This is a genomic window from Vibrio sp. 10N.286.51.C3, from assembly GCF_003050065.1.
GTDB lineage: Bacteria > Pseudomonadota > Gammaproteobacteria > Enterobacterales > Vibrionaceae > Vibrio > Vibrio crassostreae.
This window is the reverse complement of the sequence record NZ_PIGC01000003.1, coordinates 1-355,221: the sequence shown is the minus strand read 5'-3', so window position 1 is coordinate 355,221 and position 355,221 is coordinate 1. Positions and strand designations below refer to the sequence as shown.

Here is a 355,221-nt window from a genome sequence, read left to right as displayed (position 1 = left end):
GTAAAGGCCTAATGCCAGATGGCACAAGCCGTTTCTCTATCAACGGTGAGACAATCTTCCACTACATGGGTTGTTCTACTTTCTCTGAGTACACAGTACTTCCAGAAATCTCACTAGCAAAAGTAAGCAAAGAAGCACCACTTGAAGAAGTTTGTCTTCTAGGTTGTGGCGTTACAACAGGTATGGGCGCGGTACTGAACACAGCTAAAGTTGAAAAAGGCGACAACGTTGCTGTATTTGGCCTTGGTGGTATCGGTCTTTCTGCAATCATTGGTGCTCGTATGGCTGGTGCTGACCGCATCATCGGTGTTGACATCAACGAGAGCAAATTCGAGCTAGCGAAACAACTTGGCGCGACTGACTGCATCAACCCAATGAACTACGACAAGCCAATCCAAGACGTTATCGTTGAGATGACAGACGGTGGTGTTGAGTACTCTTTCGAATGTATTGGTAACGTAAACGTGATGCGTCAAGCGCTTGAATGTTGTCACAAAGGTTGGGGCGAATCTGTAATCATCGGTGTTGCAGGCGCAGGTCAAGAGATCTCAACTCGTCCATTCCAACTAGTAACCGGTCGTGTATGGCGTGGTTCTGCTTTCGGTGGTGTTAAAGGCCGCTCTGAGCTTCCAGAAATCGTAAACCGTTACATGGCAGGTGAGTTTGGTCTTCAAGAGTTCATTACTCACACAATGAGCCTTGACGAAGTAAACGACGCATTCGACCTAATGCACAAAGGTGAATCTATCCGTACTGTTTTACACATGGACAGATAATTCTCCTTGGTCTCGGCACTTAGGTGTCGAGACCACAGTTCTGACTTAAGCATCAGAGCGAAACTGTCTTCACCACCTCCTGCCCGGTGGGTGGTGAAACTTTTACTCATATAGACAAATTTACTCCCAAACCATCAACCTAACGGAGCACAATAGATGACAATTGAAAACATTAGCCAAGCAAAGGTTGCTGGTGGTTGGCATAAACAATACACCCACTTTTCTGCAACGCTTGACTGCAACATGCGTTTCGCGATTTTCTTGCCACCGAATGCAAGCAAAGAAAACCCAGTACCTGTTTTATATTGGTTATCAGGCCTAACCTGTACCGATGAAAACTTCATGCAAAAAGCCGGCGTATTCAAAGCCGCGGCTGAGCAAGGCATTGCCATTGTTGCCCCAGACACAAGCCCGCGTGGCGAAGGTGTTGCCGACGATGAAAACTACGACTTAGGCCAAGGCGCAGGCTTCTACGTGAATGCTACTCAAGCGCCATGGGACAGCCATTACCACATGTACGATTACGTGGTAACAGAGCTACCAGCGCTGATTGAGTCTTTCTTCCCAGTGACATCAGTGAAATCAATTTCTGGTCACAGCATGGGCGGACATGGTGCACTAACGATTGGCATTAAAAACGAAGATAGCTACCGCTCTATCTCGGCATTCAGCCCAATCACGAACCCAATGCAATGCCCTTGGGGACAGAAAGCATTCAACCAATACTTGGGCTTAGATATTGAAGAGTGGAAGCACTACGATGCCTCTGAGCTTCTAAAAACCAAAGGCACTAAGCTGCCAATGTTGGTAGACCAAGGCGAAGCGGATAACTTCCTGATTGAGCAGCTTAAACCTGAGCAATTAGTCGAAGCGGCTAAGGTAACCAATGCCGATTTAGAGCTACGTATGCAGCCAGGTTACGACCACAGCTACTTCTTCATCTCTAGCTTTATTGATGAGCACATTGAGTTCCACGCGGCTTACCTAAACAAGTAGCGACACCTATTTAGCCCACACCTTGCAAAAGCGTGAGGTGTGGGCTTTTTTGTGCCTGCAATATGAGTTAATCCGCGATTGGCATCGATTAACACTTTCAAACACTCTTGCTATACCAACACAAACAATACAACGACAAAGGTACGAATATGAGCTGGTTTTTCTTGATGATGGGCGTAATGGCTGAAGCACTTTCTCACGTTGCACTTAAAGCCACTGACGGGTTTAGTTTGTCTAAACCAGTACCAGCTTTACTGGTTATCTCAGGGCACTTGGCAGCGTTTCTATTTTTGAGCCAAGCGATGAAGGGAATGCCAGTTGGTGTGGTGCACTCTTTATGGGCAGGTTTAGCTATCGTGACCGTGAGTCTGATTTCTACATTCGTTTACCGCCAGCACCTCGATACCATGGTTTGGATTGGCATGTTACTAGTGGCAGCCGGTGTTGTGATGATCAACCTGTCGCAAGGTCACTCACACTAGTGTAGATAGTGAGTTATTAACAGTGTGTCAATTCGTTCAAACTTCCTAACAGACAGGTGATGCCTTCACTTATTCATACTCTTACAATCAGCAAATCAAACCTGTTACCATAGCGTCTTCAACATCACCTATTTTGAAGGTTGCTATGAAAGCAATTAAGACTCTTTTCTTCCTGATGGTTTTATTGAGCGGTCTGTTTACCGCTTGGCTGTTTATCCCGATTCCAGCAACAATGGACAAGCAAACGCTCGACGTTCCATTGACGGAACCATTCAAGCTTGTGGCGTATCGCAGCAACCCGAATGATGCGAGCAAGCCGCTAACCTACCACTACTATGTGATTTCAGATGTGGTTGGTGTGGACGACATGGACCCGTTTCTAATTACGACAGACCAGTTTGTGAAGCTTGGCGAATTCGACGAGAACACATTCAACCTTACAGTTAACGGCAAGATTGAGAGCTACACCAACGATTTGTGGATCAAGAAAGCCGATGGCAAACTGCAGCACTGGTACGTAAGTATTAATGCCAACTACATTCGTTAAAGTCGGTATACAATAGAATCTATTATTAGACAGCGCTTGACTTCCAAGCGCTGTTTTTGTTTCTCGCCTCTCGCTTAAAACCTTCTCTCACTTTCCACCGACTACTGCCCTTTCCGCTGGAGATACGATAAGCTCAGCCAATGCTCAACGCCCAATAAATCAAAAATAATAAAGGATCACCCGTGGAATTTACGCTCGACAAATTTAACGGCATCATCATTGCTCCGGCAACCGCCCCTCAAGATGCTGATACATTTCATGCCGAACTTAGTGAAATCACCGAATTTTCAAAACAAAATAACAAAGGCATTATTTGGATTAGCTTACCTATTTCGCTCTCGCACCTCATTCCGGTAGCGACCGAACTTGGCTTTGTGTTCCACAACTGTCTAGAAGACGAGATTACGCTGATCCACAAATCCGAAATCGTCGAGTTTGTGCCTTTCATCCCGACCCATACTTTGGGAGCTGGAGCTCTGATCACCAACGGACACAATCAAGTGCTGATGATAAAAGAGCATGGCATGACAGGCTATAAACTACCTGGCGGCCACATTGAACTTGGCGAGGGTATTGAAGAGTCTGTGGTTCGAGAAACCTTGGAAGAGACGGGTATCAAAGCGGAGTTTGTATCGGTGGTTGGCATGGCAACGCGCCACCCATACCAGTTTGGCAAATCGAACCTCTACTTTGTTTGTCACCTTATCGCTCAAACTCGGGAGATTGCGATTCAAGACACCGATGAAATTGCAGAAGCAAAATGGGTCGATATTGAAGAGTACATTAACAACCCTGACAGTTACCCGTTTAATCGCCAGTTGGTCGGTTCTTTAATAGGGAAACAAGGATTAGAGCTTACTCAGCTAGAAGGTAATTCGGGCCCGAACCACAAGCCAGAAATCTTCTTTTCGAAAAGCTAGAATACTTCAAACATAAAAACGCCCAACTCACATGAATTGGGCGTTTTGCTTTTAATTTCTGTTTTTATTCAAGCCGACTGCGTTGTTAATTTTATCTAATTCAGAACGCTATCTTTAGAACATATCTATGTTAGAAAAAGCCTAGCGGATTAGTATCGTAGCTGATCAGCAGGTTCTTGGTGTTTTGATAATGGTCGAGCATCATCTTATGTGTCTCACGCCCAATGCCAGACTTCTTGTAACCACCAAACGCCGCATGTGCAGGGTAAGCATGGTAACAGTTAACCCAAATACGACCCGCTTCGATATTACGACCCATGCGGTAAGCAAGGTTGGCATCACGCGTCCATACACCTGCGCCCAAGCCATACTCGGTATCGTTGGCAATCTCTAACGCTTCTGCTTCATCTTTAAAAGTGGTGACAGCGATAACAGGGCCGAAGATCTCTTCTTGGAAAACACGCATTTTGTTGTGCCCTTCGAGCATGGTTGGCTGGATGTAGTAACCATTACCTAAATCATCTGGTTGCTGCGCGACTTCGCCACCTGTCAGCACTTTCGCGCCTTCTTGGCGGCCAATCTCAAGATAGCTCAGAATCTTATCGAACTGCTCTTTAGAAGCTTGTGCGCCAACCTGAGTATCGGTATCTAGCGGGTTACCTTGTTTGATGGTTTGAGCACGCTCGACTACTTTCGCAATGAACTTGTCGTATACCGATTCATGGATGAGCACACGAGAAGGACAGGTACACACTTCACCTTGGTTGAAGAACGCCAACAACATGCCTTCAACACACTTGTCTAGGTACTCGTCCTCATGGTCAAAGATGTCTGGGAAGTAGATGTTTGGAGACTTACCGCCAAGCTCAACGGTTGATGGAATCAAGCTTTCAGCCGCACATTTTAGAATATGGTGACCGACTTCTGTTGAACCCGTAAACGCCAACTTAGCCAAGCGGTCACTGGTTGCTAACGCTTGGCCTGCTTCGCTACCAAAACCATTCACGATGTTGACCACACCTGCAGGCAGGAGATCCGCTATCTTCTCCATCATCACCAAAATCGATGTCGGTGTTTGCTCGGCAGGCTTCATCACCACACAACAGCCCGCAGCCAGTGCAGGTGCTAGTTTCCAAGCCGCCATTAGAATCGGGAAGTTCCAAGGAATGATCTGACCGACTACGCCAATTGGCTCTGGGAAGTGGTAGCTTGCAGTGTTTGAATCGAGCTCGGCAGCACTGCCTTCTTGCGCTCGAATACAACCCGCAAAGTAACGGAAGTGATCGACAACTAACGGGATGTCTGCCGCCAGGGTTTCACGCACTGGTTTGCCGTTTTCCCATGTCTCGGCGACTGCGATCTCTTCTAGGTTTGCTTCAATACGGTCAGCAATTTTAAGTAGAATGTTCGAACGCTCTGTCACACTGGTCGCGGCCCAACTTGCACGAGCTGCATGTGCCGCATCGAGCGCTAAGCTAATGTCAGCCTCAGTTGAACGTGCCACTTGGCAATACACCTGACCATTCACTGGAGACGTGTTATCAAAATACTCGCCGCTGACAGGCTTCACCCACTCACCACCGATAAAATTATCGTACTGAGCTTTAAAGTTCACCACTGCGTTGTCACTACCCGGCTGTGCGTAAATCATAGTTAGATCCTTCTTAGATGTGTTGTTCGTTATTGAGCGAGAGCTGTCTTATTTTTGTTGCGACTTCTCTGAGAAAAGGACTCATGACAAGACGCCCATGTTTATTCTTTCTGTTTAAAACACTGATACTTCGTGTTTTCTTCACAGCAAGAACAACGCAAATCACACGCCACAACCTCAAAACTTGTTGTTAATAAATTGTAAAACTATGATTACCAAACATTTACAACCTAAAGTGAGTTGGCATTGAACGGCCGTATGGAAAGCACTCCAGTGTTCAACTGTTCCAATTTGGTACACCCTCACTGTTACGACATGGAACAGTCATGCACCTTCAACACGCAAACACCTCAGATTGGCTTTCGTCCTCTTGGCACCGCAGCACAGAAGCGGGGCTGAAACAGAGACGTCTTCCCGAAGATATTCGCCTGCCACAGTCGATTCTTAAGCAGCGACGCCATCAATCATCGAGCTTGATTCAAATCGTCGAGCGCAATGCTCTACCTCTGTTTAACCAGATGTTTGCGCGCACCGACAGTCGTTTGATCTTGACCGACATTGAAGGGGTGATTCTGGCTAGTTGGGGACAAGAGCGGTTTAGGGAAAAACTGACTTCGATTGCACTCAGCTCTGGTGCGTGTTGGCAGGAGCAACTCAAAGGCACCAACGCCATTGGCACGGCGATCGTGGAAGCTAAACCTGTAACCATCATTGGTGAGCAGCACTTCATCCACCAGCATCGATTTATCAGTTGCTCAGCAAGCCCAGTGTTTGATCATCAAGGGCAAATGGTTGGCGTATTGGACATTACCAGTGAGCAGCAGCAACACGACAGTTCGGTGCAGCTACTCGTTCAAAATATGGTTCAGCTTATTGAGAATCAGCTATTGAGCTATATCCCACAAGGCACGACTCGCATTGATCTCGCTTGTGAAAAATCGCTACTGCACAGTGGTTGGCAAGGGATCGTAATAGCGAATGAGGCTGGTGAGGTGGTGGCACATAATCAGGTCGCCTCTCAACTATTGGATCAAACCTCGATCGTCGGTGAGAGTATCGATACCCTCTTCAACCGAGCTTCAATAGATGCACCCTTTGTGTTTGAAAAACAGCACCTCAAACGACCAACAACCAAGCGCACACGCTCTATATCAGCATCATGTGATTTACACCATGGTGAACAACAGATAGAACACGCTTGGCAGCAGGCCAATAAGGTTATCGACAAAGGCATTAGCCTATTAATTCTAGGTGAAACAGGTGTCGGTAAGGGCGAGTTTGTTAAAGCGTTACACAAGCAAAGCCTGCGTAAATCATCGCCTCTAGTGGCGGTGAATTGCGGTGCGCTGCCTAAAGATCTTATCGAATCTGAACTGTTTGGTTACGCGCCGGGCGCCTTTACGGGAGCAAGCCACAAGGGCTTCCAAGGCAAGATCCGCCAAGCAGATAAAGGGATTCTATTTCTCGATGAGATCGCCGACATGCCTTTAGAAGCTCAGTGCCGACTGCTGCATGTTCTACAAGACAAATCCGTAGTACCTGTAGGTTCAAACCAGAGCTACCAAGTCGATTGCCAGATCATCGCTGCCACTCACAAAAACCTCGAGCAGTTAGTCGCAACCGGAGAGTTTAGGCAAGACCTGTATTACAGACTCAATGGCTTAGCCTTTACCTTGCCAAGCTTGCAACACCGACAAGATAAGCATGCTTTAATCGAGCACATTCACAGTAAATACGCCGAAGGTGAGCAGATAATCTGCCCACATTTGATGGGGTTGCTATGCGCCTATTCATGGCCAGGTAATATCCGCGAGTTAGACAACCTAATCAAAGTCGCCACTTTACTGGCGAGTGACGAACCACAACTCACACTCGAGCATGTGCCCAGCCACCTTGCTCAACATCTCACATCGCTAGCGCAAGGTAATCAGCATCAACTGACGCCTCCTAATACCATCAAAGGTACAGTGAGTAACGATTTAAGAAGTACCGTTGAAGAAACCTTGTTGCAAACGTATCAAGCGAACCAAGGCAACATCAGCAAGACATCGCGAATACTCGGCATCAGCCGCAATACGATTTATCGAAAACTAAAAAGCTTAGGTATTCTCTGATAATGAACACAGGCGCTCATAGCCTACCCTTTCATCATCGAAAATAAAATTCACTTCCAGTGAGACATTTTGACCTCTGATTCGTAATGATCCAAAACGAAAGAGGGCTCAGATGCAAACAATCAACATAGTGTGGCTAAAGCGCGATTTAAGACTCACCGACCATGCACCTTTACAACATGCTTTATCAAATCAACACCCCACGATATTGCTCTACATTTTCGAACCCATGCTGCTAAACAATGCCCACTATTCTGAGCGACATTGGCGGTTTGTTTGGCAGTCGCTGCAATGCATGAACCAGTCGCTGAAAGAGTATGGACATCAGGTCTCAATACTTCATGGCAGTGCAGTGGACTGCTTCGAAGTGATCCAATCTCGTTACAGCATCAAAAACGTCTTCTCTCATCAAGAGGTAGGATTAAATTGCACTTTTGAGCGTGACAGAGAACTCTCTACTTGGTTTAAAGAGCACAACATCCATTGGCAAGAGTTCGCACAGGGCGCTGTCGTGAGAGGGTCGAAAGACAGAATCGGTTGGGACAAGCATTGGAACAGTGTGATGCGTGCTCCCATAGAAGAAAGTCAGTTAACTACAGAATCACTGCATACCCTTGATGCTGAAGAGCTTGAACTCGCTATGGAACCTCCACAAGCATGGTTAGCCAAAGTTAACGGCATACAAACGGGCGGAAGTGCACTGGCATGGGCAACATTACACGACTTCTTTGAGCGCCGTGGTCGCGATTACTATCGCAGTATCTCAAGCCCAGAAGCTTCACGACATGCCTGTACACGTCTATCCCCATATTTAGCTTGGGGCAATATATCGCTGCGCGAAGTTTATCAACACCTATTGGGACACTGGCAAGTCGCTGGATTTCGTCGCAGCTTGATTGCTCTCTCTTCAAGGCTTCACTGGCACTGTCATTTCATGCAGAAGTTTGAATCGGAATGCGGGATGGAGTTTCGCTGCATCAACCACGCCTATGAGACGCTATTGCAGAATGAAACGGTAAAAGATCCGACACATCTTCAGGCATGGAAGATGGGGATGACAGGCGTGCCGTTGGTCGATGCCTGTATGCGCTGCCTGCATCATACGGGGTACATTAATTTCCGCATGCGCTCTATGCTGGTGAGCTTTCTCACTCACCATATGAACATGGACTGGCGTGATGGTGTCACACACTTAGCGCAGCTGTTCCTCGATTTTGAACCTGGCATTCATTACCCACAGTTTCAAATGCAAGCTGGGGTAACCGGCATCAACACCATCCGAATTTACAACCCAACCAAGCAAGCCCTAGAACACGATTCCGATGGGGACTTCATCCGAAAATGGGTACCCGAACTTTCAGACATACCCACTCCACTCCTGTTTGAGCCTTGGAAGATGACGCCTATGGAAATCATGATGCATGAGCTTGAACCAGAATCCCCTTACCTTAATCCAGTAGTCGATCTCGACGCTAGCGCTAAAGAGGCACGAGTGCGTTTATGGTCATGGAGAAAGCTAACGGAAGTGAAACAAGAGCGAAGTCGTATTTTGTCACGCCACGTTAGGCCACCGAAGAAACAGAGCAAAACAAAACGGGCAAGCTAATACAACGCGTTTCCTCTTTAAATCACTTATAAAAAGAGTGGTAATTCATTGGGTTAAATAAAATAAATTGTGACCGCCGTCATATAATGAGTAATAGACTCGCGGTCACAAACTAGAAAAGAAAAATAGCCGCCTTACTAAAACATCAAACTCTCCTAATTATCATTAAAACGAATAAATACAGAAAGTTAGCGATTGCTAAATGATGATTTTCATCTTCCTCTAAACGTTACGACCAAAGCCAAAACTGCGCACTATGCAATCTTGTTTATATTTTTGATCTCCCTATTCTTTTTGTGTTCATTATTTTGAATTTTCCGTTCACTTATCTTGTTTAAAATCTCTGCAAAACTACCACTATTTAGCTAGAGAGATCATATGTTTAACAGTATACGAACGCGAATTGCGGTGAGTGCAGGCGGGGCGATGGCTTTCACCCTGTTGATCGCAATGGGCATGACCACTAGCGCTTTTACTGATGTGAATAAACAAGTCACAGAGAAAGTAAAACTACAGTTAACCGACGCTACGACAACCGATTTACAAAATACGGCACTTCAGCAAGGGTTGAACATTTCCAACCAACTTAATCCGGTATTAGCCAACTTAAAACAAGCACGTTCAATCATTGAGTTGAGTTCAGAAACGGACGCTAGCTCAGACCTTATCGTTCAACAGTTTACTGCCGCTTTAGAAGCACAAAACAAAGCCGTCTTTGCTGGCTACATGGTGTGGGAAAACAAAACTTGGCCACAACAAACCGATCTCAATGGCGAGATCAGCTTAGACAACAAATTAGGCTTTAACAGTCAGGGCTATCTTGCCCCTTTCTTCTCTCCCAATGACCAAAACAGCTTTGATGCGGTCGCAATGGAGAGCTTCAGCAATACTGAACTGAACAGCAATGGCGAACGCAAAGACGACTGGCACTTAATGCCTTACCAAACAGGTAAAACATTCGTAATGGAACCGTACTTCTATCCGGTTCGTGGTAAGCAAGAACTCATTACTACCATCAGCCAGCCGATCAAACAGAACGGTAAGATCATCGGCTCACTTGGTTTCGATCTGTCACTTCATGAACTGCAAAGCCAGAGTGAAGGTCTTGCTCGTCACCTGTTCGACGGACAAGGTAAAATTCTCATCACGTCATGGAAAGGCATTACCCTAGCCAACAGCAGCGCGAGAAACACGGTCGGTAAAAAGGTCTCGCCAGAGCTAGAAAAAGAATGGTCGCGAGTTCAGTCTATCGCTAAACAGTCTGGGGCTGGGTTGGTTACATTTGGCGGAGAGGAGTACGCCATAACTGCTATCGAGACTAGCGACGCACCGTGGGTAGTCATGGTGTCGGTTCCCAGTAGTCACCTTGCAAAAAGTGTCGACGAATACACCCAGTGGAGTGATGAACAGAATTCGAAAGCGCTTGAAAAAGGTGTGTGGGCGGGGATCGTCGCTGTTCTTCTAGGCATCATCTCTATGGCATTGATTGCCAACTCTCTGGGCAAAGTTCTCAATAACTTGGTCGAGCGCTTTAAAGATGCCGCACAAGGTGAAGGTGATTTAACCTATCGCATCGAAGTAAAAGGGAAAGATGAGACCGCGCAACTTGCTCACTGGTTCAATACCTTCCTATCTCGTATACAAGAGATGCTACTTACTGTAATGGCGACAGCAGACCAAGTCGATAAAAACGCGACTGAAGGCCAAGCGCGTGCAGAGGTATCCCGTGACCAGTTGAACGCTCAAGTAAACGAAGTGAACTCACTCGCCACTGCAATCAATGAGATGAGTGCAACTGCACAAGAAGTAGCGAACTCAGCCGTTCAAGCCGCTGCGGCCGCTAGCCAGGTACAAAGTAATAGCCTTAACGGCATGACACGCATGGACAATGCCGCCAGCGCAGTTGATAGCTTGGCCACTCAAGTGAATGATGCTCAGCAACAAACGCAAAACTTAGTTGATTCAAGCACCGCCATTCAAGGTATTTTGAGTGAAATTGGCGGTATTGCAGAACAAACCAACCTACTTGCGCTTAACGCCGCGATTGAAGCAGCTCGTGCGGGTGAAGCCGGACGTGGCTTTGCGGTGGTGGCCGATGAAGTGCGTAACCTAGCAAACCGTACTCAAGGCTCGACCGAAGAGATTCGCTCAATGCTGGCGCGCCTAGAGCAAGAGACCCAATCTATCGTGGTATTGATGGAACAAAGCCAACAGCAAGCGAACAATACCAAAGGCGAAACTCAAGCGGCCCACTTAGCCCTATCAGAGATTAACCAAGCCATTGAAGTCATCAACGACATGAACAACCAAATCGCTTCCGCGGCTGAAGAGCAAAGCTCAGTATCCGAGGAGATTAACCGCAACGTGGTCATCATTAACGACACCGCCGTGGAAGTGATGGACACCATGACATCATCGGTAGAAATCAGTAATGAGCTGACAGTAAAAGCCGGAGATTTACACGGCGAGTTGAGTAAATTTAAGCTCTCTTAATTCACTCTATCTTCCATAAAAACAAGGCCGAGAAACGTAATGTTCTCGGCCTTTCTATTTCTTGAACACTCTTAGCAGTGCCTCTCACCAAACAACACACCCTAATTGGAATCCAACTCAATCAGCTGATTGATCACCTCTTTATCCAACACAGGATGATGCTTACTCGCAAGCAACAGTACGATGTCCACCGCAGGTAACGGCGGCATATCGTCGAGAACCTTCAAATCAGGCGTGACACTGAGCTTGCCCATCGCACCAATTGCCAACCCAGCTTTGACGATTGCGCGCTGCGCTGAAGCCGTATTGCTACACGCCAAAAGCTGATAAGGGGTGTCTTGTTTGGTTAAGCCATTCACCGCCGCTGCATGGTATTTACAATCAGTCTGGAACAGAGCAAGCGGGACAGGTTTAGAATCATCAAACACAAAATCAGGGCTGCTTATCCAAACGCCCACATCATTGGTTAGCCAATATCCCTCTTCACTATCGGGAGCGCGGGTCACAATCGCAGCATCAAGCCGACTATCATCAAGCCACTCTCTAAGCGTAATGCTCGGCAAGCTAAATATTTGAATGGAGCACGTGGGTTCTGCGTTCTGCAACAAACGAATCACTTTCGGCAGAATACTGTCGTTATAGTCTTCAGGGCAGCCGAGTCGCAGAGGTTGTTTGTCTTCGTAACGCTTTACTTGCTTAAGCGCGGTATTGTGTAGCGAGACCAACTGTTCAGCATGAGAACGCAGCGCTAAGCCTGCTTCAGTCAATACAAGGTTACGTCCTTCTTTTTGGAAAAGGGTGACGTTTAGCTCCTCTTCCAACTTACGCATCTGCGCACTGAATGCCGATTGGGTGCGATTTATCTGTTTCGCTGCACGTGTGAAGCTGCTGGTTTCCACAAACGCGAGAAAGCCTCGCAACGCATCAATATCCATATTGAAATCACCACCCATCGTTTTAATTAATGTATTGCATCAAAATTATCCGTTAGTGCGCCGCAATACAATCCCCTAAGCTCAAATGCATACTCACCAAACGCAAGGAAGTACCTATGCAGCTTTATATTGGAAACCAGAACTACTCTACTTGGTCATTGCGCGCATGGCTCATATTCGATAACTACAACCTGAATGCAGACATCATCAAACTTAAGCTTTTCACCTCAGGTTTTTACGACACTCTGGCGAAAGTGACGCCAACGGCCAAGGTTCCAACCTTAGTAGATGGCGACATTGCGGTGTGGGATTCACTTGCCATTCTCGAATACGTTAACGACGCCCACTTGAACGGCGCAGCATGGCCAAAATCCACCAAAGAGCGTGCTCGTGCAAGAGCTATTTCCGCAGAGATGCACTCAGGATTCTTTGCTGTCAGGAATGAAATGCCAATGAATTGCCGAGCTAAAAGAAAGCTTACGCTGAGTGAAGGCGCGCTGAAAGACATCGAACGTATTGATGCGATATGGTCGACGCAGATGGATCAATACCCAGAAGGTTGGTTGTTTGGTGAATGGTCGATTGCTGATGCGATGTTTGCACCTGTAGCACTGCGAGTCGAAACCTACGGCATCAAACTTTCGGATAAAGCCCAACAGTATCAACAACGTGTGTTGAATAGCCCGTCGATAAAGAAATGGTTGGCGGAGGCGAGTTTAGAAAAAGATATCGTTGAAGAAGACGAGGCAGGAGAACCTGTTTAATTTGTAACGAATGAGTCTCGAATAACTTCGAGACTCATTGTTTTCATAAGGGAATACGATTTACGAACTCGCTATTCAGCAGTTGCACTCTCTTGATGAACGTTCGCTTCAAACTCCAATATGTCACCCGGTTGGCAGTCTAACACTTCACACAACTTGTCTAGTGTCGATAACCTTACCGCTTTGGCCTTGCCATTCTTTAACACCGACAAGTTGGCTTCAGTAATCCCAACCTCTTTTGCCAATGTCTTTAATCGCATTTTTCGCTTGGCCATCATAATGTCTAAATTAATGCGGATAGTCATGACAAGTCCTTTAAATCGTTTGGCTGTGCTCATCAGCCAGAATATAACCTTCTTTCATCACCCATGAGATGATCAAAATAATTATACCTAATATAAGTGTCAAAAAGTCCATTCCCTCAAAACTAATCGCAAAGATACGCTCACCTGGTGGATTATTGAACGACAAAATCACTGACATCAATGAGCCATAGATAACGGAGCCGAATACCCAATAGAACAAGCTATACCCGAGCTTCTGGTAAGACAGTGCATTTTCTAGTGAGAAGATCTCGCCTCGCTCATAGTTGCGGAATAAACGTATCAGAACTACTAGTGCGTATATCAGGATGCTAGACATCGCTAAGCTTGTGAACGCAGCAATCATTCTTGTTGTCATATTAAGCGGCAACATCGTGTAACTCCCGATGTCATAAGTGAGATAAAAAATGCCTGTCGCACTTATAAAGTCATAGGGAGTCTCAACGGTTAACCAAAAGTAGCACACCATGATAGGAGTAAGTACAAGAAAGGACTGCAATAGCATACGCACACGTCGGCTTTGTTTTTGGATTTTAGACATAGTTAATGTTCCTGTTGAGTTGACAGGAGGATACTAAGATCAAAACAAACGATGATCAATAAAAAATTATCGATAAGCGATAATTTATTGCTTATTTACAACATTTGACGAGTGAACCCGCATAGTCCTTCATCTACACCACAATAATTTGGTCGATTGTGATCGCCGAATCACAATGTGCAGATATGATTGTTTATATTCAACTAAATTCAAATAGTTAAGATAAAAATCATGCTACGAGCAACGATCGCATTACTCAGTGTTACTAGCTTCGCCGTATCTGCCAACGCACCTCTTCCTTCTGGTGAAGACTGGATCAATCATGCTACTGAAGGGTTAGCACCGTACTGGTTGATGCCTAGCGCTCAAGGGCAACCGATAGGCAACTTCCCTACTTTCCGCTGTGATGACGGTACCTTGCTCGATGTTTCCGATGTGTGCCCTGAGCTGAACAAAGGCTGGATCACGCCACATTTTGGCAAAGAATTTACGCGCATGAAGTCACGTCAAACCTATGCCTATGGCGTGCTCTACCATCTTACCGGAGACAAGCAGGCGTTAGAGTTAGCTAAGCAAGGTGCCTACTACATCATTGACCATCTTGAAGATACGCAAAATGGCGGCTTTATTGGCTACACAAAAGAGGGAAAAGCAGGCCAGGATTGGCAGCAACGTACCTCTCAAGATCAAGCGTATGCGTTGGTCGGCCTTGCCATGTACTACTACCTGACCCAAGACAAAAAGGTAGAACAGGCACTCATCGCCCAACAATCTTTTATCTTTGATAAATATCGGCTTAGCGACAACAGCGGTCTTGCATGGGTACTTGCTGACGGTGAGGATGGCAGTGCAGAACGACGCGAGCTTGTCGCACAACTTGATCAAATTAACGGTTACATGTTGTTAGTCGCCCCTCTGCTCAAAGAGCCCGTCAAATCCAAATGGCTTGATGACTTAAACTGGCTCACGCAAGCCATGATTGACCAATACCATTCTGAAGATGAACAACGCTTCTACGGCGCAATTCATGATAAAGCTGCGATGATGCCGAATGCCAATCACAACGATTTTGGGCACACCATTAAAGCCTATTGGATGACTTACCTTACAGGACAAACATTGAATAGCTCTGAATGGAAAGAGTTTGGCATCAAAGGGATGAAACACACTCTCGCTCAGGCGCAATATCAGAAAGAGTTCGTGAGTGTATCCCAATATTATGGCGAGGAACTTCAGAAAGCGTGGAAAGGACAAGAGATAACTGGCTGGCAAAGCAGACCAAACACAAATTGGGCTTCATCATGGGAGTGGGCGGAGCTTGATCAAGCAGCCATGACAGTTTCGCTAGTCGATGGTTCAATGAAAGACGTATTGCAATACACCCTACCGACCTTTCATGATGTATGGGTCGACCACAAATACGGCGGTGTGGGGCTTGATCCTAAGCGCACCAAAGCTTTCCATTGGGGCAACGGTTATCACCAGTTTGAACATGCGCTGATTGGCTATTTGTTCGCTCAGCAAGTTGACGCGAAGCCAGCAGTATTGCATTACGCAAGGCCGACCAACAGCGAGATGCCAATGGAACCTTATTACTATCAAGGAGATGTAGTTAAGCTGGAGAATCAAGGCGATGGAACGCAGAAGGTCAGCTTCAATAACATTCGACCTTAGCGTGGGGCGCTCTGAATAAGCGGACTAACAGCAAAGCCTGAAAAGCAATTTTCAGGCTTTTGAATGACTACTTTCTTTTACCCTGCTCAACCAGCTTTTCATTCCATGCCGTGTTACCGTCACGCTTGGTCACATCATATTCAGAACAGAACTGAGAGATGGTCATGTTGCTGTCGCCAGTAGCAAGTTTGAGAGCCAACTGAACTTGTTGAAGCTTGCTTTGCAAACGCAGGATCTGACCTGCATTTGGGCTTTTCTCTTTGGCATATTTTAAAGCCGCATGTTTGCGTTCTGCCGCGCCAGCTCTACGATCCGCTTCTGATAACAGATACTTTAACTGCGCAACACTCTTGCCCTTCTTGAAGGCAGGATCAAGCAACTCAACGCATTCATCAAACGATGGTTCGATAACGTATGGGTCAACTTTATGAGCTTGTTGGCGCATCCATTCGAGTGCGAGTTTTTCATCTGACATAATTACATCTTTACCAAAGAAACAGCCCTATATGGTATCGCTCAATAGCGAATGGCTGCAATAGCAAATTAACTTATCTCAAGTCTTTAAATACATTGCTAAAGAAAGTATTGGTGCCACGCATCAAGAAGCACCCTCTCTTCAAATATTGGCGTTAGAAACTAAATAAGAGCTAATCACACCGTTAAAATTCGCCAAACCAAACGCAAGAAAAACGAAATTAAAAACATTTAAATCAATATCTTATTGATATTAACCCGTGTAATTCACCCGTCAAATTACACGACTTCTTTGCACTCTTTCATAGTTTTGTACATTACTCATTCTAGCCAATAAAACTCACCTACTTTGTTTATATGCATGGGTAAACATATAAGTCAGAGCAATGAAAAGACGTACATTTTTGAAAAGCGTAGCAGGGGCTGCCTTTGTGCCAACCCAACTTTTGGCTTCGCAAGACAACACCCCTTCCTTATTTCCGGTCTCAATTATGCAAGCTGGGCGCAGCGCAACCTCGGGAGATTTGCACCTTATTAGTGGAGAGTTGCCAGCTGATATCCATGGCCATGTGTTTTTTTCTGAAGGAATACCATTAGAGCCAGACCACCTGAGTCCGAACGGTCGCGGCGCTCTAACCCGTCTCGACTTTTCGCCAAGCAAAGTTTCTTTCTTGCGTAAGATGATTGATACCCCGTCAGCCATCATGCAACAGCATATCTCGTATGGCTATGACAGCTTTAAACTACTTGGTGGTATGGCTTATTACAGCCCGACGATGGGATTCGTCAACTATTGTAATACCGCGCCCAACTACCTAGGTGACAACCGATTCGCGCTCAGCTACGAAGGTGGGGTTCCCTACGAATTTGATGCGCTCAGCTTAGACCTGATCACACCGATTGGTCACTATGATGAGTGGCAGAGCAGTCTTCCACCTTGGATGAGCCCTTTTATTCCTGACAAATGGCTGTTTCCACAAGTACGTACCACAGGCCATCCATATTTTGATCTCGAGTCGGATGAATGTTTCACGATTAACTACGGTGGAAACATTTCCAACACGGGTACTAAAAATGGATTTATACGGCTTTTGAAATGGGATAAGCAAAGCCCTTTACAAGGCTGGAACATTATTGGTCGTAACGGTAAGCCCGCCTTTATCGTCGCAACCGCTCACTCGCTGGGTGTAACGCGCCACCACATCCTCGTATTTGAAACTGCAGCGCAAGTCGAACCATTACGTATGCTCGGTATATCGTCGGTTTATGCTCAGCAACATCGAACTCCAACTTGGATAATTCGCAAGAAAGATCTCAATCCCGAGTTCAATTATGTGGTTGCCGACTACCTAGAACTGGATTTCGATACCTCAGACATCATGTGTAACTACGATGACCATGAAAACGAAATCACCCTATATGGCCAATACCTAGGAGCGATGGACAAATCGGAGCCCCAATACACACGCGATAAGCGATTATTTGGTGGAAGAACTCCGAGTCAATTGGCAGGTTATCCGGCAGCACCTATTGATGTCGGCGGCTTAGTACGCGCAAGGATCCAAGTTCAGTCACAATCCGTTCGACAGATAAATGAAGACTTCAGGCTGATACGAGACGACCAACTTTTTTGGGATATGAATGATCCCGCGTACCGTGGACACTTCCAGTTCCCAGAGCAATTTGAACATATTTATTGGGCTGCCGTTGGCTATCGCAAAGACCATGTCATTAAGCGTGTCGCAGAGGCGTATGAGCACTACCCCAATAGAAGGTTCACCAACGATTCATTACCTGAAACCGACCAACCCTCGGCTCTCGTGCACATGGACTGCCTTTCGATGAATCTCGCCGATGCGTATCAATTTCCCTCAGATTGTGTGATGCGAACACCTCAGTTTATGGCTCGCCCTAACAGCACCGCTCAAGACGACGGCTACATATTCACAGCCGTGGTTCGTAGTCACCCTACTCATGGCATTGGAAATGGCAAAGAGATCTGGATCTTTGACGCACAAAACTTAGCACAAGGCCCATTAGCGATCTTAGGGCACCCGCAACTCAACTTTGCGACTACGAATCATGCGCTCTGGGTGGCAGAGATAGGCCCGAGACCTGCCGATGCCTATAAAGCCAACATAGGAGACTTCTTCAGTTCACGTTTATCCAGTCATCGCAGCGCTGTTCAAGAAGTCATTCAACAACACATTCTGCCTCGATTTGGCTAATCCATTCGATGAAGAAAACCAACTTTAAAAATCAACTTCGACTAAACCACAAGGAAGTCTTAATGAAAATAAAAACCATGGTACTTGGTAACGCTTTGCTTGCTGCCGTAATGGGGACAGCTTTCTCTCTTCATTCCAATGAGCCGGAAAGAGAGATTTCGAACTACCAAGGAACATACACTTGCCACCCCGAAGCGATCTACGACCCAAGTTCTATTGATGAAGTACAAAACATCGTCCAAGACGCTCTGATACGCGGTAAAAAAGTGATGACGGGAAATCGCAAGTTCGCAAGCCAAATAGATGCCGCTTGTGCCGGTGACGACCAAGTTCAAATCACTCTGAAGAATATGAATAAGATCGTCCACTTCGATGCAACAAATAAGACCGTCACCGTTGAAGCTGGTATGCGGTTCAACGATCTCAATGACTTCTTACGCGGGCAAGGTTATGCGATCAACATGGTGACGGAGTTAGCTATCTTTACCGTTGGTGGCATGCTGGGCAGTGGTACACACGGCTCTACATTAGATAGACCAAGCAACATGCTCGCTGACTACGTTACCCAGCTTAAAGTTGTTGATGGGCAAGGCGAAGTCAGAGTACTTGAGGGCGATTTACTGGACGCCGCAAGAGTGAACCTTGGTGCGCTTGGCGTAGTGGTTGAAGCGACATTAAAGCTTGAAGATGCCTTTAAAGTGAAAGCAGAAGTCACCGGTTATCGAGATGATTCCAACCTTGAAGACGTAATACTGGATATTGCACACAACAACTACTCAGCGAACATCGCATGGTTCCCCGGTCTAGGGCGTTACACCACAACACTTTACAACCCCGTTCCAATCGAGACAGAAGGCCAAGCCTACAATGCACAAGCCGATGTCACGGATGCTGAGGAATTTTTCTTCGGGCTACTGTTTAATGCCGCACACGAATTCCCAGGTGCTGGTTTGCAATGTCTTGCTGCCGTCGCTCGTTACAATGGCCGAGCAAAGTCCTACTTCAGAGACAGTGTCACAGGTAAGGCAGTTGATGAACCTATCGGCTATTCTGACCAAATGCAGTACTTCGAATGCAAAGACCCGAACAAATGTATCTGGGATCGTCTGCCTATCGCGCTTCAAGAAGTCGCTATCGACATTGAACGCCTGCCAAACTGGATCAATGATGTCCGCCAAATCGTCGATGCTCACCCACGTACTTGCTTCCCGCTCAATGGTATTTACTTCCGATTTGGTAAAGCTTCCGACAGTTATTTAGGAATGAGCGCAGGACGAGATACCGCTTTCGTCGGCATTGAATACACACTACGTAAAGAGGGCAAGAAAGAGCCTAAAAACTACTTCGTGAACCTAGAAATCGAGCAAATGTCGCTACGAAAATATGATGCGCGACCACACTGGGGTAAAAACTCAGTCGCTATTTTTGAGGACATGCCCTCTCGCTTCCCGATGTGGCCTGAGTTCTTGCAAGCCAAAGCGGAGCTGGACCCTTTCGATACCTTCACCAACCCATTCTGGGAGCGTGTGAGTGGTGAAACGCCATTAGAAGATTATCTAAAACCAGGATGTAACGTGCGCGGCGAATGTTACTGTGAAGAAGATGCTCACTGCCAATCAGGGACGACTTGTCAGTCAGGGCTCTACTTCACTGACGCACGCATATGCCGAAAATAACCGGCTCGTCAGGCATATAGCACTGTGCTCTATGCCTGACACTCGCTTTTCCAAAGGATTCAACAAAGGACATCACTTCAATGAACCTCTGCCAACTACTGCGTTTAGGGCTAGCATGTTGCTGCCTGTTCGTAGCACAAGGGTTTGCTACCACACTCGAGGATATACGCCCTCATACTCCATCATCGCAACAAACTTGGGCTGAACAATGGTTCTATAATATCGCCGTCCCAGAGGTCGGCTACTTTAAAGTCAGCCTACAAACCTACATTGCTCCAGACTTTTCTGACCCAACGCCTAAGGCATACGTGCATCTCGCGTTTACACCGGTCAACGGCAAGACAGTGAAATACGACATCTTTCGTGATGAGTTAATCCTCCGTGGTTTTGACGACTCGGAACAGTTCCATTACGAAATACCGGGGATTGTCGTCGCCAATAAAGAAACACTGAATGTAACTTTCGAAGACTTTCAATTCTCGATGCGTTGGGATGGCGAACATGCTCATTATTGGCGTGGCAGAAATCCGGGACAAACGCCTTTCGGTATTATTCCTGAATTGCCGGGAGTCGGAGGTAAATGGTTTCTTTACACCGTTGGCACGCCGATTCAGTACAGTTTCTACGATGGTGAGCAATCTCTGTTTGGAAGCGGATACGCTCAGCTTGATAAAGGGTGGTACGACAAAGAGTCTAGCGCAGGAATGATCTACACCATGGGACTTTCTGATGAACTCTACTACATGTTTACAGGCGCAAAAGTTGGGAGTTCTAATATTGAACTGTGGGCTGGCCGCTATATCTCACCTAATTATGACCTGATCTTCTACCCGGCGATTGGCAATATTTCACTGAAAAGAGAGGTCGATTCCTGCGCAGGATACTTAAAATTCGAAATGAACAAAATTAAGTACAAGATGGTCATGGAAGTAAAATCCGAACTGGAAAGCTTTTACCCGTTAGCCTTCCCTTCTGTAATTATCTTTGGCGGAGAGCAGAAGTACATGAAATCAATGAAGGCTTCGGTCAATGTTTCTTTATACGAGCACAACGTTTTGGCCGAAACCATAGAGATGCCGCAAGCCTTGTTGGAGTTCAGTGGACCTTTCTATTGCGATGCCTTGGATGATATTCAAAATGCATCACTGTAGATCGGTTTGAATACACAACAGGTGCTTCAAACAAAACAACAACGGAGTAGTACTTTCTTGGTGCTACTCCACAACTTAACACCTTCCAATCAGTTCCAGTAACCCCAAAAGACTCACCTTTCATGCAGACGTAATGGTAGCTCACGAAACGGATAATTTTCCTGATCGATAAAAAGCCCATGTTCGTACATATAAGCTCATAAAACGCAGGTTCATTTAATCAAGTAGGAAGAGAAAGATATGAAGGACATGACCCTTTCAAGACAAGATATCCAAACAATGGATCAGCGAGAACGCGCTCGCTTAATCAACTCCTTATCAGGATTCAAAAGCGCCAACCTAATTGGTACGTGCGATAAACAAGGGCTAGAAAATCTTGCTGTGGTGAGCTCTGTTGTTCACCTAGGGTCGAATCCACCTTTGCTTGGCTTCATAGTCCGACCAACAGAAAGTCGCCGCCATACATTAGAGAACATCTTAGAAACTCAGCACTTCACCATCAATAGTATCGGTGCTGACTTTGTTCAAAAAGCCCATCAAACTTCCGCTCGTTATCCTAAATCAATCTCCGAATTTAACGCAGTTGGTCTCACGCCCTATTACGATGATGTATTATCTGCTCCATTTGTTTTAGAAAGCAGTCTCAAAATAGGGTTAGTTTTGAAAGAACAGATATCGATTGAAAGCAATCAAACGCAAATGTTGATTGGAGAGGTCATTACGATTCAAGCACCCAAACGTGCCGTGATGCCGGATGGCTACCTTGATTTAGAAGCACTAAATTTAGTCACGATTTCAGGGCTAGACAGCTACCATGTCACGCAAAGGCTTCATCGCTTAAGTTATGCCAAGCCAGACAAGTCTCTATTTCCGCTGACTCACGAAGGCACCCCAACCTCGTGGGAAGCTTTCGAACACAACCTAACTCATTTTGTTCGGTAATTTACTCACAAAGGTGCTAACTTTCGTTCTTAAATACGGTTCATAACGGTGTGTTTTAAGAATATGGTTCAATGCCCAGCATCCGATAAAAACACTCCACTTAAATTCCACCTAACCTCTTTCTCCAAGGACCCCTTTGAAGTTAGCTCACTTTAAATACAAAACGCGCAAAGGCCCAAACTACCGACATGGCGATCAGGTGTCTTTCATGGACATCAAACAGACCTTCGGTATGGGCAGCATTCGTGTGGGCGCTTGGGTAACAAAAGAAGAGAAAGAGCTCGCTGCGAATCTGATATTCGATTCGCTAGCAGATTTGGCTTACATCTTGGCTTTGCCACCAGAAGCAATTGGCTTGCGTGGCACATTAGGCTTAGCGTTCGGCAGTGGTGGCAGAAAGGGTGTACAAGCACACTACGCGCCAAACCAAAGAGAATTAGCCCTCGCTAAAAACGCAGGGGCAGGTGCGTTAGCGCATGAGTTCTGGCATGCGTTTGACCACTACATTGCTGAAAAGGCGTTTGAAATTGGTGATACCTCAGGCCCTCGAAAACACATTTTGTTCGCCAGTGATTGTTGGTTACACGATAGAAAAGTAAGACCTCATCCATTAAACGAAAGTTTGATGTCTCTGTTTGACTCCACATTGCTCAGCGACAACAACTTAGATAAACACGATTACGTGGCGCGCAGCGTTATTGCCGACAAAGCGATGTCTGCTCGTTACTTCTCCTTGCCCACAGAGATGATGGCGCGAGCTTTTGAGTCGGTGATTGAATCCTGTTCAGAGATCAAGAACGCTTATCTAGTCGATGGCACAACCAAGCCTGATATGTACCCCGTGTATCCTGATATGGCGCATCGCAAAGAGATTTATCAAGCGCTTCAAGGTTACTTCGCGCCGTTGGGCCGATCTTTAAGTAAATAGCATTTTAAGTCAGTAGCACTCTGCAGATTTACAGTGAGTGACATGTACCATAAGTTGATCATGTTTAATCTCTGATATAACATGTACAACAAGCGGGACATGTACAATAGTTAACTCATGAATGATTAACTATTCTGTATATATTGAAAGATTAAACATATCCAAAAACAACAGGGGAAATAAGTGATGAATATTGTTTCTTTTACTGAGGCCAGAAATAGCCTTAAGTCTGTGCTCGATAGAGTAGTAGACGATTCTGATGTTACGGTAATAACCAGACGAGATTCAGAAGATGCCGTGGTAATGTCTCTTGATCATTTTAATTCAATGCAAGAAACCTTGTACCTAATGAGCTCGCCTAAAAACGCTGAAAGATTGGCTGAATCCATTGCTCAACTCGAAACCGGAAATACAACCGTTCGAGAATTGAATAATGACGAATGATCGAAAGATTGTATTTACAGATAATGCTTGGGAAGATTACCTATACTGGCAAACCCAAGACAAGAAAACGCTCAAGAAACTAAACAAGTTGATTGAAGCTGCCAAAAGAACGCCCTTTGAAGGGATTGGAAAGCCGGAGCCACTAGTCGGCAACCTGTCTGGCTTTTGGTCAAGACGAATCGATGACAAGAATCGATTAGTGTATAAAGCAGATGACGATAACTTTTACATAATTGCTTGTCGTCACCACTATTAAAAGCAGTAAGCAGCACATAGAAAGAGCAGTAATGATCAGTTGGCCATCTTTGGTAAAACTCGACGGTGACGATGAGCTTATTTACGTCGCGTCAGAACAAGATTTTCAGGCAGAATGCTCAGACATGATCTTGGGTGAAGATGATTACCTCATCGATTCTGAAGGTGACAGTTACGCACTTCAATCGAACTCAAATCAACTGTCGCTAGCGAAACGAACTGAGCAGTATTCAGTAGAAAGCGTGACTAAGCTGATACGAAATCATGAGTTCCAGAAAGCCGAAGTGTGCTTGATGAAGATTCACTTCCTGACGATTGAAGAAGCGATTCAGTCTTTGGCTTTTGAGCCACGTTAATAGTTCATTTAAAAGCTAATAAACGAAACCTGTTAAAACAAAAACAGCGCCAATTTAGGCGCTGTTTTTCGTTGTTGTCTTGGCTATTTCAAAAAAAGAGTTAATACATTAAGCGATAAAAATCTGAGCCAGTGCGTAGCCTAAGCAACATGCGCCTACTACACCGATTAAACCAACCGACATGAATGAGTGATTGAAGTACCACTTACCAATCTTGGTGGTGCCAGACACATCAAAGTTAACCGTTGCGATATCTGATGGGTAGTTCGGGATGAAGAAGTAACCGTAAACTGCTGGCATTAAGCCGATAAGCAGTGCTGGATCTAATCCTAAGCCAAGGCCAACAGGCAACATCATACGTGCAGTAGCGGCTTGAGAGTTCACCACAACTGATACGATGAATAGCGCTAGTGCAAACGTCCATGGGTAGTTGGTCACCATTTCCACGATGCCCGACTTGAACTGAGGCATTGCGTATTGGAAGTAGGTATCCGACATCCAAGCGATACCGAAGATAGCAATCGCTGCCACCATTCCCGATTTAAATACCACACCATTTGGCACGTCACGTGGGTCAGTTTTGGTTGCCAGCAAGATGATACCGCCGAAACAGAGCATCATCATTTGGATGATCACCGACATCTTGATTGGCTTGTCGCCGTCTACGATGGTTCTGATCTCAGGCACCATAGCCACGATAACAATCACCACAATTGAAAGTAGGAAAATCAATACTGCATTACGAGCCGAAGTTGGCAGCACTTCATCCAAAGACGTCGCAGTGGTGCTTTCGATGCGCTTTTTCCACTCAGGATCTTTTAGACGCGCTTGGTATTCAGGATCGTCGTTCAGTTCTTTACCACGTTTCAAGCTATACAGAGAAAGCAAAAGTGTGCCGAACAGCGTTGCAGGAACCGTCACCATCAAAATAGAAAGCAGAGTAATCGAGTGTTGGATATCAGAAAGTTGCGCGAGGTAATACACCACAGCAGCAGAAATTGGAGATGCAGTAATCGCCAGTTGAGACGCGACAGACGCCGCCGCCATTGGGCGCTCAGGACGAATCCCGTTCTTCAATGCCACATCACCGATGATAGGCATGATGGAATACACCGCGTGGCCAGTACCCAATAGGAAAGTCATCGAATAAGTCACAAACGGGGCTATCAAGGTGACGCGTTTCGGGTTCTTTCTCAGCACCCTTTCCGCCACTTGCAGCATGTATTTTAAGCCACCAGCCGCTTCGAGTATCGAAGCACAAGTAACAACGGCGAGGATGATCAACATTACGGTGACAGGTGGAGACGTTGGTGGCATCTTGAAGACAAACACCTCGATTACCAAACCAATACCAGAAACAACACCTAAGCCAATACCGCCATACCGAGACCCGATATAAAGGACGACTAATAAAAATAGAAACTCAAAATACAACATAAGCAACCCTGCTAAAAGTGTGGACTAATGTTATTTTCTCCCTAAGCTCAGCCATTTACTTATTGCTTGGTCACACTATGATTGCAGGCTCCCGTTAATTGTTTTTTATAAGATTATGGTCACGCTAACACGCCTGTAAGTTTATGAAATGTAATAAGAAGCCAGGCACAAGACCTAGATTTGTTATATGGGATAATCACAATTGTTTCTATTAGATCTATATGGCCTATAAAATATCAAGCTCATAACTGAACGATATTATTTCAGCGTAAATCAATCAGCTCCCAACTCACCTATAGGCACATTCCTTAAGCTAATTGGGCTCGTTCTTACTAAACACTGACTCGCCTATCCCTAGACACTGTGTCAAAATACTCGCCCTCACGACGACAACACATAAAGAACCACGTATATGAATTTTCAAGCTGCTATTTTTGATATGGATGGACTGCTGCTCGACACCGAGCGACTTTGTATGCGGGTATTTGAAGAAGCATGTCACGCGCAAGGTGTTCCGTTTTTGCAAGATGTTTACCTAGGCATCATTGGTTGTAATGCAAAAACCATCGAACAGATTTTTCGAAATGGTTACGGTGAAAACCTAGACTACCCAGCGCTGAATAACGAATGGCGAACCCGCTACAGTGCGATTGTTAAAAACCAAGCAATCCCGGTAAAAGATGGCGTAATTGAGTTGCTGGAGTGGCTAAAGTCGAATGACATTCCAATCGCGGTAGCAACCTCAACTCAACTAGATATCGCCAAGAAGAAGCTTGAGTTAGCAGGCCTAGATTCTTACTTCACTTCACTAAGCACCGGCTGCGAAGTGACTCACGGTAAGCCTCACCCAGAAATTTACTTGCTGGCGGCAGAACGCCTAGGTGTTGCGCCTGAAACTTGCTTGGCGTTTGAAGATTCAAACAACGGCATTCGCGCTTCTATGGCAGCCAACATGATCAGCTTCCAGATCCCTGATTTAGTAGAGCCATGTGACGAAGTAAAAGCACTTGGTCACACCATCAGCCCTTCTCTACATCATGTATTGGCACAGCTTCAACAAGCTGCAGCTTAGGCTCTCACTACCGTTGATAATGCTTTTATCTGTCTCGTCCTAAAATACGTAGACAAGCCTCTCTATTAAGCCGACTCACAGAGTCGGTTTTTTTGTTGGTATAGTTTTTATAAAAGATAAAAAATCGCGCTTGAAACTGTTAAAGTCGATGTGAAATAAATGCTAGGTGATCAACAAGATTGCTAACGTCTACATATGGAGAAAGAGACGCGTGAAGGAAAAGTTTGAAGACCAACTGCTTGATTTTGCACAACGAGAAATGACACAAGACGCAGCGCACGACATTAGCCACATTAAGCGCGTCGTTAAAACCGCTAAGGCTTTATGTGTTCAAGAACAGGCTAAGCTTGAAGTCGTTCTGCCTGCCGCTTATCTTCATGACTGCTTCACCTTCCCGAAGAACCATCCAGCCAGAGCCAAAAGCTCGCAAATGGCAGCAGACAAGGCGATCTCTTTCCTCAAATCTATCGAGTATCCTGCGTCCTATCTGGATGAGATCCATCATGCGATTGTCACGCACAGCTACAGCGCCAACATCACACCAGAAACTTTGGAAGCTCAAGTCGTCCAAGATGCTGATCGTCTCGATTCTCTTGGTGCGATTGGCATTGCTCGTTGCTTGTATGTGGGTCAAAGCTTTAACGCAGAGTTGTATAACCACGAAGACCCGTTCGCGAAGCAGCGTGACTTAGATGACAAGCATTACAGCGTCGACCACTTCTACGTGAAGCTGTTTAAGCTCGCTGAAACCATGAATACAGAATCCGCCAAGTTAGAAGCCAACAAGCGCACTGACTATATGCGTGGCTTTCTTGAGCAGTTGAGTACGGAAGTTTAATGGTTTAGAAAAAGAGACACACGATAAGGAAGAGACAAGGATATGGAAATAAACCGCTTTAAAGCATCCGACGCCGACGAGATCGTCACTTGGTTCACATCTCTCGAAGACTACGTACTGTGGGGAGGACGAACCTTTGGTTGGCCGTTAGAAGCCTCTTCCATCATCGAACGTTCTCAAGAGCCCCATGTCGAGCTTTACACATTCTCCACGTCTAGCACTAACTCGAATACCAATGACTTGCTCGGTTTTATGGAGTTTCAACGCATGTCAGACAATGAACTTCGTTTCTGCCGAGTTGCTATTCACCCAAACCAACGAGGCAAAGGGTTAGGACAATCGATGCTTGAAACGGCCTTAAAGGTGGCGAAAGAAATACCAAATGTCACCACCATCACCTTGGCCGTATTCAAGCAAAACCACGGCGCAAAACGCTGCTACGACAAAGCGGGCTTTGAGGTGGTCGACAAAGAGCCAAGCGTTAAAGAATTTAATGGTAAAACATGGCCCTTGTATCAGATGGAATTAAAGACCTCTTAATTGGCTTTCATTTGATTTGAAGACAATGGCTTAAGCTCCTTTTCATATAGAAATCAATCCCCATATCATAAAGAATCGCTTTAGTTTGGAACCTCCAATGACCCAAGAAAAATTCGACACCATTTACCAACGTGCCGCTCACCGTAAAGGCGGGGCAGCTGAGCTAGAAAAGATTGTTCGTGCACCTCTTTCACAAGCCGAGTTATCACAAATCACCGACGACCGTTGGCTAGCCGCCTTTACCGAGAAGGTATTCCAGTGTGGGATTTCGTGGAATGTGGTGAGGAAGAAATGGCCGCAATTTGAAGAAGTGTTCTTTGAATTCGACATCGAAAAGATGCTAATGCTGCCGAATGAGATGTGGGAACAGAAAGCGCAAGACCCGCGTATTATTCGTCACCTTACTAAGGTGATGACTATCCCTGCCAATGCCACCATGATTCATAATGCCAAGCGTGAAGCCGATTCATTCTCACAAATGGTTGCCGACTGGCCATCAGAACGCATTACAGAACTTTGGGACTACCTGAAGAAACACGGTAAGCGATTAGGTGGTAACACCGGTGCTTACACCTTGCGCCAGATGGGTAAAGACACATTCATCTTATCATCGGACGTTGAAGCGCACCTGCGCAGCACAGATGTGGTTGATAGCGGTCGTAACACTAAGCGAGCACAAGTTGCGGCAAGTAAGGCTTTCAACGAGTGGCAGCAGCAATCAGGTCGCAGCCTGAGCGAAATCAGCCAGATCGTGGCATACAGCTGCGGCGATAATCGCGTCTAGTTTTAGGGCTAATGACTTAAAGCTCTAGATTGCACACAGTTCCTTGCAAACTAAATGTTATAAGTCATTAACAAATAAGCGTGCATCGCACTTTCATCCGGTGGAATTGTATAGATAAATGTATACAATATAGGGTAATACTCATGAATTATTCTCAACCAACCCAACTCGACTAAACAAGGGTCCTTATCTCTATGACAGTTCTCAAAAACTCTGTCTCCAAAGGTGTAAAAACGAAAGTAACAGGCCAGACTCAAGACGATGTTGTTTACTGCCATATCTTCGATGCGATACTAGAACAAAGGCTGCCACCAGCCACCAAATTAAGCGAAGAAGCATTAGCAGAAATCTTTAGTGTTAGCCGTACTATTATTCGTCGTGCCTTGCTGCGCCTATCTTTAGAACAAGTTGTGGTGATCCGTCCTAACCGAGGTGCCGTGATTGCAGCACCCACAGTAGACGAAGCCAAACAGATATTTAAAGCACGCGAAGTGATGGAAATTGCTATCACAGAGCTAGCGGTTAAAAACGCGACCAAAGCTCAAATCGAAGAGTGTAGAAAACTGGTCGCGAAAGAGAACTGCGCCTTCGACCAAGGTGACTATGGTTCTGGCTTACGTTTGTCTGGTGAGTTCCACATCAAACTGGCTGAAATGGCTGAGAACGCGCCACTGCTGGCTTTTCAACGCAGCTTGGTATCGCAAACTTCTCTGCTTATTGCCCAGTACGAAACCGGCAGCCACTCAAACTGCTCTCTCGATGAGCATGAAGGATTGCTTGATGCGATAGAGTCTGGAGATGAAGAGCAAGCCGTTGACCTAATGCGAGAGCATTTAAGCCACATTCGCTCTAAGCTAAACCTAGACAGCAGCACTGCATCGAGCGACCTGCATGTTGTGTTCTCAGATCTGCTTAAGAACAAATCATAATCGCTTCTATAAGCTATTAATGACTAACTGCTAATAGTTTCTTGTTGGCAACTATCAGTTAACAACTTTTTGTTAACAAGACGGGAGAGAAGTAAGCCTCTGCGATTACTTCTCTTTTTTATACCCTCCCTATAATGATAGACGCGAAGATCGACTCATTTCACCTCAAAATACTCTCGTTTCTGAGCAGAATAGTGCTCTTAGCCTCTATAACATTTACTCCCTAGTGCAAAAATTATTGTCTTTATTTTGTATACATAGCCATTAATTCATTCACACCACAAAACTCAACACTTCCAATTTAAATCCCAATAAAACAAACAACTACATCCAAAATTAAATTGTACACAATCCACCAAAGTGCAATGTTGTTGCATTTTTGTAAATAAATAGTTGACCACAGGGTCAGGATGGATAATTATTGACCTAGAAGTCAAAAAGAATACACATGGAACAATGTCGATTTACAAGGAGGTCTCTTGATTACTTTTTTGCTCAATCAGGAAATAAGACGTGAAGACAATCTGTCACCTAACATGACAGTGCTCAACTACCTTCGTACCAAGGTTAATAAAACCGGTACCAAAGAAGGTTGTGGGTCAGGTGACTGTGGCGCATGTACCGTCGTTCTCGGTGAAGTAGTTGATGGACAACTGCAATACCGTTCGGTGAACTCTTGCCTTACATTTGTGTCAGCGTTACACGGTAAGCAGCTGATCACAGTAGAAGATCTGCAAAACCGAGATAAGTCATTACACCCGGTACAGAAAGCGGTCGTCGATTTTCACGGTTCACAGTGTGGTTACTGCACGCCGGGCTTCATCATGTCGATGTTTGCCCTAGGCAAGAACAAACCCGATGCGAGCAAAGAAGACGTCATGGAATCACTGGCGGGTAACCTATGTCGTTGTACAGGCTACCGACCAATCGTTGATGCCGCGATGTCGCTTTCAACAGACCAACCTTTGATCGACCAATTTGCTGAGCTTGAACGCAACACCATCAAGAAGCTAGAAGGTATTCAAGACACCGAGGCCAACTTACGCCTTGGTCACCTCACCGCTTTTTCCCCGAAAAGCACTGACGAGTTGGCCAAGCTTTTTCAAGCGCATCCGAACGCGAAGCTGGTTGCTGGCGGCACGGATTTAGCACTGGAAGTGACACAATTCCATCGCGAGATTGAAACACTGATCAGCGTAAACCTTGTTGAAGACATGAAGGTATGCGAAGAGACCGACACCGATTTAATCATTGGTGCCAACCTACCTATCAGCGATTCTTACTCACTACTGAAAAAACACTACCCAGATTTTGGGGAACTATTGCACCGCTTTGCTTCACTTCAAGTTCGTAACCAAGGCACCATCGGTGGCAATATTGCCAACGCTTCACCTATCGGTGATACCCCTCCTCTACTGATTGCCCTGAACGCGAAGATCAAACTTCGTTGTGGTGATGAGTCACGCACCATGCCGATTGAAGATTACTTCATCAGCTACAAAGTGACAGCGCAAAAAGAGAGTGAGTTCATTGAACAGATCATCATTCCTAAGCCAACCAACGACAGCTTCCGAGCTTACAAACTGTCTAAACGTTTAGACGATGATATCTCTGCGGTATGTGGTGCGTTTGATATTCAAATCGAAGATGGCAAGGTTTCTTACGCTCGTATCGCTTTCGGTGGTATGGCTGCAACACCTAAGCGCGCGGCGCGTTGTGAAAATACGTTATTAGGCAAACCGTGGACAGACGCTAATATTAAGTTAGCAATGCAGGAACTGTATAACGACTTTGAGCCACTATCTGATTTCCGTGCAAGCCAAGAATATCGTTCATTGTCGGCAGCAAATATGTTGCGTCGTTACTTCATTGAACAACAGAACAAAAACAACCAAGTCGAAACAAGGGTAACGTCTTATGTCTAAATCACACGAGCATGCGATGACCCACGAAGAGATGGTTACCATTGCAAAACAAGACCTAAAAACTGGCGTAGGCAAAAGCGTTAAACACGACAGTGCAGCCAAGCAAGTCACGGGCGAAGCGGTATACATTGATGACCGCCTTGAGTTCCCCAATCAGCTGCACGTCTACGCACGCCTGAGCACTCAAGCGCACGCAAACATCACCAAGATAGATTTATCACCGTGTTACGAATTTGAAGGCGTGGCGATTGCTATTCAAGCCAAAGACGTACCGGGTGAACTGGATATCGGCGCAATTCTTCCGGGTGACCCACTGCTTGCAGACGGCAAAGTAGAATACTACGGCCAACCGGTGATTGCCGTGGCAGCTAACGATTTAGAGACAGCACGCAAAGCCGCACATGCAGCCGTTATTGAATACGAAGAGCTACCTGCGATTCTTGATGTAAAAGAAGCGCTAGAAAAAGAGCACTTCGTAACAGAAAGCCACACTCAACAGCGTGGTGATTCGAAAGCCGCACTGGCAAAAGCAAAACACGTAATCTCTGGCGACCTAGAGATCGGCGGACAAGAACACTTCTACCTAGAAACCCAAATCAGTAGCGTAATGCCAACCGAAGACGGCGGCATGATCGTGTACACCTCGACGCAAAACCCAACCGAAGTTCAAAAGCTGGTTGCGGAAGTGATTGGCGTACCGATGCACAAAGTCGTGATTGATATGCGTCGTATGGGTGGTGGTTTCGGTGGTAAAGAGACTCAAGCAGCCTCTCCTGCGTGTATGGCAGCTGTGATTGCCCACCTTACAGGCCGACCTACCAAAATGCGTCTGCTGCGCAGTGAAGACATGCAGCAAACCGGTAAACGCCACCCGTTCTACAACCAATATACCGTCGGTTTTGACGACAATGGTGTGATTCAAGGTGCCGACATTACCGTTGCAGGTAACTGTGGTTACTCACCAGACTTATCAAGCTCAATCGTAGACCGCGCGATGTTCCACTCAGACAACGCCTATTATCTAGGTGATGCAACTGTGGTCGGTCACCGATGCAAAACCAACACAGCATCGAATACCGCTTATCGTGGCTTTGGTGGCCCGCAAGGCATGATGACTATTGAACACATCATGGATGAGATTGCGCGTTACCTGAAAAAAGATCCTTTGGAAGTACGTAAGGCAAACTACTACGGCGAAGAAGGCCGTAACGTGACCCATTACTACCAAACCGTTGAAGACAACTTTTTACCTGAGATAACCGAACAGCTTGAGCGCAGCAGTGACTATCACGCACGTCGTAAAGACATTGCTGAGTTCAACAAGCAAAGCCCTATATTGAAGAAGGGCCTAGCAATCACACCAGTGAAATTCGGCATCTCGTTTACTGCGACTTTCTTGAACCAAGCAGGTGCGCTCATCCATATCTACACCGATGGCAGTATTCATTTGAATCACGGTGGGACGGAAATGGGGCAAGGCTTGAACATCAAAGTTGCACAAATCGTTGCACAGGAGTTCCAAGTCGATGTCGAACGTATCCAGATCACCGCTACAAACACAGACAAAGTTCCGAACACATCACCAACCGCAGCCTCATCGGGCGCCGACCTCAACGGTAAGGCCGCGCAAAACGCCGCAATAACCATTAAGCAGCGTTTGATCGAATTTGCTTCTTCACACTTCAAAGTTTGGCCTGAAGAAGTCATCTTCAAGAACGGTATGGTGAAGATCCGCGATGAGATCATGACCTTTAACTCGTTTGTTGAACTGGCTTGGTTTAACCAAATCTCGCTGTCGAGCACTGGCTTCTACCGCACTCCGAAGATCTACTACGATCACGAGAAAGCGCGCGGTCGCCCGTTCTACTACTACGCGTACGGAGCATCTTGTTCAGAGGTTATCATCGATACTCTAACCGGCGAAAACAAGATTCTGCGTGTCGATATTCTGCATGACGTGGGCGCTTCATTGAACCCTGCGATTGATATTGGCCAAGTCGAAGGTGGCTTTGTGCAAGGTGTAGGTTGGTTAACCACGGAAGAGTTGGTTTGGAACCAGCAAGGCCGCTTAATGACCAATGGCCCAGCGAGTTACAAGATCCCTGCGATTGCTGATATGCCGATTGATTTCAGAACGCATCTTTTGGAAAACCGCAGTAACCCAGAAGACACCGTCTTCAACTCGAAAGCCGTAGGGGAACCGCCTTTCATGTTGGGTATGTCGGTATGGAGCGCACTAAAAGACGCCATTAGCTATGTCGCCATCGATGGCGCGATTCCTAAGCTCAACACACCAGCAACGCCAGAGCGTATTCTGATGGCGATTCAGGAAGTGACTGAAACGGCTCCGACTTCGGTCGATGCACAATCAGAAACGGCTTAGGACGTAATAGACCGCTAGGGAAGCATAAAAGGGATTTAGGAGGACGTATGTTTAAGGATAATTGGATTCACGAACTGGCAAAACTGGAAGAGAACTACGAACCATGTGTGATGGTGACAGTGCTTGAAGACAAAGGCTCAGTGCCGCGTGATGCGGGTACCAAGATGCTTGTCACTCGTGACCGAATCATCGCTACGATTGGTGGTGGTCACCTTGAACATGTGGCCACCAAAATGGCGCGTGAAATGCTGATTGCCAGCGAGAAATCACTCAAAGTAGAACGCTTCAACCTAGGCGCTCGTTTAGGCCAATGTTGTGGCGGAATGGCAACGTTAAGCTTTGAACCGATTGGCACTCAGCAGAACCACCTTGTGTTGTTCGGCGCAGGCCACGTTGCCAAAGCGCTACTACACATTGTCGCAACCCTGCCCTTCCGCGTGACCTGGATTGATGAACGCGAAGAAGTATTCCCTGAAGCGCTGCCACACGGTGTGAAAAAGCTTGTCTCAGACGATCCAGTCGGTGAAGTGAAACACATGCCACCGAACAGCTATTACCTAGTGATGACCCACAACCACCAGCTCGATTTTGACCTAACCAAAGCGATTATCGACCGTGAAGACAGCCGTTACTTTGGCATGATCGGCTCGCTTACTAAGCGTAAGAAATTCGACTTCCGCTTAGAACAGCGTGGCTATAGCCAAGAGCAAATTGAAACCATGATTTGCCCGATTGGCATTAGCGCCGTGAATGGTAAACATCCTGCCGAAATTGCGGTATCGGTTGCGGGTGAACTGATCGCACACTATCAAGGCCAAGCGCTTGAACAAAAGCGGCCAACCAAACAATATCGAAATCAGGATTTGACCGTTCAACACAGTCAACCAAGCGATGTAGGCGAACCACCATTGGAAGAGAAGATCGCCTAATACAAGTCGCAAAGCTTCAGTGGCCATCACGTCGCTGAAGTCATTAAAAGGAAGTAAACATGACAACGCAACGCAAAGCTTATCGCGCCAGTATTTTACACAGCGTCGCCGACCCAAAAGACGTCGGTATCGATGAGTCTTACGACTATTTTGAAGACGGTGTTTTAGTGGTTGAGAACGGCCACATCGTCGATTTAGGCCATGCCGATGACGTATTGGCTCGCCAGCCTAAAACACTCGAAGTAAAAGAATACAAAGATAAGCTAATCACCTCTGGCTTTATTGATACGCACATCCACTACCCTCAAACAGGGATGATCGCGTCTTACGGTGAGCAGCTACTTGATTGGTTAGAGAACTACACCTTCCCAGAAGAGAAACGCTTCAAAAACCCAGTTTATGCACACAAAGTGGCGAAGCTATTCCTAGACGAACTAGCAAGCAACGGCACCACCACAGCACTCGTGTTCGGCACTGTGCACAAAGAGTCGGTTAACGTTTTCTTTGAAGAAGCTGAGAAGCGCAACCTACGTATGATTGCAGGTAAGGTACTAATGGATCGCAACGCGCCAGACTACCTCACCGACACGCCAGAATCTGGCTACGCCGACTCCAAAGAACTGATTGAGAAATGGCATAACCGCAGCCGTTTACTTTACGCGGTGACACCTCGTTTCGCGCCAACTAGCACATCAGAACAATTGGCTACCGTTGGTAAACTTCTTGAAGAATACCCTGACGTATACATGCACACACACCTTTCTGAAAACGAGAAAGAGATTGAATGGGTAAAAGAACTGTTCCCTGAACGCGACAGCTATTTGGATGTATATGACCACTATGGTCTACTGCACAAACGCTCCGTATTCGCCCATGGTATTCACCTGTCTGACTGCGAATGTAAGCGTCTAGCGGATACCGAATCTGCCATCGCTTTCTGTCCGACCTCTAACCTGTTCTTAGGCTCAGGTTTATTCCGATTACCAGAGATGGAAGAGCACGGCATTCGTGTTGGTATGGGTACCGATGTAGGCGCAGGCACTAGCTTCTCGATTCTGCAAACGATGAGTGAAGCCTACAAGATCATGCAACTACAACATAAGAAGCTTCACCCAGCTAAATCCCTGTTCTTAGCAACACTAGGCGGCGCACGTTCTCTGCATTTAGAAGACAAGATCGGTAACTTGGAAGTAGGAAAAGAAGCGGATTTCGTAGTGCTCGACTTGCACGCCACACAATTGATGCGCTTTAGAATGGAACAAGCGACCAAGCTTGAAGAGAAGCTATTTGTACTAATGAGTTTGGGTGACGACAGAACCGTCAGCGAGACTTACATCTACGGTGAGAAAGCCTACGACGTGAACTTCAAAGATTACCAAAAGCTCGTTAGCTAGACTTAAAACCGAGTAACAATCGCTAGACAGCGGCAGCCGTCGTTAATTAAAAATCCGTCCAGATTTATCTATCCTTGAAAGACCAGTTGCTGATGCCACTGGTCTTTTTTGTGCTTCATTCAAAGAAATATAAATTAACCGCTCACAGACAACGATCTTCGGTGACGCCAAGTCATTATATTGATAGGTTAATGTTTATACATTTCGACTTCATACTTCACTTTAGCATCTCTCTCAAACATTCGTTTCTCAGCTAAATGGAAGCACCTAATCTAGAAAGGAATTCTATGTTCGAACAGGTCGTCAGCATTCTGTTTCCCGTTTTTGCTCTAGCCAGTGCTGGCTTTGCTGTCGGTCGTTGGCTCAAACCCGATTTCAAACCGATCAATCGCATCAACATGGATGTTTGTATCCCTGCTTTGGTGTTTGCCTCGCTGACCACCATGCCTCTCGACACTGAACAACTGCCACTCATCTCTGCGTCTTTGGTTGCGGTGTTAGTGCCAGCTTTATTAATGATTCCGATCTGTAAGATCTTTAAGCTCAACTTCAAAGCTTGGGCTCCGCCACACATGTTTCGCAACAGTGGCAACCTTGCGATCCCCCTATTCACGTATACCTTTGGCGAAAGTGCATTAGCCCCAGCGGTACTGCTGTTTGTGGTGTCGGCGTGTGTTCATATCAGTGTCGGTTTGGCGCTACTAAGCGAAGGTAACCCGATCAAACAGATCCTCAAGATGCCTATATTCTTAGCCGCCGCATTAGCGATGACGTTGAACCTATCTGGCATTGCAGTGTGGAATCCAATCTATGAAGCCACTTCGCTACTCGGGCAAGCAGCCGTGCCTATCATGCTGCTATCGCTAGGTTCGCAAATGGTCAACTTAAGGCTAAGCGGATTAAAAGTCGGCTTGTTGTGCACCGCTCAATCACTGTTTACTGGCGCCATCGCCTTTACCATCATCTACTTCTTTATTCCGCTGCCAACGCTGCACCTGAAAATGATGGTGCTATTCACCATGCTGCCACCCGCAGTGATGAATTACCTGTTTGCAGAACGCTTCAATGTAGAGCCCCCCAAGGTCGCGTCTATGGTGTTGTTCGGTAACTTCTTAAGTGTGGTAACGCTGCCGATATTGCTGTCTTTTGCCCTGTCGATGCCCTAAAAATTACTGCAAGTCCGCTGTACGACAGGCACACAAGATAAAAACATAAAGTTCCCACCCTAAGAATAAATATCATTGTTGATGTTTACGTTAATGTTTAATAAACGCACAAAATAGAAACTCAATACAAAATAAGTTTGATATCACTCTTTCCCTCACCCCCCCTTTCTGAACAAAAACACAAAAATGAACAACAAAATATTTTATTTATTTTGACTTTGTTCTCCTCGAGCTTCATCTTCCTCAAGTTACCTAGTTAATAAAATACCATCCGATTTTCGCCCCGCTGGCATTACCTTTTATAAGTCATATGAAAATTAAAAATTTAATACCTCTACTGCTATGTACCTTCTCTCACCAAGCATTGTCTGCTGCAAATTTCACTACAGATTTTGTAGAGCTTGGGATTCAAACAAAGCCAAATGGTATTAGTTTGGAAGGGGTGCGAGATATCAATGACAGCCTGGCGCTTCTGGGTGGAGTAAGCTCAAATGCCGATCTCGATGAAGACAACTATGACGTCTATATCGGCCCTCAAGTTTACGGTCCTATCAACCAAGCCATCGATCTCAATACTTAATTATTTCTTCACTACAACAAAGGCTCTTACGCTCCAGGGAAAAGCAAAGCCTTTATTGAATTCAACGCAGGGCTTCGAGCCTGGATTACCCAACGAGTAGAGGCAAATGTCATGGTCGGTGCAAATGGAGAGCATTCGATCTTTACGTTTGGCGCGAGATTCCATGCAACGGATAAAGCCGCGTTCTCGATATCTTCTAAGAACAACGGGATTTATGGGCCTCAACTACAACTTGGGGTTAGATACAATTTTAGTTAACTGACTGTAAGTAAATGTTCTTAAAAGCAAAGTAGCCATTTGATGAGACATCTTGTATTCAACATACTTAGCGCAGCAAAAATTAACATCAGAAGGGCTAGGCGCCGATGAATTACTGAAGCTGCGTTCGAAATACATCGCGAATCAACAGCGAGCATCAGAGACATTGACTCAAGACTTTGACGGTAAGAAGGTGCGTATACCTGGATTCCTGGTTCCAATTGCTTTCTCAGCGCCCCTCGTTGCTACCGAATTCTTGTTAGTTCCTACAGCAGGAGCGTGCATACATATGCCACCACCACCAGCGAACCAAATTGTCAGAGTCTCTTACCCCGAAGGCTACAAAGTAGAAACCGTTCAGTACCCAGTTTGGGTAGAAGGCGTGATTTCGTTAAAACTGACCACCGACAATGTATATCTTGTCGATGGCGATACCGATCTGACCATGGGGTACGATATGAATGCTTCGTTGGTAGTGAATTACCACTAACTAAAACGGCGTGAACCACGAAGTGCTAATGCTAGCTTTGGTTTCACCGACAACTCATAACCTATAACAAAAAGAGCCGCATCGAGGCTCTTTTTAACATCCAATCAATCCCAGACTAGCTTGACGGTTCGAAAATCAACGTATTGTCATGCCCGATAATCGTCAGCTGTTCACCTACATCGTCGTAAGCCACAGTAACGCTCTCTTCGAATGTATCAAAAATCAAATTCTCTTGAATCGCTTGAGTTCCACTACAGCCCATTCTCGTGCTGACAATTGGGGTGAATGCCAAATAGCCCTGCTCAAATGTCGTCACGTGGGTGAAAAAATGGTTACACCCCGTACGGCCATAAATGTTGTCTCGTGCTATTTGTATTGATGCTTGGTGTGTCGGCTGCTCACCATTAACACGAATAAGATTCCAAGGCCCCATAACAGCCTGGTGCATTGGTGATAACTCATGAGAGGTTTCTATTTCTTGCGCTTGAACGGCTGTTCCTAACACTCCAGAAAATAACAACACACTAAGCGATAAAATTACTTTTTTCATTATTCTTTCCGTTACTTATGAATTACCAACGTGTGAATTTAATTGAGACTGCTTCACCCATTCCCAGCCCTAACCCGCCAGCTTTAAGGTCAAAAATCTCTCCAGCTTCTCGGTCCCAAATTTTCACCTCATGGTAAAACAAGCCGCTGAAATAATGCCCCTTATTATCGAGTAATTCGATCTGTTTCCCCTTCTCAAGCTTATCGAAGAATCGCTCATCAATATAAGATGAACCAGAGAAAACAGGGATTGTTGTAATACCAGCGAAACGCATCACTAGCTCACCATAATCACCAACAGCACAGGCAATCACAATACCGGCACCGCCACAGGTCGTTACACGATATTGCCAGCCAGAATCGGTAGTAAAGGCACGCTTGATCGTTCCTCGCCCTAATACACCATCTATTTGAATATGAACTTCTTCTGGCAATGTCGTGCCTTTAATTTCAAACATATGAGGTTGAGAGTTACGGAAGTAAGGTATAGACATACCTTGACTAACGAATCGCTTAGTCGGTGTGATAACTTTGATTCTTAACCTATCACCATCAGTGTAACTAATGAGATTAGACAGGGAGCTCGGGTCATTCATATCAAGCTGTTCAATATCAACCCAAGCACCTTTGTTAATTGAATAAAAAGCTTTCATCTCCTCGCTGCCACTTTCTCCAGACATGTCCAAGCTATTCTTGATAAATAGTGTTGAACTTAGCGCCGAGTTAGAAAACAGCAGGGTTAATAATAGAAATGTAAGTTTAATTTTCTCCAGCATATACTGACCTTAATATTTAATAAGTATTTAGCTGGCAGGATGTTATGTACAAAAAAAAAGAAAAACAACACATGATAAAATAATATATTAGAATCAAGTTGGGGCGCATACTTTTTTACGGTTTATAATAATATAACTATCATACTTTAGAACTAGAAATATAACATTTAACAAGATCAGAAAGAAAAAACCAATGAAAACAAAAGTCTATAAATTAGGGGACGGTAATATTAGCCACACAATAATTTAAACTGAGTTGCGTATGGTTATTTATCAAATAATAAAATGACTAACACGGACAAGAAAACGAGAGGCTTCCTCGTCAAAGAAAGCCATACCCACTGAATCTAAACGGTAGTTTACCCAAGCTTGTCCAGTTTAAGTTCTGCCGTCACCTTAGTAAGGCGGAGAGCTATCGCAAAGCAAACTAAATAAGGGCTTACATACCAAAAGAGGCTTTCTAGTGGCTGCTTGACCTGGGCCTCTCTGGTTTTAATGTATTGGTTTTTCTGCTTCTCATACTGACTCAACATACCATCCACCCACACCGCATCGCTTTCCACCAGCGAAACGCTCGGCGCAGGAACCGTAAAATCCGATGCATTCGGTAGCAAGGTGAAATCGACATCTTTGAACGTAATTGCGGTATTCAAATACCACAAACACGCTTCATGGTGCTGAGCGTGATTATCTAAAGATGATTGACCGGTGCAGGTATCACTTCTCAGCTTATCCAAAGAAAACTGCTGAACCGACTCTAAAATCGCCACCGCTCTGGTTTGTTCTGTTTCAACCCAATCACCCGCTACTTTCGCACGAATCTCAGACACTGCACCCAGCATCCCGATACCCGCCAAGAACGGCCATAAATAATCCATAAGTTTCCATTTGCGTCGGCTCAAGTTGAACCCACACCAAATTGGAATATGTAAGATGAGCGTTAGCCCTAGTGATAGCAAAACGAAATTCAAGGAGCTAGAGAGCATGAGTTCGCTATCGAAGAAGTTCTTCATAATGAGAGACTTGCCTGTATAACAAAGAGAAATTTGATACTAGGTTCGATGTTAGAAAAGAGTGTAAGGGGAAAGTAAAAACAGCACCAAGATTGGTATTGGCGCTGTTTATTTAAGCAACCACCGGCTTTTCCATAGGGATGCAATCGAGGCTAATACCTCTAGGCGAGTGATAAGTGGAAAGTTCATCGCCAATAAAGCCACACGAACGATAAAACGTAGCGGCATTCAGGGTCGATTCTAACTTCATTAAGGGCAAGTTGTGTTGAATCGCGAGCTCCTCTAAGAACTGCAACATCTGCTTCGCTGCACCTTTTCCTGCAAAGTCAGGGTCAACAAAAATAGCATCAACCATACCGGTTTCGATGTTGATCTTACCGCTGCCAATCACTCGACCATCAACTTCTGAAACGTGGAAGGTTTCAACTACATCACTGATGAATCCATCAGACATTCCACCCTGCGTCCATATTGACAGCTGTTCTTCTGAGTAATAAGCCGAGCACTTCTCGACAATGGCACGGCTTCGGATATCGAAAATATCCTGAGCATCAGACTCAACCGCTTTTCTAATTGTAATCATAAGCCTACCTCTGGTGACTAAAAGATACTACTTGCTAGTAAATCGAATAACTACTCGGTGACTAACGCTGGAGATTGCTTCCCCTTAGCTGACATAAGATAAAAACCAACGGCACCAGCAACTGAAATTAATATCACACTAAACCAAGTGAAAGTGTACCCATAATCATCGATAAAGTAGCCAATCACGATAAAACTAGGCATGACGAAAACCGTTCGCAAGGTAATGAGCACGCCTTGAATGCGTCCACGATGACTCGACGGGGAGTTGTTTGCTAAATATATGCCCTCTTTTGTCAAAAGAAGAACCTCGCCCGCAGATAGAAATAGCCAAGCAAAGAAATGAACAGGAATGTTGGGAAACAACATGACGAGCATATAACCAAAGGCAAACATAAAGCCTGCATAAGCAAGGCTTACGGTTTCAGCCTTACCTGACGTGAACTTCATTAAGATTGGCGTAATCAGCACCACTACAACACAAGCGTAAGTCATAAGTTGCCCGAAAATAATTGGGCCTTGCTCTCCAAACACATGACTCAAATACAATGGACTCGCCATAGTCATTTGATTTAGCGAATACCACAGTAATCCACATAGAAAAGTGAACAACAAAAGCCGTGGCCTTGATTTTAAAACTGACCAAACCGAACCAGAAACGGGCTGCTCCAGTTCACTCTTGCTGGTCGATTCCGTTCCAGGTTGCAACTTCACAAATGCAGCCACAATAAAAACACAAAAAAGAGCCGCAAAACCGTTGCCGAAAAATATCCAGTCAGTGTGATTCCAGAACAAGTACCCAGCCATAACAGGACCAAGAGCTGAACCAAAGTTATAGGCTAGATAACTCAGTGACATAACTGCATCACGATTCTGAGGGGTAGAAAGGTCAGCAACTAAAGCATTACTCGCGGGCAACGCTAAGCCGCCAAAGAAATAGGCACAAAACAAAAACACAGGTACGACGACCGGAGCATCGGCGAAGAAACCACAAATAATCAATAATACAGCACACATAAACTCGCCAAACACCATGACCCGTTTATGTCCCAACCTATCCGCTAATCTCCCACCTAAAAAGCTCCCTAAAAGGTAAGAGCCCGTCACACCCATGGCAAGGGAACCTGCGACTGTTGCGGAATAACCCAACTTATCGGTTAACAGTAAGACTAAAAATGGAACGATAAAGTTACCCATTCCCAGAATCATTCTAGCCAGTGCTAAATAATAAATGCTATTCGGTAAATACCTGTAAATAGAAATGGCTGAGAAAAGCTTATGAATCATGAAATGCCTAAAGTATGTAAGTGCTTAATTATGAATCTCTATTCGATAGTGCTGAAATCGAGATTTCTAGGAACAGCAACACTAACAACCTGACTTCCCGCGATTAAGTCATGCAAGCAACGTCTGTTTTTACGTAAAGCAAACAGATAGTTTAGCAACGCAATAAATTGACCAATAACAGGAATATAAACAAAGATGTTCATAGGTAAAATTCGTTTGATCATTATGTCGAATAAACCTAGTTGTTTGCCATCCATATCAACAATTGCAATTTCCATTATATTTTTGCCAATAGTCTGCCCTTTCTTATGCAGTAAATAGCCATTCAACAAAAGGAACACGAGCCAACCGTAAGCAGTGACTGCTATTAGTTCTGCTGTATCAGCTGTCCCTGTTTCAAATATTTTTTGGAAATAATCGGTATAGAGATAAATTGGCATGACAATAGCCACAGCAATTAAGACATCAATAAAAACGGCCCAAAAGCGCAGCCACCTAGACGCGAGTCTTACTTCAGGTGCATTTTCAATTATTGGGTTTTCTAATGATTCGTGCTCATTTTTTTCTAAATTGTTGGCTGACACACTAACAACTTGAGTGCCTGCGATTAAGTCATGCAAGCAACGTCTGTTTTTTCGGAAAATGAAAAGAGAATCCAACATGGATATTAAATGGCCAGTGATAGGTATAATAGTAAAGGGAATCATAGGTATCATTCGTTTACCCACTATTTTATATAACCCTATAGGTTTACCTTCCATATCGACAATCGCAATTTCCATTAGATGTTTGCCAATCGTCTGTCCCTTCTTATTCAGTAAATACCCATGTACCAATAAAAACATCAGCCCTAAATAGGCATAGACAGCAGCGACTTCTCTAAGGTCTATCACCCCTGTATCGATTATTTTTTGGAAATAATCTGTATACATAAAGATTGGCGCAATGATGGCAGCCGTAATGACACCATCAATAAAAAACGCTAAAAAACGAGGCCATCGAGATGCAGGGACAACTTCGGTTGTATTTACACCAATTTCAGAGTTGTCGCTATCTGAACTTTTCTTTGAAACAATGACAACTTGAGTGCAAGCGATTAAGTCATGTAAGCAGCGTTTGTCTTTGCGAAAAACAAACAGATAATCAAACGTTGATATAAATGGACCAATAAAAGGTATGTAAGCTACAGCCACCATAGGAATGATTCGTTTGCCCACTATGTTTAGCAAACCTATTTGTTTACCTTCCATATCGACAATCGCAATATCCATTAGATTTTTACCAATTGTCTGCCCCTTCTTATGAAGTAAGTACCCTTGGCACAAAAAGTAAACCACCCAACTATAAACAGTCAGAGCAACTTGTTCTGTTAACTCAATGGTTTCATTGGAAAGCAATTTATCGTACAAACCGCCATATAGAAAAACAGGAACAATGAAAATCGCATACACGAAAGCATCAATGATAGATGCCCATAAGCGAGACCATCGAGACGCGAGTACAATTGTAGGAGTGTTTTCTATTACTTCAGACATGTCCTTTCCTAAGGTGGTATTGATTATTGGCGTAGAGAAATCGATTTTTGATAGCGTTAGGTTGATGTACTGATAGACAAATCTTGAAATTAATTCGAAAGAAAACACTTTGCTTTCAATAGATAAGAAACGCTTTATAAAATCGAGAGAAACATAACACAGGCAAATACCAAAACTAATGGACCATGCAATATATGTGAACTTAGTTGCTTAAATTTCGACTATAAAACGCGATAAGGTAGGTTGAAGGAAATTTAACAAGGTAAATTTTCAGAGGTAATAATTTTTGACTTAACAGTTTGTATTAATAAGACTTCTGTTAATTGGACAATTAGAAGAGAGGGGCATTGTTGCTATTTCAGTTCCAATACATGCTCAATGAAATCCGCTTTCTTTTCACGATACTCTTCTTGCGACCAACCTTCACAAGACATTTTAAGGGCATTGTATTGCTCGACTAGGGAAGGGGCCGCACGTAGCTTGTCACGAAACGTTAGAAAGCATTCAAACTCAGAACCATTAGCGACAACTTGCAACGCCACATCGTCCCCTGATGTAGATTCCAACATACACAGTTCCGGCGTTCTTAAGGTATCGAGTTTCTCATTGAAGCCGAGTGTGGTGAGTTGCTCAACGGTACACTCAAATTCACTCGATTCAACACCCACGAAGATATCCAAATCGCCCTTAGACACGGCAAAAGGAATAGAAGATGCGCCTACGTGCTCAACTCTCGCGTTAGGGATTAGCTTTTTGATGTCACGTTCGTATCGGATAAACAGCTCGTTGCAAGCTGCTTGGTATTGCTCCGCGGGGTAAAATTTCATATATCCTTACTCCGAATCACAAACTATTGAAGACACCAATTGCTAACAGAAGCAACACGATGCTAATAGCTCCGATATAAGAGATTCTGGTTCGCTCTTTTTCAGTTGGAATCAATGGGGGGAAGCGCCCTAATGTGAATACTTTACAGACTATCCAGCCAGCTCCGTAACCAATAAATTCGATCACTAGCGACTGAAACATATATCTGAAGAATGCGCTTAACGCCCTAAAATACGCAACTATCAAGTCTTCCATTTTCTGTCCTAACTAAACTCAATTTGGACTAAAAATGCCATGGGTAGAGATTCATATCAAATTTCTTTACTATGCCTATAACGGTAAAATCCCCTTCAAAGCGGTTATATTGGGTGTTTTATACGATGACTTAACTAAAACATCATGACGCTAAATCTGAACCCAATAACAAATCAATCCCTGCTTCATTGATTGAGTACTGATACACGCCGTTCCCCCAACTATCATGCTCGATGGTTTTTTCAATATAACCAAGACGTTCCAATTTAATTGCAGCCAAACTGATTAAACTATCTGACTCGTGAACATCATTACAAATTTGAAAAAAATCCAAGCCATCAGGGCGAGATGTGTGTGATGAAAGAACAACCGATAAGAACTTTAGATCTACTGTAGAAATAGGATAATTTTTAGAGTTAACTTCCAACACCGTGTTAGCTTTCAAAGATTCTCTATTCAATAAACCTAACCTTTTAACTTCAGCCTTAACTAATGAGCAAGCTCTATTTGTTGCAGAAACAAGATCACCATCACTTCGATTAGCTTCATAATCTGCTGGCATTAAGCCAAGAAGATCTGTGGGTAAGTGCATTTCTTGATTTCGAGGTTTAATAAAAAATGTACGCTCTTTCCCGATAGCTCCTACAAATAACCCCATCTCAAAAAGCACATTATCTCGCACGACATGTTGCTCTCGGCTTCTTATCATAGCAATGTCATCTGGAGCAAAAATAAACAACGCGAAATCAACAGAAGATGACTTTGCAACCAAGTCATCAACACTAGTGGAAGAAAGCTTAAAAGTTCCATTTTTCCAAATAGTAACCTCAAACTCATGATCTAGATTGACATTAATAGCTTCTGCCACATCCAAACTTTCTACTGAAGACGCTATAAATATTCTTGGTTTTCTCATTGAAAACACACCTTAAAAAAGCAATTAACTGCATATAATATAGCTTGGCATATTATTACTCAAACACTGAGAACACTCTAAGTGACATATATACACATATGCCATTAACTAAATAGTATTTCTGCATTCCCTTTGTCCAAAAACAAAAAGCCCCGGTTATAGGAACCGGGGAAACAGGGTGGGATGAGTTTGGCGCGTGCCCGAAACCAAACTCTCCCCAAGCCTCACCTAAGACTCATGCTCTTAGGTAAAGGATTTAAATCATTATTGAAGCGTAGCGCCTTGCTCTACCCAAGTGCCGATCAGTGCGCGTTCTTCATCAGTCATTTGAGTCATATTGCCGAGCGGCATCACCTTGGTTGTTACCGTTTGAGCAACAATTCTTGGTACGTTAGCTTTTATCTCTTCTGGCGTATCAAACATCACACCACCTGGCGCAGCAGCAAAAGCGGCGTGGCTAGGGGTTGATGAATGACACACAGAACAGCGCTCTTGAATGACTTTGTTGATGGTTTCAAAGCTGACGCCTGCACTAGCAGATTGCGTTGCGTGTGCTGGAGCCTGTTGAGCATCAGTCGTCGCCGAAGCCGCACTATTCGCAGCAAGTTCTTCTGGAGCCGATTCTGTCGCGCTCACTTGCGCTTCTTGAACCACTGGCGCTTGCACAACGGGAGTCATCTGTTTTTTCGCGTAAGGTGAGGTAACAAACGCGAGTGTGATCATCCCCAATGCCGCTACTGGCACCGTCCAAGCAAACTTCTGGCTACCATGACGGGTGTTGAAGTAGTGACGCACCAAGATACTGAAGATCGCGAGGCCAGCAAGAATCAGCCAGTTGTATTCCGATCCATAAGTGCTTGGGAAGTGGTTACTGATCATGATGAACAGCACTGGCAGTGTCATGTAGTTGTTGTGACGAGAGCGCAGTAAACCTTTCGCTGGCAATGCAGGATCCGGTTCGCGCTTCTCTTCAATCGCTTTCACTAAGTTACGCTGTGCAGGCATGATGACACGGAATACGTTACCCACCATGATGGTACCAATGATCGCGCCAACGTGGATGTAGGCACCACGACCACTGAACACTTGGGTTAGGCCGTACGTCGCAGCGACGAGCAGAACAAACAGCACAACGCCAAGCAGTACCGGGGTTTTGCCTAATGGCGAGTCACACAGTAAATCGTAGATAAACCAACCAGCAACGAATGAACCAATACCAATCGCGATTGCGGTTGTTGAATCAAGGCCAGAGCCAGGTGCAATCAGGTAAATTTCAGCGTTAAGGTAGTAAACCACACCCAGTAGACACACACCGGTGATCCACGTGAAGTAGGCTTCCCATTTGAACCAGTGCAGGTGCTCTGGCATTTCTGGTGGCGCGAGTTTGTACTTCTCTAGGTGATAAATACCACCGCCGTGAATCGCCCATAAGTCGCCTGAAAGGCCCGTTTTAGGGTTAACTCGGTTAAGGTTGTTCTCTAACCAAACAAAGTAAAATGATGCGCCTATCCACGCAACACCAACAATCATGTGAATCCAGCGAATCGCTAAATTCAACCACTCTGTAATATGCGGATCCATAATAAACTCCTGTATCACAACGCTTTAGCTAAGCGTTGCTCTTCCTTGTTGTCTTCCGTTGGCAAATCTTCCAAATGCAATGCCACTCGGTCGCTGTCGAAATAAACTTCATCACAGTTATGTCCTTCTCCGCCTCTATCAACAATCAAGAACTGGTCTTGATCGGTGAGCGCGAGAACTGGGTGATGCCACACCCCTTTGTGATAGTTCACTCCTTGACGGCCGTTGCTCAAGAAAGCTCGGCTATTGGCTAATGTTGGATCATCGCCTTTTGGCGCAACAACAATTAAATAGGGTTGACCAAGTAATGGAATGAATGCCTGAGAGCCAAGTGGATGACGCTCTAACATTTTGATGGTCAGTGGGTAGCTCAACGGTGTGGCTTGGAAGATGCTGATGATCGCTTCTCCGTCTTGGTCTTGCACATCCGTTGTCGCTAGCTTGTGGTAGCGACGTGTTGATCCACTGTTGATCATGAAGAAATCACTATTATCGGACTCGATAACGTCGCCAAACTCTGCAAAAGCCTGCTTGGTTAACGGTTCGATGGATAAACGACGTATTCCATTACTCATACTCATTTCCTTACTTATTTCGCCTTCGTACCAAATAGACGCAAACGGCTGATACCACCATCTGGGAATATGTTTGCACGTACGTGGGTAATCGCACCAAGGTCGTTTACCTCAGAAATGAATTCGTGAATCTCGTGCGCTTGCAGCTTTTGTGCTGGCAACAGTTCACGCCAGAATAGGCTTTGTGTTTCTACTTGGTCGTCGGTACCGCCTTTCACATAAGCCGCTTGAATTGAGCAACTGTCTGGGTAGTTACCTTTAAAGTGAGCCGTATCCACTACGATGCGTTCGATGTTACCTGGGTGGCCTAGTGCCACGATAACCCAGTCATTACCCGGCGTACGACGACGTGCTGTTTCCCAGCCATCACCCATGTTTTCACCGCGGCCTGGGCCTAAGATGTTGGCTTTGTTGCCGTAGTGCTCATCGCTACATGCCAACGCTCGGCCACCGTGTTCAACCGATGCTAGGTCGACTTGTTGCTGAGAATCAATTGCGTCCCAATCTACACTTGGTCGGCCATAAACACGTAGGCGTGCGACACCGCCATCTGGGTAGATGTTCAAACGTAGGTGCGTAAATACTTGGTCACTTTCGATGTCTTCAAGATGATGATGATCACCTTGTAGTGCCATTGAAGGCAGAATTTCTTGCCACTCTGTTGAGTCAGTTGGCTCACCTTGTGGTGAATAACACGCGTCAATTGATGCCGAAGGTGGGAAGTTACCTGTGAAGAATGAGGTATCAATATCAACGCCAGCAATGGTGCCAGCTAGGCCAAGACGAACGACACAGTAGTCGTAACCTTCACCGCGTTTGCGTCTGCTTTCCCAACCGTCCATCCACTTGCCGTTATCGTCGTATAAGTCGTCTTTCCACTCTGGCGCAGCGTGGCTGAGAAGACGGCTTTTATCTGCGAAAAAATCGTCTGTTGCAAAGATAGCTTCTGCGCCGAGTTTTTCGTCTGCAAGGTTTATGTACTGTTCAAATTTATGGGTCATGTCCGTGTAATCCTATGAAATTAATCAAGTAATAATAAAATGAGAACTTAGTGGCTTATGTTTTTACAAATCAAACTTTTAGCGCACCAAGACTGGGCTGAGATAGCTGTTAACTCCGTTAACTTACATATCCCAGAGACGAAACATCGCGATCTTGTTGATCTCTTGAATCGCCGTAGCAAACTCAGTTTCACTATCATTTCCTAATCGCATCTCGAACGACTCAAGAATTTGGTAACGATTGGCTCCCTTCACCGCCATGATAAAAGGGAAATTGAAGCGACTTTTGTAGCTGTTGTTGTAAGAAGTGAATTTTTCAAATTCTTCGGCGCTGCACTGGTCGATGCCCGCCCCCGCTTGTTCTTTGGTCGACGACTCGGTGAGTTCGCCGTTTACTGCTGCTCGACCGGCTAAATCCGGGTGAGCATTGATCAAAGCCAACTGTTTACCTTGGTCTGCACTTAACAAGGTCGATGCCATTTTCAGATGAAGATTCTCGATATGGTCATCTTCGGCATTCAAACCTTGGTCATACACCACTTCTGCAACCCACGGGCTGTGTTCGTAGACATCAGCAAAGTGAGCGACAAAGGTATCGCGGTCCATGGTTGTTGGTTGGCAAGATCGAAATTCAGTCACGTTAAGCCTCCTTGCTTCACTACTACTTTTGCTGTTGATGAATAGCGTTATTTGGTTGATATGGATGATGTTGGTGCCAGTGGTTGGCGATATCGATTCGACGACATAACCACACGCTGTCGTGCTGTTTTACGTAGTCTAAGAAACGTCTTAATGCAGCAATACGACCGGGGCGACCAATCAGACGACAATGCAGCCCAACCGACATCATTTTCGGTGCGGTTTCGCCTTCCGTATAAAGGGTGTCAAACGTGTCTTTTAGGTATTGGAAGAACTGTTCACCAGAGTTGAAGCCTTGCGCGGTTGAAAAACGCATGTCGTTCACATCGAGTGTGTAAGGGATCACCAGTTGTGGATGACCGGTTTCGGTATGCCAATAAGGCAGGTCATCGTCATAGGCATCCGAGTCGTAAAGAAAACCGCCCTCTTCTGCAACCAAGCGACGCGTATTTGGACCCGTTCGACCTGTGTACCAACCTTGTGGGCGTTGACCCGTCACTTGTTGGATGATCTCAATCGCTTTGGTCATGTGGTCGCGCTCTTCAGACTCATCAATGTATTGATAGTCGATCCAGCGATAACCGTGGCTACAGATTTCGTGACCCGCTTCGACCATGGCTTTGGCAACGTCTGGATGACGCTCAATCGCCATTGCGACAGCAAATACGGTCAGTGGGATTTCATATTCATCGAACAAGCGAAGAACACGCCACACACCTACACGGCTACCATATTCATAGATGGATTCCATGCTGATGTGACGTTCGCCTTTGATCGGTTGTGCTGACGGGATCTCTGAGAGAAAGGCTTCAGACTCGTCGTCTCCATGTAACAAACAACGCTCACCGCCCTCTTCATAGTTCAATACAAAAGAAACCGCGACGCGCGCATTACCTGGCCATTGAGGGTTTGGAGGGTTAGCTCCGTAACCGATCAAATTTCTTGAATAATCCTTATTCATCCAAGTACTCCTAACATAAGTGGTTGGCTTAGCCGCTCTTTAACTGAGTCAACAAATGGATTCTCGATAAACAAAGCAACCTTACCCCTGTACATTTATTGTATACAATTATTTATCTCAATGTAAAGATTTTGTTATTCAAGTTAAATTTACGCACCTCATTCATTTAAAAACAATAAGTTAACAAAACACAAGCTCACCAAAAAACGATAATCAAGATCTATAAATTCAGAAAAAACGACACAATGGTTAACATTTTTCCAACAATTAGCTTTACTAATTGTGTACAGTTCGTACATAGTTAGTGATAACAAAGTGACCAGTTGCATTCTTTGCAAGGTCGAAGCAGACAGATAAACCACGGAACAGAGGAGCGCCAAAAGCGCTATTAAAGGACTATGGGAAGATTAACAACACACGTATTAGACACGACTCACGGCTTGCCTGGCGCAGAGATCAAGGTAGAGCTTTATAAGGTAAACGAAGACTCAACAGAAAAGCTGGCGACCGTGCTCACCAACTCCGATGGCCGAACCGATGCGCCTATTCTGGCAGGGAATGATTTCCGACCGGGGAAATATCAATTGGTGTTCTACGTTGCGGATTACTACAAAAGCAAAGGTGTGGAATTAGATGGTGTGCCTTTCCTAGACGATGTGGTTATTCGTTTCGGCTTGGATGATCCCGATGCGCACTACCACGTTCCGCTTTTAGTCTCACCATACAGTTTCTCGACTTATCGGGGCAGTTAGTCCCGATGCTTAGAATCCCGATCTAGGCTCAATCACCCAATAATAAACAGATTCATGCGTGCATCTAAAAAGATGCATGCTCATTAAGCACGCTCACATAAAAATACTAACAACGTAAACAGTTAAAAAATGAGCCACACAAAGCTCATTCATAACGAGTTAGAGCTAGGAAAAACCTTAAAACTTAATATTGAAATCTCGCTGTATTCAATAAATGGATCACAACATAAAAGGACTTGCTGACATGAGTGAGAGTAAAACAGAAATACTCAACCAAGATGCGAACAACGGAATTTTAGAGAAGTTTTTTAAAATTAAGGCCCACGGAAGTAGCGTAAAAAATGAGTTAGTCGGCGGTGTCACCACCTTCGCAACCATGGCTTACATCATCTTCGTTAACCCACAAATCATGGCCGCTTCAGGCATGGATTCAGGCGCGGTATTCGTCGCAACCTGTATTGGTGCTGCGATCGGTTGTTTGTTAATGGGGTTATTTGCGAACTGGCCTGTCGGCCTTGCGCCGGGCATGGGCTTGAACGCCTTCTTCTCGTTCACGGTAGTAAGCGAAATGGGCTACAGCTGGGAAGTGGCACTGGGTGCGGTGTTTATCTCCGGTATCTTGTTTGTCGGGATGAGCTTTTACAAAGTCCGTCAATGGATAATTGAAAGTATCCCGGTGAGTCTGCGTTACTCCATGACAGCGGGTGTGGGTTTGTTCTTAGGCCTGATTGGCTTAAAAACAGCAGGCATCGTCGTCGAAAACCCAGCTACTTTGGTATCACTAGGTGACTTCACTAAACCTGAAGCTCTGCTCGCTGCTATCGCATTCTTGATTATTGCGGTTCTAAGTGAGCGTAAAGTATTTGGCGCGGTACTGATCGGTATTTTGAGTGTCACGCTTGTCGGCATGATGCTTGGCTTAGTGCATTACAACGGCTTCTTCGCAGCACCACCAAGTTTAGCGCCTACATTCCTAAAAATGGACATTATGGGTGCGCTTGATGTTTCGATGATCAGCGTTATCTTGGCTTTCCTTTTTGTAAACATGTTCGATACCGCAGGTACTTTGATGGGCGTGGCAGAGCGCGCAAACCTAACTAATCCTGAAACGGGCAAAATTGAAGGTCTTAGCAAAGCACTGAAAGCTGACAGTATCTCAAGTGTGGCAGGTGCGTGTGTGGGTTGTCCGCCAGTAACCAGTTATGTAGAGAGTGCAGCGGGCGTTGCAGCAGGCGCACGAACTGGTCTTTCAGCAATTGTGGTTGGTGTGTTGTTCTTAGCAGCGATTTTCCTATCGCCATTAGCAGGTATGATCCCCGCTTACGCAACGTCTGGTGCTCTTATTTACGTGGCATTCGTGATGATGAGCAGCATGCAGCACGTCGATTGGAAAGACTTTACCAACGGTGCTCCAGCTGCGATTACCGCACTGATGATGCCTCTGACCTTCTCTATCGCTAACGGTATCGCACTGGGTTTCATTACCTATACAGTGCTGAAACTTGCAACAGGTAAAACAAAAGACGTATCAATTTCGATGTACTTCTTAGCGGCTATCTTCATCGCCAAGCTGGTGTTCATCGGTTAACCCTATAGCTCCTGAGCAGTCATTTCTTGATTGCTCACAACGTTGCTTGGCTGGTTCGCGAGCCAAGCAACAATATGATTTTTAAGAAAGCTAATTGTATTGATGACGAGAGAGCAGAATCCCTGCTGATTCAGTGCACCTTTTTTATGACCCTACGCAGTTTGTAGAAGTCATTATTTGACCGCCAATCGCCTGTAAACGGAAACGCAGGCAGAGGAATATCAAATGAAACTTCTGTACACCCTAAATGAAAGACCGCCTCACGGCTTAACCCTTCTACTCGCATTGCAACACATGCTCGCCTCGATTGGTGGCATTGTCGCTGTCCCCCTTATTGTCGGCGCCTCCATCGGCCTGCCCAACACAGAGATCGTCTCACTGATCAATGCAGCGCTATTGGCGTCAGGTATTGTGACTGTCGCGCAATGTCTTGGTTTTGGTCCAGTGGGGATTCGACTGCCCGTGGTGATGGGTTCAAGCTTTGCCTTTTTAGGTGTGGCTATTTCGATCGGTAACGAAGGTGGTGTCGCCGCTATCATGGGCTCGGCGCTTATCGGCTCGTTTGTGGTCATTGGTGCCAGCTTCTATATGGACAAGGTTCGCAAGCTATTCCCGACCGTGGTAAGTGGTGTGGTGGTTACCTTAATCGGCTTAACCATTTTACCGGTTGCCATGAACTGGGTTGGCGACTCTCCTGCCAACACGGAACAATTCGCCACTCTACCTAAACTGTTTCTCGCCCTTGTATCGCTAGGCATCGTGGTTGGTGTATCGGTTTACTGTAAAGGCGCGGTTGCGGCCTCCGCTATCGTGATTGGCCTAGCAGGCGGTTACATTGTGGCGCTATCGCTTGGCATGGTCGACCTTGAACAAATCAGCTCTGCCGCTTGGGTCGGTGGCCCTGAACCTTTCAAGTATGGCTTTACCTTCTCTGCGAGTGCCATCATCAGCATGAGCTTGGTGTACATCGTAGTTATCGCCGAAGCAACCGGTGACTTCATGGCACTTGGCAACAACTGCCAAACCCAAGTCAGCGGTAAAGATCTAAAACGTGGATTACTAGGCGATGGCCTTGGCAGCACCTTATCTTCGATTTTAACAGCGATGCCACTAGCATCATTTAGCCAAAACGTTGGTATTGTTGGTATCACTGGTGTTGCAAGTCGCTATGTAGTAGCTGCAACAGGTGGTTTACTAATTTTAGGCGGTTTATTCCCGAAATTAGCCGCAATTGCCGTCACGATCCCTAAACCCGTATTAGGCGGCGTGGGCTTTGTGATGTTCGGAATGATTGCTTACGCGGGTATCCGCATGTTGATCAAAGCCGCAGACACCAAGCGAAATGCCTTGGTAATCTGTGTAGGGTTGGCATCTGGTTTAGCTGTAACATTCGAGCCAAGATTGTTGCAACACTTGCCGCATGATTTGGCAAACTTCCTGCACTCTGGCATTACGACTGGCACCATCATGACGGTTGTTCTTAACCTTGTATTGCCGAAGTCTTCACGTGCAGAAGAACAAGAAGCGTTAGCCGAAAGCCAAGCGCAGGTTGAGCTAGAAATGAAAGAACAAGCTGAAGAAGAACTACACTCAAACGAGCAATCAGAGATTCAACAAGCAACAACAGAACCTGACGTTCAAACGGCATCAGAAAACCCTGAGCCAAAAACTAACTAGATGATTCGCTAATTAGCGTTAAAACGATTTCCGTAGAATCACGGGCGTAACTAGAACACTAATTGTTTCATCGCCCTTGATTCGAATTTATCTTTCAACAACAAATACCAAATAAAGACCCTCTTCCCTGAAAAGGCTGAGATGGCTAAGGACTACTATGAATGGAAACCATCTGGATTAAGAATCCTCTCGCAATCTACACTGGCTCACTTGCTGATGCAGAAGGCGGCATAGTCATTAAAGGTAATAAAATCATTGAACTGGTTGGCAAACACAAAGAGCCGACCTCCCCCGTAGATTACAGCGTCGACGCCTCTCGTCATGTTGTGACTCCTGGGCTTATCAATGCGCACCACCACTTCTACCAAACCCTGACGCGTGCCTACCCCGGCGCACTCAATAAAGAACTCTTCCATTGGCTACAAAGCCTCTACCCGGTTTGGGCCAACCTCGATTCTGAGATGATGAGCCTAGCTACAGAGCTGGCGCTGGTTGAATTAATGATGTCGGGCTGTACTACTGCATCCGATCACCACTACTTGCTACCTAATGGGCTTGAGCACGCTATTGATTTACAAGTCGAGGCCGCAGAGAAGCTGGGCGTTAGAGCCATATTCACACGTGGTTCAATGAGTCTTGGGGAAGATGAAGGTGGGCTACCTCCACGACACACCATTCAAACCGAACAAACCATCATTGATGACAGCCAGCGCTTGATTCGTGATTACCACCAGCGTGATGAAGGCGCGATGATTCAAATCGCACTCGCGCCTTGTTCGCCGTTCTCGGTCACCACCGATCTAATGAAAGAGACCGCCAAGATCAGTGAGCGTGAAAACGTCATGATGCACACGCACCTGTGTGAAACCTTGGATGAAGAGGACTTCTGTATTGAGAAGTTTGGCTTGCGTCCCGTTGATTACCTAGAAGATGTGGGGTGGCTGAATGAGCGCACTTGGCTCGCACATGGTATTCACTTCAACCCAGAAGAGATCAAGCGTTTGGGTAAAGCAGGAATAGGGATCAGCCACTGCCCGACGTCCAACATGATTCTAGCTTCTGGTATTTGTAAGAACAACGACCTCGAAGCCGCTGGCGTTAAAGTCGGCCTAGGTGTTGATGGTTCGGCCTCCAATGACGGCTCAAATATGATTGCCGAAGTGCGTATGGCGATGTATCTACAACGTCTGCAATATGGCTCGGCAAACGTATCTCACTTCGACGCACTGCGCTGGGCAACATCAGGCTCCGCACGAGCGATGGGCAGAACCGACATTGGAACGCTAGAGGTCGGTAAACAAGCCGACATCGCGATGTTCAAGCTCGATGATATTCGTTTCTCTGGCAGCCACGATCCACTTGCAGCACTACTACTCTGCGGCGCTCAACAAGCGGACAAAGTAATGGTTGCCGGAAAATGGCGAGTTAACGATGGTTCGGTGATCGGCGTAGACATGGAGCAACTAATGCACCGTCACCACGCCGCTGCGATGAAACTCGGTAAACTGGCAATGAATAATAACTAACGCCAATGCTTGCCCATCATAGTGTATATATCACTATGATAGGCAAGCTTCCTTAATACTGCTAATACTAATTCACTCCTGACTATTAGATACGCCGTCCTATTGGTTGTTCTTCCCTTAAATATCCAACCAAACCTCACCCTACAATTAACATCACTAATTTAATTATTGCTAATTTAAATCTAGCTAATTTAATTAAATCTAAATATTAAACCTCTTAGTTATTTGGCACAGGTCAAATTTAAAACGCTTGTTCTATTTATATAAATATCAATTCAATCAACAGATTTAGTAATAATCACAACAATTATTATAATTACATTTTTATCATTTAACTCATTGGTGAATAGAATAAAAATCGCCGACGCCTTTCTAGATATAGCCTGAAGAAAGAATGGAAACGAATGATTTAAATATCACCAAATTCAATAGATCAACAATCAAACAATATGAATCCCAATATGTGATCTAGATAGAACTTTTAATTATAAATTTGCTATAGATTGACCAAATCTTATAAAAACAAAAATCACATTAATGGAGAGTGTATTTAAAACCCACAGCATAATTACAATAATAACAATATAAAGAATTCAATAAACCCGCATAAATATATAAATACCATTTTTATGGTAGGGGAATTTATTGTCTCTGAAAAAGCTAATAACAAATCTAACAGGGATTCAAACATGAAAAAAATCACACGAACACTCGTATTATCTTCGATCTCGATTGGACTGCTTTCATCTTTTGCTTTCACTTCTCAAGCAGCGCCAATTCAAGTTAATCAAGCGTCAGCCGAACAGAACATACCTCAAATCACCTACGATACGATCATCGGTGAAAATGGCGTCTTTATCGATCTAGAAACCGACAATTTCATCCTCAAACAACAAGAGTGGTACCAAATCCAAGCTTATGTTGAGGGAGCACTGGCACTGCCTGTCACAGAAACCAGCATGAAGTCGGCTTTTAGCATTCCTAACGACATCCCTTTCTCTAACTTCCAAGCCTTAGTTCAGCAGTACTCAAATATCCATGACACCGCGTTCTACTGGAAAAAGGACCTGTACCCAAGCATCGTTAACCTATCACTAAGCCTGGCTAACTACGCGCAAATTAAAGATTACATGCTTAACCCTTTGAGCGACGCCCTCAATGAGATGTTGGCAAAGGCATTCTCACCGTTGCCAGAAGATATCGAAGCCGTTGAACGTAATCAAAAAATGGCGATTGCTTACCTGAAAAGCCTGCAAAACTTTTCATTGAGATACCAGCAAGAGGTGTCCGATGTGGGTGATAACTTGTTGGACTTCTCTGCGCAGCTAGACACGCAAAAGCTACAGCTTGAAGTGTTAGAAGGCACACATAACGGCTATCTAACGGATGATGGCAGTGCACTTCAACAGCAAGTAAACGACATCAATGCCCGAATCGCGCAACTCAACAAAGACTACACTCACTACGTCACGGTTGCTTCTACCGCCGTTACCTACGCATGGTTCCCTTTGGTCGCCGTGCCAATCATGGGCGTCTACGGAGATAAAGCAGAGAAAGCACGTAAGCTTCGCAATGAACTGCAAAATGAAGTTAAAGATTTAGAAGAACAATTGTCTTACACACAAAAGGTATATAACTCTTACCATCGCTCTTCAGAAAGCATTGATCTTATATCTCAGCAAATTGAAGATGCTATCCCACATATTAATAAGCTGAAGTTAAATTGGCAGAAAATGAATACCGACTTCACATCACTGCTCGCAGCATTGGATGAAGCTCAAAACAATGCCGATATCATGAAAGACGACGCAATGCTTGGTGCTATCGGTGCATTAGCCAATACATCGGTTGCAGAAATGAACTGGAATAACATCAGCGAGAAAGCCAAGGCATTTGCAAATAATGCTTATATTCAAGAAATGGAGTAGTCCATACCCATCGATAAATAGCTCGGCAAAGCGACGCCTCGCTATAAGTTAAACCAGCAAGACCAATAAAAAAATAACAACAGAACCCCACGCCTTATGAAAAATAAGGTGTTGGTTTCTGCTACCCAAAATTTGGCTAATACTCATTTCGACAGGACATTAATATGAGAATTCTACCGATTATTATTTCTCTTTCATTATCTCCACAAGCTTTTGCTAGTGACTGGCTAGAACTTAATAACTTGCCTAATTCCACCGAATACCCTACTTGGGTTCAATCTGCTTATTCCGATGTCGATGTTCTCTCTCGCTCTACATCTGATCTCCACATCAACCTCAGTGACTGGATTGCGGAGCAGAACCTCTACGTGACTAAACCCTCAAAGATCGTCGTTTTTGCCGATACTATTGAGGTTCCAGAAAACTTCAACTTGGTAGTGAATAACCAAAACATTCTCATTTTTGCCCGTAAAATTGTCGGTCAAGGAGCCCCAACTTTCGTTCTCGGGCAACAAGGCGCGGCGGCATCAGTGACTGTAATAGCAGGAGAGATCGAAACTCCGATTAATGTCCTCGCCTTCCAAAACGATGGCAGCATCACACGAGATGCCCTTTCTGCAGAAGACGGCGATGGAACCTCTGTGGTACTAGCAGGTGAACACTACCGCAGAACCACCATCGACTCGAACATTACAGGGCAAATGAAACTGGCGACCACACCTTTTACCGACATTGTTAACCGCTCTTTTGATATGGCTGCCAGCTTATTCGACACCAACCCAGAGCTTAGCCTCGAACTGATTAACTGGATTGAGCAGAGTTTACGTCACGCCGGCTCTGTGGTGGAAGATGACCCTATCCTTTCAGACCTGTACCTACAAACCGTTGCCTTTAAACAGTTCATTAGTTTCAGCACTAAAGAGAGTAACTATGTGCCTTATCTCGACAAGGTGCTCTACCAAGGCAAATACGAAGCGTACCTGAATGCAATGATCGCGTATCAAGCACAGTGGGATATCATTCAAGACAGAAGTACGGTGATCGAAGACAAGATTGAAGCTGCGAAGTTAGCACTCGATAACATTGAAGACGTTCTCAGAGCACAAGACTCGATCATCACTCAAACCCAATCTAACATAGACAAAATAGGCGACAGCCTGACCGAAATCGACAGCCAATACAAAGCTCAAGAACTTGTGACACTGAGTGCAAGAACCACTTACTTAGTCGGTGTAGAAAACTGGAAAACTCAGCAAGAGCTCAATGCAGCATTGGCTATCTTCAAAGCCATCGCAGAGATTGGCAGTGCAGTGAGTGGCGTGTTCACAGGTAACCTTTCAGGCGTCAACGACCTCACCGAGCAATTGGCTAAAACGCCAGAAGCACTGGATAAAGCGAAAAACTTAGTCACCAATATCAAGACAGTCACGGGGATCATTGATAGCGTTACCAAGACTATTTCGGGCATCGCGCAGCTCACCGCCGATGTGAAATCGACCATCAAACTTCATAAAATCTCCGAAGCGATGGATGGCTTTGACTTTAATATTCCGACTTTGAATGAGAGTAATCTGGCCTGGGATCTGATGATCACCGAGATCCGCAGTAACTTAAGACTTGCTGATAGCTTGGGAATTAAAGGCGCGAGACAATACCTAGTCGAACTTGAAAAACAGGTGCTATTAGGCAAAGCAATTAACACCACTCAGCTTAACTTTGCACAAGAGCAAGCCAAACTCGTCGACCTATTATTGACCAAGAACGTCACCGCTAATCAACAGCAAAGATTGAGTGACGCCATTGAGAGTTATCAGGTAGACAGCGAAGGTTTCGACTCCATCGAGCGTGAGCTGTCGCGAGTGCTAATGCACTTCAAACGACCAATGTATGTGGCTTTATCTAACTATGTTCAGGCATACGAATACTGGGCGTTGAAACCAAGTGAGATCACACCTTCGCTGAATAAAAGTTACTTGGACTACCAGTTTGACCTCGCGTCCATAGAAAATGAGTATGTGAATGCACTCTCTTCATTCCAGCCAGCACCACAAGACTTCACTATCGACAACTACACCATCTCTAGCCCAGAGCAACTCGATAGCTTCGCAACCACTGGCGAGTTGAACTTCACAATTCCATTAGGGCAGGCACAACTATGTTCATTCGACCGAGTTAGACTCTCTACAGTACGTGTGTTCTTAGAAGGGGAAAACTTACCTTATGGCAAGCAGTTCAACCTTGGAATATCGAGTTCAGGTAACTATGCCGACCGCTATCAAGATCAGGATTACCAATTCAGTTCTAATCCGGTCGCACGGGCGTTTTACTACCGCTTAGATGATCCAACCACCAATGACGTTAGCATCATCACCGATGGCGCAGTGGCGAATAGGTTCGAGTATGCGTACTTCCAACCAACTCCATTCTCGACATGGAATGTCACCCTCAACAACTACGATGAGGCAGACCAAGCCAACAACCAATACCTAAAAGATGTCGAACAAATTAGGGTTGAGTTCTTAGGCAGTGGTATCCCGAATGGCAACAGTTGTTCTAACTGAAGTGAGAAATAACCAAGCTATCTAATAGCCATAAAAAGGCCGACATCTTGTCGGCCTTTTTGGTTTTATTCGATTAACTACTTAGCGTTTGGAGTCTAATCCATCAAGCTCTTCGACTTAATCGCTTTCTTAGAAAGTTCTTTGGCAAAGGCTTTAATATCAGCTTCAAACTCATCAACGCTTTGGCGGATTTCATCCAGTTGAACCGTCTGCATCACTCGGTTTTCCATTACGATTTGGCCGTTAACAATGGTGGTGTCGATGTTGCTTGGGTTCGCTTGATAAACCAGGGTCGCGTATGGGTCGTAACTTGGCATCATGTTCGCCGATTGTGTCTCTACAATCACGATATCCGCTTTCTTACCCGCTTCAAGAGAACCGATTTGGTCTTCCATGTGTAGGGCTTTTGCGCCACCTAATGTCGCCATCTCAATCACTTGTTCAGGAATCATGATGGTACGGTCAGAATGCTTTAAACGTTGCATGTTGGCTGCGTAGCTTAGAGTACGCATGATATCGACTTGGTTAGAGCTCATTGGGCCGTCTGTTCCCAAGCCGATTCGCATATCAGCACGGTACATATCCCACGCAGGTGCAATGCCTGTCGCCCCTTTAGCATTGGCCATTGGATTGTATGAGATACCCGCATCAGCTTGTTTCAATAGCTTTTGGTCATTCTCTGAAAGGTGGATACCGTGAGCAATCACTACGCGCTCGTCCAGTACTCCAATTTCATCCATGTATTCGACTGGCGACGTTGCCTTAGTTTCGTCTTTGATACGCTTTTCTTCATTCGGGAATTCAGCAACGTGAATCAACACAGGCACATCGTATTGAGCCGACAGTTTATTGATTTCTTGCAGTTTATCTTTGCTCACGGTGTACACCGCGTGTGGCGCATAAGCGGGTGTGATTAACTCATCGTTTTTGTACTGCTCAATAAAACCTTTAGCATACTCAATCCCGCCATAAGGTTCTTTGGCATCAACCACCGGGAACTTAATCACGGTTTCGCCCAGCACAGCACGCAAACCAACTTCTTTGGTCGCCTTGGCCATTTCGTCCATGTGGTAATACATGTCGGCATAAGTAGTTACACCGCTTTGTGCCAATTCGATAGAGCCAAGCTTAGTCGCGTTGTAAATCAGTTCACGGCTTAGCTTTTCTGCTTCTAGAGGAAAGAAGTAAGCGAACAAGCGGTTCGAAATGCCCTCTTCGCCTAAGCCACGAAACGCAATCATAGGTAAATGGTTGTGCGCGTTCACCATGCCCGGCATAACAATCCCATCTTGAGCATCAATCACCTTTTCAGCACGGTACTGAGCAATCAAATCCTCATTGCCCACCGCGATAATCTGGTCGTCTTTTACCACTACCACACCATCTTCAATCACATCCATTTCAGAGTTGATTGTTAGAACCTGTCCATTGGTTATGATCAGATCGGCGTTGTATGTTTGCGTCGCGACTGTCGAACCACAGCCTGCCAGTAGAACTGCGCTGATGGTGCATGCCAAGCTTTTAAGCGTCATTGCTAAACCTTAATGTTGTGCGTGTAATAAATATAGAAGTCTAATATTAGCTTCTAGCTTTGATAAAAATGACGGAATTGAATTTTTGCCGATACTATAACGCTAACTTTAAATAAAATGGCATACCTAATCGAGCCAAATTCAAGATAAATAAGTTATTGCACAACAGGTCACAAAAGTAGCTTTGCACATATGCTCACTCAAATGCACAAACAAAAAAGGCCTGCAATCGCAGACCCAAAAAAAACATTCAAATAACGTTAGCTTTTCACACCACAGCCTTTAATCACCAGTTGAGTAATGAACTCAGCGGCATCGGCATAGTCTTTATCATCGAGCTGCTCTTTCTGCATTACACTGCAAATCTGCCAGCCAAAGTCGGCGTAAGTTTGAGTGGCCGCCCAAATGGTAAACATCAAGTGGTGTGCGGGGACATCGTCCATTAGACCTTGCGCCGACCAAGTTGAGAACTTATCGAGGATCATCTGGGATTGTTTATACAGCTCGTCACCGATCTCTTTTGGTAACACTTTCGCGCCAGACATCACTTCATTGGCAAACACTTTAGAGGCGTGTGGATGGTCGCGAGAAATGATCAGCTTGGTTTGAATATACTGAGACAAGGCTTCAACAGGATCGCTGAGTTCTTCAATCGGACGAGACGCTTCTAGTAAGGGCTGAGTGACGGTTTCAAGCACAGCGTTGTAGAGCTTATCTTTAGAGCTGAAATAATAGAATACGTTAGGTTTGGGAATGTCTGCCGCTTTTGCGATGTCAGCCATTTTTGTTGCGGCATAACCATGAGTGGCGAATTGTTCACACGCGACTTCGATGATTAAATCTTGATTCTTTTGTCTGATCCTAGACATATTGCATCCTTTACAGCTCGTTACTGAAATCATAGTAATCAACGTGCTTCATTAGTCCAGAAGATAATTACAGAACTCAAGGTCACAGCATTGATAACAATAAAATGGTCGCTCTATTTGTTAAGAAGCGACCATTCCATACCCTGCGTTTGAACTGTCCAAATTAAAGAATCAATATCGCTCTGAAGTCATTCACGTTAGTCAACGTCGGGCCCGTGGTAAGAAGCACATCGACTTGCTTGAAGAAATCGTAACTGTTGTTGGCATCGAGGTAGTCTTGCGCTTTAAGCGACAGGCTCGAACCTTGTTGCCATGTTTGAGGTGTAATCCACGCGCCCGCATTATCTTCCACACCATCAATCCCGTCGGTATCGGCAGCCAATGCAAATATATTGTCTTGGCCTTTAAGCTCATTATACAAGCTCAACAAGAACTCACAGTTACGCCCACCGCGACCATTGCCTTTAACGGTTACTGTGGTTTCGCCACCAGAAAGTATCACGCAAGGCGCCTCAAATGGATGCTTATGATTGGCCACTTGCTTAGCCAGCGCAGCGTGAACCTTCGCGACATCTCGCGCTTCCCCCTCTATGCAATCACTCAACACATAAGCAGGAATGCCCAAGCCTTCAGCTTCTGCAGCAGCGGATTCCAATGCCGACATTGGTGTGGCGATAATATGGTGCTCGGCGTTTTTCCAACACGCGTCATCTGGTTTCACGGTTTCTGATTCTGGGTTGTTCAACCATTCAAATGCCGAAGGTGGTGTTTCAATTCGATAACGTTCCAGTATTGCCATCGCATCAAAGCGGGTGGTGGTGTCTGGTACGGTGGGGCCCGATGCAATCACACTGATGTCATCGCCCGGCACATCTGAAATCGCCAAAGAGACGACTCTTGCTGGGTAAGCGGCTTTTGCTAGTCGCCCACCTTTGATTGACGATAAATGTTTACGAACACAATTCATCTCATCAATGGCGGCGCCTGATTTGAGCAGCGCCTTATTGATTTGTTGCTTCTCTGCCAAGCTGATGTCGCCACCGGGCAGACTTAGCAAAGCGGAACCGCCCCCCGACAGTAGGCAAATCACCGTGTCGTCGGCGCTCAAGCCACTCACCAATTGCAGCATGCGCTGGCTCACTTCTAAGCCCATCGCATCTGGCACAGGATGCGCTGCTTCAATCACTTCGATATGTTCGCAAGGGGCGGTGTGTTCGTAACGAGTCACCACCAAGCCTTCAAGATCACGCAGTGCAAGATCTTGTTGTTTCTTTGTCTGCCAAACCGCTTCAAGCTCAGCTGCCATTGATGCGGCCGCTTTTCCTGCTCCTATCACCAAAGTACGCCCGGCTTGATTAGCAGAGCGATAAAAAATGTCTTGAGGAAGAAAAGGTTCGATGTGATTTTTAGGTAGCGCCTGATTAACAGCACTTGAGAAAAGGGTTTGTAGAAACTGCTTAGCATCAATGTCCATCAGCCACTCCTTAGTTGACGGAGAAAAAAAGAACCCCGATACAAGGCCAAAGGGTGCCTGCTAAGATCAAGTTGGAAAGGAACAACTTCAACCTCTGCCTCGTATCAGGAACGCGTATAAAAGGAGACGAAACTACGCGATTTATAAACAAACTGTTGGGCTACAAATCGATAGCAGCCCTAATTAATTAGCGAATCGAGTGGTCAGAACGTTTCTCAATCGCTTGGATAAGCGCAGAGTGGTCCCAACCTTCACCGCCCATTTCGGCGCACTCGCCAAATAGCTCTTGAGCGTTAGCCGTATTCGGTAGTGCGACACCTAATTCTTGTGCGCCCGTTAGCGCTAAGTTCAGGTCTTTCTGGTGAAGTGAGATTCTAAAGCCCGGGTCGAATGTGCCTTCAACCATACGCTCACCGTGCACTTCCAAGATCTTAGAGTTAGCAAAACCGCCTAGTAGCGCCTGACGCACGCGTGCTGGATCAGCGCCTGCTTTCGAAGCAAATACTAACGCCTCAGACACGGCTTCGATATTCAGAGCAACGATGATTTGGTTTGCGACCTTACAGGTTTGACCCGCACCGTTGTCGCCTACTAGCGTGATGTTCTTACCCATGATTTCGAACAGAGGACGAGCTTTATCAAACGCGTCTTGCTCACCGCCCACCATGATAGTCAGCGTTGCATTGATTGCGCCCACTTCACCACCAGAAACCGGTGCATCAAGGTATGACGCGCCGCCTTCATTAATTCGCGCTGCAATTGCTTTGGTCGCGATTGGCGAGATCGAACTCATGTCGATAACCAGTTTTCCAGCTGCACCGCCCGCCGTTAGACCTTTCTCAACGCCGTTGTCACCAAACAGGACATCTTCAACTTGTGGTGTATTCGGCACCATTAAGATAACGATATCTGCTGCTTCAGCCGCTTCCGCTGGTGAATGACAGACCGTTGCGCCCGCTGCCACAAGATCGGCAGGTGCTGCATTAAAGTGATCCGACAGAATCAATTCATGACCCGCTTTTTGAAGGTTACTCGCCATAGGTTTACCCATGATGCCAGTTCCGATAAATGCAATTTTAGACATGTTGTTCTCCTTAACGTTTGAGGGTTACCAGACGCAATTAACGGTACTGGTGCAGCCAATCAAGGCCTTCTGTCGTTGTCGTTTTAGGTTTGTATTCGCAGCCAACCCAGCCCTGATAGCCAAGCTCATCAAGGTAGTTAATTACGAATGGGTAGTTGATTTCTCCGGTACCCGGTTCGTGTCGACCTGGATTATCAGCCAGCTGCACGTGTGCGATTTGGCCAATGTTCTGCTGCATGGTCGGCGTTAAATCGCCTTCCATAATTTGCATGTGATAAATATCGTATTGGATAGAAAGGTTATCGCTCCCTACCTCTTTGATGATCGCTTTGGCTTGCTCAGTCGTGTTCAAGAAGAAGCCCGGAATATCACGGGTATTGATCGCTTCTATCACTAGACTGATACCTTCTGCTGCTAGCGCGTTCGCCGCGTAATGCAGGTTAATCACAAACGCTGATTGAGCGTCTTGTTGAGTGACGCCTTGCGGAACAATCCCGGCCAAGCAATTCACTTGAGTACAACCCAGTGCTTTTGCGTAAGCGATGGCTTTAGGTACACCCGCTTGAAACTCTTCAACGCGTGCAGGGTCGACCGCGATACCACGGTCGCCAGCATCCCAATCACCCGCGGGCAGGTTAAATAGCACTTGCTCTAGGTTATTAGCGTCGAGCTCTTGTTTAATCTCATCGGCATCAAAGGCGTAAGGGAAAAGGTATTCGACACCTTGAAAGCCCGCTTCTGCGGCGGCTTCAAAGCGATCCATAAAATCGACTTCCGTGAATAACATCGACAAGTTTGCAGCAAATTTTGCCATGACTCTGTCCTTATTCTTTATCTGTAAAAATCTGGTTGTTTGTAGTAAAGCCTCGCTCTATCGGAGGCTTTCCGTAGGGCTAAACCTCAGCTCTACGGATACACATTACTTAATGATTACTTGTACGCCAGCGCCGTTGGAGCATCGCCGCGGCTTTCGGCAAGCGGTTCAAATTCATTGATGGCATTGATCTCAACGCCCATCGCAATGTTGGTTACTCGCTCAAGAATCAGCTCAACAACAACCGGGACCTTATGCTTGTTCATCAGCTCTTTGGCTTGCTCAAACGCAGCGGCAATTTGCTCTGGTTCACGAACTCGAATCGCCTTACAACCTAGGCCTTCAACAACTGCGACATGGTCTACCCCGTAGCCTTCAAGCTCTGGTGCGTTCTGGTTATCAAACGCCAGTTGTACACAATAATCGATATCAAATTGGCGCTGCGCTTGGCGAATCAAACCTAGGTAAGAGTTGTTCACCAGTACATGGATGTATGGCAGGTTGAACTGAGCACCTACCGCCAGTTCTTCGATCATGAATTGGAAATCATAATCACCAGAGATAGCGACGATATCGCGATTTGGATCAGCCGCTCGGACACCCAATGCTGCTGGTGTTGTCCAACCTAGCGGGCCAGCTTGACCACAGTTGATCCAGTTACGCGGCTTATAAACATGCAGGAACTGAGCGGCAGCGATTTGCGACAAACCAATGGTGCTCACATAACAAGTGTCACGACCAAATGCCTTGTTCATCTCTTCATAAACACGCATCGGTTTCATTGGTGCTTCATCAAAATTGGTTTTACGCAGCATGGTCGACTTGCGTTCCTGACACTCACTTGCCCAAGCATTTCGGTTTGGCAGCTTGCCAGCATCACGCCACTCTTGCGCCACTTCAACCATTAACTCTAGTGCTGCCTTCGCATCAGAGACAATGCCTAAGTCAGGACAAAACACGCGGCCGATTTGGGTCGGTTCAATATCGACATGTACGAACTTGCGCCCTTCGGTATAAACATCGACAGAGCCTGTATGACGGTTAGCCCAGCGGTTACCAACGCCAAACACAAAGTCAGAGTTAAGCATGGTTTCGTTACCGTAACGGTGGGAAGTTTGTAGCCCTACCATGCCCGCCATTAAGTCATGATCATCTGGGATAGAGCCCCAGCCCATCAAGGTTGGAATCACTGGTACGCCTGTGATTTCAGCAAACTGCTGCAGCAGCTCAGATGCGCCAGCGTTAATCACACCACCACCGGACACAATCAGCGGTTTTTCCGATTGAGACATCATGGTTAATGCTTTCTCAACCTGCGCACGTGTTGCTTGTGGCTTATAAGGTTCAAGCGGCTCATAGGTATCGATATCAAACTCAATCTCAGCCAGCTGAACATCAATCGGTAGATCAATCAGGATTGGACCCGGGCGACCCGAACGCATTAAATGAAAGGCTTTTTGAAATGCGCGTGGCACTTGTGCAGGTTCCAGCACCGTGGTTGCCCACTTAGTCACTGGCTTAGCGATAGATTCAATGTCGACCGCTTGGAAATCCTCTTTATGAAGACGAGCACGTGGCGCTTGGCCTGTGATGCAGAGAATTGGAATCGAATCTGCAGACGCAGAATAAAGCCCCGTGATCATGTCCGTTCCCGCTGGACCAGAGGTACCAATACACACACCTATATTTCCTTGACTGGTACGTGTGTACCCTTCAGCCATATGGGATGCACCCTCTACGTGGCGAGCTAAGACGTGATCGATTCCTCCGAGCTTTTTCATAGCCGCATACATAGGGTTTATTGCTGCGCCGGGAACACCAAATGCGATGTCTACTCCTTCACGTTTAAGCACTTCTACCGCTGCTTCAATCGCTTTCATAATTGCCATTCGAACCTCCAGTTCAGATTGTATACAATTAAACTAACTTTTGTGTACTATGAACCATCCTCGCTATTTATCAACCCCAAAATGAAACAATTTTATTACATCACACTGCCACTTTGAGTAAGCATCAACCCTGAAAAGCTTACAATTCATTACTTTACATAAAATATCTTTACGTAAAAATAAATTCTAAAAAGACCAAATGATAAATAAATGTTAAATACCCTTTGCTTGTTTACAATTTATGCAATATAAATATCCTTAAAAAGAGTATTTTGTATACAAAGTGGCATCGTATTGTTCAAAGGAGACAACAATGATGAATGACGTAAAAGAGAGAGAAGAAGTACAATGTATGCAGGTACTCGGGAATATGGACAACCCCGAGTACAAAGAGATCTTGTCTAAAGATGCATTAAAATTCTTAGAAGCTCTCGTCAATAAGTTTGGAGATCGCCGTCATGCCCTGCTAAGTGACCGCGACATAAAACAAGCTCAATATGACGAGGGAGAGCTACCCAATTTCAGAAAAGACACCATTTCCATTCGCCAGAATAAAGAGTGGAAAGTGGCAACGCCGCCGCCAGAATTGCTGGATCGCCGAGTAGAGATCACCGGGCCTATCGAAAGAAAGATGGTGATCAACGCGCTAAACTCAGGCGCGAAAGTCTTCATGTGCTGCTTTGAAGATGCGTCTTCTCCTACTTGGGCCAACATGGTCGAAGGGCAAATCAACCTAAGAGATGCCAACCTTGGCACCATTAGTTATTTCGATGAGAAGAAGCAGAAGCGTTACCAATTAAACGACGATCCTGCACTGCTGATCGCACGCCCACGAGGGATCCACCTTCCTGAGCAATCCATCCAATTCAACAATCAGCCTATCGGCGGTTGCTTGATGGACTTCGCCTTGTACTTTTTCCACAACTATCAATCACGTGCACAACAAGGCTTAGGCGTTTACTACTACATTCCAAAGCTAGAAAGCATGGAAGAAGCACAATGGTGGGACGATATTTTCAGCTTCACCGAAAACTATTTCCATGTACCCAAAGGCACCATTCGCGCGACAGTATTGATCGAAACGCTACCAGCCGTATTCCAAATGGAAGAGATCTTGTACGCAATGCGTGATCACATCGTTGCGATGAACTGTGGCCGTTGGGATTACATCTTCAGCTATATCAAAACGCTGAAGAACCATAAAGACCGCATCCTGCCAGATCGTCATGGGATCGGCATGGATCAAGAATTCCTTAACGCTTACAGCCAACTGTTGGTACGCACTTGTCATGCTCGCGGCGCACTGGCGATGGGTGGTATGTCAGCCTTTATTCCAGCAAAAGATCCGCAAGAAATGGCGCGTGTGACTGCCAAGGTAATCGAAGATAAACAAAGAGAGTCTCAAAACGGCCACGATGGCACATGGGTCGCGCACCCTGCGCTGGTTGATTTGGCAATGTCGATATTCGATAAGCACCTCGATGGTAAAGTAAACCAAATGGATTTCCAAAGCCCAGAGCATGTAATCAATGCAGACTTATTGCTGAAACCTTGTGAAGGTAGCCGCGATGAAGCGGGCGTTCGTAAGAATATCCGCATCGCGCTGTATTACATCGAAGCTTGGATCCAAGGCTACGGCTGTGTACCTATCTACGGCCTTATGGAAGATGCCGCAACCGCTGAGATCTCAAGAGCCAATATCTGGCAGTGGATCCACCACGGGGTAACACTCGATGATGGCCAAACCTTTACCAAATCACTATTCCACTCTTGGCTTTACCAAGAGCTAGACACGATAAAACATGAAGTCGGAGACTCGCGTTATACAGCAGGTCGATTTGAAGAGACAGCCGATCTTTTCTATCAACTTTCTACAGCCGAAGAGTTCGCCGCCTTCCTAACTTTACCCAGCTATGGGCTATTACAAGAGTCCAGTTAGGACTCTTGTACCGAACTGAATCAGTCGATGATATCCACAACAAGAGTAATGATTGGCTGACTTAGCTTGGTACACGGCCCCTTGAAAAACTAGGAGATAACATGGGAAGTTTGACTCTACAACAAGCGTTAACCATCATTGATGGCACCTTAAAAGCAGGAAACAAGATCCACACTGAGCCTTTGACGGTCGCCGTCTTAGACAGCGGTGGCAAGCTGATTTCTTTGCAACGTCAAGACGGCTCTAGCATGATGCGACCAGACATCGCGATTGCTAAAGCGTGGGGGGCACTCGCACTGGGCTGTTCCTCTAGAAAGCTCGCCCAAGATGCTGACAACAGGCCTGCATTTATCTCCGCCGTAAACGTACTCGCACACGGAAACATGGTGCCAGTGCCAGGGGGCCTACTGATTCGAGATAAGGATAAAACGGTACTGGGCGCGATTGGGGTCAGCGGTGACATTTCAGACATCGACGAGAGCTGCGCCATTAATGGTATTGGTTGCGCAGAGCTGTTCAGTGACGAGATGCTACAAGCTTAATTCACTGTACTTGAATTTCTTAAACAGGAACAAAAAGCCGAAGCTATTAGGCTTCGGTTTTTTTATTCATACGTTGCGCCAACAACGCTAACGAACAAACGCCACTAAGCGCGCCCATTTAGCGTCTTCCTTCAATTTATTAGACAGCCAGTAATCAACACTAAACGATCCCGCGCCAAGTACCGCTAACGCTAGATACCCACCAGCAACAGAGACGTTTTTGTAGAAGTGAATCATTTGCCCCGATGAACTTGGGTCGAAGTGAAACATAACACCAGAAACCAAAGAGAAAAGCGCAATCGAGAACGCTGTAAAGCGAGTCATACACCCAGCTAGAATCGCAAGCCCACCACCGAGTTCAAGCAAGATAACCAAAGGCAACAAGTGAGCGCTGACTCCTTGAGAAGCCATGTATCCCGCCGTTCCTTCATAGCTAAATAGCTTTCCCCAACCCGCTTGAATAAACAAGTAAGCCAATAAAATACGAGCGAAAAAAGTCAGTGTGTCGTTCAATCTAGTGTTCATAGTTCTAAGCCTTGATAAGTTTCATTGCCGATAGGTTATTCGGCTTAGCATTAAGATGATAACGAGAAAAATAGAACAACTTGTTTGAAATTTTAGTAGACATACTTGCATACAAATTACTGGCTAAATCCGAAGATTCAACAACCTCAATGCTGATACCATTGGCTTAAATTCATTGAAACACTTGTCCCATTTTTATTGATTTTATGAAGACTTTGAAGAAAACACTGCCGCTCGATACTTTACAAATATTGGATGTTCTACAACGTGAAGGGACTTACTCGTCAGCCTCTGCGCACCTCAATCGATCCGTATCTGCATTAAGCTATCAGATTCAAAAGTTGGAAGACGAACTCGGTATCTTGATCTTAGATCGATCAGGGCACAGAGCCGTGTTTACTCAAGTCGGTAAAATGTTGGTGGAAAATGGTCGACAATTGCTAACGGGATCAGATGAACTCATAACCCAAATACAACGTTTCTCAAGTGGTTGGGAAAGCGAACTGTTTGTTTCTTATGACGGTATTATCGGGCAAGACATTGCGTTATCACTAATCGCTGATATGGCAACGGAGTGCAGCACGCAACTGTATGTCCAAGAGGATATTTTGTCAGGAGGCTGGGAGGCGTTAACCACAGGAAAAGCAGATATTCTTATCTCATCGATGCCCAATATCGAGCTACCGAATACCGTGAACAGTAAAACCATCGGCAGGGTAGAAATGATCTGGGTGGCCGCAAAAAATGCACCCATTTTAGACGAGAAAAATCCACTAAGTGAATCAACACGACGTGAACACACAATCATCGCAGTTGCAGATACCGCTAAGTCAGCGCCTAAAATCACCAAGAATATCTTGCTGAATCAAAAAACCAGTACGGTCAGTTCAATGAGTAGTAAGTTGACGGCAATTCAACGTAATCTTGGTATTGGCACTCTACCCAAGCAATTAATAACATCCGAGTTAGAAGACGGAAGTTTAGTGGAAATTGGCCACGCAAGAACCGTTGATATCGTGCTCGCGTGGCAAATAGGCAATATGGGGAATGCAAAAACACTCGCTTTGAAAAAGTTAGAAAAGTGCTGGAGAGCATCAGCTCAAATTCACTAGGCCTATCCCCTATCCGGGCACTCTAGATATCTATTTATCTCTTCCAATGAATCGGCTTTGTTGAATACTCTCACCGTCGGGATTCGTTACTTTAAACTGGTAAACTCTCGGGATATTACCTTTGTAGAAAAATGCTCGTCCATTCTCAGTTGTTTCTTGTACTTGTTGGCCTCGAATGTTGGTGGTCACTTGAGCATTAGCAAGGCGTTTACCATCTTGGTAAGCCGTCACCACCACTCCATTATGTTGCTCGAAAATCGACATTTTCAACTCGGCATGAGATGCAAATGAGGCTGCGAACAGTGCTGTGCTAAGGGCAAATTTAAATTTCATTTCAGTAATCTCTGTATTGTGGGAATACGAGAAATATACGGATGGGGACTCTCTATTGATAACGGGAAGTCTTAAATAGGATGTCCTAAATTATTGAATTACATCGATGGAACTTGTTCTATTTTCTGGTTCAGTGTCGCCCCAAATTAACCGACACAAAATTACAGACACAAAAAAACCGAAGCCCATCACTTCGGTTTCAAATCAAATTAAGCTCGTTCAGTTCACTGAGTTCAGCAAGCCGATTACTCGTAAGCACTCAACCATGTTTTTAGCAGCTGGTTAGTATTCTTCTTCTGGCTAGCAGACAATGATTTAACCAATTTTTTTTGCATTTCGACATGTTCAGTCATCATTTCATCGATCAGAACTAGGCCATCTTTGGTCAGTTTCACACTCACGCTTCGTCTGTCTTCCTTACTGTGCTCTCGACTTATTAACCCTTTGGCTTCCAGTTTATCAAGACGATTGGTCATCGCGCCTGACGTTAGCATCATTGAGCCAATCAGCTCTGAAGGCGTCAGTCGATATGGCTTTCCAGAGCGTCGTAAGGTCGCCAATACATCAAACTCGCCCAACTTCATGTCGTACTTTTTATGCAGGTCGGCAACTTGCGTTTCCATATACTTGGCAATACGCATAATTCGGCCCATCATTGCCATAGGCTCAGTTTCTAATTCGGGCTTTTCCTTTGCCCATTGCTCTACAACGCGGTCGATAGCATCCATTTGCAATCTAGCTCCGTTATTAGTCTGATTACTTTAAACTAGTTTAACATAAAGATACTTTACAACCACTAGTTCTCAGTATACAGTTCACACAATAGTTATCTTAACGTAAAGATATTTTAGATGAACATATTATTAGCAATGATTCCCGCATTCTTCTGGGGAACAACTTATGCAGTGACGCAATTTACGCTACAGGAGTGGCCACCACTATTACTAGGTGCTTTGCGTGCATTACCTGCTGGTTTGTTATTGCTAGCGGTAAAACCGACACTGCCGAAAAAAGGCGAGTGGCAAATCATTTTCACTCTAGGCCTGATCAACATCGCGACCTTCTTTGGTTTGATCTTCGTGATGGCACTAACCCTGCCTTCAGCGATTTCAGGCGTGGGGATGATCTCTGTACCTGTGTTCGCAATGATCTTCCATTGGGTAGTGAAGAAACAGCGCCCGCATTTGATTCAAGCCTTGTCAGGTATTGGCTTGATCACCTTAGCTTGGATTCTATTCAACCCAAGTCAAATCGCATTGAACCCTATCGGTTTAGGCGCCATGTTTGCCGCTATCATGTGTATCGTTATCGGCAGCAGCATTACCAAATCACTGGGTAATCGCATGCACTGGTGGAAGGTACTCACATGGCAGCTCATTCTGGGCGGTACGATTTTGTCTGTCGCGTCTGGCGTTCATGCCTTCATCGACCCACAGCCTTATGTTAACGCTGTCACTCATTTCGATACTCGTAATGCGATGGGCCTATTGTGGGTGATTGGGCTAAACACGGCACTTGGTTACGGCATGTATGTGTGGTTGCTGCAACGTATGTCTGTAGTTGATTTCACCTTCGGTGGCATCGCTAACCCAGTAGCAGGTATCGTTACAGGTATGGTGTTGATGGGTGAATCATTCACTGCAGTCCAATACTCACTAATGACAGGCATGATCGTGATGTCGCTGCTACCGCAACTTATTCTTGCAGTCAGACAATCCAAGCAAGTTAAGCCTGTTACTCAATAGTAATCGCATACAGAAAATACCTATTCCAGAGCCCAACAAACCCGCCGAGTGCGGGTTTTGTTTTATTAGCATCACATCCATATAAGTTTTCTATTTGTTCTCAATCTGTTACCAACTTATGATTAAAGAACTCATAATCATTCGGTGCTCCTTATGGCAAAAGATCTATTCTCGAACTTAGATTTAAATTTACTTCGCACTTTTATCATTCTTCATCAAGAAAGGAACATGCGTAAAGCCTCCGAGCGCCTATTCGTATCTCAACCTGCGATAAGTAAAGCTCTACAACGATTGCGCGATCATTTCGACGATGAACTATTTGTCAAAACGCATCACGGCTTACGTGCAACTGAACACGCAAATATGTTGGCTGAGAGTATTTCACCTATCTTGGATGACCTATCCTCGGCACTCAATAATAGTAATGAGTTCGATCCTAGTGAACTACGCGGTCCATTGAAATTAGCTTTGTCTCCATTTCTTTTAAGTTCACTATCTAGCAAGTTGTTCAATGCAATTCGTTCTCAAGCTCCACACGTTCAAGTTCAGCTATTAAATTGGTCTAAAACAACGATGTCAGACATCATCAATGATGAAGTTCTGATTGGCTTCAATTATGAAATTAACCACGCCCCAAAAGAACTATTACAACAGCCGATCGCACAAGACAGCTTTAAGGGCTATCTAAGAGAAGGGCATCCTTACCAGAAAGATTTCATTGAAATCAAAGATGGTGTGAAGTTTGAACTGGCGACGATCATTGCTATAGACTGGAATTCTCATCAAACAATTGCTGAAAAAATTCTAAAAATCAAAGGGCTTGACGCCAGAATAGGCTTTCGCTCCGAGCTTCCATCAGCAGTTATCGACGTAGTGCAAAACTCCGATATGATGTTTCCTGCCTCGAAGTTTTTAGGAATAGAGAAGAAAACCTCTTTACGAGCTATCGATATCTTGTTTGATAACAAAGATATTAACCCTGTCGTTTGTGCTTATTTTCATCACAAGAATCGAAACAGCCCAACAACTCTATGGCTTAAAAAGATACTTGATAACCTTATCAATAATAACCAGTAGTTATCAGCGTCTTTACTTTCCTTTATTAATAACTAAACGTTAATGCCTCTATTCCTTTAAGGGATTAGAGGCTTTTTTGTTCAATCCATATACTTCTCTCATCGGCTAGGAACGCCACATAACACTGCAAGAAGCAACTTAAGTTCCTAAACAATTATTTGAGAGTAAACCATGAAACTAAAATTACTGAGCACTGCTATTGCGGCGACATTCCTTGCTGGCTGTTCTTCTTCTGGTTCAAGTGATAACGGCGGCGGTATTGATCCACAAGACGGTATTGCTGACGTTACATACTTCCAAGGCGAAAACCTACAAGCAGCAATCATTAGTGGTGATGAAGGTAATTACCAAGCTAATTTATTGCAAGGAAGCAATGGTAATACGGTCATGCGCTTAAATGGTACAACCTATGTAACCAATGGTGATGAAGTAAAAAATGCTCAAGGTGAAACCATTGGCCATATACAAAAAGAAGGTTCAGAGCTTATCTTTCATGGCAACAATGGTGGAGAAGCAGTACTTAAAGTTGAAAATGGCCGTTTAATTATTTCTGAAACGATAAAACCAGCCCCACAACTACCACCTAAAGATGATGATTCATGGGATGGAGATCATGGCTGGGATGTCACGAAACCTGCTCCAGAATTACCACCTAAATGGGATGGCGATGAAGGACACACAAACCCATTTATACCAGTGACAATTAATGGTGTTGATTATGTTATTGATACAACAACTAACTTAGTCACAATTGATGGTGTTGTTGTTGGTGGAGCTGAATATGATGGAAAAGGTCGAATCGTATTTACTGATTTCTCTACTGGCGAAACTATGCAAATTGGAAAAGACAGCAACGGTAATATTACCATCATCAGAGGTGATGTAGATAATGGATGGGGTTGGGTAAACCCAGATAACGACTTACCTGAATTTGATGGCGGTTGGGATAATCCAAATAAACCTTACACTGTCGAGTTTAGTAAAGAACACCAACAAGCTTACGTGTACAACGAAGAGGGTAAAACGGTATTAATTATTGAGCCAGGTGATACTCATGGATCGTTTGAAGTTCGACTAGGTGCCATGAACTCTGACGACGTTTATGTTATTTATCAAGACAATCGTGGGGAATGGGTAATTGATTGGGAAAAATCAAGCATTGATGGTGAATGGGGAGTATCTCCTGATTCTGAAAAACAACTACCACCAAGCTTAAATGACCAACTGATTACTAGCATTGAATCTGGACAAAATACTGACGGCTCAACATGGATTAGTATTAATGACAAAGCGGTAAGTATTATTATTAATGACGGGAAAATTGTTGATGTAAATATCTCTGATAAAGCAAAGAAAGTAATTGCTGAACGTATTGAGCTTCGCTCAGATTTAAATGCAGAGCAAATTCGTCAAAAGGCACAATCTCTATCTCAAGAACAACGTCAGCAAATTAAGCAAGCTGTAAAAGACCGTGTTAGTCGCAGCTAATCAAAGACAATAAATATAAAAGCAAAGGAGCCGCTTATTAGCGGCTCCTTTTTATTTGAGAGTTGGGAACACGATGAAACGACTATTAATCACTTTATTGATACCCCTTGCCGTATGTGCAAACGACCATCAATTACAAACATTAAATTATCATGAGCCAAGCTTGAGCTTTCAAACAGCTAAAGCTGGAGACAACTGGATAGGTACTGTATCTGGAGTTATTCAAGCAACTGAAGAGATCAACATCAGTGCAGAAATTGACTCGGAAGGTTACCTAGAAATAGGAACTGGTTACGGCTTGATGCTGGGTAACTTTTACACTGAAGCTTTCGTGAGTTATGGCCGAGCAGACCTTATCGATATCTACGATATCGGCTTATTTGGTGGCACCGCCATCACGAACAATATTATGGTGTTTGCGAACACATCGCATGAATGGCGCGATGTTTCTTTATCCCTCATAGATATGACAGATAGAGAATGGAAAAACACTATCGGGACAAGTTACTCTCCCACGGAGTTTATGAACTTTTCCTATTCATTCAGCCATGATCGCCAATTAACGGGTTCAAAAGGTTATTACAACAGCCAAGACATCACTTTTACCCTGAAACCCAAATGGGTGGAGCCTTATGTGAAATATACATTCGGTCAAAAGCGCGTTAGTCCAGGAGATGTATTTCGTTCAGATGGCAGCGTCGAACTAGGCTTCAACCTTCGTTTTTAGTTTACCGTTTCGTGTGGTAGCTCTCACCCCTTTATAGTCTGATTCAGTAAAGGGGCTTTTTTATAACGAATACACTTCTTAAGATCCCTAAGTAAACCCACTAAGAACCTACATTTAAAGAATTTGCTCATCTATCGTACTTTCGTGCTCTTTTTTGAGCCTGAAGCGTATCAGATATTTTTTTTCGACTAGCATAAAGTAAGCACATCGAAACGAAACTGAAAGGTGACATCATGATTACGTCGAAGCTGAAAGCAATTGTATTAGCGAGCAGTATTTTTATCTCACACCAAGTACTGGCGACTGAAAGCTACAATACCGATATTCCGTCAAGCATCATGACGCCAGATACAGTACAAACCAGTATCGGCGAGTTGAATTTTAAAGATGGTGCGCCAACGGCTGAAACCGCGCAAAAGCTTTATGACAACCTAGACACGCTTCGCTCAACAGAAGTGTTCCTCAATGCAATTCCAATGGCTTCGATTGAAGCACTGCGTGTTGGTCATACTGAGATAGGCTCAACATCATCAAACCAAGTGGTGGTGTTCGATAATCTGATGGATTCAAATCCGTTATTTTTAACAGGTAACACCGACACCGTTTATGCTTCGGTTTTCCTAGACCTTGAAAAAGACGGTCCAACTGTCATTGAAGTCCCTGAGGGCATGGGACCGACAACGGTGAACGATGCGTTCTTCCGTTTTGTCACTGACTTGGGCATCGTAGGTCCGGATAAAGGCAAAGGCGGTAAGTACTTGATTCTACCTCCGGGTTACGAAGGCGAAGTGCCTGAAGGCTACTTTGTTTCGCAATCCACCAGCTACACCAACTGGTTTATTGCGCGCGGATTCCTGAAAGATGGGAAGACTGACGCTGCTGTAAAAGCTTACAAAGAGAAGCTGAAGATTTACCCATTGGCGAAGAAAGATGATCAACCAAAAATGGAGTTCATCTTTGGTAGCGGCAAGTCATTCAATACCATTCATGCGAACGATGAGCACTTCTACACCGAGATTAAAACGGTGCTAGATAAAGAGCCGATTTCATTCATCGACCCAGAACTTCGTGGTTTAATGTCGAGCATTGGTATTCAGAAGAACAAACCTTTTGCACCCGATGAGCGTATGCAAAAACTGATGAAGGATGGCGTCGCGATTGGTAATGCAACAGCTAGATCACTGTACTTCCAACCAAGAGACAAGAAAGCTTACATCTATGAAGATCGCCTATGGAAAACGGCGTTTATCGGCAAAGATTACCAATGGTTAGTCGACCAAGGTGAAGGCGGGCGCAACCTAGATGCTCGTTCTTACTTCTTCTACATCGCGACAGTGAATACACCAGCGATGGCCCTGAAGCTTATCGAAAAGGGCTCTCAATACGCATTGATTGACCAAGCAAAAAGCGGTGAATACTTTGATGGTGGTAAGCAGTATAAATTGAATATTCCAGCGAATGTGCCTGCTAAGAACTTCTGGTCGATTGTGGCTTACGACACGCAAACGCGCTCAGAACTGCAAACCAGTCAACCGCTGCCAAGTAAGAATAATCAGCGTGATGATTTCATTGAAAACAAAGATGGTTCGGTTGATTTGTACTTTGGCCCTACCGCTCCAAAAGGCAAAGAAGCGAACTGGATTGAGACGGTACCAGGTAAAGGTTGGTTCACGATACTAAGACTCTACGGCCCTCAAGAAGCTTGGTATGACCAAACATGGAAGCCAAGCGACATTGAAGAAGTTAAGTTGTAACACGAACCAGACTTAACTAAACAAGCTGTAGATACTAAAAAACGCGCCTTCATCGGCGCGTTTTTTTGTTGTTGTCATCATCTATATGATCAATAGCTTTCTAAGCTCTCACTTAAGATCTGCTCAATCCGTTTGACTATCTGGTGCTGATAACAAGCTCGGTGATACTGAATACCAACATCAAAAGTCACCGCTTCACCGTTGAATAAAACAGGACGTTTACTGAGCCCACTAGGGATAGAAGCCAAATCCATATCAAAGCCAACGTACACATACTGGCTTACTTGAACACATTGCAACGCAGAGGATACCGATGCAACGGTCAGCTTTTGTTGCAATACCAAGCCTGTGCGTTTTTTTAGGCGTTCGTAATAGGAGTTCGCATCCAATGACCCCATCGAAACGCGCACCGTATCAAAGCTTTCTAACTGGTTGAGGTCGATGGCTTCATTTTTGGCTAAAGGGTGAGTATCCGCCACATAAGCAAACAGCTCCAACGACCCTACTTTACGCTCCACAATTCGGTCGTTGAGCTCATTAGGGTAGCCCGACACACCAATCGCTAAGGTCCCTGCTTTAGGGAATTCAACGCCATCCAAAGACCAGTCCATCATCGAGATCTTGGGCTTAGCCTCCTCATTAGTAAGTCCCTGCAACAAAGGGACCGTAAACAGTGTGCTCAGCGGATTGGCGGCGTGAAAAACATATTCGATGTTCGAATCGTTACCAATAAACGACTGCGATATTTGCTGCGCTTGCTCTAGCTTTTCTAAAGGTTCTTTCACCACCAGTATTAGTTGAGTGGTGAACAAGGTCGGCGCATAAACACCTTTGGTTGCAATGAATAACTCATTAGCAAACAAATCTCGACAATCCGAAAGGTGGCGATTAAACGTTGCTCGGCTGATATCCAGAATATGGCAAACCTTCGCCTGAGATTGTTGCTCATAAAGCAAATCCAAAAATCGATACAGATTTAAGTCGATTGTGTTTTTCAAATGCCCTACCTCATTTCCATGCTTTGCCTTTCTAGTTCAGTATGAACGTGAACCAAATAAACCTTCAACACTCTATGCTATAAGTTTGTTGTCAGTAGCGTTTTTTACAGACGTTATCTAAATACCACTGCCCACAAGACTCCGAAGTCGAGTAAATATATCATTTGTCTTACGTTGCGGAATCATACATCCATTCGTAAAAATTAAACCTTACAAAAAATAATGACTTTATAAAAATATCAATTGGTGAAAATATTTGCTTATCAATAGTTATATTAGAGATTTAATTTCTACATTTCATTTCAATTAGAGACAAAAAGACAAATTTTTTCTCCGACTACCTCCTTATACTGTGCCACGTCATTAAGGCGCTACAAGCCTATGATTTAAAATAATTATTAATGAGTAGTCACCATGAATTCGAAGTCGCTAACTATCTTGCTTTTTGTCTCTGTTTGCTTAATTTGGGGAACCACTTGGTTCGCTATGGAAGTAGCATTGCATTCTATCCCACCTATTTTTGCTACTGCGTTGCGCTTTTTACTTGCAGCCCCTCTGCTTGCGGTATTGGCGAAAGTCTTCAACCAACCACTGCTGTTCCCTAAAGGTAAGCGCCAATGGCTGCTTATTGTTGCGCTGATGTATTTCGCGATTCCGTTTACGTTGATGATCTATGGCGAGCAATACATCTCTTCAGGTTTAGCGTCGATCATCTTCGCCAACATGCCTGTCGCTGTGATGCTGATGTCTGGCTTATTCTTAGGTCTACGACTGGCGAAGCACCAGATATTCGGTTTGATTACTGCTGTTGTGAGCCTATGTTTGATCCTTGGTAACGAAATGCAGATGGGCGGTGATGACTACTTTATCGGTACAGTTTGTCTGGGGCTCGCGGTTGCGATTCACGCGGTAATGTACGTATTGGTTCAAAAACACTGTAAAGGTATCGAGGTGCTGACTTACAACGCTGTACCAAGTTTTATTGCTGCGATTTTCTTGTTTGCTGTATCGGCAGTCGGTGAGAACGTGAATGTAGAATCTTTCACTTGGGATTCTATCTCAGCGGTCGTGTACCTAGGTTTTGTAGCGAGTGTCGGTGGCATTGTGGCTTACTTCAAACTAGGTCAGGTGTCGACGCCGTTCCAAGCATCCATTTGTTTCCTTATCTTCCCAGTGGTTGCACTGTTGATCTCTTGCTACATCAATGGTGAGGTGCTATCGGAACAGTCTCTGCTTATGATGATCCCTCTACTTTGTGGCATCCTGCTAACTAAAGCACCAAAGAGCATCTTCAAGCTACGTTCAACGCTTAAAACGGCAAGCAGTAACTAAGCAGCTAAATACTAAGATAAACCGCATTCAAACTACCCCAGAAGCTCACCATATGCTCCTGGGGTTTTGTTTAGTCCCAACACGCCTTCACAATTTACTGCCCCTTTACAGCCAACCCCTTCTCATATTGAACCGCTTACCAAGCGAATGACTTAAACATCGCAATCAACTACATTAGACTCAGCCATTATTGCCAGCTCTGGTTAATACCCTTAGTTATCTCTCCACAAAGGAATGTCATGAGTAATCCCATCAAACACATGCGTCTTGTCAAAGGTCAACCTTGTAGGGTTGAGGAACTGACGAATAACGATGATGCGTTCTTAGAACCGCACAGACATGAATACTGGGAGTTAGTATGGTGCGTGGATAATCATGGCAGTCAGAGCATTGATTTCGTTGACTACGACAATAAGATCGGCCGTATTTTCACCATTGCACCGGGCCAAGTACACCGCTCGGAGCTAGTCGGAGAAAGTGCTCGTTTACTGGTATTTACTCCTGGCTTTGTTAAAACCAATCACCGCAACACTCAGCTGGTCGATACTGTTTTTGCCATGCACCAAAGCCGCCCTCCCTATTTGGATTGCAGTGAAGAAGGCAACCGCTACTTGTTGCCTATTTTCGACATGCTGAAAGAAGAGTGCGCACGAGAAGAGAGTGACTGGGACCTAGTAGAATCACTCATGAATAGCTTTTTGCGCTACATCCTGCGCTTTGCTAGCCAATCCTCATTGAAAGGTGAAGTACGCGATAGCCGAGTGAACAAGGTGGTTGATTTGATTGAACAGCACTACATCACCCATAAACATTGTGATTTTTATGCGCAAGCGCTGTCGATAACCAACAAACGTATTAACGAAATTGTCAAAGCTGATAAAGGTAAAACCGTCACTCAATTGATCCACGACCGAATCATTTTAGAAGCGAATCGAGAACTGCTCTTCTCAACCAAGACCATCAAGACCATCGCTTTTGAACTAGGCTTCGAAGATCCGGCCTATTTCAGCCGTTTTTATCGCGGACAGATGAAAGAGTCACCGGCACAGTTTCGAAGCCGATGTGCAGATAGTGCAATATAATACGCAGATAATCCCTTTTTTAGCCTCCATTAAGTTCCGATAATGCTCCCTCTTTATTTCATCCATTTTGGTACATCCAAATTGTTGGGAGCTTATTCGAATGGCCATCAACCTAAAAACCGATCCAATATCTAAGTCTTTTTATCAATACCTATGGCCAGCGCTAACCGGCATGGTGATCAAATCTCTTTTCATAATGGGAGACGCTTGGTTCGTTGGGCATGGTGTCGGTCCTGATGGCTTGGGCGCTATCGCTCTCACCATCCCTGCTTTCTCAATATTCACTGCAATTGCCATGATGGTTGGTATTGGTGGTGCGGCGCTGATGTCTATTGAAGTGGGCAAAGGCAACGTAACCTCTGGGCAAACTCTGTTTAATCAATCGATGTTGATCACCGCTCTATTTAGCACGGTGACCGTCAGCATTGCCTTGTATTGGCTCGATGAGATTATTGCGCTGATGGGGGCTTCTGGATACATGGCTGAGCTGACTCACGACTACCTATCGATAATGCTGCAGTTCTTCGTGCTCTACTCGTTAGCTTGGGTTATGTCATGCTTTGTGCGTAACGATACCAACCCAAAACTGGCGACTTACGCCATGTCGATTGGTGCTGTGGTCAACCTCGTATTGGATTACTTCTTTGTCCTAAAATGGGGCTGGGGCATGAAAGGGGCCGCCTACGGCACAGCCATCGCACAGGGTGTCATCGCGTGTATTTTATTGAGTCACTTTGTACGCAAACAAGGCACCTTAACGCTGAGTTTAAAAGGTATTGGTTTTAATAAACTACCAAGCATCCTGAAGATTGGCACTCCAACTTTCTTCATTGAAGTCACAGCCGCTATGACGATCTTGCTCTTCAACTATGTACTGTTGGATCAGTTTGGTGAGAACCACATAATCGCTTATGGTTTAACAGCCAACATCGGGGTCTTTGCTCTATTTGTGATGGTCGGTATTGCTCAAGCTTGTCAGCCTATCATTAGCTTCAATCATGGTGCTAACCAGCCAAATCGCATCGAAGAAATCTTCCGCTTAGGATTAAAAAGTGCAGTCGGCAGTGGCCTAGTATTTATGGGGATTGTGTATCTGTTCGCACCTCAAATCGCAGCGCTTTATCTGGGAGCTTCAAGTGATTTGATTGGGCTATCCGTGACCGCACTCACTTTCTTTTTCTTTGGTGTGCCGCTAATGGGAATCAACTTAGTGATTGCCAACCTGTTTCAAGCGACTGCCAAACCAAAACAGGCAACACTAATATCTCTTGCTCGCGGTTTTGTGTTCGTGGCTTTGGGTATCATCATTCTGCCAAAGCTGTTCCCAGAACAAGGGATTTGGGCAAGTATTCTATTCGCGGAAACTCTAACGGCAATCGTCAGCTTTAGCATGTTACGCAGTTATAAGAAGCGCTTTGCTGACTCTTTAGAGCAACAAATCGTTTAGACGAGCGAACAGCAGAAACTAAAAAAGCTCCAATATCGCTATTGGAGCTTTTTTATTTATCTCGCGTTAGGTGACCATGACATTAGCGCCAGCTAAACATTCGTACTTCGTTGCCCTCTTCTGGCTTCTTCGGAATATTCAAAGACAGCGCCAAAGAAACGGCCGCCATTGCTGCACCAATGTAGAACACAGTCGCAGGCGAAGAGAGCCAAATCACACCGAATACAACAGGAATAACAACCGCCGCAATATGGTTGATAGTGAAAGACACGCCCGCGGTGGAAGCCATATCAGCAGGGTCGGCAATCTTCTGGAAGTAGGTTTTGATTGCTAGAGCTAGAGCAAAGAATAGATGATCGACCACATACAATGCTGCCGCCCATTCTGCACTTTGCACCAAGCCGTAACCGACAAACACACCAATCAAACCCACATACTCGAAGATAAGCGCTTTACGCTCACCCACTACACCAATGAACTTACCGATACGCTTAGCAAACAAGAAGTTAAACAGATAGTTAATTAAGAACAGTAGCGTTATGTCAGCGGCTGAGTAACCGAACTTCTCAACCATCAAAAAGCCTGCGAATACGGTAAATATCTGTCTTCTGGCACCACTCATAAAGGTCAACGCGTAGTAAAGCCAATAACGCTTTCTCAGCACCAACTTCTTATTTTGCTGGGTCTTCGTTTGAAATTCAGGGAAGCCAAAAGTCATCACAAGCACCAGAATAAAACCTAGGCCGCCAGTAATGCCATATACCCAGGCAAAGTCGAGCTTTAACTGCTCCAACATCACCCAAATAGAACCGTATGTTAGCAAAGATGCTAAGGCACCCACCGAGATCATTTTCCCTAGCATCTCTGGCGCTTCTTCTTTGCTTAGCCATTGCAGTGACAAAGATTGCTTCAGCGTTTCAAAATAGTGGAAACCCGTCGACATCAAAATGGTGGTAAGCAAAAGGCCTGTCAGCGAAGGGAATAAACCAGTAATCGCCGTGCCCACGGTCAGCATCGCTAGCGATATCAACATGAAGCGTTGCTCACGTATGAAGGCTAAAACAAACACCACAGTAAACGCTAAGAAGCCGGGTATCTCACGAACACTTTGCAGCAAGCCTATATCAGCACCGTCAAAGTTCGCTTTCTCAATCACGAAGTTATTAAGCAGAGCCATCCAGCTCGAAAACGCGATAGGTACAACAATCGAAATCAGTAATAAAAAGTTTTGCGGCGTTTTCCAGCTCGCCTTCGATGCACTCATAGCAGACAAATCCTAAATAGTAATCCAGTATCATACTCCGGTTTTATGCCGAGTAACAAATCATTAACACTTCTGAAGAGGTTAAAAGGACATGACTTTCATCGTTTGCATAGGGGAGCGTGAAAACAGCAATCGACACCTTGAAATGATGAAACATTATGTTACATTTACAGCCTACTTGATCACAACCAAGTGACGGGAATGACAACCCTGCGTAACACTCCTCTCTACTACGCGCATCCCAATATCAAAATTTCATTCTAAGCCTACCTGCACTTGCAGCGTCTGCACTTGCAGCGTCTGCGCTTCTGACTTTTATAATAATAACTCATTGGATTAACTATGTTTCCCATCTCTCATGAGGGGAAGTGGTTTCGATTTTTAATGGTATTCATATTCCTTGGTGCTGCCATGGAGACGGATATCTATCTACCCACATTTCCCGATATATTGAACGACTTCAACACTGACGCGGTTATGGTGCAGCGCATTCTGAGCTATAACTTTATCGGCATCTGTATTGGTTCCTTACTCTATGGACCACTATCGGATCATTTTGGTCGCCGAAAGATACTAATGTTTGGTTTTAGTGTCTTTCTTGCTGCAAGTATAGGCTGCATTTTTGCTTCAAGTATCGAGCAATTATTAGCGTTTCGACTGCTCCAAGGCTTCGGCAGTTCAGCGTGTGTAATCGTTGGTACCGCAATGATCTTTGATCTGTTCGATGAAGAACCCGCCGCCAAACTGATTGCCGATCTCAATACTTTAGTGGTCAGCTTGATGGCTTTTGCACCTCTTATTGGCGGCTGGATAAGCCTCCATATGGGTTATAAAGCAAACTTTGTCTTTATCGCCATTTTAGTACTGCTTTCTGCGACCAAATGTTTCTTCTTCTTGCCTGAATCTTTGAGTAAAGATAAACGGAAGAAGGTCGCGCCTAAGCGAATAGCAAGCGACTATAAAACCGTATTGTCTTCGTCAGCCTTTTGGTACAACACGCTAGTGACGAGCTTAATTCTTGCCGCCTACATGATTTATGTTTCCAACATGTCGTTATTGTATATAGAGCAATTAGAAGTCAGCCCTGATCAGTTCCCGTTTTTCCAAATGGCAACACTGGGCACATTCGTCTTGGTGAGTTTGAACAACGCACGCTTAATCGACAGGTTTGGCATTGATAAATTAAAAAGTACTGGGCTTGGCTTAATATTTACCACCACGCTCATCTTTTTCTTATTGCCGTCTGAACAACTTAACTCACCATTCATCCTAACAGGGACGATGTGCTTATTTTCAATAGGTGCAGGGTTATCGATTGGATTGTTCTTTGCTAAATCGATGCAAGTTTTTCCAGATCTAACAGGAATCGCAGCATCACTGGTGACGGCTATTCGCCTATTTATCGTTTCTGCAGCGATTGATTTAGGCAGTAATGCGTACGAAGGGACATCGGAGTCAGTCATACATGTGATGACCGCCGTCGTTATCTTTTTAGCGGCTATCTCCTCGCTCAATTACTGGCGTCAAAGCCGATTGAAACAGGCTGAGAATATGTAGCAAGTACCTGAGTAAAGAAGGGAGTTAGCCTCCCTTCTTTATTGATTGAATGCCTTTAAAGGGCTTTATAAAAGGTTAACCACTCACCTCGTTCTAAGCCGCTAACGTTCACTCCTGTGATGCCACTCGAGGTTGTTGCGTTAGAAGGAGAGAATGAAAGGTTAACATTTTTGAATTTATCAGAAATGCTACTTTCCGTTCCTGTTTGAGAAAGAATGTAGCCCAAGTTAGTAGAGTTCCAGCTTGAGTTTCCACTGTCTTCCCATTTTTTAAGGAGTTCTTTTGTTACCAGTTGGCTGCCAACTTTAAGAGCCGGACCACTAATATTTCGGAATTGATAGTAATCCACCCCTGAAGAAGTCAGCGCAATCACTTTTTCAGCCAATACATACAAAGAGTTGATTGCCGAACTGCTCAACACCTCTTTCACTATCAAGGTTCTATTCGTGTTATCAACGATATAGAGAATGTTCGCTGTAGCAACCGCACTTATTTTGCCATCCTTCGATGTTGCTATCTTACTGATGGTGGAATCGACATCCAACTCCCCGAGTACCGTTTGCTGAATCGAGTTTGAAACCCATTCAAGCTTGTTACTGTCTAGCCCCAACAAAATTTGCTGGTTCGCTACAATATTGGCTGTTTTCAGGTTCAACTTATCAATAGTCATCTTGGTGGATAAGTTAGTTGTGTTAATAACCTCAGCCGCTAAATTGGCGCTCGAAAAATAATTCTTATAAACAATCAAAGCTTCACTTTGGTCGTAAGATGGCATGATCTGAGGCGAAGAGGACTTGAGTGCGTGGCGCCAATTATTCATCGCTAACTTGTCAGCACTTAGTAATCTAACCTCTTGCTGCGAGTAAATCGAACTACCAGTATTTTTAACTGCCAATAACGAGCCGCTTTGCAGCAGTGGAATCACTTTTGTAAAGTTATCGTTGATACATGATTGACTAGAATCAGGAGTTTCAGCAGGTTTAGGTTTCGGCGTAGGAATTGGCGGCAGCGTTCCTCCGCTTCGGCTACTGTAGCTATCAATCTTAAACGCCTTTGCACCACTATTATTATTGGTACTCGTTAGACTCGATAAGAAGATGCCGTTGGCACCTTTACTATTACAAATATCACTCTCCGTCGGTGAGGCGTAAGACGTAGGCTTATAAACTTTATAGGCTTGGCTACCATTCAATGTAGGTACTAACTGAATGATTTCATTAGACTCTACCGGTATCTCTACACCACCAGTTCCGCCTCCATGGTGGTCATCATCGTCGTCATCGTCATCGTCATCATGATCGTCGTAATCGTCGTCATGAGAACGAATACTAATCAAGCCAGAATTAGCTTGGGACGCCAAACCATTATCAAGAGTCACTGGCTTATTACGTGAAGAGCTATCGATTTGCATCACGACATCATTCGCCGTTAGAAACACTACCTGACTGCTCGCTGGATTCAGAGCGATAGATTTGGCACCAGACAATTCTGGCACCGATTGAGAACCGCGAACAACCAGAGCATCCTCTATTTGCAAGTGCCTCGAAGCAGTCCCCGCGACATCGACGCCTGAAAGGTCCAACGTTTTATGCTCGATCATGAGGTCGAGAGCATGGGCAATATTTGTGTATGCAGCTTGCTTTCCGTCAGTTTGTGCCTTTTTCAGCGATTTTAGCAACACATTAGACTTATCTTTAGGTCCATATGTTGTGTCTAGTGAGGCAAAATTCACACCGACATGATCACCTAATTTACTTTGAAGCGATGCTTTAGCCTGTTCTATATCGTTGCTAATCGTTGGATTAAACATCATCTCGCTATGAATCAAAGTAGTGAAAGGCGTCACCAGCTCCATACCAGGAGAAGCGGTTAAAATTGCACCATCATATTGCCTCTGTTGTGCATACCCGGAAACGTCTGTAATGAGTTTTTCTTGCTCACTGCATACACCATTCAGATCTGCATCAGCACATACTAATGAACTTTGAAAAGCATGGCCTGAAGTGGTCGCTCCAACTGGATTCTCTCCATCAGAACTCCCCCCACACCCTGCGACCATTAGGGCACTAGATATAGCTAGTGACAATTTGCATACTAAAAATTTATTGCGCATTTTTTCGACCGATTCACCTAGTTTATTGTTGTATGAGTAGTATTTTATTTTGCTATTAAATCACTTAACCAAATAAAAGATCAAATGATATTGATAACTACTATCATTTAAATTAATATTCTCAGCCTTTCTAGCGGGTAATTTATAAATCTTTGGAGTTCAAGTGGTAAGGAATCCATACAAATTGGCGGGTGTTTCACTCGTTTCTACAATGCTTGTTGCTTGTGGTGGTGCAGACTCAGATCCCAAGCTTAGCCAGTCACAAACTCAGCCAAAATCCTCGAATATTTCAGGTATAGCGTTAGATGGTTATTTGCACAAAGCCAAGGTCTGTTTAGACAAAAATGGCAATGCGATGTGTGATTCTGCCGATGGAGACATTGCGACAACGGACGCCAAAGGACAATTCCAACTTGATGTCGACGATGATGTGGCTCAATACAAAGTGTTGGTTGAAGCCGTAGCAGGCATAACCGTAGATATGGATACCCCCAACCAAGCAATTGAGTCTGGGTTTACCTTAGAAGTACCAAGTAACAACTCGGACGTCGTAAGCCCAGTTACCTCACTGATTGCCAGTGTGTCAAAGTCCAGCGGTATCAGTTTCGATGATGCAACTGAGCTTGTTGCTAACGACCTAGGGATCGACAAAAGCCTAGCATTGGGTGATTACTCTGCTTCAAATTCGGTAAAAGGCCGTGAAGTGCACATGTTTGCGCGCGGTGTGACTCGCGTACTGCAAGAAGCCCAAAAAGCTTCAGTAGACGCAGGTGTCGACCAAGTTAACGCCCGTAAAGGTGCAATATACAAGCTCGCTGATCTTGATTTGGTCGAGTTCAAAGCCAAAACGGATCGACTTTCACACGGTGCGTCTGGGACAGACAGTGCTCTGCAGCAACTCGGCAAGGAGTACCGAGAGCAGCTCAAAGTCTCGCAAGAAGATATCGACGGTAGTGAAATAGTGGTTAAGCCACCAGCGCCAAAACACGGTAAAGTCAATGATGCATCAGATACTTTCAACTGGCAGTTTGTGCGTGGATTCAACCAAAACACAGATTACGAATATTCCTTAGATTCCGGTAGCACCTGGTCGACTGTCATTCGCAAACCGATTGTGGTTGGAAAACAGGCATTCGATAAAGGCTCTATTCAGGTTCGAGTCGCAGCCTCTAGTGCACGGAATACTCCAGCAGGTAAACCGCTTCTTTCAAGCAAAGCATTTACGCTAACGACAGTTCCGGCAGCACCCGCTTGGGTCACAGTGGGCAACGCGAGCAATGAATTTGATTGGGCGCTGGTCGATTCTTTTAATGAATTATCTCTCTACGAGTACTCTCTAGATAACGGTGCTAACTGGGTAAAAGCAACTGAAAAACCTCAACGCATTCAAGACTTAGACATTCCAGTTGGACATCTAAAAGTACGTGTCGCGAAGGATGACTCCCTAGGTCACCCGACCGGCTTAAGTGCTATGTCAGACAAACCAATGACAGTAACCCCAGCGCAACCAGTCAAACCTGCGCTGGACTTTGCAAACGACAGCACCAATCAGATCAACTGGCTTTGGGTCTCTGGATATGATGCGCCATCTTTCTACGAGATTAATCTAGGTAACGGTTGGAATACTGTCACTGAACTTCCATATGTGGTTGGCAACGTTTCACTTGCCGCTAACAGCATCTCTATCCGTGTAAAATCAAATTTGAAAGATGCTCGCCCTGCAGGCAATTCACTAGTGATTGGTACGGCTTTCACTCGCTCAGAAAACCAGCCTGTTGCGCCAACCCTGCCGATTATTGATGATGCTGAAAACACGTTTGCGTGGACAGAAGTTACAAAGTTTGCAGGCAATGACTTCTACGAATACTCACTAGACAGAGGTCTTACATTTAGCCCGGTAACTAGCAACCCACAAGCAGTCCCAGATGAGACGTTTGCTAAGGGGCAAGTCTGTGTGAGAGTGAAAGCAGGAACAGATCCTCAACATGATCCTGGTGAAACGCTGTGCTCAGATAAGCCATATTCGGTAACACCTGACAAGCCATCGGCACCAACATCTCCAATCACTCACGATGGGTTAGACACATTTGATTGGACATTCGTAACAGGCTTCTCAGAAGCTGCGAATTACGAGATCAATGTACTCAACACTGGTTGGGCAACAGTTACTCAGAAACCTTATCAGTTAAGCGATCAAGCTTACGCTATTAACTCAATTCAAGTGCGAGTCAAACGAGAGCCAATTACCGGTCGTCCTAGTGGATCAGAGCTGACAAATGATGCTGCGTTTACCGTTCGTCCATCAGCACCCAATGTTCCAACGGGCCTAGTGGTTAACGATACGGACAACACGCTAGATTGGACATACTTTGGCGAATTCACACAACCAGAGCATTTCGAAGTCACGCTCGACTCAGGTTCTACTTGGACTAAAGTCACCGCAAAACCGGTTGTGATCGGTAATATCGACAAGAATATCGGTGAGGTTCAAATACGCGTCGCTCAAAACCCGACGAATGGCATGCCTCATGGCGTAGCAGCATTACCCACACAAGCCTTCACCAAAGTGTTTGAGATTCCAGCACCAACCTCGCCTGAGATTACCAACACTTTCACTGGCTCAAACCCAATCAAGACCAATGGTTTTGAGTGGGACTACTTAACGGCCAACGTTGATGGTCAATCTGTTCGCTTTGATGAAGCCGAATACTATGAGTTCACCAACGACAAAGGCTTGACTTGGCACCCTGCTGTTTCAAACCCGCAGTTCATTGGTCCTGAAGCGTATGACAAGGCTAGTGTTGGCATCCGACTAAAAGCACATGCGAAAGAAGGTGTAGAAAATTCAACCAGCGACACGCTTTGGGCAACAGCAGCAAGCAGCCGCTTTGTCGGCCTAAAATTCGTACCAATGAAAACTCGTTCTCAAGCTGCTGACTTTGGTTATGGTGGCTCATGGAATACGTACTCGCTCAATTGTATTGCTGAATACGATGATAAAGGGCAAGGGGAACCGACGTTTTGGGCGGAACGATTCTCTGCAGACATCAATACTGTATTCGATAAAGTCGCACAACTGGATGATTGTGGTATTGCGGGTTGGACACTTCCAGACACCAGTGAAGTAATCACGTTGTCGCAGAGAGATCCTGCAACACTGCCATCAAATCTAAGAAGTGGTTACTTGGTATCGAATCAGTCAGTGAATGTATTAGCGGATAAAAATGGCGTCGCTGTCACTATCAGCAAAGGCCAAGAATCTGTTGAGCAATATTATTCAAAATACGCATACGCTAAATGGCAATTGCCATCAGGTACAGAGTTACTCACTGGTGTAGATAGCGCGACGACTGAAATAACCGCCTTTCTGAGTACACAAGATACGAAAATTAACGCTACGGAGCTTTATCTAGAAACCTGGTTAACCGCCAACCAATCTAAGAGCAAAGGTTATGCTGCATTAGAAACGGAAGCTCAAGCTAAAATAGTAGAACTGCAGGCTTTAACCCAACCATGGTCAGATGATCTTAAGAATACGAAGCTAAAGCTGAAAGCTCTTGAATTTCAGGCCTCTGTTGCTCAAAGCCGAACTGATGCTGAGAGCCTTGAATTCATTAACAAAGTCAAAGCGTATAAGGAACAAGTCGCTAAATTAGAGCAAAACACCGTTGCACTGAGCGCATTAGTCTCTGGTTCTGAATTTGCTCAAAAATTGACGTTCATGCAGCAAAAATCCGTAACTCTATCCAGCTCAACCAACGCACTAAGCTCTGCATCACTGGCTAAGGATATTCACCAGGCAAGTTTAGACCTGTACAAGGCTATCTCAGATCTAGAGCATCAATATAGCATGGTTAATTCGTTCGTAAGCGAGCTGAATACATCAACACAAACGCTAGGCTCAGAGTTTGCCACCCTAACTACATTGTTCCAGAAGTTTGTCAGAGAGATGAATACGACGGCCAAAACCCACAACTTAGTACAATCAAAAGTGCTAGCAAAAGATGGACTGAAACTGGCGAAAGACAATGGCTTTAGCGTTTCTCAAGCTGACGCAATGGTAAGCAGCCGCTTCGCTAAATTGGACGAGTTAGGCAACTACCTACCAAAAAGCACCACCTACCAACAAGGCTGGCGTTGTGTTGAAGACACTAACATCACAGGCAAACGCCGAGTTTGGACACTGCTCAAAGACGGTCGACCAAATGGTGCTGACGATCTTGCCTATGACGCTTCGGCATCTGGTGTAGCGAGTGTATTAGGCAGTAACGGCCTGCTGGAAAGCACTAATAATGCGAACTTATGTGGCTTCAATGATTGGCAAGTACCAGCGCTGTCTCAGCTACTTTCACTACAAACTAAAGCAATCTCTAGCTCAAACTCGACCATAACAATCGATACCGATGCATTCCCTCATCACCGAGGGCTGGATCCTGAGTATGACAAATCTAGCTATTACGGTGGCGTGATTTTTTACTACTGGTCGAATCAAGCAAAGGACACCAAACAATACATCACAAACTACAGCTCTGAACGCAGCTACCAAGATGTCCGTCGTTCGGAAGTCGGTGGTACTGAAGATGCCGTCATCTTAGGGCGTCTGGTTAGAGAGAAGGTAAACACATACCAGTACCTAGATATGCAAGGGAACGTCGTTGTCGATCGCCAAAATGCAATTTGCGCGCAAGACGCTGACAGTAAGCTCGTTTGGCAACTGTTTACCAACGGAGACAGCAGTCGTTTCAAGAAGTACGTAGAGGTAACACCTTTAATTTCAACACGAAATACACAAAAGGTGTGTGGTAAAGCAAACTGGCGCTACCCATCAAAAGCAGAACTGTACGGGCTGCTACCTATCAATTCCGATGTCTTTAAATTTAATAACGTGACGAGTGGTGGCTACTCGAACCGTGGTTCTTATATCACCAGTGATGCCGCTCCTTATGGTCGTGTCGTCGGGTTGAATATGACAACCATGGATGAAAGAGACGTGGGTACTGAAAGTTACGACGGCCGCTACCTATACCGACTCGTTGCCAAATAGGCACTCCAAATCTCTTATTAATTACTACAACAGCCTCTGCTGAGGCTGTTTTCATCTAGGAAACAAGAAATGTTGAACAAGAAAAAGCAACGCGGTGCAGCCGCAATCGAATACGCCATTCTCGCAGCAGCAATGGCAGTCGTACTACTCAATTTTGTTGGCGGTGAGAACGGTGAGCTAACAACAGCAATCAGTGACGCCTACGGCACTGTAGTCACCAAACTAAAAGACGCACAACAAGCCTCAGAGTAAGCCCGTTTATTGCAAATTAAAGGAATAGTTATGACTGCCAAGCGACTCATGTTGCTGTCGTTATTTTGCTCGGTGCTCGGAATATCCGTTTTACTGTTGAGCCAAACCAATAGCGAGTCTGCGACCACCTCTTCTAAACAAGCCGTTAAGCAAACGGTCAAAGTGCTGGTTCCAACTCGCACGATAGAGATAGGTCAAGCCTATACACCAAACTCGTTCCGATGGAAAGAAGTTCCACAGCAAGAGTTGGAGAACTACATCGACCATGTGACACCGGAAGATATTTCTGCTGATCACTCTATGTCGGGGCTTGCACGTACCAAGCTCGTCAAAGACTCGATATTGTCGAAAGCGGATATTACCGAGCCAGAAGGCGGCTACTCGCTTTCATTAAAGCTACAACCAGGTTATCGCGCTATCTCAGTGCCTGTTGATCAGGTGACATCAAATTCGGGCTTTATTGAGCCGGGCGACCGCGTAGATATTCTCCTGCTCGGTTCACAAGATGGTGAGCTGCTTCGTTATGGCAATTCATCGCAGGGTTTGTATGTCACAACGATTGCTCATGATGTGAGAGTCTTGGCATTTAATGACAAACAAACGGCTGAGTCTTATCAAAAGGCCCGCGAATCTAATCATTATGAAAACGGTATCCCTGACGACAGCAGTGTCTCTTTAGAGGTAACCCCCGAGCAAGCAAACCAAGTTGTTTTGGCTAAACAATTAGGCAAGTTAACGCTCGTCTTACGCGGGCAAAACGAAGACCCAAATCAAACTCAGAATGCCAATTCAGCGACGCTGAAAGCCATCTCGCCAGACACAACTCAGGTATTGCCAGACGTCGGTTTGGTGGAGTTTAGAGCCGACAACAAAACGATCAACAATAAAACCGGAGCTGATAACAATGGCTAGTACCTGTCGTTGGTGGGGGATTCTCCTACTATCAAGCCTGTGCCTCTCTTTTGCATCAACAGCATCTGCGCTTGATGTGACAATCAATGAGGCAAAAATGATTCGCTTACCAGAAAAAGCGAAGTCAATTTTCATATCTAGCACCCATATTGCTGATTACCAAACCTTAACCAACACCAAGGTGATGGTATTTGGTAAGCGAGCTGGCAGTGCCACTATCACCGTTTTGAACGAGCAAGAACGCGTCATCTATACCAATAAGATTCGCGTGACTCACAACAGCCGCGAATTCAATGAATTGGTCAAAAACAAGTTCCCAGAAGCGTCCGTAAACGCGGAATCTCTGGGTGGAAAGTTATGGCTAAAAGGGCAAGTGCCTTCACCTATGATGGCGCATAATATCGTGTCCTTAGCGAAAGGCTACCTGTCTCCTATTGTTGACCAAGCCCAGCAACAAGAAAGCTCAAACACTCAAAACAATGCAGGTAGTAGCAATACGACGACTAAAGATCAGCCAATGCAATCCAATGAAGATGAGCTGATTAATCAATTGGTTGTCACCATGCCAAACCAGGTCAACATTCGAGTGAAAATCGCTGAAGTATCAAGAAATGTTTCTAACAAATTGGGGATCAAGTGGGGCTCTATCGCAGGTGGTGTTGGACAGTTTTCATTCTCTAAACTGCCGAATGTCAGCAGCTGGGGGAAACCAAGCATTACCGCACTGATTGATGCATTAGCGACAAATGGCATGATGTCTGTACTGGCTGAGCCTAACTTGACGGCGATGTCCGGCGAAGACGCTGAGTTTCTGGTGGGTGGTCAAGTCCCATTACCATTGATTACGGCTGATACCACTCAAATCGAGTACAAAGACTTCGGGGTAAAACTGAACTTTACACCAACGGTGCTCAGCCAAAATCGTATCAGTTTAAAGGTGAACCCAGAGGTCAGTAACGTTTCCATCGAAAACCAACAAGTGGTAAACGGGACTAACTTCCCCTCTTTTACTACCCGTAGTGCCGCTACCACCATCGAATTAGCCAGTGGACAGAGCTTTGCCTTGGGCGGCTTATTGAAGTCAGAAGACATTGAACAACTGCAAAAAGTGCCGCTTATCGGTGAAGTACCTGTACTAGGAAGCCTGTTCCGTTCAACTGAATTCACTCGCCGAGAAACAGAGTTGATCATCATTGTCACGGCTTACCTAGTACAGCCAACTCGTTCAGATTCGATGCAGCTACCAACCGACGGTCTCATTCCACTAAGCGATGTAGAACGTCTTCTGGCATGGCCAAGAATTCAACGAAAAAGAACACACGACCAAGACACATACACCGACAACCACAAGCCTCGCTTGCTGGGTGACAACGGGTTCTATTACTGAGGACATCATGAATAAATTATCCTTATTGCTCCCTGCCCTATTTGTGTTTGCGGGATGCGCACCTACGCCAACCACTCAGCAACCATCAGTCGATGTGATTTCTGTGACTAACAAGTTCTCTCTGACACTTGCAGGAAAAACGCTGTCGGCTCAGGAAAAAGCGGATATTTCTGACTTTATCTCTCGTCGAGGCAGCGCGAGTAGCTTGATGGTCAAAATCGAAAAAACGACTCAGAAAGGTGAACGTCAACTAGAGAAAGTAAGGCTTCACCTTATCGAATCAGGCCTCTATCCATCACAAATTTGGGTATCAGACGAAGCAACAGAAGGTAAAGGCGACATCACTATTTTAGTCGAGTCTTACCGAGCCAAAGTCACAGCCTGTGACGCGGGTAAAACGCCAAGAACCACGCTCAACGCCTACCGCACTCAGCGCAATTTTGGGTGTGCAAATGCCAACGCGCTTGCACAAATGGTAGCCAACCCTAAAGACCTGATCGTCGGTCAGCCGATTAATGGTGCTCAAGGGCAGAAAGCTGTCTCTAGTATCGATAACTACTTTGCTCCACCAGCCCAAAACCAACAGACAAATAATGGTTCTTCGACGACCACGCAAGGAGGTGCGCTATGAATCAAGTACACCAGTTAACGGTACTGATCGCAGCGTCTGAGCAACTCGATACCCTAGCGCTTACGCACACACTGAATAACTTTGGTATCCACAACATCACAGTCTCTTCAAATCAAGAAGACGACGTAGTGCGACACGTGCTGAAGCATGGTATTAAGACAGTATTTCTCGATGTGTTGAATTGTGAGCTGGCTGAGTCGAAACAAGCAGTACAGCGCTTAATTAAGCGTACAGGTTGTCAAGTTATCGCTATTGGCCACTCAGATGAAATTTTCATCTACCGTGGCATGCTGGCATCAGGCGCGAGTGATTACCTAGTGCCTCCTGTGACTCCACGAGATCTGGAACACGTTTCTTTCGCGGCTTTACAAAACAACAGCGAAAAACGAAATGAAAAAGTCATCTCGGTTGTCAGTGCGAAAGGCGGTTCAGGCAGCAGTACCATTACTGCAACTCTTGCTCAACAACTCGCAGAGCTCGATAAGAAAGTGGCTTGTCTAGACCTAGACTTTTCAATGGGCGATTTGGATCTGCTACTCAATGTTGAGGGGAACTCAGCATTAATCGAGCTTTTACAATACCCAGAGAGACTAGACCCGTTAGTATTCGAACGTAGTGGGATCAGCGTATCTGCAAAGCACACTCTCTTTACTGGCTATCTACCTTTAGATGCCACACCATTCTGGCCACAAAAGAGTGCTTTGGACCAATTTACTAAGTTTTGCCTACAAAACTCAGACTACCTATTAGTGGATATCCCAACTTACTCTTTGCGTGATCAAGTTGGCTTTGACGCACTGAAAAGTGCCGATATCCGAGTGATTGTCGTTGAGCCTACACTCGGCTCTATCCGCAATGCCGGCCAGATCATCAAACGACTTCAGAATCAAACCAACTCCCAAACGCTTGTTGTGCTCAATCACACCAAGTCTGATTCAGGCTCAATGATTTCAGTTAACGATGTGAAAAAGTCGTTAGGTGTACCGGTAGACGTTCTCATTCCATTCTCCCCGAACCACTTTTTAAGCAAGTCATCACTTGGTCAACCTGCCCACAAAGGCAACAGAAAAGTGAAAGTGGCGTTCAACGCTTTAGTTGAATTAATCACAGGTGAATCGCAGCAAAGCAGCCGCCGTTTTTGGAAGCGAGGTGCATAATGTTTGGTCAAAAAGCAAACACGGTTGATCCTATTGAAGTCAGCCAAGCTCGATTACGTGAAACGTTAACATCCGCTCCCTCGCTACGTGATCATTATCATGTGATTCATGAAGAGATCATCAAGGCAATCGATCCATCGGCTGTTGTGAGTTTAAGTGCGTCCGATCTTGAAGCTAGAATTTCAGAGATGGTATCGGAAATTGTAATCTCTAAACAGTTACCACTCGGTCATCAGGATGTGACTCATTCTGTAGAGCAGCTCCTACATGAATTTTTAGGTTTGGGGCCACTCCAACCTCTTATTGAAGACCAAACAGTCACTGACATCATGGTCAATGGTTACCGTGAAATTTATGTCGAGCGTTCAGGAAAACTGCAAAAAACCACGGTCCAATTTCGTAATGAAGAGCAGCTTCTCAACTTAGCGCGACGTATCGTGAGCAAAGTAGGTCGACGAATCGATGAATCGAATCCATTAGTTGATGCAAGGCTAGACGACGGCAGCCGTGTCAATGTCATGATCCCACCGCTCGCACTTGATGGAACCTACATCTCTATCCGTAAATTCAATGAAAAGAAGCTGACACTGAGCCAATTGGCACAGTTTGGTGCGATGTCGAATTCGATGATTAAGCTTATTGATATTATCGTTCGCTCTCGTCTCAACGTTCTTGTCGCGGGTGGTACCGGTGCAGGTAAAACCACCCTGCTTAATGCGATGTCTTTCAGCATCTCACCTCAAGAGCGCATCATCACCATTGAAGACACAGCAGAACTGCGCCTGCAACAACCCCATGTGGTACGTGCAGAAACTCGCCCAGCCAATGCAGAAGGTTTAACGCCGATTACTCAAAGAGAGTTAGTGAGAAATTCGCTACGTATGCGACCAGATCGCATCATTTTAGGCGAAGTTCGTGGCGATGAAGCCTTTGAAATGATGCAAGCGATGAACACAGGCCACGATGGTTCGCTGTGTACACTTCACGCCAACTCTGCAACGGACGCACTGGTGCGAATGGAGAACATGCTAATGATGAGCCAGGCGACACTGCCTCTATTTTCACTGCGTCGCCAAATCGCAGACACCATTGATGTGGTTATCCAAGTAGAACGAATGCGCGATGGTAAGCGACGCATTGTTTCAATAACCGAAGTGCAAGGGTTAGAGGGCGAGCAATACGTCACTCAGGAACTGTTCGCCTTTAAAACGTTATCGGAAGACCAGCAAGGCAACCTAATTGGTGAATATAAGAGTGCCAAGTGCGTACCAAGCTTCAACGAAAAAGCGAAATATCACCAGTTAGACGCTCAACTAAGGGTGGCAATGGAGCTTGAAGCCGGATGATTTTTGTTCTTACTATTTCTGCGCTGCTGGCTACGGTTTGGCTAATAAAGCTCAACTCAAAACAAGCCATTGTTAATAAGCGACTGTCCTTGGTATCTGGTTCATACAAAGCAAGCCCTGCAGACGTTTCTATCAAAAAGTCGAGCCACCAGCGCACCAACAAACTGCATGCGTTTTTCCTGCGAATAAATGCTTTGCTACCTGCTTGGGATAAGTATTTTATCGCCTCAATGGTTGTTGGTTTGCCAGTTGCTGGTTACCTGTTAGTGCCAGAGCTTCCAGTACACCTTCGATTACTTGCAGCGGTTGGGCTGTGGCTCATATGTACCTGCGCCATTGTGTTTTATCGCAGAAAGAGACAAGTAGAAGAGTTTGAAAAAGACATCATCAACGTCCTTGGATTAATTTCTAGAGCGGTATCAGCAGGGTTATCCATCCCACAAGCGATTGATCAAGTGGCACAAACGCAACCTGGTTTGCTAGGACGAGAGTTCTCTTACCTTCGCGATAATCTCGCGCTTGGCCTTAGTCTTCGTCAGAGTCTCGATGATACGTGCATTCGTCTTCCTTACAGCAGCTTTCGTTATTTCTCTGTTGCACTGATCCTTAACCAGTCGAATGGTGGTCAACTGCGCGACATTCTTCATAGCTTAAGCCGAACCATGCATGACAACCGAGCGATGAGAAAGAAGGTGAAGAGCCTAACCTCAGAGCCTCGCATCACAGCGTTATTTCTCTCTGTCTTACCCATTGGGTTGCTAGGTGGCATCTATTTAATTGAGCCCTACATGATTAAGCAGCTGTTTAACACTGAACTAGGTCAACGAGTGCTGACCTATGCATTGATTAGCATCAGCATCGGCACCTTAATTTTGAATGCTCTGACTCGTAATAAGAGGTTCTCATCATGATGTATTTTGCCATGCTGCTGTTGGGATTAGCTGTTCTTCTCACGCTGATCGCACATCTATCTTCGTTCAAACGAGACGTTGTGGCTGAGCGACTGAATCGCGTATCAAGCTATTCCTCAAAGTACAAAAACACGTCGAGTAAGTGGCACTTCCAAGGTGAGAAGTCTCGACGTCAAAAGCTCGTTCTGATTGGCTGGCTGAACCCTAATGCAGAGATCTACTTTTTAGGACTTAGGTTGCTCACCATGGCCGCAGGTACTGTTACTTGGTATGCCACTCGCATCCAAGTGCTAACGATGAATTCGGCGGCAGAGTGTATCGCTATCGGCATCGTGGTCGGCATCCTATTCGATCGTATTCTTGAATGGCGTGTGAACCAAGTTCGAATGCAGATCAGCCGAGTAATACCCGATGCCGTCGACCTAATGGTGGTGTGTGTTGCATCTGGCTTAACACTCGAAGCGGTATTTCGCTGTGTCGGTGAAGAGATGCGTTCTATCTCTCCAGCATTGTCACGCGAATGGCTACTCACAGCAACTGAGATATCGGTTCTTGATTCACCACAAACGGCACTCAACAACTTAGACAAACGCGTACAACTGTCTGACATCAACAACGTTGTCACTACCATGAACCAAGCGCTGCAATACGGTACGCCTATCGCTGACGCCCTCAAACTGATCGCTTCGGATAGCCGTCAATACCACTTCTTAGAACTGGAAGAATGGGTGGGGAAAATACCAGCCAAAATGTCATTCCCTTTGGTGGTTTTCATCATGCTACCTGTGGTGGGCATCATCGTTGTGCCAATCATGTTGTCTCTTACACAAACTCTGGGGGGCTTATGAGAACCATCCCGTTATTCTTTTTGTCGCTGATATTGTTCGGCTGTCAATCCACTAACCACGTTGAAAAAGATACCGCCGAAAACATGAAAGTGGCAGAAGTTGCGTTAATGAACGGTAAGCCAGAGAGCGCCATGGATCTCTACCGAAAAATGTTGGTATCGAAACCCAATGACCCGCAGTTACTGCTGTTGATGGGCTCTGCAGCCAATCAAGCCAGTCGTTATGACGAAGCACTGCATTACTTAAAGCGTGGTATCGAGCTTAATCAATCCAGTGCGATTTACCGCGAGCTAGGTCGTTCATGGTTAGCTTTAGGAGAGCTTGAACAAGCGACTTCAGCTCTTGAAGAGTCTGTTCAACTGGAGGCGTCCGATGACGTTGCTCAAAATAGCTTAGGAGTCAGTTACTCGCTCAATAAACAGTATTCCAAGGCAAGAGAGTGTTACTCAAATGCCCTTAGCTTAATGCCTTCAAGCAACGAATACCGAAACAACCTCGCTATGGCTTGGATACTCGATGGTAAACCAGATCAAGGGATTCGTATTCTGCACCCGATCTTTGTCAGAGGTGAAGCTAGCGTAAAACTCCAGCTTAACCTTGCGTTGGCTTACGCGCTTTCTGGCGACAGCGAGTCTGCAAAAGCGATCGCTCGTGAACACTTATCGCAACCGGAATACGCTAACAATAGCTTGTATTATCAAGCCCTAGCCGCTCACGCTGATCGAGGAGAACAATAATGCTCTCTCGTCAGAAAGGTGCGAATAGCGTTGAGTTTCTAATGATCACCCTACCGTTTCTATTGCTGATAATAGGGGTCTTTGAGATCTGCCGCCTGCTGCTAGTCAGCATCATCTTCGATGTCGCCGTTCATGCAGGAGCTCGAGAAGTCAAAATTCGACCAGTTGGTCCCATAGCAAACCAAGTTTTCATCGACACTATCGACAAGTTCCCACTGCTCGATCGCAGCAAGATCAAGTTGTCTCAACCTTTATACGTTGAAAACCTACCGGACTTAGTTAACAGGAAAGCGGCACCGATAAGCAAAGCAGTATTGGGGGAGTACACGGTGTCCTACGCATTCTCATTCGCTCTGCTGCCGAGCCTTTCGACCCAGTTTTTAGAACGTAGCGGGAAAATGACAACCTTGGAAAAAAAGGTATTGGTGAGCTATGACGGTTAATAAAACACACCCGAGAAAACAAGCGGGATCAGCTGCTGTTGAGTTTCCATTTGTCGTACTCGCGATGATGATCATTCTGTGGGGGTTCGTTGCTATCTACCGCTTATTCAGTATGCAGACTCAGTTAGACAATGTTACCTACAACCTAGTGAATGCGATTTCTTCAACTCAACTCAAACCTGAGCAAGGTAAGAATGGTTTACCCGAGACTCTTAAAGGTCCATTACTCGTGCTCGCTGAACGTTATCTGCCGAGTAGCATTGCTCGTGGCGATATTGGGCTTTTACTTGAAAGTCGTGTCTTTGATACTGCCGCTTCGACGTGGGAATACGAATATCTTTATGCGGGAAGCAACTGCCAAAGTGATCCACCTATTGAGGACCTTACGGACATGCTTGTTGTAGGCAACGGTGATCCTGCATTGAATGGAAAACCATCAACTTTGATTCAGCTGACCTTATGCGTAAAGACACCATTTGACTACGAACGGCTCGATCTTCCAAAAAGCCTAAAGAGCTCATCTGTAGTGATAGGTAAGCACTATGGTTAAGTCAATGTTTAGCAGCCTAGCCCGTCAGCAAAAAGGTTCGATCACCCTTTCTTTCTTGGCACTGCTGCTCCCTGCACTATTTATCGCCGTCGGCACTTTGATGATATCGGCGCAAGTGATGGTTTCTAATCGAGCCGCGCAAGCCGCTGATTCTGCCGCACTGGCTTGTGCTTTTGCTGATGAGGCGACTCCGAGAATGATGCGAGTATACCAAGATTACTATCACCCAACACTGAAAGGTGTGAGTGGATTAACGCCAGAAAACCAAGGCTGCCGAATTAGCCTAGGTTACTCCGTTACACCGCTACTACCGCATTTCAGCTATGAACGCTACGACCAAAATGTGACTGCAACAGGTGGTGGCTTTAAGGGGGGGGTTGAAAGCAAACACTCTGCGATTCCAACAGAGTTGGTATTGGTACTCGACGTATCTGGCTCCATGGGCTCAAACATGTCATCACTAAAATCTATTTTGTCCAACGCATTGAATACGATTCAATCTCAGAGCAATAACGCTAACGATTTAGATTCAGTAAGTATCTCGATCGTTCCTTTTGACTCTGGGGTGGCAACACATCGCCCGCCCTGGTTATCCAAAGAAGCAGCCGGAATCTACTGTATCGATGGACTTAGCTATCGTAATGGCGATTTCTCTGCGGCGCTGACCGTAGATAACCTCGCGACGCTGCATTCAGAGCGACCTGTGAAGTTTACGCCGCCAAGTAAGTGGTTAAGCGACTGCAATCAAGACTCACCAATGTTGCCATTGACCAACGTATTTTCCAGAGTCCAAAACTCGATAAACAGCCTAACTGCAAACGGTGGTACTCGCTCTTATCAAGGTTTGGTATGGGGAGTGAGACAGCTTATCCCAAGTTGGCAACAAGCATGGGGAATAAACGTAAGCACTGTACCCGAAACTAGAAGAAAACTGGTGTTATTCACCGATGGCGCTGACGAAGGAGACGCGTTCAATCAATTGGTGAACGCTGGTTTTTGCACTACGGCTATCAAGCAATACGGCATTGAAATGAATTTCATCGGCTATGGCGTCAGCCCATCTCGAATTACTCAATTCGAGAACTGTGCAGGAAATCCTTTACGCGTATTCAGTGCCACCAATACGACACAACTTAACGAGTACTTCTCCGACATTTTGGCGGTTGAATACTCGGCAAGCATCCGACTCACTCGCTAATTCAAACAAAGCGCTTGATTCAAAAGCATCGAATTTAAAACAGATAAATTAAAAACAATATGGAGAAACACATGTTTACACGAGCCCTAGCGTTATTGGCGCTGTGCCTTTCTTTACCTGCATTGGCTTATCAAGAAGGCGATTCTTTATCGCAAGACGTTATCAAGAAACTGCAACTCAACAACGAGGAGCTCACCATTGTCGACTTCTTTGCTGAATGGTGCGTTTCTTGCCGAGAAGAGCTTCCAGAAGTAAACCAACTCTACAAAGAACTTAAAGGCACTGGCGTGACGTTCAAAGGCGTTGATGTCGATGAAGATGTTGAAGTTGGCCTTGAGTTTCAAAAGCGGCTCGGATTGGAATTCCCAGTAGTGAACGATCCAGAGCAAGCATTGATCGCTGAGTTTAAACCTATCGGTATGCCTGCACTTTATTACATCTACCAAGGCAAGGTTATCAAGATTCGCTTTGGTGCCATTAACCACATTGGCGACGTCATTACTGACGACCTCACCAAGATGGGAGTGCAACTGTAATGCTAATCAAAGCCTCCCTTATTGGGCTACTTGCTATTCCAATGACCGCTAACGCAGCTCTCGAACTCGACCTTAGTGGTTTGGGAAAAAAGCCCGTTGAGCAGCAAGCCAGTAATAACAGCACTAACAGCGATGGTCCCATCGTAGAAGAAGAGATCATCTCCAGCACGGTTTACTCCAGTAGCGGCACGCACTCAAACCAAACCACCAAGAGCGCAACAAGACGCAACATCGACATGGTCACACCAAAGGCAAAGCAGCTGGTTATCAAAGAGAAAGCGCCAGAAGAGACTAACAAGCCTTCAGCGTTAGCGTTTGTCGATGAATTTCTTGGCATTGAGCCGGTAAAGCCTTGGGAGAAAGGAACGCTAGCTCAAAAAGAGATGAAACCGGGCGGTCCAGTACCGGAATTCGATGTGTTCTCCGAAAAAGTCTTCGCCTACAAACAAGGCTCTGTGGGTGGCAGCGGTGTTGGCGGTGGCGGATGTGGCTGTAACTAACCATTAAATCGACAAAAAACACTCAATCAATAAAAAATATTCAGTACTTCAAAAACAAAATAAGAACAAAATGAAAAAACTACCAATTACGCTGCTCAGTGCAGCGGCAGTGGCTAATGTGGCATTAGCTGAAGATCATGTCTCTGTTCATTACCTTAGCTATGAGGAATACGATGACAGAGTATCAGCCAATGACACCATGGTTTCGATTGAAAAAAGTATCGGCTTAAATTGGACCCTAAACGCAGAAATAAGCTACGACAGTGTTTCAGGTGCTTCTCCAGCTTGGGGCCCTACGACACCTCCAGGCTCGGATGCCGACAAGATAAATCGCGCCGTGAAAACTCAGCAAGCCCAGAATAAAACTAATGAGGTCATCCGTGCGGGTTACGATCCTCACCGTGACAGTTATGAGGTCCAGAAGGTCGGCCTAGAAGACACAAGAAAAGCACTCAGCTTGAGTGCCACCTACCGTGACAGGCTGCGTAATGAATGGACCTTTGGCGGTAACGTATCTCAAGAAGAAGACTACGAAAGCATTGGTATCAATGGTAAAGGCTTGATTTATGCTGATAGCGCTAAAAACCGTTCGTACAGCTTAGGGGGCTCTGCTCTTTTCGACCAAACTCAGGCATTTGGCAAATACGTTTTAGGCTCTTCTAACAGCCAGAGCTGGGAAGACATTTTCACAGGCAGCTTAGAAGCGGGGTTATCTCAAACCTTTACACCAAATCTGTACAGCATTTTTACCGCTTATGCAGGCTACCGTAGCGGTTACTTGAGCAACCACTATTTAACGGTTCTTCGCGAAGTCGATATTAACGACGATGGCAAAATCGATGATGACGAAGTGTTCTTGGGGCAAGACTCTAGACCCGATACCCGAGTCTCTGGCGGTATTAATCTTCAGGCCTTTTACTCTTTGTCAGACAGTATAAAAATCCGACCTCGATACAAATGGTTCATAGATGACTGGGGCGTGATGTCTCATCAGTTGGGCGGAAAATTATCTTGGCGTGTCAGTGAGTGGCTAACCCTTGCACCCGGTTATTTCTGGTATACGCAAGATGCGGCAGATTTCTATCGCGATCCTAGTAGCGCAGATCCTTCTTTTGCTTCGACAGGTTACGCGACTTCTGACCTTCGCCTAGGTAACTTCACTGCGAATGCTTATGAGCTTGGCGCGAGCGTTAAGGTCCATAAAACCGTGCGTTTAAATGCGCTTGCGGCTTACTACGAACAGAGCAACGGGTTTGAAGCACAGTGGTGGGCGATTGGAGCAACTTATGAATTCTAAGCTGCCCTTTGTCCATCGCTTTCATGCCATGACAGTACCTTGCGAAGTACAGATCTTATCGCTTGATTTGACTCACTTTCCAAAGGCGTGCGCAAAAGACATCGCTGATGAGATAGAGCAGAACACACATCGATTAGAGGGCAAATATAACTTCTACAGCGATGATTCATGGCTAACGCGACATATTAATCAGCGCACAACCAGTGAAGTCGAACTCGATTCGGAGTCTGCGGAAGTTTTTGAGCATCTCGATCGATTAAGCCAACTGACATTTGACACATTTGATACCACCGTTGGCAGCATCAAGCATCTTTTAAAACAGAAGCCGAAGATGTCACACAGCCATGCGTTTCAAGCTCTCTCTTCCGCACTGGGCAAGCAGGCTTGGGAGCTAAAAGAGACAATGTTTCTAGAAGGGACAATCGTTCGACAAAGAAAAGTCGATCAACAAAAGACAAGGCTGCACGTTCCAGATTCACGCACCCGCTTCGATTTTGGCGGCGTCATCAAAGAGTACTCGGTCGATCAAGCAGTAAAGATAGGTAAGCGACTTGGTGCAACTTCAATGTTGGTGAATTTTGGCGGCGATATCTATGCATTGGGTACAAAGCCAGATAGTTCGCCATTTAACATTGCGGTTCTGGATCCAAGAGACAACAAGACACCTTTTTTTGCCATTCCGATTACCGACGCGGCGCTGACCACATCAGCCCACAGTGAACGTCAGATGCAGTTCGGCGATAGAACCACGTCTCATATTTTGTCGAAGCAAGATGTTGAGAAGAAGATTCTATCAGTTACCGCGATTGCTTCCTCCACTTTGGAGGCGGGCGTGCTCAGCACATCTCTAACACTGAACCCCAATATTTCAGTGCCTGAAGACAGCGCTGTTATCTACATCGATGATCAATTACACATTCACCAAAACACGGAGTTTTTGCATTCATGAAAAGCTACCTACTCACTTTAATTCTATTGTTTAGCAGCTTTTTGCATGCTCAAGAAAACGAATTTCTTTCTGTTGAACAAGCCTTCCCTGTCACATGGGAAGCAACAGACCAAGGCGCGGTAATTAGCTTTGATACCCACAAGGGCTACTACCTGTACCGATCTCGATTCTCGTTCAAAGAAGAGTCGTCACTATCGACAAAAGAGCCTCAATACTCGCTGCTAGGTGAAGAAAAACAGGATCCGAACTTTGGTAACGTTGTTGTCTTTCACGAGCCGCTAACCGTTACCGTGCCTTACACCGGCCGTGGCAAACTCACCGTGCGTTACCAAGGCTGTGCAGATAAAGGGCTTTGCTATCTGCCACAAAAGTTAGTGCTCGATCTACCTATGATCGAAGCCTTAGCTGCAGCCCAGATTGAGGAGCAATCAAACTCTCTAGTTCAAACCCTAGGTGAGATCAGTGAAGACACCAATGGCTTATCTTCGTTCCTATCCCAAGCCGGTAAGTTACAAGCGCTGCTTGTGTTCTTCTTGCTCGGTTTGGGCTTGTCCCTCACGCCATGTGTACTGCCGATGATTCCAATTTTAGCCAGTATCATCGGTGGCGAAAAAGCAATGACAGGTAAGAAAGGTGCGGCACTTTCTAGCTCTTATGTTCTGGGTATGGCAACCAGTTACGCGATGACTGGAATCCTAGTCACCACATTGGCAAAAGGGGTCAACCTGCAAGCCGCGATGCAACAACCTTGGTTGTTAAGTAGCTTTGCAGCGATTTTTGTTCTGCTTGCATTGGCAATGTTCGGCTTCTATGAACTTCAATTACCAGCCGCACTGCAGCAAAAACTCAACAACGGTTCAGACAAGTTGGGCGGTGGCAAGATCGCCAGCGTGTTCGCAATGGGCGCAATATCTGCCTTGGTTGTGTCACCTTGCGTCAGTGCCCCATTAGCAGGGGCATTGCTGTACGTTTCAACGACTCAAGATTGGATGTTTGGCGGAGCGACTTTGTTCGTTATGGCACTAGGTATGGGCGTTCCACTTATAGCGATTGGAGCGAGTGGTGGACGTCTGTTGCTAAGAAGTGGCGCGTGGATGGTATCCGTAAAACAAGTGTTTGGCGTGCTGCTATTGGCGGTCGCTATCGTGTTGTTAAGCCGCTTTATTGATCCTTCGATCATCATGATCTTATGGGCACTACTTACTATTGGAACAGGTGTCCATTTCGGCGCTTTAGAAGCGGCACAACCGGGCTGGGCGCGCACTCGCAAATTCTCCGCTCTGCTGCCACTGAGCTATGGCTTGATTCTGTTTGTGGGTTATTTCCTAGGAAATTCCGATCCTCTCAACCCGCTTGCAAACCGAGAATCAGCCCAACCTATTGCGGCTACTCCCTTTGAGAAAACAGACTCGATTGATCAGCTAAAGAAACAGATACAAACCGCTGCCAACGCTAAACAGAAAGTACTGGTCGACCTTTATGCGGATTGGTGTGTCTCTTGCAAAGTGATTGAAACAAATGTGTTCAATGACCAACAAGTGAGCCAAAAACTGAAAGAGTGGCAGACCATAAAGCTTGATGTGACTGAAAGCTCACCAGAACAAATGGCATGGCTTAACGACAAAAATGTGTTCGGCCCACCCGCTATTTTCTTTTACTCCCCCGATAGTGGTGAAATAGAGCCTGCGCGTGTGATGGGAGATATTGATAAAGAAGGTTTCAATAACAAGCTCAAACTTGCTAATCAGCTTGTAGCAGCCCGCACAGCAGAGCCAGACAACCTGACAAACTAGACAATCACTCAATGACCTAAACGCCCAATCAATGATTGGGCGTTTTTATTTGGTTTACTTATTGCACCCCAGTTACTTGGCTTTTTCTAACGGTTGGATGACCATTTGAGTCAGCTGTTCAGTGTAAGAATTGATCTTCCAATGCTCAGGGCTCCAACCTTTCACGAAACGTTGGAAATCAGCCCATGCCACGTAAAACATTGGTCGCCATGCGGCTTCAACATCATCGAAAGAAAGGTGTGGCTGATAGTGCGCGAGTGCATCTTTCAAGTGTTGGAAGTAAATATCTAATACCTTTTGCTCGTACTCTTGGCAATCTTGCGGCCTAATTGCGCTGCTCATAAATAGAGCCACATCTTTCATCGCACAGCCGTGACCCACATATTGGAAATCGACGGCAGCGGCGTTTTCGCTCTCTAGATCAAAACAGAAGTTGGCTAGCTTAGCGTCACCATGGACCAAGGTTTGATATGGACACTCTTTTAATAAACGGTCGATGTGCTTAGCTTGATTCTTCAGTGGGACATCAGCCAAAGCATTCAGCTCATCGGGGCGAGTGTCTAGGTGCCAGTATGTACCGACTTGCCACAATGACAACGACTGTTCTTGATTGATATTGATGTGCTTTGCGTGAAAATTAGCGAGCCATTTAAGGCAAGCATCGCGTTGTTTTTGCTCTTCTCGTGTGTAACTAGATGCCTGATAGTCAGAAACAACAGGTACATCAAACTGAGAGGTTAACGGAAAACCTATATCTGCTAGGTCTTGCATCACGATAAGCCACTCATTCTCTTGTAGCTCACAATGCAGTCCAACAGGAACAGGACAACGATCGTCCCATTGTTGAGTGAAGGACTGATACCATGCCGTTTCCACTTGGTAAGAGTGAACTTTGCGTTGATGAGAGAGTTTAGTATTCCAGCCTTTAGGGTGTTCCGCTTTATCTGGCAGCGCGACATGTTTAACGATAACGCTGTTCATCGAAGCGCTATTATCTTTAGCAAAGACCAAGCGAACTAACTCGCCATACCCGCCCCACAGGCGTTGAATCACTTCGACATCAAATCCTTGGTTACAACCCAACGAGATCGCTATTTTTTGATAAAGCTCATTTTGATAAAACTCTTGTTGATAAAGCTCTGGCTGATTTTGACTTGAACTCGCTTCAGCTTGAGCTCGATTATTCGACGGTATTGATTGAGACATATTACTCGTTGTTATGCTTTATCGGATAGAAGATGTGACCACTGTGGCTGCCTATTCATGTAGTGAACCACATAGCTACAAACCGGCACAATTTTGAAGCCCGCTTGTTCAATTTCAGGCAATACCGACTCCATCATCATCTTACCAAAGCCCTTGCCTTGCAGTTCATCAGGAATACGAGTCGACGTGATATGTAGTACATCTCCGTCCTTTTGATACTTAACAACCGCGAACTGGTTGGGTTCTAGCTCAACTGTGATCTGGTTCACTTCTTGATCCCATTTTACTGCCTGCATTCTCAACTCCTGCAAATAATGGATACGACAAACAATAAAAGTTTGAAGTATGAGTTCCTTGTAATAGACTAACGCAAGTGCATATAAATAAAACTAAGTACTTACAAACACAGTAAATAATTCAGTGCAATCGGCTTAATATAAAATCAGCAATGATAGAAGGCACTCTATAAATCTATGTGAGTACGTCCACACAATCTAGCACGTAATAACCCCTTGTTAGCAAGTTACCAATATAACTAACAGACGCATGTTGGCGCATGGAGAACATATAATGAACGCACCCCTGACGAAGCCTTTGGAGCATAATCAGGCACTTCAAGACCCTCGTAATCGCACTGTTTCCACTATCAATAGCACTGATGCGCTGGCCATGATTGAGCACGGCAGTGAACTGACATTAAATGTCTCGACTCCCGTTGGCACGAAGTTTCTCGCCACCACCAAATTTATCGGTACGCACAGTGATAACTGTATTGTGGTTGAGGTTCCCGAGGTATCCAATGAAGATCTGAACTTTTTCTTTCAAGAAGGCTTTTGGATGACCGCTCGTGCGTATTCTCTGCGAGGTGAAGGGGCGCTTATCCACTTTAGAAGCCAAATTCACCATAGGATTGGCGAACCCTTTCCGATTTTAGTGCTCTCTACACCAAGTACCATGCAAGTGACTCAACTGCGTAAAGAGACCCGATATGAAGTGAATCTAGCTTCAAGAATCATCTTCAACGACCAACGAGCAAACTGTGAGATAAGAGACTTATCGAAAAGTGGTTGTCGTTTTGTGACCTCACCGACTTCTCGCGCGATTCAGATTGCCGATCGAGTGTCGATTGAGATTACGCCTGAAAACTACAATGGCCCGCTGATTCCGCCATTGAGGGGCATCATTTGTAATCTGCAAAAATCGACGCACTACGCTCGATACGGTGTCGAATTTGATGATATTGGCCGAGCCAACGCTAAGCACTTGTTGGCAAAATTAAAGTTCGATGGCACCAAGCTCTGCTTACGAAACGGTTAACGCCTTTTAAGACGCTACTTTCTCCGAATACCGTAAGCTAACCAAAAAAAATGGCTCCTAGCGAGCCAAACCTCAACCAATAAAAAAGCCATCGACTCTAAACGATGGCTTTTGCGTTTTGGCTGCTATTTATTTGTTTAGCTATTAAACTTTGTATTTAGCTATTTACGCAGTGCGTTCAGTTTCGCTTGAGCGATACCAAAAATAGTATCAATTGGGTAGCTACCCTCATCACTTGCCTCACCTGCGGCTTTGCCTGTGAACAGCTCAATCGCTTCTGTTACATGGTCAATCGCCCAGATATTAAACTCGCCCTTTTCAACCGCTTTTACGATGTCGCTACGCAGCATCAGGTTGTGAACATTTGAACGCGGGATGATCACTCCTTGTTCGTTTGAACGCCCTTTGATTTCACACACATCAAAGAAACCTTCAATTTTCTCGTTTACACCACCTATGGGTTGAGACTCACCAAACTGGTTCATCGAACCCGTAATCGCAATATCTTGACGGTTTGGTTGCTTAGAAAATGCAGATACCACCGCACAGAACTCGGCCATACTCGCACTGTCACCATCGACGCCACCATACGACTGCTCGAAGGTAATGTTAGTAGTGAGTGGTACTTTGGCCGTTTTACCAAACACAGAAGAAAGGTAAGCCGACAAGATCATCACACCCTTCGAGTGAATACTGCCACCTAGGTCTACGTTTCTTTCAATATCAATCACTTCACCATCACCGTAAGCGGTGGTTGCCGTGATTCGGTTCGGCGCACCAAACATATGATCCGTCGTGCTAAGTACAGAAAGCGCATTCACTTGCCCAACCGCCTGACCATCGACATGAATCAGCGTTGTGCCATTAGTAAAGGTTTCCATCACACTGTCTTGCAGTCGTCCAACACGCATCTGTTGGTTAGATAACGCTTGGTCGACGTGCGTTGCACGAATCAGATTCGATTTTGAGCCTCTCGCAACGTAGTTTGACTCACGAAGCAGATTGGCAATGTGTGCCGAGTGCAGAGACAATTTACCTTGGTCACCCGCCTGACGAGAACTGTGCTCAATGATGCGAGCAATCGCTTTGCGGTCACAATGCAACATGTTGTTGTCATGTACGATGCTCGAAATAAAGCGCGCGTAATGCATTTCAGAATCGGGAGTGCGCTTCATCTCATCTTCAAAATCGGCTGTCACACGGAACAGTTCACCAAACTCCGCATCGTAATGTTGCAGCAGTTGGTAAGTTCGGTAATCACCAAACAGAATGATCTTAACGTCCAATGGAATCGGTTCAGGATCAAGCGATACCGCCCCCGTTAAGGTCACCTCTTTTTCTAATGAAGTGAAACTCAATTGACGTGAACGCAGCGCTCGCTTCAAGCCTTCCCAAACGTACGGCTGCTCAAGCACCTTGACCGCATCCATCAACAATACGCCGCCGTTTGCTCTGTGCAAGCTACCTGCGCGAATCAAGGAGAAATCGGTAAATACGGTACCTTTAAAAGTCGCTGTTTCCACATGGCCAAACAGAGAGTGGTAATTTGGGTTTTCCTCTACCACGATCGGCATCGCCTCCTCCTTCTGGCTAACAATCACATTAACCTTGTAGCGACGCGGCATTTTCTTATCCAAAGAAGCAGTCGCCACTTCGGCTTGCTCGGTGCTCTCTTCTAAGAAGATGTCAGCGTTATCGACAATGTCTTTACGCAGTGCCGTTAGGTACTTCTTGATCTCTGGATATTGACTGTAATCCTGCTTTAACTGCTTGATAAAGTGAGTAATCACATCTCGCGCCGTATCATCATTTAGCTTTTGAATTTTCTCTGTGTACGTCTCTTCAAGTTCCGTCAATTCACGAGAAATGGTTCGCAGCCCGACTTCCAATCCATCAATGGTTTTATCAAATTGATCTTGTTCTTCCGGCGAAAGCAGATCAAAGCTCTCTTCGGTATGAAGATCATCACCATTCATTGCCACAAATTGGTAATCACCCTGAGTGGTGATCGTCAGGTTAATGCCCTTGTCTTTGGCTTCTTGGCTAATGCTTTCTAACGCGGCTTGTTGCTTAGCTGCTAATTGGTTTTTAAGCCTGTCAGCGCGGCTAAAGTACATCTCGTTATCAAACGCTAGAGGCATACCTTTCAGCAATTTACGCATTAGCTTTTCAATATCTTGCTTTAAGCTGCTGCCAACGCCACGAGGCAATTTCAGTACCTTAGGTGTACGAATATCTTCAAAGTTCGCGATATAACACCAATCAAAAAGCTCCTGAACCTCTTGAGGGTGTCGGTTTAGATAGCGCAAGATCATGGTGCGTTTACCCAGACCATTTCGCCCTATCGCATAAATGTTGTAACCCTTTTCCTTGATTGACATCGCGAACTCAACGGCCTTTTGAGCACGTTCTTGCCCGACGATCTCGTCAATTGGAGCCAGTTCTTTGGTCGACTTACATGGTAACTTCTCGAGTTCTGCTACCTGATACAGCTGTTCTGTATTGAGTCTTTGCATCGCCATCGCCGCCTCCTTAGTCCTTCATTACTTAGGTGTAGATAAAATCAGTGTAGATGTAATTTCCTACAAATTTAGTGACTTACGCTACACAGCTGTTCAACTGAACAAATAACACACAATTTAAGCCATTTTTAGGAATAGCCCGTCATTTAATTCATCAACTTAACATGTGAATGATTTTAATTTGCAATTGATAATAAATATCATTAACATTTTCAGATATTATGAATTGAGGATGTGGATATGGAAATTGAACGATGCTGGATGCACTACCTAAAAGCTGAACAGTTAATGGAACAAGGTCACTGGCCTGAAGCACAGCGCCTGTATGGTGATGTTCTAACATCACTTCCTCATCACATACAAGATGCAGCATACCAAAGCGATATCAAGCCTTGCCAATTTGCCTGCCTGCTTGCCGGGTTGAGAGATGCGAGTGTTGCTCAATCTGAGATTCTCAACCGTTTAGGGCAGCACCAACAAGCCTTCGACACCTTGAATCAATCTTATGCACTGATGCAATTTATCTCGCTTGAAAGCACTGATCTGATTCAACGTACCTATGGGCTATTGGAAAAGCAGAGTGAAGACCTGCTCAATCATTTAATTGCTTTTTGCAGTGCACAGCGCAGTTCACATTGGATGCTCGAACTAGAACAAATTCAACGAGCTCATCACCATTTTGGGCAACTAAAAACAACGTCAGAAGTTCAATCTTCACCTAATGTCTTAAATTGATAAGGATATATCATGTCGGACCGGGCCATTCTTAAAGTTAATAACCTCTCCGTAAGTTTCAAAACCAATGATGGAATCATTGATGCGGTCAAAAAGATTAACTTTACCCTTAACTCAAGCGAAACCTTAGCCATTGTTGGTGAATCAGGTTCAGGTAAATCCGTCTCTTCCAACGCGCTGATGCGTTTACTTCCTGATAACGCGATTATTGATCAACAGTCAGACATCGAGTTTGAAGGTCAATCGATTCTTGGTAAGACTGAGCGAGAAATGCAGTCGATTCGTGGCGATAGAATCGGCATGATCTTTCAGGAGCCAATGACATCTTTGAATCCATACCTGCGTGTCGGCACTCAAGTGGCAGAAGCCATTATGTGTCACCGAAAGGTATCGAAATCAAAAGCAAAACAGCGTGTACTAGAGCTGTTCAATCTGGTGCATTTACCTATGCCAGAGCTGGCTTACACCAAGTATCCGCATGAGTTTTCAGGTGGTCAGTTACAGCGCATCATGATCGCAATGGCGCTAATCAATGAACCAGATATTCTGATTGCCGATGAACCCACAACCGCATTGGACGTAACGGTTCAGGCGGAAGTGCTTTCTCTTATCAAAGAGATTCAAGGCAAAATGGGCATGGCGATTTTGTTCATCACCCATGATCTCGGTGTAGTGAAGCACTTTGCCGACCGTGTTCTGGTGATGTGTAAAGGTGAACTGGTTGAAGAAGGGGTGACTCAAGCCTTATTCGAAAACCCAAGACACGACTACACACGCATGCTGATTAACTCCATTCCGAAAGGCGCTAAGGTTCCTGTTGAGGCATCCGCACCTGAACTGCTTTGTGCAGAAAATATTCGCGTGAAGTTCTTGATCAAATCTCACTTTATCCAAAGTAAGAACCAGTACTTCGAAGCAGTTAAAGGCATTTCGTTGAAGCTGAAACAAGGCGAAACCTTAGGCATTGTGGGCGAGTCTGGTTCCGGTAAATCGACCCTTGGACGAGCTTTGATCGGCTTGCTGCCAAGTAGCGGGCGTATTGTCTACAAAGGCCAAGACGTCAGCTTATTGACCGATAAAGAGCGTCACAAGCTTAAGAAAGATGTTCAGATGGTGTTCCAAGACCCTTATGGTTCTTTATCACCACGTATGACGGTTGGGGAAATCATCACCGAAGGCTTAACGGTACATCAACCTCATTTGTCAAAACAAGAACGTTTAGAAAGAGCGCGCAAAGCACTGATTGAGGTTCGCTTGGAGCCAAACTCAATTAACCGCTACCCGCACGAATTCTCAGGTGGACAAAGACAACGTATCGCGATTGCTCGCGCGTTGATTCTTGAACCTTCTTTCATTTTGCTGGATGAACCAACTTCGGCACTCGATCGCTCAGTACAACTGACCGTGATCGACCTACTGAAAGACATTCAAGCTAAGCACAATATCGGCTTCCTATTCATCAGCCACGATCTCTCGGTAGTGAAAGCTCTGTCGGATCGAGTGCTGGTGATGCAGAAGGGCGAAGTGATGGAAGAAGGGGCTGCAGAAGAGATTTTCAATGCGCCGAAAAACGACTACACCAAGAAACTGATCGCAGCGTCATTCGACTTAGAAAATAAATCGAAAAAAAATGCCGCATAGAGGGAACTAATCAACATTAACAGCGTCTTATAAGTACATTCTGAATAATATCGCTACTCAAAATAATTGGAATTGCAGCTAGGCAACAAATAAGTTCAGCCCTATGAGCATAGGGGCTCTATGTGATTTGGGTGAACTTAGGCAGTTAACAACGCTGCGGCTTCAAGTATGAAGAGTAGAATGGGTTTCACTCTAGAATGGATATAGCAAAACTGGTTTGGCCGCCAAAAGAAAAATGTCGCATGGATGCGGCATTTTTCGTTTCTGAAAGGAAATAATTTATCTTTAAATCTCACTCCCTACGATTCAATCACTTCACAATTAACGATACAAAGACTTGGTTGACTCTCTGACGATTAAGTCAATCGGTGGCAGTCGAGCTTCATGTCGCTCGCCAGATAACAAGTTCAAAATCGACTGAGCACACACCTCTCCAATCTCTTCAATCGGCTGTCTCAGCGTCGTCAGGGCTGGCGTGAAATACTTAGACGTTGGCAAGTCATCAAAGCCAATCACAGACACATCTTCTGGAACTTTATAACCGTGATCGTGTAGCGCCTTAATCGCCCCGTAAGCGGTTTGATCATTGGCTGCAAACAGAGCAGAAAAGTGAATCTTCGACTCGATTAATTCCACGGTTTTCTCGTAGCCAGACTCACTACTGAAATCCCCTTGCTTGACGAGTTTTGGCATCACCTTGATGCCCGCCTCTTGCAGCGCTTTTTTATAGCCTTCAAAGCGGTTCCCCGCATCAGGTTGACTTGAAAGCCCTTTAATATGAGCGATATTCACATGCCCTTGTTGCAGTAAGTGCAGGGTCGCCATGTAGCCGCCCAGCACATTATCAATGTTGAGCGTGCGGATATTGTCATCAATAATGTCGTACCCTACCGCCACGACCGGGATGTCTTGTGCATATTTGGCGATATCTTCTTTACTCACGCTTCCGGTCACAATGATCATGCCATCAACATTACTTTTCGCCAGATACTCCAGTGCATGTAATTCCAGTTTTTTCTGCCAATGTCCTGTCGCAATCACCAAAGAGTAACCTTGAGCAATCAAAGTTTTCTCCATGTCGTTGAGGATTCGACTGGTATAAGGGCTGTCAGGGTGTTGCACCAATACGCCTATCGTGAGTGAACGGCGATTGATATTCTCCTGCATCTGAAAATTGGGCTTGTAGCCAGTGTCTTTGATGGCCTGCTCGATGTTCTGGCTTTTATCATCCGACACATAAGTGGTTCGATTAAGAAAACGAGAAACCGTGCTTGGGGAAACACCAGCGAGTCTCGCTACATCGTATACGGTTGTTTTTTTAGTTTTAGTGCGCATCTCGATACCCTAATCCAGTGACATTTGGGGAGCCCGAAAGCTCCCCACCTATTTCAACCTGCATACCACAGCTTTCGTTGAAACTCGTATCATTAAGTTAATACATGTAGGCGAAGATCATCCCCGGTCTGAAATAACGACCTGCGGTGTATTTCAACCCGGTGCTCAGTAGCCATTTGTGAAGAATCATGGCTTGTTCCGCTGAAATTTCGCCTTGCAACATACTAACAAATTTATCACTGTCTTTAGTCAGGTCAGGACTAACTCGACCGTCAGACAGCACACACTTTTGCAATTTAAGTGCAGTAAGCCACTTTTTCGCATCATTTTGTGACAATTTAAAAGACTCTGAAAGATCTTTCTCATCAAATGATACTGAGCAATTGAACCCTTCTGGCGCGGCAAATGGAATTTTTGAATAGTCATACAGCGCGGTATACACGGTGTCCATCAATGTTTCTGCTTGCTGCGATTTGCCCGCTAAACTCAACGCTGTTGCGACACTAAATTGCACACCAATCCACACATCTTGTGCCTGAAAAGCCTCATGTGGTGAACCGTCTGCCAATGTCATATTCGCAACACCCAGCTTAGGGCTGTTGATCTCAAAGTTATGTTTATAAACATAGTCCAATGCGCGTTGAATACGCTCTTGCGGGAAAATGCCCTCTAAGCCAATCAGCTTGAGATAGCTGTCAGCAAGCAGTGCATCACCAAAGCTGTTGTCTGAATCTGGTACTAGTTCTAGATATTCTTGAGTAAAGGCTTGAGGCGCGGTCTCACTCAGTAAGCGTTTCTTAGAGATTCTTTGAGATACCTTATTGATGTTAATGGAGGTATCGGTCTCATTGAGATAGGCATTGAGCGTATTCTTGTCAGCAATCGTATCACCCGTCAAAGTCAGGCCTAAGGTTTCCAGGCTTTGGTAGCCTTCGCCCGTTAGATGCTTGGCTTGAACTGGCGTCACGAAGAAATGGTAGTAGCCTTCTTTCTCATCCCACAAGCTTTGCTCAACTGTTGCTAATGCCTTTTTCGAACGTGTTAGGTAATCCGAACCCAGATCGTTTTCGCCCATCAATTGTGCAAGTTCACTCGCGGCTTGAAGGCCAGCAACCCAAAGGCTCGCGCAGTAAATTGAAATACCATGAGAAGCCAGGTTATCAAAGGTATCGTCTGTGCCTCGGGTTAGCGGTAAATCATCGCCCTCAGCGACCAAGTTCGATAAGAAATCGATGCTCTCAGTCACAGCCTGCCAGCACTCTTTAACTACAGAAATATCTTGCGTGTTTTGATAGTGACGGTACACCATCAGAATGTATTTCGGTGCTAAGTCCTTCCACTCTTTCACGTTGTGCCAGCTGTACGCGTCAGGCTGGATGTCGAACGGGCTACCCAAGTCATGAATAACCGCACCTCGAATAGCACGCACGCCTTGGTACTTCTCATCGATCAATTCAGCATTCGGTGTTGCTTCATATTCCCAGTATCGGCGCTGAGTAAAGTCTTCGGCCAAAATGGCTTTCGAAAACTCTTTCATCACGCAGCCATCAAGCTCCGGCAATAAATAAAGAAGCGAAAATGAGCCGTAGAAATACACATCCAGAGAGTTAAAGAACGGGTAATCAACACACTCCTTCACCAGGAACTTGTCTTCTTTATCCCATACCGTTGATTCGGCTAGGAATGATAGTGAATTCATCGCCATCGTCGCATATCGAAGTGCCGATTCAGGCTGTGAAATTTTGCGTTGAGCTTGCTGTAGGAAGGCCGTTTGTTGTTCGACAATTCGTTGCTCAATCGCTTCTAGCTCTGGCAATACCTCTTCTAACATCGGCAGAGCAGGTTTCGCTTGCGGATAGAATTGCGTGTAGGCCTTCTCTGAACGCCAACCATTAAGCATGACTTTGCTGTGTGCCATCACCTGTGTAAAACGCAGATCAACAGACTCCCCCGGCTCCAACTCAACCTGAACCACAATCAATGCACTCAGAGCTTCACGCCCAGTGTAGATACCTGTTTGGAATTCAGCGTTTGTGCGGCCTGTTCTCAGTGCGAACTCTGTTTGCTCCGCTGCCTTAGAGGTATAAAGTGTTGGCTTCACAGACACCGATATCTTGCCAGATTCGGTCAGGTGGTTATTCGCTTGAACACCAAACACCACTTCACCTTCAATATCACTTTGATACGGGGACTGACTAGTGAGCTGGACACCCGTAAAACCGTGGTTTTCGCCGTTTACGCTAACCGCTTGATGCTGCTGGGCGATTGGATTTTGAGACAAGGTACACGCCGAATCTTGAATGCCATCGCGACCTTTGCGATAAGTTGAGCCAATCAAATTTTGTAGCGGCTGAGCAAGCGTAATCACGCGGGTTTGCGCCGAATGATTGGTTAATTCGAAGTGATTCCAGTGCATCGGTAAAGAGCACAGGCGTTTGTCATTTTTAACGATTGGAGAAACCACTTTACGTTTTATTTTAATGTCATCAAAACTGTTGTATTTATATTCAGCTAATGGATACAAAGCTTGATATTCGATATCCTTACCGTTGACACTATCTATATCACTGCCATTGAGACTATCCATATCATTATTATCACCAGCAGTAAGTGATAATAATTTAACTGTATCATTTATTAATAAACCATTAAAGAAATCTAAGGCTACATATAATTGACAAATAATTGAAGATGAATCTGAGTCAATCAATAATAGAGTCTTATTTGAAAACTCAATGTTCCATTTTGTAAAGTTAGCTTTATTCTCTTGGTAGAAGCCACCATTTTTTAATGCCGAACAAATGTGGTTAATCGCATTCGACATGTCTGTATTGTCAATCTTCTTACCATCGAACAAAGCAGGGTAAAAGTTCAGGTGAACGCCCAGATCTTGCTCATCAATGACTTGCAGCGTGTCGATGGTTGGCACATCCATCACTGAAGCATAAAAATCATTAAAATTAATAACTTGCTCTGAACAATCAACAAATATACCAGGGATAAAGCTAAAGTTTGGCGTGTTGCCATTTGGCGTCAGTGTAAATGTATTACCAATACCACCCACTGCCATGCCGGTATTTTCTGGTGTGGTAGAAATTGGCGTGTACCAAGGTTGAATAAATTCAACTGCATCACCTTTTTTGCAAAGGTGTTTTGAATTTCCTGAATAGCTTGTATATGGAATTTTATTATTCATTTTAAAACCGCCATTGAATATTTTTTTCTTCTTGTTAATATCTTTCAAAAATGGAGACATCAACATGTTTAAAATTATAAATGAAAAATTTGGAAGTATTGACTCTGTCACATTAATAAACCACCAACATGGTATAGAACTTCAAATAATCAATGAATTTGGTGCTATTATTAATAAATATATCGTAAATAACAGTCCGTTCTCTTTTATTTGTGGTTATCAGAATTATGATGAACTGATCAACCAACATCCGTTCTTTTCCCGCAGTGCTAAATTATTCCCTTTTCCAAACCGTTTAAACTTAGGTCGTTACAGTTTCGATAACCAAAACCATCAACTCCCGGCTAACTTTCCTTGGTCTGATCACGCCGTACATGGCCTGCTCTATAACCAACCTTTTTCAATCACAAACAGCGTAGCCAACGAAGAGTTAGCCAGTGTGACAATGCAGTATCAAACGTCTTCTTTGCACCCTGCTTTCCCATTTGCTTTTAACCTTGAAGTCACCTTCACTATCGACATAACAGGCAAGCTCTCTTGCTCAACAACCGCTTCTAATCTTGGTGATTCTGCCTTCCCATTCGGTGATGCTTGGCACCCTTACTTTTCACTGGGTACGGATCTGACAGAATGTGCGCTGTCCATGTCGCAGTGCTCCGAAGTCATACACGTGAACGACCTACCTAATGGTGAAAAACAGGTTTTTGACCGTTTGTCTTTGGGCGACTCCCTGACGAATCAAAGTCTAAATCATTGCTTTGAATTTGATTCGAAGACAACCAACCAACTGACTTTGACGCGCTCAGATTCATCAGCTGCGATTCACTATCAACAAGATGCAAGCTACCCATTCGTTCAGCTGTACACGCCGGCTAGCGAGCAAAGCATTGCAATAGAACCAATGACTTGCCCTGCAGATGCATTCAATAACCAAATTGGCTTACTGACGCTTAGCCCGAACCAGTCTCAAACCTTCAATTGGCAATGCCAGGCCAGCTATCAACCAAAATAAAACAACACTAAAGAGAAACCAAAAAGCAATAAAGGGCGCATAAAGCGCCCTTCTCTTTGTTAGCCTAATACCACTTCTACCATGTGCTCACCCGATGTAAATACCGGTGCTTTGTTGCCTGAAATCAGGTCACCATTGACCTTCATTTCAACCACACCTTTACACACATTGTTCGGGTTCGAGACATGGATGTTATATGTTGCGCCACGGAACTGACGACGGACTTTGAATTCAGGCCACTCAGCCGGAATACAAGGGTCCACCAGCAAACCATCCACTTCAGGACGAACACCCAGAATCCACTGCGTACCTGCAACGTATGTCCAAGATGAAGTACCAGACAGCCATGCATTACGACCTAAGCCGAACTGTTTATGTTCGTCACCCAAGATGTTTTGTGGGTAGCAGTATGGCTCTGACTCGAAGGTATCAATATCGTCGTTCTTCGAAGCCGGATTAATTTGACGGTAGTACTCATAAGCACGCTCGCCGTTGCCCATTTTCGCTTCTGCGATCATCACCCATGGGTTTGAATGCAGGAAGATACCGCCGTTCTCTTTCGCACCCGGTGGGTATGTTGATACGCCACCTAGCTGTGGATCAAAGCCGTTGTAACCCGGTGTTGAAAGTTTGATGCCATTGGTCGTGTTCAGCTTGTTGTAAACCGAATCTAGAGCTTGTGTGGCACGCTCTTGAGTCGCGAAACCAGAGATCACAGGCCAGCTTTGACCGTTAGTGTAGATCTGTCCTTGCTCGTTTTTATGAGAACCGATTGGCAAACCTTGCTCATCAAAGTAACGCACAAACCACTCGCCATCCCAACCGCACTCATTCACCGTACTCTGCATCTGTTGGTACTGATCTTTAAACTTAGTCGTCAGTTGCGCTTCGCCACGTAGCTCACAAAGGTCCAGCATATCGAGCAGGGCTTTGCCGTACATGTTGGCTACCATCATCGACTCAGCACCCGTTGGCAGGTTCACCGTGTCGTTCCAGTCAGCAAAACCTAGCAGCGGTAGACCGTGCTCACCAGTATTGGTGTAGGTAAATTCAATCGCGCGGCACAGGTGGTTCCAAACAGTTCCCGTTTCGATTGGGTTGCCCGCTTTGTCTTTTTGATAGAACGGGATCTCTTTATTCAAGAAGTCTGCATTGCCCGTTTCTTTCACATATTGCGTCACCGCGTAGATGATCCACAGGTGATCATCACCGTAGTAATCCGGGCGATCTTCTTCTTCACGCGAATCACCTGCGTTTGCTTCCATGGTTGACGGGAAGAACTGGTGCATTGCCGAACCGTTGGTGTTTTGCACCGACAGCAGACGCTCAATAAACTCACGCGCTTCTTCTGGCATGTGAGTAATCACGCCTAATGTATCTTGAGAAGAGTCACGGAAACCGATGCCGCGAGCGCCATAGCCAAGTTGGTACAAAGACAGGTAACGAGACCAGTTTTTGGTTGTGTGGCATTGACGTGGATTATGTACGTTAAGCATCGAGTTCATTGCCGGGTCTGGCGTTTCAACCTGAACCGCTTGTAGGTAAGAGTCCCAGTGCTCAGCCAGTTCAGCGAATGCCGAATCCACCACTTGATGGTCACGATATTTAGCCAATAGAGGCAATGCAGCTTCTAGGCTCTCTTCTTGTGCGATCTGTACGACCGTACGTTCTGTCTGCTCTGGAGATAACCAACCCAGACGTAGGTTAAGTGCACCAATGTTATCGCCACGCAAACACTCAGTGTTGCCAAGCTCATCGTTTTCTAACGCTTGCGGTGCAGCCCAAGTTCCGTAGCCAAACTGACCTAGGAATGATTGGCGGTCACCATCAAATGATGTCACAGGACGATCAGCAGTCATCAAGTTCACCGCGTAGTCGCGCTTCATGAAGGCATACTGCTCAAGCACGGTATGACCCGATTCTTGCTGGTGTGCTTTCAGTGTCATGGTTTGTGGAACCCAATCCGCATTCAATAGCTGCTTAAGCGCATCGAAGTGCGTGAATTCATACACCGGTACCACATCAACGTGCAGCGCTTTGTCTGAAATGTTGGTGACTTTGATGTCTTGCAGCAATACTTGGTCTGCTTTTGGTACGAAGAACGTTGCTTCACAACGCACACCAAACGCTTCTGCAATGATGGTGGTGTAAGACAGGCCTGTATGGTTTTCAAACTTATCTAGCGGCTTCAGAGTCGGAGTGTAGAAGGGTGAGAACACCTCTACATTACCCGCTTCGTCACGCACCTTGAGGTACATGGTCGAACCTTTGAAATCTGAGTTTGGCAGTTGTGCAATGTACTTGGTGATACGGTTCAGTGCCGGGTCGCCCTTACACAACAACACACCGCCATTGCTATCGACAATGCCACCAAAATCTAATGTGCCAACATAGTTACACCATTTAATCGGTGTACATGGCGTGGTTGCTACGTATTCTTTGTTTTTATCGTCAAAATATCCGAATTTCATCATCACTATCCCTAGCCCCTCCCAAATCAGGAGGAGCCAAAACAATTTGTCGTAAGTAGGTTGGTATCAGCTCGTTAGCTGACTTAAATTGACTGGCTAGCTCGTAATTGACTAGCTCGCTAGCGAATTCTCACTCAGTGCATCGAATAGGTGGAAAGCATCCAGATCCAAGTAAAGCGTCAGCTCTTTCACATCCACTTCAGCAGCTTGGGTCTCAACCATCAGCGGTTGACCGCCGATTTCTGTTTTCAGAAGAATGCTCGCGCCTAGCAGTTCCTTGTCTTTGATTTTCACAGGGAATGGCAGCACACGGTCGTGGTCAACTTGCTCAGCACGTAGATGGATGTCTGTTGGACGAACACCAAAATGAAGCGCTAGGTTTTTAGATGCTAGAGACTTAAAGCGCTCTGGCAGTGGGATATGAACATCGCCAAGTTCAACGAAGTACTCGCCTTCTTTTTCAATCAGCTTTGCTTCCAACATGTTCATTGACGGGTTACCAATGAATTGCGCGACAAACTTGTTTGCAGGACGTTGGAACACCTCGGTTGGCGTACCTACTTGAGCAACATAACCGTCTTTCAGGATCACGATGCGATCCGCCAAAGTCATCGCTTCGATTTGATCGTGAGTTACGTAGATCGTGGTAGTTTTAAGCTCGCGGTGTAGGTGTTTGATCTCTTCACGCATCACGCCACGAAGTTTTGCATCTAGGTTAGATAACGGCTCATCAAACAAGAAAACCTTAGGTGTACGAACCATTGCACGGCCCATTGCCACACGCTGACGTTGACCACCAGAAAGCTCTTTTGGCTTACGGTTCAGTAGCGGGTCAAGCTCTAGCATTTTCGCCGCTTTTAGTACTTCTACGTCGATTTCTGCTTTCGGCATGCCTTTCAGTTTTAACGCAAAGGCGATGTTCTCGTACACCGTCATGTGTGGGTACAGAGCGTAGCTTTGGAATACCATCGCCAAATCACGGTCTTTCGCGTCGACTTTATTCATCAACTTACCGCCAACCACAATGTCGCCAGAGCTGATGCTTTCAAGACCCGCAAGCATACGTAGCGTTGTCGATTTACCACATCCAGATGGGCCAAGGAAAACCACGAACTCACCGTCTTCAACTGTAAAATCAAATTCTTTGACAACTTCAACATCACCGAATGATTTTTTGATGTTTTTAAATTCTACTTTAGCCATTATCTGTTCTCCTCAGCGCGCTCTAGAAGCATATTTCGGTACGCAATTGCGCTCTGTTTCAATGTTCTTTCTTGGGTGGTGTAATCAACGTGGACGATGCCAAAACGCTGGCAGTAACCGAATGCCCACTCAAAGTTATCCATCAGACTCCAAGCGAAGTAACCATCCACTTTCACACCGGCTTCAACTGCGTTGTGAACCGCTTCGATATGACCTTGGAAGTAGCGAACACGTTGATCATCCATCACTTGTCCATTAACGCGCTCGTCGTTACCTGCAGCACCGTTCTCCGTAATGTAGATAGGCGGCATATTTTCGTAGCGAGCATCCAGTCTTACCAATAAATCAGTTAGGCCTTGTGGGTTGATCTCCCAACCGATGTAAGTGTGTTCAGCATCGGTTTGCTTGACTGATTCAATGTCACCATTCTCGTTAAAGCGAGCGACATTGCGTGTGTAGTAGTTGATACCAATGTAGTCGACTGGTGCGCTGATGATGTCTAAATCACCTTCAAGGATCATTGGCATGTTCATCGCTTGACGCTCAACCACTAACTGCGGATATTCACCCTTCAATACTGGGTCGATAAACCAGTGGTAGTTCTCCGCTTCGCAGTAATCTGCTGCGCCTTGATCTTGTGGTGTTAATGGGTAAGCCGGAGTCGCGTTAAATACCACGCCATGCTTAGCATGAGGCGCATTCTTACGAAGAATCGGCATCGCCAAACCGTGTGCCAACATTAGGTGATGAGATGCTAAGTAGCCCTCTTTCTCACCCTTGATGCCTGGCGCGTGTTCGCCCCAACGGTAACCAAGGAATGCAGACACAAACGGTTCGTTCAATGTTGTGTAAACATCAATCTTGTCGCCAAAGTAGTTACTCACGACTTCTGCGTATTCCGCAAATTTGTAAGACGTTTCACGTTTTAGCCAACCGCCTTTGTCTTCAAGGTATTGTGGCAGATCCCAGTGATACAAAGTCACATACACCTTCATGCCACGAGCATGACACTCATCGATGATCTGCTCATAAAACTCTAGGCCTTGCTGATTCACCTCACCGTCTTGCGGCAGAATACGTGGCCATGCAATTGATAGGCGGTAAGCATCAACGCCTAAGCCTTGAATCATCTCGATGTCTTGCTTCCATAGGTGGTAGTGATCACATGCCACATCACCATTGTCGCCGTTATCTACCTTACCTGGCGTCTTACAAAACGTGTCCCAGATAGACGGTGTACGACCGCCCTCTTCAACGCCGCCTTCAATTTGGTATGAAGATGTCGCGACACCGAATACAAATTCCTTACTGCGTAACTTTGAATCACTTGGAAGTTGAAATTTATTCATTGTTATAACCCTTAAACCTAACCTTTAACTGCGCCGGACGTTAAACCACTGATCATCTGTTTCGATGCGAACAGGTATGTAATTACGAGTGGTAAAATTGAAATTGTGGTGCCTAGCATTACCGCACCCCATGGCGTATTCGGAATACCTTGAACGCTTCGTAGCGCCTGTGTAATCACATAATTGTCTGGGTTATTTAGCACCACAAGAGGTTGCATAAACATGTTCCAGAAGAAGACGAACTGCACGATAGCCAATGTTGCAAGTGCTGGCTTCATTAGTGGCAGTACCACGCTCCAGTACGTTCTGAACTCGCCTGCGCCATCTAGTTTCGCCGCTTCTAATAGCTCTTTAGGAATCGATGCAATCACGTGCTGACGCATCAAGAAGATACCAAATGGCGTGGTTGTGAACGGTAGCCATACAGCCATGTGGTTATCTAGCAAGCCTAAGAATTTCACGATCATGAAGTAAGGGATCAAGCTAAGCACAGGCGGAATCGCCATTGAGCCAACCAGCATACCGAACAACACGTTCTTACCGCGGAACTTAAACACAGCAAACGCGTAGCCACCCATGCTACAGAACAGCAGTGAGATGGTGGTGCCTAAGAAAGCCACGTAAATCGAGTTAAACATCGCTTTCCAAAACGGCATGATTTCCAGCAGTTTTGCGTAGTTCACCATTAGGCTATCGCCAATCGCAAAGCTGATGCCTGAACCGAAGATCTCCGAACGGTCACGTGTTGAAAGCAGTGCTGACCACACAAACGGGAACACCGTAATGATTGCGGAAACAATCAGTAATATGCCGAGCATAACCATCAAGATCTTAGTCATGATGTACATGGTGCGTTCACTTGGCATTAGGCCACTTAGTGGTGAGGTATTTGTCTTAATTGATGTCGACATCTTAATGTTCCCCTAAGCCTTTCTTACCGAAGAATAAAAATTGAACCAAGGTACACGTTGCGATGAGTGCAAACAGGAGCCATGAAATCGCTGACGCTGTGCCCATTTCTAACCATTCCCAACCCACTTTGTAGAGGTACATAGAGATAGTTAGACCTGATTGACCCGTACCACCTGTACCACGCGTTAGAACGAACGGTTCTTCAAACATTTGCAGGTTACCGATGATGGTCATCGTGATAGCAAAGAAGATAAATGGACGAATCATTGGTAGTGAAATATTCCAGAAGCGGCGAAAGGCGTTGGCACCATCCATACGAGCAGCTTCTAAAATATCTTTAGGAATCGTCATTAAACCTGTGGTGTAAAGGACGATGTTAAAACCGGTGTATTTCCAGAAAACCATGATCGCGATAGACGGCTTCACCATAGTGGCATCGTCTAACCAGCGGATTGGTTGGAAATCGTTAACCCAAGCAAATGCCCAACCAAACAGCGTGCTATCGGCCAGTGCCATTAGCGTTTGGTTAATGATTCCTGAGTTAGGAGAATACATGTTGAAGAAAATCAGTGACGCTGCGACCGTTGATGTGATGAACGGTAGAAAATACGCCGATGTTAACCAGTGACGCATACGGTCACCCATTGAAACCAACATGTAAGCCACTGGAATTGCGACTAAGTGCTGAGCCACACCCGATGTGATTGCTAGCCACAATGTGTTCTTTAATGAACGCCATAACCACGGGTCAGTCAATGCAATGTGATAGTTCTCAAAACCAACGAACTGCATTGCGTCCATGCCCTGTACTGGGTTCCATTCGTGGAACGACAGGTAAACAGAGAACAACAGCGGGAAGATCCCAAATACAGAAAAAATGATCAGAAACGGCAGAAGGAATCCATACGGTGTAAGCGCTTTCAAATTCAGACGAGAAAAAAGGCTTTTGTCCGCAGGTTCTATCGTTGTGCTCGCTGTATGATTCATAGTAACGACCTCTTAAAAAAGGAAGCGCGTTATCCACGCTTCCTCACTTACTCAAAATAAAAACAAATTAAAGATTACGCGTACGACGCTTGATTAGGCGCTCTGCCTCTTTCAATGCAGTCTCGATGTCCTTACCTTCATCAAGCACTTCCATCAATGCGTTCTCTAAAATTATAGAACGTGCTACGTGGTCGCCTTGAGCTGGAGATACTGGTTTGATGTTTTGTGCCACTTCAGCAAATAGAAGGCGCGCTTTCTGCCCACCTAGGAACTCCATCTCTTCTTGGAACAACTCATCGTCATACGTCGTTACGTTCGCAGGGAAAGCCGCAATCGTTTCGAAGTGCTTAAGTTGAACTTCACGGTCAGTCGTCATGTATTCAATAAGTGCCCAAGCTTCATCTGGGTTGTCTGACTGAGTTGGGATAGATAGGAATGAACCACCCCAGCTGCCGTAGATGCCATCAGGAAGGTTCTCTACTGCCCACTTACCTTTGGTTTCAGGTGCAATCCAGTTGTTTAGGTGACCAAGTAGCCAAGCGCCAGAAAGTTGAGTTGCAAATGTGCCGTTGCGGAAGCCTTCGTACCATTCGTTAGACCAAGCCAGAATGCGGCCATCTAAGCCTTTGTCGCGAATCTCTTTTGCCACTTCAAAAGCGTGAACAAAACGCTCAGATGTCACCACTGGGTTGCCATCTTTATCGAAGTAAAGACCTTCACCTTCAGGAACTGTTGTGAAGATGATCGCTTGTGCCACGTCGGCTGCTGAAGCGATAAGTTGTACGTTTTGCTCTTTCAGTTTTTCACCCGCAGCGATGTATGAATCCCAATCTTTGATTGCGTCTTCTACATTGATGCCTGCTTTTTCAAACACGTCGGTGCGGTAGTACATAACACCTGGACCAAGATCGACAGGGATGCCGTACATGTCGCCGTCAGCGCCTTTGCCTTGCGCCCATGCGTATGGAGCGAATCGTTCTTCGTATTTATCTGCACCATAGTTTTCAGACAGGTTAACTAGGCCGCCAGAACCAACGAATGGGCCGATTTTCTCTACGTCCACAACAATCACGTCACCCGCACCTGAGCCAGTTGCTAGGTTAGTGGTTAGTTTTGTGTGGTGGTCACCGTGGTTGTTCATAAGGTAATCAACTTTAATCCCTGTTTTCTTTTCGAAATCAGGCAGTAATACCTTCAGGCTGCTATCGAAATCAGGGAAGCCATCGAAACGAATCTCTTTGTCAGCCGCATTAACAGCCGTTGTACCTAATCCTAAAGCAACCGCGCATGAGAGCGCTAAGGTCTTAAATTTCATGTTCTATCCTTAATGTTTTTATAGGGTAACGAGTAAATCCGATACCGAGTTTCTAGTGACCAACGTCGGCAGCAATTTAAAGTTCACGTCATGTTTGATTTTTTTTAGCTTTTGCAGAGTGAGCTGCACTGCTTCAATGCTCATCTCTTCAATAGGGAAATTAATGGTGGTCAAACTAGGGGTCAGATAGCGCGCGAAGATAGTGTTATCGAAGCCAACAAGAGAAACATCTTTCGGAACAGACAATCCCTCTTGATGCAGAACTTCGAAGGCGCCAAATGCCATGTGATCATTAGAAGCAAACACCGCCGTAAACTTACACTTACGGTTGATTAGCTTCTTCATAGCACTGATGCCAGTCTCTTCAGTAAAGCCCGCTTCCGAGACTAAAGCTTCATCGTAAGGCACACCCGCTTCTTCCAAGGCCTTTCGATACCCCTGTAAACGCCCCCTAGCGTCTGCTTTATCTAAAGGCCCGGTAATACACGCGATATCTGTATGTCCCTTTTGCAAAAGGTATTGAGTAGCGAGTAGCCCCCCGACTTCGTTATCAATATCAATGCAACTCATCGCCATTTCTGGGATGAAGCGGTTAATTAAAACCACAGGAGTCCCCTGTTCTTCCAATTCAATTAAATAGTCATCACTGAGCAGTTGAGTATGAAGAATCAAAGCATCAACACGACGCCCCAACAGAAACTCCACCGACTCGCGCTGCCCTTGTTCGGTGTTCGAGCCCGCCGCAACAACAGCGTGGTAACCAAAGCGGCGTAGGTTTTCTTCTATGCTATGCAAGATGCCTGAATAGAAAGAGCCACCAAGTTCTGGAACAACAACGCCAACACTACCGGTACGACTTGAAGCTAAGGCTTGAGCGATAGAATTCGGGCGATAACCCAACTCCTTGATCGCTTTTTCAACCTTTAATTTCTTGTCATGACTCACTCTACTGGTGCCGTTGATCACTCTAGACACTGTCGCTTGAGACACACCTGCATGTTCTGATACGTGTTTAATTGTCGCCACTCGAACCTCGATACTTCATTAGCTTGTAACCGCTTACAAAACGATTATTAAGGAATTAGGTCTCAGTAGGCGTGAGTAACATCACACTAAACTTGGAGGTAAAAAGGTCAGTTCTGGAAATCATGAAAGCGCTTACAGATTACCTTTACGCCATGAAACTGTTTCATGGGATTATTGTTAATACTATCAGGACGCCTATCGGTTACTTGTTCTTCAGATCAAACAAGCACGTCTAAACTCAGTTTTTCTATCAGCGCGATTGGGTGATGTTTTCGATTCGAGTCGTTATGTCTTTATTGCTACTGATGCTTAACCATGCATAATCACGATCAGTACAGAGAAACCTAAATAAACTCGAGACACGATGGAAGAAAGTCTCATGGTGAATCCTTGATTTAGTGGCGAAAAAAAGGGCACAAAGAATGTGCCCAAGAATGGAGTTATATAACATGCCCTAATCAATCTGCCTTTAGGGCTAAAATGGACAGTATTACTTGCTCGTTAAAAGCATAGGTATTTCAACGTATGCCCTTAACAAGCTTGGATATTCGAAAGTATCGCTCCTTGAAAATATGCCGAATTCAAAGAGCTGCGCTTTCTATATCGGTGATTACCACCAGGCTTCAAACATTGCGCCGAACGACAATGTATCAACATTCGTTGTCTTCACTGTGTTACCTTTCGTTTCTACATCACCCACCGTTGTGTAGAAGCGAAGCATTGGACGGCTCCAAGGTAAACCACCTAGAGAAACGTTTTGAGACAGCGTTACTTTCCACGCGTTCTCTTCACCATCGTCATCGTAATCAACCATGCCGTAGCCAGCTTCTAACCATGTAGAGTGAACATCATCCCATTGGTACTGTGGACGAACGATACCCGCGTATTCTGTGTTCTCACGGTCTAGATCTGAGCCAGAATTGTCTTTGTACGACACTAAGTAATCAATGATGAAGTTGTCTGTCGCTGCGTAGCTACCTTCAACACTTGCGTACAAAGTTTGGTAATCACCTTTCAGTTCAAATACAGATGAGTCTGCACCGTCACCGTACTTAACAACCAATTTGTTAGACTCACCCAAGCCCAATGTTGCACCTACTAAGTATGCCGTTTCATCACTGACTTTTTGACCTGCAGTCACGACAGGCTGCATTGAATCTGTTACTGGATCGTATACATACTCAGTCGTCGTAGACGTATCCGCTTCGCTCGATGCAAAACCGTAGTTCGCGTAAAAATCCAGATTACCTATGCCAGCATCAATACTGTGTAGCTTCGCGGTCACTGCGTATCGACCATTGTCATTTACTAGGCCACCTTTCACTTGACCAACAAAGCCCATGTCTAGCTTGGCGCCACCGAAGTCTAAGTTGTTAAAACCAGCACCTTGACCATCATGTGTCATCCAGAAGTAATCGTTCAAACCTTGTTGCGGACGTTGATGGAAATCGCGACCAGCCCACATGTAAAGTTCTGGTTGGCTTTCAAATACATTAGTTACACCGGCATACATTTTCTTCATACTTAGACCGCCGTCATCAGCCCACGCGTCTGCTTCCCAGTGGTCAGCCATGAATACGACGTCCCAGATAGCGCCATTGTCAGCTTGGAAAAGTTTAGCTAACTGAACTTCACCACCATTGGCTTCATTACCTAAACGACCAACTGAGCGACCTGTTGTACCGATGTCTACATAACGCTCATCACCGCTTTTATAGTGAGCGCCGTAACGAGCATAACCAGAGAAGACGATACCGTCTGGTACATTCGTGTCTGAAGTTAGAACCGCTTGTTGTTGGTCATCAGTGTACTTGATATCTCCAACCTGAGACTCCAACTCTTGGATTCGTTGTTCCAAAGCAGCAAGATCCGTCTCTGCAGCGAAAGAAGAGAGTGAAGCAAGCGAAGCCGCCACTGCGACTGTTATTGGCAAAAGCTTAAATTTTTGCATTGTAATTCCCTATTATTTTTTTGAGTTTTCATCGAACAGGGAAATATTAAGCAATGAAAGCGTTGAAAAGTTAGTCGCTGTTCACACTGATAAATCAGCTTAAAACCCATGAAACTTTTAGAAAGTTCACAGCCAAAAGTATTAATTAAATATCAGTAAGTTAGATTGAATAATGCGTAAAACAGCAGCTTGAAATCGCTTTCATTTCATCAATAATGGCGGGGTCTATCACGGAAAACAGAGTGTAAAAGTGAGGGAAACATGATGCAGTTTTGATTGGTTTTCATATATATGAAAAACCTCAAAATCTAAGGCAGATTTTGAGGTTTTTTGGTCTTAGTCAAATACCCAGTTATCTAAAATCAAGTATTCGCTAAAGTGAATCTAGGGACTCTATTCCCATATTGAATAGAGTAAATGCATAGATATTAGCAGTGAGATCGACAGCTTTACTCTGCGGCATCCCCCGCAGTTATCATGATCCTTCTTTTATATGCTGTAACGCTATGACTCGACTCATCAAAACATGGCGAAAACTCATAACATTAAAAATAATGTGAAATCGTCAGGTAACGCGCTCTGATGTGTTCGATCAGTAGCTTAATTTTGTTTGGTGGCTGGCGAGTAAAAGGGTACACCGCATAAATGCCCAACTTTTTCCCGACCAAATCAGGGAAAATATCCACCAGCTGACCATTACGAATATCGTGATAAACCAGACAACGTGGCACGTACGCCACTCCATGTCCGCCCAATGCGGCTTTTCTTAATGCCGTCGCGTTGTCAGTCGAAAAAGAGCCTGAGACACGCACAATGTATTTATCGTTGTCGGTACAGCCATCTTTACTGTGCAGAAACTGCCACTCGCTAGCGCCTGTTGTTTGATAGGCGTATTGCAAGCAATTGTGCTTCACCAAGTCTTTAGGCAGCATTGGCTTACCATTCTTGGCGATATAAGAGGGCGAGGCACACACCACCCATTGCGAATCCAATATATGACGGGCAATAAGGCTGGAATCTTCCAAGTAACCGGTACGAATTACCAAGTCCAAACCATCCTCAACCAGATCAACAAAACGATTGTTAAGCGACATATCGACCGTTAAACCTGGGTGCATATTACAAAACTCGGCAACGGCGTCTGCGAGAATCAAATCTCCAGAGATAGTAGGCACTGACATTTTGATATGACCACTGACATTCTCACCAAAGCCTGAAACTGCGTCCATAGCCTCTTGCGCCGCCTGCTTCACATTTTTGGCGCTATGTAACATTGCCTTACCGGCTTCGGTAAGCGTCAATTTACGCGTCGTTCGATACAATAATTGCACGCCAATCTCTTCTTCCAAACGCGCAATTCTTTTACTAACTACCGAATTTGTAAGGTTATTTTGCTCTGCCACTTTACTGAAACTGCCCAGTTCTACTACCTGTGAAAACAGGATCAAATCGTCTGCTCGCATTTGATTATGCCAATTTTGGAATTAATTATTTTCATTATTTCCCTATATCAATAAAAAATAAAGGGGTAAATTCACGCCAAATTAACAAAACAATTACAAAAACAGCTTTTGCAATCACATCGGTTACAAATAAAGCGACTCTAATTACAACAATTGAATCCTCGAGATTCAGATTACACCTACAAAACTAATGACGTGTTATTCACTTCAAACATGAACGTTTGAAAACAAGTACGAGGAAGTACCCATGAGTGAAACTCTACTAGCATTATTGGCCTTTTCGCCAATAGTTGTTGCAGCGATTCTGCTGGTTGGCCTTAACTGGCCTGCAAAAAAAGCGATGCCAGTGGCATTTGCATTAACCGTTGCTATCGCCCTATTCGCATGGGATATGTCTAGCACTCGCGTGCTGGCTTCAGTATTCCAAGGCTTCGGCATTACCGTATCAGTTCTCTGGATTGTGTTTGGCGCCATCTTCTTATTAAACACTTTGAAACACACCGGAGCTATCACCACCATCCGCAACGGCTTTACTGATATATCAGCAGACCGTCGTGTGCAAGCGATCATCATTGCTTGGTGTTTTGGTTCATTCATTGAGGGCGCATCTGGCTTCGGCACACCCGCTGCAATCGCCGCACCGCTACTCGTTGCAATCGGCTTCCCAGCATTAGCTGCGGTACTGATGGGCATGATGATTCAATCTACGCCGGTATCGTTCGGCGCGGTTGGCACTCCTATTATCGTTGGTGTGAACAAAGGTTTAGATACGCACAACATCGGTGAAAGCTTGATTGCTCACGGCTCTACTTGGGACGCTTACCTACAACAAATCACGTCAAGTGTTGCGATCATCCACGCCTGTGTTGGTGTGATGATTCCTGTATTGATGGCGATGATGCTGACTCGCTTCTTCGGTAAGAACAAAAGCTGGACTGAAGGTCTTGATATCCTGCCATTCGCACTGTTCGCAGGTGCCGCTTTCACCATTCCTTACGCACTAACGGGTGTCTTCCTAGGTGCTGAATTCCCATCACTGATTGGTGGTTTGGTTGGCCTTGCGATTGTCGTAACAGCAGCAAAACGCGGCTTCCTAGTACCTAAATCAAAATGGGATTTTGAAAGCGAAGACAAGTGGCCAGCAGAATGGCTAGGTTCGCTGAAAATCGACCTTGACGACAACAACCACAATCATAAGAAGATGAGCATGGCGATGGCATGGGCACCTTACGTGCTGCTAGCTGTAACTCTGGTTGCTAGCCGTGTGAGTCCTGAGTTCAAAGGCCTACTCAAGAGCGTTAGCCTTTCATTCAGCAACATCCTTGGTGAGACAGGCGTCAGCACAGCGATTCAACCTCTGTACCTACCGGGCGGCATCTTAGTCTTCGTCGCGCTGGTTGCGGTTCTGATGCAATCTCGCAGCGCAGCTCCACTGGCTAAAGCCTTTGGTGAGTCGAGCAAGACACTGATTGGTGCAGGCTTTGTGTTGGTGTTCACCATCCCAATGGTACGTATCTTCATTAACTCTGGTGTAAACGGTGCAGATTTGGCAAGTATGCCAGTAACGACGGCAAACTTTGCAGCAGGCCTAGTTGGCGGCGCATTCCCAGCATTGAGTGCCACGGTGGGTGCGCTAGGTGCCTTCATTGCAGGTTCGAACACGGTTTCAAACATGATGTTCAGCCAGTTCCAATTCGAAGTTGCGCAAACTCTGACTATCTCTAGTGCGGTGGTTGTTGCTCTTCAAGCCGTTGGTGCAGCAGCAGGTAACATGATTGCGATTCACAACGTGGTAGCCGCTTCAGCAACCGTGGGCTTACTAGGACGCGAAGGCGCAACCCTACGTAAGACAATCATCCCAACGTTCTACTACTTGGTGATGACAGGAATCATCGGCCTAGTGGTGATCTACGGCTTCAAAATGACAGACGCACTTATGTAAACCATAAGTCGTTACAAAAGCACTTGGCGTTAATACTCAATTCCCCGACTGCAACACCGTCTAATAAGACAGTTGATGAGTTTCGGAATGGATACTAAAACACATCAACACCCTCGGGTATTAACGCCATTTTATTGCTTATCTGTTTCACTGTTTAAGAAACAACCAACGCTTACTTTTTCAAGAATTAAAGCAGCCCAAGCCAAGCTCTCATAGAAGGGCAACATCCCAAGAATTTAGGACTGAAATTATGATCATATCCGCATCGACTGATTACCGCGCCGCAGCAAAAGCGAAATTACCACCGTTTCTTTTCCACTACATTGACGGCGGTTCTTACGGTGAACATACCCTACGCCGCAACACAGCCGATCTTGCAGAGATCGCGCTCAAGCAGCGTGTCCTCAATGACATGTCAGATCTGAATTTGGAAACTGAGCTGTTTGGCGAAAAACTAGCGATGCCGATTGCCTTAGCACCCGTTGGTCTAACCGGCATGTACGCACGACGTGGCGAAGTACAAGCTGCTAAAGCCGCAGACAATAAAGGCATCCCTTTTACGATGTCGACCGTATCGGTATGCCCGATCGAAGAAGTCGCACCTAAGATTGAGCGCCCAATGTGGTTCCAACTTTACGTACTAAAAGATCGTGGCTTCATGAAGAACGTATTGGAACGTGCCAAAGCGGCTGGCGTAACAACACTGGTCTTCACGGTGGATATGCCAGTACCCGGCGCTCGCTACCGTGACATGCACTCAGGAATGAGTGGTCCAAATGCAGCAATTCGTCGTGTATTTCAATCTATGCGTCATCCTAGTTGGGCCGTTGATGTTGGCCTTTTGGGTAAACCACACGATCTTGGCAATATCTCTACTTACCGCGGATCTCCAACCAAACTGGAAGACTACATCGGTTGGTTGGGTGACAACTTCGACCCGTCGATTTCATGGAAAGACCTAGAGTGGATCCGTGACTTCTGGGACGGCCCGATGGTCATCAAAGGCATTCTTGATGAAGAAGATGCAAAAGACGCCGTTAGATTTGGTGCAGACGGTATCGTAGTTTCAAACCACGGCGGTCGTCAGCTTGATGGTGTTCTATCAAGTGCTAAAGCACTGCCTGCGATTGCAGACGCGGTAAAAGGCGACACCAAGATTCTGGTCGACTCTGGCATTCGTACTGGCTTAGATGTAGTTCGCATGATGGCGATGGGCGCAGACTGCACCTTGCTTGGTCGCTCTTTCGTCTACGCGTTAGCTGCGCAAGGACAAGCAGGTGTTGAAAACCTACTCGACCTGTACGACAAAGAGATGCGTGTTGCGATGACATTAACAGGCGCAAAGACAATCAAAGACTTAACTCGTGAATCTTTGGTGGGGTTAGATTAACCCGCCACGACTCGGATTCAGATTCAGATTCAGATTCGGACTAATGCTTTGGTCTACTTAGACTGAAGTTCAATCGGTGTCACAGCAATTCCACTGCCGTTGTGACACCGTTTAAGCACTGGAAAATAAAATAAAAAGCTAGGGCGTGTTGATCTTTCGAGTTGATTTTTGCAGCGAGTTGCTGGGTATTTATACAAGGCAGAGGCGTCGATGTGTAGCTAGCCTACATGAGAAGCCGATAACGTAGTAGAAATGGCCAGCAAACGCTGCCCGAAGGGTTCAGCTAAAAGCGTTTTACTCGAACAAAATTTAACCACGAAAGGTCAACACGCCCTGAACAGTGCCAAATAAGAAGCACAAGGAAGCAAAGATGGAGACAAACACATCCCATGAGCGAGTAATAGACGCACAAGCTTATCTGCAGCTTGAAGCGATACTGGCTCAAAAAATAGAAACAGAACGCATTGTCACTCAAGATGCAAAGCGCTTGGCTTACGGCACCGATGCGAGTTTTTATCGCTTGGTGCCGAAAATGGTTCTAAGGCTCAAAAACTTAGACGAAGTCATATTCACCATTCAAAGCTGTCGCGAACTGGGGATTCATTTTACCTTTCGCGCCGCGGGCACCAGCCTTTCAGGGCAAGCGGTTTCAGACTCGGTGCTCATCACATTGACTGATGACTGGCGTGGCCACGAAATCGTCGATAACGGCAATCAGATCATTCTTCAACCTGGTGTAATTGGTGCTGATGCCAACAAATATCTTGCCCCTTTCCAACGTAAAATCGGCCCCGATCCAGCCTCTATCAATACCTGTAAAATCGGTGGTATCGCAGCCAATAACGCCAGTGGCATGTGTTGCGGTACTGCGCAAAACTCTTATCGCACCGTTGAGAGCATGAAAGTCGTACTGAGTGATGGCACCCTGCTTGATACTGCTGATAACGCCAGTGTTGAGGCGTTCAAGCAATCACACAAAGCGCTGTTTGAAGGCATTGTCGAATTACATCAACAGACAGCGTCAAACCAAGAACTGGCCGACAGAATCCGCCACAAGTACCGCCTAAAAAACACCACCGGCTACGCGCTCAATGCTTTGGTCGATTACCACGACCCAATTGAGATCATCAAACACCTGATGATTGGCTCAGAAGGCACGCTCGGCTTCATCGCTGAGATTACCTACAACACGGTGATCGAACATCCGAACAAAGCTTCGGCGCTGCTAGTGTTTGCCGATATCGAGCAAGCAAGTAAAGCCGTGACGACACTATCCAAAACACCAGTTGCTGCGGTGGAATTGATGGATGGCAGAGCACTGTGTTCAGTCGCGGATAAACCGGGTATGCCTGCGTTTATGCCGAGCTTAGATTTAGAAGCAGCGGCGATTTTAGTTGAGTCACACGCCAGCTCCCAGCAGGACTTAGATTTACAATGTAAATCAATTTTGGATGCGTTATCGGAATATACGATTGTTGAATCAGTGCCTTTCACTTCCGATCCAAAGACAGTCGCGACTCTGTGGGGCATTCGCAAAGGTATGTTCCCAGCGGTTGGCGCGGTTCGTGAAGTTGGTACTACCGTTATCATTGAAGACGTGGCTTTCCCCGTTGAAAACCTCGCTAACGGCATTCGAGAACTGCAAGAGCTGTTCGATAAATACGACTACAGCGAAGCGATCATTTTTGGTCACGCCCTCGAAGGCAACCTGCACTTTGTGTTTACTCAAGGCTTCGACAGCCAAGAAGAGATCGATCGCTACGGCGGTTTCATGGATGACGTTGCCGAACTGGTCGCGGTGAAATACCAAGGTTCATTGAAAGCAGAACACGGCACGGGTCGTAACATGGCACCTTACGTCGAGTTGGAATGGGGTAAAGATGGTTATGCTTTGATGCAACAAATCAAGGCGTTGTTCGATCCAGAAAGACTGCTCAACCCCGGCGTTATTATCAACGACAATCCAAATTCACACATCACCAATTTGAAGCCAATGCCTGCTGCCGATGACCTTATCGACCGCTGTATTGAATGTGGCTTCTGTGAGCCTGTCTGCCCATCTCGTACGCTCACTCTATCGCCACGCCAACGTATTGTGTTGTATCGAGAGCTACAACGCCGCCGAGCAGTAGGTGAAGAAATAGAAGCCAGCGAACTAGAGAAGACCTTTGAATACCAAGGCATTGATACCTGCGCTGCGACAGGCCTGTGTGCCGAGCGTTGTCCAGTGGGAATCAACACTGGCGACTTGATTAAGAAGCTTCGTATCGCCAAGTATGAGAAATTTACGCCAATCGCTAAGTGGACCGCAGATCATTTCTCGACCACCACTAAGTTGACCAAGGTTGGCCTCAAAACCAACCAAGTGGCGAGCAAAATATTAGGCGAAAATACAGTCGGCAAGCTAACCAACGGCTTGCGTTCGATGACCAAAGGCGCAACACCAATTTGGATGCCTGAGATGCCGCAATCCAATAGTCACTCGCTAGTCTCATCACCAGTGACGGCAGAATCCTCAAGCAATCATAAGAAGGTGGTTTACCTGCCTTCGTGTGCGAGTCGCACCATGGGACAACAGAGTGATGCGGGCGACCAACGTCCCCTAACTGAAGTGACCATGTCTTTGCTTAACAAAGCAGGATTTGAGGTTATTCTTGCGAAGAAGCTAGATGACCAATGTTGTGGCATGCCTTACGACAGCAAAGGAATGACCGATTTAGCCCAATCTAAAGCGCAACAGCTCGAAGAAGTGTTGTGGCAAGCGAGTCGTCAGGGTGAATACCCAGTATTAATGGATACCAGCCCGTGTGCTAAACGCAGTATTGAACAGTTCACCAAGCCCCTAGAAGTGCTAGAGCCGACAGGGTTTGTGAACCAGTACCTGCTGGAGCACCTGACACTTGAGCCGCTGCAAGAGACCGTGATGCTGCATGTGACGTGTAGTTCTCGTCGAATGGGTTTGGAAGGCGCGATGTTGAACCTTGCTAAAGCCTGTACCGAAGAGGTCATCGTTCCTGAGCACATTCAATGCTGTGGTTGGGCGGGTGATAAAGGTTTTACCACTCCAGAGCTGAATGAAGCGGCGGTACACCCACTTAAGGAACAAGTGCCGAGCAACTGTACTCGTGGATTCAGTAACAGCCGAACCTGTGAGATCGGTTTATCACACCACAGCGGCATTCCTTACCAGTCAATCTTGTACTTGGTGGACGAAGTGGCGCAATAATTATGTTCAAAATGCAATAACACCAAAGAGGCTAGCCTAGCATAGCCTCTTTTTAACTTTTATCTCCAACCGAAATATTTAGTTTTTCATACTTAGTTTATCAATTGGCTTAAATCCCTTGTTACCACACCAATTATCTAACGGTTCACCAGGAAAAATGTTAGCTGTTTGCTTGTTTGAAGCCATCATAAACATGGACATAGAAAGAAAATGATCAAACTTTTTATCACCTACAACTTTTCTTTGTACTAGATACCAATCCCCCCCGCTCATTTGAAGTGCGAAATCCTCTCCACAATAATATATTTGAGTTATTGTTTGGTTAGCACCGGTAGCAAAAGCTCCAGTTGGGTTGATCGTTATTAATATTAAAAGTAAATATTTTTTCAACTTAAAATCCTATAAATCATTTTAATTGTCCTCTTAGGTATTGTTTCATAGATATACTAATTCTCAGGATCCCACTGATTTACAAGACACACTCCATCTCCATTTTCGCGACCTGATATATATACCGTTCCAGACTTTTTCCCTGCAATCCAACCAGCCAGAACTACAGAAGTTAAAGCTGTATACTCTTGCTTGATTAGCATCCATCCATATGGGCTTCCATTACACTTGGTTGGTAGTCCTGTATCTAACATAATCATTATACCCGCGGTTGTTGCAGTAAGATTTGAAATACTTCCACTCTGATAATTTTCAGCCGCATTCACACTCAATGACATAATGAAAAAAAATAATATCATTGTGATTTTCACCACTTTCCTCCCCCTAAATTCACATTTGTTTTCACAAACCATAACATATTTAATCTCTTCCTAATCACCGACGATTATAAATCGTTTATATTGTGCAAAAGAAACCTGTCCACCCAACATTTATATGACCTCGATTTCAATAAAGGTGTTCTAAAAAATATAGGAAGATAAATATCACCAATTATTAAAATTCAATAACCAATTAGATTAAATAGTCGCTGGGCGATACATTTCACATTGAATTATTAATATGTTAAAAAATAAAAATCTAATTACTGGGATGTACTACTATATAATTAAATTTAGGAAATACCCCCATACAATTACCATCAAGATTAAATGTAACTTTTTTCTGTGCAACCGAAGCTGCCATCAATAGGCTTAAGGTTTCTTTACCATTAACGTCATTTGACTTCCAGCGTATCGACGTCGATGAACATTCATTGCTTCCAACTACCTTATCAACCGAAACATAGCATGTGTTGTCGTGTAAATGACAACCTACTGCATGAATTGTTCTTGGTCCAGTAGTAGCCGCCTGAGAAAATGAACTTAGTGACAAAAGAAACAATATAGCTTTTTTTTTCATTTTTATTTTAAAACCCACAATTATAATTAGTACGGATAGCAAAGAAAGCCAAACTTCTGTATCGCTACCATTGATTAAAATTCAAACCAAACAACAGTATTACCTCCTATCGACAAGAAGGGTATAAAAATCATTGTAAATGACTACATCGTATAGAATGGTAGTTCCAATAATAAAACGTTCATTAGAACCTACTTTGAACAGTCGAATACAGATTTATAATATTGTTTCATTTGTCTGACACAACATAGGAAATCTTACATGTAGGCTCATCAGAAACACGAATCCAGATTGGGTGTTCTATAGTGTGAGCACTCAAAATTAGACTATAGATTGAGTTGTAGTTTCTACTATTCGAATCAAGTTTCAAATAGTTATATTTTCCAGAATCACAATTCAATTTATTTTCTTCTCCAGATGTACCGACAGAAATGCCAGAATCAGTAACAACCAAGCGGGTTACTTTTACATTAGTACAATGAACGCCGTTGCAATCAGAAAAACCATACGGTGAGAAAAAGAACACTAAAAAAAACAATACTACTTTCAATATAAAGCCTCCCTCTTAAGAGCGTGGAATAAAGTCTAATCTTGTTATTTTAGTTTTAGTGTTTCCCCAAACGTTATAACAGCCATTCACCCACCCACTGACTTTTGCTCCAGAGTGCATTGAGGCTAACAAACCTGAATACATCTCTTTGAAGAAAATATTTTCTTTAGGTAACACATAAGTAGATTTAGAGTCACAGTTTTCGCTATGAGTTGTTTCCCCTGAAAAATAGACAAAGATATTCCCGGAATCATGAGCTATGATTTTTGTAATATTTTTGGTTCCAAAATTTGAATTTGCACTAGCTGACAAAGATATCAGACAAATAAAAAATAAAACGATAGACCTACTCACAGATCACCTCTTAATTAGCGACCGAGCTGAAAAATCACTATGAAAATTCTCCACACCAGTCAACAAAAATGACAATAAAGTCAATTAAAAATTCACCTAACGTTAAATCGCTTCTAAAAGATTAGAACCATACGTGCCAATTTAGGTGGCGCAATACTACTTTTTAACCGTAATTTTGTAAACTTTTTTCTTTTTGATGACATTCTATAAAATTTAACTGGCATTTACCATTGCATCATGTAGCATACCGCCCGTTTTTTTATGGTAATCATGAAGCAACAATAACAAGTTCTTAAGAATTCTCTTTATCCATTCTGGAGCCCAGAAAATAATATTATTAAAGGAAAGGAAATGAAAAAAACAATGATTTCAGCTGGGTTGGCATTAATAACGTCAATGGCGGCACACTCCGCGACTACTTGGAAGAGCTCCCCTTGGGTTCATATTAAACACCTCTATCCTCACGACAGCGGTTTAATTGTGATAATTGACTATAAAGATGAAAATGTTTCTAGCTGCGACAACGGATCTCGATTTGGCATTTTAATTACTGACAAAAACTACAATGTCAAAGCAAGTGCTCTGATGGCTGCCTTTTCATCACAAAAAAAAGTGTTAATACGTTATGACCCACAACAAACTAAACAATGTGAAGCCAATATCAATCGATTTTTAGTTAGGCATTAAGTAGGCCAACACTGTGCGTAATAAAAGTTACGCCATTTTAGTCTACCTAGTTTTAGGCTCCTCCAGTCTAATAATTTCAACTTTAATCAGCTATTTCGAATAGTCATAAAGGAAATAATACTCTCGTATTAATTAATATCTCCTATGAGAATAATAAAAATAATTATATGTTTACTCCTTGCAGTAACATCATATGCTCGTTCAGCCACGCTTGATGTCTATCTAAAAGATGTAAGCAAAGACAATTATCAGTTCTATGCCAAGGTTATAGAATCGACCGATCGCCCCTTTGTTATGATTCATGGCGAAGTGGCAGTCCCTGTCCCAATTGGGCCTGGGTCTTCAGTACAATCCCGTACTCGATACTTGCGAGTATGGAAAGAAAATAAACATTGGAAAAGTGAACTCTTTACCAATAAAAATAAGACACGTTACAGTGATTTCGTGAAATGGAGTCGCAGTAATAAGCTTCCTAGTAACAGTTATAGTTACGATAAAACTGCCCAGTCAATATCTTTAGCGATGGGGGCTTATAAATTTAATATAAATAACTATAAAACCTCACCTAGGGTTTCTCAGTCTTATCGTGCCGTCACAACTGGTCTTATTAGAGGGTACTTCTCTTATCCATACTCATCATTTTCCCAATCTGACCAGGCGATTAATCTAGAGTCATATGTTACCGACCAAGGTCAAGCTGGTTTGTCTCTATCAGTACCATATGAGAATAAATCGGCACGTCTTTCTTTTGTCAAAAACACCCATCAGATCGAGGGAATTAAAGCTTTAGAAGCTAGCGCTTCCGTCTCGGTGACCAAAAAAGGCAGCTTAACGCAAGTGGACGTTGATCACAGCGATAGACTTGTTTCTTATTTCTTTAATACTCAGACTTGGATTGATCATAATTCTGGGGTCAAAAACCCTAATGGTTCTGGCTGGAAAAAAGCACCGTACCAAGCAGAATACTTATCAGCGATTGGTCAGTGTGAACGCCGAAAAGACGAGTTGGAGCCAACGTGCGCCCCTATTATCACGCTTGATTATGGGCGTGATGCTAACCTAGACGCCTTCCCGTATTTGAGTGGCTGGAGAGACAGTACACAAACCGTCAAACATCATTATAAGAAAATGGGAGGAGTACTCGCGATTATCAACAGTGATAACTTGCCACGCAATAACACTCAATCCCAAAAATCAAATTACACCTACTCGTTAAATAGCAAGGGACAACCAACTTCTGTTCGAGAAGAAAGTACTTTTGATCCATTAGCTCGTGTCCGCACAGTAACCAGTTATCTTACTCACGGTGCATACGCAGGCTTGGCTAATAACATTACCCGTTTTGGTATGTTAGATAACGTCGAGTATCGTCTCTCCAACACAGCCACAGAATGGCATTTAACCTCCTCAGGCCATGCTCAAAAATCAAGAGTTGTTGAATCCGTTTACGCTGAAGATGGCTCTCTCAGTCAAGAGGTAACAACAGAAAACGACTATGACGACAAAGATCGTTTAGAAAAGCGTTTAACGGTAACAAATAACGGCGAAGGCCAACAAATAGAAGAGGAAGTTCAATACCAGTATGCGAATGACTACCTAGTAGGGAAAATTGAAAAACGATCTATTGTTAGCCCAGCCTACGAAAATGGCGTCAGTGATCTACTGGTCAAAGAGTTCGAATATGAGTATGACAATGACAAGCTCATTGAGCAGCTGACACGTCAGGGGCGCTACGAAACACGGGATCACGTAATACAAGATAGCCAAGACCGAGTTATCTCGAGACGCCGAACGGTTAACGGAAAGCGTGTACTCGATGAAAAAATTGTTTATCAAGGCGACGATGTAATTCAGCGCTGTGAAAACAACCATTGTATTGATTACCAGTACCAAACAACAAGCGAGGGGCGTCTAGAAAAATCACTCATTAATGGCATCATTTACGATGAAACCCAATATGATGATCAACATCGTATTACGAGTAAAACCGTACGAGGTATTACCAAAAAATCCCAGTATTACCCAATTAATGAAGTACCAGCGCGACTTCAGGAATGGGTAGGCGTTTGTCCTACTGATACCACGTTTGTCACCTATTACTCATTGCCGGAATCAGTGACTTGTACCACCACTCGTGGTGAATTCAATGTTAGAAAAGGGTTGAATGATCGATTCATTATCACAGGTGAAACTAGAGATAATGACAACGCGAACCTAATCACTCTTCCTCATTTTGAAGGTGAAACCGCTGTCATACACACTGTTACTGGGGATCTTGATAGACAAAATATCGAGCACGAGGTTAATGGGCAGCTCAAAAAGCGTTCAGACATTTCAAAGAATCTGACCGAAACTTATGATCAATGGGGCAATGCAGTACGTCGCTACTACGACATCACAGGCCTTTTATACCGAGTAGAGGACCACTTAGGCAACGAAGTCACCTTCACTTATAACACCGATGGTAAAATAACGTCGTCTGAACTGAACGGAAACTCAGCCACCAGAATCATACACAAGTATGACGAACGTGGTCTTAGAACCGATACTATCGATCCAACGCGTGGACATTGGCAGTACCATTACAACGTCAACAAGCAATTGGAATGGCAGCAAGACGCCAATGGGGATCGTTCTGTGTTCAGTTACGATCAATTGAATCGTATCACTCGATTGAACACCGCCAATTCAACCATCTGTTATCAATATCCAACAGAACTACCATTAGCTGAACCAAGCCAAGTCATTCAAGTGGCGGGCAACCAAGATGAATGTGTCGGCCACCCTGTTCAATACCGAGAAGACAACACCTATCAATGGCCTAACGGTTGGCTGAAACAGCGTGATATAACACTAGAGGATGGGAAAACACAAAGCACTTACTACGATTACGATCTTAATGGTCAGGTCATCAAAGAGTCCACATCATCTCGATTGGGTAACAGTTTTGCTATCGAAACCGCCTTTAAGAATGGCGCGGCGTATAAATGGAGTAACGCTGAAACAGGCCGAGTATACAAAGAGATCTTGTCAGAAGATGCACAACAAAGACCGACTCACGTAAGATTTGGTAACGGCATAGAGGAGTTTTACCAATATGACCGTATATCAGGCCAAGTCACGCAGCAATCTGCGGCACGAAATGGTTTATTGGTTTATCAATTCGATTATCAATATGATCTCGACGATAGGTTGACTCGCAGGCTCCGTCATTTTTACTATAAAAATCGCAGCGAGACTTCATTTGAGGATGAATATGGGTATGACGATAATGGACGTTTAGCTTCACATGAAATAAAGCAATTTTGTATCAATGGCGTATGCCAAAATATTGATGCAGGTAACTATATTTCAGCTGTCGCAGAGTACGAATACGACCAATATGGCAACATTACTTACAAAAAGGGGGTTGGCCAATATTACTACGAATCAGACGATCCGTTCAAGTTAACGCGCCTTGAAGAAGAAAACGGTGAAAATCGCGATTTTAGTTATGACTTAAACGGTAACTTACTATCCGATGGTGTCCGAGAGTTCGAATATCAAAGCAACCGCTTGGTGCATGTAGCTCGCTATGATTCGCAAGACAACAACATTGTCGAACGTGATGAAACGCGCTTTACTTATGGCCCCGATGGGCAACAAATAGTCCGCACAGACAAGCGCTTTGACATTGCAACATTGGAGTGGGCGACAACAAAAACGCTATCAACGGGGGCGTACAGTTATACCCAAAAAGATGGGGAATCTAGCGCACAAGAAAGTTTTGGTGGCAATGGTTTTTCGGTAAGTTGCAACGAGTCACTGTGCGGCACGGCCTACTCTCATACTGATCGCTTAGGCCAACGAATTATGGTCACAGGTTCTGAAGGTGATATCACCTCTCAAACCTTTACAGACCCGTTTGGTGCCACGCACAACATATTATTACCTGAAATGGATGACGCTTTTGCCGTGTCAACTGCCTACAGTTCAATGTTCGGACATGTGGGCGTGGCAGGCTTTGACCTTATCCATATGAAAGGAAGAGTCTATGACCCATACCTTGCTAGGTTCATTCAAGCCGACCCATTTGTAAAAGGGCAAGAGTTTGTTCCTAATTACAACCGCTACAGTTTTAAGCAAAATGACCCGCTGAATATCTTAGACCCTAGTGGTTATTGGAGCCTAAAAAAGAAGTGGAAAAAAATTAGAAATAAAGTCAAAAAAGTCGTCAAACGAGCGGAAAGCAAAATAAGGAATGAAGCAAAGCGCGTAGAGAGTAAAGTTCGAAATGAAGCCAAACGTGCCGAAAGCCGAATTAGAAAAGAAGCGAAAAGAGTAGAAAGCCAAATACGAAATGAAGCCAAACGAGCGGAAAGCAACGTTCGTAATGAAGTAAAGCGCGTTGAAAGTCGAGTCCGGAACGAAGCAAAACGGATAGAAAGTCAAATACGTCACGAAAGTAAACGTTTTGAAAGACGAATACGCCATGAAGTAGGGCGCTGGGAATCAGATGTTCGTCATGGTGTCAAAATCGTTGGCATGATGATCAAAGAGAACCCTGAAATGGTGCTGGCCATGCTAGCGGCAGCCTGGGTTGTTGGGCCAGCGGCACTCGCTTATTTCAATGGGTTAATTGGAGAAGGAATTCTCGCAGCGATGGCCGCAGGGGCAACTACTGGTGGAGCTACTCACCTCATAGCCAACAAAGGAAGCCTAAAAGGTATCGAAAAGTCGATATTAATGGGGGCTGTGGGTGGCGGTATTGCTTACGGTAGCGCCCATATCATAATGGAAAGTCAAGTTATGGTTGACTTACTGGGTAACGACACTCTGCTGCAAAGTGTCGCTAACATTGGGTTAAAAAGTGCTGCGTATGCGGGTGCCGATAACCTGATTTACGGCCGAGACTTTTCTGATGCTTTATTAGCCAACATATTAACCACCGCTGCTAATAGCCAAATTGGTCAGCACATGTCGGATTTCAGCACCACCCTTCAGAGCTTTGTTGCGGCTGTAGCCGGTGGTATTATTACCACTGAAATCTATGGTGGTGATTTTGCGACAAATGTCGCTTCAGGGTTTATCCGTTCCTATATTGATTACACCAGTAACGAGTTAGGCGGTAACCTATTCGACGGTGATATCGCCGAAGCACTAGAACTGACCATGGATTTCATTCCGGTTGTCAGTAATCTTAAAGCGGTTATTGAAGTCTCCACCGGAAAAACAATATTTGGCGGACACGACATACCACCGAAGATATTAGGGCTAACTGCGGCGGCGATTTTCATTGGACCTGCAGCGAAAGTGGCAATACGTGGCGCTCAATTTGCTAAAGTTACTTTAAAGCATAGTGACGAAACGATAGGCCTGCTGACATCCAGCTCGAGCGTGTCCGGTGTTACAAAGGGTATAACCAGGTTGTCTGATGACCTTGCAGGTACCTTTACAGGTGGAAAGTATACTTCGAGAGTGCTAGAAAAAGATATGATTCTTTACCGCGCCGGTACAGCAGATAGACCACTGGGGCAATTCTTCTCAAAAGATATGCCTATTAGCGAGATTCAAACAAGAATTGATAAAGCAGTATTACCTGTTTGGCCTGGTGGTGCAAAATCTCCGCTTGATACTGTTTTTAAAGTTCGAATACCTGCTGGAACGCTAATTCATACTGGTCGTGTTGGCTCTCAAGGGGGGCATTTTGTTGGTGGTACTCAGCAGATTGTAGTCGAGAAACCTTGGTTGCTTGAAGGTGTGAAAGTTTTAGGCAACTCGCCTTTAAAATAGGAATAAATATGAAGAATGTAATTTTGCTAATTTCTGTAATTGAAAAAATTATTGAGCTGCTCGTTTTCGTTGGTGAGAGTAACTGGGCCGGGTCATTCAATAGCTTTAGACAAAAATGTGATAACGCTAGTGTGGAGAATTTAGATATTCTCCGTAACGAAATTCTAAGAATATATGGTGGAATGGGTTCTTTTAATGACCTTGTTTTATATAAGCAAGGTCAACCTATGATAAAGGAAAACCAAAAGTTAGATGAGTTAAGAACAGAGCTATTTCGCATATTAAACGATAGGTAATTTAACAAACAAACTAGCCAAATCTTTTCTATCGAAGATGAACAGGACAGTGAGGTTTTAAGAGAGCACTTCGATGCATTTGATGAAAATATATTAGATCCGAATTGAGTAATACCAAAGCCCTTCGGGGCTTTTTAACTTGCAACTTGTTGGATCACCGCAGCTAAAATTTCCATCTCAAACTCGAGATGCTCTGCTTACCCATAACGAAAAAGGTTGCCTTGTAGGCAACCTTTTGTGGTTTTGGTTAAAGCTCCCTCATGATGATTTGACAATATATGTCGTTTTCTGGGCAAAAACTTAACGAATTGTTCATCTCGTTATTGAGTTCTTGAGCGTGACTGGTAGAGGCCAACATGAGTTGTATCAGTGCGACTAAGATGATTATTTTCTTCATTACTATTTTTCCTAAATATACAGTTAACAATGAGCCTTCAAGTTTAAGCATATTAAAAGCTGGCTCACCCCGAAAAACCATACTATTCAGAACTTTAAATAAGAATGCCCTTTGCTTAAAAAAGACGATGGAAGACTCAAAGCCGCATGAGCTTTCTCTGAATAATGACTACCAGTCCGAACCAAGCTAAGTTTAGCGATAAGCAATATTTAGGGTTTTCAATATTTTACAATACACTTTATTTAAACGAGACCATACTCAACGCTATGGTTACGCACTAATCAGGTTCGCTAACTCTTGCGCAGAATAGTGCTCAGCCTCTTGACCTCTGCTGATCAAGTCAATCACTCGGAACCCTCTCATATCACCAAACTCTTTGATCAAGTAATCTCGAAACGCTTTTTCGTTCGGCCATTTTCCTCGCACGATATAACCCTCTTCTTTGTCGAAGTCTTCCGTCTCAAAAAAAGAAAAATCAGTCATACCAATGTTATGGCAATACAAAACAAGATACATGTTTACTCCTCAAAATGGGTGGATTAATAAAAACTCACGGGAAGATAGAAATCAAGTTCAAACACTTCATCACTATTAAGGAAATGATTCTGATGATAATGCACATAGGCGGGAGTTGAACGCTGCTTGAAACCTGATGTAGGTAACCATTTTTCTAATACCATACTGATCTGTGGTAGCAACTCTCCATAACGGCCATTGAGTCGAAACACAGCATGCAAACCGCCGGGAATCACCATCTGATTAACTACGCTACGGTACTTAATAGGTTCACTGATCGCGATACACGCCACATAGCGACACTGGTCCATCTCGACCCAAGCAGGGTTTGAATGGTGCAAACCAAACTGGGTCGAAAAATCACGTTGCTCAGAGTTCGCCCACGCTTTCAATATCAACCACGCATTGCGAATAGAACGGTTATAGCCAGTGTGGCGAACATAGGCTGCCATACGTTCAGGTGTTTCCACTATTTTTGGTTCGGGTAGTATCCGCTGTGCGACATTTTGATAACCCGCCGCCACTTCAGGATCTTTCAAATAAGGCTTTTCGGCGATCTGTAAATCGTGTTTGCGCCACTCGCTCGGAGACATATTAAAGGTCGCTTTAAACGCTCGGCTAAACGAAGACACCGAACTGAAACCACATTTATTGGCTATCTCCACCACCGACGAGCGGGTATCGAACATCAACTGATTAGCGGCATACTCCATTCGGGTACGTCGAATGTATTGATGTAACGACTCCCCCACCACACTTTTGAACGTGCGATGAAAATGTTGCTCTGAGTAAGCCGCAATCTCAGATAGCGCTTTGGCAGACAACGGCTGACTGATGTCTTGATGAATATGGAACAGAACATCATTGATTCGAGATATATGTTGTCGTGACATTTTTCAAATAGCATAAATGGACATGTTTATGAGCATAAACGGACACGCCAATTTTTACAATTGCCGTGTAATATCAAGCGATAGAATAAAAACGATAAACGACGAGACACAACACATGGAAATCGCACAGTCATTACAACAGATTCAATCTTCATACATTCGAGAGATCCTCGCAGCAGCAAGCGATCCAAACGTCATCTCACTGGCCGGTGGTCTGCCGGATGAGAAAACCTTCCCGATCGATTTAATGAAGCCAACGCTAGAAAACCTAGCGAACATGCCTGAAGTTTTCCAATACGGCTCGACAGCGGGTTACGGCCCTTTGCTTGACCACCTGACGCAAAGCTACCAATTGCCAGAAACTCACACAGCGATGATCTGTACCGGTTCTCAGCAAGGTCTGGATTTGATTGCTCGTGCGTATGTTGATCCGAATGATGTGGTTGTAATGGAAGCGCCGAGCTACTTGGGTGCGATGCAGGTGTTTGGTTTGGTTCAGGCGAATATAGTGACTGTGTCTCAAACTGAATTTGGTCCGAACTTAGACGAACTAGAAACGTGCTTTGCACAGCAATCTCCGAAGATGTTCTATGCGGTGCCAGATTTCCATAACCCGACTGGCGTTTGTTGGACAACAGAAACTCGTCAAAAAGTAGCTGAGCTTTGTATCAAATACAACGTGGCATTTATTGAAGATGCGCCTTACCGTGAGCTACGTTTCACAGGTACGGAACTGCCGTTGGTCTCTTCATTCTGCCCTGATAACTCTATCGTTCTTCGTTCATTCTCTAAGATTGCATCGCCAGGCTTACGTATTGGTGCGGTGACAGGTAAACGCAGCTACCTTGAGCCACTGATTAAAGTGAAGCAAGGCGCGGATTTGCACTCAAGCGTTCCTATGCAAGCATTGCTTGTTGGTCTTCTAAAACATGAAGATTTCAACCTGCACATGGAAAACATTCGTACTTTGTACAAGTCTCGTTATGAGGTGCTGTTCTCAGAACTAGAGAAACAGCTGCCTGCTGACTGTGTATTGAAAGCCGTTGATGGCGGGATGTTCATTTGGGTTGAGATCCCTGAGTGCGACACCTTCGAATTGGCTAAAACTCTACTATCGAATGGTGTGGCGGTTGTACCAAGCCCAGTATTTTATCCAAAGGCCGATGAAGCGAAAGCCGCACTGCGCCTAAACTTCACTAACGCCAACCCAGAAGAGTTGACTGAAGCGGTGAAACGCTTAGCTGAAGTACTTAACCAAGCGTAATCACCGATTAAGTAAAACGGACTAGATACCAAGGCCCTGCTGTATTGTTACAGCAGGGCCTTTTTGGTTTGGGAATACGTGTTGTAATTCGAAGCAGATAAAACGGTTTCATTGCATTTTCTAGCCCATAAACCACACAAATAGAAATGATAAATAGCCCTACTTTTGGTTGGTTTTTGTCCATCCTTGGCTTGGTTATACTGCGGCGGATTTTAATAAGCCAATATGAGCAAACCTGAGTGAATTAAACTCAGTCTGCATCATAAAAGGCAACCGCTCTGGATTTACGTTCCAGCTCGCAGAAAGGAAAAACCATGTCTCAATATGTTGTATGTGCTCTGTATAAATTCGTAGCACTTGATGATTACCAAGAAATTCGCCAACCACTCACTGGCGTGTTAGAAGCTAACCAAATCCGCGGTACTTTGCTACTTGCAAGCGAAGGTATCAACGGTACTGTTGCAGGTAAGCGCGAATCTATCGACGCTCTTCTTCAATGGTTCAAACAAGATTCTCGTTTGGCTGATGTTGTTTACAAAGAGTCGTTCAACGAAGAACAACCATTCAACCGCACCAAGGTTAAGCTTAAGAAAGAGATCGTAACCATGGGCGTTGAAGGCATCGACCCTCGCCACGTCGTCGGCACTTACGTGAAGCCGAACGAATGGAACGACCTTATCTCTGATCCAGATGTGATCTTGGTTGATACTCGTAACGATTACGAAGTCGATATCGGCACATTCAAAAATGCCGTAAACCCAAACACGGAAACCTTCCGTGAATTCCCTCAGTACGTTGAAGAAAATCTTGATCCTAAGAAGCACAAGAAAGTCGCGATGTTCTGTACTGGCGGTATTCGTTGCGAAAAATCAACAGCCTACATGAAAGAGCAAGGCTTTGATGAGGTTTATCACCTTGAAGGCGGCATTCTTAAGTACCTAGAAGAAGTACCAGAAGAAGAGAGCATGTGGGAAGGCGACTGCTACGTATTTGATGGTCGTGTTGCAGTTAACCACCAGCTAGAGAAGAGCGGTTACGACGTGTGTAACGCTTGTCGCCTGCCAATCACAGACGAAGACAAAGCGTCTGAGCACTTTGAGAAAGGCGTAAGCTGCCCTAAGTGTATTGATAAACACAGCGACGAGCAGAAAGCGCGTTTCCGCGAACGTGAAAAGCAAGTTCAGCTATCGAATGCTCGTGGCGAAACCCACGTAGGCGGCGATGCTGCTCACCTTATCGAGCAACGTAAAAAAGAGAAGCTTGCGCACAAAGAGCAACAACGTTCTGGTAAGAAAGCAAAGTAGGCTTTCTGATTTAGGCCTATAACTGTATAGCTCTAAACGTATAGCTTTGAATATATAGCTATGAACATTAAAAAGGGCGCAAGTTCGAGGATGATCCCTCGAGTTTGTGCCCTTTTTTGATCGCTTTACGGCTTTGTGTTTTGAACCACATTTATCTTCAAAAATAGGCTCTATACTGAAGTTAATTAGACAAGTGAGGAAGTGCCAATGCTCAATGAAAACCATGCCTTTATCTTAGATTTCCCAGATCTTAAATTAGACATTGTTCAGCTCAACCACGACGACGAAAAATTCAAAGCAGACATGCAGAAGTACCACCAACTCGACTACGACATCCGTCAGCTAGAAATCTCTGGCAGCCCTATCGATGACGACAGCATGCACAACCTCAAAGTAGAACGCATGGAGCTCAAAGACTCGCTACACAAACAGCTCACGCGCCATCACGCGCTTAAGATTGTATAACAACGCATATGCTAGTGTGGCTGACTTGGCCACACTACTCTCCTTCTCAAAGAGTTCTTTGTTTTAAATCGAAACTACCTGCTACCCCACTTGATTATTCGCTGAAAAGTCTAAGTAAGTACTGAATTGAAGCCCATCATCTTGAGTTTCAAAACTCCAACCCATTCGCTCACAAATTCGTTGCACAATCACTAGGCCACAACCATAGCCAGCATTGTAAGTCTCGTTGCCATCATGACGGTTAGTAATCACTAAGTGAGAACCTGTCACCACAATTCCAACATCGCCAATACTGTAGCTAAACGCATTTTTAATTAAGTTATTCAATACAATAGTAATAAAGCTCTCTGGCGCATACACAGTAACAGTCTCTTTGACATCCAGATCATAACTCGCATCCTGCTTGGCAAACAAAGGCGCCATTTCAAGCAACTGATTCTGAACTTCGACTACCAAGTCATAGTGACCGAAATAGTGCTCATCGATACTCTCTTTACCAAGCAGCAAAAACATTTCAGTCAGCACTCGCATCTGTTCACTCGCTTCTTGAAGGCGATTAATCGCTTTTAACGCAACAGGAGGTTGATTGGGTACTTTAGTTAGCAGATCTGCCGACCCTTTAATCACCATAATAGGAGTTCGTAGCTCGTGAGAGGCAAATCGATTGAACTCCTCTTCCCGCTGAAAAAAACCTGAAATGTGATTCTTTGAATCTAAAAGCGTTTGCTCAATGTGTCGTGTTTCAGCGTAAGACGTCTCGACTTCAAAACTTGGCTGCTCAGGGTGCATTTGCCTAATTTTCTTTTCTATCTGATTGAGTGGCTTCGACAGCGATCGCACAACATAGATTCCATACAAAACCATAAAAATGGACGTTAAACCGCCAAGTATGAGGGTGTAGTTGTGGAGGCTCCATTCATACTCGTCGAGGTAGTCGTCAGCGTCATCTTGAAACAAGATATACATCAACCCTTCGCCTGATGGGTGCTCGAATACGTAAAAGTGTTTATCTTCCGTACCCAACAGATGTTCATAGAAGCCGGGCTGTTTGTATCGAGCTAACCAATTAGGCAGTTCCGCTTCACTCCAGTAACTCGAAAACTCGTTTTGATTCGGCAACAACGCATCTTCGCCAAGTAACTGATATTCAGACGTATAACGGTTAGCTTCAGTGTCTAGCCAGTGATGGAGGCTGATCACTTCCATCTGGTTTTCAGCGATATAAATCACTGTCCAAAAAAGCCCGAACATGACCAAGGTCATCAAGCCAAAACTGCGGCGGATTTTTCGGTAGATGCTCGGGTAATCGCCGTGGCTTGAACTGTTATGCTTTGAGTCGGTAACCTTGTCCATGAATAGTCTCTAATCGTGAATGTTCAAACCCTTTATCGAGCGCGTTACGCAGGCCATAAATATGACTTCGCAGTGCATCACTGCTTGGCGATTCATCACCCCAAACAGAATCAATCACTTCAGTTCTTGAAACAATCGCTGGTGCATGACGCATAAGGACTTTTAGTATCTTGAGCTGAATACGACTCAACTTAATCAACCTACCTTCTCGGTATACCTCGTCGGTCTGCGAGTTGAGAGAGATATCGGCAAAACTCTGCTTTCCAATATCTTGGCGTGGTCCGCGGCTTGCCAATGCGTTGAGCCTTAAACTGAGCTCTTGCATGGCGAAAGGCTTAACCAAGTAATCATCTCCGCCCGCTTGAAAGGCCGCAATCTTGTCGTCCAACCTATCTTTAGCGGTTAAAAAAAGAATTGGCGTAGGGCACTGCACCTCTTCTCTTAACTTTCTAACAGCGGAGATGCCGTCCAATTTAGGCATCATGATGTCCATGATAATCACGTCATAATGATTCTCAGACGCTAACTTCAATGCCGCTTCACCATGATAAGCACAATCGATCACCATCCCTTCCAGCTCTAGGTAATCGGCAATGGTTTCTGCCACATTGTGGCTGTCATCAACGATCAAAACTTTCATCGATTTATTTCACCTTTCTTCACGAGTGCTTCACGCTTGAGTTTATAAGATACACCCTCAATAAACTAAATAAAGAGTATATAGATGAAAAAGTTAGCGCTGATTTCGGTTGTCGGTTTAATTCTAACTGGCTGTGGCGGTAGTGACAGCAATAGCAATGGAAGCAACGATAACAACACGCAAGCTCCATCAGCAGTTCAAGGTACCATTGACTCTGTTTCTGGCAACACCGTTGTTGTGAATGGCTATAGCTATCAAGTAGACAGTGCGAACTATGCAGGCGAAGACGTGGCAATTGCAGACCTAGAAAAAAACATGATGGTCTCTATTTCATCTATTGCTCGCAGCGCTTCAACTCACACTGGCGGGACTCAAGTTGGCCTTGAGCCGACCATGGTTGGTCTTATTTCAGACACCAACCATAATAATGGTACATTTAAAGTCAATGGCATCGCATTGACCTTTACAAATCTGTCAGGTGAAATTGAAAATGGCGATTGGGTTATGGTCTCTTCTTTACCGACAGTGAATGCAGGTTACAAAGTACTTTCTGTTGTTAAGTTTGAGCACTCTAACTTAACTGAATCGGTTGAAGTTGAAGGGCTAATCAGTGATTTAAATGAATCGAATTTCAAACTCGGAGCAAACCTCAGCGTTGATTATTCCAATGCTCACATCGATAACGACGATAGCAACACAGGGTTGTCGAATGGTCTTTGGGTTGAAGTGACAGGCTCAATGGTTGGCTCTATATTGAAAGCAAAAGAAGTGGAAGTCGAAGACTTTAGCGAAGTAAGCAATGACACGGAAATCGAAGGCATTATTACTTGGGTAGCTAACGACAAATCATCATTTGATTTAAGCTACAAAGGGCGCTTTGTTGTCAATGACAGCACTCGTTACGAAGATGGTAACCAATCAAGCTTGACCGTAGGTACAGAAGTCGAAGTAACAACGAAAAAAGCGAACGGCGAAAATGTTGCTACCGAAGTCGAATTTGAACACGACGATGATTCACAAGATTGGAATGATAATGACGTTGATTTTGAAGGCGAAGTTCAGAGCACAGATGACAAAACATTGAGCTTTGTTATTCAGACAACTGCAGGTAGTCAAACCGTCTACGTTAACCAAAATACTCGCTATGAAGATGGTCTAAGTTTCCATACTTTACATGGTCAACGTATTGAGGCTGAAGCTTACAAGGTTAACAACCAGTACATCGCGAGTGAAATCGAAGCAGAAGACAACGACTAACGCATAGAACATTCTGGATATTAAGTATCGAAGCCACGCACTACGCGTGGCTTTTTTGCATCAAAACAACCCACACTAAAAGTGCAGCCTACCTTTTCAATTATGTTACTGTTTGCTTATTCGAAAGCGTTTGTTCAGGAAGTAAAGTGGCAATAAAAGAAGAGAATATACAATTCCAGCTCGTTTCAAATTCTGAATTCGAAGAACTATTTGCGTGTGTGAAACAAGGCATATTCATACACGTAGATGATGTTTTCGGTTGGGATGACGACTTCCAACGTCAACGACTTTTAAACGATTACCGTCCCTCTTGGTTTCATTGGGTATACCTAGGAAAACAAAGGGTTGGACTTGTGTGTTTTAAGCCTTATGACAACGCATACCATATTCACCTGCTGATCATTTCCCCTCAATACCAAGGCCGTTGGCTTGGTAAGCAAGTCATGACTCTCATACATAAAAAAGCGATGGCAGAGCAACTTAGTCACGTCACTCTATCGAGCTTTAGAAGTAACACTCGCGCCATTAGCTTTTATCAATCACTGGGCTATCACGTTGTTGATGATAGTGATGATGATTTTGTGGAATTAGCTCTCAACCTAACAAACTACAGAGAAAACCTATATAGCGAGTAGGTAGAGAGCGTTTACTTTAGTGCGCGCTTGAAATATCTAATTTATCAATCAACGACGGAAAACCCCAACCGTTCTCACCTTCAACCACCGATTCTCCGGTCAAATACTCAAACAGCGTTGGCGCTAAAGACCCGTTAGCTTCGATTTTCAGTTGCTGAGAGTTATCGCCAATTGGCGCTCCCCAGAATCCGATGAAGGCATCTTTCTCTAAGTAATCCTCACCAGCATGACGCCCCGGTACCTTGGTGTTGTAGCCAATTCCCGCTTTAGGGAACAAGTTAACCGTGCCAGCCCTATCTTCAAGGTAGATATTAGCCAGTTGATTTACTGAATCTGGTCGAGGTGTTGGTTGCGTTAATACGGTCCATTCTGCACTGCTACACCATGTTGTCACATCCGCCTTAATCGCTCGGTTAATACACTTCTCTACCAATTGAGAATACCGCGCAAAATCAACTTCGCTTGGCGATGCAAGATATGGATTGAGCCTTTGGGTATTAAGCAAAATCGGCGCTCGGTTGTCTTCCAATGACTCATAAAAAAGCTTGTCACCTTCACGTGTGATCAATTCATCGACCCGTTTTAAATCACGATTGCCAATCACACGAACAGCGCAGCGTTGTTGATCACATGTACTTTCTCTTACGACCATATAATCAAGACTTTCAGGCAAGCGCTGCGCTATCTGATTAATGATGTCTATGTTCTGACCATCTGGCGCTGCAATCGGAGACCACTGCGTGAGTTCTTGGTAAACCGGCTGAACCTGCCACCCGTGAGCCGAATTAAAGAAGTCCATCATGAAATTACCACCAGCAGTAGAAGCAACCACAACATCCAACGCCTTTGAACTTGGGTAGCTTAGTGCATTGGTAATTTTAGGCCCTTCCCCCTCGTCTGAAGATATCTTCTTAACCACAATTGGATACGCTAGCTCTGCTTGTAAGCCTTCAAATACCTGCTTTTCGGGGTTGAGCGCGTAGAACACCGGCGTTAAACCATGATCCCCTGCCATGCCCCATAGCGTTTTATCGTAAACGCCGGCACTGCGGTAGGTCGCTTCAATCTGGCGAATCCAATAGTCCAGTCGATTGAGCTCTCCCGTCGGCATCAGAATTTCGTCACTAAAAGGACCCGTGAAGTGTGCGAAGTGATCCGGCCATGGGTTATACACCAAGGTGTAGTCTGGCATTCCTTTTCCATCTAACTCGGCAAACTGAGTGATCGACTGTTTAACCTGAGCTCTCTTTGAAAACTTAGTAAAAAAATCAAAGCCAGATATAGACTGATACGCTTCAATATCTTCAATCAAAGCTTGACGCTTTTCTTGCAAAACCACTTCGACTTCTGAACGTTCTTGAAGCTCTTTAACGCAGCGTTTCTCACCATAATCACGCAGTGACTCACCCAAACCTAGGTTTACTAGCCCGTCGTAAGTGGTGTGAGCATTCCAATCATATTGAGCGTTGCAGTTCAGCGTTTTAAGGTAATCAAGGCGATCAAACATGGTCTGCACCTTGTTGTTTTCCATCAACACATCCAACTGCAGGGCATCATTACCAAAGAAGTAATACGCTCGGTCGATCTCTCGGTCGACAAAGTGGAAATTAGGAATGCCAGTGCCACCTTGCCCCGATACTTTCGCGCCCGTTTTAATGATCGGTAGATTGCGTACGCTGATTGTTGGAGTTGAAGAGATACCCACTCGGCTAATATTGTCTCGATGCTCTTGATAGAGATTTTTGAAGAACGGAAGATAATTCGGATCACGGTAGGTTTGTTCAGACAGAACTTCCATGAACCTCACCTGCTGTTGATGTTCAGGTTCAATCACTTCTTCTAGCTGAGGTTTATATTGCGCTCGGTTTTTATGATTCTGATAAGCAACCGAAATGAAAGGTGAATCTTCATCAACCAACCCCTCAATCAATCCTTGCTGTAAACCATCGACGGTCACTTGAACCGCAAAACGTTTGTGCTGTTGGGATTCTAAGAATTGAATGAGCGCATCAGGCTGGTCACTGAACGCTTGCTGCATCCAATCATCAAGCGCTTCTGCACGTTCTTCTTTAAACACAAACTGTCGGTAGGCTTTCAGCAAGTTTAAGCGCACAAAATCAATAAGCGTGATGGTAAGAGCTTGTGCTTTATTGTTCGGCTTATCAGCGTTTTCTGGTTTACCATCTTCTGCAATCGCCAACATTGCAGACTTCATGTCGCCGTCATCCATTCCCAATGCCGCTTTACCGATCAAATCAACGATGATCGGTTGAATCTGAGCGATGATCGCTAGATCTGCAGAGCTATTGGTTAAGTATGTGTAATTCGCAGGGAGCGTGTCCATATCCTGCCAAACACCAATTTCGAATAACGCATCATAGATAACCACCATATTGGCAATGAACTGTTCATCGATGCGAATACCTTCATGATGTCCCGTCGCTTCAGTCGAGGTATCTGGCTCGTGATGCTCTGAGGTTGGCTTATCTCCAACATGATAGAGGCTATGTTCAAAGCCCTTTAGCGCCTGCTTATCATAAACCGTCGACAAGTAAGATTTGAACACATCTTCACTGCCCAAGCCTGAGTAGCGGTCGTAATAGCTATAGAGAAAATAACCCAAAGGAATTGAGTACGTCGGGTTTGATAACTGAGCAACGACTCTGGCTTTGGTTTTGACATCTAAAGGGAGAGCGAGAATATACGCATCTAATGTAACGCCACCAATGGTGAAAAGAGCCGCATCACGAGTGAGTTTGGCAGAATAACTTAGGCTTGAAAGCACCTGATTTTTCAACACTTCACTGGAGCTAAACACGCCACCAATGACGGGCGTTGTTGATATATCAGCGACACTCGGAGCTGACGCAACCGCCAACGATAAGGCACTGAACAAACTGGCGTAACTGCGAACGTGAGAATAAGAGCTCATCAAATTTCCTTTAGATCAACACACTTCTATAAATACGACTTATTGTTTCAGTTTAAACTGATTAGTCAACTTATGGTCACCTCTGGGTTTTATACAGACAATCAGCACCTATAAATCATACGTGAATCTATAAATAACAACCACTTACCCAAAAGATCAATTGACAATAAAATCAATTACAAATACCAAACATTCACCATAGATATCACTCGCATATATAACTCAGCCAATTAGATATGTCTCTAGAATAAGTTTTCCTGCTATTTTCACTACACGCCGTTTTGATACATTCTTCACCAATGGTGTTCAATTTATAAATAGTCATATTTATCAATGACATTCTCCCAATTGATTCCAGAGTAGTAAATTTTTATCAATAACTTAATAGGAGAACTAACATGAATGGTCAACGTTCACTGTTAGCAGTGGCAATAGCCCTAGGGATAGCAGGATGTGGTAGCGACAGTTCAGATAGCTCCACAACTGATACTGGCGGTTCAACAGCAACTTCAGCGTCTTTAACAGCAAAGGCCGCTGATGGCTACTTGGTAGGAGCCAATGCGTGTTTGGATCTAAACAGTAATAAAGTTTGTGATAAGGATGAGCCAAGTGCCGTAACGGGTGACGATGGTTCGTTTACAATTGATAATCTAACTCAAGAACAACTTGAACAAGGTACTCTGTTGATCGAAGTGGTTGCCGGACAAACCATCGATACCGATAACCCAGGTGTCGTGTTGAACAAAAGTTACCGCTTAACGGCTCCGCCACAATCAGAGTTTATTAGCCCATTAACGACTCTGATTCAAAATGAAATAGAGAGTGGTTCTTCGTTAGAAGAAGCTAAAACAGCTATTCAAGAGAAGTTAGGGACAACTCTCGATTTAACGCAAGATTATATCGAAGCCAAAAACAATAACGACTTAGCCGATGCACAAAAAGCGGCTTTTGAAAACCTACACCGCGTTGCTCAAGTTACCGCTTCAGTCATGGCAGAGAACACGGATGCGTTATCAGAAACAGCAGCGGGCGCCGGTATTTCTGTCGAAGCACTCACCGCATTGATTAATGAAGAAGTCACTCGAGTCCTCGAGGAAGTCGTAAAAAATATTGAAGCAGCTGGAGATAACTTCAACCCAAGCGATCTTGCTGGCAGTATTAATCGCGATCACATCGCCATTGATGACTCTAATCTCGAAGATAAAATTAAAGAAAATGAGGCAAATAAAGGCTCTAAGCAAGCCGACCTTGCGAAGCTTATCAAAACAGACGGTATCAATTGGTTTGGCGGCGATAATGACACTGGCAAAGATTTAGTAGTTGCCTATGGAACATTGAAGTCTGATGCAGATAACTCAGTGACCGATACCAGTTATATTTATGATTACTTTGCTGAGCAATTTGTTGAGTTTGAATATACCCCTGACACAAATAGCATGGTGTTAGGACAAAACGGTTGGGAAGCGAGCGATGATACCTTAACCAGCATTAAGCCGAACGAAGACGGCAGCTTAACTCTAGAGTCTAGAAGCTCGATTTTTAGTGAAGTTGCTAGCGCCAAGCAATTAGATATCAGTGGGCTCAATGTTCGTTCCATCATGGATCAAACGGATGATGAGAACGTTTGGTCTAACATTATGCCAGTAGGTTTAAAATTCCCTGACAACACAACCGCATATAAATTGTCTGTAGAAGACATCAGCGACAACATTTATACCTTTTACAAAGGTGATTGGTGTGCCGAGCACGCTCCGGATCGCTATGAAGCGCTCAATAACATGTGTAACGGCATTAGCGCCTTTAAGAATGGCAGCGATACATGGCTTGCCACTTTGGCATCGACCATTGCTGAAGATGAATCAGACCGTCATGACACAGCGTCTAACAATCATGCAGATTTAATTCCAATGGCAGGCATGGAAAGTGCTGAAATATTTGCACAGCTGCTCTCTAACGGCACCGTAGTTTATTATACAAGAGCATGGAATTTTGATTCTACATTCTCCAAATTGTCAGAACTCGGTTCGTGGAAAGATGAATCCGTAAATGGCGAGGTATTACGTCAAGTTACGATCCCTGAATCTATCCACTCGCAAGCTACATGGTCTAACTACCAAAAAGAAGATAACTCCGCTTACTTGTCTGTAGTCGAAGGCTTTGTACGTATTACCTACAAGGAAGTTGAAGATGCAGGCAGTGAGGCTTATGTTTTTGATGAAGCGACTAAACAGTTCATTTTGGATAACGCATTAACACCACAACCTTTACACCCTCTCAACCTACAGGCTTGTCTTGACTCGCTGCCGGATGCTGAGTTCATTGCTACAGCTAATGACGTCACGGTTTACGATGTACAACGCACACCTATGTGGGAGGAAGATCCTGTTACCGAGAGCCTAACTTATGAATTTACCTATCTGGGTGATACTTTCTCTTGGCTGAATGACGTTACGTTAGTCACCGGGCTCCCAAGTTGGATTTCTGACTTAGCGGGTAGCCTAGAAAAAACGCGTATCGATATCAAAGATTCGGAAGGTGCTTTAATGGGGTATGAGTATTCATATAGCTCTGAAGATCACTATCTAGGTCAAGAAGGCTTTAACTCTGATGACTCATTGGGATGGGGTGCGGCTAAGGTCGTATTACCATCGGTAATAGCTGACAACCAAAAAATCATCAATCAAATGGTAGATTTCGGAACCTCAACCAATGCACCGCTAACATCACAATACGACTCTTGGTATGACGAGATCAGCGGTGAATTCGGTGAAACAGAGTACCCTGGATTAAGAACCGTTTCTGTAGAGACCTCACTAAGCGACATTATCGATGCGCAAACTTACTTTCTATCCACCTTCAACTACCAAGAAACTTACCTAGGTAAAGAGGAAATCACTGTACCTGCAGGTACTTTTGCAGCATGTAAGGTAACAAGTAAAACACAGTTCGAAGACTATGGTCCCCTTGACACTCAAACTACTTGGCTTACAAACCGAGGATCAATTAAGTCCATTCGAGAGGAACAATCTTGGAGCATGTCGATTAATATGGAAGCAGCTAGCTTACCTTCTATTCAATAATCGATAGATACTAAGAACAAGCCAATATGAATTTGGCTTGTTCTTTTTCGTATTAGCTCTTTAAGCCAACACCTCCATTCACAAAACTTGATAGCATTTCCAGCTGACCACTCCCTTAATTAAACGCTCTTGCCACTCGTCCTTTGCTGCTTAATTCGTAATGACCAATATAAGCAGGAACAAACACCGATTGCCCTTTCGTAAGGGTTAAGTGCTCACCTCTTTGGCTCACTAGCGTTAATTCATCATCGATTGCCATTAAAATTTCAGCGCCGCTTGTGATGACTTCTTCTTGCTTGGGGCTATGAAAGATATTGAAATTAAAGTCACTGACCGGGATATCATAGCTATCACATTGACCCAGCTTGGAGGGCGCCAATAACAAGTGTTCAAACGGAATTGGCGTAAACTCTGTGCAGGCGACCAATTCAGGGACATCAATGTGTTTTGGCGTTAAACCGGCTCTTAGCACGTTGTCTGAATTTGCCATGATCTCGAGCCCGGTTCCCTTAATGTAAGCATGCGGAGTGTTTGCATTCAAATACATCGCTTCACCCGGCTTCAATGTAATCAAGTTCAGCAACAGAACACAAAACAGACCGATGTCGTTCGGGTACTGATGGCTAAGCTCAGTAACCAAAGTAAACTCAGATTGATCTTGGTGAGCGACTGCATAAGTCAGAAGTTGCTCTAATGCTCGGTGTTTATGTTGGTCATCTAGAGTTAAAAGGTCACGGAAAAACGTTTCTAAACCTAGAGAATCAAGATTGTTACCAAACTCATCGACCAAACCAGCCAGCTCGCTCGAATCTAACTTTTTGAACAAACCTAATATTTCATCGAACTCTCGAAAGCCATTCATCGCTTGATATTCAGTGATCGCGTAAACCAATTCAGGCTTATGGTTCGAATCCTTGTAATTACGGTTCCCTGCGTTTAGGGGGATTCTTGCTTGCTCTTCTCTCGCAAAGCCAACCTCAGCTTGGTGCTTGTTTGGATGGACCTGAACCGATAGTGCCTTTTCTGCCGCTAAGATCTTAAACAAGAACGGCAGTTCACCAAACTCCTGCGCAATATCGTTTGATAAATAGGCCGGTTTATTCTTGTTAATCAGCTCAGAGAGAGGCACCAAATGTTGGTCCAGCTTGACCATTGAGCAACCTTTCGGATGTGCTCCCATCCAAACTTCCGCTTGTGGCTCTTGTGACTCATTCTTAAAACCAAACAGTTCACGTATCGAAGAGATGCTCCCCCATGCATAATTCTGGATGGTGTTTTCCATTGGGAAAAATGAGTGTTCTGAGAAGTGGCTGAGTGACATGGCGTTTTCCGTAGTGAGCCCTTTGAACACAATTCAGAGAGCTGATTTCTAATAACGTAAATAATTAGAAAGACTACAGAGAGCAGCTAGAACCAACATGAGATGAGGTCTTAGACGCAATAGGAAAATTTCTTAGAAACAGGTGAGAACGATGAAAAGCGTGAAAAGAGTCACATTTGAATATCACGCATAGAAAGCGCCGAAAATAAGATAGCGGCTTGTATCACACTGGTTACAGCAGTGATACAAGCTTCTACAATGCAAACAATGGTGACTATCTTGTTATCGAGAAGGGTCCTTAAAAGCCAGAACGAGCCTCTGCACTTTTCTGAGGTGATTGAGCTTGCAGGAAAGGCAGTAGCAGTAACCCGATAACAGCAGCACAAGTAGAGATGGTAATGAAGAACCCACTCCAACCGTAGGTTTCTAAAACGAGCGCTAATGGATAACCCGAGAGTGCTGCTCCCATGTAAGCAAATAAGCCAACAAAGCCTGTCGCTGCCCCGGCAGAATCTTTATGTGAGCATTCGGCCGCCGCCATACCAATAAGCATTTGAGGTCCAAAAACAAAAAAGCCTACACAAAACAACCCAGCAGCTTGAAACACAAAGTTGGTCAAAGGCATCAACCACAATGCAGAGACTGAAAGAAATATGCCGATGGCAAACAAAATATTCATCGGGCCACGGTTGCCACCAAACAACCTGTCAGATCCCCATCCAGCAACAAGTGAACCAACAAAGCCACCAATCTCGAACAGAGATAAGGCAGCGTTGGCATTGATCAAACTGTAATGGTGTTCTTCGGTTAGGTATAAGTTACCCCAGTCGTTAACCGCCGTTCTTACGATGTAAACCAGCACATAGCTAAAAGCGAGCAACCAAATGTACTTGTTGCTGAATACGTAAGTTTTCAGGATTTCTCGATAGCTTAACCCTTGTCCATGGCTCTCTTGCGCCAACTCTAAATGGTCATGACGCCACTTCCCTACAGTCGGAAGTCCCATGGTGGTGGGCTTGTCACGTAAGCGCCAGCAAACGATAAGACCGATAAAAACACCAATCACACCCGGCCAGATAAACCCTGCTCGCCAACTGAATTGCAGCGTCAGATAACCCACAAGAATAGGAATTAGCGCCCCACCAACGTTGTGTGCTGTATTCCAGATTGCCCAACGAAAACCTCTTTCGGAGCGAGAATACCAAGTCGTCAATAACTTCGAACACGATGGCCAGCCCCAACCTTGGAACCATGCATTGAGCACCCAAAGCAAGATAAAAGCCGCCAAAGAACTAGAAAAGCCAAACGCTATATTGATCAAGCCTGTCGCGATTAAGCCAAGCCCCATGAAGTAGCGCGGGTTTGAGCGATCCGATATCGTGCCTGAAATAAATTTCGATAAACCATAAGAAAGATAAAAGAGCGTGCCAATTAAGCCAATATCTCCTTTGTCCAAACCAAGGTCGGTGATCATGGCTGGGGCGGCATAATTAAAGGTTTTACGAGTAAAGTAAAAACCTGCATAGCCGACATACATTCCTATCATGATGTGGAGACGCCAGTAGCGATAACTCTGGTTGACTTCATCATCTGTTAGAGCATGACTCTTTGACGTAGCTGAGCGCAGAAATCCAAACATATTCGTTCTCACACTTTAGGTAATGTAACGCTGATATTGGTACCCGAAGATGAGCCATTCGCGTTAATTGTCATCTTGCCGCCGAGCGCCTGAACACGCTCTTGCATACCACGAACACCCATTCCTTTGAGAAGATCTTGCGCTGTAAAACCAACGCCATTATCTGATATCTGAAGATAAGCCTGATCATCTAAAATCAGTTCAATTTTAATCTCGCTCGCACTCGCGTATTTATGGGCATTGTTTAAGGATTCTTGGCACAGCCTGAAGATAGTGACCTTGAGCGTGTCACTCAAACACGAGTAATCACCTTGCCAATCTAACTGGATATCAACGCCGTGATCCGAAAACTCCATCTCTCGAATTAACTGTTCAACAGAATCTTTTAGATCAAGGTCGTCCAACATCTTAGGTCTTAGTTTTGTAAGTAGACGTTTGGTGGTGTCATAAACATTCAAAGACAATGACTCAATCGTCCCCGCACAGCGAACGCTCATCTCAGCGGCATCGACGCGTTTAATAATGCTTGCCTGAGTACGAATTGCCGTGATGTTTTGGCCGATTTCATCATGCAGCTCACGTGCAATTTCACGACGAACCGATTCTTCAGCTGTCACTAACTGGCGTGAAAGGTTTTGATTTCTGGAGAGCTCACTTCGTAGTTTCGCATTGAGATCTTTTTGTTTTTGAACCGCAAGGCCAAGCAAAATACCGGTGATGGTTTGAGCAGACAGAGACAAGAGTAAATCGGTAATTTCGAGTTTAGATGTTCCACTGTGAGCAGCAATCAACGCGACACTATTTAACAGGGTCGCCAGTAAAGCACCTTGCCACCCGTAACGAACGGCGAGCAAGATAATAGGGATAGCCATACAGAATGGGGCGAAGCGCCTTAGTTCATCTGGCAAGCTGGTTTGAATCAAAATACTGGTGACCAACAAGACGCTGTACAAAGCGATGTGGCGGATTTTGAACTCAACGACATTGTTGATTAAGTAAGAGCTCAGTGGCGCCCACTTGTTTTGGAATAGGTAGTTCCAGACCAGATAACACATCGGCACCAACATCAATCCGCCAGTGATACTCACCAACCACACCATGTAAACAGCCGGAACATGAGAACCCACCACTGCAACATTAATGAATGCTGTAACCATGATTAAGCTCGCCATCACTAACAAGTGACGATTCTGGTCACCATAATAATAACGCTTGGCAATTAGAGTGGCAGGAATACTCAATCCACTGGCGATGAGTATCGTCAGCCATTGAGGCTCATCAAGCAGTAAAGCTAAAGCGATAGCAAGCCCCCACTCTGCAATATAGATAGCAGGCCAATAATGAGTGCGAGTGTGCAGCGTCATTCCCAGTCGAAGTGAAAATGGGAAAAGCAGAATGGCTAACTCAGGGTCATTAATGAAATAGAAGGCAATAACCCACAAACAGAACCATGCACAACCAGCCATAAAAACCCCACATAGGGAGGTGGCTAGATAGGAACGCATTAGTACTGGTCTTGTGTGAACAATTTAGCTAACTCAACGTTGTTCTTAACATTGAGTTTGTCCATCGCATTGGCACGGTGTACATGCACCGTTTTATGGCTAACCCCTAGCTCAACGGCGATAGATTTTACATCGAGCCCTGTTGCCAATAACTGACACACTTCACTCTCTCTGCGGGTAAGTTGATTTAAAGAGGCTTTATTCTTCATGGGTGTCGCAAGCTTTATAGCGATATCGGGTGTGAGATAACAGCCACCATTTGCGCTCGTGTGTACGGCTTGGATTAGCTCATCGGGGCTGCAGCGCTTGCTGAGATAACCTTTGGCTCCTAACTCTAATGACTTCTCAACCATCGCCGGAGAATCGTGAACGCTCAACATGATGCTGGCAATGCCTGATGGAATCTCTTCCAATAAGCTCAAACCACTTTCGTCCTGCATTGAGATATCTAAGATCACGACATCAGGGTGACAACTTGGCAGTCCGAGGCGCGCTTCTGCCGCAGAGTTGAATTCACCCACGACCGTAATATCAGCTTCAAGACTGAGTAATTGAGCAAAGCCAGATCGAACAATGACGTGGTCATCAACAAGCGCAACATTAATCATGATATTAACCAAAATTAAGAGTAAGAAAGAAAAATAGCCCCAACAGGAGCTATATAAAATTAAGTTTATTGATAGAGATGATACTGAATCGAACTAACGATTGGTATGATCTCACGAGCTTTAAAGCAATAAAGCAATAAAGCAATAAAGCAATAAAGCACGTGAGACTATCTACCCGAAACTGTGCTTGCGAAAACAAGTCCGCGAGACAAGCTAGGCGTTTTGAGCCGCTAAGTGCATTTTCTTAGCGTGGCGAATCTTCTTCTCTTCTGCAACGGCAACGAACAAGAGCAATACGATACAAATAGCCGCTGAGGTATCTAGTGCAGCGAACGTTCCTTTCCAACCTGTTAAGCCGAAAATAGGTGTTCCGTCCGCAATCATACCTAAGCCAAGTTTTGCAAAGCTGTCACCAATCAAGTAAGCAAATGTGCCTTTCACACCATCCGCAACACTGATTGCTTTCTTAGGCACGAAACCTACCGCAGCAACACCAATCAGCAACTGAGGGCCAAACACTAGGAAGCCAAGCACAAACAGGGATGCTAGGTACATGAACTCACTTGTTGCATGCTGGTAGAACTCTAGAGAAACGATAATCAACCCAAGCGATACACAAGCAACTAGAGCACGGCGTCCATTCGCAAGATCAGATAAATAACCCCACATTAGCGTGCCGACTAGTGCCCCAACTTCAAACAGCGTGAAACCTGAAATCGCGGTTTCTTTTGATAGACCTAGCTCTTGATACGCATAAACGGTAGACCATTGATCGATACCGATACGAACAATGTATAAGAAGATATTCGCGAAACAGAGCAACCAAATCACTTTGTTTTTAAGGATGTATTCAACAAAGATCTCTTTCTTAGTCATTTGATTTTCTTCAGCAGCGGTATCTTCTTCGCTGACTTCTTCATCAAACAACTCTTCAACCGTACCTAAGCCGTATGCTTCTGGAGAGTCATTACCAAAGCGCATACCAATAAAACCAACCACAATCGCAATGATCGATGGGAACACGAACATACCAATCACGTTGCCATCAAATAGGTAGTTTGCACCAAACAGAGCAACACCAGCAGCACCTGCGCCACCCACGTTATGTGACATATTCCAAAGGCCTAAATAAGAACCACGCTTGTTACGAGGCGTCCATTTAGTGATGGTTGAGTAACTTGAAGGTCCACCTGTACTTTGGAAGAAGCCACTCAATGCATAGAAGGCAACCATCATGAATAAGCTAGCACTGCCGCCACCCATACTGAAGCTGAAGCCCAACATGGCAATACCAGAAAGGACAAGCATAAATGGCAGGAACTGCTTAGTGTTTTTACCATCGGCGTAGTAGGAAACGACGGTTTTACCGATACCGTAAGTGATAGAGAAACCCAGACCGATAAGACCTAGATCCGTCATCGATAACCCATAAGTAGAAATCATGTCGTTTTGTGCGACATTGAAGTTCTTACGGATCAAATACATGGTTAGATAACCAATGAACACCACTAGGTAAGATTGCAGGAATGGTTTAAACCACATTTTTCTTCTGGTTTCGACCGGAAGATCCAGTGTCGGTTTTCGAACCTGATCTAGGAACTTTAACATTGTGAACTCTCTTATTTTTTGTGAGGTCTGCACGGCATAATTGCGGCCATGCAATCTTTGTTAGTTGACCGTGAAATAATAAGGAGTCTAAAAATCGACCGCATGAGAGAGGGTCTTAGAATAACTAGGAAAAATTCTTAGTTCAGAATTGGGAGTCAAGAAAGCGTGAACAGCATCACTTTGTTTACGATCTGTTATGGATTGATATTACGATAACAAAAGTAACTCATCTCAAGGCTGATTAACCTTTTAAACAAACAGAAGCAAGCCAAACACTGCGCAACAAACAAAGCGCCAGTATCGATTCATCACCATCAACCCCCAAGGTGTGACCGATACTGACTCAACATTCATGCCTATTAAAATAGAGCCAATAGGCTTTTTACGAATCGTACTACAGTCGTTTACCGCTGCCGTCTTCCCACATCACTTCGCACTCATCTTTGATGGCTGATTTTAATAGTTCCACCAGTGGGAATGCTCGGCTACCGAGATTAACAGGCGCTTCAACAACCTCTTCTTCATTGTCGTCATCAGTATTTTCTTGCTCTACCTGCTTGCTCTGCTCAGAGGCGATCGAAGCACGTAAATTATCCAGAGCTTGAGAAACTTCTGAAGCATCAATGGCACCTGGGACGGTACCGCTATGCCCAAGCATCTTGATGAACTGAAGACCGACTTCCCCAAACATCGTGACGCTAGCATGGGCCTTGCAACTAAAGGTAATTAACATTATGAGCCTCTCTAAGTTTTGTTTACCAACAAACTATGTTGAGTAACTCTCTGGAAAGCAAGTAGATAATCGCCAAGCCGCTTCTTATAACTCGAACCTTGATAGTCTCATTTTCGAATGGGTCTGCACCGTCAGTGATACACATCACGATTAATTACCGGTCGATTATTTTTTAATATGAAACCTTGAGTACAATCACACTAAATAGCTATCTAAACCTCCGCATAGCTCATTATTTAATCTACTATTAACACCATTATCAAAATCTTTGGCACAAATCACATGAAAAGGCTGGTCGGCAGACACCTAGAAGAAATGGCGGACATACGATCCACCCGTAAACAAAAAATTGTCCACTCCTTTTCACTGACTGCCGCTGCGTTGTTCATTTTCTATACTTGGGCTTACTTCCAAGGCCAACACTATACCCTTTCAATTTTCGAGCTGTGCTTCGCGATTATTGCCATCTCCAATGCATTCTATGTGAGAAAAGTAGCCAACTCTGATTATTCCGAATTGATACTGAGTAGTGTTCTTCTTGTACAGGGCGTCATCCTATTCTTGTACAGTCACGCCATCCCCGACCGAATACTTTGGCTCTACCCAATTCTAGCAGCGGTCATTTTCATTAATGATTTCAGAATTGGTATTATCTTCAGCACCTCATTTTGCTTGTTTATCAGCACCTTGATTACCGCCATGCCAAACAACTTTTCTTTACCCTTTAACAGTACCCATCGATTTATTCTTAGTTTATTTACCATGAGCTTGGTGTGCCACACATCCGCCTATTACTACACCAAAGCCGTCAGTTATATCCAACGTCTGTATAAAGAAGGCATCGAAGATCTGGCCTACAGAGACCAACTTACCGGCTTAGCTAACCGTTGGAGCTTTGAACGCTGGGCGACAGAAAAATTAATTACGGTGGATAGTGAGCGATCACTTACCGCACTGGTCTTTTTGGATATTGATGACTTTAAAGGCATTAACGACAGCTACGGGCACGACGTTGGGGACAGTGTCTTGCAGCATTTTGCCAATCGCTTGAGCAACAATATTCGAACCCGAGACAGAAAAAGCCATGAATACGATTATTCGATTGCGCGTTTTGCTGGAGACGAGTTTGTTTTGATGCTCTACGATGTACCCTCTCGTAAAGATCTAGACGGTATTTTAGATAGGATTTGCGGGCTGTTCGAAAGTGGTTGCCAGACAAACGAGAGAATCAAGGAATTGACGCTAAGTGTTGGGGTTGCTTTATACCCACAAGACGCCCAAGAATTACATGAGCTGACGAGATGTGCTGATAAAGCGATGTATGTCGCCAAGCATTCAGGAAAAAACCGATACGCTTATTATCACGACAACCCAGTATCAACCTTGATAGAAGAACTACCGACGAATCTAACCTGCTCAGGGTCAGATTCTTCTGAACTTGAAGATTGTCTTGAAGCAAAGGTCGAAGGGAACAATGTTACGCTATTAAAAACCCGTCAACACTAGCCAGCCCTATAACTTAGCGGCGCTGCTAACCTGCAAGGTACATAAGCCAAAGGCTCACTAACCCGATCATAATAATCCATATGACTTGCCGTGTTCGGTTTGGGTTATTACCTTTAGGTCGCCTCACCACTGTTTTAAAAGCAGCTTGCTTAGCCGACTGAATAAACGGTGCTTCAATCTCACGTTTTTTGACGCGGCGTTTAACCGCGCTGTTTGCAACTTCTGTAAAACGCTGACTTTGCTCCGTTGTAAAGTCGTTATCAAAACCCATCCGACCATGCCTTTCGCCATGTTTTTGCTGAACTGCCATAGCGGCCTCCTTGGCGGTCTACTCTCTATTCAAGTATAGACATAATTTCATATTGTTACCTGTTCAAGATTTTCGAATAAGTCACTCAACGCTGTGCCATCTTCTTTTTCAATCAAATTACATAAACTACAGCTATTCAAGTATATGAGGGTTTCAAAATGACGAATGTAAGAGCAGTAGATCATGTGATTGCAGCCCATGCCACCTCAGACGGTGATGGTGTCAAAATCCAACGACTCACGGGTTTTAATAACACGCGCTTCTCTCCATTTTTGATGATTGATGAACTTAAATCGGATGAAAGCAAAGACTATGTTGGCGGCTTTCCTCCACACCCTCACCGTGGGATAGAAACGCTCACTTACATGCTCCAAGGTCACTTCCAACACAAAGACCATATGGGGAATGTTGGAGAGCTACGCAGCGGTGGCGCACAGTGGATGGCCGCAGGCCGTGGTGTTATTCACAGCGAAATGCCAATGATGGAAGAAGGCGCGCTGCATGGTTTTCAGATTTGGATAAACCAACCTGCGACACACAAAATGCAGCCAGCGCAATATCACGACTTCCAAAATGAAAGCATCGCGGAACATCAAAATGAACAAAGTGGTTTGTTGAGAGTGATTGCCGGAGGGTTTGAACTGCACAACCAAACAGACGATGGTTCAGAGGCTTTACGATCGCAGGGGCCATTACAGAAAACAGGTGTGCCGTTAAGCGTTGCGGATTGGCGCTCTCATTCTGGGCAAAAAGTTACGTTAGGGACTAATGTTAATCATAATGCCATGACTTACGTGTACCGAGGCAGTATTAAGATCGGCGACAAAGTGATCAACCAAGGTCAACTTGCCCTGCTTACCAAAGCTGACTTGCTGTCTTTGGGTAGCTTGGAAGATTCAGGGGTACTGATTTTTTCCGGTGAACCGATTAATGAACCTGTTGTTCACTATGGTCCGTTTGTCATGAACTCGATGGAAGAGATTGAACAGACAATTCAAGACTACAACAACGGTGTGTTTGAGACTTACTGATGTCTTGGCTATGAGCTTTGAGCTTTGAGCTTTGAGCTTTGAAGATTGAAGATTGAAGAGATTTTGCAACGAACAACGATTTGGTCATCCATTTGATGACTACAAAAACAAGTGACACTATCCACTGCCGGTTACTATCACTTATTTAACCACGCTCCTAGAGCGTGGTTTTCTCTATTCAAGCAGAGACAAACGATGCCCTGATTGAACAAATTTAGACCTGATTACAAGTACTCACACAGGTAAGCCGTCGCTTCTTTTATCTGTAGGTCGAATGAAGAGTCACCCGCAACGTCAAAAGACTCACCAGATTGGTATGTCGTCCAATCATCATCGCCAACACGCTTTACAATCAAAGCACCTTTAACAACGGTCATCTTTTCTGGAGCTGCAGTACCAAACGTGTACTCACCAGCCGCCATTACACCAACACTCACATCAGCACCAGACTGGTTAAACGCTAACGACTTAACGCCACCTTCAAAGTATGTATTTTCTTTAATCATTGTACTTCCTTGTTATCTTCAAATTGCACTTATTGAGCTCACCGAGTAAGCCTATGCGTAAATTTAGGTGATAATTGTTTTAACCAATTCGAGACTTTCCTACAAGAAATAAATACGCATAGCTTAAGCATTTCTGGAATTCGCTTTCATTGATAACGTAAATACTGAGGAGCAAGGCTAAAAAACCACTAACGCAATCAAATCTATTAGAACATTCGATCCTGCTTCTAACTCTTATAACAATTTTTGCAAACTAAGATTTTAGTTAATAGAATCTAAGACAATATCAGTCGAAAAATGAAGAAATAATGGCAAAAAATCCGACTAAAAGCAGAGACCTATTTGCCAACTCGTTACTCTACGGCTTCCTATTAGCTGGCTTTATGGTTGCCTTCACCGCCGGCTACTTTGCTTACCAAGCCCACCAGCAATCTGTCAGTCCAAGTAATGTCTATGGCACATGGATAGAGATTGCGGCTCCACCTTACAACACCGATATCCTGACATTTTCAGACAAAGGTGTGATGATGAATCATCGTCTTATCACTACCTCATTCGATTTTGACGGTAAGATTGTCACGATCAACACAGGATCTGGAACCACCGTTTACACCATCAGCGGCACCTATGATTCACCTCGCTTGAAGCGACTAGAGCCAAGCGTACCGTCTCAGCAATTTGTTAAAGAAGGCTACGAAAATACTGCAATTGGTGATACCCATAGTGTCATGCAACAACGACGTGCTTCCCTAGCTGAGCAATTCAAAAGATAAACCTCCTCTTCTCCTTGCTTCCAGAAGCATTAGCCTACTCGTCGATTGGCCTCGCTCGCTCAACACACTTCACTTTGTGATTCTGCTTCAATTCACAGTATTTTCTTATAGTTTGTCGCACCTTTTCATAACTTCATGTCGTGAATTTTCACTTGTGAGATTTTCCTACTGAAGGATGTTTTATTTTATAAAACATGGACTCAGCATCTCACTCATTAAGCAACAGAATTGTAACAAGATACAATTTTTTAGTTGTCCATCGAAAACGGATTTATTTTCAGTTATAAAATTAAAACTCTCTCGAATACTGACTGGGAAGCTCCTTCAAAACTGACTGGAGCCGTTTTATGGGGCCATTTGGTTCTCGTAACCTTCAAGGAATGAGAGAAAAAGTATGATTCGTATAAATACCTGTGCTGCGAGCATTGCTCTAGCGCTATCTGGTACAGCATTAGCTGCTCCAACAGCACCTAGCATCGACATGTACGGTTCCAACAACCTGCAATTTTCCAAAATTGAACTCGCGATGGAAACCACCTCTGGCTACAACCAGATGGTGAAATATCACGATAAAGCAAAGGTCGACGTCAAGTTCAACCAATGGAGCGGAACGTCAGGAAACACGTACAACATCTACTTTGATGGCGTTAAAGTAGCCACCGGCCCAATCACTGGCAGCCAAACCACGGCTTCATTCGAATACGGCCAAGGCGGCTTATTCGATATAGAAATTGAAGCGTGTGACGAAACTGGTTGTAGCAAGAGCGCACCCGCTAAAATTACCATCGCTGATACCGATGGCTCCCACTTAGCGCCACTTGCGATGAATGTGGATCCAAACAACAAGTCATACAACACAGATCCAAACACGGTAGTAGGTACTTACTTTGTTGAATGGGGTATTTATGGTCGTGACTACACGGTAGATAACCTACCCGCTGACAACTTGACCCATATCCTTTATGGCTTCATCCCAATTTGTGGTCCGAACGAATCAGTGAAATCAGTAGGCGGTAACAGCTACAACGCACTCATGACAGCTTGTCAGGGTGTTAACGATTACGAAGTGGTGATTCATGACCCATGGGCCGCTTTCCAGAAGAGCTTCCCTCAAGCGGGCCACGAATACAGCTCACCTATCAAGGGTAACTACGCAATGATGATGGCGCTCAAACAGCGTAATCCTGATTTGAAGATCATCCCATCGATTGGTGGCTGGACGCTATCTGACCCGTTCTTTGATTTCACAACCAAAGCCAACCGAGACACCTTCGTCGCGTCTGTTAAGAAATTCCTCAACACATGGAAATTCTACGACGGTGTCGATATCGATTGGGAATTCCCTGGTGGAGGTGGTGCAGCTCCCGAACTTGGTGATCCTGTAAACGATGGCCCTGCTTACATAGCACTGATGGCAGAACTACGTGCGATGCTCGATGAGCTAGAAGCTGAAAATGGTCGCACTTACGAACTCACATCAGCCATCGGTGTTGGCCACGATAAAATTGAAGACGTGAACTATGGAGATGCTATCCAATACATGGATTACATCTTTGCGATGACTTATGACTTCTACGGCGGTTGGAATAACGTATTGGGTCACCAGACAGCATTGAACTGCGGTAACTTCATGCGCCCTGGTCAGTGTGATGGCTCAGGCATTGATGAAAATGGTGAACCGTACACTGGCCCTGCTTACACCACAGACAACGGCATCCAACTGCTTCTTGAGCAAGGTGTTCCAGCCAACAAGCTTGTTGTTGGTACAGCGATGTACGGTCGTGGTTGGGAAGGCGTATTGCCATCATCACTTTCAGATCCTAGTGACCCTATGACAGGTGTTGGTAACGGCAAACTGAAAGGCAGCTCTGCACAAGGTGTCTGGGAAGATGGCGTTATCGACTACAAAGGCATTAAGGAGAACATGCTTGGTGCGAACAACCAAGGGATCAATGGCTTCGAATACGGCTACGACGAAATGGCAGAAGCGCCTTACGTTTGGAATCGCACCTCAGGTCAGCTAATCACATTTGATGATGACCGCTCGGTAAAAGCAAAAGGCGCGTACGTTCGTAGTCTTGGTCTTGCAGGTCTATTCTCTTGGGAAATTGATGCAGATAACGGCGATATCCTGAATGCAATGCATGAAGGTCTTGCTGGCGGTACAACAGATCCTGTCAACCGCAAACCTACGGCAGCTGCAGGTGCCGACCAATCCGTTGAAGGCCCAGCTTCTGTTTCTCTAGACGGCAGCGCTTCAAAAGACAGCGACGGTACAATTGCGAGCTACGCTTGGTCACAAGTAAGCGGAACTGCCGTAACACTGGCTAATGCCAATGCAGCTGTTGCAAGCTTTGATGTTGTTGAAATCGCACAACAAGAAGCTCTAACATTCAGCCTAACCGTAACAGACAACGAAGGCGCAACGTCAACAGACACAGTTGTTGTAACGGTAACCCCTAAAGACACAGGCCCAGTAAACACAGCGCCAGTTGCAGTGGTTACGGCTCCGGCTGAAGTCAATGCGGGTGACGTTGTTGTGGTTGATGCGTCAGCGTCTAGCGATGCGGATCAAGACACATTAACCTTCACGTGGGATGTACCAGCAGGTATCAACGCAACAGTACAAGGCGCTTCGGTAAGCTTTGTCGCGGCTGAATACACGCAAGATACGGTACTGAACTTCTCAGTGACAGTGAGTGATGGTACCGATACATCAGTTGCGGCTGCATCAGTGAAAGTCCTCAAGAAAACCACAGGCGGTGGCACGTGTACTAACGCTTGGGATTCAAGTGCGGTCTACACTGGTGGCGACCAAGTGACTCAAGGCGGTAAGGTTTGGGAAGCGAAATGGTGGACAACAGGTGAAGATCCAACAACGACAGGCCAATGGGGTGTGTGGAAAGAGATCGGCCCAGCAAGCTGTGCTAACTAAGGACAAGATTAGTTAAAGCTAACTAAGCAACTAAAAGCAAAGGCCAACCAGAGAATATCTGGTTGGCCTTTTTAATGTTTGTTTTCTTAGCTTTGAGCTTACGATCTCTTTACTGGCGTCCTACTGACTTGCGCTCGTTGTGCTTAGCCAATTAAGTTATCAAAGCTCTCGAACACTTGTGGGCACTTCATTACTCGCCCGTGGCCCTGTCCTTGAGTCGAAATCAAGGTAACGCGACCCATTTCATTAGCCGCACGCTGAGACACATCAAACTTAGTAAACTTGTCTTGCTCATCATGAACGATGATCGTTTGAGACTCACGAAGCGCTAGCTTTCCATAGGGATCAACAGACTGAATTGGGTAGTTAAACTGCTCTTCGACTTCTCCAACTACAGCCTCGAACAGTTTCATTGAGTAGCCAGAACGCGCAACGCTGCCAAATAGGTTTTCTAGATAATCCAGTACAGGTGCAATCAGCAATAGTGGCTTATTTTCCAATTTAACGTGCTTACATTCCAACGCAGAAGCCGTCCCCATACTATGACCGACCAAACCAGCTACCTCACCCACCGAATCTAGAATCGCTTCAAGACCGTTCACAAACGCAGGAATATGACCATGTACACCATCGCTGCCACCATGAGCAGGATGATCGTAAGCCAAGGCAGTAAAACCTTTAGCAGCAATATGTTCCATCAGAGGGAAAAACTGACTCGCGGTGCCAGACCAACCATGAGTCAGCACCCAAACAGGCCCTGTACCTAAAGAATAGGTTTTTAAAACGCCATCACGACCTTCAATTTCACTCTTGATAAGCCCTTGGGGATCAGCATTTTTTTGCTCAGTACGCATTGGAGTGAGCAGCAGCTTACGTGCTGTTTTCTTCGCATGACTCGGCGCTAGGATGTAATGAAGATTGGTTGTTGCGCCAATTAAACTGCGCTTGAAGCTGAATTTGTTCGATGTATTAAAATAGATTTTGTCACTCATGACCGTTCCTTGTATCGCCATCATCATTGGCGGATCGAGCTCGGCCCGAAAAATCGAACGACCGTGCTATTTATTAATATAAAAAATGGCGATAGCGCTTTTTATGACTGCTTGCCGCCACTTCTCTTAAAATTGTTAGACCTTACATCAGCAAAGCTCACATGCTTTTCTAACTCTATGTTTTGCGAACTAAGTGTTTTGCGAGCTAAGTGGTTTACGAACTAAACGGCTTACTCGTTAAACCGCTTTCCAGCTGGCAATTAAGCGCTCTACACCACTCCAAAAATGGGTGTGACTCGCTTGTTGGCCTCGCAACGAATAGAACAAATTCGCACTCAAGTAGAGACCGTACAACTCGAAGGTTGCCTGTTTTGGGTCTAGTTCGGCTCTAAACTGCTTGCTCTCCACCGCTTTTGCTACCTGAATCGTCAAGTAATCAATCCACACTGAAATGGTTTTCTGCAGCGCTTTCTGAATCACAGACGTTTCACTGCCTGCATCTTTCCAAGCATCAATAAACATGCAGCTGCCTTGGAATGAATGATTCCAACCCAACCAGTTATCGAGCAGTTGTTTAAGCTTGGCTTCAATATCACCGTCGCCCAACTCTCTCGCCGGAATGATGACTCTTTCGGTGAATATGGCGTTGGAATATTCGAGTACAGAGAGTTGCAGGTTCTCTTTAGAGTTGAAGTGTGCAAACAAGCCACTCTTAGACATACCACACTGCTTGGCTAATTCACCAATCGTTAAACTCTCAAGCCCGTTCTCACTCGCAAGCGCGAATGCATGACTCAAAATATACTCTTTGGTTATCTTTCCTTTGCTCATTATTCACCAATGATAAATCTGATGGTTTATTTTTAGCACGTTCGTTCTTTTTTTCAAAGTTTTTTGCCTAACCACTGGGAATTAATTTCTCTTGTCTAATAATTGTGGAAAAATGCGACAGTATTCAAGGAAATTGAAATCGACTAACAAAGGAAGAAGAATGAACACACTTTGGGAACAGTTTGCGTTTTCGGCGTCAGTAACGGGCCCTATCTGTTTAATGCTGTTTCTTGGTGTCATGCTCAAGCGAATTGGCTTAATCAATGACAATTTCATTGATGTCGCATCCAAGGTGGTGTTTCAAGTCACTCTACCCGCGATGTTATTCCTCAGCATTGTTCAATCTAACCACGATTTTGCCGCCAGTGGAAAGCTCGTCATCTTTGGCTTATTAGCCAACCTTGCCTTCTTCGTGTTCACCACTGTCAGCACTAAAATTACCTTTAAAAAGCCTCAAGACCAAGGTGTGATAGTGCAAGGTGGATTTCGTGCCAACACTGCTATTATCGGGCTTGCTTACGTCGCCAATATATACGGCAACGATGGTGTCGCACTCGCAGCACTTTATGTCGCCTCCTTGACGGTTCTCTATAATATTCAGGCCGTTATCGCGCTCACTCCAAAGGGCCAGGAGTCGGGTGACAAAGCCATTCAAGTAATCGTTAAAACACTCACCAAAAACCCTTTGATTATCTCGATCGCCTCAGGTGTCTTGTTCTACTTACTATCGATCCCAGTACCGAAAATGGTGACTGATGCAGGGCAATATTTCGCAAACATGACGTTACCGTTAGCCCTTTTGTGCACGGGAGGGTCGCTTGATATACGCTCACTAAAAAAAGATAAGGGCCCAACTTGGTTCTCTACCGGATACAAACTGGTTTTAGCTCCGCTACTGATCACGCTTGCTGCCCTGTTCTTTGGTTTTAGAGGATTAGATCTTGGCCTTATCTTCTTGATGAGCGCCGCACCGACCGCTGCTGCGAGCTATGTTATGGCACGTGCGATGGGCGGGAATTCAACATTGGCTGCCAATATTATCGCGCTCACCACCGTCGTTTCACTTATCACTTGCACGCTTGGCATTTTTGCACTTACTGCAATGGATTTAATATAGCTGCGACAGGCTTCAAAGAATCAAGATAAGCCTTAAAACAAAGGTCGCAACCCTTGATTTAGCGCTAACTGGTTCAATAAAAAGGCTGTTAGATTCTACGAAAATTTTCTTAGAGATCTGATATGTCTTCCGTTCAACATACGCCTTCACAACGCATCGCCAGTATTGAGTTGGGTCGAGTGATTGCTATCTTGGCGATCATTGGCCTACATGGCCAAATGGCACTTACTTATTGGCAAATCGATGAAGTGCCTTGGATTGGCTATGTGCTTAACCAAACCGCTCGCTTCGCTGTGCCACTTTTCTTCCTTATCTCAGGTTATCTGATTCAACCTAAGCTGACCGCATCGCCTTGGACAACCTTGGTCAACTACTCTAAACCACTGCTTAAGGTTTGGTTGGTTTGGAGCATCATTTGCCTAGTCATGCCATTCAACCTCGCGAAGGTGGAAGAGTTCGGTTACCTAGGCGAACGCCAAGGCTATTGGGGCTTTTTAATGAACACCCCGCTCAACTCTTTCTTAGAGGGTGGGTTGGTGCACTTGTGGTTTATTCCTGCACTTGTGTGTGCAGTTTTGCTCATCGCTCTAATGGTCGAAATGAAACTCGACAAACTGCTATTACCAACGGCTATTCTGCTTTACGTCTATGGTGTTTTAGCGGGCAGCTACGCGAACTTAACCGACCTGAGCGCACCTTTCTTTACTCGTAACGGCCCGTTCTTTAGCACGTTAATGGTGACCTTAGGCTTCCTCATTCGTCAGAATCAATGGAAGGTGTCGTCAACCAAAGCGTTGGTGTTATTAGTGTTAGGCATGTTGATTCACTTTGCTGAGGGGGCATGGCTAACCACGTTCGACGTCGGATTCAACATGAATGATTTCTTGTTTGGTACGGCACTATGGGGAATGGGCGTGTTTATGTGGCTTTTGGCTAATCCAAACATCGGCGACTATGCGTGGGTTCGCGCGATCTCGAATCGTATGTTAGGCATCTACGTTTGTCATTTGCTGATCATTATCGTGCTGTTCAATGTCTGCGGAGTATTGGGGATTACTGAGTTAGCAAAAGACGTGACCGTATTTTTTGGTACCGTATTGTTGAGCTTCGGGTTGGTTGCTGGGATCGAGAAAACACCACTGCGACGCGTGCTACTTCGCTAAATCAGTTTTAAAGAGCAACAAAAAAGAAAGGCAAGATAACTGAATATCTTGCCTTTCTTTCATCATATTAGAACTGAGATTCTCTCTCGTGAGGTGTTATCGGAACGCCATCGCGCCTTTACCTACCCCTTCATAAGCCACAATTTGTAGTGATTGGTTCTCTGCTAGGCTCGGTTCAACTTGGTCCGCAATATAGCCCGCAAGTAATTCTACCGTGGTATCGGTCGGTAAAATTTCAGTCTCACTCTTAGCAATCGCTAGCTCAAATTCGCCTTGTGGCGCCGTGTAGCTGAAGCCATAGTGACTTTCATCATTAGCACTTTGCGCGTGTTCACTCAGGTTAAGTGAAGAGACCGAAACTTGGTCTTCTTTAGAACCTAAATAAATATCTTCCCAGCGCTGAGCAAATGCTTGTTCACGTTGCTCGTCACGCTGACCATCGACCACAATTTCGACTGGAGAACGGTGGCCATGCGCAATACGCTGACAATTACCATCGTGCTTTTTTAAACCATGGGTATAGTGGTAAAACGCGCCATTAATGTTCTCATGACGAAGGGTGATCTCTAACCCTGTGACGTTACTTGGCAGGTTATCGCGAAGAATATCATAAACGTGTGCGGTCACACTCTCGATAGTGATCGCTTCTGCATCAATAAGGCAGTACGCTTCATCAGGGCAATGTAAATGAAGGCTCTTGTCACCACGCAACACATCAACCTTAGAGTAGCCAGCTTTGCTCGCTTGAAGAACAATTGCAGCGCTTTGCATTGGCAGCAGTAAACGGTGATCAACGTGCTCATCGACAAGCTGTTTGATCTGCTTTTTGACCTTGCTAAAATCCAGCACCATGCTCATTTCATTAAGTTCACCAGACATGGTGACATCTAAAATCCAACTATCTCCTACGACCCCTCTGTGTTCACAGATGTATGAAGAATCGATAACGGTAAGGTCTCTTACAAATAGGTTCAAGTGGAACTCCTTAGTGCTTTAATGAGATACGGGAGGCTGAATAATGTTCAGCAGGCACTTCGTCTCATTGATGTCTGATAAAATAGGACGGGCAGGATGTTACAACGAGCTTATAAAGTCCACCTTTTTACACCGTCATTCGAGAAATGAACAAACTACGCTCAATTTCCGCTAAAACATAGGCCAGCCTCATGCGAATAGCCATAAATCGCGTAAGGTTGCCCGGCGTTTCACGACACATTTTGCTTCAGCCAAAGACGCGGCGACACTCCGGCAACATGTTGAAAAGCACGTGAGAATCCTGAGTAGCTATTGTAGCCCACTTCATCAGCAACCCAATTGATCGGCTTATTTTGCAATAACAGAGATTGAGCTACAGAGACTCGCCACTTTTGCACATAGTCTCCCGGCGTTTCACCCACTTCTCGCTTGAACGCTTCAATAAACTGAGTGCGAGACATCGCGGCCAGTGACGCCATTTCGGCGATCGAATAATGACGAGCAGGTAATCGATGAATAGCCGTGACCACCGAAGCCAATCGTGAGTGAGCAAGAGCCGAGAAAACGCCGCTATCAATTTTCTGTTGTTCGATGAGATGACGAAAAATCAAAGCCATCAAGGCGTCACTCAATTTGTCCATTAAGTACTGCTGCCCCGACGATTCTTGGCTCGATTCATTAGATAACACCTCTATCACTGGCATTAAGCTAGGTGCCTCCTCAAACGGAATCACTATCACGTCTGGCAGAGCCGACAATAAAGGATTCATCTGCCCTGAACGATACTCCACGTTCGCACACACGACCTCCGCACCGTCTCCCACACCTTCAATCGCATGTGGTGTGCTATTCGGCAGATAAACAATGCAAGGCTGCGACAAATGCCGGTGTTCCGTGTGAGCACTAGACAAGCTCAACTCCCCTGCGCTCAATACATGAAGATGCCCCTCTTTACCTTGTTGCGCGTTAAATGACGATACTCCACACAGGTTTCCTGAATAGAAAACGCCAGTGCGTATCGAGAAGTGTTCCATTAATTGTGAAAGCAGATCCATGCATCCTCCGAACGATTCGCTTAGTTTTTAGTTCTTTTGTCCCTCTATAGACCGGGCGAGTGGGCTAAATTATTTCAAACAAGATAACCAACACTGACAAGGAACTTGATATGTCACACATGAAATCGACCAGTCAAAAAATCACTCTATTGGCCGCGTTACTAGGCACCAGCTTTTCGTTAATGGCAGCAGACCTTGATATGAGTGTCGACAGCAATGATCTCGCGATTAAAGGTTATGACCCTGTCGCTTACTTTGCCAATGAAGGCCCAGTAAAAGGCACATCAGAGTTCACAGCGACCTACAAGAATGCGATCTATAACTTTGCGAGTAGTGAAAACAGAGATGAATTTCGAGCCAATCCAGAAGCCTATGCCCCTCAATATGGCGGTTACTGCGCGTTTGGGGTAGCGATGGGTAAGAAGTTTGAAACCGACCCTCTCGCTTGGAAGGTGGAAGATGGGAAGTTGTATCTGAACTTAGACAAATCGGTTCAAAAACGCTGGCTGGAGAACACACAAGAGTTCATCCAAGACGCTAACAGCAACTGGACAACCATCAAAACCGTAGAAGCCTATAAGCTCTAGGTTCTAAGTTCTAAGTTCTCGCCTACAGCACTTATCCATTACCCAAGAATAAAACGGAAGCGGCCGAACGCTTCCGTTTTCATTGTGATTTTTCCAAAAGAGGTGAACCCAAAGCGATAGGTAACACCTACCAAGCCCATTTTATTCTATACTCCTAGCAGATAAGCTTTTCTTTTTATGGAAGAATAATGACATTACCTAGGATTTTGGTACTCGGCCTCTGCGCCCTATCGACACTGAGTTATGCCAACCCATGGCAGTTCGTCAAAAGTGAAGATGGCATCATGATTGATAAAAGGCCACACCGTGAAGGCTTGGTCGAAATACGAGCGCAAATGCAAACGCCCACCACTTACTCCGGTTTTCTGTTGTTGCTTGAAGACAGCGAGAACGTGCCAAACTGGATAGATAATGTGTCGCAAAGCCGTGTGTTGATGCAGATATCTGAAGATGAAAACATCGTCTATACCCAATTCAAAGCACCTTGGCCTGCCAGAGATAGAGACATGGTGACTTACTCAAAATACAGTATCGAGGATGGGCAATTTGTCTTGTCGATAAAGGATGCGTCGAACTATTTGGCGAAAGAGTCGGGGTACATTCGAATCTATGATGTGGACGCACTTTGGACACTGCAACCGCTGACTAATGGCAATACCTACATCACCTACACCGCTTATGCGAACGCAGGTGGCATCCTACCGAATTGGTTGATGAACAAGTTATCGATAGGCAGTGCACTGAGCACGTTTAAGGGACTGAAAGAACAGTTACCAAAGTACCAAGGCCAACAGCATCCTAACCTGCCAAGTGAGTCTCGCTAACGGTAAAAGTAGACAAGTAAATAGAGGAAATAAAGTTAAAGACTAAGGTCTTCTAGCGAGGTCACGAGCTAAGATAAGCGCCAAACCAAACACCTGAAGAAACAAGGCAATATTCTTATAGAAAGCCATTTTCTCATCAAGCCTTTGGATTAATTCAACTAAGGTCAGGTTATCCAAATAGTAGTCATCGATTCGAGTTCGTTGCGATTCTTGAGCACTGTTTATCAGCATCATAAGTTTCGGCAAGTTAGCCAAAGAGATATTTGGCACTTCGCTACTCACCCAACGCCTAAGTTGCCCGCGCAGTGCTTCATCAAGAACAGTGGTAGGCTGCACCGTTTCTGGTTTATCAAGGTGAATAAGAATCGCTTCGCGCTTGCGCTCTAGGGTTTCGATCGTATTCCAAGCAAGCTGTATTGAGTACACATTGCCGAATTTTCGATCGTTATATTCCGCTTTCTCAGCTTCAATTTTATCGAGCACCAAGCTCGACATGACAATCGCCATGATGTTGAGTATCAAGCCTGCGAGGACAATCGCCCAAGCAGGTGGAAGGCGCAACGCCATAATGCTTCCTAGAACATTTTATCAAAAGGTAGGTAAGCTAAGTTTAGGACAACTAAAGATACCATGCTGGCAAAGGTCAAATACATGCCTTGCTTTCTTCCCTTTAGACTGCGAGCAAGAATACTTTTTCCATGAACAATACGCCCAATAACAAAAGCAATACCAATAACATGGATCAGCCACACATTAGAACCGTTGAACTCTAGCAACGCCATCAGTATCACTGTAATCGGAATATAATCCATAGCATTACTTTGAGCGGAACGAGCCACTTGTAACGATTCAATACCACCATCTGCGTGTGCCACTTGATTCTTTCTTCTTTGCTTAATCACTTCAATGGAAAGCCATAGCATAACCAAAGTGAGCAACGCAGCATATAACGCTGTAACCATTATCATTTCCTACTGGTTAGTTTATTCGGCGGGCTACCTCATAGTATCTGTATTCATAAAATAATGAGCATTCACGCCCTCGCACGTGTAAGAGATCTCTCACAAAAAACGTAAGAGATTACAATCAAGCTTCGCAGAAAAATCCTAGATTACAAACCCAAGCCCTTGTTTTGTATGAGTCCGCACAGTTTTCTTTGGATAAACCTGCAGATTATTTGCTTGAGGTGGATTGTGAGTAAAGCCTCTGCAGTGTTTAATACACATGTCGACAGGGAGTTGGCAGGAACAGGAAAAAGCCTAACGGATTAGGTATCTTCAGGATGAAGATTTGGTGGCTTAGGATGAGTTATCAGCAAGGAAGTTATGCTCTAGGATAGAGCCGCTTATCTGGATGATGAGTTTGCAAGGACACCGCTAGGAAGGCGATGAATTGGATAGGTTAAAGGATTTAGCCACGTCAAGGAACGATGCAGGGAGCACTAGTTACCTATTGAAAGATAAGTAACGCGCAGTAGCAGGATGGCTACGAAAAGAATAGACCCCGTTTGGTGAAAGCCAAACGGGGTTTCCTTTTTTATAACGCCGAAAAGCGATTAGTAGCTAGCCGTTAAAAGTTACGTTACAAAATAATGTTCATCAGGAACATTGCACCAAAGGCATTCAATACCGAAATCGCGATCATCACCGGGATGTAGCGACCTTCAGTACCAATTGGTCCCATGATACGACCCATGTATTGCACTTGAGAACCCATCAAGTAGATAGCTGGCGCCAAAATAGCGATATGATTGCCGTTCAAAATGCCTTGGTCAAACAGCGTAATAACCACGCCCACTGCGCCACCCATCGACATCCACGCACCGATCAATACCGCTGCCGCTTCGCCAGGTAAACCAAATACCGCCATGATTGGAGCAAATACGCTGCCCATCAGATCCAACGCGCCCGTAATCTGCAATGCCTTGATGATCACAAACGCCATCAGAACATTCGGTACTGTAGAAGTAGTCGCAATAACCCAGCCTTTCTTAGCACCTTCAACGAAAATATCAGTAACCATTGGTTTCTTTGCTTTAACTTCGCTCATTATGCTACTTCCTCTTCCAGTTTTTGTTCTTTGTCTGATTTTGGTTTGTCTTCTTTGCCTTCAGTAATATTCAGGTAGATACGAAACAGGTTCGCACCGACAAACTTAAAGATAAACATCACAGCTACAGCCAAACCAATTGACGATGTCACCGCTAAAGAACCATCCATCGCCGTTAGAGTGAACAGCACCGCACCTGAAGAGAAAAAGTTAACGATCGCTGCACCCGCCGTAAACTGGAACATGGTGAAGACATCGGTTTCGCGCTTAGTTAGATGCCCTTCGTCTTTCAACTGACGTGTCATCGCTGCACCCGCATCGGTACTTTGCAAAGAAGCGATCAGTGCCAAGCCTGAGTTACCCGGAATGCCCATTAAAGGGCGAAGCAGAGGTGTCAGCAGTTTACGAGCGGCATCCAGTGCTCCGTAATGCTCAAGTACGTTGATCATACCTAGTGCAAACATCACGGTCGGAATAAGTGTCAAAGCAAAAATGAAACCGTCACGAGCACCACTACCGCCTTTACCACGCAGTGACGTCGTTGCTGCTTGAATACCATCGGCCGTTTCACTCACATCGTAAGCGACCTTACCGAATGAACCGTTGAGCGTTGTAAAATCGAACACTCCATACCATTCATTGGACTGCATTAAGCCTGAAAAGAACACAATCGCGAAAGCGAGTGCGATATAGCTGCCGATCGTGACTTTACGATCGGCTTTGGTTGGATTAGTCATAAGGACCTCTATACATCTCGTTTATGTGGAACAGAACACGTATAGATAGTGCAAACTAATGAGCGAAAGGTTAATGACCAAAATCAAATAGCGTATCGGTTTGAATAAAAGAAACACAGCAACATATAAAACTGTGATTTGGATTTAAAAGCAGGACCATACGCTAAATAAATTAGAATATTTAACATACAAAACTAAACAAATCTTGCTTCAACAGCGCAACTAAAAACGCACACAATCGCCACAAAAATCTGGCTTCTAGTGAAAATTTTTCACCTAGTGTAATCTCTGGTAATGTTGTAAGAGATCTCTTACATTGCTTTTCTGTTAAATTTTAATTCAATTATAATACAGACACTTAAATGGTGACTTCGCTTCCAAAATACAACCGTTTACCCTTAGTTGATTGAGTTTTGAGCCAGGCTCAAACAGTGAGCCATTTTATAAAGCATTTGAGCTTGATTCGAAATTTCAGCCCTCAGAGGTGCTATAGACTTCGCGCTGCCAATATAAAAGGAGAACGGTGATGACTATGGAAATGAGAACGCTTAAATATCAAGTAATGGGCAAAGGCATGTGGATCACTGCAACGGTATCTCGCGTAGTAGCGGACAAACTTGCGCATGAATACCAATCCTATGGCTGGCCTGTTGAAGTATGTGCTGCAGAACAAACACTGACGTTTGATCTCAATGCTGCATAGTATTGGCAATTCCGAGTAAGCTCTATCGGCATTAAATCCGGTAGAGCTTTTTCTCTTTTCTCTTTTCTCTTTTCTCTTTTCTCTTCAAACAAGTATTTCGTTTTCATCACAGTCTATTGCTTTCACTATAATCTATTGAATTATTAAGATATCTATCACACTGCACATGATTATTTAGGTCTACGCTTTTACCCGTGTTAATAACTTATTAACTTCGGAGCGTAATCCATGTTAGGTATCCAGCTTTCTGCTGTTTTCTCTTTATTCTTCTTTTCTTCGGTTGCGGGCGCGACTACCTCTCAGTTAGGAGAGCCTCTCAAGCTAACTAACTCATTTGTTGGCTACCTATCACTGACCATTTTTGTTATTGCCTACATTGTGGTGATGATGGAAGAGTACCTAAAACTCCGGAAATCCAAACCTGTGTTACTTGCGGCAGGCCTGATCTGGATAATCATCGGTTTTACCTACCAAGAGTACAACCTTGTTGAAGTGGCTAAACAAGCGCTCGAACACAACTTACTCGAATACGCCGAGCTGTTACTTTTCCTACTCGTCGCCATGACCTACATCAGCGCCATGGAAGAGAGAAGACTGTTTGATGCACTGCAAGCGTGGATGGTGGGCAAAGGCTTTAATTTCCGCTCTCTGTTCTGGTTAACCGGTATTCTGGCCTTCTTTATCTCACCTATCGCCGACAACCTCACGACAGCTCTATTGATGTGTGCAGTAGTTCTTAAGGTCGCAGGTTCTAACCCTAAATTCGTTAACCTAGCCTGTGTGAATATCGTGATCGCCGCCAATGCTGGCGGCGCGTTCAGTCCCTTCGGTGATATCACAACGCTAATGGTATGGCAGGCTGGCTATGTGAGTTTCAGTGAGTTCATTCCCTTATTTATTCCTTCGGTAATGAATTACCTCGTCCCCGCATTGATCATGTCTTACTTTGTACCAACAACCCAACCCGATACGGTTCATCAACACGTTGAATTAAAACGCGGTGCTAGACGCATCGTGTTCTTGTTCATCATGACCATCGCGACTGCGGTTGCTTTCCATGCCGTGCTCCACTTCCCACCAGTGATGGGCATGATGATGGGACTGGCGTATCTACAGTTCTTTGGGTATTTCTTGCGTAAGACCTTACCGAATTCACTAGCGAAGAAAAAGGCAGTGGCGATTGCCAATAATGATGAGGGGGCATTGAAACGACTCGGTTCAGTCGTGCCCTTTGATGTATTTCGAAGAGTGTCGCATGCCGAATGGGACACCTTGCTGTTCTTCTACGGCGTGGTGATGTGTGTCGGTGGCTTAAGCTTGCTTGGTTACTTGGAACTCGCGTCTGGTGTGATGTATAGCCAATGGGATCCAATTTGGGCCAACATTATGGTCGGGATTCTATCTGCGATTGTCGACAACATTCCGGTAATGTTTGCCGTGTTATCCATGGAGCCACAAATGTCGATGGGCAACTGGCTACTGATCACCTTAACCGCTGGGGTTGGTGGTAGCTTATTATCTATTGGTAGTGCAGCTGGAGTAGCATTAATGGGGGCAGCGCATGGCAAATACACCTTCTTTGGCCACTTGAAATGGATGCCAGTGATCATGATTGGCTATGCCGTCAGTATCGCTGCTCACTTATGGCTAAATGGCGGGCTTTTCTAATTCGATGATCCTTTCAAAGGTTGTTCAACGCGTGTCCAGACGTTGCTTAACTGCATCGCTGGACACCGATTGCAGGTTAGCACCGCGCCTTCGTGTTGTATTCGCATCACCAAGCCAGAATCTGATCGGCTATTCGCTGAATTCAACTTAATGTTGAGCAAATCACCTTCAATACGATAGGTTCGAGTCACGGAATTATTCGTTGTTTGATAAATCACTTGTCCCGACTCGAAATACAAATAGCTGTCATTGTCAGCGTTCTCGTACACGCCTTTAAACATAACAAGTTGTGGGACCTCGAAAGGTCGGCTGGTATCAGTTAAGCAACCTGTCAGCAATAATGCGCAGCTGCAGCCAGATATTAATAAGGGAAATCTATTCATTTGGGCATCCTTGCCTAGAGAACATAGTCAAAGAATATGCAACCAAATAGATATTTTCCAGAAAGCGTTGATTTTAATGCAAAGTCACATTTTAAGAACTATTAGCCTTTGTCCTTGAGTGCTACGTAAGCCTCAGCCAGCATCACGACAGGCTCGTTGCCAAATCGCTTTCTAGTCTTGCGATCTTCCCTCAATTACCAATAAGCGCTGTTTGCGTTCTACACCACCCGCATAACCCGTCAGCTTGCCATTTTTGCCAATCACACGGTGACACGGCACAATCACAGAAACCGGATTTTTGCCATTCGCTAAGCCAACAGCACGAACGGCTTTCGGATTACCTATCGCATCAGCCAGTTGTGCATAGCTCCAAGTCTCTCCATAAGGAATGGTAGTCAGCGCCTGCCAAACCGACTGCTGAAATGGAGTGCCTTTGGCTGCGATCGGCACAGAAAATTGGATAGCTTCGCCTGAGAAATAGCGATTAAGCTGCTCGATCGCCACTACAAAGATTGGAAAGCTATCATCTTGAACGCCTAACTGTTCAGGCTTAGTGGTATGCGTTTCAAACCAAAGGCCGAGCAAGCCCTCATTGTTCGCCTGTAAAGTTACGGTTCCCAATGGGCTCTCATAATATGTAAAACGGTTAGCCATAATATCTCCCAGCGTGGTACTGCAAATGTTTGTGGATTGCTCATGTTCGCGGGTTGCTTCTATTAAGACTGATTCCAGCAATGGAACGTGGCGTAGCTCCCCCAAGGTGAAACACTCTCTGTATTAATGGCAGGTCGATGCTCAATAAACTTCTTCACTACCAAATCACCAACCAACAAGTGGTTAGGCTCGCTTAACCCGCGAAGCAGCGCGTATTGAATTGTCCAAGGCCCAATGCCTTTTAGCTCAATCCATTTAGAAGGATGCTCAGTTTCATTGTCGACCATGTATTCGGCAAAACGCTTTAGGGTCTCTTTGCGGCTTCCCGGCATTCTTAAAAAGCTAACATCGGCCTCCGCTATCTGCTTAGGCGTTGGGAAATACGCTTTCTCGGATGCATCAGAAAGCTCTTTAACCAATAAGTTGAGCTGGCCAATCGCTGCGGTTACCGAGACTTGCTGCCCGAGAATCGCTCTCACTCCTGCTTCCCAAGCACTCCACACGCCAGGAATACGGATACCACTCTTGGCCACCAAGTTAGGATCGATAGTCTCAAAGAAGGCCTCGACCTTTGCAATATCGACATCAAGATCGAACATACGTCGAATATTCGCAATCAAGCTTCTTAAATGGCTTATATCGTCCAACTCAAATTCAATATCCAAGCGGTTATCTTTAGCCAGAGTCGACTTGAACCAGCCCTTCGACCCGTTCACATTTACCGTGCGCTGGTAATAGTCCTCACCTACCTCTTCTAAGCCTTCAATCATTCTTCGTCGATAGAAAGCTAACAGGTGCTTCCAATCCAAAGGACCGTGAAAACCAAGCTGAATATGATTACTCACACTATCACTTAGCTTTGCCCGCCGAATTTGACTTGGCGAAAGCTGCAGTTCTTTTTGAAAGGCATCATTGAAACGACGTGTACTATTAAAGCCACTCGCAAAACCTACATCGGTAATGCTCATGCTACTGGTGTGCAGCAACTGCTTAGCAAACATCAACTGGCTATAAAGACTATATTGCTTGGGTGACACACCGATGTAATTGTCGAATAAGGTTCGCAAGTAACGATCAGAAATGCCTAAACGGGTCGCAAGATCGACGATAGATCCTGAATTCAGCGCGCCATTATCAATCAACTGCATCGCACGTAAGAAAGTGGTTTCGACGCCCTTCCAAGCTGGAGAAAAAGGTGCGCTGTCTGGTCGACAACGTAAACAAGGGCGATACCCAGCCTTTAGCGCCTGAGCTTGATGGGAAAAGTATTCGACGTTTTCCTCTTTAGGTGGCGTTGCTGGGCAAATCGGGCGACAAAATATCCCTGTCGTTTTCACCGCTGTGAAAAACATTCCATCAAAGCGAGCATCTCGCGCATATCGAGCCAGATGACACTGCTCGTTCGTTAAGGTGCTGTTGTGATTGATATTTTTCGACATGCTGTACTCTTCCCATTTGCCATCGCTTTCGATCCGATAACTAAAAGTTTACCGTGAACCACCATAGTCGCTAGCCACTTTCGGAACTGAAGGTTAGATAAATCACAAAAAAGGGTTTTAATTTTATTCAATTCGACTAAATTTAACCTAGAGAAGGCATTCTTCTCACAACGTCAACGATCGGTACTTAGCACGCCAAGATGCAGAGACCTATCGAATATAAAAAGGAAAAGGCTATGGTTCTACACACATGTCGTATTGTTTTATCAAACCAACAGGTTCTCACCAGTCAATCAGTCGAGCAATCTCTTTGCTTTCTTGAAAACAAAGCAGATAACGGGATTTCTAAGATTGAGATTGACGCAACGGATGGCCACACAATCCATTCGTACATGTCACACTCTCTCGAAGAGTCTATTGAGAATCTAATGAACCTATAAGTGTGTTAACACTATAGAGCCTTAAAATAGGGCTAGATATACCAGGCTTAAACGATTTTATTGGAATGAGAAACGATCTCTAGTTCCGAAAAGAAGTACATCTCTGGTTTAAAACAAAAATGGCTCCCAACTATATAACTAGTTAGGAGCCATTTTTTATTTAATCTAAACATGGTTATAGCAAATGCCGTTACTCAGGAGCTTGTTCAGCGGCTTGTTGCAGCGTGTAAGCGGTCGATGGGTCAATCTCATTAACCAATTTCTCAACCTGCATGATCGCCTCCACCGAGGTGCTGCTCTTGCGGTAACTCAGATAAATTGGGCGATACCAGTCTTCCACCCCTTTCACCTTGTGCAGCTGACCCGAATCGATAAAAGGTTCAACTAGAGATACCGGAAGATATGCACTACCACCTTTCTCTAAAATGAAATCAAGGGCGATACGAGCCGTAGAGGTACGAAGATACGGCGCTGGCACTTTAGGGTGACGTTCTGCGTGTTCAGAACCAAAACGCGTTCCCCAATCCACATACACATACTTATGTTGGAATACAGATTCCAGGTCATCTTGCTGCGTTGATACCAACACCAAAACCAAATCAGCGACTTTTTTACAGTTCAGCTCTTCCGCTTTGATCTGATCGAACGCGAAAGCCATATCTAAGGTTCGTTCTAACAAATTACGGTTCAGTTGCTCGCGCCCCATCACCTCTGCCATAAAGCCATAACCACCAAAAGAGTCGGTCACAACACTTAAACAGTTTTGCAGATACGCATCCCAAATATTCGGCGTGCCGCCCAGCGTTAACTGCAAGGCTTTACCACTCTCTAACGACAGCTCAAATTTCGCTTGTTGTAAGGTGGAAACCATCACTTCAGCATAACCAATCAAACGTTCACCGGAAGATGTGAGTTTGATGTTATTGCGGTCACGAATGAAGAGTTGAGTATCAAAATAGCCTTCAAGCTGCTTGATTCGCGCACTCACCGCCGCTTGCGTTAAATACAAGTTTTCAGCTGCACGCCCAAAATGGCGCACCCTTGCAACCTCAAGAAAGGTTCTAAATACTTTCACATCCATCAAATACATCTCTGTAATAAATCTGCTAACTAGCCGATCTAGGATTGTTTATCGTAAAGGCAAAAACGTTTTGTTTCCTATTTTAGCCTTTTAACAATATTTTCGCGTGAGCAATAAACACTAATTTCTATCTAACCACATTACTGAGGCTGATATGTCTGAGACCGAATTCCGTCACGGAAAAAAACGTTTTTATGACACCATTAAATTCCCACGAGGGTTCGCTAAGTCGGGTGATTTTACTCTGTCAGAAGAGGAAATCCTAACCTTGTTTGGTGACACTATGCTTGCACTTGAAACTGGTGAACTAGCACCAATCAATGCAGAAGAAAAACACTTCATTAAAGTGTTGTCTCACCCTCATAAGGCAAAGTCCAAGTTAGAGCGTGTTTGGTTGAAGTACATTCAACTAGCTCGTGGACGCCGTCGCTTTCATACCCTAAACGGCTGCAAACGCGGCGAAGTGCCTAGGGAAGAATACGAAAGTGAGTTAGTGTTAGAAGATTAGTAAAATCGCTCAAGGTGATACCTCATCACTTTGGGCTTTTTTTTCCTTCAATGTTTACACTTCAAGCTCGCTTTTTCTTCTTAGTTGGTAAGTTTAGCTAACCTGTTCGGATTTACCAATATTTATAGATAATTCATAGCGATAGCGTGAATCAACATCTATTCTAGTCACCCTAAGTGTGTCTAACCCGACTAAATTCTTCGAACCTCGCTCAACAACTTCCTTTTATCACGATAGTGGCACATTGCCATCATTATTTTTCACGCCTCAACTATACTCTCAAAGCCAGTGAGTACGCAGCAGCTCTTTAATACGCCAAAGCTTATAAATCTGCAGAAACGCACAGACCCTTTCAGGCACTGAATCAAATCAACATTCCTGTATATGACAAGCGTATTAATCTTGTTTAACGCCACCAAATATCCATACAATTATTGTGCAATTTTGAGAGTTCTAGTCACAGATACAACGAAAAAAGCAAAAAATTGACCTAAAACAATAGCGGAACCTGATAACTTATTTTATAATGCGAATTAATGTTTCAGAACACTATAAAATTTTATTTCTAGGGGCAAAATCAATGAGACTTATTCCATTAAGCAACAAAGCAAAAGTAGGTAAATGGGCTGCTCGTCATATCGCAGATTCGATCAACAAATTCGCTCCAACTGCTGAGCGTCCATTTGTACTAGGTCTTCCTACTGGTAGCACACCTCTAACTACTTATGCTGAGCTAATTGAACTTTACAAAGCTGGCGAAGTTAGCTTCAAGCACGTTGTAACATTCAACATGGATGAGTACGTTGGTATCGACCCTAACCACCCAGAGTCTTACCGCACATTCATGCACGAGAACTTCTTCAACCACGTTGATATCCAAGCAGAAAACATCAACCTGCTAGACGGTCAAGCTGAAGACATCGATGCTCACTGTGCAGCATACGAAGAGAAAATCCGTTCATACGGCAAAATCAACCTGTTCATGGGCGGCGTAGGCATCGACGGTCACATCGCATTCAACGAACCAGGTTCTTCTCTATCTTCACGCACTCGTATCAAAACGTTAACTGAAGACACTCGTATCGCGAACTCTCGTTTCTTCGATGGCGACATCAACCAAGTTCCTAAATACGCACTAACTATCGGTGTTGCTACTCTTCTAGATTCAGAAGAAGTAATGATCCTTTCTCTAGGCCACAACAAAGCTCAAGCACTTCAAATGGCTATCGAAGGTTCTGTAAACCACATGTGGACTGTTACAGCTCTACAGATGCACCGTAAAGCTATCATCGTTGCTGATGAGCCTGCTCAACAAGAGCTAAAAGTTAAGACTCTACGCTACTTCCAAGAGCTAGAAGCTGAAAACATCCAAGACCTATAATCTCAGGTTTTGTTGAGACAAAAAGCCACATTATGTGGCTTTTTTTGTACCTGAATTTCGCAGTCAAGGTACAAGACTATCCAACGATTAAAACAAAACGTGCAGATTGTAATCGACATAAGAATCGTCAATTTGTGTCATGCTTAGCTCGGAAGAAATAGGAGGGCTGGAGTGAATACAAAAAAGCGATTTCTCAAACTAGAGAAACCGCCATCATTTTAAATTTTGGATTGAAACGAACGAACAGCTACAAGATATGTAGGATGCAAAACAAGATAAGCAAGACTATAAACTAAAGCTAAGAACTCAGCGCGTTATCTCGGCACAAGGTAGTGATAATGTCAGTGATAGCTAAAACGATCGTCGACTTCACTTTCTGATTATGTCGCCCCAAAAACATTTCAAGCATTGGACCAGACATGGTCTCCACCATCTCCACATCATATTCGATTGGCATAATACGCTGAATCGCGTGTACCTTATTAAGCTCAAATATAATGTCGACTTCTGTGAAACTGGTGTCGTCACCCTGTATTTTCGCCCACTCTTTCAAGGTAACGAAAACCTCTAAATCGTCATAAAGCTCTTTACTGATGACACCAAGCCCTAATAGTAGCTTAGCGCGAATCATAATCTCGCCTAACGGGCCACCGCTGTTAAGAAGAGGTTCTACAACGAACTTAATTGCAGTGTCATCTTTCTTAAAGATATTCTTTAATACGGCATCTACCGTGTCATCCAATGCATCGTAAGCAGCCATTAGGCAGGCGCCAGCACTCTCAGCTTCTGATAGGGCTTCAAGTAATTCAGTTTCATGGCTAGTTTGTATTGGCATAACGGCTCGGCAATAAGAAAGTGCCACCGGGGTGGCACTTTGATGATTTATCATTTCAATGCTAGATAAGCTTGTTCCGCTAGTTTAACAACTTCTGAATCGATATTCAGCTCAGAATAATGCGCTAATGTCTCAGCAAAACCTTTTTCTGCGAACATTGCTTGAAGTTCAACCGCTTGTGGGTCGTCTTCATTCTTGTAAAGGAATGCTGCAGCAATCGCTTTTACTAGGTGAGCGTTCGGAAGATCGTACTCTAATGTACCGTTCAATGGCTTAACTAAGCGGTCTTGTGGGCTCAGTTTACGAATAGGCTGACGGCCCACGCGGTCTACTTCATCACGCAGGAATGGGTTTGCAAAACGGCCAAGAATTTTCAAAATGTAAGCGGCATGTGCATCTCGATCAAAGCCGTAACGCTTGATCAGAACTTCACCACTCTCTTCCATTGTTGCTTTTACTTCAGAGTAGATCGATTGGTCTTCAATAGCATCTTTAATTGTCTCGTGACCAGCAAGTACACCCAGGTATGCTGTTACTAGGTGGCCTGTATTTAATGTGAACAGTTTACGCTCAACGAAAGCCATTAGGTTATCAGTGCATTCCATACCAGGGATGTTTGGAATATCACCTTTGAATTGTGTTTGGTCTACGATCCACTCGCTGAACGTTTCAACTGTTACTGCTAGTGGGTCTGTTTCGCCTGCTTCTGCTGGTGGTACGATACGGTCAACCGCTGAATCAACAAAGCCAATATGCGCTTCAGTGAACGCTTTCATTTCGTCAGAAAGGTGCTCTAAAACCGCAGCTTTAAGCTGGCTAGTACCACGAACCATGTTCTCTGCTGCGATGATGTTCATTGGCGCGGTGTTGTTTGCCGCTGCACGCTTTTCAATGCCTTGAGCAATAGACTTAGAGATAATTTTAAGAACCGTTGGACCAACCGCAGTGGTCACAATGTCAGACTCAGCAAGGCTATCTACCACAGCGCTTGTTGCTGAGTTTACTGCCGTCACGTTCTTAACGATTTCAACAACACACTCTTCACCAACAATCTTCACTGGGTATTCTTGGCGTTCAATTAACGCATTAACAACCGTTTCATTTACGTCAGCAAAAGTAACCTTCATACCAGCGTCAGAAAGAAGTTTACCGATGAAGCCACGACCGATATTACCTGCACCAAAATGTAACGCTTTCATAATTTTGACCTTATAAATATTTGAATCTAGATAGCTAACTGCTCAACAACATGCCTTGACGATGTGCCCTAAGCATTAAGCAGTAAGCTATTCAGACTGAATCTTGTTAAGACAGATTTAGACCGAAAATGAGGCCAGTAGGGGGATACCGGCCTCCTTCACTTAAGGAGCTTGACTAGAGCTTTTTAGTTTCCGTTGAGAATACGTAGAACATCAGCAGGGTTTGTTGTGTTCTGTAGGCATTCCACAGCGTCTTCATCATCAAGTGAATTGGTGATAGCCATCAGCACCATGTTGTGCTCATCGCCTTGTGCGGCAATACCGATAACCATCTTCGCGATATCGTCTTCATCTTCGCCCCACTGAATACCTTCAGGGTACTGACAGAATACGATGCCGGTTTTTTGTACGTATTGCTTAGCTTCGATTGTGCCGTGTGGTACTGCGATAGACTCGCCAAGGTAAGTAGATACAAGCTCTTCACGAGCAAACATGCCATCTACGTACTCTGGAGATACATTGCCAAGTTTTACTAATTGGTCGCCAGCAAACTTGATTACGTCTTCTTTTTGAGTCGCTTTAAGGCCAAGGAAAATGCTATCGTTAGTAAGTGCAAGCTTGCTGCCGTCTTGTGCTGGAGCCGCTGCAGGAACCGGAGCTTCTACCTTCGCTTCACCACTTTGTGCTTCAACCAGTTCTGCTACTAGGTTGTCGTATACTGCGCCGTCTAAGAAGTTGTTAAGAGACATGTGCATTGCACCAGGAATGGTTTTGCGAGCACGGTCTGTTAGGTCTTTATGCGTAATAACAATTTGCGAATCAGCCGGTAGGTTGTTGATGGCGTAGTTGGTTACTTCAATATCTAGACCAACCGTTGCTACTTTCTTACGTAGTAGACCCGCACCCATAGCACTTGAACCCATACCCGCATCACACGCTACATAAACTGCTTTTACATCCGCTAGGTTTACGTTTGCTTCTGATGCTGCACCTTTTGAAGACGCTTTCATGCCTTTCATTTGTGCAGAAGCTTTTTCTAGAGAATCTTCTTCGTCATCTTGAGCTGAAGTCTTAAGTAGAATTGAAGCGACTACGAAAGATACTGCTGTTGCAGCGATAACAGAAAGAACAACACCAATGTAAGAGCCTTTTGGCGTCATCAGTAAGATTGCAAAGATAGAACCTGGTGATGCTGGAGAGATAAGACCAGAGTCGAACACTACGTTAGTGAATACACCAGCCATACCACCTGCGATTACCGCAAGGATTAGACGTGGGTTCATTAGAACGTAAGGGAAGTAAATTTCGTGGATACCACCTAAGAAGTGGATGATAGATGCACCAGCAGCAGATTGCTTTGCGCTACCTTTACCAAACACCATGTAAGCAAGTAGTAGACCTAGACCTGGACCTGGGTTCGCTTCGATTAGGAAGAAGATTGAACGGCCGATCTCTTCAGATTGCTGAATACCTAGTGGAGAGAAGATACCGTGATTGATTGCGTTATTTAGGAATAGGATTTTCGCCGGTTCAACAAAGATAGATGCTAGAGGTAGTGCACCCGCTTCAACCATTACGTTAACGCCAGCCGCTAACCCAGAAGATAGAACTTTAACTGCAGGGCCAATCACGATGAACGCGATGATCGCGCAGATCATGCCGATGATACCAGCGGAGAAGTTGTTCACTAGCATTTCGAAACCACTCTTCACTTTGCCGTGAACAGCTTCATCGAATTTCTTGATTGCGATACCACCTAGTGGACCTACAATCATTGCACCCATGAACATTGGGATATCAGTACCAACGATAACACCCATTGTTGTGATAGCGCCGACTACCGCACCGCGGTCACCACCAACCATTTTACCACCGGTGTAACCAATCAATAGTGGCAGTAGGTATGTAATCATAGGACCAACCATTGATGCTAACGTTTCGTTAGGCCACCAACCTGTTGGGATAAATAGTGCAGTAATGAAACCCCACGCAATAAATGCGCCGATGTTTGGCATTACCATATTGGATAAGAAACGACCAAAGTTTTGAACCTTGATCTTCGCTTCTGGTGATAACATAGGTAGAACCCCGTAGTGTATTGGTTGGTCAAATGACCGAAAGTGTGTGCTCAAAAGTTGATTAAAATGTATCACAACATTTCCAAAATGCACCCTAGCCCAACTTTCGTGACAAACATCACGCATAAAAAACACTTTGGGGTTAACAGCAACGCTTTAGATCACAAAAATGTCATGAATCTAAATTACAAAGTAAAATTAATGAGAATAATTCTAATTCATGAGAGATGTAGATCACACTAATTAACTCGACAGTCAAAAATAATTAGAGATCAAGATCACACTTAATGAAAGGTGCATCTTAAAAACTATAAACCATGTATGAAGGAACGCCATTCCAAGTGTGTTTTCTATGCACTCAGATGAATTAAACCCATCATCATGTAATTTAATTACAGAATGTAATAAAGGACTTTCTTGATGCTTTTTTAGAGAACCCTTCCCCCAAAAGCTCAAAATACATGAACAATGAGGAAGCGGAATTGCGTAAAGTAGATGTGTTATTCTAGTAATCAGTTCCTGTGTAATTCCGACCCCACATTATCCAGTAGTCAAATGACGACTTAAGAGAAGACTATGTCAGACAAGATCTCCACATCGGCACTCGCTAAACAAAAAGGCATAGAAGCTAAAACTCTATTTAGTGACCTAAAAACGGCTGGCTATATCGTACGTTCAGAAGACCGCTGGGTGCTGACCGAGCGAGGAGAAAGCTTTGGGGGGGAGTATGTAGAACACAAAAAATTTGGTGTCTTTATTGTGTGGCCAGAGAAACTGCTTATCGACTTAGAGTCATTCTCTGGCAAAACATTAACCGCGACGCAATTAGGTCACGCCTTTGATCTCAGCGCCAAGAAGATCAACTTATTGCTCAATGAACTTGGGTGGATAAAGAAAGAAGAAGACGGTTGGCATGTCACCTCTACAGGCTTAAAAGCCGGTGGTGAACAAAGAGAAGATAAAGCGACTCAAAATTTATTCGTGGTATGGCACGACTCACTGGTTCGCAATAAACGTTTAAAGCAGTCTGTCGTTGAATTCCTGGGGCATGATGCTGAAAGCCACTCGACCGATGTGTCATTCTCCAGTTTTCGTCAGAAATTTGAGGCGAAGCACCGAAGCTTGGATGGGCATTATGTACGTTCAAAGGGAGAGCTGATCATCGATAACTGGCTTTATATGGCAGGAGTGGTTCATGCGTACGAGCGTCCGCTGCCAATATCAAAAGAAGTGATCAGCGATTTTTATCTACCAAGTGGCAAAGTGTACATCCAGTTCTGGGGAACCGATTCTGCGCCAATCGCCGAAGATAAACGTGAAGCTACGAGAAAAATCTATGAAGAGCATGGTTTTGGTTTAATCGAAATCACGCCAGAAGATATCCCCAACCTAGACAGCGTACTTCCGCCATTATTGCGCCAATATGGTATCAAGGCGTACTAAGCTACTGAATCTTGAGATTCCACCGCAATTAAGATCACACTTATCGAATCATTGTGGACATTATTATCCATAGTGATTTGATATGTTCGCTATTTTTCCCGAGTCATTCTTCTATTATCTTACACCCATCGACTTGAGCTACCGCAGATACTCGATTTATTGGGGCATGTTCGATAACTATTTAGACGTTCAATCTATTGAGATTCGTTTAAATTGGTTATCCGTTTATTGTTGACGTGACTGAACATAAAACCCTACAACATTTATTATTGATAGATATTAGGATTCAACATGACTCATCCAATCATTACTGATCTAAACACTCGTTACACAGCTAAAAAATACGATGCAGAAAAACGCATCTCTGCGGAAGACATGGAAGTAATCAAAGAAGCACTTCGCTTGTCAGCTTCTTCTATCAACTCTCAGCCTTGGAAATTCATCATCATTGAGAGTGACGCAGCAAAACAACGCTTCCACAATACTTTCGAAAACATGTTCCAGTTTAACCAACCACATGCGAAAGAAGCGTCACACACGATCCTGTTTGCTCACGATCCTAAGTACACTAAAGAGAAATTCGCGAAGCGTGCAGATACAGAAGTAAGCTCTGGTCACCTACCAGCTGAAATGTACGAGCAATTCTTAGGTGCTTACGCATTTGCAGAAATGAACACAGACGAGACTGGTTTCAACGGAAGCTGGACTAAGTCTCAAGTGTACATCGCACTAGGTAACATACTGCACACGCTAGCTCGTCTTGGCATCGCTTCAACACCGATGGAAGGTGTAGACGCAGCTATGATCGGCGAAGAGTTTTCTGACGAACTAGAAGGCCACGTTGTTGATGTTGCACTGGCTATCGGCTACCACAAAGACGGCGAAGACTACAACCACGGTAAACCAAAAGCGCGTCTAGCTCTTGATGAAGTCGTTACCACGCTATAACAGTTACCGCGCTATAATAGGCACAACGCTGTAATAGCTGAAACAAACAAATCGCACTGCTTTATTTGGCCAGACTCTCATCTGGCCTTTTTTATATCTGTTATTTATCCAAGCCACTACCCACCAGCAAGTCATAAAGACACGTTAAAATCAATATGATTACAAAAACTAAAAAGTCATAAAGACACAAATAAGAGCTCAAAAATCAAAAAAAATAGCCAAAACAATAATTTAGAAACATGGCACAACTAGTGCAATGAGAGCCTTAGATATTTCAATAAGGTACTATCATTATGACTATTCACGTTAAATCAAATGTTCACTGGGTCGGCGTCCACGATTGGGAAACCGAGCACTTCCACGGTAAGGAATACCACATGAACAAAGGTACGAGTTATAACTCGTACCTGATCCGTGAAGAGAAGACAGTGCTTGTCGATACTGTCGATCATCGCTTTACTGAGCAATTCCTTGCAAACCTAGAGATGGAAATCGATATCAACGAGATCGACTACATCATTTGTCAGCACGCTGAAGAAGACCACTCAGGCGCGCTCTCTGCGCTGCTTGCTAAAATCCCGAACACGCCGGTTTATTGTACTGAAGCGGGTGTAAACTCCATTGTTGGTCACCACCACCAACCAGACTGGAACTTCAGAACCGTCAAAACTGGTGACACTCTTGATGTCGGTAACGGCAAGCAACTTATCTTCGTTGAGATGAAAATGCTGCACTGGCCAGACTCAATGGCGACTTACTTAACCGGTGATGAAATCCTGTTTAGTAACGACGCTTTCGGCCAACACTACTGCGACGAAAACCTATTCAATGACCAGCTAGACCAAGTCGAACTGCATGAACAATGTCTGCGTTACTTCTCGAACATCCTGACGCCGTTTGCGCCGCTGGTTAAAGCAAAGATTGAAGAAGTGCTGAGCTTAGGCGTACCGATCGATGTCATTGCTACTTCTCACGGCTGTATTTGGCGCGATAATGCGACTCAAATCGTTGAGCAATATTACGAGTGGTCGAAAGCCTACAAAGAAGATCGCATCACGATTGTCTACGACACCATGTCCAACAACACCCGCATGATGGCTGACGCGATCGCAAAGGGTATCCGTAAAGGAAGCCCAGAAACAGCAATCAAGGTCTTCAATATTTCTAAGCACGACAAGAATGACATCCTTGCCAATATCTTCCGTTCAAAGGGTGTGCTTGTTGGCTCATCGACCATGAACAACGTGATGATGCCGCAAATCGCCGCGCTACTTGAAGAAATACACGGCCTGCGCTTTGCAGAAAAAAGAGCCGCAGCATTTGGTTCTTCAGGTTGGACTGGCGGCGCAGTAAAACGCATCGATGCTCGCTTACGTGAAGCCAACTTCGAAGTGAGCGCACCTCAGCATATTCACTGGAAACCGGATACCGACGCACTTCGCCAATGTATTGATTACGGGATGACACTGGCCGAGGTTTGGCGCACCGATGCGAACGAGGTTAGTGAGCCTAAGAAAGTTGAACGCAGTGTTAAGCCGCTTGAAACCACACCTGTACCAACGAGTACTCCGGTCGCGCTCGCTGACACAGACAACCAGCAAACCGAGCAGGCTCAAGACAAGCCAAACCATAGCGCAGACTGCACTTGCTGGCGCTGTACTGTGTGTGAATGGGTGTACGATCCACAACTGGGTGAACCCTACCAAGGCGTTGAACCAGGAACACCATGGGCACAAGTGCCAGATGATTTCCTTTGCCCCGAATGTCATTTAGGCAAAGAAGTGTTTGTGGAGAAGTAACATGTCGAACATTGTGATTGTGGGTGGTGGTTTCGCCGCCCTACAAACCATAAAGATGGTACGTAAAATTGACCAAGATGTCGCGATTACCATGATCACGGCAGATGCAGGGGTTGAGTACAGTAAGCCGAATATCTCACACGCATTCAGCCAGGCTCAAACACCACAGGCGTTAACCGTTAATAACGCTCAGCAATTGGCTGAGCAGTACAACGTGGTCATCAAAACCAAGGCTTTAGTTAGTGAAATCGATACCAAGCAGCAGTGTGTTCATGTTGATGGGCAAATCATCCACTATTCGAAGTTGGTATTAGCAACGGGAGCGACACCTTTCATACCACCAGCAGAAGGGCTTAAACGCAGCGAGACCATTACGTTAAATAGCTTGGAAGAGTTCGAGAAACACAAAGCTCAGATCGATGACGCCCAACGCATCACTGTGATTGGGGGAGGCTTGATTGGGGTCGAGCTCGCATTCGATCTTCAAACTGCGGGCAAAGATGTCACGATTATCGAACCCGCAAGTTATCTATTGAATAACTTAGTGCCGCCTTTCGTTTCACTTGAGTTAGAAGGGGAGCTGACAAAAGCAGGGGTTACCGTCGAAACCGACTCTGTGATTTGTCGAGCAACTTACCTTCACGATGGAGTCAGGCTACAAACTACCACTTCTCGATTAATACGAGCAGATATCGTGATTGCCGCAGCAGGATTAAGGCCAAATACGGCTTTAGCCGCGCAAGCGGGAATAGAGGCAAACAGAGGAATTGTGGTTGATAACACCTTAAAAACCAGCGCTAACAATGTGTATGCGATTGGAGATTGTGCCGAGGTTGAAGGGCGCGTAATGGCTTATCTACAACCCGCGATTTTGTCTGCTAACGTGTTGGCAAAGCAGCTCATTGCGAGTGATGAAGTACCTGCGACAGCTGACATAAAACTCAAGTTGCCTCATATCATCACCAAGGTGAAGACCCCAAGCTACCCCATTCAGCTTGCAGGCCGCGATCTGCAAACCGCTCAAAGCTGGGAAACTCGCTTTGACCCGAAAGGTATTGTCGCTAAGGGCTTCAATGAAGATAATCAGTTGGTTGGATTCATTGTCACGGGAGAGCACATCAAAACCGCATTTCCCCTACTAAAGGAGTTGCAGACAATTTCACCATCATAAGCACAAAGCTGTAAAAGCAGTCGACGCATTATATAGGTCGACTGTATTCAACACAAAAATGCACATCAAATTCGGGAAAATTTGAGGCTTATACTAGAGCAACTCTAGTATAAGCAAGCAATAAAAAAGCCAGTCAACAGACTGGCTTTCTTGTATTCATCTTAGTGCGATGAGCTTACCGCACTTAAACAAAGGCGAACTTTAACCGATAAACGAGATGTAACCTTGAAGAATAATCAGGTTAACGATATCGATAAAGAAGGCACCAACAATTGGGACAACCATGAAGGCTTGGGGCGACGGACCGAATCTATTCACCAAAGACCCCATGTTCATTACCGCTGTCGGTGTCGCACCTAGACCAAAACCACAGTGACCACCCGCCATAACCGCTGCGTCGTAGTTAGAACCCATTACTTTGAACGTCACAAAGTAAGAGAAGATACCTAACACCACCGCCTGAACCGCAAGGATAGCCAAGAACGGAATCGCAAGGTCAAAGATGTTCCAAAGCTTAAGGCTCATTAGCGCCATGGCTAGGAACAGGGACAATGACACCGTACCAAGAATATCGACCGTTTCGCTGTCAGTCTTATGCAGTTTAGTCACTTCAAACACGTTAGTGATGAACACACCGATAAACAACGCGTAAACAAAGTCTGGAATCATCAACCAAGAAATTTCAAAAGTCGCCACCCACTGCTCTAGGTACTTCGCACCTGTGATACAGATAAGAAGGATGAACAACACTTCAATCACCTTCTTCGCCGTCACTTTGTCTTCTTCATACTCGTTGTAAGTAACAAGTTCAGGGAAGCGTTCGTGCGTTTGCGTGCCAGTACCGTACTCAGATTCAAGCTGGTTTTTATCAATCAGCTTTTGCGCCACTGGGCTACCAATAATACCACCGATGATCAAACCAAAGGTCGCTGAAGCCATTGCGATTTCTAGCGTATTTGCAATGCCAAACGTGTCTGCAAAAGTTTGCGACCAAGCCGCGCCTGTACCGTGGCCACCCGAAAGCGTGATAGAGCCAGCAATCAAACCCATCAAGGGTTCAAGGCCTAGTGCCGTTGCTAAGGTTACGCCTACACCGTTTTGGATAATGATATAGACCGACGCTACCCCTAAGAATAGGAATACTTTAGCACCACCTTTCATCAGCTGTGTGTAGTTAGCCGCAAGGCCGACCGTTGCAAAGAACATCAACATAAAGGTGTTCTGCAAGGGCAAAGAAAACTCTAGATCAAGGCCGTTAAAGTGCAGGGCTGTAATAGCAAAAGCGACAATCAAGCCGCCGACAATGGGCTCTGGAATGTTGTACTTTTTGAGAACAGGAAGCTTTGCATTGACGAAATGACCTAGAAACAAAACACTAATCGCGATTAGGAAGGATTCTAGTGGTCCAATTGAAATTAATTGATTCATATAACCTCTATTTTTTTACGTTCTCATCTTCCTTAATGAGTCTAGTTTTATCTGTAATTATCTGTGCTGCTCTACCTATATTTATGCAAACTGGAGAGAAATTGTAGATTCGAGAAGCGAACACATTACTGCGAACACTTAGTGCCATGTTAGTAGCTCGTTAACTTTTATAGGAGATAAAAGGATTTGTGACAACAATCACCTCCAAAAAGTTAAAAGCGGCGTGAGTAATTTTGCCGCTGACTCTGCTTTTTTAAGACCTAAAAAAGCAAAAAGGAGCTATTACTAGCTCCTCTTTCATTACCATCGCTGGTAATTAGAATTTTTTCGGTGCGTAACCAGTCATAACCTCAATGCGAAGCTCTTTACCGATCTTCGTCATTGGGTGAACAATTACGAGTCCTTTAACAGACTTTTTAAGTTTACCCATATCCGCTTGCTCAGCTTTTGTAATCTCACGGCTAAATGGCATATCAACCAAAGACTTACGCTCTTGGTTCACATCGTAGCTTTCTTTGTGTTTAAGCTGGGCAATTTTCTTAGTTAGCTTCTTAATCTCTTCCTCGAATTGACGAACAACAGGACGATCATTACGAGTTTTAGCAGCATCTAACTTGTGGCGACACTTGTCTAGACGGTTGTTAATTTGTTGAAGTTCGTTTTTAACACTCATAATAATTTCCTAAGATTTAACAAGCCAATTCGGATTGGGGCGCGGAGTATAGCACAAGGGTTCACTTGAACCGAAATTTATCTGTTAATTACCAACAGAAACGAATCACATCGATACCGTTCATTCAGGCTACCTATTCTTTGTGGCGAGCCTCTGAGCGGATTATTCATTGATAGGATAGCGTCTACCTCAAAAATTGCAGTCCTCGATACATCAAAATTCCGTCTAAACTTATACTCTAACGCAGTAACTAACTCAGGGTACACAGCTTGGGGTATCCACCCCTGCAACGACTCTGATTCGCAACGTAATCACAAGGATAACCGATGACATTATTGAAAAGAACATTGACCTACAGCCTAGCCCTGATTTCAATGTTTGCCGCAACTTATGCATCTAGTGAACAAACACCCCAAAATAACCTAATCGTCGAGTACTCTGCGCCGAAAAATGCCGAAGAAGAGCAACTCAAACGCGAGATTCAAATCAGTGGCGTTAATGACACAGTGGTCGACCTATCAAACCAACTCTTCATGTTTGAGAAGCCATTAACCATTCAATATGGCGGAGAAGACGGGCCGCTCTACGACCCACAAACCCATCAAGTGCTGATCCCTTACCGCTTTTACGCTGAATCACTTAACTACTTTGAGAAGAACCAATACGAAAAAGAGTATGGGAAATCTGCGCAAACTGGCGCTATCGATACCTTACTGCACACTCTGCTGCACGAAGCAGGGCATGCTTATATTGAAGACCAAAAGATTGCCATCTTGGGCAAAGAGGAAGATGCGGTCGACAACCTAGCGACCATCCTATTACTTAACTATGTGGAACATGGCGCCGATGCCGCGATCAGCGCAGCAGACATGTTCGCTTTCGAATCAGAAGACCGCCCAGAATATTACGACTTAGGGGAATACATCGACGAGCACAGTTTCGAGCTGCAGCGTTACTTCTCTACTTTATGCTTGGTGTATGGCAGCGACCCTGATGCCTATAAGAACTTGCTCGATGAAGTGGAAAATGACTATTTGAAAGATCGGAAAGAGTTCTGTGTGGAGCATTTTGATGTGATCAATGAAAATTGGCATCAGTATTTAAAAGAGAGTGACGATACTTAAAGGTGTGTCAAGAACGAGATAAAACGGCTTTGGCATCAAACTCCAAAGCCGCCACTCGATAGGTTGGCTTAAGTCTTATGTGTTAAGAGTTAAGAGTTAAGAGTTTAAGCCCTAGACCTTCACTTTATATTTAAGATCTTGAGCTTCATCGCCTGTCATACCTCGAAATCCCCAGCAGTGCGATGGCTGTTCTTTGATGGTGATTTCAATATCAATCGGAGAGATAGCCAACTGCTTTTCTATTTCAGAAAATATCTTCTTGATTAGGCGTTTCTTGGTGTTCACCGCTCGACCTTCCATCATATTGATTTCAATGACGGTATAGGCTTCTGTTCTTCCTTCCGGGTAAAAGAAGTCATCCCGTTCCAATGGCACAAACCGATGTGCGCGCTTGTCATCAGGTAAACCCATTTCACTGTTTAAACACTGCTGCAACACGTTTGATAGTTGCAACTTAATTGGATTTAAGCACTCTTTGATACCATAAATAACAATCATGACCATTCCTTTGATGTGATGTTAGGTATAGAGGAACGTTAGATAGAAGCATCGTCTAGCGACCACCCATTCGCTTACTATTTGTACATATACTACCTAATGACACGTGTGAGAAAAGGTAAAAACAATGAATTTATGAACAGGTGCAACAAAATACTTATCCCTTTGCAAACATAAGTCGAAGCGAATTGATCGAACACCGCTATCCCGGCGTATATCTTCTGAAATCACATTTGAATTAAGGAGTACTATGTGCCGAATTCACCTAGTAAGGCCACACGGACAGACGCCGAACCAGAAACACCCGCAGAGTCTTCGCTAGAAGTCGCTGTGTTTCCGCTCCCCATCTTCCTGTTACCAAGAGGTCGTCAAAGGCTACGCATTTTCGAGCCCAAATACCTTGCGATGGTCGCACACGCAGCGCAGGGCGATGGCTTTATCATTGCTACTCAAGACAACGTAAACGCTGATCGCCTTAGCTCTTGGGGAACAAAAGTATCCATCGTAGACTTTAATATGGCTGATGATCAGATATTGGAAATCGATGTGGAAGGCCAGCAGCTAGTGCAGCTTCACTCCTCTCACAGAGACACTGCTGGCTTGATCAAAAGCAAATTCAGACCACTGCCCCATTGGCCGGTTCACGATTACGACGTGCCTAACGTGTTTACAGCGTTTTTGGTTCAGCTGTTTCGCGACCACGATTCGATAAGAACCCTTTACCCCACTCCTGATTTCGAAAGCCCGCAATGGATTTGCGCGCGACTACTCGAAATGATGCCTATCCCTTTGGAAAAGAAAACAGAGTTCACCGAGCCCGCTAGCTTTCCTTCTTTAGTTCCTTTTTTGAATCAAATCATTACGGGGCAATAAGCACTTTTCTTCACTATAATTTTGTATAGTGGAAATTAATTTAAATTAAAGTGATCCCGACCTTCTCCTTTCACGTAGTGCCACTCAAATTCGCATGATGGTTAAGTACTATGCAAGTCGAAAGCAGAAGTTCAGGGAACGGCAAGGAGCATGTCATTATCCCCGACAACAAACTACCTAATGAAAATAAGGTACCTACAGAGCTCTCAAGTTGGTTGATTTTGGTTGGTTCAGACCGAGACAAACAAGCCTTCACCTGTTTGTTCAAGTTCTTCGCACCTAAGATCAAGCGTTTTGGAATCAGCAAGTTGGGCAGCGAAGCTGCTGCAAACGAGCTAGTTCAAGACACGATGACTAACGTTTGGAAGAAAGCGCATCTCTACAACGAAGAGAAAGGCGCTGGGACTACTTGGGTCTATACCGTGATGCGAAATGCAGCCTTCGACATGCTACGAAAGGTGAAAGCAAAAGCAGAACAAACAATCGCTGACGACATTTGGCCAATAGATGCAATGGTCGCGGAATCTCAAAGTGATGAATTACCGTTTGGCGATCATTTGATGAGTCGACACGTAATGACACAAATAGAGAAGCTGCCTCTGGCTCAGAAAACCATTGTGAAAGGTGTTTACTTTCAAGAGCTCTCTCAAGAACAGCTTGCACAGCAACTTGGCGTCCCACTTGGAACCGTGAAATCACGTCTAAGACTCGCTTTAGCCAAACTTAAGGTTCACATGGGGGAACAAAGCCATGATTAAACATCACCCAAATGCTGAAATTTTGAAAGATTTTGTCGATGGCACGCTTGCAGACTCTGTTTCATTGATTGTTTCTAGTCACGTAGAACTGTGTGAACATTGCCAACAGCAGGTTAAGCAGCTTACCGCTGAGGCGGCGAACAATGCCTTTGATAAAGAACCTGCGTTCACGAACGAAGAGTCAGGCGGCTTTTCAATGGACGACATGGATTTCGACTTTGATGCAATTGAGCAGATTACTGCTGATTTATCTCAGTCAGTGGAAGTTGAGCCAAAGGTAGAGCAAGTTACCGTTGCAGATACCACATTCACTATTCCTCGCGCTCTGAACTCGGTGGCGAGAAAAGATTGGATGAACCTAGGCAAAATTTCACGCGCAAGACTCGATTTCGATGACGAAGCACATCACACAAGTTTGCTGCATATCGATAAAAACGGACAAGTGCCTTGCCACACCCACAAAGGTTTCGAAATTACACTTCTTTTAGAAGGCAGTTTCGAAGACGAAATGGGCGTCTACAACAAAGGCGACTTCATCTGGCTAGATGGCAGTCACACTCATCAACCTGCGACCAAAGAGGGTTGTGTGTGCTTGACCGTTTCAAGTGATGCCTTGTACTTCACTAAAGGTGTCAGCCAACTGTTCAACCCACTAGGTAAATACATTTACTAGTTAAGAAGGATTTACCGGGTAGATCACAAGATGCACAGCGTTGGCTAGGTGGAAAGGTAACAACCGGACTAAAGTAAACTGGAATAAGCAACAAGCCACATAATATAAAAACAATAATGAGCAATGAGCGTAAGGAATTGACCAATGGATAAGAAAATAAAAATAGGCATTAGTGCATGTGTCGCCGGTCATAAAGTTCGGTTCGATACTGGCCATAAACGTTCTCGCTTCTGCACAGACGACCTAGCAGACTACGTTGAGCTGGAACCCGTTTGTCCAGAGATGGGCGTTGGTCTGCCAACGCCTCGCCCAACTATTCGCCAGACTCGGATGTTAGACGATATCATTCACGTCTCCCGTCCAGACGGTTCTGGTGATGTGACCAATGAGTTAATCGAGTTCGGTCAAAACTACTCGAAGAACAATCAGCACATTGCTGGATTCATTGTTTGCCAAAAGAGCCCAACTTGCGGTATGGAGCGAGTGAAAGTGTACCACCACCACGGTCGTGGTTCTGAGTCGACTGGTATTGGCATGTTTACTAAGCAGATCATGGACGCTAACCCGTTACTTCCTGTTGAAGAAAACGGGCGACTTAACGACCCTATTTTGCGCGAGAACTTCATGACTCGAGTATTCACTTACCAAAAATGGCTCGACCTTGTGGATGAAGGTGTGACCAAACACAAGCTGATTCAGTTCCACAGCGCCCACAAGTATTTAGTCATGTGTCACCACGTTGAGGGATACAAAAGTTTAGGCAAACTGTTAGCGGGTAATGAGTTAGACATCGACGAATTGGCGGCTCAATATATCGAGGGCTTGATGAAGGCGTTATCTCATCACGCGAATCGAGGCAGCCACGCCAATACGCTGCATCATTTGCAGGGTTACTTTAAAAAACAACTGAGTAGCGCTCACAAACAAGAGCTGACCAACCAGATCGCATCATTCAGAGAGGGCGTAATTCCGTTACTAGTGCCGTTGACACTGATCAACCACTACCTAATGGAGTACCCAAACGAGTACTTAGAGTCACAGGTTTACCTAAACCCTCACCCACAAGAACTCAAACTGAGATACGGATATTGAGCAACATTCTATGGATACGACGAGACCTGCGGATTCACGATAACCCAGCGCTCGTCGCGGCAGTTGAAAACGGCGTGTCTATCGCCGTTTTTATTTCAACACCACAGCAATGGCAGCAACACCACCTTGCCCCCATCAAAGCCGATTTCATTTATCGTCACCTAAAACAGCTCGAATCCCAACTCGCTGAGTTTGGGATTTCATTGCTGCATCTCAAAGCCAGCGATTTTGATGACCAAGCCCGACAGCTCATCGAATTATACGAACAACTTGATGCTAAGTGCGTATACGCAAATTCAGAACCTGAGGTAGATGAACAAACCCGTGACCAGCAACTGATATCAAATGGGGTAAACCTTCAGATCAGCTCTTGTGACGTTATGCTGCCATTAGGTAGCGTTCTTAACAAACAAGGCGAGATGTTCAAAGTCTTTACGCCATTTAAGAACGCTTGGTTAAAAGAAGTTCAGGTGAAAGGTATCATCTGTAGCCCGGCTCCTATCGTGCCCGCTAAGCTTCAACAAACACAGCGTCCACAATCACAACTTCCTGACGACTTAAAAGCTTCAAGAATCTCCGCTGACTATGATTTTGACTTTCCGCGTGTTGATTCAAGCCGCTGGCCATTAAGCCAAGATGTATTGGGCAGCGTGATCCCCAATTTCTTAGGCAATAAAGTCAACGACTACGCGCGCCTGAGAGACATTCCCTCAGTTAAAGGAACATCAGGGCTATCGCCTTATTTAGCGATAGGCGCCGTGAGCCCACGTTGGTTAGCGATTCAATTGATTCAGCAACAACCCGATTTGTTGTTTGATACTCAGCTGCCGGCCTTTTCTTGGCTTAATGAATTGATTTGGCGTGATTTTTATAAGCATTTGATGTTCCACCATCCTAAACTGGTTAAAGGAGCGAACTTTCAGCAAAAATACAATGGATTAGACTGGTATCAAGATCACCCTAGCTTCAAAGCATGGTGCGAAGGAAAAACCGGATATCCATTGGTTGATGCAGCCATGCGTCAACTGGTTGAAACGGGCTGGATGCACAACAGGCTAAGAATGGTGGTGGCAAGCTTCCTAACCAAGCACCTGCTTATTGACTGGCGCTGGGGCGAGCGTTTCTTTATGTCGCACCTTATCGACGGTGACTTTAGCGCCAACAACGGTGGCTGGCAGTGGGCTTCAAGTACTGGCTGCGATGCTCAACCTTACTTTCGAATTTTCAATCCAATCACCCAGAGTGAAAAGTTTGATCCAAAAGGAATTTTTATTCGTAAGTACATACCAGAGCTGCAAAACATCCCTGATAAGCATGTACATTTTCCACATGACTTTATCGCTAAAAACGGGATAGACAGCGAATACTGGCAACCCATCGTTGAGCACAAACAAGCACGATTGAGAGCCTTAGCCTTCTTCAAATAATTAGAGTGAATATTATGGATAACTCTCTATGGCTTGATAACTTTCTCAACATGTATCGAGAACTCGGAACAGACAATTTCGACGTGCTGAAGACGGTTTATCACCCTGATATTGAATTCCAAGATCCGCTGCACCATGTCAGCGGTATTTCTGCGCTTACTCACTACTTCGAGAACCTCTACACCCAAGTGACGAGCTGTTACTTCCACATTGAACACACTTTCGAAGTGAACGATGAAGCTTCGGTTTACTGGACGATGCAATTTGCTCACAAGCAACTAAATGGGCAAAAGCCGATCGAAGTACAAGGACACAGCCACCTCAAGATGTTCGACGGTCAGGTGATTTACCACAGAGACTACCTCGACGTCGGTTCTATGTTGTATGAACACATTCCAGTACTGGGTTGCGCGATTAAATCCATCAAAAAGAGAGCGAGCCGATAATGCGTATTATGATTACAGGCGCGACCTCAGGTATCGGCCAATCCCTCGCTAAAGATTACGCTCAGCAAGGGCATCAGGTGATTGCTTGTGGCCGCAACCCAGACAAACTGCAGGCCTTAGTTGATTCTCACGATACAGACATCGCACATTCATCCATTTCACCGCTCTGTTTCGATCTGACCGATTACCACAACTTCCCAGAACTCGACCAAGACAAGCCGCTCGATCTGCTGATTCTAAATGCGGGTGATTGTGAATACATCGACGACCCTGTGAATTTTGATGCCGAGCTTTTCGAGCGCGTCATCAACATCAACCTAATTTCAATTGGCTACGCTCTTAAAGCTTGGTTAAAAAACATCAAGCCCGGTGGCCGTTTGGTTTTGGTAAGCTCCAGCGCCAGCTTTTTACCTTTACCTAGAGCAGAAGCTTATGGCGCTTCAAAGGCAGCCCTCACCTACTTAGGCAGAACACTGTCGGTTGATCTGGCAACGCACAACATTCATGTATCAATTGTGCACCCTGGCTTTGTTGAAACGCCATTAACCGAGCGAAATACGTTCGCTATGCCTATGATTATTAGTAGTGAGGCCGCAACTCAAAGAATCGTAAATGGTATTGCTCAAGGAAAGAGTGAAATCGATTTCCCAAGACGATTCATCATGTTGATGAAGCTACTAAGAATACTTCCAACTCCAGTTTGGCAAAAACTCGCTTCAAGGATGGTATAACAATGAAGAAAATCGCCATTATCGGGTCAGGTATCTCTGGACTCACTTGCGCACACATATTAGATAAGCACCACGACGTAACGGTATTCGAAAAGAATGATTATGTTGGGGGCCACACCGCGACCGTTGATATTGAACATCAAGGCTCGGCGTTTTCGATAGATACAGGTTTCATCGTATTCAACGATCGAACCTACCCGAATTTCAATCAGCTCCTGGAACAACTCGGTGTCGAAAGGCAACCTACAGAGATGAGCTTCAGCGTCCACAACACCACTACTAAGTTTGAGTACAACGGCCATAGCATTAATTCGTTATTCGCACAAAGGAGTAACATCTTCAAACCTCAGTTCTGGTCTTTAGTGTCTGACATTCTCAAGTTCAACAAACTGTGTAAGGCTCAGTTTGAAAGTAATGAATTCACACCAGACGTTACCCTTGGCAGTTTCCTACGCGATAATCAATTTTCAGATTTTTTCAGTCAGCACTACATTCTGCCGATGGGCGCGGCTATTTGGTCGACAAGCTTAGAGGAAATGGAAGAGTTTGAGCTGAAATTCTTTATTCAGTTTTTCTACAACCACGGATTGCTCGATATCGCGAACCGCCCCCAGTGGTATGTGATTCCAAAAGGTTCACGCTCTTACGTTGAAATTATCCTTTCACGCTTGAGTAAGCCTGTTGCACTGAATACATCGATTAAACAAGTCACTCGCCAAGAACCGGGCGTCACTGTTGAATTTGAAGATGGCAGCACGCAAAACTTCGACGAAGTAATCTTTGCCTGTCACTCAGACCAAGCCTTACGTCTGCTTGGTGATGCGACAGAACAAGAGCAACAGGTACTGGGCGAGATCCCTTACAGCCGCAATGAAGTGGTTCTGCACACCGATACACGCTTATTACCAGACAGAAAGCTGGCTTGGGCAAGTTGGAACTACATGTTAGATGGCGACAGTAAACGACCAGCCTGTGTGACTTACAACATGAACATCCTGCAAGGCATCGAAAGCCAAGACACCTTCTGTGTCACCTTGAATCAAAGCGAAAGCATCAACCCAGAGAAAATCATTCGCAGCTTTGTTTATCATCACCCGGTACTTAATTCGAACACGGTCGAAGCTCAGCACAAACGAGAGCAGATTTGTGGCAAAAACCAGACTCACTTTGCTGGTGCTTATTGGTATAACGGGTTCCATGAAGACGGTGTCCACAGTGCACTCGATGTGACCAAACGCTTCGGTTTGGATTTGAGTACGAGTTCAGTGCTATGAACAGTCAAACCCTGACACCCGAGATGGGGATCGCATCTGAAAAGAGTGAAGAGCTCAGCGGTATCTATTGGGGTAACGTCAGACATCGCCGCTTTGGCAACATAACACATGAGTTCAGCTATCAGCTGTATATGATGGGGCTCGATCTTGACGAACTGCCCCAAACCACATCGCGCAGTGCGCTGTTCGGCACTCGATGGTATAACCCGATTCGCTTTGTAGAATCGGATTATCTCACTGAAAAAAAACAAAATGTCACTACGAATGAACCAAAATCACTTAAGCAACGTATAGCTTCCAAAGTGCAACAACTTGGTGGGGTTTGGTCTGATTCAAACCGTGTGACGATGCTGGCTCAGTGCCGCTGCTTAGGCATCTATTTCAGCCCAATCAACTGTTTCTTCTGCTATGACGAAACTGGAGATTGTAAATACATGTTGGCAGAAGTGAGTAACACGCCTTGGCGAGAAAGACACTACTATCTGATCGACATGCACCAAGAGTTGAAGGTAGAAAAAGAGTTTCACGTTTCGCCGTTCATGGATTTGAATATGACTTATTTTTGGAAGATTAAGCCACCAGCGAAACGCACGTTAATTCACATCGAAAGCCGCCGAGACAACAAGCTTTTCGATGCGACACTGGCCCTGACCAAACAGTCAGTAACCAAGACAAACATTAGACGAACGGTATTCAAGATTCCGGCTATGACCATAAAAGTCGTGATGGGAATTTATTATCAGGCTCTCAAATTATTCCTGAAAAAAGTACCGTTTGTGGCGCATCCAGACTCAACATCTTAAGCGCTTAAAACAGAAATCAATTCTAGCTTGGGTTCGCTCCAACCAAGGAGCAAAACTCAGCTTAGTTGGCACAAAATATTAGAATGAGTTATCAGCGAGGTTTACATGGAACAGCTTGCCAAACAAAACAACAATATTGAACAACAGGCTAAAGCCGTTGCTGTTTCAAGCAACTGTAAATATCGAGCTTTAATTTTCAAGGTATTAGAAAGCCTACAATTCGCGACGCTTGAGATCATTGAGCGCGACCAGCATTCAGTATTTGGTGATCGAGAAGCCGAACTGAAAGGTCGAATCGTGATTCATGATGCGACCTTTTTTAGAGATGTCGTTATCAACGGCAGCATTGGGGCATCTGAAGCCTATATCGATGGCAAATGGACCAGTCCAAATCTGACGCGTGTGATTCAAATCATGGCTCGTAACCAAGCCCAATTGGATGAACTTGATGACAAGACACAGTGGATTTCTCGCATCAAAAACCTCTTGCTGCGTCGTAAGAATGCCAACACCGAACAAGGCTCCAAGCGCAACATTCTCGCCCACTACGATATTGGCAACGAGCTGTATGAGCGCTTCTTAGATAGCTCGATGCAGTACTCTTCCGCTATCTACAGCGAAGATGCACAAACCCTATCCAAAGCTCAACAGAACAAAATGAAAACCATTTGTGAGCGATTAGAGTTGTCTGAGAAGGATAGCGTGGTTGAGATAGGCACAGGTTGGGGCGGCTTAGCCATCTTTATGGCGCAGCACTACGGTTGTCATGTCACCACAACCACAATATCAGATGCCCAACACGCACTTGCAGAACAGAGAGTCAAAGCACTTGGTTTAACCGACAAAATCACCCTGCTTAAAGAGGATTATCGCAACCTTACAGGAGAGTATGACAAGTTGGTCTCTATCGAGATGATAGAAGCGGTCGGCCATGAATATCTACAAACCTTCTTTGAAAAATGTTCGTCGCTACTTAAGCCCTCAGGCAAGATGCTGATTCAAGCAATTACGATTGCTGACAGCCGTTACGATAAATACCGTAAGGGCGTCGACTTTATTCAGAAGTACATATTCCCCGGCGGTTGTTTACCTTCGGTTTCAGTGATGACCCAACACCTTGCGACTAGTACAGATCTTGTGGTTCAAGAAATTGATGATATTGGCTTGCACTACGCTCGAACGCTTAACGACTGGAACATCGCCTTTGAAAATAGCTGGGAAGAACTTGAGTCTCTCGGCTATTCAGAAGAGTTTAAGCGCTTGTGGATCTTCTACTTCTGTTACTGTGAAGGTGCATTCAAAGAGCGAGTGATCAGCACTCACCATTTAGTCGCAAGAAAGCCTCGTTACTTTGGAGTAAAAGATGAAACGGTTTTGGATTATTAATCTCGTACTGTTTCAAGCGACCTGGGTTTGCAGTGCCTTCTTTACCGCGCAAGCCCCGTTCGTCACACCACTGATTGTAGTGGTTCACTTCCTCCTATCACCGACTCGCAGTAGCGATCTGAAGATACTCATCTTATTACCATTAGGGCTATTACTTGATAGCCTCTTCTTTCACTTCGGCGTGTTTGCCGTCGACTCTGAAATTGCTAATCAATCGTGGTTTCCAGTGTGGCTTGTTTGCCTATGGATCATGTTCTTAATCAGTTTTAACCACAGCCTAAATTGGCTTTTAAAATGCTCAAAAGTGATCTTGTTTGTCATAGGGTTCGTAGCAGGTACTAGTAGTTATTGGGGAGGCATCAAAGCAGGCGCCCTCCTGACTACTTGGCCAGATGCATCGGTAGTTGCTGCCCTTGCAATAAGTTGGGGGATTTTGTTGCCCTTACTGGTGGCCGCCTACTCCAACTTAGTACAACCTAAAATGGCAATATCGAGGTGACTTATGGCTTATCCACGCAATCCGACACAAACGTTCAAACCTGAGAGCGATATTGTTCGCGCTCATCAGCAAGCAAAAAACACACTTCTAAGCTTTATCACTCTCTCGTTAATTTTTGCTGCGCTGTTATTTTCCGCAAACACTAAAGCCTCTGCGGTCGATGACTTAAATAAACGTGGCCAAGGCGAAATGAGTTACCTATTTTGGACACTCTACTCTGCTGAATTTTATGCCACACCAACCAACTCAGAACGCGCACTGAAACTCGAGTATTACCGCGCTATCGACAGCAAAGACTTAGTCGATGCAACCGAAGATCAATGGAACAAGCTTGGTTACTCAAATAACAGTATTCAACGTTGGTTGAAGCCGTTATACGCGATGTGGCCGAACGTAGAAGCAGGAAGCACTCTCACCATACGTGTCGCTGAAGATAATGTCAGCCGCTTCTACTTTGATGAGCAACCTATCGGAGTAATCCAAGACAAACAATTTGGCGAAGCATTTCTGGCGATTTGGTTATCTGAGAACACATCCGAACCCGGCCTACGCAAACAACTTTTAGGTTTAAACAAATGAATCCAAAAACAACAATAATAAAATTCGCTCTGGCACTTTTTTCACTCACTTGGCTGGCAGGTTGTGGTTCTGCAAGTTTAGAGGACCATGTCGACACTACGCCAGAGCTCAAGCTTGAAACCTTTTTCAATGGTGAGCTAATGGCTTACGGCATGGTTCTCGACCGTTCTGGTAACCTACTGCGCCGCTTCGATGCCAAACTGATCGCGACTTGGGACGGTGACAACGGAGAGATAAAAGAGTGGTTCTCTTTTGCTGATGGCGAGCGATCAACCCGCGTTTGGAACCTGATGAAAACTGGCGAAAACACCTACTCTGGGACTGCCAACGATGTCGTTGGAACCGCTTATGGGGAGACTCAAGGTTCTGCTCTATATTGGAAATACGACTTAGAGATTGAAGTAGACGGCAGCACCTATGAAGTGGTGCTAGATGACTGGATGTTCTTGATGGACGACAAACGCTTGTTCAACAAAACTGAGATGTCCAAGTTCGGCTTTAAAGTCGGAGAGGTCATCTTATACATAGAGAAGATTTGATATAATTGTCATTTCGGATTCTGGCCTTCGCCACTTCTGCACGCAGCCCACAATGAAAATTGTGGGCTGTTTTGTTTGTTCCCGCGAATTGCATACCTGCAAGCTCAAGCCTCTGTGCTAAGATGCGCCACCAGCACGCAAATGGGCTAGACTCACACTAAGCAGTCCCCATTTGTTTCGCTAAGCGTAGATTCCCTACCATGAATAATTGAAAAGGCTTTAAAGCATGAGCAAGTTGACCTCAGCGGAGCGTAAAGCTCGCGACAATGAACGTTTCTCACAACGCGTAAACGACCGCAGAGAAAAAGGTGAAGACGTAGTTGCTTACGCACTGACCAACAAAAAAGCTGTAAAATTCCTGACTAAGTCCGAGAAAAAACGTTTCAACGAAACGAGAGCGACTCTTCAAGAAGAGAAGCGAGTAAAAGAACAAGAAGAGCTTAACCGAATCGAAGACGCGTTCACGATCAAACAGTTCGACGACGAATAATCACGTTTGATTACTCAAAAGCGCTGGCTCTGCGTAGTAAAACCAAGCAAGCGTGATCTTAAATTATTATGTCAGGGTGAGCACAAAAATGTGCGACAATGCCCAGCGTAAATTCATATTCAAGGTTTATTATGAAACTTCTAGTTCGTAACCTATCGCGCTCTACTTCTGAGCAAGACATCCGTGTGCTATTTTCTGAGTTCGGTTCAGTAAAAGAGTGCAGCCTAGTTTTAGACCAAGAAACTGGCGACTCAAAAGGCTTTGCTTTTGTTGAAATGCCAGAGCACGAAGAAGCGAAAGCGGCACTAAACAAGCTGAACATGACTAAGCTTGGCAAAAACACGATTCGTGTAAAAGTGGCTAACTCTTAATCGAGTCACGCTTTATAAGCCGCATAGCTTAGCAGCACAGATGATAAAGCCCGTAACGATATTACGTTTTCCAGCGCAATATCGTTACGGGCTTTTTGCTGCTTGCAATTCTCTTTTCACACTATTCGAATACGCCTAGAGTCCTTCGTGTTCATCAATGGCACGTCTTGCTTCTGCCATTGAACATCCAGACTCCATCACCAGCTGAGCGACCGTCATCGAGGGTGTTGCCGCTAGCAGCGAAGCCAAACACACCACAGGTTTAGGCAATACTTTGTCTATCGCAATGACGATCCAACCATCCTTTTCGTGGGTTAACATCGTTTTAAATTCAACGAGTTGATCTTCTTGAGCGACCAGCAACCAATTACGTGAACGGCGAACTCGTTTTAACTGACATCCACATTCAGCTGCATTAGCCATGACTTGGCCTTTATCACTCACACGATGAACAAAACTATTTAAAGGGACGCTAAACATAACCTATATAAGAAACTCGACACTTGGGCTCAGTATTATACCAACCGCAGCAAATAATTGTTCACCCTAGCTTATACAACAAAGCGTAACGAAAGATTACCCTATGATTTCTGGCACGATCTTAGTTCTTATCACAATTTCTGTCTTGACCGAGTTCGCGATAAAACAGTTTTTGTGCGCAAAATGATGCAGTTTGTCGAGTTGTTTGACGGTTGGCACCTTAGTGCCTGAGAACACAATGTCAGGTCGCAGAGTCACCTTAGTTACCGATGAGCGGCCTGATTCATCTTCCTCAAGTACACCTATCGCATCATCAACGTAAGACTCAATTACGTACTTTTGTTTAGCAGCAATGCCCAAAAAAGTCAGCATATGGCAGCTAGACAGTGCTGCAATAAACGCTTCTTCTGGATCAACATTCTCTTCAACAGAGAGTGGCAGTGGCACAACATGAGGCGATGACGACGCAGGTACAATAACGCCACCATCAAACTCCCATGTATGCCCCCGGCTATATTGATTGTCGCTAAAGGCTTCATTTTCTGCTTTTTGCCAACGAATGACTGATCCATATTCAGACATAATCCTTTCCCTTTTTAATGCTCAATAAATTAACGATCAGCTGGGTGATTGACACCGTCGTTGGTCACCACATCTCCAATATCAAAAGGGTTCACCCCTTCCAAACAACCGATATTAAAACCATATTCATTCGGGCTAGAACGGCGCTGATGATGGGTATAGATACCGCAGTTTGAGCAGAAGTAATGTTTAGCGGTATTAGTATTGAATTGATAAAGCTTAAGATGTTCTGCACCTTTAAGAATCTTGATGCCATCCAGCGCGACAGAACCAACGATCGCGCCTCTACGACGACAGATAGAACAATCACATCGACGCGGCTTTTCGATTCCATTAGGCAAGCTGAGTTCTAATTCAACCGCGCCGCAGTGGCAGGTGGCTTTGTGAAAAGGTTGGATAACCGTGTTACCGACGACTTTCATTTCTCTCTCCAATCACGTCCTTATGTTGCAGATATCATAACCAGATCGATGATCTCTGTCCGTAAGCGGGCGCTGAGTTCGAGAGATCCGTCATACGTGGGTAAGCGTCTACTCTTTGTCTGATCTCTCGACCAAACCACTAAAGTTCTCAAGAAGATAATCTAAGAAGAGTCGGATACGTTTCGGCTGATATTTCTTGCTGATGTACACCACATTCAAGTCTGCGCTTGATACAGAGGTCGAGGTGTTGAAGTTCTTCATGTAGCCATTGAGCAGAGTCACAAGGCGTTGGTTATTTATGTCGTCTTGCACATCCAACACCGATTTAAGTGCAATACCCTCGCCTTTTAATGCCCAGTAGCGAATCACTTCGCCATCGTCTGAAAATCGCTTAGGAACCACCGTCACCGACTTCTTCATATCCTGATCTTGAAAGTGCCATGTTTTAAGTTCTTCATTACTGCGCAGCATCGCCAAACAGTCGTGCTCAACCAAGTCTTGTGGCGTCAACGGCGTGCCGTGTTTGGCGAGATATTCTGGGGACGCACATAGCACTCGTCGGCTTGGTGATAAGCGTCTAGAGATCAAACTACTATCAACCAATTCACCGTAGCGGATCACGATGTCCATGCCTGATTCGGCGATATTCGATAGGTTATCGTTCAAATACAGGTAGGGAATAACGTCTGGATACTGCTGACAAAATTCCGACAAAATAGGAAGGATGTACTGCTTTCCGATGTCTTTAGGTGCCGCAATCTTTAGTGGGCCTTTAACTTCTTTGACGCCATTTTGAATCAGGTTTTCAGCCTCGCTGACATTATCCAATATCTCCAGACACGCCTTGTGATACAGCTCCCCAGAGTCAGTTAAAGACACATGTCTTGTGCTTCGGTTCAGCAGTTTCACACCATATCGCTCTTCCAACGCCTGAAGCCTTGCTGTCATGGTCGCAGGAGAAAGCCCTAACTCTCGCCCCGCCGCAGCTAACCCGCGATGCTTAACAATGCTCACGAACATCGCCATATCTGAAAACTTGTCCATTCACCTCTCCTGCTATTCAGTTAATCCGAATAATGATTTCATATTTTAACCAATTATCAAATTTAGTCGAACAAATATAATGACAACCATCAGCAGAACACGCAGGAATTCAGAACATGAACAACGAACTTACAAACCAAGAAAAGCACACATTCGTCATCATTGGTGGAACATCAGGTATCGGCAAAGCATTAGCAATGCAATTGAGAAACGAAGACAACACAGTACACATTGCCAGCCGACACACCGGCGTTGATATCAGCAATGAGAAATCGGTTTGTGAATACTTCGAATCGATTGGTGCCTTTGATCACTTGATGATAACCGCGGGGTCATACGCTCCCGCAGGAAAAGTGACAGACGTTGCTATCGCAGACGCAAAAGCAGCATTTGATACCAAGTTTTGGGGAAGCTTAAACGTAGCCAAGCACGCCGCACGTTACATGACTCCAAACGGCTCAATCACACTAACCACGGGCATGCTGTCACGCAAAGTGGTTGCTGGTACTTACGTAAAAACCGCGATTAATGCCGCGCTAGAGAGCGTAACTAAGGTGCTTGCCAAAGAACTATCACCGATTCGAGTCAACGCAGTCAGCCCCGGCCTTACCATGACCGAGGCTTACAAAAACATGGACGATTCAGCTCGCTCAACCATGTACGACAACGCGAAAAACAACCTACCAGCAGGCAAAGTCGGAGAGGCTAAAGATATCGCAATGGGCTATCTATTCGCGATCAACAACCCATACGTAACGGGGTCAGTCATCGACATCGATGGCGGTGCTCTACTCGGCTAACACTTCGCAAAGAAGCAAAGAAGCAAAGAAGCAAAGAACAATCGTTAGGGCGTGTATGTAAACGTCCTAACAAACAAGAATTAACACAGGTACTTCACTATGAAATCAGAAGCGATCCATAAAGAAAAGATCCCATTCCAAGTTTGGATACTGACACTCGCAGCTTTTGCCATCGGCACCGCTGAGTTTGTTATTGCAGGCATCCTTCCACAAATTGCCACATCCCTTTCGATCACCGAAGGTCAAGCCGGATACCTAATCAGTGCTTACGCATTGGCTATCGTTATTGGTGGCCCGATCTTAACCATCTACCTCGCACGTTTTAACAAGAAGATGGTACTGATTGGCTTAATGGCTTTGTTCATCATCGGCAATATCTTGTCAGCCTTAGCTCCTAGCTACCCACTTCTACTTGCAAGCCGCGTTATTGCAGGCTTAGTGCAAGGTCCTTTCTATGGCATAGGTGCAGTTGTCGCGACCAATTTAGTGTCTGAGAAAATGGCTGGTCGTGCTGTTGGTCAGATGTTCGCTGGCTTAACGCTCGCTAACGTTCTTGGGGTTCCCGCAGGTACTTGGGTAAGCTTGCAATTCGGTTGGCACACCACTTTCTTTACCGTGGCTGCACTTGGCACCATCGCCATGATTTCAATCTTAACGTCAATAAAATCTTCAGGTCACAGCGAAGCGAAAGACATCAAAACTCAGCTGTTGGCATTCAAAAATCCAATGCTTCTCATCAGCTTGGCGATCACCGCTTTTGCTTGGTCTGGCTTCATGACGCTTTACGGCTACCTTGCGCCTATCGCCATGCACATCACAGGTTACGGTCAAGAATCAGTCACTTGGATCTTAGTGATTGTTGGTGTCGGCTTAATCATAGGTAACACCTTGGGCGGACGCTCTTCTGACAAAGATTTAGGCAAAGCATCGATGTTTTGGGCTATCGCGATGATCGTTTCATTAGTAGTGGTTGGCCTTGTTGTCGACAACAAAATCCTATTCGTTGCAGCTTCATTTGTCTTTGGTATTGCATCATTTGCCAACGTTCCTGCTATGCAGCTTCGAGTAATGAACCACGGTGGCGAAGGGCAAGAGCTAGCAGCAACCGCGAATATCTCAGCCTTTAACTTGGCTAATGCCTTCGGTGGCTTCCTAGGCGGCATGGTACTCGACAGCCAACTAGGCGCAGGAATGATTCCATTCGCAGCCGTTGTTGTCCCTGTGATTGGTTTGTTGCTTATTGCAAAAGCCAACCGAGCTGAAAAGCCACAAAACGACTCTATCTTCAGCCCTGCGGAATCGAAATAGTGACCACCGCACGCTAAATCAATCAACACATGACCGACACAAGGTAAATACCATGAACAAGTTATTCGAAACATCAGAACTGAAAGGCCTAGAGCTGCAAAACCGTGTGGTTATGGCACCCATGACACGCGCTCGCACTAGCCAACCTGGAAACGTGCCAAACGACATGATGGCGACTTATTACCAACAACGAGCAAGTGCAGGGCTTATCATCACTGAAGCCACACAAATTTCAGATGACTCTCAAGGTTACTCATTCACACCCGGCGTCTATACCGATGCGCAAATCGAAGGTTGGAAATCAGTAACAACAGCAGCAAAAGAGCAAGGTGCCGCGATATTCTGCCAACTATGGCACGTAGGCCGAGTATCACACCCTACCTTTCAAAAAGGCGAGTTGCCGATTGCACCTTCAGCACTGGCACCTATAGAAACGCAGGTTTGGATCTCTGATGAGAATGGTAACGGCAACATGGTGGATTGCATCCAACCAAGAGAGATGACCAAAGCCGATATTGATCGTGTGGTTCAAGATTTTGCGGAATCAGCAAAAAAAGCGGTCGAGGCAGGGTTCAACGGAGTGGAAATCCACGGTGGCAATGGTTACCTGATTGACCAGTTCCTAAGAACCAACTCAAACAAGCGCACCGACAACTATGGCGGCAGCCGCGAGAACCGACTTCGCTTTTTGATTGAAGTCGTGGATGCAGTCATTGAAGCGATTGGCGCGGACAAAGTGGGCGTACGTTTGGCTCCGTTCATCACCTTCAAAGACATGAACTGCCCAGACATCGTGCCAACGATTCTAGAAGCGTCAAAGGAACTGCAAGCTCGTAATATCGCTTATCTACACCTATCAGAAGCCGATTGGGATGACGCGCCTGTGATACCGGAAAGCTTCCGAATAGAGCTAAGAGAGTTATTTTCTAACACCATCATCGTCGCTGGCAGCTACACACCACAACGCGCTGAGGAAGTATTAAGCAAAGGCTACGCCGACCTCGTCGCATTTGGTCGCCCATTCGTAGCAAACCCAGACCTAGTTTCACGCCTACAAAACGGCAGCGAACTATCACAACTCGATGGCGCCACTCTGTTCGGCGGCAACGAAAAAGGCTATATCGATTATCCAGCTTTATAGTGAATCTTGAAGTGATAGTGATGCCTTGAGTTTTCCAACAGGCAAAAGAAAGGCTCGCATGACTAGTGCGAGCCTAATGCAGTTTAGGGGGTAAACCACAATCTAGTTTAATTATTTAACTTATGAGCCATTATGCACTTGTGCGCATTGATATTCTATTTTTAAATGATTCACTGCAATTAATCAATCGATAAAAGTTAGCGTTTGGTCAATTTAAACCACATAGATAACAGTGATTTAGTGAGTGACGTCTAGAAAATCATCATAAAACCCATAAAAATCAGATCTATAAGCTTCTCATTTGCCAATAGCCTTCACCATTAGTCGCGAGTTGGCTGTGTAAATAATCGAGCGTATCTGCGACCGTTCCCGCAATGCCTTGTGGTGGGTTGAACAACAGCAAACCACTGCCGATCAGGCGATCATCACCCTTGGGATCTCGAAGACGAAGCTCCGACTTAATCGGACTTGGTAGCAAGCCATCTTTCACCGCTGTCACGCAGTGGTTCAGAATCAGTGAACTCTTATCATCCGTGTAAAGCGGATACCAAATCAGGGCCGATACCTTATCAGACTGCTGATACGCCTTAACTAAGGCATCAATTACTTCAAGGTATTCAGAATCGGTTTCATAGGGCGGGTCGATAACAATTAAGTGATGATTATCGTGTTTAGCTACATCATCAGGCAGCGCTTTGAGCCCATCGCCAGCGGTAATGGTGAGCTTACTTGAGACATCGAGATCGCGTTGCAACTTCTCAATGTTAGTTTGTAATAGGTCAGCTTCGTCTTGCTGAATGTCTGAAAAATAGAAGCTATCTTGGCTGCGGCCTTGTTGATAGGTGATGGCCGCAGAACCCGGATAAAGAGAGATATGTTGATTCGGATTGTAGTATTCCAGAACCGACATAAATGAAGCAAATGCCGGAGGAAGATAAGCCTTGTTTCGCCACAAGTACCCGACCCCTTCAGCAAACTCACCGGCATGATTACTGGGTGCGGTGGTGAGGTCATAACACCCTGTACCAGAGTGGGTGTCGATAACATTGAGGCGTGAATGCTGCTGCATTAATGACTGAACCAGTGCACTCAAGACTGGATGCTTCAGTGCATCACCATGGTCGCCTACATGACATTGATGTCGATATTCCATTCCCTTGCCTCATTTCTACGAACGTCATCTAAACATACTTCATATCATGAGGGCTTGCCTGCTCAATCCATCGTTTTTTGAAATAGACTCTCTTTTCTGTAACTGTTTGACTCTTATAAAAAATAAAGCCCCTCGTTTTGTTATAAACGAAGGGCTTATTGACGTTACTGACTAAGTCGTACTGTTAACCAATAGATAACCTAAGGGTACTCGCCCTCAACTTCTACTGGCGCTTTCACTTTGTAGTGACAAGGCTGTAGGCCAAGTAGCTTAGGCAGTGTGATACCGACAGACACTGAAGACCACGTACCGCTGACAATACCTACGACTAAGGCAATCGCAAAACCTTGCAGCGCCGCACCACCAAGTAGCCAAAGCGCTGATACGGTGATTAGCGTTGTACCTGAAGTCACCATGGTGCGTGAGAAGGTCGCTTTAACCGATTCGTTAAGTAGGTTATCAGTGTCACCGTTTGGATTACCACGCAGCATTTCACGAACACGGTCGGCAATGATGATCGAGTCATTCAATGAGTAACCCAAAATCGCCAACACGGCAGCCAATACAGTCAGGTTGAACTCAAACTGAGTAAAAGCGAACAGGCCCAAGATAAGCGTCACGTCATAGATGATCGCGGCAAGCGCACCCAGTGCCAAGCGCCATTCAAAACGTACACTTAGGTACAGCATGATCATTAGGAAGCACACCAATACCGCCAAGCCGCCTTGGTCAACCATGTCTTGACCGACTTGAGGCCCAACCACGCTGCTGTTAAGCACTTGTACTTGGTCGCTCACCGATGACAAAGCATCCACTAAGTTAGGCTGTGGTGCATCCGTCAATTGGCTGTAACGCAGGGTCCAGCGATCTTGTTCTGCCATGCCAACAACTTGCACGTCTTGTTGGAAAGCCGCATCAAGTTTTGTTTTTAAACCATCTTTGGTTACTTGGTCAGAAAGCTGAACTTCGGCAACCACACCGCCAGTAAAGTCTAAGCCCCAGTTAAAACCTTTTACTGCCACCAGCATCACAGAGCTCATGAACAGCACGATAGAAATCACAGACATCACCTTACGAAGGCGAGTCATATTGCTGTCTGAAATATAGCGTTCTGAATTAGTCACTTTTGTTGAAGTTCTCATGCTTAAATCCTTACATCGTGGCGTTGGTCACGCCCCCAAGCCAAATTGATGATCGCGCGTGACGCAAAAATACCTGTAAACATACTGGTTAGAAGACCCAAACCTAGGGTCAATGCGAACCCTTGAATCGGTCCATTACCAATGGTGTACAGAGCCACGGCAACAATCATGGTAGTGACGTTGGCATCGAAAATTGAAGAGAACGCGCTATCAAAGCCACGGTCGATGGCACTCGCAAAGCTGCGCCCTTCTTTCATTTTGTCTCGAATACGCTCGAAGATAAGCACGTTAGTGTCTACCGCCATACCGACGGTCAGTACCAAGCCCGCAATACCCGGCAGAGTTAATACCGCACCCGGGAGCATCGCAATCAAACCGAATAGTGTGGTCATGTTGACGACCAATGCAGCGTTCGCAACCCAACCAAGGCGACGATACCATAGCGCCATAAACGTTAGAGTAAGACCAAGGCCAAGCGCCAAAGCAGCAAAGCCGTTAGTTACGTTTTCTGCACCCAGAGACGGGCCAATAGTACGCTCTTCAATGATGGTAACAGGCGCTGTTAATGAACCTGCGCGTAGCAGTAGAGCAAGCTCTTGTGCTTCTGCCATGCTGCCTGCACCTGTGATTCTGAAGCGGCTACCCAGTTGAGATTGGATGTTCGCCACACTGATCACTTCACTGGTTTTTTCGCTGTTACCCGCTCTGTCACGGCTGTATTCGCTGTAAACGGTCGCCATTGGCTTACCGATGTTATGGCGAGAAAACTCAGACATTTTCTTACCACCAGAAGAATCCAACGTGATGTTTACTTCTGCACTGCCCATCTCACCAATGCCACTGCGCGCATCGATAATATGTTCGCCGCTTAATACCGCTTTGCGAGCAACCACTACACGATTACCATCTGAATCTTTCAGAGTTTGAGTATTGCGCGTTGCGTTGTCGTACACAGAGTAGAACGCAAGCGAAGCCGTAGCACCAATCACGTCTTTCGCGGCTGCAGGGTCTTGGACACCCGGAAGTTCGATACGGATACGGCTTTCACCTTGGCGTTGAATCGATGCCTCAGTGATGCCGAGCTCTTCAATACGGCTGCGCATGATTTGCAGGTTTTGCTGAACCGTTAGGTTACGTAGCGTTCTTTGCTCTTCTTCAGACTGAGTTAACGTTAGCGATTTATCTGAACGGTCACGCTGCCATTGTGGGAACTCTTCACGAATCAGTTTTTGTGCTTTCTCGAAATCTGCATCAGTACGGAAGTTAAATTCAACTTGGTTGTTCACCACTTTACCGCGTGCATAACGTACTTGGCTGGTGATCTCATCGACCACAGATTGCGCTTGTGCGTGGTAAACCGGTTCCATGTCCACTTCTAGCAGGAACTGCACACCACCACGTAAATCAAGGCCTAGCTGAATCGGCGCGAAGCCCATGTCAGTCAACCATTTTGGTGCTGCTGGCTCCATCGCTAGCGCAACAGTCGCGTTATCCAATAGGCGCTCATTCAGCACCTCTTTGGCTTTCGCCTGTTGTTCTGCATCTTCCAAGATCACGACCAAACGGTTGTCTTTTTGAAATGCAGATTTGGCTTGGATGCCTTCGCTTGCAAGGTATTGGGTAATTTGACTCGCGTCGATACTCTGTTCAGAACGATTGTTAATTTGTACCGATGCATTCTCGCCATACCAAGAAGGTAAAGCACTCAGAACCATGATGATGATAGTGGCGATAAGTACCACGTATTTCCACTTTGAGTAGTGGTTAATTTGTTTTCTTGGAATGCGTTTTTTCACAGTCAAGATCTCTTATTTCTACCAATCACCGTAAATACGTGCTCAAAAATAGCACCAGAAAAAAGCAGTGATCGTGCATTTTAACCAGCTAGGATGACCAGTTATTTACTACGATTGGTATGGCTAATATTTTGCGAACACGAGCGATGGCTAATCACAACCAGAACAAGCTGATTGAAAGATAGTGATGCTAAAACTGATGTCGCTATGTTTGTTTTGGTTAACTGGCGAGCTCAACGGGCACAAGTGACCATCGATACAACCAATTTAGGGTCAAACGATTAGCTAAGAAGTTCTCGGAAATGCGAGTATTGAATGTTGCCCTCTTTCCACCCAGCAAGCCGGGAGGACGGAGAACTCACAATGCTGGTCCAGTGCTGCTTGGAATCCAACAACGGTGTGTTGAAAAGCAGAGAAGCCAGTAATGAAGGGGGAGAGAAGTCGATCAGTAGATGATAAGCAGGTTCAAGATCGGCCACGCTTTCTTGCTCGTTACTGAGCATACGTCTGAAGTTTGCTGCTTGAAGGCTTGATTCAGTGTCGTGATAGTTAGAACTGTCACCAGAAGGCACAGTGCCAAACTGAGCCTTATCGCACTCTAAGTAGCTTGACGGATTATCCGTAGCGGCTTGTTTACAAAGATCGTTTTGTGAAGATTGCTCTTGAGCCGAGTATATTTGAAATGGCTTAGAAGGAAACGAATAGCCGTTAGAATTCACTAAGCCAAAGCTCAGTAAAAACAACATTAAGACTAATCGGGTACCCAGTTTAAGCAATCTAATATCCAAACAACATTCTCGTAGATCGTCAATCTACAATACAAATGAAACGCTGTCTTGATTTAAAATCATTTTTTTAGAAAATGATTCGATGCAACCGATTAAGCGTTCTCGAAATTTAGATTTACATAGATCTAAAACGGCTTAACAACAGGTGATGCATAGACGTTATGAATGGTGGAAAAACAAGAAAGCCAAGCGATACTCGCTTGGCTTTAAGTTGTCTCTTTCTGCTGGTTTCAAGCTTTAGGCTTTAGGCTTTAGGACGCATGATGTTCTTAACCTTACGGCTATTCTCGCCAAATAGGTGATGGAGCAGAGCATTCATGTCTTCAACCGATATTGATTTAACGACTCGGTCAACATCAGCCAAGGCTTCCAATCCATACCCATACAATAAATAACGAGACACAAACCACGCCTGATCGATAGAGCTTGCCTCTAGTGGCACGAAGTCAGCTTCAAACTGTTTCACTATCGAATGCAGTTCGTCTTCAGAAATACCTTGTAGGAGGTCTGAGATCACTCTATCAATCGCCATTTCAACAGTATCTACGTTCTCCGGCGCGATCATTGCGCCGATTACCCACTCATGAGTCGGTTCACCATCATTCGAAGCCGCATAAGCATAAGGTGAATAATCTAAACTCAACTCTTCACGAACATAAGAGTCTAAACGAGATGCGACTAAACGTTGCAATAAGTCTTCCATGAAGACATCTTTTGCAGTCCAGCCTCCACTTTCTATCGTCGTCGGCTCTGGAATCACTCGTAAGATATATTCCGCACTATTTACGTTGTTGATCGCGACATCAATACGTGGTTTCGCTGGTTGCTTGTACTCCACTTTGAAGTCTGGCACCGTCCCCGCTTGCAATGGAATTGAAGCTAAGTACTTACGAACTAGAGGTTTCAACTCACTTGGGTCGATATCACCAACGACCACCAACTGGTTGTGTCTTAGTTGACCAAATAATTGTTGATGAACAGCACGGACATCTTCAACAGAAACCGCTTTAACACGCTCTTTATTTACGAATAGATGGCGGCTTCCCGAGCGATAAATATTTTGATTGATCGCTTGTTCAAATTGACCAATAGGCGTACTTAGGAAGGACTCTTTATCTTGCACTAGCTCTTGCTTCACAGCTTCAAGCTGATCAGAATTCACTTTAGGAGACACCATGAAGGTATATAGCGCAGCAAACGCGTCACTCATCCCATCTTTTTCGATATTAAACTCAATGCCATGTCGCGTCGAAGAAATAAAAGAATCGACTAAAATCCCTTCACGATCAAAGTAGGCTTTCAGCTCAGATCCCGTAAAGTCACCAGCACCACTTCGAGCAATAACAGGTAATGTCACATTTGCAGCTGCGTATAAATCCGGATCCAACGCCGCTTTACCGCCAAGACTCACGTACATTATCCCAACATCGTCTTTCGCGTATGAATCACGTAGGTACCACATGTCGATACCATTGCTTAAAGTCCACTTTTGAATATTTGGATCGGCGTACATTTGCTCTACCAATACAACCTCGCCGGGTACGGCAGGCGAAGCAAATGCACTGGCTGTTGCCGTTACGAATGTCTGTGTACCCTGCTGACTATAAGAAGCTTTTAATCCATCTAGAGAAGCCAGAACCGCTGTGCGATCCTCATTGTCATCCATGCCGACAATCAAAAAGTAATCACTCGAAAGGACTTCTTTGATATTTTTATTAATCGCTTCAAGGCTTAAATTAGCAAGAAAGGCTTCCATGCTGGCCTGATAGTCTTTTTGAGATTGGACAATATCGCCAGACAGTGATGCGTTCACTTTATCGTTCACGTGATCCACACTGTCCCTTTTATCCCAGTCGTGCTCAATATCATCCAGTGAGTCTTGATAATAATGGAGCTCACTCGCAATTTCTCCTTCAGAAACACCGTAATCACGTAACGACGTTAAAGTAGAAACCAACGCTTTCTGAACCGCATCACGGCTGCCTGCTGGGAAGCCAACACTTGTCGATGAATAAAGCAGAGCATCCAACCTGATGTTATCTGACGTTATCCATTGCGTCGGTAGCGCTGCATCATTAAAGTCTGCCTCTAAACGCTGCTGAATAAGAATCTGAGTGGTTTCATCCAACCAACGCTGATGTTGTTGAGCGTGGGTTTCAACAGTGTTTAAACCTCGGTTAAACGTCAAAGAAATACTCGGAGCTTCTCTGCCAGCATATTCAATGTAGTCACCTTCATTGAACGAAGTCGTATTCTGCTTTTGTGGCTTTGACGTTTTACCGCGCTCCCAGCTCGAAAATTTCTCTTCAATCATTGGGATCACTGTTTTAAGGTCCACATCACCAGAAACCACTAGCTCAACGATTTGAGGTTGATACCAAGTTTGGTAAAAGTCGGTAAGCCCTTCCGACGTGGCAGCCATAACCGAAGCTTTAGTTCCTAGCGCATCTTGCGATTCATAAGGGCTGCCTTCGAATAGGTAATCAACATATTTCTCGGGGAACGACTTATCATCGAGGCGAGCCATACGAAACTCGCCAAGAACCACGCCTTTCTCTTTTTCAACTTCTGAACTTGATAGATCCAAACCGTCACCAATGTCACGCATCCACGTCAGGGCAGACTGCAATTGGACGTTATCTGGCAAATCTAACTGGTATACCGTCTCTTCATAAGAGGTGTAAGCATTAATATCAGCGCCAAAGCTAGCGCCTGCATCTTCAAATAAGCGAATCACATCATTTTCAGAGAAATTTTTACTGCCATTGAATGCCATGTGTTCCAAGAAGTGCGCATAGCCTTCTTGTTGAGAAGTCTCTTGAATTGAGCCCGCGTGCACGACTAAACGAACAGATACGGATTCTTCATGATCTGGATAAACATGGTAGGTAAGGCCATTTTCCAGCTGGCCTGATGTCCATGCCGGATCCGGCAGGATTAAGGTTTCGGTGATATTTGATGTTGAACTACAGCCAACTAAGGTGAGGCATACTGCCGCCGCTAAATAATATGTTTTCATAACAACCTCTTAATGTCATTCATCGACAATATACAGATTGAGTTAATGATTATTATTTAATATTTAACCCGATGAATACCTTTGTGATCTAGATCTTCATTTTATAAATCATCATACGCTTTGTAAGATCGGCTGTGTTCATTAAAAGTGACGTTTTAATAAGCGCCTAATGCATCCCTTTAAACTCGTTCTCTACATACCTTTAAGCTTGTTCGCTACATACCTTTAAATAGCGCTTGCGAGGCGCGGCTGATCGGTAACTTCTCTCCTGACACATAAGCCGACATCTGACCTGAGAGCCCTTTCTTCACCTTATCAATGGCCGACACTTTAACCACCACCGAGCGATGGATCTGCCAAAACTCATCAGGATTGAGTTGGGCGATCAGCTCTTTTAGTGATACGCGAAGAATAAACTCCTCTAGAGAGCCGCCTTGGCCTTTTTTGAATATCGAGACGTACTTGTCTTCTGCTTTGAAGTAAGCCACATCATCGACGGCGATTAGGTGAATGTCTTCTCCGACACTGGCTTTGAGCCACGTTAGATACGTTTGCTGCTGAGTTGGTTGGGATAATTGTTGAAGCTGAGCCATTAACGCCGTGATATCCGGTTGTTCTGGCGTAATACCTGATTGCGTTTGGTTGATCGACAGACGCGCTTGAACCTTTTGACATGTGGCCAGTAAGCGTTCTTCATTCATGGGTTTAAGCAGGTAATCCATCGCATTGTGCTCAAAAGCTCTGACTGCGTATTCGTCGTAAGCGGTAATGAAAACCACCAATGGCGGCGAATCTAGCTTGTTCAATTGTTTCGCGAGCGAGATACCATCCAGCTCTGGCATTCGAATATCAAGAAAGACCACATCAGGCTCGAGCTGCTGAATACTCAGCATCGCCTCTAGCCCATTTTGTGCCTTAGCGACGATCTCTAGCTCCGGCCAAACCTCAGCCAAACTCTTGTCGAGATGGTGCCTTAACAGAGCTTCATCGTCTGCGATTATCGCCGTGACACTTGGCTTTGATGCTGGGTTATTCATGATTATTCCTTTAAATTCACACTGTAAATCGTCTATATTTCGTCACTGTTCTGTGCTTTCTGGTCTGAAATTCTAGGCAGCTGCGTCAGTCAGCGGTAACAAGATCGTTGACACGACCCCACCTTCAGCGTGTTCAGTAATCGTTAGGCTCGCCTTATCACCAAAAAGAGTTTCGATTCTTTGACGAATATTGCTTAATCCAACACCGTGACCCGTATTCGCAGAAGGCGTTTTCAGCCCAGCGCCATTATCAGCCACTTCTATTTTTAGCTGCTGTGCTTGTTGAGCTATGTGGATACTCACTTGGCCACCCGCCGCTTTGGGCTCGATGCCGTGCGTGAGTGCATTCTCGACCAAGGGTTGAATCAGGAACGGTGGAATCACCTGCAAATCGCTAATCTCGTGTGTTTCAATCGAAAACGCTAAGCGCTCACCCAAACGTATCTTCTGAATATTAAGATAAGCGTCTAACAAGTCGACCTCTTGTGCGATGGTCGATTGCTCGGTGCGGCTGTTTTTCAAAGTCACACGCAACAAGTCAGTCAGTTTTTCGAGCATCAACTTGGCTTTCGCGCTATCACTCTCAATCAACACATTGATGGTCGCAAGAGTGTTGAATAGGAAGTGCGGTTCAATTTGGCTTTGCAGTTGCTTAAGCTGACTGAGCACCACCACCTTTTCTTGATCGGCCTGACGACGCTTGGCCACTTCTAATTCATTGTCGGCACGCAGCTGCTTCTCTCTTGAGTAGAAGTAGTAATAGCAAACCGAGCAAAAGATAACGCCCAACAGCACCACTGATTTAAGGTCCGAGATATTGGATCCGAAATACCCGTTCAACCAATAGTGCGCGTTCAAGGTACCAAAGGTCATCGCGACCACCATTGAGATCGCCACTTCAAGCCTTCTGGATGTTCTCTTAAACAACTTCACCAAGATGAAAGAAGAACCTACGGCGCTGTAACCAAAGCCAAAACTGATTGCCAGGTTAACCGTTAATCCGCCGCCCCAAATCGTTTGAGTGGTGATGGCAATGACGAAACAAAACAGAGTGGTCAGCGTGAAACTTTTAATCCATGGAAACTGACTGTTTGAAGAAATGTTCATTAAAATCGTCCTTTGATATTTATAAGAATCATATGACTATCGGGTAAGTTGGCGTAAGCAGAATCACTTTTACCGCCTAGAAAGCGTGCAGCAAGTTCCAAATCCAACGATGAATTGCCATTATCTAAAGCCTGATAGTTGAGCCACTGGGTAGCAATAAAGCCGCCGTCTTGAGGAGACAACATGACGTCGAATGTCGGGGTGATATCTTCGAGCCAGCCATGTGTCGAATCCAAAGACCAGTGAAACATGATGTTGTGTTGAACCAAATTGGCGTGTTGATAACCTTGAGCGTAAGAACCAGCCAGTGATGCTGTCATCGGATTAACCGACAAAGACTCGGCACTTTCTATGGCACTTTGCCACTCAGAATCACTCCACGCTCGGCTATCAAACCAGTATTCCAACACCACATTGTGGCCAGTGTCATTGGCCCATGTTAATCCTACTAACGCTTGATAAGCCTCGCCCTGCTCTTCAAGATAAACCGGTTTAAGCAGTGAGTTAGGCTGACCGTAGCCAAGGCTTTGTCGTTGATAGACTACCGAGCCATGAAACTCCCACGCGAGGTTCAACACCGACACTAAACTCGCCCCAAGCAAGCCGTGACGTACATCGTCGTAATAAGCGACCCATTGATACTCGTGATCACCTACAAGATTGTAACGACGTACCCCAAATCCTTGTTGCTGGTTCTGCTTTTCGAATTCATTTACGTCTTGAGAAGTCCATGACGAATCACTGTAAAGCAGTGTCCATTCGCCCGTCATATCGAACAGTGACGCCGAAGCCACACCCGCACCCTCTTCTGCGACAATGCCTACCGGGTTTTGTCGATACGGCTTGATGATGTCTAACGGTCGATAGCCATAACCCACGCCCCAATCCAAACGAACCTTGCCAAGCGTAATATCAAGATAGTGGTCACCGAACGCTGAATTCGACACCTCAACACCACCTTGCCAAAACAACTCACGCACAGTGAATTCAGACTCAAAGCTCGCGTCTTGTTGTGGAGGATTGTTGCTTAGAATATCGTTGGCTTTCACTGCGAACAGACCAAGCCAATTACCATATCCAACCTCTAGATCCAGCAAGCCATTTAAAGACTGACGATTATCAGACGCTAAAGGGCTGAATGGCGACTCTCTCGATTCAACCGCTTCTGCACTGAGTTGCCAATCCCACGCCAAGCTCAGATCGTCCGCTTGAATCGTGTTACTCACACAAGACAAAGCAAGCAAAGTAGCGATAGAAGACTTTATGTGGAATCGGCGATTGGAAGCTTTCATGACGCTCACCTACAGCCCAGACACGCTGTTACGCGATAAGTAAGCAGGGTTGTAATACTTGTCTGCCAAGCTTTGTTCGCTCACCTCGCGATATTCAATCACGGTTTTCTTGCTTGGCTGAATCTTATCGAGCAAGGTCATCGACACCACTGTGGGTAATCCATCACGCACGCCTTCGATAAACCAAGCTTGTTTCGCCAGTTTTCCTGAACGCAGGTACAAATCCGCTTTAACTGGAAATGCACGATCTGCCGTTAACCACAGGTCAATCGATTGATAACTCGCACCCTTGGTTTTCGCCGCGAGTTTTAGGTGATCGGTATCGAGTGTCTCGCCAGTCGGCATCTCAACTCGTTGCTCAGCAACCCACTCACCTTGGTAATCTTCGCTCCAAGTGAGCGTCGAGATGTCCCCGACCGAGGCTTCACCCAATAGCTTTTGCATCGGTGTAATACGAATTGGACGGCGCGATTTAGGCATCAACAACCAATAGTTATCTTCTATCATTAGCATCTTTTGACCTGCCTCAACGGCTGATTTAAAGACCACTAATGACTCTCGATTTGGTCTTGTGTAGACGTTGTATTTACGGGTTTTGTCCAGTTGCTCGTCTTGATATAGCGCCACCAGAGAAACCACCTTAGAGGCTTGTGCACTGTTCAAACGATAGCTATCCGCTTTGGCGATCATCTCCGTGACTTGTTGTGAATCGACTGCCCAGCTTGGTGTCGATGCTAGAAGCAAAACCAACACAGAGCCCAACACGAAAGCCAAACCCAAGGTATTGAATGAACGAGTCAATTTACACATAAACCAGTGCCTCCGTGATTGGCTTATTCACGCCTTTACGAGCAGAAAAATAAGCAGCCAGCAAACATATGGTCAGCACACCTAAGGTGGCATAACCAACCAATTCAAAAGAGAAGTAAATGTTGAGTGGGTAGCCCTCGGTTCGACCCGGAGGTGGTGGCATTTGCACATCAACCACCAGCAATAACACCGACACTAAGCCACTCACGATTGCGCCAATCGCACTGCCAATCAGTGCCAGTAACCCCGCCTCTTTTAAGAAGCCTGCGACGATTTCAGAAGGGTAACTGCCGAGTGCCGACAAGGTACCAATTTCACGAGTGCGCTCTGTGACTGACATGGTCATGGTGTTAAACAACGACACAAACACTACCAACGCCATCACTGCGCCCATGATGCCGAAGATACGGTCGTAAAGATCTTTAACCTTGGTGTAGAAAAACGCGCGATCTTGCCATGGGGTGATCTCTATCTTTGTGCCTTGTTCGCTTTGGCTCGCGCTATTTCGATCTAAAGCAGTTTGGATACGCTGTTGTACGGTCGAAGTCTTGCTTGTTTCAAATAGGAACACCGATAAAGTGCTGACTTTTTCTGAGGCCAAAAGCTCTTGCGCGGTCGTAATATGAACATACAGCTGACGCTTATCCAGCTCAGGCACGCCCGTCGAGTAAATCCCTTGCACCTTAAAATCAAAAGCATTCAAAGCACCGTCACTGGTGGTGGCGAGCAGTGTTACCCAATCGCCAACCGCAACTTTGAGGTTACGAGCAAGGTCTGTTCCCAGCATCACTTGTGGCTCTTGGCTGTCGTATCTTGGTGACTTCACATCCGATAGGGTTTGTCCGCTGCGCACATCTAAGAAAGGCCCTTTCATGTCGAACTCACGCTCATTGACGCCCGTTCCCATAAAAATGGTCGATTTGCTGCCGTTAGACACCAAGCCGCTGAAGTAAACTCGCGGTTGCACACCACGCACATCACTGTCACCAATGATGCTCTTGGTTAGCGCTTGAACATTATCGAGACCATTGCTCAACGGCATGTCTTCGTCTTGTTCAAAGTAACCCGGCGTACTCAAAGTAAGATGACCAGTATCTCGAGCGGTCGATTCTCTCAAAGATTCGTAGGTGTAAAGCCCATAACCACCGGCACTGGCGAGTGCGAAAACCGCAATCGCGATGATCAATACCGAAAGCAGACTGCGGCGACCATTTCTTAATAAGTTAAGCCAAGCCAAGCACACCGAAGTTGGAAGTAAAAACGTGCTCATTCTTTGTGTTAACTTGCCCATGAGATAGCCTCCGTAGTTGCGGCTTGTGGAGCCAGTTGCCCGTCGATAAGTTCAATCACTCGATCGCAGCGCTGCGCCATTCTTGGGTCGTGGGTTGCGACAATAAAAGTCGTGCCCATTTCGTGGCCGAGCTCTTTCATAATGTCGATCACAAGGTTGGCAGTGTGACTGTCTAGGCTCGCGGTCGGCTCATCGGCTATCACTAAGCTTGGGTTGTGAATCAACGCTCTGGCTATCGCGACGCGTTGTTGCTGGCCGCCTGAAAGATTGTCTGGGCGATGATGTACATATTCACCTAGCCCAACACGCTCTAACATGTCTTGCGCTCTGCTTTGCTGTTCTTGTTTCGTGCATTGGTTCAACATCAATGGGTAAGCGACGTTCTCAAGCGCGGTCATCACAGGAACCAGATTGAAGCGTTGAAACACAAAACCCAACGACTGACGACGAAAGCGCGCAGCAGCGATTTGCTCTGTTGGATACGCTTTGCCATCAATGTTTATCTCGCCTTGATAGCTCATATCCAACAAACCCAAAATATTCAAAAGTGTGCTTTTTCCTGAACCCGACGGGCCGCACAAAGCCACCATTTCGCCGCGCTGGATGTGTCCATCGACCCCGTTTAATGCATCAACACGTTGACCGCCCGTGAGATATGCTTTGCCGATACCTTTAAATTCAATCATTTCGTTGTCCTCTGATTACCCATCATTCTTAAGCGTTCGCAGCTGTTATTTGGCTTTCGCTATTAGGGCCTTCGCAGTCATAGTTTCGATGTTTCCGGCATCGGTGTTTTCCATTTTTTCAAGCCACACCTGTGCTTGCTCGAAGTCTTCAGCACGAATCGATGCGGTAATGGCGTAACGGTAAATCCACGAGGTCGCAGCGAAATGCTGTTGCTGGAAATCATCTTCCGCGAGTAACGAGAGGAACAGGTCATAACCACGATCGAAATGGTTAAACATGTCTGGTAGAGAGGTGTAAGTCACCGCAGCCATGGCACGAGCTAGGTAAGAATCTGGTAATCCTTGAACACGAGGTTGTTCATGAATCGGTTGGTCTTCGTCTTTAAGCAGCACCAGTGATTTATCAATGGTTGATAAGCCTTTCTCCACATACTTCATCTTGTTCCAAGGCAAGAACGCATCACGCCCCATTAAGGTCTCTGTGCTTCCGAGGTAAACCAAGGTCAGTGGTGTTGCGCCGTCTTGTTGCAGCGTGTCGTTCAGGCGTTCGTAAGCCACCTCAACCAAATCTTCATTGCCTTGCGCTGCTTGGTTGTAGATATCAAGCACGTCTGAACTTGGGTTGGCCTGCGCCAAAGTGGGTGCGAATGAAACAAGTGCAATCAGTAATGAACGCTTAAGCAGAGAAGTGGTAAAGCCTGAATTAAATGAGTGTGAAGTAGTCATGATTTCTAATCCCTTTCAAATGTTGACGTTGAAAGGTTAACGAGAATTTGTCGCGTAGTTTTATCAATGCGACGAATGGTAATAGTAAGGAGTGAATGGCTTGGAGAGGGTGTGAGTGGAATATAACGTGTAGAAACGGAACTAATACTTGTTTCTATAATGGAATAAATCTGGATTAAGATCGCTAACGATACTCACGACTCGAGTATACATAGCCACCGATAGGCTTGTCTGGGTTTATACAAGCCATACAAAAATAGCCGCTAATGAGCGGCTATTTTTATCTATCCAAATGACTGTCTAATTAGGCACTCGTTAGCCTTAATAAAGTAGAAACAGTGCTTTTTCGAGCGCAGCATCTCGGCCTTGATGACGATCTTCTAACACAAAGTTTCCAACCACGTAATCTGGCTGCACCCCTGTGACTTCATGGTTTTCCAGGTCGCGATTCTTATAATATAAATTACTTAATGAATACTCCCAGCCATTGGGCAGCATTCTTCCAAACGCATCTGAGGTGGCGCCTGATGTTGATTCACCTACGATAGTCACGTGAGGGAGCGTTTTCATCGCCGATGCGAATGTTTCTGCTGCACTGACCGTACCGAAAGAGGTCAAAAGTACAATCGGTTTTGTATATGAAATACCATTGCTTGGAGTCATCATGACATCAACATCATGGCTGAATTCATCTTTGAAGTAAGAACTAACATGCCAAGCTAACTGCTGCTCTTCAATCAAGTGCTGCAATAACCACAAGCCCTGCATATCAAGCCCACCCTCATTTTCACGAATATCGATAATCAGCGACTGGGTATCATTTAGCTGCGTTAAAATTTTTGTCACTAATTCTTCAAACTGACGATGAGCTTTATCTGTATTTCGTTTAGGCGTTCCTGTGATTAAACCTTCATCGATATAGCTCATGAAATCGCCAATTCTTAAGTATCCAGTCGGTATGCCTTTATTATCAATGATGCCCCAGTTAAGACGATGTTCCTTGCTTTCACGAGAAGCACGGTTTTTAAAACCTTCTTGTTCATTTTCAAACAAGTACTTCATGATATTGAGTGTTATTTTATTCTTCTGACTGGCTATGTAGCTTTCTTGCTCTGATTCAGGAATATCTAACTGGTCAGCTTCCAACTCCAATTGTTGTTCCAAGATGGTTTTATTGCTATACCATATCTGCTGCTCTTTTGAAGGAATATAAATAGAACTATGATCATCCTTCAATTGACTAAGTATTTCATCAAACACGTGAATTAATTGTTCATAGTCAGCACCATATAAATCATCATAATATTTATCATAAACCTCGTCCCAGTCAATATTGCGTTCATCAAAAAAGGCATAGTGGTTCTTCATATCTTGCCAATATATATCGAACATCGATTGGGCATCAGAATCAAAATGACCATCACGAGTCATGGAGGGGCTAAGGCCTTGAGGACATACATCATTGATATTACTTACTAAAGTGTAAGTGAAAGGTCTAGGTCGAAGAATATTTAGGATCAATTGATTACCTTGACGAGTGGCGTGCTGTTTTATCGCTTCATAACTCAACTCAGTACCATAACTCAGAGAGTTAGACACTTCATAACAAGTGTTATTAACCACTTGTATCGTTCTTGTAGTCTCATTTTCGATAACTTTAATTTCGCCGTCTCGTTGGCTAAACCAAACCCCATTAATATCATGGGTCTGGTCTTTTTTAACTTGTTCGCTATGACATGCAAAGGAGCCTTGAATTAAAGCAAGTGTCATCGCATATTTAAGAGCTTTCATTTTATTACTCCACTATACTGAAGTTAAAAATGATAAATTAAGTTAATGATAAACAGTGTAGATATATGTATGTTTTATGTAATTGTTTTTATTACATTATTCATTAGAATAAAATAAATTAACATCATCAAATTTAACCAAACCTAATTTAAATATATCTAATTTAGATAATTGAAAATAAAAAAGAGCCTATATGTGAATATAGGCTCAAAGCAGTGGCAATGCATAAATTAAAAAAGGGTTTCTATATTTTTAGCTAATTAAATAAAATCGTTTAATTAAGCAACAATCGCTGACACTTTAACGGCATCACTGATTGTTCGGTAGTTCGGAGAAAATTGTTGAACTCCGGCAATAACTTCATCGTAATCAGCTTGAGTACCATCACCTTCAACTTCAAACTGAAATTGGATCTCTTCGAAACCAACCGGAGCTTCTTCAGCTACATTCAAGAACCCACGAAGATCCAAAGCCCCTTTGATGGTCAACTTTACGGACTCTAAACGAATACCGCGGCCGCTAGCGCCTGCAACAAATCCAACCATCATACAGCCAGCCATGCCGCCCAACAGGTAATCTTGTGGCGTAGGGTATGCGTTATTGCCAAGAAGCTCTTCTGGTTCACCCACATCGAAAGTAAAATCTTTAACGATTTCTGTTCCACCGACCTTTTGGTTCAGCGTACGAATTTCGCTATGAACACCGCCTTTCCATTCAGCAACAATGCCGTATTCAGATACCGCTTGTGTTGCATCATCAGTAATAACTTTTGTGTACGCTGATAGGTCTTCTAAGTTAAGGCCATTTAATGGTGCGTTACTCATGTTGAATCCTTATATTATTTCTTATTTCTTATTTCTTATTTTTAATGATTAATGTTCATGTTCATGTTCATGTTCATGTTGTGCCTCCCACATAACGTGAGAGGCTATAAATAATTTAGTTTCGACCCGCCATAACGCCGCCATCGACATTTAGAATCGTACCCGTTACCCAAGATGACTTATTCGATAGTAGATATTCAATCGCATCAGCAACATCGTCTGTAGAACCAATGCGACCAATTGGGTGGAAATCGTTAAAGCCTTGTAGTGCAGATTCAATCTCATCTTCAGCAATGAATGACTTATAAATTGTCGACATCACGACTGCAGGAGCCACAGCGTTTACACGCACACCGTGGTCGCCTAGTTCAATGGCCAAATTTTTTGTCAGCGAATGCAGTGCCGCTTTCTGCATAGAGTAAGCTGAAGAAGGCGTTGCTTTGATTGCTTGATGTGCCCACATAGAACCGATATTTACAATTGCGCCACCGCCGTGTTGTTTCATATTTTTCGCAACGGCTTGTGTAATGAAGAAGAAAGCACGGTTCATATCTAACTGAAGGTCGTAATCTTGCTCAGAATGCTCAAGGAAATCGACAGGTTTGAAGAAACCAGCTGCATTCACCAAGTAGCCAATGTGACGTTTTTCTGCATTTAACTGTTCAATAAAGCTTTGAACAGCAGAAGGGTCGTATAAATCAACCTGAGCAGTTTCAACATGACCATTCGTGGTTGATTCCAGATCCAATTTTGCTTCAGCAAGATTCTGTTTGTCATGAGAAAGAATCATTACAGGCACACCAGACTTAAGCAGTCGCTCTGCAGTTGCTTTACCCATACCAGAAGAACCGCCAACAATTAGTGCAATAGAAGATGTGTTAAACATAATGAAATCCTTAATTTAAAACCTACCTATCAGTAGATAGGTAGGTTATTCAAAAAAATGGAGGAGTAGTAGAGACCATCTCCTCGTCAGTGGGTGTACTTTAAGATCGGATCGGTTTCACGTCAACAACTTTATCTACCTACCGGTAGGTAGATAAAGTTGTTTCTCAAAAAACCTATATTTATCAGAAGCATAATTGACTAAATATTTTTATTAAAAATGAGTATTCGTTTCATGGCAAGTGTCGACAGCGCCACTTAGCGAGTCAATTTCATTACTGATTTTGTCCTATGCTCAGTTTTCAGACATAAAAAAGCGAGGGCTCAGCCTCGCTTTCACAACAACAATCTCTTTTGGGTTACGCTACGTCGTACCTATCTATCGCGCAACGACAATGCCTCTTGTAAAACCCATTGATATTGCCGCGCCATATCAATCTAATCGATAAACTATGACGCCTTCAGAATGTTTAAACAGCTGGCTTTCACCGAACGGATATAATCAGTGTCCTTGAATTGAGACAGTAAAATCCCCCCTTCCAAGGCGACAAAAATTAGCCTCGCCGCTTGAATTGCTTCTAATCCAGAACGAAAGTGTCCGCTCGCAATCCCCTGCTCTATGCTTTTACGGATAAAATCTTCATTGATTTGAACAAATTTAGACAATAGGCTTTCCAAACCATCCGCTAAAAAATAGAAATCAGAAGCATACATACCACATAGGCACAGTTTGTTGTTCTCGCGTACATCAACAAAAATGTCGGCTAATGCTTCAATTTTACCTTCAGCAGAGATGTCTTGACTCTCGATACGCTTTAACGCCGCTTCGTAGTTCACAAGGTAACGCTCAAACACCACTTTCGCTAAATCTTGTTTGGTTTTGAAATGATAATGGATGCTAGCAGTCTTTATTCCAAGCTCGTTTTGAATGTCGCGAAAACTGAAACCATTAAAACCTCGGCTTTGCATATAACTTTCAGCTAAGTCGACGATCTTTTCTGCCGTTGGATTAAGTTCTTTCATATTAATTCCACCTATATTTTAGGGGAATATAGCATAGTTCACAGATCTCGCCTATCTATCAGTAGGTATGGGTATCAAGGGATTGTACAGGTCGAATGTGCAGACAAAAAATAGCCGCTAGTCAGCGTTACTGGCCTTTTCAGTCAGTGGAAGTAAATGCCTTAACGCTCTGTTTTAGCCAACAAAAGCCTAAGTGATTAATGAGAGTTCTGCGTTAGAGATAAGTGTCATCCCTAAATACAAAAAGCGCCCCAAATAAGTTGGAGCGCTTTTTGTAACTCTTAAAGAAGAGATTACTTAATCACGCCACAGACAATGCGTGCACCACCGCCGCCAAGTTTAGCTGGATGGTCTGAATGGTTGTCACCGCCAGCGTGGATCATCAACGCTCTACCTTTCACGTCATCTAACGTCACTCTTGGCGCCATTACTGGCTGGTCAGCTACACCATGAGCATTGACGTAAAGCGGTGGTAAATCGCCAAGGTGATTATCATCCGTCCAAGGGAAACCATGCTTGCCCGTTTTCTCAGGGTCATAATGTCCGCCAGCCGCTCCACCGAGTATGATTTTTCCATCTTTGGTGAGGCTGTCGCATGAACCATTGGCGTGTACATGGAAGCCATGTGTACCAGCAGGTAAACCTTTCAATTCCGGCGTAAAAACAGCTCCGTATTCACTTGAGCTTATCATTACAGTTCCGGTTGACTGACCCGAGCCAAGATCGATCATTTCAACATTCACTGCTTCAGCAAAAACAGGAGAAGAGATAAGGGCGAGTGCAGCAAGCCATGTTGTTTTGTTCATATTATTACGTCCTTTTTATTGTTATTCGCACACTTTGTTGATTACTGAAGGGATTTCAGCACATTGGATTGACCATAGATCTCGGCAAATTCTTTCAAATTAAGTCCTGCTTTATTACGCAATTCTGGGGAGCACTCCGCTTGGTACAAATCTTTCGCAATACTGATTTCGCGTTTAATCAATGCTCCCATCAAAGCGGTGTTTCCACGTTTGTCTTGCAGGCATGCATTGGCACCCGAATCGAGTAAAAGCCCCACGGTTTCTCTGTTTCCTTGATAAGCGGCCACCATGAGTGCGGTGTAACTTTGGTTATTGCGTTGATCAACGGGGAAGCCTTGAGAAACAAATGCATCGACCACTTCATTGTTACCAATACGAGCGGCATCAAAGAACAACCCAACCAGAGATTGGTATTCCTCTTCCAGTTTGTCGTCAGCAGCCAATAAGCTGAGCGAGAAGATCAAAGAGAAAAAAACGGAGCTGAGTAAAAATACGATTTTCATTTATTCCCCCTAACTAACTTGATTAGAGAATGGCCTACAGGAGCCCTGATTTTCGGGCAGAAAAGAGCAGATAAATCTCCCGCAGGCCAAAACTTTACGTCTTAGATTATTGCTTAATTGTTCGCTTGTGAGAGTTTTTCCACTCGTGACATACTGGTGCCAGTGGCTTTAGCCAAACGCGTTCCATATTGTTTGTCTGCACGATAGAAGTAGCTCACCATCGTCGTTTTGATGCCTTTATCCGTCACCTTATTCAAGTCACCAGCGAGGTTAGCAATCAAATCATTTTTGTCTTGTTCATTCATGCTGCGGTACTGCACACCCGCTTGATAGAAATTTCGTGGATTGCTGATCGCTTTTTGTTGAACCGTACCAACAAGCTTGGTTTCTACGGCTTTGAATTGAACATCTTCTGCTAACTCTATTTTTCGGCTTGGCTCATAGTTCACGGCACCATTAGTTAGCGATGCATTGTTGCTCAACCCATTTTGGTTATGGTTGCTCACCGACACTAACGGTCGGTTAACGGGCAGTTGGAATAAGTTTGCTCCTAAGCGGTAAAGCTGTGTATCGGCGTACGCAAACAAACGGCCTTGCAGTAAACGGTCTTCAGACGGCTCGATACCAGGAATCAGATTCGAAGGCGAAAATGCCGACTGTTCAGTGTCTAGAAAGAAGTTTTCAGGTAGACGGTTCAACGTCATAGTGCCGACTTTTTGATCTTTCACATTCAGCCATACTTTGGTTGCATCCAGCCCGTTGTAGTCAAGCTTGCTCAACGCCTCCGGAGACAAGACCTTCACGTAAAGATCCCACTTAGGGTAATTACGTCGGCCAATTTCGGCGTAAAGGTCATTGGTAAGATGGTTAAAATCTTTACCTTGCATCTCAGTGACTTGATCAGGACGAAGGCTTTTGATGCCTTGCTGGCTCTTCCATTGGAACTTCACATAGTTCACATCGCCTTGCTTATTGATCCACTTATATGCATGAACCCCGAAGCCATCCATGGTCCGATAACTCGCTGGCGTACCTAAATTGCTGTACACCCAAGTCAGCATGTTGGTCGCACCCGGCTCACTGCTAAAGAAGTCGAAGAATCGGTTTGGATCCTGAACGTTGGTGACTGGAGACGGTTTTAGAGAGTGCACCATATCCGGAAACTTAATCGAATCACGAATAAAGAACACAGGCAGATTATTCCCTACCAGATCCCAGTTACCCTGTTCAGTATAAAATTTGGTGGCGAAACCACGCGGGTCGCGAAGTGTTTCTGGTGATCCTTTAGAGTGAATAACGGTCGAAAAACGAACGAAAACAGGAGTCACCTTACCTTTATTAGTAAAAGGGTCGGAAACCGTTAAATCACTAAAATTACCAGAAGCGACGAATTCACCATGTGCGCCCGTACCACGAGCATGAACAACACGCTCAGGAATACGTTCTCTGGCAAAACGCTGCAATTTTTGGATCAGATGGACGTCTTGCAGTAATACACTGCCATTCTCACCTGCTGTTATGGAGTTTTGGTTATCACCTACTGGTGCACCGTTGTCTCTTGTCAGGGTTTGAGCCTGTAGAGATGTGCTGGCTAAGCCAACTGTAATTAATAAAAAGCTTTTTGACATCTGCATGGTTGCTCTCCAATGCGTGCTAACCATTAAACCAGTCGAGTGGTTAATGGATATTCAAAAGCTCTTTTCTGCCCACCAAGAATATAACTTCAATGTTTACATTTGTTTAATGGGAAATAACGATAGATTCAATAGGTGAAAACGATGGAGTGATTAAGTTGGTTCGAATAGAGAAAAATAACAGCCCAAATACTCGCGATTTCTAATCCCTTTCAAAGGTTGACGTTGAAAGGTTAGCCACAAACTGTCACGCCGTTTTATCAATGAGACGAATGATAATAATAAGGAGTGAATGGTTTAGAGAGGGTATGAGTGGGAATATACGTGAAAGTAAAAAAGCCTCCACATACTGGAGGCTCTATCTATATTAACAACAACTAATCGCTATACTTGCTTTGGTTGAAGTTCTTTACCTTCGACCTCTTTTATATCAAATCGTTGCTTTAACTCTTTCTCGATGCTTTCTAAACTGCGGTTTGCTGTCTCTGGAAGGATTTTGATGGCAAACCAAACTTGGCCAAGCAGGATAATCGCGAACATGATGAACAGTGCCGATGTTCCAAATGATTCTCTAAAAGCTGGTGTAAATGAGTTCAAGATAACACCTTGAATCCAGATTGCTGCCGTTGTTATTGAGACCGCGCGGCCACGGACTGAAGTTGGTAAAATCTCAGCTGAAATCGTGAACTTCAGAGGGCCTAAACCGAGTGCTGTGAAGGCAACAAAGAACGCCATTAAGCCAACTATCAACATAGGTGGAGTATCAGGTCTGTCGAAGAATATTGCCAAACCAATCAGGCAAGTGAAACAACCAAGTGCAGAGGTTATTAGCATTTTTCTGCGACCCACTTTATCGATGAATACCATTGATAAAGAGGTAAATATAACGCTTACTAAGCAGATCCAACCAAAACCTCCCAGTGCAGAACCTTGGTTGCCCATTATCTCTTCTAGCATTACAGGGCCGTAGTACATCACAACAGTTACGCCAGACCACTCTGACCATATTGCTAGTAATACACCCGTCATCAAGCCGAAACGCATCACCGGATTTTTGACTAATTGTTTATATGATCCTGCTTTCTCTGAGCGAATTACCTGACGACATTCAATAATCGCTTCTTCTGCTTCACCCTTGGTTAAGAACTTTCTCAGAATGTTAGCCGCTTCTTTTTCTCTAGCTTTAGATATCAACCAACGAGGTGATTCCGGAAAAAATGCTACCAAACCAAGGAAAATAACTGCAGGCAAAAATTCAACAGAGAACATGCCACGCCAGTTTTCAGTAATAAAGAAATGGTCAAGGTAATGACCCGTAACAACGGCAGCCTGGCTGTAGTTAACAATCAATGTGTTGGTGATCACTGAGCAAGTTAAACCGATCACAATTGCCACTTGAAATAGATTACTGAGTTTTCCTCTATGCCTTGCTGGAGCTACTTCTGCAATGTACATCGGGCAAACCACGGTCGCGATACCGATGCCAAAGCCACCAATGATACGTGCCCAGATCAGTAAGTTGAATGAGTCTGCGTACATGCAGCCAAGAACCGATACGATAGCTAGTAAAGCACCTAGCATCAGAGGTTTTTTACGCCCAGCATAGTCAGCAATAGGACCTGCGATTATGCTACCAAATAAGCACCCCACAAGCGCTGATGATACATACCAGCCTTGTTGTAAGGTCGATAATTCGAACTGTTGTGTGATTTGCGTGATCGTGCCGCCAATAACAATGGTGTCCATTCCAAATAGGAACCCACCAATCGTTGCCGCAGCGCAAATGAATGTTAAAAAGAACATCTTCTTATTGTTTTCGCTAAGAATCATTTGATCTCTCCATGAGAATTGTAGGGTACATGGGACGCTGTTCTAGTGCGTCTGGATTACGTAGTCTGCGTTTGATTCGTATTGTTTTATTTTTAACGCATTGACTAGATCCACGCGCTCGGTTTTATCGAGCGCCTCTTTTTTCGACTTTCCACCAGCTAGGTGTCTTGATATTAATCGCTCTCTGAGTACTTCTTCACTCGCTGTGAGAAAGATCTTCAAGTCAATTAAATCGCTGACTGGTCGCCAGTCTTCGTCGATTGAGTAGATGTAATTGCCCTCGAGTAAAATAATTTGAGTGTCTGGCTCAATTAAAAAACCTTCTGCAATGGGATCGTGTAACTCACGACAGTATTTCGGCCAAAAGAATGCGTCAGTGTTTGGCGTCACCGCTTTGGAAAGCAAATGTGCTAATGAGGTTACATCAAATGTTTCGATGCTACCTTTGACTGACGTCAGTCCTTTCTCTTTCAGTACCGAATTGGGGTAGTGAAAGCCGTCCATTGGACAAAGTTGGGCTTTAAATCCTAACTGTGACAGTCCAGACAGCAGGGATTCAGACAATGTTGATTTACCCGTCGCTGGAGCACCAGAGATACCGATGACAAGAATTTGTTTCCCAGACTCTTGGTAGGTGTTGGCGACCAGTTGAGGAACGCTTGCAATGTCATCAACCGTTAACGAATGTGTTTTAGCCATGATCTGGTTCCTAATTCGGTACATGATAATGCCGCTATGTGACTAGCTTTCTTCAGAGAGTCACGGAAATCTTGACTCTCTGAGTAGTAATGGCAAAAAGCCCCATGGAATATATCTCCAGCACCTAGCGTATCGATAGCATCCACTTTAGGTGCAGGGATTAACCCGCTACCGGACTCATCACTATAAAAAACACCTTTGTCGCCCAGCGTCATTGCCCACTTTTTGATCCCGTGTTGGTCGCAAAGTACCTGCATTTTGTCTTTGTCACCATTGGTGAATTCCTCTGAAACAATAGGAATAGTACAGAGAGATAAAAACTGTTCGCTGTGCGATTTCCAAGTACCAGCGTCTAACACAATATCCCCAGTAAACTCAGCCAAAGCTTGTACGTTTGCGCTAACAAACGGATGCTCATATTGATCAAGTAATACGAGCTTTGCATTATCTAGCCACTTCGGGTCTAAACTCATCACCTTTTCGCAATCGGGCTGACTGGCGTTGACGATGAGCCTAGATGCCGTTTGCTTTGCAGAGATAATGTTCGATAGTGGTAGCTGGTATTCATCGTCTAAACTTAAATCCACAACCGAAATTTCGTGTTCATTAAGCTCTGCTGTCACTATCGATTTATAGAGGTGCTCTTTACCTAAACATGTCCAAAGGTGTACATCAGAGCCTAATGCGTTGCATGCAATGGCAGCATTGAGTGCAGACCCACCACCACCAATAAAATCAGCAATTGCATTCACCTTTTTATCAGGATCAGGCATCACTTCAACAAAGCTCATCAAATCAATCGTGCTTCTGCCTATAAATACACAATTTCCCATACGTAGAACTCCTTTGAATTACAGCTCACCGCTAGCGTAGCGTGCAGCCATATCATCCATAGAAATTGGTGTAATCTTGTCACCGTGACCAGCACAACCAAATCGTTCAAATCGGTTTAAACAAAGTGCCGTTAGCTCATCCATTCCTGCTAATAGGAACTTACGAGGGTCAAACTCTTGTGGGTTTTTCATCGCTAGTTCTCGGAAGCGACCAGACATCGCCATACGACAATCAGTATCGATATTTACCTTACGAACACCATGTTTGATACCGCGCTCAATTTCTTCGATTGGCACACCATATGTTTGAGGCATTTCACCGCCATTCTCATTGATCATATCTTGAAGGTATTGAGGAACCGATGAGGCACCATGCATAACTAGGTGAGTCGTTGGGAGCTTCGAGTGAATTTCTTCGATAACGTTCATCGCTAAGATATCGCCATCCGGTTTGCGAGTGAACTTGTAAGCACCATGACTTGTACCACAAGCGATAGCTAGTGCGTCAACCTTTGTTCTTTTCACAAAATCAACGGCTTGATCTGGGTCTGTTAGCAGCTGGCTCTTTTCAAGGATACCAACAGCACCAACGCCATCTTCAGCTTCAGCTTCACCAGTTTCTAAAGAGCCAATACAACCCAACTCACCTTCAACTGAAGCACCTACCCAGTGCGCAGATTGAGCGATACGAGAAGTAATATCTACATTGTAATCGTAGCTGCTTGGTGTTGAAGCATCACGCTCCAATGAGCCATCCATCATTACCGATGTAAAACCGTGGCGAATTGCTGACAAGCATGTTTCTTCGCTATTGCCATGATCTTGGTGAAGAACGATTGGTGTTTTCGGGAACATTTCAGCGAGAGCACAAACCATCTTATAAAGCATCACGTCACCAGCGTAGCTTTTACGAGCATTGATGCTCGCCTGCAGAATGACACCTGAATTACATTTTGCTGCAGCGCGAACAATAGCAAGTCCTTGCTCCATGTTGCTGATGTTGAATGCTGGAACTGCGTAACCATTTTCTGCTGCGTGATCCAGTAATTGTCTTAGTGTAACGATAGCCATTTTCTTCTCCAAAGTGATTTAATTGTTTCTTGCAATTAAACTTACTTAATTTAATTGCAAGAAACAATTAAATAGAATTTAGAATGTGAAAAGGATCGTGTTTTTGTTTTGAGGATCGTTATTTGAGTGGGATAAAAAGGACTTTTTTTAAGGGAATATTTTTTGAGGGACAAAAAAGCCCAGCAATAAGCTGGGCTAAAAAGAAGAAGGAGAAAGCTGAATCAGTTACTCAGCAACACTTTTCATACCAAATGTTTTTAGTGTCTCAATTCTTGCATTACCGTTCTTAGCGTATACATAGAGACCTACACTATCTTCATCAGAGAAGATGTTATTGGTCATCACAGTACGGCCGCCATCGGTAAAGATTTCAACAGAAATACTGTCCATAAAGATACGGATGTTTGCTCGATCTTTACTCGCACACTCTAGTGGACATGTTCTACGTAAGGCTGAACGACTGCCCGATTGAGTACGATCAAAAGCCAGTTCGCCTTTCTTTAAATCCAACTCAATCAGTGTTTTCTGCTCACCTTTACTGCGAATTTCAAATACAACGCTGTCACAATCGCTAGCAGCTAGGTCAATGTCCGCAATGATTTCACAGTGAACATTATCACCAGCTTCAAATGCGAATTTTTCACCATCGTTTAACTGGAGCTCTGTATGTCTTTTTGGAGAATGGCGCAATTTTTCAACTTCTTGCACAGGCGTGAACTTCAGTTTCCCATCGTGACATAAAGAGACTTCTCGGGCCAAAGTGATACTACCGTACCAACCCAGTTCACTGGTATCGTAAGTGCCATCACACCATGGCATGAATGGCCATGAACCGATCCAAGCTTGAATGAGAGTGCGCCCATTTTCATCATCGAACACTTGTGGTGCGTAGTAGTCAAAGCCCCAATCTAGAGAACCCATCGTAGACCAATGGAACTTACCAGTTCGGTAATCAAGGTCACCAACAAGGTAAACTACTTGACGCTGTTGCATACCCATAGGTGAATACATAAGGACGTGTTTGTCACCCAATTTGAAGATATTTGGGCACTCAAGCATTGTCCCGAGTTCGCCCATACTCTCTACACAATAACCTACGAATTCCCAATCGGTTAAATTGTCTGATTTGTGAAGGCAGACTTTACCGAATCCATTGGTCTCGTAGTTTGATGGGTTAATTAGATCGCTCACGCCATCTGTTACACCAGTCACCATGTACCATGAGCCTTCATGCTTCCAAACCTTTGGATCGCGGAAGTCATGTAGGTTAATTCCCTCTGGTGGATCAGATAAGATTGGGTTCCCGTCATATTTGTCAAAGTTAACTCCATCAGTCGACGTTGCCATACATTGAACTTGGCGAGCTTGTGCACATCCCGTATAGAAAAGAGTCATCACACCATCGTTATTCACAGCACTACCCGTGAAGATACCTCCGCCATCCCAGCCGTCATATTCTTCGCTTGGTGCTAAAGCTTCTGGCAGTGTTTCCCAGTGAATGAGATCTTCGCTGACTGCATGTCCCCAGTGCATGGTTCCCCACTTGCCAGTAAAAGGATGATGTTGATAGAAAAGGTGGTATTTACCCTGATATTGAATCAGTCCATGCGGGTCATTAATCCAGCCTACCGGTGCTTGGTAATGGTAATGTTCACGCCAATGGTGCTGCTTAACCGTATCTTTATGCTCAGCGATGTATTCTTCAACTTGATCAATAATTGCCTGATGCTTCTTCTTATCGAATACCACAAGGACCTCCAATGTTATCGAAATATATTTAATTGCAACCTGCAATCAAATATATTTCATTTAATTGCAGCTAACAAATATAGTATGATGAACTTGAGATTGCGCTCACATAAGTAAAGTAGACTCAATTTCTAACTATATGATTTTATTGAAACTTAACTTTTTCTATATATTGTGTAGATCCATTGGAACGTTATTGCAGATCAAATTGGTCAGGAGAACTATGAATAAGCCTATGAGAAGCGGACTGGGCGTTTCGTTAGATGATGTACAAAATCATAATAAGCGCGTCATTCTTAATGCACTTCACAATAGTGGTAGTTGCTCCAGAAAAGAGATCAGCCAATTGGTTGGACTTGACCAAGCGACGGTAACTAGAGCGATAAAACCTCTAATAGAACAAGGACTTATTGTTGAAACTGGTGTGCGAAAAGCGGCACGTGGTCGAAGCTCTATTTATTTGGGGTTCAATACCCAACATCTACGAATTGTGTCCGTTCGAATACAGCGTACTAACTTCTCAATTGATACCTACGATCTCAATGGTGTTTCGCTAACCAGCATAGTCAAACCAATTAATACTGATAATAGCCCAGAAGAGCTGATCGAGTATTTGACCAAGCAAGTGAGCGATGTTCTGAATGAGCAGGAAGGTGATATTTTAGGGATCTCGGTTGCGATGCCCGGCCCATTCTTAGAGCAAGATAATAAAATTATACTGATGACCGACGCAAAAAATTGGCAAGATGTTGATTTTATTTCCCACATGCGAGAGCAATTTCCAGACTATCCAATCTATGCAGGCCATGATGCAAAATTGGCTGCACTCGCGGTTTGGCGCCAGCTACAAAGCACTTATGAAGCAAGCGTTTTACTGTATGTATCTCTTGGGCAGGGTGTAGGTTCAGGCCTCGTGATTGAAGGGCAGGTTTATCACGGTAGTTTAGGGACGGCTGGAGAGATTGGTCACACATCAATCAATTTTCAAGGGCCGCAATGTAAGTGTGGCAATCTAGGTTGCCTTGAGCTGTATAGCTCAACAACGGCCTTGGTTGAACGTTACAAGGAAGAGGCCTCATTAGCATCCGCGGACTTTGAAATGGTAGTAAATGCATTTCATGACAGAGAATCTGCTGCGATAAACGCGGTTGATTACTTAGCTAAGTGCTTAGCACATGGATTAGTAAACAATATTAACCAATTAAACCCTGATTTAGTGGTAATTGGTGATGAACTGACGCAATTAGGGGCTGATTTCTTAAATCGTGTAAAGGAATACACATTTCGTTTATTACTTCCGGATCTGGCAAGCAATATCGAACTGGTTCTTGATGAAAGTGATGAAGATTTGGTTCATAAAGGAAATTATCACAACGTGATGTCAAATGAGCTACTTTTGCCTTTAGCACATCTAGGGATTAAAGCCACCAACACACCTGAAAGTTCTAAATAAAGTTAGCTAACACAAACCAAAAAAATAGCCGCTAATCAGCGGCTATTTTTAGTTATCTAAACGAAGCTTCTATTACTTCTTTGTTTCTTCAACCACGGCTTTCATCAATACTGATGTATCCATGCGGCCTTGTCCTTCAGCAGACAATGCCTTGTAAGCGTTGTTAGTCTTTTCAGTCAACGGAAGTTGGATGCCTTGACGTTCTGCTTCATCTAGGCAGAAACCTAAATCTTTGATCATCCAATCAATTGCGAAGCCGAAATCGAACTTGTCTTGCGCCATTGTGGTAGCACGGTTTTCCATCTGCCATGAACCTGCTGCGCCGTTTTTAAGGCAATCAACCAGAGTTGGGATATCCAAACCTGATTTTTCAGCAAGTACCAAGCCTTCAGATAAGCCGTTCAATACACCCGCGATGCAGATCTGGTTAACCATTTTTGCGCGTTGGCCTTGGCCGACTTTACCCATCAGAACTGACGATTTACCGTAAGCTTCGAATACAGGTTGAAGGTCGTTGAATAGCTCTTGCTCACCACCACACATGATAGTTAGCACGCCGTTTTCTGCGCCTGCTTGGCCACCAGATACTGGTGCATCCATAAAGCGAACACCTGATTGCTTCGCAGCCACTTCAAGCTCTTCAGACAGGATTGCAGACGTTGTTGTGTGGTCGACAAGAATCGCGTTTGGCTTCATTGCAGCCAGTGCGCCTGTTTCGCTGGTTGTCATGCTGCGCACGTCGTCATCGTTACCCACACAAACCAATACCACGTCGGCTTCTGCGACACACTCAGCCACAGATTCTGCCGCTTTACCTTGGTGTTTATCAGCCCAGTCTAGCGCTTTGCTGTGAGTGCGGTTAAATACCGTTACTTCGAAACCAGCTTTGACTAGGTGACCTGCCATTGGGAAGCCCATAACGCCTAGCCCGATAAAACTTACTTTCATTTCTTTCTCCTTTTATTTGACCAAGTCATCGCTATGAAAAGATCGAACACTCTCAATCAGTGCATCAATAAGCAAGGTCAAAGCCTTTGGCTGATATTTTCTTTCTTTGTACACTAAATACGCTTGGCGATCACCCCGATGATACTCAGGGAGCACTTGAATCAGATTGATCTCTCGGGATACATGACGAAAAGGCAATGAAGCAAGCCCCAAGCCTTTTTGCGCCGCGGCCGCCACCGCATGAATATCGTTGACGATTAACTTGGGTTTAATCGTGATCATCTGCTCTAAGCGGTCGGATTTGTAGAGCGGCATATCAAACACATCATCGACATTAATCCAATCTTGCAGCTCCAAATCGTCCGGCTTTTCTATTGTTTCACGCGAATCCAAATATTCTTGGCTCGCGAAAAATCCGTGTTTGGCCTTGAAAAGCGGTCGAGCAATCATGCCTTCCATGTCCGAGATCTTAAACGTGATCAGTAAGTCACGATCGGTCTGCGGAATAAGCTGCTGCTGGCTCAGAGTTAGGTCGAGATGAACGTTTGGATATTGAGTGAGGAATTGCTCTACCGTCGAGCGTAGAAAGCCACTGTAGAAGTTATGAGGCACTGCGAGCTTAATCTTGCCTTGGATAGCATCACGCTCTTCCAACAAGCTATTAAAGCCTTGATGGATAGACTCCATGCCACTGCTCAGTGCAGCAAAGGCCGCCTCACCGTCTTTAGTGGCCACCAGCTCACGACCTTTCTTTTCTAAAAGTCGGATATTGAGGCGATCTTCCAATGCGGTTAACCGACGTGACATAGTCGACACAGGCAGTTGCAGCCGTTTCGAAGCCGATAGCAAAGAGCCCTCTTCAACCACTGCACAGAATAAGAACAGATCATCAATGTTTCCAAATATGGAATTCATACTTCTATATATGCCTGTTTTTCTCATTAATGGATAGGAGTAACCTTATCTCATCAACAACAGAAAATCACGGGAGAAACATAATATGAACAACAAACAATTTTGGGTAACCGCGATTTTATCCTCCCTGACCATGGCGACCATCATGTCTGGGTTAATTTCTGGCTACAAAATGGGGTTCAGCCACGAATGGCCGCCAATCTGGATGCAAAGCTTTTTCATTGCTTGGCCGTGTGCCATCGTGCTCAACCTCACCGTGCTCCCTTTGATCAGAAAACTCTCTGCATGGATTTGTCGCCCGAGAACGCTTTGCGAACCTGAGATCACGGAACGATGATCAAGGGTTAATGTCCAGGAGCTATGGTCTAGACAATATCATCAAGAGGCAGCGATCAAAGAGATGCGTTCAAAAAACGCTGTTCATGGATAAACGCCTGAATTGCGCCCATAAAAAAACCGAGCACTAGGCTCGGTTTTTTTAATAACTGTTGTTACTGTAAAGATTACAGCTCAGCGTTGTGGTAAACCTGCTGAACATCATCACAGTCGTCAAGCATGTCTAAGAACTTCTGGAACTTCTCAGAATCTTCTTCAGCTACTGGCGTAGTCGTTTGAGGAACGAAAGTGATTTCCTCAACGTCTAGAGTTAGCTCTGGGAACGCAGTGTTTAGTGCAGTCTTCGTTTTGAAGAACTCAGTCGTTGGAGCGAATACAGTGATAACACCGTCTTCTAGCTCAACGTCAGTCACGTCTACGTCTTCCATCATTAGCGTTTCTAGGATGATCTCGTCGTCTTCGCCTTTGAACTGGAATACAGCTTGGTGAGCGAACATGTGAGAAACAGTACCTTCAACACCGATTTTCGCGCCAGTCTTAACGAAACATTGGCGAACGTCTTGGAAAGTACGGTTGCCGTTGTCAGTTAGACAGTCAACGATTACGCTTGTGCCACCTGGGCCAAAACCTTCGTAACGAGCTGGTTGGAAGTCTTCACCGCCGCCGCCGTTCGCTTTATCGATCGCTTTGTCGATAACGTGAGCTGGTACTTGGTCTTTCTTCGCTTTAGCAATCAGGTGCTTAAGAGGTAGGTTCATGTCTGGGTCAGAGCTGCCGTTCTTAGCCAGTACGTAAATCTCTTTACCGTATTTAGAATAAACTTTAATTTTTGCGCCTGCAGTTTTCGCCATTGAGGCCTTGCGCACTTCAAAACTTCTTCCCATCGGGATCTTCTCTCTGATTCAATTAACGGTGCAAATTCTAGCAAATTACTGTGTCATTTCAATTCTACAGCACTGCTGGGCAAGGTTTGTCTGCGTTTATGCGACACCCATTACCCGTTTGTATTTTTCTACAGACTGATCAAACCAAGCCTTTTCTTCTGGGTCACCTAGCTTCATTGCTTCTTCAACAATGGCTTCAGGGCCACATTTCGCTTGCTTCAGTTTCCATACAAGAAACGATGCTTGCTTATCCAGTTCGATTTTATTTTTCTCGCTGGGTGGAAGGAGTGAAAGGTTGATAGACATTGCTAGCCTTCGTCTGTAATACACTTGGCCGAGAAATATATCATAGAGCAGCCTCATAAAACCAATACTATGAGTAACAGAAAGGGTTTATGAGACCCGAAACCAAGCAAGTCGCTGATGCAGGTCAAGCTAGTTTGAGAGAAGTGACGCCCCATGATGCGAAAGTATTGCTTATTCGACTCACCTAATGAGCCGAATAATGAGTTAATCACATCACAAAGGCGAAAGAGTGATTTCTAATCTATGAAACTACTCACTCACCGCGAATACATCACAGCGTGAGGCGCAGATGAAATCATTTTTGTGGAGACCTTTGATTGAGTGACTCCACCAAGTGACGGTGACTTTGCCCCACTCCAATAAGATCGAAGGATGGTGGAACTCTTCTTCTGCCAACTCTGACACTTTGTTGCTGAATGCCCATGCTTGCTTGTAGTTCTTAAACTTAAACACCTTCTCAAGCTGTGGGATGCAGTCTCTTTCCATGATCTGCCAATCAGACAACTCCAACAGTAAAGATTGTTGCTCGTCTTTACTTAGGGCAATCGCGTCGATACTGCAGGCTTCGCATTTTTGTTCATTCAACATTTGTTGGTTCCTTGGGTTCAAAAAGTGGTGGTAGTAACCCCGCATCAATCGCGAGATCAGCTTGCTGTAATAGGTTTTCCTGACTGATTTTGAAGAGCTCAGATAGCTCGTCGATCACGTAATATTTCGGCTGCATGATGTCGATGCGATAAGGAGTTCTTAAAACCGTTTGCAGATCGAACCGCTCGCGAACGGCCAAATCCCCTCCCAACGCATACATGGTTTCCGCCGGAGACGAAAGGATGCCACCGCCATATATTTTCAGTTGTTGGCCTTCTTTTACTAAACCGAACTCGACCGTAAACCAATACAAACGGGCAAGATAAGCGCGCTGTTTTGATGTCGCCGCTTGGCCTAGTTTTCCATAATGCTCAGTGAATGCTGCGAAATCAGCATTAGTAAGCATGGCACAATGACCAAAAATTTCATGAAAGAAATCAGGTTCTTGTAAGTAATCGAACTCATCTCGCGTTCTCAAAAATGTCGCGACGGGGAATTTCTTATTCGCGAGCAAATCAAAGAAACGGTCGAAATCGATTAACGCCGGAACAGGCTGAACCTGCCAACCTGTTGTTTCCTTTAGCACTTTATTTATCTCTGGAAGCTGAGGAACTCTGTCTAATGGCAGATCCAGCAGGGTCAAACCGTGCAAATAGGCATCACAAGCGCGGTCACTAATGACGTCCAGTTGCCTTTTCACCAAGTCGTGCCAAATGGCATCTTCTTCGAGGCTCCACTCAACCCATCCCTCTTGGCTCACGGGCTTAGAATGATATTGAGTCATTACACACCTCCTTTCGAATGTCTCACTTTAAGCCTATCTCCACTCCTTATAAGCGCCAATTTGCGCGATTTTTCGAAATAGGCGATCGTGTAACATTTTATTTACACAATTCCGCCAGACGCTTATTTTGCTGAACTTTTGACTTTGTAAAACCTAAATACCAGACTGAAAACGTTAACTTTTTGTTAAAGGTAAAGGAATGCACGAAAGCAATAAGCCCATTTGGCAGCCAAGCGAGCAGCGTATCGCCGATGCCAACTTAACCCGATTTATCGATAGCCTTGAACAATCTGGGTTAAACCTAGATAGGGACGTAAAAAGCTACGCCGAACTCCATCAATGGTCTGTAGAACATCCGGAATCGTTTTGGAAAAACGTGTGGCAGTTTTGTGAAATGGTTGGCTCGCAAGGCTCTACTAACAAGGCAGAAAGCGAGACCATCAAAGCTCAAGGTGAGAGCCGCTGGCAGCAGCCTAAATCGAATCGTGATGCGGTTTGGTTTCCCAATGCACAAGTAAACTACGCCGAGAACTTGCTGAATTTGGCGTACGTCATGCCTAATGAACTGGCGATTTGGTTTGAGAATGAACGTGGCGAACAACAGAGTTATACATGGAAAACCCTGTGTGAAGCGGTCTCTAGCGTTCAGCAATGGCTTGTCGATAGCGGAGTGAAGCAAGGTGATGTGGTTGCTGCGTATACGCCCTATCTGCCACAAACCGTAATAGCGATGCTGGCAACCACCAGCTTGGGCGCGATTTGGACATCGACCTCGCCTGATTTTGGTGTCGAGAGTGTGATTGAACGATTTGGCCAAGTGAAACCCAAGGTGCTGTTCACCTGTGATGGCTATACCTTCAATGGCAAAACGTTCGATATGACGGACAAGAACCGTGAAATCATCGAGCACTTAACCGATCTAAAACAGGTGTGTCAGATCGGTTACTTGGGAAGGAATGACTTTGAAAATGATGTGTCGATTCGAAGCTGGCACAGCATGATCAATCATTATCAGCCACAACCTGTACGATTTGTGCGTGTCAGCTTCAATGAACCATTGTTTGTACTCTACTCTTCCGGCACAACAGGCAAGCCAAAGTGTATTGTTCACTCGGTTGGTGGCACCACCATCAACCACCTAAAAGAGCATCAGCTTCATTGCGATGTTAAGCCAAACGACCGCGTGTTCTACTACACCACTTGTGGTTGGATGATGTGGAACTGGCACGTCTCTGCGCTTGCCAGCGGCGCTTGTTTAGTGATCTTTGATGGTAGCCCGGTTTACCCGCAACCCAATGTTCTATGGGACTTGGCACAGCGCGCCGATGTGTCGCTGTTTGGTACCTCTGCCAAGTATCTAGAAGCGATCGAGAAGGCAGAACTCTCGCCTATCGAAAGCCACTCTCTTCCTCACCTAAAAACACTGTGCTCGACCGGTTCTGTGCTCTACCCAGAGCAGTTTGATTATGTTTACGAACACATCAAACAAGATCTGCATTTGGCGTCTATTTCTGGTGGTACAGATATTTGTGGCTGCTTTGTGTTGGGTAATCCTATCTCGCCAGTGCATCGCGGTGAATGCCAACAGGCAGGGCTTGGCGTCGACATCAAGGTGTTCAATTCGTCTGGTCACAAGGTTAATCACGAACGTGGTGAACTGGTGTGCACGAATTCCCTCCCAAACTTCCCAGTTGGCTTCTGGAATGATACCGGAGAGCGCTACCACAGCACTTATTGGGATAGATTCGAAAATGTATGGCACCACGGTGACGAAGTCGCACAGAGCGTGCATGGCGGTTATCTGTTCTACGGGCGAGGTGACACTACACTCAACCCTGGAGGTGTTCGTATTGGTACTGCTGAGATCTACCAACAAGTGAACACCATTGAGGGCATCATAGATTCCATCGCCGTCGGTAAAGATGTCGACCGCAATGAGCAGATCTGGCTGTTCGTTCAGTTGCAGCAAGACGTGGTTCTAAATGAAACGCTATTGGCTGCCATCAAGAGCAAGCTCAAGTCCTCTTGCTCACCAAGGCATGTACCAAGCCAGATTTTTGCTATCAGTGACGTGCCGAAAACACGCTCTGGCAAACTGGTGGAATTGGCGGTGAAACAGGTGGTGAATGGTAAGGATGTAGAAAACCTCGGGGCTATCGCTAACGCCGAGGTTTTGGAAGAGATAAAGCGTGTAGTTTCGCTTTAGTGTTAAGACCTAGAAGAGCGTGAGTGAGAAGCGCCCCTCCACGGATAATGAAGTGACGCTGTGGAGGTTTTTTTGATCTTAGTATTCGATGTTTTTAGGTAGAGTAGTCAGGATATGTCTGTCACTTTTTAACTCTAGCTTTAAGCCGTTCCAACAGACTGCTCGAACTCATTTCGGCCCCGTAGTGTTTTATTCAGTAGCCAAATTGGCAATGTTCTTTAGTTACTTTTTCTTATGTTGCTTGTATTTTTTAGATTGATGTCAGGTTTGAAAACGGTCTTGAATCTAAACTTTCAGACAAATTAGCAATAATGGAAAATCACTTAGTCTCGCGGTATAGGACACTACCTATGTCGAAATAGGATGGATGTATAAGTAATGCAGAACAACTATGTGAGGTTGGAGAAGGTAGTGAGGTATTTAGAATCTCACCTTGATCAACCGATGGTAATAGAAGAGCTATTATCAAAATTTCACTTCTCAAAATACCATTTTCATCACTTGTTCCGAGCCTATTATGGCGAGGGTGTATATGCGATGCGTAAGCGCCTGCTTTTAGAGAGGGCGGCACGAAGTATTGCTTATGGGGATGAGAGCATGACTGAGATTGCTTTTTCTTGTGGCTATGAAAACCAAGCTTCTTTTAATAAGGCGATGCGAAAGCAGTTCTCTTGTACACCATCGTATATTCGTCATCAAAAAACAGTTCCTGCCTTAAAAGGGCAACAACTCACTAGTTTTGAGGACATAAAGATGAATATAAACGTTGTCGATCGCAAGTCTACGGAAGTCCTGTATTCCAGAGGTAGTGGCAAATACAATGATGCTGCTGCAACCGCATGGGGTCAACTGATGCCGTTTGTTTATTCTAATCGCTTAATTCAACCCGAGACAATAACGATAGGAATAAGCCATGACGACCCGAATATAACCCTTGTAGATAATATACGCTACGATGCATGTGCAACGATCGTTACTGAGATGGAATTACCTGAAGGTATCGAGCGCAAGACAATCTTGGGTGGCAAATATGCCAAGGCCTTACACAAAGGTACTTACGAGAAACTCTCTGAAGCTTATAGCTATTTACTCTTGAAATGGCTACCAGAGAGTGGGTTTGAACTGCGAGATCAACCATGCTTTGAGGTATACCTGAATCGAGACCCAAGACGAACTAAACCTGAGAATTTAAAAACCGAAATCTATATTCCGATCAAATAGCTAAGAGAGCTTCCCTTGAGTCAGTCAATTACGGCTGACTCACTTTTGCCCCAAAGTTTGTTTGGATAGCCCCAAAATTTGATAAGAATAATTTAGTCAACAGTCTTATTTCAAAAAATTTATTTCCTTATCCGGACGCTGTAGTTCTATCGGTAGTTCACAAAGTAAATAGAATACTTTTTGCCTTGATTGTGCAACAAATTGCTTTCAAAATCGTAGCTTACTTTTGGACTTACTCAGCGCTCAAGGAAGTGTCTTGGTAAGTCAGAACTTAAACGAATCAGTAAGTGTTTGCAGGTGATGTCGTGAAAAAAATTATATTAGGTGCTCTCTTCAGTGCATCGGTCTTTGCTTCCTCAAGTAAAGATGTTCCAACGATGAATGATAAGAACGGTTATGTAGAACCGTTTCAGATGTTTGATAATGTTTATTATGTTGGGGACAAATGGGCTTCATCATATGCAATTGCCACAGATGATGGACTAGTAATAATTGATACTCTTGATTCCCCTTATTCTAAGTGGATTCCTATCAACCTTAAGAAGTTAGGGTTAGAAGATAAGCCAATAACGCACATATTGGTGACGCATGGACATTCTGACCATGTTGGGGGCGCTCAGTTACTTCAAAAGATGTATGGTTCTAAAGTTGTGATGACCAAAAGCGCTCATGAGCTATCTATACAGCAATCAAATAAAAGCAAAGGTGAGAACAAGTTCCTTCCACCAAACCTAGACATAGAGATAAAAAGCGATAGCTCTATGGTTATTGGTGATCATGAGTTTAAGTTCTATCTCACACCGGGTCACACTGAAGGTGACTTTTCCCTAGACTTCACAGTCGAAGATAACGGTGTTGAACATCGTGCTTTTATCGTTGGTGGTCATAGCGTAAGTGGCAACGATCCAAAAATGATTGACCAGTTCTTGAGTAGTATGGAGAAAATTAGAAAGATTTCACTCCAGTCGCCTGTTGTGAGCGTTAACCTTTCGAACCATCCACATAAAAATTACCTATTTGAGAATAGGGAGAAGTTAGGTGCAAATGGGAACACATTTATTAGTGAGACAAACTTTTTCATGTTTCTTAAGCAACAAGAAAACTTAGCTAAGAATAAAATAAAAGGGCTGTAATAGTTCTGAAGATAATGTGTAGTCTTCTCTGCAGCGATACCGAAGATAATCCGTTAAATGCTAAATTGGCAAAGCCAGTGACAAGCTTCTGCCCATACCCTTCCAACTACAATCGTGATGACCAAATAAAGAAGGAGGTCATCATGGTGGTTTTCAACAAAACAAAACGAAGTGGCGTCAAAAAGCCTTTTCGGCTTGAGGAAATATGGCGGATCAGAACCAGACTAGAGATTGAAAATAGTTTAATGCAGCTTGCGGTACTTAACTTAGCTATTGATAGCAAACTTAGAGCGAGTGACTTGCTCTCGCTCAGGGTTTGCGATGTATCTTCGCAAGATAAGATATTTAGTCGTGTTAAGCATATTCAGCGAAAAACAGACATTGAAGTTCAATTTGAAATAACGACAAGAACTCAACAAAGTCTAATGAAATGGATTTTGATTTCTTCGCTAAACGCCAGCGATTATCTTTTTCCAAGCCAAAGACGAAAGCAACAACCAATTAGCTATTCTTACTATAGAAATCTAGTTAGAAAGTGGGCGTCAGATCTTGGGTTGGATTCGAACCTGTATGGCACTCACTCAATGAGGCGAACCAAAGCTACATTGGTCTATGCAAAAACGAAAAACATTCGAGCGGTACAGCTTTTACTGGGACATACAAAGGTAGATAACACGATTCGCTATCTTGGTGTTGAATTAGAAGATGCATTATTGCTTTCAGAAGGCACTGATTGTTAGTTGAAAGGAACCCTATTTATTAGGGTTTTGATTAGTGTAATTTCGGGGAGCACGACATACCACTCAAGGGGGGGCCACATACCGCAATACAAATAAGGATACAAATTAATGAAGTTTGCCTTGTTACAGTTTCCTATTAGTGCGAAATCAACTGATAATTATCAAACGATTAAGAGAGCTATATGTGAAGCTAGCGAAAATGATACGCAAGTTCTACTTACGCAAGAGTGTGCTTTATCAGGCTACCCACCCGTGGAAATTAGTTCTGTTTCCAACATAGACTTTGAACAACAAGATATTGCTTTCAATGAAATAATTGAGCTTGTAAAAGAAAAACAGATCTACCTCTTTCTTGGTTGTATCCGTCAGTGCGGTGAACGTGCGGCCAATTCTATCGCTATCATAGAGCCTTCAGGTTACGTGCAATACTATGACAAAAGAGCACTATGGGGTTGGGATGCTGATAACTTCGTTGTAGATAGTAATTTTAATGGCGTCGTTGAGATTAAGGGTATTAGGATTGGTGTTCGAGTTTGCTACGAAATTCGATTCCCAGAATACTTCAGAGAACTATACAAAGAAAAAGTCGATGTTACGGTTGTTTGTCTATGCGACGTTCAAGACAAACCTGACGACAACCGACTCTCAATCATCAAATCACATCTAGTATCTCGGGCTATCGAGAATGTATTCACAATCATTTCTGTCAACTCCTCGACCCTAGAGCAAACCGCACCAACTAGTGTTATCGACCAGCATGGCAATACTTTAGTGCAAGCTGTGCGTAATAGTGAGTCAATAACTTATTATACCTATGAAAAAATTGAGAATGGTTTCGGTGCTAAAGGGCTTATAAAGTATTCAGATGAGTTACTAGGGATTTAACAAATAAGAGTTAAATTCTGCGATATTTTTTAGAGGAGAACTCACATCGATTGTTTCTTCAAGGTCTTTCTAGATGCTTTTTCTAATCTGACAGAAGTAATTTAGAGTAAATAAGCTCACGTATTTATGTCCAAAATTGTCACAATATGATTTTTAACCCTTGGCATTTCCTGGTTCAAAAGCTCTCCCTTTTCGATTAGTGCCCCGTAAAACGGCTTTTACCGACAAACGGTTGTGTGCAAGATATATGGAGCATTTAGCTATCAGACAACATCTAGAGTAAAGGCAGCCGATTGAAAACCGATGACTGAATGAAGCAAGTAACGGGAGAAGCATTAAACACTAAACACTTTAAGCAGCCCTTGGTTGGCCGATAAAAACCGATTCTAAACTACTAAGCTCGTGAATCCTCACCTCAGTATGGCCTCGTGCCTTTTCTAAAGTTCTTAATGCGATCTGCTCATCATATTTAAAACAAAAATAGAAAAATAGTCATTTTATAGCCTGAGATAATATTCACTAAAGACGAATCATTTATACCAAAAAAGACTCCACCGCTAGATTGTATCCAAGCTTATGGATATTTAATCGAATTTAAATAATTGCCGTTTCCACAGCTCCATTTCTAGTCAAATGATAATTTGATAGCTATCACATTTAGAACGGTTATTTTCCCATACTATCTCGGCATGTTAATTACTTAAGAGTAATTAACAACCTAGTCATTGTTATTAATAAGCTTGAACCCAACTAGAAATAACAAGCGGTTAATTCCTACGTAAAATAAAATCATTATAAAATGATCGGAGACATTATCATGCGCATAGTATTAGCTTTAGGCGGTAACGCTCTTTTAGCAAGAGGCCAAGCATTAACGGCTGAGAACCAACGTGAAAATATAATCAAATCCGCGGCGAGTATTGCCGCGATCGCTCGCGAGCATGAGATTGTTATCGTTCATGGTAATGGCCCACAAGTAGGTTTGTTGATGGAGCAAAACGCAGCTTATAGCGAATATTCACCAGAGACGACCTCGTACCCAATGGATGTGCTCGGCTCTCAAACCTGTGGCATGGTGGGCTACATGTTACAACAAGAGCTAAGAAACATTGATCCTGAATTAGACGTAGCGACGCTAGTCACGCAAACTGAAGTATGCAAAAAAGACCCTGCGTTTGCTAACCCGACTAAATTTGTTGGCCCTGTATATACAGAGCAACGAGCTAAAGAGTTAATGGCTCAGAGCACAATGCAATTTAAAGCTGATGGCGAGTACTACCGTCGCGTTGTGCCTTCTCCTCTGCCCAAAAACATTGTTGAAATTCAGCAAATTGAAACTCTTCTAGATACAGAAAATCTTGTTATCGCTTGTGGTGGCGGCGGTGTTCCCGTGAGTATCGAGCAAGGTAAGAGTACTGGCGTAGAGTGCGTAATTGACAAAGATCTTACGGCTGAATTACTGGCTGAAAAAATCCATGCTGACTTATTTATTATCTTAACAGATGGTTCGATTTTCCGTAACTATGGTAAAGAAGACCAAGCAGAAATGAAGCAAGCAACGCCTGCTGGTTTAGCAGAATTTTCATTCCCTGCTGGTTCTATGGGGCCAAAAATTGATGCCGTTTGTAAATTCGTTGAAGCTGGATTGGGTAATGCGGCGATTGGTTCACTATTTGATTTAGATAAAATAATTACCAATGAAGCTGGTACTCTAATTACGAAAGGCGAAGGTGTTATTTATTATTAGCATTATCGAATGATAATCACAACTAATATAAAACCTTGGGTTAAAGCCTCTTATTTAATAACGAGGCTTTTTTATTAAGGCCATATTAGTGCCAAATGGGATAAATATTCATTCACTCACTCACTCACTCACTGAATTTAATATTTTTATTTTTGGAAACAGCTTCTTTCAAGAAACGGTTTGGTAGCGCAAGGGAAGAGTATTTGCGTTTACATCAATGAATCTACATGGACTCATTCGCATCCGCCTGATTTTCTGGCATCGCATCAATGAACGCAGGTAACTGGTTACACGCTTCGACAATCGAGTTAATCAGCGGATAAGGCGACATATCAACGCCAAAGCGCAGCGCGTTATACACCTGCGGCACCAAGCAGATATCGACAATGCATGGTGAATCCGTGAGGCTATACACAGAGTCACCGTGTGCTTTTCTGTGCTTTGCCAACTTCTCTTCTAGAGCACAGAAACCTTGGCTCATCCAATAGTGAAGCCAGTCCATTTTTGCCTCTTGCTCGCACGACAACTCTCGCTCCAAATACTGCAACACACGTAGATTATTCAGAGGGTGAATTTCCATCGCAATGTCCTGAGCCATCGCCAGTGCTTGATAGCGCAATGGTGTTTGCTCTGGAATGAGCGAGGAGTCAGGGCTGCTCTCACACAAATAGTGTTCATCGAGATATTGAAGAATAGCCAGTGACTGATTGAGTTGAACTTCACCATCCACCAGCACGGGCACTAATTGGCTGGCGTTGAGCTCACGATATTGTGGGGCATGCTGCTCACCGCCATTACGCACCAAGTGCACCGATTTAGACTCGTAGTTGAGTTGCTTCAGGTTTAATCCAATACGCACTCGATAGGCTGCGGACGAGCGCCAGTAACCGTAAAGTATAATGTTCTTGTTCACGATGCTCTCACTCATACAGAAATCCTATTACGTGGATTATAGCGCTCGATACTGGCTCACTTTTTGGTCAATCGCACCAAAAATGGAGTCACCCGCTGCATCGAACATCTCAAGCTTGATCGAATCGCCAAACGACATGAATTGAGTCGAAGGCTTACCATCACGAATCGTCTCAATCATTCGCACTTCGGCAATACATGAATAACCCACACCGCCTTCGGCAATTGAGGTGCCGTGGTCAGTGCCTTGCTTATTAGAAACCGTGCCCGAGCCAATGATTGCACCGGCCGATAGTGGGCGAGTTTTCGCAGCATGGACTACTAGTTCAGCGAAATTGAAGGTCATGTCCACACCTGCATTAGGACAACCAAAAGGCTGGTCGTTGTAGGTCGATATCAACGGTAGATGTACCTTGCTGCCTTTCCATTGCTCGCCAAGCTCATCAGGTGTTACCGCAACCGGAGAGAACGCCGAAGACGGTTTAGACTGGAAGAAACCAAAGCCTTTCGCGAGCTCAGCCGGAATCAAGCCGCGCAGCGACACATCGTTCACCAACATCAGTAATCGAATCGACTCGTGCGCCTGTTTAGCACTTGCACCCATTGGCACGTCACCGGTCACAATCGCGACTTCGCCCTCAAAATCGATACCCCACTCGTCGCTAGCAAATTCAATATTGTCACGTGGACCAATAAAGGCATCTGAGCCGCCTTGATACATTAATGGATCGACCCAGAAGCTTTCTGGCATTTCAGCACCACGAGCCTTACGCACCAGTTCAACGTGGTTTACATAAGCGCTGCCATCAGCCCATTGATAAGCGCGTGGCAATGGTGATTCACAATACTGAGTGGCAAACACTTCACTTCCCGTCACATGCCCGTTATTGAGCGAGGTGTATAACTCTTCTAACTGAGGAGCAACGCTGTCCCAGTTATCCAAGGCTACCTGCATGGTGGGTGCAAGATGCATTGCGTGGAAAATCTCCGTCGCTGGCACGCACTGTTTGAGATCTTTACTCACGACCATCAATAGGCCATCGCGAGTACCATTTTTCTTGGTTGCTAATTTCATCCTTGTTGCCCCTTACTTCTCTTGCCAACTGTAGACATATTCTTTGTTTTCAACGCTATCGAGTTCCTCAGAGAACTGCAGTGCATGGCGAGTATCGATCATCACCGCCACTTCGTCGGTAAACTTCTTCTTATGCGCCTGCCCCGCCTTGAAAGCCTTTGGATGAGGCCCATGCGTGAAGCCAGCTGGATGGAAAGTCACCATGCCCGCTTCAATATTGTCGCGACTGAAAAAGTCACCAGCGTGATAGAACAGCACTTCGTCGTAGTCATCATTGTTGTGGTAGAACGGCACTTTCAATGCACCAGGATCGCTCTCAATCGGGCGCGGCACAAAGGTACACACCACAAAGCCTGCGCCAACAAAGGTAGTGTGTGCAGAAGGTGGCAAGTGGTAGCGATGCGACATCAGCGGTCTGATATCGCGCCAATTCACTTTCACCACAGCTAAGTCGCCATGCCAGCCAATTGCATCCAATGGATTGAACGGATAGGTGATCACGCTGACTTTGTCGTGGCGCTTCACCTGAACCTGAGTCTGGTTTTCAGAATACTGAGCGCGGAATTGATCGTTGATCGACGGGGTTTCAAGAACCGCCGGATCAAATACCGCGTGATTGCCGACCATGCCTTTCTCTGGCAACGAGTAAGCCGCGTCTGTGTTCTCAATCATCAAGATAAACATCGGCTCGCTTGGCTCTAAACGCCAGTTGGTCGAGCGCGGGATCATCACGTAATCCCCTTCACTCACCTCTAGATGACCATAGTCACAATAGAGATCGGCGCTGCCTTGATGAATGAACAGCAGCTCATCACCGTCAGAGTTACGCACCAAGAAATCCATCTTCTCATCCATGCGCCATACGCGGATTTTGCAGTCTGCGTTGTGCAAAAGATGAGGCACCGCCCAAGGGGTTATCTGGCTAGCTTTCTCCACCAGCGTAAAATCAAAAGCGCGAGGACGTAAATCGCCCTCCCACTCCGACCAACCTGTTGGCGCATGTTGGTGATGAAAGTGAGCGGCAGGGCCGAAGAAACCACTTCGGCCCGCCTCTCGCTCATAGATTGCCTCTTCAGGGAAGTCGGCATGCGCTTGTTTCGAGCATACCCCCTCCCGATGAGGAAATGAGATCCATTTATGCATCGTCTAATACTCCTCGACGAATCTGGTCCTCTTCAATCGATTCAAACAGCGCCTTGAAGTTGCCTTCGCCAAAGCCTTCGTTGCCTTTACGCTGGATGATTTCAAAGAACACAGGCCCGATTACTGTCTGCGTGAAAATTTGCAGCAAGATGCCGTCTTTGGTCGGCGCACCATCAATCAGAACGCGCAGGTCACGCAACAGATCGGTGTCTTCCCCATGGCCTTTAACGCGCTCATCAACTTTCTCATAGTAAGTATCTGGGGTTGGCATAAAGTCCATGCCGCGATCACGCAGGGTTTTCACTGTTTTGTAGATGTCATCTGTAGCAAGTGCGATGTGTTGAATGCCTTCACCGTTGTATTCGCGAATAAACTCTTCAATTTGTGATTTATCGTCTGAAGACTCATTGATAGGGATACGGATTTTGCCACATGGTGAGGTCATGGCGCGGCTCACAAGGCCTGTTAGCTTACCCTCAATATCGAAGTATCTAATCTCACGGAAGTTGCCGATACGCTCATAAAAACCAGACCACAGGTCCATGTTGCCTTGTTTCACGTTGTGCGTGAGGTGATCGATCTCGTAAAGGCCTACATCAGCTTTCGCCATACGCTCTTCCGCATCATCATAGAATCGGAAATCAACATCATAGATGCTCTGCTTGCCGTAACGGTCTACGAAATAAAGCAAACTTTCACCGATACCGTAAATGGCAGGAATGCTCAGCTCCATCGGCCCTATTTCTGTTTTGTGCTCTTCACCACCGCCCTTGAACGCTTGCTCCATGGCCGTCGTTGCTTCGTTCACACGAAAAGCCATGCCGCAGACCGATGGCCCATGTACCTTAGCAAACGCTTCGGCTTGGCTGTGTGGCTGTTCATTGACGATAAAGTTGATGTCACCTTGTCGATACAGCCAAGCCTCTTTTGAACGGTGCTTAGCGATCTCAGCAAAACCAAGTGACACAAACAGCGCTTTAAGTTGCTCAATTCCCTTGTGGTCAACGGCCGTGTATTCAACAAACTCGAATCCATCCGTGCCAAGCGGGTTGTATGTATCCACCATGAACTTTCTCCTTGTACCTATTGGTTTTGTGTTACGTTTTTTGTGAAATGATTGTTTTTTGTCCTTAATTAAATTTGGCCCACAAGCCGAGATAATGGAATGGATGGAGGAAAATGGGTAATTTCGATGAAAACCCGTCAACTTGTAAAATATTTGTTACACACAGACAACTAAGGCAGGAAAGTGAGTGCTATCAAGGGATTGAAAGGTGGTGGTTTGATTTACAACTGAGGAATGGATGTTATTGAATTGTTACATACGTACTTTTATCAGCTGAGGTAATAAATCGAACATTAGACTGATGATGCAAAAAAGCCGCTGTGTCAGCGGCTTGATGAGTTCTAGAACGAAGCTAATTCGAATATAAGAATCGCGTTAATCCCAGTCGAGAATCGACCAATTCGGTTGATCGGCTAACGCTTTTAAACGCGGGCATGGGTTCACCAAATAAGCAAAATCAGCGTGTTCACACAAAGGTAAGTCGTTGATTGAATCCGTATAAAAGTGAATGTCTGAGTAGTTGGTTTCTTGATTGTCTAACCACTCTTTTAAACGTGTGACTTTACCTTCTCGGTAACTTGGTACACCTGATATTTGAGACGTAAAACGGCCTTGTTTTTCTATCAAATCGATACCAAGTGCGTTTTCGATACCCATCTTACGGCCCACGGCTTCCACTAAGAAAGTTACGCTGGCAGAAATGATCAGCATATCGATGTCGTCATTTTCTAGCTGTTCAATCAAAGGTTTCGACTGCTTGAATTGCTTAGGCAAAATATGCTGTTCGACACACTCTTCAACCAATGCGGTGACTTGCTCTGTTGGCATGTCGGCCAGTGGCTGCATGGAAAATGTTAGGTAATCTTCCATGTTCAGCTTACCTTCTGAATACAGGCCCATTAAGCGCTTATCTTCTTCGATAAAGTTGGGGGCAGTGGCAATGCCCTTTTCAACCAAGAATTCATTCCAGAGCATCGCTGCATCGGCATTGATCAGCGTTTCATCCATATCAAATACATACAAAGGTTTGAACATCTTAGGCTCTCACAGGTTGAATTTCGTTAAGGTTAAACAGGAGTTCAAGTTGGCAGTATGCTATTACGAAATTGTGACAAATTAAGCGTATTTTCGTGGCAGTTGCATTTCACCCATATGACAACCGTTCCTCCTTGCTTACGTCTTAAGTACAACAACTTATGAATTCAATCTGTATTGATAAGCGGTGCATTGGCTATCTAAATGTTTTGATTAACTCGATATGTGTTAGCTAACCAAGTACTAATTAGCTAAAAAAAACTCCGACGGATTCAGTCGGAGTTTTATTTGATTGAGTATGCTTTAGCGAGACATCAGCTAGTTGAACCTAAACAATCTTCTGCTCACTTTCGCCCGCGAGATCGCTTTTATCCGACATAAAACTCGCGGCAATCTCTCTCAGCTTGCCTTGATTAACAGGCTTAGGTAAAAACTCATCCATCCCCACATCGAAGCATAAGTGCTTGTCTCGCTGTACAACGTTGGCAGTGAGCGCAACGATAGGGATATGTTTAGAAGTCCCCTCCTCCAGCGCTCGAATCTGTTTCGTTGCTTCAAAGCCATCAAGAACCGGCATCTGACAATCCATAAAAATCATCACGTACTCATTGTATTTGAATTTCTCGACTCCAACTTTACCGTTGTCTGCGATGTCGACTTCAAAACCCAACTTCTTGAGCATCATTTTGGCGACTTGTTGGTTCACTCTTGAGTCTTCAACCACCAACACTTTTCCGCTAAATAACGCGGTTTCAGGCTTAGACTCTTCAGCCTTGACGCTCTCTTTCGCCACCACCGCTGGTTTAGTTGTTGGTGCAGGCTCATTATCCTTAAACGCGACTTCACCTCGGTTTGGATAGGTGAAGGTTGAAGTATCCGCCGATCTTGCGAGTACCTCACTGACGGTCCATTTAAGTTGGTTATCTTGATAAGGACGAGCAATGTAGGCAACAAACCCCACTTGCTTAGCGCGTACTTCATCTTGTTTTCTTGGGTCGGCAGAGATCATTACCAATTTAGGACAATCTTTACCAAATCGCTCCATTAACCTTCTTGCTAGCTGGAACCCATCGATGGAAGGCATGACTTTATCAATCAACACCAGATCATAAGGTGACGACTTCGCAACAGACTCTGAAACCAGATCTAACGCTTGAGTAGCGGTTTCACAGCACTTGGAGGTCACGCCAAATGACTGAAGCTGTGTAGAGGTAATACGCATGTTCAGCTGGCTATCATCAACCAGTAGTACAGAGACTTTATTAAAATCAATGTTGCTCTCGTCGACGTCCAAACACGGGTCAAAGTCAGCAGTAAAGTAGAATGTACTTCCCTTACCTTCGACACTGGTTAGCTCAAGCTTACTGCCCATTAGGGTTACGATCTTATCGCATATCGTTAGACCAAGCCCGGTGCCTCCGTAAATACGCGTAGTGCTGCCATCTGCTTGTTGAAACTTATCAAACACCGATTGTTGCTTGTCTTCTGCGATACCGATACCACTGTCGGTCACCTCAAATTTCACTCTGAGCTTTTGTTCTGGTTCGATGACTTCTTCCAAGCGAAGTGAGAGCGTGACATGACCATGCTCAGTAAATTTGATTGCGTTGCCGACTAGGTTATTCAGGACTTGTCTTAACTGGGTTCGATCGCCAATCACCATGGTTGGGATCTTAGGATCAATCGCCAGTTGGAATCTGAGCCCTTTCTGTTCGGCTTTGACTCTGAAGGTCGACTCTACATCAGCAGCAATGCCCATCATTTTCATCGGTTCTTGCTGAAGTTCTAAACGACCCGCTTCAATTTTCGAATAATCCAAAATGTCGTTGATAAGGTCGAGAAGAGTCAACGAAGAGGTATTAAGCATGTTGACGTACTCTTTTTGCTCTTTCGGCATATCCATTTCTGAAAGCAGAGACGAAAGTCCGATAATTCCATTCATTGGAGTGCGGATTTCGTGGCTCATGTTAGCCAAAAATTCACTCTTGTTACGGTTAGCAACTTCAGCCGTCTCTTTGGCTTTAATCAACTCTTGATACTGTTGACGAATGCGTTCAATTGATTGGTTGTAGCTGTTTTCCAACGTCGATATTTCATCTTTATAAGTAGAGTCGGTTGGCGTTAAAAAACGTGGTTTATTGTCTTCAACTTGCTGCTCGTTTATCTGAGAAGACATGGTCATTAAGCGTTTGACTACCAAGCGATAAACAATGGCCAAAGAAACCAATGACAACAAAAATATTTTCACGGCTTCAAAAGCGAGTAGCAACAGCACTCGCTCTTCGAAGTCATTGAGGATCATACTTAAATCGGATTGCACCGTGAGGGTTGCAAGTGGGAAGTCTTTTCCCCCCATCTGATACACCATTTCCCATGACTGAGAATACGATTGCCCAGCAGTAGGGCTGCCAAGCTCTAAGATTTTTTCATCAGGGTTTTCAATGAGGAGATAACTAACCGAAGGGAGGCGTGAGATGCCCTCTGCTTGCACAAACAACTGAGCACGATCTTCAACCCATAGGCTTGACGTTAAACCAGAAAGGTAGCCAGCTTTAACCTGCTCGATCTGAGAACTGATAAAAGAAACTCGATTTTGGTACTCCACATACAGCCCCAGACCTGTCACTATAACTGTGAATAAGGTACTGATGGCAATGATGGCCCCGATCAACTGTCGAGAGAGTCCAATATAGCGTTTTCCTTTTTTCACCATATAAAAATTACCAATGTTGTTATCTTAGTAAACTACAATTACTCAACTAGTATAGTAGTAGTCATTCATCAAATAACTAGGGAAGGTTATGAAAAAACATCTTATCGTTGCATCCATAGTCAGTTTGTTTTCAAGCAGTTATACTTTTGCAAGCGAACCTCTTCACTACTACATTATTGCCAGCCAAGCGCAACCTTTTCAGATCGAAACTGACGGGTCATCTCACAGAGGAATGGTTTCGGATATCGTTGAAGCCGTGTTTGATGACAGCCAGTATGAGATCAACTACCACACCTACCCATTTAATCGAATGATCGATAAGCTCGATGCTAGAGAGAATCCAAACTGGGTAACCTATGGCAGCCCTAGTTGGGGAAATATCCAATCAGTTAACCTGTCTAAAGACCCGATTTACAATGTAAAACACGTATTACTCAGCAGCGGTAAAAAGCCGTTCGAGTTCAATACGATTGACGATTTAGATGGTAAAGCAGTGGTATTGCTGGTGGGATTTGAATATCCAAACTTAGAGCCTTACATACAACAAGGTAAGCTCAATGAGATCCGAGTAAAAGATTATACGGCTGCATTCCGCGTTATTAACCGTGCACCTGGTGATACCGTATTTGTAGAAATGGAATCACGAATCAAATACAACTTAAACGAGCAGAAGCTCAGTATCGACGACTACCAGATGCAAGAGTTTGGTTCAGTAATCAATAACTACCCCATCCACTTAGCGTTTGACCCTGAGATGGATCCTAAGCTCGAGACTTTTATTAACCAACGTTTAGACCAAATGAAAGACGATGGACAGCTTGATGACATCGTCCAAAGTTACTTATAGTTCTAGCGTCACTCTATGGCTCGTTAGCGCCCTCTAGCGACTTCGGATACCGGAACTACAGAAATACAAAAGGCCGCTCTGTTTTTAGCGTACAAGCTAACTAGAGCGGCCTTTTTAATGTGTACTTAATGTGATGTGATCAACGAAGTTGTTGGCGCACTGCCATCAAGATTTTTCCTAAGTGATTTGCACCGGTTCCGTCTCCCCCGTCCCCCCAAAAGTGGTCTTTATGAGAGTGTTCTTTGATCACCGAATCACCCGTGCTCGTTAAAAACAAAGCAAACTGCGGGTTTTGTGTGAATTTCTCGGTCACGATGAATCGCATCACCTCAACACGAATATCGTACCAGTCCTCTCGAACCTGCTCTTCGTATTGTCGGCTTAATGAGAATGCTTCAGCAGGTGTGCAGGCTTCAAGAATCATGTTTCTCAGCGATGGTGAAGAAAACTTCATCGCCTGATAATAGTGCTCACTGGTTGCCCACACTTGCCCATCCACCTTGATCGGGCAAGCGGCGAAATTTGACAGGTATCCGTTCGGATCTTCTGGTTCATAAAACAACACTTCTTCAGCTTGAGCCACAGAGTTCGACATAGCCTTCTCCCTACCAACGACATCGCATATTTTTGCTTTAACTTTAAAATTAGTGGCGTTGCATATTACTGTCAAACAACTTAGTTCAAGAGTATGTCATGTGTGTGCTTTTCATCTGAAAAGCGTAATGTCAAAAGGGAGCAGCTTAGCGGAACAGTGAGGTCAATAACTAAGATATTGATTTAATCTAGATAAGATTTATGAAAGAAACACTTATAAATCAAAGGGTGGCATGGTACCACCCTTCTAAATGCAATGGGGATTATTAGTGAATAAGACCTAACTCCCTCGCTTCTTCCAGACTCAAACCGCTTTCTCTAATTTCTCTTAGAGCCTCGATACGACGACGAGCTTCAGCAGACTTCATTTTCTTTTCTGGTTTGAAAGCTACTTCTTCTTCAGCATCCCACTTGTTTGCAATATTTGTCATTTCATCATGGTTGATAGAATTAATGGACATGTTTTCCTCCGAAAAGCACCATGTAATGGACAGGTAATCTGTAGCAAATGCTTTTTCGCTTGTTAAGAAATTCTGTACTGAAGTGTGATGATTACGACGCTTCATAAAGCTAATTAATAAATGCCTCATTTAAACTTTGCCAAAGCCATTTTCTGCAATTACATTTAAAAGATTCCCCATAATAAATGTGGTTTGATCCAACTCTCATTTCCCCCTCTTTCAATGCTTCTTTTCTGCTGAAAATTCGTGAAATAACCCAAGATAAATTTCGAGGCACTTCATCCTTTTCGTGCTCGTTGCTTCCACTAAATCCAACACATGCTAATGATAATGGTTATCAATATCATAACTGAGTATTTATCATGTCTGTGGGAAATTCAGATAAACCACTTCTCGAAGTGAAGAATCTATGTGTCGACTACATCACCGATGACGGTGATTTCAATGCAGTTAAGTCCGTAAGCTTTAGCATAGGCCAAGGCGAGATTTTCGGCTTAGCCGGAGAATCCGGTTGTGGCAAAAGCACCATCGCATTTGCCATTAACCGTCTGCATAAGCCGCCGGCTTTCATCTCTGAGGGTCAGATACTGTTTGGTGGGCAAGATCTACTGAGCTTATCGGACAGCCATTTGAATACTTTACGTTGGAGTGAGATCGCCATGGTGTTCCAAAGCGCCATGAATTCACTCAACCCAGTATTAACCATCGAAGAGCAGTTTGCTGATGTGCTGCGTCACCACAAAGGCATGACCTACGAACAAGCCAAAGATCGCGCAGAGAAGTTACTCGACCTAGTCAATATTCCGCGCAACCGACTCACGGAATACCCTCATCAATTTAGTGGCGGTATGCGTCAACGATTAGTGATTGCGATTGCTCTCGCGCTCAATCCCAAACTGATCATCATGGATGAGCCGACCACGGCTTTGGATGTGGTCGTACAGCGTGAGATTCTGCAGCAGATACACCAACTCAGAGAGGAGTTTGGCTTCTCAATCCTCTTTATCACTCATGACTTAGCATTAATGAGCCAACTGTGTGACCGCATTGCCATCATGCGCCATGGTCAAATCGTTGAAGTCAATCAAGCCTACGAGATTCGCAACAACCCGCAGCACTCCTACACCCAAAAGCTATGGAGTTCTTTCCCTAATATTCACGAACATGCTCACGCGACGGCGTGCTAGGAGAGCTCTATGTCACAACCTATTTTTCAAGTAAAAAACCTCGTCAAAGAATTCACTGTTGGTGGGGGATTTGGCAAAGAAGAGATCTTTAGAGCATTGCATGGTGTGAGTTTTGACTTACATGCAGGCAAAACACTGGCACTGGTTGGCGAATCTGGCTGCGGGAAAAGCACCTGTGCACGATTGATGACCAAGGTTTACCCTGCGACCGAGGGAGAGATACTGTTCAAAGGCAGAGACATCTCTAAGCTCAAAAGCCGTAAAGATATCTTAGATTATCGCAGCCGTGTACAAATGGTTTTTCAAGACCCCTTTGGTTCACTCAATCCAACTCACACCATTGAGCACCATTTAACGCGCCCACTTAAGATCCATAAACAGGTAGCCACTAAACAAGCTCTCACAGAGCGCCTCAAAGAGTTATTAACGCTGGTGGAGTTACCCATAGAAACTCTCGCCAAATACCCTCACGAGCTCAGTGGCGGCCAAAGACAGCGGGTTAACCTAGCTAGAGCGCTTGCGGTTGGCGCTGAAGTTATTCTTGCTGATGAACCAACCTCGATGCTGGATGTTTCGATTCGACTTGGCGTGCTCAATCTAATGCAGAAAATGAAGAAAGAGTTAGGGATAGGTTTTTTGTACATAACCCACGATCTTGCCACGGCACATTACATCGCAGAAGAGACGGCGGTGATGTACAAAGGGCAGATCGTCGAATGGGGCTCAACCCAGTCGATCCTTACTAATCCTCAACACCCATACACTAAACTGTTGATCTCTGCCGTCCCTGATCCTGATCTGCCGTTTGGCGAACTCGTCAAAAATGAGCCAAACTATTCAATAGACGCTGATCGTATTCGAGAACAGAGCAGTGAAATACAGCATAAAATCAAACAAGTTGCTGATAATCACTTTGTAAAACAGTGGGATAACGTTGCATGAATGAACTAGACACTTGGTTAGATCGGATCGGAGATTGGTACAAAGACCGAAAGCATGATCAAGTGGACCGGTTAGAACCTTTGATCTTAACGCCTCCAGATGCTCTCTGGGGGCCCTTGATCACGGATGAGCAAAGCAAAGGCATCGCATGTTGGCTAGACGGATGCCTGAGAATCTTTAATTTCTATCGCCACCACGCGGACTCACTGAATCCGGAGTTGGCTTCGCAGGAAGCCAGCAACTCAACTCATCAAGAAAAGGCCTACCAATACCTGATGTTTGCCTATAGCAAGCTCCAAGCCGTATCCTGTGATTCAAAATCAGAACCGGACTTACAAGAGTGGTGCACACAGCGGTTACAACATTTGTGTGTATTGGCTTTGGAATTTACGAACCAACAGCAAGAACCACGTTGGAAAGCAGAATCAGAGAGATTGATCGAATCGCATGTACGCTTTATGGCAGCCCATCCCCGAAACGATGATCAAGGTAGTCTTCAACGCCACCTCCACTGATCAAGCCCTTCTCGATCAAACATCAAATCAGGACCTCATCAAAGTTAGATCCGTAGAAAGCATGATCTAGCCTTGATCATGCTTCAGCGATTAATTCTGTAAGCTATTGAATTTTAATAGTTAGCTGAATTTCAGGCAAAAAAAAGCGAGTCCCTTAGGAACTCGCAAAAATCTATTCAGTATGATGTAACAAAATATGAGCCAATCTATTAATCATAAGAAAGGACAAAGGTTGTCTATTCGGGATAAATATTAATCAACTGGATGCGTTACTTTGTCATCACTTTGTCAGCGTTAGGTGCGATTTTAATCAGCACCTAATGTGTTCAAAACTATCCATTCATCAGCGCTAAATACAGGCTTATCGCTACAGGATAATGACTAGTGGCCAATCGCCATTTCATCGAGCGCAAGGAACACGTTTTCGTCAAGGTGACCTTCGTGAACCTGTTTACACACTTTACGACGCACAGCTAAACCAGAGATCAAACGTTCAATGGACAAGTGTCGATTGCTGGTGCTATCACGATCGTTGTACAGCTCAATCAAACGACTCAGTGTTTCGTATGGGATAACGTCCTCCCCTACTCTCAACCAATCAAGCTTCTCAATGAGCTCTGAGCACTCTTCTTTGATTGAGGCATGTGAGTGCCCTGTCATAGCGGATAAAGCCGTTATACTGCGTTCTAGAGCCTCTGCAGAGGTATATTTAGAGAGAGTAATCATGATCTCGTCAGCGTTGATCTCAACAGAGTGTTTACGTTGCTTAACTCGACGTCCCAATTTGCCTCTTGGCGACGGTGCTTTACGCTGAATTGGCTCAAACTCACCATCGATAATCTCAGATAGCTCTTCCAGTTTCTGCTTAGACACCATCTCGTTACGAAGTGGGTTCGGAAGCGTTGGCGCCATATTACGCTTACCTGCGTTGGTAGTGCGCGCTCTTGAATATCGTAATACTTCTTCCACATTACATTTGATATCTACTTGATAATCCGTCGTTTTGCCTTTTTCGAACAACGCGGTGATCGTCAAATGATAACCCCAAAGGTTAACCAGAAAGGTATCTTCATGATCCCCTACTTCGCCCAACTTTCTAAGCTCACGGATCAGATCCATCGAGAACCGACGCCAATCGATGTTACGGGCTAATTTCTGATTCAGTTCGCTCAGCAACATGCAATCAGAATGGCGACGTGCCATACGGCTTCTGAAGTACGAATACATTTGGAAAACCAAGGTATGTTGCTTCAGGATTTCTGGCGGAAATAGGAAGAAATAGTCACGCGTTAGCAGCTCTTCGTAGAACGAAGGTTCCCAAACTAGTATGTATAGGTTCGGTTTAATGCGAATTTCGCCGTCAGAGCCCTCTGTAGGCGCTTCTTCGGATGCGGTAATGGTTCTAGCTAAGAATCGGAAACGATCACTCTTAAAGCCTTCTGGCATGTTCTCACTAAGCCAGCGGCCTGTAAGCTCATGCAGTTGGAAATCCGTAAATTCGATACGATCAATACTGTCGCGGATCGAATCACGTGCCGGGCCACTATCTTTCTTACCACGTAAAGACAAAATGTCAGTGATGTAGAGTGGTGTTTTGTTCGGTGTGTGTTTAGCGTCTAGATGGTAATCATCTTGATGATGATCATGATATTGAACGGTAAGCGTGAATAACGCGAACAGCGTCATCAGATCATCAACTGTCATGATATTTTTAGAAGATCGTGTCTCGATCACAGCTCGAGTGCCGGAGATCGAAACCATAGATTTCTGGTAGCTCTTACGAGTTCTAGGAGGCGCTAACGCTTGATCAATAATCCCCGCCCAATTGGTTGGCGAAACAATGAATTGATCCGCTTCATCTTTCATTGTCGGTGGTGTATTCAGTCCATGCTCGTTCAGTAAGCGCTTGTTTACTTTGGTTTGAGCTAGAGCTTTAGAGCGTTTTTGCTTTTCATTTTGCTTCACGCTTTCTGTCACTAAACTGGTGGCACCCAGTACCGATATCAATTGGTTTGGGTTCACAAAGCGATGCAACATAGTTTTACCAGCAAGGCCTTCTTCAAAGCGAACGGGGATTTGTTTGAACAACCCAATATTTACTGCCGCTCTTAGCCTTTGTTGTAAGGCTGCGCGAGTGACTTGACCATCGGTTGATTCAATAATCTCAGTGGTGGAAACGTACCCGTCTTTGCTGCTAAACCCACGAAGTGAAATTAGATTAAGAAGCTCAACTATGCTTTTAGTGACACCTTTGAAGTGTTGATATTGTTCTATCCATTCAACGGCTGTTTCAGATACCTCAAATAAATGACCATCTTTGTGGCTTCGTGCCTTAATTAACAATTTCTCTTCTGGTTTCATTTTTGATCCGTATCACACTAACCGTAATTTCACTATAGTTCCTGAATGATAAAGAAAGAATGATCATAAATAAAGAGAATTTATTGGCTTTTAAATAACTGATCTTTTTGATTAATATGATCTTAAATGATTAAGTGATCTAATGATCTGGACGTAAGTTTGCTTTTAAGTTGCTGAATTTAAAGTGTTAAAATAAATCAGCTTGGAAAGCATGATCATAAAGGACTCGAAACTATGATCATTATACTTAAGAAAGCATGATCACAGAACATCAGAACGATGATCATTAAGTCATTGTAAGCATGATCATTATTGGTTCGAAAGCATGATCATTATACTTATACAGCTTATCCACAGATCGGAATTCAGCATAGGTTTCTAACTCGCTTTTAACTTGTCTCCGTGGACACTTCTGACGCCCAATCTAGCGGAACAATGATCAAGAGAGTGTACTTTTTTATCGTTCCCACCCTATTGAGCACAAAATTTAGTCTGTATTCGCTGATAATGAATTGCTTTGATGGATTGAGCACAGGTGCGTATTAACTAGGAAGCATGATCATGAAATTGTCATGTTTGTGTATTCTTGGTCTGTGTAGATTGAATTTTCAATGGTTGAGCCCTTATAGGCGTTGAATCCCCATTGCAAAAGCATTTGTCCGTAACTTAGCTCCTAAATTATATGCTTCCGGAACGATATTTACTTGATCATTTTTCCGGAAGTTGATCATTTCTAATGTGCAGTTACTTGGATCAATATCGCTAAGTTTGTGCCTTGATCATGCTTCATAATTTGGCGTTATTAATTATCTTACGCGTTACGTATTCCATGATCATTCTTCCGGTTACGCTCTAATCTTATCTTGTTTTCTGGCATTCAAGCTTCTCTTCTATTTTGAATCTTTTGTCCATTCTGCGCTTTTAAATTTTTATTGGCTCGAAAATCTATAAATTAGAATGCAAATCACACCAACCGTAATCTATGATTGTATTTCAATCGTTCCGAAGATTTTTTGCTGAAATTCCATTTACATTGTAAATAAGTGATGCTGTAACACTTTAAATGTATGTCAGAAATAGCATGGTTATACATGATAAAAATGGTCATTTTTTGTGTTTGTCTTAGCCGCTGTTTCATCAAACTGTAAAAATACAGTCTATTTTATGTGATTTCACTCATAAATGTATGTTCATGTTTTTGTTGTGTTTGTTGTTAATCGCTGTACAATTTGTACTTAGTTAATCATTACGGAAACTGGCAATGAAAAGAGAACAAACGATTGATAAGCTCTATCAGCTAGCCGAACAAACTCAACAAGTTCAGGCTGACCGAATTGAGATTATTTTGGAAGAGCGAAGTGATGAACATTTCCCTCCAATGTCTAAAGCTATGATGGAGACTCGTTCTGGTTTAACGCGTCGCAAACTCGATGAAGCGATCACTAAGCTTGAAGCTGATGGCCATCAGTTTACAAAGAACAACGCCAATCATTACTCGATTTCATTGACAGAAGCTCACATGTTGATGGACGCGGCAGAAGTGCCAAAGTTCCACCAACGTAAGCAGCACGCTGACAATAAGCCATGGATTATCAACGTACAAAACCAGAAGGGTGGTACGGGTAAATCAATGACAGCGGTTCACTTAGCTGCTTGTTTATCTTTGAATTTAGATAAGCGCTACCGTATCTGTCTAATTGACTTGGATCCACAGGGCTCTTTGCGTCTGTTCCTAAATCCACAAATTAGTGGGGCAGAGCACGACAGTATCTATTCTGCCGTCGATATCATGTTGGATAACGTGCCTGAAGGCCAAGACGTAGACCTAGAATTTCTTCGTAAGAACGTACTATTGCCAACTCAGTATCCAAACCTGAAGACAATTTCTGCATTCCCAGAAGATGCGATGTTTAACGCTGAAGCGTGGCAAAGCCTTTCACAAGATCAATCTCTTGATATTGTTCGTCTGTTGAAAGAGAAGCTTATCGATAAAATTGCCGATGATTTTGATGTGATTATGATTGATACCGGCCCGCACGTTGACCCTCTAGTGTGGAACGCAATGTACGCGTCGAACGCACTTCTGATTCCATGTGCAGCGAAGCGTTTGGACTGGGCTTCAACGGTTAACTTCTTCCAGCACTTACCAACGGTTTACGAAATGTTCCCGGATGATTGGAAAGGGCTAGAATTTGTTCGTCTAATGCCTACCATGTTTGAAGACGACAACAAGAAACAGGTGTCAGTTTTGACAGAAATGAACTACCTGCTGAATGACCAAGTCATGATGGCAACCATTCCAAGAAGCCGTGCTTTTGAGACCTGTGCCGACACTTACAGCACGGTTTTCGATCTAACGGTGAGCGACTTTGAGGGCGGTAAGAAAACTCTAGCTGTTGCTCAAGACGCAGTACAAAAAAGTGCTCTAGAATTAGAGCGCGTATTACATAGCAACTGGCCTTCACTTAATCAGGGATAACAACAATGGCAATTAAAACATCTGACTTAAATGCAAAGCTATTTGGTAAAGCAAACAAACGTCGCGTAGCAACGCCTCAAGAAGCGCAAACTGCTGCCAAAGAACAGGCTCAAGTGATTGAACTTTCAGTTGCGGGCGAAGAGTTGGTTTCATTTGAATTGGTTCGTATTCCGGCAGCCGATGTCGCAACTCGAACGGTTGTTTTTGAAGAGAATGCTCGTGAGCAATCTTTCTTAAACGAGCACGCGCTTTCTGATGTTCTTACTACATTAAAAGAACGTGGTCAGCAATACCCAGCGGTTGGTCGTAAGAACAAAGACGGTAAGATTGAAGTTCTTGATGGTAGCCGTCGTCGTATGTCATGTATTTTGGCTGACAAAGAGTTCCTAATCTATGTTGCCGAAAACATTAACGGCGACCATGCTAAGTTCTTATCTGATGTTGCAAACGCTCATAAACCGCTTTCTCTTTACGAGAAGGGTAAAGAGATGCAAGCGAAGCTGGATAAAGGCGAAGCTGAAGACCAAAAAGCACTGGCGAAAATGTTCCAGTGTAGTGAAGCTTTGGTGAGTGGTGCATTGAAAGCGGCCGCTTTACCACTTGAATTGCTACAAGCTTACCCAAATGTGAGCGACCTTGGTCGTCCAACTATTGTTAAACTGCACAAGCAGTTTGGTGGATTGACGAGTGAACAACAGCAAACATTGCTGACTAAGTGTGATGCTTCTGAAGGTTTTGTTTGGCAGCGTAGTGAAGCTCAAGGCGTAACTCGTCTAACCAAAGACGTGACAGAAACTTTGGAAGGTTGGATTCTTGAATTGGCACCCGCGCCAGCAAAGAAAGCCTCTCCAAAAGTTGAGCTCATTAAAGGCCGTGCTTCATACAGCCGCAAAGGTTCAAACTTAGCGTTGAACCTTAAGAAAGTTGATGATGCGACAATGGAAGAGATCCTTGCTTTCGTACAATCGAAGCTCGACTAAGTCGACGACTTTTCATTCCTACTCTAAAGCCGCTTTATGCGGCTTTTTATTTGGCTGTGATAAACTGTGTTTAGATGAATCTGGACGCTAACTATGACAAACCCAACCAACTCTTTTCTGCATACACTTTCTAATATTGCTCAACATAACGATCACCGTTACGGTGTGGTCTTTGAAGGTGATTTTGATTGGCAAAACTCTGCTGTTTTTACCTTCCTTCAAGACTCATGCACTCCGAGCATCTTCCAGATTGGCGGTACGCCATTTGAAGGTGTAATTCATGTTCCAGTAAAAAAAGGCCAACAACTGCTTGGTCGTGAGTGCCAAGTTCTTGTTTGTGATTTTAGAGAACAGTTTGATGCGAATGGTTTTAGTGCCGCGCTCGGTTCGTTAGTCGGTGGTGGACTGTTGTTGGTGTTGCCGCCAAAAATTGATGGCTCTGAAGATAGCGAGAGCTTTGGTCAACGTTGGTTAAAACTCCATTTCGACAAACTGATCTCTGTTTCACAGCACAATGAAGCAGAGGGGGTTACTCAAGCGACTAACGCTCTTCCTAAGAAGCAAAGCGTTAAAAATGGTTTGGACAAATTCGAACAGCAAAAAATGGCCGTCGAGTTAGTTAAGAAAGTCGTCACAGGACATCGAAAACGCCCACTTATTTTAACTGCAGACCGAGGGCGAGGTAAAAGCTCAACTTTGGGTATTGCAGCTGCGGAGCTTTTGGCAGAGCGACAGGGCTTAAATATTATTGTTACCGCTCCGTCTGTGAAAGCGATTGAGCCGGTATTTTCTCATGCGTTACAGGGACTCGATACGTGTGAAGCAATTAACGCGACTCACATTGGTTATCAAGGTGGAAGTTTAAGGTTTGTCCCACCAGATGAATTACTTAAATCTAAGCCTGATTGCGATCTGTTATTGGTTGACGAAGCGGCTGCAATTCCAATCCCAATGCTTAAATCCATGGTCGATATCTATCACCGTATGGTTTTTTCAACCACGGTACACGGTTACGAGGGTAGTGGACGAGGGTTTGGTATTAAGTTCGAATCTTGGCTTTCTGAGCATCGTCCGGGGTGGAAAGGCTTTAAGCTCGAACAACCGATTCGTTGGAATAACAACGATCCACTAGAAGCTTGGTTGTTTGATTGCTTCCTGCTTGGTAACGACGTATCGCTAAGTGACTCCGCAGTTCATGAGTTAGATAGCTTTTCTGCTGAAGAAAGCAACCAGTTAAACTTGGTCGAGTTGTCAAAAGCAGAATGCTTGGCTAATCCTGAGCAGCTACAGCAATGTTTTTCTCTTCTCGTTGATGCGCATTATCAGACGTCGCCGAACGACTTAATGCAGTTCTTAAATAATCCAGCTATCCATTTATATGCTGCTTGGCAGAAAGATGAATGTCTTGGTTGTATGTTGGTGACGGAGGAGGGCGGTTTAGATAAAGAGTTGACCACTCAGGTTCAACTTGGAAAGCGCAGGCCTCAAGGTCACCTGGCTCCTGTTTTACTCGCAAACCAACTTGGCTGTACTCAGGCTGCGACTAGTCGTTGCCTTCGAGTTATGCGCATCGCAGTTTCAACTCACCATCAAGGTTCGGGAATTGGGCGTTGGATGCTGAAGCTGCTATCACAGCAAATCAGCCAAGCAGATTACCTGGCGACAAGCTTCGGTGCGACCAGTGATTTGATTTCTTTCTGGCGTGATAGTGAATTTGTGCCTGTTCATATTGGCCACCAGCGAGACCAGGCAAGTGGGTGTCATTCTGTTTTGATGGTTAAGGCACTTAACTCAAGCTCTCAAAGCTGGATTAACCAAGTTCAAAATCACTTCGAGCGTAGCTACTGTTTTCTTGTTTCTGGTTCTTTAGTTTCACTTGAAACGGATATTGTGCGCGCACTGCTGCCAAAGAGTGTACAAACCGTGACTGAGTTTGAAACTCAATTAGTTAGAAATCACGTAAACGGTGGCAATAGTTATGATACGATTGGCTTCAGCGTATTGAATTTGATTCTGCTCAGTAACGATCGAGAAGCCAGTGTTTCTGACTTACTTATCGCAAAGGTCGTTCAACAGAAAGAGTGGGAGATTTGTGTCGAGCAGTTTAATCTTGTTGGTCGTAAACAAGCAGAGAGTCAGTTTCGCAAAGATGTCGGTGTTTTGTTAGCAAATTTACAGTGTAAATAGACAGGTCATCATTTTAATAAACTTACCGCTACGAATTAGATTTACAGTGTAAATTAGAATCTTGGATTTACACTGTAAACTGGAACACAATAACGAAATCAGGTTTTACCCGGATTTCCGGTTTTAGCCTTTCTGTTTTATCTCTCCATTACAGCCTCTAATCTTTTATACCTACTGGTCTTTACTATTTGGCCCAACCTCGTATCAACATTCAATCGCACGAAATATCTTGGAAAATTCACTAATGTATTTGTAAAGGTGAAGCCGATCATAAAATGTGTCAGTCTTATTTATGAGTCATGTTTGCAGAGTCGAAAGTAAGTGATGTGACGCTGATTATTCTAATAATGTGATTCTAAGCGCAGAACGAATTATATAGACTGAATAACAACTGAGTCATTAGGGATACTCAATTCGAATGTGGGATAACATCGTTACATTGTCGGAAGATAAGCAACAAGTGATGGCGTGTCTGCCAACTGGGTTTGTGGTCGACGCAAGCTTTGATAATAAGACGCTGCCAGCAACCTTCGAAGCTTTGAACGCATCAAACTATTTTATTTTCGAAGAAGAGGTTTTGCGTTTTGTCACTCTTGCTAAAGAAGGTAAGGGGGAAGCTTATGAAGGAATCTTGATTGCAGAAGTTCGAAATGCCAATGTTACGGTCGAATTATCTGATGATGAGATGCTCGCAAGTCTTGTGGTAACGGGGCCATATAATGGACATGCGCTGCGTGGTAGCGACATTATTCATTGTTTAGCTCAAGCCCACATAACAAAAGGAATTAATAAGTTAGCGCTCAGAAAAGCATTAATGATGAGTAACAAGCTTAAGCCGGGCGAAAAGTTTACTCAGCCAGTCGCCAAGGGGACACAACCCGTAAAGGGTAAAGACGCAAAATTTGCCGCTTTGGTTGAAGATATTACTCGCCAAGTTTTGAAGCCTCGCAATAAAGACGAAGGCAAGATCGATATGCGAGATTTGGGACAAACCATTACCGTTGGTCAAAATGATCACTTAATGAAACGTACCCCCGCAACCAAAGGCATTGCAGGCTTTACCGTCCAAGGTCGAGTTATCCCACCGCTTCCTGGACAAGACAGTTTAATCAAGCCTGGAAAAGGTACCTACATCTCCCCTGAAGATCCCAATCTACTACTCGCCTCACACCCTGGATTGCCCATCATTAAAGATCGAACCATCGAAGTGGATGACGCCTTATGTGTCAGCAACGTCGATGTCTCAACTGGGCACGTTAAATTCAAAGGCAATGTCTTTGTCTCTGGCAACATCGAGCCGGGGATGATCGTCAAGGCGACCGGAAGTGTCACGGTGGGTGGTTTTATTGAATCAGCCGAAGTTCAAGCTCAGGGAGATATCAAAGTCGCGAAAGGTATTATCGGCCACACCACCAAAGAGGGTGAGCCAAAAAGTTGTAAGGTATTCAGTAAAGGTTCCATTACTGCAAGCTACGCACAGAATGCCGAGCTACAAACCGCCGGTGACCTTCGACTTGGTGTGCACAGTATGAGTAATGACATTCGCTGTGGTAACAATCTTATCGTGATGGACAGTTTGAAAAAGCATGGCACGCTCAGTGGTGGCGAAGCCAAAGTCGGTGGAAAGATAGAATGTGTGTTCTTAGGTGTTGAGGGAGACACCGCAACCAAGGTACATGGTTTTGCACGCTACGATGGCTACCGACAAAAGATAGCCGAGCTGAAGGAAACTTATAAACACACTCAAGAGCAAACCATGGGTGTGATCCGCCAAGAGTTAGAATTTAAGAAGCGCCCGAAAGCTGAGAGAAGCGAAGAGCAAGCCCTAGAAATTGAGCAGCAACGTGAGAAGAACAACCTCGCCATTGAAAATACTAAGTCGCAGTTGGATACCCTCGAAGCGGAATTTGAAACCAACCTTGCCGAATGCACCATAGAGGCTCATGAAAAAGTGTATACCCGAGTGACGATCCAGTTTGGTGATGAGACGGTCACTACTAAGCGAACGCATGGTGGCAGTGTATTCTCGTTCAATCAATACGAGATTCAATGTTCATTTAAGATGGAACAAGAAGATATCTCATTGTGATTGAAAGACTCTCAATCTGAATGATTCTGACTAGATCGGTTCGAACCGTTTTCTATATATTCGAATAAAAAAAAGGGGGGGAGCTGATGCTCCCCCCTTTGCTTGTCACTGATATTGATTTAGTTAGATTCTTTAAGTCACATGAGCGCTTTAACTTGCAGCTCTTACCTTACCTTGCTTCAAGTCTGACAGAACTTGCGCTTTTGGCCCGTCAGCAATAATGCAGCCTTTCTCCATTACGATCACTCTGTCGACAATGTCCAACATCGATGTTTTGTGTGTAATCAGAATTAACGTCTCACTTGGTAGCAATTGGTTAAGCTGGTGCTTGATGTGCATTTCTGAACGGTTATCCATCGCACTGGTCGGTTCGTCCATCAATAGCACTGGAGGACGGCCTAGGAAGGCTCTAGCAATGGCAATTGACTGACGTTGACCACCAGACAGCAAACCACCGCCTTCGCCCACTTGGCGTTCTAAGCCTGCTGGATCTTGCTGAGTAAAAGCGGTAACACCTGCACGGTTCGCAGCATCCATTACATCACGGTCATCGACCAATGGACGACCTAAGGTAATGTTGTCTCTTACTGAGCCATAGAATAGGTTACTGTCTTGCGGTACACAGCCTATATTGCGTCGTACGTCGACATGATGCAGTTGCTCCATGTCGGTGTCATCAATGCGAACATGGCCTTCTGTGGGCTTATACAGGCCCATAATCAGGCGCTCTAGAGTCGTTTTACCTGAACCAATTCGGCCAATGATCGCCACCTTTTCACCAGGTTTAATATGCAGTGTTAAGTCTCTGATAGAAGCGACTGGCGAGTCAGGGTAGTGGAACGTCACTTTGTCTAACGCGATATGACCTTGGATAATCGGGCGATGAATGTAGCGTTTGCCTTCTTCTTGTTCATCAGGCATCGACATGACTTGCTCAATCAGAGTCATCGACGATTTCGCTTGGTTATAACGTGTAGAAAGCAAAGACAGTTGAACAAGAGGACCAATCGCACGGCCACTCAGCATGGTCGCAGCAATCAAGCCACCCATAGTCAGTTCACCTTCAGCAATGAGATACACACCAAAAATGATCATACCTACGTTAGTACTTTGCTGAACAAAGCCGGCGGTGTTTTGGATGCTGTCTGTGATGCGTCGGCTTTTGATATTCCAATTTGCCATGTGCGCAACCGCTTCTTCCCAACGGAATTGGAACTGACTCTGCGCGCTGAAGAGCTTAACCGTCTCTAACCCAGCCAAACTTTCAATCAAGTTCGCGTACTTCTGAGAAGCAAGACGAGAGCCCTCTTCAATAGTACGACGCAGTGGACCTTGGATTAACAGTGCATAGATGATCAGAATAACCACGCCGACAACAGGAACAAATACAAGGTTTCCGGCCATTAACCAAATCAACGCCAAGAACATCAGCGCGAATGGTAAGTCGATTAACGAGCCGATGGTTGCTGAGGTAAAGAACTCACGGATTGATTCGAACTCTTGCAAGTTTTTGGCAAAAGCACCGACAGAAGCAGGCTTTGCTTCCATACGAATCCCTAATACCTTACTAAACAGCTTGGAAGAAATGAGGATGTCGGATTTCTTACCGGCAACGTCAATGAAGTAGCTTCGCATCAATTTGAGCAGCAAATCGAATAGGAACACGACAAAGATACCACTCGCTAGCACCCACAAAGTTTCAAAGGCAAGGTTGGGAACGACTTTGTCATACACCAAGCGTGTGAACATTGGCGCGGCTATCGCGAAGATATTGATCAGAATGGAGGCTATCAACACATCTCGGTAGATGTTTTTTGATTCCCAAATGGTACTCCAAAACCAATGCCCTTTACGTGTTTTTAGAACCTCTGGTGAACGTTCATCATAGCGAAACTGTTTCTTTACCAAGAAGTAGCGGCCGATGAATTGTTCTTTCAGTTCTTCGACAGGAATGATGATTGGCACCATTCCGCTTTCCGCTGTAATGATTTCCGCTTCTTGCTTTTCTAAATCAATGCTGTTGAGAACGCACGCCTCACCTTGTTTAAGTAGTAAAACCGCAGGCAGAATCAGGTGAGGTATCTTTTCCAAGTCGGAACGGTTTTCTTTCGCCACCAATCCTGCTCGCTCTGCAGAACGAGGGAATAGGAAAGGGGTTAGCTTTCCGTCTGATAATGGTAGCCCATTGATCAACGCTTCAGGCGAGTTAGCTAACCCGTAATATCGGCTAACGTAGATCAGTGAGTTCAATAGTGGATCTTGCATGTGATATAACCCTTACAACTATTTATCAACAATGAAGCCTTGGAACACTTCTACGTAGTTATCAGACAAGATATCTAGCTGAGTCTGAGTTTCTATTCGAGACGCGATGGTGGTGACGCCTAGGTTGTGAGCGGTTCTAGAGATCGACGTTAAGGTGAACTTTTGTTTTTCGTCATCCAGGTTATGTGTGAACAGGTAATCTAGCTTCACATAGCTTGGACGGTATTCGTTGATGTAATCCAGAGATTGGAAGTTACGTCCGTAGTTATCGACACCAAACACCGCTTCAGCGTTGCGAATGGTGTTACACAATAGTGCCGTGTAGTGCGGAACGTTGATGAAGCAGTTTTCTGGAATCTCAAAGTGCAACAGGTGAGCGATTGAACTATTTTGTTCAAGCGTCTTACCGATCCAGCGGATGAAGCTTGGTTGAGAAATACTGCTTGGCGAAATATTGATAGCAACAGGGCTTGTTACTTCTTTCGCATTCAGTTTTTCAATCATCTTCTCGATAACGTATTGGTCGAGAATGTGGCTCATTTCAAGCTGTTCTAGTGCGTACAAGTACTGGTTAGCACCGTAACGCACGCCATCTTTTTCAATCGCAGAGAATACTTCTTGGTGATACGTTTTACCAAAGGCATTATTTGCAGCCTGAAGACGGAAGGTAATGAGGTCGTTGATGATCGCTTCTTCAACCAACATACGCCATTGTTGTTTACCCATCACAGCGCCGTGATCGTCTGCGGTTACGTAACCGTAAGCAAGCTCTCGGTTCGCCTTGGCACTTGAGAGTGCGTTATCAACCAACGACATGATTTCGGTACTGTTTTTTCGGGTGTTGCTGTATGTCACACCTAATGCGATGTGTGGATTCGCCGTACCTGTAGGGTCTGAACCTAGGTTTTGAATGCAATTTACGATGCTGCCCGCGACAAGTTTAAGTTCGCTTTCGTCAATGTTCGGCATAATGAAGCCAAACTCGTCACTAGAAATACGGGCGATGGTGATATCTGGTGATGAAATTGAAGCCTGTAGCTGTTCAGCCAGTTGATGAACCAAGGCATCACCCTCTTGGTAGCCTTTTTCGTCGTACTCTTCACTAATAAATTCGGCTTTTAGTACCGCTAAACCACCTAAGCTAGACTCTTCTAACCACTGGGTTAACTGAGACATGTAGTAAGCGCGGTTACCTAACTGAGATACAGGGTCGATATACGCTCTTTCACGCAGCTTTTGAGCTTCTTTCGCTTGGTTTTTAAATGCCAGTTCAACTTGAGTCGACATGTGGTTGATACCGTCGACAACCAAGGTTAGATCTTTTGTCTTTGGACGAGCTAGAGGTTCGCCAAACTGGTTCTTGGCGATCTGATCCATCTTAGTAATGATCAACGAGAGCGGGCGTAAAGCGCGTTTAAGGATCCAAGAGATAGACACTAAACCGAGCAAGAAGATCGTGCCAAAGATGCTTAATAAGCGGATGAATGCTTGCCAAAGTTGATCGTAGGCAGGGCCTGGATGACTTACGATCTCTACTTCTGCCAGTTGCATCCAGCCACTGGTGATCACGCGGCGGTCATGAACAGGCTCGAACAGGTTTAGGTTGGTAAACCACTCCGGTACGCCAGTTGGCTTTACAGGGTATGAGCGGAGAATGTCATCACCGCTGTCGAGAAAGATCAATCGAACGACGGAATAAGAACTGCCATCAAACAGAGCGTTGATTACAGACTCCACTGCCACCTTGTCTTTTTCTTCTAGGTAAGGGGCGAGAGCCAGTCCAACAGTATTAATGGTATTACTTACCTCAGAGCGTTGCTGCTCCTCTAAGTATCCACGGGTGGTATTGAATTCGATCATAAAAACTGACGTCATCAGCAGTATGAACACTGCAACCATCCCGACCACAAGCTGTTTATATAAAGTCATTGTACCTACTCATCGTAATTGATAATGGGTTTGTTTAATTTTAGAGAGCGCTCACGAGAACGTAAGTCGTTCCATAAGCTCAATCTTGAAGATTTCCCTGCTAATTTACCGCTGCCCGCTGCCGATTTTATCAGCCAAAGATTTTTACCGTTGAAACTGTAAATCGGTCGTAGATCTGGGCGTTTGGAACCGCGTTTAATTTCAGGGTTTAAGTTGTCCAAAATTAGTGGCTCTGCACTCGGTGTTGAGTAGTACGCCAACACCATATGGAATTGGTTTAACTCCAGTGCTTTTACGTACACTAATCGCAATTTCTTATCTGGGACGCCCAGTTCAAGCAAAGAGAAGTATTTTGCGATAGTGAAATCTTCACAGTCACCAGCATTGCTGCCTAAAAACTCCAGTGGTGTTGCCCAATAGTCGTTTTTTCCCCACAGTATGTTGTCATCGACAAAGTACATCTGGTTGAAGAATTGGTTCACTGACCTGAGCTTCTCTTTTTCACTTAATCTGTCGTATGACGTCATGTTTGAACGCCACGTTGCCACTCGCTTTCCGGCTCTATCGCCGTAGGTTTTGGTCACCGCATCTATCCACCTTTGGTCGCTCTTGTTGAGCGCCACAGAGGTAAAAGAGGTAAGAACTAGCAGCAATAGCGAAATCCGAGACTTCATAGCCTCTGCTCTTGTCTATTTACTGCGTACTGAAAGGCGTTATCAAACATCCAACGTCCTTACTCTTTTAGTGCATTGTTTTGAGCACTTAATAGTGGCTTCAACATGTACTCAAGCACGGTTCTTTTGCCTGTGATGATATCGACTGAGGCGGTCATGCCCGGAATGATTGGCAACTCTTCGTTCTGTCCAAAATTGTGTTTTTCGGTGCGCACACGCACGATGTAGAAGCTGTTGCCTTCTTCATCTTGAGTGGTATCGGCACTGATGTGCTCTAGCACGCCTTCTAGACCGCCGTATTTAGTGAAGTCATAGGCACTGAATTTAACGATGGCAGTCAATTCTGGGCGTAGGAAAGCGATATCTTGCGGGGCGATTTTCGCTTCAACCAAGAGAGAGTCTTCTGTCGGTACAATCTCAACGATGTCCATACCCGGTTGGATAACACCACCGACAGTATTAATGCCCAATGTTTTAACGGTGCCAGTTACAGGAGAAACCACCACAGTACGGTTTACTCGGTCTTCAAGGCCAACAGCCGATTCGGTCATTGCAGAGAGCTTATCTTGCGCTTGATTGAGCTTTTCTTGTTGTTCGGAGCGGAAGTTCAGTGCGGCATCAATACGGCTGAGCATGGATTCTTTGATTGCTGAGCGTAGCAGAGGGATTTTTAGCTCGCTTGAGGTCATTTCTCGGCGAGTGTCGTTCACTTGTCTTTGCAGTTTAAGTAATTCAATTCGTGGTACCACACCTTCATCGGCGAGGGGTTTGGTGATATCCAGTTCTTGGCGAGCAAACTGGTAACTCTGTTTTAGGTTGCGAACCCGCGCCTTAATCTCAACTAGGTCTTGCTGTTTCTGTTCAACTTGTTGATCAAAAACAGAAAGTTGGTTTTTTAGGTTATTCAGATCTTGACGATATTCGGCTTTTTGGCGATTAACCAGTTTAGGCTGAAGCTCGTAGAACTTGGGTGGAAAGGCGAGTTTACCGTAATCAAGCAACACGCTTTTTTTCCACTCTTCAACAGAGAACTCTTCGTTAATGACGACACTGGTTAATGAAGCGGATAGCATCAACACGTTGGCGGTTAAGTTCGCCACTTGTTGTTCACGTTCGCGGAAGTCCGAACGGAATCGAGTGTCATCGATCAACAGTAGCTGCTGACCTTTCTGAACACGTTGACCTTCTTTAACTAAGATCTCTTTAACTAAGCCACCTTCAAGGTTTTGCACCACTTGGATTTGAGAGGAAGGGATCACTTTGCCTTGGCCAACGGTAACTTTGTCGATCTCTGCCCAAGCAGACCACCCAATAGCAGCAATAAAAAACAGAACGATCACCCACAGCATAATACGCGCACTGGTGGGCGTATTGAGGAGTAGTGCCGCTGTTTTATCGTCGACATACTCAAGCTCGGTCTCGTTCAATTTGCTGAAATTTTTCTGACTCATAACAGTCCTTGTTCGCTAAATAAAAGTGCAAGCCTATTGAGTGTATTCTTACTTCTTATAAATGTTAAGATTTTGTTCCTTTAAATCTTTGAATTTATATATTTTTTAAGACTTATCGGTTCTTGAAATCGGTTTTATCGAGCTGATGCTTTCTTAGTTTGTCATACAGTGTTTTTCGCGACACCTGAAGCTCTTGTTGTACTTCTTTTAAACGACCTTGATGGCGATGTAGTGCCTCAATCAAGATAATTTGTTCAAAGCTATCGGTACGTTGGTTTAACGACTGTTGTTGTTCCTCAATGCTGACGTCGAGCTCGTTATCGTCATTTTGCTCACTAATATCGCTGTCGAGCGACGGCTGCTTAATTTGAGTCAAGACTCTGAGTTCGGCATGCTGGCGAAGCTGGCGAATGTTCTCCACCCAATGCGTTGCAATGAGTCGTTGAATCTCTTTTTCTGTAATAACGGGCGGCGGCAACTGATAGCGACTTGCTGCACCGCGAGCAAAGTGTTTGAACAAAGACCCAATATCTTCCGTTCTTTGCGCCAAGGGTAGTAAATTAAATTGGCGCAGTTCACCTGTAATTGTAGTAGGAACTATTTTGGTTGCGATAATGATACAAGTTGCATTGGTCTTGCATGAGTTTTCACGAAGTAGAGTGGGTTTTAGATTCGCTAACCACAGCCATTGATCCTGAGTTAATGATTCTGTCTCATGGATATAGATCGTTCCACCTTGATGCTTCAAGAACAGTTGCAAAACAAACTGATGAAATGTCGCTTCGTCACTGCGTGGCAAATTAAACGCAGCAACAGGGCAAAGCTCCGCAGTTTGATGACTGTGTAAATCATGAGTGTATTGTGCTGTGACCCTTTTCCCCGTTCCTAAATCACCAACAAACAATAGAAGTGGGTTGGTTTTGGTGTCTAAGGTGATCAGTTCTCGGCGTAATGTCTGCATTGATGGCGATTGACCAATCAGTTTTGGACCCACCTGATTTTGCATCGCCAACTCTTTACGCAATAGGTTGTTTTCTTCAACCAGTGCGAGCTTATCTGCGGCTTTTCTTACTGCTGTGAGGAGGGCATCGACCACAAACGGCTTTTCCAGAAAATCATAAGCCCCGGCTTTCATCGCAGATACCGCGGTTTGCACGTCACCATGCCCGGTAAGTACAATGACCTGAAAATGAGGATTTTGGCTCAGTAATTTTTGCGTTAATTGAATGCCATCCATCACCGGCATGTGAATATCGGTAATGACAATCCCGGCTTGCGTGGTATTTATCTTCTTTAGAGCCTCAATAGCATTAGGAAAGCAGACGATATCGATGCCTTCAATCAGCATGGCTTGTTCTACGGAGTCTCGGATAGCGGGTTCATCGTCGACAAAATAGAGTTTGGGCATAGAGTGCAAAGCCGAGTCCTTAGCTGTATGTGAGATTAGCAATAATGTGAAATTCGTTTTCTCGTTAACAATACCAATTCTGCGTCAGTTGTTAACTTTGTATAACGGGATATTAAGCGAGAATACCATGCCTGACGGCTCCAACTGGGCTGCACTGATCGAGCCGTGATACGCTTCAATAATCCGTTTAGATATAGAGAGTCCAAGCCCTAAACCTTCAGGCTTAGTGGTGAAAAACGGGTCAAAAAGTTGTTCAAGCTTGTCGGCAGACATACCAATTCCGTTATCCCAAATGATCACCTGACACATGTCTTCATGCAGTTGCCATTCAACGCCTATCTGTGGAATAGCCTGTTGGGCTGCTGTTTGTTGAACTGTTGTTTGTTGGAGCAAGGTTTGTTGATCTATGGCTTGCTGCTGAAGAGCTTGAGTCGCGTTGTGAATCAGATTCACCAGCACTTGTTCGAGCTCGGTCGGATGAATCGCGATATTAATGTCATCTGGTACCGTGCTTAACCTGAGCGTGATGCCTTGCTTGATCATCAGTGCGCTGAGAATACTGGTGGCATTGTTGACCGCTTGATGCAGGTTGGCTACATGATGCTCTTGTTTGGTGACCTTGCGAGTAAAGACTTTGAGTCGCGCGATGATGTCGGTAATGGTGTTGTTTAGGCCAATCATTTTCTCAAGATTACTTTTCACCAAATCGGTTCGTTCCATTTCAAGCAGTTTTAAGCTGTTCTCGCTGTAGGTTCTGAGTGCTGCAAGTGGTTGGTTGATTTCATGATTAATGCTGGCTGACAGCTCACCAAGTACCGCTAATTTCGCAGTTTGTGTCAGCTCTTTTTCTGTCTGCTTTAACTTCAACTGCGACTCTTGGTATTGAAAGATGGTTTGTTGCAGCTGTTGATTGGATTGCTTCAAGTAGTGAGTCCGTTTATCAACGGTTTGCTCTAAGTTTTGGTTGAGTCGGGTCAACGCCACTTTCGCTACGTAGGTTTGGCGCCATGACCAAGCAATAAGCATCACCAAGCTGTAAATCACGACGAAGATGACATCGATCTGCAGTACTTTTATAAGCTCAGCCCGGGTCTCTTTTAGTGCGACCACTTGGTACTGATTGTTACTGACGGCAGCTGGGTAAAGATTAAAAGTACCAAGCTTGAATAACTGGTTGGCCGTGAGCTCTTTTTGGATTTGGTTGGATTGAAGGTTGTTAGATCGATTAGCGTTAGCTTCTGGTTGAGAGCTTGAAGAGCGAAATACTTCGATGATCGAAATTTCGCTTTGACCGTATTGGCGTTGAAGTGAGATATCCGTTTGTTGTTGCTGCGTTAGTGGCAACAATGAATGGTAAAGCCACGGAGTTTGGCTTGATAGAAATACCACTTGGTTAGAGTCGAGTACCACAATCTCAAATTCGTCGCTGGTTAGGATGTTTTCGAGGTTCTCTAAGCTCACTTTTACGGTGATAACACCAACAATGTCATTCTCAACATACAGCGGTGAAGATAGAAAGTAACCGCGTACATTCGAGCGGGCACCCAGTGCGACGTAGTGTGTGTTGTTACCTTGAATGGCAGAAGCAAAGTAGGGGCGAAACGAGAAGTTCTCACCCACAAAGGTGCGAGGCTTTTGATAATTACTGGAAGCGACCACAGTACCACTTGGGTCATGGATATATATAGTGTCGGCCTGGCTTTGATTTGACCATTCAAACAGCAATTGATTGAGCTGAGCAGCGGAAATCTTGTCTGTTTGCGGTGATGAGTCAAAATAAGAAAGCAAGCGCGGGTCATGACTGAGTAAGTTCGGGATCTGTTTGAATTTGTCCAATTCAGAATCAATTTGTAGGTTGGCTTTATTGGCCGCTTCATTGAGTTGCTTAGTGACGATTTTTTCTTGGAACTGTACTGCCATAAAGTGGGTTGCGGTCAGCCCTGCTGCTCCCAGTAACAACGAGAATAAAACAAAAGGAGTCATTAGGTTAGGCAGTATTTTGGTCACTTGGATCTCTGCTTGTCATCGGTTTGTATAAAGATTATCAATATGATGGATAGAGTACCGAGATCTTGTTAACACCGAACAGCTTCTGTGAAACAAAACCATGGCTGAGACTTGTGTTTCAAAGGATTACAGCGCAAAATCACAAAAAAATTGAAAGGAGCAACCAAATGGAACTGACAGATATTCGTCGCGAATACGCTAAGGGTGGATTGAGACGTAAAGACTTGGCCGCAGACCCGATTGAGCAATTCAATCTATGGCTAGAGCAAGCCATTGAAGCGAAGTTGACGGACCCTACTGCCATGACAGTTGCTACGGTTGATGAAAATGGTCAGCCATTCCAACGAATTGTTCTGCTGAAGAATGTTGATAAAGACGGGTTCGTTTTTTACACCAACTTGGGTAGCCGTAAAGCGCACCAGCTTGAGCACAACAGCAAAATCAGTTTGCACTTCCCTTGGCATCCACTTGAGCGACAGGTTCATATTACGGGCACGGCTGAAAAGCTGACGGCTATGGAAAATATGAAGTACTTCTCGTCACGTCCAAAAGAGAGCCAATTGGCCGCGATTGCAAGTAAGCAGAGTAGCCGCATCTCAGCTCGTGGGATTTTAGAAGGTAAGTATCTAGAGCTTAAACAGAAGTTTGCTAAAGGAGAGATCCCAGTGCCTTCTTTCTGGGGGGGCTTCCGAGTTCGTGTCGATAGCATTGAGTTCTGGCAAGGTGGTGAACACCGCTTGCACGACCGTTTCTTGTTCTCTCGCCAAGACAACAGCTGGGATATTGATCGCCTAGCGCCTTAGGCTGCTTGATCGCTTAGCTGTTAACAGATCCAAAAATGCCGTTGATGAGACTTATCAACGGCATTTTTTTGTCTGCATTTTCAGTTGAACAGTAAATCAGTCACTGTGCAGAACAACGGAGATCTGTTTTTTGAGCAGAGTTTCTGGGATCACTGAGCCTAATCCTGAGTCCAATGCATACTCTATTAACTGGCTTTTACTACGTGCATCAAACTTCTGTTTCAATCTAGCGACATGACCTTCGACCGTTTTGATTGAAATGTTTAACGTCGACGCGATGTACTGTGGTTTCTTGCCGAAAAGCAGTAAGAACAGCACTTCTGATTCTCTCGAAGTCAGCCGCTTTTGCAGTTTAGACACGCGCGGCTCTGACCCCGCAAGCGATGCCTGATTGCCTTTTGTTCCTGTTGCCTGACAAACCCAATGACCGACCTCTAAGATCGCGGTATCGGTAAGCTCTTGGCCATAGAAGATGGTGCCTTGGACGTTGTCGTCGTCATCAAGCCAAGGGGTTTTAGTAAAGATATGGGCGTGCCAGCGTCCGTCTGGATAAGGGTGAATATCGAGGATCTTAAGGGTACTGCGTGTATCCATCACATGTTTGTCTTGAGCTCTGAAATCTTGTGCGCACTCAGTGGTTTGACTGGGCATGTCGAAGTCAGTCAAGCCAGTACAAGTCTCGCCCTGTTTTAAGCCGATCAATTGGTTGTAAGCAAGGTTGGCGTACACGAAGACCGAGTCAGTATCTTTGCAGCCCCAGCAGCCTGGAAGTTGCTCGAATAAAGAACGATGTATGGAGTTGAGTGGATCTGGCAATGTTTTATCTCGCAATCAGAGGTATCACAATAATATCAGTTTCTTATAGTGCTGCAATGGCCATTTGAGTTTGAACTCTACACGAGAAGTAAAGGGTGAATATCAGTTGAACGGACTGCTGACTAACTGTGTCAATCTCGGAGAATCGATGGGCATAAAGGGTAATAAACAGGCAAAAAAAAGCCAGCCTGAAGAGGGGCTGGCCAAAGACAAGATATGCCTTGTCGACATGTAGAAGATTTTCAGTTTAATTTACGAGGGTCAGGTAAATTAAACTGAGGCATCAATTTGATACCCAGAGTGACTTACTACTCTATCGACGAATCTACTCCTAGGAGTGCTTATGCATAAGGGGGGAATTCCCCTATAAATGCTCCTCAATGTGATAATTGAGAACCTAGAGTAAATATTTGAGATTTTGCTCCTGTGATTGGGAGCCTATAGATCTCGTACTACTCGGAATCCTAGATAGTTAGCTGCGGTTGAAGGTGGTACGTACAGTTCGTTATACACTTTCGCTTCTTCAGGAGAGAAGCTCCACGCGCCACCTTTCGCTAAGCCTTTCTGAGTGGTTGTCCATTCCCATACGTTACCCACCATGTCGTAGAAGCCTGTTGGCGTTGGCAGGAATGACTTAACTGGAGATGTGCTAACGTTTGACCAAGGTGTACCCGCCCAGCCTGTATTGGCTTTGCCAGAGCGGAATTCGTTGCCCCACCAGAAGTTGGTGTCTTGGCCTGCTCTTGCTGCTGCTTCCCACTCTTGTGGCGTTGGCAAACGGTAAGTAAAGCCTGTGTTTTTAGATAACCAACGAGTATAAGCTTTGGCATCATTTTGGCTAACACAAACGACCGGCGAGTTATCTGCTTGCTTAAAGCCTGGGTTCTGCCAGTCATTGTCTGAAACGGTTGTGATCTCTGCATTGACGAACGTATCGCAGGTGTTCATCAGTTCTGCGTCTGTCTGGTAGCCTGTGCTTTCAACGAATGCTTTAAAATCTTGAACACGAGTCGGAGTTGCGGCTAATGCAAATGGCTGTTTGATGGTCACTTGCTTGGCATTGTTTTCACCCAGCAGGTAGCGACCAGATCCAACCACAATCATTTCAGGGCTCTGAATGTCGTTACCCATAGGGTCGGCAAACTTAGTGCCGACATTCAATGAATTCTGTTTGGCTTGTAGTACGGCTCTTAGGTTGTGATCGCGGGCTATCTTCAGCTCTTGATGGAAAGAAAGGTAGCCTTCTTTTTCGATCGTGACCATGTGCTGGCCTGTTGGCAACATCACTTCAACCGGTGTGCTGCCATAGTTCACGCCGTTGATAGAAACATTGTCGTTGTATTGATTGGAACGCACCACCAAGTTAACCCAAGCGACTTCTTTTTGCTGGTCGTTGGCTTGTTGCTCGCTTTGCGTGAAACAGTTTGATGATTGAATACCAAGCAGACGACAAGGTGTGTTCTTATCTGGGCGTGTTTCTAGGTTCGCCGCAATCACCGCTCGGTAACGGTTATCTTCAGAGAAGCCAGAGGATTTCACTTTGTGTTGCAGAACGTGAATATTCAGCGAAGCAGACGCAAGGTGCTCTTTCACTGTGTTCGATTCAGTCGCGTTATCTACCAGACTATGTTGGAACTGTTTTACCGCTTTTTGCAGTGCCAAGGTCACCGTTTGGTCTGAACATTGCGCCAGTGTCATATCGCTGCTGCAACGGTTAGTAAAGCTCACGGTTTGCTCTTCCGTCTGAGTGATCTCGTTTCTTAGTCGTTCTGCTCTTGCTCTTAGCTTGTCTTGATTTAGGGTTGCGATTGAAGCTTCTGCCGTCGCTTTCTCGACTTGAATAGCCTCAAGTTCCATCACCAAGCCTTGTTGCTTCTGCTCAGAGTCTGAAATCGCAAGCTTGCCTTCTTTTACTGTTTTCCACGCGTCTTGGAATAGGCTTTGAGCTGGCGAGATGTCGAAATCGGGCTCATCAATCATGCGCGTATAATCTTGCTCTAGGCTGGCTTTCGCTTTTGCGAGTGTTTGCTCAGCTTGAGCTGATAACTTGGTTAGACGTGCCGTTTGTTGCGCTTGATTGTCGACTTTATTTTGTTTGTCAGCCAGTTTCTTCTCAACAGCCGTTAAGTCGGCATGCTTTTCGAATAGTGAGCTTTCAATATCGGTGACAGAAGGCGCGATCGCTGGTGGTGTTGCTTCTGCGAAAACAGCAGGAGTCATTAGGCAGGGAGCAAGTGCAAATAGTAGAGTAGGAAGACCTTGGCGCATGATGGGCTACTTCAATCGTAATTTAGGTTAATCGAATATTCTAAACGAGAACGCCATTTCGTCTGCAGCTACTGTTTATAACGACTATACAAGGTTATAACGATCATACAGTTTATAACTATCAACAAAATGGCGAGTGTTCATTCAGCTTTGTGAAATAGGCACGGCTATCTGATATAGAGCTAAGCGTTTATATCGGGTTAGCTCTATGTAGAAAGGGTGTTTAGCTTTCTTTGCTAGGAAGAAGCTTAACCCAAATAGTGTCGCTGCCGTTGATGGTAACTGTGCGGTTGTAAGACTCGTAACCTTGTTTTGAAATGGTTACTTGGTGACGACCGCTTGGTAGCGCAACCTCAAGAGGCGTGCTGCCGTACTTAATGCCGTTGATGGTTACTGAGTCGTTGTACTGATCAGAACGTACCGTCACGTTAGCCCACTGTTTGTCACTCTTCTTAACGACCGCAGCGTCACTGCCTGTTAAGCAGTAGCGAGTCGAAACATTCAATAGGTTACATGCTGCAACTGCTTCAGGTTTTGCTTGAAGCTGAGCTTGCATCTGCATGAAGTAAGAGTTGTTACCAGAGAAACCACTCTTGATTGCTTGGCTGTCTTGAACATGGATGTTCAGTTGAACACCTTGCAAGTTTTGCTTCGCTAGTGTGCTTTCTGTGAGCTGCTCAAGTAATTGGCTCTTGAACGTTTGCACGGCTTTCTGATTGGTCAGGTGTTTACCCTGTGCAGTACACTCACCCAGTGTCATTGTTGATGAACATGTGGTGGTGTAACTGGTTTCAAGAACCGCACTTTCACGCAATTCTGTCGCGATACGTTTTACACGAGCTTCAACTTTTGACTCTCTCAAGTTTGCTAGCTCATTATTCAGGCGAGCTTGCTTTTGCTTGATTTGAGAAAGGTGAATTTCGCTCTCGTTCATCGCTTGTTCGTTATCGAGCTGAGCCGATTGATTCTCTTTAACCGCAGCCCAAGCGTCTTGGTAACTTTTCTGGAAAGAGACCAAATCCGTTTCTGGATCTTCAAGCAAGCGACTGTACTGTTTGTCGAGTACAGACTTGGCTCTGTTGCGTTTTGCCTTAAGTTCTTCACCTTCGCGTAACAACTTGCTGTTCTTGTTTTGAAGTTGTTTTAGGTTTTCAGTCGCCGATACTTTGGTTGCTGAAATACGCTCAATATCTGAGTTTTTCTCTGTTAGCTTTGCATCGATAGCTGAAACGGGATCGACTTGATTCAGTTCTTCAGCTGATACCGATGCAGATACCCAAAGAGGGGATAGCGCAAGTAAAAGCGCTGAAATTCGAAAGTTAGTCATAGGTCCCTGCAACTTGTAGATTGAAATTGGCTCGTTAATAAAGTGTCTACTTCCTAGTTGTGAGTCACTAGTTATTAGCAATTAACACAGTACCCGTCTTTATACCGTTTTATTGCTATCCAATCTACTCAAAAGCCAAGTTTCGGTACTTCGGATACACTTTTTACAGGTTTATAGCCAATTATTTGAGCTATATAAGAAAATTTATTCATTATGTTAGAGCGGTGAAGCATTTATTGATGACATGGTTTTTCGTGCTTGCATGCTTGTGAAGCCCCTAAACTTGCCGGAACGATTGGTTTTACAATGGCCGTAGTTTATACACTCTTGATCATCTTTCCGGAGGCATGATCAAGACGATCGCGGTGATGATCTTTTGTTTGAGGTCAGGAAATGACTCTCATGATCATTTACAAATTCATCTTGTGCAGATTTCAGAGTATTATTCTTACTATGTTGACCTGAGTACTTTGCTGTCATGCCAAAACCTTTACCCTTTCCAAACCTAGATTTGTCTCCGCTAGGCCTTACTGGCCCTCGTCCCGCAGAGATCATTACCTTGCCTTCGCATATGGATTGTCATGATCACCATTATTCTCAGGTGGTGATTGGTCTAAAAGGTCAGGCGGAATTTGAAGTCAGCGGTAAGGGTAATCTTGTAGGCCCCGGGCAAGGATGTGTGGTGACAGCAAGCTCTGATCATGCTTTCGGTGGCGTGGTCGGTCAGTCGGATATTCTGGTACTTAACATGCCTGTGCCGAGTGACGACGACCCTCTGATGCTAGAGAAGATTAACCAGCTAGAGTCATCAAACGTCTACTTCCAATTAGACGCGCAAATTCAAAAACTTATCCATATGTTGGTACAAGAGATGCAGGCAAGCCCTGATGATCTGCTATTAAGCCGTGCCTGTAATGATACGGTGATCGCATTGATGCAAAGACACATCTCGGCGTTTGAAACCTCAATCAAAGATTCGCGTTTCGACCTTGAAGCTCTGGATCGTTACATCGAGCAACACCTCGCGAATAAGATCTCAGTCGCGCAGCTTGCAGGCAGCGTGTTTTTGGGCGAAAGCCAATTCCACATGCTATTCAAAGAGCAAATGGGCATTACTCCTCACCAGTATGTATTAGGTAAGCGTATCGACCGCTCTCGCCGCTTGATCGAACAAGGTAATCTGAGTCTTGGTCAGGTTGCAGAATTGGCTGGTTTCTCCGGTCAATCTTCCTTTACTCACACCTTTTCACGCCTTCAAGGCATGTCACCATCCCAATACAAAAAGAAAATTTCTGTTAAATAGTGAAACAAAACGGCATATTATTTTAAAGTTTCATATGTGACGTTGTGTTTGTTTTGTTAATAAAGCGAGTTTTTAGCAAAAAACTCGGAGTTTTTGACAAGTAATCCTTATATACTCTAAATACACTGCAGCCATTGTAGAGATCCCCGGGCTAATTCCGGGTGTGAGATTAAGGAAAACGCATGTTTACAGCTACTGATGTGTTAAAGCCAGAATTCAACGAGCAGCCGCTTGCTGATCTATGGTCGCTTATCTCACCATTATATATGGTGGATGAAACCCAATGGCTAGAGCAACTTCTGCCACTAGCTACCCCTTCTGAGTCTGAAAAGCAGCAAATCACAGAGAAAACGACATCATTGATCGAGGCTATCCGTGCGGATAAGACTTCTATCCAGATGATCGATGCACTGCTGCTTGAATACAGCTTAGATACTCAAGAGGGCATCTTGCTGATGTGTCTGGCGGAAGCCTTGATGCGTATTCCTGATTCAGCAACAGCTGATGCACTGATTCGCGACAAACTGAGCGTTGCGGACTGGAAGTCTCACCTTAAGAATTCTGATTCGGTGTTTGTGAACGCATCCACTTGGGGCCTAATGTTAACGGGCAAGGTGGTTGGACTTTCATCTAAAGAGCAGAGTGCAGGTCAAGCGGTTAACCGTTTAGTGAACAAGCTTTCTGAGCCTGTGATTCGTAAAGCGATGCACCAAGCGATGAAGGTGATGGGTCACCAATTCGTTCTTGGTCGCAGCATTGCTGAAGCGCAAAAGAACGGTAAGTCTATGCGTGACAAAGGTTTTACCTACTCATACGACATGCTAGGTGAAGCGGCACTGACTACAGCTGACGCAAACAAATACTTCAAAGATTACCTAATGGCGATTGAAGCTGTAGGTCGAGACACGTATGTCTCTTCAAAATCGAGCCCTGCGCCATCGGTATCTATCAAGCTTTCTGCGCTTCACCCACGTTATGAAGTGGCGAACGAAGACCGCGTACTGACTGAACTTTGCGACACGCTAGAGCAGCTATTGCGCCGTGCAGTAGAGCTCGATGTTGCAATTACGATTGATGCGGAAGAAGCGGATCGCCTAGAGCTTTCTCTTAAATTATTCGAAAAACTGTACCGCACTGATCTTGTAAAAGGTTGGGGTAAATTTGGTCTGGTTATTCAAGCTTACTCAAAGCGTGCACTTCCGGTTCTAGTATGGCTAAACCGCCTAGCGAAAGAGCAGGGTGATTTGATCCCGCTTCGCTTAGTTAAAGGTGCTTACTGGGACAGCGAAATCAAATGGTCGCAACAAGCTGGCTTTACTGATTACCCAGTTTACACACGTAAAGAAGCGACAGACGTAGCTTACCTTGCATGTGCGCGTTACCTATTGAGCCCAAGCGTTCGTGGCAATATCTTCCCGCAGTTTGCGAGCCACAATGCTCATACGGTTTCTGCTATTGCCGTGATGACCGACCATAAAGACTTTGAATTCCAACGCTTACACGGCATGGGTGATTCTCTGTACAACCATGCGATGGAAGCTTACCAACAGTCGGTACGTATCTACGCACCGGTTGGCAGCCATAAAGATCTACTGCCATATCTAGTACGTCGCTTGCTAGAAAACGGCGCAAACAGCTCGTTTGTCCACCGTCTAGTTGATGCGCGTTGCCCTGTGGCAGAGCTGACTCAACATCCTGTCGATATGCTTCTTGCATTCGATACACTGCACAACACTAAGATTCCATTGCCACCGGCGGTATTCCCAGAGCGTAAGAACTCTTACGGTGTGAACATTGATATTGAAAGTGAAGCGCATCAGTTTGAAGAGCAAGTAAAAGGCTTCTTAAACAACCAATGGACTGCGGGCCCTGTGATCAACGGTGAATCTCTTGCCGAAAGCATGATCAAAGCTGATCAGAACGTTGAGCAAGTGACTGCACCTTATGATCGTCGTATTAATGTGGGGCAGGTGGCTTTCGCTAACCTTGATCATGTTTCCGCAGCGATCACTGGCGCAGACGCAGTATTCGCTGATTGGAACGCAACATCGGTTGAAACCAAAGCGGCGGCACTTGATAAGCTGGCTGACCTGATGGAAGACAACCTCGCTGAGCTGGTGGCAATTTGTCATCAAGAAGCGGGTAAGACAATTCACGATAGTATTGATGAAGTACGTGAAGCCGTCGACTTCTGTCGTTACTACGCAAAACAAGCTGACAATCTACAAGGTTTCGAACTAAAAGGTTTTGATGGCCAAACACGAATCGCTTCTCGACAAGGTCGTGGTGTGTTCGTCTGTATCAGCCCTTGGAACTTCCCTCTAGCGATCTTCCTTGGCCAAATTACAGCAGCACTAGTGGCGGGTAATACGGTTGTGGCTAAGCCTGCCGAGCAAACAAGCCTGATTGCTGCTCGTGCGGTTGAACTGATGAATGAAGCGGGCTTCCCTGCTGGCACCATTCAGCTACTGCCGGGTCGCGGTGCTGAGATCGGCAGTGCACTAACAAGCCATGATGCGATTGCGGGCGTTGCCTTTACGGGTTCTACGCCAACAGCACAGCGTATCAATGTGTCATTAGCCACTCGTAACGCTAAGCCAGTTCCGTTTATTGCGGAAACAGGCGGCCAGAACGCGATGATCGTCGACAGTACTGCACTGCCTGAACAGGTAGTTCGTGATGTGATTCGTTCAGCATTCGCTTCAGCAGGTCAACGTTGTTCTGCACTACGTGTGCTTTACATCCAAGAAGACATTGCAGACCGTGTGGTTGGATTGATTCACGGTGCAATGGACGAGCTGAGTGTTGGCATTCCACACCTTCATAAAACCGATGTTGGCCCTGTTATCGACCAAAACGCGAAACAGAAGCTAATGGCGCACTTAGAAAACATGACCAATACCCAGAAGAAGGTAGCTCAGCTTTCTCTAGGTACGGATTGTGAACATGGTGATTTTGTTCCACCGAGTGCTTTTGAGGTTGATGACATCAGCTGCTTGAAAGAAGAACAGTTTGGCCCAGTGCTACACATTGTTCGCTTCAAAGCGAGTGAGCTAGCGCAAGTGGTAGACCAAATTAACCAAACGGGCTTTGGCTTAACCATGGGTATCCACAGCCGTAACGAGACAACTTACCGTTGGATCGAAAAACACGTTCGTGTGGGTAACTGCTACATCAACCGTGACCAAGTGGGCGCCGTTGTTGGTGTTCAACCATTTGGTGGTCAAGGCTTGTCAGGTACTGGCCCTAAAGCGGGTGGTCCTCACTACCTATACCGCTTTACTGATGTTCATTTCTCTCAATCACAAGACAAGGCATAAGGAGCATTATCATGGTTCATCAAGTGACAGGTTTTTCTGATGCTTTGCTAGCGTGGGAACAATGGAACCTTACCGACTTTGATTACAAGAGTGCTCAGGTACTTGCGCTGAAATCAGAGATCGAAAGTCAATCTGCGCCTTTGGCGACGGTGGCGACTTATCATCTAGAGCAAGCGTCTGCGCTGCTTTCTGAACAGCACCTAATGGCAGGTCCTACGGGCGAAACCAATGAGTTGTATGCCGCTGGCCGCGGTGTGGCTTTGGTGATTGTTGATGATTGCGAAGAGAAAGTGCCAGCACTGCAAACTGCAATGGCTTTGATTACTGCTGCGCTATTGGCAGGTAACAGCGTTCAATTGTGCAGTGATGATGTGCAGTTCAATACCTTAGTTGCAGACGCAGCTAAGTCGGCGAACTTGCCAACTAACTTGGTGCAAGTTGCCTCGTATGACGCTGCTCAACAGTTGTTGTCTTGCGATGTACGTAGCGTGGGTTACGTGGGTAACTCGCAAACGGCACAAGCTATCAATTTACAGCTTGCTAAGCGTGACGGCGCAATCGTCGGTTTAGTAGCTGAAACGGATCTGGCGACAATGAATGTTGCCAATGATCCACACCTATCGCTGCGCTTCATTACCGAGCGTACGCGAACTATAAATATAACAGCCGTGGGCGGTAACGCGACCTTGCTCGAACTTGGAAGCGAAGCTCACTAACCTTCAGTAAAATTGGCTCTAAGCACTTTTGGTTCTTTCCAACTTTGGTTTTCACCATCTTTGGGTTTAACTGATAGTGCTTTGGAGCCTGAATACCTAACTCAATGCACTTGCTTGCCTTTATGGTGAGTGCCTTGCATTGAATTAGGCATGGAAGGCTTTCTACAAAATGAGGACTATCAAATGATAGAAAACAGTTTTGCAATAACGACGACGTTCATTGCGTATCTAATTATGATGCTAGCGATCGGTGTTATTGCTTACAAACGTACATCTAACTCAACTGACTACTTCCTAGGTGGTCGTTCGTTAGGCCCATGGCCTGCTGCACTTTCTGCTGGTGCATCAGACATGAGTGGTTGGTTGCTACTTGGCCTGCCTGGTTACGCTTACGCTGCTGGCTTTGAAGCATTTTGGCTTGCTGGTGGCCTACTTGTTGGTACTTGGGCAAACTGGTTAATCAGTGCAAAACGTCTACGTACTTACAGCATTACGACTGAATCACTGACGCTGCCTGAGTTCCTATCTCGTCGTTTCAATGATAATTCTAAGCTGATCCAAACAATTTCTGCTTTCTTTATCCTTTTATTCTTCCTTTTCTACACAAGTTCAGGCTTGGTAGCGGGTGGTAAATTGTTTGAAACGGTATTCGGCCTAGATTACACAACGGCAGTAATTATCGGCACAGTATGTGTGGTTTCGTACACACTGTTTGGTGGTTTCCTTGCTGTATCTTGGACGGACTTGGTTCAAGGTCTGCTGATGTCTGCTGCGCTATTGATTGTACCAATCGCAGCAATGAACGGTGGCCTTGGTCAACTATCGACTGACCTACACAACATCAACCCAGAGCTTCTAACGCTATGGAATGATGCGAAAGGTGAGCCGCTTTCTGCTATCGCGATCATCTCGCTAGCGGCATGGGGTCTAGGTTACTTCGGTCAGCCACACATTCTTGCTCGTTTTAAAGCAACACGTACTAATAAAGACCTAACAACAGCGCGTCGCATCGCGGTGGTATGGACTGCACTGTCTATGGTTGGTGCAATGCTGGTTGGTCTTGTTGGTCTAATCTATGTGACGAACTCTGGTGCACCTAAGCTAGACGATGGCGAGAAGATCTTCATGCTTCTTGTAAACGCGATGTTCCACCCAGTAATTGCAGGTATCCTACTGGCTGCAATCCTAGCGGCAATCATGAGTACTGCGGATTCACAACTTCTTGTTTCTTCATCTGCGATGGCAGAAGATCTGTACAAGCAAGTTCTGAAGAAAGACGCAACGTCAGAAGAGATTGTTCGTGTAGGCCGTTTCGCGGTTATCCTAATCTCTCTCATTGCTCTTGTACTAGCGATGACGCCAGACAGTTCAGTTCTTGGCCTTGTATCTTATGCATGGGCTGGTTTCGGTGCTGCATTTGGTCCAGCTATCGTGTTGAGCCTATACTGGTCTCGTATGAACCGTAACGGCGCTCTAGCGGGTATCGTGGTTGGTGGTGTTACGATTGTACTTTGGAAACAGTTCACGGGCGGTTGGTTCGATGTTTACGAAATCGTACCGGGAATCATCCTATCGACTATCTCTATCGTTATCGTGAGCCTAATCACTGGCGAGCCAGAAGACGAAGTTAAGAAGCAACACGCTGAGTTCGAGAAGAACCTCGTTGAGCTAGACTAATCCCAATGACTATCGGTTAAAAAACAGCCGAATTTACATTGTAAAACTTAGAGTAATAAATAGGGTCACTTTGGTGGCTCTATTTTTTTATGTGAGTACGACCTTTGTCCTATTTCAAATTAAGTCTATTCGAGGTTTTCTGATGTTGAAATTGGGGTTTACAATGTAAATCGAAAGCGTAGGATCTTGAGCGAGAAATGAAAGATCAATCTTGTTGATCGCGTTTGATGTCAAAAAACAAAATAGAAAAGTGGCTGTTTTTTGAACTTAGCGCTCACTTTTGTCATTAGCTCGGTGAATTGTGGAACCGAATTGGACATGATGTGTCAATTGTCAGTAACCACTAAAGACCTATAGGACAAAGGTATGCCTGATCTCTATTGCAAAGGATGTAAAAAAACAACACTACATAAGTCTATAATGAAACGTTGTGAAACAGAGCCCGAGACAGCCTCTGGCCGTATGATGCAATGGACGTCAAAGCTATTTAGTGGAAACCTGTACTACGATATGGAAACTCAGCACTTCTGCCGCACGTGCAATTGCCGCTGCGAAACCGGAAGTACTGTTCCCCAAGTTGGTTTAGCCTAACCCATAGTAAGTGCTTACTAACTTGATTCAAAAAACCTCCGTGTTGGGAGGTTTTTGCGTTTCTAGGCTGCTTTGAGTGCAAGTTCAGTTTCAATGGCATTGCCATCAATCTTCACATCCCAACCATAGTTTGAGTACTCATTTGCTAGTGCTTGAGCAACATCTTTTGATACCGTTACGTATGTCCATGAACCAATACCGTAAGGTTTATATGCGAGTTCTTGCGTTTTCATAATAGAGTCATCCTTTCTCTTTGATAATTCTATTATTCACTCTGGCCTATATCCTTTCTTTCGTTTCCGGCTCAACTTATTTGTTAATCGGGTCATTTCTATAATAATTTGTTAATAATCAGAGTTTGATTTATAAGCTCCATTATCTATTTGTATTTATTTATGTTTGACGTGAATGCCATGCGTGCATTTAGTTTTTTAAATGTGTGAGCGAGGTTTTCTTCGATTGCTCTAGGTATGGAATATACTGAGCGGAATTTAGAATGTTTAAGGAATGTTATGTCTCAGCATCAACTTGATCGTATCGATAAAGAGATACTACGAATTCTGCATATGAAGGGGCGTTTGCCTGTTGTTGAACTTGCAAAGCAGGTTAACCTCACGACGTCACCTTGCTCTGACAGGCTCAAGCGATTGGAGAAAGAGGGATATATCACAGGCTATCATGCTGAGCTTTGTTCAGAAAAGTTGGGACTCGATGTCCAAGTTTTTATCCATATTCGTCTCGACCAGACTAGCTTTTCTATTTTTGATAAGTTTGCCCAAGCGGTTGAAATGATGCCCGAGGTGGAAGAGTGTTATTCATTGTCGGGAGACTTCGATACCATGATCAAGGTTCGAGTGAAAGACATGAAGGCGTACCAAGCGTTTATGGCAACAAAGTTAGGTACCTTGCCAGGTGTGATTCAGACACGCAGTGAGGTCGTGATTGAAGAGCATAAAAAGGGCTTTGGTGTTAACCCTGAATTGTTGGCAACCTTAAAGTAGGGCACCGGTTTTACTTCAAGCGTGTTTGTTTAGATATAAAAAATGGAAGCCAATAAGCTTCCATTTTTGTGGGACGTTAGAGCAAGAGTAATCCGATAAACTTGTACGGCTTACTTACAGCGTAATTGCCGCAGAGATTAAGCCAATCACACCACCGAATATACCACCCCATACTACTAGCCAGCCAAGGTGTTTTTTGATCATGGTTTGAACCATCTCTTTTACAAGCTTCGGTGTCAGTTCATTCAAGCGCTGATCAATGATCGCCTCAATGTTCTCTTTGATTTCATCCATCATCGCAGGCGATTCTAACTCGTCTTTGATGGCATTTTTTACAGAGTCACTCTTGCTGATTTCAATCACTGACTCTTGCATTTTCTCAACAAATGGCGCTTTCATAGGCTGTAGTGCCTCTGTGCCACCAACCATTGCCAACATACCGCCAAACTGTGAGTTCTCGATAACATGCACCAGTGAGTCGAATGCAGGATTAAAGTCGATCTTCTGAATCACAGGCTCTAGATTAAGCGATTTTCCTGTCATCTCGCTGCTTAGGAAGCGGTCGATATTACTTTCAGTAAAGAACTGCTCCATCATCAGTTGTTTGATGGCTGCCTTGAACTCTTCAAAGCGCGCCGGAATAACGCCAGAACCGTATAGGCCGGGTACTTTCTCGAACAACATGTGAATCGCAAGCCAGTTGGTTATGGCACCTGAAAATGCGAATAGGCCTGCGTAAAGCAAGTATTGGTTTGCTGTCGCATAGCCGCCAGCAAGCAGTGCTAACGCGATAACGTTAGTTAAGACACTTTTGTTCATGGTTGATCTCTAGAAATAATACTGCGCGCATTTTAAGAAAAAAACGCCAAGAAAAAAACAAAAGGATCGATGAAGTTTACGTAACAGGTGGGGAAAGGTTGCTGATCTAGGGGCATAAGAAAGGCTAGCCTCCCCCCGAAGTCTAGCCTTATTCCAGAACGCGCAAGCGAGGCGTCTTTGGTGTTAATGTCATTATATAATTACGACATAACATTCTGCCACGTGTAATTTACCACTAATTAACAAATTGTTGTGAATCACGCCGCACTTTTAAAATAGCACATAAATCAATCGTTCGTTGCTTGCTGTAGGTCGTCAGCGATGAAGCCACCGGTTTTATCTACAGTGTGAATTTGCTTTGCTGAAAGGCTACTATCAGCGGCTATAGCACTAAGAACGGCAGGTATTTGCTCTTTTGTTAAGTAGCTAAGTTCTTTCTCGGTACTTTTGACAAGTTCAATATCCGCTAATGGGTTCGGCAGCTTCCATAAGTCATACTTTATTAGCCGACTGAACATAGCACACAAGGTTTTTAGCTCAATGTTATGAGTAGCGGCTGAGATAGTAATATTTGGACGGCTAGGATGATGACTAACTCGATTGGCGAGATAGGCTAAGTAGTCTTTCTTCGTGAATAGTTGCGCTAAGGGGTTATTGAGCATTGCGATCGTTTTGGCCATAATATCATATGAGTTCTGACCAGTTTTCACTGTGTGACCATCAACTTCCCACCAGGCATCGAGTAAATCTTTTAGCCTATGGTTATCTGCTTTTACCCCTAACCATGGCTTGTCGTTAATTTCATTCATCGTGAAGCGTTCAAACGCCGCAGCTTCGCCCTTAGTCGCAAAGTGCTTTCGAATACGTTTACCCTCGCGGCCGTTTGGGTAACATTCGCATATACATGGTTTGTTCGAGCTGTCTTTTAAATTGCGGATAGACATAATAAAGCTCAAGCTACATGTTTACTTTTTCAGGCTCTGGTTTTAGAAAGGCTAATTATGTTCGCTATGTTTCAATCAATTCAGGTTAGCTCTGGCTATAGCATGTTCAGAATGAACAGTGATGTGCCGCTAGATGCGCTTCTTAAGCTAGGTAATCGATTTACCGCACCGTTTGGAGGTTTTATTGAAGCTGAAAATATTATCGGTTTGAAGAACGTGGAACTCGTCGATATCAAATACTTTTTTATTGATAAAAAGGCTGAAGTTCTCGAGTATGTGATTCAAAAGACCACTATATAGTAGGAACATACCAAGAGAGCAAACTATACATACTGCTGTTTGAAGGAAAACCAAAACACCATCAGATTAAAGGTTTAGACCTAGGCGGAAAGAACAATGTATTTGGTTTTTTTTACGAAGAGTCTAGCTAACTAAACGTATAATTCACTTTCCATCTTTGAATATCAGTGTTGATTCGAAATTTAAGAATAAATCCTAGGATAGTAACCTCCCAGTATTTATTCTCAAACATTGATTTACTCCTCACCAAAATTAACATATAACATGTTATCTTTATGAATATACTAGTGCGTAGGTCTAATTTTTTTTTTGTTTCTTTTTATGAATTTATTTATATACTCGGAAGAGTCAATACCAAATGGATTATTGTTATTTATTTCCTTGAATGCAGGTATAGATGGGTTGACTAGCCTTTCAAGTTCATATGTCCAGTATGTAAATTGGTATATTTTGCTTAACTTAGTAGCCTCTTTATGTATTTTTTTAAATCTATCATTTAAGTTATGTTTTAATAGGAACTTGCAGTATTGGTGATAAACAGATAAGCGTCCATATATTGAACTTTCTAGCTTATCAATCGATAGAGAATATAATCCACAAATTTCTTCTAATTTTTCTTGATACAAAGATGAATCTATATCAATATTTTCTGACCGAATTAGTGCTGTCATTGAAATCTTTAATCCATTAGCTGCAGTAGAGGTGGTTACTAGCTTTGATATCTCAGGCTCAGTGAGTGGACATATACTATTTAATATATAACTTAGTTGTAGTCGTTCTACATTTTCTTGTGGATGTAGATTATTAATATGTTGGACTAGTTCTTCTTTATCTAGTAATCCTAATATAGATTTTACCTCAAAATAATCTGTATCTAAATTACAAAAGTTAAGTAACTTTTCTGAGAAGACCCCAGCAAAAACGAAAGATTCAGGATAATAACGACCATATATTTCACTTTTTATCGTGTATTCATATGCTTCCTTGATATGTCCGTCGAAGCGGTAGATAGACATAGCTAAACCTTGTGACAATTGCTCAATTAAACCTAGATCTTGTTTAGGCTCTAGGTCTTCAATAGGTAAAATATTTTTTAGCTTCTCATAGGCCTCAAAATGCCAACCAATTCTGTGCTCAATATTTAATAAACATATTTCGAGTAGTTTTTTATATTTTTCTTCTAAGTCTATGCTTTTAGATTGTATTACTAAGGATTCTATAGCGTTTTTCACTCGGTTAGAAATGTTAAGCCGAGCACTATACCTCACGGTTTGATATATGTAAGAAAAATACTCATCTTTATCAATGTTATTAAAATCTAGATATTCAAATGTTTCTACCGTGACAAGGAGATTGTTTAAGTATGTAAGTACCAAGTGAGCTTCTACATACTCACTTCTCTCACCTATACTAGTAATAGTATCCATGAAGGACATGTTAAAAAAGGCAATTTTTTGCCAATAAGGGTGGTTGGCCTCGTTTTTTCTAGCTTTAAGTAGGATAAACCTACTAACAATTGAGTGTAATTTTATTTCATCATTAGAGCTAACTAATAGTGATTTATCAGAGAGTATTTTTATAGATTTATCAGATATTATTGTTTTTGTATCTACTTTTGACTTTCCATGTTTTGTTAATTCCTTAAGGTTTTTTAATGATATTCCATCAGGAAATAAAGAGATTAGCTCGATGGCTCTTTTCTCTGTTTCATTTAAAGTTTTGTATGAATAGTTTATGGATCCGATTAATGAGTCTTTTCTACCAATGTTAGAATCTGATTTTGACTTTAGGTAAGTCGAGTTTTCAATCGATTCAAATTCTGTTACTAGAGTGTCCCTTAACTCATAAATATCTTTTCCTGGAGGGGTGTTAGATGCTACCAATTCAATAGCTAATGGGTTTCGATCCAGTAGTTTTTCTATAATTTCCTCTCGTATAAATGACTGGAATTTTGTATTACTGTATAAGTTTTTAGTATGGTTATTAAATAACTCTAATGCTTCGTAAGAGTCTAGAGAGCGCAGGGATAGTTCTTGTTCCCATTGCTCTTGGCAGCTTTCTCTAGATGTTATTATTAGTGAGCAGTATTCAGAAATGTTACCAGTAAGTTCTAGGAACTTTTCATTTCCAATATCTAAATTTAAGATACTTTCATAATTATCTAAGATTATCAGTCGATTATTACTGAAATTATTCTCGCTAAGATGTTCTTTTAGGTTGACTACAGACGAAAGAAAAAAACCTTCAGATATTTTTTGATAGAATTCGTCATAAGCCGTGATCGGTTCGCAGTCTATGAAAGTTATTCCATCTTCATACTTACCTCTCATCGATAGCTCAATAGCAAGCTTTTTAGCAATAGTCGTTTTACCTACACCACCACTTCCCTTTAAGACAAGTGCTAGAGTTTTGTCTTCGATTCGACTGATCTCTCTACTAATTGTCGCCAAATCGCTTGTACGACCAATGAATTTTGCGACTGACGACTTATCAATATTGGTCATTTTTTTTGTGAAGTTACTGGCAACTATGTGCTTTCCACTTAAGTCAGCTTCTAACTCAAAACGTTCTTGGTTTGCAAGAATGCAAGAGCTTGTCAGCTTGAGAACGTGCTTTCTAAATAGTTGATGTGCGACCTTGTCGACTATGCGTTTCTTCTGTTTACTATCACCGCTTAGTTGGTAGATAGCAACTGGAAGTTCAGTTTGTTCAGTAATGGTTTCTTCATTAATGCTATTTGGAATATTATCTACAAAAATGAATACGCCTTTGGTGTCTATTGGAAGCTCATCTAACAAGTCTTCAACGGATAAATAGTCGCTACAGCAACTCTCATCCTCAATCAAAAATCCATTCTTAGTTAAGCTAGTAAAGATGAAGGTATAATCGGATTCGTTCCAAAGAGAGTCACTGCTCAAATAGTGTTTTTCTACATGACACTTGAACCCTTTCGTAAACTTAGTTAGGTGGTCATAGTCATGCGGTTTATCTATAGGGTTGGCTAGATGAATAGAGACGGAGTCAAATGAGGTGCGAGTTTCACTTGGTTGACTAATGCTATTTCCACCATGTAGCGTATCCGCTAATTTTTTTTTTTGAGGTGAATGACTCGCCAGTTCTTCTACAACTTCAACAAGCGGAGCACCAAAGTCCGAAAAAGTGAGTACTTCAATTACGTCCAAAAGTTCATCTAATGCTTTTTCTGTACTACTTTTTTGTTCTTCTCTAACAAGAACATAGTGCGGTCCCGTATTACCTGAAAACAGCTGATTTTGTTTGCCAAGTTCTGCTAGTAACTCAACATCACTCATTGAACTACCAACGAAAAGTAAACTATCTGACGACATTACATCTTTTAATGCTGATAGAGCTGCGGAATACTCATTTTCTCCACCTTCGCCATAGAGGCGTTCGTAACTTTGCGGAGTTAGTACCATATGTTCTGGGTTTTTTATAGTGCCGTGTAAGTGCCAAATTAAGTCTTTACTGGAATTATTTATCTTAAAATTTCTTAGTTGAGATTTGTTGGAGTTATCAAATGAGGTGTAGTTAGCTTGGCTGTCGTGAGCCCACTCAAGGCACTGATCATAATTTAAGGTTATATGGCGGTGGCTTAAATTCCAAAGCGCTTTTTGTAATGAAGAGCTAGAACTATCAAGTTTGTCGAGATTGACATCAAACTGTTCTTCTAAAAATCGATTCCAGTTCTCCCCAATTAGTGATTTTTTTGCTAGCTCTGCTGCTTGTTGTAATTCCTCTATCTCGACTAGTGCCGATATCGCGTTCGCTTTTTTCTCTTTACTTTCCTTGAGAGCCTCTTCTGCGGCTTTTTCTAGAAGTGTTGGCCAAGAAGGAAATACAGCTTGTCCTTCATTGTCTTTTATAGCCATAGAAACTCCTGCACATACGACAGGAATTAATCGACCTTGTTGAATTTTGGTTTTTAAAGTGTTTGGAATATTCATTTTTTCACTAACGTATATATTAAAAATAAGGGAGGTTTTCACCTTCTCTAACACGACATCCAACCGGCCTACAACTTTGATGTCTTCTTCAGACACTTCCATGGTGCTATCACCAAATGCGATAGCTAACTTGTTTGGTAAGCGCTGAATGGAGTTGATAGATAAGCGCCCATCGATATCGATTAGATACTTTCCACTTACCGCATCGTTTTGCGACCGATCTACTAAGTAACGCGTTTGGTTGGTTTCAACTTCAATTGTTGCCAATTCGCTCAAATCCCACCCGTCAAACATGCGCTTTGTGTAGGGCATATCACCTATAGGTGATAGCTTTCCATTCGCTAGTCTGTAACTTTTCAAAAACACAATCCCATGTTGTGGGCTAGATTGTGCTTGAATTTGTGGTGTTGCTGATTGGCTGAAAGACAGCTTTGCTCGCTCTTCTACAGAATGGGCAAGCTCTTCTATTGGAGCACCTAAAGTTAGGTGCAACCTAACCATTACTTCAACTAATGGCGATTAATAATCTATCTCGTATTCAGGTTCACCCGCCGACCAAAGCCAAATGAATCTAAATGTGTTTGCACTAATGAACAAGATACCATTATGTCAGCAATCAGCTTAGCCATACCCCCAACCGCACTTGACCTATCCAGATGCATGAAGCAAATGAGTTTGTGATAGGTATATATTGATAATTTACATTCTTGATATTTGGTGTGTAAACGCTCAATAAAAATAGAACTATTACGCTAGATGAGAAAAATGGCGGCAAGATAAAATATCTGCCGCCACTTCATTGCCACTTGGTGATTGTACTTATTTTAACTGATTGTTTTTGTTTGGCTATTCTTCCACTCCAATAAACCCACCGGTTTGGTGATTCCACAATTGAGCATAGATGCCATTTTGTGTAATCAGCTCTTGGTGCGTGCCTTCTTCAACGATATTACCTTGGTCAAGTACGATCAAACGGTCCATTGCTGCAATGGTCGACAGGCGGTGTGCAATCGCAATAACCGTTTTGCCTTCCATTAGCTCAATCAAACTCTCTTGAATCGCTGCCTCTACCTCAGAATCGAGTGCAGACGTTGCTTCATCGAGAACAAGTAAGGGAGCATTTTTCAAAAGAACACGCGAGATAGCGACACGTTGACGCTGTCCACCAGAAAGCTTAACGCCTCTTTCACCCACTTGAGCATCGTAACCAATATTGCCAAACGGGTCGGTTAGGGTTTCGATAAACTCATGAGCGTGCGCTTGTTTAGTCGCCGCGTATACCTCTTCGTCGGATGCCTCTGGTCGACCGTAAAGAATGTTGTCTTTGATCGAACGGTGCAGCAGTGAGGTATCTTGAGTCACCATACCTATGTTACTGCGCAGTGAGTCTTGAGTAACGCTGGAGATTTCTTGGTCATCAATCAGGATGCGACCACTTTCTACATCGTGGAAACGCAGTAATAAGTTAACTAGGGTCGACTTACCTGCACCTGAACGGCCCACTAAGCCCACTTTTTCACCTGGCTTAATGTTGAGGTTCAGATTGTTGATCACGCCCTTGTTCTCGCCGTAGTTAAAGCTGACGTTGTCGAAGTTAATACCACCTTGTGGAACGTCCAAAGGCTTCGCATCTTTTTTGTCTTCGATAGCGATAGGTTTAGACAGGGTTTTGATGCCATCAATCACAGTACCTAGGTTTTCGAACAGACCACCGATTTCCCACATGATCCATTTCGACATGCCGTTAATACGCAGAGCTAAGCTGACTGCAATCGCAATTGCACCCACGGTGATTGCACTATCTAGCCATAAGTAGATAGAGATACCCGCAATGCTGAACACTAATAGATAGTTAGCGAACTCTACACAGATGTTGAAGCCAGTTACCAAGCGCATTTGACGGTGCACAGTATCAAGGAAGCCTTCCATGCCTTCTTCTGCGTATTCGGTTTCTCTTTTACTGTGTGAGAACAATTTCACCGTCGCGATGTTGGTGTAGCTATCAACAATACGACCTGTCATCAATGAACGCGCATCGGCTTGTTCTGATGACACATCTTTCAGCTTTGGTACGAAGTGCAGTTGGATACCGATGTAAACGAACAGCCAAATCAGCATCGGAGCCATCAAGCGCCAATCTGATTCGGCGAGCATGAATAGCATCGCAGTGAAGTAAACCGTCACGTAGACAAAAACATCAACCATTTTAGTCACGGTTTCACGCACTGCGAGTGATGTTTGCATCACTTTAGTGGCGACACGTCCGGCAAAATCATCTTGATAGAACGACAAGCTTTGCTTCAAAAGATAGCGGTGCGCTAACCAACGGATCGACATTGGGTAGTTGCCCAACAAGGTTTGGTGAAGCAAAAGCGAGTAAACACTGATCAAGATCGGCATTACGACCAATAACAGAACACCAAGCCCCATCAGTGTGGATTGGTTATCTTCTAAGAAGGTTTCTGGGTTGCTGGTTGATAGCCAATCAACCAGTTGGCCCATGTAACCGAACAGCGCGACTTCGATGATCGCGATGGTCATGCTCATTAGGCCGAGCAAGATTAACGGTTTTTCAAAACCTCGAGTGTAATGGCGACAGAATGCCAGTATTCCAGTAGGAGGTTGTATCGGCTCTCCCTTTGGAAAGGCTTCAGTAAAGCCTTCAAATTTTTTGTACATAGATTTCCCTTTATAACGAATGCATCTATTAGCAACTGCATCGTCTGTGTAGCTTTGTTTTTATAGGTTCGGTTTGAAATTGGGCGTCTTAGCTTGAAATTATATAAGCGCCAATTCGTTCTTATAAGCATTAAGCTATTCGATGGATTTTGGTTTAAGCGTTTGGTTGAAAAACTTGGCTCACGAGTTCGTTTAACACTAATACGTTGTTTAAGCGATGTCGCAGGAAAGGTCCAAAGCGTGTCTTTCATGACGCGTATTTTAGATTGAATCGGACAGGAAAAGTTAAGCTTATTTCAAACGTAATTGATTGTTATGCAACGGTGATAATCCTAACGCTAAATGGATTAAATTGTAACCTAAACCCGCCGCAAGCTAGAGAATGAAGCTCGGATATTTATTCAGCAAAACCTGCATCTCATATGCAAACTGTTGGTTCTTTCTGATGTGCTGTTATCTTGCAGTAAAAATTACCGAATAAACTGAGTTTTGCAGGAATTGTCTGGGATAAATATTCAAATCATTATTCTTTTCAGTGAATCTTGTCGTAACAAGTTGTTTACAATTCTGAGGTAAATAAAAGATAGGGACGGTTGAGATGTTAAACCTACACAAAAAATCACTTCACATTACTAATGTTCAAAACGCCAATTGCGTTGTTATGGTGCCGCCAAAAGAATTTAAATTTAATGAAGAAACGGCACAAGATAATGAGTTTCAGAACAGAGTGAATCTGACCGAAGCTGAGGTCAAATTAGAAACCATGGCCGAATTTAAGGCGATGGTCGCTTCGTTGCGTAAAGAAGGTGTGCAAGTTGTAGAGTTTGATTACCCAGAATTGGGAGTTGAAACTCCGGATGCTGTTTTCCCAAACAACTGGTTCAGTACCTGTAGTGATGGAAGCTTATTCACTTTTCCTATGGCGTGTGAAAACCGTCAGAATGAAGTTAAGCCAAATGCCCTTATTGAAGCTTTAGAAGCGTCTGGTCGAATTGTTAACCACAGTGAGTCTCTAGAGTCTTATATCGCACAAGGTTCATACCTCGAGAGCACTGGCGTGATGGTGATCGACCATATCAATAAGACTATCTACGCGGCACTCTCTCAACGTTGTGACCGCGAAGTATTAGAAGATTACGCGAAGCGCATTGGTTATTCTCGCGTGGTGTCATTCCAAACAGCACTGCCGTCTGGTCAGCCGATCTACCACACCAATGTGATGATGGCGATTGGTGATAATTTCTGCGTGATCTGTGATGAAGTGATCCCAGAGTTTGAGCGCCGTTTTGTGGTGAAGTCGCTTGCTAAAGATAAGCAGGTTATCTCTATTTCAATCGATCAGATGAACCGTTTCTGCGGCAACATCCTCCAGCTTGAAACCGTGAATGGCGACAAAGTGATCGCGATGTCTCAATCGGCTTACGACGCGTTCTCCCCAGCTCAACTCGCACAACTTTCGACACACGGTAAGCTACTACCATTTAACGTGAAAACGATCGAAGACATTGGTGGTGGTTCGGTGCGATGCATGTTGGGTGAGGTGTTCTTACCAACGCGAGTAAATCGTCTGTAACAAGCACTCATTTCTAGTAATCAATCTTCGAATACCACTCTCATTGAAGAGTGGTATTTTTGTATTAGCTTATCTTTGAATTGGTCTATCAGAAGTAAGAAGACAGAAAAAAAACCAAAGCTAGATACAAGAGCTAACTTACAAAAGCTATGAGGCGCTCTTGAAAGCTCTGTGCTCGATAAACTGAGCAGACAGCGCAACCACTTCTTTGGAGTACACAAGCGCCGTGTGATTGAGCTTGAGGGCGCAGGTGTCTGTTGCGCCTCGCAGGTTAGCGTCTTCAAGTGTCACAGTGCCATCACCAGGGTTTCTGCCCAATACAATGCGACCTACACCAGCGTCGTAGGTGCCAGTAATCACGCCAATCGGCACATCAATATCATAATCACCCAAGCCATCGCTCAAGATCATCTTGCTCGAACCAAATATAAATCCGAGGCCATGATTCGACAGCGTTTTCGCGATAGTTGCGCCGTTGTGTGGAGTTCCCGCGGTAATGATGCAGGTGTCGGCAAAGTCGGGCTGGTAAAACTTAAAGTAGTGGCGGATCAGCAAGCCACCGAGCGAGTGACCAAAGAAATAAACCTCATCGTGTTCATCAAAGCGTGCATTCACGAAGCGGTTAAGGCGTTTAGCAGCAGAAGGGAAACGCAGCGAGTTGTAAGCGAACTTGTGGGTTGTAAAGCCACGTTTTTTGAAATTTCTATCTAGATATTGCATGATCAACGCAGGCATATACAGACCATGAATCAAAACTATGTGTTTGTTTTTATTATTCATTATTGCCCTCCGACTGATGGTGTTTTCAGTATATGGAGTCGCAATTCTAAACTCAACAAAACTTGCTGTGAATGGGACACAATAGACAGAGAGTGTCGTAGTGGCAGTTCGTTATTCTGACCTGACCCCGCCATAAACGTCTATAGTTAATCCCCCTTGTTGGGCATAAGTATTGGGTGTTAGGCCAATGGTTTTCTTGAGGTAACGAATTAGGTGCGGTTGGTCACTAAACCCAAATTGAAAGGCGACGTCCATCCAGTCGATGTCATCCAAATTTCTCTTATACAAGTATTCCAACATAGCTTCGAGTTTGTTCATCGATTGGCACTGTTTTAATGTCAGCCCTGTTACCTTGTTGAAGCTTCTCTCTAATGTTCTTTGCGAGCAAAACAGCTTGTCGCTAAGCTCTGCAATCGGCGTCGAACCAAGCACCCCCCAACACCTTGCGTGTCAGTTCGCTGTGCCTGTCTATTTGACTTGCCGATATCTAAGGCACCAGTAGATCTTATGATTTTGAATTTTTAGTTTTGATTAGCTCAGAATCACTTGCTTCACTTTTTGCTTCAGGTTCAAACAAAACTTTTATCACGCCTTTTTGTAGGATCAGGTTATTAGGGTAGGTGATGATGTTGCCCGAACTGTGTCGAAGAATAACGTGGAACATGGTGATATCGATGATCACACCGCTGATGTCTTCGTCTTTCTCTGCGACCCTAACTCTGTCACCAATGCGATAAGGGAATACGAAAAATATTAGTACGCTGGCTGTTAGGTTACTTAGAATCGACCATTGCGCGAATAAAGCGACACCCAGCACCGCAAATATGGATGACAAGAATAGCGAAATATCACCAAAGCCCAAGTTAAGAACAATCGTAAACACAGCGATGAAGAGTAGAAACAGAACGATATTGAAACACTTAATCACGAACTGCTTTCGCTTCAACTCGACACGCTTGTTCTCCGCTAATGTTTCTATCCAGTTTTTCCCCAAGCGTTTTATCACCCAATACACAGTGATAAGAAGTAAACCTAAACTTACTTGTTTAAGCCACATATTGGATTGCAAAAACTCAATCATTAAATAAACCTCATTTTTCAAAATAACGACCTCTGGCTCTACGGCCACGAGTAGCCCAACGTAAATGGTGGGATTGCTATTGGGTTATTTGTTCCGGGTATCCCTGCAATATTGACACCCAGTAAACCGGTGAAAAACCCAGCAGGGAGGAAAATACCCGCAATGATAGAAAATAGGTACGTATTTCTATTCTTTTTTTCAGTTTGTTCAGGCAACTCGAGCTTTCCGATGGTTTACATAAGCAAAAGCACTAGCGACACGGTGCGAAGATATCTTGGTTCTTTCGGTATTCTTTAGTTTGTACATCCATTAGGCCAAGCAAAGAGTCGAATAGGTTATCGTGAGAAAAGCTCTGTTCTTTGCCTGCCTTTCTCAAGCAGGTTTGGTTTATCCCTTTCTGCTCGGCGAAACCATCTGACATCCACATGATCATAGGCACATGGGTTTGCTCTTTCGGTGCCAATGAATAAGGCATACCGTGTAAATAGATGCCATTCTCCCCTAAAGACTCTCCGTGATCCGAGATATACATCAGCGCGACGTTGTACTTGTCGGTCAGTTTCTCAAGTTTTTGCATCGCCTGAGAGAGGAAGAAGTCCGTGTACAGGATGGTGTTGTCGTAGGTGTTAACCACTTCCTCTTTGGTACAGTTTTCAATATCGGCGCGAGCGCAATCAGGCGTGAATTTCTTATGTTCTTCTGGATAGCGTTCAAAGTATGTAGGGCCATGAGAACCAGAAATATGATAGAAAATGATGCTATTTTTCTTAAGATCTTGAGTATCTTGCTCGAAGTTTTCTAACATCGCTGTGTCGTAGCACACATCGTTATTACACAACGGGTCGCTGTCTTTGGCGACGAGGGTCATCTCTTTGATTCGGTGTGCAACCGCCTTGTCTCCACCATCATGTTCTCGCCAGATAGAGTGAATGCCCGCGCGGTTCATGATATCGACCACGTTATCTTGATTGTAAGCCTTGTCGCGGTCGTAGTTGCTGCGATTCATGTTCGAGAACATACACGGCACAGAAACCGCAGTGGCTGTTCCGCACGACTGAACATCAGAGAAAAATATCGGGTTGTATGGCTTGGTATGAGCGTTGGTTTCTCTCTCATAGCCATAATATTGGTAGTTGTATACACGTGCGGTTTCACCAAGAACAAACACCAGTAAGGTTGGTTTTTCTGCTTGTTTCGCTTCTGGTTTTAGCTGCGCATCTAACCCTAACTCTTGATAAGGGATAGGCTCTTTTATGTAGGTGTTATTGATGTATTTAACCGTTGATGCCACGTATTCGGTTGGGATAATCATCTTTTTGATATGCGAGTTATTGCGGCCAATCGAAACGTAATCTTTGTAAAACAGCCCTGCAATAATCGCGATGATGATCAAAGAAGAGAGCAGCCCAATCGACTTCCAGACAAAGAAATCTTTCCAAGACTCTCTCTTAAGCCTGGTTAACAAAAGGATGAGTGACGGAATACCGCCCATCGCAAGTAACCATAAGATGGAGTGGGTACTTACATAGCTTGCTGCTTCACCACTATTGGTCTCGAATACGTTTTCTATCATCCCGTAGTCTACATAGATGCCGTAATTGAACATGCTGTAGCTGACGAGTGTCGAGGTGATCAGCAACAAAATAAAAAACGGCTTGGAGAATATCGGCCAATTAAAGACTTGGAAGATAAAATTGAAGGCAGCAAGGAAGAATATAGGGATGGATATAAGAAACGCAACGCTTTCAGACTTAGATGCCTGAACAATACTAAACAGCTCTTGGGTGAGAGGGATGTTGATGACAAGCAGATAATACACAGCCAACACAAAGGGTAGCTTGTTTATCGACATATTTAAGCTTGGTAGATTCATAGGTTTTGTTTTCCTGCGTCTCTTATTCCTTTATTTTAGTCTCGCTACCAAGAAAGCTCTAATATCAACGCATAAAGCTCAAATAAGTAATGGTGAGCGATAAACTGGCTAAAGTGACATGACGCGATAGGTGTGTAGATACAAAAAATTCACTTTACTGAGTGACCTTCATGACAAGGTGGAACAGCAAAGTGAATTAGTAAGTTCAGCTTATTCTATGTGGCTCAATCACATTAGAAGTTGTATGAACCACCGAAGCTAATGCTGTTGAAGGCAAGTGTTTTGTCTTCTTTATACAAACCGTAGTCGTTCTCTACGCTTACTGCATCTGCTTGCGAAATTAGACGAAGTGTTAGGTGTTCAACTGGCGTGTATTCAACACCAACACCAAAGTGGAAACCCGTACCGCTATCGTCAGCATACAGAGCTGCGGTATTTGCGTTTAGGTCAACAGAACTTAAACCTGCCAATACGAATGGGCGGATTGTGTTGTCGAATGTGTAACCAAGATTTGCTGACAAAGAAACAGACGTTGGAGACAGTTTTTCAGCCCCTTTTTTGTAATCTGCGTAATCGTTGTAGCCAAGTTCAACACCAACGATACGGTTGAATTGGTAGCCTCCGTATAGGTTGTAGCCCATACCGTCTGAATCTAAACTACCTTGACCGTCTGTGTCAGAACCTTGGTATACGCCAAGACCGCCACCTATGTAAGCGCCGCCGTCAGTGCCTGCTGCTAAAGCTGGAAGAGAAACCGCGCTGATTAAACCCAGTGCTAATGCTGATTTTGTTATCTTGTTCATCTTTGTTACTCACTCTTAAATGTCATGCCAGTATCAATCATTGTTGTATTTCGACCTTTCGACCGTTGGTGAGTATTATTCCGTAGTCTTGTATGTATTACTGTATGGCTTTGTAAGCTGAATCGTTACATAGTAGAAAAAATACACATCAGATTACGTAGTGAGTTAGGCTGCCCAAAACAAGGAATACACATGCTAATGAGACAAAACACAGGCTTGGTGGTTGTGGACGTACAAGGCAAGCTCGCACGCCTCGTCGATGACAGCGATTCGCTGATTTCTAACTGTGGGAAGTTAATTCAAGGAGCGCAGGCTTTGGGTCTGCCAATTATTAGTTTGGAACAGAATCCCGAGAAGCTAGGTGCTACAGTCGATGAACTGAATGACCTGTTGAGTGATGCTAAGCCGATACCTAAATTCACGTTCAACGCGTGTGACGAACCTAAATTTGTTGAGGCGGTGCAAGCCAAGGACGTGGATACTTGGTTAGTGTGTGGTATCGAGGCTCATATTTGTGTTTATCAAACCGCATTGGGTTTATTGGATCTCGGGTACAAGGTTCAAGTAGTTGGTGATTGCATTAGTTCACGAACCGCACTGAATAAGAAATTGGCCATCAGCCGATTGCGGGACGCTGGTGTCCAAATCACAGGATTGGAAATGAGCTTATACGAATTGGTGAAAGATTGCCGCGCACCAGCATTTAAGCTCATTCTGTCCTTGATTCGTTAGTCACCGAGAGGTTGTCGGTCGCCGCCACCTCGGTAGGAGTCTAAAGCAACCTTCAAGCGGCGCAGTTTATCGCGCGAGCGGTTCTTGTGATTGACCGCCATACCCATAGAAAGCACATCCACTAAGGCTAACATTGCGTAGCGAGATGCCGATGGTTTGTAGATGAAGTCGGTTTCCATGTGTTTGATAGGTAGCAAGATATCTGCAATCTTTGCCAGTGGTGTGTCTTGTGGGGTAATCGCGATGATCTTAAGCCCATACTGCTTAGCTAGCTCTGCGGTTTCGGTGATCACAGGCGTGAAACCGGTCGCGGAAATCATCACCATCACATCGTTGGCATCTGCCGTGGCAGCAACCATGCGTGACATTAAACCATCGTTGTACGACACCACTGGGTAGCCCAAGCGGAACAGGCGGTGTTGCAGCTCTTGAGAGGCGATGGTTGAGCCGCCACCCATGCCGATAGCAATAATTTGTCTGGCGTTGTGCAGCCAGCTCACCGCGGTTTCAACGTCTTGCTCCTTGAATAGAGTGCAGTTGATGTCTAGGCTCTGCTTGATCGATTCGTAGATACCTTGATAGCCCGTTTGGTTTACCGGTTCGAGAATAAAGCGCTGGCCCACCGTTAAGGTTTGAGCAAGCTTGATTTTCATATCACGCACGTTGTTACAGCCGATCGCCTTAGCAAAACGGGTTATCGTGGCTTCACTGACTTGAGCACCTTCAGCAAGCTCTGTGATACTGGCATTGGCAGCAAAATCAATGTCGTCCATGATCAGCTTGGCGACTTTTTTCTCGGCATCACGAAGAGCGGGAAAACGCTCGGTTATCTGTGAAATGATATCTACTTCTAAACTCAAGAATCCTGATCCTTTGTTGATGGGGCTAATCGTGCTGCTTAGTTTTTAAGAACCTAGCTCGAAAGAACCAAGCTTTTTAGTCATAAAGCTTATTAGTCATTGAGCGCTAATCCATTTAAAACTAAGCCTTAGCCCCGTTAGTATATCTGATTGCTTCGCTGATTCTAGCTTATTGAAAAATTGAACTAGAAGCAGGTTTCTACCCAGTGGCTTACATGATAATCGTCATCGCTGATGGCAATGTAGCGCCATTTGTCGAAGGTTAAACATGGGTGTGAGGTAGAAAACGCAATCATGTCGCCCACTTCAATCTCAGCAGAACCGTCCGTTTCAACAAAGGTATGCTGATCCATCACAGCCGTCGCGGTGAGACCTTTTACTGAGATAGCTTCACCATTGCGATAGCCACGCTCAGCAATAGGCAAGCCCGCATCGAAGGCAACATCACGCTTACCTAGCCCAATCACCAGTTTGGTTGGCTCCGGACGAGAGATCACATACGCCCACACCTCAAGTGCCGATTCTAAATCACCACCCAATTCACACGCGTAACCTTGGTTTACTTGCGCACGTTGCAACACCTTACTTTGGGCATCTAGGTAGATCCCAGTATCGTGAATCGCATAGCAGCCAGGGCGGATAATCGCTAAGTAATCTGTTAGGTTCGCCAGGCATTCTGCCACCACGTCATACCAAGCCGAGCCAGCGCCAGTGATAATAGGTTGCCCTTTAATTAAGCCATCTGATGTAAGGCTTTCGATCGAAGTGAGCGCTTGGTTTAAGAAGGTACGAATGTCTTGCTCGGCATTGTCGCCATGAATCACACCCTCGTATACCTCAATACCCGCTAGCGAAAGCGCAGGTGTATCTTGGATGGTTTGCGCCAGCTCTAGAACTTCTTGAGGTGAACGACAGCCACAACGTCCACCTGGAACACCAAATTCGATTAGAACTTTTAGCGTCTGCTTTTTGTTGGAGAAATATTGGTTGAGTTGCTGCACGTTGACTGACGAATCCACACAGCAATAGAAATCAACGTCGAACTCACTAATAAGCTGTTCGATGATCGCAATGTTGGTTTTACCCACCAATTGGTTAGCCATGATGATTCTTTTTGCACCTGCCATTGCTGCAATTTCTGCTTGTGCAGGTGTCGCAACGGTAATTCCCCAAGCACCATTTTCTAACTGTTGACGGAAGAAGTCAGGTGTCATCGATGTTTTTCCGTGTGGCGACAATTTAACCTGATGATGATCGGCGAATGATTGCATCCAATTCAGGTTATTGGTCAACGCTGATTGTTTGATAATTGCTACCGGAAGCGAAATGTCTTCATCAACCAATCGATAAATACCGTTCTCAGATTGTGATATTGCTCTCCCTTTTTGGCCTTTTTCAGTCAAGATGAAACTATCTTTTTGATACTTTATAACATCTTTTTGCGCAGGGTTATGTTTCATTGCTGATTCCTAACATGATTTAAGTGATTGTTATTTAATGTTTAAATATATCTGTAATGTATTTTGTGATAGAAACTATCACACAAATTAAAATATTATGTGTGTTTTGTCACTGAAAATAATCGTCTGGATTTCTAATATAGCTCCATCAACAGAGTGGATTGAGAGAGTGAGAAATGTTGTTCGATACGATAATTAAAAATGTAGAGGTGTTTGATGGCACCGGCGAACAATCGTTTTGTGCCGATGTAGCAACCCGAGATGGAAAAATCGCTGAAATTGGCAAAATCGATCATGAAGATTGTAGCCAGTTGGTTGAGGGAGCAGGCTTAGCATTGGCTCCTGGATTCATCGATGTACACACACATGACGATACCAATGTAATTCGTTACCCAGACTGCCTACCAAAGATCAGCCAAGGTGTGACGACCGTGATTGTTGGCAACTGTGGCATCAGCGCATCGCCAACGGTTTTGGCGGGCGATCCACCTGACCCAATGAATCTATTAGGCGCGCAGGCTGATTTCAAATACCCAACCTTTGCCGCGTATGCACAAGCCGTAGAGCAAGCGCAACCAGCGGTGAACGTAGCAGCGTTAGTTGGTCACACCACACTGCGTAATCAAGTGATGGACGACCTACAGCGCACCGCAAGTGAAGAAGAAATTACAGCCATGCAAACCAACCTTGATTTAGCGATGGAGCAGGGTGCATTGGGTTTGAGTTCAGGTTTGGCTTACGCAAGCGCGAAACAAGCCAACGCTAATGAAGTGATGCAGTTAGCGAAAGTGCTGTCTAGTCATGGCGGTATCTATACCACGCATATGCGTACCGAATTCGAAGAGATCTTAAGCGCGATGGAAGAGGCGTTTGAGACCGGGCAATACGCGAAAGTGCCCGTTGTTATCTCTCACCTTAAATGTGCAGGTGCGGGCAACTGGGGCAGAACCGTTGAAGTACTTGATTTGATGGACAAGGTTTCTGAGCACCAAGATGTGTCTTGCGACTGCTACCCATACTCTGCGAGCTCTTCGACATTAGATTTGAAACAAGTGACTGACGATTTCGATATCTTCATCACTTGGTCTGAAGCAAAACCAGAACATGCAGGAAAAACGCTGAAGCAGATTGCTGATGAAATGAATCTACCGTTGATGGACGCAGCAAAAGCGCTTCAACCAGCGGGTGCGGTTTATCACTGCATGGATGAAAACGACGTAAAGCGCGTATTGAAATACAAATTGACCATGGTCGGTTCTGATGGTTTACCAAATGACCCGCATCCACACCCAAGGTTGTGGGGCACCTTCCCGAAAGTGTTGGGTCACTACTGCCGAGATGAAAAACTGTTCGCGCTGCCAGAAGCGATTCACAAAATGACCGGAATGTCTGCGAAGCGCTATAACCTTGCGGGAAGAGGTGAGATTCGCCAAGACGCATTTGCTGATTTAGTTTTATTTGATCCAAAGAGTATTAAAGACACAGCAACATTTGAAAATCCTATTTCAGTTGCTGAGGGAATAGAAAGTGTATTTGTAAATGGTGAGTTAACTTACCAAAAAGGGAAAGTAAAAAATAATCGTTCAGGCGTTTTTATTTACCGTAATTAGAATTTAATTATTTTATTAAATATACAGTGATAAGAAAACGACGAATTAATTTAAATATATTGGGACAGAACCAATATTATCTATAAAGAAGTGGAGTTAAAAAATGACTATTAAACGTTACGGTGTTGAAGGCGGTACAGGTACAGGCGGACAACATTTACCATTTGCACGCGCAACTGAAGCGGGTGGTTTCCTATACGTTTCTGGCCAGACACCGATGACAGATGGTGAAGTGGTAGAGGGTGGCATTGTAGACCAGTCTCGCCTAGCGATCCAAAACTGTGTCGATATCATGACTGAAGTGGGCTACGCCCTAGAAGACGTAATGCACGTAAAGGTTGTGCTAACGGATTCTCGTTACTTCCAATCTTTTAATAAGGTATTCAAAGAGTTCTTTGGTGCTAACCCACCGGCTCGTATCTGCATGGTTTGCGACCTAGTTGTAGACGTGAAGGTTGAAGTAGATGTGACTTGCTACCGCGCTGATCGCGTTTAGTAATAACCTAATCACAATTACCTACTTAGAGAGTATTAGGGGTTAGTCTTCCCTGTTATTATCCTTTAATACTCTCACCCTACATTTATAAAAATTACTTTAATTAAAATAGATAGAATCAATAAAGTAATTATATGAAATATAGAAATGAATGAATCATAAATAAAGTTCAAGAATGAACTCAATATTTCACTGAGAGGTGTCAAATGAACAGCACACTTTTTCTTACAGGCTTCGGCGTGTACGTATGTTTTTTAATTTGGTTAGGCTGGTTTGTCTCGCGTAATCAAAAATCTGGCGAAGATTTCTTATTAGGCGGCCGTGGCCTGCCACTGTTTTTAGTACTTGGTACAACTGTTGCGACTATGGTCGGCACGGGTTCAAGTATGGGCGCGGTTGGCTTCGGCTACGCAAATGGCTGGGCAGGTGCTCTGTACGGCATTGGTGGCGCTATAGGCATCCTATTGCTAGCCCTTTGGTTTGCTCCGGTTCGTAAACTGAACTTCATGACCATGAGTGAAGAGCTGGCTTACTACGTAGGCGCTAACCGAATCGTGAAAAACGTGGTTGGCCTACTTATCTTTATCGCGTCAATCGGTTGGTTAGGTGCGCACATTCTAGGTGGTGGCATGTACCTAGCGTGGATTGCAGACATCGACCTTAACCTTGCGAAAATCATTATTGCAGCGGCATTCACTATCTATGTTGTTATCGGTGGCTACACAGCAGTTGTATGGACCGATACGATTCAAGCAATCATCCTTTTTGCTGGCTTCATCCTAATGGCGGTAATGTCTGTTGATCACATTGGTGGCATGGACAACCTTTACGCTGCGATGGACCCTGCTGCTACAAGCTTTTTAGCAATCGATAAACTGGGCATTCTGCCTGCTGTTTCTCTGGCTGTGGTTATCGGTGTGGGTGTACTGGCAACGCCTTCATTCCGCCAACGCATCTATTCTGGTAAAGATGTTTCAACTATCCGTCGCTCATTCGTCGCTTCTGGTGTGTTGTACCTTTTCTTCTCAATTATTCCAGCAATCATTGGTATGGCTGCTCACGCAATCGACCCATCATTGGATAACCCGAACTACTCGTTTCCTTACGTAGCTGCAACGGTTCTTCCAGTTGGCGTAGGTATGATTGTTCTTATCGCTGGCCTATCTGCAACGATGTCGAGCGCAAGCTCAGATGCGATTGCCGGTGTATCTATCCTACTGCGTGACGTGTACGTGATGTTCACAGGCCGCGTACCAAACAAAGAATCAATGCTGAACTACTCTCGTCTAGCTTTAGTTGTGGTGATTGGCTTCGCACTACTGTTTGCACTGACCTCAAACGACATCATTGGCTACATCACTAAGATGATTTCAACGGTAATGTCGGGCATGTTTGTGTGCGGTATGTTGGGTAAATTCTGGAAACGCTACAACTGGCAAGGTGCGCTTGCAACGCTAGCGGGTGCTTCTGTCGCTTCATTCGTAGTAATGCTAAACGCTGACTACACAGCCTTCTGGGGCAACCCAGTGATTCCTTCATGTCTGTTTGCTCTAGCTGCAGGTGTGGCAGTGAGCCTATGTACTCCGGCTAATCAAGTAACACCTGAAATGGCAAAAGCGATTCTTGATGACGAGCGTGCTCTGATGGAGATGGAAATGTCTGAGTCTGGCGTACTTGAAGAAGAAGCGGCACCTCAACGTCCAGCAAATCAAACAAGCTAACTCAACGCTCCGCGGCGAGTCAGTACAGCAAAGTTAGTACGACAAACAGTGGAGTGATTTAGTTAGCTCAGGCTCTGCTTAGCGGCAGAGCCTTCTTCCCCATTTATCTCTATTTTAGGAGCGGCTATGCCTGCATCTTCTCATTTCAATATTGCTTTCTTTGGCGAATGTATGGTCGAAATCAGCGGCTCTCCATTAACCAAAAAGTTTGGCGGTGACACACTTAATACCGCACTTTACCTTTCTCGCTTAACTCAACATCAAAACATCTCTGTGCATTACGCGACAGGGCTTGGCAGTGATGAGCTGTCTCAAGATATGATTGATAGCTGGCAGTTAGAAGGTATTCAAACCAATTTCGTAGAACGCATTGTGAACAAGCTTCCTGGACTCTACATGGTCGAAACCGACGAGACAGGCGAGCGACACTTTCACTACTGGCGCAACGATGCGGCAGTAAAATCTTACTTCCATGCTAATGACTTGAATAAGCTTGAAATCGCTCTGACAGAGAAGCAAGTCGACGCGGTTTACATCAGCGGTATCAGTATCGCGATATTGGATGACGCCTCTCGTGAGCGCCTATTCAAAGCCATTAGCGTGTTCTCAAACCAAGGCGGAAAGGTGATTTTTGATAACAACTATCGCCCGCAGCTTTGGACGACTGAACAAGCTCAGCATTGGTACGCCAAGTTACTACCATTGGTCGACATTGCACTGATTACCGAAGACGACGACCTGCTGGTTTGGGGCAATGGCGAGAGCGTTCAACAACGCTGCCTCCGTTTGGGGTGCCAAGAGATCGTCATCAAGCGTGGCTGTGAGCCATGCAAAATCGTTCAGGTAGAAAGCGGCAAGGTAGTAGAAAGCTACGTATCAGCGACAGCTGTTGCGAACGTGGTCGACACTTGCGCTGCGGGTGACTCCTTTGCCGCGGGTTATCTGGCGGCGCGCCTTACAGGTGAGAGCACTACCGATGCAGCTGAACTCGGTCACCAACTGGCTTCTACCGTTATTCAGTACTCAGGCGCGATCATCCCGGTAAGCGCTATGAATCACTTAATTAAAAAATAGAAAAACAAAGCGAATTTATTATGTCTCAAGAAATGATCAACACACTTAAGCAGTTCAAAGTTATCCCTGTTATCCAAATCAACAAGGTGGAACATGCGATTCCACTAGCAAAAGTGTTGGTAGAAAACGGCCTGCCAGTAGCAGAAGTGACGTTCCGTACCGAAGCGGCAGCGGATTCGATTCGTGCGATGCGTGATGCCTACCCAGAGATGTGTATCGGTGCTGGTACAGTATTAACGCCAGCGCAGATCGACCTTGCGAAAGAGGCGGGCAGCGAATTCATCGTAGCACCGGGCTTGAATCCAAACACAGTAAAACGTTGCCAAGAGATCGGTATGCCAATCGTTCCTGGCGTAAACAACCCAAGCCAAGTAGAGCAAGCGTTGGAGCTAGGTCTTAACTTTTTGAAGTTCTTCCCAGCAGAAGCGTCTGGTGGGATCAATATGGTGAAATCTTTGCTCGCGCCTTACGTTGATGTGTCGCTAATGCCAACGGGCGGTATCGGCAAACACAACGTCAATGATTACCTAGCGATCGATCGCGTAGTCTGTTGCGGTGGCACGTGGATGGTTTCTCCAAATATGATCGAGAACGAACAGTGGGATGAGATCGCGGTGTTGGTTCGTGAAGCCGTTGAATTGGTGAAATAGCTAAATTTAGAATTTATTAAAATAAATAATAGCTACTGAATATGAGCAGTAGCTATAAATACACTTCATACAATCAAAATAATTAATAAGAAATAAAAAGGTAGTCTCCGAATTTACACCTTTCTGCATATATCAATGTGCGGTGGGTTTTTATAATCATAATATCGGTGAACTATGAAAAAATTACTTCCTTTAACACTACTAGCATTATTACCAATGACCTCAACTGCCGGGGGTTATGTCGATTTAAGGGCAGAGTATCGAAGTACGACAGATCAGTATCGAAGTCGTTTTATTGTTGGTCACCATTTTGATAATGGGTATGGTTTAGAAACACTGACGAATGTTCGACATGCAGGGGGAGCGTATGACGAAACGAAGGTGATTAATACTGAGTTTACCCATTATTACACCTATGCCATCAATGACAATTTTATGCTGAACCCTGGCGTAGTGATGAATTTTCAAGGCTCAAATACCTTCTTTATGCCTTATCTAAAGCTCAACTACAACTTTGACAATGGGCTCTTTGTACATGGCCGTTATCGTTATGACTTTTCGACCGAAGCTTTAGTGAATGACTATGGCAATGAAGAGACAGCAAAGCGAAACCGTTATGATATTTGGACGGGATACAATACAGACAAATACATGATTTCGTATGCCTTTACGTATTTCGACCAGATTACGCATCATACGACAGAGCTTGCAACCGGCGATCTAAATGCCCGCGAGCATACCGTCAAAGCAGTTTACAAATGGAAACCAACAGTGAGGCCATACGCTGAAGTGGTTGATGCGGATACGGTGCAATCTGAAAATGATAAAACGGATTGGCGCTTCCGAGTTGGTGTTAATTTCTCATTCTAAAACAACATAGCCTAGTTATTTTTGTGAATAGGCTCTGATAAATAAAATACAATGAAAGTTATATAGGAAAATTAATAATGAAAAAAACTATATTGTCACTATTGATATCCGGTTCAGTAGTTTCTCCAATGGCTTTAGCAATGGCTCCAAATACAGACTTGAATTTAATGCCTTATCCACAAACTGTGGAATTAAAATCAGGCCAAGTAAAAGTAGATGGTAATTTTAAAGTTTATATCAAAGGCTTTAACTCTGATCGCGTTGAATACACTGCGAAACGCTTTATTGATCGCCTTGAGCGCCAGACGGGGATGCCGATTTTAAACTGGCAGGTTGATAGTGAAGACGAAGCAAACCTGATTATTGATATCGACGCGGCACCAAAGTCTGAAGTACAGAATATCGATTCTGTAGAGTCCTACAAGATTACTACTCAGGGTGAACAAATCACGCTGAGCGCACCAAGTCCTTATGGCGCTATTCACGGCATCGAAACCCTTTTACAGCTCGTTGATACGACGGCGACTGGCTACCACATTCCTGCTGTCACGATTGTTGATGAGCCCCGTTTCCGCTGGCGTGGTGTCTCTTACGATACTTCGCGTCACTTCATTGAATTTGATGTGTTGATTCGTCAGCTAGATGCGATGGCGTCGGCGAAGATGAACGTGTTCCATTGGCACTTCTGGGACGATCAAGGCATTCGCATTCAAACGGAATCTTGGCCGCGTCTGTGGTCTGAAACCGCCGATGGCAACTACTACACCAAAGACCAAGTTCGTTACCTAGTTGAGTATGCTCGTAACCTTGGTATTCGTGTGATTCCTGAAGTCTCCTTGCCGGGCCACTCTTCTGCTGTGGCGCACGCTTACCCACGCTTGATGTCAGGTGGTGAAGGTCAAAGCTACGAACAAGAACGTGGCTGGGGCGTATTTGAGCCATTGATGGATCCACTTAACCCAGAGCTCTATGAAATGCTGGGTGACGTGTTCGACGAAGTGACAGAACTATTCCCAGATGAGTACTTCCACATTGGTGGAGATGAGCCGAACTATGCGCAGTGGAAAAACAGCGAAAAGCACCAAGAGTTCATTGAAGAGAACAATATCGATGGTGAGCGCGGCTTACAGTCTTACCTCAACGTAAAAGTTGAAAAGATGCTGGAAGAGCGCGGCAAGAAGATGACGGGTTGGGATGAGATTTGGCATAAAGATCTGCCAACCTCTATCGTGATTCAAAGCTGGCAAGGGCACGACAGCATTGGTCGTGCGGCGAAAGAGGGTTACCCAGGTATTCTGTCTACCGGTTACTACCTAGACCAACCTCAGCCGACTAGCTACCACTATCGTAATGATCCAATGCCAAGCGGCATCACGGTTGACGATAAGCTGAACAGTGGCGAAAAATTCGTGACGTACCAATGGGAGAAGCCACGCTCAAAAGGCGGTCCGCGTAAGGGAACATTGACTATCATTGAAGCAAAAGACGGCACTTTCCGAGCGTTCAGTGATTACAACGGTAAGTCTCGTGAAGAGATCTACATTCTTGATTATGTGCCGGGCAAAACCTTTGTTGGCCACTTCGATAACTTCATGTCTTACACCGAGTTCAACCTTAACCTCAATCCAAATGGGTTTGCGGAAGGCAGCTATCAGTTAATTGGTAACGTGCGTTGGCCAACCACAGGTGAAGTGATTGCGAGCAGCGATGTAGAAGGCAGCGTGATCCCTGAGCCAAACGGTGGTTACCCTGCGGAGCTAACCGACAAGGAAAAAGAGCTGATTTTAGGTGGTGAGATCACCATGTGGCTAGAAAACAAAGATAGCCTCACGGTAGAAAACTATCTATGGCCACGCAGCTATGCAATTGCAGAGCGTTTCTGGTCGGATGCTGAACTGACAGATGAGCGCAGCATGTACAAGCGCATGAAAGCGATGGATACATGGTCGGAAGTGTCGGTTGGGTTACGTCACCACGCCGATGCTGACATGTTATTGAAGCGCATTGCGAAAGGCCAAGATATTCACGACCTGCGCGTGCTAGCAAAATACACCGAGCCAGCACAGTATTATGCTCGCAACTGGGAGAAGTGGAATTCCACCGAACCTAAGGGCACCTTGTACAGCCAATACGAGCGCCTAAACCGCTTCGTGGATGCGCTGCCAGTGGAAAGCTACGCAGTGTATGAGATGCAAGATTTGGTCAATGAAGTGGCGACGGGGAATCAACAAGCGCTTGAGCAACTTGCAGAGCATTATCAGCAAGCGAAAGCGTCTGCACTGGCTGCTAAAACTGTCTTAGCAGGTAATGTCTCTTCGGTAGAGACTGTGGTGGTGGCAGAGAAAACTGTCGAAGTTGCCGATCTGGCGCTCACCTTGATTGCTAAAGCGAAAGCGGGTGAGCAAGTTCGAGAAGCAGACGCTAACGCCTACCAAGCTATCCTATCTGATGCAGCGAAGATCTACGATGAATCGATCATTGCGATAGTTCGTCCAACGGAGTCACTGCTTAAGCACCTGAGCAAGTAAGCGAGATAGAATAAGTCACACGCTAATAAACTTCTTCAAACCGCCCTCTAGGGGCGGTTTTTTGTTCCAGAATTCCAATAGAGTATCAGGAACAAAACATCATGTAAGCGACGACTCACTGTCGGCACTCTTAAGCGTTAGCGTGAACGTCATTCCTTGTTCAGGGTTGTTCTTAGCAATTAGATAGCCTTGCATATCGCGCACATTGTTAGCGGTGATGGCGAGTCCGAGCCCGAGCCCTTCGCCCATTTTTTTGTTGGTGTGGAAGGGTTCGAAAATGGTTTCTAGTTGGTCTTCGGATACGCCACAGCCATTGTCTTGAACCTTGATGATAACTCGCTGCTGCTCGGTATGAGCGCTGATAACAATGGTTGCTGGTTTCTGATTTTTCGTGGCATCGACGGCATTTCTAAGTAGGTTGCCAAGCACTTGACGAAGCCGCGCCTCTTCTCCCATTACCATCGAAATATTGGAAGCTACACGCACGCGAATATCGACGTTTTCCAATTCGGCTTGATGAATACGTAGGATTTCTTGCAATGCGTCAGTCAGTGAAACTGGGTAGGGCTTTTCAAGTCTTTGAAAGGCGAACGACTTCAATTGGCTGGTCATGTTAGCCATTCTGTCGATTAGGCTCATGACCAAGTCCATGTTCGCTTTCAACATCTTAGTCTCGCCTCTTTCCATCAGTAACTGGTTACTCGAAAGCAGAGTTTTTAGACCGGTAAGCGGTTGATTAAGCTCATGAGTGATCGCACTCGACATACGCCCTAATGCGGCAAGTTTGCTTGATTCAACCAACTCTTGTTGTGCATCTTTGAGGTCTTGCGTTCGCTCTTCTACCCTCAATTGAAGTGTTTTATTGGCTTCCTGAACCGCGATCTCCGCTTTTTTACGTTTACTGATATCAATCACAGTACACAGGTAATAGGTTGTGGCATGCCAAGGAAAGGGGCTAATAGAGAACAACACCGGGAAGTAGCTGCCATCGCTGCGTCTTGCCATGGTTTCAACACTAGTGATCTCGGCCAGCTCCTGATGTTGCTCTAAGTTCTTCAACAACTGCAAAGTGGTTGAATTCGGGTTACTGGCCTCAAAAAGTTGCCATGCTTTGATGTTGTTGATCATCGAATCAGATAGGCAGAAGTAGTTTTTGGCCATCAGATTAATGTCGTGGATGTGGCCGTGTTTATCGATCAGCACAAGTCCAACGTGTGTCTTGTTGATCATTCCAGACAATCGTTTTTCAGATTCTTCAATCAGCTTTTGGATTCGTAGGTTGCTGAGTTTTTTCTGGCGTCTTTGGTAGAGAATGACCAGCAATAGCATGATGAAAAGACAGCCCACCGCCACGCTCCAACTTATCCAGTTAGTGGTTTGATTGAGGCTAGTTAATGGGGTGAGATAGGTTAAACGCCAATTGAGGTCATCTAATTTGATGGACTGAATTAGGTAATCCTTACCTTGCAGTCGCCAAACGCGAATGTGGGTTTGGTCGTACAACTCGCGTTTGGTGGCAGTAGGCTGAGAGTTGAAGGTGTCGTTAAACCAGTCAGCACTCAATCGGTTATCACTTGAGAGAAAGAACTGATCGCGAGGGTTCTGGAACAGGACTGCTTCGCCATCAGCAAACCATTGATCAGTCAGCAGCGATAAGTCAATTTGCACCGCAACAATGCCTACCACATCAGCGGCTCGATACACCGGAGCAGCAATAAAGTAATCTGGGGTTACGCCTTTGTTTTTGGTTACTACTGAAATCGCCCCACCTTGCTGGTGGATTTTCGACACAATCGTACTGGCGTTCTTTTTGCTCAGCTTGCTTCTTTCTACACTCGATACCAACAAATCACCTTCGCCAGAAAGCAGATACCAGCCCTTGGTGTTGGCCGCTTTATCCAGTTGAATCAGCTGTTTCTTAATGCGTTTTTCAAGGCGGGCTTCACCATCAATGAAACGTACACTGGTTTCATCGTTCGTCACTAGGTAGGGCAGATAATAGAAGCGTTTCAGGGTACGTCTGGCTTCGGCAATGTATCCGAGGAAGCGCTGTTCTGCATAGCGTTGGGCTTGTTCGAGCTTCCATTGGCTTATACCACTTTTGGTGGTTACCTGAACCAAACCAATTAATAAACAGGCACATAGGAATAACCAATATCGATTGTTATTCATCATTGCTGATCAAATCCTTTTAAAACTAGTGACTTGAGAAGGTTTTCTGTTTGCTTTTTAAGCGAATGGAGAGTGAGACAAGTTGAAGCTAGCAAACATTATAAAACTGTTAAAGGAGTGTTATTCAAAGTGGGAGCTAGCTCCTTTTCGTCTGCGGATTTTTTACATACCGTAGGCGACATTATTCAGAGGTAAGTGGCGGAACCAAACCATGCAGCGTATAGCTTTGATTGAAGATGATGCAATTGTGCGTCAAGCAACCAGCCAATGGTTACAATTAGCGGGCTTCGATGTCACCGCATTTGAGGTTGGGCAAGATGCGTTAAACGCGGTAGAGCAGGGTGATTTCCAAACCATCATCACCGACGTTCGTTTACCTGATATAGACGGCGTTGAGTTGCTTGCGCGATTTAAGCAGTTAGTACCTGAGGTACCTGTCATCTTGATCACTGGTCACGGTGATGTCGATATGGCCGTGAAAGCGTTACAACAAGGGGCGTATGATTTCATTGAAAAGCCATTCGACCCAGAGCGCCTCTCTCAAACGGTATCTGAAGCGGTCGACAAACATCAAAGTGGCCAAGACAGAAACAGTCGTCAGAACTATCTGGATAACCTGAAGGGTATTGAACAGGTTCTGATTGGCCGCAGTAAAGTGATGTGTGAATTACGAGAGCAAATACAAAAAGTCGCCTCGATTGATACCAATGTGATCATTTATGGTGAAACCGGCTGCGGTAAAGAGCTGGTCGCCTCTTGTCTGCATGAGTTTAGCCAGCGAAAACCTCATCCGTTTGTGCCGCTAAACTGTGGCGCGATTCCAGAAAACCTCTTTGAAAGCGAGCTGTTTGGACACGAAGCCGGAGCATTTACTGGTGCGGCCAAGCGACGTATTGGCAAGCTTGAATTTGCCGACAAAGGCACGGTGTTCCTTGATGAAATAGAGAGCATGCCATTGTCGATGCAGGTTAAGGTTCTACGAACTCTACAAGACAATGTTGTTGAACGTGTCGGTGGTAATCAGCAACAAAACGTTGACCTGCGAGTGGTGTCTGCTTCGAAAAGCGATCTACTCAATCACCCTGATTTTCGCCAAGATCTTTTCTATCGTTTGAACGTCGCACAGCTGCACTTACCTCCACTCAGTGATCGCGAAGAAGATGCCTTACTTTTGTTTGAACACTTCACCCAAGAAGCAAATCCCGAAACACGAATAGCCAGTGAGGCTGATCGTTACGCTTTATTGTCTTATGCGTGGCCGGGTAATGTGCGTGAGCTGCGCAATGTCGCTATTCGTTTTGCGTTAGATGAGAGCCTAACAGTTGGGGATATCTTGGCGTGTCGTCCCAACTCGGTAACGGAGTCTGCCACAGCGGGAATTCCGTTGGCGGTGCAGGTGCAGAGCTTTGAACGCAAGGTGATTCACGATGCGTTAGTGCGTTATCAAGGGCGTATTAATGATGTGATGCAAGATTTGGATCTACCTCGCCGAACACTGAACCAAAAAATGGTGCGCTATGCGCTGAATCGAAGCGACTATGTCGAATCTTAGTGAGCAACAAGACTGTAGTGTTTATTGAAAATTAATGAGCAATAAATGGCTCACACTGTATTTGTGATTTTATAACTGTTGGTCACATTTCTCACGTAAAGTGTGATGTGGCTAACTTTATATAGATGTTACTACCTGTTTTTAATGAGCAAAAAATGGCTCATGCTATCTGCACTGAATAAGCAATAATCCGCCTACTGTTATTGATCTTTTTATTTAAACTTAATTAAATCAATAGCTTAAATTTTGGCATTGTGCTTGCTATCTAGCAATCGTTGTTAACAAAAATATAACGTGAATAACTCTACATGGAGAGTAATAATGAAATACAACAAGCTAGTTAAAACTTTAGCAATCGCAATGGCCTCTATCGGCCTTATCAGCAATGCCTCAGCTCAAGAGGATCGCAGCTACATTTTAGCGACGGCCTCAACGGGGGGGACTTACTATCCAGTGGGCGTCGCTTTGGCAACATTGAGTAAAGTTAAGCTTGCACCCAAGCAGCACTTCTCTTTGGCCGCGATCAGCTCTGCGGGATCGGGTGAAAACGTAAAACTGCTGAATGAGAACGAAGCACAGTTTGCCATTTTACAAGGTTTGTATGGCGCGTGGGCGTGGCAAGGGCTAGGTCCATATGAGAAATCAGGTCAACAAACACAGCTTCGTTCGGTGTCCATGTTATGGCAAAACGTAGAACACTTCATTGTGCGCTCTGACTTAGCCAAAACAGGCACTGTGAGCGACTTAGAGAACCTGAACGGTAAGAAATTCTCTATTGGTAAGAAAAACTCAGGTACCGAGAACTCGGGCCGTCAGATCATGCAAGGCCTGTCCGTAGACCCAGAACAATTTAAACTTGCCTTTATGGGGTACGGCGGCAGTGCGAGCGCACTACAGAATGGCACGATTGATGGCATGAACACGCCTGCAGGCGTACCTGTTGGCGCGGTGACCCAAGCGTTTGCAGCCTTGGGTGAAGACATTCAAATCCTGTCGTTTACCGATACTCAAATTAAACAAGCGAACGGTGATTACAATATTTGGACAAAATATGAAATCCCTGCAAATACTTACCCGGGTGTAGATAAGCCAATCACCACCATCGCTCAACCTAACTTCCTAGCGGTTCGTGAAGACATCTCTGAAGAAGACGTGTACCAGCTAACCAAGGCTATCTATGAAAACCTACCTTTCCTACAAGGTATCCACAAAGCAACCAAAGCAATGGCACTCGATAAAGGGATTGCAGGCCTTCCTGTTCCGCTTCACCCGGGCGCGGCTCGTTACTATAAAGAAATGGGTATCGATATCCCTTCTGAGTTGATCGTCAACTAGCTAGTTCCCGACAAGTTATTGGTTGTCCACTGACCCTTCGTGACTTAATTGCTTGGTGCTCGTTCGCTAGAGAACGCGTTCGTGCACCACCTCACTTTATGGATTTTCTCTGCGCGTTTGGCTGTGGAGAGCAGGAGTTTTCTATGAGCGATTCGCTGCAGCAGGAACTGAAAAAATTTGAACTGCCGACCCGAACGGATTTTCCGTGGGTGGGCAAAGCGATAACGACAATGGGAGTAATCCTCTCCCTATTACACATTTGGTTTAACACCTTATCTACTTTGCCAGAGCTTTGGGTCTCGGCGACCCACTTTGCTGGCTTTGCGATCATTTGTGCACTTTGGTATCCCGCCCATATCTCGCTGAAAAAGAGCAAGATCGCTCTGGCGGTCGATATCGGAATCGCTTTGGCAGCTCTGGCTTGTCTTATCTACATCCCCTTTGCAGAAGATGCTTTGTATGAGCGAGGCGTGAAGTTTATCGCCAGTGATTGGTTCTTTTCTATCTTGGCCATTACCATCGTTATTGAGCTGATTCGACGCACCATGGGCTGGTTTATTCCGGTGCTTATCTTAGTGTGTTTGAGCTACGTAGTACTGTGGGGACAATGGACCAGCGGCATCTTCCATTTTCCGGGCTTGAGCCTTGAAACACTGCTTTACCGAAGCTTTTACTCATCAGAAGGGATGTTCGGTTCTATCTCAAGAATCAGCTGGACCTTCGTGTTCATGTTTATCCTATTTGGCGCATTCTTAGTGCGATCGGGCGTTGGTGATTACATTATTGATGTGTCTCGCGCCGCCGCGGGCAAAGTGATTGGTGGCCCTGGCTTTATTGCGGTGATTGGTTCTGGCTTGATGGGCTCAGTGTCCGGTTCGAGTGTGGCAAATACGGTTTCTACTGGCGTAATCAGTATTCCCTTGATGCAAAAAGCGGGTTTCCCTTCGCGCTTTGCCGCGGGTGTGGAAGCAGCTGCATCAACGGGCGGGCAGTTGATGCCACCTGTGATGGGCGCAGGTGCGTTTATCATGGCGTCTTACACGCAGATCCCTTATGTCGATATCATTGCGGTTTCCTTCGTTCCTGCGCTTATCTACTTTTTGTCGGTGGCCTTTTTCGTGCGTATTGAAGCAAAGCGTAGTGGTGTCCAAAAGGTCACTTCTGGCTGTGAACCGCTGTTGAAGGTATTACTGTCAGGTTGGCACAACCTGATCCCGTTAGCAGTGTTAGTGACTCTGTTAGTGAAGGGCTTTACGCCGACGTACGCTGCGGGTATCTCAATCATCTCGGTAGTTGTTGCTTCGTGGTTCTCCAAAAATCATAAAATGGGACCAAAGGCGATCATCGAAGCGCTTTCTCAAGGCGCGAAAAACATGGCGACTACGGCGGTGTTGTTGGTAGGTATTGGCCTCGTTATCAACGTGATCAGCACGACTGGTATTGGTAACACCTTCTCGTTGATGATCAATAGTTGGGCCAATGGTGACTTGTTGGTGATGATTGCCTTGATCGCGCTGGCATCTTTGATTCTCGGTATGGGCCTGCCCGTAACTGCGGCTTATATCGTGTTGGGTACTCTATCTGCTCCCGCTTTGTACAAGTTGATTGCTGAAAGCCAATTACTTGACCTGTTGGTTTCGGGTCAGTTACCTGAACAGGCGAAAGCGATCTTCATGTTGGCAGCGCCAGAAAAGCTGGAACTGCTTAATGCACCTATGGCTTTGGAAACCGCAAAAGAACTGATTGCGTTAGTGCCCGCTGATTTTGTGGAAACGCTGCTTGAACAAAGCTTAGGCTTGGAAGCGATCAGCCTTGCTCTGCTCTCTGCACACCTGATTATATTCTGGTTATCGCAAGATAGTAACGTGACTCCGCCTGTTTGTTTAACTGCATTTGCGGCTGCGACCATTGCTAAAACACCACCGATGAGAACTGGCTTAATGGCATGGAAGATCGCCAAAGGCTTGTACTTAGTGCCATTGTTGATTGCTTACACCAACTTGGTAAGTTGGGATGTGACCTCGGTTTTGGTTACCGGTGGCTTTTCTATTATCGGTACGTACGCGTTTATCGCAGCGATTGAGGGTTACCTAGAAAGTGAAATCAATCTCGTTCTTCGTGTTGTATTGATTGCATTGGGGGTCGCTTTGGTTTGGCCTGATGTGTCGATCGTGATCCGCTTGGTATGTGTGGCGCTGTTTGTTGGCATTTTTGTCTACAGCGGCCGCAAATACGATTCTAATCAAGTGAAAAAGGAACAAGAACGTGAGGAGTCAAAATTGCCTCAAACCGGGTCTAACGCTGTCGCGGCTTCCCTATAACTAAAAGGACTGAGTGTAGGAATATTATGAACTCAATATACGACTATATTATCGTTGGTGGTGGCATTGTTGGCGTATCGACCGCATGGCAATTACAACAAGCTCACCCTGATAAAAGTATCCTTTTAGTCGAGAAGGAGCGCGGCTTTGCGCAGCACCAAACTGGCCACAACAGTGGTGTGATTCACGCAGGCGTTTACTACGCTCCAGGCAGTTTAAAGGCGGATTTCTGTAAGCGTGGCGTCGAGCGCACCATCGCCTTTTGTAGCCAACACGATATTCCCGTTGAAAACTGCGGTAAGTTGTTGGTCGCGACTAATGAGCAGGAAGTGAAGCGCATGAACGCGCTCTATCAGCGTTGCCACGATAACGACATTGATGTCGACCTCTTGGACCAAGCGCAGCTCAAACTTGCCGAGCCTAACATCACGGGCTTGGGCGCGATTTATGTCAAAACCACTAGCATCGTCGATTACAAAAAAGTCACCGAAGTAATGGCTCAAGAGTTTGTTGAAGCGGGTGGCAAGCTCAGCCTCGGTACTGAAGTGATTATGGCGGATGAGCAAGAGGATGAGGTGCAGTTAACATGCAAAGTAGATGGTCAGACTCTACAACTCAATAGTCGATTTTTGATCACTTGTTCTGGTTTGATGGCGGATAGAATGACCAGCATGCTTGGCATTGAAACCGACTTCCAAATCGTGCCTTATCGCGGTGAATACTATCAGCTTGATCCTAAACATAACCAAGTGGTGAACCACCTTATCTATCCGATCCCTGACCCTGAACTGCCTTTCCTAGGCGTCCATTTAACACGCATGATTGATGGCTCGGTAACGGTAGGACCTAACGCGGTTCAAGGGTGGAAGCGAGAAGGTTACGGTAAGCTTAATTTTAGCGTTAAGGATACCTTGCAGATGCTGAGCTTTACTGGTTTTTGGAAGGTGACGGCTAAGCACCTAAAAACCGGTTTGGTTGAGTTTAAAAACTCGTGGTGGAAGCCGGGATATCTAAAGTTGGTTAATAAGTACTGCCCAAGTATCACTGTGTCTGACTTCAAGCCATACCCTGCAGGTATTCGTGCTCAAGCGGTACTCAAAGATGGTACCTTGGTTCATGACTTCCTGTTTGCGGAGAGCCCAAGAAGCTTGCATGTGTGCAATGCACCATCGCCAGCGGCGACCTCAGCGATGCCTATTGGCGAATACATTTGTGGCAAGATAATGCGTAAAACAGCCAGTTAAATAGCCCTAGCCTCAGTAATAAAAAAGACCATCTTGATGATGTAATGCCAGTCAGTTAAGCTGACTGGCATTTTTTCTATTTGTCGCATATTTCTTGGGTTTCAGTTTCACCCAGCGAAGATAACTTCTATCTTCTCTTCGGGGTGGCAGGATAAACATGGATATTTTCTGTAGTAGTACTTCATAGTGTTTAGGGAGTTTCCCAGGACTCGTTAAAGGTAAAGGCAGGTTGCAGCCTTGATTGGGTAGGGCTAGATGATAGCGTTAGCTCACCCAAAACAAGGAGAATAGGATGAAGCACATTATTAAGTATGGATTGGCACTGGGGACGCTAAGCGTCAGTGCGCTAGTTTCGGC

Annotated in this window: 297 protein-coding genes and 3 pseudogenes; 154 read left to right on the top strand and 146 right to left on the bottom strand. The window is 44.7% G+C overall.

Annotated elements, in window-relative coordinates; translation table 11 throughout:
* The 5 genes from CWO27_RS05040 to CWO27_RS05020 all read left to right on the top strand — a co-directional run.
* Positions 1–776, top strand: a 776-nt coding sequence (locus CWO27_RS05040) for a zinc-binding dehydrogenase (RefSeq protein ID WP_107898663.1), incomplete at its 5' end; no start/stop codon positions are given.
* A gap of 156 nt (positions 777–932) precedes the next feature.
* On the top strand, positions 933–1,772 hold the full coding sequence (fghA, locus tag CWO27_RS05035) for an S-formylglutathione hydrolase (protein WP_102530133.1): 840 nt from the start codon (positions 933–935) through the stop codon (positions 1,770–1,772).
* Between the two features lie 149 nt (positions 1,773–1,921).
* Positions 1,922–2,254 carry a DMT family transporter gene (locus tag CWO27_RS05030; RefSeq protein ID WP_048658977.1) on the top strand — a complete coding sequence of 111 codons (333 nt, stop codon included), beginning with the start codon at positions 1,922–1,924 and terminating at the stop codon, positions 2,252–2,254.
* 145 nt (positions 2,255–2,399) lie between these two features.
* Positions 2,400–2,801 carry a hypothetical protein gene (locus CWO27_RS05025; RefSeq protein ID WP_048663815.1) on the top strand — a complete coding sequence of 134 codons (402 nt, stop codon included), beginning with the start codon at positions 2,400–2,402 and terminating at the stop codon, positions 2,799–2,801.
* A 182-nt stretch (positions 2,802–2,983) separates the two neighbouring features.
* Positions 2,984–3,721: an NUDIX hydrolase gene (locus CWO27_RS05020; protein ID WP_102530510.1), complete on the top strand. Its 738-nt coding sequence runs from the start codon at positions 2,984–2,986 to the stop codon at positions 3,719–3,721.
* A 130-nt stretch (positions 3,722–3,851) separates the two neighbouring features.
* Here CWO27_RS05020 and exaC read toward each other — a convergent pair whose 3' ends face one another.
* Complete coding sequence (gene exaC, locus CWO27_RS05015) at positions 3,852–5,372, bottom strand: acetaldehyde dehydrogenase ExaC (protein ID WP_102433415.1); 1,521 nt, start codon at positions 5,370–5,372, stop codon at positions 3,852–3,854.
* Between the two features lie 326 nt (positions 5,373–5,698).
* Here exaC and CWO27_RS05010 point away from each other — a divergent pair, with 326 nt between their 5' ends.
* From CWO27_RS05010 to CWO27_RS05000, 3 genes are all read left to right on the top strand, one after another.
* Positions 5,699–7,486, top strand: a complete 1,788-nt coding sequence (locus CWO27_RS05010; RefSeq protein WP_107898659.1) for a sigma-54-dependent Fis family transcriptional regulator — start codon at positions 5,699–5,701, stop codon at positions 7,484–7,486.
* Positions 7,487–7,598: 112 nt separating this feature from the next.
* Positions 7,599–9,092 (top strand): cryptochrome/deoxyribodipyrimidine photo-lyase family protein, encoded by a 1,494-nt coding sequence (locus CWO27_RS05005; RefSeq protein WP_102433417.1) that lies wholly within the window; start codon positions 7,599–7,601, stop codon positions 9,090–9,092.
* Between the two features lie 378 nt (positions 9,093–9,470).
* Entirely contained in the window at positions 9,471–11,585 is a 2,115-nt protein-coding gene (locus tag CWO27_RS05000; protein WP_107898658.1) for a methyl-accepting chemotaxis protein, read from the top strand.
* A gap of 101 nt (positions 11,586–11,686) precedes the next feature.
* Here CWO27_RS05000 and CWO27_RS04995 read toward each other — a convergent pair whose 3' ends face one another.
* On the bottom strand, positions 11,687–12,538 hold the full coding sequence (locus CWO27_RS04995) for a LysR family transcriptional regulator (protein WP_102433419.1): 852 nt from the start codon (positions 12,536–12,538) through the stop codon (positions 11,687–11,689).
* 98 nt (positions 12,539–12,636) lie between these two features.
* On the opposite strand from CWO27_RS04995, the gene CWO27_RS04990 reads away from it, so the two are divergent.
* Complete coding sequence (locus tag CWO27_RS04990; protein ID WP_102433420.1) at positions 12,637–13,284, top strand: glutathione S-transferase family protein; 648 nt, start codon at positions 12,637–12,639, stop codon at positions 13,282–13,284.
* A 71-nt stretch (positions 13,285–13,355) separates the two neighbouring features.
* On the opposite strand, the gene CWO27_RS04985 is transcribed toward CWO27_RS04990, so the two are convergent.
* Both CWO27_RS04985 and CWO27_RS04980 read right to left on the bottom strand, forming a co-directional pair.
* Positions 13,356–13,589 carry a helix-turn-helix domain-containing protein gene (locus CWO27_RS04985; protein WP_061033049.1) on the bottom strand — a complete coding sequence of 78 codons (234 nt, stop codon included), beginning with the start codon at positions 13,587–13,589 and terminating at the stop codon, positions 13,356–13,358.
* A 10-nt stretch (positions 13,590–13,599) separates the two neighbouring features.
* On the bottom strand, positions 13,600–14,148 hold the full coding sequence (locus CWO27_RS04980; RefSeq protein ID WP_102433421.1) for a DUF2975 domain-containing protein: 549 nt from the start codon (positions 14,146–14,148) through the stop codon (positions 13,600–13,602).
* A gap of 231 nt (positions 14,149–14,379) precedes the next feature.
* Between CWO27_RS04980 and CWO27_RS04975 the strand changes: the two genes are divergently transcribed.
* On the top strand, positions 14,380–15,822 hold the full coding sequence (locus CWO27_RS04975; RefSeq protein WP_107898657.1) for an N-acylglucosamine 2-epimerase: 1,443 nt from the start codon (positions 14,380–14,382) through the stop codon (positions 15,820–15,822).
* Positions 15,823–15,889: 67 nt separating this feature from the next.
* Here CWO27_RS04975 and CWO27_RS04970 read toward each other — a convergent pair whose 3' ends face one another.
* Positions 15,890–16,297, bottom strand: coding sequence for a hypothetical protein (locus CWO27_RS04970; RefSeq protein ID WP_061015626.1), 408 nt, complete (start codon positions 16,295–16,297; stop codon positions 15,890–15,892).
* A 385-nt stretch (positions 16,298–16,682) separates the two neighbouring features.
* On the opposite strand from CWO27_RS04970, the gene CWO27_RS04965 reads away from it, so the two are divergent.
* The 8 genes from CWO27_RS04965 (at position 16,683) to CWO27_RS04930 (ending at position 24,276) form a co-directional block, all read left to right on the top strand.
* A complete protein-coding gene (locus CWO27_RS04965; protein WP_107898656.1) occupies positions 16,683–18,524 on the top strand; it encodes a carotenoid oxygenase family protein in 1,842 nt (613 codons plus the stop codon).
* Positions 18,525–18,586: 62 nt separating this feature from the next.
* Positions 18,587–20,200 carry an FAD-binding protein gene (locus tag CWO27_RS04960; protein WP_107898655.1) on the top strand — a complete coding sequence of 538 codons (1,614 nt, stop codon included), beginning with the start codon at positions 18,587–18,589 and terminating at the stop codon, positions 20,198–20,200.
* Between the two features lie 80 nt (positions 20,201–20,280).
* Positions 20,281–21,351: a hypothetical protein gene (locus tag CWO27_RS04955; RefSeq protein WP_102433425.1), complete on the top strand. Its 1,071-nt coding sequence runs from the start codon at positions 20,281–20,283 to the stop codon at positions 21,349–21,351.
* A gap of 240 nt (positions 21,352–21,591) precedes the next feature.
* The gene (locus CWO27_RS04950) at positions 21,592–22,293 is read left to right on the top strand and encodes a flavin reductase family protein (RefSeq protein ID WP_107898654.1); all 702 of its coding nucleotides are present in this window, start codon (positions 21,592–21,594) and stop codon (positions 22,291–22,293) included.
* Between the two features lie 136 nt (positions 22,294–22,429).
* A complete protein-coding gene (locus CWO27_RS04945; protein WP_107898653.1) occupies positions 22,430–23,221 on the top strand; it encodes a CLCA_X family protein in 792 nt (263 codons plus the stop codon).
* A 186-nt stretch (positions 23,222–23,407) separates the two neighbouring features.
* A complete protein-coding gene (locus CWO27_RS04940) occupies positions 23,408–23,665 on the top strand; it encodes a type II toxin-antitoxin system Phd/YefM family antitoxin (RefSeq protein WP_017069755.1) in 258 nt (85 codons plus the stop codon).
* Positions 23,655–23,921, top strand: coding sequence for a Txe/YoeB family addiction module toxin (locus tag CWO27_RS04935; RefSeq protein WP_017069754.1), 267 nt, complete (start codon positions 23,655–23,657; stop codon positions 23,919–23,921). Before CWO27_RS04940 ends, CWO27_RS04935 begins: the two co-directional genes overlap by 11 nt.
* Positions 23,922–23,952: 31 nt before the next feature.
* Positions 23,953–24,276 carry a DUF4144 domain-containing protein gene (locus CWO27_RS04930; RefSeq protein ID WP_017071657.1) on the top strand — a complete coding sequence of 108 codons (324 nt, stop codon included), beginning with the start codon at positions 23,953–23,955 and terminating at the stop codon, positions 24,274–24,276.
* Positions 24,277–24,384: 108 nt separating this feature from the next.
* Here CWO27_RS04930 and CWO27_RS04925 read toward each other — a convergent pair whose 3' ends face one another.
* Entirely contained in the window at positions 24,385–25,713 is a 1,329-nt protein-coding gene (locus CWO27_RS04925; protein WP_004732879.1) for an anaerobic C4-dicarboxylate transporter, read from the bottom strand.
* Between the two features lie 412 nt (positions 25,714–26,125).
* On the opposite strand from CWO27_RS04925, the gene CWO27_RS04920 reads away from it, so the two are divergent.
* The 12 genes from CWO27_RS04920 to CWO27_RS04865 all read left to right on the top strand — a co-directional run bounded on the left by CWO27_RS04920 (position 26,126) and on the right by CWO27_RS04865 (position 39,001).
* Positions 26,126–26,785 carry an HAD family hydrolase gene (locus CWO27_RS04920; RefSeq protein ID WP_048663839.1) on the top strand — a complete coding sequence of 220 codons (660 nt, stop codon included), beginning with the start codon at positions 26,126–26,128 and terminating at the stop codon, positions 26,783–26,785.
* 211 nt (positions 26,786–26,996) lie between these two features.
* Positions 26,997–27,623 (top strand): HD domain-containing protein, encoded by a 627-nt coding sequence (locus CWO27_RS04915; protein WP_107898652.1) that lies wholly within the window; start codon positions 26,997–26,999, stop codon positions 27,621–27,623.
* A 42-nt stretch (positions 27,624–27,665) separates the two neighbouring features.
* The gene (locus tag CWO27_RS04910; RefSeq protein ID WP_107898651.1) at positions 27,666–28,163 is read left to right on the top strand and encodes a GNAT family N-acetyltransferase; all 498 of its coding nucleotides are present in this window, start codon (positions 27,666–27,668) and stop codon (positions 28,161–28,163) included.
* Positions 28,164–28,260: 97 nt separating this feature from the next.
* Positions 28,261–28,947 carry a DNA-3-methyladenine glycosylase I gene (locus CWO27_RS04905; RefSeq protein WP_019821260.1) on the top strand — a complete coding sequence of 229 codons (687 nt, stop codon included), beginning with the start codon at positions 28,261–28,263 and terminating at the stop codon, positions 28,945–28,947.
* Positions 28,948–29,141: 194 nt separating this feature from the next.
* Positions 29,142–29,876: a GntR family transcriptional regulator gene (locus CWO27_RS04900; protein WP_048658960.1), complete on the top strand. Its 735-nt coding sequence runs from the start codon at positions 29,142–29,144 to the stop codon at positions 29,874–29,876.
* 479 nt (positions 29,877–30,355) lie between these two features.
* Positions 30,356–31,801, top strand: coding sequence for a xanthine dehydrogenase small subunit (gene xdhA, locus CWO27_RS04895; RefSeq protein ID WP_107898650.1), 1,446 nt, complete (start codon positions 30,356–30,358; stop codon positions 31,799–31,801).
* Positions 31,794–34,184 carry a xanthine dehydrogenase molybdopterin binding subunit gene (gene xdhB / locus CWO27_RS04890; RefSeq protein WP_107898649.1) on the top strand — a complete coding sequence of 797 codons (2,391 nt, stop codon included), beginning with the start codon at positions 31,794–31,796 and terminating at the stop codon, positions 34,182–34,184. Before xdhA ends, xdhB begins: the two co-directional genes overlap by 8 nt.
* Positions 34,185–34,231: 47 nt before the next feature.
* Positions 34,232–35,113: a xanthine dehydrogenase accessory protein XdhC gene (gene xdhC / locus CWO27_RS04885; RefSeq protein WP_107898648.1), complete on the top strand. Its 882-nt coding sequence runs from the start codon at positions 34,232–34,234 to the stop codon at positions 35,111–35,113.
* A gap of 59 nt (positions 35,114–35,172) precedes the next feature.
* Positions 35,173–36,507 carry a guanine deaminase gene (gene guaD / locus CWO27_RS04880; protein WP_107898647.1) on the top strand — a complete coding sequence of 445 codons (1,335 nt, stop codon included), beginning with the start codon at positions 35,173–35,175 and terminating at the stop codon, positions 36,505–36,507.
* A gap of 287 nt (positions 36,508–36,794) precedes the next feature.
* Positions 36,795–37,673 carry an AEC family transporter gene (locus CWO27_RS04875; RefSeq protein ID WP_107898646.1) on the top strand — a complete coding sequence of 293 codons (879 nt, stop codon included), beginning with the start codon at positions 36,795–36,797 and terminating at the stop codon, positions 37,671–37,673.
* A gap of 310 nt (positions 37,674–37,983) precedes the next feature.
* Positions 37,984–38,253 carry a hypothetical protein gene (locus CWO27_RS23725; protein ID WP_240698860.1) on the top strand — a complete coding sequence of 90 codons (270 nt, stop codon included), beginning with the start codon at positions 37,984–37,986 and terminating at the stop codon, positions 38,251–38,253.
* Between the two features lie 310 nt (positions 38,254–38,563).
* Entirely contained in the window at positions 38,564–39,001 is a 438-nt protein-coding gene (locus tag CWO27_RS04865) for a DUF3299 domain-containing protein (RefSeq protein ID WP_219907880.1), read from the top strand.
* A gap of 115 nt (positions 39,002–39,116) precedes the next feature.
* Here CWO27_RS04865 and CWO27_RS04860 read toward each other — a convergent pair whose 3' ends face one another.
* From CWO27_RS04860 to puuE, 14 genes are all read right to left on the bottom strand, one after another.
* A complete protein-coding gene (locus CWO27_RS04860; RefSeq protein WP_017105036.1) occupies positions 39,117–39,551 on the bottom strand; it encodes an META domain-containing protein in 435 nt (144 codons plus the stop codon).
* A 22-nt stretch (positions 39,552–39,573) separates the two neighbouring features.
* Positions 39,574–40,326, bottom strand: coding sequence for a hypothetical protein (locus CWO27_RS04855; RefSeq protein ID WP_107898645.1), 753 nt, complete (start codon positions 40,324–40,326; stop codon positions 39,574–39,576).
* Positions 40,327–40,685: 359 nt separating this feature from the next.
* Positions 40,686–41,204, bottom strand: coding sequence for a hypothetical protein (locus CWO27_RS04850; protein WP_107898644.1), 519 nt, complete (start codon positions 41,202–41,204; stop codon positions 40,686–40,688).
* 247 nt (positions 41,205–41,451) lie between these two features.
* Complete coding sequence (locus CWO27_RS04845) at positions 41,452–41,922, bottom strand: GNAT family N-acetyltransferase (protein WP_019821249.1); 471 nt, start codon at positions 41,920–41,922, stop codon at positions 41,452–41,454.
* 50 nt (positions 41,923–41,972) lie between these two features.
* On the bottom strand, positions 41,973–43,208 hold the full coding sequence (locus CWO27_RS04840; protein WP_107898643.1) for an MFS transporter: 1,236 nt from the start codon (positions 43,206–43,208) through the stop codon (positions 41,973–41,975).
* 38 nt (positions 43,209–43,246) lie between these two features.
* Positions 43,247–44,743, bottom strand: a complete 1,497-nt coding sequence (locus CWO27_RS04835) for an RDD family protein (RefSeq protein ID WP_107898642.1) — start codon at positions 44,741–44,743, stop codon at positions 43,247–43,249.
* A 353-nt stretch (positions 44,744–45,096) separates the two neighbouring features.
* On the bottom strand, positions 45,097–45,570 hold the full coding sequence (locus CWO27_RS04830) for a GrpB family protein (protein WP_107898641.1): 474 nt from the start codon (positions 45,568–45,570) through the stop codon (positions 45,097–45,099).
* Positions 45,571–45,586: 16 nt separating this feature from the next.
* Positions 45,587–45,826, bottom strand: a complete 240-nt coding sequence (locus CWO27_RS04825) for a hypothetical protein (RefSeq protein ID WP_107898640.1) — start codon at positions 45,824–45,826, stop codon at positions 45,587–45,589.
* A 142-nt stretch (positions 45,827–45,968) separates the two neighbouring features.
* Positions 45,969–46,742, bottom strand: coding sequence for a TIR domain-containing protein (locus CWO27_RS04820; protein WP_017061600.1), 774 nt, complete (start codon positions 46,740–46,742; stop codon positions 45,969–45,971).
* Between the two features lie 264 nt (positions 46,743–47,006).
* The gene (locus CWO27_RS04815) at positions 47,007–48,323 is read right to left on the bottom strand and encodes a urate hydroxylase PuuD (protein WP_107898639.1); all 1,317 of its coding nucleotides are present in this window, start codon (positions 48,321–48,323) and stop codon (positions 47,007–47,009) included.
* A 14-nt stretch (positions 48,324–48,337) separates the two neighbouring features.
* Positions 48,338–48,898: an ureidoglycolate lyase gene (locus tag CWO27_RS04810; RefSeq protein ID WP_107898638.1), complete on the bottom strand. Its 561-nt coding sequence runs from the start codon at positions 48,896–48,898 to the stop codon at positions 48,338–48,340.
* A 14-nt stretch (positions 48,899–48,912) separates the two neighbouring features.
* On the bottom strand, positions 48,913–49,899 hold the full coding sequence (alc, locus tag CWO27_RS04805; protein WP_107898637.1) for an allantoicase: 987 nt from the start codon (positions 49,897–49,899) through the stop codon (positions 48,913–48,915).
* A 123-nt stretch (positions 49,900–50,022) separates the two neighbouring features.
* Complete coding sequence (gene uraD / locus CWO27_RS04800; protein ID WP_048613965.1) at positions 50,023–50,538, bottom strand: 2-oxo-4-hydroxy-4-carboxy-5-ureidoimidazoline decarboxylase; 516 nt, start codon at positions 50,536–50,538, stop codon at positions 50,023–50,025.
* A gap of 22 nt (positions 50,539–50,560) precedes the next feature.
* Positions 50,561–51,499 (bottom strand): allantoinase PuuE, encoded by a 939-nt coding sequence (puuE, locus tag CWO27_RS04795; RefSeq protein ID WP_107898636.1) that lies wholly within the window; start codon positions 51,497–51,499, stop codon positions 50,561–50,563.
* 398 nt (positions 51,500–51,897) lie between these two features.
* Between puuE and uraH the strand changes: the two genes are divergently transcribed.
* The 6 genes from uraH (at position 51,898) to CWO27_RS04765 (ending at position 61,531) form a co-directional block, all read left to right on the top strand.
* Entirely contained in the window at positions 51,898–52,251 is a 354-nt protein-coding gene (gene uraH / locus CWO27_RS04790; protein ID WP_061033007.1) for a hydroxyisourate hydrolase, read from the top strand.
* A 244-nt stretch (positions 52,252–52,495) separates the two neighbouring features.
* Positions 52,496–53,839 carry an NCS2 family permease gene (locus tag CWO27_RS04785; RefSeq protein ID WP_048611821.1) on the top strand — a complete coding sequence of 448 codons (1,344 nt, stop codon included), beginning with the start codon at positions 52,496–52,498 and terminating at the stop codon, positions 53,837–53,839.
* 225 nt (positions 53,840–54,064) lie between these two features.
* A complete protein-coding gene (locus CWO27_RS04780) occupies positions 54,065–55,516 on the top strand; it encodes a nucleobase:cation symporter-2 family protein (protein WP_057622808.1) in 1,452 nt (483 codons plus the stop codon).
* Between the two features lie 161 nt (positions 55,517–55,677).
* Entirely contained in the window at positions 55,678–57,042 is a 1,365-nt protein-coding gene (locus tag CWO27_RS04775; RefSeq protein ID WP_107898635.1) for an 8-oxoguanine deaminase, read from the top strand.
* Between the two features lie 689 nt (positions 57,043–57,731).
* Positions 57,732–58,970 carry an alpha-xenorhabdolysin family binary toxin subunit A gene (locus tag CWO27_RS04770; RefSeq protein ID WP_102431566.1) on the top strand — a complete coding sequence of 413 codons (1,239 nt, stop codon included), beginning with the start codon at positions 57,732–57,734 and terminating at the stop codon, positions 58,968–58,970.
* Positions 58,971–59,134: 164 nt separating this feature from the next.
* Complete coding sequence (locus CWO27_RS04765; protein WP_107898634.1) at positions 59,135–61,531, top strand: hypothetical protein; 2,397 nt, start codon at positions 59,135–59,137, stop codon at positions 61,529–61,531.
* A 95-nt stretch (positions 61,532–61,626) separates the two neighbouring features.
* Here the strand turns inward: CWO27_RS04765 and CWO27_RS04760 are convergent, their stop codons facing one another.
* The 6 genes from CWO27_RS04760 to gcl all read right to left on the bottom strand — a co-directional run bounded on the left by CWO27_RS04760 (position 61,627) and on the right by gcl (position 69,193).
* Positions 61,627–63,063 (bottom strand): amidohydrolase, encoded by a 1,437-nt coding sequence (locus CWO27_RS04760; RefSeq protein WP_102530224.1) that lies wholly within the window; start codon positions 63,061–63,063, stop codon positions 61,627–61,629.
* 260 nt (positions 63,064–63,323) lie between these two features.
* On the bottom strand, positions 63,324–63,932 hold the full coding sequence (locus CWO27_RS04755; RefSeq protein WP_046223041.1) for a TetR/AcrR family transcriptional regulator: 609 nt from the start codon (positions 63,930–63,932) through the stop codon (positions 63,324–63,326).
* Between the two features lie 163 nt (positions 63,933–64,095).
* Positions 64,096–65,406 (bottom strand): glycerate kinase type-2 family protein, encoded by a 1,311-nt coding sequence (locus tag CWO27_RS04750; protein ID WP_107898633.1) that lies wholly within the window; start codon positions 65,404–65,406, stop codon positions 64,096–64,098.
* A 187-nt stretch (positions 65,407–65,593) separates the two neighbouring features.
* On the bottom strand, positions 65,594–66,490 hold the full coding sequence (locus CWO27_RS04745) for a 2-hydroxy-3-oxopropionate reductase (RefSeq protein WP_107898632.1): 897 nt from the start codon (positions 66,488–66,490) through the stop codon (positions 65,594–65,596).
* Between the two features lie 37 nt (positions 66,491–66,527).
* Complete coding sequence (gene hyi / locus CWO27_RS04740; protein ID WP_107898631.1) at positions 66,528–67,304, bottom strand: hydroxypyruvate isomerase; 777 nt, start codon at positions 67,302–67,304, stop codon at positions 66,528–66,530.
* A gap of 116 nt (positions 67,305–67,420) precedes the next feature.
* A complete protein-coding gene (gene gcl / locus CWO27_RS04735) occupies positions 67,421–69,193 on the bottom strand; it encodes a glyoxylate carboligase (RefSeq protein WP_081229031.1) in 1,773 nt (590 codons plus the stop codon).
* A 313-nt stretch (positions 69,194–69,506) separates the two neighbouring features.
* Here gcl and aceB point away from each other — a divergent pair, with 313 nt between their 5' ends.
* On the top strand, positions 69,507–71,132 hold the full coding sequence (gene aceB / locus CWO27_RS04730) for a malate synthase A (RefSeq protein ID WP_102433250.1): 1,626 nt from the start codon (positions 69,507–69,509) through the stop codon (positions 71,130–71,132).
* Between the two features lie 101 nt (positions 71,133–71,233).
* On the top strand, positions 71,234–71,674 hold the full coding sequence (locus CWO27_RS04725) for a GlcG/HbpS family heme-binding protein (RefSeq protein ID WP_008220964.1): 441 nt from the start codon (positions 71,234–71,236) through the stop codon (positions 71,672–71,674).
* A gap of 87 nt (positions 71,675–71,761) precedes the next feature.
* Here CWO27_RS04725 and CWO27_RS04720 read toward each other — a convergent pair whose 3' ends face one another.
* Positions 71,762–72,199 (bottom strand): DoxX family protein, encoded by a 438-nt coding sequence (locus CWO27_RS04720; RefSeq protein WP_102433251.1) that lies wholly within the window; start codon positions 72,197–72,199, stop codon positions 71,762–71,764.
* 206 nt (positions 72,200–72,405) lie between these two features.
* Between CWO27_RS04720 and CWO27_RS04715 the strand changes: the two genes are divergently transcribed.
* A complete protein-coding gene (locus CWO27_RS04715) occupies positions 72,406–73,311 on the top strand; it encodes a LysR family transcriptional regulator (RefSeq protein WP_102433252.1) in 906 nt (301 codons plus the stop codon).
* Between the two features lie 30 nt (positions 73,312–73,341).
* Here CWO27_RS04715 and CWO27_RS04710 read toward each other — a convergent pair whose 3' ends face one another.
* On the bottom strand, positions 73,342–73,644 hold the full coding sequence (locus tag CWO27_RS04710) for a hypothetical protein (RefSeq protein WP_102433253.1): 303 nt from the start codon (positions 73,642–73,644) through the stop codon (positions 73,342–73,344).
* A gap of 245 nt (positions 73,645–73,889) precedes the next feature.
* Positions 73,890–74,372 carry a MarR family winged helix-turn-helix transcriptional regulator gene (locus CWO27_RS04705; protein WP_004737459.1) on the bottom strand — a complete coding sequence of 161 codons (483 nt, stop codon included), beginning with the start codon at positions 74,370–74,372 and terminating at the stop codon, positions 73,890–73,892.
* Positions 74,373–74,495: 123 nt separating this feature from the next.
* On the opposite strand from CWO27_RS04705, the gene CWO27_RS04700 reads away from it, so the two are divergent.
* The 5 genes from CWO27_RS04700 to CWO27_RS04680 all read left to right on the top strand — a co-directional run bounded on the left by CWO27_RS04700 (position 74,496) and on the right by CWO27_RS04680 (position 80,435).
* Positions 74,496–75,389: a DMT family transporter gene (locus CWO27_RS04700; protein ID WP_102433254.1), complete on the top strand. Its 894-nt coding sequence runs from the start codon at positions 74,496–74,498 to the stop codon at positions 75,387–75,389.
* Positions 75,390–75,542: 153 nt separating this feature from the next.
* On the top strand, positions 75,543–76,466 hold the full coding sequence (locus tag CWO27_RS04695; protein WP_102433255.1) for a LysR family transcriptional regulator: 924 nt from the start codon (positions 75,543–75,545) through the stop codon (positions 76,464–76,466).
* Positions 76,467–76,637: 171 nt separating this feature from the next.
* The gene (locus tag CWO27_RS04690; RefSeq protein ID WP_102479874.1) at positions 76,638–77,954 is read left to right on the top strand and encodes a hypothetical protein; all 1,317 of its coding nucleotides are present in this window, start codon (positions 76,638–76,640) and stop codon (positions 77,952–77,954) included.
* Positions 77,955–78,027: 73 nt separating this feature from the next.
* Entirely contained in the window at positions 78,028–78,681 is a 654-nt protein-coding gene (locus CWO27_RS04685; RefSeq protein WP_102479894.1) for a hypothetical protein, read from the top strand.
* Between the two features lie 233 nt (positions 78,682–78,914).
* The gene (locus CWO27_RS04680) at positions 78,915–80,435 is read left to right on the top strand and encodes a DUF1254 domain-containing protein (RefSeq protein ID WP_107898630.1); all 1,521 of its coding nucleotides are present in this window, start codon (positions 78,915–78,917) and stop codon (positions 80,433–80,435) included.
* A gap of 89 nt (positions 80,436–80,524) precedes the next feature.
* Here CWO27_RS04680 and CWO27_RS04675 read toward each other — a convergent pair whose 3' ends face one another.
* The gene (locus tag CWO27_RS04675; protein WP_107898629.1) at positions 80,525–81,433 is read right to left on the bottom strand and encodes a LysR family transcriptional regulator; all 909 of its coding nucleotides are present in this window, start codon (positions 81,431–81,433) and stop codon (positions 80,525–80,527) included.
* A 414-nt stretch (positions 81,434–81,847) separates the two neighbouring features.
* On the opposite strand from CWO27_RS04675, the gene CWO27_RS04670 reads away from it, so the two are divergent.
* The 3 genes from CWO27_RS04670 to CWO27_RS04660 all read left to right on the top strand — a co-directional run bounded on the left by CWO27_RS04670 (position 81,848) and on the right by CWO27_RS04660 (position 85,294).
* The gene (locus tag CWO27_RS04670; protein WP_102433260.1) at positions 81,848–82,765 is read left to right on the top strand and encodes a DMT family transporter; all 918 of its coding nucleotides are present in this window, start codon (positions 81,848–81,850) and stop codon (positions 82,763–82,765) included.
* A gap of 239 nt (positions 82,766–83,004) precedes the next feature.
* Positions 83,005–83,847 carry a helix-turn-helix domain-containing protein gene (locus CWO27_RS04665; protein WP_102433261.1) on the top strand — a complete coding sequence of 281 codons (843 nt, stop codon included), beginning with the start codon at positions 83,005–83,007 and terminating at the stop codon, positions 83,845–83,847.
* 100 nt (positions 83,848–83,947) lie between these two features.
* The gene (locus CWO27_RS04660; RefSeq protein ID WP_107898628.1) at positions 83,948–85,294 is read left to right on the top strand and encodes an MATE family efflux transporter; all 1,347 of its coding nucleotides are present in this window, start codon (positions 83,948–83,950) and stop codon (positions 85,292–85,294) included.
* Positions 85,295–85,376: 82 nt separating this feature from the next.
* Here the strand turns inward: CWO27_RS04660 and CWO27_RS04655 are convergent, their stop codons facing one another.
* A complete protein-coding gene (locus CWO27_RS04655) occupies positions 85,377–86,558 on the bottom strand; it encodes an MFS transporter (RefSeq protein WP_102433263.1) in 1,182 nt (393 codons plus the stop codon).
* 342 nt (positions 86,559–86,900) lie between these two features.
* Here CWO27_RS04655 and CWO27_RS04650 point away from each other — a divergent pair, with 342 nt between their 5' ends.
* Positions 86,901–88,115 carry a multidrug effflux MFS transporter gene (locus tag CWO27_RS04650; RefSeq protein ID WP_102478720.1) on the top strand — a complete coding sequence of 405 codons (1,215 nt, stop codon included), beginning with the start codon at positions 86,901–86,903 and terminating at the stop codon, positions 88,113–88,115.
* A 55-nt stretch (positions 88,116–88,170) separates the two neighbouring features.
* Here the strand turns inward: CWO27_RS04650 and CWO27_RS04645 are convergent, their stop codons facing one another.
* Positions 88,171–90,174 (bottom strand): hypothetical protein, encoded by a 2,004-nt coding sequence (locus tag CWO27_RS04645; protein WP_107898627.1) that lies wholly within the window; start codon positions 90,172–90,174, stop codon positions 88,171–88,173.
* Positions 90,175–90,439: 265 nt separating this feature from the next.
* On the opposite strand from CWO27_RS04645, the gene CWO27_RS04640 reads away from it, so the two are divergent.
* The 18 genes from CWO27_RS04640 (at position 90,440) to dsbD (ending at position 110,719) form a co-directional block, all read left to right on the top strand.
* On the top strand, positions 90,440–95,272 hold the full coding sequence (locus tag CWO27_RS04640; RefSeq protein WP_107898662.1) for a DUF1566 domain-containing protein: 4,833 nt from the start codon (positions 90,440–90,442) through the stop codon (positions 95,270–95,272).
* A gap of 69 nt (positions 95,273–95,341) precedes the next feature.
* Positions 95,342–95,524: a Flp family type IVb pilin gene (locus tag CWO27_RS04635; protein ID WP_107898626.1), complete on the top strand. Its 183-nt coding sequence runs from the start codon at positions 95,342–95,344 to the stop codon at positions 95,522–95,524.
* A 30-nt stretch (positions 95,525–95,554) separates the two neighbouring features.
* On the top strand, positions 95,555–96,436 hold the full coding sequence (gene cpaB / locus CWO27_RS04630) for a Flp pilus assembly protein CpaB (RefSeq protein WP_102433267.1): 882 nt from the start codon (positions 95,555–95,557) through the stop codon (positions 96,434–96,436).
* Positions 96,429–97,823: a type II and III secretion system protein family protein gene (locus CWO27_RS04625; RefSeq protein WP_107898625.1), complete on the top strand. Its 1,395-nt coding sequence runs from the start codon at positions 96,429–96,431 to the stop codon at positions 97,821–97,823. Before cpaB ends, CWO27_RS04625 begins: the two co-directional genes overlap by 8 nt.
* Positions 97,824–97,830: 7 nt before the next feature.
* Positions 97,831–98,454 carry a CpaD family pilus assembly lipoprotein gene (locus tag CWO27_RS04620; protein WP_107898624.1) on the top strand — a complete coding sequence of 208 codons (624 nt, stop codon included), beginning with the start codon at positions 97,831–97,833 and terminating at the stop codon, positions 98,452–98,454.
* Complete coding sequence (locus CWO27_RS04615; protein WP_107898623.1) at positions 98,451–99,611, top strand: P-loop NTPase; 1,161 nt, start codon at positions 98,451–98,453, stop codon at positions 99,609–99,611. Before CWO27_RS04620 ends, CWO27_RS04615 begins: the two co-directional genes overlap by 4 nt.
* A complete protein-coding gene (locus tag CWO27_RS04610; RefSeq protein ID WP_107898622.1) occupies positions 99,611–100,957 on the top strand; it encodes a CpaF family protein in 1,347 nt (448 codons plus the stop codon). The genes CWO27_RS04615 and CWO27_RS04610 overlap by 1 nt, the downstream gene beginning before the upstream one ends.
* A complete protein-coding gene (locus CWO27_RS04605; RefSeq protein ID WP_102433272.1) occupies positions 100,954–101,868 on the top strand; it encodes a type II secretion system F family protein in 915 nt (304 codons plus the stop codon). Before CWO27_RS04610 ends, CWO27_RS04605 begins: the two co-directional genes overlap by 4 nt.
* Positions 101,865–102,716, top strand: coding sequence for a type II secretion system F family protein (locus CWO27_RS04600; RefSeq protein WP_102433273.1), 852 nt, complete (start codon positions 101,865–101,867; stop codon positions 102,714–102,716). The genes CWO27_RS04605 and CWO27_RS04600 overlap by 4 nt, the downstream gene beginning before the upstream one ends.
* Complete coding sequence (locus CWO27_RS04595) at positions 102,713–103,453, top strand: tetratricopeptide repeat protein (protein ID WP_102433274.1); 741 nt, start codon at positions 102,713–102,715, stop codon at positions 103,451–103,453. The genes CWO27_RS04600 and CWO27_RS04595 overlap by 4 nt, the downstream gene beginning before the upstream one ends.
* Positions 103,453–103,896 carry a TadE/TadG family type IV pilus assembly protein gene (locus CWO27_RS04590; RefSeq protein WP_102433275.1) on the top strand — a complete coding sequence of 148 codons (444 nt, stop codon included), beginning with the start codon at positions 103,453–103,455 and terminating at the stop codon, positions 103,894–103,896. Before CWO27_RS04595 ends, CWO27_RS04590 begins: the two co-directional genes overlap by 1 nt.
* Complete coding sequence (gene tadF / locus CWO27_RS04585; protein WP_102433276.1) at positions 103,886–104,446, top strand: tight adherence pilus pseudopilin TadF; 561 nt, start codon at positions 103,886–103,888, stop codon at positions 104,444–104,446. Before CWO27_RS04590 ends, tadF begins: the two co-directional genes overlap by 11 nt.
* Positions 104,439–105,644 (top strand): hypothetical protein, encoded by a 1,206-nt coding sequence (locus CWO27_RS04580; RefSeq protein WP_102478717.1) that lies wholly within the window; start codon positions 104,439–104,441, stop codon positions 105,642–105,644. Before tadF ends, CWO27_RS04580 begins: the two co-directional genes overlap by 8 nt.
* Positions 105,645–105,715: 71 nt before the next feature.
* Positions 105,716–106,180 carry a TlpA family protein disulfide reductase gene (locus CWO27_RS04575; protein WP_102433278.1) on the top strand — a complete coding sequence of 155 codons (465 nt, stop codon included), beginning with the start codon at positions 105,716–105,718 and terminating at the stop codon, positions 106,178–106,180.
* The gene (locus CWO27_RS04570) at positions 106,180–106,680 is read left to right on the top strand and encodes a DUF4266 domain-containing protein (protein ID WP_102433279.1); all 501 of its coding nucleotides are present in this window, start codon (positions 106,180–106,182) and stop codon (positions 106,678–106,680) included. Before CWO27_RS04575 ends, CWO27_RS04570 begins: the two co-directional genes overlap by 1 nt.
* 70 nt (positions 106,681–106,750) lie before the next feature.
* On the top strand, positions 106,751–107,977 hold the full coding sequence (locus CWO27_RS04565; RefSeq protein ID WP_107898621.1) for a DUF3570 domain-containing protein: 1,227 nt from the start codon (positions 106,751–106,753) through the stop codon (positions 107,975–107,977).
* Positions 107,967–108,926 carry an FAD:protein FMN transferase gene (locus CWO27_RS04560; RefSeq protein ID WP_107898620.1) on the top strand — a complete coding sequence of 320 codons (960 nt, stop codon included), beginning with the start codon at positions 107,967–107,969 and terminating at the stop codon, positions 108,924–108,926. Before CWO27_RS04565 ends, CWO27_RS04560 begins: the two co-directional genes overlap by 11 nt.
* Complete coding sequence (gene dsbD, locus CWO27_RS04555) at positions 108,923–110,719, top strand: protein-disulfide reductase DsbD (RefSeq protein ID WP_102433282.1); 1,797 nt, start codon at positions 108,923–108,925, stop codon at positions 110,717–110,719. Before CWO27_RS04560 ends, dsbD begins: the two co-directional genes overlap by 4 nt.
* A gap of 72 nt (positions 110,720–110,791) precedes the next feature.
* Here the strand turns inward: dsbD and CWO27_RS04550 are convergent, their stop codons facing one another.
* Both CWO27_RS04550 and CWO27_RS04545 read right to left on the bottom strand, forming a co-directional pair.
* A complete protein-coding gene (locus CWO27_RS04550) occupies positions 110,792–111,925 on the bottom strand; it encodes a phosphotransferase (protein ID WP_107898619.1) in 1,134 nt (377 codons plus the stop codon).
* Between the two features lie 11 nt (positions 111,926–111,936).
* Positions 111,937–112,221 (bottom strand): GNAT family N-acetyltransferase, encoded by a 285-nt coding sequence (locus tag CWO27_RS04545; protein ID WP_048658906.1) that lies wholly within the window; start codon positions 112,219–112,221, stop codon positions 111,937–111,939.
* 274 nt (positions 112,222–112,495) lie between these two features.
* Between CWO27_RS04545 and CWO27_RS04540 the strand changes: the two genes are divergently transcribed.
* A complete protein-coding gene (locus CWO27_RS04540; RefSeq protein ID WP_048658905.1) occupies positions 112,496–113,242 on the top strand; it encodes a flagellar brake protein in 747 nt (248 codons plus the stop codon).
* 161 nt (positions 113,243–113,403) lie between these two features.
* Here the strand turns inward: CWO27_RS04540 and CWO27_RS04535 are convergent, their stop codons facing one another.
* On the bottom strand, positions 113,404–115,764 hold the full coding sequence (locus CWO27_RS04535; protein WP_102433284.1) for a Lon protease family protein: 2,361 nt from the start codon (positions 115,762–115,764) through the stop codon (positions 113,404–113,406).
* Positions 115,765–116,004: 240 nt separating this feature from the next.
* Here CWO27_RS04535 and CWO27_RS04530 point away from each other — a divergent pair, with 240 nt between their 5' ends.
* Both CWO27_RS04530 and CWO27_RS04525 read left to right on the top strand, forming a co-directional pair.
* A complete protein-coding gene (locus CWO27_RS04530; protein WP_048663875.1) occupies positions 116,005–116,499 on the top strand; it encodes a hypothetical protein in 495 nt (164 codons plus the stop codon).
* Positions 116,500–116,511: 12 nt separating this feature from the next.
* Positions 116,512–118,140, top strand: coding sequence for an ABC transporter ATP-binding protein (locus tag CWO27_RS04525; protein WP_102433285.1), 1,629 nt, complete (start codon positions 116,512–116,514; stop codon positions 118,138–118,140).
* A 321-nt stretch (positions 118,141–118,461) separates the two neighbouring features.
* On the opposite strand, the gene CWO27_RS04520 is transcribed toward CWO27_RS04525, so the two are convergent.
* A complete protein-coding gene (locus CWO27_RS04520) occupies positions 118,462–119,475 on the bottom strand; it encodes a LacI family DNA-binding transcriptional regulator (RefSeq protein WP_107898618.1) in 1,014 nt (337 codons plus the stop codon).
* Positions 119,476–119,572: 97 nt separating this feature from the next.
* A complete protein-coding gene (locus CWO27_RS04515; protein ID WP_107898617.1) occupies positions 119,573–122,671 on the bottom strand; it encodes a GH116 family glycosyl hydrolase in 3,099 nt (1,032 codons plus the stop codon).
* Between the two features lie 64 nt (positions 122,672–122,735).
* Here CWO27_RS04515 and CWO27_RS04510 point away from each other — a divergent pair, with 64 nt between their 5' ends.
* The gene (locus CWO27_RS04510) at positions 122,736–123,683 is read left to right on the top strand and encodes an aldose 1-epimerase (RefSeq protein ID WP_102460939.1); all 948 of its coding nucleotides are present in this window, start codon (positions 122,736–122,738) and stop codon (positions 123,681–123,683) included.
* A gap of 59 nt (positions 123,684–123,742) precedes the next feature.
* Here CWO27_RS04510 and CWO27_RS04505 read toward each other — a convergent pair whose 3' ends face one another.
* The 9 genes from CWO27_RS04505 to CWO27_RS04460 all read right to left on the bottom strand — a co-directional run bounded on the left by CWO27_RS04505 (position 123,743) and on the right by CWO27_RS04460 (position 136,360).
* Positions 123,743–126,157 carry a GH36-type glycosyl hydrolase domain-containing protein gene (locus CWO27_RS04505; protein ID WP_107898616.1) on the bottom strand — a complete coding sequence of 805 codons (2,415 nt, stop codon included), beginning with the start codon at positions 126,155–126,157 and terminating at the stop codon, positions 123,743–123,745.
* A 108-nt stretch (positions 126,158–126,265) separates the two neighbouring features.
* Positions 126,266–127,357 (bottom strand): ABC transporter ATP-binding protein, encoded by a 1,092-nt coding sequence (locus tag CWO27_RS04500; protein ID WP_019826228.1) that lies wholly within the window; start codon positions 127,355–127,357, stop codon positions 126,266–126,268.
* Positions 127,357–128,706 carry a GH1 family beta-glucosidase gene (locus tag CWO27_RS04495; protein WP_102432084.1) on the bottom strand — a complete coding sequence of 450 codons (1,350 nt, stop codon included), beginning with the start codon at positions 128,704–128,706 and terminating at the stop codon, positions 127,357–127,359. Before CWO27_RS04495 ends, CWO27_RS04500 begins: the two co-directional genes overlap by 1 nt.
* Before the next feature lie 17 nt (positions 128,707–128,723).
* Complete coding sequence (locus CWO27_RS04490) at positions 128,724–129,572, bottom strand: carbohydrate ABC transporter permease (RefSeq protein WP_017061568.1); 849 nt, start codon at positions 129,570–129,572, stop codon at positions 128,724–128,726.
* 46 nt (positions 129,573–129,618) lie between these two features.
* Positions 129,619–130,605, bottom strand: coding sequence for a carbohydrate ABC transporter permease (locus CWO27_RS04485; protein WP_017068577.1), 987 nt, complete (start codon positions 130,603–130,605; stop codon positions 129,619–129,621).
* Positions 130,606–130,672: 67 nt separating this feature from the next.
* Positions 130,673–131,920 carry an ABC transporter substrate-binding protein gene (locus CWO27_RS04480; RefSeq protein WP_102432085.1) on the bottom strand — a complete coding sequence of 416 codons (1,248 nt, stop codon included), beginning with the start codon at positions 131,918–131,920 and terminating at the stop codon, positions 130,673–130,675.
* A gap of 18 nt (positions 131,921–131,938) precedes the next feature.
* Positions 131,939–132,946, bottom strand: a complete 1,008-nt coding sequence (locus CWO27_RS04475) for a LacI family DNA-binding transcriptional regulator (RefSeq protein WP_048660655.1) — start codon at positions 132,944–132,946, stop codon at positions 131,939–131,941.
* 610 nt (positions 132,947–133,556) lie between these two features.
* Positions 133,557–134,897, bottom strand: coding sequence for a carbohydrate porin (locus CWO27_RS04470; RefSeq protein WP_102432087.1), 1,341 nt, complete (start codon positions 134,895–134,897; stop codon positions 133,557–133,559).
* A gap of 545 nt (positions 134,898–135,442) precedes the next feature.
* On the bottom strand, positions 135,443–136,360 hold the full coding sequence (locus tag CWO27_RS04460) for a LysR family transcriptional regulator (protein ID WP_102432088.1): 918 nt from the start codon (positions 136,358–136,360) through the stop codon (positions 135,443–135,445).
* A gap of 247 nt (positions 136,361–136,607) precedes the next feature.
* Here CWO27_RS04460 and CWO27_RS04455 point away from each other — a divergent pair, with 247 nt between their 5' ends.
* The 3 genes from CWO27_RS04455 to CWO27_RS04440 all read left to right on the top strand — a co-directional run bounded on the left by CWO27_RS04455 (position 136,608) and on the right by CWO27_RS04440 (position 142,918).
* On the top strand, positions 136,608–138,302 hold the full coding sequence (locus CWO27_RS04455; RefSeq protein WP_107898615.1) for an L-lactate permease: 1,695 nt from the start codon (positions 136,608–136,610) through the stop codon (positions 138,300–138,302).
* A 250-nt stretch (positions 138,303–138,552) separates the two neighbouring features.
* On the top strand, positions 138,553–139,692 hold the full coding sequence (gene lldD, locus CWO27_RS04450; RefSeq protein WP_010432610.1) for an FMN-dependent L-lactate dehydrogenase LldD: 1,140 nt from the start codon (positions 138,553–138,555) through the stop codon (positions 139,690–139,692).
* A gap of 370 nt (positions 139,693–140,062) precedes the next feature.
* A complete protein-coding gene (locus tag CWO27_RS04440) occupies positions 140,063–142,918 on the top strand; it encodes an FAD-binding and (Fe-S)-binding domain-containing protein (protein ID WP_107898614.1) in 2,856 nt (951 codons plus the stop codon).
* 78 nt (positions 142,919–142,996) lie between these two features.
* Here CWO27_RS04440 and CWO27_RS04435 read toward each other — a convergent pair whose 3' ends face one another.
* From CWO27_RS04435 to CWO27_RS23485, 3 genes are all read right to left on the bottom strand, one after another.
* The gene (locus CWO27_RS04435; RefSeq protein WP_102478986.1) at positions 142,997–143,308 is read right to left on the bottom strand and encodes a hypothetical protein; all 312 of its coding nucleotides are present in this window, start codon (positions 143,306–143,308) and stop codon (positions 142,997–142,999) included.
* 56 nt (positions 143,309–143,364) lie between these two features.
* Entirely contained in the window at positions 143,365–143,679 is a 315-nt protein-coding gene (locus tag CWO27_RS04430; protein WP_240698052.1) for a hypothetical protein, read from the bottom strand.
* Between the two features lie 1,154 nt (positions 143,680–144,833).
* The gene (locus CWO27_RS23485) at positions 144,834–145,172 is read right to left on the bottom strand and encodes a hypothetical protein (protein ID WP_133146193.1); all 339 of its coding nucleotides are present in this window, start codon (positions 145,170–145,172) and stop codon (positions 144,834–144,836) included.
* A gap of 351 nt (positions 145,173–145,523) precedes the next feature.
* Between CWO27_RS23485 and CWO27_RS04425 the strand changes: the two genes are divergently transcribed.
* The 3 genes from CWO27_RS04425 (at position 145,524) to CWO27_RS04415 (ending at position 151,927) form a co-directional block, all read left to right on the top strand.
* Complete coding sequence (locus tag CWO27_RS04425) at positions 145,524–145,859, top strand: hypothetical protein (protein WP_102480546.1); 336 nt, start codon at positions 145,524–145,526, stop codon at positions 145,857–145,859.
* 702 nt (positions 145,860–146,561) lie between these two features.
* Positions 146,562–151,631 (top strand): RHS repeat-associated core domain-containing protein, encoded by a 5,070-nt coding sequence (locus tag CWO27_RS04420; protein ID WP_170960791.1) that lies wholly within the window; start codon positions 146,562–146,564, stop codon positions 151,629–151,631.
* 8 nt (positions 151,632–151,639) lie between these two features.
* The gene (locus tag CWO27_RS04415; RefSeq protein WP_107898612.1) at positions 151,640–151,927 is read left to right on the top strand and encodes a DUF6966 domain-containing protein; all 288 of its coding nucleotides are present in this window, start codon (positions 151,640–151,642) and stop codon (positions 151,925–151,927) included.
* A 667-nt stretch (positions 151,928–152,594) separates the two neighbouring features.
* Here CWO27_RS04415 and CWO27_RS04405 read toward each other — a convergent pair.
* Together CWO27_RS04405 and CWO27_RS04400 are read right to left on the bottom strand one after the other, a co-directional pair.
* Complete coding sequence (locus CWO27_RS04405; protein ID WP_107898610.1) at positions 152,595–152,840, bottom strand: hypothetical protein; 246 nt, start codon at positions 152,838–152,840, stop codon at positions 152,595–152,597.
* A gap of 23 nt (positions 152,841–152,863) precedes the next feature.
* Positions 152,864–153,733 (bottom strand): AraC family transcriptional regulator, encoded by an 870-nt coding sequence (locus CWO27_RS04400; protein WP_107898609.1) that lies wholly within the window; start codon positions 153,731–153,733, stop codon positions 152,864–152,866.
* Between the two features lie 115 nt (positions 153,734–153,848).
* On the opposite strand from CWO27_RS04400, the gene CWO27_RS04395 reads away from it, so the two are divergent.
* From CWO27_RS04395 to CWO27_RS04385, 3 genes are all read left to right on the top strand, one after another.
* Positions 153,849–154,997 (top strand): aminotransferase-like domain-containing protein, encoded by a 1,149-nt coding sequence (locus CWO27_RS04395; protein ID WP_107898608.1) that lies wholly within the window; start codon positions 153,849–153,851, stop codon positions 154,995–154,997.
* Between the two features lie 314 nt (positions 154,998–155,311).
* On the top strand, positions 155,312–156,301 hold the full coding sequence (gene trhO, locus CWO27_RS04390) for an oxygen-dependent tRNA uridine(34) hydroxylase TrhO (RefSeq protein WP_102432092.1): 990 nt from the start codon (positions 155,312–155,314) through the stop codon (positions 156,299–156,301).
* A gap of 207 nt (positions 156,302–156,508) precedes the next feature.
* A complete protein-coding gene (locus CWO27_RS04385) occupies positions 156,509–156,766 on the top strand; it encodes a YdcH family protein (RefSeq protein WP_009846137.1) in 258 nt (85 codons plus the stop codon).
* Positions 156,767–156,847: 81 nt separating this feature from the next.
* Here CWO27_RS04385 and CWO27_RS04380 read toward each other — a convergent pair whose 3' ends face one another.
* Both CWO27_RS04380 and CWO27_RS04375 read right to left on the bottom strand, forming a co-directional pair.
* A complete protein-coding gene (locus tag CWO27_RS04380) occupies positions 156,848–158,119 on the bottom strand; it encodes a sensor histidine kinase (protein WP_107898607.1) in 1,272 nt (423 codons plus the stop codon).
* A complete protein-coding gene (locus CWO27_RS04375; RefSeq protein WP_107898606.1) occupies positions 158,091–158,759 on the bottom strand; it encodes a response regulator transcription factor in 669 nt (222 codons plus the stop codon). Before CWO27_RS04375 ends, CWO27_RS04380 begins: the two co-directional genes overlap by 29 nt.
* Before the next feature lie 84 nt (positions 158,760–158,843).
* Here CWO27_RS04375 and CWO27_RS04370 point away from each other — a divergent pair, with 84 nt between their 5' ends.
* Positions 158,844–160,016: a DUF5666 domain-containing protein gene (locus CWO27_RS04370; RefSeq protein ID WP_107898605.1), complete on the top strand. Its 1,173-nt coding sequence runs from the start codon at positions 158,844–158,846 to the stop codon at positions 160,014–160,016.
* 167 nt (positions 160,017–160,183) lie between these two features.
* Positions 160,184–160,651: a GNAT family N-acetyltransferase gene (locus CWO27_RS04365; protein ID WP_107898661.1), complete on the top strand. Its 468-nt coding sequence runs from the start codon at positions 160,184–160,186 to the stop codon at positions 160,649–160,651.
* A 16-nt stretch (positions 160,652–160,667) separates the two neighbouring features.
* On the opposite strand, the gene CWO27_RS04360 is transcribed toward CWO27_RS04365, so the two are convergent.
* Complete coding sequence (locus CWO27_RS04360; RefSeq protein WP_107898604.1) at positions 160,668–163,583, bottom strand: alkaline phosphatase family protein; 2,916 nt, start codon at positions 163,581–163,583, stop codon at positions 160,668–160,670.
* 398 nt (positions 163,584–163,981) lie between these two features.
* Here CWO27_RS04360 and CWO27_RS04355 point away from each other — a divergent pair, with 398 nt between their 5' ends.
* The gene (locus CWO27_RS04355) at positions 163,982–166,663 is read left to right on the top strand and encodes a hypothetical protein (RefSeq protein WP_107898603.1); all 2,682 of its coding nucleotides are present in this window, start codon (positions 163,982–163,984) and stop codon (positions 166,661–166,663) included.
* A gap of 115 nt (positions 166,664–166,778) precedes the next feature.
* Here the strand turns inward: CWO27_RS04355 and manA are convergent, their stop codons facing one another.
* The 6 genes from manA to CWO27_RS04325 all read right to left on the bottom strand — a co-directional run bounded on the left by manA (position 166,779) and on the right by CWO27_RS04325 (position 174,077).
* Entirely contained in the window at positions 166,779–167,984 is a 1,206-nt protein-coding gene (gene manA, locus CWO27_RS04350; RefSeq protein ID WP_102432098.1) for a mannose-6-phosphate isomerase, class I, read from the bottom strand.
* Positions 167,985–168,282: 298 nt separating this feature from the next.
* Positions 168,283–169,623, bottom strand: coding sequence for an MFS transporter (locus tag CWO27_RS04345; protein ID WP_107898602.1), 1,341 nt, complete (start codon positions 169,621–169,623; stop codon positions 168,283–168,285).
* Between the two features lie 8 nt (positions 169,624–169,631).
* Positions 169,632–171,128, bottom strand: a complete 1,497-nt coding sequence (gene uhpB / locus CWO27_RS04340; RefSeq protein WP_107898601.1) for a signal transduction histidine-protein kinase/phosphatase UhpB — start codon at positions 171,126–171,128, stop codon at positions 169,632–169,634.
* Complete coding sequence (gene uhpA / locus CWO27_RS04335) at positions 171,128–171,736, bottom strand: transcriptional regulator UhpA (protein WP_017061545.1); 609 nt, start codon at positions 171,734–171,736, stop codon at positions 171,128–171,130. The genes uhpB and uhpA overlap by 1 nt, the downstream gene beginning before the upstream one ends.
* Positions 171,737–171,949: 213 nt before the next feature.
* Entirely contained in the window at positions 171,950–173,344 is a 1,395-nt protein-coding gene (uhpT, locus tag CWO27_RS04330; RefSeq protein ID WP_048660632.1) for a hexose-6-phosphate:phosphate antiporter, read from the bottom strand.
* Positions 173,345–173,738: 394 nt separating this feature from the next.
* On the bottom strand, positions 173,739–174,077 hold the full coding sequence (locus tag CWO27_RS04325; RefSeq protein ID WP_102432100.1) for a DUF1840 domain-containing protein: 339 nt from the start codon (positions 174,075–174,077) through the stop codon (positions 173,739–173,741).
* A gap of 315 nt (positions 174,078–174,392) precedes the next feature.
* Between CWO27_RS04325 and CWO27_RS04320 the strand changes: the two genes are divergently transcribed.
* The gene (locus CWO27_RS04320) at positions 174,393–175,583 is read left to right on the top strand and encodes a diguanylate cyclase (protein ID WP_102432147.1); all 1,191 of its coding nucleotides are present in this window, start codon (positions 174,393–174,395) and stop codon (positions 175,581–175,583) included.
* Positions 175,584–175,608: 25 nt separating this feature from the next.
* Here the strand turns inward: CWO27_RS04320 and CWO27_RS04315 are convergent, their stop codons facing one another.
* Positions 175,609–175,893, bottom strand: a complete 285-nt coding sequence (locus tag CWO27_RS04315; protein WP_048614058.1) for a hypothetical protein — start codon at positions 175,891–175,893, stop codon at positions 175,609–175,611.
* A gap of 158 nt (positions 175,894–176,051) precedes the next feature.
* On the opposite strand from CWO27_RS04315, the gene CWO27_RS04310 reads away from it, so the two are divergent.
* Positions 176,052–176,924: a pirin family protein gene (locus CWO27_RS04310; protein ID WP_102432101.1), complete on the top strand. Its 873-nt coding sequence runs from the start codon at positions 176,052–176,054 to the stop codon at positions 176,922–176,924.
* 224 nt (positions 176,925–177,148) lie between these two features.
* Here the strand turns inward: CWO27_RS04310 and ppnP are convergent, their stop codons facing one another.
* Positions 177,149–177,430, bottom strand: a complete 282-nt coding sequence (ppnP, locus tag CWO27_RS04305) for a pyrimidine/purine nucleoside phosphorylase (RefSeq protein WP_102432102.1) — start codon at positions 177,428–177,430, stop codon at positions 177,149–177,151.
* Positions 177,431–177,738: 308 nt separating this feature from the next.
* On the opposite strand from ppnP, the gene CWO27_RS04300 reads away from it, so the two are divergent.
* Both CWO27_RS04300 and CWO27_RS04295 read left to right on the top strand, forming a co-directional pair.
* Positions 177,739–178,203 (top strand): DUF2850 domain-containing protein, encoded by a 465-nt coding sequence (locus tag CWO27_RS04300; protein WP_102432103.1) that lies wholly within the window; start codon positions 177,739–177,741, stop codon positions 178,201–178,203.
* Between the two features lie 394 nt (positions 178,204–178,597).
* The gene (locus CWO27_RS04295) at positions 178,598–181,138 is read left to right on the top strand and encodes a glycosyl hydrolase family 18 protein (protein ID WP_107898600.1); all 2,541 of its coding nucleotides are present in this window, start codon (positions 178,598–178,600) and stop codon (positions 181,136–181,138) included.
* 143 nt (positions 181,139–181,281) lie between these two features.
* Here CWO27_RS04295 and CWO27_RS04290 read toward each other — a convergent pair whose 3' ends face one another.
* Positions 181,282–182,130: an alpha/beta hydrolase gene (locus CWO27_RS04290; RefSeq protein ID WP_102432105.1), complete on the bottom strand. Its 849-nt coding sequence runs from the start codon at positions 182,128–182,130 to the stop codon at positions 181,282–181,284.
* Between the two features lie 237 nt (positions 182,131–182,367).
* The gene (locus tag CWO27_RS04285; RefSeq protein ID WP_102432106.1) at positions 182,368–182,961 is read right to left on the bottom strand and encodes a TetR/AcrR family transcriptional regulator; all 594 of its coding nucleotides are present in this window, start codon (positions 182,959–182,961) and stop codon (positions 182,368–182,370) included.
* A 160-nt stretch (positions 182,962–183,121) separates the two neighbouring features.
* On the opposite strand from CWO27_RS04285, the gene CWO27_RS04280 reads away from it, so the two are divergent.
* Together CWO27_RS04280 and CWO27_RS04275 are read left to right on the top strand one after the other, a co-directional pair.
* On the top strand, positions 183,122–184,078 hold the full coding sequence (locus CWO27_RS04280; protein ID WP_048663911.1) for an AEC family transporter: 957 nt from the start codon (positions 183,122–183,124) through the stop codon (positions 184,076–184,078).
* A 122-nt stretch (positions 184,079–184,200) separates the two neighbouring features.
* The gene (locus tag CWO27_RS04275) at positions 184,201–185,241 is read left to right on the top strand and encodes an acyltransferase (RefSeq protein WP_102432107.1); all 1,041 of its coding nucleotides are present in this window, start codon (positions 184,201–184,203) and stop codon (positions 185,239–185,241) included.
* Positions 185,242–185,337: 96 nt separating this feature from the next.
* Here the strand turns inward: CWO27_RS04275 and CWO27_RS04270 are convergent, their stop codons facing one another.
* Positions 185,338–186,216, bottom strand: a complete 879-nt coding sequence (locus CWO27_RS04270; RefSeq protein ID WP_102432108.1) for a 6-pyruvoyl trahydropterin synthase family protein — start codon at positions 186,214–186,216, stop codon at positions 185,338–185,340.
* Between the two features lie 230 nt (positions 186,217–186,446).
* Positions 186,447–187,271 carry an AraC family transcriptional regulator gene (locus tag CWO27_RS04265; protein WP_102432109.1) on the bottom strand — a complete coding sequence of 275 codons (825 nt, stop codon included), beginning with the start codon at positions 187,269–187,271 and terminating at the stop codon, positions 186,447–186,449.
* A gap of 110 nt (positions 187,272–187,381) precedes the next feature.
* Between CWO27_RS04265 and CWO27_RS04260 the strand changes: the two genes are divergently transcribed.
* Entirely contained in the window at positions 187,382–187,858 is a 477-nt protein-coding gene (locus CWO27_RS04260; RefSeq protein ID WP_048610296.1) for a YHS domain-containing (seleno)protein, read from the top strand.
* Positions 187,859–188,046: 188 nt separating this feature from the next.
* Positions 188,047–188,682, top strand: a complete 636-nt coding sequence (locus CWO27_RS04255) for an START domain-containing protein (protein WP_048663921.1) — start codon at positions 188,047–188,049, stop codon at positions 188,680–188,682.
* A 42-nt stretch (positions 188,683–188,724) separates the two neighbouring features.
* Here CWO27_RS04255 and CWO27_RS04250 read toward each other — a convergent pair whose 3' ends face one another.
* From CWO27_RS04250 to CWO27_RS04235, 4 genes are all read right to left on the bottom strand, one after another.
* Entirely contained in the window at positions 188,725–189,249 is a 525-nt protein-coding gene (locus tag CWO27_RS04250) for a hypothetical protein (protein ID WP_060980902.1), read from the bottom strand.
* A gap of 8 nt (positions 189,250–189,257) precedes the next feature.
* A complete protein-coding gene (locus CWO27_RS04245; RefSeq protein WP_102432110.1) occupies positions 189,258–189,644 on the bottom strand; it encodes an MAPEG family protein in 387 nt (128 codons plus the stop codon).
* Positions 189,645–190,263: 619 nt separating this feature from the next.
* Positions 190,264–190,731 (bottom strand): YjiG family protein, encoded by a 468-nt coding sequence (locus CWO27_RS04240; RefSeq protein WP_004737023.1) that lies wholly within the window; start codon positions 190,729–190,731, stop codon positions 190,264–190,266.
* Positions 190,731–191,468: a nucleoside recognition domain-containing protein gene (locus tag CWO27_RS04235; RefSeq protein ID WP_102432111.1), complete on the bottom strand. Its 738-nt coding sequence runs from the start codon at positions 191,466–191,468 to the stop codon at positions 190,731–190,733. Before CWO27_RS04235 ends, CWO27_RS04240 begins: the two co-directional genes overlap by 1 nt.
* A gap of 526 nt (positions 191,469–191,994) precedes the next feature.
* On the opposite strand from CWO27_RS04235, the gene CWO27_RS23535 reads away from it, so the two are divergent.
* Both CWO27_RS23535 and nhaD read left to right on the top strand, forming a co-directional pair.
* Entirely contained in the window at positions 191,995–192,171 is a 177-nt protein-coding gene (locus CWO27_RS23535; RefSeq protein ID WP_170960790.1) for a hypothetical protein, read from the top strand.
* A gap of 228 nt (positions 192,172–192,399) precedes the next feature.
* A complete protein-coding gene (gene nhaD, locus CWO27_RS04225) occupies positions 192,400–193,839 on the top strand; it encodes a sodium:proton antiporter NhaD (RefSeq protein ID WP_055319220.1) in 1,440 nt (479 codons plus the stop codon).
* On the opposite strand, the gene CWO27_RS04220 is transcribed toward nhaD, so the two are convergent.
* From CWO27_RS04220 to CWO27_RS04210, 3 genes are all read right to left on the bottom strand, one after another.
* A complete protein-coding gene (locus tag CWO27_RS04220) occupies positions 193,836–194,222 on the bottom strand; it encodes a hypothetical protein (RefSeq protein ID WP_102432112.1) in 387 nt (128 codons plus the stop codon). The genes nhaD and CWO27_RS04220 overlap by 4 nt on opposite strands.
* Positions 194,223–194,393: 171 nt before the next feature.
* A complete protein-coding gene (locus CWO27_RS04215) occupies positions 194,394–194,876 on the bottom strand; it encodes a methylated-DNA--[protein]-cysteine S-methyltransferase (protein ID WP_102432113.1) in 483 nt (160 codons plus the stop codon).
* Between the two features lie 62 nt (positions 194,877–194,938).
* Positions 194,939–196,315, bottom strand: coding sequence for an AlkA N-terminal domain-containing protein (locus tag CWO27_RS04210; protein WP_102432114.1), 1,377 nt, complete (start codon positions 196,313–196,315; stop codon positions 194,939–194,941).
* Positions 196,316–196,551: 236 nt separating this feature from the next.
* On the opposite strand from CWO27_RS04210, the gene CWO27_RS04205 reads away from it, so the two are divergent.
* Positions 196,552–196,755, top strand: a complete 204-nt coding sequence (locus CWO27_RS04205) for a hypothetical protein (protein WP_048660610.1) — start codon at positions 196,552–196,554, stop codon at positions 196,753–196,755.
* Positions 196,756–196,945: 190 nt separating this feature from the next.
* On the opposite strand, the gene CWO27_RS04200 is transcribed toward CWO27_RS04205, so the two are convergent.
* On the bottom strand, positions 196,946–197,836 hold the full coding sequence (locus tag CWO27_RS04200; RefSeq protein WP_102432115.1) for a LysR family transcriptional regulator: 891 nt from the start codon (positions 197,834–197,836) through the stop codon (positions 196,946–196,948).
* A 154-nt stretch (positions 197,837–197,990) separates the two neighbouring features.
* Here CWO27_RS04200 and CWO27_RS04195 point away from each other — a divergent pair, with 154 nt between their 5' ends.
* Positions 197,991–198,344, top strand: coding sequence for a DUF413 domain-containing protein (locus CWO27_RS04195; protein ID WP_019819999.1), 354 nt, complete (start codon positions 197,991–197,993; stop codon positions 198,342–198,344).
* 580 nt (positions 198,345–198,924) lie between these two features.
* Positions 198,925–199,725: a glucosamine-6-phosphate deaminase gene (gene nagB, locus CWO27_RS04190; RefSeq protein ID WP_008216780.1), complete on the top strand. Its 801-nt coding sequence runs from the start codon at positions 198,925–198,927 to the stop codon at positions 199,723–199,725.
* A 298-nt stretch (positions 199,726–200,023) separates the two neighbouring features.
* On the opposite strand, the gene CWO27_RS04185 is transcribed toward nagB, so the two are convergent.
* The 3 genes from CWO27_RS04185 to CWO27_RS04175 all read right to left on the bottom strand — a co-directional run bounded on the left by CWO27_RS04185 (position 200,024) and on the right by CWO27_RS04175 (position 203,837).
* Positions 200,024–200,560, bottom strand: a complete 537-nt coding sequence (locus CWO27_RS04185; RefSeq protein ID WP_196303849.1) for an MltR family transcriptional regulator — start codon at positions 200,558–200,560, stop codon at positions 200,024–200,026.
* Positions 200,561–200,610: 50 nt separating this feature from the next.
* Positions 200,611–201,759, bottom strand: coding sequence for a mannitol-1-phosphate 5-dehydrogenase (locus tag CWO27_RS04180; protein WP_102432116.1), 1,149 nt, complete (start codon positions 201,757–201,759; stop codon positions 200,611–200,613).
* Positions 201,760–201,944: 185 nt separating this feature from the next.
* Positions 201,945–203,837 carry a PTS mannitol transporter subunit IICBA gene (locus CWO27_RS04175; RefSeq protein ID WP_102432117.1) on the bottom strand — a complete coding sequence of 631 codons (1,893 nt, stop codon included), beginning with the start codon at positions 203,835–203,837 and terminating at the stop codon, positions 201,945–201,947.
* A gap of 576 nt (positions 203,838–204,413) precedes the next feature.
* On the opposite strand from CWO27_RS04175, the gene CWO27_RS04170 reads away from it, so the two are divergent.
* From CWO27_RS04170 to norW, 4 genes are all read left to right on the top strand, one after another.
* Positions 204,414–205,280 carry a glycerol kinase gene (locus tag CWO27_RS04170; protein WP_102432118.1) on the top strand — a complete coding sequence of 289 codons (867 nt, stop codon included), beginning with the start codon at positions 204,414–204,416 and terminating at the stop codon, positions 205,278–205,280.
* 291 nt (positions 205,281–205,571) lie between these two features.
* Complete coding sequence (locus CWO27_RS04165) at positions 205,572–206,228, top strand: NAD(P)H-dependent oxidoreductase (RefSeq protein ID WP_102432119.1); 657 nt, start codon at positions 205,572–205,574, stop codon at positions 206,226–206,228.
* Between the two features lie 293 nt (positions 206,229–206,521).
* Positions 206,522–208,027: an anaerobic nitric oxide reductase flavorubredoxin gene (gene norV, locus CWO27_RS04160; protein ID WP_102432120.1), complete on the top strand. Its 1,506-nt coding sequence runs from the start codon at positions 206,522–206,524 to the stop codon at positions 208,025–208,027.
* Between the two features lies 1 nt (position 208,028).
* Positions 208,029–209,198 (top strand): NADH:flavorubredoxin reductase NorW, encoded by a 1,170-nt coding sequence (gene norW / locus CWO27_RS04155; RefSeq protein ID WP_102432121.1) that lies wholly within the window; start codon positions 208,029–208,031, stop codon positions 209,196–209,198.
* 201 nt (positions 209,199–209,399) lie between these two features.
* On the opposite strand, the gene gltS is transcribed toward norW, so the two are convergent.
* Positions 209,400–210,626: a sodium/glutamate symporter gene (gltS, locus tag CWO27_RS04150; RefSeq protein ID WP_048660602.1), complete on the bottom strand. Its 1,227-nt coding sequence runs from the start codon at positions 210,624–210,626 to the stop codon at positions 209,400–209,402.
* 316 nt (positions 210,627–210,942) lie between these two features.
* The gene (locus tag CWO27_RS04145) at positions 210,943–211,299 is read right to left on the bottom strand and encodes a YibL family ribosome-associated protein (protein ID WP_017060971.1); all 357 of its coding nucleotides are present in this window, start codon (positions 211,297–211,299) and stop codon (positions 210,943–210,945) included.
* A 326-nt stretch (positions 211,300–211,625) separates the two neighbouring features.
* On the opposite strand from CWO27_RS04145, the gene CWO27_RS04140 reads away from it, so the two are divergent.
* Positions 211,626–212,423, top strand: a complete 798-nt coding sequence (locus CWO27_RS04140; protein ID WP_102432122.1) for a DUF4344 domain-containing metallopeptidase — start codon at positions 211,626–211,628, stop codon at positions 212,421–212,423.
* Between the two features lie 111 nt (positions 212,424–212,534).
* On the opposite strand, the gene CWO27_RS04135 is transcribed toward CWO27_RS04140, so the two are convergent.
* Positions 212,535–212,921 carry a tautomerase family protein gene (locus CWO27_RS04135; RefSeq protein ID WP_017070218.1) on the bottom strand — a complete coding sequence of 129 codons (387 nt, stop codon included), beginning with the start codon at positions 212,919–212,921 and terminating at the stop codon, positions 212,535–212,537.
* A 252-nt stretch (positions 212,922–213,173) separates the two neighbouring features.
* Here CWO27_RS04135 and CWO27_RS04130 point away from each other — a divergent pair, with 252 nt between their 5' ends.
* From CWO27_RS04130 to CWO27_RS04060, 15 genes are all read left to right on the top strand, one after another.
* The gene (locus CWO27_RS04130) at positions 213,174–213,794 is read left to right on the top strand and encodes an LON peptidase substrate-binding domain-containing protein (protein WP_102432123.1); all 621 of its coding nucleotides are present in this window, start codon (positions 213,174–213,176) and stop codon (positions 213,792–213,794) included.
* 110 nt (positions 213,795–213,904) lie between these two features.
* Entirely contained in the window at positions 213,905–214,552 is a 648-nt protein-coding gene (locus CWO27_RS04125; protein ID WP_107898599.1) for a sigma-70 family RNA polymerase sigma factor, read from the top strand.
* A complete protein-coding gene (locus tag CWO27_RS04120; RefSeq protein WP_048663946.1) occupies positions 214,545–215,225 on the top strand; it encodes a ChrR family anti-sigma-E factor in 681 nt (226 codons plus the stop codon). The genes CWO27_RS04125 and CWO27_RS04120 overlap by 8 nt, the downstream gene beginning before the upstream one ends.
* Before the next feature lie 144 nt (positions 215,226–215,369).
* Entirely contained in the window at positions 215,370–216,317 is a 948-nt protein-coding gene (locus CWO27_RS04115; protein WP_102432125.1) for a YbgA family protein, read from the top strand.
* A complete protein-coding gene (gene phrB / locus CWO27_RS04110) occupies positions 216,314–217,744 on the top strand; it encodes a deoxyribodipyrimidine photo-lyase (protein ID WP_102432126.1) in 1,431 nt (476 codons plus the stop codon). The genes CWO27_RS04115 and phrB overlap by 4 nt, the downstream gene beginning before the upstream one ends.
* A gap of 14 nt (positions 217,745–217,758) precedes the next feature.
* The gene (locus CWO27_RS04105; protein ID WP_048660595.1) at positions 217,759–218,190 is read left to right on the top strand and encodes a nuclear transport factor 2 family protein; all 432 of its coding nucleotides are present in this window, start codon (positions 217,759–217,761) and stop codon (positions 218,188–218,190) included.
* On the top strand, positions 218,190–218,921 hold the full coding sequence (locus tag CWO27_RS04100) for an SDR family NAD(P)-dependent oxidoreductase (protein ID WP_107898598.1): 732 nt from the start codon (positions 218,190–218,192) through the stop codon (positions 218,919–218,921). Before CWO27_RS04105 ends, CWO27_RS04100 begins: the two co-directional genes overlap by 1 nt.
* A gap of 2 nt (positions 218,922–218,923) precedes the next feature.
* Positions 218,924–220,195, top strand: coding sequence for an NAD(P)/FAD-dependent oxidoreductase (locus CWO27_RS04095; protein WP_107898597.1), 1,272 nt, complete (start codon positions 218,924–218,926; stop codon positions 220,193–220,195).
* Positions 220,192–220,998: a DUF1365 domain-containing protein gene (locus CWO27_RS04090; RefSeq protein ID WP_107898596.1), complete on the top strand. Its 807-nt coding sequence runs from the start codon at positions 220,192–220,194 to the stop codon at positions 220,996–220,998. The genes CWO27_RS04095 and CWO27_RS04090 overlap by 4 nt, the downstream gene beginning before the upstream one ends.
* Before the next feature lie 105 nt (positions 220,999–221,103).
* Positions 221,104–222,384 (top strand): SAM-dependent methyltransferase, encoded by a 1,281-nt coding sequence (locus tag CWO27_RS04085; RefSeq protein WP_107898595.1) that lies wholly within the window; start codon positions 221,104–221,106, stop codon positions 222,382–222,384.
* Positions 222,362–222,883, top strand: coding sequence for a DUF2878 domain-containing protein (locus tag CWO27_RS04080; RefSeq protein WP_060980873.1), 522 nt, complete (start codon positions 222,362–222,364; stop codon positions 222,881–222,883). The genes CWO27_RS04085 and CWO27_RS04080 overlap by 23 nt, the downstream gene beginning before the upstream one ends.
* A gap of 3 nt (positions 222,884–222,886) precedes the next feature.
* Positions 222,887–223,462 (top strand): chalcone isomerase family protein, encoded by a 576-nt coding sequence (locus CWO27_RS04075; protein WP_107898594.1) that lies wholly within the window; start codon positions 222,887–222,889, stop codon positions 223,460–223,462.
* Complete coding sequence (locus CWO27_RS04070; RefSeq protein ID WP_107898593.1) at positions 223,459–224,001, top strand: DUF3833 domain-containing protein; 543 nt, start codon at positions 223,459–223,461, stop codon at positions 223,999–224,001. The genes CWO27_RS04075 and CWO27_RS04070 overlap by 4 nt, the downstream gene beginning before the upstream one ends.
* Positions 224,002–224,227: 226 nt before the next feature.
* Positions 224,228–224,491, top strand: coding sequence for a hypothetical protein (locus tag CWO27_RS04065; RefSeq protein ID WP_017061275.1), 264 nt, complete (start codon positions 224,228–224,230; stop codon positions 224,489–224,491).
* 131 nt (positions 224,492–224,622) lie between these two features.
* Positions 224,623–224,862, top strand: coding sequence for an RNA recognition motif domain-containing protein (locus tag CWO27_RS04060; RefSeq protein ID WP_017057644.1), 240 nt, complete (start codon positions 224,623–224,625; stop codon positions 224,860–224,862).
* 135 nt (positions 224,863–224,997) lie between these two features.
* On the opposite strand, the gene CWO27_RS04055 is transcribed toward CWO27_RS04060, so the two are convergent.
* The 4 genes from CWO27_RS04055 to CWO27_RS04040 all read right to left on the bottom strand — a co-directional run bounded on the left by CWO27_RS04055 (position 224,998) and on the right by CWO27_RS04040 (position 227,390).
* Complete coding sequence (locus CWO27_RS04055; protein WP_061015868.1) at positions 224,998–225,342, bottom strand: ribosome recycling factor family protein; 345 nt, start codon at positions 225,340–225,342, stop codon at positions 224,998–225,000.
* A gap of 96 nt (positions 225,343–225,438) precedes the next feature.
* On the bottom strand, positions 225,439–225,924 hold the full coding sequence (locus CWO27_RS04050; RefSeq protein ID WP_107898592.1) for an OsmC family protein: 486 nt from the start codon (positions 225,922–225,924) through the stop codon (positions 225,439–225,441).
* A gap of 29 nt (positions 225,925–225,953) precedes the next feature.
* Positions 225,954–226,346: a GFA family protein gene (locus CWO27_RS04045; protein ID WP_017070209.1), complete on the bottom strand. Its 393-nt coding sequence runs from the start codon at positions 226,344–226,346 to the stop codon at positions 225,954–225,956.
* A 108-nt stretch (positions 226,347–226,454) separates the two neighbouring features.
* Positions 226,455–227,390, bottom strand: coding sequence for a LysR family transcriptional regulator (locus tag CWO27_RS04040; protein WP_107898591.1), 936 nt, complete (start codon positions 227,388–227,390; stop codon positions 226,455–226,457).
* 116 nt (positions 227,391–227,506) lie between these two features.
* Between CWO27_RS04040 and CWO27_RS04035 the strand changes: the two genes are divergently transcribed.
* The 3 genes from CWO27_RS04035 to CWO27_RS04025 all read left to right on the top strand — a co-directional run bounded on the left by CWO27_RS04035 (position 227,507) and on the right by CWO27_RS04025 (position 230,639).
* On the top strand, positions 227,507–228,190 hold the full coding sequence (locus CWO27_RS04035; RefSeq protein ID WP_102432132.1) for an SDR family oxidoreductase: 684 nt from the start codon (positions 227,507–227,509) through the stop codon (positions 228,188–228,190).
* A gap of 99 nt (positions 228,191–228,289) precedes the next feature.
* Positions 228,290–229,498, top strand: coding sequence for an MFS transporter (locus tag CWO27_RS04030; protein ID WP_102432133.1), 1,209 nt, complete (start codon positions 228,290–228,292; stop codon positions 229,496–229,498).
* 52 nt (positions 229,499–229,550) lie between these two features.
* Complete coding sequence (locus tag CWO27_RS04025) at positions 229,551–230,639, top strand: alkene reductase (protein ID WP_107898590.1); 1,089 nt, start codon at positions 229,551–229,553, stop codon at positions 230,637–230,639.
* A 286-nt stretch (positions 230,640–230,925) separates the two neighbouring features.
* On the opposite strand, the gene rlmJ is transcribed toward CWO27_RS04025, so the two are convergent.
* From rlmJ to CWO27_RS03905, 24 genes are all read right to left on the bottom strand, one after another.
* A complete protein-coding gene (rlmJ, locus tag CWO27_RS04020) occupies positions 230,926–231,792 on the bottom strand; it encodes a 23S rRNA (adenine(2030)-N(6))-methyltransferase RlmJ (protein ID WP_048660574.1) in 867 nt (288 codons plus the stop codon).
* A gap of 200 nt (positions 231,793–231,992) precedes the next feature.
* Entirely contained in the window at positions 231,993–232,934 is a 942-nt protein-coding gene (secF, locus tag CWO27_RS04015; protein WP_102432135.1) for a protein translocase subunit SecF, read from the bottom strand.
* 2 nt (positions 232,935–232,936) lie between these two features.
* On the bottom strand, positions 232,937–234,736 hold the full coding sequence (gene secD / locus CWO27_RS04010) for a protein translocase subunit SecD (protein ID WP_102432136.1): 1,800 nt from the start codon (positions 234,734–234,736) through the stop codon (positions 232,937–232,939).
* A gap of 275 nt (positions 234,737–235,011) precedes the next feature.
* On the bottom strand, positions 235,012–235,476 hold the full coding sequence (locus tag CWO27_RS04005) for a hypothetical protein (RefSeq protein ID WP_048610107.1): 465 nt from the start codon (positions 235,474–235,476) through the stop codon (positions 235,012–235,014).
* A 286-nt stretch (positions 235,477–235,762) separates the two neighbouring features.
* Positions 235,763–238,537 (bottom strand): insulinase family protein, encoded by a 2,775-nt coding sequence (locus tag CWO27_RS04000; RefSeq protein ID WP_102432137.1) that lies wholly within the window; start codon positions 238,535–238,537, stop codon positions 235,763–235,765.
* A gap of 215 nt (positions 238,538–238,752) precedes the next feature.
* Complete coding sequence (locus CWO27_RS03995; protein WP_102432138.1) at positions 238,753–239,574, bottom strand: LytR/AlgR family response regulator transcription factor; 822 nt, start codon at positions 239,572–239,574, stop codon at positions 238,753–238,755.
* A gap of 72 nt (positions 239,575–239,646) precedes the next feature.
* Positions 239,647–240,681 (bottom strand): sensor histidine kinase, encoded by a 1,035-nt coding sequence (locus tag CWO27_RS03990; RefSeq protein WP_107898589.1) that lies wholly within the window; start codon positions 240,679–240,681, stop codon positions 239,647–239,649.
* On the bottom strand, positions 240,681–241,973 hold the full coding sequence (locus CWO27_RS03985) for a hypothetical protein (RefSeq protein WP_107898588.1): 1,293 nt from the start codon (positions 241,971–241,973) through the stop codon (positions 240,681–240,683). Before CWO27_RS03985 ends, CWO27_RS03990 begins: the two co-directional genes overlap by 1 nt.
* 9 nt (positions 241,974–241,982) lie before the next feature.
* Entirely contained in the window at positions 241,983–242,783 is an 801-nt protein-coding gene (locus CWO27_RS03980) for an outer membrane lipoprotein-sorting protein (RefSeq protein ID WP_107898587.1), read from the bottom strand.
* Entirely contained in the window at positions 242,776–244,074 is a 1,299-nt protein-coding gene (locus CWO27_RS03975; RefSeq protein ID WP_102441055.1) for an ABC transporter permease, read from the bottom strand. Before CWO27_RS03975 ends, CWO27_RS03980 begins: the two co-directional genes overlap by 8 nt.
* Positions 244,062–244,760, bottom strand: coding sequence for an ABC transporter ATP-binding protein (locus CWO27_RS03970; protein ID WP_107898586.1), 699 nt, complete (start codon positions 244,758–244,760; stop codon positions 244,062–244,064). Before CWO27_RS03970 ends, CWO27_RS03975 begins: the two co-directional genes overlap by 13 nt.
* Before the next feature lie 45 nt (positions 244,761–244,805).
* Positions 244,806–245,486, bottom strand: a complete 681-nt coding sequence (locus tag CWO27_RS03965; protein ID WP_107898585.1) for a hypothetical protein — start codon at positions 245,484–245,486, stop codon at positions 244,806–244,808.
* Positions 245,487–245,807: 321 nt separating this feature from the next.
* On the bottom strand, positions 245,808–247,277 hold the full coding sequence (locus tag CWO27_RS03960; RefSeq protein WP_017106465.1) for a S41 family peptidase: 1,470 nt from the start codon (positions 247,275–247,277) through the stop codon (positions 245,808–245,810).
* 278 nt (positions 247,278–247,555) lie between these two features.
* On the bottom strand, positions 247,556–248,101 hold the full coding sequence (locus CWO27_RS03955) for an OsmC family protein (protein ID WP_017106464.1): 546 nt from the start codon (positions 248,099–248,101) through the stop codon (positions 247,556–247,558).
* A 115-nt stretch (positions 248,102–248,216) separates the two neighbouring features.
* Positions 248,217–248,987, bottom strand: a complete 771-nt coding sequence (locus tag CWO27_RS03950) for an SDR family NAD(P)-dependent oxidoreductase (RefSeq protein ID WP_102285520.1) — start codon at positions 248,985–248,987, stop codon at positions 248,217–248,219.
* A gap of 449 nt (positions 248,988–249,436) precedes the next feature.
* Entirely contained in the window at positions 249,437–250,009 is a 573-nt protein-coding gene (locus CWO27_RS03945) for a TetR/AcrR family transcriptional regulator (protein ID WP_107898584.1), read from the bottom strand.
* Between the two features lie 293 nt (positions 250,010–250,302).
* The gene (gene sodC / locus CWO27_RS03940) at positions 250,303–250,815 is read right to left on the bottom strand and encodes a superoxide dismutase family protein (protein WP_107898583.1); all 513 of its coding nucleotides are present in this window, start codon (positions 250,813–250,815) and stop codon (positions 250,303–250,305) included.
* Between the two features lie 41 nt (positions 250,816–250,856).
* Complete coding sequence (locus CWO27_RS03935; RefSeq protein ID WP_107898582.1) at positions 250,857–251,318, bottom strand: ankyrin repeat domain-containing protein; 462 nt, start codon at positions 251,316–251,318, stop codon at positions 250,857–250,859.
* Positions 251,319–251,431: 113 nt separating this feature from the next.
* Positions 251,432–252,952 carry a catalase gene (locus CWO27_RS03930; RefSeq protein WP_170960789.1) on the bottom strand — a complete coding sequence of 507 codons (1,521 nt, stop codon included), beginning with the start codon at positions 252,950–252,952 and terminating at the stop codon, positions 251,432–251,434.
* 384 nt (positions 252,953–253,336) lie between these two features.
* Positions 253,337–254,782 carry a sugar porter family MFS transporter gene (locus CWO27_RS03925; RefSeq protein ID WP_048660558.1) on the bottom strand — a complete coding sequence of 482 codons (1,446 nt, stop codon included), beginning with the start codon at positions 254,780–254,782 and terminating at the stop codon, positions 253,337–253,339.
* Positions 254,783–254,824: 42 nt separating this feature from the next.
* Positions 254,825–255,481: a hypothetical protein gene (locus CWO27_RS03920; protein WP_102432310.1), complete on the bottom strand. Its 657-nt coding sequence runs from the start codon at positions 255,479–255,481 to the stop codon at positions 254,825–254,827.
* Positions 255,460–256,314, bottom strand: coding sequence for a PfkB family carbohydrate kinase (locus tag CWO27_RS03915; RefSeq protein ID WP_107898580.1), 855 nt, complete (start codon positions 256,312–256,314; stop codon positions 255,460–255,462). The genes CWO27_RS03920 and CWO27_RS03915 overlap by 22 nt, the downstream gene beginning before the upstream one ends.
* 18 nt (positions 256,315–256,332) lie before the next feature.
* Positions 256,333–257,385 carry a class II fructose-bisphosphate aldolase gene (gene fba / locus CWO27_RS03910; RefSeq protein WP_048660554.1) on the bottom strand — a complete coding sequence of 351 codons (1,053 nt, stop codon included), beginning with the start codon at positions 257,383–257,385 and terminating at the stop codon, positions 256,333–256,335.
* A 225-nt stretch (positions 257,386–257,610) separates the two neighbouring features.
* Positions 257,611–259,134, bottom strand: a complete 1,524-nt coding sequence (locus CWO27_RS03905; protein WP_057622708.1) for a glycoside hydrolase family 32 protein — start codon at positions 259,132–259,134, stop codon at positions 257,611–257,613.
* 223 nt (positions 259,135–259,357) lie between these two features.
* On the opposite strand from CWO27_RS03905, the gene CWO27_RS03900 reads away from it, so the two are divergent.
* Entirely contained in the window at positions 259,358–260,587 is a 1,230-nt protein-coding gene (locus tag CWO27_RS03900; RefSeq protein WP_107898579.1) for an ROK family transcriptional regulator, read from the top strand.
* A 72-nt stretch (positions 260,588–260,659) separates the two neighbouring features.
* Here the strand turns inward: CWO27_RS03900 and CWO27_RS03895 are convergent, their stop codons facing one another.
* Positions 260,660–261,535 carry an NAD(P)-dependent oxidoreductase gene (locus CWO27_RS03895; RefSeq protein ID WP_102431578.1) on the bottom strand — a complete coding sequence of 292 codons (876 nt, stop codon included), beginning with the start codon at positions 261,533–261,535 and terminating at the stop codon, positions 260,660–260,662.
* 12 nt (positions 261,536–261,547) lie between these two features.
* Positions 261,548–262,450, bottom strand: a complete 903-nt coding sequence (locus CWO27_RS03890) for a LysR family transcriptional regulator (protein ID WP_107898578.1) — start codon at positions 262,448–262,450, stop codon at positions 261,548–261,550.
* An 85-nt stretch (positions 262,451–262,535) separates the two neighbouring features.
* Here CWO27_RS03890 and CWO27_RS03885 point away from each other — a divergent pair, with 85 nt between their 5' ends.
* On the top strand, positions 262,536–262,787 hold the full coding sequence (locus CWO27_RS03885) for a DUF2798 domain-containing protein (protein ID WP_057622702.1): 252 nt from the start codon (positions 262,536–262,538) through the stop codon (positions 262,785–262,787).
* A gap of 166 nt (positions 262,788–262,953) precedes the next feature.
* Here CWO27_RS03885 and CWO27_RS03880 read toward each other — a convergent pair whose 3' ends face one another.
* From CWO27_RS03880 to phhA, 4 genes are all read right to left on the bottom strand, one after another.
* Positions 262,954–263,670, bottom strand: a complete 717-nt coding sequence (locus CWO27_RS03880; protein ID WP_017057670.1) for a YebC/PmpR family DNA-binding transcriptional regulator — start codon at positions 263,668–263,670, stop codon at positions 262,954–262,956.
* A 96-nt stretch (positions 263,671–263,766) separates the two neighbouring features.
* Positions 263,767–263,976 carry a DUF3283 family protein gene (locus tag CWO27_RS03875; protein ID WP_004732615.1) on the bottom strand — a complete coding sequence of 70 codons (210 nt, stop codon included), beginning with the start codon at positions 263,974–263,976 and terminating at the stop codon, positions 263,767–263,769.
* 249 nt (positions 263,977–264,225) lie between these two features.
* The gene (locus tag CWO27_RS03870) at positions 264,226–264,564 is read right to left on the bottom strand and encodes a 4a-hydroxytetrahydrobiopterin dehydratase (RefSeq protein ID WP_102431581.1); all 339 of its coding nucleotides are present in this window, start codon (positions 264,562–264,564) and stop codon (positions 264,226–264,228) included.
* Entirely contained in the window at positions 264,554–265,348 is a 795-nt protein-coding gene (gene phhA, locus CWO27_RS03865; RefSeq protein ID WP_048660545.1) for a phenylalanine 4-monooxygenase, read from the bottom strand. Before phhA ends, CWO27_RS03870 begins: the two co-directional genes overlap by 11 nt.
* 199 nt (positions 265,349–265,547) lie before the next feature.
* Between phhA and CWO27_RS03860 the strand changes: the two genes are divergently transcribed.
* The 6 genes from CWO27_RS03860 (at position 265,548) to CWO27_RS03835 (ending at position 273,280) form a co-directional block, all read left to right on the top strand.
* On the top strand, positions 265,548–267,554 hold the full coding sequence (locus tag CWO27_RS03860) for an acetoacetate--CoA ligase (RefSeq protein WP_102431582.1): 2,007 nt from the start codon (positions 265,548–265,550) through the stop codon (positions 267,552–267,554).
* A gap of 378 nt (positions 267,555–267,932) precedes the next feature.
* Positions 267,933–268,775 (top strand): AraC family transcriptional regulator, encoded by an 843-nt coding sequence (locus CWO27_RS03855; protein WP_102431583.1) that lies wholly within the window; start codon positions 267,933–267,935, stop codon positions 268,773–268,775.
* 305 nt (positions 268,776–269,080) lie between these two features.
* Positions 269,081–269,908, top strand: a complete 828-nt coding sequence (locus CWO27_RS03850) for an MBL fold metallo-hydrolase (RefSeq protein ID WP_170960788.1) — start codon at positions 269,081–269,083, stop codon at positions 269,906–269,908.
* A 143-nt stretch (positions 269,909–270,051) separates the two neighbouring features.
* Positions 270,052–270,648 carry a tyrosine-type recombinase/integrase gene (locus CWO27_RS03845; RefSeq protein ID WP_107898576.1) on the top strand — a complete coding sequence of 199 codons (597 nt, stop codon included), beginning with the start codon at positions 270,052–270,054 and terminating at the stop codon, positions 270,646–270,648.
* Positions 270,649–270,756: 108 nt separating this feature from the next.
* A complete protein-coding gene (locus CWO27_RS03840) occupies positions 270,757–271,533 on the top strand; it encodes a carbon-nitrogen hydrolase family protein (RefSeq protein ID WP_008220335.1) in 777 nt (258 codons plus the stop codon).
* 817 nt (positions 271,534–272,350) lie between these two features.
* Positions 272,351–273,280 carry a carbamate kinase gene (locus tag CWO27_RS03835; protein WP_102431585.1) on the top strand — a complete coding sequence of 310 codons (930 nt, stop codon included), beginning with the start codon at positions 272,351–272,353 and terminating at the stop codon, positions 273,278–273,280.
* A gap of 223 nt (positions 273,281–273,503) precedes the next feature.
* Here the strand turns inward: CWO27_RS03835 and maiA are convergent, their stop codons facing one another.
* From maiA to CWO27_RS03805, 6 genes are all read right to left on the bottom strand, one after another.
* Positions 273,504–274,208, bottom strand: a complete 705-nt coding sequence (gene maiA, locus CWO27_RS03830; RefSeq protein ID WP_107898575.1) for a maleylacetoacetate isomerase — start codon at positions 274,206–274,208, stop codon at positions 273,504–273,506.
* Between the two features lie 21 nt (positions 274,209–274,229).
* Positions 274,230–275,267: a fumarylacetoacetate hydrolase family protein gene (locus tag CWO27_RS03825; RefSeq protein WP_107898574.1), complete on the bottom strand. Its 1,038-nt coding sequence runs from the start codon at positions 275,265–275,267 to the stop codon at positions 274,230–274,232.
* A 12-nt stretch (positions 275,268–275,279) separates the two neighbouring features.
* Positions 275,280–276,410 (bottom strand): homogentisate 1,2-dioxygenase, encoded by a 1,131-nt coding sequence (locus CWO27_RS03820; protein ID WP_102433009.1) that lies wholly within the window; start codon positions 276,408–276,410, stop codon positions 275,280–275,282.
* Complete coding sequence (gene hppD / locus CWO27_RS03815) at positions 276,403–277,476, bottom strand: 4-hydroxyphenylpyruvate dioxygenase (RefSeq protein ID WP_107898573.1); 1,074 nt, start codon at positions 277,474–277,476, stop codon at positions 276,403–276,405. The genes CWO27_RS03820 and hppD overlap by 8 nt, the downstream gene beginning before the upstream one ends.
* Positions 277,477–277,851: 375 nt before the next feature.
* Positions 277,852–278,511, bottom strand: a complete 660-nt coding sequence (locus CWO27_RS03810) for an HAD family hydrolase (RefSeq protein WP_107898572.1) — start codon at positions 278,509–278,511, stop codon at positions 277,852–277,854.
* 328 nt (positions 278,512–278,839) lie between these two features.
* Complete coding sequence (locus tag CWO27_RS03805; RefSeq protein ID WP_102433012.1) at positions 278,840–281,224, bottom strand: response regulator; 2,385 nt, start codon at positions 281,222–281,224, stop codon at positions 278,840–278,842.
* Positions 281,225–281,312: 88 nt separating this feature from the next.
* On the opposite strand from CWO27_RS03805, the gene CWO27_RS03800 reads away from it, so the two are divergent.
* Positions 281,313–282,071: a substrate-binding periplasmic protein gene (locus CWO27_RS03800; RefSeq protein ID WP_102433013.1), complete on the top strand. Its 759-nt coding sequence runs from the start codon at positions 281,313–281,315 to the stop codon at positions 282,069–282,071.
* Between the two features lie 139 nt (positions 282,072–282,210).
* Here CWO27_RS03800 and CWO27_RS03795 read toward each other — a convergent pair whose 3' ends face one another.
* Both CWO27_RS03795 and CWO27_RS03790 read right to left on the bottom strand, forming a co-directional pair.
* A complete protein-coding gene (locus CWO27_RS03795) occupies positions 282,211–282,741 on the bottom strand; it encodes an NADAR family protein (RefSeq protein WP_102433014.1) in 531 nt (176 codons plus the stop codon).
* 190 nt (positions 282,742–282,931) lie between these two features.
* A complete protein-coding gene (locus tag CWO27_RS03790; RefSeq protein WP_048660531.1) occupies positions 282,932–283,126 on the bottom strand; it encodes a PA3496 family putative envelope integrity protein in 195 nt (64 codons plus the stop codon).
* A gap of 362 nt (positions 283,127–283,488) precedes the next feature.
* On the opposite strand from CWO27_RS03790, the gene CWO27_RS03785 reads away from it, so the two are divergent.
* The 3 genes from CWO27_RS03785 to CWO27_RS03775 are packed head-to-tail and all read left to right on the top strand — an operon-like array spanning position 283,489 to position 285,770.
* On the top strand, positions 283,489–284,313 hold the full coding sequence (locus CWO27_RS03785; RefSeq protein WP_102433015.1) for an ABC transporter ATP-binding protein: 825 nt from the start codon (positions 283,489–283,491) through the stop codon (positions 284,311–284,313).
* Between the two features lie 9 nt (positions 284,314–284,322).
* Positions 284,323–285,255 carry an ATP-binding cassette domain-containing protein gene (locus CWO27_RS03780; protein ID WP_107898571.1) on the top strand — a complete coding sequence of 311 codons (933 nt, stop codon included), beginning with the start codon at positions 284,323–284,325 and terminating at the stop codon, positions 285,253–285,255.
* Positions 285,252–285,770, top strand: coding sequence for a transcriptional regulator (locus CWO27_RS03775; RefSeq protein WP_102433017.1), 519 nt, complete (start codon positions 285,252–285,254; stop codon positions 285,768–285,770). Before CWO27_RS03780 ends, CWO27_RS03775 begins: the two co-directional genes overlap by 4 nt.
* A 381-nt stretch (positions 285,771–286,151) precedes the next feature.
* Here the strand turns inward: CWO27_RS03775 and CWO27_RS03770 are convergent, their stop codons facing one another.
* Positions 286,152–288,131, bottom strand: coding sequence for a replication initiator protein RctB domain-containing protein (locus tag CWO27_RS03770; protein WP_102479820.1), 1,980 nt, complete (start codon positions 288,129–288,131; stop codon positions 286,152–286,154).
* 1,261 nt (positions 288,132–289,392) lie between these two features.
* On the opposite strand from CWO27_RS03770, the gene CWO27_RS03765 reads away from it, so the two are divergent.
* The 4 genes from CWO27_RS03765 (at position 289,393) to CWO27_RS03750 (ending at position 295,866) form a co-directional block, all read left to right on the top strand.
* A complete protein-coding gene (locus CWO27_RS03765; protein ID WP_048660527.1) occupies positions 289,393–290,610 on the top strand; it encodes a ParA family protein in 1,218 nt (405 codons plus the stop codon).
* Positions 290,611–290,615: 5 nt separating this feature from the next.
* Positions 290,616–291,590: a ParB/RepB/Spo0J family partition protein gene (locus CWO27_RS03760; protein ID WP_102431371.1), complete on the top strand. Its 975-nt coding sequence runs from the start codon at positions 290,616–290,618 to the stop codon at positions 291,588–291,590.
* Positions 291,591–291,683: 93 nt separating this feature from the next.
* Positions 291,684–293,777 carry a GNAT family N-acetyltransferase gene (locus CWO27_RS03755; RefSeq protein ID WP_107898570.1) on the top strand — a complete coding sequence of 698 codons (2,094 nt, stop codon included), beginning with the start codon at positions 291,684–291,686 and terminating at the stop codon, positions 293,775–293,777.
* A gap of 418 nt (positions 293,778–294,195) precedes the next feature.
* Positions 294,196–295,866 (top strand): DUF342 domain-containing protein, encoded by a 1,671-nt coding sequence (locus CWO27_RS03750; RefSeq protein WP_107898569.1) that lies wholly within the window; start codon positions 294,196–294,198, stop codon positions 295,864–295,866.
* A gap of 150 nt (positions 295,867–296,016) precedes the next feature.
* Here the strand turns inward: CWO27_RS03750 and CWO27_RS03745 are convergent, their stop codons facing one another.
* From CWO27_RS03745 to CWO27_RS03720, 6 genes are all read right to left on the bottom strand, one after another.
* On the bottom strand, positions 296,017–298,131 hold the full coding sequence (locus CWO27_RS03745) for a type I secretion system permease/ATPase (RefSeq protein WP_102480788.1): 2,115 nt from the start codon (positions 298,129–298,131) through the stop codon (positions 296,017–296,019).
* A gap of 18 nt (positions 298,132–298,149) precedes the next feature.
* Positions 298,150–300,060, bottom strand: coding sequence for a bifunctional diguanylate cyclase/phosphodiesterase (locus CWO27_RS03740; protein WP_107898568.1), 1,911 nt, complete (start codon positions 300,058–300,060; stop codon positions 298,150–298,152).
* A gap of 5 nt (positions 300,061–300,065) precedes the next feature.
* Entirely contained in the window at positions 300,066–300,734 is a 669-nt protein-coding gene (locus CWO27_RS03735; RefSeq protein ID WP_107898567.1) for a transglutaminase-like cysteine peptidase, read from the bottom strand.
* Between the two features lie 59 nt (positions 300,735–300,793).
* Positions 300,794–302,185: an HlyD family type I secretion periplasmic adaptor subunit gene (locus CWO27_RS03730; RefSeq protein ID WP_048660519.1), complete on the bottom strand. Its 1,392-nt coding sequence runs from the start codon at positions 302,183–302,185 to the stop codon at positions 300,794–300,796.
* Between the two features lie 112 nt (positions 302,186–302,297).
* Positions 302,298–303,593: a sigma-54-dependent transcriptional regulator gene (locus CWO27_RS03725; protein ID WP_102431366.1), complete on the bottom strand. Its 1,296-nt coding sequence runs from the start codon at positions 303,591–303,593 to the stop codon at positions 302,298–302,300.
* Positions 303,594–303,677: 84 nt separating this feature from the next.
* Positions 303,678–305,600 carry a sensor histidine kinase gene (locus CWO27_RS03720; RefSeq protein WP_107898566.1) on the bottom strand — a complete coding sequence of 641 codons (1,923 nt, stop codon included), beginning with the start codon at positions 305,598–305,600 and terminating at the stop codon, positions 303,678–303,680.
* A 167-nt stretch (positions 305,601–305,767) separates the two neighbouring features.
* On the opposite strand from CWO27_RS03720, the gene pdxH reads away from it, so the two are divergent.
* Positions 305,768–306,403 carry a pyridoxamine 5'-phosphate oxidase gene (gene pdxH / locus CWO27_RS03715; protein WP_017061203.1) on the top strand — a complete coding sequence of 212 codons (636 nt, stop codon included), beginning with the start codon at positions 305,768–305,770 and terminating at the stop codon, positions 306,401–306,403.
* Between the two features lie 96 nt (positions 306,404–306,499).
* Here pdxH and CWO27_RS03710 read toward each other — a convergent pair whose 3' ends face one another.
* From CWO27_RS03710 to CWO27_RS03700, 3 genes are all read right to left on the bottom strand, one after another.
* A complete protein-coding gene (locus CWO27_RS03710) occupies positions 306,500–307,234 on the bottom strand; it encodes a helix-turn-helix transcriptional regulator (protein WP_048664436.1) in 735 nt (244 codons plus the stop codon).
* Positions 307,235–307,657: 423 nt separating this feature from the next.
* Positions 307,658–309,487: a formylglycine-generating enzyme family protein gene (locus tag CWO27_RS03705; protein WP_107898565.1), complete on the bottom strand. Its 1,830-nt coding sequence runs from the start codon at positions 309,485–309,487 to the stop codon at positions 307,658–307,660.
* A gap of 223 nt (positions 309,488–309,710) precedes the next feature.
* Positions 309,711–310,814: a PEGA domain-containing protein gene (locus CWO27_RS03700; protein WP_055319250.1), complete on the bottom strand. Its 1,104-nt coding sequence runs from the start codon at positions 310,812–310,814 to the stop codon at positions 309,711–309,713.
* Between the two features lie 478 nt (positions 310,815–311,292).
* Between CWO27_RS03700 and CWO27_RS03695 the strand changes: the two genes are divergently transcribed.
* From CWO27_RS03695 to putP, 4 genes are all read left to right on the top strand, one after another.
* On the top strand, positions 311,293–312,117 hold the full coding sequence (locus tag CWO27_RS03695) for an AraC family transcriptional regulator (RefSeq protein ID WP_048660513.1): 825 nt from the start codon (positions 311,293–311,295) through the stop codon (positions 312,115–312,117).
* A gap of 182 nt (positions 312,118–312,299) precedes the next feature.
* Entirely contained in the window at positions 312,300–315,437 is a 3,138-nt protein-coding gene (gene putA, locus CWO27_RS03690) for a bifunctional proline dehydrogenase/L-glutamate gamma-semialdehyde dehydrogenase PutA (protein ID WP_107898564.1), read from the top strand.
* Between the two features lie 11 nt (positions 315,438–315,448).
* The gene (locus tag CWO27_RS03685) at positions 315,449–316,153 is read left to right on the top strand and encodes a 1-pyrroline-5-carboxylate dehydrogenase (RefSeq protein WP_107898563.1); all 705 of its coding nucleotides are present in this window, start codon (positions 315,449–315,451) and stop codon (positions 316,151–316,153) included.
* Positions 316,154–316,303: 150 nt separating this feature from the next.
* Positions 316,304–317,830, top strand: a complete 1,527-nt coding sequence (gene putP / locus CWO27_RS03680) for a sodium/proline symporter PutP (protein ID WP_170960787.1) — start codon at positions 316,304–316,306, stop codon at positions 317,828–317,830.
* Positions 317,831–318,483: 653 nt separating this feature from the next.
* On the opposite strand, the gene CWO27_RS23530 is transcribed toward putP, so the two are convergent.
* Complete coding sequence (locus CWO27_RS23530) at positions 318,484–318,654, bottom strand: hypothetical protein (RefSeq protein WP_165886738.1); 171 nt, start codon at positions 318,652–318,654, stop codon at positions 318,484–318,486.
* A gap of 279 nt (positions 318,655–318,933) precedes the next feature.
* On the opposite strand from CWO27_RS23530, the gene CWO27_RS03670 reads away from it, so the two are divergent.
* A complete protein-coding gene (locus tag CWO27_RS03670) occupies positions 318,934–319,422 on the top strand; it encodes an Lrp/AsnC family transcriptional regulator (protein ID WP_004732526.1) in 489 nt (162 codons plus the stop codon).
* Positions 319,423–319,536: 114 nt separating this feature from the next.
* Here the strand turns inward: CWO27_RS03670 and CWO27_RS03665 are convergent, their stop codons facing one another.
* Entirely contained in the window at positions 319,537–320,241 is a 705-nt protein-coding gene (locus CWO27_RS03665; protein WP_048660510.1) for a DUF445 domain-containing protein, read from the bottom strand.
* 287 nt (positions 320,242–320,528) lie between these two features.
* Positions 320,529–321,185 carry a phage integrase gene (locus CWO27_RS03660; protein WP_181359709.1) on the bottom strand — a complete coding sequence of 219 codons (657 nt, stop codon included), beginning with the start codon at positions 321,183–321,185 and terminating at the stop codon, positions 320,529–320,531.
* A 66-nt stretch (positions 321,186–321,251) separates the two neighbouring features.
* Here CWO27_RS03660 and CWO27_RS23885 point away from each other — a divergent pair.
* A pseudogene (locus CWO27_RS23885) lies at positions 321,252–321,616 on the top strand (hypothetical protein).
* A 153-nt stretch (positions 321,617–321,769) separates the two neighbouring features.
* On the opposite strand, the gene CWO27_RS03650 reads toward CWO27_RS23885, so the two are convergent.
* Positions 321,770–325,951, bottom strand: a complete 4,182-nt coding sequence (locus tag CWO27_RS03650; RefSeq protein ID WP_107898562.1) for an SIR2 family protein — start codon at positions 325,949–325,951, stop codon at positions 321,770–321,772.
* A gap of 345 nt (positions 325,952–326,296) precedes the next feature.
* Positions 326,297–328,129 (bottom strand): ABC transporter ATP-binding protein, encoded by a 1,833-nt coding sequence (locus tag CWO27_RS03645; RefSeq protein ID WP_107898561.1) that lies wholly within the window; start codon positions 328,127–328,129, stop codon positions 326,297–326,299.
* Between the two features lie 598 nt (positions 328,130–328,727).
* On the opposite strand from CWO27_RS03645, the gene CWO27_RS03640 reads away from it, so the two are divergent.
* Positions 328,728–329,702 carry an arginine deiminase-related protein gene (locus CWO27_RS03640; RefSeq protein ID WP_107898560.1) on the top strand — a complete coding sequence of 325 codons (975 nt, stop codon included), beginning with the start codon at positions 328,728–328,730 and terminating at the stop codon, positions 329,700–329,702.
* 147 nt (positions 329,703–329,849) lie between these two features.
* Here the strand turns inward: CWO27_RS03640 and CWO27_RS03635 are convergent, their stop codons facing one another.
* The 6 genes and pseudogenes from CWO27_RS03635 to CWO27_RS03610 all read right to left on the bottom strand — a co-directional run bounded on the left by CWO27_RS03635 (position 329,850) and on the right by CWO27_RS03610 (position 334,239).
* Positions 329,850–330,482: an esterase/lipase family protein gene (locus CWO27_RS03635; RefSeq protein WP_107898559.1), complete on the bottom strand. Its 633-nt coding sequence runs from the start codon at positions 330,480–330,482 to the stop codon at positions 329,850–329,852.
* A gap of 111 nt (positions 330,483–330,593) precedes the next feature.
* Positions 330,594–330,957, bottom strand: a pseudogene (locus CWO27_RS03630) (helix-turn-helix domain-containing protein); the annotation flags it as partial.
* A 30-nt stretch (positions 330,958–330,987) separates the two neighbouring features.
* Positions 330,988–331,563 (bottom strand): mechanosensitive ion channel family protein, encoded by a 576-nt coding sequence (locus CWO27_RS03625; protein ID WP_107898558.1) that lies wholly within the window; start codon positions 331,561–331,563, stop codon positions 330,988–330,990.
* A gap of 38 nt (positions 331,564–331,601) precedes the next feature.
* Positions 331,602–331,763, bottom strand: a pseudogene (locus CWO27_RS03620) (CorA family divalent cation transporter); the annotation flags it as partial.
* A gap of 50 nt (positions 331,764–331,813) precedes the next feature.
* A complete protein-coding gene (locus CWO27_RS03615; RefSeq protein ID WP_107898556.1) occupies positions 331,814–333,436 on the bottom strand; it encodes a phosphoethanolamine transferase in 1,623 nt (540 codons plus the stop codon).
* A gap of 233 nt (positions 333,437–333,669) precedes the next feature.
* Positions 333,670–334,239, bottom strand: coding sequence for a porin family protein (locus CWO27_RS03610; protein ID WP_107898555.1), 570 nt, complete (start codon positions 334,237–334,239; stop codon positions 333,670–333,672).
* A 192-nt stretch (positions 334,240–334,431) separates the two neighbouring features.
* Between CWO27_RS03610 and CWO27_RS03605 the strand changes: the two genes are divergently transcribed.
* A complete protein-coding gene (locus tag CWO27_RS03605) occupies positions 334,432–334,971 on the top strand; it encodes a hydrolase (protein ID WP_107898554.1) in 540 nt (179 codons plus the stop codon).
* Here the strand turns inward: CWO27_RS03605 and CWO27_RS03600 are convergent.
* A complete protein-coding gene (locus CWO27_RS03600; protein WP_107898553.1) occupies positions 334,968–335,831 on the bottom strand; it encodes a MurR/RpiR family transcriptional regulator in 864 nt (287 codons plus the stop codon). The two genes, CWO27_RS03605 and CWO27_RS03600, sit on opposite strands and share 4 nt — an antisense overlap.
* Positions 335,832–336,016: 185 nt before the next feature.
* Positions 336,017–337,291: an amino acid deaminase gene (locus CWO27_RS03595; protein WP_107898552.1), complete on the bottom strand. Its 1,275-nt coding sequence runs from the start codon at positions 337,289–337,291 to the stop codon at positions 336,017–336,019.
* Between the two features lie 176 nt (positions 337,292–337,467).
* Here CWO27_RS03595 and CWO27_RS03590 point away from each other — a divergent pair, with 176 nt between their 5' ends.
* The 7 genes from CWO27_RS03590 to CWO27_RS03560 all read left to right on the top strand — a co-directional run bounded on the left by CWO27_RS03590 (position 337,468) and on the right by CWO27_RS03560 (position 346,240).
* Positions 337,468–338,901 carry an N-acyl-D-amino-acid deacylase family protein gene (locus tag CWO27_RS03590; protein WP_107898551.1) on the top strand — a complete coding sequence of 478 codons (1,434 nt, stop codon included), beginning with the start codon at positions 337,468–337,470 and terminating at the stop codon, positions 338,899–338,901.
* A gap of 103 nt (positions 338,902–339,004) precedes the next feature.
* Complete coding sequence (locus CWO27_RS03585; RefSeq protein WP_107898550.1) at positions 339,005–339,397, top strand: RidA family protein; 393 nt, start codon at positions 339,005–339,007, stop codon at positions 339,395–339,397.
* Between the two features lie 206 nt (positions 339,398–339,603).
* The gene (locus CWO27_RS03580; protein WP_102479719.1) at positions 339,604–341,118 is read left to right on the top strand and encodes a sodium:solute symporter family protein; all 1,515 of its coding nucleotides are present in this window, start codon (positions 339,604–339,606) and stop codon (positions 341,116–341,118) included.
* A gap of 126 nt (positions 341,119–341,244) precedes the next feature.
* Complete coding sequence (locus tag CWO27_RS03575) at positions 341,245–342,192, top strand: sugar kinase (protein ID WP_107898549.1); 948 nt, start codon at positions 341,245–341,247, stop codon at positions 342,190–342,192.
* A 20-nt stretch (positions 342,193–342,212) separates the two neighbouring features.
* Entirely contained in the window at positions 342,213–342,842 is a 630-nt protein-coding gene (locus CWO27_RS03570) for a bifunctional 4-hydroxy-2-oxoglutarate aldolase/2-dehydro-3-deoxy-phosphogluconate aldolase (RefSeq protein ID WP_107898548.1), read from the top strand.
* Between the two features lie 174 nt (positions 342,843–343,016).
* Entirely contained in the window at positions 343,017–343,712 is a 696-nt protein-coding gene (locus tag CWO27_RS03565; RefSeq protein WP_107898547.1) for an oligogalacturonate-specific porin KdgM family protein, read from the top strand.
* Between the two features lie 77 nt (positions 343,713–343,789).
* The gene (locus CWO27_RS03560) at positions 343,790–346,240 is read left to right on the top strand and encodes a family 20 glycosylhydrolase (RefSeq protein ID WP_107898546.1); all 2,451 of its coding nucleotides are present in this window, start codon (positions 343,790–343,792) and stop codon (positions 346,238–346,240) included.
* A gap of 99 nt (positions 346,241–346,339) precedes the next feature.
* Here the strand turns inward: CWO27_RS03560 and CWO27_RS03555 are convergent, their stop codons facing one another.
* Positions 346,340–348,415, bottom strand: a complete 2,076-nt coding sequence (locus CWO27_RS03555) for an ATP-binding protein (RefSeq protein WP_048660489.1) — start codon at positions 348,413–348,415, stop codon at positions 346,340–346,342.
* 208 nt (positions 348,416–348,623) lie between these two features.
* On the opposite strand from CWO27_RS03555, the gene CWO27_RS03550 reads away from it, so the two are divergent.
* From CWO27_RS03550 to lhgO, 4 genes are all read left to right on the top strand, one after another.
* The gene (locus tag CWO27_RS03550) at positions 348,624–349,964 is read left to right on the top strand and encodes a sigma-54-dependent transcriptional regulator (RefSeq protein WP_048660488.1); all 1,341 of its coding nucleotides are present in this window, start codon (positions 348,624–348,626) and stop codon (positions 349,962–349,964) included.
* Between the two features lie 321 nt (positions 349,965–350,285).
* Positions 350,286–351,299, top strand: coding sequence for a TAXI family TRAP transporter solute-binding subunit (locus CWO27_RS03545; protein ID WP_102480706.1), 1,014 nt, complete (start codon positions 350,286–350,288; stop codon positions 351,297–351,299).
* Positions 351,300–351,442: 143 nt separating this feature from the next.
* Complete coding sequence (locus tag CWO27_RS03540) at positions 351,443–353,620, top strand: TRAP transporter permease (RefSeq protein WP_107898545.1); 2,178 nt, start codon at positions 351,443–351,445, stop codon at positions 353,618–353,620.
* A 26-nt stretch (positions 353,621–353,646) separates the two neighbouring features.
* The gene (gene lhgO / locus CWO27_RS03535; protein WP_107898544.1) at positions 353,647–354,864 is read left to right on the top strand and encodes an L-2-hydroxyglutarate oxidase; all 1,218 of its coding nucleotides are present in this window, start codon (positions 353,647–353,649) and stop codon (positions 354,862–354,864) included.
* Positions 354,865–355,221 lie beyond the last annotated feature (357 nt).

Bases quoted from the DNA above. Each gene is read 5' to 3' on its own strand.
- fghA (WP_102530133.1), top strand. From the start codon at position 933: ATGACAATTGAAAACATTAGCCAAGCAAAGGTTGCTGGTGGTTGGCAT.
- CWO27_RS05030 (WP_048658977.1), top strand. From the start codon at position 1,922: ATGAGCTGGTTTTTCTTGATGATGGGCGTAATGGCTGAAGCACTTTCT.
- CWO27_RS05025 (WP_048663815.1), top strand. From the start codon at position 2,400: ATGAAAGCAATTAAGACTCTTTTCTTCCTGATGGTTTTATTGAGCGGT.
- exaC (WP_102433415.1), bottom strand. From the start codon at position 5,372: ATGATTTACGCACAGCCGGGTAGTGACAACGCAGTGGTGAACTTTAAA.
- CWO27_RS05010 (WP_107898659.1), top strand. From the start codon at position 5,699: ATGCACCTTCAACACGCAAACACCTCAGATTGGCTTTCGTCCTCTTGG.
- CWO27_RS05005 (WP_102433417.1), top strand. From the start codon at position 7,599: ATGCAAACAATCAACATAGTGTGGCTAAAGCGCGATTTAAGACTCACC.
- CWO27_RS05000 (WP_107898658.1), top strand. From the start codon at position 9,471: ATGTTTAACAGTATACGAACGCGAATTGCGGTGAGTGCAGGCGGGGCG.
- CWO27_RS04995 (WP_102433419.1), bottom strand. From the start codon at position 12,538: ATGGGTGGTGATTTCAATATGGATATTGATGCGTTGCGAGGCTTTCTC.
- CWO27_RS04990 (WP_102433420.1), top strand. From the start codon at position 12,637: ATGCAGCTTTATATTGGAAACCAGAACTACTCTACTTGGTCATTGCGC.
- CWO27_RS04985 (WP_061033049.1), bottom strand. From the start codon at position 13,589: ATGACTATCCGCATTAATTTAGACATTATGATGGCCAAGCGAAAAATG.
- CWO27_RS04980 (WP_102433421.1), bottom strand. From the start codon at position 14,148: ATGTCTAAAATCCAAAAACAAAGCCGACGTGTGCGTATGCTATTGCAG.
- CWO27_RS04975 (WP_107898657.1), top strand. From the start codon at position 14,380: ATGCTACGAGCAACGATCGCATTACTCAGTGTTACTAGCTTCGCCGTA.
- CWO27_RS04970 (WP_061015626.1), bottom strand. From the start codon at position 16,297: ATGTCAGATGAAAAACTCGCACTCGAATGGATGCGCCAACAAGCTCAT.
- CWO27_RS04965 (WP_107898656.1), top strand. From the start codon at position 16,683: ATGAAAAGACGTACATTTTTGAAAAGCGTAGCAGGGGCTGCCTTTGTG.
- CWO27_RS04960 (WP_107898655.1), top strand. From the start codon at position 18,587: ATGAAAATAAAAACCATGGTACTTGGTAACGCTTTGCTTGCTGCCGTA.
- CWO27_RS04955 (WP_102433425.1), top strand. From the start codon at position 20,281: ATGAACCTCTGCCAACTACTGCGTTTAGGGCTAGCATGTTGCTGCCTG.
- CWO27_RS04950 (WP_107898654.1), top strand. From the start codon at position 21,592: ATGAAGGACATGACCCTTTCAAGACAAGATATCCAAACAATGGATCAG.
- CWO27_RS04940 (WP_017069755.1), top strand. From the start codon at position 23,408: ATGAATATTGTTTCTTTTACTGAGGCCAGAAATAGCCTTAAGTCTGTG.
- CWO27_RS04935 (WP_017069754.1), top strand. From the start codon at position 23,655: ATGACGAATGATCGAAAGATTGTATTTACAGATAATGCTTGGGAAGAT.
- CWO27_RS04930 (WP_017071657.1), top strand. From the start codon at position 23,953: ATGATCAGTTGGCCATCTTTGGTAAAACTCGACGGTGACGATGAGCTT.
- CWO27_RS04925 (WP_004732879.1), bottom strand. From the start codon at position 25,713: ATGTTGTATTTTGAGTTTCTATTTTTATTAGTCGTCCTTTATATCGGG.
- CWO27_RS04920 (WP_048663839.1), top strand. From the start codon at position 26,126: ATGAATTTTCAAGCTGCTATTTTTGATATGGATGGACTGCTGCTCGAC.
- CWO27_RS04910 (WP_107898651.1), top strand. From the start codon at position 27,666: ATGGAAATAAACCGCTTTAAAGCATCCGACGCCGACGAGATCGTCACT.
- CWO27_RS04905 (WP_019821260.1), top strand. From the start codon at position 28,261: ATGACCCAAGAAAAATTCGACACCATTTACCAACGTGCCGCTCACCGT.
- CWO27_RS04900 (WP_048658960.1), top strand. From the start codon at position 29,142: ATGACAGTTCTCAAAAACTCTGTCTCCAAAGGTGTAAAAACGAAAGTA.
- xdhB (WP_107898649.1), top strand. From the start codon at position 31,794: ATGTCTAAATCACACGAGCATGCGATGACCCACGAAGAGATGGTTACC.
- xdhC (WP_107898648.1), top strand. From the start codon at position 34,232: ATGTTTAAGGATAATTGGATTCACGAACTGGCAAAACTGGAAGAGAAC.
- guaD (WP_107898647.1), top strand. From the start codon at position 35,173: ATGACAACGCAACGCAAAGCTTATCGCGCCAGTATTTTACACAGCGTC.
- CWO27_RS04875 (WP_107898646.1), top strand. From the start codon at position 36,795: ATGTTCGAACAGGTCGTCAGCATTCTGTTTCCCGTTTTTGCTCTAGCC.
- CWO27_RS23725 (WP_240698860.1), top strand. From the start codon at position 37,984: ATGAAAATTAAAAATTTAATACCTCTACTGCTATGTACCTTCTCTCAC.
- CWO27_RS04860 (WP_017105036.1), bottom strand. From the start codon at position 39,551: ATGAAAAAAGTAATTTTATCGCTTAGTGTGTTGTTATTTTCTGGAGTG.
- CWO27_RS04855 (WP_107898645.1), bottom strand. From the start codon at position 40,326: ATGCTGGAGAAAATTAAACTTACATTTCTATTATTAACCCTGCTGTTT.
- CWO27_RS04850 (WP_107898644.1), bottom strand. From the start codon at position 41,204: ATGGATTATTTATGGCCGTTCTTGGCGGGTATCGGGATGCTGGGTGCA.
- CWO27_RS04845 (WP_019821249.1), bottom strand. From the start codon at position 41,922: ATGATTACAATTAGAAAAGCGGTTGAGTCTGATGCTCAGGATATTTTC.
- CWO27_RS04840 (WP_107898643.1), bottom strand. From the start codon at position 43,208: ATGATTCATAAGCTTTTCTCAGCCATTTCTATTTACAGGTATTTACCG.
- CWO27_RS04835 (WP_107898642.1), bottom strand. From the start codon at position 44,743: ATGTCTGAAGTAATAGAAAACACTCCTACAATTGTACTCGCGTCTCGA.
- CWO27_RS04830 (WP_107898641.1), bottom strand. From the start codon at position 45,570: ATGAAATTTTACCCCGCGGAGCAATACCAAGCAGCTTGCAACGAGCTG.
- CWO27_RS04825 (WP_107898640.1), bottom strand. From the start codon at position 45,826: ATGGAAGACTTGATAGTTGCGTATTTTAGGGCGTTAAGCGCATTCTTC.
- CWO27_RS04820 (WP_017061600.1), bottom strand. From the start codon at position 46,742: ATGAGAAAACCAAGAATATTTATAGCGTCTTCAGTAGAAAGTTTGGAT.
- CWO27_RS04815 (WP_107898639.1), bottom strand. From the start codon at position 48,323: ATGGATCCGCATATTACAGAGTGGTTGAATTTAGCGATTCGCTGGATT.
- CWO27_RS04810 (WP_107898638.1), bottom strand. From the start codon at position 48,898: ATGAGTAATGGAATACGTCGTTTATCCATCGAACCGTTAACCAAGCAG.
- alc (WP_107898637.1), bottom strand. From the start codon at position 49,899: ATGACCCATAAATTTGAACAGTACATAAACCTTGCAGACGAAAAACTC.
- puuE (WP_107898636.1), bottom strand. From the start codon at position 51,499: ATGAATAAGGATTATTCAAGAAATTTGATCGGTTACGGAGCTAACCCT.
- uraH (WP_061033007.1), top strand. From the start codon at position 51,898: ATGGGAAGATTAACAACACACGTATTAGACACGACTCACGGCTTGCCT.
- CWO27_RS04785 (WP_048611821.1), top strand. From the start codon at position 52,496: ATGAGTGAGAGTAAAACAGAAATACTCAACCAAGATGCGAACAACGGA.
- CWO27_RS04780 (WP_057622808.1), top strand. From the start codon at position 54,065: ATGAAACTTCTGTACACCCTAAATGAAAGACCGCCTCACGGCTTAACC.
- CWO27_RS04775 (WP_107898635.1), top strand. From the start codon at position 55,678: ATGGAAACCATCTGGATTAAGAATCCTCTCGCAATCTACACTGGCTCA.
- CWO27_RS04770 (WP_102431566.1), top strand. From the start codon at position 57,732: ATGAAAAAAATCACACGAACACTCGTATTATCTTCGATCTCGATTGGA.
- CWO27_RS04765 (WP_107898634.1), top strand. From the start codon at position 59,135: ATGAGAATTCTACCGATTATTATTTCTCTTTCATTATCTCCACAAGCT.
- CWO27_RS04760 (WP_102530224.1), bottom strand. From the start codon at position 63,063: ATGACGCTTAAAAGCTTGGCATGCACCATCAGCGCAGTTCTACTGGCA.
- CWO27_RS04755 (WP_046223041.1), bottom strand. From the start codon at position 63,932: ATGTCTAGGATCAGACAAAAGAATCAAGATTTAATCATCGAAGTCGCG.
- CWO27_RS04750 (WP_107898633.1), bottom strand. From the start codon at position 65,406: ATGGACATTGATGCTAAGCAGTTTCTACAAACCCTTTTCTCAAGTGCT.
- CWO27_RS04745 (WP_107898632.1), bottom strand. From the start codon at position 66,490: ATGTCTAAAATTGCATTTATCGGAACTGGCATCATGGGTAAACCTATG.
- hyi (WP_107898631.1), bottom strand. From the start codon at position 67,304: ATGGCAAAATTTGCTGCAAACTTGTCGATGTTATTCACGGAAGTCGAT.
- gcl (WP_081229031.1), bottom strand. From the start codon at position 69,193: ATGGCAATTATGAAAGCGATTGAAGCAGCGGTAGAAGTGCTTAAACGT.
- aceB (WP_102433250.1), top strand. From the start codon at position 69,507: ATGATGAATGACGTAAAAGAGAGAGAAGAAGTACAATGTATGCAGGTA.
- CWO27_RS04725 (WP_008220964.1), top strand. From the start codon at position 71,234: ATGGGAAGTTTGACTCTACAACAAGCGTTAACCATCATTGATGGCACC.
- CWO27_RS04720 (WP_102433251.1), bottom strand. From the start codon at position 72,199: ATGAACACTAGATTGAACGACACACTGACTTTTTTCGCTCGTATTTTA.
- CWO27_RS04715 (WP_102433252.1), top strand. From the start codon at position 72,406: ATGAAGACTTTGAAGAAAACACTGCCGCTCGATACTTTACAAATATTG.
- CWO27_RS04710 (WP_102433253.1), bottom strand. From the start codon at position 73,644: ATGAAATTTAAATTTGCCCTTAGCACAGCACTGTTCGCAGCCTCATTT.
- CWO27_RS04705 (WP_004737459.1), bottom strand. From the start codon at position 74,372: ATGGATGCTATCGACCGCGTTGTAGAGCAATGGGCAAAGGAAAAGCCC.
- CWO27_RS04700 (WP_102433254.1), top strand. From the start codon at position 74,496: ATGAACATATTATTAGCAATGATTCCCGCATTCTTCTGGGGAACAACT.
- CWO27_RS04695 (WP_102433255.1), top strand. From the start codon at position 75,543: ATGGCAAAAGATCTATTCTCGAACTTAGATTTAAATTTACTTCGCACT.
- CWO27_RS04690 (WP_102479874.1), top strand. From the start codon at position 76,638: ATGAAACTAAAATTACTGAGCACTGCTATTGCGGCGACATTCCTTGCT.
- CWO27_RS04685 (WP_102479894.1), top strand. From the start codon at position 78,028: ATGAAACGACTATTAATCACTTTATTGATACCCCTTGCCGTATGTGCA.
- CWO27_RS04680 (WP_107898630.1), top strand. From the start codon at position 78,915: ATGATTACGTCGAAGCTGAAAGCAATTGTATTAGCGAGCAGTATTTTT.
- CWO27_RS04670 (WP_102433260.1), top strand. From the start codon at position 81,848: ATGAATTCGAAGTCGCTAACTATCTTGCTTTTTGTCTCTGTTTGCTTA.
- CWO27_RS04665 (WP_102433261.1), top strand. From the start codon at position 83,005: ATGAGTAATCCCATCAAACACATGCGTCTTGTCAAAGGTCAACCTTGT.
- CWO27_RS04660 (WP_107898628.1), top strand. From the start codon at position 83,948: ATGGCCATCAACCTAAAAACCGATCCAATATCTAAGTCTTTTTATCAA.
- CWO27_RS04655 (WP_102433263.1), bottom strand. From the start codon at position 86,558: ATGAGTGCATCGAAGGCGAGCTGGAAAACGCCGCAAAACTTTTTATTA.
- CWO27_RS04650 (WP_102478720.1), top strand. From the start codon at position 86,901: ATGTTTCCCATCTCTCATGAGGGGAAGTGGTTTCGATTTTTAATGGTA.
- CWO27_RS04645 (WP_107898627.1), bottom strand. From the start codon at position 90,174: ATGGTCGCAGGGTGTGGGGGGAGTTCTGATGGAGAGAATCCAGTTGGA.
- CWO27_RS04640 (WP_107898662.1), top strand. From the start codon at position 90,440: ATGCTTGTTGCTTGTGGTGGTGCAGACTCAGATCCCAAGCTTAGCCAG.
- CWO27_RS04635 (WP_107898626.1), top strand. From the start codon at position 95,342: ATGTTGAACAAGAAAAAGCAACGCGGTGCAGCCGCAATCGAATACGCC.
- cpaB (WP_102433267.1), top strand. From the start codon at position 95,555: ATGACTGCCAAGCGACTCATGTTGCTGTCGTTATTTTGCTCGGTGCTC.
- CWO27_RS04625 (WP_107898625.1), top strand. From the start codon at position 96,429: ATGGCTAGTACCTGTCGTTGGTGGGGGATTCTCCTACTATCAAGCCTG.
- CWO27_RS04620 (WP_107898624.1), top strand. From the start codon at position 97,831: ATGAATAAATTATCCTTATTGCTCCCTGCCCTATTTGTGTTTGCGGGA.
- CWO27_RS04615 (WP_107898623.1), top strand. From the start codon at position 98,451: ATGAATCAAGTACACCAGTTAACGGTACTGATCGCAGCGTCTGAGCAA.
- CWO27_RS04610 (WP_107898622.1), top strand. From the start codon at position 99,611: ATGTTTGGTCAAAAAGCAAACACGGTTGATCCTATTGAAGTCAGCCAA.
- CWO27_RS04605 (WP_102433272.1), top strand. From the start codon at position 100,954: ATGATTTTTGTTCTTACTATTTCTGCGCTGCTGGCTACGGTTTGGCTA.
- CWO27_RS04600 (WP_102433273.1), top strand. From the start codon at position 101,865: ATGATGTATTTTGCCATGCTGCTGTTGGGATTAGCTGTTCTTCTCACG.
- CWO27_RS04595 (WP_102433274.1), top strand. From the start codon at position 102,713: ATGAGAACCATCCCGTTATTCTTTTTGTCGCTGATATTGTTCGGCTGT.
- CWO27_RS04590 (WP_102433275.1), top strand. From the start codon at position 103,453: ATGCTCTCTCGTCAGAAAGGTGCGAATAGCGTTGAGTTTCTAATGATC.
- tadF (WP_102433276.1), top strand. From the start codon at position 103,886: ATGACGGTTAATAAAACACACCCGAGAAAACAAGCGGGATCAGCTGCT.
- CWO27_RS04580 (WP_102478717.1), top strand. From the start codon at position 104,439: ATGGTTAAGTCAATGTTTAGCAGCCTAGCCCGTCAGCAAAAAGGTTCG.
- CWO27_RS04575 (WP_102433278.1), top strand. From the start codon at position 105,716: ATGTTTACACGAGCCCTAGCGTTATTGGCGCTGTGCCTTTCTTTACCT.
- CWO27_RS04570 (WP_102433279.1), top strand. From the start codon at position 106,180: ATGCTAATCAAAGCCTCCCTTATTGGGCTACTTGCTATTCCAATGACC.
- CWO27_RS04565 (WP_107898621.1), top strand. From the start codon at position 106,751: ATGAAAAAACTACCAATTACGCTGCTCAGTGCAGCGGCAGTGGCTAAT.
- CWO27_RS04560 (WP_107898620.1), top strand. From the start codon at position 107,967: ATGAATTCTAAGCTGCCCTTTGTCCATCGCTTTCATGCCATGACAGTA.
- dsbD (WP_102433282.1), top strand. From the start codon at position 108,923: ATGAAAAGCTACCTACTCACTTTAATTCTATTGTTTAGCAGCTTTTTG.
- CWO27_RS04550 (WP_107898619.1), bottom strand. From the start codon at position 111,925: ATGTCTCAATCAATACCGTCGAATAATCGAGCTCAAGCTGAAGCGAGT.
- CWO27_RS04545 (WP_048658906.1), bottom strand. From the start codon at position 112,221: ATGCAGGCAGTAAAATGGGATCAAGAAGTGAACCAGATCACAGTTGAG.
- CWO27_RS04540 (WP_048658905.1), top strand. From the start codon at position 112,496: ATGAACGCACCCCTGACGAAGCCTTTGGAGCATAATCAGGCACTTCAA.
- CWO27_RS04535 (WP_102433284.1), bottom strand. From the start codon at position 115,764: ATGGCGATGCAAAGACTCAATACAGAACAGCTGTATCAGGTAGCAGAA.
- CWO27_RS04530 (WP_048663875.1), top strand. From the start codon at position 116,005: ATGGAAATTGAACGATGCTGGATGCACTACCTAAAAGCTGAACAGTTA.
- CWO27_RS04525 (WP_102433285.1), top strand. From the start codon at position 116,512: ATGTCGGACCGGGCCATTCTTAAAGTTAATAACCTCTCCGTAAGTTTC.
- CWO27_RS04520 (WP_107898618.1), bottom strand. From the start codon at position 119,475: ATGCGCACTAAAACTAAAAAAACAACCGTATACGATGTAGCGAGACTC.
- CWO27_RS04515 (WP_107898617.1), bottom strand. From the start codon at position 122,671: ATGAATAATAAAATTCCATATACAAGCTATTCAGGAAATTCAAAACAC.
- CWO27_RS04510 (WP_102460939.1), top strand. From the start codon at position 122,736: ATGTTTAAAATTATAAATGAAAAATTTGGAAGTATTGACTCTGTCACA.
- CWO27_RS04505 (WP_107898616.1), bottom strand. From the start codon at position 126,157: ATGATGAAATTCGGATATTTTGACGATAAAAACAAAGAATACGTAGCA.
- CWO27_RS04500 (WP_019826228.1), bottom strand. From the start codon at position 127,357: ATGGCTAAAGTAGAATTTAAAAACATCAAAAAATCATTCGGTGATGTT.
- CWO27_RS04495 (WP_102432084.1), bottom strand. From the start codon at position 128,706: ATGAATAAATTTCAACTTCCAAGTGATTCAAAGTTACGCAGTAAGGAA.
- CWO27_RS04490 (WP_017061568.1), bottom strand. From the start codon at position 129,572: ATGCCAAGTGAACGCACCATGTACATCATGACTAAGATCTTGATGGTT.
- CWO27_RS04485 (WP_017068577.1), bottom strand. From the start codon at position 130,605: ATGAATCATACAGCGAGCACAACGATAGAACCTGCGGACAAAAGCCTT.
- CWO27_RS04480 (WP_102432085.1), bottom strand. From the start codon at position 131,920: ATGAAATTTAAGACCTTAGCGCTCTCATGCGCGGTTGCTTTAGGATTA.
- CWO27_RS04470 (WP_102432087.1), bottom strand. From the start codon at position 134,897: ATGCAAAAATTTAAGCTTTTGCCAATAACAGTCGCAGTGGCGGCTTCG.
- CWO27_RS04460 (WP_102432088.1), bottom strand. From the start codon at position 136,360: ATGCGAGCAGACGATTTGATCCTGTTTTCACAGGTAGTAGAACTGGGC.
- CWO27_RS04455 (WP_107898615.1), top strand. From the start codon at position 136,608: ATGAGTGAAACTCTACTAGCATTATTGGCCTTTTCGCCAATAGTTGTT.
- lldD (WP_010432610.1), top strand. From the start codon at position 138,553: ATGATCATATCCGCATCGACTGATTACCGCGCCGCAGCAAAAGCGAAA.
- CWO27_RS04440 (WP_107898614.1), top strand. From the start codon at position 140,063: ATGGAGACAAACACATCCCATGAGCGAGTAATAGACGCACAAGCTTAT.
- CWO27_RS04425 (WP_102480546.1), top strand. From the start codon at position 145,524: ATGAAAAAAACAATGATTTCAGCTGGGTTGGCATTAATAACGTCAATG.
- CWO27_RS04415 (WP_107898612.1), top strand. From the start codon at position 151,640: ATGAAGAATGTAATTTTGCTAATTTCTGTAATTGAAAAAATTATTGAG.
- CWO27_RS04405 (WP_107898610.1), bottom strand. From the start codon at position 152,840: ATGTATCTTGTTTTGTATTGCCATAACATTGGTATGACTGATTTTTCT.
- CWO27_RS04400 (WP_107898609.1), bottom strand. From the start codon at position 153,733: ATGTCACGACAACATATATCTCGAATCAATGATGTTCTGTTCCATATT.
- CWO27_RS04395 (WP_107898608.1), top strand. From the start codon at position 153,849: ATGGAAATCGCACAGTCATTACAACAGATTCAATCTTCATACATTCGA.
- trhO (WP_102432092.1), top strand. From the start codon at position 155,312: ATGTCTCAATATGTTGTATGTGCTCTGTATAAATTCGTAGCACTTGAT.
- CWO27_RS04385 (WP_009846137.1), top strand. From the start codon at position 156,509: ATGCTCAATGAAAACCATGCCTTTATCTTAGATTTCCCAGATCTTAAA.
- CWO27_RS04380 (WP_107898607.1), bottom strand. From the start codon at position 158,119: ATGGACAAGGTTACCGACTCAAAGCATAACAGTTCAAGCCACGGCGAT.
- CWO27_RS04375 (WP_107898606.1), bottom strand. From the start codon at position 158,759: ATGAAAGTTTTGATCGTTGATGACAGCCACAATGTGGCAGAAACCATT.
- CWO27_RS04370 (WP_107898605.1), top strand. From the start codon at position 158,844: ATGAAAAAGTTAGCGCTGATTTCGGTTGTCGGTTTAATTCTAACTGGC.
- CWO27_RS04360 (WP_107898604.1), bottom strand. From the start codon at position 163,583: ATGAGCTCTTATTCTCACGTTCGCAGTTACGCCAGTTTGTTCAGTGCC.
- CWO27_RS04355 (WP_107898603.1), top strand. From the start codon at position 163,982: ATGAATGGTCAACGTTCACTGTTAGCAGTGGCAATAGCCCTAGGGATA.
- manA (WP_102432098.1), bottom strand. From the start codon at position 167,984: ATGTCACTCAGCCACTTCTCAGAACACTCATTTTTCCCAATGGAAAAC.
- CWO27_RS04345 (WP_107898602.1), bottom strand. From the start codon at position 169,623: ATGTTTGGATTTCTGCGCTCAGCTACGTCAAAGAGTCATGCTCTAACA.
- uhpB (WP_107898601.1), bottom strand. From the start codon at position 171,128: ATGCGTTCCTATCTAGCCACCTCCCTATGTGGGGTTTTTATGGCTGGT.
- uhpA (WP_017061545.1), bottom strand. From the start codon at position 171,736: ATGATTAATGTTGCGCTTGTTGATGACCACGTCATTGTTCGATCTGGC.
- uhpT (WP_048660632.1), bottom strand. From the start codon at position 173,344: ATGTTAAAGTTCCTAGATCAGGTTCGAAAACCGACACTGGATCTTCCG.
- CWO27_RS04325 (WP_102432100.1), bottom strand. From the start codon at position 174,077: ATGTTAATTACCTTTAGTTGCAAGGCCCATGCTAGCGTCACGATGTTT.
- CWO27_RS04320 (WP_102432147.1), top strand. From the start codon at position 174,393: ATGGCGGACATACGATCCACCCGTAAACAAAAAATTGTCCACTCCTTT.
- CWO27_RS04315 (WP_048614058.1), bottom strand. From the start codon at position 175,893: ATGGCAGTTCAGCAAAAACATGGCGAAAGGCATGGTCGGATGGGTTTT.
- CWO27_RS04310 (WP_102432101.1), top strand. From the start codon at position 176,052: ATGACGAATGTAAGAGCAGTAGATCATGTGATTGCAGCCCATGCCACC.
- ppnP (WP_102432102.1), bottom strand. From the start codon at position 177,430: ATGATTAAAGAAAATACATACTTTGAAGGTGGCGTTAAGTCGTTAGCG.
- CWO27_RS04300 (WP_102432103.1), top strand. From the start codon at position 177,739: ATGGCAAAAAATCCGACTAAAAGCAGAGACCTATTTGCCAACTCGTTA.
- CWO27_RS04295 (WP_107898600.1), top strand. From the start codon at position 178,598: ATGATTCGTATAAATACCTGTGCTGCGAGCATTGCTCTAGCGCTATCT.
- CWO27_RS04290 (WP_102432105.1), bottom strand. From the start codon at position 182,130: ATGAGTGACAAAATCTATTTTAATACATCGAACAAATTCAGCTTCAAG.
- CWO27_RS04285 (WP_102432106.1), bottom strand. From the start codon at position 182,961: ATGAGCAAAGGAAAGATAACCAAAGAGTATATTTTGAGTCATGCATTC.
- CWO27_RS04280 (WP_048663911.1), top strand. From the start codon at position 183,122: ATGAACACACTTTGGGAACAGTTTGCGTTTTCGGCGTCAGTAACGGGC.
- CWO27_RS04275 (WP_102432107.1), top strand. From the start codon at position 184,201: ATGTCTTCCGTTCAACATACGCCTTCACAACGCATCGCCAGTATTGAG.
- CWO27_RS04265 (WP_102432109.1), bottom strand. From the start codon at position 187,271: ATGGATCTGCTTTCACAATTAATGGAACACTTCTCGATACGCACTGGC.
- CWO27_RS04260 (WP_048610296.1), top strand. From the start codon at position 187,382: ATGTCACACATGAAATCGACCAGTCAAAAAATCACTCTATTGGCCGCG.
- CWO27_RS04255 (WP_048663921.1), top strand. From the start codon at position 188,047: ATGACATTACCTAGGATTTTGGTACTCGGCCTCTGCGCCCTATCGACA.
- CWO27_RS04250 (WP_060980902.1), bottom strand. From the start codon at position 189,249: ATGGCGTTGCGCCTTCCACCTGCTTGGGCGATTGTCCTCGCAGGCTTG.
- CWO27_RS04245 (WP_102432110.1), bottom strand. From the start codon at position 189,644: ATGGTTACAGCGTTATATGCTGCGTTGCTCACTTTGGTTATGCTATGG.
- CWO27_RS04240 (WP_004737023.1), bottom strand. From the start codon at position 190,731: ATGAGCGAAGTTAAAGCAAAGAAACCAATGGTTACTGATATTTTCGTT.
- CWO27_RS04235 (WP_102432111.1), bottom strand. From the start codon at position 191,468: ATGACTAATCCAACCAAAGCCGATCGTAAAGTCACGATCGGCAGCTAT.
- CWO27_RS23535 (WP_170960790.1), top strand. From the start codon at position 191,995: ATGACTATGGAAATGAGAACGCTTAAATATCAAGTAATGGGCAAAGGC.
- nhaD (WP_055319220.1), top strand. From the start codon at position 192,400: ATGTTAGGTATCCAGCTTTCTGCTGTTTTCTCTTTATTCTTCTTTTCT.
- CWO27_RS04220 (WP_102432112.1), bottom strand. From the start codon at position 194,222: ATGAATAGATTTCCCTTATTAATATCTGGCTGCAGCTGCGCATTATTG.
- CWO27_RS04215 (WP_102432113.1), bottom strand. From the start codon at position 194,876: ATGGCTAACCGTTTTACATATTATGAGAGCCCATTGGGAACCGTAACT.
- CWO27_RS04210 (WP_102432114.1), bottom strand. From the start codon at position 196,315: ATGTCGAAAAATATCAATCACAACAGCACCTTAACGAACGAGCAGTGT.
- CWO27_RS04205 (WP_048660610.1), top strand. From the start codon at position 196,552: ATGGTTCTACACACATGTCGTATTGTTTTATCAAACCAACAGGTTCTC.
- CWO27_RS04200 (WP_102432115.1), bottom strand. From the start codon at position 197,836: ATGGATGTGAAAGTATTTAGAACCTTTCTTGAGGTTGCAAGGGTGCGC.
- CWO27_RS04195 (WP_019819999.1), top strand. From the start codon at position 197,991: ATGTCTGAGACCGAATTCCGTCACGGAAAAAAACGTTTTTATGACACC.
- nagB (WP_008216780.1), top strand. From the start codon at position 198,925: ATGAGACTTATTCCATTAAGCAACAAAGCAAAAGTAGGTAAATGGGCT.
- CWO27_RS04185 (WP_196303849.1), bottom strand. From the start codon at position 200,560: ATGCCAATACAAACTAGCCATGAAACTGAATTACTTGAAGCCCTATCA.
- CWO27_RS04180 (WP_102432116.1), bottom strand. From the start codon at position 201,759: ATGAAAGCGTTACATTTTGGTGCAGGTAATATCGGTCGTGGCTTCATC.
- CWO27_RS04175 (WP_102432117.1), bottom strand. From the start codon at position 203,837: ATGTTATCACCAGAAGCGAAGATCAAGGTTCAAAACTTTGGTCGTTTC.
- CWO27_RS04170 (WP_102432118.1), top strand. From the start codon at position 204,414: ATGTCAGACAAGATCTCCACATCGGCACTCGCTAAACAAAAAGGCATA.
- CWO27_RS04165 (WP_102432119.1), top strand. From the start codon at position 205,572: ATGACTCATCCAATCATTACTGATCTAAACACTCGTTACACAGCTAAA.
- norV (WP_102432120.1), top strand. From the start codon at position 206,522: ATGACTATTCACGTTAAATCAAATGTTCACTGGGTCGGCGTCCACGAT.
- norW (WP_102432121.1), top strand. From the start codon at position 208,029: ATGTCGAACATTGTGATTGTGGGTGGTGGTTTCGCCGCCCTACAAACC.
- gltS (WP_048660602.1), bottom strand. From the start codon at position 210,626: ATGAATCAATTAATTTCAATTGGACCACTAGAATCCTTCCTAATCGCG.
- CWO27_RS04145 (WP_017060971.1), bottom strand. From the start codon at position 211,299: ATGAGTGTTAAAAACGAACTTCAACAAATTAACAACCGTCTAGACAAG.
- CWO27_RS04140 (WP_102432122.1), top strand. From the start codon at position 211,626: ATGACATTATTGAAAAGAACATTGACCTACAGCCTAGCCCTGATTTCA.
- CWO27_RS04135 (WP_017070218.1), bottom strand. From the start codon at position 212,921: ATGATTGTTATTTATGGTATCAAAGAGTGCTTAAATCCAATTAAGTTG.
- CWO27_RS04125 (WP_107898599.1), top strand. From the start codon at position 213,905: ATGCAAGTCGAAAGCAGAAGTTCAGGGAACGGCAAGGAGCATGTCATT.
- CWO27_RS04120 (WP_048663946.1), top strand. From the start codon at position 214,545: ATGATTAAACATCACCCAAATGCTGAAATTTTGAAAGATTTTGTCGAT.
- CWO27_RS04115 (WP_102432125.1), top strand. From the start codon at position 215,370: ATGGATAAGAAAATAAAAATAGGCATTAGTGCATGTGTCGCCGGTCAT.
- CWO27_RS04105 (WP_048660595.1), top strand. From the start codon at position 217,759: ATGGATAACTCTCTATGGCTTGATAACTTTCTCAACATGTATCGAGAA.
- CWO27_RS04100 (WP_107898598.1), top strand. From the start codon at position 218,190: ATGCGTATTATGATTACAGGCGCGACCTCAGGTATCGGCCAATCCCTC.
- CWO27_RS04095 (WP_107898597.1), top strand. From the start codon at position 218,924: ATGAAGAAAATCGCCATTATCGGGTCAGGTATCTCTGGACTCACTTGC.
- CWO27_RS04090 (WP_107898596.1), top strand. From the start codon at position 220,192: ATGAACAGTCAAACCCTGACACCCGAGATGGGGATCGCATCTGAAAAG.
- CWO27_RS04085 (WP_107898595.1), top strand. From the start codon at position 221,104: ATGGAACAGCTTGCCAAACAAAACAACAATATTGAACAACAGGCTAAA.
- CWO27_RS04080 (WP_060980873.1), top strand. From the start codon at position 222,362: ATGAAACGGTTTTGGATTATTAATCTCGTACTGTTTCAAGCGACCTGG.
- CWO27_RS04075 (WP_107898594.1), top strand. From the start codon at position 222,887: ATGGCTTATCCACGCAATCCGACACAAACGTTCAAACCTGAGAGCGAT.
- CWO27_RS04070 (WP_107898593.1), top strand. From the start codon at position 223,459: ATGAATCCAAAAACAACAATAATAAAATTCGCTCTGGCACTTTTTTCA.
- CWO27_RS04065 (WP_017061275.1), top strand. From the start codon at position 224,228: ATGAGCAAGTTGACCTCAGCGGAGCGTAAAGCTCGCGACAATGAACGT.
- CWO27_RS04060 (WP_017057644.1), top strand. From the start codon at position 224,623: ATGAAACTTCTAGTTCGTAACCTATCGCGCTCTACTTCTGAGCAAGAC.
- CWO27_RS04055 (WP_061015868.1), bottom strand. From the start codon at position 225,342: ATGTTTAGCGTCCCTTTAAATAGTTTTGTTCATCGTGTGAGTGATAAA.
- CWO27_RS04050 (WP_107898592.1), bottom strand. From the start codon at position 225,924: ATGTCTGAATATGGATCAGTCATTCGTTGGCAAAAAGCAGAAAATGAA.
- CWO27_RS04045 (WP_017070209.1), bottom strand. From the start codon at position 226,346: ATGAAAGTCGTCGGTAACACGGTTATCCAACCTTTTCACAAAGCCACC.
- CWO27_RS04040 (WP_107898591.1), bottom strand. From the start codon at position 227,390: ATGGACAAGTTTTCAGATATGGCGATGTTCGTGAGCATTGTTAAGCAT.
- CWO27_RS04035 (WP_102432132.1), top strand. From the start codon at position 227,507: ATGAACAACGAACTTACAAACCAAGAAAAGCACACATTCGTCATCATT.
- CWO27_RS04030 (WP_102432133.1), top strand. From the start codon at position 228,290: ATGAAATCAGAAGCGATCCATAAAGAAAAGATCCCATTCCAAGTTTGG.
- CWO27_RS04025 (WP_107898590.1), top strand. From the start codon at position 229,551: ATGAACAAGTTATTCGAAACATCAGAACTGAAAGGCCTAGAGCTGCAA.
- rlmJ (WP_048660574.1), bottom strand. From the start codon at position 231,792: ATGGAATATCGACATCAATGTCATGTAGGCGACCATGGTGATGCACTG.
- secF (WP_102432135.1), bottom strand. From the start codon at position 232,934: ATGAGAACTTCAACAAAAGTGACTAATTCAGAACGCTATATTTCAGAC.
- CWO27_RS04005 (WP_048610107.1), bottom strand. From the start codon at position 235,476: ATGTTGTTTTTACTGAGCTTTGGCTTAGTGAATTCTAACGGCTATTCG.
- CWO27_RS04000 (WP_102432137.1), bottom strand. From the start codon at position 238,537: ATGAAAACATATTATTTAGCGGCGGCAGTATGCCTCACCTTAGTTGGC.
- CWO27_RS03995 (WP_102432138.1), bottom strand. From the start codon at position 239,574: ATGAATAACCCAGCATCAAAGCCAAGTGTCACGGCGATAATCGCAGAC.
- CWO27_RS03990 (WP_107898589.1), bottom strand. From the start codon at position 240,681: ATGAACATTTCTTCAAACAGTCAGTTTCCATGGATTAAAAGTTTCACG.
- CWO27_RS03985 (WP_107898588.1), bottom strand. From the start codon at position 241,973: ATGAAAGCTTCCAATCGCCGATTCCACATAAAGTCTTCTATCGCTACT.
- CWO27_RS03980 (WP_107898587.1), bottom strand. From the start codon at position 242,783: ATGTGTAAATTGACTCGTTCATTCAATACCTTGGGTTTGGCTTTCGTG.
- CWO27_RS03975 (WP_102441055.1), bottom strand. From the start codon at position 244,074: ATGGGCAAGTTAACACAAAGAATGAGCACGTTTTTACTTCCAACTTCG.
- CWO27_RS03970 (WP_107898586.1), bottom strand. From the start codon at position 244,760: ATGATTGAATTTAAAGGTATCGGCAAAGCATATCTCACGGGCGGTCAA.
- CWO27_RS03965 (WP_107898585.1), bottom strand. From the start codon at position 245,486: ATGACTACTTCACACTCATTTAATTCAGGCTTTACCACTTCTCTGCTT.
- CWO27_RS03960 (WP_017106465.1), bottom strand. From the start codon at position 247,277: ATGAAAGCTCTTAAATATGCGATGACACTTGCTTTAATTCAAGGCTCC.
- CWO27_RS03955 (WP_017106464.1), bottom strand. From the start codon at position 248,101: ATGAGTAACGCACCATTAAATGGCCTTAACTTAGAAGACCTATCAGCG.
- CWO27_RS03950 (WP_102285520.1), bottom strand. From the start codon at position 248,987: ATGTTTAACACATCTTCTATTGCACTAATTGTTGGCGGTTCTTCTGGT.
- CWO27_RS03945 (WP_107898584.1), bottom strand. From the start codon at position 250,009: ATGAAAGAACTTAATCCAACGGCAGAAAAGATCGTCGACTTAGCTGAA.
- sodC (WP_107898583.1), bottom strand. From the start codon at position 250,815: ATGAACAAAACAACATGGCTTGCTGCACTCGCCCTTATCTCTTCTCCT.
- CWO27_RS03935 (WP_107898582.1), bottom strand. From the start codon at position 251,318: ATGAAAATCGTATTTTTACTCAGCTCCGTTTTTTTCTCTTTGATCTTC.
- CWO27_RS03930 (WP_170960789.1), bottom strand. From the start codon at position 252,952: ATGCAGATGTCAAAAAGCTTTTTATTAATTACAGTTGGCTTAGCCAGC.
- CWO27_RS03925 (WP_048660558.1), bottom strand. From the start codon at position 254,782: ATGATTCTTAGCGAAAACAATAAGAAGATGTTCTTTTTAACATTCATT.
- CWO27_RS03920 (WP_102432310.1), bottom strand. From the start codon at position 255,481: ATGGCTAAAACACATTCGTTAACGGTTGATGACATTGCAAGCGTTCCT.
- CWO27_RS03915 (WP_107898580.1), bottom strand. From the start codon at position 256,314: ATGGGAAATTGTGTATTTATAGGCAGAAGCACGATTGATTTGATGAGC.
- fba (WP_048660554.1), bottom strand. From the start codon at position 257,385: ATGGCTATCGTTACACTAAGACAATTACTGGATCACGCAGCAGAAAAT.
- CWO27_RS03900 (WP_107898579.1), top strand. From the start codon at position 259,358: ATGAATAAGCCTATGAGAAGCGGACTGGGCGTTTCGTTAGATGATGTA.
- CWO27_RS03895 (WP_102431578.1), bottom strand. From the start codon at position 261,535: ATGAAAGTAAGTTTTATCGGGCTAGGCGTTATGGGCTTCCCAATGGCA.
- CWO27_RS03890 (WP_107898578.1), bottom strand. From the start codon at position 262,450: ATGAATTCCATATTTGGAAACATTGATGATCTGTTCTTATTCTGTGCA.
- CWO27_RS03885 (WP_057622702.1), top strand. From the start codon at position 262,536: ATGAACAACAAACAATTTTGGGTAACCGCGATTTTATCCTCCCTGACC.
- CWO27_RS03880 (WP_017057670.1), bottom strand. From the start codon at position 263,670: ATGGGAAGAAGTTTTGAAGTGCGCAAGGCCTCAATGGCGAAAACTGCA.
- CWO27_RS03875 (WP_004732615.1), bottom strand. From the start codon at position 263,976: ATGTCTATCAACCTTTCACTCCTTCCACCCAGCGAGAAAAATAAAATC.
- CWO27_RS03870 (WP_102431581.1), bottom strand. From the start codon at position 264,564: ATGTTGAATGAACAAAAATGCGAAGCCTGCAGTATCGACGCGATTGCC.
- phhA (WP_048660545.1), bottom strand. From the start codon at position 265,348: ATGACTCAATATCATTCTAAGCCCGTGAGCCAAGAGGGATGGGTTGAG.
- CWO27_RS03860 (WP_102431582.1), top strand. From the start codon at position 265,548: ATGCACGAAAGCAATAAGCCCATTTGGCAGCCAAGCGAGCAGCGTATC.
- CWO27_RS03855 (WP_102431583.1), top strand. From the start codon at position 267,933: ATGCAGAACAACTATGTGAGGTTGGAGAAGGTAGTGAGGTATTTAGAA.
- CWO27_RS03845 (WP_107898576.1), top strand. From the start codon at position 270,052: ATGGTGGTTTTCAACAAAACAAAACGAAGTGGCGTCAAAAAGCCTTTT.
- CWO27_RS03840 (WP_008220335.1), top strand. From the start codon at position 270,757: ATGAAGTTTGCCTTGTTACAGTTTCCTATTAGTGCGAAATCAACTGAT.
- CWO27_RS03835 (WP_102431585.1), top strand. From the start codon at position 272,351: ATGCGCATAGTATTAGCTTTAGGCGGTAACGCTCTTTTAGCAAGAGGC.
- maiA (WP_107898575.1), bottom strand. From the start codon at position 274,208: ATGAGTGAGAGCATCGTGAACAAGAACATTATACTTTACGGTTACTGG.
- CWO27_RS03825 (WP_107898574.1), bottom strand. From the start codon at position 275,267: ATGAAATTAGCAACCAAGAAAAATGGTACTCGCGATGGCCTATTGATG.
- CWO27_RS03820 (WP_102433009.1), bottom strand. From the start codon at position 276,410: ATGCATAAATGGATCTCATTTCCTCATCGGGAGGGGGTATGCTCGAAA.
- hppD (WP_107898573.1), bottom strand. From the start codon at position 277,476: ATGGTGGATACATACAACCCGCTTGGCACGGATGGATTCGAGTTTGTT.
- CWO27_RS03810 (WP_107898572.1), bottom strand. From the start codon at position 278,511: ATGTTCAAACCTTTGTATGTATTTGATATGGATGAAACGCTGATCAAT.
- CWO27_RS03805 (WP_102433012.1), bottom strand. From the start codon at position 281,224: ATGGTGAAAAAAGGAAAACGCTATATTGGACTCTCTCGACAGTTGATC.
- CWO27_RS03800 (WP_102433013.1), top strand. From the start codon at position 281,313: ATGAAAAAACATCTTATCGTTGCATCCATAGTCAGTTTGTTTTCAAGC.
- CWO27_RS03790 (WP_048660531.1), bottom strand. From the start codon at position 283,126: ATGTCCATTAATTCTATCAACCATGATGAAATGACAAATATTGCAAAC.
- CWO27_RS03785 (WP_102433015.1), top strand. From the start codon at position 283,489: ATGTCTGTGGGAAATTCAGATAAACCACTTCTCGAAGTGAAGAATCTA.
- CWO27_RS03780 (WP_107898571.1), top strand. From the start codon at position 284,323: ATGTCACAACCTATTTTTCAAGTAAAAAACCTCGTCAAAGAATTCACT.
- CWO27_RS03775 (WP_102433017.1), top strand. From the start codon at position 285,252: ATGAATGAACTAGACACTTGGTTAGATCGGATCGGAGATTGGTACAAA.
- CWO27_RS03770 (WP_102479820.1), bottom strand. From the start codon at position 288,131: ATGAAACCAGAAGAGAAATTGTTAATTAAGGCACGAAGCCACAAAGAT.
- CWO27_RS03765 (WP_048660527.1), top strand. From the start codon at position 289,393: ATGAAAAGAGAACAAACGATTGATAAGCTCTATCAGCTAGCCGAACAA.
- CWO27_RS03760 (WP_102431371.1), top strand. From the start codon at position 290,616: ATGGCAATTAAAACATCTGACTTAAATGCAAAGCTATTTGGTAAAGCA.
- CWO27_RS03755 (WP_107898570.1), top strand. From the start codon at position 291,684: ATGACAAACCCAACCAACTCTTTTCTGCATACACTTTCTAATATTGCT.
- CWO27_RS03750 (WP_107898569.1), top strand. From the start codon at position 294,196: ATGTGGGATAACATCGTTACATTGTCGGAAGATAAGCAACAAGTGATG.
- CWO27_RS03745 (WP_102480788.1), bottom strand. From the start codon at position 298,131: ATGCAAGATCCACTATTGAACTCACTGATCTACGTTAGCCGATATTAC.
- CWO27_RS03740 (WP_107898568.1), bottom strand. From the start codon at position 300,060: ATGACTTTATATAAACAGCTTGTGGTCGGGATGGTTGCAGTGTTCATA.
- CWO27_RS03735 (WP_107898567.1), bottom strand. From the start codon at position 300,734: ATGAAGTCTCGGATTTCGCTATTGCTGCTAGTTCTTACCTCTTTTACC.
- CWO27_RS03730 (WP_048660519.1), bottom strand. From the start codon at position 302,185: ATGAGTCAGAAAAATTTCAGCAAATTGAACGAGACCGAGCTTGAGTAT.
- CWO27_RS03725 (WP_102431366.1), bottom strand. From the start codon at position 303,593: ATGCCCAAACTCTATTTTGTCGACGATGAACCCGCTATCCGAGACTCC.
- pdxH (WP_017061203.1), top strand. From the start codon at position 305,768: ATGGAACTGACAGATATTCGTCGCGAATACGCTAAGGGTGGATTGAGA.
- CWO27_RS03705 (WP_107898565.1), bottom strand. From the start codon at position 309,487: ATGCGCCAAGGTCTTCCTACTCTACTATTTGCACTTGCTCCCTGCCTA.
- CWO27_RS03700 (WP_055319250.1), bottom strand. From the start codon at position 310,814: ATGACTAACTTTCGAATTTCAGCGCTTTTACTTGCGCTATCCCCTCTT.
- CWO27_RS03695 (WP_048660513.1), top strand. From the start codon at position 311,293: ATGCCAAAACCTTTACCCTTTCCAAACCTAGATTTGTCTCCGCTAGGC.
- putA (WP_107898564.1), top strand. From the start codon at position 312,300: ATGTTTACAGCTACTGATGTGTTAAAGCCAGAATTCAACGAGCAGCCG.
- CWO27_RS03685 (WP_107898563.1), top strand. From the start codon at position 315,449: ATGGTTCATCAAGTGACAGGTTTTTCTGATGCTTTGCTAGCGTGGGAA.
- putP (WP_170960787.1), top strand. From the start codon at position 316,304: ATGGAAGGCTTTCTACAAAATGAGGACTATCAAATGATAGAAAACAGT.
- CWO27_RS23530 (WP_165886738.1), bottom strand. From the start codon at position 318,654: ATGAAAACGCAAGAACTCGCATATAAACCTTACGGTATTGGTTCATGG.
- CWO27_RS03670 (WP_004732526.1), top strand. From the start codon at position 318,934: ATGTCTCAGCATCAACTTGATCGTATCGATAAAGAGATACTACGAATT.
- CWO27_RS03665 (WP_048660510.1), bottom strand. From the start codon at position 320,241: ATGAACAAAAGTGTCTTAACTAACGTTATCGCGTTAGCACTGCTTGCT.
- CWO27_RS03660 (WP_181359709.1), bottom strand. From the start codon at position 321,185: ATGTCTATCCGCAATTTAAAAGACAGCTCGAACAAACCATGTATATGC.
- CWO27_RS03650 (WP_107898562.1), bottom strand. From the start codon at position 325,951: ATGGTTAGGTTGCACCTAACTTTAGGTGCTCCAATAGAAGAGCTTGCC.
- CWO27_RS03645 (WP_107898561.1), bottom strand. From the start codon at position 328,129: ATGTACAAAAAATTTGAAGGCTTTACTGAAGCCTTTCCAAAGGGAGAG.
- CWO27_RS03640 (WP_107898560.1), top strand. From the start codon at position 328,728: ATGTTAAACCTACACAAAAAATCACTTCACATTACTAATGTTCAAAAC.
- CWO27_RS03635 (WP_107898559.1), bottom strand. From the start codon at position 330,482: ATGAATAATAAAAACAAACACATAGTTTTGATTCATGGTCTGTATATG.
- CWO27_RS03625 (WP_107898558.1), bottom strand. From the start codon at position 331,563: ATGATTGAGTTTTTGCAATCCAATATGTGGCTTAAACAAGTAAGTTTA.
- CWO27_RS03615 (WP_107898556.1), bottom strand. From the start codon at position 333,436: ATGAATCTACCAAGCTTAAATATGTCGATAAACAAGCTACCCTTTGTG.
- CWO27_RS03610 (WP_107898555.1), bottom strand. From the start codon at position 334,239: ATGAACAAGATAACAAAATCAGCATTAGCACTGGGTTTAATCAGCGCG.
- CWO27_RS03605 (WP_107898554.1), top strand. From the start codon at position 334,432: ATGCTAATGAGACAAAACACAGGCTTGGTGGTTGTGGACGTACAAGGC.
- CWO27_RS03595 (WP_107898552.1), bottom strand. From the start codon at position 337,291: ATGAAACATAACCCTGCGCAAAAAGATGTTATAAAGTATCAAAAAGAT.
- CWO27_RS03590 (WP_107898551.1), top strand. From the start codon at position 337,468: ATGTTGTTCGATACGATAATTAAAAATGTAGAGGTGTTTGATGGCACC.
- CWO27_RS03585 (WP_107898550.1), top strand. From the start codon at position 339,005: ATGACTATTAAACGTTACGGTGTTGAAGGCGGTACAGGTACAGGCGGA.
- CWO27_RS03580 (WP_102479719.1), top strand. From the start codon at position 339,604: ATGAACAGCACACTTTTTCTTACAGGCTTCGGCGTGTACGTATGTTTT.
- CWO27_RS03575 (WP_107898549.1), top strand. From the start codon at position 341,245: ATGCCTGCATCTTCTCATTTCAATATTGCTTTCTTTGGCGAATGTATG.
- CWO27_RS03570 (WP_107898548.1), top strand. From the start codon at position 342,213: ATGTCTCAAGAAATGATCAACACACTTAAGCAGTTCAAAGTTATCCCT.
- CWO27_RS03565 (WP_107898547.1), top strand. From the start codon at position 343,017: ATGAAAAAATTACTTCCTTTAACACTACTAGCATTATTACCAATGACC.
- CWO27_RS03560 (WP_107898546.1), top strand. From the start codon at position 343,790: ATGAAAAAAACTATATTGTCACTATTGATATCCGGTTCAGTAGTTTCT.
- CWO27_RS03555 (WP_048660489.1), bottom strand. From the start codon at position 348,415: ATGATGAATAACAATCGATATTGGTTATTCCTATGTGCCTGTTTATTA.
- CWO27_RS03550 (WP_048660488.1), top strand. From the start codon at position 348,624: ATGCAGCGTATAGCTTTGATTGAAGATGATGCAATTGTGCGTCAAGCA.
- CWO27_RS03545 (WP_102480706.1), top strand. From the start codon at position 350,286: ATGAAATACAACAAGCTAGTTAAAACTTTAGCAATCGCAATGGCCTCT.
- CWO27_RS03540 (WP_107898545.1), top strand. From the start codon at position 351,443: ATGAGCGATTCGCTGCAGCAGGAACTGAAAAAATTTGAACTGCCGACC.
- lhgO (WP_107898544.1), top strand. From the start codon at position 353,647: ATGAACTCAATATACGACTATATTATCGTTGGTGGTGGCATTGTTGGC.